Here is a 461,373-nt window from a genome sequence, read left to right on the forward strand (position 1 = left end):
CGTTCGGCTCCGAACGCGCGCTGACCGCCTTCGCGCTCGGCGCGGGCACCATCGCGGTGCTGCTGCTGTGGCGCAGGATGCCCGGCGCGCTTGGCACGATCCCGGCGCCGCTGGCCGCCGTCGCCCTGGCCACCGGCCTGTCCGTGCTGTTCTCGCTGCCCGTGGCGACCGTCGAGGTGCAGGGCCTGATCGAGGCGGTGCAGCCGCCCGGCAGCAGCGCCTTCGGTGAGCTCGCGACGCTCGGCGCGATCGGCACCGTCCTGGCGTTCGCGCTGATCGCGTCCGCGGAGAGCCTGTTCAGCGCGGCCGCCGTGGACCGCCTGCACGACGGTCCGCGGACCGACTACGACAAGGAGCTGATCGCGCAGGGCGCGGGCAACACCGTGTGCGGGCTCCTCGGTGCCCTGCCGATGACCGCGGTGATCGTACGCAGTGCCGCCAACGTGCAGGCGGGCGCCCGCACGAAGGCTTCGCGGGTGCTGCACGGTGTGTGGCTGCTGCTGTTCGCGGCCCTGCTGCCCGCCGCGCTCGGCCTCATCCCGGTCGCCGCGCTCGCGGGTGTCCTGGTGCACGCGGGCTGCAAGCTGGTGCCCGTGAAGGAGGTGGCGGGGCTGTGGCGCGAGCACCGGGGCGAGGCGGTCGTGCTCGTGGTGACGGCCGTCGCGATCGTCTCGGTGAGCATGTTCGAGGGCGTCCTCATCGGGCTCGCGCTCGCCGTCGTCAAGACGGCGTGGGAGACCTCGCACGTGCACATTGACGTCGTCGACAAGGGGGCGGGCCCCATCCGCGCCCACCTGTCGGGGAACGCCACGTTCCTGCGCCTGCCGAAGATCCTCGACGCGCTGGAGGCCCTGCCCCAGGACCGCCCGATCGAACTGGACCTCTCGGACCTGCGCCACCTCGACCACGCCTGCCGCACCTCCCTGGAGAACTGGGCGGCACGACACAGCGCGGACGGCACGGAGCCTGTGCGGGTGGCGTCAGGGGTGTGACGCCGGGGGGTGCCTGCCCGCAGAGCCCCTCCCGGACAGGCACCCCCTCCGGCTGCCACCGGCGCCCCGGCAGGCACCGCCCCCGACAGGTGCCCGTCCCCTGGCAGGCACCCCGCCCCAGGGCAGAAGCCCCGCCTCCCGGGCAGGCACCCCACCGCCGGAAAGTCAGCGCGCCTCGCCCCCTGGCAGGCACGCCCTCCGACAGGCGCCCGTCCCCCGGCAGGCACGCCGTCCTAGGACAGGAGCCCCGCCTCCCAGGCGGACACCCGACCCCCGGGAAGTCAACGTGCCCCGCCCCTGGCAGGCACGCCCTCCGACAGGCACCCGTCCCCCGGCAGGCACGCCGTCCTAGGACAGGAGCCCCGCCTCCCAGGCGGACACCCGACCCCCGGGAAGTCAACGCGCCCCGCCCCTGGCAGGCACGCCCTCCCGCAGGCGCCCGTCCCCCGGCAGGCACGCCGCCCCAGTACAGAAGTCCCGCCTCCCAGGCGGGCACCCCACCCCTCAGGAAGTGAGCGCGCCCCGCCCCGGGGCGTTCACCGCGCCCCGTACACCGGCTGCGGCGTCTCGGCCCGGGACAGCAGTTTCAGGGCCGTCTCGCCCGCCTCGGCCGCGCTCCAGCGGGCGCCCTTGTCGGCGGTCGGGCCGGGCCGCCAGCCCTCCATGACGGTGATGCGGCCCGCCTCGGCCTCGAAGACGCGACCGGTGACCCCGGCGGAGGACTCCGAGCCGAGCCAGACGACCAGCGGGGACACGTTCTCCGGGGCCATCGCGTCGAAACCGCCGTCTTCGGGGGCGGCCATCGTGCCGGCGAAGGTCTCCTCGGTCATGCGGGTCCGCGCGGCGGGCGCGATGGCGTTCACCCGCACTCCGTAGGCGGCGAGTTCGGCGGAGGCGACCAGGGTCAGGCCGAGGATCCCCGCTTTGGCGGCGCTGTAGTTGCCCTGCCCGACGCTGCCCAACAGCCCCGCTCCGGAGCTGGTGTTGACCACGCACGCGTGCGGCCCGCGACCCGCCTTGGACTCGGCACGCCAGTGCGCGGCGGCGTGCCGCAGGGGCAGGAAGTGCCCCTTCAGATGAACGCGTACGACGGCGTCCCAGGCGTCCTCGTCGAGGTTCACCAGCATCCGGTCGCGCAGGAACCCGGCGTTGTTCACGAGGGTGTCCAGCCGTCCGTACGTCTCCAGAGCCGCCTGTACGAGGGACGCGGCACCCTCGGTGGTGGCGACGTCCCCCACGTGCGCGACCGCCTCGCCGCCCGCCGCGCGGATCTCCTCGACGACCTCCTGTGCGGGACCACCGGAGGCACCCGAGCCGTCGAGGCCCACGCCCAAGTCATTGACGACGACCCGCGCGCCCTCGGCGGCGCAGGCACGCGCGTGCGCGCGCCCGAGGCCCCGGCCCGCGCCCGTGACGATCACGACGCGGCCCGCGCAGATCCCGGGACCGGCGACAGCATTCATGCGGGAACTCCTTTGTGCGGTGCGGTGGGTGGTTGGCGTGGGCGGGGCGGACGGGGCGGACGGGAGTCAGTGGTTCACGGAGGCCGCGTCGAGGAACGCGGGCCGCTCACCCCCGCCGTGCAGGTGCAGCGCCGAGCCGCTCACGTACCGCGCGGCGTCGGAGGCGAGGAACAGGCAGGCGTCCCCGACGTCGGCAGGCTCAGCGAGGCGGCCCAGCGGGACCGTGCGGCCCACCGCCGCGACGCCGTCCTCGTCGCCGTAGTGGAGGTGGGAGCTCTCGGTGCGGGTCAGACCGAGCACGACGGTGTTCACGCGCACCTGCGGCGCCCATTCGACCGCCATGGTGCGCGCCAGGTTCTCCAAGCCCGCCTTGGCCGCGCCGTAGGCACCGGAGCCGGGTGAGGGGCGGGTGCCGCTCACGCTGCCGATCATCACGATGACGCCGCCCGACTCCTGACGGCGCATCACCTCATAGGCGGCCAGGGAGGTGTAGAGCGGCGCCAGCAGGTTCAGTTGGACGATCTTCGTCTGGCGGGCGGCGGGCGTCTCGGCGAGCAGGCCGAAGGGGGTGCCGCCCGCGTTGTTCACCAGGACGTCGATCCCACCGTGGTCGGCCGCGACCGCGGCGAAGAACTCCGCGGCCGCTTCGGCGTCGCGCACGTCGAGAGGACGGAACTCGGCGGCGCTGCCCGGCACTTCGACGGGCGCGTCGGGTGGCCTGCGGGCGCAGACGACCACGCGCGCCCCGGCGGCCAGGAAGCGGCGCGCGATGCCGGCGCCGACACCGCGGGTGCCGCCGGTGACCACGACCATCTGTCCCTTGTCAGTCATGGCTGCTACCTTCCCAAGCAACTAACAAATGTTTGGTTGAGGACGCTGGTTGAAAGGTAGCGGATCCGCTGATGCCTGTCTCCACCTCGGTTCCGGACGAGGGCGTGGCCGTCGTCACCGTCGACTACGCCCCGGTGAACGCCCTGCCCGTGCGGGGTTGGTACGACCTCGCGGACGCGGTGCGCGCGGCGGGCCGCGACCCGGCCGTCCGCTGCGTGGTCCTCGCCGCGGCCGGCCGGGGGTTCAACGCGGGCGTGGACATCAAGGAGATGCAGCGCGACCCCGGTCACGAAGCCCTGATCGGCGCCAACCACGGCTGCTCCGAGGCGTTCTCGGCGGTGTATGCGTGCGAGGTCCCGGTCGTCGCGGCCGTGCAGGGCTTCTGCCTGGGCGGCGGCATCGGCCTGGCCGGCAACGCGGACGCGATCGTGGCGAGCGACGACGCGACCTTCGGCCTGCCCGAGCTGGACCGCGGCGCGCTCGGCGCGGCGACCCACCTGGCCCGCCTGGTGCCCCAGCACTTGATGCGCGCGCTGTACTACACCTCGCGCACGGCGACAGCCGCCGAGCTGCACGCGCACGGCTCGGTGTGGCGGGTGGTCCCGCGCGCGGAACTGCGCGCGGCGGCGCTGGAGTTGGCGCACGAGATAGCCCGCAAGGACGGCACGCTGCTGCGCCTGGCCAAGGCCGCGATCAACGGCATCGACCCGGTCGACGTGCACCGCAGCTACCGCTTCGAGCAGGGCTTCACCTTCGAGGCGAACCTGAGCGGCCTCGCCGCCCGCATCCGCGACGGCTTCGGGCGGACGACGCACGCACCGACGCAGGAACAGGCAGGACAGGGACAGAAGGGCCCGGCATGAGTTTCCTGAGTCAACCTCTATGCGGCCATGGGGGTGTCGGCAGCCGTGTTGATCTTTTCGTTGGCTTGGTGGGTGTCGGGGTCGTAGCAGGTCCCGTCGCGCCAGCAGGCCCAGATCACGCGGAGCCATGCCCGGGCAAGGATGCGGATGGCATGGGGGTGCCGCTTCTTGCGTGCGCGGGCATCGGTGTAGATCTTCGCGGCCCAGTCGCTGCCGTGTCTGCTGTTGTCGGCGAATGTGGTGACAGCCAGGCGTGCGCGGCGGTTGGTCGCGTAGCGGAAGGCGACCGTGCGGGACTTGCCGGAGGCTTTCGTGACGGGGACGACCCCGGTTTCGGCGATGAACTGCTCGCAGGTCTGGGAGCGTTCGAGGATCGGGCCGAGCTCGCCGATGATCTGGGCGAGGTTGACCTTACCGATCCGCGGCATGGTGGCGGACAGCGGTGCGTAGGGGTGGGCCTTGGCTGCCTCGGTGATGGCCTTGTCCAACGTGCGGATGGTGGCGCGGATGCCCTGGACGAGCTGGACCTGGACGCGGACGAGCTGTGCGACGGCGGCCGGGCTGAGCCGGGACGCCGCGGACGGTGCCGAGCGCAGGCGTTCGATGAGCACGCTGCCGGGCTTCTTGCCCGAGTAGCCGTGGCGGTTGCACCAGGCTTTCAGCCGCCCGGCGGTGAGCTTGGCGGCGGAGGCCGGGGTGGGGTAGCGCTCAAGGAAGACCAGAGCGATGTCGCTGTCGAGTTCGTAGAAGACGGACTTGCCACCGGGCCAGTGGGCGTCCAGCAGCGCGGCGAGCTGGTTGACAGCGGCGACCTTGGCCTCGATGTGGTCGGCGCGCTGTCGGGTGAGCGCTTGCAGGTCCAGGGTGGCCTGGTCGGTGGGCTCCAGACGGGGCAGGAAGTGCCCGTCGGTGCGCAGGTAGTCGGCGAGTTTCATGCTGTCGCCCGCGTCCGTCTTGGCCTTGGCGGCGCCCCAGCGCGGCCGCATCGCGTGGAAGGCGTTCGGGTGCACCGGCACCACCGGATGCCCGGCAGCCAGCAGCCGGTCGACGACCAGGCCGCGGGTGGTTTCGATGGCCACCGGAAGATCCGCCGGAGCCCCGTACGTGGCCAGGCGGGCCAGTGTCTTGGTCAAACCCTCCTCGGTATGGGCCAGTTCCCACCGGTCCACGCGGGTGCCCAGGTGGTCCATGACGGTGACGTCGTGGGTATCGGTCGCCCAGTCCCATCCGATGTACACGGAAGAAGTACTCCTGTGTCGTACGCGGAGCACCTGCTCGGTGGTGAGGACGTCTGCCGGAAGCTCATTAATCGGCCCTCGAAGGGGCGTGTCCCTGAAGCCGATCAGACGGCCTCGGCCCGGCGGGGCCGGCGGAACTCATGCTGGCCGTCAAGCGGCTCGCAGCAATGGCCGTGCACCCACCGGGACCGAGAGGTCACAACCCTATTCGTGAGGGCTGCAGAAGGGATGGTCCTCTAATGAGCGGCAACGGCAAGGTCATGACGCCCGACGCGATCGTGGGGCGCCTGGAGAGCGGCATGACGCTCGGCATCGGCGGCTGGGGCTCGCGCCGCAAGCCGATGGCCCTGGTGCGGGCGCTGCTGCGTTCGGAGGTCACGGACCTGACGGTGGTGGCGTTCGGCGGCCCGGACGTCGGACTGCTCGCCACGGCGGGCCGCATCCGCAAGCTGGTCACGGCGTTCGTGACGCTCGACTCGATCCCCCTGGAGCCGCACTTCCGCGCGGCCCGCGAGCGCGGCGCCTTCGAACTGGTGGAGCTGGACGAGGCGATGTTCATGCAGGGCCTGACGGCCGCCGCCCAGCGGCTGCCGTTCCTGCCGGTCCGCGCGGGCCTCGGCTCGGACGTGCTGCGCGTCAACCCGGCCCTGCGGACGGTGACTTCACCGTACGAGGACGGCGAAGAACTGGTGGCCGTGCCCGCCCTGCGCCTGGACGCCGCCTTCGTCCACCTGAACCGCGCGGACCACCTGGGCAACGGCCAGTATCTGGGCCCCGATCCGTACTTCGACGACCTGTTCTGCGAGGCGGCCGACACGGCGTACGTCACCTGCGAGCGCATCGTCGACACCGCGGAGCTGACGGCGCACGCGGCGCCGCAGACCCTGCTCGTCTCCCGGCACGCGGTGACGGGCGTGGCCGAGACCCCCAAGGGGGCGCACTTCACGTCGTGCGCGCCGGACTACGGCCGGGACGAGGCCTTCCAGAAGGAGTACGCGACGGCGGCGCGCACCCCGGAGACCTGGCAGGCCTTCCAGGCCCGCTTCCTCACCGGCACGACCGAGGAGGACTACCGACTCGCCGTCCAGGCCTGGCACAAGGAGCAGCGATGACGACGCCCACCACGGTCACCCGCGCCGATTACTGCGTGGTCGCCTGCGCCGAGGCCTGGCGGGGCGACGGCGAGGTCCTCGCCTCCCCCATGGGCACGGTCCCGTCGATCGCGGCGCGCCTCGCGAAGCTGACGTTCGCGCCCGACCTGCTCCTGACGGACGGCGAGGCACTGCTGATCGGGGACGTGCCGGCGGTCGGGGCGCCGTCGGTGGTCACGGAGGGCTGGCTGCCGTACCGCCGCCATCTGACGATGGTGATGGGCGGCAGGCGGCACGTGATGATGGGCGCGAGCCAGATCGACCGCTTCGGCAACCAGAACATCAGCTGTGTCGGCGACTGGCGGCGCCCGTCCCGCCAGCTCCTGGGCGCCCGCGGCGCGCCCACCAACACCCTCAACAACCCGGTCAGTTACTGGATCCCGCGGCATTCACCGCGCGTGTTCGTCGAGCGCGTCGACATGATCTGCGGCGTCGGGTACGACAGCGCGGCCGCGGCAGGCCCGTCGGCGACGCGCTTCCACGAGCTGCGCCGCGTGGTCTCGGACCTCGGGGTCTTCGACTTCGCCACGCCGGACCACGCGATGCGCCTGGTGAGCGTCCACCCCGGCGTGACGGCCGCCGAGATCCGCGAGGCCACAGGCTTCCCCCTCTCCCTGCCGGACGAGGTGCCGCCGACCCGCGAGCCGACCCACGACGAACTGCGCCTGATACGTGACGTGGTGGACCCCTCGGGCCTGCGCGAGCGCGAGGTGCGGACGCCGTGACGCCACCCGACCCGCACACGGCGACGCCGCCCGGCCCGCACACAGCTCTGACGCGCCTGGTCGGCGTGCGCCACCCCATCGTCCAGACCGGCATGGGCTGGGTGGCGGGCCCGCGCCTGGTCTCGGCGGTGGCGAACGCCGGCGCCCTCGGCATCCTGGCCTCCGCGACGATGACGCCCCACCAGCTCCGCTCGGCGGTGCGGGAGGTCAAGTCCCGTACGGACGCGCCGTTCGGCGTGAATCTGCGGGCGGACGCGGGGGACGCGCGCGAGCGGGTGCGGATCGTGATCGACGAGGGCGTCCGGGTCGCGTCCTTCGCCCTCGCCCCCTCGAAGGACCTGATGGCGGAGCTCAAGGACGCCGGTGTGCTCGTGGTCCCGTCCGTCGGGGCGCGGCGGCACGCGGAGAAGGTGGCGGCCTGGGGCGCCGACGCCGTGCTGGTGCAGGGCGGCGAGGGCGGCGGCCACACCGGCGAGGTCGCCACGACGGTGCTGCTGCCCCAGGTCGTGGACGCCGTCGACATCCCGGTGATCGCCGCGGGCGGCTTCTACGACGGCCGGGGCCTGGTCGCGGCGCTTGCCTACGGCGCGGCGGGCGTCGCCATGGGCACGCGCTTCCTCCTCACCTCGGAGTCGACGGTGCCGGACGCGGTGAAGGCCCGCTATCTGGCGGCGACCGCCAAGGACATCACGGTCACCACGCGTGTCGACGGCCTCCCCCACCGCATGCTGCGCACGGACCTGGTGACGGCGCTGGAGCGGTCGGGCCCCCTCCGGTCCCTGACCCGCGCCGTGCGCCACGCGGCCGCGTTCCGCCGCGTCTCCGGCACGAGCTGGCCGCGCCTGGTCCGCGACGGCCTGGCGATGCGCCACGGCAAGGACTTGACGTGGAGCCAGGTCCTGCTGGCGGCGAACACCCCCATGATGCTCAAGGCGTCGATGGTGGACGGCCGCACGGACGCGGGCGTGATGGCGTCGGGCCAAGTGGCGGCCCTGATCGAGGACGTGCCGTCGTGCGGGGCGCTGATCGCGCGGATCGTACGGGAGGCGGAGGAGACGCTGGCGCGCCTCAGCCCGTGCGGGGAGGGTGGTTGCAGCCCGTCCGGCGTTTGAGGACGAGGCCGTTCAGGCCGATACGGGGGTCCGGGGGCGGAGCCCCCGCGGCGGCACCCAGGACCACGTCCAGGAAACCTACAGGCCGGCCAAAGCCTGCTCGGCCCGGGCCACCAACCCATCGGCCCCGCACGCCCGCGCCAGGGCAATACCCCGCTCCAACTCGTCCACGGCGCCCGAGGCGACCCCGTACTCGACCCGCGCCACGGCGTGCTCGTACGCACAGGGCGAGGCCTCCAGATACGTCACGGCCTTGGCGTACAGGGCAACGGCACGAGGCCCCGTCTCCAGCGCCGCCGCACACCGCACCGCTTCGCCGATCGCCGTGTCCGTCCCGAACCGCTCGGCCTGCACGCGGGCGTCGGCGACGAGGTCGGCGGCCCGGCGCGGGTCCTCGTCGGCGAGCGCGCGGGCGAGGTCGTAGGCCCACGGCGCGAGCACGGTGTTGTACTGGCCGCGGGCCGTCAACGCCTTGGCGGTGGCCTCCAGTTCGTTGAGTCCCTCTTCCCGGTGGCCGAGCGCGAGCAGCAGCCTTCCTCGTACGGACATCGCGTCGGGTACGTAGATCGTGGACGCGGAGGGCGGCGCGAAGCCGTAGCGGTCGGCGACGGCCCTGGCCTGCTCGGCGTGGCCGCGGGCGAGCAGCGTGTCGATGAGCATGCTGGCCGCCTCCCAGTGCATCGGGAGCCCGCCCTGGCCCACGCGGTCGGCGAGCCGCAGGCTCTCGCGCAGCGACTTCTCGGCGTCCCTGAGCCGTCCGCGCCTGCGGTGCACATAGCCGAGGAAGGCGTGCGCGAGGGCGAGGTGACCACCGCTCCAGCCCGCCGTCTCGTACGCCCTGACGGCCTCCGTGAACAGGCTCTCCGCGCGGTCGAGCCGGTCCGCGAACGCGTACGACCCGCCGAGCATCAGGCGCAGTTCGAAGCTCCACTCGGCGTCGGTCCAGCCGAGTCCGGGCGCGAGCCGGCCGTTGACGAGGGCGCGGTCGCACAGCTCGACGACCTCTTCGGCGTTCTCCCCGCGGGTCATCGCGTCGAAGGCGCGCAGGATGAGCAGCGCGCGCTCGGCGTTGTCGCGGCCGGTCAGCGGACCGGCGAGCGCGGCGAGCCGGCGGGAGCGTCCCGGTGCGTCCTACTCGCCCGCGTGGATGCCCTCCCACATGTAGTGCACGGCCTTGAGCCGCAGCCGGGCGGGGCCGTCCGGGAGCTTGGCGGCCTCCTCGTCGATGGCGCGCAGGCCCTCGCCGAGCTGGTCGTTGTGCACCAGTGCCTGCGAGAGCCTGCACACGGCGTCGACGCGCAGCTCCTGGCTGAGGCCGGCCATGGACAGGGCCTCGCGCAGGTGCCCGATGGTGGTGACGGGCGAGGTGAGCAGCGTGGCGCAGCCGAGTTCGTAGAGCACGTGGGCGTGCACATCGGGCCGGGGCGGCTCGCGCAGGGCCCGCTCCAGACAGCGGCGGGCGGCGTCGGGAGCGCCGACCGCGAGGTGTTCGGCGGCGGCGTCGCGGAGCTGTCCGACCAGTTCCGGGTCGTCGTCCGGGTGGACCTCCAGGAGGTGCATGGAGGCCGCGGCGGCGCCGCGCCCGGAGCGGGTGACGGCCCAGGCGGCGCGGCCGTGCATCGCGGTGCGGGTGGCGTTGGGGATCGAGCGGTAGACGGCGGTGGCGATCAGCGGGTGCACGAACTCCAGGCCGTCGTCGCCGCTGGTCATGATGCGCGCGGTGTGCAGCCGCCGCGCGCAGCGCTCGGCGTCGTCGTGCGTCATCCCGGCGAGCGAGGCGGCGAGTTCGGTGGAGATCGCGGAGCCGAGGATGGCGGCGGCCCAGGCGAACCGGGTCACGTCCGTGCCGAGTTCTTCCAGGCGGGCGACGAGGCCGCGGCCGCGTGCGGAGCGGTTGAGGGCGCGCAGTTCGGCGGCGGAGCTCTCCACCGGCTCCATCTCGCTGTCCTGCACCTTGGCGAGCAGTTCCACCGACTCGTACGGATTGCCGCCGGTGACCGCCCAGACCTCGCGGCAGAACGGGGCGTCGGCGTGCTCGCCGAGGGTGGCGCGGGTCAGGCCCGCCGTGGCGTCCGGGGTGAGGGCGCGCAGGACCGTGGTGGGGCGGGCCGCCGCGCCGATCCGCATGAGGTGGCGGGCGCTGTCGCCGGTGGCCTCGCCGGAGCGGTGGGCGACCACGACGAGGACGGGCAGGTCGTCGAGGCGCTCGGCGAACGCGGCGAGCCAGCGCAGCGTCTCCTGGTCGGCCCAGTGCGCGTCGTCGACGATCAGGACCAGCGGCCAGTGCACGCGGGCGAGGCGGGAGACCACGTCGACGAGGCCGTCGCACACCGCCTGCGGCTCGGGCCGCCCGCTGCCGGGGTCGGTGATGCCGAGGGCGGGGCCCGCGATGTCGTACCAGTCGCCGAGGTATTCGCGGGACTCCTCGGGCGAGAGCGGGACGAGGAGCGGTTGCAGGAGTTGCCGCACGACGTTGAAGGGGACCGTGGCGACGGTCTCGCCGCCGCGGGCGACCAGCACCCTGGCGCGGCCCTGTGCCATGCGACGCACTTCCGCGAGCAGTGCGGTCTTGCCGATGCCGGCCTCGCCGCTGAAGACGAGCAGGCTGCCTTCGGTCGTCATGTCCGAGCACAGTGCGGACACCGCGCGCTCGGCCGCGGCCAGTTCCGCGTCGCGCTCCCACAGCGGGGCCCAGACGCCGCCTCCGGGCCGTCCCTGCGTCATCGCGCTACCTCCCGGGGTCGCTCAATCGACGTACAGAACTTGAGACTAGCCGGGTCCGGGCCGTCGCGGAGACCGGTCCGCGCAGGTACTCCCGCAAGGGATGACAGCCTGTCATATGCCATGCCGTCGTGAGGCCGTGCGTGCGGTGCGCCGGGGCGGCGCCGGGACGGGGGCGCGGGCGGCGGGTGGTGGTCAAAGGCGTTCGATCACCGTGACGTTGGCCTGGCCTCCTCCTTCGCACATCGTCTGGAGGCCGAACCGGCCGCCGGTGCGCTCCAGTTCGTGGAGCAGCGTCGTCATCAAGCGGGCGCCGGTGGCACCCAGAGGGTGGCCCAGGGCGATGGCACCGCCGTTGACGTTGACGCGCCCGGGGTCGGCGCCGGTCTCCGCGATCCAGGCCAGGACGACGGGCGCGAAGGCTTCGTTGATCTCGACGAGGTCGATGTCGTCGAGCGTCAGGCCGGTCTTCTTGAGGGCGTGGGCCGTGGCGGGGATGGGTGCGGAGAGCATCCGGATCGGGTCCTCGCCGCGCACGGACAGGTGGCGGATCCGGGCGCGGGGCGTCAACCCGTGGTGGCGGACGGCCCGTTCACCGGCCAGGAGCAGCGCGGCGGCGCCGTCGGAGACCTGGGAGGAGCAGGCCGCGGTGATGGTGCCGCCGTCCATGACGGGCTTCAGGGCGGCCATCTTCTCCGCCGTCGTGTCGCGGCGCGGCCCCTCGTCGGCTACGACGCCCGCGAGGGGCACGAGTTCGCGGTCGAAGCGGCCCTCGTCGGCTGCGCGGAGGGCCCGTTGGTGGGAGGTGAGTGCGAACTCCTCCATGTCCGTACGGGAGATGCCCCATTTCCGGGCCATCAGCTCGGCGCCGTGGAACTGGTTGACGGGCTGGTCCCCGTAGCGGGCGCGCCAGCCTTCGCTGCCCGCGAACGGCCCCTCGGTGAGGCCGAGTGGAACGGCGGCCTGCCGGGACGCGAAGGCGATGGGGATCATCGACATGTTCTGGGTGCCGCCCGCGACGACGAGGTCCTGGGTGCCGGAGAGGACGCCCTGGGCGGCGAAGTGCAGTGCCTGCTGGGAGGATCCGCACTGCCGGTCGACGGTCACGCCCGGCACTTCCTCGGGCAGTCCCGCGGCCAGCCAGCTGGTGCGCGCGATGTCCCCGGCCTGCGGTCCCACGGTGTCCAGGCAGCCGAAGACGACGTCCTCCACGGCGGCGGGGTCGATGCCGCTGCGCTCGACGAGCGCTTTCAGGACGTGCGCGCCCAGGTCGGCGGGGTGCACGGCGGCGAGGCCGCCGCCGCGCTTGCCGACGGGCGTGCGGACCGCTTCGACGATGTAGGCCTCGGCCATGGCTGCGTGCTCCTCGCGGTCTTGGCGCCGTGCGGTGACGGCGCGGGTTTACGTGCGTACGGCGATGCCGTCCAGGACCATCGACAGGTACTGGCGGGCGATCTCTTCGGGGCTGTGGCCGCCGCCGGGGCGGTACCAGGACGCGGCGACCCACACGGTGTCGCGCACGAAGCGGTAGGCGAGGCGGATGTCCAGGTCGGCGCGGAAGACGCCTTCGGTGACGCCGCGCTCCAGCGTCGTCAGCCAGGCCTTCTCGAACCGCTGCTGGGACTCGACCAGGTACTCGAACCGGGTCTGGGTGACCAGGTGCTTGGACTCCTTCTGGTAGATCGCGACGGCCGAGCGGTGCCGGTCGATCTCCCGGAAGGACTCGGTGACGAGGGCTTCCAGGGTCTCGCGCGGGCCGAGCGGCGCGGACAGCACGCTGTCGTACCCGTCCCACAGCTCCGTCAGGAACGTGCGCAGGATCTCTTCGAGCATCGACTCCTTGGAGTCGAAGTGGTAGTAGAGGCTGCCGGCGAGCATGCCCGCGGCGTCCGCGATCTTGCGGACGGTCGTGGCGTTGTACCCCTGTTCGGCGAAGACGTCCGCGGCGATCTTCAACAGTTCGTCGCGCCGCTCGGGCGAGGGGGTCACCGGAGGCTTCTTCTGCTGCTTCTGTTTCGGCACACGGTCATTCTCCGCCTAGGGGTGCCGGCTGCTCACCGAGACCGTCTCCCCCGTCATGTACGAGGAGTAGCCGCTGGCGAGGAAGACGATGACGTTGGCTATCTCCCAGGGCTCGGCGGCGCGGCCGAACGCCTCGCGCGCGGTGAGCTCGTCGAGCAGCTCGCCGGAGGTGACCTTCGCCAGGTGCGGGTGCAGGGCGAGGCTCGGCGCGACGGCGTTGACCCGGATCCCGTGGGGTGCGGCTTCGAGGGCGGCGCAGCGGGTGAGGGCCATGACACCGGCCTTCGCCGCCGCGTAGTGCGCCTGGCCGGGCTGTGCGCGCCAGCCGAGCACCGAGGCGTTGTTCACGACGACGCCGCCGCGGCCTGCGGCGCGCAGGCGGCGCAGGGCGGCCCGGGTGCAGCGGAAGGTGCCGGTCAGCGTGACGTCGATGACCTTGTCCCACTGCTCGTCGGTCATCTCCGTGAGCTCCGCGGTGCCGCCGAGGCCCGCGTTGTTCACGACGACGTCCAGGCCCCCGTGGTGCTGCTCCGCCAGGTCGAACAGGGCCTGCACCTGGGCCTCGTCCGTCACGTCGCAGGCGGCGCCGTGCACGCGCCCGGCGCCGAACTCGTCCGCCAGCCGCTCGACCGTCTCCTTCGTGCGGCGCGCGTGGGCGTCGCCTATGACGACCCGCGCGCCCTCCTCCAGGAAGCGGCGCGCGGTGGCGCCGCCGATGCCCGCTCCGGCCGCGGCCGTCACCACGGCCGTGCGGCCGTCGAGCAGGCCGTGCCCGGACACGTACGGAACCGCTCCCACATCCACCCCTGACACCCCCTCGCTCCTCGACGAATGTCTGCCCCACACGCTAATCTACCAAACACTTGTTAGGGAAGATGTCCGAGCGAGAGGTGGACCGGCGATGGACCTCGACTTCAGCGCGGAGGAAGAGGAGTTCAGACGGCAGGCGCGTGCCTGGCTCGCCGCGCACGTCCCGGCACGGCCGCTGCCCTCGCTGGAGACCGAGGAGGGCTTCGCCGCCCACCGCGCCTGGGAGGCCCAGCTGGCGGCGGACCGCTGGTCGGTGGTGTCCTGGCCCGAGGAGTACGGCGGGCGGGCCGCCGGAATCGTCAAGTGGCTGCTGTTCGAGGAGGAGTACTACGCGGCGGGCGCCCCGGGCCGGGTCTCGCAGAACGGCATCAGCCTGCTCGCACCGACGCTCTTCGACCACGGCACGCCCGAGCAGCGCGCGCGGGTGCTGCCGCCGATGGCGAGCGGCGAGGTGGTCTGGGCGCAGGCCTGGTCGGAGCCGGAGGCGGGCTCGGACCTGGCGTCGCTGAGGTCCACCGCCCGGCGGGTGCACGGCGGTTGGCTGCTGAGCGGGCAGAAGACGTGGTCGTCGCGGGCCGCGTTCGCCGACCGCGCGTTCGGCCTGTTCCGCAGCGACCCGGAGGCGGACCGCCCGCACCGGGGCCTGACGTATCTGATGTTCCCCCTCGACGCGGACGGCGTCACCGTGCGGCCCATCGGCCGCCTGGACGGCAAGCCCGCGTTCGCCGAGCTGTTCCTGGACGACGTGTTCGTGCCCGACGAGGACGTGATCGGCGAGCCCGGGCAGGGCTGGCGGATCGCGATGGCGACGACGGGCGACGAGCGGGGTCTGACGCTGCGCTCCCCCGGCCGCTTCCTCGCGACGGCCGGCCGGCTGCTGCGCGAGTGGCAGGCGCACGGCGACCCGTCGGACACGGCGCTGCGCGACCGCGTGGCCGACGCGGTGCTCGGTGCGCGCGCCTATCAGCTCTTCACCTGGGCCAACGCTTCGCGGTTCGCGGCCGGTGAGCCGATCGGCGCGGAGTCGAGCGTGAACAAGGTGTTCTGGTCGGAGTACGACATCGCGGTGCACGAGACGGCGCTGGATCTGCTGGGGACGGAGGCGGGCGACTGGACGGAGGGGTATGTGTTCGCGCTGGCCGGGCCGATCTACGCGGGCACGAACGAGATCCAGCGCGACATCATCGCCGAGCGGCTGCTCGGCCTGCCGAAGGGACGCCGGTGATGCGGTTCCTCCTGGACGACGAACAGCGGGCGTTCGCGCGGTCGTTGGACGGCATGCTGACGGCGGCGGACACACCGGCGGCCGCGCGGGCCTGGGCCGCCGGGGAGCACGCGCCCGGTCTCGCGGTGTGGCAGCGGCTCGGCGAGGCCGGGGTGTTCGCCCTCGCGGCACCCGAGGAGTACGAGGGCGTGGGGCCGCTGCCCGTCGAGACCGCCGTCGCCTTCGTGGAGGTGGGCCGGCACGCGGTGCCCGGCCCCGCCGTCGAGACGGTGGCGGCGGTGGCGCTCCTGTCGCGGCTGGCCGAGCTGGGCGTTGCGGATCCGGCCAAGCGGTTCCTTCCGGCGCTCGTCGGCGGCGGGACGAGCGCGACGCTGACGCTCACCGGCACCGGCCCGCACGCGCTGGACCCGGACGCCGCCGGGGTGCTGCTCGCCGCCGGGGACGGGGAGATGCGGCTCGCGCCCGGGCACGCGGGCGTGCGGGCCTCCCTCGACCCGGCGCGGCGGTTCGGCCGGCTCCTGCCGGACGGGGAGCCGCTGGCGTCCGGGGCACCGGCGGACGCCGCCGCCCGGTGGGCCCTCGACTGGGCGGCGCTGGCGACGGCCGCCCAGTGCCTGGGGGTGGGGTACGCGCTCCTGGACCGGACGGTGGCGTACGTGAAGGGGCGGACGCAGTTCGGCGTGCCGGTGGGCTCGTTCCAGGCCGTCAAGCACCGGCTCGCGGATGTGCTGGTGGGTCTCGAGTTCGCGCGGCCGCTGGTGTTCGGGGCGGCGGTGTCCTTGCGGGACGGGGACCGGGCGGCCGCCGGAGTGGACCTCGCCGCGGCCAAGGTGACCGCCGGGGAGGCGGCGCACCGCGCGGCGCGGGCGGCGCTCCAACTGCACGGGGCGCTGGGGTACACGGCCGAGTACGACTTGTCCCTGTGGCTGCTGAAGGCGCGGGCGCTGCGGGGCGCTTGGGGCGGGGCGGGAATGTGGCGGGAGCGGGTGGTGAGGGAGGCGGGCGGGGGGTGAGGGAGTCGGGCGAGGGGCGAGAGGGCGTCACCCTCGTACGCGTGGCGGAACAGGGACACCGACGCCCGGGAGGGTCCGCCCCAGGCGGGCGAGCGGCGACAGCGCCATCAGCACCGGCGACGCCAACATGCCGACGGCGGCCACCAGAAGCGCGATGCGCAGCCCCCACGCCTCCGCGAGCCACCCGCCGAGCAGCGAGCCCAGCGGGGTGAGCCCCATGCCGGCGAACGTGATCGTCGCGGCCGCGCGGCCCTGCATCCCGTCCGGCGTGACGGCCTGCCGGACGGCCATGACCGTGACGTTCACCAACTGGCCGAAGGCCCCGAACACGAAGTTGACCGCGAGCAGCGCCGGGACCGTCACGGCGGCGGGTCCGTGCAGCGCCGGTACGCACAGCAGCACGCCGTCGCCGAGCGCCGCGGCGCACACGAGCACCGTCCCGTACCCGAACCGCCTCGGCAGCCGGGCCGCGAGCAGCGAACCCAGCAGTGCCCCCGGCCCCGTCGCCGCGAGCGCGAGGCCGACGGCGGTGCCCGACAGATGCAGTTCCCTGGGCAGGAAGAGCAGATACACGGTCATGAGAGCCGCGAAGGAGAACTGAAAGGCGGCAGAGGCGAGGCCCACGGCGCGCAGCGAGGCATCGCGGACGACGAAGCGCAGCCCCTCACCGATCCGCCGCCAGACCCGCGGGGGGCGTGCCGCCCCTTCCGCACACGCCGCCCCTTCCGCGAACTCCGCCCCTCGCGCACGCTCCGGAAGGGATTCGGCCCGGCGGATCCGGCGGATCGACAGAAAGGACACCCCGAAGAACGCCGCTCCGGCCGCGGCCCCCGCGGGCGCCGACAGCACGGACACCAGGGCCCCGCCGAGCGCGGGACCGCCGATCTGTGCGGCGGACCGGCTGCCTTCCAACGCGCTGTTGCCGCGCACGAGTTGATCGCGCGCCACCATGCGTACGAGCGACGCCTGGTAGGCCACGTCGAAGAACACGGACAGCGCGCCGACGGTGAAGGCGGCCACGAGCAGCACCGGCAGACCGGCCGCGCCGAGCAGGGCGGCCACGGCCGTACCGCCCAGCGCCAGCGCACGCCCGGCATCCGTCAGGACCATCACCGTGCGGGTGCGCCACCGGTCCACCCACGCGCCCGCGAAGAGCGCGAACAACAGGATCGGAGCCTGCCCCACCGCGCGCAGGGCGCCGAGTTGACCGGCGTCGGCGTGCAGGGTCAGCACGGCGACGAGCGGCAGGACCACCAGGCTGGTGTGCTCGCCGAGCTGAGAAGCGGTCTGGCCGAGCCAGAGCCTGCGGAAGTCGCGATCCCGCAACAGACTCGAAGAACGCGAAGAATGCAAAGAAGCGGACGGCACAGGAACCCCTGGGGATCACCGAGGACAAAGCGGTCCCCGCCCGGCGCATCGACACGCTTCAGGCGGAGGACGGCTCGCTGTGCCGCATCAGGGGCAGCACGCGATGACGGGGCCACACACGGCCCACACGGTCAACGCGCGCTGGAACGACCGGGCATCTCCGAACTACTCATGCACCAATCTCTCCCAGAAGGCCACCATCACCGGCAACCCATTAAGCCCCTCCGGGAACCGATCAAGCCCCTCCGGGGCGAACCATTCAAACGCGCCCGGGGAACGATTCAAGCCCGTCCGGCGTTTGAGGACGAGCCCGAAGGGCGATCGACACCAGCCCCGGCCCACGGGACATTGACCCCCGTACAGATGGAACCCCGCACAGTGAGAGACGGAGACCCGCGTGCGAGCGATCGGCCTCATGTCCGGCACCTCCCACGACGCCATCGACGCCGGCGCCGTCGACCTCGTCCTCGACGGCGACAGCCTCCGCCTCACCCCTCTGGGCGTCATCAGCCGTGCGTACGACGACGACCTGCGCGCCGCCCTCACCGAGGCCCTGCCGCCGTCCCGCACCACCCTGGCGGACGTCTGCCGCCTGGACACCCGCATCGGCCAGGCCTTCGCCGCGGCCGCCACCGAGGCCGACCGGGAACTGTGCGACGGCCGCGCGGAGTTGGTCGCCTCGCACGGGCAGACCGTCTACCACTGGGTGGAGGACGGGCGGGTGCACGGCACGCTCCAGATCGGCCAGCCCGCGTGGATCGCGGAGGCCACGGGCCTGCCCGTGGTGGCCGACTTCCGGCCGCGCGACGTCGCGGCGGGCGGCCAGGGCGCGCCGCTCGTCGGCCTGGTCGACCAGATGTGGCTGCGGGGCCGCCCTGGCACCCCGGTCGCCCTGAATCTGGGCGGCATCGCCAACATCACCACCCCGGACGGCACCGCCTTCGACACCGGCCCGGCCAACGCGCTGATCGACGCGGCAGTGCGCGAACTGACGCCCCAGGGCCGCGAGCAGGGCCTGGCGTACGACAGGGACGGCGAGATCGCCGCACGCGGCACCGTGCACGGCGAGCTCCTCGCCCGCCTGCTCGCCGAGCCGTACTACGCACTGCCCGCGCCGAAGACGACGGGCAAGGAACTGTTCCACGCGGCCTATCTGCGCCGCGCCCTGCAGGGGTACGAGGAGCTCGCGCCCGAGGACGTCGTCGCGACGCTCACCGGGCTCACGGCGGTGACGGTCGCCGACGCGGTGCGTGCGGCGCGGGCGAGCGAGGTCGTCGCGTCCGGCGGCGGGACCCGCAATCCGACGCTGATGGCGCTGCTGCGGGGCGAGCTGGGGCCCGGCGTGCCGGTGCGGAGCTCGGACGAATGGGGGCTCGCTTCGGCGGCGAAGGAGGCGTACGCCTTCGCGGTCCTCGGCTTCCTGACGGTGCACGGCCTGCCCGGCACCGTCGCGGCGGGTACGGGCGCGCGGCACGCGAGCGTGCTGGGTTCGGTCACTCCGGGACGTACGGGGCTGCGCCTGCCCGGACTGACCGAAGGCGCGCGGCCGCCGCGACGGCTGATCATCGACGGACACTGAACCACGCGTTGACCGAAGGGCCGTTGGCCGGAAAGCGCCGACCCCTCTCATCCCGCTTTCACGCGGTGCTCATACGCTGACGCCCATGACGCACGCGACTCCCCCGGGCTGGTATCCCGACCCCGGGCAGATACCTGGTGCCCCGCCGTCCGAGCGCTGGTGGGACGGGACCACGTGGACGGAGCACGTCCGCGCGCCGGGCGGGTCCTCCCCCACCGCGCCCGCCTCCCCCGCCGCCTTCCCGGCGTACCCGCAGCAGCCGCCGGGGGCCTCGCGGCGGCGGATGCGTACGGCCGTCGTCGTCGGGGTCGCCGTCGCGGTGCTCGCGGGCATAGGCGGCGGCGTGTACGCGCTGACCTCGGGCGACGACGATGACGGCGACGACAGCGCCAAGTCCCCGGCCCCGTCCGCCCCTTCGGAGCCCGGCAACGGCGGTGGCGGCAGTCAGGAGCCCGACGGGCCCGGCGAGTCCCGGTCGCCCGCGCCGTCGGAGGGACCTCAGACCGAGAAGGGGTTCGCCACCGACGCCGCGAGCGGCATCAGTATTCCGGTCCCGGACGGCTGGCAGGCAACGTCGAGCGGCCGTGGCGCGAGCGTCACCACCGGCAAGTACCCGTGCCCGGGCGACAGGGCGACCATGTGTGTGCGCGGCGGCGCCTTCTCCGCCCCCGCCGTCGCCCTGAAGGTCAAGGAGACCGACCCCGAGGCGGCGGCCAAGGCGGACATCGGGAAGAACGCCGAGGAGTCGTACGGCGGCAAGATCTACGGCGGCAAGCTGGTGTCCCACAAGCAGCTCGCCTCCAAGTCGGTGACCGTCGCCGGGAAGAAGGGCTATCTGGTCCGCTGGAAGGCGGTGAACCGCAAGGGCCCGGACGGCTATGTGCAGTCGCTGGCCTTCAAGTCGCCCGCCGACGACCTGACGATGGTGATCGTCCGCTTCGGCATCGACGACCACGACGAAGCGCCGTCGGTGTCGTACATGGACAAGATCACCAAGGGCATCAAGGAGGCCCGTGGCGGGGGCGGCGGAGGCGGCGACGGCCAGCAGGTCTGACACCGGCGGATCCTGGACCGCCGACAGGTCTTACGCCGACAGGTCTTACGCCGACAGTTCTTACGCCGACAGTTCTTACGCCGGTGGTTCTTGCACCGGCGGTTCCGACCCGCACGTGGGGGTGCGGGGAGCCGGTGCCGGGCGGGCCGAGTGCGATCGGCCCGCCCGGCTCCGGGAGGTGCGCCGCCCCCGTCCCCACGGTGCGGCGCCCGGCGGGCGGCCCGGTCCGGTCATCCCGCGGACCGGGGCCCACGTTCAGGTGGCCGAGGCGTCCTGCTCGGCCGAGGCATCCGCAGCGGCCGGAGCGTCGGAGTCCGCGACCGGGACACCGGAGCCCCCGGCCGGACGGCCGGGCCCCTCCGTCAGTCCGAGGACCGGCAGCAGCACCGCCTCCACGAACCGCGTCAGATAGTCCTCGTCCGCGTTCTTGCCCTCCAGGAGCGGGCGCGCGCGCAGCACGCCGAACAACTGGACCGTGACGAACTCCGCCGCCGGGTGGCCCGCGGCGATCTCCCCGCGCGCCACCGCCCGCCGCACGAACGCGTCGATCGCCTCCACCTCGGGCTCCACGAGCGCCTCGCGCAGCGCGTGCTGCAGGTCCTCGTCCTGCAGCACGGCGTGGCTGAGCGCCTGCACGATCATGGTGTCGCGCCCGGCCCAGGTGGCCGCCGCGCGCGCCGCCGCGCGCAGGTCCCCGGCGAGCGAACCCGTGTCGATGCCCGCGAAGCGCACGCAGCGGTTGGCGCGCAGCGCGGCCGCCACGAACTGGGGCTTCGTCTTCCACTGGCGGTAGAGGGTGGACTTGCTGCACCGGGTGCGGGCGGCCACGCCCTCCATCGTCACGGCCTCATAGCCGCACTCGCGGAGCAGCTCGAGGACCGCGTCGTAGAACTCCTGCTCACGCTCGGGCGTGATCTTCGAGCGGCGCGACATCGCCTGCTCGCAGAGCTGCTGCTCACGCACCCGTTCCGGCGGCGTCATCTCTCGTCTCCTCGGTGCGGCGGTCCGGTCGGCTCAGTTCCCTCAGCTCCCGCGGACCCTATCGATACGCCAGTGTACCGGTACGCTCCCGTATCGGTACACTGGCGTATCGATGTGTGGGACAGGGACGCACACATCACCGCACCACCCAGTCGTCACGTAAAGGGGCCGGCGGATGGATTCCCGCACCGAGCCTGCGGAACAGGAGCCGGAGATAGCCTCCGGGCGGCCGGACACCCCTGTCCGGCCGCCCCTCGTACGCGAGCTGCTCCTCGTCGTCGGACTCTTCCTCGTCTACAAATTCGGCAGGCAGCTCGCCAACGGCCATACCGGCGAGGCGTTCCGCAACGCGCACCGCCTGTGGGACGCCGAGCGGTTCCTGCGGCTGCCCGGCGAGGGCTCCGTCCAGGACGCGCTGCTCAGCGGCGACACCCTCGTCCACGTCGCGAACACCTATTACGCGACCGTGCACTTCCCGGCGACGCTGGCCTTCCTGGTGTGGCTGTACGTCCGCCGGCCCCGGCACTACGTGTGGGCCCGGCGGATCCTCGCCGTGCTCACCGCCGCCGCGCTCGCGCTGCACCTCGGCTTTCCGCTCGCGCCGCCGCGTCTCCTTGACGCGGCCCACCTCGTGGACACGGCGCAGGTGTACGGGCCTTCGGTGTACGCGGCCGAGCCCGCGACCGACTCGATGGCCAACCAGTTCGCGGCGATGCCGTCGCTGCACTTCGGCTGGGCGCTGATGGTGGCAGTCGGCCTGATCGTCGCGACCAGCTCCCGCTGGCGCTGGCTCTGGCTGCTGCATCCGCTGCTCACGCTGCTGGTCATCGTCGGCACCGCCAACCACTACTGGCTCGACGCCGTCGCGGCGGCGGCGCTGCTCGGCATCGCACTGGCCGTGATCCGCCTGCCCCTCCCGGCCCGCTCGCGGATCGTGCGCCGCTGGGCCCCGGCCCCGGCCACCGCCCCGGCCACCGCGCCGGCGGCACCCGGACGCGAACCGGCCGCCCGTCCGACAGATCCGAAGGCACTGCAAAGCCTCGCGGTCCCCGAGGCCCCCGAGGCTCCCGAGCCGCAACTGGTCGTCTCCGCCGCCGGAGCACCGGCCCCCGGAGGCGACCGGTGAGCGCCACCCTGCTCGCCGTCGTGCTCTCCCTCGTCTCCGCCGCCGCGTACGCCACCGCCGCCGTCGCCCAGGAGCGCCTCGCCGCGCGCATGGCGGACAGCGGCGGGCGGGTGCTGGGGCTGCTCGGCAGTGGCGCGTGGTGGTCGTCGGTCGGGCTGAACGCGTCCGCCGCCCTGCTGCACGTCGCGGCGCTGAAGTTCGGCCCGCTCACCCTGGTGCAGCCGCTCGGCGCGCTCACGCTCGTGGCCGCCGTGCCGTTGGGCGCGCGGCTCGCCGGGCGGCGGGTCACCCGTCTCGAATGGCGCGGCACCGGGCTGACGCTGATGGGGCTCGGCGCCCTCCTGCTGACCGCTTCGGGGCCCGAGCCCGACGACACGTTGTCGCTGCCGGAGGCCGTGACGGTCGCGGGCGCGACGATGGCCGTCATCGGTCTGCTCTCCCGGCCCGGCACCCGCCCCGGCCTGCGGCACGCGACCGCGTCCGGCTTCGCGTCGGGCGTCGCCTCCGCGCTCACGCAGACCGTGACGGTCGCGGCGACCGACCGCACCGGGCCGCTGCTGAGCACGCGGGTCGTGGTCGTGGCGCTGCTCGTCGCCGCGTTCGCGGTGGGCGGGCTGCTGCTCTCCCAGACCGCCTACCGCGGCGGCCTCGGCGCGCCGCTCGCCGTCGTGACGCTCGCCAACCCCGTGGCCGCGTCGGCCATCGGCATCGCCCTGCTCGGCGAGCGGCTGCGGGGCGGCGTGGGCGGGGTGCTGCTCGCGGCGGCGGGGGCGGCGGTCGCCGCGTACGGAGTGGTGGTGCTGACGCGGTCGCCCCGGGTCGCCCTGCTCGGGGCGGAACAGGCGTCCGCGCCGGAAGCCGCCCTCGGGACCGATCCCGAAGCCGGGGCGGCAGGGCACCTGTCCTCGATTCCCGCACAAGCACAGGCACAGCCACAGGCCGAGCCGGGCGCCGCGCTCCGGGCCACGCCCCGCTAAGCGCTTCGCTGGATGTGCCACACCATGCCGTCGCGACCCCGCGGGTGCGTCGTGGCTGGTCGCGCCCGCGCGGCGGAGCCGCATATCGATACAGCCCCGCGCCCCTTCAGGGCGCGATACGGCGCGTACGAACGCGTACGCAGCCGTCAGCCGAGACCCCGGGAGTCCTGCTTCAGGGCCGTGTCGACCGTCAGGGCCGTCGCCACGACCAGGCTCAGGAGCGGGTCCGGGAGCTGGTAGTGGATCTGCAGGACGTAGTTGTCCGCGGTGGTGAACATCGTCTTGGCGAGGCCTTCCCAGGTCTTCGTGATCCGGGCGACCTCGTTGTCCGAGTGGTCGACGATGGAGAAGTTCCAGGCGCGCCAGTTCTCCGCCTTGATCGCGCCGACCTGCTGGCCGTTCACCATCATCGCGAAGTTGATCTTCCCGATGACGTTCTGCTGGACGATCTCACCGACGGGCTGGCCGTCCGGGCGCTCGACGACGACCCGCGACTTCATGAACTTCCGCGGGCGGGTCATGAGCAGCTGCGGCTGACCGTACGCGTCACGGATCTCCAGCTTGTGCGTCATGAACTGGTCGACGCTGGAGACGAAGCGCGCGACCTTCTTCAGGGTGCTCTGGCCGACCTGGACGACGGAGCCGAGCTGGTTGCCCGACTGGTCCATGACGCTGTACTCGTTCGTCAGCTCGATCAGCTTGGCCTTCTGGTTCACCACCAGGACCGGCTCGGTGAACAGGGAGCCGCCGCCCTGGGAGGCGGGGGCGACGCCCGCCTGCTGCTGCACCTGACGCTGCACCCGGGCCGGGTCGGCGGCGGCCGGGGCCGCCTGGCCGGGGACCCCGAAGGCCTGGGCGGGCGCCTGCTGCTGGACCTGGGCGGGCGCCTGGGCCTGGGCCTGCGCGTCCTGCGGAGCCGGGTTCGTGTGGTCCGTCCACTGTGAGCCGTCCCACCAGCGGAGGAGCTGGGGGGCGCCGTGCGGGTCCGGGTACCAGCCTGCAGGGGTGTTCGAATGCGTGGTCACCGGGGCACACTACCGCGCCTCCCTGTGCGCCTGACCAGCCCCTTGCCGGAGGCGAACCGCCACCCGCAGGTCACCGTCGGACTCGTGGCGGGACACGGCGGCCACCCGGCCCGCGGCCCGCACGTCCGCCTCGGCGAGGGCGAAGCGGTCGAGCGCGTCGCGACGGCCGTGGACCGCGACCTCGCCGACCTCCGCCCGCATGGACAGCTTCGCCAGCGACTTCTCCTTGCGGACGGCGGCGATGACCTCCGACGCCGTCGCGAGGACGGCGGTGTCGTCGCCGGGCGCCCGCAGCGGGTCGGCCGACGGCCACGGAGCGCGGTGCACGGACCCCTCCGCGTACCAGGACCAGATCTCCTCGGTGACGAACGGCAGGACGGGAGCGAACAGCCGGACCACCGAGTCCAGCGCGGTGAAGAGGGTCGCGCGCGCCGAGTCGCGGGCCGCCGCGTCGCCGTGGTCGCCGTACGCGCGGGCCTTGACCAGCTCCACGTAGTCGTCGCAGAAGCGCCAGAAGAACGCTTCCGCGCGTGCCAGCGCCCGCGCGTAGTCGAAGTCGTCGAAGGCGGCCGTCGCCTCCTCGACGGTGTCCGCGAGGTCGGCGAGCAGCGCCCGGTCCAGCGGCTCGGTGGCGGCGCCCGCGCCCAGGTCGCCGCCGCCGAGGCCGAGCACGAACTTCCCCACGTTCAGGAGCTTGGTGGCGAGGCGGCGGCCGATCTTCATCTGGCCGGTGTCGAAGGCCGTGTCGGTGCCGGGCCGCCCGCTCGCCGCCCAGTAGCGGACCGCGTCGGAGCCGTGCCGGCGGAGCAGGTCGGCCGGGGTGACGGCGTTGCCCTTCGACTTCGACATCTTCTTGCGGTCGGGGTCGAGGATCCACCCGGAGATCGCCGTGTGCCGCCAGGGCAGCGTGCCGTGCCCGGTGTGGGCGCGCAGGACGGTGGCGAACAGCCAGGTGCGGATGATCTCGTGGGCCTGCGGGCGCAGGTCCATCGGGAAGACCCGGTCGAACAGCTCCGGGTCGGCGAGCTGCCGCCCGGCGATCTGCGGGGTGAGCGAGGAGGTCGCCCAGGTGTCCATGACGTCCGGGTCGCCGGTGAAGCCGTGCGGCAGGTCGCGCTGTGCCGGGTCGTAGCCGGGCGGCGTCTGCGCGCTCGGGTCGACGGGCAGCGTCGCCGCGTCCGGCACGATCGGGTGGGCGTGGTCGGGCGCGCCGGTCGCGTCGAGGGGGTACCACAGCGGGATGGGGACGCCGAAGAAGCGCTGCCGGCTGATCAGCCAGTCGCCGTTGAGGCCGGCGACCCAGTTGTCGTAGCGGACCCGCATGTGCGGCGGATGCCAGGTCAACTCCTTTCCGCGCGCGAGGAGTTCGGCCCTCAGCTCCTCGTCGCGGCCGCCGTTGCGCACGTACCACTGGCGGGTGGTGACGATCTCCAGGGGCTTGTCGCCCTTCTCGAAGAACTTCACGGCGTGGGTGACGGGCCGTGGTTCGCCGTGCAGATCGCCGCGGTCCCGCAGCATGGCGACGATCCGCTCGCGCGCGGTGTGCGGGGTGGCGCCCGCGAGTCGCGCGTACGCCGCCACGGCGTCCGGCGCCTCGACGCCACTCGGCGGCTCCGCGAGGAAGCGGCCGTCCCAGCCGATCACCGGCCGCGTCTCCAGGCGCAGCTCGCGCCACCACGTGACGTCCGTGGTGTCGCCGAACGTACAGACCATCGCGATGCCCGTGCCCTTGTCGGGGGCCGCCAAGTGGTGGGCGACGACGGGGACTTCGACGCCGAACAGCGGGGTGCGGACGGTCGTGCCGACGAGGTCGCGGTAGCGCTCGTCGTCCGGGTGCGCGACCAGCGCGACGCAGGCGGGGAGCAGCTCGGGCCGGGTCGTCTCGATCAGGGCGGTGCGGCCGTCCGTGCCGTGGAAGCCGAGCCGGTGGTACGCGGCGGGCCGCTCCCGGTCCTCCAGTTCGGCCTGCGCGACCGCCGTGCGGAACGTGACGTCCCACAGTGTGGGCGCCTCCGCGAGATACGCGTCGCCCCGCGCGAGGTCGGCGAGGAAGGCGCGCTGGGAGAGCGCGCGGGCCTCGGTGCCGATGGTCTGGTACGTGCGCGACCAGTCGACGGAGAGGCCGAGCCGGCGCCACAGGTCCTCGAAGGCCTTCTCGTCCTCGGCGGTGAGGCGTTCGCACAGCTCGATGAAGTTCCGCCGGGAGACCGGCAGTTGCTGCTTGCCGGGCTTCTCGGGCGGGCTGAAGTCCGGGTCGTACGGCAGCGTGGGATCGCAGCGGACGCCGTAGTGGTGCTGGACGCGGCGCTCGGTGGGCAGGCCGTTGTCGTCCCAGCCCATGGGGTAGAAGACGTGGTCGCCGCGCATGCGCCGGTAACGGGCGACGGTGTCGGTGTGCGTGTACGAGAAGACGTGGCCGACGTGCAGCGAGCCGCTGACCGTGGGGGGCGGGGTGTCGATGGAGAAGATCTCGTCACGGGGTGCCGTCCGCGCCCTGTCCGCGGCGAAGGCGTATACGCCGTTCTCTTCCCACCGCTGAGACCATTTCGCTTCCAGCCCGTCGAGGACGGGCTTGTCGGGGGCGCCGCTGGGGCGGTGGGTGCGGGTCATGCCCACGCATGCTACGACGCCGCGGGCTGGGCGTTCACCGGATTTCTGGGGGGCCTCGCGGGGGCGCCCCAGTCCCGCCCCTTCCCGAAACTAGGGGGCTGCGCCCCCTAGCACCCCCGATCTATCGGCGCTTCGCGCCTCGCCCTCAAACGCCGGGCAGGCTGGATTTAGCCCGCCCGGCGTTTGAGGGCGAGGCGCGAAGCGCCGACAAAGGGGGAAAGGGGCGAAGCCCCATGCGACGAACCCTCAGGCGGTGGCGATGCCGGGGTCGCTCACTCCGGGGCGGCCGGTCTCCACGTGGCCTGCCAGGCGGCGCATGAACGCGGTGTCGGTGCTGGACACCACCGTCAGGTCGTACCACCGCTTGCTGCCGCGCAGATCCACCGTGTGCCGGACAGTCGCGCCGGGCTTGACCTTGAAGGTCTCCTCGCCGCCGCCATAGGCGTTGGTCACCGTCAAGTCGCAGGCGTCAGCCCCCGCGTTGGTGAAGGTCAGCTCGATGTTGCCGGTCGCCCCGTCGTGGCGGCCGGTGACCTCGGGCCCCGCCTTCTTGCCGGGGTTCTTGAACGCGCGCAGGAAGCCGTTCGGCCCGAAGACGGTCAGGTCGTGGCTGCCGCCCGAGTACGCCGAGTTCCACGAGTCGGAGAGCGTCTTGCCGGCCTCGGTGGTGTACGTCCAGGGGCCGTCGGTGCGGTTGCCGGAGCGGACGTGGAAGCACACGCCCGCCGCGTCGCCGCCCGCGAAGGTCAGCTTGAACTTGCCGTCGGCGGGCGTCGCGTGGCCGTCCACCACCGGGACGTACGGCAGCGGGCGGGCGGGCCGGGAGCCGCGCTCCTGCTGGGGCAGGGCGGGGTTCGCGGGCGGCTTCGGGAAGTAGTCGGGGTGGCGGTCGTCGTCCGGCGGCTCGTAGGCGGCGGTGTCCGGCAGGTCGGCCGGGTCGGTGTCCTTGCCGCTGAAGTCGAACGCGGCGGTCAGGTCACCGCAGACGGCGCGCCGCCACGGCGAGATGTTCGGCTCGCGCACGCCGAAGCGCTCCTCCATGAACCGGATGATCGACGTGTGGTCGAGCACCTGCGAGCACACGAACCCGCCGGTGCTCCACGGCGAGACGACGACCATCGGGACGCGCTGGCCGAGGCCGTAGTGCCCGGCCGCGTACTGGGCGTTGCCAGGGAAGTAGTCCAGCTCGGTGTCGACCGTCGACAGGCCCTGGTTCGCCGAGGAGGGGACGTACGGCGGCACGATGTGGTCGAAGTAGCCGTCGTTCTCGTCGTAGGTGACGAAGACCGCGGTCTTGCCCCACACCTCCGGGTTGGAGGTCAGCGCGTCCAGGACCTTCGCGATGTACCAGGCGCCGTAGTTCACCGGCCAGTTGGGGTGCTCGGTGAACGCCTCGGGGGCGGCGATCCAGGAGATCTGCGGCAGCTTGTCCGCCTTGACGTCGGCGGTCAGGCGGTCGAAGAGTCCGTCGCCCGCCTTCACGTCGGTGCCGGTGCGGGCCTTGTCGTAGAGCGGGTCGCCGGGCTTCGCGCCGCGGAAGGTGTTGAAGTACAGCAGGGAATTGTCGCCGTAGTTGCCGCGGTAGGCGTCCTCGATCCAGCCCCATTTGCCCGCCGCGTCCAGGCCGTCACCGATGTCCTGGTACACCTTCCAGTCCACCCCGGCCTGCTGCAGGCGCTCGGCGTACGTCGTCCAGCCGTAGCCCGCCTCCTGGTTGCCGAGGACCGGGCCGCCGCCCTTGCCGTCGTTGCCGGTGTGGCCTGTGAGCATGTAGTAGCGGTTGGGGTCGGTGGCCCCGATGAACGAACAGTGGTAGGCGTCGCAGACGGTGAAGGCGTCGGCGAGGGCGTAGTGGAAGGGGATGTCCCCGCGCGTCAGATAGGCCATGGTCCGCTCGGACTTGGCGGGGATCCACTGGTCGTACGCGCCGTTGTTGAACGCCTTGTGCCCGCCGGCCCAGTCGTGGTCGAGGCCCGCGATGAACTGCATGCCCAGGTCGTCCGCGTCCGGGTGGAACGGCAGGACCTCCTTGCCGCCGCCCGCCTGGTGCCACACCGGCTTGCCGCTGGGCAGCGTCACCGGCCGGGGGTCGCCGAAGCCGCGCACGCCCTTCATGGTGCCGAAGTAGTGGTCGAAGGAACGGTTCTCCTGCATCAGGACGACGATGTGCTCGACGTCCTCGATGGAGCCGGAGCGGCGCCGCGCGGGCAGGGTCGCGGCGCGGCTGATGCTCTCCGAGAGCACGGAGAACGCCGCGGTGCCGCCCGCCAGTTGCATGAAGCGGCGCCGGTTGAGTTCAGGCATGGGGAAATGACCTCGCGTGATGTGTGTGTGGGGGGACGTGAGCGGGTGAAGTGTGTCAAGGGGAGCGGGCACACGGAAGGTTTGTGGATGAGATGGAAGGGCCTGTGTCGGGGACGTGAAGAGGAGGACAACCTCAACGGCCGCGTTGCGGCCGCGTGAAGTCTCCCCGCGCACGGAATGCCCACCGCCCCCTCCGCCTTGAGATCGTTGAGGCACCGATCTTCAGCGTGAGGGCGAGGGACACATGGCCAAGGCGTACGTATTCACCCGGCACGGCGGCCCCGAGGTGGAGGCCCTGATCGACCGGGAGCCGCCGGAGCCCGGCCCGGGCGAGCTCCTGATCGCCGTGCGGGCGGCGGGCGTGAACCCGGTCGACTTCAAGCTGCGCGGCGGCTACCGCAGGCCGGGCCAGGCGCCCGCCGAACTGCCCGAGGTGCTCGGCAGCGAGGCCGCGGGCGTGGTGGCGCGGACCGGTCCTGACGCCCGGGGGTTCGCCGTGGGGGACGCGGTGTTCGGGTCCACGCTCACCGGCGGGTACGCCGAGTACACGCTGCTGCCCGTGGCGATCGCCGCGCACAAGCCGGACGGCCTGTCGTTCGCCGAGGCCGCGACGCTGCCGGTCGCCGCGGCCACCGCCTACGACGGGGTGCGTCAGCTCGCCCTGCCCGCCGGGGCGACGCTGCTGGTCACCGGCGCGGGCGGGGGTGTGGGCGGCAACGCGGTACGGCTCGCGCGGCACTGGGGGCTGCGCGTGATCGGTACGGCGAGCGAGGGCAAGAAGGACTTCGTCGAGTCGCTGGGCGCGCGCCATGTGGCGCCGGGGCCGGGCCTCGTGTAACGCGTCCGCGCCCTCGCCCCGGACGGCGTCGACGGCGTCTTCGACCTGGTCGGCGGGGAGCACCTGCGGACGGTCGCGGAACTGGTGGCGGACCGCACGAAGCTCATCACGGCGGGCGGCAAGCAGATCGTGGCCGAGCTCGGCGGCTCCCCCGTGGTCCGGGCCCGGGACGCGGCCACGCTGGAGGCGGTGGCCGAACTCGCCGCCGGGGACGTGCTGCGGCCGCACATCACGGCGACATACCCGCTCGACCGCGCGGGCGAGGCCCTGCACACCGTCGAGGCGGGCCACGCGCTGGGCAAGGTCGTGATCGAGGTCGGGGCATGAGGACACCGACCCGTCTCCCGCGCCCGCGAGCTCCCCGCACCCCCTCGAAAAAGAAAAAGACGCCCCTCCGGTCCGATTGATACGTTCCGGATCATGCGTGCCCTCGGTGAGAAAGAAATACGTGCGTCGTTCGTGAACTGTTCCAAGGGCGAGGCCCGGCGCCTCACCCTGCCCGCGGGCTTCGCCGGGACGTCCTGGTCCGACCTGGACTTTCTGGGCTGGCGGGATCCCAAGGCCCCGGACCGCGGCTATGTCGTGACCGAACGGGACGGCGCGCTCGTCGGCATCGCGCTGCGCGCCTCCACGGCCGCCCGCCGCTCGCTGCTGAAGTCCAGTATCTGCTCGGTCTGCGTGACCCCGCAGGCCGGTTCGGGCATCACCCTCCTGGTCGCGCCGCGCGCGGGCGAGGCAGGACGGCAGGGCAACTCGGTCGGCCTCTACATCTGCGCCGACCTCGCCTGTTCCCTCTACGTACGCGGCAAGAAGCAGTCGGCCCTGGCCCGCCGCCTCGACGAGAGCCTCACCCTGGAGGAACAGAACGACCGCACGATGCGCAACCTCAACGGCTTCCTGGACCAGGTACTCGGGCGAGCCTGACGCCGGGCGGGCGGTGCTCAGGTCAGGTCAGGTAGGCCAGGCTCGGGTGGGCCTGTGCGTAGCCGTCCATCAGGCGGCGGGCCACGGACACCGAGTCGACCAGCGGGTGCAGCGCGAACGCCTTGACCGCCGTGGCGCGTGAGCCGCTCTCCGCCGCGGCGAGCACCTCGCGCTCGACCGCCTTGACCGAGCACACCAGGCCCGTGGCGTGCCCGGGCAGCGGCTCCGCGGACACCGGGTGCGCGCCGGAGGCGTTCACCAGGCACGGCACCTCGATCACCGCGTCCGCGTCGAGCGCCGCGAGGGTGGTGCGGTTGCGGACGTTGAGGATCAGCATCGTGCGCTCGTCGCGCGCGATGCCGCGCATCAGGTCGAGCGCGACCTTCTCGTAGCCGCCGGACTCCAGGTCCTCCTCGGCGCGCTCCCCGGCTCCCGCCGCTTCCCGGTTCTCCGCCATGTACGTCGCCTCGCGCTCGGCGCGGCTGGCCTCCCAGGCCTTGAGCGCGCCGGCGTGCGGGTCGGCCATCTCCTCGTAGAAACGGGCCTGCTGGTCACGCAGGAAGGCACCGCGCGTCCGCTCGGCCCGCTGGTAGGCGGAGACCGTCTCACGGTTGAAGTAGTAGTAGTGCAGGTACTCGTTGGGGATCACCCCGAGCGACTGGATCCAGTCGGCGCCGAACAGCCTGCCCTGCTCGAAGGACTCGAGGAGTTCGCGGTCCGCGAGCAGCCGCGGCAGCAGGTCGTGGCCGTCGACGTGGAGCCCGCGCAGCCAGCCCAGGTGGTTCAGGCCGACGTAGTCGATCCACGCGCGGTCGGGTTCGGCGCCGAGCAGCCGCGCGATGCGGCGGCCGAGCCCCACCGGCGAGTCGCAGATGCCGATGACGCGGTCGCCGAGGTGCCGGGACATCGCCTCGGTGACCAGTCCCGCCGGGTTCGTGAAGTTGATGACCCAGGCGTCCGGCGCGAGCCGCGCGACACGGCGGGCGATGTCGACGGCGACGGGCACCGTCCGCAGTCCGTACGCGATGCCTCCCGCGCCGACGGTCTCCTGGCCGAGCACCCCTTCGGCGAGGGCGACCCGCTCGTCGGCGGCGCGGCCCTCCTGTCCGCCGACGCGGATCGCGGAGAACACGAAGTCGGCGCCGCGCAGCGCCTCGTCGAGGTCGGTGGTGACCCGCACCGTGGGTGCCGCGGGCACCGCGGCGGCCAGCTCGGCGAGCACCCGGGCGATCGCGCCGAGCCGGGCACCGTCCAGGTCGTGCAGGACGACCTCGGTGACGCGGCCCTCCTCCCGGTCGCCGAGCAGCGCTCCGTACACGAGCGGCACGCGGAATCCGCCGCCGCCCAGAATGACCAGCCTCACGCCTGAACCACCTTGCCCGCACTCGCAGTGAACATCGCCCGGAACACCTACCACCTCGGGCGCCGTCACGTGCGCCGAGATGCGCCCCGGGTACGGAGACTAGTTCGCCGCCCCGCTCACCGCCGCGATCGCCCGGCCCGTCCACTCCGGCGCCGGTTCCACGAACTCGGCGAAGCGCTCGCGCACCGCGTCCGGGAACGGGACCGCGCGCCCCAGCTCCTGGTCGACGTGCAGCGCGAGCAGCTCGGTCGTCGCCACGGGCCCGGCGTCCGGCGCCGGATCGGCCGCGGCGCCGTCGACGACGTACAGCTCGTGCGTGAAGTGCGCCTTCTTGCCGTGCACACCGAGCACCCGCGTGCGTACGGCGAGGTGCGCGCCCTCGGCGACGTCGCGCAGATAGCGCAGATGCGCCTCGACGGTGTAGAGGGAGCAGCCGGTGGCCTCGCGGTACGCGGCGTGCAGGCCCATGGCGTCCATCATGGCGTCCGTGGCGAAGCCGAAGGCCAGCGAGTAGTAGCCCTCGCTCATATGGCCGTTGTAGTCGATCCACTCGGGCGGGACGACCTGCCGGTACAGCGGCAGACGCCGGGCGATCTCCCTGGTCACGCGGTTCCCCTGTCGTCGGCGGCGGCCTGGCGCGGCAGCCTGCCCGTCGCGCGCAGTACGTCGATGACGCCCTGGTCGCGCTCGGCGACGAGGTCGGCGGCGGTCCGGCCGTCCGCCTCCTCCTCGCAACCGGCGACGACGGCGTCGTACAGCTTCTTGTCCAGCTCGGGTGCCTCGAGCCGCGTCCACGGCGACTTCAGGGACGGGCCGAAGTGGTCGAGCATATGGGCCATGCCGCCCTCGCCGCCCGCGAGCGCGAAGGTGAGCATGGGTCCCATGAACGCCCAGCGCAGGCCCGGCCCCTCGGTGATGGAGTCATCGATCTCCTGCACGGTCGCCTCGCCGTTGGCGACCATGTGCAGGGCCTCGCGCCACAGGGCTTCCTGGAGGCGGTTGGCGATGAAGCCGGGCACCTCGCTCTTCATCGTGATCACCGACTTGCCCGCGACCTCATAGAAGCGGGACGCCCAGGCGACGGCGTCGGCGTCGGTCCGCTCACCGCCGACGACCTCGACGAGCGGGATCAGGTACGGCGGGTTGAAGGGGTGCCCGACGACCAGGCGTCCGGGGGTCGCCGCCTCGGTCTGCATGTCGGTCATCGGATACCCGGAGGTCGAGGAGGCGATGACGACCCCGGCGGGCGCGGCGGCGTCCAGCTCCGCGAGCAGCTCACGCTTGAGCTCCAGCTTCTCGGGCGCGCTCTCCTGCACGAACTGGGCGTCGGCGACGGCTTCTTCGAGGGTGGCGGCGACGGTGAGCCGGTCCTGCGAGGCACCTTCGGCAAGCCCGAGCTTGGTGAGCGCGGGCCAGGCGGCCTCGACGAGGCGACGCAGCTTCAGCTCGGCGTCCGGGGCCGGGTCCCAGGCGGTGACGTCATAGCCACGCGCCAGAAAGTGCGCGACCCAGCCGCCACCGATAACACCGGCACCGACACAGGCGACACGGCGTACTTGTTCGGGGTTGGTCGTGGTCATGATGGGGGTTCCTCACATGCTGCGGGGGTTGGCGCCCCTTCAGGGGCGCGGGGAACTGCGCGACCAGCCACAACCGGCCCGCAGATGGATCACGACACCAAGACCTACGAACGGGGCCTGAGGCCCAGCTTCTGGCGAGCCTCGTCCGGCGTGGCAACGCGAGAGCCGAGGTTCTCGGTGATCTGCACGGCCCGCTCGACAAGTTGGGCGTTGGTGACCTTGTTCCCCTTACCGAGGTACAAATTGTCCTCAAGACCAACGCGGACCTGCCCGCCGAGCAGGATGGACTGGGCGACCCACGGCATCTGCATCCGGCCGAGCGCAAAGCTGGCCCACTGCGCGCCGGGCGGCAGCATGTTGACCATCGACTGGAGCACGCCCGGGTCGGCAGGAGCACCCCACGGAACGCCCATGCAGAGCTGGAAGACGGTCGGTTCGTCGAGCAGGCCCTCGGCGAGGAGCTGCTTGGCGAACCACAGCTGCCCGGTGTCGAAGATCTCCAACTCGGGCCGCACGCCCAGCTCCTGGATGCGCCTGGCACCCTGGCGGAGCATGTCGGGGGTGGAGACGTAGAGGTTGGAACCGTCGCCGAAGTTGAGGGAGCCGCAGTCGAGGGTGCAGATGTCGGGCAGCAGGTCCTCGACGTGCGGGAGCCGGTCGAGTCCGCTGACGAGGTCGGTGCCGGGCAGGTGGGTGAGCGGCTCGTCCGGGTCGATGACGAGGTCGCCGCCCATGCCCGCCGTCAGGTTGATGACGACGTCGGTGCCGGTCTCCTTGATGCGCTCGACGACCTCGCGGTAGAGGCGGGGGTCGCGGGACGGGTCGCCGGTCTCGGGGTCGCGGACGTGGATGTGTACGACGGCGGCCCCGGCCTCGGCGGCCTCCACGGCGTTCCTGGCTATCTGCTCGGGCGTGACGGGGACGTGCGGGCTCTTGCGGACGGTGTCGCCGGCGCCGGTGAGGGCGCAGGTGATGATGACGTTGTCGTTCACGGGCATGCCGGACTCCCTTTCGGGGTTTGGGGGTTGAGGATTGGGGTGCGCCGGGGTACGTACGGGTTCAGTGCGCGGTGAGCGCGGCGTCCACGTGGGCGAGCAGGGCGGCGTGCATGTCGTCGGGCCGGGTGCCCGGGCCGTCCGGGGCGGCGGCGAGGACCTGGGTGGCGAGGCCGTCGATCAGGGCGGTCAGGTGCAGGGCGGCGGCGTCGGGGTCGATGGGCCGGAACACACCCTGTGTGACGCCGCGCCGGACGACGTCGGCGACGGTGGCGCGCCACTGCCGGTAGTACTCGGTGTGCAGCCTGCCGACGGCGGTGGAGCGGGCCGCCTCGGCCCACAGGTCGAGCCAGACGCTCCACTGCTCGCGCTGGCGTGCGGTGCGCGGGGTCTGGAGCTCGATGAGCTGGCGCAGTTCGTCGGCCGCGTCGGCCGCTTCGGCGATGCGGGCGGCCCTGCGGGCGGTGTCCTCGTCCATGCACCAGCGCACGGCGGCCTCCAGGAGGTCGTCGCGGCCCGGGAAGTGGTAGTGGATGGCGGCCGTGCTCGTCTCGCAGGCCTTGGCGATGTCCTGGACGCGGACGGCGTGGAAGCCGTGGTCGGCGATGAGGCGGACGGTCTCACGGATGATCTGCAACGGCCGCCCCTCGGGCGGGGCGACGGTGCGGAGCCCGCGCCGGGCGGCGGGCCGCGGCGCCGCCGGGTCCGCGCCGCCGCGGGTGCCGAGCAGCCAGGCGGCGTCGACGTCCGCGGTGTCCGCGATGCGGGCCAGCTCCGCCGCGGTGAAGCGCCGGGTGCCGCCGAGGGAACGGGAGAGCTTCGACGGGTCCATGACGATCCGCCGGGCGAACTCGCGCTGAGTCACGCCCGCGGCGGCGATGACCTCCCGGACTCGGGCGGGGACCTCAGGGTCTTGCTCCATGCCCGACACCGTACCCGCGCGTTGAGATCAGCACAACGTGACAGCCGAATGTCTCTTCCGAAACCAGCTAAACCATGCACGTTGTGCTCCTGACTGGCACATCAGTCAGAACCACAATCCCGGCCCCGACCCCGGCCTCAGACCCGAACCCGCCGCACCGCCACCGGCGCCGTCACCGCCCCCAGCGCCGCCACCAGGGCGCAGACCCCCGCCCAGCCCACCGTCGCGTACGCCAGCGCGCCGAGCGACGAGCCCGTCGCGCCGCCGATGAAGGCGCACGTCATGTAGGCCGTGTTGAGGCGGCTGCGGGCCTCGCCGCTGAGGGCGAAGATCCGCACCTGGTTGGCGATCATCCCGGACTGCATGGCCACGTCCAGGAGCAGTGTCCCGAGGGCCAGGGCCGTGAGCCCGATCGCGCCGCCGACCCCGCCGAGGGCGAGGACGCCCGCGGAGGCGACGACCGCGCCCATGCAGACGGCGTTCACCACGTCCGGGCCGCGCCGGTCGATCTGGCGGCCCGCGAACGGCGTCGCCAGCATGGTGCCCGCGTTCACCAGGGCGAGGGCGCCGACGGCCGACGCGCCCAGGTCGTAGGTGTCGTCGGTCAGGAACAGGGCGACCCCGGTCCACACGGCCTGGAACCCGGCGAAGACCGCCGCCTGGTAGCAGCACGACAGGCGAAGGAGCGGCTCCGTACGGAGCAGGCGCAGCGACTCGCCGAGGAGCGCGGGGTAGCGCTGGCGCGACGTGGGGACGGTCAGGGGCAGCGTGCGCGCGAGGACCGCCGCGATCACGAGCGCCACGACCGCCGTCACCACGTACGGGGCCCGCCAGCCGAGCCATTCGCCGAGCGCCCCGCCGAACGCGCGCGACAGCAGCATGCCGCCGATGGATCCGCTCAGGAGCGTGCCGGTGACGGCGCCGCGCCGTTCCGCGGGGACGAGTCCCGCGGCCATGGGCGCGACGATCGGGGCGACGACCGTGGTGACGCCCACCAGCGCGCTCGCGCCGAGCAGCGGCGGCAGCGCGGGCGCGGCGCTCGCGGCCAGCAGCCCGGCGCCGGTGACGGCGAACAGGACGGCGATGAGCGTCCGGTGCGGGACGCGGTCGCCGAGCGGCACCAGGAAGAAGATGCCGACCGCGTAGCCGAACTGGGCCGCGGTCACCACGAGGGCCGCCGTGTCGCCGGACACGTCGAGGCCGGAGGCGACGAGCGGGCTGACCGCCTGCGGGAAGTAGATGTTGCCCACGGCGACCCCGCAGGCGACGGCGAGGAGCAGCACCATGCCGCGGCTGAGGCCGGCCTTCGGGGCGGCGGGGCCGGGGCCGGGCGGCGGTGCGGCGGGGACGGGTCGGCCCTCGGTGCCGTGTGGCGTGCGTTCGGCGCCGCGCTCCGCGCCTTCGCTGTCGCGCTCGGTGTCGGTCGTGTGTTCGGTCACGAGGGATCACCTTCGCCCGTGCGGGCGCCAGGCACAACACCATTGCGCGGCGCCCGCACCCGCGACGACCTGCGCCCCCACCTCCCGCAGCGAACCGCTCGGCGTCAACTGCCTTCCGGCACCCGCCCGTTCACGCCCGCCACGAAGTCCCCCAGGAACGGATCCGCGAGCTTGATCGTGCCGCGCTGGTGGTGCTCGGCCGGATCCACGGTCAGCTCACCGGCCCGACGCGCCAGCTCGTTCATCCGCGCACGCTCCCGTACGGCACCGGCCTCGTCGCCCTCCCGCAGGGCCGTCAGCGCCGCCGCGCCGTGCCGCAGCGCGCCGCCCCACAGCCCGGTCGCCTCCAGCCAGCGGTCCGCGTCGTGCAGGAACTGCCGGTCGGGTACGCCCTTCCGCAGGGTGCCGGCGACCGCCTCGAGGTCGCGGACGACCGGCCGCAGGGCGCGCAGCGCGGCCTCGGGGTCGGTGGCGTACGTCTTCCAGAACGCGTCGAGGCGGGCGCTCAGGACCGGCGACTGCGGCTGCCAGTTCGCCTCGTGGAACGTCGGCGCCAGGTGGTTGAGGTCGACGAACGTCTCCATGGCCCGGGCCACGCGCGGGTCGCCACCCGCGAGGTGGGCGGCGGCCTGCCGTCCGGACCGGGCGCGATCGTAGCCGCGGTCGTTCCAGGAGAAGTCGTTCATGGTGAACTGGGCGGGCTTGCTCGCGCCCTCCTGGTTCATCGGGTTGGACACGATGCCGCTCAAGTGGTCCGAGAGGCCCGGCTCGCGCTTGTCGTACGGAGCGAGCAGCAGCCGCCCCGCGCTGCGGCCGAAGTCGTTGCACGGGTAGTTGTCCCACACGAAGACCTTGCGCCCGAAGAGCTTCCCCGCCTGCTCCGCCTGGGAGTTGGTGATCTCGACGGGGACGACGTCGGTGCCGGTCCACATCACCTCGACGTGCCGGTCCAGCTCTTCGCGCAGGACCTTCTTGTACGGGGTGTCCCTGAGGTCTCCGTACTCGGTGGGCACCGTCTGGAGGGGGCGGGCGCCGTCGTGGGTGCCGATGAAGTCCTTCTGGACGCCGTTGAGGAGCCCGACCTGCGCCTTCGCGGCGGCCCGCTGCCCGGGGGCGCCGAACTCCGCCTGGTCGGCCGCGCAGTTCCATTTGGTGTAGCTGATGTCGTCCAGCGGCAGGGAGAAGGACCGTACGCCCAGGTCGTACAGGGACCGCAGCTTCGCCGTGAGCGCCTTGACGTCGCCCGCGTCGGAGTAGCAGATGGAGCCGCCCGGCGACACGGCGAAGGTGAAGCGGACGTGGTTGGCGCGGGCGCGGTCCACCAGGGTGCGCAGTTCGGCGAGCTTCGCGGCCGGGTAGGGGTCGCGCCACTTCTCGCGGTGGTACGGATCGTCCTTCGGCGCGTACACGTAGGTGTTGGCCTTGGTGTCGCCCAGGAAGTCCATCTGGTCGAGGCGTTCGGCCTCCGTCCACGGCGGGCCGTAGAAGCCCTCGATGCTGCCCCGCAGCGGCATCGACGGGTGGTCGGAGACCTCGGCGCCCGCGACCGCGCCCCGGGTGAGAAGTTGGCGGAGCGTCTGCGCGGCGTAGAACTGCCCGGCCGCGTCGGTGCCGCCGAGCGCGACGGTCCGGTGGGCGGCCCGCAGCGCGTACCCCTCGGCCCGTGCCGGTACGTCCGTGCCGCGCAGCGCCCGGGCGATGTCGGGCCGGGCGGCCGGGCCGAGGAGCACGCTGAGGCGGGCGTCGCCGGATGCCCGGGCGCGGGCGTCGATCTGCCGCACCCCGTGGGCGCGCAGCGCGTCGACTGCCTCGCGCCGGGCGGCCGCGTCGGTGTCCGCGCCGACGACGAGTTCCACGCGCGGGGTAAGCGGCAGGTCGGCGCCCACGCGGGCGATGTGCTGGGGAGTGGGCGAGACGGTGGGGAGGGGCCGGGATGCCGCGGCGGGGCGCTCGGCGGCGGCAGCGCTCTGTGCGGCCGCGGAGGGCGCGGGGGCGAGCGGGAGGGCCAGGGCTGTCAGGGCGAGGAGGGCTGCACGGGTCGGGCGGGACATTCGGCCTCCGGGAACGAGAGGGTGAACGAGCCTGACGACGTTGCCTCACCGTGAGCCGGGAGGCGGGCGGGGCGCGTGCAGGCTAGGTCGCGGGGGGTGAGGGGGCAAGGGGTGAGGGGGTCTGGCTGCGGGGCGGGGCTGCGTGCGGTGCAGAGGTCCGCCTACGGCGCGGGGCCCCCTGCGTGCAGAGGTCCGCCTACGGCGCGGGGCCCCCTGCGTGCAGAGGTCCGCCTACGGCGCAGGGGGCGCCCGGTCAGGAGCCCTGCTGCGGTGCGGGACGCCCGCCGATGCGTGCAGGACGCCCGTCAATGCGGTGCGGGACGCCCGCCGACTCGGTGCGGGACGCCCGCCGACTCGGTGCGGGACGCCCGCCGACTCGGTGCGGGACGCCCGCCGATGGCGTGTATGCGTACGCGGCTTGGCCGCCTGCCGCGCTTGCCCTTGACGCGCACGTCAAGAGTTAGCTTCACGGCGCGTTCGCAGCGCAGCGCACACCGAGCAGCGCACACCGCCCCGCACACACCAAGGAGCCGAGATGTCCTCTTCCGGGCAGGGAAAGTCCGCCACGACCACGCCCCCCGAACTCCCCCGCGACTCCCGTGAGGTCCGCCTCGCCGCCGTCCCCCAAGGGCTGCCGACGGCCGCCGACTTCGCGGTCGTCGAGACGCCCGTACCCGTCCCCGGGCCGGGCGAAGTCCTCGTACGCAACCGGTTCTTCCATGTCTTCGCGGCCTTGCGGACGCTGATGGGCGGCGGCGTCGAGGGCGCCCCGTTCCCGCCGCTCGGCGTCGGCGACCCGCTGTTCGGCGCGGCGATCGGCGAGGTGGTCGCCGCGGCCGGTGACGACGGCCCGCGCGTCGGCGAAACGGTGTCCCACTGGCTCGGCTGGCGCGAGTACGCGGCCGTTCCCGCCGCCGCCTGCCGGCCGCTCGGCGACGCGCTGCCCGACCCCGTGGCCCACCTCGCGCCCAGTTGGACGGCGTACCACGCGCTGACCCGGACCGTCGAAGTGCGCACCGGCGACACGGTGTTCGTGTCGGGCGGCGCGGGCTCCCTCGGCTCCCTGGCCGGGCAGATCGCGCGGCGGCTGGGCGCGGGGCGCGTCGTCGGCAGCACCGGCTCCGCCTGGAAGGCCGAGCGGATGACGGCCGAGCTCGGGTACGACGCGGTGGTCGTACGAGGAGCGGGGCCGCTGGCCGAACAGCTCGCGGCGGCCGCGCCCGACGGCCTCGACGTGGTCTTCGACACCGTCGGCGGCGACCAGTTGCGCGCGGCCCTCGACGCGGCTCGCAGCGGTGCGCGGTTCGCCCTGGTGGGCGCGCTGTCGGGCCAGCTCGACCCGGAAGTCGGCGGCACCACGGCGCCGGTGGAGATCGACTCGTTCGCCCTGATCCTCAAGAGGATCACGCTGCGCGGCACCAGCACGCCCGACGACCCACGCGCGCAGGCCGAGTGGGAGGAACGGCTCGGGGACTGGCTGCGCTCCGGGAAGGTCGTCTTCCCGCACGAGCGCGTGGCGGGCATGGACGCGGCCCCGCGCGCGTTGGAGGAAGTCATGCGGGGGCGGCACTTGGGGACGGTGGTCGTAGAGCTCTAGGCGCCACCGGCGCCCGGCGCGGACCGGCCCCGCGGGCGACAGCGGTGCGGCCGCGCCCGGGCGTGGCGCCGCACGGCACGGACGGCGGCGGCGCGGGCACGGCCGCCCGGAGAACCTGGAGGGATCAGGCATGCGCATCGGTGACGCGGCCGCCGCCGCGGGGACGACACCCCGCGCGCTGCGTTTCTACGAAGAGCGCGGGCTGCTGCCACCGCCGCGACGCAGCCCGACCGGGCAGCGCGAGTACGAGCAGGGTGACGTGTCGCGCGTCCGCGTCATCCGGCAACTGCTCGCGCTCGGCCTGACGGTCGAGGACATCCGCTCCTGCGCGGCGGGCCTCGACCTCCTGGACGACGACGGCCTTCCGCGGCCCGGCGACGCCATCCGCAGGAGGTGCGGGCTCGATCCCGGGATCGCCGAGCAGCGCATCGACCAGCTCGACGCGGAGATCGCCCGGCTGACCGGGCTGCGGCAGCGGCTCGCGCGCCGGGTGGCGGCGATCCGCGCGGCGGCGGCCGGGCCCGAGGACACGCGAGGCGCACGACCGGAAGGGACGCCCGAGGCGCCGACCGACATGGCGTCGCCGCGGGACACATCGGCCGACGCCCCGTCCGCCGCACCGCACCCGGCACCCTCACGACGCCGCACCCTCAACTCCCGCCCCCGCACAGGCGTTTGACTCGCAGCCCGATTTCGACCCGCCCTGTCACGCGAAGGTGTGACCGGAGGCGCCGCCCCGCATCGGGCGCCGCACCACGGGTAGTGCTCGGCTGCTCGTACGCCGTCCGCCGTACGCCGGTCCGCCCGAGGAGAGAGCCCCGTATGCCGCAGTCGTCACGTCCCTTCGAACTGCCGAGCTTCTACATGGTGCATCCGGCGCGCCTCAACCCCCATGTGGAAGGGGCGCGTTCGCACTCCCGGCGGTGGGCGCGGGACATGGGCATGCTGGAGGGCTCCGGGGTCTGGGACACGGCCGACCTGGACGCGCACGACTACGCGCTGCTGTGCGCGTACACCCACCCGGACTGCGACGGCCCGGCGCTGTCCCTGGTCACCGACTGGTACGTGTGGGTGTTCTTCTTCGACGACCACTTCCTGGAGCTGTTCAAGCGCAGCCAGGACCGGGAGGGCGGCAAGGCCTATCTCGACCGGCTGCCCGCGTTCATGCCGATGGACCTGGCGACGCCGATGCCGGAGGCCACCAACCCGGTGGAGGCGGGCCTCGCCGACCTGTGGACGCGCACGGTGCCGAGCATGTCCCTGGAGTGGCGCGCCCGCTTCGCGGAGAACACCCGCAACCTCCTCAACGAGTCGCTGTGGGAGCTGTCCAACATCAACGCGCACCGCGTCGCGAACCCCGTCGAGTACATCGAGATGCGCCGCAAGGTGGGCGGCGCCCCCTGGTCGGCGGGGCTCGTCGAGTACGCGACGGGCGCGGAGGTCCCGGCCGAGGTGGCCGCGTCCCGGCCGCTGTGCGTGCTGCGCGACACCTTCGCCGACGCCGTGCACCTGCGCAACGACCTGTTCTCCTACCAGCGGGAGGTCGAGGACGAGGGTGAGCTGAGCAACGGCGTCCTGGTCCTCGAGACCTTCCTCGGCTGCACCACCCAGGAGGCGGCCGACTCCGTGAACGACCTGCTGACGTCGCGGATGCAGCAGTTCGAGGACACGTTCTTCGGCGAACTCGCGCCGCTGTTCGCCGAGAAGGCGCTGCCGCCCGCTCAGTGCGCCGACGTCCTCGCCTACGCCAAGGGCCTTCAGGACTGGCAGTCCGGCGGCCACGAGTGGCACATGCGGTCCAGCCGGTACATGAACGAGGGCGCCACCGACCGCGTCTCGCCGCTCGCGGGCCCCACCGGCATCGGCACCTCGGCCGCGGGCGTCAAGGAACTGATCGCCGCGACCGGTGCCCGGCGCGTGCGCCGCTTCACGCACGTGCCCCACCAGCGCGTCGGCCCTTCCCGACTCCCGGACTTCCACCTGCCGTTCACCACGACGATCTCCCCGCACGTCGACCACTCGCGGCGCGAGGTCATCGACTGGGCCACCCGCATGGGCATGCTGGAGCCCCAGCCGGGCGTGCCGGCCTCGCACATCTGGGACGCCCGCAAGCTCGCCGGGTACGACTTCCCGCTGTGCGCCGCGGGCCTGCACCCGGACGCGACGCCGGAACAACTGGACATCGGCTCGTGCTGGCTGACCTGGGGGACGTACGGGGACGACTACTACCCGGTGGTGTTCGGCAGGCCCCGCGACCTGCTCGGCGCGAAGGTGTGCACCGACCGGCTGAAGCTCTTCATGCCGCTGGACTGCTCCCCCACTCCCCCGCCCGCCAACGCCATGGAGCGCGGCCTCGCCGACCTGTGGGCGCGCACGGCGGGCCCGATGGACGACGAGGGGCGCGCCTCGCTGCGCCGGGCGCTGGTGGACATGACGGACAGCTGGCTGTGGGAGCTCGCCAACCAGGCGCAGAACCGCATCCCGGAGCCCGTCGACTACATCGAGATGCGCCGCCACACCTTCGGCGCGCACTTCACGATGAGCCTCAGCCGGTTCGCGCATGGCAAGCGGGTGCCGCAGGAGATCTACGACAGCGGCCCGATGCAGAACCTGGAGAACTCCGCCGCCGACTACTCGATGCTCATGAACGACGTCTTCTCGTACCAGAAGGAGATCGAGTACGAGGGCGAGGTGCACAACGCGATCCTCGTCGTGCAGAACTTCTTCGACTGCGACTATCCGACGGCGCTCGGCATCGTCGACGACCTGATGCGGTCCCGCATGAGCCAGTTCCAGCACGTCGTCGCGCACGAACTGCCCGTCCTGTACGACGAGTTCGGCCTCGGGCAGGAGGCGCGTGACGTCCTCGACGGCTATGTGGAGGAGCTGAAGCACTGGATGGCCGGCATCTACATCTGGCACCGCGACTGCCGCCGCTACCGCCAGGAGGACCTGTCCCACGGCCCGCTGCCCGTGCCCGCCGGGCTCGGCATGGAGGTGGTGCGACCCGCGTGGCTGCGGGAGCTCGCCGCTCCGTGAGGACCCGCCGGCAGGCCCTGCGGGTAAGGTCGGCGGTCGGGCCGATCACCGGGGTCGGCCCGGGGCCGGCGCGGTCCGGCCCCGGGGACGTGGGGAGGGTGCGCGCCGTGCGGGAGCCGAACCACGTCCACCCGGCCGCTCCCGGCGCCCCCGCCCGGTGGCTCACCGTCACGCCCGAGCGGACCGTGCTCGGCGTCATCCACAACGTGACGTCGGCGACCCGGCTGCTCGACCTCCTCACCGTCTTCGAGGGCGACCGGCGGGTGCAGACCGTGTTCACCTGCACCGAATCCTCGCCGTTCGCGGACGGCATCGCGGAATTCGTCGCCGCCCGCGAATTGCCCTTCCTTTCCTGGGACGAGGCGTCGAAGCTGGAATTCGACCTGGCGGTGAGCACGAGTCGCGGCGGGGCACTGCAGAGCATTTCCGCTCCACTCATAGGGGCCCCGCACGGCGCCGGGTACAATAAGAAACTCAGCAGCCGGGAGCCGGGAGCCGGGAGCCGGGAGCCGGGAGCCGGGAGCCGGGAGCCGGGAGCCGGGAGCCGGGAGCCGGGAGCCGGGAGCCGGGAGCCGGGAGCCGGGAGCCGGGAGCCGGGAGCTTTCGGGCTGACGGCTGAATGGCTCGTGTACGACGGCGAGTTGATACCGTCCGCGGTCGTCCTGTCCCACGAGGAACAGCTCGCCCGGCTCCGTACCGGCTGCCCCGAAGCCCTGCCGGTGGCGCACGTCGTCGGTGACCCCTGCATGGACCGGCTGCGCGCGTCCCTCCCCTTCCGCGCGGAATACCGCGCCGCCCTCGGCGTACGCCCCGACCAGAAGCTGCTCCTGCTCAGCACCACCTGGGGCCGCGCGTCCCTCCTCGGCGCCGGCGGCGACCTCGTGCGCCGCGCGCTCGCCGAACTCCCCCACGACGCGTTCCGCGTCCTCGCCGCCGTGCACCCCAACGCCTGGTACGGACACGGCGGCTGGCAGCTCCGGTCCTGGCTGCGGCCCCACGTGGACGCCGGGCTGCTGCTGCCCCCGCCCGCTGGCGACACCTGGCAGGCGGCGCTGTGCGCGGCCGACGCGTTCATCGGCGACCACGGCTCGGTGTCCCTGTACGCGGCGGGGCTCGGCCTGCCCGGTCTGCTCGGCGCCCACGACGAGGAGACCGTGGTGGGCGGCTCCCCGATGGCCCGCCTCGGCGCGGCGCTGCCCCGCGTCTCGCCGTCGGTCCCCCTCTCCGTACAACTGGAGCGCGCCGAACGCCACCAGGCCGCGGACCCCCGCCTCACCGAGATCGCGGCCCAGATCACGTCCCGCCCCGGCGAGGCCCTGTCCCGCCTGCGCCGCCTCTGCTACCGCACGCTGGATCTGGCCGAGCCCGCCGCCCCGCTCGTCCCGCGCCCCGTCGACGTACCGCTGGACCTGCCGCGCCCGCGCCGCTCCCCGGTGGACGCACCGCAGTTCGTCGAGGCCGAGGCGACGGCCCCCTCCGCCCCGGCCTCCGCCCCGGCCCCCGGGCCGACCCACGTCCTGATCAGCCGCTACCCCGCCCTCCTCCAGGCCGACACCGCCCACCACCCCCACCTCGCCGACGCCCACCTCGCCGTCACCGAGGGCGAACCCGAGGCGCGCTGGGCCCGCGCGGCGGACGTGGTGACCGCCCGGCATCGGGCGACCGGCCCCGCCCGGCCCGCGTCGCTCCTCCCCGAGCTGCTGTCCCGCCACCCGGGCGCCACCCTGGCGGCGGCCCCGGAGCCGTCCGGCACCTGCCTCCTCCGCAGCCGCAACGGCACGACATACCGGGCGAGTTGGGGGTCCGGAGCCCCCTGGGCCACTCCGTCGCTCACCGCGTCGGCGGTGTACGCCTGCCTGCTCCGGCACGGCGACGGCTGGCACGGCGAGGCGGAGGTACGGCTGACGCCGGAGGGGGCGCCGGGGCGGCTGCGGGTGCGGTGCGTCGGGGCGGGCGACCGCCGCGTGGGGGAAGCCGCCGAGTAGGCCCTCGGCGCGGGCGCCCCGTCACGCTTCCCCGCCTTGGCCGCCCTCCCGGCCTTCCCCGCTCTCCCCACCCAACCGCTCCCGAGCCCCCGCCGCCGCCACGCTGCCCAGCGTCCGGTACGTCGCGAGTGCCGCCTGCCAGTCCTCCCGGGCGCGCCGCTCGTCGCCGCGGGCGGCCCAGGCGTCGCCGCGGGTGAGGCGGGCGTCGGCCTCCTCCTTGGGGGCGCCGCGGCCCTGGAAGAGGGCGATCGCCTCGTCCAGCGGTGCGACCGCTTCGTCGGCGCGGTCGGCGGCCAGCCGGGCCTGGGCGTAACGGGTCAGCGCGCGGGCCTCGTTGTAGCGGTCGGGTTCGGGCAGGGCGGCGAACCGGCGGCGGGCCCCGAGGAGGCTCGCGGCGGCTTCCTCGTGCAGGTGGGCGGCGCTCGCCGCGCGCCCCGTATGGTACTCGAGGAGCGCCCGGCCGCGCGGATGCGGGAGGTCGCCGAGCGCGCGCAGCGCCTGCCGGAAGTGGTCGAGGGCGGCCTGCGGGTGGCCCTGTTCCAGGGCGACCTGACCGAGGCCCTCGAGCGCGGAGGACTCGGTGCGGGCATGCCCGACCACGCGGGCCGCCCGCAGCGCGAGCCCGTACTGCTCGCGCGCACGCTCGACGCTCTCAGCCCCACCCTGGTCGAACAACGCGAAGGCCAACTCGTAGTGGCAGCGGGCAAGGAGGAGCCTGCCGTCGTCCGCCGAGACCGCACTGCCGGGGGCGCTGCCTGAGGCACCGAGAGCGGCGCCGTCCGCACCGCTCCCGCCGAGAGCACCTCCCGGGCCGGCCTCGCCCGGAGCACCCTCCCCACCAGCGCCACCCGAAGCAGCCCTCCCCGAGGCCCCGTCACCACCACCCCGGCCAGCCCCGTCATCCGTGCGCCCCCGCCGCACGGGGCCGTACGCCTCCCCTCCGCCGGGGGCCGCCTCGCCCCCAGCCGCCGTCTCCCCCGCCCCCGCGACGGCCGCAACCACCCGCTCCGCCGCCCGTACCGCCAGCTCGCACACCTCCACCCACAGCGTGTGGTGTTTGCGGCGGAAGAAGAAGCCGCGCAGGGCCTCGGCCAGGGTGCAGACGGTGTGGTCGTGGCCGTGGGCGAACTCGCGGGCGGTGAGGGCGGCGGCGTTCTCGCGGTCCGGTTCGAGGGCGTCCAGGGCCTCGGCCTCGTCGGCGAACACGCCCTGCAGGCAGGCGGGTTCGCGGAAGACGCGGGAGAGGCGCCAGCGGGAGGACACCAGGACCTCGGCGGCGGCCGCCCGCCGCACGTACCAGTCGGTGATACGCGCCGCCACCGCCCCGGCCTCGTCCGCGTCGGCGCGGGCCAGCGTGCCCGCGTACTCGTGGAGGAGGCCGTTCATGCGGCAGCGGCCGGGCGCGGGGCGTTCGAGGAGGTTGCCGCCGAGGAGCGTGCGCCGCACCCGAGCGCCCTGCTCGGCGCCGCCCGCGAGCTCGTCGACGAGGCCGTCGGCGAACTCGGGCGTCGGGTTCAGGCCGAGCCCCCGGAACACGGCGGCCGCGGCGGGCTCCAGCGCCGCGTAGGAGTCCTCGAAGACGGGACGGAGGGAGTACGTGTGCGGGTCGTCGGACACGGTCAGCGCCTCCTGGAAGGTGGGCAGGGCGAGGAGCCGGCGGGCGAACTCCTCGACGCCGCCCTCCAGCGGGTCGGCCGCGCGGGCCCCGGCCAGCCGCGCGGCGGCGGGCAGACCCGCGAAGGCGGGGACGACCGCCCGCAATAACTCCCGGCCCTGGTCGGTGAGTTCGGCGGACGCAGCGCCGCCCGCCGTGTGCAGGAAAAGCTCCCGGCAGGACGCGTCGTCGAGGCCCGCGAGGCGTACGTACTCAGGTTCGGAGGAGGGCAGCGCGCCGCGCAGCCCGGCGAGGAGGAGACGGCTGGTGACGACGACCATGCTCCGTGGGTGCCCCGGCAGGAGCGGGCCGACCTGAGCGGCCGTCACGACGTCGTCGAGCAGCACCAGGCAGGGTTCGTGCGCGGTGAGATGGCGGTAGTACGCGGCCAGCGCGGCCTCGTCGGCGGGCATCTCGGCGCGTGGGGTGCCGAGGGCGCCGACGAACGACTCCAGGACGGCGCGGGTGTCCGCCGGCTGCAGCGCGCCGCGCGGGCTCATGTCGGCGTACAGCACCCCGCCGGGGAAGTCCGCGCCCCGCAGCGAGGACCAGTACAGGACGGCCCCGGTCTTGCCGATGCCGGGCGGTCCCGTCACCACGACGACCTTCGCGGGCGCGCGCTCGCCGCGGGCGTCGGCGATCCGGTCGAGCGCGGCCCGCACGGGCATCCGGTCCACCAGGCGCCCGGGCGCGGCCGGAGCCATCAACGGCACCCGAGGGGCCCGCACTTCACCGCTCACGCACTGCCGCACCGTGACGTGCCGCGCCTGGACGACGTCACGGAAGCTCCCGCCCGAAATGCTGTTGTCCACCGAATCCACCCCGGCAGTCTTCCAGGCCCGCCGTCTTCAGTGGTGCCCCTCCCCGCTGTGCCCGCTGTGCACCTGCCGGTACTCCTCCGCCGTCGGCTTCGGCACCTGTGTGCCGGGGCCGTACATGGCGCGGGACAGGCGCGCCCGCAGGCGCTCGGAGCGGGGCACCTTGCGGGCCACGCCGTTCGCGTCGACCAGCGGCCCGATCTCGTGCGGCCGGGGCTGCTCGTGCGCGGTGAGGGTGTACCGCTCGGCCCGGGTGAGGGGCTCGTGCACCTCGACGAACTCGCCGTGCGGGAGGCGTTTGATGACGCCGCGCTCCCGGCCGTGCAGGACCTTCTCGCGGTCGCGGCGCTGCAGGCCCAGGCAGATCCGGCGGGTGACGACGAAGGCGAGCGGCGGGGCGACGAAGAAGGCGATGCGCACGAACCAGGTGATGGCGTTGATGGAGAGGTGGAAGTGCGTGGCCCAGATGTCGTTGCCGCCGCCGACCATCAGCACGCCGTACAGCGTCAGCCAGGCCACCCCGATGCCCGTGCGCGTGGGCGCGTTCCGCGGCCGGTCGGCGATGTGGTGCTCGCGTCTGTCCTTGGTGACCCACGCCTCGATGAAGGGATAGACCGCGATCGCCGCCATGATGAGCGGGAACAGCGCGAAGGGGATGAAGACGCCCAGCTCCAGGGTGTGGCCCCAGGCGTTGATCTCCCAGCTCGGCATCACCCGGATCAGTCCCTCGGAGAAGCCGAGATACCAGTCGGGCTGGGCGCCGGTGCCGACGAGGTCGGGCCGGTAGGGGCCGAGCGCCCACACGGGGTTGATGGTGGCGATCGCGCCCATCATCGCCAGGACGCCGAAGACCAGGAAGAAGAACCCGCCCGCCTTGGCGATGTAGATGGGCATGAACGGCGCGCCCACGACGTTCTTCTCGGTCCGCCCGGGCCCCGCGAACTGGGTGTGCTTGTGGTAGAAGACCAGGATCAGATGGGCCACGACCAGGCCCAGCATGATGCCCGGCAGCAGCAGCACGTGCACGGCGAAGAGTCTCGGGATGATGTCGTGGCCCGGGAACTCGCCGCCGAAGAGGAAGAAGGAGAGGTACGTGCCGACGACCGGGATCGACAGGATGGCGCCCTGCGCGAAGCGGATGCCGGTGCCGGACAGCAGGTCGTCGGGTAGCGAGTAGCCGGTCAGGCCGGTGATCAGGCCGAGCATCAGCAGCGTCCAGCCGAACAGCCAGTTGATCTCGCGCGGCTTGCGGAACGCGCCGGTGAAGAACACCCGCATCATGTGCACCAGCATCCCGGCGACGAAGACGAGCGCCGCCCAGTGGTGGATCTGCCGGATGAGCAGTCCGCCGCGCACCTCCATGCTGATGTCGACGGTCGACTCGTAGGCGCGCGTCATCAGCACGCCCTTGAGCGGTTCGTACGAGCCGTCGTACTCGACCTCGATGCCGCTCGGCTCGAAGAACAGGGTGAGCCAGACGCCGGTGAGGATGAGGATCAGGAAGCTGTACAGGCAGATCTCGCCGAACATGAACGACCAGTGGTCCGGGAAGACCTTGCGCATCTGGGACTTGGCGAGGGTGTGCACGCCGAGGCGGCCGTCCGCCCAGTCGGCGACGCGTTCCCCCTTGCCGGGGCCGGTGTCGCGCTTGCCGGGGCCGGTGTTGCGGGCGCGTTCGCTCATGCGGCTCCCCCCTTGGGCGGCTACCAGGGTAGGTGCGCCGCCGCCCGCCGCGTCAACAGGCTTGCGCTCAAGGTGATTTCACCGGCCAGGGGGCTTCACCATTCGGCGAACGTCCCGTCCGGCTGCCGCCACACGGGGTTGCGCCAGGCGTGCCCGCCGCGGTCGGCCTCCCGCACCGCCGCCTCGTCGACCTCGACGCCGAGTCCGGGCAGGGCGGTGCGGTGCGCGTACCCGTCGGTGAAGCGGAACGGCTCGGTGTCCACGACGTACGACAGGAGGTCGGCGCGCTTGTTGTAGTGGATGCCGCGGCTCTGCTCCTGGATCAGGAAGTTCGGTGTGGTCCAGGCGATCTGGAGGCTGGCGGCGAGCGCGATCGGGCCGAGCGGGCAGTGCGGGGCGAGCAGCGCGCCGTAGGTCTCCGCGAGGGCGGCGATGCGCTGCACCTCCGTGATGCCGCCCGCGTGCGACAGGTCGGGCTGGGCGACGGCGACGCCCGCGGTGAGGGCGGGCAGGAACTCGGCTCGGCTGTAGAGGCGTTCACCGGTGGCGATGGGGACGGGGCTCGCCGCGACCAGGGCGGGCAGCAGGTGGCCCTGGTCGGGCAGCAGCGGCTCCTCCGCGAACAGCGGGTGCAGCGGGGCGAGTTCGGCGAGGACGCGGCGGGCGCTGGCGGGGGTGAAGCGGCCGTGGAAGTCGACGGCCACGTCCCGGTCCGGGCCGAGGGCCTCGCGGGCGACGGCGACGCGGTCGACGACGGCGGCGGTCTCGGCGGGCGTGGTGACGGGCGAGGTGACCCCGGCCGCATTCATCTTCACCGCCGTGAAGCCCGCCTCGACCTGCGCGGCGATGTGCTCGGCGAGGATCGCGGGTTCGTCGCCGCCGACCCAGGCGTACACCCGCGCCCGGTCCCGCACCGGGCCGCCGAGCAGCGCGTGCACGGGCGCGCCGTAGGTCTTGCCCGCGATGTCCCACAGGGCCTGGTCGAGGCCCGCGACGGCGCTGGAGAGGACGGGGCCGCCGCGGTAGAAGCCGCCCTTGGTGAGCACCTGCCAGTGGTCCTGGATGCGCAGCGGGTCCTGCCCGATCAGGTATTCGGCGAGTACGTCGACGGCGGCGCGCACCACTTCGGCGCGGCCCTCGACGACGGGCTCGCCCCAGCCGACGACGCCTTCGTCGGTCTGCACGCGGCAGAAGAGCCAGCGCGGCGGGACGAGGAAGGTCTCCACGCGGTCGATCTTCACGGTCTGCCTCTCGTTCGGGTGCGCGCCGGTCCGGCCCGCTCAGGCCGATGCCTTGACTACGCTCCAGCCGCCGTCCACGACCAGGCTCGTCCCGGTGACGTACGACGCCTCGTCCGCGGCGAGGAACGCGATGGCCGCCGCGACCTCCTCCGGCGAGCCGAACCGCCCGGCCGCCGTCCCCTCGACGCTGCGGGCGCGGTCCTCCTCCCCGATCTCCCCCCAGGCGGGCGTCAGGATCGGCCCCGGCAGCACGGCGTTGACCCGCACCTCGGGCCCGTACTCGACGGCGAGCTGGCCGCACAGGGAGAGCAGCGCGCCCTTGCTCGCCGCGTAGGCGGGGCGGCCGGGGATGCCGGTGTGGGCGTGGACGGAGGAGGTGAGGACGACGGCGCCGCGGTGGGCGCGCAGGTCGGGCAGGACGGCCTTGAACCCGAGGAACGTGCCGGTGAGGTTCACCGCGAGCTGGTGTTCCCAGGAGGCCACGCTCGTCTCGTGGGCGGGCGCGACCTCGCACGCGTAGGCGTTGCTGGAGAGGACGCCGACGGGGCCGAAGCTGTGCGCGGCCGCCACCACCTGGCCCCAGTCGGCGGCCTCGGTGACGTCCGCGTGGACGAACACCGCGCTGCCGCCCTTGGCCCGGATCCCCTCCGCGAGCGCCTCGCCGCGCTCGCCGTCCACGTCGCCGACGACGACGGCGGCGCCCTCGGCGGCGAGCCGCACGGCGGTGGCGGCCCCGATGCCGGACGCGCCACCGGTGACGACGGCGACGCGTCCGGCGAAGCGGGCACCGGGCGCGTGAGCCGGACCGGCAGGGCTGACGGCGGCGTCGGCGGGAGCGGCGGGGCCCGCGCCGGCGGCGTCTGTGGAAGCGGCGGAGCCGGCGCCGACGGAGTCGGGCGGGCTCGTGACGGCCGCGTCGGAAGCAGCCGCGCCGTCGGAAGCGTGTGCGCTTGGGTTCACGTGCGTGGTCCCCTCGTGCGGGTGGGCGGCGCGGCCGCTCCCCGGCGGCCGCTTCTTTGCGGCGGTGCCGCGCAGACGTGCCCGCCGGGGAGCGGTGACCGCGAAAGGCCTGCGCCGCCCACTCTATGGCCGGACCCCGCCCGGCTCCATCGCCACGCTCGGCGGACGCCGCACACCGGTGGCCCCGGGCCTCGTACCGGCACTCAGCGCCGCGCCCCGCTCCGCTCCGCCCCCGGCTTCCCGTGTTCGTGCGCGGTGGACGGCGCGGCCTCGGAAGCCGCCGCGGGCGTCGCGGGCGCCGTGCCCGCCCGCGCCCCGGGCACCACCTGCCGCTCCCCCCGGCGGTCCAGGAGCCCGAGGACCGGACCGGTCATCGCCGTCGTGACGAGGGCCATGACGACCATCAGGGAGTACAGCGACTGGTCCAGGAGGCCGAGTTGCAGGCCGACGCCGAGGATCACCAGTTCCGTCAGGCCCCGCGTGTTCATCAGGGCCGCGAGCTGACCGGCGCCGTGCGGCGGAAGCCCCTGCGAGCGCGCGCCGGCGTAGGTGCCGCAGAACTTCCCGACGACGGCGACCAGGACGATCACGGTGAGTTCGAGGAGCCCGCTCACGCCCACGCCGCGCAGGTCGACCTTGAGGCCCGCCACCACGAAGTACACGGGCCGCAGCAGCGAGGTGACGTGCCCGGTCCGCTCGCACACCTCGTCGCGCAACACCCCCGCGGCGTCACGCGGCAGCACGGCGCCGAACAGGAAGGCGCCGAAGATGTAGTGCATGCCCATGGCCTCGGTGGCCGCGGCGGACAGCAGGGCGCCGACGAGCACGACGCCGAGCCGGTTCGCGCTGAGCGTCGCGACCCCGCCGGAGCCGGGGCCGAGGACGCGCCGCAGCACCGGCCGCAGGGCGACGAGCAAGGCCGCGAACGGCACGAGCAGCGTGACGCGCCAGTAGTCGTCCGCGCCGCCGACCACGGCCTGCACCCCCGGCGAGCGCCGACCAGGCGACGACGTCGACCAGCGCGGCCGTGGCGAGCGCGATGCCGCCGATCTCCGTGCGGGACAGGCCGCGGTCCGCGAGGATCCGGGCGAGCACGGGGAAGGCGGTCACCGACACAGCCAGGCCCATGAACACGATGAACGCGGTCCGCTGCGGCGTCTCGTGGTCGCGCAGCAGCCAGAGGGCGAGAGCCCCACGCCGAGCACGAACGGCACCAGGGTGGAGCCGAGGGCCGCGCCCGCGCTGACCCGGGTGCGGCCGCGCAGCACCCGGTGTTCGAGTTCGAGGCCGACGACGGGCGGCTGGCCGACCCGCGCCGCGAGGGCGCCGAGCCCGCGGGCGAGCGCCAGGATGAGGGCCACGTCCAGGAACAGCAGCTGCACTTGGTGGCTGGTCATGACCACACCGGCCCCTCGCCGCCCCCGTGAACCTCCGTGTCCCCGTGGGCCTTCATGTTCCCGTGGACCTTCGTGTTCCCGTGAACTTCCGTAGTGGCCTGCATCAAGCCGCTCCCCCTGTCGCATCCCTCTGATCCGTGCACTCTGTTCGCAGTACGCACAGATTCGGCCAGGAACGCTGACAGGCCACTGACTACCCGCCCCGACTCGCCTTACGGCCGAGGGGCGTTGGAGAGCCCTACGGACGCTGGGGCGCGGGCAGGATCTGCCGCAGCCGCGGCGAGGGGTGCCGCTCGCGCCGCCACTCGCGGGGATAGCCGACGGACACCTCGACGTGCGGGACGCCGTCGTGCCAGATGGTGCGCGGAATGTGCAGATGGCCGTAGACGACGGCGGCCGCGCGGTACCGCACGGGCCAGTCGGCGGTGGCCTCCGTGCCGCACCACAGGGCGAATTCGGGATACGTCAGGATGCGCGTGGGTTCGCGCACGACCGGCCAGTGGTTGACGAGGACCGTGGGCAGCTGGGGGTCGAGGGCGTCGAGCCTGTCCTTGGTGAAGGCCACGCGGGCGCGGCACCAGTCCTCGCGGGTCTCGTACGGCTCGGGATACAGCAGCATCTCGTCCGTGCAGACCACGCCGGTCTCGTACGCGTAGTCGAGGGCCGCCTTCTTGGAGTGCTTCCCGGGGGGCCGGAACGTGTAGTCGTACAGCAGGAACAGCGGCGCGACGACCGCGGGCCCGCCCTCGCCGTGCCACACCGGGAACGGATCTTCGGGCGTGTGCACGCCGAGGCCGCGGCACAGCTCGACGAGATGGCGGTAACGGGCCTCGCCGCGCAGCTGGTTCGGGTCGTCGCGGGGCGTCCAGAGCTCGTGGTTGCCGGGCGACCAGATCACCGTGTCGAACCGCTCGGTGAGGAGGCGCAGCGCCCACTCGATGTCGCTCATCAACTCGCCGATGTCACCGGCGACTATCAGCCAGTCGCCCTCGTGTTCCGGCCAGAGCCCGTCGACGAATTTCCGGTTCTCGTCATACGCGATGTGCAGGTCACTGATGCCGAACAGCCTCGGTGACCGTCGGGATGCGGCAGATGTCGTCACTACGCGAGGCTAACCGAAGGGCAGGGGCTCCGGCATGCGCGGCCCGGTGACCGGGACACTGTCGGGGCGCCGTCGAGGAGCGGTCGGGGCGAGTGGCCGAAGCGGGCAGGTGGCGGAAGCGGCGTACGGGCGGGTGGCCGAGGCGGGTGGCCGAGTCGGCACGGGCGGGGTGGCCGAAGCGGCGTCGGTGCGCCGTCCGCCGTCACCGTCTAAGGTGCCCCAGGGGCGGTCTCGTTCGCGGATGGGGGCTCGGGTGGACGCCGGCACGGTGGGGCTGCGGATCGCGTCGTCAGTGATGGTGCCGCTGGTGAAACGGCTGCTGCTGCCGCCCAAGAGCCTGCCGGGCGCGGAGTTCGGCGAGCGGCCGGTGCGCATCGGGCGGCTCCTGTCGTTCACCGGCGACCGGCGCACGCTCAGCGAGGCCGATCTCTACCAGCTCGCACGGGAGTTGGTGCGTCGCGCGATGCGCGCCGCGGGCCCGCACGACCCGCCCATCGCACCCGACGAGCAGAACGCCGTCGGCTACGCCCTCGGCCACACCCTGCGCGCCCTCGGCGACCTCGACATGGACGACGTGCAGGCCTTCGACCTCGGCCCGGAGAAACTCGCCGCCGCCCTGGTCCGCGCCAGCGCCCCGGAGACCCGCGCGCTGCTCAGCGACGACGCCGCCCGGCTGCACGACCGGCTGCTCGTCACCGCGTGTCTGCACCTGGTCCACCAGTTCAGCAAGCGCCCCGGCTTCGAGGCCCGCGCCCAGGTGGAGGTGCGCCGCAGCCTGAGCGAGCAGAAGGAGCAACTGCGCCTGATCCTGGAGCGGCTGCCCGCCACCCTCTCCGAGGACACCGACTTCGAGCAGAATTACGCGGACTACGTGGTCCGCGCGCACAGCACCCTCAGCATCCACGGCGTCGACCTGCACGACACGCGGAGCCAGGCCTGGCCGCTGGAGACCGCCTATCTGAGCCTGGAGGCGGCGCCCGCCCGCGACCCGGCCGAACCGGTGCCCGGCGCGGCCAACGGCGACGCCGATGCCGACGCCGACGGCCGGAGCGCCGACCCGGACCCGGAGTCCGAGCGCACGACGGGCCCGGTCGAGGCAGCGCTCGCCGCCCACGACCGCGTGCTCCTTCGCGGGGTCGCCGGCACCGGCAAGACCACGCTGGTGCAGTGGCTCGCCCTCACCACCGCCCAGCAGGATCGGGTGCCCGGCCATCTGCCGCAGCTCCTCGGCCGGGTGCCGTTCGTGCTGCCGCTGCGCGCGCTGGCTCGCGAGGACACCGAACTGCCCCTGCCGGAGGGCTTTCTGCAGTGGATCGACTGCCCGCTGTCGGGCAGCGAGCCCAAGGGGTGGGCGGTGCGGGTCCTGCAGGCCGGGCGCGGCATGCTCCTGATCGACGGCGTCGACGAGATCCCGGAGGCCGAGCGGCCGCGCGCCCGCGCCTGGCTCGGCAAGCTCCGCACCACCTTCCCCGGCAACCTGTGGCTGGTCACCACCCGGCCCTCCGCGCTGCCCCGGGACTGGCTCGGCCGCGAGGGCTTCCGCGAGTTCACGCTCACGCCGATGCGGCCGGGCGACGTACGCCGGTTCGTGCAGCGCTGGCACGAGGCGGCGGGCGCGGGCGGCGACCTCGCCCAGACCCTGCTGCGGTCGCTGCGGTCCTCGACGGAGCTGAGCCGCCTGGCGTCCAACCCGCTGCTGTGCGCGCTGATCTGCGCGCTGCACCGCGAGCGCGCGGGCTTCCTGCCGATCGGTCGGGTCTCGCTGTACGAGGCCGCGCTCTCCATGCTCCTGGAGCGCCGCGACCGCGAGCGCTACCTCTACGGCGAGGGCACCCCGAAGCTGGACCAGAAGTCGGCGACGGAGCCCCTGAAGCGGCTCGCGTACTGGCTGATCCGCAACGAACGCACCCGCCTGAAGCGGCAGGACGCCGTCGACCTGGTGGACCGGCTGCGCCCGTCCGTGCCGCAGCTCGCCGCCGTCGGCACCGCCGAGGACGTCCTGCGGCTGCTCCTGGACCGCTCCGGCCTGCTGCGCGAACCGGCCGAGGGCGCCGTGGACTTCATCCACCGCACCTTCCAGGACTTCCTGGGCGCGAAGGCGGCCCTGGAGGAGCACGACATCGGGGCCCTGGTCACGCACGCCCACCTCGACCAGTGGGAGGACGTCCTGCAGATGGCCGTGGCCCAGGCGCGGCCCGACGAGCGCGCCGAGCTCCTCACCCGGCTCACCGGCCGCGCCGACCGCGAGGAGGACGACACCGTGCGGGCCCGCCTCAGGCTGCTCGCCCTCGCCTCCCTCGACCAGGCGACACGCCTCGACCCCGAGGTTCGCCGGACCGTCGAGGAGCGCGCCGCGCAGCTCCTGCCACCGCGCAGCATGCGCGAGGCCAGGGCGCTGGCGGAGACCGGGGCGCTGCTGCTCGGCCTGCTGCCCGGGGCCGACAGCCTGGAGGGCGACGCCGAGGTGACCACGGTGCACGCGATCTGCCGCATCGGCGGGGACGCGGCGCTGGCCCGGCTGCGCGAGTTCGTGACCACGCGGCAGCCGGGGGTACGCGGCCAGCTCCTGGCCCACTGGGACCGGTTCGACACCGACGAGTACGCCGAGGAGATCATCAAGCCGCTGCTCGCGGCCGGCGCGGGCGAGGCCGTCATCGTCCGCTCGGCGGCCGAGCTGAAGGCGCTCAGCGCGATGTCCGGGTACGAACGCGTGGTGCTGCAGGGCGACTTCGCCGAGCTGGACATCGTCGGCGCGCTCGACGCGGACGGCCTGCGCGAGCTGCGGCTGCGCGGCAACATGCGGCTGACGTCGCTCGGCTTCCTGGCGGACTTCCCCGCCCTGGAGGCCCTCGCGCTGCACGGCTGCCGCGCCATCAGCGACACCGCCCCGCTGACCCGGCTGCCCCTGCTGCGCCGACTCAGCCTCGCGGACCTGCCCCAACTGGAGCCCCTGGCACGCCTTTCGGCCTGCCCGCGCCTGGACTCGCTGATCCTGGGCGCCGAGGTGCCCTGGCGCGGACTGCGCGATCTGCCGCGGCCGGGGGCGCTGCGGGTGCTGGCGCTGCCGCCGGACGCCGTCGAGCTGGCCGACATCACCGCCCTGACGGAGCTGCGCGAGCTGCGCCTGCACAACGCGAGCGACCGGCTCCGCCCGGACGACTGGGACGCGCTGCTCGCCGGGCTGCCCGCGCTGCGCAGCCTGCGCCTCTCCCACGAGCAGCTCAGCATGATGCTGTTCCCGCCGGGCGCCCGCATCCCGCAGCTCACCTGCCTGGACGTGCGCTCACGGCCCGGCGCCGCGGTGTCGCTGCGGCGGATCGCGCGCCGCCTGCCGGGCCTTGAGGAGATCCACCTCACCCTGTTCGACACCGTCGACCTGGTGCATCTGGCGGGGCTTCCCCACCTGCGCCGGGTGCGGCTCGACTATCCGGGCGAGGTGCACCACGCCGACGATCTGCCCGCGCGGGCGGAACTCACGGTGCGCCCGCGCCACTGAGCCTTGCTCGGCAGCACCCGAGGCCCCGGCCGACGCGCCACCGCGAGCCCCCGGTGCGCCGTCCCGGACCCCTGGTGCGCCGCCTCACGCCCCCGGCAGGCCCGCGCGCGGCATGGCGTGCGCGACGGCGCACGACTAGCGTCCGCCCCTCGCGTACCGGCTCCGTCGCCGCGTCCCGGCGCATACCGCGGCGGGTCACGGTTCCGCCGTAATATGCCCGATCAGCTCCCCTGAAAGCGCTGGCCAGGGGATAGTGGGAGGTGTAACTTCTTTCACCCTCAACGCAGTTGACGATGGCATGGAGAAGCAAGCGGCCAGCGAAGGACGGGAGCGGTATCCGGCGAGATGCACACATCCGAAGCCCCTCGGCTGTACGCACGCGACCCGCTCCTGCACTCCCTCGTCCCCCGCCTCACCGGCCTCGCCTACGCCGAACGCGCCCGCGTTCCCTGGGAGTACGACAAGGACCTGCCCCTGGTGCTCCTGACCGGCCGCCACGGCATGGGCCGCTCCGCCGTCCTCGACGCCCTGGAGCGGCACTACTCGGGGCGGCTGCCGCTCGCCCTCGTCGACACCGCCGCGTCCACGCTGGTCGTCGAGCTCCTGGAGGAGCTGGTGCGGTTCCTCGCGCCCGGTCTCGGCCGCCGCTTCCCGCTGCTCCTGCCGGGCCTGATCTCCGTGTTCGGCGGGCACGGCGGCACCGCGGACGAGCGGGCGCGCGCCACCGCCCGCATCGCCCGCCTCCTGATCGCCTGTCACCTGGAGTCCGGCACCGAGGCGGACGTGGCACAGCGGTGGGCGGGACGGGTACGGACACGCATCGACGGAGCGGCCGGAACGGCCGGAGCGGCCGGGCCCGCCCGGCCCGGCGAGCACGCCGTCACGTACGCCGTGCTCGCGGAGTACTTCGAGCGCTACACGCGCTCACGCAGTGCGGCCACGCTGCGCCAGTGGTACCAGGAGCGGTACGCCGAGTCCGAGGGCGGCGCGGCGGGCGCGGCGGCGGACGGGCACGACGGCCTGGCGCGCCTCGCCGACTGGTTCCACCGCGGCGGCGACTACCGGCACGCCGCCGAACAGACCCTCGTCCACGCCTTCCTGGAGGACATCGCCGCCGCCCGCAGCAAGTGGCAGCGCCTCAACCGCGACCCGCGCCCGCTGGCCCTGCTCGACAACACGCACTCCCCCGCGGGCGCGCGCCTGGTCGACCTGATCCTGGAGTACCGCGCGCGGCCCGGCGGCGCCCCGCACGATCCGCTGGTCGTGGTCGCGACCCGGCTCGGCGACGCGCCGCCCGACGCCACCGAGGCGGTGCACCGCGAACTGCCGGACCTGGTGACCTCCACGCGGTGGCGGCGCGCGGGGCACACCCCGTCGGCGGGCCTGGTCGTCGTCCCGCTCACACCGCTCAGCCGCGACGACGTCCTGCTGATGCTGGACGCCGCGTCGGCCCCGCCGCACCCGTACCTGGCCTCCGCGCTGCACTCCCTGACCGGCGGGCATCCGCTGGCGAGCAGCGTCCTGTGCGAGGCCGTCCTGGAGCACACCCGCGCCACCGCGTCCCGCGGGGCGCACCCCGGCCCGCCGGCCGGTCCGCTCGGGCCGCGCAACCTCCTGGAGCTGACCACCCCGGACGGCCGGCCGGTGACCTTGGCGATCCTGGAGCGGCTGCTGCCGTCCCCGCACCAGCGGGCGCGACTGGTGCCGCTGTCGCTGGCCCGCGACAGCACGGCCGCGCAGGAGCTCGCCACCCATCTGCGCCTGGAAGGCCCCGAGCAGCTGCCCGCGAACGCGGCCGCCGACTATCTGGAGGCCGAGCAGTGGCAGCACGACACCCCGGAGGACCGGCCGCTGGCCGCCGACCCGCTGCTCAACACGCTCCTGGTGCACGAGGCGCGCCGCACCTCGCAGGGCACCGACTCGCGCCGCGGCTGGCAGGAGATCCACGACTTCCTGCGCCGCCACCACACCACGCGCGGCGAGGACAGCGAGGCCGACGCGCTCCGGCACACGCTGGCGGCCGGTGACGCCAAGACGGTGGTGGCCGCGCTGTCCGAGGAGTTCCAGTCGGAGCAGGACCGGCAGAGCGCGCTGCGCTGGCTGAACTGTCTGCGGTACGCGGCCACGGCACCGGCCCCGCCGGCGGCGGACTGGGACGACGAGCGGGCCGCGATGGCCGCGGGCGCGTACGACGACCGTTATCACGACATAGACGAGATCGACCGCTGCATCAACCGGCTGCTGCACGGCCTGTGGTACCTGTCCGACGTGACCGCCGAGCCGGAGGCCGACCTCTGCGACGACATAGGGGCGGAGCTGGCCTTCCTCTCGCTGCGGCACCAGTCGTGGCGCGCCGTGCTGAGCCAGGCCGCCCGCACCTGGCCGGCCGCTGCCCGTGACAAGCGCCCCCTCCCGCTGCCCGAACTGTGAGGAAGCATGTTCCTGAGCCGTCGCAACGGGTTCGGCCCGCTCGACAAGGCCGTCGCCGTCCTGGTGCCGCTGGTCCTGATCGCCGTGGGCGTGGTCGTGTATCTCGCGACCCGTCCCGAGGACTGCGCGGGCGGGCTGGAGAAACATGACGGCCAGTGCGTGGGCGTCACGGACGGGGCGTTCGACGCGAACGACGACATCAAGGGGCTGATCCGGGACGTCGCGGAGGAGAACGACCGCGTCGCGAAGGCCTGGGGATCGCCGAAGAAGGGCCAGACCCCGATACCGTACGGCCGGATCGCGCTGATGATGCCGTTCACCTCGGACGAGTCCAGCGCCATGACCGCGGAGATGATCCGCCGCTCCCTGGCCGGGGCGCACGCCGCCCAGTTGCGCGCCAACAGCGGCGGCGGGCCGCACTATCAGCTCCTGATGGCACCCGACGGCAAGCACCTCGACCAGTGGCGGCCGGTGGTCGACGACCTCGAAGACCTCGTCGACGACCGGCAGTCGCCGCTCGTGGGCGTCATGGGCCTGCCGAGCAGCACGCCCGAGACCCGCGACGCCGTGCGGGCGCTGAGCCAGCGCCGGATCGCCACCGTCGGCCCGGTCATCACCTCCGCCGACATGAACGCCCCGTATTTCTTCAAGACCTCACCGAACAACGACCTGTTCGCCGACGCGCTCGGTCAGTACCTGAAGAAGAATCCGGGTGAGGGAAAGGGTTTCCTCGTCTTCGACAGCCGGCCCGACGACGTGTACTCGCGCAATCTGCACCAGCTGCTCGAGCAGAAATTCGGCAAGAAGTACGGGCTGCGCCAGCGTTCGGCGTCGTTCCTGGGGTCGACGGGTCCGGCCGCCGGTATCCCGCAGCGATTCCAGTCCGCCGCGCAGAAGATCTGCGTGACCGATTCGGACACGGTGTTCTTCGCGGGCCGGGACCAGGATCTTCCGGCACTGGTGAAACGCCTGTCCCAGGAGCCTTCCTGCGACCGCAGCAACCCCGTGCGCATCCTGAAAGTGGGCATCGGTCTCGAACCGACGCTGACCACGCCCGAACTCACGCGGATGCTGCGCGAGACGAAGACCACGGTGGTGGCCGCCGCGTCCGTGACGCCGGAATGGTGGCGTGAGAAGCCCGGGAACCCCGAGGACTCCGGGAACAAGGGCGCGCCCGCCGGGTTCAAGGACTTCCGTACCTTCTTCGAGAAGCTCGACGACCGGCACGACTTCGGCGCGAAGGCACTCGACGACGGCTACGCGATCATGTACCACGACGCGTTCACGCTCCTGGCCAACGCCTTCGACCGCTCGTACTCGGAAGCCAACGAGGGCACCGGGGAGGCCGACGGCAGCACCAGGACGCCGGACCCGGCGCGCACCCCGAACAAGGACGACGTCTACAACACGCTGATCGACGCGAGCATCGTCGACACCGGTGACGCCACCCGCTGCATCGGCTGTCTGCGGGGCGCGGCGGGGACGTACGGGTTCGAGAAGTCCGCCGACACCGAGCAGTGGCCGGTGTGCAAACCGATACCGGTCATCGAGCACCCGGCCGCCGCGAACCGCGAGCCGCAGGAGACGTACCGATCGTTCGAGAAGTCGTTCAAGCATCCGTGCCCCTGAGGCAAGCCGACTGGCACATGCCGAGAACACGTGCCCGGCACATTTGGCCGGAACACATGGCGCGATAGATGTTTACTCAACTTCCAGGTTGTCTAGACCCGTTGACACCTCAGGAAGCGCTCTCCTACTGTCGCGAACGTCGCTCGGACAGCGCAAAACGCCGCCAAAAGCGCGTGGAGGGTTCGTGAACAGCACTGAAGGTGCCCGCGATATCCATATGGCCGCGCCCCGGAACCGTGACGGTCTCCCGGACGTGAGTCTCGATCAAGCACACTCGCCGCAGAAAGTTCTGGCGCACGGTGATCTCCTGCGGCGATTCGTTGCCGGCGAGGAGATCAAACCGGTCCACATGCGGATCGGCATCATGGGCGCCTGCAATATGCGTTGCAATTTCTGCAACTTCCACTCGCCGAACGAGGAGCAGTTCTACGACCTGTTCTCGTTCAAGGACTCCCTCACCACCGACAAGGCGATCACCCTGCTCAAGGAGTTCGCCGAGAACGACGGCCGTGCCGTGACCTTCTGCGGCAGCGGTGAGTGCACCATCCACCCGGGGTACGCCGACATCTGTCACGCCGGGCACGACGACGGCCTGCGCATCGGCCTCATCACCAACGGATCCCGGCTCGGCCGCCCCAAGATCGCCGACTGTGTGACCGCGACGCACACCTGGGTGCGGGTCGGCATGAACGCGGGCACCGAGGCCACGTTCAACGACATCACGCGCGACCGTGAGCAGACGTTCTCCAAGTTCATCTCGACCATCGGCACCCTGCGCGAGAACGCCGTCGCACCGGACTTCCGCATCGGCTTCAACTACGTGATCACGATGCAGAACTACCGCGAGATCGTCGAGGCGGCCCGCATCGCCCACGAGTCCGGGGCGCACTATGTCCGCTTCGAGCCGGAGTTCTACAGCGCGATGGGGCACGAGACCATCGAGACCGTCATGGCGGAGATCTCCGCCTCGCTCGTCGAGGCCACGGCGATGTCCACGGACGACTTCGAGGTGTCGGTGCCCAAACTGGACCGCGGCCCCATGGACCAGGTGGAGGAGGTCGAGGGCGACTTCGAGCGCTGCCACTACAGCCGGTTCGTGACGGCGGTCGGCGCCGACGGGCACCTCTACCCGTGCCCGCAGGTCCACCTCAACAGCCGCTACCGCATCGGTGACGTGGTCGACCTCGGCTACCCCACGGTCCTCGAGGGCGGCCCGCGCGCCGAGTGGGAGGCCTCCAACCCGCGCCGCACCGACCTGTGCAAGTCCTGCTTCTACCGCCCCCAGAACGAGCTCCTGGAGCTCCTCCAACGTGGCCAGATCAAGCTGGACGAGGCGCTGGACGCGTACGCGGTGGAGGTTCCCAGCACCCTGCACGCCGACTTCGTCTGAGCGCCGATTTCCCACCCACCCGCCCTTACTACCCGCCGGAACAGCCCGCGCGGCGACGTTTCAGCCCGTCCGGCGTTTGAGGACGAGCCGCGAAGCGGCGACAGCGGGGGTCCAGGGGGCGGCAGCCCCCTGGTTACGGGAAGGGGCGGGCCTGGGGCGCCCCCGCGAGGGCCCACCCGCACCCACCCGCCACCCACACAGGAGCGATCGCACCCGCATGCAGACCACCCACGTGCGCCGCCTGCTCGGAGCCGAACCCACACTGCGCCTCACCCCGTCCCTCTCCGACGCCCCCGCGCACACCACCTGGTCCCGCAAGGTCCGTGCGGTGGTGGAACGCCTCGCCCGCGTGGAGCGCGCGCCACTCGCGGTCACCGCCGTCGACACCTCGGACGAGAACGGCCTGCGCCGCGAACACCTCACCCTCAACTCCCCGGTACGCGGCGCCTTCCAGGCCACCCTCCTCGCCCCGCAGGCCACCACCGCCCCGAGCCCCGCCGTCCTCGTCTTCGGCGGCAAGAACGCCCGCCTGGCCCAGCTCACCGGCGAAACCCCACCCGACTTCCCCGACCGCAACGTCGCCGAGCACCTGGCACGCGCGGGCTTCGTCACGCTGACGTTCGAGCACGGCATCGGCGGCCTGGACGAGGAGCGCCGCGCGGGCCGCGAGGAGGGCGCCCTGCTCGCGCACGCGTTCACGCTCACCGGCCGCTCCCTGCTCGGCGCCCTCGTCGGCGACACCCTGGGCGCCCTGGACGTCCTCGCCACCCACCCCCTCGTCGACCCCGCCCGCGTCGGCCTGTTCGGGCACAGCCTCGGCGCGGCCGTCGCCCTGCACACGGCGCTGCTCGCGCCGCGCCCCATGCCGGTGTGCGCGGCCAGCCACCTCGGCAGCTACCCGGCGCTGTACGAACGGCTGTTGACGGGGTACGAGGGCGCCGTCCTGCCGGGCGTCCTGGAGTACGCCGACCTCGGCGACCTGTACGCCGCGCTCGCCCCGGCCCCGCTGCACCTCCAGTACGGCACCGCCGACTCCTACCTGGAGCCGGCCGACGCCCGCGCCGCGGCCGCCACCGTCCACCGCGGCTATGCGGCCGCGGACGCCAAGGACCGGCTTGACGTGCACGAACTGCCCATGGGCCACGGCACCCACGTACGGCACACGATCGACTTCTTCACCCGCGCCCTGGCCGGTCCGGGCGCCGCCCCCGGTGACGTCCCCGCCCAGCGCGTCCACTTCGGCGTGGCCGAACGCCGCGCCGTGCTCGACCGGGTCGACGCCGCGCTCGCCTCCGGCCACCTCACCCAGGGCCCCGAACTGGCCCGCTTCGAGGAGCTTTCGCGCACCTGGACGGGGAGCGAGGGTGTGGCCGTCGCGTCCGGCGCGGCCGCCCTGGAGATCGCCCTGCGCATCGTCGGCGTGGCGGGCCGCACCGTGCTGGTGCCGGTCAACACGTTCTTCGCGACGGCGGCGGCCGCGGTGCGCGCGGGCGCGCGCGTCCGGTTCGTCGACATCGAGCTGGACGGGCTCGGCCTGGACCCCGACGCGCTGCGCGGCGCCCTGGACCGCCATCCGGACACGGCGGCCGTGCTGCCCGTGCACATCGGCGGCATCGTCCCGCCCGCGCTCGACGACGTCCTCGCGCTGTGCGAGCGGCGCGGCGTCGCGGTCGTGGAGGACGCCGCGCACGCGCTCGGCGCGACGCTCGGCGGCCGGTTCGCGGGCGCCTTCGGGCGGTTCGGCGCGTTCTCCTTCTTCCCGACGAAGGTCGCCGTGAGCGGCGAGGGCGGCCTGGTGACGTGCGCGAACGCCGAGGACGCGGAGCAGGTGCGGCGCTGGCGCGACCACGGCAAGAGCGCGCAGGGCTCCACGCTGCACGACCGGCCCGGCGGCAACTGGCGGATGAGCGAACTGCACGCCGCCGTCGGCACGGTCGACCTGGAGCGGTTCGACGACACGCTGTCCGCACGTCGTGAACTCGCCTACCACTACGACGAGTTGCTGACCGACGTCCCCGGCATGCGCGCCCACACGGTGCCCGCCGCGGCGCACAGCAACTACTACAAGTACCTCGCCTATCTGGACGCCCCGGTCGACCGCGCGCTCCTGAAGAAGCGCCTGCGCGAACGGCACGGCGTCTCGCTGGCGGGCGAGGTGTACGACCATCTGCTGTGCGACCAGCCGTACTTCACGGGCACAGGCACGGACGCGGGCACGGCCCCGGACGCGGCGGGGGCCGACGGCCCCTTCGAGCAGGCCCGTTGGTTCGCGCGGCACCACATCGCCCTGCCGCTGTATCCGACGCTCACCCGGGCCGAGCAGGTCCGGGTGGTCGAGGCGCTGCGCGGCGAGCTGTCGTGACGTCGTACGAAGAGGACCGGACGCCGGTCGTCTCCGCGTTCCGCAGGGGCGACTGGCAGCCCTCCCTCGACACGGCGCCGCTGCCCGGCGCGGCGGGCACCCGCCTCGCCCTCGTCCCGCACATCGTCGCCCACTCCGACCGCCGCTGGTGGGACTCCGTGCGCGACGACCTGCCCCCGCTCGCCGAGCGGCGCGAACTCGTCCTGGTGGCCCTGGAGTTGTTCCGGCACGGCATCGTCACCGTCGGCGGACTCGGCCCGCAGAGCGCGGACGCGTTCCGGGCCGCCCTGTGGGAGAGCGCCGGGCTGCCCGCGCCGCTCGTCGAGCGCTGGGGCGCGATGCTGTACGAGGGGGCCGCGCGCCGCGAAGTCGGCGCCCCCGACGACGCGTTGGCCCTCGTGTCGCTGCCCGGCAACACCTTCACCTGCCTGGACTCCGTCCTGGAGCAGGCCGAGCGGTCCGCGGGCGTCTGGGTGCGCCCGAGCCGCCGCGAGCCGCTGTCCGCCGCCCGCCTGGTCGCCGCGCTGCTCGCCGCGGGCTGGCCACCGACCCGCCTCGGCCTGTATCCCACCGAACAGCACGCCCTGCACGGCCTGCTGACCCTCACCGACCGGCACGTCGTGTACGGCGGCGCGGGCCTCGCCGCGTCGGTGCGGGCCTCGGCGGCCCTCACCCTGCACGGCCCCGGCCGCGGCTGCGCCCTCGTACCGCCGCCCGGCCCGGCCACCGCCCCCGCGGCTGCCACAGACGACACCGCGGCCTGGCTGCTGCCCCTGGTCGCCGCCGACTCCGGCCGGTTCTGCAGCAACGTACGCACCGTCGTCTGCGTGGACCACGACCCCGAGCCCCTGGCGAAGGCCCTCGCGGCGGCGCTCGACGCCCTGCATCCGGGCCCCGCCCCCGACCCGGCCGACCCCCGCCGGCCTCTGACCGCCTTCCGCGAGCCCGCCGAGGCCGACCGCGCCGCCGCCTCCGTACGCGACCGGCTGCGCCCCGGCGACCGCCTCCTCACCCGCGAGCCGACGGTCGTCGAAAGCGCTGCCGGAGACATCTTCGTACGCCCCCAACTTGCCCTGCTGCACGGCCACTTCACCGCCGCCGAGCCCCACCACCCGCTCATCGGCCACGAAGTCCCCTTCCCCTTCGCCGCCGTCCTCGGCGCCACCGCCGACGCCGCGCGCGCCCTCGCCGACGAAGCCCTGTTCGTGTACCGACCGCCGGCGACATCAGGAGGAGCTCCATGACCACCGCGGCCCGCGAAGAACACGCCCAGCAGGTCACCTTCGACACCCTTCACGACGTGCTGCGCGAGCGCGTCCCCGAGCTCGCCGTGGATCTGGACGTGTGGACGCGCCGCATGATGCGCTGGCACTTCGAGCCCGAGACGGGCTCACCGTTCTGGGTCGGGCGCAGGGACGGGCTCGGCTTCGATCCGCTCACGGACGTCGACGGCTTCGCGGACCTGGAGCTGTTCGGGCTCTTCGACAAGGCCGAGCTGCGCGCCGCGAGCGCCCGTGACCTGCGCCCGCGCGGCTACCGCGACCGCCCGTTCCGGGTGTTCGAGACGGGCGGCACCACCGGCGCGCCCTGCCGGATCGTGAACGTCACGCGCCTCGCGTACGACGTGGAGATCTACCGCACCGTCCTCGAGGCGCGCGGTGTCGCGGGCGGCGACGTCCTCGCGATGACGCCGAGCGGCCCGCACGCGTACGGCCACTTCGTGGAGGGTCTCGCGGACAGCTGGCGCGGCGCGGTGTTCGCCATCGACTTCGACCCGCGCTGGGTGAAGGCCTCGCTGCGCGCGGGCGGCGAGGCCGACGCATACACCTCGCACCTGGTGGAGCAGACCCTGACCCTGCTGGCCGCCGAGTGCCCGGCGCTGCTCTTCACCACCTCCCGGCTGCTTCTCGAACTCGCCATGCGGCTGCCGCGCCCGCTGCACACGTACGGCATCCGCGCGGTGTGCACCGGCGGCACCACGTGCTCCGCCGCCGAGGCGGCCTTCCTGCGCCAGGAGCACCTCGACGGGGTGCAGTGGATCGACACGTACGGCAACACGCTGGCCGGCCACGCCCTGCAGGCCGACGCGGTGCCGGGCGCGCCCGTGCCGCCCGGCGGCACCGGGCACTCGTACCACCTGCCGCCGCCCTTCGCGGTCCTCCAGGTCGTCGACGCCGACGACCCGTGGCGCGAGGTGCCCGTGGGCGAGCGCGGCCGGGTGCGGGTCACCACGCTCCTGGAGGACCTGTTCCTGCCCAACCTCCTCGAACGGGACAGCGCGATCAGGACCGGCCCGCACCCCTGGTTCCCCTGGGACGGCGTGGCGGCGGTCCGGACCTTCCACGACGGCCTGGCCGGGCCCGGGGCGGCCGTCGAAGGCGTCTACTGACCATCCGCTGACGTAAGGACGTAAGGACTCCTCGTGAAGCTCTCGTCGAACGGCGTACCCATACCCTTTTCCCCTGAGCTCTTCGGCCCGCTGCGCGCCACCGCCACGGACCCGCTGCCGGACCCGGCCGCCCTGCGGGAGCGGCTGCGCACGGACGGCTATCTGTATCTGCCGGGGTTCCTCGACCGCGAGGACGTGCTGCGGCTGCGCGGCCGCTACTTCTCGCGGCTGCCGCCCGGCTATCTCGCGCCCGGCACGAGCGCGCGCGAGGGCGTGTTCTCCGGCCGGGTGCCGGACGGGCTTCCCGAGCACGGCGTCGCCGGGCACCCCGCCCACGACTTCGTCCGCTCGGAGACCTTCGACCGGTTCCTCGACGACCCGCGGCTCCGCAAACTGGCCACCGACGTGCTCGACGGCGACGCCCGGATGCTGCCGCGCCGCATCCTGCGCCACTTCCACCGCGGCGTGCGGCGGGCCTCGCGCGCCCATGTCGACTTCGACTACATGGACGAGGGCTCGCCCGACGTCGTCACGACCTGGATACCGGTCGGCGACTGCCCGCCCCAGTCGGGCGCCCTGGTCTACCTGGAGGGCTCGCACCGGCTGCCGCCCGAGGCGTACGAGCCGCTGCGGGACACCACGGACCGCCCGGACGACCGCCGCCAGATCTGCCACGACCTGGAGCTCACCGCGCGCAGCCTGCGCCGCCGCTGGCTGTGGACCGACTTCGCGGCGGGCGACGTCATGGTCCATGTGCCGCGCATCATCCATGCCTCGCTGGACGCCACGACGGACGCCATGCGGCTGTCCATCGACACGCGCTTCATCCGTCAGTCGGACACGCCGGATCCGCGGTGGCTGCGGGCCTGGTCGGCGGACGACGGGGCCTGAGGACGTGTACGGGGCGGGGGCGCGGCGTCTGTACGGGGCGTCGTGTCTGTACGGGGCGGGGGCGCCGCGTCAGCCGGCAGCGACGGCAGCCTGACGGGAGCTCCGCCCGCCGCGTCCGAGTGTTCCGCCGCCGCAAGGACCTCGTCGACCAGGTGCGCCTGCGGCACCGGGCAGACCGGGGGTCTCCCTGTCGCGACCGCGGCGACGAAGTCGGCGATGAGCGGCTGGTGCGGGTTCGGGGCGGGCGGCAGGCTCAACTCCCGTTTCCCCGCGAGGCCTTGGCGGCGCAGCAGGCCCGAGTCCAGCGGGTCGAGCGTGAGCGTCCGCCCGCCCCCGCTCACCGCGAAGCGGTCCACGGCGGGCGCCCCGCTCCACTCCGCATGCACCCGCGCCCGGGGCCCCGAGGCCCACCGCAGCTCCACCTCGGCCAGCCGCTCGGCGCCCTCCGGGAAACGTCGGCCCAGGCGCGCCGATACCTCGTCGGGACGCCCGAACAGCAGGTGGAGCAGGTCGAGCCGGTGGCTTCCGGCATCGGCGAGCACACCGCCGCCGGACAGGGCGGGGTCCGTTCGCCACCGCATCGGATGCCCCGGCCCCGGGTCGAAGGCACACCGGAACCGCACGTCCACGCGCTCCGGCGTCCAGTCCAGGAGTTCCTCGCGCAGGCGGCGCACGGCGGGGGCGAGCCTGCGGTAGTACGCGACCCCCGCGCACGGGCCGCCGACGCCCAACTGCGCGCCTGTGCACAGCCCTCCGGCGAGCGGCTTCTCCACGAGCACGGGCAGCCCAGCGGCCAACACCTCTTTGGCCAGGGGGACATGGCGTACGACGGGTGTGGCGACGTACACCGCGTCCACGTCCCGCAGCAGCCTCTCCTCGTCGCTGCCGGCGAGCGGCACGCCGTGGCGGGCCGCGACGTCGGCGGCCCGGCGCGGGTCGCGGCCCCAGAGGCGGACCGGCTCCTCGCCCAGCGCGCGCAGCGCGGGCAGCACCCGCCGCTCCACGACGTCGCCGTACCCGGCGATCCCCCACCTCACCCGGCCCGCCCGCCGCCCACGACACGCCCGCTTTTCGCAGCGTGCCCGCAGCTCACGGCACGATCGCCACCTTCAGGGTCTCGGGCGGGGGCCCGTCGTAGGGAGCACGTTCACCGTCTGGATAGAGCGTTCTACTCGCTGACAACTGTTCCATGGCCTTGGGGAGTTCGTCGAGGGCGTACGTGTGGGTGTGCAGGTCGGGCAGGCGCAGCGTCTCGGCGCCCTGGCGCAGGAGGCGTTCGGCGACGGCGAGGGCCTCGGCGCGCGCGGTGTCGACGGGTTCGGCGGAGCTGTGCACCCGCAGTCCCTTGCGCTCCCAGGTCACGAGGTCGACGGTGACGTGCGTGTCCACGTGGTGCGTGCCGAGCATGACGACCAGGCCGTTCTGGCGGACGAGGCCGACGCAGGCGTTGAGGGTGGTGGGGGTGCCGACGGCGTCGACGGCGACGTCGTACTCCTCTCCAGTCTCAGCGAACTCCTTCCCGATCGCCGCCAGTTCGGCCGCGCCGCCGTCGGTCCTGCGGGTCGCGTCGGCGCCCGCGCGCCGGGACCGTTCGAGCCGCCAGTCGTCCAGGTCGGCGACGGTGACGTGGGCCGCGCCGCGCCGCACCGCCATGCGCAGCGCCATCTGCCCGACCGGCCCCTGCCCGACGATCACGACCCGGTCGCCGAGCCGGACGCCGCGCGTGGCGTGCACCGCGAGCGGCAGGAGCTGAAGGATGGAGCCCTGCTCGAAGGGGACGGCGTCGGGCAGCGCGCCGACGGCTATCTCCCGCGCGAGGGCGTACTCGGCGTACCCGGTCGTCAGCGGGGTGCGCACGAAGACGCGCTGCCCGGCCGCGACCCGGGTGACGCCGGGGCCGGTGGCCTCGACGACTCCGGCGATCTCATGGCCGTAACAGCCGGTCGCGCAGTGCTCCCTGAGGCCGTAGTAGTGGAAGTACGCGAGGTCGCTGCGGTTGCAGACGCTGCACGACCGCACCCGCACCAGGACCTGGCCGGGCCCCGGTTCGGGCACCGGGGCGTCGGTGACCAGCCTGATGTCGCGCCTGCCGACGAGTTCGTACCGCCGCACGGTGTACCTCCTTCGCCCGGGGCCCTGGTCGGGCCGCGCCGCTCCCCGGAATTCCATCGTGCGGCCGGGCGTCCTACAAGGTGGCCTCCAGTAGGGGGCTTGGACTGCCGTGCCCAGCACTTGGACTGCCGTACGCGCGAGGCCCGTCCGCTCCTGGGCGCGCACAGCAAGCCACTCCCGCCCCACCTGCCGCAACGCCCGCACCTCACCCCTCCCATCTGTCGGCTCACCCTCCGTTTCCTGCCGGTTCGCACGCCTTGACAGGCCCAATTGGTCTAAGCCAACATCCGATTGGCCTGTACCAAGCCGCCCGGCGTCCCGACCACCGCCGTCCGCGCGGCTCTCGTCCAGCGGCCGGAGCCGCCGTCCGGTCCCCCATCCGTCCCTCCGGAGGTCCCGGCATGGTCTTGAGCAGTCACCCGAAACTGGAGCGGCTCGCCAACTCCGTACTGCAGCCGGGATTCGTGGGCACCACCGAGGCGCCCGACTGGCTGCGGCGCAGGATCGCCGACGGGCTCGGCGCCGTGGTGCTGTTCGGCCGGAACATCGTCGACCGGGAGCAGGTCGCCGCCCTCACCGCCGCACTGCGCGCCGAGAACCCCGATCTGATCGTCGCGATCGACGAGGAGGCGGGCGACGTCACGCGCATGGAGGCGTGGACGGGCGCATCCCGCCCGGGCAACCTCGCGCTCGGCGCCGTCGACGACGTCGACCTCACCGAGAGCGTCGCCCACGACATCGGACGGGAACTGCACGCGGCGGGCGTCTCGTTGAACTACGCACCGAGCGCCGACGTGAACTCCAACCCGCTCAACCCCGTCATCGGCGTGCGCTCCTTCGGCTCCCGCTCCGACGTCGTCTCCCGCCACACCGCCGCCTGGATCCGCGGCCTCCAGTCGGCCGGCGTCGCCGCCTGCGCCAAGCACTTCCCCGGCCACGGCGACACCTCCGTGGACCCGCACTTCGGGCTGCCGATGGTCACCGGCAGCGCCGCGGAGATCGCGCGTACGGCCCTGCCGCCGTTCATCGCCGCGACGGAGGCGGGCGTCCGCGCCATCATGACGGCCCACCTGCTCGTGCCCGCGTACGACCCGGCGCTGCCCGCGACGCTCAGCCCCCGCATCCTCGACGATCTGCTCCGCGGCGAGCTCGGCTTCGAGGGCATGGTGGTCACCGACGGCATCGAGATGGGCGCGGTCACCGACCGGTACGGCATCGACGGGGCGACGGTCCGGGCCGTGGCGGGCGGGGTGGACGCGGTGTGCGTGGGCGGCGACAGCGCCGAGCAGTCCACCGTGGAACTGCTCGCCGGAGCGCTCGTCAAGGCGGTGCTCGACGGGCGGCTGCCCGAGGAGCGGCTCGCCGAGGCGAGCGGTCGGGTACGGGATTTCGCAGCGTGGTCGGGCAGCCGCTCGCGGGCGGCGGCGCGGGCCCACTCCCGCGGCGGCACGGGCGACAGGGGCGAGCGATCGGACATCGGCCTGGTGGCGGCGCGGCGCGCGGTGCGGGTGCACCGGCGCCCGGACGCGCCGGACTCACTACTCCCCCTCACCGTGGCGCCGCATGTGGTCGAGCTCTCGCCGGTGATGAACCCCGCCGTCGACGGCGGCACCCCCTGGGGCGTCGCCGACCCTCTGCGCGATCTGCGCCACGACACCACGTCCGTACGCCTCACCCAGCCCGAACTCGACGGCCACGACGGCACCGACGAGGTCCTCGACCGCACGGCCCTGGCCCCGGCGACCGGCCGCGCCCTGGTGGTCGTCGTACGCGACGCGGCCCGCCACCGCTGGATGTCCGACACCCTGACCCGCCTGCTGCGCACCCGCCCCGACGCGCTGGTCGTCGAAATGGGCGTCCCGACGGGCGCCACGCTCGGCGCCGTACACCTGATCACCCATGGCGCAACCCGGGTATCGGGCATCGCGGTCGCCGAAATGCTCACCGGAAGCATCTGAGGCACCCGGCCACCCACCACCGACTCGGCCCACGCCCCGAATACGACCACCAAACACAAACGGCGCCGACCGAATCCCGGCCAGCACCGTCCATGGGCGTACTGTCTGTGTCCGAGGGGGGACTTGAACCCCCACGCCCGATAAAGGGCACTAGCACCTCAAGCTAGCGCGTCTGCCATTCCGCCACCCGGACTAGGTGTCTGCCGCCCTGCGGGGCGTTCCCCGCGGCGACGAAGACAACAATACCAAGGTTTGGGAGTGCCTTTCACCTGCGTATCCGCGGCGTCCACCGGGCGGCCGCGCGCTGCGCGGGTTCGCGCCCGGCCGCGCCTAAGGTTTCACCATGAGTGACGGTCTGCTTACGGGTGCGCTGGGTGACGGACGGGCCCGGCGGCCCCGGATGCTGTCCCCGCTGCGCGAGCATCTGCGGGACACGATGTGGTTCGCGCCCACGGTGGGGCTCGTCGGCTCGCTGGTGCTGTGGTGGGCCGCCGCCGCGCTGGACAGAGAGCTGGTGCGGCTCCTTCAGGACGACGAGGAATACGACGCCATCAAGGACCTCAACAAGATCGCTGAGGACACAAAGGTGGTGATCAGCACCATCGGCTCGGCGATGATGACGTTCATCGGTGTCGTCTTCAGCATCTCGCTGGTGGCCGTACAGATGGCCAGCGGCCAGTTCAGCCCGCGGGTGGTCCGGCTCTACGTCCGCTCCCGGATCACGAAGATCACTCTGACGGTCTTCCTCGCCACGTTCCTGTTCTCCCTGATGACGCTGACGTCCTTCGAGAGCGAGAAGGACCCGCGCCTGGTGACGACCGTGCCGCTGGTCGAGGGCGTGCTCGCCTTCCTGATGGTGCTGCTGAGCCTGCTCCTCTTCGTGGCGTACGTGAACGGCACGCTGCGGATGATGCGCATCGGCTTCGTGATCGACCGCATCGCGCGGGAGTCGTTCCGGGTGGCCGTGAAGCACCCCATCGAGGAGGCGCCGGACGACGGCCGCCTCGGGCCCGAGACCGCGCGGATCACCCATGAGGGCCGTGCCGGAGTGCTGCGGGACGTGAACATCGCGCGGGTGGTGCGGGCCGCGCGCCGGCAGGGGGTCGTCCTGCGGCTGCTGCCGCGGATCGGGGACTTCGTGGTGCCGGGGACTCCCGTGTTCGCGGTGCACGGCGGGCCCGCGCCCGGCCGCCACGCACTGCGGTACACGGTGTCCGTCGGAGTGGAGCGCACGTTCCACCAGGACCTCGGCTTCGGGCTGCGGCAGCTGTCCGACATCGCGCTGCGGGCGCTGTCCCCGGCCGTGAACGATCCGACGACCGCTGTGCAGGCCCTGGACCGCATCGTGCAGTTCCTGGCGTCGGTCGCCCCCTATCCGCTGGGCGCGCTGCGCCATCGCGACCGGCGCGGGACGGTACGCCTCGTGCAGCCGGTGCCCGGCTGGCCGGACCTGGTCGACCTCGGCCTCACCGAGATCCGCGCCTGCGCGGCGGGCCACCCTCAGGTCACCCGGCGCATGCTCGCGGGCATCGACGACCTGCTCCTGCTCGCCCCCGAGGATCGCCGGGCACCGCTCGTCCGGCACCGGGCGCTCCTGGAGCAGGCGGTGGAGCGGACGGTGCCGGAGGTGGCGGACCGCGATTTCGCCCTGCTGCCGGACCGGCAGGGCATCGGCTGAGGAACGCCGCACACCGGGCCGACCGTGCGGTGGCGTGCCGTGCGGTGCGCGATGGGTGCAGTGGAGTGCGCGACGGGGTGCCATGGCGTATAGCGACCGGGCCCGGTAGGCCACAGCATCGGGGCGCGGTGAGGGCACGGCGGCACAGCCCGTGCCCCCACCCCCGGCCTCACGCCATCAGGTGGTAACTGGGAAAGTTCCCCGGCGCCCGCTCCCCCGCCGCGCCCTGCGTGACGGCCCGCACCAGCAGCTCCCCGCCGACGAAGGCACCCCGCCAGGACGCGCCGAACCCACCGAAGAGCTCCTCGCGGTCGCCACGTGAGCGCGGCTTGCCCCGGCCCGTCTTGAACGCACGGATCTGCGGAGCGAGGCGGTCGTACGTCGCCTGGTCGTCGGTGGACAGGGTGGCGACCAGCGCGCCGTTGGACGCGTTCATGGCGGCGAGCAGCTCCGCCTCGGTGTCGACGAGCACGATCGTGTCGACCGGCCCGAAGGGCTCCGCGTGGTGCAGCGGGGACGACGGTGGCGGCGCGAGGAGCGTGACCGGGTGGACGTACGCGGAGGTGTCCTGGCCGGGCAGGAAGCGGCCGGCGTCGGGCGCCCCGCGATACAGCGGCACGGCGCCGCGGTCGACGGCCTCCGCGACCTGGTCGGTGAGTTCCTTGGCCTTGGCCGCGTTGATCAGCGGACCGAAGTCCAGCTGCGGGAAGGGGTCTTCGGGCCCGGCGACCGCGAGCGGGTGACCGACGCGCACCGTCCGCACGGCGGGCAGATACGCGGCGAGGAACGCGTCGAACAGCTCACGCTGGACGACGAAACGCGGGTAGGCGGTGCAGCGCTGCTTGCCGTAGTCGAAGAGCTTGGGGATCACCGCGCCGAGCGCGTCCCAGTCGCTGTAGTTCCAGATGCCCCAGGTGTTGAGTCCCTCCTGTTCGAGGATGTGCCGTTTGCCGAGGTCGGCGACTGCCGTGGCGACCGCCGCCCCTGTGTCCCGGCCGCCGACGAAGGAGACGCAGCCGATCTCGGGGGCGCGCACGAGCGCTTCGGACAGCTCGCCGCCGCTGCCGCTGACGAGGGTGACGGGAATCCCCTCGCGGGCGGCGAGCGCGCAGGCCAGGGTGAGGCAGGAGACGCCGCCGTCGGTCGGGGTCTTGGCGATGACCGCGTTCCCTGCCAGTGCCTGTACCAGCATTGCGTGAACGAGCACGCTCATCGGATAGTTCCAGCTCGCGATGTTGGAGACGGGGCCGTCCAGCGGGGACCTGCCGTCGACCATCGGCTCGATGCCGTCGACGTACCAGCGCACGCCGTCGATGGCCCGGTCCACATCCGCCTGCGCGAGCCGCCAGGGCTTACCGATCTCCCACACCAGCAACAGGGCCAGGATTTCCCGGTGTTCGGTGAGGGCGTCGAGGGTCGCGGCGACACGGGCACGGCGCTCGGGCAACGGGACGTGGCGCCAGGCGCGGTGCTGGTCGAGCGAGGCGCGCACGGCCCGGCGCGCGGCGGCCGCGTCGAGCCGGGGCGGGCCCGCGATGGGGCTCGCGTCGACGGGGCTGGTGGCGGGCAGCGGGCGGCCGTCGGGGCGCCAGCCGCCGTGCCAGAGGTTCAGGACGCGGTCGTCCCGGAAAGCCTCGGGGGCCGCGGCGAGGCAGCGCTCCCAGGCGTCGGGCCAGGCCGTCTTGGCCTTGAGGACCTTGGGCTTGAGGACCTTGGGCTCGGAGGCCTCGGGGACGGGGGTGTTGTCGAGGGTGGGTGCCATTCGGTTCTCTCCGCTCACGGTGCACAGTCGGGGCGGGGTACATGGCTGTTCCTGCGCGGCGGGACGCTTGTGGTGGTGCCGCCGCGCCGTGGCAGTGACGGTAGTGGAGTGGCGATCCGTCACCTATGAGTGGGGTCACTCACCCGGCGCCGCAGCGGGGTCGTGCCTTCGTGGTCCGAGTGAAGTGACGGGCCCCACGGCCTGCGTGAAGTCACAGGCCCGCAGCCTCAGTGAAGTCACAGGCCCCGCGCCCCGCGTGAAGTGACGAGCCCCGCACTATGAGTGAAGTCACGTCACGGGCCCGCGGTCTGCGTGAGGTCACGCGTTCCGCGTCCGGACCGGACCGGGGAGCCGTTCCAGCACCAACTCGGCGGTCTCCGTCGGCGTGCCGCCGACCCGCACACCGACGGCCTCCAACGCGGCCTTCTTCGCCTGCGCGGTGCCGGACGAGCCGGAGACAATGGCGCCCGCGTGCCCCATGGTCCTGCCCTCGGGCGCGGTGAACCCGGCGATGTACGCGACGACGGGTTTGCTGACGGCCTCCTGCACGTAGGCCGCCGCGCGCTCCTCCGCGTCGCCGCCGATCTCCCCGATGAGGACGATCAGTTCGGTGTCGGGGTCCGCCTCGAAGGCGGCGAGGCAGTCGATGTGGGAGGTGCCGACGACGGGGTCGCCGCCGATGCCCACGCAGGTGGAGAAGCCGATGTCGCGCAGCTCGTACATGAGCTGGTAGGTGAGGGTCCCGGACTTGGACACCAGGCCGATGCGTCCGGGTTTGGTGATGTCGGCGGGGATGATGCCCGCGTTGGACTGGCCGGGCGTGATCAGGCCGGGGCAGTTGGGGCCGATGACGCGGGTGCCGTGCCGCTCGGCGTACGCGTGGAAGGCGACGGAGTCGTGCACGGGGATGCCTTCGGTGATGACGACGGCGAGGCCGATCCCGGCGTCGGCCGCCTCCATGACGGCGGCCTTGGTGAAGGCGGGCGGCACGAAGACGACGGTGACGTCCGCGCCGGTGGCGTCCATGCCCGCGCGCACGGAGCCGAAGACGGGTACGGCGCGGTCGTCGAAGTCGACGGTCCGGCCCGCCTTGCGGGGATTGACGCCGCCGACGACATCCGTGCCGGCCGCGAGCATGCGGCGGGTGTGTTTCATGCCCTCGGCCCCGGTCATGCCCTGGACGAGGACCTTGCTCTCCTTGGTCAGAAAGATGGCCATGGCCGGCTCCTCAGGCTGCGTGGGCGAGTTCGGCGGCGCGCCGCGCGGCGCCGTCCATGGTGGTGGCCTGTTCGACCAGGGGGTGGGCGCGCCCGTCGAGGATGGCGCGCCCCCGGTCGGCGTTGTTGCCGTCGAGGCGGACGACCAGCGGCTTGGTCAGCCGTACGGAGTCCAGGGCGCGCACGATGCCGTCGGCGACGGCGTCGCAGGCGGTGATGCCGCCGAAGACGTTCACGAAAACGGCCGTGACGGAGGGGTCGGAGAGGATGACGGACAGGCCGTCGGCCATGATCTGCGCGGACGCGCCGCCTCCGATGTCCAGGAAGTTGGCGGGCCGCGCGCCGCAGCCCGCGACGACGTCGAGGGTGGACATGACGAGGCCAGCGCCGTTGCCGATGACGCCGACCTCGCCGTCGAGCTTGACGTAGTTGAGTCCCTTGGCGGCCGCGGCCGCCTCCAGCTCGCTGCCTTCTTGGTCGTTCGTTTCGTCCTGTGCGCCCCAACGGGACTGCCGGAAACGCGCGTTGTCGTCGAGCGTGACTTTTCCGTCAAGTGCGAGGATCTCCCCCTGCGCGGTGCGCACGAGCGGGTTGACCTCGACGAGCAGCGCGTCCTCGCGGATCAGTACGTTCCACAGCGCGGTCAGCGTGTCGGCCGCGGCGTCGGGCAGGCCCGCCGCGGCGGCGATCTCGGCGGCCTTCTTCCTTGGCACGCCTTCGAAGGGGTCGATCGGCAGGCGGACCACCGCCTCGGGCCGGGCGGCGGCCACCTCTTCGATGTCCATGCCGCCCTCGGCTGAGGCGATCGCGACGAAGCGGCCCTGGGCGCGGTCCAGTACGTACGAGACGTAGAACTCGCTGTCGATCTCCACGGGTTGGGCCAGCATCACCGCGCCGACGGTGTGGCCCTTGATGTCCATGCCCAGGATCTGTCGCGCCGTAAGTTCTGCCGCGGCCGGGTCGGAGGCGAGCTTCACGCCGCCCGCCTTGCCCCGGCCTCCGGTCTTGACCTGGGCTTTCACGACGACGCGCCCGCCGAGTCGCTCGGCGCACGCGCGTGCCTCCTTGGCCGAGTCGGTGACTTCGGCGCGCGGCACCAAGATGCCGTATTCCTCGAAGAGTTCCCTTGCCTGGTGCTCGTACAGGTCCATTTCCGGCTCCTGTCTGGAAAGTGCCGCACGCCCCCTGGACACCACCCACCGGATGCGGGATAACAAGCTTCATACAGTATTCGTCGACTGTATGCAATGTACTGCGAGGGCGCCCCGAGCGCGGAACAGCGCACGCCAACTCCCCTACGAAGGGACAGGACTTCGCCATGCCCGAGGACAGCAGCGACAACAACACCCTCATCTCCGGTGGGCATCTGGTCGCCAAGGCACTCAAGGCGGAGGGTGTGGAGGTCATCTACACCCTCTGCGGCGGCCACATCATCGACATCTATGACGGCTGCGTCGACGAGGGGATCGATGTCGTCGACGTACGCCACGAGCAGGTCGCCGCCCACGCGGCCGACGGATACGCGCGGATCACCGGCAAGCCCGGCTGCGCCGTGGTGACGGCGGGCCCCGGCACCACCGACGCCGTCACCGGTGTCGCGAACGCCTTCCGCGCGGAGTCCCCGATGCTGCTGATCGGCGGCCAGGGAGCCCACACCCAGCACAAGATGGGCTCACTGCAGGACCTGCCGCACGTCGACATGATGACGCCCATCACCAAGTTCGCCGCGACCGTGCCGGACACGGCGCGCGCGGCCGACATGGTGTCCATGGCGTTTCGCGAGTGCTACCACGGCGCGCCGGGGCCCTCCTTCCTGGAGATCCCCCGCGACGTGCTCGACGCCAAGGTCCCGGCGGACAAGGCCCGTGTCCCGCGCGCGGGGCACTACCGCGCCTCGACCCGCTCGGCTGGCGACCCCGAAGCGATCGAGCGGCTCGCCGACCTCCTCGTGCACGCCGAGAAGCCCGCCATCCTGCTGGGCAGCCAGGTGTGGACGACCCGCGGCACGGCGGAGGCCATCGAGCTGGTCCGCGCCCTCAACGTGCCCGCCTACATGAACGGTGCCGGCCGCGGCACGCTCCCTCCCGGAGACCCGCACCACTTCCAGCTCTCGCGGCGCTACGCCTTCTCCAACGCCGACCTCATCGTCATCGTCGGCACGCCCTTCGACTTCCGCATGGGGTACGGAAAACGCCTCTCTCCGGAGGCGACGGTCGTCCAGATCGACCTCGACTACCGCACGGTGGGCAAGAACCGCGACATCGACCTCGGCATCGTGGGCGACGCGGGTCTTGTCCTGAAGTCGGTGACGGCGGCCGCCTCCGGCCGGGTCAACGGCGGTGCCTCCCGGCGCAAGGAGTGGCTCGAGGAGCTGCGGGCCGCCGAGCAGACGGCCATCGAGAAGCGGCTGCCGAGCCTGAAGTCCGACGCCTCCCCCATCCATCCGTACCGCCTGGTGAGCGAGATCAACGACTTCCTCACCGAAGACTCGATCTACATAGGCGACGGCGGCGACATCGTCACCTTCTCCGGGCAGGTCGTCCAGCCCAAGGCACCGGGCCACTGGATGGACCCGGGGCCGCTCGGCACGCTCGGCGTCGGCGTGCCCTTCGTGCTCGCGGCCAAGCAGGCACGGCCCGACAAGGAGGTGGTGGCCCTCTTCGGAGACGGCGCCTTCAGCCTCACCGGCTGGGACTTCGAGACGCTGGTGCGCTACAACCTGCCCTTCGTCGGCATCGTCGGCAACAACTCCTCCATGAACCAGATCCGTTACGGCCAGAAGGCCAAGTACGGCGCGGAGCGCGAGCGGGTCGGCAACACCCTCGGGGACGTCCACTACGACAAGTTCGCCCAGATGCTGGGCGGTTACGGCGAGGAGGTCCGCGACCCCGCCGACATCGGTCCGGCCCTGCGCCGCGCCCGCGAGTCCGGCAAGCCCTCGCTGATCAACGTGTGGGTCGACCCGGACGCGTACGCCCCCGGAACCATGAACCAGACCATGTACAAGTGAGGTGACACGGCCGTGACCAAGGCTCTCGAAGGCATCCGCGTCCTGGACATGACCCACGTCCAGTCCGGTCCCTCCGCCACCCAGCTCCTTGCCTGGCTCGGCGCGGACGTGGTGAAGCTGGAGGCACCGACCGGGGACATCACGCGCAAGCAGCTGCGCGACCTGCCGGACGTGGACTCGCTCTACTTCACGATGCTCAACTGCAACAAGCGGAGCATCACCCTCAACACCAAGACCGAGCGCGGCAAAGAACTCCTCACCGAGCTGATCCGCCGCTCGGACGTGATGGTCGAGAACTTCGGCCCGGGCGCCGTGGACCGCATGGGCTTCACCTGGGAACGCATCCAGGAGATCAACCCGCGCATCGTCTACGCCTCGATCAAGGGCTTCGGAGACGGGCCCTACACCAACTTCAAGGCCTACGAGGTCGTCGCCCAGGCCATGGGCGGCTCCATGTCGACCACCGGCTTCGAGGACGGCCCGCCGCTCGCCACAGGCGCGCAGATCGGCGACTCCGGGACCGGCATCCATGCCGTCGCGGGCATTCTGGCCGCCCTCTTCCAGAGGGAGAACACCGGCCGCGGACAGCGCGTGAACGTCGCCATGCAGCACGCCGTGCTCAATCTGTGCCGCGTCAAGCTGCGCGACCAGCAGCGCCTCGCGCACGGGCCGCTCGCCGAATACCCCAACGACGACTTCGGCGACGAGGTGCCCCGCTCCGGCAACGCCTCCGGCGGCGGGCAGCCCGGGTGGGCCGTCAAGTGCGCCCCGGGCGGGCCCAACGACTACGTGTACGTCATCGTGCAGCCCGTCGGCTGGAAGCCCCTCACGGAGCTCATCGGACGCCCCGAACTCGCCGACGACCCCGAGTGGGCCACCCCCGAGGCGCGGCTGCCGCAGCTCACCAAGATGTTCCAGCTCATCGAGGAGTGGTCCTCGACGCTGCCCAAGTGGGAGGTCCTGGAGCGGCTGAACGCCCACAACATCCCGTGCGGGCCGATCCTGTCCACCAAGGAGATCATCGAGGACGCCTCGCTGGTGACCAACGAGATGGTCGTCGAGGTCCCGCACCCCGAGCGCGGCTCGTTCACCACCGTGGGCTCGCCGCTCAAGCTCTCCGACTCCCCCGTGAACGTGGTCAGTTCGCCGCTGCTCGGCGAGCACAACGAAGAGGTGTTCATCGGCGAGCTCGGCCTCGGCGACGAGGAACTGCGCCTGCTCAAGTCGAACGGAGTGATCTGATTGAGTGCCCAGGACCGGCTGAGCGCGGAAGACCAGCAGAGCGCGGAGGACCGCCTCGCGCGGGTGCGGACACTGCTCGACTCGGTGCGCGCCGACGGGCGTACGTCGCTGACGGCGCCGGAGGGCAAGGTGCTCGCGGACGCGTACGGAATCGCCGTCCCCGGGGAGGAGCTGGCGCGGGACGTCGACGAGGCGGTGGCACACGCCGCGCGCTTCGGCGGGCCCGTCGTCCTGAAGATCGTCTCGCCGGACATCCTGCACAAGACCGACGCGGGCGGCGTGGTCGTGGGCGTACAGGGCTCGGCGGACGTACGGGAGGCGTTCCACCGGATCGTCGCCAACGCGCGTGCGTACGCGCCCGAGGCACGCGTCGACGGCGTGCAGGTGCAGGAGCTGCTGCCGACGGGCCCGGCCGCACAGGAGGTGATCGTCGGAGCGGTCACCGATCCCACCTTCGGGAAGATCGTCGCCTTCGGTCTCGGCGGTGTGCTCGTCGAGGTCCTCAAGGACGTCACGTTCCGCCTGGCGCCCGTCGACACCGACGAGGCCCTCTCGATGCTCGACTCGATCGGCGCGGCCGAGATCCTGCGCGGGGTGCGGGGCGCCGAAGGAGTGGACCGGTGGGCGCTGGCCGAGCAGATCCGCCGTGTGTCCCAACTGGTCACCGACTTCCCCGAGATCGCGGAGGTCGACCTCAATCCGGTCGTCGCGACCCCTCAGGGCGCGCTCGCCGCGGACATCCGCGTCATCCTCGCCACCGATCAGCCCAAGCAGCGGCGCACGTACACGCGCGACGAGATGCTGGCCTCGATGCGGCGCCTGATGGAGCCCCGCTCCGTCGCCGTCGTCGGCGCGTCCAACGAGCCGGGAAAGATCGGCAATTCGGTGATGCGCAACCTCGTCGACGGCGGCTTCTCCGGCGAGATCCACCCGGTGAATCCCCGGGCCGATGACATCTTGGGCCGCAAGGCGTACAAGAGTGTGACGGACGTCCCTGGTGAGGTGGATGTGGCGGTCTTCGCGATCCCCGCCAAGTTCGTCGCGGCAGCGCTCGAGGAGGTCGGGCGCAAGGGCATCCCGAACGCCGTCCTCATCCCCTCGGGGTTCGCCGAGACCGGTGAACAGGCCCTCCAGGACGAGATTGTGGCGATCGGCGAACGCCACGGGGTGCGGCTCCTGGGGCCGAACATCTACGGCTACTACTCGACGTGGCAGGACCTGTGCGCCACGTTCTGCACGCCCTACGACGTCAAGGGGCCGGTGGCGCTCACCTCGCAGTCCGGCGGCATCGGGATGGCCATCCTCGGCTTCGCCCGCACCACGAAGACGGGCGTCTCGGCGATCGTGGGGCTGGGCAACAAGTCGGACCTCGACGAGGACGACCTGCTCACGTGGTTCGGCGAGGACCCCCACACGCAATGCATCGCCATGCATCTGGAGGACCTCAAGGACGGCCGTGCCTTCGTGGAGGCCGCGCGCGCCACCGTGCCGAAGAAGCCCGTCGTGGTCCTCAAGGCGGGCCGCACCGCCGCGGGCGCGAAAGCCGCCGGCTCGCACACGGGCGCGCTCGCGGGCGACGACGCCGTCTACGGCGACATCCTGCGGCAGGCCGGCGTCATCCGGGCCCCGGGGCTCAACGAGATGCTGGAGTACGCGCGGGCGCTGCCGGTGCTGCCGACGCCGAAGGGCGACAACATCGTCATCATCACCGGGGCGGGCGGCTCGGGCGTGCTGCTCTCCGACGCGGTGACCGACAACGGCCTGAGGCTGATGGAGATCCCGGCCGATCTGGACGCGGCCTTCCGGAAGTTCATCCCGCCGTTCGGTGCCGCGGGCAATCCCGTCGACATCACCGGCGGGGAGCCCCCCTCGACGTACGAGGCGACGATCCGGCTCGGCCTGGAGGATCCGCGCATCCACGCGCTCGTACTGGGCTACTGGCACACCATCGTCACCCCTCCCATGGTCTTCGCAGAACTAACGGCCCGCGTGATCGCCGAGTTCCGTGAACGCGGGATCGACAAGCCCGTCGTCGCGTCGCTCGCGGGCGACGTCGAGGTGGAGGAGGCCTGCCAGTACCTCTTCGAGCGGGGCGTCGTGGCGTATCCGTACACGACGGAGAAGCCGGTCGCCGCGCTCGGCGCGAAGTACCGGTGGGCCCGGGCGGCCGGGCTGCTGGAAGGGGGCCGGGCCGTTGGGCGGCAGTCGATGAGGTGACCGGTGCGGGGGTCGGCCGGCGGTGCGCGCCGGCCGGCCCCGGGACCCGTGCGCACGCGAAAGGAAGTGGACAGGGGGCGCTGGCCAGGATCTTTTCGACGCAAGGGGTGCTCGAGCGACATGACGACAACGGACATACGCACGCCCGTCCCCTACCGGGAGGTGACGGACGCCAACGGCCGGATCTATCGGCTCGGCGAGACCGACATCGACATCATGGGCCGCAAGCGCAAATGGATGGTCATCCTGCCGTGGGTCGGCATGATGGGCATCAGCTCGGCCGAGTACGCGTTCGCCTCCGCAGAGGACACACTGCACACCGCGCATTCCTGGAGCAGTCTGCACATCTTCTGGATGCTGGGAGTCTGGGTCTTCTTCCAGGCCGCGGTGGCCTTCCCGGCGGGCAAGCTCCGGGAGAGCGGGAAACTTCCGGCGCGCTGGGCCATGCTGCTCGGCGCTCTCGGCACACTGTTGGGCTATCTGTCACTGGCGTTCGCGCCGCATGTGGTCGTCGCCTACATCGGCTTCGGCATGTTCAGCGGCATGGGCGCCGGCATGGTTTATGCCACCTGCGTGAACATGGTCGGCAAATGGTATCCGGAACGAAAGGGAGGAAAGACCGGATTCGTCAACGGCGGATTCGCCTATGGCTCGGTGCCGTTCGTGTTCATCTTCACCAGCTTCATGGATCTGTCGAACTTCCGCTGGGTGCTGGTGTCCGTCGGCCTCTTCCTGGCCGCGATGGTCGCCGTGGCCGGCTACTACTTCCAGGACCCGCCGAAGAACTGGTGGCCGGCCGATGTGGACCCGCTGCGGCCGCCGGACGACCCACGGGCCAGGCGCGCCCTGGCGATGAACCCGCCCGCCGTGCGGCAGTACACGCCGAGGGAGGCATGGCAGACCGGCCGGGTCGCGCTCATGTGGTTCTGTCTGCTCTGCACCTCGGGCGTGAACATTTTCGGCATCGCGTTCCAGGTGGACATCGGAGAGGACGCCGGATTCGCCGGCGGAATCGTCGCCACGGCCATGTCCCTGAAGGCCATCGTCAACGGCACCGGCCGCGGCGTCATCGGCTGGCTTTCGGACCGCTACGGACGCAAACGCTGCCTGATCTTCGTCTGTATCGTCCTCGGTCTCTCGCAGTACGGAATCCTTTGGTCGGCCGACATCAAGAACCTGCCGCTCTTCCTGATCTTCTCCAGCATCTCCGGCTTCGGCGGTGGCGCCATCTTCCCGATGTTCGCGGCCATGACGGCGGACTACTTCGGAGAGAACAACAACGCCTCCAACTACGGCCTGGTCTACAGCTCCAAGCTGGTCTCCGGACTTCTCGGATCCGGCATGGGTTCCGTCGTGGTGAGCCACTGGGGCCACACCGGGGCATTCACCCTCGCCGGATCCATTTCCCTGTTCGCCGGATTCATCGCGCTCTTCCTCTCCCAGCCCGGAAGGCCGAAATCCAAGGACATCAAACCCAATCCGCAACCCCTCGGTGAGGAGATGGCTTGATATGACGGCGGAGCCCATCGCCGGACAGCCGCACGAGTCGCACCAACCGCACGAGCCGCGTCAGTCGCATGAATCGCACGGGTCGCACGGGTCGCACGGGTCGCACGGGTCGCACGGGTCGCACGGGTCGCACCAAGAGATCACGGACGAACGTGGGCGTGTGTACCGCGTCGGCGAGAGCGACCGGGAGATCCTCGGCCGCCCCCGCTGGACGATGGTGGTCCTCCCCTGGGTGGCCATGATCGCCATCAGTGTCTTCGAGTACGCCTACGGGGCCGCCGAGGACACCCTGTCCGCGGCGCATCACTGGACGTCGTCGAACACCTTCTGGGTGCTGAGCGTTTGGATCTTCTTCCAGGCAGGCGTCTCCTTCCCGGCCGGGAAGCTGCGCGAGAAGGGCGTCCTGACCAGCCGCAGGGCCATGCTGGCGGGCTCCGTCCTGTCGCTGCTCGGCTTCGTCAGCCTCAGCCACGCACCCAACGTGGCGGCGGCGATGGTCGGTTTCGGCCTGCTCGGCGGGGTCGGCTCCGGGCTCATCTACTCGACGTGCGTGAACATGGTCGGCAAGTGGTATCCCGAGCGGCGCGGCGGCAAGACGGGCTTCGTCAACGGAGGGTTCGCCTACGGAGCGGTGCCCTTCATCTTCCTGTTCTCGTACGGCTTCGACACGTCCAACTACCGCACGGTGCTGGACCTGGTCGGCTTCTACGTCCTCGCCGTGACCCTCGTGGCGGGCCTGTTCTTCAAGGACCCGCCGAAGAACTGGTGGCCGGCCGACGTCGATCCGCTGCGGCCCAGCAGCGACCCGCGCACCGCGGTGGCGCTCGCCAAGAACCCGCCCGCGGTACGGCAGTTCACTCCTGGTGAGGCGTTACGCACCGGTGTTGTGCCACTGATGTGGGTGTGCATGCTGTGCTGCGCCGGAGTGTCGATCTTCGGGATCTCCTTCCAGGTGCCGTTCGCCAAGGAGATGGGCTTCGGCCCGCTGATCGCGGCGTCGTCGATGGGCGTCATGTCCGTGATCAACGGCACTGGGCGGGGCGTGGTGGGCTGGCTCTCCGACCGGCTCGGCCGACAGCGCACGCTGACGTATGTGTGTCTGACCCTGGCCGTGGCACAGTTCGGCGTCCTGTGGGCGGGCGAGATGCGCAACCAGCCGCTGTTCCTGGTCTTCGCCTTCCTGTCGGGTTTCGCCGGCGGCGCGTTCTATCCACTGTTCGCGGCACTCGTACCCGACTACTTCGGAGAGAACAACAACGCGTCCAACTACGGCATGGTCTACAGCGCGAAACTCGTGAGCGGCCTCTTCGGAGGCGGCATGGGCGCGATGGTCGTGGACTCCTGGGGTTATGTCGGCGCCTACACGATGGCCGGCGCGGTGTCGCTGCTCGCGGCAGGTCTGTCGCTGATGCTGCGGCAACCGGGTGTCCCACGCGCGCGGGCGGTCGCGGTGTAGCGCGCCGTCGCGTTTCCAGGGGAGGGGTTCCGCTCACCGGTCACGGTGGTGAGCGGAACCCCTCCCCTGTGTGCTGGGCCCCGTCGTGTGCTCAGTCCCCGCAGCGCTCCCGCAGCGAGTGCAGGTGCGCGCTGGACTTCCGGGCGAACGCGTAGGACTCCGCGGGGTTGTCGTGCTCGGTCTGCCAGTGGTGGTAGCGGCGCCCGCCGTGCGTGCGGGCGGTCACCTTCGACAGGAACCTTTTGTAGTCGATGTCGCCGTCCCCGACGTCCACCATGCGGTAGCCGTCGCGGGCGGAGTCGTCACGGATGCCGTCCTTGACGTGGAACAACGGGTAGCGGTGCGGCCGCTTGAGGACGTAGTCCAGCGGGTCGAAGGGCCGCGGTGTGCCGTCGGCCTGCTTGCCGAAGCGGAACTGGGCCGAGTACGCCCAGTAGATGTCCATCTCCAGATACACGTGGTCCGGGTCGGTCTCGGCCAGCAGCACGTCGTAGAGGCGCACGCCCGGCTTGTCGGTGGCGAAGGAGAACTCCTCGGCGTGGTTGTGCTGGTAGAACTTCATGCCCCGCGCGCGTGCCGCCTCGCCGTACGTGTTGAAGTCCTCCGCGGCCCGCTTCCACGCGTCGACGGTCGCGCCGTACCGGAAGGGACCCGACGCGGTGCCGATGTGCTTCAGGCCGAGGGCCTCGGCGTCGTCGAGGACCTTGGTGAGGTTCTGCGCGAACGTGTACGCGTTCGGGTTGCCGTCGTCGTAGTAGCCGACGTGACTGCCGATCGGGTGCAGACCGTGATCGTGGGCGAGTCGCTTGAGCTGCGCGAGGGTGATGGGGCCCGCGGAGCCCTGGGTGTACCCGGCGAACTCGACCTCGTCGTATCCGTACCTCTCCAACTCAGCGAAGACGGACGCGAATCCGGCGGTGGAGACCTTGTCGCGCAGGCTGTAGAGCTGGACGCCGAGGCGGCCCGGGGGCAGGACGGGACGGCCGCGGCCCTTGCCCGACACTTCTGCGGCAGTGGAGCCCGCGGCGGCGGATGCCGGGCCCGCGGCGGCCGCGGTGCCGACGAGGGCGGCCGCGGTGGCGCCCGCGGCGACGCCGAGCATGCCGCGCCGGCTGAGTCTGTGGGCGAGTTCGGGGTCGTCCGGGGTGTGCTTGCGGGTCATGTGGTTCTCCCTGGATATGGAGGTCGGGGTCGGATCAGGGATGGGTTCGAATCGCGGATCAGGGTGGGCTCCGGGGCGGACCCTGATGGCGTGGGCCGCGCCCTCTGGTTCAGTGGAGATCGTTCGGAACGCGGCTCGAACGTGGTGCGGGGCGCGGCAGGTGCGGCGCAGGTCCCGTCGTGGATCTCGCCGTGCGCCGCGGACCGCACCGGGTTCAGTGCAGGCCGGCGAGCCGGAGCAGGAGCGATTTGACATCGGTGGCCGCGACGCGGCCGGTTACGGCGTGGGGGGTGGAGCACAGAATGAGCGGCCCGGAATCAAGGTCCTCGCTCGCGGGAAGGCGGCCGTGGCTGCCGCGAATGGGCGAGGGGTCCAGGGGCACGACCGCCATGCGGTAGCGCATGCCGAGTTTCTTGCGGGCCAGGGCCCCCGCGGCCTTGAGCCGCACATAGGGGTCCTGGGGATCCATGAAGAGCTCGACGGGGTCATAGCCGGGTTTGCGGTGGATCTCGACGAGCTGCGCGAAGTCGGGCGCGCGGGCGTCGTCGAGCCAGTAGTAGTACGTGAACCAGGCGTCCGGCTCCGCGACGGCGACGAGCTCCCCCGAGCGGGGATGGTCCAGGTGGTGGGCCTTCTTGCCCTCGTCGTCGAGGAGTTGCTCGATGCCGGACAGGTCGGCGAGCGCCGCGCGGGTGGCCTCCATGTCCTCGGGGCGGCGCACATAGACGTGGGCGATCTGGTGGTCGGCGACGGCGAAGGCTCGGGACGCCATCGCATCGAGGTATTCCATCCCGTCCTGGGTGTGCACTTCGAGCAGTCCGGCGCGGCGCAGGGCGCGGTTGATGTCGACGGGGCGGCTCACGCGGGTGATGCCGTATTCGGACAGGGCGACGACGGTGCGGCCTTCTGTCTTCGCCTGGTCCAGGAGGGGAGCGAGCGCGGTGTCCAGGTCGGCGGCGGCCTGGTGCGAGCGCGGGTCGTCGGGGCCGAAGCGCTGCAGGTCGTAGTCGAGGTGAGGGAGGTAGCACAGGGCCAGGTCGGGCCGGCGCGTGGTGAGGATATGGCGGGTGGCGTCCACGATCCAGCGGCTGGAGACGATGTCCGCGCCCGGTCCCCAGAAGTGGAAGAGGGGGAACGTGCCGAGCTTCTCGGTGAGTTCGTCGTGCAGGGCCGGGGGCCGCGTGTAGCAGTCGGGCTCCTTGCGGCCGTCGGCGTAGTAGACGGGACGGGGGGTGACGGTGAAGTCGGTGTCGGCGCCCATGGCGTACCACCAGCAGATGTTGGCGATGGTGTAGCCGGGGTGCGCGCGGCGGGCGGCGTCCCACAGCTTGTCGCCGGCGACGAGGCCGTTGTGCTGGCGCCACAGCAGCACGTCGCCGAGTTCGCGGAAGTACCAGCCGTTGCCGACGATGCCGTGCTCGGCGGGGTGGGTGCCGGTGAGGAAGGTGGACTGGGCGGCGCAGGTGACGGCGGGCAGGACGGTGCCGAGCGGCGCCCGGGAGCCGGACCTGGCGAGGGCGGTGAGGTGCGGCATGTGGGCGAGCAGTCGAGGGGTGAGGCCGACGACGTCGAGGACGAGCAGCGGGGTCGGCCCGCCCGGGGCGGGAGGTGTCATGGCAGTTCCTTCAGGCCGAGTTCCGTCAGGAGGTCACGGGCGAGGGTGAGTTCGGCGGCGATGCCGTCGGCGAGCTGGGGGCGGGCGCGTGGGCGCAGCTCGGGCGGGAGGGCCTGCCAGGTGTAGGTCTCGACTTCGAGGTGGCGGGTGCGCGGGTGCGGTCCGCCGACGAGCCGGGTGAGGGTGTCCTTCAGGACGGGGAGCGTGGAGGTGAGCGGTGCGGCGGGCGGCGCGTGCAGGGGGACGTGGAAGTGCGCACGCCAGGGCGACGAGTCGGGCAGGACGTCGCGGGTGAGGGCTTCGCCCAGGTCGTCGGTGCCGCGCAGGGCGGTGGCGACGAGGGTCCCGCCGGCCGCGGGGGCCTCGGCTTCGCGGGGCAGGGTGCGGGTCTGGTGCAGGAAGCGGGGTTCGTCGAACGCGGCGAGCGCCGCGCGTACTTCCGGCAGATGGGGGTGTTCGGCGTGCAGGGCGGCGGAGAGCTGGGATTTGACGACGGGGATGTCGGCGGCGGCGAGGGCGTCGAGAGCGGTGCCCGGGTCCTCGAAGGAGGTGGCGAGATGACAGGTGTCGACACAGATGCCGATGCGGTCGTGGCCGACCGCGGTGAGGGGCGCGATGGCGTCGCCGGTGGTCTCCACGGTGCAGCCCGGTTCGGGTTCGAGGCCGACGCGGATGGACTTGCCGGTCAGCTCGGCGAGGGCGTCCAGGCGTTGGGCGAGCGTGACGAGGGCGGCGCGGGCCTCCTCGGCGCGGGCGGCGTCGAAGGTGGTGCGCCAGGCGAGCGGGAGGGTGGAGATGGTGCCCTCGGTGGTGTCGTCCGGCAGCAGTTGGGCGAGGACGCGGGCCAGGGCGGTGGTGTGGGCGAGGCGTTCGGGGTCGGCCCAGTCCGGCTTGTAGACGCGGTACTTGACCTCTTCGGCGCCGAAGCCCTCATAGGGGAAGCCGTTGAGCGTGACGACTTCGAGGCCCCGCCGGTCGAGTTCCGTGCGCAGTCCGCGCAGCGCTGCCGGATCGGTGACCAGGGCGTGCGCGGCGTCCTTGGCGAGCCACAGGCCGATGCCGATGCGGTCGCGGCCGAGCCGCTTGCGGACGGGCTCGCAGTGGTCGCGCAGTTGCGCGAGGACGCCGTCGAGCGTCTCGGCGGGGTGCACGTTCGTGCAGTAGGCGAGGTGGACGGTGGACCCGTCGGGGTGGCGGAAGCGCATGGGTCACGCACCGCCGCGCAGGATGGAGTTGCCCTCGTGGGTGGCGGCCGTGTCCGTGACGTCGAGGGCGAGACGGCCGCTGAGTCCGTAGAAGGCCACGGGGTTGCGCCACAGGACCCGGTCGACGTCGTCCTCCAAGAACCCGGCCTCCAGCATGGCGTCGCCGACCTTGCGGGTCTTCAGCGGGTCGCTCTTGCCCCAGTCCGCGGCCGAGTTGACGAGAACCTGGTCAGGGCCGTACTCCCGCAGGATCGCCACCATCCGGTCCTCGTCCATCTTGGTGTCGGGATAGACGGAGAAGCCGAGCCAGCAGCCGGCGTCCTTGGCCTCCTTGACGGTGGTCTCGTTGAGGTGGTCGATCAGGACCCGCTCCAGCGGCAGCTCGGACTCCCGGACGACGTCGAGGGTGCGGCGCAGGCCGGCCAGCTTGTCGCGGTGCGGGGTGTGCACGAGGGCGGGCAGCTCGTGGTCGGCGGCGAGCTGCAACTGGGCGGCGAGCGCGGTGTCCTCGGCGGGTGTCATGGAGTCGTAGCCGATCTCCCCGACGGCGACGACGTTGTCCTTGACGAGATAGCGGGGCAGCACGTCGAGGACGGGCGTGCACCGCGGGTCGTTCGCTTCCTTGGGGTTGAGCGCGATGGTGCAGTGGTGCGCGATTCCGTACTGGGCGGCGCGGAAGGGTTCCCAGCCGAGGAGCGAGTCGAAGTAGTCGACGAAGGAGGCGGGCGAGGTGCGGGGCTGGCCGAGCCAGAAGGCGGGCTCGACGACGGCGCGGACACCGGCCGCGTGCATCGCCTCGTAGTCGTCGGTGGTGCGGGAGGTCATGTGGATGTGGGGGTCGAAGATGCGCATCAGGACTCCTGCTCCTCGCCGGTGGACGTCGAAGGGGCCGCGAAGGGCGCGGGGGCCGCCGGGCCGGCCTGGCCGGTGGGTGCCGAGCCCTCGGGGGCGGCGGATGCCGGGCCGTCGGGGCCGGAGGTTGCCTGGCCGTTCGCGCCAGTTGGTGCCAGGGCCTCGCGGTCGTCGGCTGCTGCGGGGTCGGTCAGGGCCAGGACGCGGTACAGATCGCCGGGGACGGTGCGGCCGGCGGCGGTGCGTTCGTCGGCGTAGTCGCCGAGCATCCGGGCCAGTTCGGCGTCCGCCCGGGCACGGCGCGCGAGACCGGCGACGGCGTCCACGGGCACCCCGGTGAACAGGCACTTGAGGACGGCGTGGCGCCAGTCGTGCGGGGCCAGGTGCGCGGCGGCGTAGGGGCCGAGGGCAGCGGCGACGAGGCGGGTGTCGTTGGTGCGCAGGGCGTCCTCGACCAGCGGCAGCGCGTCGGGGCCCGGTACGAGATGCGGCAGGGAGTGCAGGACTGCGCGGCGTTCGGTGGCGGTGCCCTGTTCGTAGAGCCGGGTCAGGGTGTCGGTGCCGGCGCGGGCGGCGTGCAGGAGGACCAGCCGGGCGGCGTCGGCGTGGTCGGGGCCGCAGCGGCGGCCGGCTTCGGCGAAGCGCAGCTCCCAGACGGGGGTGGCGGCGGGTGCGGGGGGACGGGCGGAGCCGGGGTCGTCTCCGGCAGCGGCTCCGGTCACTCCTGCGGCCCCGGCAGTCCCGGCAGCGGCGGCAGCGGCGTACGTGGTCGCTTCGTCGGTGGCCTGGTCCAGCCAGGCGCGGGCAGCGCCGCCGAGGACGGCATCGAGGTGGGAGCGGAGGTCGGCGACGGCGGGGAGCTCGGTCACGACGTTCCTCCTTGGGCTGAGGCTCCGTGGGCCGTCGGCGGGGCGGCGGCGAGTTTGTCCGCTCGGCGCAGGAACTCGAGGGAATGGGAGGCGAGTTGGGGGCCCGCGTGGGAGTGGCGGGGCAGTTCGACGACGGTGAGGCCCTGGTAGCCGGTGGCGGCGAGGGCGCGCAGGACGGGAGGGAAGTCGATCTCGCCGTCGCCGAACGGCAGGTGTTCGTGGACGCCGCGGCGCATGTCCTCGATCTGGACGTGCCGCAGCCAGGGCGCGGCGGCGCGGACGCAGTCGGCGGGCGACTGGGGCTCCAGGCACTGGCAGTGGCCGATGTCGAGGGTGAGGCCGAGGGGTTCGGGGTCGCCGAGCAGGCGGCGGAGGTGGTGGAAGTCGGCGAGCGTGCCGAGCAGGTGGCCGGGTTCGGGCTCGATGGCGAGCGGCACACCGGCGCCGGCCGCGGCGTCGAGGACGGGCGTGAGCGCGTCGGCGAGGCGCTGCCAGGCGGTGGCCTCGGAGGTGCCGTCGGGGGTGATGCCGCTGAAGCAGTGGACGGCGTGGGCGTCCAGGTCGGCGGCGACCTGGACGGCACGGATGAGCAGGCGCACGCGGAGGGCGCGGCGCTGGGGGTCGGGATCGAGCAGGGAGGGGCCGTGTTTGCGGCGAGGATCGAGGACATAGCGGGCGCCCGTCTCGACGGTGGCGGTCAGGCCGAGCAGGTCGAGGCGCCGGGCCACACGGCGGGTGCGGGCGGCCAGGTCGGGCGCGAGGGGGTCGAGGTGCATGTGGTCGAGGGTCAGGCCGACGCCCGAATAGCCGAGGTCGGCGAGCAGTCCGAGGGCGTCGTCGAGCCGGAGGTCGGTGAGCCCGTTGGTGCCGTAGCCGAACCGGAGCCGGTTGGGTGCACCCGCCGCCACCGGCTCGCCCATGGCACCCGCCCCGCTGCCCACGGCTCCGTCGCCGCTCACGTGACGCTCACCTTGCGGGCGAAGCGGCGGGCCGCGGGGGCGAGAGCCGCAGTGAACAGGGCGCTGCCGAGGGCTCCGGCGCGGGCGGAGAGTGCGGCCTGGAGCGGGATCAGGGCGCGGATGCCGCCGCCGACGGCGCGTTGGGTCAGGGGAGGTGAGGGGTTCAGGGCCGCGTGCAGGTAGGGCCGGGCGGCCGTGGTGGCGTAGGCCGTGGCGAGGGCGACGGTGGTGCCCGGCAGGGCGGCGGTGGCTGCGGTCCGCCGGCCTGCCGGGGGTCGGGGGGCGTACGCGACTGCGTGGCCGAGGGCGAGGGTGGTGGCGAGGGCGCCCAGCGGGGCCCCGGTCGAACCGCCCTGGGTCTCGTGGCGGGACACGGTGGTCACGGCGAGGGTGTGGGCGGCGAGGGTGGCCGCCGCGGGCAGGGCGGCGCGGGTGGCTGCCCCTGCGGGCAGAACGGCGCGGGCGGCCCGAGTGGGCAGGGCGGCGCGGGCGGCTGGCCCTGCAGGAAGGACGGCGTGGGCGGCCCGTGGGGGCAGGGCGGCGTGGGCAACCGTCGCTCGGCCCGGGCGGCGGTGCCTCTTGGCCGCAGCCGGGACCGCAGCCGTGGTGGCACCTGTGGTCGCCGCCGTGGCCGCGGCGCCCAGCAGTACGTCTAGGCCTCGCGCCGCCGCCATCGCCACGGGGCCCGCGGGGGTGCGCTTGAGGCCCAGGTCGTACGCCCAGACCGTGCCCGCCAGGGCGGTGGCGGTGGCCAGGGCGGGGCGACCCGCGCGGGCGGCCAGGGCCAGGCCGCCGGCGGTGAGCGCGGCCGCGGCGGTAAGCGCGGCGGTGGGGGTGACGCGGCCCGACGGGAGAGGGCGGTGGGGACGGTCGACGGCGTCCTCGGCGCGGTCGGCCCAGTCGTTGAGGGCCATGCCGGCTTCGTACAGGCAGAGGGAGGAACCGATGGCGAGGAAGGTGCCCCGGCCGGGGCGCAGGCCCGTCGCCGCGGCGCCCGCGAGGGCGTCGCCGGGGACGGTGAACAGGGCGGGCAGACGCAGGAGTTCGACCCAGGCACGGAGGTTCATGAGGCCTCCCCGAGCAGCACCGACACCCGCCGCGTCCCCAGCGGCCTTCCGCCCAGCGCCCTCATGCCGCGTCCCGGAGGCGGGTGGCGAAGGTGAGGAGGGCCATGTGCTGGTCCGGGAGGGCGGAGGAGGCGCCGGGGTCGGGGTCCTTGAAGTAGAAGGCGAGTTCGGGGCGGGGGCCGGAGAGTCCGGCTTCGTGGGCGCGGGCGAGGAGCCGGGCCAGGTCCAGGATCAGGGGTGCGGCGAGCGCCGAGTCGCAGCCCTGCCAGGTGGTCTGGAGGGTCATGCGGGTGCCGAGGAAGCCGTCGAAGGCGATGTGGTCCCAGGCGGTCTTCCAGTCGCCGAGGGAGGGGACGTCGTCGATGTGGACCTCGCCCTCGGGGGCGCTGCCGAGGGTGTCGGCGAGGACGCGTTCCTTGCCCGCGTTCTTGGCGGCGGCCGCGGCGGGGTCGGCGAGGGCGGCGCCGTCGCCGCCGCCGAGGAGGTTGGTGCCGGACCAGGCCCGGACGGCCAGGGCGCGCTGGGCGAACATCGGGCCGAGGACGGACCGGAGCAAGGTCTGGCCGGTCTTGCCGTCCCGGCCGGCGAAGGGCAGGCGGGAGTCGGCGGCGAGGGCGGTGAGGGCCGGGTGGTGCAGGCCGGTTGAGGGGGTGAAGTTGGCGTAGGGGGCGCCGGCGCGCAAAGCGGCGGCGGCGTAGAGGGAGCTCGGGGGCAGTCGTTCGCCGTCGCCGGGGACCGGTTCGGTGGAGGCGACGTTGATGACGACCACGCGGGCGAGACGGCGGCGGTGCGCGAAGGCGCGGATCTCGGCGGCGAAGGCGGAGACGAGTTCGTCGTCGGTGCGGGAGTCGCCGGGGAGCGGGCCGCCGGTGCGGATCTCGGCGTCGGCGGCGGCCAGTTCGGCGCGCACGGCCGCGGGCAGGCCGTGCGGCAGGACGCCCCCGGCGGCGAGGTGTTCGGCGCGTTTGGGCAGCGGGCACTCCACGGTGTCGTGCCCGCCGAAGACGAGAGAGGACAACGCCGGCAGTCCGCTGCCGGAGAAGGGAGGTGTTTCGGTGACCAGGCCGGTGGGCGGGTGCAGTCCCGCCGACATCGCCGCGCAGCCGGCGACGGCTGTCGTCGCGACGGAGCCGCGCGCCCCGATCAGCCACACCCCGGTCGGGCCGGCGGCGGAAGCGGTCGGGCCCGCGGTAGCAGAAGTGGACTCGGTGGACACGGCTGCCTCCTGTCGTCACGCACGTACGGTGGTCACCCGCGCCTCGCGGCGCGGGGCCCCGCTCCGCGTCTCGCGGTGCGGGGCGGGCAAGACGGTGGGCGGAGGTCCGGCGTCCTCCGCCCACCGCCGTCTATCGGCCGCCCGCCTCCTTGCCGGCCTCGGCAGGTTCCTCGGCCGTCGCAGGTTCCTCGGCCTCGGCGGACTCCTTGGCCTCGGCGGATTCCTCGGCCGTGGCGGACCCCTTGGCCTTGGTCGCGGGCAGCTCCTTCACGCGGATGTCGCGGAAGGTGACCTGGTCGTCGGCACCGTGGTTCTGGATGCCGATGTGGCCGTCCCGCAGACTCCGCGCCGGATCGATGTTGGTGAAGTCGTTGATCTTCACGCCGTTGAGCCAGATCTGCAGGTGCTCGCCCCCGACGCGGAGTTCGTAGGTGTTCCACTCCCCCGGCGGGTTCAGGGCCCGGTCGCGGGCGGCGAGGTCCGCGGACTTGAAGCCGTAGACCGAGCCGGTGGTCCTCTCCGGGACGTCGGTGGCGTCGATCTGGATCTCGTAGCCGTTGTTGACGGCCCCCCAGGGGTCGTCGGAGGGCGGGAAGCCCAGGAAGATCCCGGAGTTGTCGTCCTTGTCGGTGCCGGTCATCTTCCAGTCGAGCTTGAGGGAGTACGAGCCGAACTGCTTCGGCGCGTACCAGAGCAGGCCCATGCCGCCGACGGAGGTGATGGTGCCGTCGTCCTTCAGCGCGAAGGAGCCGGGTCCGGCCTGCTTCCACTTGGCGAGGGAGTCCGCGGTGCCGTCGAAGAGCGGGACGTAGCCCCGCTCGGGACGGCAGTCCGCCCGGGCGGCGCCGATGGCGTAGCGGATGCCTCCCAACAGGTGCTGCCGGAACGCGGGTTCGGCGAAGGACTCCTTGGTGTGGCCGCCGCCGGTGTAGAAGGAGCGGCCGGGCGTTCCGTCGATGGACCCCTGGCACCAGGCGATGGGATGGTCCCCGCCCATCGAGCCTCCGCTGTACGAGGACTCGTCGAGCGAGGCGAGGACGCGGGCGCGCTCGCGCGGGTTGGAGCGGTAGTTGTACCACTCGTCCGTGCGCTCCCACACCGGCCCGAGGTGGGCGGTGGCGGGGTGGGCGTGGTCCTCGACGTCGACCTTGGCGCCCTGGATCGCGGGGTGCGACTGGAAGTAGGCGCCCGCGAGGCCCCCGTAGAAGGGCCAGTCGTACTCGGTGTCGGCGGCGGCGTGGATGCCGACGTAGCCGCCGCCCGCGCGGACGTAGCTCTCGAAGGCCGACTGCTGCTTGCCGTTGAGCACGTCGCCGGTCGTCGACAGCCAGACGACGGCGTCGTAGCGGGCGAGGTTCTTCACGGTGAAGGCGCCGGCGTTCTCCGTCGCGTCGACGGTGAAGCCGCCTGCGGCGCCCAGGTCCTTGATGGCGGCGATGCCGTCGGGGATGGAGTCGTGGCGGAATCCGGCGGTCTTGGAGAAGACCAGGACGCGTTCGCCCGCCTTCTTGTCCTTGCCGCCGGGGCTCTCGGCGTCCGGTTTGGACGCGGCCGGGCCCGAGACGCAGCCGATGAGCAGGGCGGCGGCCGCCGTGGCGGTGATCAGCCGTGCTGGTGCGCGCATGGGGTGCCCCCTTTCTCAGCTCGTGGTGAGGGTGAAGTCGTCGACGTCGTAGAGCGCGCCCGTGCCCGCGCCCTTGAAGACGAGGAACAGCGTCGTCGTCCCGGCGGGGGCTCCGGCGAGATTGGTGCTGACGTCGGTGTAGGTCTCCCAGGAACCGGTGGGGTCGACCTTCGCGGTGCCGAGGAGCGTTCCGTCGGCCGAGCCGCTGCGCACCTCGAGGGTGCCGCCGGAGCCGGCGGACGCGACGCGCGCGGTCAGCTTCGTGGCGTTGCTCAGGATGTACGGCTTGAAGGAGATCCAGTCGCCGTTGTGGATGTCGCCGACGGTCTTTCCGCCGTGCGCCGGCGTGTGGTTGACGATCGACACGCCCTGGGAGTCGCCGTAGTGCTCGCCCTGGCGGTGCCTGGTCTGGGTGACGTTCTGGTCGTGGGTGGTCAGGGCGGGCTGGCCGTTCGCGCCCTTGTCGGTGTATTCGGCGTCGAAGACCCCGAAGATGTTCGCGTTCGGGTCGTGCTCGCTGTCCGCGGACGTCTGCAGGGTGCCTTCGCAGCCGTTGGCGGAGGTGACGGGGTGGCCGTGGCTGTCGTGGCCGAGGATGTGGGTGACCTTGACCTTGGAGCAGTCGATGGGCCCGTCCTCCGGATCACTCACGGTCACCTTGAAGGGCACCTTGTCGCCGAAGGTGAAGAGCTGCCCGTCGCCGGGGAGTTCGAGCTTCACGGTGGGCGCCGTGTTGCCGACGGTGACGTGCGCGCTCGCGGTGCCACTGCGGCCGGAGGGGTCCTTGGCGGTGACGGTCGCGGTGTAGACGCCGTTCTTCTCGTACGTGTGCGAGGGGTTCTGCTCGGTGGAGGTGTTGCCGTCGCCGAAGTCCCAGGTGTACGTCAGCGCGTCGCCGTCGGCATCCGTCGCCTCGGCCGTGAACTGGGTCTTCAGCGGGGCCTGGCCGCTGGTCACGGACGCCTCGGCCTCGACGACCGGCGAGTGGCCGCCGGTGGCGTTCTCGATGCGGTAGAGGGCGGAGTTCTCGTCGCCGTTGAAGTAGCCGGTGCCGTAGTCGAGGACGTACAGCGCGCCGTCGGGGCCGAACTCCATGTCCATGACCTGGGTGCCCTTCCAGGGGAAGGCGTTGATGGACTTCACGGCGCCGTCCGTGCCCTGGTCGATGCGCTTGATCCAGCGGCGCCCGAACTCGCCCGCGAAGTAGTTCCCGTCGTACGCCTGGGGAAACTTGACCGGCGAGTTCAGCTTCGCGTCGTAACGGTAGACCGGGCCGCCCATCGGCGATTCCGAGCCGGTGCCGAACTCCGGGACCGATCCGCCGTCGTAGGGGATCCAGGCGGGCTGCGCCGGGGGCAGATCGGTGCGGCCGGTGTTGAGCGGCGAGGTGTTCTTCGGCGCGGCGCAGTCGAACTTGGCGCCGGAGGCGCCGGAGGCGAAGTCGTAGTCGACGTACGCGTCGTTCTTGCCGGTGCAGTACGGCCAGCCGTGGTTGCCGGGCTTGGTGACGCGGGCGAACTCGACCTGGCCCGCCGGGCCGCGCTGCGGGTTGGCCGCGCCCGCGTCCGGGCCGTAGTCGCCGACGTACACGATGCCGGTGGGCTTGTCGACGCTCATCCGGAAGGGGTTGCGGAAGCCCATCGCGTAGATCTCGGGCCGGGTCTTCTTGGTGCCCTTGGCGAAGAGGTTGTCCTTGGGTATGGAGTACGAGCCGTCCTTGCGCACCTTGATGCGCAGGATCTTGCCGCGCAGGTCGTTGGTGTTGGCGGCGGTGCGCTGGGCGTCGTAGGCCGGGTTGCGGGTGGGCCGCTCGTCGATGGGGGTGTAGCCGTCGGAGGCGAAGGGGTTGGAGTCGTCGCCCGTCGACAGGTAGAGGTTGCCGACCTTGTCGAAGTCGATGTCACCGCCGACGTGACAGCAGAGGCCGCGGTTGGCGGGGACGTCCAGGACCTTCTTCTCGCTGTTGGTGTCCAGGGTGCCGTCGGCCTTCAGGACGAAGCGGGACAGCCGGTTCACGCCGTCGAACTTCTTGAAGTCGGCCGCGGTGCCGTCGCTCGGGGCGTCGCCCGCGGGGGTGCTCAGGGGCGGCGCGTAGTAGAGGTAGACGGCCCGGTTCTTCTTGAAGCCCGGGTCGACGCCGACGCCCTGGAGGCCTTCCTCGTCGTGGCTGTAGACGGGGATCTTCCCGGCGACCTTCGTCGCACCGGCGGCGCTCGTCAGGCGGACCGTGCCGTCGCGGGAGGTGTGCAGGACCGAGCGGTCCGGGAGCACGGCGAGGGTCATGGGCTCGCCCATCTCCGGCTCGCCCTTGGCGAGCGTGACCTGCTGGAAGTCCTCGGCCTTCGGCTGCGCGGGCGGCTGCGGCTCCGGCTGGGCGCCCGCCTGAGGGGCGGCGAAGGTGAGGGTGGCGGCGGTGAGGAGGGTGCCGGTGAGCAGGGCGAGGGCTCTGCGGTTGTGTGGGCGGGGTCTGTGCACGAGGTCCTCCGGTCGGGGGCCGTTCACTGTGCGGCTGCTGGCGGGGGCGCCTTCCGCAGCTCTGGGCGCCCGGGGTGCGCCGTCACCCCGGGAGGGGGGCTATGTCCTGTACACATCAGGGACGGTAGCCACGTTTGTCCTTGGCGGAAAGCCTTTGCGCAGCACCTAAGTTGGACTTTCTCTTCGGGCTGGACAAACTTGCGTCTGTGCATGCCGCGCGTCGGCAGGGCGACTTCGGTGGGCGTGTCACGACTGGTGGCCGGCACCGGGGGGCTGTGCCCACCCGTCCCGCCCTGCGGGACGATTGCCCACAGCGGTGCCCGTCAGGAGCTACTTGTCGCCGCCGAACGCCGCGTCGAACGATGCCGTCGGGGGTTCGAAGTCGTAGGCCTTCAGGTGGCGCAGGGCTTCCGGGGCGCCCTGGAGGCGGTCCATGCCTGCGTCCTCCCATTCCACCGAGACGGGGCCCTCGTAGCCGATCGAGCGCAGCATCCGGAACACGTCCTCCCAGGGGACGTCCCCGTGGCCCGCGGAGACGAAGTCCCAGCCGCGGCGCGGGTCGCCCCACGGCAGGTGGGAGCCGAGCCGGCCGTTGCGGCCGTCGAGGCGGCGCCGGGCCTCCTTGCAGTCGACGTGGTAGATCCGGTCCCGGAAGTCGTAGAGGAAGCCGACCGGGTCGAGGTCCTGCCACACAAAATGGGAGGGGTCGAAGTTCAGGCCGAAGGCGGGCCGGTGGCCGACCGCTTCCAGGGCCTTGTGCGTCGTCCAGTAGTCGTACGCGATCTCCGAGGGGTGGACCTCGTGGGCGAAGCGGACGCCCTCCGCGTCGAAGACGTCCAGGATCGGGTTCCAGCGCGTCGCGAAGTCCTCGTAGCCGCGCTCGATCATCGACTCGGGCGCGGGCGGGAACATCGCCACCAGGTGCCAGATGGCCGACCCGGTGAAGCCGACGACCGTGTCCACGCCGAACTTCGCCGCGGCGCGCGCGGTGTCCGCCATCTCGGCCGCGGCCCGCTGCCGTACGCCCTCGGCGTCGCCGTCGCCCCAGATGCGCCCCGGCAGGATCGCTTGATGGCGCTCGTCGATGATCGCGTCGCAGACCGCCTGGCCGACCAGGTGGTTGGAGATGGCCCAGCACTTCAGGCCGTGCTTGTCGAGCAGCGCGTGCCGTCCGTCGACGTACGAGGGATCGGACAGGGCCTTGTCGACCTCGAAGTGGTCGCCCCAGCAGGCGAGTTCGAGACCGTCATAGCCGAAGTCGCGGGCCAGGGTGCAGACCTCTTCGAGGGGCAGGTCCGCCCACTGGCCGGTGAAGAGTGTGTACGAGCGGGGCATCGGCGAGCCTCCTCAGGAGATGTGGGCGCCGGTTTCGGCGTGGGCGTCGACGCGGGCGTGCGCATGGGCGGCGACGAGGGTGTACACCGCGTTCTTCGCCGCGCTCTCCTCCACGGCCGTGAGCACCCGCTGCACCGAGAGCCCGTCCGCGAAGGACGGCTCGGGCGCGGTGCCGGTGGCGATGGCGTGGAGCAGGTCGCGGGCCTGGTGCACGAAGGTGTGCTCGTAGCCGAGTCCGTGGCCGGGCGGCCACCAGGCCTCCAGGTAGGGGTGGCCGGGTTCGGTGACGAGGATGCGGCGGAAGCCGGAGGAATCGGCGGGCTCGGTGTGGTCGTGGAAGGAGAGTTCGTTGAGGCGCTCCAGGTCGAAGGCCAGCGAGCCGTCCGAACCGTTGAGTTCGAGCCGCAGCGCGTTCTTGCGGCCGGCCGCGAAGCGGGTCGCCTCGAAGGTGGCGAGCGCCCCGGACGGGAAGCGCGCGGTGAAGACGGCGGCGTCGTCGACCGTGACCCGGCCGCTTCCGGCCCGCACCCCCGCACCGCCGACGCCGACGCCGTCCGGCTGCCCGCCGTCGGCGCCACCCGAAGGCGCACCCTCGGCACCGTCCGACCGCACACCCCCGACACCGTCCGACCGCACACCCTCAGCCCCGCTGGACCGCGCACCGTCACCGCCACCCGGCTGCCCGCCGTCGGCTCCCGCCTGCCCGGCGGCGCCCGCGCCCGCCCCCGCCCCTGTTCCCGCTACCGCTCCCGCTCCCGCTCCCGCCGCCGTGATCCCAGTGGACGTGCCCTCCAGGAGCGGCCGTTCGCGTACGAATGTCTCCGTCAGGGCGGAGACGCCCGCGACGGTCTCGCCCGTGAGGTATTGCGCGAGGTCCACGATGTGCGCGCCGAGGTCGCCGAGCGCGCCCGAGCCCGCGCGGTCCTTGCGCAGCCGCCAGGTCAGCGGGAAGGCGGGGTCGACCAGCCAGTCCTGGAGGTAGGTGAGGCGGACGTGCCGCAGCGTGCCGAGCCGTCCCTCGGCGACCATCCGGCGGGCGAGGGCGAGCGCGGGCACCCGGCGGTAGTTGAAGCCGACCATCGCCACCTGGCCGCGCGCGGCGGCCCGTTCGGCGGCGGCTGCCATGGCCTCGGCCTCCTCGACGGTGTTGGCCAGAGGCTTCTCGCACAGCACGTGCTTGCCCGCGTCGAGCGCGGCGATCGCGATCTCCGCGTGGCTGTCGCCGGGCGTGCAGATGTCGACGAGATCGACGTCGTCACGGGCGATGAGGGCGCGCCAGTCGGTCTCGGTGGCGGCCCAGCCGAGCCGGTCGGCGGCGGCGCGCACGGCCGCGCCGTCACGCCCGCAGACCGCCGCGAGCCGCGCCTCGACCGGCAGGTCGAAGACGCGTCCCACGGTCCGCCAGCCCTGGGAGTGGGCGGCGCCCATGAAGGCGTACCCGACCATCCCCACGCCGAGTCGGCGCCGCCCGGCCTCGGGGCCGTCCGTCGGCCCGGCCCCGGCCCCAGCCCCGGACGCGGCCTCGTGCTCCGTCTCACTCATGCGGTAACTCCTCCTGGTCGACGCCTGCTTCGCGGGTCAGTGGGCACCTCACTTGAAGCCGGTGGACATGTACTGGTCGACGTTCTCCTTGTCGACGACGGCCGAGTAGAGCGTGAGGGAGGCCGGGATCTCGAACTCGGCCATGCCGCTGATGCCCTTGCCCTGGCCGAGCGCCCGCGCCAGGTCGATCGCGGAGGCCGCCATCGTCGGCGGGTACAGGACGGTGGCCTTCAGCACGCCCCGGTCCTGCTTGATCTCCTGGAAGGCGGAGAGCGCGCCCGCGCCGCCGACCATCAGGAAGTCGTCCCGGCCGGCCTGCTTGATGGCGCGCAGGGCTCCGACGCCCTGGTCGTCGTCGTGGTTCCACAGGGCGTCGAAGTTCTTCTGCGCCTGCAGGAGCTGCGACATCTTGGACTGCCCGGACTCGACGGTGAATTCGGCGGCCTGCCGGGCGACCTTCTCGATGTTCGAGTAGTTCTTCAGCGCGTCGTCGAAGCCCTTCGTGCGCTGCTTGGTCAGCTCCAGGTTGTCGAGCCCGGCGAGCTCGATGACCTTTGCGTTCTTCTTGCCCTTCAGCTTCTCGCCGATGTAGTGGCCCGCGTTCAGGCCCATGCCGTAGTTGTCGCCGCCGATCCAGCAGCGGTAGGCCTGCGCGGAGGCGAAGATCCGGTCGAGGTTGACGACGGGGATGCCGGCCTTCATGGCCTTGAGGCCGACCTGGGTGAGGGCCTTGCCGTCGGCGGGCAGGATGACGAGGACGTCGACCTTCTTGTTGATGAGCGTCTCGACCTGGCCGATCTGCGCGGCGGTGTCGTTGGAGCCCTCGGTCGCCTCCAGCGTGACGTCCTTGTACCTCTTCGCCCGCTCCTTGGCGTTGTCGTTGATGGCGTTCAGCCACCCGTGGTCGGCCTGCGGTCCGGCGAAGCCGATGGTGACCTGCTTGCCGGGCTTGTCGTCGGAGACGGCCTGCTTGTTGTCCTCGGACGAGTCGTCGTCCTTGGACTGGTTGCTGGTGCAGCCGGTCAGCACGGCACCCGCGGACACGGCGGCCGCCCCGAAGAGCAGACCTCTGCGGCTCGTGATCTCTGGCATGACATGAACCCCTTAGGTGGTAGCCGTACGCCGCTGGACCAGGACCGCGGCCACGATGATCGCGCCCTTGGCGATCTGCTGGACGGCGGTCTCCAGGTTGTTGAGCGCGAAGATGTTGGTGATCGTGGTGAAGATCAGGACGCCGAGCACGGAGCCGGTGATGGTGCCGCGTCCGCCGCTGAGCAGGGTGCCGCCGATGATCGCGGCGGCGATGGCGTCGAGTTCGTACAAGTTGCCGTTGGTGTTCTGGCCGGACCCGGACAGGATGATCAGCAGGAAGGCGGCGATGCCGCAGCACAGCCCCGAGAGCAGGTACAGATAGAGCCGCTGTCTGCGTACGTCGATGCCGGCCAGGCGCGCGGCCTCCGCGTTGCCGCCGACGGCGACCGAGCGGCGCCCGAAGGTGGTGCGGTTGAGCAGCAGCCAGCCGACAACCGTGACGGCGGCGAAGACCATCACCAGCGGCGGGATGCCGAGCACGTAGGAGTCGCGCTCGCCGAGCTTCAGGACGCCGTCGACGGTGACCATCTGCGTCTTGCCGTCGGTGATCTCAAGCGCCAGTCCACGCCCGGAGGCGAGCATGGCGAGCGTGGCGATGAACGGCACCATGCCGCCGTACGCGATCAGCAGCCCATTGACCAGGCCGCACCCGAGACCGACGACGACGGCCGTGAAGAGGATGCCGGCGAAGCCGTAGTCCTGGGTGGCGACCGTCGTGGCCCACACCGACGCCAGCGCCACGATCGCGCCGACCGACAGGTCGATGCCGCCGGAGATGATGACGAAGGTCATGCCGACGGTGACGACGCCGATGACGGACGCCTGGGTGAGGATCAGCTGCAGGTTGTCGGTGTCGAGGAACGCGTCGGGCTCGGTGACACCGCCGATCACGATGAGGGCGGCGAGGACGCCGAGCAGCGACAGCGTCCGCACGTCGACGCGGGCGGCGAGGGACCGCCACGGGCTCTTGTCGCCGTCCGCCGGCGGGCTCTTCTCGGTGACGGGCCGGGCGGGCGATGCGGGCTGCGTCATGACGCCGGGCTTCCTTCCGTGGTGGCGGGGCTGTGGGGGCCCTCCGTGTGGGTGGGGCCGTGCTGGCCGGAGGCCAGGACGAGGTCGAGTACGCGGTGTTCGTCGAGGTCGCCCGCGGGCGCCGTGTGCACGACGCGGCCTTCGCGCAGGACGAGGACGCGGTCGGCGAGGCCGAGCACCTCGGGCACTTCGCTGGAGACGAGGAGCACGGCGAGGCCCTCGTCGGCGAGCCGCCGGATGACGGTGTACAGCTCGGCGCGGGCGCCGACGTCGACGCCGCGGGTCGGCTCGTCGAGCAGCAGGACGCGACAGCCCCGCAGCAGCCAGCGGGCGAGGACGGCCTTCTGCTGGTTGCCGCCGGAGAGGGTGCGCACGGGTACGGAGGGGTTGTCGGGCCGCAGCGACAGCTCCCGGGTGGCCTCGCGGGCGGCCCGCAGTTCCCTGGCCCGGTCCAGCCACCCCCCGTACGAGAAGCGGGACATGGAGGACACCGACACATTGCGGGTGACGGACTCCAGCATCAGCAGGGCCTGCGCCTTGCGCTCCTCGGGCGCGAGACCGAGACCGGCGCGCACGGCCGCGCGGACGCTGCCGGGCCGCAACACCCGCCCGTCGACGCGGACTTGTCCGGCCGTCGGCTTGCGGGCGCCGAAGATGGTCTCCAGGATCTCCGACCGCCCGGAGCCGACGAGCCCGGCGAGGCCGACGATTTCACCGGGCCGCAGTTCGAGGTCGAGCGGAGCGAACTCTCCGTCCCTGGCGAGGCCTTGGACGGTGAGGACGGGCTCGGGCCGCGCAGTCGCCCCGCCCTCCGCCGACTCCGGCCGCTCCGCCCTCTCCGGAAAGACGTACTCCACGTTCCGCCCGGTCATCAGCGCGATGACCTCGCGCGTCGGGGTCTCCTTGGCGGGCAGCCCGACGGCGACGGCGCGCCCGTCCTTGAGGACGGTGACGCGGTCGCCGATGCGCCGGATCTCCTCCAGGCGGTGCGAGATGTAGACGACGGCGACGCCCTCGGCCGTCAGGTCGCCGACGATCCGGAAGAGGTTGTCGACCTCGTCCGGGTCGAGCGCGGCCGACGGCTCGTCCATGACGATCAGGCGCACCTCGTGGGAGAGCGCGCGGGCCATCGACACGATCTGCTGCTGGGCCGCGGACAGATCCCCCACGAGCCGTGCCGGATCGATCTCGCCGTGCCCAAGCCGCTTCAGCAGGGCGGCAGTTGCGTCCCGTGCGTCGCGTCCGCGCACCACGAACCCGGCGGATGTCGGCTCGTGCCCGAGGTAGACGTTCTCGGCGACGGACAGGCCCTCCACCAGGTCGAGTTCCTGGTAGATGGTGGCGATGCCGAGGCGCATGGCGGCGATCGGGGAGCGCAGCGTGACCTCGTCGCCGCGCCAGACGATCGTGCCGTCGTCGGGCTGGTGGGCGCCCGCGAGGACCTTGATGAGGGTGGACTTGCCGGCGCCGTTCTGGCCGAGCAGACAGTGCACCTCACCGGCCTGGACGTGCAGGTCGACGCCGTCGAGCGCGCGGACGCCCGGGAACGACTTGGTGATGCCGGACATGGTGAGCAGGGGTGGTTCTGGTGCCATGACGGTTCCCTCGGGGGGTGCGGCCGGTTTCAGGGCAGAGCAGGACGATCTTGTAAAGGGCATGACAATGTTGATCAAGGCGCTGCGGGACGCCGGTTGCGCGTACGGGTGTCCGGGCCGGCTAGGCCGGTGAGAACAGGTGGTCGCTGATGAGGCGGGCGCCGCCGATGACGCCGGCGGTGGGGCCCAGCTCACCGAGGACGATGGGGAGGTTGCCGGTCGCGAGGGGCAGCGACTGGCGGTAGACCTGGGTGCGGATCGCGGCGAGCAGCGTGTGGCCGAGGCCGGTGACGCCGCCGCCGATCACCACGAGGCCCGGGTTGAAGAAGCTGACGAGGCCCGCGATGACCTGGCCGGTGCGGTTGCCGCCGGCGCGGATCAGGTCGATCGCGGTGGGGTCGCCGGCGGCGGCCGCCGCGGCGACGTCGACGGCGGAGAGCCGGCCGGAGTCCTCGAAGCGCGTGCAGAGCTCCGGCGAACGCCCCTGATGGGCGGCCTCCTCGGCGTCGCGGGCGAGCGCGGCGCCGCTGAAGTAGGCCTCCAGGCAGCCCTTGTTGCCGCACGCGCACGGGCGGCCATCCGGTTCGACCTGGATGTGGCCTATGTCGCCCGCACTGCCCGTCGTACCGCGGTAGACCTCACCGGCGACCACGATGCCGCAGCCGATGCCGGTGCCGATCTTGACGCAGAGGAAGTCGCCCACGGACCGCGCGACGCCCGCGTGCTGCTCCCCCATCGCCATCAGGTTCACGTCGTTGTCCACCATGACCGGGCAGCCGAGGTCCTGGCTGAGGGCCTCCCGCACGGGGAAGCCGTCCCAGCCGGGCATGATCGGCGGCGCGACCGGGACGCCCTCGGGGAAGCGGACGGGGCCCGGTACGCCGATGCCGGCGCCGTCGAACCCCTCCGCGAGCCCCGATGCGCGCAACTTGGCCGCCATGGCGAGGACTTGCTCGAAGACGGCGACGGGGCCTTCGCGCACGTCCATGGGCTGGTTGATGTGGCCGAGCACCTCCAGCTCGGCGTTGGTGACGGCGACGTCGACCGAGGTCGCGCCGATGTCCACGCCGAGGAAGCGGAGGGCCGGGGCCAGGCGGATGTTGTGGGAGCGGCGGCCGCCGCGCGACGCGGCGAGGCCGTCGGCGACCACCAGTCCGGTTTCCAGGAGGCGGTCCACCTCCACGGCCAGCTTGGACCGGGAGAGGTCGACCTGGTCGCCCAGTTGGGCGCGGGAGTTGGGCCCTCCGTCGCGCAGCAGTCGCAAGAGGCGCGCCTGGTGCGCGTTGGCGGGTCGAGCCGTCATACGTCTCACGCGCCCCTCCCCGCCGGTTCGGCCGAATCCCGTGTGTCCTGTTGGGCTTTCGAGGGGAACGTAGCAGCGCGTGCCGGGGCTGGGAAGAAGTTGAGCGCGAATTGGCTCCGACTTTCTCCCGTCACAGGACAAAGGTGGGGGTGGCTCCGCCGGGGGTGGGTGTCCCGTGCGGGTGGGACGGTCCTCCGCCGATCGCCGCTTCGCGGCTCGTCCTCAAACGCCGGACGGGCTGAAAGGGTGGGCGGGTGGGGAGCGGGGGTCCGGGGGCGGAGCCCCCGGCAGGGTCAACCCGCCTCGCGTTCGTGGTACGTCTTGCGCGTGTGTTCCGTGTGCGCACGCATGACCTCCGTCGCGCGCGTCTCGTCGCGGGCGGCGATCGCGGCGATGAGCCGGCGGTGCTCGATCCAGGACTGGATGCCCCGCTGCCGCGCCACCGGCGTGTAGTACCAGCGGACCCGGCGGTCGACCTGCCCGGCCAGCTCGGCGAGGACGACGTTCCCGGCGAGTTCCATCACCTTGGCGTGGAACGCGGCGTTGGTGGCGACCACGAGGTCGACGTCGCCGTCCGCGACGGCCGACTCGCCCTTGGCGCACAGCTCTTCGAGGGCGGCGATCCCGGCCGACCCGGCGTTGGCGGCGGCGAGCCGTGCGGCCTCGGCCTCCAGGAGGGTGCGGACGGTGAGCAGTTGGTCCGCCTCCTCCTCCGTGGGCTCGTGCACGAACGCGCCCTGCGCGGGGCGCAGGTCCACCCAGCCCTCGGTGTTGAGCCGCTGCAGCGCCTCGCGCACGGGTTGTCTGGACACGCCCAGGTGCCCGGCGAGTTCGCTTTCGACGAGGTGCTGGCCGGGGCGCAGCGCGCGCGTGGTGATGAGTTCGAGCAGCGCCTCGTAGACCCGCTCGCGCAGCGGCCCCGGCCGCTCCAGTTTGGGCACCGTCCCCTGCGGCAGTCCTGCGGACAACATCCCGGCCCCCTCCTGGACGACGTCAAGCCAGATGAATTGGCTTTTGTCTACAGTTTACCGAGCACAAGGGCCAGTACCAGAGGGAGTTGAACGCGTCACGCCCAGGGAACGCGCCTCCCACAGGAAACGCGTCACGCTCAAGGGCAGCGCACGACCTGCCCCGCGTACGACAGGTTCCCCCCGAAGCCGAACAGCAGCACCGGGTCGCCCTTCGTCACCTCGCCCCGCTCCACCAGCTTCGACAAGGCGAGCGGCACGGACGCGGCCGACGTGTTGCCGGAGTCCACGACGTCACGGGCGACGACGGCGTTCACCGCGCCGATCCGCTCGGCCAGCGGCTCGACGATGCGCAGGTTGGCCTGATGGAGGACGACGGCGGCGAGGTCGGCGGGGGTGAGCCCGGCCCGTTCGCAGGTCGCGCGGGCCAGCGGCGGCAGCTGCGTGGTCGCCCAGCGGTAGACGCTCTGCCCCTCCTGCGCGAACCGCGGCGGCGACCCCTCGATGCGTACCGCGTGCCCCATCTCCGGCACCGAGCCCCACAGCACGGGACCGATCCCGGTCTCCTCGCCCTCCGCGCACGCCTCGACGACCGCCGCGCCCGCACCGTCGCCGACGAGCACGCAGGTGGTGCGGTCGGTCCAGTCGGTGACGTCGGACATCTTGTCGGCGCCGATGACCAGGGCCCGGCTCGCCGCCCCGGCCCGTACGGCGTGGTCGGCGGTGGCGAGCGCGTGTGTGAAGCCCGCGCAGACGACGTTGACGTCCATCGCGGCGGGCGAGCCGAGGCCGAGGCGGGCGGCGACGCGGGCGGCCATGTTCGGCGAGCGGTCTATGGCCGTGGACGTGGCGACGACGACCAGGTCGACGGAGGACGGCGCGCGGCCCGCGGAGGCGAGGGCCTTGGCGGCGGCGTGCGCGGCGAGCTCGTCGACCGGCTCGCCGGGGCCCGCGAGGTGGCGGGTGCGGATGCCGACCCGGGAGCGGATCCACTCGTCGCTGGTGTCGACCATGCCCGCCAAGTCCTCGTTGGTGAGCACCTTGGCGGGCTGGTAGTGGCCGACGGCGGCGATGCGTGTGCCGGGCATGGGCGGATCCCCTCGTGGTGCAAAAGGTGGTGCGGAAAGTGCGGGACCGTCCAGTCTGCTCAGCGACTCACGGGTAGCGGGTGAGGTAATGCGACAGGATTGGGGCGCCTGCTTTGGATGCTTCGCCACATCGTGTCACCCGGTGAAGAGCTGTTTGGCCTTGTGTACGAGCTCGTAGAGACCGTACGCCAGGGGCAGGCCCACCCAGAGCCAGGCCCCGACGATCAGTGGTCGGCGACGCGGCGGCGGGCCCGGTTCACTTGGCCGCGGGCTCGGCGTCATCGGTGCCTGCGGGGTCATCGGTGCCTGCGGGGTCATCGGTGCCTGCGGGGTCTGCGGAGTCGGCGGGGTCTGCGGAGTCGGCTGCTTCGTCATCGGAGGGCTCCTTCGGGGCGGAGACGTGGTGGCGGGCATGAACGGGACGTACCAGCTCATTGGCGACGAACCCGACGACGAGCAGGCCGATCATGATGGTCAGGGACACTCCGTAGAGCCCGGGACCGTGCTTGCCCGCCTCCTCCTGGCGGTCGGCCACCCAGTTCACGATCAGCGGCCCGAGGACCCCGGCGAGCGACCACGCGGTGAGCAGCCGGCCGTGGATCGCGCCGACCTGGTACGTACCGAAGAGGTCCTTGAGATACGCCGGGATCGTTGCGAAACCGCCGCCGTAGAAGGAGAGGATGACCAGCGCGCAGACGACGAACAGCGGCTTCGACTCGTCGCCGAAGCGGGCGATCAGCAGATACATCAGCGCGCCCGCGCCCAGGTAGAGGCGGTACACGTTCTTGCGGCCGACCAGGTCGGACGCCGACGACCAGCCGATGCGCCCGGCCATGTTCGCGGCCGAGAGCAGCGCGACGAAGCCCGCGGCGGCGGACGCCGAGACGGGTGTGGAGGTGTCCGCGAAGAAGTCGGTGATCATCGGCGCGGCCTTCTCCAGGATGCCGATGCCCGCGGTCACGTTCATGCAGAGGACCACCCACAGGCACCAGAACTGTGGCGTACGCACGGCTTGACGGGCCGAGACCTGCGGGCCGTCCAGCGGCGCCGGGGCGCCGGGGACCACCGCCCCCTCCGTCCTCGGCACCCGCACGAGCATCACGCCGAGCGCCATGAAGGCCGCGTACGAGAGTCCGTGTACGAGGAAGGCGAGCGCGATGCCGGAGGAGTCGTCGCCGAACGTCTCCAGCATCTGCGCCGACCACGGCGAGGCGATCAGCGCGCCGCCGCCGAAGCCCATGATGGCGATGCCGGTGGCCATGCCGGGGCGGTCGGGGAACCATTTGATCAGGGTCGACACCGGTGAGATGTAGCCGATGCCGAGTCCGATGCCGCCGACGAAGCCGTAGCCGAGGACGATCAGCCAGTACTGGCGGGTCGCGGCGCCAAGGGCGGCGAGCAGGAAGCCGGAGGAGAAGCAGACGAGCGCGACGGACATCGCCCAGCGCGGTCCGTTGCGCTCCACGAGCGTGCCGCCGAACGCGGCGGACAGGCCGAGCATGACGATGCCGAGCTGGAACGGCAGCGCGCTCTGCGTGCCGCTGAGGTCGAGGGCGGATTCGAGGGGCGGTTTGAAGACGCTCCAGGCGTAGGCCTGGCCGATGGAGAGGTGCACCGACAGGGCGGCGGGCGGGACGAGCCAGCGGCTCCAGCCGGGTGGCGCTACGGGGGGCCTCATGATCCCGAACGGTAGGAATCCGGAGGGCTGTTGGGAAGGGGGTGGGCAGGGATTGGTCGACGGTATGCAGTGTTCGATGGGTCAGTATGCAATGCCCGGTGAGCCGCACGGGCAAGGCTCGGTGGGCAAGGTTCGGTGAGCTGGATCGCGGCCCGCGGCGGCGGCCGCGCTACCCGCCCGCCGAGGCCCCGTCGGCCAGCGCCGCCTGCCGCAGATGTTCCGCCAGCGCCACCGCGGCCGCCGACGCGGGCCCGTCCTTGACCCCCCAGGCCAGCAGGTGGTGGCGGCGTGCCCAGGGTTCCCGCAGCGCGCACACGTCGAGCGGCCGGCCCGGGTCGACGGCGCGGCGCGGGACGACGGCGAGCCCGACACCGGCGGCGGCGAGCTCGACGAGGACGTTGAGGTCGGCCACGGTGGTGCGGTGCCGCACGACCGGCGCGTGCGGCCCGAGGTGCCGCTCGATCCAGCGGCGCAGTGACGACCCGGCGTCGAGGCCGACGAGGGGATGCTCGGCGACCTCGCTGTACGTCACGGCGGTCCGCCCGGCGAGCACCCCGTCGGCCTGGCCGATCACCACGAGGGAGTCGTCCCCGAGGGGTTCCATGACGAGACCGCAGTCGCGGGCCTCGTCGTCGACGACGACCCCCAGGTCTGCCTCGCCGTCGGCGAGCATCCGCACGGTGCGCGGGGTGCGCTTCTCCGACACGGTGACGTCGACGTCGGGGTGGGCCCGCAGGAAGGTGACGAGGGCCTGCGGCACGAGGCGGTAGCGCGCGGAGCCGCCGCACAGCAGGGTCAGCGGGGCGACCGGGGACCGCGCATAGCCGGCGACGGCGCTGTCGAGCCGCGCCGCCCGGTCGAGCACCTCGCGTGCGTGCCGGGCCAGGGTCGCCCCCGCCGGGGTGGGCCGCACTCCCCGCCGGCCGCGGATCAGCAGGGCCACACCGGCGTGGTGCTCCAGCGCGCGCACCCGGGCGCTGGCCGACGGCAGGCTCAGGTGCACGCGACGGGCGCCCGCCGTGATGGACCCCTCCGCCACGATGCCGAGAAAGAGCCGCAGATCGTCCAGGTCGTAGCGCACCCGCGCGAGCCTATGGCACAGCCTTAGGCTGGGTACGCGGATCGCGCATTGTGGGCGGGCCCGGCGCGGGCCGATGCTCGGCAGATGTCGGAGACGCTGTGGGTGCTGCTCGCCGGGATAGTCGCCGGCGGCCTGAACGCCGTGGGCGGCGGAGGCACGTTCGTGGCACTGGCCGCCCTGGTCGCGGCCGGCGTGCCCCCGGTGACGGCGAACGCCGCGACGACCATCGCCCTGGTGCCCGGCTCCGTGGTCGGCGCATGGGTCTACCGGCGCGAACTCGCCCCGGTCGGCGGGGTGTCCATGCGGGCGCTGACGGGGGTCAGTGTGGTCGGCGGCGGTCTCGGCGCCGGCCTGCTGCTGGTGCTGCCCGCGGCGTCGTTCGACGCCGCGGTGCCGTGGCTGCTCGCCTTCGCGACGGTGCTCCTCGCGGTGGGCCGCCGGGTCGCGGCGGCGGTCGGCGCCGCGCTGGACCGCCCGGTCGGCATGGGGCCCCGGGCCGTCCTCGCCGCGCAGTTCGTCCTCGCCGTGTACGGCGGATACTTCGGCGGAGCCGTAGGCATCATGATGCTGGCCCTGTGGGGCGTCGGCCTCGGGCTCGACGCCGCGGCCGGCAATCCGATGCGGATCGTCCAGGTCGGGGCGGTCTATCTCAGCGCGTCCGCGCTGTTCCTCGTCGCCTCGGACGCCCTGGACACCCCGCTGCTCCTGGGGGCGCTGCTCGTGGGTGCGGTGGCCGGGGGATTCGGCGGCGCGCGGCTCGCCCGCCGGCTCCCGTCCCGGCTGCTGCGCGGCATCGTCCTGACCACTGCCACGACCATGACCGTCCTCTATTTCGTGCGCGGCTGAGAGGTGACCGGCATGTCCGAAGACCGCAGGCGAGCCGCACCCCCGTACGACGACGGCACGGGAGCCACGCCCCCGTACACCGAAGCGGCCCGAGCCCGCCTCGCCCTGGCCTACGAGGCGTACGAACTGGCCGAGCTCGCGCGCGCCTGCGTCCCGGTCGCGGCGCACGAGCTGCGCCCCGACGGCACCGTCGCCTCCCCCGGCGCCGCGCTGGCCGACGCGGCCCAAGTCCTCGACGCCGCACAGCGGTTCTTCGAAGCGACAGTGGCGTACGAGCGCCTCGGCGGCGCGGCAGACCCGGCTCTCGTCGCCGACGTACTCAACACCCCAGCCACAGCACGGCAGTCGAGCTGGTGGCGAGCCCACCTCACCGACCATCCCCTGGAAGCCGCACTCGACCTCGACGACTGGGTCCTGCGCCACCACGACGGCGAGGCCGACCTCGGCACCGCGCCGGTCTCCGGCGGGCTCACCCCGAACAACGCCCGCTGACAGGTCTCGCACGAACCCTTGCTGGCCCAACTTCCATACTGTAGACAATATTCCATCTACCGCGTGTGGCTTCTCGGCCACTCGCGACCAGCGCAGCCTGAGAGCGCTGCCGGTCCGTCGGAACCCTCAACCGAACGGAGCGCCCCATCGTGAAAGTCGCAGTCCTGGGCGCCGGTGCCATCGGCGCCTATGTCGGAGCCGCGCTGCACCGCGCGGGCGCCGACGTCCATCTGGTCGCCCGCGGGCCGCACTTGGCGGCCATGCGGCAGCACGGCGTACGCGTCCTCAGCCCGCGCGGCGACTTCACCGCACGTGCCCACGCCACCGCCGACCCGGCCGACATCGGCCCCGTCGACTTCGTCTTCCTCGGCCTGAAGGCCACTTCGTACGCGGCGTGCGGGCCGCTGATCGAGCCGCTCCTCAAGGACGGCACAGCAGTGGTGGCCGCCCAGAACGGCATTCCCTGGTGGTACTTCCACCGGCACGGCGGCCCGCACGACGGGCACCGCCTGGAGAGCGTGGACCCCGGCGGGTCGGTCAGCGCGGTGCTCGCGCCGCACCGGGCGGTCGGCTGTGTGGTGTACGCGGCGACCGAGCTCGCCGAACCCGGCGTCGTACGCCACCTCGAAGGCACCCGCTTCTCCGTCGGCGAGCCGGACCGCACCCGTTCGGCGCGCTGTCTTGCCTTCAGCGAGGCGATGCGCGCGGGTGGCCTGAAATGCCCGGTGGAGCCGGACGTGCGCGGCGACATCTGGATCAAGCTGCTCGGCAACATCTCCTTCAACCCGATCAGCGCGCTCGTGCGCGCGACAATGCGCGAGATGTGCCTGCACGGCGGCACCCGCCGCGTCATCGAGATCATGATGGCCGAGACGCTCGCCGTCGCCGCGGCCCTCGGCTGCAAGCCGGACATCTCCATCGAGCGGCGGCTCGCGGGCGCCGAGCGCGTCGGCGACCACCGCACCTCCACGCTCCAGGACCTGGAGCGCGGCAAGCCGCTCGAACTCGACGTGCTGCTCGCCGCCGTCGTGGAACTGGCGGAGATCACCGGCGTGCCCGTGCCCACCCTGCGCACCGTGCACGCCCTCTCGGACCTGCTCGCCCACGGCATGAGGAGCGCCGTAGCGTGACCAAGCGAGACCAGAGCCGGAACACGCCAGACCAGACCCGAAGCAAGCCGGACGGCGTCCGCCGCGACCCGGCCCGCACCCGGGGCAACCGCAAGGGCGGCCCCCGCACCCCCAAGTCGTACACCCGCCTCACCCACCCCCTCGTCCGCGACAGCCGTGACGGGCCGCTGCGCGCGGCCAGTTGGGACGAGGCCCTGGCCCGCGCCGCCGACGGCTTCCGGCGCACCCGCGCCGCGCACGGCCCGGACGCCTTCGCGATGCTCTCCTGCGCCCGCGCCACCAACGAGATGAACTACGTGGCGCAGAAGTTCACGCGGGTGGTGATGGGCACCAACAACGTCGACTCCTGCAACCGCACCTGCCACGCGCCGAGCGTCGCGGGTCTCTCGGCCGCCTTCGGCTCCGGCGGCGGCACCTCCTCCTACGAGGAGGTCGAGCACACGGACCTCATCGTGATGTGGGGCTCCAACGCCCGCTTCGCGCACCCGATCTTCTTCCAGCACGTCCTGAAGGGCATCCGCAACGGCGCGCGGATGTACGCCGTCGACCCGCGCCGCACCTCGACGGCCGAGTGGGCGGAGAGCTGGCTCGGCCTGAACGTGGGCACGGACATCGCCCTCGCGCACGCCGTCGCCCGCGAGATCATCCACACGGGCCTGCACAACACGGCGTTCGTCGAACGGGCCACGTCCGGCTTCGAGGAGTACGCCGCGCTGGTCGAGCCCTGGACCCTCACCCTCGCCGAGAAGGTGACGGGCGTGCCCGCGGCCGCGATCCGCGATCTGGCGCACGCGTACGCCACCGCCGAACGCGCCCAGTTGTGCTGGACACTCGGCATCACCGAGCACCACAACGGCACCGACAACGTCCGCGCCCTCATCAACCTGGCGCTGCTGACCGGGCACGTGGGCCGCTACGGCGCCGGCGTGCAGCCGCTGCGCGGGCAGAACAACGTGCAGGGCGGCGGCGACATGGGTGCCATCCCCAACCGGCTCCCCGGCTTCCAGGACATCCTCGACGACGGCCACCGGACCAAGTTCGAGCGCGCCTGGGACACCGTCATCCCGCCGCGGTACGGCATGACGCTCACGGACATGTTCGAGGCGATGGAGAGCGGCGGGCTGCGGGCCGTGTACTGCATCGGCGAGAACCCCGCCCAGTCGGAGGCCGACAGCGAGCAGGCCGTGCGGCGCCTGGCCGCGCTCGACCACCTGGTGGTCCAGGACATCTTCCTGACGCGCACGGCCGAGCTGGCCGACGTGGTGCTGCCCGCCACGGCTGCCTGGGCGGAGACCGACGGGACCACCACCAACAGTGAGCGGCGGGTGCAGCGGGTGCGGGCGGCCCTCACGCCGCCCGGCGAGGCGCGCGAGGACATCGACATCATCTGCGAGATCGCCGCGCGGCTCGGCCACGACTGGAAGTTCGCCGACGCGGAGACCGTCTGGAACGAGCTGCGCGCCCTGTCGCCGGACCACTTCGGCATGACGTACGACCGCCTGGAGACGCACCACGGCCTCCAGTGGCCCTGCCCCGACCTGGAGCGGCTTCCCTCCAGCTTCCTGCACGGCCGCCTCTGGGAGACCGATCCGGCACTGCGCGGCCGGCGCGCCCCCTTCGGGCTCGTCAAGGACGATCCGCCGGTGGACCTCACCGACGAGTCGTTCCCGCTGCGGCTGACGACGGGGCGGCGCCTGGACTCGTACAACACCGGGGTGCAGAGCGGGAGTTTCGCCTCTCCGCTGCGGCGCGGCGAGTACGTCGAGCTGTGTCCCGAGGACGCGGAGCGGTACGGGGTCGTGGTGGGCGAGGAGGTGCGGGTGTCCTCGCGGCGCGGCGCCGTGGTCGCGCCGGTGTGGGTCGATCCCGGACTGCGGCCCGGGCTCGCCTTCATGACCATGCACTTTCCCGACGAGGTGGACACCAACCAGCTGACGATCGAGGCGAATTGCCCGATCGCCGGGACGGCCGAGTTCAAGGCGTCCGCCATCCGCATCGAGAAGCTGACTGTGGGGAGTTGACGGTACGTGGACCTGCGCTTCGGCGACAGCAAACCGACCGACGAGGAACGCGACGCCGTGGACGCGTTCCTCGGGCCGCCGGAGTCGGCGTGGGAGGGCGCCGACGACCGCTCAGACGCGGATCTTCGGTGGGCGCGGGGTGGGCGGGGTGCCCGGGAGCGGCGGGATCTGCTGCTTCCCGGGTTGCACGCGCTCAACGACCGCGTGGGGTGGATCAGCGAGGGCGGGCTCGACTATCTGTGCCGGCGGCTCACCGTGCCGCCCGCGGAGGCGTACGGGGTCGCCACGTTCTACTCCATGTTCTCGATGACGCCTCGGGCGCGGACCGTGGTACGGGTGTGTACGGATCTTGCGTGTGCGGTGCGGGGTGCTGAGGCGCCGACCGGCTCCGCCGAGGGGGTGGACGTGGAGGCCAGCCCCTGCCTGGGGCTGTGCGAGCGGGCGCCTGCGGTGTTGGTGACGCGGGCGGGTGGCCCTGGCGGGGCGCTCCCCAATCCCGCCCCTTCCCGAAACCGGGGGCTCCGCCCCCGGACCCCCGCTCCTCAAACGCCGGAAGGGCTGGATTCTTGCGGCACGTTGTCAGCCCGTCCGGCGTTTGAGGACGAGGCCGTTCAGGCCGATCGGGGGTCCAGGGGGCGGAGCCCCCTGGTTACGGGAAGGGGCGGGGTTGGGGAGATCTCCGAACCCCCGCCCGCCCGCGCCGTCCCCCAGTTCGGGGCCCCCGGCCTGATCCTGCTGCGCCGCATAGGCGTCGTGGACCCCAGCTCGCTGGACGACTACCGCGCGCACGACGGCTACGCGGCCCTCCGCCGCGCCTTCGCCCTCGGCCCCGCCGAAGTCATCCGCGAGGTCACCGACGCGGGACTGGTCGGGCGGGGCGGCGCCGCGTTCCCGACGGGACGCAAGTGGCAGGCGACGGCGTCCCAGCCGGACCACCCGCACTACCTGGTGTGCAACGCGGACGAGTCGGAGCCGGGCACGTTCAAGGACCGCGTGCTGATGGAGGGCGATCCGTACGCGCTGATCGAGTCGATGACGATCGCGGCGTACGCGGTGGGCGCCCGGCACGGCTACCTCTACCTCCGCGGCGAGTACCCGCGCGCCCTGCGCACCCTGGAGCACGCCATCGGACAGGCCCGCGCCCGCGGCCTGCTGGGCGAGAACATCCTCGGCCAGGGGTTCTCCTTCGAGATCGAGATCCGCCGCGGCGCGGGCGCCTACATCTGCGGCGAGGAGACCGCGCTGTTCAACTCGATCGAGGGCTACCGGGGCGAGCCGCGCTCCAAGCCGCCGTTCCCCGTGGAGAAGGGCCTGTTCGGCAAGCCCACGGCCGAGAACAACGTCGAGACGCTCGTGAACGTGCTGCCCATCCTCACCATGGGCGCGGCGGCGTACGCGGCGATCGGCACGCCCAAGTCCACCGGCCCCAAGCTGTTCTGCGTCTCGGGGGCCGTGGACCGGCCCGGGCTCTACGAACTGCCCTTCGGCGCCACCCTCGGCGATCTCCTCGCCCTCGCGGGCACGCCGGACAACCTGCGCGCGATTCTGCTCGGCGGCGCCGCGGGCGGCTTCGTGCGGCCGGACGAGCTGGACATCCCGCTCACGTTCGAGGGCACGCGGGAGGCGGGGACGACGCTCGGCTCGGGGGTCGTGCTCGCCGTCGACGACTCCGTGCCGCTCCCCCGGCTCCTGCTGCGCGTCGCCGAGTTCTTCCGCGACGAGTCGTGCGGCCAGTGCGTGCCCTGCCGGGTCGGCACGGTCCGGCAGGAGGAGGCCCTGCACCGCATCGCCGACCGCACGGGCGCGGCCGCCGCCGACGACATCGCGCTCCTGCGCGACATCGGGCAGGCCATGCGGGACGCCTCCATCTGCGGCCTGGGCCAGACCGCGTGGAACGCCGTGGAATCCGCCATCGACCGTCTGGGGGCGTACGAATGACCGCCATCCCGCTCCAACCGCCGTGCCGCCTCGTCGAGTTCACGCTCGACGGCGAGCCCGTGCGCGTGCCCGAGGGCGGCACCGTCCTCGACGCCTGCCGCGCCACGGGCAAGGACGTGCCGACGCTCTGCGAGGGCGACACACTGAGGCCGAAGAACGCCTGCCGGGTGTGCGTCGTCGAGGTCGAGGGCGCCCGCACCCTCGCCCCCGCCTGCTCGCGGCGCGCCGAGCCCGGCATGGCGGTGCGCACGGACACCGAGCGCACCCGGCACAGCCGCCGCCTCGTCCTCGAACTCCTCGCGTCCTCCGTCGACTTGTCGACCACACCCCGCGTCACCGAGTGGCTCAAGGAGTACGAGGCCAAGCCGGACCGCTTCGGCCCGGACGCGGCACGCCTCAACGAGGAGCCCAAGGTCGACAACGATCTGTATGTGCGCGACTACGACAAGTGCATCCTCTGCTACAAGTGCGTGGACGCCTGCGGCGAGCAGTGGCAGAACTCCTTCGCGATCTCCGTGGTGGGCCGCGGCTTCGACGCCCGGATCGCCGTCGAGCACGACGCGCCGCTGACCGACTCGGCCTGCGTGTACTGCGGCAACTGCGTGGAGGTCTGCCCGACGGGCGCCCTCAGCTTCAAGAGCGAGTTCGACATGCGCGCCGCCGGGACCTGGGACGAGGCCGCCCAGACGCGCACGACCACCGTCTGCGCGTACTGCGGAGTCGGCTGCAACCTGACCCTGCACGTGCAGGACAATGAGATCGTGAAGGTCACCTCGCCGCACGACAGCCCGGTGACCCACGGCAACCTCTGCATCAAGGGCCGCTTCGGCTACCAGCACGTACAGAACCGGGACTGATCGACATGGGACGAGTCACGGAGCGCCGCCGCGTCATCCGCATCCGCGACGGCGCGGTCAGCGAGCGGCCGGACACGCTCGTCGCCGAGGAACCCCTCGAGATACGCCTCAACGGCAAACCGCTCGCGATCACCATGCGCACCCCCGGCGACGACTTCGCGCTCGCGGCCGGGTTCCTCGTCAGCGAGGGCGTGCTGGGCGCGGCGGACGAGCTGCGGTCCATCGTGTACTGCGCGGGGGCGACGGCGGAGGGCTCGAACACGTACAACGTGGTGGACGTGTCGACCGCTCCCGGTGTCGTCGTCCCGGACATCACGCTGGAGCGCAACGTCTATACGACGTCGTCCTGCGGGCTGTGCGGCAAGGCGAGCCTCGACGCGGTCCGCACCACGGCCCGTTGGCCCATCGACGACCACGCCGACGACGCCGGCGCTCCCCCGGTCCGGCTGACGCCCGAGCTGCTCGCCCGCCTCCCCGACCGGCTGCGCGCGGCCCAGCGGGTCTTCGACCGGACCGGGGGTCTGCACGCGGCCGCGCTGTTCACCGAGGACGGCGACCTGATCGACGTGCGCGAGGACGTGGGCCGCCACAACGCCGTCGACAAGCTGGTGGGGCGGGCGCTGCAGGACGGCGGGCTGCCGCTCGCCCGCACCGTCCTGCTGGTGTCCGGGCGTGCCTCCTTCGAGCTGGCGCAGAAGGCCGTGATGGCGGGCATCCCGGTGCTCGCGGCGGTCTCCGCGCCGTCGTCGCTGGCCGTCGACCTCGCCGCCGAGACCGGCCTGACACTGGTCGGCTTCCTGCGCGGCTCCTCCATGAACGTGTACGCGGGCGAGCACCGCGTGGCCCTGCGGACCGCGGCCGCCACGGGCTGACCGGCGCTCTCCCCGCGGCACGGCGACGGGGTCCCGGCCCGGCGGGGAGCGCCCCCTGCGCCGGCCGGGCCCCTACGCCGCCCCTTCGCCTGTTTCGCCCCCGGCGCCCCGGCCGTCGACCCGCGCGACCCTCTCCAGCAAGTCGAGGAACACCTCGCGCTCGGCCGCCGAAAGCGGCGCGAGCAGCTCCGTGTTGGCGGCGCGCGCGGCCGCGGAGCAGCGGCGCAGCAGGCCCCGCCCCGCGTCGGTGAGGGTGACGGAGTTCTTGCGGCGGTCCTTGGGGTCGGGTGTGCGCTCCACGAGCCCGGCCTCCTGAAGGTCGTTCAGGACACCGACCAGGTCCTTGGGGTCGAGCTGGATGCCCCGCCCCAGGTCGGCCTGGGCCACCGGGGCGAGGTCGGCCACGGCGGCCAGGACCACGTGGTGCCACATCTTCATGCCTTCGGCGGCGAGTGCCTCGGCGACCAGACCGCGGCCGCGGGCGGCGGCCCGGCCGAGCAGCCAGCTCGGCAGCGTACGGATGGCGGAAGGGGCGAGTGGCGTCTCGGGCATGCGGTGACCCTATCCAAGAATCGTTGGACTTCCCAACGACATTGTGATTACCGTTGGGACTCCCAACGATTCCCATGAGTCCTTCCGCGGATTCACAGTCACGTCACGAGGAGGTACGGATGCGTCGCGTCCGGTACGAGCGCCAGGGCGGCCCCGAGGTCCTGTTCGTCGAGGAGGCACCGGTCCCCGAGCCCGGCCCCGGCGAGCTCCTGGTCCGGGTCGCCGCCGTCGGCGTGACGCTGCCCGTCGTACGCAAGGTGCGCGAATCGGCCGAGCCCATCGCGCTCGGCGGCGAGGTCGCCGGTGAGGTGGTGCGGACGGGTGACGGGGTGACCGGCTTCGCGCCCGGCGACCGGGTGACGGGCCTGGTCTTCGGGCACGGATACGCCGACTACGCGCTGCTGCACAGCGCGATGGCCTCGCCCGTGCCCGACGGCGCGAGCGCGGTCGACGCCGTGGCACTGGTGCGCAGCGGGCTCGTGGCGTACGGCGCACTGGAGGCCGCCCGGCCCGCGCCGGGCGCGGCCGCGCTCGTCACGGCCGCGGCGAGCGGAGTCGGCCACCTCGCCGTACAGCTCGCCGGGCTGCGGGGCGCGTCGCGGGTGGTGGGCGCCGTGTCGGACGCGGCCAAGGCGGACTTCGTGCGTGGGCTCGGCGCCACCGACGTCGTCGTCTACGACACGCCGGACTGGGGCGAGCCCGTCGACTACTGCCTGGACGCCGTGGGCGGCGAGCTGCTCGGCCCGGCCCTGGCCGCGCTCGCGCCGCACGGCCGCCTGGTGGCGTACAGCTCGGGCGGAGGCACCGTCCGGGCCTACGATCTCCTCGTCGGCGCCAAGACAGTGACGGGCTTTCAGATGAGGCTGATCGCGCAGGGCAGGCCGGATCTGTACGAGGCGTGGCGGCGCGAGCTGTGGCGGCTGTTCGCGGCGGGCGAGGTGCGGCCCGCCGTGCACGCCGAGTTCGGCCTGGAGGACGCCGCCGCGGCACACGGCGCAATCGAGTCGCGCGTCAACACGGGCAAGATCGTACTTATCGCTTAATCTGGCCACGTCCGCGCCCGGCACCCTGCCGGTATTCCGTTACGCGCACGCTTCTTGTGTTGCTCCAAGGCCCCCAAGTAGCTTCAGTGACGCGCACGTTGGACGTGGGATGTCCGAATGTCCGGTCGACATGAAGGGCCCGCACCATGCCGTCGAGACTCCGTGTACGCCTCAGACCACCCCGCCCCCGGCTCCGGCCGGGCACCGCACCCCGGCGGCGCACCGTCGCCGCCCTGACCGCCGGCGCGCTCGCCGCCCTGGCCCTGCCGCCCGCGCTGAGCGGCGGCTCGGCCGCGGCCGCGGACCGGGCGCCGCGGGCGCCGTTCGACCAGCAGATCCTCTTCAAGGCTTCCCAGGATCCGGGCTACGCGTGCTTCCGGATACCAGCGGTCGTGAAGACGGTGAAGGGAACGCTGCTCGCCTTCGCCGAGGGACGCGTCAACGACTGCAGCGACGCCGGTGACATCGATCTGGTCCTCAAGCGCAGTGAGGACGGGGGCCGGACCTGGAGCCCGATGCAGGTCATCAACGAGGGCGGCGGGGACACGCACGGCAACCCGGCGCCGGTCGTCGACCGCGAGACGGGCCGCGTCGTGCTCGCGGAGACCTACAACCCGGGCCGCACCGACGGCAAGAACTGCGAGGTGCCGTGCGACCGCACGCCCTATATGCAGTACAGCGACGACGACGGCGAGACCTGGTCGAAGCCGCGGGACCTGAGCGACGACATCCTGCCCGAGTCCTGGAACTCCTGGTACGCGACCGGGCCCGTGCACGGCATCCAGCTGACCCGCGGCCGGCACGCGGGGCGCCTGGTCTTCACGGTCAACGCCGAGTCGTGGAACGGCAGCCGGGTCACCGAGAACCACGCCGCGCTGGTCGTCAGCGACGACGGCGGCGACTCCTGGCGGATCGGGGCGACGGACTCGTACCCGATCTCCGCGAGCGACGCCACGTTCCGGCAGAAGCCCTCCGAGATGACCCTGACGGAGCGCCAGGACGGCTCGGTCTATGTGAGCGGGCGCGAGCAGGACGGCACCGACCTCGGGCACCGCGACCACGCCGTCAGCCGGGACGGCGGCGAGAGCTTCACCGGCCCGTTCACGTCGATCCCCGACCTGTACACGCCCCAGGTGCAGGGCTCCACGCTGCGGTTCGGCGACCGGCTGCTGCTGGCCTGCCCCGGGGATCCCGACCGCCGCCGGACCATGATGATCCGCTCCTCCTACGACGGCGGCCGCACCTGGGACAGCGTCGACCGGGGCACCGTCGTCACCGGCGACTGGTCGGGCTACTCCGACATGGTGGCGATCGACGCCGACCGGGTCGGCCTGATGTACGAGGGCGGCGCGGTCGACGCCCGCGACGAGGTCCGCTTCGCGCGCTTCACCGAGGACTGGCTGAAGCCGCGGCGCGGCCCGGACCCGCGGACCAACGACGGGGCGCCCGGCGCGCGGGACGCGGTGGTGCTCGGCGGCGCCCGCACCACGGACGGCGTCTTCGGCGGCCGCGCGATCGACTTCGACGGCGTGGACGACGCCGTCCGGCTGCCGCACAGCCCCCGACTGCCGCTCGGCACCAGGGACTTCACGGCCTCGCTGTGGTTCCGCTACTCGGCGACGAGCGGTGAGCAGCCGATGCTCTGGATGGGCGGCGTCGGCAACAGCCAGCCGCAGGTGTGGCTGCGCGGCGATCCCGCGAACAACCGCGTCACGGGCCTGATCACGACCCGCGAGGGCGGCGGCCCGCCGCGCTCGGTGTCGCTGAGCACCGACAGCGCCCACAACGACGGCCGGTGGCACCATGTCGCGCTGCGCCGCGGCGACGGCGAGCTCACGCTGTTCCTGGACGGCGAGCCGCTCACGCGGGACGACGTCCCGGGCAGCGTGAGCCGCAACTCGCCGTTCGGCGTGCACGTCGGCCAGCGCCTGGACAGCAGGGCCCACTTCACCGGCGCCATCGACGAAGTGGGCGTGTTCGAGGAGGCGTTGAGCGACACGGAGGTGGAGCAGCTGAGTGCGGAGCGCGCGCCGTCCGCCGCTGTGACGTGGAACACCGTCACCTGGCTGCCCATGGACCGGGTGCGCGCGGGGAACTAGCGTCCCGGGCGTGTCCGCAGCCACAGAGCCGTACGCCGCACCGTCCACCGCGGGCGGGCCCCCGGGCGGCCGGGGCGCGCGCAGGACCTGGCTGGTCCTGCTGCTCGCCCTGGCCTGCGCGGCCGTGTTCCTGACCGCCCTCCCGGACGGTGACGACGACCGGGAGGGCGGCCCCGCGTGTGCGGCGACCACCGTCGCGTCGTCGGCCGCCGAGCCGAAGCTCACCGGCGCGTTCGCCTCGTACGGCGACGACGGCGCCCGCACCGACGACTGGACGGGCGGCGACGGCACGCACTCGGTGCGGCTGCCGGACGGACGGGTCCTGTGGCTGTTCTCCGACACCGTCCTCGGCCAGGTGCACGCGCCGCCCAACCCGCAGGGCCAGCCGCACGCGTGGCGGGACACGAACGCCCCGATGGTGCGCAACTCCGGGGTGGTGATGGACCGTTCGGGAGCCCTTGAGCGTACGCTGCCCACCCCGCTGTTCGCCGATCCGGCGCCAGGGCAGTGGCGCTGGCCGGTCGCCGCGAAGGTCGAGCCGCGCTCGCCGGGCGCCGACGAGGACGTCCTGCGGGTGCTCCTGTGGACCCGCGCCACGGGCACCGGACCGTGGATCTACGGCGTGCCCGCCGCCACCGAGGTCGCCACGCTCTCCCTGCCGGACCTCCAGGTGGAGGGCATCACGCAGATCTCGGACCAGCGCGGCGTCGCCGACCCCGAGCGGCGCGTGCTGTACGGCGCGACGACCGTCGACGACGACGAGTGGACGTACGTCTTCGGCGGCAACGACGCCCAGGCCACCGCCCGCCCCTCCTCGCACGCCTACGTCGCCCGCGTCCCGCACGGCAGCCTCGGCGACCCCGGCGCCTGGCGGTACTGGGACGGCTCGGACTGGACCCGCACCAAGGCCCCGCGGCCGGTCCTCGGCAACGGCGACCACAAGGGCGTGGGCAGCGCCTTCACTGTGGTCCGACTGGATAGAACGTTCGTTCTACTCACGATGGCTGCCGGCGCCGCGGGCCTGGCGGACGTCACGTCCTACTGGTCCTGCTCCCCCACCGGCCCCTGGCACGGCCCCGCGAAGGCGTTCGCGCCGTCGCTGCCGAAGGACGCCGGGGGCGGGGGCGGCGGGGCGGACACGGCGGCCGCCGCCCCCTACAACCCGCAGGCCCATCCGGCCGTGAGCGGCGACGGGCGGCTCGTGGTGAGTTACGACGTCAACTGGCTGGACGCGACGGCGGCGAACGCGCAGGCGCAGATCAGCCGGAACGTGGAGCTGTACCGGCCGCGGTTCGTGTCGCTCCGCTTCCAGCGCGGGAGCTGACCGGCGCGACATCCGACTCCGTGGAGGGCGCCTCGGCCGCCTCCGGGTCCCGGGACCGGCGCTTGGCGATCACCGCGCAGACCATGAGCTGCATCTGGTGGAAGAGCATCAGCGGCAGCACCGCGAGCGAGGCCTGCGCGCCGAACAGGACGCTCGCCATGGGCAGTCCGGCGGCCAGCGACTTCTTCGACCCGGCGAACTGGATGGCGATCCGGTCGGCCCGCCCGAAGCCGAGCTTCTTCGCGCCGTACCAGGTCACCGAGAGCATCACGGCGAGCAGCACCGCCTCGACGCCGAGCAGCGCGCCGAGCCGGGCCGGGGTGACCTGGTGCCAGATGCCCTCCACCATGCCCTGGCTGAACGCGGTGTAGACGACGAGCAGGATCGAGCCCCGGTCGACGAAGGAGAGCACCTTCTTGTTGCGGGCGAGGAACCCCCCGATCCACCGGCGCAGGAACTGGCCCGCCAGGAACGGCACGAGCAGTTGCAGCACGATCTTCAGCAGTGAGTCCGCGGAGAACCCGCCCGCGCTGTGCCCGAGCAGCCCGGCGGCGAGCAGCGGCGTGAGCACGATGCCCGCGAGGGAGGAGAACGAGCCCGCGCAGATCGCCGCCGGGACGTTGCCGCGCGCCATGGACGTGAAGGCGATCGACGACTGGATCGTCGAGGGCACCAGGGTCAGGAACAGGAAGCCGCTGTAGAGCGCGGGCGTCAGGACGTACGGGACGAGGCCCTTGGCGGCCAGGCCGAGCAGCGGGAAGAGCGCGAACGTACAGAGCAGGACCGTGAGGTGGAGCCGCCAGTGCCGCAGCCCGTCGAGGGCCTCACGCGTGGACAGGCGCGCGCCGTACAGGAAGAACAGCAGCGCGACGGCCGTGGTCGAGGCGCCGGACGCCACGTCGGCGGCCGTGTCGCGGGCGGGCAGGAGCGCCGCGATCCCCACGGTGCCGAGGATGGCCGCGATGTACGGGTCGATCGGCATCCAGGACGGCCAGGACGGGCGTTTCACGGTGCTCCATGCGTCAGTGGTGCGGGGTGTTCGGGTTCGGGGGCGGCACGTGCCCTCTCCATGGTCCTCCTCCCGGCGGCGATCGGGAATCCCGTACACCGCTCTGACTGTCATCACGTTCCGCGATAGCCTGGGATGCGTGTACGACCCCGCTCAGCTCCGTACGTTCCTCGCGGTGGCCCAGACGTTGAGCTTCACGCAGGCCGCGCGCCGCCTCGGCCTGCGCCAGTCGACGGTGAGCCAGCACGTGCGGCGCCTGGAGGAGGCGACGGGGCGGCCGCTGTTCACGCGGGACACGCACAGCGTGGAGCTGACCGAGGCCGGTGAGGCGATGCTCGGCTTCGCCCGGCGCATCCTGGAGGTGCACGAGCAGGCGGCCGCGTTCTTCACCGGCGCGCGGCCCGGCGGGCGGCTGCGCTTCGGCGCCTCGGAGGACTTCGTCCTCACCCGTCTCACCGACATCCTGGAGTCCTTCCGGCGCGGCCACCCCGAGGTCGACCTGGAGCTGACCGTCGAGCTGTCCGGCACGCTGCACGAGCGCCTCGACGCGGGCAAGCTCGACCTGGTCCTCGCCAAGCGGCGCCCGGAGGACCCGCGCGGCGAACTGGTCTGGCACGACGACCTGGTGTGGATCGGCGCGCCCCGCCTCCGTCTGGACCCGGACCGGCCGGTGCCCCTCATCGTGTACCCGCCGCCGGGCATCACCCGCGCCCTCGCCATGGAGGCCCTGGAGCGCAGCGGCCGCCCCTGGCGCGTCGCCTGCACCAGCGGCAGCCTCAACGGCCTGGTCGCCGCCGCCCGCGCGGGCCTGGGCGTGATGGCACACTCCCGCGGCCTGATCCCCCCGGGCCTGACCCGCCTACCGGACCGGACGGGCCTCCCGGAACTGGGCGCGGTGGACTTCGTACTGCGCCACGGCGAGCGCAGCACCCGGGCGGCGAGCGCGGCGGAGGCGCTGGCAGCCGCGATCCTGGCAGGCGGGGACCGCCTGCAAAGAGGCCGAGCCTGAGCATCCGGACGGCGGTGAGAGAGCCTCCCCAGGGGCGCGGGGCTGTATCAATGGCGGCTCCGCCGCGTGGGCGCGACCAGCCCCCACGAACCCGCAGACAAAGGAACACGCAACCCAGCGGAGCGCTACCGCCCCGGCCGGTAGGACAACTGCTTCACCCGCCGCAGGAACGGCGCAGTCTCCACATGCTGAACGCCCTCCAACTGCCCGAGTTTCCCGCTGATGTAGGCGTACAACCCCGCCGTATCCCGAGCCACGACAGTGGCAACCAGATTCGAGGGCCCGGCCGTAGCGGAGGCAAAGGCGATCTCGTAGTGCGAGGCGAGCGCCTCGCCCACCTGATGCAGCGCGGCGGGCGCAGCCGTGATCCAGAGCGCGGCGGCCACGCTGTAGCCGAGCAGTTCGGGGGCGTACTCGACGTCGACGAAGAGCGCACGGGAATCCAGGAGGGCGGCAAGACGGCGCTTGACGGCGGACTCCGAGAGACCGGTGGCACGCCGGAGTTCGGGGAACGTGGCGCGACCGTCCGCTTCGAGCGCGGCCACCAGCGGCTCGTCCTCGGCGGCGATCCGGACCGGACCCGACGGCGCCGGCGGAAGCTGCGGCGTCAGCGCCGCGAGCTGCGCCTCGCTCAGCGGCGCGAACTTGCTGAGCCAGCCCCGGGGCCCGCCGAAGAAGCCGTGCAGGAGCTGGTGGGCGCGGATCTCCACGATGTGCGGGGTGCGCGGCAGCTTGCCGAGGAGCAGGTCGTCGTGGTCGCCGGGGGTGCGTGGGCGCGTCATGCACATCACCTCCGTGCCGCCGGACATCAGGGCGACCCAGGAGGTGTCGGGGCGGCGGGCCAGCGCGTTGGCGATGGTCGGCGCGGCGTCGGGCGCGCAGCGCAGGCGCAGCATCCAGTGGTCCTTGCCGAGCCGTTCGGCGTTGCGCACGCCGACGACGCGCAGGCCGCCCATGGCGGTGAGCTTCCGGTAGCGGCGCGCGACAGTCTGGTCGGAGACGCCGAGGACCGCGGCGAGCCTGCTGAAGGAGGCCCGCCCGTCGGTCTCCAGGCCCTGGAGCAGTTTCATGTCCAGCTCGTCGAACATGTCGGATTCCATCGGTGAGCACCTCCCCCGTGTCGGGTCCGTCCGGTGCGAGCCCGGCAGCCCTCATGATCGTCCGGCCCTGACGGATCGTACGCGTCGTACGGAACCGCACGGGGACGAGGAGTGGGAAACATGCGCACATGGGGGCCGCTGACCGCGGTGTGTCTGGGCACATTCATGCTGTTGCTGGACGTGACGATCGTGGTGGTGGCGCTGCCCGACATGGCGCGGGCGCTGGACGCGTCGCTGAGCGATCTGCAGTGGGTCATCGACGGCTACGCGCTCGCGCTGGCCGCGCTGCTGCTCGGCGTCGGCGCCGCGGCCGACGTGCTCGGCAGGCGCCGGATACAGATCGCGGGCACCGCGCTCTTCGCCCTCGCCTCGCTCGGCTGCGGGCTCGCGCCGAACGCGGAGCTGCTCGTGGCGGCGCGCGCGGTGCAGGGCCTCGGCGCGGCGGCGATGTTCGCGACGACACTGCCGCTGCTCGGCGCCGCCTACCAGGGCAAGCAGCGCTCGGTGGCGCTCGGGATCTGGGGCGCGGTGAGCGGCGCCGCGGCGGCCCTCGGGCCCATCGTCGGCGGGCTGCTCACCGAGGGGCCGGGCTGGCGGTGGATCTTCTTCATCAACCTGCCGGTGAGCGTGGCGGCGGTGTGGCTGACGCTGCGCGTGGTGCCGGAGGCGAAGGGGCACGCGGGCCGGCGGGTGGACTGGGCGGGTACGGCGGCGTTCGCGGTGTTCGCGGGGGCGCTGACGTACGGGGTGGTGCGGGCGTCGTCCGCCGGGTGGGCGTCGGCGTCCACCGGCGTGACCTTCGCGGTCGCCGCGCTCGCGCTGATCGCCTTCGTGGTCGTCGAACGCCGCGTGGCACACCCGCTGCTCGACCTCGCGCTGCTGCGCAAGCCCGCGTTCACGGGTGTCCTGATCGCGGGGATCGGCTACAACGCGGCGGCCTTCGCCGTGATCCCGTACTTCTCGATCTGGCTGCAGACCGTGCTCGGCATGAGCCCGATCCGCGGCAGCCTGGTGCTGCTTCCGCTCGCGGCGACGTCCTTCGTGGTGGCGGCGGTCGGCGGTCGGCTGCTGCACGGCGTCTCCGGGCGGTACGTCATCGGCGTCGGCCTGCTCCTGATCGGCGCGGGCTGCCTGGCGATGGCGGTGCTGGACGCGGGCTCGTCGTGGCAGGCGCTGGTGCCGGGCCTGACGCTGTCGGGCGCCGGGGCCGGGCTCGTCGCGCCTGCGCTCGCGGGCTCGGCGCTCGCGGCGGTGCCGCCTGCGAACGCGGGCATGGCGGGCGGCGCGGTCAACACCTTCCGGCAGCTCGGCTACGCCCTCGGCGTCGCCGTCTTCGGCACGGTCCTGACCTCCCGGATGCAGGAGTCGATCGGCAAGGACGCGGCGCACACCGCTGCGGGCGGCGGCGCGTCCGCCCTGCGGGGGACCGTCTCCGGGCACGCCGTGCGGGAGGCCTTCGCCGCCGGGCTCAACGCGGCCTCGGTGACGGCCGGCGTGGTGGGTCTGGCGGCGGGCGTCGCGGTCCTCGTCATGGTCCGGACCAAGCCCGCGCCCGTCGCAGGTCAGACGCCGTCGCGGGCCCCGGAACGCGAGCCCGAGAAGCAGCTCCAGGCGTAACTCCCGCGTACAGATTCGGTGGAGATTACGGCACCGAAACTTACTCATCCGTCAGTAATGTGTCCGACCCTTACCCTTGTGGCCGCATTTCACCCGCTGACCTGTGACGATCGTGCCCGTTCGGGCGTTTCCCACCCCCTCCCGAATGGGACGGGGGTGGGGTACCGTCACCGGCGCTGTGCGGAGCGCCACAAGGAGCACCATTGCGCGAGTTCACGAACCCTCCCATGGCGTCGGCGCCGCGGGTGGGCGGCCTTGCCGACGCCGTGTTCGACCATGCCCTTGAGGATCCGGTCCGCGTCGTCCTCGGCCGCAAGCGTGACGGCGTCTGGCAGGACGTGACGTCCGCGGAGTTCCGCGACGAGGTCCTGGCGCTCGCCAAGGGGCTGCTCGCCCAGGGGGTGCGGTTCGGCGACCGGGTCGCCATCATGTGCCGCACGCGGTACGAGTGGACGCTGTTCGACTTCGCCCTGTGGACCGTGGGCGCGCAGGTCGTCCCCGTGTATCCGACGTCGTCGGCCGAGCAGGTCTTCTGGATGCTGCACGACGCGCAGGTGTCGGCGGCGATGGTCGAGCACGAGGACCACGCGATGACGATCGGCTCGGTCGTCGACCGGCTGCCGCATCTGCGCCGGCTGTGGCAGCTCGACGGCGACGCGGTAGGTGAACTCGGCCGGGCCGGACGGGACTTGGACGACGAGGTGGTGCACCGCCACCGGCGCGCCGTGACGCCGGACTCCGTCGCCACCGTGATCTACACCTCCGGCACCACGGGCCGCCCCAAGGGCTGCGTGCTCTCCCACGCGAACTTCATGTTCGAGGTGGACACGCTCGTCGAGCGCTGGGAGCCGGTGTTCCGCTCCAAGCGCGGCGACGAGCCCTCCACCCTGCTCTTCCTGCCCCTCGCGCACGTCTTCGGGCGGATGGTGCAGATCGCCGCGGTGCGCGCCCGCGTCAAGTTCGGCCACCAGCCGAGCCTGAACGCCGCCGCGCTGATCCCCGACCTCGCCGCGTTCCGGCCGACGTTCATCCTCGCCGTGCCGTACATCTTCGAGAAGGTCTTCAACGCGGCCCGGCGCAAGGCCGAACGGGAGGGCAGGACGGGCCCGTTCGACAAGGCCGTGGAGGCGGCCGTGCGGTACGCCGACGCGATGGAGGCCAAGGCCTTCGGCACCGGCCCCGGGCCGTCCACGGCCCTGCGCATGCAGCATCAGGTCTTCGAGAAGCTCGTCTACTCCAAGGTCCGCGACGCCATGGGCGGCCGGGTGCGGCACGCGATGTCCGGCGGCTCCGGGATGGACCGCCGCCTCGGCCTGTTCTTCGCAGGCGCGGGCGTGACGATCTTCGAGGGGTACGGGCTGACGGAGTCCTCGGCCGCCGCGACCGCCAACCCGCCCGAGCGCACCCGCTACGGCACGGTCGGCCAGGCCATCCCCGGCACCACCGTGCACATCGCCGACGACGGCGAGGTGTGGCTGCGCGGCGGCCATGTCTTCCAGGGCTACCTCAACGACCCCAAGGCGACGGACGCCGCGCTGCACGACGGCTGGCTCGCCACCGGCGACCTGGGCGCGCTCGACGAGGACGGCTATCTCACCATCACCGGCCGCAAGAAGGAGATCCTGGTGACCTCCGGCGGCAAGAGCGTCTCGCCGGTGCAGCTCGAGGAGCGGGTGCGGGACCATCCGCTGGTCGCGCAGTGCATCGTCGTCGGCAACGACCGGCCCTACATCGCGGCGCTCGTCACCCTGGACGCGGAGGCCGTCGAGCACTGGCTCGCCATGCGCAACAAGCCCCCGATGGCGGCGCACGAGCTCGTGCACGACCCCGACCTCGAGACCGAGGTGCGGCGGGCCGTGGTGGCCGCCAACACGCTGGTCTCCCAGGCGGAGTCGATCCGTACGTTCCGGATACTGGCGCACCAGTTCACCGAGGAGCACGGGTTGCTCACGCCCTCGCTGAAACTCAAGCGGAAGGCCATCGAGCAGGCCTACGCCGCCGAGGTCGAAGCGCTTTACCGGGGCTGACCCGCGCCCGCGCGAGTGAATTTGACGTTGCGTCAGTTATTGACGGCTCGTCAGGTCGGACACAGAATCTGCCTCACTCGACCGGAGGGGGACGACCGTGTCGCGATCCCTGCGCAAGCTCGGCGCCGCCGCCGTGGCCGGACTGCTGCTCGCCGCCGCATCCGCCTGCAACTCCGCGTCCAACAGCGGGAGTTCGGGCGGCGGCAAGGGAGGCGACTCCGCGCGCGGCGTGACGGACGACTCCGTCAAGGTGGGCGGGATCGTCTCCATGACGACCGCCAGCGGTTACAGCAAGAAGGACACGGACCTCGGGGCCAGGGCCCGCTTCGAGAGGGCGAACGCCGAGGGCGGGGTGCACGGCCGGAAGATCGACTACCTGGGCGCGGAGGACGACGGCCAGGACCCGGCGCGCAATCTCGCCGCCGCCCGCAAACTCGTCCAGCGCGAGAAGGTGTTCGCGATCGCCCCGATGAGCTCGGTGACGTTCTCCGGCGCCGACTTCCTCCAGGAGCAGAAGGTGCCGACGTTCGGCTGGGGCACGATCCCGGCGTTCTGCGGCCCGACGTACCTGTACGGCTTCGGCGGCTGCATGGTGCCGATGCCCGGCGGCACCATCACGCAGAGCTGGCCGGAGGGCCTGAAGACGGTCATGGGCGGCGCGCGCGGCAAGTCGGTGGCGATCCTCGCGAACGACAACGAGCCGGGCACCTTCGCCATCCGCACCTACCGGCAGAGCTTCAAGGCCGCCGGTTTCGAGGTGACGTACGCGAAGTCGGTGGTGCCCGCGACCTCGGTCCCGAGCGACTGGTCGGCGTACACCAAGGACATCCTGCGCTCCGACGGCGGCAAAGCCCCCGACGCCGTCGTCTCCGTGATGCAGACCCCGTACAACATCGGCCTGTTCACCGCCGTGAAGCGCACCGGATACCGAGGCGTGCTGACCGACCCCACGGACTACGACCCGGGCCTGCTCGCCAAGAGCGCGACGCGCAAGGCGCTCGACGGGGTGCATGTGCTGCTGACGTTCCAGCCGTTCGAGCAACAGAGCGCGGACATGAAGCAGTTCAAAGCGGACATCAGGAAAACCGCGGGCAAGGACGTACCCCTCAACATGCACATGATGACGGGCTACATGTCGGCGGACCTCTTCCTCGCCGTCGCCGGGAAGGCGGGCCGGAAGCTGACGGCGGAGTCCTTCCAGCGGGCGGCCGAAGGCTTCTCCGACACGGGCACGCTCGTCGGTGACCGGGCCCTGCCCAAGGGCCGCAAGGAGGCGTTCGGCTGCGGGGCGCTGGTGCGTCTGAAGGACGGGAAGTACGAGGTGGCGTCGCCCTTCCGGTGCTACGAGCCGATCCCCTTCCGCTGAGGGCCGCCGCCGATGTCGGACCTGCTGGGTTTCGTGCTGAGCGGACTGGTCTCGGGCGCGCTGTACGCGCTGCTCGCCACGGGCCTCGTCCTGTCGTACTCCGCGTCCGGGGTGTTCAACTTCGCGCACGGCGCGACGGCCTATCTCTGCGCGCTCGCCTTCTACGAACTGCACTCCGGCTTCGGCTGGCCCGCGGTGCCGACGGCGCTGCTGCTGGTGTGCGTGCTCGCGCCCGCCCTGGGCTGGGGGCTTGACCGGCTGATGTTCCGCAAGCTGGCGCGGGTGGGCGAGACGGCGCAGATCGTGGCGACGATCGGCCTGCTCGTTGCGCTGCCCGCGCTGGGCCTGTGGGTGGTGGAACTCCTGGCGGACGCGGGCGCGCCGGTCAAGCCCGCCGAGAACCAGTTCGGCCTGCCCGGGGTGGGGCCGAGCCCGGCGAAGAGCTGGCAGCTGACGGACGGCGTCGGCGTCGACTCCGACCAGCTCATCACGTGGGTGGCGACGGCGGTCGTCGCGGCGGGGCTGTGGGTGCTGATGCGGCACACGCGCCTGGGCCTGCTGATGCGCGCGGCCGTCGACAACCGCTCCCTGGTGGAGCTGCGCGGGATCAGCGCGGACCGGCTCTCGTCGGTGGCGTGGATGCTGTCGTCGGGGCTGGCGGGCCTGGCGGGCGTGCTCGCCACGCCCTTGTTGGGCCTGTCGGCCCACGACTTCACGCTGTTCCTGTTCGTGTCGGCGACGGCGGCCGTGCTCGGCCGGTTCCTGTCCTTGCCGCTGGCGTTCGCGGGCGGCCTGGGGCTCGGGGTGCTGCAGAACCTGGTCGCGGGGTACGCCGACTTCGCCGAGTCGATCACCGGTTTCCGCACGGCGGTGCCGTTCCTGCTGCTCTTCGCGGGGCTGCTGGTGCTGACGCGGCGGCAGCGGGTCGCGGGCACGGCGGCGGTGGACGCGGCGCCCGTCGACTATCTGGCGGGGCGGTCGTGGGCGCGCAGGTGGGGCCCGTGGGCGGTGGCGGCCATGCTCCTCGCCACCGCCTTCTACACCGTCACCACCCCCTTCTGGAGCGGCCTGCTCGCCCAGGGGCTCGCCCTGTCCCTCGTCTTCGTGTCCTTCACCGTCGTCACCGGCCTGGGCGCGATGGTGTCGCTCGCGCAGGCCACGTTCGTGACGGGCGCCGCGCTCGTCGCCGGGCTGCTGCTGAGCCACGGCTGGCCGTTCTTCGCCGCGGCGCTCGTCGGCACGTGTGCCGCCGCTGTCCTGGGCGCCCTTGTCGCGCTGCCCGCGCTGCGGCTCGGCGGCCGCTCCCTCGCCCTCGCGACACTCGCCCTCGCCTTCCTCGCCGACCAGGTCCTCTTCCAGCTGGGGTGGCTGCGCAACGGCGACACCGGCTGGGAGATCCCCCGGCCGGTGTTCGGCCCCGTCGACCTCTCCGACGACCGGGCCATGGGCGTCGCCATGGTCGTCCTCGTCACCGCCGCCGTCGCCGCGCTCGGCGCGCTGCGCGGGTCCGCGTCCGGGCGGGCCATGCTCGCCGTGCGGTCGGCGCCGGCCGCCGCGATGGCCTCCGGCGTGTCCGTGGTCCGTACGAAGCTGCTCCTCTTCACGCTGTCGGCCGGGCTCGCCGGGTTCGGCGGCGTGATGTACGCGTCCTTCAACACGCGGATCACCGCGACCGACTTCACCGCGATGACCGGGCTTGTGTGGTTGGCGGTGGTGGTCGCGGCCGGTGTGCGGAGGCCGCAGTTCGCGGTGGTGGCGGGGGTCGTGTACGTCGTCGTGCCGCATCTGCTGTCCGAGTACGTCACCGAGTCCGCGCATGTGCCGGTGATGCTGTTCGGCTTGGCGGGGTTGGCGTTGGCCAACGATCCGGATGGGTATTGCGCGGCGGTGCCGGTTCGAAGGTGGCGGCGGCGGTCGGGCCCTGCGGGGCTTTCCCCAGTCCCGCCCCTTCCCGAAACTGGGGCTCCGCCCCAGACCCCGTATCGGCCTGAACGGCCTCGTCCTCAAACGCCGGACGGGCTAGAAGGGTGGGCGGGTGGGAGAAAGCCCCTCCGGCGTTTGAGGAGCGGGGGTCCGGGGGCAGAGCCCCCGGCAGGGCACCCCGCCCTCGCCCTCCACGGCATCCACGCCGCCCACGACACCACCCCCACCCTCCACGGAGTGCACCTCACCGTCCACCCAGGCGAAATCGTCGCCCTCCTCGGCCCCAACGGCGCAGGAAAGTCCACCCTGTGCCAGGTGGCGGCAGGCCAACTCGCCCCCACCCACGGCCGGGTGACGGTGGCGGGTCGGGACGTCACCCGCCAGGGGGCGACCCACCGCGCTCGCGCGGGCATCCTCCTGGCCCCGGAGACCCGCGCCGTCTTCCCCACCCTCACCATCGACGAGAACCTCACCCTGCACCTCCCGGACCGCCCGTCCCGAGAAGCCGTCTACGCCCGCTTCCCCGCCCTGGCGGCCCGCCGCACCGTCCCGGCGGCCTCGCTGTCCGGCGGTGAGCAGCAACTGCTGTCCCTCGCCCCGCTCCTCCAGCGGCCTCCGGACGTACTCGTCGCCGACGAACCGTCGCTGGGCCTCGCGCCCCGGGTCGCCGACGAGGTGTTCCGGCTGCTCGCGGAGCTGAGGGACGCGGGAACGGGGCTGCTCCTGGTGGAGGAGAAGGCGGCGGAGGTGCTGGGCCTCGCGGACACCGTGGCGTATCTGGCGCAGGGCCGCGTGGCCTGGTCGGGACCGCGTGCCGAGGTGCGGGTGGACCGACTGACGGAGGCGTACCTGGGCCTGGCGGCCGAGGAGGCCAACCACCCATGAACGCGTCCGCCATGAACCAGCCCCCCGCCGACCGGGCCCCGGCCCACCAGCCCTCCGCCCTCATCGCCTCCCACCTCACCGTCCGCTTCGGTGGCATCCGTGCCCTCGACAACGTCACCCTCGCCCTCCGCCCCGGCGAGGTGTGCGGCCTCATCGGGCCCAACGGCGCGGGCAAGACGACCCTGTTCGACGTCCTGTCGGGCATCCGCCGCCCGGACGGGGGCCGGGTGCTGCTCGGCGGCGCCGACGTCACGCGCCGCTCACCGGTGTGGCGCGCCCGGCACGGCATGCGCAGGACCTTCCAGCGGCAACAGCTCTTCGGGCAGCTCACGGTCGCCGACAATCTGCTGGTCGCGCAGGAGTGGCGCGGGGGCGGCGGCGGGTTCGCCGCCGATCTGGTGGCGGCGCCGACGCGGCGTACCCGCGAGGACGCACGGCGCGCGCGGGCCGCCGCCGTGCTGCGGGAGTGCGGCCTCGACGACCTGGCGGGCCGTTACGCCGGTGATCTGCCGGTGGGCCGGGCCCGGATGGTGGAGCTGGCGCGCGCCGTCGCGGACCCGCCCGCCGTGCTGCTCCTGGACGAGCCCGCCGCGGGGATGACGGTCACGGAGCGGCGTCAACTTGCGGCTGTCGTACGGCACTTGGCGGACGAGGAGGGCGTCGGGGTGCTGCTGGTCGAGCACAATGTGGCGTTCGTGATGGAGGTGTGCGCCCGGGTCGTCGTCCTCGACCTCGGCCGCGTGCTCGCCGAGGGCACGGCGGCCGAGGTACGCGCCGACCCGAAGGTCCGCGACGCGTACCTCGGCACCGCAGCCGGGCCGCCCCAACGACCCGGCGGTCCCACGGGACAGGGCTCATGACCGGCCGGGGTCAGCCGATGTTCACGCGGAAGATCTTGTCCGCGCCGTCCGGCTCCCCGCCGTTGGCGTCGGCGTTGGTCGTCGACAGCCACAGCGACTTCGCGCCCGGCACGGCCGTCACCGAGCGCAGCCGGCCGTACTGGCCGACGTAGAAGGCCTTGGCCGTACCGACGTTCTCGTTGTCGGCGTTGATCGGGACGCGCCACAGGCGCTCGCCCCTGAGGGCCGCCATGTAGACCGCGCCGTCGACCACGGCGATGCCGCTCGGCGATGCCTCGGCGACGCCCCAGGTCTTCTTCGGGTTGGTCATGCCGGAGACGTCGCAGGCGCCCTCGCAGGTGGGCCAGCCGTAGTTCTTGCCCGGCTTGACGAGGTTCAGCTCGTCCTTGCTGGAGTCGCCGAACTCGGCCTCCCACAGGCGGCCCTGCGGGTCGAAGGCGATGCCCTGCGGGTTGCGGTGGCCGAGGCTGTACACGTAGTTGTTGAACGGGTTGCCGGGCGCGGGCTTGCCGTCCCGGGTCAGGCGCAGGATCTTGCCGTTGAGCGAGTTCTTGTCCTGCGCGAGGGGCTTGTTCTGCGCGTCGCCGGTGGTGGCGTACAGATGGCCGTCGGGGCCGAAGGCGAGGCGGCCGCCGTTGTGGTACTTGGCCTTCTTGATCCCCTTGAGCAGCACCGTGTAGCCGCCGAGCGAGGAGCCGTCGTACGTCATGCGCGCGATGCGGTTGCCCTCGGACGAGGTGTGCATGAAGTACACGTAGTGGTTGGTGGCCCACTGCGGGTCGACGGCGACACCCATGAGACCGCCCTCGCCGCCGGTGGTCTGGGACTCGGGCACCTTGCCGACCTGCTTCTTCGTCGCGCCGTCCGCCGAGACCGACCAGACCCGGAAGTCGTCGCGCTCGGTGACAAGGGCGGACTTGCCGTCGGGCAGCCAGGAGGTGCCCCAGGGTATGGTCCAGCCGGTCGAGATCGTCTTGATGTCGGTGGGCTCCCCGGCCGGCGCGGCCGGTGCCGCGGACACCGAGGGTACGTACGCCACAAGTCCCGCCGCCAACACGGCGGTTGTGGCCAGGGCCACCTTCCGGGCCGAGCGGCCCTTGCCCCGACTCCTGCCCTGACGCTTGCTCCGGCTCTTGCTCTGGCTGTCGTGCACGTGTACCTCCATGTGGGGGGACTGCCTGGGGGGTTGCTGGTTCACACGAGCTGGTGGGCGCGCATGCCGGTCAGGAGCATGTACGTGTTCTGGAGCGAGCCGGAGGTGTCGCCGAGGGAGCGGTAGATGCCCCACTTGGGCCGCACGCGGTCGGCGAGGAAGGTGTCCACGCCGGACTTCGACTTGTCGATGACGGTCGTTCCGCCGCTCTTGAGGATCCAGCGCACGGAGCCCGACGAGCCGTTGCCGATCTTGATCTGGAAGTCGACGTCGGTCCATGTGTCGTGCAGCGGCTCCAGATCGGTGCGGCCGACGAGAATGTCCTGCTCGAAGATCTTCAGCTCGATGGTCTGCTTGCCGCTCACCCGGCGCAGCGACTGCACGACGATCGGCGCGCTGCCCGGGCCGGGCTGCTTCATCTGCATGATGTGCGTGAAGCTCGTGGTCGCCTTCAGCGAGCTCGGCAGGTACATGCGGTAGGTGACCCGCCAGGTCTGGCCCTGCTGCCACTTCAGGTACGAGTCGCCGGTGCGGCAGCCGGTGACCTCGTGCCGCTGCCGGTCGTCGCTGGTGTCGCGGTCGACCGTGTGCATGGTGAAGCGGAAGTTGTCGCCCTCGGCGGCGATGTGCGGCTTGGCCGCCGGGTGCGAGTTCGCGCGGTCGTCCTCCAGCGTCTCGAAGGCGCGCAGGCCGACGTCGCGGGCGGACGGGGACCAGCGCAGCTGCCAGTCGGCGGCGGGGGCCGCGCCGGCCGCGGGCAGCCCGGCCGCCGCGGGCAGGCCGACTGCCGTGGCGGCGGCACCTGCTCCGGCCCCAAGTGCCGCCCCCAGTACGGTCCTTCGCGAGGGAGTTCGTGGGGGAGTTCGCGAGTGGGTTCGTGAGGGAGTCATCGCTCGCTCACCTCTTCTTCCTGATTCTTCCGGAGCTGTTCGTTCATGATCAAAAACGCACCGAGGCCGTGGAAGTCGTTGGTCTGCCGGGGGCGCGCGATGTAGAAGGCGTAGTCGCCGACGTTGGTGCCGATCGAGATGTCCGTGAGGTTGGTCAGGCCGTCGGAGCCGAGCGAGATCTTCTCCAGCACGCCCTGGTAACCGCGCCGCGCGACGTCTCCGTACGACGGCGGCACATAGCCCTTCTCGGCGGCGCGCGACAGGGCGAAGGTGAACATGCTGGAGCAGGACGTCTCGGTCCAGTTGCCGCTCTCCGTCCCCTTGTTCACGACCTGGAACCAGCGGCCGGTCGCCGGGTCCTGGGCCCGCACGATGCCCGCCGCCAACTTCCGTACGTGGCCGAGCAGTTCGCCACGGCCGGGGTCGCTGCGGGGCGTGGCGTCCAGGACGTTCACGGCAGCCATGGAGTACCAGCCGATGGCCCGGCACCACTGCTCGGGGGCGCGCCCGGTGCCTTTGTCCGCCCAGACCGCGGTGCGCGACTCGTCGTACGCGTGCTGGAGCAGGCCGTTGTCCGCCTGGAGGCGGCGGGCGTACACGTTGAGCTGCTCGACGGCTTCACGGTCGGTGTACGCCTCGTCGTCGAACTCCTTGCCGTACTCGACGAGGAACGGAGTGACCATGTAGACGCCGTCGGACCAGAGCTGGTGCGCGCGGCTCGCGGTGTCGGCGTGCCAGAAGCCGCCGTCCTCGGTGCGCGGGTAGGTCTTCAGGCGCTCGCGGATCTTCCGGGCGGCGACGCGGTAGCGGTCCTCGCCGGTCTCGTGGTGCAGGATCACCAGGAGCCGCCCGGCCTGCATGCTGTCGAGGCTGTTGAACTTCTGCCCGATGTTCCCGTCGGCGTCGACGAAGCGGTCGACGTACGCCTTGATGTACGTCAAGTAGCGCTCGTCGTGGGTGCGTTGGTACGTGAGGTACTGGCCGTAGAGGTAGAGCCCGACGGGGTAGGACCAGCCGCCGATGGTGGCCGGGGTGAAGCGGGTCGTGGTCGAGTCGACCAGGGCGACGGACCAGTCGGTGGCCGGGGGCCGCGCGGTGGGCGCCGTCCGGCCCGGGTCCGGCGAGCCGTCGGCCGGTGCCGCGTCCCCGGCCGTGGCGGGCGCCGTCTGCGCGGTGAGGACGGCGGCACCGGCGAGGAGAGTGGCCAGGGTGGCGCTTCGCGCGGCTCGGGTGCTTCTTCGTATTCGTGAGGCGCGTGTACGGCGGCGGCGCGTCATGTTCCTCCCTCGCGGTAGGCGAAGCCGGGGTGGTCCGGGGCGGGCCCGCGCGCGGCGTCCACCAAGGCACGGACGAGGCCGTGGTCAGGTGAGCGGTGGCAAGCGGGGTCGGTGCGGGCGGCGTCGCCGGTCAGGGCGTGGGCCTGGCAGCGGCAGCCGCCGAAGTCGACGGCGCGCAGCTCGCAGGAGCGGCAGGGCTCCCGCATCCAGTCCTCGCCGCGGTAGCGGGTGAAGGCGGGCGACTCCCGCCAGATCCAGTCGAGCCGGTGGTCCCGCACGTTCGGGGCGTCGTCGCCGAGCAGCTCCGCCGCGGCCGGGCAGGGCAGCACCGTGCCGTCGGGCGCGACGGTCAGGGACACCGCGCCCCAGCCGCCCATGCACGGCTTCGCCGTGGCGTCGACGTAGTCGGGCGCGACCCAGACCAGCTCCATGCGCCCGGCGATCCTGGCCCGCCAGTGCGCCAGGGTCAGCCGGGCGCGGGCCACCTGGTCCGGGTCGGGGAGCAGCGCCTCGCGGTTCGCCAGCGCCCAGCCGTAGAACTGGGTGTTGGCCAGCTCGATCCGGTCGGCGCCCCAGGCCAGGCCCAGCTCCACGAGCGCGTCGAGGGCGTCGAGGTTGGCGCGGTGCAGGACGGCGTTCAGGCCGAGCGGCAGGCCGGCCTCACGGACAAGCCGGGCGGCGCGCTCCTTCGCGCCGCTCGCGCGGGCCCCGGCGATGAGGGCCGCCCGCGCGGGGTCGGCGTGCTGCACGGAGAGCTGGACGCTGCGCAGGCCCGCGTCGACCAGGGCGGCCAGGCGCGCCTCGTGCAGGCCGACGCCGCTGGTGACGAGCTGGGTGTGGATGCCCGCCTCGTCCGCGGCCGCGACGATCCGCGGCAGATCGCGGCGCAGCAGCGGCTCGCCGCCCGACAGATGCGTCTGCACGACGCCCAGGCCGGCGGCCTGCCGCAGCACGTCGCACCACTCGTCGGTGGTCAGCTCCACTGACCGACCGATCAGTTCGACCGGATTGGAGCAGTACGCGCAGCGCAGCGGGCAGCCGTGGGTGAGCTCGGCGAGCAGGGCCCAGGGCGGCTCGGGGGCCGGGGGCGCGGGCGGGACCGGGGGCGGCGCGGCGCGGGTGGCGGGGGCGCCGTGAAGGCCCGGGGCACCGTGAGCGCCGTCGGCCCGGTGGATGTCGCTCACCGCAGCCACCCCTCCGCCCGCAACTGGCCCAGGAACGCCGGGACTTCGGTGCCGACCGGTGCGTCCGGGTGGCGGCGGGCCAGCTCCGCGACGATGGCGGCCACGTCGCGCTCGCCGTCGCACAGCGCCACGATGCTCCCGGCCGCGCCGCGGAGCACCACCACGCGCTCCGGCAGGAGCAGCAGGTCGACGCCGCGCACCCGGTCGTGACGGAGCATCACCGAGCGGGCGAGCACGGGCCGCCAGTCGAGACCGACGCGGTCACCGGTGGCAGTGTCACGCATGACCGACCTCCTCCCCCGCGCCCCCGGGCGCCCCGCGCGCCGCACCCTCGACGGCATCGAGCAGCGACCACAGCACGTCGCACTTGAAGGCGAGCGCCGCCACGGCCCGCTCCTGCTGCTCGCGGGTGCGGGCCCAGGCGCGCACCAGGCCCAGCGCCTCCTGCCCGTCCCGGCCGCCCTGTCCGACCCGGCCCCGGAAGTAGGCGAGGCCTTCGGCGTCGATCCACGGGTAGTGCCGCTCGAACGCGGCGATGCGGGTGCGCATCAGGTCGGGCGCGGACAGTTCGGTGAGCGAGGCGGCGACGGCGTCGAGCGCCGGGCGCAGGCGGCAGAAGTTGACGTATCCGTCGACGGCGAGCCGCACCCCCGGCAGCACCCGGGAGGTGTCAAGCAGCTCCTCGCGCGCGATGCCCGCGGCCTCGCCGAGCCGCAGCCACCGCTCGATGCCGCCCTCGCCCGGGCGCTCCCCGTCGTGGTCCCTGATCCGCCGCGACCAACCCCGGCGCAGCGCGGGGTCGTCGAACTTGGCGAGGATCAGGGCGTCCTTGACGGGGATGTGCCGCTGGTAGTGGAAGCGGTTGGCGATCCAGCGGCGCAGCTCGGCGCGGGTCAGGGTGCCCTCGTGCATGCGTACGTTGAAGGGGTGGCGGTCGTGGTAGCGCTCGGCGGAGACGGCGCGCAGCCGCTCGGTGAGCTCGTCGGGGGTCCAGGGCGGCCCGGCGGGCCCTGCTCCGGTGCCCGCGTCGGTCTTGACGGTCGTGGTCACAGCTCGATCACCATCCGGTCCTGCGCGACTTCGAGCCCCCAGTCGGCGAGTTGCTTGTGCTGCCCGGCGTGCGGGTCGCCGAGCGGGTTGGTGTTGTTCAGGTGGGTGTACAGGCAGCGTCCGGGCAGCCGGGCGAGCCGGTGTGCGGTGCCGCCGGGCCCGGCGATCGGCAGGTGCCCCATACCGGTCGCGGACTTGGTGCTGAACCCGGCCCGCCGGGGCTCCTCGTCGTCCCAGAAGGTGCCGTCGACGAGGACGACGTCGGCCTCGCGTGCGGCCGCGTCGAAGGCGTCGGTCCAGGCGGCGAGGGCCGGGGCGTAGAGGGCGGTGCGGCCGGTGGCGGTGTCGTGCAGGCTGAGGGCGACCGACCAGGTGGCGTCGTCGGGGCCCAAGTCGGCGGCGTAGCGCGGGCGTTTGGCCGAAACCGGCACCGCGGCGACCCGGATTGCTGACCCGTCGTTCAGTTGCCTGGGCGTGCCCGTGAGCTCGCGCCAGCGCACGTCCGTGTACGGGCCGAGCACGGCGCCGAGCCCGAGGCGGTCCCGGACGGCGCCGACGACCGGTGCGGTGGCCAGGATGTCGACGCCGTCGCGGGCCTCCCGCAGCCGGGCGATGCCGAGGGTGTGGTCGAGTTCGGCGTCGGTGAGGACGACGCCGGCGAGCGGGGACAGGCGGGGGTCGGCGGCGGGCCCGGGGGCGGGCAGCAGGTCGGGGCACGCTTCGATCTGCTCGCCGATGTCGGGGGTGGCGTTGACGACGTACCAGCGGCCCGGGCCCGCGCGAAGGGCGAGCGAGGCGTGCCGGCGGCGGCGCTCCGGGTGGGCGCGTGCCCCGGCACAGCCGGGGCACGCGCAGTTCCACTGGGGGAGCCCGCCGCCCGCCGCGGTGCCGAGCACCTGCAGCAGCATCGGGCGGGTTTACCGGTCGGCGAGGCGGTAAGCCGTGACCTCGAGGGAGGTCTCGACGACCGTGTACTCGGGGGTCTGCCAGGCCGTGGTACCGGCGGACGCCGAGGTCGCCGAAGCCGCCGAAGCCGCCGAAGACAGGGCGGCGACCTCCGACGTTTCCTTCTCATGGACGTTCATGCGCGTGTTCCTATCCTTCCTGATGTGGGGGTTCAGGAGTCACCGGGACACAGGGCCACGCATGTGCGTAGGGTGTTCACATGGATGGCCTGCGTTCAGTGACGTGCAACAGAGTTGCGGCATGACGAGACGCGGTCAATGGTTCGGACCGATGAGGTCGGAGCTATATCTAGCCATTCTCAGCGGGCCGCAGCGCGGGAACGCCACGCCAGGAGCGGGAATCACCACGCGCGGGAACGCAGGAAAGCCACGCCAGGAATGCGGTACGGCCCGTGATCGTTGACCATGGACGTACCACCCGACGACGTATAAGGATCGAGAGCTCGTGAGCAAGGTCCCCCCGATCATCCTGAACAACGGCATCGAGATGCCGCAGCTCGGCTTCGGCGTCTGGCAGGTGCCGGACGACGAGGCGGAGCAGGCCGTCGCGACGGCGCTGGAGTCCGGGTACCGCAGCATCGACACGGCTGCCGTCTACGAGAACGAAGAGGGCACCGGCAAGGCCATCGCCAAGTCCGGCATCGCCCGCGAGAAGCTCTTCGTCACGACGAAGCTCTGGAACAGCGAGCAGGGGTACGACTCGACGCTGCGCGCGTTCGACGCCTCGCTGGACAAGCTGGGCCTGGACTACGTCGACCTGTACCTGATCCACTGGCCGATGCCGGCCAAGGGCGCGTACGTCGACACGTACAAGGCCTTCGAGAAGATCCTCGCCGACGGCCGCGCCAAGTCGATCGGTGTCTCCAACTTCCTTCCGGAGCACTTGGAGCGCCTCATCGACGCCACGTCGGTGATCCCTGCCGTCAACCAGATCGAGCTGCACCCGCACCTCCAGCAGCGCGCCTCCCGCGAGTATCACGCGCAGCAGGGCATCACCACGGAGGCCTGGTCGCCGCTCGGCCAGGGCAAGGGCCTCCTGGAGGTCCCGGCGATCGTCGCCATCGCCCAGAAGCACGGGCGCACGCCCGCGCAGGTCGTGCTGCGCTGGCACATCCAGCTCGGGAACGTGGTCATCCCCAAGTCGGTGACCCCCTCCCGGATCAAGGAGAACATCGACGTCTTCAGCTTCGAGCTGGACCCCGAGGACATGGCCGCGATCAGCGCGCTCAACGAGGACCGGCGCCTCGGCCCGGACCCGGCGGAGTTCGAGTTCGCGTAGGGCTCGTAGGTCTCGTAGGTCTCACCCTCTGGCCTCAACAGGTCCTGCGGAACGGCAGAGTCGGCAGGTGGGTCCGCCACTGCGCGCGGGTGAGCCCCCCGTCCGCGCGTCGGCACGCGGCGGCTGCCGCCCGCCCCGGGCCCAGGGGGAGGCCGCGGGTGGTGACCCGCGGCGTCGCCACCCGCAGGGTGTCCCCGGCGAAGCCGAGGGCGAGGACGGGGCCGTCGGTGCCGGGGTATGCGGCGCCCGTGAGGCCGGGGGTGCCGGTTTCCCAGAGGCGGACGGTGCCGTCCTCGCGACCGAGGGCGAGGTGGCGACCGTCCGGGGAGAAGGCGAGGACGGGGGCCTTGTCGTCCGCGGCGCCCGGGGAGGCCTGGGCGAGCCTGCCGAGGACGCGGGTGCCGCGCGCGTTCCACAGCGTGATCCTGCCGTCTTCGTCGGCCACGGCCAGGTAGCGGCCGTCGCGGCTGAAGGCGGCGTTCACGAGCCTGCTCTCACCCCGGAGCACGCGCCGCGAGCGGCCGGTGGAGAGGTCGATGAGCGTGCCGCTCCAGTCGAGGACGGTGCGCCCGTCCGGGGAGACGGTGCTGGACATGCCTCCGGTGGGCCGGCGCAGCGTCCGGGTGCCCCCGTGCTCGCCGACGCTCCACACGTCGAGTCGCAGGTCGTCGGCGTCCTGGGTCCCGGGCGGCGCCCCGGACGTGACGGCCCGACCGCCGTCACCGGGCAGGACGAGGCTCTCGACGGCCGACTCGACGGCCGGGCCCGACGTCTGACGGCGTTCGCGAACGCTCCACCGCCGTACGGCGGTTCGGCTCGGGGCGCCGTCCTTGTCCAGTTCCTCTGTGGTGTACGCGACGGTGGTGCCACTCGGGGAGAACGCGAAGACCGGGTCGGCGCAGCTCTCGCACACGCGGCCCGGCAGCCTGGCCGTGACCCGGCCGTCCCGGGCGTCGCGCAGCTGCGTCCCGGCCTCCGCGCCCCGGCGCCGAACGACCGCGAGGGTGCGGCCGTCCGGGCTGAACTCGGCCCGGTCGAACGGCTGTTGACGCTGCCGGGGCGCGAGGGCGTCCCGCACGTCGAGGGTACGGACCACCGCTCCGTTCGCCACGTACCGGATGGCACCGTCCGCGACATCGAGGTGAGCGGCACCGGGGACGGGCTCGTCGACGGCGTAGCGCGCGAGGGGCGCTCCCGGCGCCGACACGCGCCACAGCGCGATCTCCCGGTCGCTCGTGGTGACCGCCATGCTCCCGTCGCCGCTGAAGTACGCCTCCCCCTCGCCGACGCCCGGGACGTCGAACCGGGCGCGCTCCCGTCCGGATGCCACCTCCCGGACGTGTACGGCTCCCCCCGCGTCGAACGCGACGGCCCGGCTGTCCGGGGTGAACCGCCAGTGATCGGCACCGCAGACCTGCCGCTGTGCCGTGCGAGGCCAGGTCGCGGTCCGGCGTGGCGGCCCGGCGCCGACCGCGTGGACGCGCAGGCGCCGGGCGTCCGGCGAACAGGTGACGAAGGTCCGGCCGTCGGGGCTCAGCAGGGGCAGCCTGCCCTCGTTGGCGCCGGGCACCACGACCCGCGCGAGCCGTCGGTGGCGGCGTAGGTCCCACACCTCGACGACCGACCGGTCTCCGGCCCTGCTCCGGGTGAGGAACATCCGCCCGTCGGCGCCGAAGTCACCGTCCACGTCGTACCGGCCGCCCGGCCCGAACGGCTTTCCCACCACGCGTCCGGTCCGCAGGTCCCGCACCAGGAAGCCGTCGCCGGTGTGTTGGGCCAGGTAGCGCCCGTCGGAGCTGGCGACCGAGTAGCGGTCGGAGAGCCCTCGCTCGGTGTACGCCCCCAGGCGGCGCCCGCTGCGCGCGTCCCATCGCGTGACCCGGTCGCGGTCGGTCACCGTCAGCAGGCGGCCGTCGTCGCTCAGGTGGGTGTCCGAGTTGAGCCAGCCACCGGCGGTGACTCCCGCGACCGCGTTCAGCTCCCGCTGTGCCGAGGCTGTCCGGACGGCTTCCCGTGTCTCCGGCAGATCCGCGATCCGCCACGCCGCGACGCTCAGCCGCATCGCGGTGCGCGGGTCCGACGTGCGCAAGGTCTGGGCGACCCCCGCGATCCGCCGCGCCTGCGCCTCCGCGGCACGCCGCTCGCCCTCCCGGTTCTGCTGCCACGCGACCGCGCCCGCCACGGCGGCCAGGCACAGGAGCACGGCGAGCGCGGACAGCAGCCCTCGGGTGCGGCGCGCGGCACGGACCCGGGCCCGCACCCCGCGCTCATGGGCGGCCACGGCCGCGTCGAGGAACTCCCGTTCCAGCGCGGTGAGTCCGGCACCGTCACCGAAAGCCGCACGCGCCGCGGTGAGCCGCGTCCCCCGGTACAGCGCCCCGGCGTCCCGGTCCAGCTCCGCCCACGCGAGCGCCGCCTCCGTCAGCGCCCGGTGCGACCGGAGCCGCTCCCGGTCGGCCTCGACCCACCCCCGCAGCCGCGGCCACGCGGTGATCAGCGCCTCGTGCGCGAGGTCGACGCGCTCGCCGTCGACGGTCAACAGGCGTGCGGCGACGAGACGTTCCAGCACGGCGTCGCAGCCCGCGGGCAGCTCCGCGCGGTCGACGGTGCGCCGCGTGTCCTGTGTGCCGTCCCCGGGCGCCACCATGCGCAGCAGCACCGCGCGCGCCGCCACGGCCTCCGCCTCGCCGAAGCCCTCGAAGACGTCCTCCGCGGTGTGCGCGATGGCACCGCGGACGCCGCCGATCGCCTCGTACGCCGCGAGGGTGAGCGTCTTGCCGCTGCGCCGCCGCCAGACCTCGCGCAGCGCGTGCGCCATCAGCGGCAGCCCGCCGGGCTCGTCGCCGACGTCGGCCACGATCCGGGCGGTCAGCGCCCGCTCCACGACGAGCCGTTCGGCGGCGGCCGGGCGGACGATGGCCTCGCGCAGCCGGTGCGGCGTCATGGGGCCGACGAGGAGCGCGGCGTCGCGCAGGACGTCGGCGAGGGGGCCGTGCTCGGCGCACCGGCCGTAGAAGTCGGCCCGCACGGCGAGCACGACACGCAGTCGGCTGCCGGGGTCGCGGGCGGCGAGCAACCTGTCCAGGAACCGGGCCCGTTCGGCCGGGTCGTGGCACAGGGAGAAGACTTCCTCGAACTGGTCGACGACGAGCAGGGTGTCGCCGTCGGCGGCGTCGCTGGGTTCGAACAGGTCCCGGTGGGTGCGGGCGGGGCGCTCGCCGGGGGTGAGGATCCGAATCGCGGCGAGCCGCGCCTCCTCTGCCTTGACCCCCTGCTCCCGCAACACCGGCACCAGCCCCGCCCGCAGCAGCGACGACTTGCCACTGCCCGACGCCCCGACGACCGCGGTGACGCGGCGGCGGGCGGTGAGGGCGAGGAGTTCGGCGACCAGATCGTCACGGCCGTGGTAGCGGGAGCGGTCGTCGGGGCCGAAGCGGGCCAGGCCCGGGTACGGGGACTCGCCCCCGTCGGGGGCCGGTTCGGCGGCCGCGAGGGTCTCGTACCACCGCTGCTCCCACTCCTCGGCCTCCTCCGCGCCCCCGCCGCACGCCTCCACGTAGGCGAGCAGCACCGGCAGCGACGGCAGGCGTTCGCCCGCGGCGGCGGCCGACAGCGTGGGCGCGGAGTACGGCACGCGCTGCGCCAGCGTCCGGTACGTCGGGCCGCCCGCCTCCGTGCGGAGCTTGCGCAGCTCGTACGCGAACCGCTGCACCGGCCCCGCCGACGGTTCCAGCGGCTTCTCACGACGCCCCATCCGTCCCCCGCTCCCCCGGCTCCCCCGTCGCCGGTCCCCACCGGCTCCGCGGGCCACGCTAGCAATTGACAGGCGGCCCGCATCGGGGCTGCCCATCAATCGCGGTGCCGCTGAACTCGGGTTTTCCGCCACCCGGTTCATCTCCTGACGTTCGGAATTCCTGGAGCCCTCCATCGCCGCCGATACCTCCACGCGCCTCGTCCGCCCCCGCGTCCACCCGTCCCCGGCCTCGCCTCCGGGCCCACACCCCGTCCCACGCGCCCGGTCGTGGCCACTCGCCCTGCCCGGCGTGCTCCTGTCCCTGGCGCTGGGGCTGTGGGGCGTGCGGCGTGGCGGCACCATGTGGCGCGACGAGGCGGTGACGTACGACATGACGCACCGTGAACTCGGCGCGCTGTGGCAGACGCTGGGCACCGCCGACGCCGTCCACGGGCTCTACTACCTGGTGATGAAGGCCCTGTTCGGCCTCTGCTCGGCCCCCGTGCTGTCCCCTGTTCTGGGCGACGCCGATCCGCTGCTTGTGTTGAGGCTGCCGTCGGTCCTGGCGATGGCAGCGGCGGCGGCCGGGGTGGCCCTCCTCGGCCGCCGCCTCGCGGGGCCACGCGCGGGGCTGCTCGCCGGTGTCGTCTTCGCGCTGCTGCCGCCGGTGCAGCGCTTCGCGCAGGAGGGGCGTTCGTACGCGATGGTGTGCGCGCTGGTCGTCTGGGCGACGTACGCGATGGTGCGCGCGGCCGGTGCGCGGCGGCGCGGGCCGTGGGTCGCCTATGCGGCGCTGATGCTGACGGCGTGCCTGCTGCACGAGTTCGCGGTGCTCGCGCTGCCCGCGCACGGCCTGGCCGTGGGCCGGGTGGCCAGGCGCCCGTGGATCCTGGCCGCTGCGGCCGTGGCCGCCGGAACCGCGCCGCTGGCATTCGTGAGCCAGGGGCAGTCGGCGCAGGTGAGCTGGCTGGAGGGCTCTTCCCTCACGGCGGACAGCGCGGTCCTGATCGTGGCCGGGATCGGCTGTGCGGGGTTCCTGGCCCGCGTACGGCGGCGTGCGGGACACGGCATGGGTGCCGAGCGCGGAGGGGGTGCCGAGCGCGGCTCGGGGCCCGGCGGCCGGGCGAGACCCGGGCCCGGGCCGGGGCTCGGGCGCGGCGCGGACGTGGGCGGGCTCGCTCTGCCCGTCGGCCTGCTCGTCCTGCCCACTCTGATCCTGCTCCTCGCCTCCTTGGCCAAGCCGCTCTACGTGGACCGCTACGTGCTCTACAGCCAGGCCGGACTCGCGCTGCTCGTGGCCGCCGCCCTTGACTGGGCCGCGCGCGGCACCCGACCGCGCGCTGTCGCCGTCACCGCGACGGGAGCCGCCGTGGTGCTGGCCCTGCTGCCGTTCTCCGCCCAGTCACGGACGCCGCAGAGCCGTATCGACGACACGACGGCCGTGGCACGGGCGATACGCGCGGCCGGGGCGCCGGGCGACGGCCTGCTGTACGCCCCGCTGCGGCGCAGGGTCTGGACCCTGCCGTACGCCTCGGCCACCGCCGGGCTCAGCGACCTGGCCCTGGCCCGCACCCCTGCGGCGTCCCACACGCTGTACGGCACCGAGGTGTCCGCAGGCGTCCTGCGCGCGCGGATGCTGGCACGGGACCGCATCGTCGTGGCGAGCGACCCGGCCGAGCCGGCGCCCGGATCGGCGGACGCGGCCGGGCTCGAAGCCGTGAAGCGGGACACCCTCGACGCGTACTTCGAGGCGTGCCGCAGCTGGCACCCCCGGGGCGCCCGCGTCACCCTCTACGCCCGACCCGGACAGTGCTGACGGCCGCGGGCCCGGCCGGTGCGGCTCAGGCCTCCTTCACCGCCACGTGCACCGTGTGGGCCGTGAGCAGGAACAGGTCCGTGCGCCGGTGCAGGCTCAGCTCGTCCTGCGGGTCGAGGAGGCGGTCGAGGGCGGCGACGTCCTCAGGGTCGAGGCCGCCGTCGGTGCCTGCGGTGTCCCCGTCGGCCGCGTCCGCCGCGAGTGAGCGGTAGCGCTCGAACGTGGCGATGACGTGGGCGCGCGCCGCTTCGTCGAGCGGCGCGGGCAGGTCGAGCAGGAAGCTGCGCGTCGCCACGTGCCGCAGGCCCGCCGCCGTCAGCAGCGCGGGCCAGTCCTCGGTCGTCTCCTTCGTGCCCGGCAGCTCCGCCCGCATCCGCGCGAACCACCCCTCGTTGGCCGCGTCCATCCGGGCCTGCAGGCCGGGGCGGCCGAGGCCGCAGTCGCGCGGCAGGCTGCGCGGCGGCAGACCGCCCTCGAGGATCGCGAGCGTGCCGCCCGGCGCGAGCCGGTCCGCGAGCGCCGCGAGGGCGGCACCCTGGTCGCCCACGTGGTGCACGGAACGGGCCGCCCAGATGAGGTCGGCGGGCGGCAACTCGCCCAGGCCGTCGGGGAGTTCCGCGCGGTGCGTGCCGACGCGGTCCGCGAGCCCGAGGCGGGCCGCGCGGGCCGCCGTGTGCTCCAGGAGCGCCTCCTCGGGGTCCGCCGCGATCACCCGGGACTTCGGGAACTCCTCGGCGAACAGGCAGCTGACGACGCCGGGGCCGCTGCCCGCGTCGACGATCAGGGCCGGGTCGGCCGGATCGGCCGCGTCGGCGGGACGGCCCGCCTCACCCTCGCTGCCGCCCGCGCGCACCTCCCGCAGCCAGGCCGCCACGTCCCGGTACACGGGCGCCGTGACCTCCGCGTTCTGCTCCAGGACGGGGGCCATGACGGCCCAGTCGATCTCGGCGTGCCCATGCCCGTGCCCACCGCCGTGCCCGTGCCCCTGCCCCGCACCCGCTCCGTGTGCCACGCCCTCGCCGCCGTTCGCGTGCCCCGCCACCGTCATCGCCACCTCTCAAGACCGTACTGGCCGTCCTGTACGACTCTCCTGTCGTACGCCGCCAGCGTGCTCTCCTCCCGCGATTTCGGCCAGTCCACTTGCCGTTTCGGCAAACAGGCGGCAGCGGGCCCTCACGCCGTCGGCTTGCGGAAAGCGTGCAGTGTGAACCGCGGGTCGGGGCGCCGGACTTCCTGGTCCGGCAGTTCCGCGAGCCGCGCCGCGTACCGCCGTGCCAGCGGTCCTTCGGGCGGGATGCTGGTGAACCAGCCGCGGTGCAGGTCGTCGATGGTCGAGCGGGGGCTGCGGCCCTGGCCGTGGCCGATGAAGCGGGCCTCGCCCGCGCGGGCGAGGCCGTGCGCGGCCGCGTGCCGCGCCACATCGGCCGCGGCGTCCACGGGCCGCCGGACGGGGCGGCCCTCGAGCGCCGCGTCGATGTCGCTGCCCACGTGGTGCGAGGCGGCCTTGTCGACGGTGGTGACGAGCACCCCGCCGGGCCGCAGCACCCGCGCGCACTCCCCGACGACCGCCGCCGTCTCGTCGGGACCGGACAGGAGGTGCAGCAGCCACACCGCCGACGCGGCGTCGAACGCGGCGTCAGGGAAGGGCAGTTGCCTGCTGTCGCCGAGCACGACGGCGCCGGGGACGCGCTCGGCCGCCATCCGCGCCATGCCGTACGCCGCGTCCACCCCCGTCACCCGCAGCTCGGGCCGGGCGGCGAACCGCCGTGTGACCAGGCCCGTGCCGCAGGCGACGTCGAGCAGCGAACGGGTCCCGGCGGGCAGCAGCGAGAGCACCGCGGCGGCCGCGGCCTCGGCCCGCGGCTCCCCTCCGCGCGACGCGTCGTAGCGGACGGCTTCCTTGCCGTAGTCCAGCATCAGGCACCAGCTCCGCGGGCAGCCGTCCCGTGCCCGGCCCGTGCGGTCGCGCCCCGCATCATTGCGCCCCGTGCCCCGCGGCCAGCTCCTCGACCCTGCGGGCCAGTTCGAAGTCCCGGTCGGTGAGGGCGCCGCCCTCGCTGTGGGTGTTCACGGCGAGGGTCACCGAGTTGTAGCCGAGGGTCAGGTCCGAGTGGTGGTCGAGCTCCTCCTGCACCTGGGCGATGTGCACGACGAGGGCGGTGGCCGCGAAGTGCGAGTCGAGCCGGTAGGCGCGGGTGAGCTTCACGTCGGCGGCCGTGGCCGCGGCGTCCGTGCCGCCCGAGGTGAGCGACCAGCCGGGCAGCTCCGCGAGCCGGTCCTCGATCTCCTTCTGCGACAGCGGTGCGAGAGGCATGGCCGCTCTCCTTCCTGCGTATGTGGGGGTGTACAGCCAGCCTGCCACAGCTAATGCCGGGCGGGGACGCGCCGATGCGCCCATTCAGGTGGCCGCGCGCGCCGCGCGCCCGCGGCGGCTCGGCGGCGTACGCATGCGGCGCCTCAGCGGCGTACGCATTCGGCCGCGAGGTCGTCCGCGACCGCCGCGATCACCGCGCGGCCCTCCGTCAACCGCAGCCAGTCGTCCGGCAGTTGGTGGTCGCCGCGCCGCGCGCCGAGCAGGTTGCCGCAGACGGAGCCCGTGGAGTCGCTGTCGCCCGAGTGGTTCACGGCGAGCAGCAGGGCGTCCTCGACGCGGTGCGCGGCCAGGGCGGCGTACACGCCGATGGCCAGGGCCTCCTCGGCGATCCAGCCCGCGCCGAGGGTCTCGACGCGCTCGGCGCTCGGGTCGCCCGCCGCGGCCAGGTCGACGGCAGCGGTCAGCGCGGCGGACGTCTCCTCGTGCCCGGCGTACCGGGCGAGCAGCCGCAGGGTGCGCAGGACGGCGCCCTCCAGGGAGTCGCCCTCGACGAGGTGGGTGACGATCGCGGCGAGCGCGCCCGCCGCGTAGTAGCCGGTGGGGTGGCCGTGGGTGATCTGGGCGCAGCGCGCGGCGAGTTCGAAGGCGCGGCCGGCGGGCGCGCGCGTGAGGCCGAAGGGCGCCGACCGCATCACGGTGCCGCACCCCTTGGACTCGGGGTTGACGGGACCGTGCGGGCCAAGGTCGGCGGCGGGGTCGGGAGCGTAGCCGTGCTGCAGGCCGCTCAGGCAGGCGTTGCCCGGGGCGCGCTGGGCGTAGAGCCACGCCTGGGAGCTCAGGTCGGCGGGGTCCGCGGGCCCCGTCCCGTCGGTCCGCGGCTCGGGGCCGGGCTTCGTCTGTGTGTCCAGCCAGCGCAGGTACGCCTGCCGTACGAGTTCCGGCGCCGCGCCGCCGATGCCCTTGCGGCGTTCGCGGGCGTGCGCCGTCCGCAGTGCCTCCGCGGTGAAGAGGGTCATCTGGGTGTCGTCGCTGATCCGGCAGACGCCCTCCGCGTCGGGCAGCGGTCCCCGCACCCCGCCGGGGCCGTGCGCGGCGCGGATGCCGTCGAGCGAGGTGAACTCGACCGCGTAGCCGAGCGCGTCACCGATCGCGCCGCCGAGCAGGCAGCCGCGCACCCGGGCGCGATAGGCGACGGTGGCGTTCCAGCCTGCCGCCGCCGACGGCGGGTCCCACGGATTCGTCATGCATCACTCCTCGATTACCGTCTGGGTATGACAACTCTCGCGCCCGGCAGGAAGAACAGCAAAGGCGGCCCCCGGCACCCCGCGGATCACCGCGCCACGGGCTCCCGTCCGGCCGAGCCGGCCGAGCCGTCCGAGGTGGGCGCGCTGCTGCGGGCCTGGCGCGAGGAACGGCGCGTCAGCCAGCTCGAACTGGCGCTGCGCGCGGACTCGTCGGCGCGGCACATCAGCTTCGTGGAGACGGGCCGCGCCCGGCCCAGCGAGGAGTTCGTGCTCAAGCTCGCCGAGCACCTGGACGTGCCCGTGCGCGAGCGCAACGCGCTGCTGCTCGCGGCCGGTTACGCACCTCGCTTCCCGCAGACACCGCTCGACGACCCGTCGATGGACACGCTGCGGGCCGGCCTGGAGCAGCTGCTCCAGGGCTACGAGCCGTATCCGGCGCTGGTCGTCGACGCGACGTACCACGTGGTGGCCGCGAACCGCGGCATCGCGATGCTGCTCGACGGCCTGCCGGACGAACTCCTCGCGCCGCCCCTGAACGCGATGCGCGTCGTCCTGCACCCGGGGGGCCTCGCCCCGAAGATCCGCAATCTGCGGGAGTGGCGCGGGCATCTGCTGCACCAGATGGAGCGGCAGATCGCCCTGCACCGGTCGCCCGAGCTGCGGGCGCTGTACGAGGAGGTGGCGGCGTATCCGGTGGCGGACCCGGGCGAGGACGCGGCGGCGGACTGGCAGGTTCCGTACTTCGCGCTGCCGCTGCGGATCGAGCACGAGGGGCGGGTGCTGTCCTTCGTCTCGTCGATCTCGACGTTCAACACGCCGATGGACGTGACCGTCGCCGAGCTGGCCATCGAGACGCTGCTCCCGGCCGACCCGGCGACGGTCAAGTACCTCCAGTCGAAGGCGTAGCCGAGCGGTGGGGCGGGGTCAGGGCTTGGTGTCCTGCCCGCCCGCGCCGCCGTCCTGCTTGCCGCCGTCCGGCTTTTCCTGGTCGTCCTCCTCCACGATCTCCGCCTCCACGACGCCCTCGTCGGCGCCGCCCTGCGCCCCGGTGTCGCCCTGCGGCGGCGCGGTGTCCTGCGCCCCGCCGCCCTCCTGGCTCGCCTGCGCGGCCGCGTACATCGCCTGCCCCATCTTCTGGCTGACGGCGGCGAGCTTCTCGGCGGCGGCCCGGATGGCCTGGGTGTCGTCGCCGTCCAGCAGCGGTTTCAACTCGGCGGCCGCGGCCTCGACTTCGGCCTTCGTGTCGGTGGGCACGCGCCCTTCGTCCCCGGCGTTGTCGCGCAGGAAGCGCTCGGTCTGGTAGAGGAGCTGCTCGGCCTGGTTGCGGGTCTCGGCGGCCTCGCGGCGCTTGCGGTCCTCCTCCGCGTACTGCTCGGCCTCGCGGACCATGCGGTCGATGTCGTCCTTGGGCAGCGCGGAGCCGCCGGTGACGGTCATGCGCTGCTCGCGGCCTGTGGCCTCGTCCTTCGCGGAGACGTGCATGATGCCGTTGGCGTCGATGTCGAAGGTGACCTCGATCTTCGGTACGCCGCGGGGTGCGGGCGGCAGCCCGGTGAGGTCGAACACGCCGAGCTTCTTGTTGTACGCGGCGATCTCCCGCTCGCCCTGGAAGACCTGGATGCCGACGGAGGGCTGGTTGTCCTCGGCGGTGGAGAAGGTCTCCGAACGCCGCGTGGGGATGGTGGTGTTGCGCTCGATGAGCTTGGTCATGATGCCGCCCTTGGTCTCGATGCCGAGGGACAGCGGCGTCACGTCGAGCAGCAGCACGTCCTTCACGTCGCCGCGGATCACGCCCGCCTGCAGGGTGGCGCCGAGGGCCACCACCTCGTCGGGGTTGACGCCCTTGTGCGGGTCCTTGCCGGTGAGTTCCTTGACCAGGTCGCCGACGGCGGGCATCCGCGTCGAGCCGCCGACGAGGATGACGTGGTCGACCGCCGCGAGCTGCACGCCGGCGTCCTTGACGGCCTGGTGGAAGGGGTTCTTGCAGCGGTCGAGCAGGTCGGAGGTGAGTTCCTGGAACTGGGCCCGGGTCAGCTTCTCCGCGAGGTGCAGCGGGCCGTCGGCGGACGCGGTGATGTAGGGCAGGTTGATGTCGGTCTCGCTGGACGAGGACAGCTCGATCTTCGCCTTCTCGGCGCCTTCGCGCAGCCGCTGCAGCGCCATCTTGTCCTTGCCGAGGTCGATGCCGTGCGCGTTCTTGAACTGGCGTACGAGGTACTCGACGATCCGCTGGTCCCAGTCGTCGCCGCCGAGCTGGGTGTCGCCGTTGGTGGCCTTCACCTCGATGACGCCCTCGCCCATCTCCAGGAGCGACACGTCGAAGGTGCCGCCGCCCAGGTCGAAGACGAGGACGGTCTGGTCCTCGCCCTTGTCCAGGCCGTACGCGAGCGCGGCGGCCGTCGGCTCGTTGATGATCCGCAGGACCTTCAGGCCCGCGATCTCCCCGGCTTCCTTGGTGGCCTGGCGCTGGGTGTCGTCGAAGTACGCGGGCACGGTGATCACCGCGTCGGTGACGTCCTCGCCGAGGTAGGACTCGGCGTCCCGCTTGAGCTTCTGCAGCACGCGGGCGGACAGCTCCTGCGCGGTGTAGCGGGTGCCGTCGATGGTGGCGCCGGATCCGCTCTCCGGGAAGCGCCAGCTCCCGTCGCCCATGTGGCGTTTGACGGAGCGCGCGGTGCGCTCCACGTTCGTGACCGCCTGGCGCTTGGCGACCTCGCCGACGAGGACGTCGCCGCTCTTGGCGAAGGCGACGACCGACGGAGTGGTGCGGGCCCCCTCCGCGTTCGCGATGACGGTTGGCTCGCCGCCCTCCAGGACGGCCACCACCGAGTTCGTCGTCCCGAGATCGATCCCGACCGCACGTGCCATGTCCAACAACCCCTTCCGACGCGCCGCTACTCCACCTTCCATCACAAAACTTGAGCGGCCTGTTGTCAATGCCGCGTGCTCCGTCTGGTGCGGAGCCGGGGCGGGGCAGTGGGGTCGGACACCGGCCACACGGGCCGGACGCCGGGCCGGACATGGCGAAGCCGCCGACCGGTCGCACCGGTCGGCGGCTTCGCCGCGCTGCCGCGGGGGCGGCTCAGGCCAGCTTGGCCGTGAGCGTGATCGTCGTGCCGGTGAGCGCCTGGCTGACCGGGCAGTTCGCCTTGGCGTTCTCGGCGGCCGCGAGGAAACCGGCCTCGTCGAGCCCGGGCACCTCGCCCTCGACGGTGAGGTGGATGCCGGTGATGCCCTCACCCGGCTGGAAGGTCACGTCGGCGGACGTGACGAGCTTGGTGGGCGGGTTGCCGGCGCCGGTGAGGCCGTGGGAGAGCGCCATGGAGAAGCAGCTCGAGTGCGCGGCGGCGATGAGCTCCTCCGGGCTGGTCTTGCCGTTCGCCTGCTCGGCCCGGGAGGGCCAGGACACGGCCTGCTGCCCGATGCCCGAGGAGTCGAAGGTGACGGTGCCGGAGCCCTCGGTCAGGCTGCCTTCCCAGACCGTGTGTGCGGAGCGCGTGGTAGCCACGATGCCAAATCCCTTCGGTGAAGTTCCGTGGAGTCCATCCGATCACACTCCGGGTGAAATCGGCGCCTCGGGCGGGCGCACGGATCGTAAGAAGGATCACCCGGGCGGGTCCGCGCGGTCGCCCCACGAGCAACCCTGGGCCTCAACTCCCCGTCTATGTCACCAAGTTGAACCGGACAGGGGGAAATGTGCGCCAACACAAAAGAAGAGCCCGCACGGCCGCCGTCACCACGGCGGCGGCCGTCGCGCTGGCGGCGGGCGCGACCGGCCCGGCGTCGGCGGACCCGGGCCGCGCGGCACCGGACGGCGGGAGACCAGGAACGGCCGCCGCGCAGCCGGGGTCCGCGCAGGCGGGGTTCACGCAGGCAGGTCCCGCGCACCGGCTCACGCTGGTCACCGGCGACCGCGTCACCGTCGACGGCGAGGGCCGCGTGACCGGATTCGAACCCGCCGAGGGCCGCGAGCGCATACCCGTGCGCACCCGCACCTTCGACGGGCACACCCTGGTGCTGCCGTACGACGCGCAGCGGCTGATCGCCGAGGGCAAGGTCGACCAACGCCTCTTCGACGTAACAGAGTTGGCCCGCAAGGCGAATCGCCGGTCCCAGCAGCGAGGGCTGAAGCTGATCGTCGGCTATGCGGGGGCCGCGCGCGGGGCGAAGGCGGGGGTGCGGGCGGCCGGGGACACCGCGGTGCGCCGGAGCCTGCCGTCGCTGAACGCGGACGCGATCACCACCCCGAAGGAGGACGCCGCGGCGCTGTGGAAGGCGCTCACCGAGCGGCGCGGGGCGCGGACCGCCGCGGCCTCGGGAGTGAGCCACCTGTGGCTGGACGGCACGCGCAGGGCGAGCCTCGACAAGAGCGTCCGGCAGATCGGCGCGCCGAAGGCCTGGGAGGCCGGGTACGACGGCAAGGGCGTGAAGATCGCCGTCCTGGACTCGGGCGTCGACGCCACGCACCCCGACCTGTCGGGGCAGGTCGTCGCCCAGAAGAACTTCTCCACGTCGCCCGACGCCAAGGACCGCGTGGGCCACGGCACGCACGTCGCGTCGATCGCGGCGGGCACCGGCGCGAAGTCCGGCGGGAAGTTCAAGGGCGTGGCGCCCGGCGCCAAGATCCTCAGTGGCAAGGTGCTCGCCGACGACGGTTCCGGCGGCGACTCCGGGATCATCGCGGGCATGGAGTGGGCGGCCGCCCAGGGCGCCGACGTCGTCAACTTGAGCCTCGGCGGCGGCGACGAGCCCGGCACCGACCCGCTGGAGGCAGCGGTCGACAAGCTGTCGGCGGACAAGGGGGTCCTCTTCGCCGTGTCGGCGGGCAACAGCGGCGAGGGCGGGCCCGGCACGGTCGACTCGCCGGGCAGCGCGAAGTCCGCCCTGACGGTGGGCGCGGTCGACGACGGTGACGGCCTCGCGGACTTCTCCGGCCGGGGCCCGCGCGCGGGCGGCGGCACCATCAAGCCGGACGTGACGGCGCCGGGCGTCGGCATCACGGCGGCGGCCGCCCCCGGCAGCGCCATCGAGAAGGAGGTCGGCCAGAACCCGGAGGGCTATCTGACGATCTCGGGAACGTCGATGGCGGCCCCGCACGCGGCGGGCGCCGCCGCGCTGCTCAAGCAGCGCCACCCCGCCTGGAAGCAGGCCGAGCTGAAGGGCGCCCTGACGGCGTCCGCGAAGGGCGGCGCGTACAGCCCCTTCGAGCAGGGCTCCGGCCGGATCGCCGTCGACAGGGCCGTCGACCAGACCGTGATCGCCCGGCCGACGTCCCTCGACTTCGGCGAGCAACTGTGGGCGCACACCGACGACAAGCCGGTCACCAAGAAGGTCACGTACCGGAACCTCGGCGACCGCGACGTCACCCTCGACCTCGACGTGACCGGCCTCGACCCCAAGGGCCGCCCGGCGCCCGACGGCTTCTTCACGCTCGGCAAGAAGCAGGTCACCGTCCGGGCGGGCGGGACCGCCGCCGTCGGCCTCGTCGCGGACACCAGGCCCGGCGGCGCGGTCAACGGCACGTACGCGGCGTACGTCACGGCGAGCGGCGGCGGGCAGAGCGTGCGCACGGCGGCCGTCGTGGAGCGCGAGATCGAGGGGCACGAGGTGACCCTGAAGACCGTCGGCCGCGACGGGCGGCCCGCGCCGCACTACGAGATGCTGCTGCACGGCGTCACGGGCGGCGACAAGGGCATCAACCTGCAGCCGCACAGCCCGTCCGGCACCGTCAAGGTCCGGGTGGCCAAGGGCAGTTACCTGCTGGACACGGCGATGTACGTCGACCCCGAGAACGGCGACAAGGGCGCCGACTGGCTGGTCCGGCCGAAACTCACCGTCGACCGGAAGATGACGGTGACGCTCGACGCCCGCAAGGCGAAACCCGTCGACATCACCGTCCCGGACCGCGCCGCCAAGCTCGTGTTCATGGACACCCGCTACACCTACGCGGGCAACGAACTGGGCGCCCTCAACATCAGCTCCTTCCGGAGCCTGCGCACCGCGCACCTCGGCCCCGCCGTCCCCGACGGCCTCGGCCAGCAGTGGCTCGGCACCTGGCGCAAGGGCGCCGACACGCGCTACGACCTGCTGCTCGGCGGCAGGGTCAGCAAGCTGGCGACGGGCTACACCCGGCACCTCAAGGCGGGCGACTTCGCCACCGTGAAGGTCCGTACGGGGGCGTCGGCGCCCGGCAAGTGGGGCGAGCTCTCCGTGGCCGGATACCTCCCGGAGGCGGGCGGCATCTCGCCGATCCTGCCGCAGCAGAAGCTGCCGCGCACCACGACCGCGTACGTGTCCACGCTCGACGGAGCGAAGTGGGGCATGGACGTGGGGCAGTACGGCGACAGGGACGCGGACGGCGAGCGGGTCAATGAGGGCTACTTCGAGAACGAACCGAAGACCTACCGCGCCGGGCGGACCTACACGGAGACGTTCAACACCGGCGTCTTCGGCCCGCGTCTCGGCCCCGGCATGGGTGTCTTCCGCAAAGGCGACGAACTGCGCGGCCGCGTCCCCGTGGTGGCCGACGGCAAGGGGCACCCCGGCTGGACGCGCTACACCTCGGAGAAGTCGGTCCTGTACCGCGACGGCGTGAAGATCGCCGAGAAGAACGACGCGGTGACGGGCGCCGAGACCTTCAAGGTCCCGGCGGGCGACGCGGAGTACCGGCTGACGGCGTCCGTCACCCGTTCCCCGAGGCTGGCGTCGGTGTCCTCGCGTACCGACGCGAGCTGGACGTTCCGCTCCCGGCACGTGACCGGGGAGGACCGGCTGCCCGTGTCCACCGTCCGCTTCGGGCCGAGGCTCGGCCTGGACAGCCGGGCCCCGGCGGGCGTGCGGCAGTCCGTGCCGGTCACCGTCCAGGGTCACGCGGCGGGCGGCAACCTCAAGTCCCTGCGCGCGTACGCCAGTTACGACGACGGCCGCACCTGGAAGGAGCTGAAGGTCGAGGGCGGCCGGGCCGAGGTGAAGAACCCGGCGCGCGGCAAGGGCGTCTCCTTCCGCGCCGAGGTCACCGACAGGCAGGGGAACACGTCGACCGTGAAGATTCTGCGCGCCTACCTCGGCCGGTAGACGGGCCGAGTGGACGGAGCGGTGCACGACGCCGTGGACGGCGCGTGGACGACGGCAAGTAGACACCCTCCGTTTCCCGCCAACCGCGCGGCCCCCTCGCTGTGTTCGAGGGGGCCGCGCTGGTGCCCGGGGCCGATACGAACAGTGGGGCGACGCCGTCCCCGGCCACAGGGGCGGCTGGGGCGGCGGGGCACGCTCGTGACGCGGTTCCTATGGCCGGAATGGCAACTGTGCAAGGCCCTCCCGCGGTGACACTTTTAGGCCCCCTCGACCGCGCGGCTCTCAGCCACACGACGGGGAGATCATCCAGGGGGTAAGGCCATGCGCATGATCTACGTGGACCGCGGACCGTCTCCGGTGGAGCCGGAGAAACCCGGCGCGGCAGGTGAGCGGGACTCGACGTTCGGCTGGTGGGGAGCCTTCAGCGTAGAGAACTTCGCCGACGCGTCGGCGCTGCGCTACACGCACGAGGACGCCACCGGCTGGCTGGCGTATCCGCAGAAGTTCTACGACCGCAACTTCTGGTTCGCCGACGGCGGCGTCCAGGTGTGGGCGTACGAGGAGACGTTCGACAACTGGCAGGACCGCTACGGTATGGACGCGGTGTGCGCCGTGTACCACTCGGGCCACGGCAACATGGACGGCAACGGCGTCTTCGAGGCGCCGCTCGGCGCGGCCTGGGACGGCCGCACCCGCGCGTACTCCAACCGGATGGCACTCGGCAACGAGAAGGCGAAGTACGTCTTCTGGTCGACGTGCTTCTCGCTGCGGGTGCTCGGCGGGCACTCGCCGATCCGCACCTGGGCCGGGCCCAACGTCGGCTTCCGCATGATCTTCGGCTTCGAGACGACCAGCATCGACCACCCGGACTACGGCAGGAAGTTCTGGGACAAGTGGGTGGCCGGGCAGACGTACGCCGAGGCCTGGCTGAACGCGAGCTGGGACATCTGGAAGAACCAGGCCCCGTCCGTGTGCGCGGTCGGCGCCACCCAGGCCGAGGCCGAGAACCGCCTCAACACCGAACGGACCTTCTTCCGCGACGCCGTGCCGGACAACTGGTACGCGTGGCGCTGGTACAACGCGCGTGCGTCGCTCGCCGAGCAGCTCACCGCGTTGCCGCAGGGCACGCAGACCGTGCAGCTCGCGCCGCGCGACCCGAGCGCCGAGCTGACCCAAGCGGGGCGCATCGCGTCCTTCCCCGCCGCCGCGCTCGAAGAGGTGCAGGTCGACCACCAGGGCGTGCTCAGCGCGACCTCCGGCGACCGCGTCGCCTCCACGGGCCCGCGCGCGGTGCGCTGGGTGCGCCTCGCCGAGCCCAACCGGCGCAACACCACGGCGCTGCCCACCGACCGGGCCGTCGAGCTGGCGCGTGCCTTCGCCGAGGAGCACGCCGACGGCGCCGAGCTGGTCGTCGACGGTGTGCACGACCTGATGCAGAACTCCGGCACCAAGGACGGCTCGGAGATCGGCGCCCCCACGTCCCTCCAGACGCACGTCACGTTCCGGCAGGCCTTCGACGGCGTTCCCGTCATCACACCGGACCGCGGCGTGATCCGGGTCGCTCTCGACAACGACGGCACGGTCGTGCAGGCGCAGCTGTCCACCCGGCAGGCGACGAGCGCGCGGCGTGAGCCGAGCAGCCAGGTCGCGCCGCCGACGGCCGAGGGCGCGCGGGCGCCGCAGGCCGCGCCCAGCGACCCGGACGAGGCCCTGGCCGCCGCGCAGGAGCGCCTGCTCGCCGAGCTGGCGGTCCGCGCCGCCGGCGCGGGCGCCGACTACCCGTCGGCGGTCTCGCCGGAGCGGCAGCCCGAGGTCAGGGACGTGCCGGGCACGTTCCAGGTGGGCTACGAGGTGGAGGGCAACGAGGCCTACCCGGCCGCCCGCAAGCTCATCGAGATCGGACCCGAGGACGGCATCAGGACCCAGCGCTGGGTGACGGCTCCGCTGGCACGGTAAAGGAGGCTGCCGACACGGTAAGGGAGGCTACTGGTTGGCGGCCCGCTGCTTGCGGGCCGCCATCCACGCGTACACGAGGACGCCCGCGAAGAGGAACAGCACGCCCTGGTAGACGGCCGCGTACCCGGCCCCGGCGACCAGCCACATGGAGAAGCCGAAGGCGAGCGCGGCGAGGACGGCGTCCCGCACCAGGCGGCCGCGGTCCACGCGCTCGCGCTGCCCGGAGGCGAGGAAGTAGATCTGCGCGGCGGTCGCGAGGAGATACGGCACGGTCGCCGTGAACGTCGTGACGAGCACCAGGACTTCGAAGGCGCCCGACGGACCGGCGGTGTAGTTGTAGACGGTGAGCAGCGAGGCGAGGACGACGGTGACGAGGACGCCGACGACCGGCACGCCGCGCCGCTTCTTGGCGAAGGCGCTCGGGAACAGCCCGTCGCGCGCGGCGGCGTACGGAGTCTGGGCGCTCAGCAGCGTCCAGCCGTTGAGCGCGCCGACCATGGAGACCAGCGCGGCGAGCGCCACGGCCGTGCCGCCCCAGGAGCCGCCGAACATCGCGTTCACGGCGTCGGAGAACGGCGCGGTGGAGGCGACGAGCTTGTCGTGCGCGACGGTGCCGAAGACGGCGAGGGTGCCGAGCAGATAGACGAGGGCGGCGCCGAGCGTGCCGAGGACGGTGGCGCGTCCGACGTTGCGCCGCGGGTCGCGCACCTCGCCGGCGCTGACGGCGGCGGACTCCACGCCCAGGTACGAGAAGAGCAGGATCGCGGCGGACGCGGACACCGCGCCGACCGGACCCTCGTCGCTCGCTTGGAACGGGCCGAGGTTGGCGGTGTCGAAGAAGAACAGACCGCCGATGGCGACGAGCAGCAGCGGCAGGAACTTCAGGACGGTGGCGACGAGTTGTACGGCGCCGACATAGCGGGTTCCGGCGAAGTTGGCGAGTGCGGGCGGCAGTTGCAGGGCGAGGGCGGCGAGGCAGGCGGTCCACTTGTGGTCCGCCACCGGTATGAGGACGTCGAGGTAGCCGACGGCGGCGACGGCGAGCGCGGCGTTCGACACCCAGGTGGTGATCCAGTACGACCAGGCGGCGAGGAATCCCGCGAAGTCGCCGAAGGCCTCGCGCGCGTACACGTACGGGCCGCCGGTGCGCGGGTCGCGCCGCGCGAGCCGCCCGAAGACCAGCGCGAGCGCGATGGCGCCCGCCGTCAGGACGGCGAACGCGACCAGGCTGATGGTGCCGAACGGCGCGACGGAGGCGGGCAGCAGGAAGATGCCGCCGCCGATGATGTTGCCCATGACGAGGCAGGTGGCGACAGGGAGCCCGAAGCGGCGGGCGTGCTTGCCGTCGCCGTCCTGAAGCAACTCCTGCTCGGAGAGGCGTTCCTCCTGGTGGGGGGCCGGAGCCGGCGGGGAAACGGTTCCGGTGTCGTGCATGGGGTGGTGCGCCTCTCGTTGTGCCGTGCGGCCGGGATCGCCGGGCCGCTGCACATCGTCACCGGCCGGAAGGCGTGCTTCAAGTTGCCGGGAATGCTGCGGTCGCGGGCCCGGTCCGGGCGAAGGATCTCCTGCGTCGCAAGCGCGCGGCAGTAATCCCCTCGACGCGCAGGTGAGCCCCTCGACGCGAACCCGTAAGCCTCTCGACCCTCGGGCACCGATGAGAAAGGGCCTGACGCCGACAGCACCCAGGCAACGGTATCCGCGCGATTGCGATTCAGTAGCAACTAATTTCGTCGTTCACTGGTGCTACAACAGTTGATATCGCTAGCTTACGAGGCATGAACAACGATCAACTGCCCTCCGCACTCCCCGAGACGGCCCGCACCCGCCACCGCCGCCTGCGCGAGCAGGGAAGCCTCGACCGCGCCCGGCTCGACGCCATCCTGGAGGCGGGATTCGTCTGCCACCTCGGAGTCGTCGTCGACGGAGTCCCGATGGTCGTGCCGACCGTCTACGGCAGTGACGGCCGGCACCTCTACTTCCACGGCTCCGTCGCCAGCCGCAGCCTGGTCGCCTCGCCCGGGGCGGCGGTGTGCGTGACGGTCACGCACGTGGACGGCCTGGTCCTGGCCCGCTCGGTCTTCGAGCACGGCGTCAACTACCGCAGCGCGATGATCTACGGCGTCCCGCGCCTCGTCACCGACCCGGAGGAGAAACTGGCCGCCCTGCGCCGCCTGACCGAGCACGCGACGCCCGGACAGTGGGACTACGCGCGCCGGCCCAACCGCAAGGAACTGGCGGCGACCGCGCTGCTCGCGCTCTCCCTGGAGGAGGCGTCCGTCAAAACGGCCACCGGTGGGCCCGACGACGGAGACGGACCCGACGCCGCCCTCGGCATCTGGGCGGGCACCCTGCCGCTGACATCCACATGGGGCGAGCCCGAAGCCGACCCCCTCCTCCCCGACGGCATCGAGCCTCCCCCGCACATCACCGCCCGCGGCGGCACCCGCGCCGGCTAGCCGGGAGCGGCGGCACCCGTGGTGGTCCGGACCCGTGGTGGTCCGGACCCGTGGTGGTCCGGCCACCGCGCTCCGGCTCATGCCCTCACAGCTCGTGGGCCCCGGGAATCTCGACGTACACGTAGTCCGCCGCGTTCAGGATGGCCTCGGCGTCGTCGACGGGCGGATGGATCTTTTCCATGATCCATTTCTTGACCAGCTTCCCGTCGGCCCCGGTGGACTCGACCTGCCGGTCCCAGCCCCGGGTGAAGACCGCGCCGGCCGCGCCGAGGTCGATGTCGGTGACGTAGGGGCCGGGAGCGAAGTCGATGAGCGGCAGCCCGAGCAGATCGGCGGCGGCGTTGTGGCCCGCCGTCTTCCCCAGCGGGACCGCGTGCTGGCAGCTCTGTACGGTGAAGTGGTCGGCGTCGAAGCGCGCGGCGGCGGTGTCGCCCGCCGCGAACACGTCTCCGCAGACCCGCAGTTGAGGGTCGACCTCCAGCCGGCCCTGCCGGTCCCGGGCGCCCTCGATCTGCGCGGTGAGCGGACTGGCCTGCAGGCCCGCGGTCCAGATCACCGCGTCCGCCTCGATCCAGGTGCCGTCCGCAAGGCGCGCGCCCCCGTCCGCCACGGCGGCCACGGTGGTGCCGAGGCGCCGCTCCACGCCCAGTCGCTCCAGCGCCGCCTCGATCGCCGGGCGGGGCCCCGCACCGAGCTCCGGGCCGACAACGGTGTTCCGGTCGACCAGGATCACCCGGCCCCGCCCGGCCAGCTCGGTGGCGATCTCCAGGCCGGTGAAGCCGGCGCCGACGACCACCGCCGTGAAGCCCGTCCGGCCGCGCAGGTGGTCCTTGAGGGCGACGGCACCGTCCAAGGTGTCGATGTCGAAGACGCGCTCCGCGCCGGGTATCTCCGGGCGGATCAGCCGACTGCCCGTCGCCAGCACCAGGCGGTCGTAGCGGAGTACGTCGCCGTCGCCGGTGACCACGTGACGAGCCGCGGTGTCGATCTCCGTCACCGCGGCCCGCACGTGCTCGACTCCGACGGGCTCCAGGATCCGCTTGAGCGGCACCACCGCCCGCTCCGGCTCGGCCTCGTACAGCCGCGGCCGCAGCACCAGGTCCTCGTTGGGCGAGACGAGCGTGATCCGCAGGGCGGCGTCGCCGCGTACCCGTGCGGCCGAGGCGGCGCTCCATACGCCCGCGAAGCCACCGCCGGCGATGACGATGTGGTTCATGTATGTCTCCTTGGCTCGGTTCCCTCTGTGGGTCCGTCAGGGAGACAACGCGGGGACGTCAGTTGTGACCGGCGCGCGGAAGTTTCTCCGGATTGGCCACCCGCCAGAGCGTCGTGATCCGCCCGTCGACGATGTCGAAGCAGTCGATCCAGCGGAGCGCGCCGTCGTGGTACGTCGCCAACGCGGGCTCTCCGCCCACTTCGACCGGCTCGATCCTGACGCCGGGCAGCCGGTGTGCCAGGTGGGCTGACAGGTTGGCGATGGTGTGCGCCCCGTGCACGGGCCTGCGCGACGCGACGACCTTGCCCCCGCCGTCGGCGACGTACACGGCGTCGGGGTGCAGCAGTCGCACCAGCTCCGCGAGGTCGCCGCTCTCCGAGGCGGCGCGGAAGGCGGTGAGCACCCGCTCGCGCTCGGCCCGGGACGCCCGCGGACGCTCCCGCACCGTCGCCAGGCGCCGTCGGGCCCTCGACGCCAACTGGCGGCTGGCGGCCGGTGACCGGTCGAGGACTTCCGCGATCCGGTCGAACGGCACGTCGAAGACGTCGTGCAGCACCAACGCCACCCGTTCCGCCGGGACCAGCTCCTCCATCATGTGGAGCATGACGGTTTCGACCGACTCGTCGACCAGGACGGGCTCGGCGGCGTCAGGGCCGGTGAGCAGCGGCTCCGGCAGCCACGGGCCGACGTAGCTCTCCCGCCGCACGCGCGCCGACTTCAGCACGTTGTACGCCGTGCGCGCGGCGATCGTGACCAGCCAGGCCCGAAGGTCCCGCACCTGGGACAGGTCGGCCGCCGCGGCCCGCAGCCACACGTCCTGGGCGACGTCCTCGGCGTCGGCGACCGAGCCGAGCACCCGGTAGGCCACGCCGAACACAGCCGGTTGATGGAGCTTCCAGTCCGCCTCGGCGAGGGTGGTGCCGGTGCTGCCGCTGCTGCCGGTGCTGCCGCTGCCCAAGGTGTCTCCCGGATCAGTGAGTTGGGTCCTGTACGGCGTGGTCGGCGACCGGAAGGGCCGTCGGCGCCGGGGACGTCGGGGAATCCGCGGGTGCTGCTTCCGCCGGTGTCGCCGAGGAGCCCGCCGGGGCCGCGCGGCCGCTCTCCTCGTCCCGCCAGCGGCGCAGCACGGCGTGCACGGCCTCCGCGCCGACGAGTTCGCCGCCGTCCTCGACGGCCGGGGACAGGGCGAGCGGGGCGAGGAGGAACGGGCGGGACTGGGCGCCGCCGAGCCCGCCGTGGGAGCCGATCTGCTCCTCGAAGGCGAGGACTTCGCCCTCCTCCGGGTCGTACCAGGAGTTGACCATGATGTCGGCGGCGTGCGGGAAGGAGTCGGTGCGGCGCACGGCGTCGGCGGCACCGGGCCCGAAGTCGGCGAGCGGACCGAGGCCTTCGGGGTCGGCAGGGTCTTCGGTGCCCTCTGGGTCGTCCAGACGGATCTCGGCGCCGCGCGCGCCGAGCACGAGCGGCCCGTGCTCCTCGCTGCGGACCAGCAGGAAGCCGATGCCCGGGTGGTTGGCGAGGGTCGGCAGGAGCGCCGGGTGGCGGCGGTCGATCTCCTCGCGGGTCAGACGGTGCCCCACGTCGGGGAAGGACACGAGGCCGAGGTTGCCGGAGGCCAGGACGATCGGCTCGGCGACGCGGCGCGGCCGGTGCTCGCCCGCGCCCTCCTCGACGGGCCGGCGCAGCGCGGCGCGCACGGCCGAGCGGGCCTCGGCGCCGCTGTGGGTGCGCCGTGCCTTGCGGGGCACGGGCAGTCCGCAGCCGGCCCGGACGAGGTCGCCGAGGGTGAGGCCGTAGCGGGCGCGGAAGGTCTCGCCGGGGCTCTGGCCGTGGTCGGAGAGCAGCACGATGCGGTACGGCCGGGGCGCGTGGTCGGCGACCTGCGCGACCAGGGCGAGCGAGCGGTCCAGGCGGCGCAGGACCTTCTCGGCGTCGCCGCCGGTGGGCCCGGAGTGGTGGGCGACTTCGTCGTACGCGACGAGGTCGGCGTAGACGGCGGCGCGCCCGGCGAGCATGTCGCCGATGACGGCGGCCACGACGACATCGCGCTCGACGACGGTCGCGAAGGCCCGGATGAACGGATAGAGCCCGCCGCGGCTGACGCGCGGGCGGCGTCGGCACAGCCGGGCGCGGGTCGACTCGCCGATCTCGCGGCCGACCTCGGCGACGAAGGAGAGGGCGGTGCGGACGGCGTTGGCGGGATCGGAGAAGTACGCGAAGTAGCCCGCGCGGGAGCGGTTCTCCTTGCCGCGTCGGGCGGCCATCGACAGGACGAGGGCGAGCTGGTCCGCTCCCCCGCTGAACAGGTTGCCGCGGCTCGCGCCGTCGTCGGCGAGCAGGCCCGGGTCGCCGGTGCGGGCGACGGCGCGGCGCTGGAGTTCGACGGCGGACGCGGGCCGGTTGGACACCATGACCTCGCCGGAGTCCTTCTCGTACCAGCGGAAGGCGGGGACGTCGAAGTTGCTGCCGTGCAGGATGGCGAGCTGGCTGGCGCCGGTCTGGCTCGACCAGTCGGTGCGCCACGGGGTGAGGCGGTGCGTGGGGGGCGGGGGCGGTGTCTCCTTGCCCTCGCCCGCCGCGGCCTCGCCGAGCCAGCGGGCGACGGTCGGCATGTGTCCCTTGCTGACGGCGTCCCTCAGTACGTCGTGGCCCACGCCGTCGAGTTGGAGGAACAGGATGCCCGGCGTGCTCGGGCTGTACGCGCCGTCTGCGCGGCGGCGCCTGCGGTCGGCGAGGCGGTACAGGCGGCGGCGGTAGGCGTCGTCGTCGCGGACGGCCAGGGCGCCGCCGGTGGCGGAGGCGACGGCGGACATCACGGCGGCGACGACCACGGCGGTCTCCGCGTTGGCGTCGCCGCGGCCGTCGGGGATGAGGCGCAGGGCGAGCAGCAGCAGGGAGCCGTTGAGGAAGAAGTTGAGCAGGCCGAGGACCAGGGCCGGTACGAGGAGCAGGGCCCGCACGAGCAGCGGCCACACCAGGGCCGACAGCAGGCCGAAGGCGCCCGCGCCCAGGGCGGCGGTGATCGCGATGCGGGTGGCGCTGTCGCCGTCGTCCGACTGGAGCTTGAAGTCCGGCAGGATGCCGGCGAGGGCCAGCATCGTGAGCGTGCTCACCCCCCACACGGCGATGACGCGCCACAGTGCGCGACCCAGTCTTCGCCAACGCCCTTCGCGCACCGCGTCCGCCCACCTCACGTGCTTGTTCTCTGCCCCCAGCGTGTCACAGGCCGTGGGCCTTCAGCGGGTGACCCCGGGGCGGGGTGGGCCGTCTTGCCGGGGCGGCCTGTCCCACCGTCGCGGCTTCCCTCCGCCGCTCCGCGGCGGCTCCCCCACCCGCCCACCCGTGACTGTGGGACCCGGGGTACTCCCCCCGGGGGAGGCGGCGCTGTCGGCCCCTCAGGCCACCGCGCGGCCACTCCCCGCCGCTCCGCGGCGGTCCTCCCTCCCACCCACCCGTGACTGTGGGGCCCGGGGTGCTGCCCCGCGGGGGGGGAGGCGTGACCGTGGGGCCCAGGGGGCCTGGGGACCGGTGCTGTTGTACCCGGAGCCCCGGGGTGGGCGGCGCTGTTGGCCCCGGGGGCGGCGCGGTGCGGCGGCGGGCGAGGTGACCTCGGCAGCGGACCCGCCCAGGACGCGGGACCCGGGGCCGACGGTCAGGCATCCCCCGCGGGGCAGCACCCCGGGGCCCACGGCAACGGGTGGGCGGGCGGGAGAGCCGCCGCGGAGCGGCGGAGAGAAGCCGCACAAGGCGCCCGCGCCAGAAAGAATCAGCAGCCGTCGTAGCCAGCCGTCGGCATCGACAGCCTGCGGTGAACGTGGGCCTTCATGCGGGAGTCGTACGCGGGCTCCGCGAAGCCCGCGGTCTCGATGCGCACCCCGCGCCGCGCGCACTCGGCGGTGAACTCGTCGGCGGACCGCAGCGCCCGCTCGAGGACACGTCGGCAGGGGACCACGAAGAGGTCGACGAGGCCGGCGTCCACGTCGTTCCAGAGGACGGCGTGGTCGGCGCGCAGGCCGCGTACGACCAGCTCCCGCGTCACCACGTACCCCTGCGCGGCAGCCCATCGCGCGCACATGGCGTGCTGGCTGCGCGAGTCCACCAGGAAGGGATCGGCGTCCAGCTCCTCCAGAGGCGTCAGGCTCGCGATGGCCGCGACCCGCACCGCTCGCGCGGCCCCCCCGGCGTGTCCCATGGCGTCCCCTCACCTCGGCCGTCAGCCGTCGACACTACTCCTGGCCGTAGGCTCGGAGACAGTCACACGAAGGAGGAACGGGTGCGGGCGGACGTCACGGTCACCTGGTGGGGTCATGCCACGTGCACGGTCGAGGACTCGGGCATCCGTGTCCTGACCGACCCTCTCTTCGCGCGCCGCCTCGCGCACCTGCGCCGCCGCCGGGGCGCGCTGCCGCCCCCGCAGGCCGCGCTCGCCGACGTCGTCCTGCTGTCCCACCTGCACGCCGACCATCTGCACGTGCCGTCCCTGGCCCGCCTCGCCCCCGGCACCCGCGTCCTGGTCCCGCGCGGAGCGCCCCGCTCGGTGCCGGGCCTGCGCAGGCTCTCCCACCTGCGGTTCACGGAGGTCGCGCCGGGCGACGAGGTGCCTGTGAGCGACGACAGCGGCGGCCGCGGAGTCGTCGTACGCGTCGTATCCGCCCTGCACGACGGGCGCCGGCTGCCGCTCGGCCCGCACCGCTCCCCCGCCCTCGGCTACGTCGTCGAGGGCCGGGCCCGTACGTACTTCGCCGGGGACACCGGTCTTTTCGACGCGATGGCCGACGAAGTGGGGCCCGTCGACGTGGCACTGCTTCCCGTCGGCGGCTGGGGCCCCTACCTCGGCCACGGCCACCTCGACCCGGCCCTGGCCGCCGAGGCCCTCGCCCGGATCGCGCCGCGCAGCGCGGTGCCGGTGCACTACGGCACATACTGGCCGATCGGCATGGACGCGGTGCGGCCGCACGAATTCCACGGCCCCGGCGAGGAGTTCGTACGGCAGGCCGCCCGCCGTGCCCCGGACGTCGCCGTGCACCGGCTCGGGCACGGCGAGTCGGTGCGGCCGGAGGTCGCCCGATGATCCTCGCCGCCGCGGCGACGGTGACGCCGGAATCCACCCAGCAGGCGGTCGGCTACCCCTCCCTGTTCCTGCTCGTGGTGCTCGGCGCGCTGGTGCCGGTCGTGCCGACGGGCGCGCTGGTGAGCTCGGCCGCGGTGGTGGCCTTCCACCAGACCGACACCTCGCCCTTCGCGCTGCTCATCGTGTTCGGCGTGGCCTCGTTCGCCGCGTTCGTGGGCGACATGGGTCTCTACTGGCTGGGGCGGCGCGGGATGCGCTCCAAGAACGGCTCGCGCTGGCTGGAGGCCATCCGCGACCGCGCCCCGGAGGAGCGGCTGCGGCGGGCCCAGGACAGGCTCGACGACCACGGCGTGCTCGTCCTCGTCCTGTCCCGCCTCGTCCCCGCGGGCCGCATCCCGGTCATGCTGGCCTGCCTCCTCGCGAAGATGCCGGTACGCCGCTTCGCCCGCGGCAACCTCCCCGCCTGCCTGGCCTGGGCGGTGACGTACCAACTCATCGGCATCCTCGGCGGCTCCCTCTTCAAGGAGCCCTGGGAGGGCGTGGCACTGGCGGTCGGCCTAACGCTCGCCATCAGCGCGGCCCCGACGGTACGGAGACGCCTACGAAGAACCCATTCCAGCCCGTCCGGCACCTAAGGCTTGCGGGAGCCATTTCAACCTCGTCCGGCACCTGAAGGCCGAGGGCGAGGTATTTCAGCCCGTCCGGCGTTTGAGGACGAGCGCGCAGCGCGACAAAAACCTCAGCCCCCGAGCACCCGGGACCCACCCACAGCCAGATCCCACAGATCACCCCGGGCCAGCCCAGCCGCCGCCCAGGCATCCCGCACCCGCGTCAGCGGCTCACGCACTGGCTCCGCCGACAACAGAAACGTCCCCCAATGCATGGGGGCCATCCGCCGCGCCCCCACATCGAGCGCGGCCCGCACCGCCTCCTCCGGATCGCAGTGAACGTCCCGCAGCCACCACCGCGGCTCGTACGCCCCGATCGGCAGCAGCGCGAGGTCGATCCCGGGGTACCGCTCCCCGATCCGCGAGAACCAGTGCCCGTACCCCGTGTCCCCGGCGAAGTACACCCGCTGACCGGAGCCGTCGGTCAGCACCCACCCGCCCCACAGCGAACGGCACGTGTCCCGCAGCCCCCGCTTCGACCAGTGGTGCGCGGGCACGAAGTCGAAGCGGACGCCGCCGAGTTCGGCGCCCTCCCACCAGTCGAGTTCGACGACACGCGTGAAGCGGCGGCGCGTGAACCAGCGGCCGAGGCCCGCGGGGGCGAAGACGGGGGTGTCGCGCGGGAGTCTCCTGATGGTGGGCGCGTCCAGGTGGTCGTAGTGGTTGTGGCTGATGACCACCGCGTCGACGCGCGGCAGCGCGCTCCAGGCCACGCCGACGGGTGTGACGCGGGCGGGCGTGCCGAGGATCTTCCGGGACCAGACGGGGTCGGTGAGGACGGTGAGCCCGCCGACGCGCACGACCCAACTGGCGTGCCCCGCCCAGGTCACGGCGACCGTACGGGAGTCGACGCGCGGCAGCGGCCCCGGCTCGTACGGCAGCCGCGGGATGTCGGCGAGCCCCTCGGGCCGGGGCCGCAGCGCGCCCTCGCGGGCGAACCGGGCGAAGGCCCTCAGGCCGGGCAGCGGCGCGGTGAGCCGGTCGGTGAAGGACCTCGGCCACAGCCGGACCATGCCGAAGGTGCGGGGTGCGGGCAGGGCGGTGCCGGTCCTGACGGCGGCCCGCGTGCTCCGGACGGACGGGGCGTCCGGAGGGGGCACCGCCCCCGCGGCAACGCCCCCTCCGGACGCCTCGTCCAGGTCTTCCTGCGTCTCCTGTGTCTTCTGTGTCTGCTGTGCCTGCCCTGCCTGCTGTGCCCGCTCCGTGTCCCGTGGCTGCTGCTGTGTCTGCTGCGTCACCGAGGAGGCTCCCATCGCTGTGCTTCTGCGCGGAGATCGTCGAAGGCCGATCCGAACAAGGTCAACGCCCGTTCCACGTGCGGCAATTCCAGCGGCTCTGGGGCGGCGAGCGCGGCCAGCCGCTCCCGCGGCTCCGCGCCGAGGAACGGCCCCGTGGACAGGCGGACGCGCAGCGCGCCGATGTCGTCGCCGAAGCGGTGGCCCCCGGGGGCGGGCATGCCGAGGAGTTCCTGGAGGAAGTCCTCCAGTTCCTGCGCGTCGCCGACGCCATGCGCGCCGAGCGCGGCCCGCAGCGGGCCGAGGTCCGCGTACAGGTGCCGGCCCGCGCACGGGGGCGGCACGAAACAGCCCGCCGCGACGACCGCGTCCCGGACGGCGCCGGCCACGCGCGCGTGCAGCCGCGTCGCGGCGGTCAGGCGGGCGGTGATCTCGTCCGGTTCCCCGAGTGCGTACGCGGCCGCGGCGGCGACCGGCGCGGCGGGGGACGCGCCGAGCGCGGTGAGGACGTCCAGGACGCGGGCGCGCAGGGCCGTGCCGGGGCCGTCCGCCGGGAAGCGGGCGATGGCCGCGGGCAGGGCGGGCGGCAGGAAGGCGCCGGACAGGTCGCAGACGACGGTGACGCGTCCGGGGGCCATCTCGGCGGGGCCGACCAGGACGGTCTCGTGCGGGCGGTGCAGGGTGTCGCGCCACGTCTCGTCGCTGACGATGTGCAGGCCCTCCCCGGCGGCGGCCTCGACGGCCTCGTGCACGAGCTCCGGCGGCGGCACGGTGGCCGTCGGGTCGTCGGCGACCGACAGCACGAGCAGGCGCGGCGCGCCGCCCTCGGCGCGGACCCGCCGGACCGTTTCCAGGAGGGCGTACGGATCGGGGACGCCGCCGCATTCGGCGGGCGTCGGCACGTGGTACACCGACCGGCCGAGCAGCCGCACCTGCGGTTCCCACCAGGCGGCGCAGGGGCGGGGCAGCAGGACGTCGCCGCCGGTCGCGGCGGCGAGCGCGAGCAGCAGCGGTGCGGCGCCGGGGGCCGCGGCGACGTGGCCGCGTTCGGCGGGCAGGCCGCGCCGGGAGAAGTAGCCGCTCGCCGCGTCGAGGAGCACCGGGTCGCCGCCGGGCGGCTGCGCGTGCGAGTGGCCGGCGGCGGAGGCCAGCACGGCGGCCAGCTCAGGGAGTACCGGAAGGCCCGGCTCCGGCAGCGGCGGGCCGTACCGGACGCGGCCGCGGCCCTCGTGGTCCGTCCGCCGCATGGGTACCTCCGTGCGCTCCGGTGACCGTCTGTCTGCCGTCGGTTGTCTGCGTACCCACGGTGGCGCCGGTCCATCGTCCGGTGGCCTGCGGGTCGACCTGTCCGGCGGTCAGCGGGGGTAGGCGCGGTCGCGGCGCAGCCGGTGCACGGCGGCGCCGACGGCCCCGGCGACGAGGAGGGCGCCCGCGGCCAGGGCCGCCGGTGAGTCGCTGAAGCCGCCCTGACGGCCGGCGTGCACACCACGGGCCGCGGCGGGAGCCGTGTGGGTGGCGGCGTGCGTGGGGTGATGGGTGGGGGTGTGGGCGGTCCGGGTGACGGTGAACGTCGCCTTCCACTGGCCGTCGCCGTGGCAGGTGCCGTCGACGGCCCACTCCGAGTCGGCGCCGACGGCGTTCGGGCCGCCGCCCTCGAAGGACGCGGCGGCGGCGACGCGGGCCGTGCCGTGGTAGGTGATGCCGCCGTCGGCGGCGGCGGGGCCCGGCAGTCCGGGCGAGCCGGACGGGTCGAGCCCGTCGAGCCCTTCCGACCGGTCGAGCCCTTCCGACCCGTCGAGCCCCGCGGACGGGTCGACTCCTTCCAACGGGTCGAGCCCTTCGGACGGGCCGACGCCTTCGTCGTACTGACCGTTGTCGTACTGACCGTTCTCGTTGCTCTCGTTGTACTGGGGGTACGGGGAGTTGTCCTCGGAGTGCTGGTTCTGCGGGGCTTGCTGGTTCGGCTGGTTCGGCTGGTTCTGCTGGTTCTGCTGGTGCGGCTGGTTGTGCTGGACGCGCTGGAGCTGGACCGTGCCGTGCTCGAAGGCCTGGGAGCTCGCGTCCATGGTCTGCGGCGGGCTGCCGCCGGTGGCGGGGCAGGTGACGGAGACGGTGACCTGTTCGCCGGGGGCGGCGTGCTTGGGGGTGACGTCGGCGGTGACGTCTCGCGCGTACGCGGACGGGGCGGCGGCGAGGGTGCAGAGGGCGGCCGTGGTGAGGGTCAGGGCGAGGTGCGGGGCACAGTTGCGCATGAGGTCATTCGAGCGTGGGGACGCGTCATGCGCGCGGTGTGGCCTCCGGCCGGGTGAGCCGGTGGGGTGACGTGAGGCCCTGCCCGGCCGATGACGCGTGGTCCTGTCCGGCCGACGACGCGAGGTCCTGCTCGGCCAGCGACCTGAGCTCGCGTTCCAGACCCCTGCCCCGCTTCTCCACCAGGGCGGCTGCCACCTCGGCGAGTTTGCGGTTGGTCTGCTGGGAGATGCGGCGCAGCAGGGTGAAGGCCCGGTCGGCGTCGCAGGTGACGATGTGCATGATGATGCCGCAGGCCTGGTCGACGACGGGCCGGGTGCGCAGGGCCTCGCCCAGGTGGTCGAGTTCCGTGAGTGCCGCGCGGTAGTGCCGGTCGCGGACCAGGCCCGCCGCCGCGAGGTCGCCGAGCGCCTGCGCGGGCCCGCACCCCGCCTCGTCCAGCGTGCCGGGGCGGAAGCTGAACAGGCTCAGGGTGAGCGTGAGTCCGGAGCGCCGGAAGGGCAGCGTGACGCTCGCGCGGACGCCGGAGTCGAGGGCGAGCGCGCGGTACTCGGGCCAGCGGTCGTCGCGCAGCAGGTCCTCCGCGTCCACCGGCGCGCCCCGCGCCTGGGCCGCCGGGATCGGCCCGTCGCCGGAGCGCAACTGCACCGAGACGAGTCCCGCGAGGTCGGGATGGGTGGCGGCGGCCGCCGACTGGTCCTCGCCGCCTTCGGTGACGGTGGTGCCCGCGCCGCAGCACGCCGCGGTGCAGCGCACCGCCTGTTCGGCCAGTTCCGAGAGCCTGCGCGTCGGCTGGGCGGATTCCGGTCCGTCCGTTCCGAGCAGCATCGGCATGATGGTGTGCCTCCTCGTTCCTCGTTCTGGTCGGCTTCCCGGTGAGGCCTCCGGAAAACGGCGGCAGCGGATACGTTCGACCCATGACGGACACGGACCGGTTCGGTGAGGATCTCGCGGACTTCGTGCGCCGCGTCGCGGAGTTGAAGGCATCACGTGCCGTCCCCTCCGGTGACCTGCGCACCATGCTCGACGCGGCGCTCTTCGAACTGGACCACGTGGCGGAGCGGTTGTGGCCGGGCCTCGAGCAGCAGCTCGCCGACGGCGTCCCGGCGGCGGGCACGACGGCCGCCCGGGAGGAACAGCGACTGCTGCGCACCGTCTTCCAGCGGTTCCCGCTGCCGGTCGCGCTCGTCGACGGCGAGACGGTGGTGCGGCGCATGAACACCGCGGCGGCGGACCTCACCGGGGGGCGCGTCGGGTACGCGACGGGGCGGCCGCTCACCGGTCTGCTGGCGCCGTCGGACCGCTCCGCGTTCCGCTCGCAGGCCGCGGCGGTGGCCCGCGGGGAGGGCGACCGGAGCCTGACGGTGCGGCTGCAGCACCGGCCCCGGCTGCCGGTGCGGGCGACGCTGACCGCGCTGCGGCCGGGCAGCGAGCCCCGCACGGTGGTCCTGGTCGTGCTGCAGGCCGCGGGCGCGCCCGATCCGCTGCCGCGCGGCGCCCGGGGCCGGACGCCGGACCTCGGCGAGGCGACCCGGCACGCCGAACTCCTGGAGCTCTCGGACGCCATGACGGTCACGCTTCTCACGGCGCCGTCCGGGGATCCGGCGGCGGTCCTCGCGCGCGTGGCCGAGGTGCTGCACGGCCGGTTCGCGGACTGGGTGATCGCCGACGAGGGCGCGGCCGGGCCGCGGCGCCGGGCGGCCCTCGGTCCCGAGGGCGGACCGGTCGCGGACGTCCGCGCGCAGGACCCGGCCGACTGCCCGCTGGTCCTGGAGACGGTCCGCTGCGGGGCCCCGACGCTTCAGGTGCGGCCGGATCCCCCGGACAGCTTCGGCCGGGACGCGAGCGGCGCCCCGGTCCTGGTCCGCGCGAACGTCACGTCGCTGCTGTGCGTGCCGCTCGCGCCGCGCGCGAACGGCCCCGTCGAGGGGGTGCTCAGCCTGTTCCGGACCGGCGCGCGCCTGGCCTTCTCGATGGCGGAGGCGCGCGCCGTGGACGTGATGGCCCGGCACATCGCCCTGGCTATGCGGCGGCCCGGGTGACCCCGTCCCGCATCACCTCGTCGCGCAACCGGCCGCAGCAGCGGCTGATCAGGCGCGAGACGTGCATCTGCGAGATGCCGAGCTGCTCGGCGATCCGGCTCTGTGTCATGTCGCCGAAGAACCGCAGGTAGAGGATGGTCCGCTCGCGCTCGGGCAGCCGGGCGAGGCATGGCTTGACGGCCTCGCGGTCGACGACGACGTCGAGCGCGGGGTCGGCGTCGCCGAGGGTGTCGCGCAGCGTGTAACCGTCGTCGCTGCCCGGGAGTTCGGCGTCCAGCGACAGCGCGGTGAAGCTGTCGAGCGCCTCGAGTCCGGTCGCCGCGTCCTCCTCGCTCATCCGGGCCTTCTCGGCGATCTCGGCGACGGTGGGCGCCCGCCCGGAGATGGTCTGGGACAGGTCCTGGCGGGCGAACCGCACGCGGTTGCGCAGGTCCTGCACCCGGCGCGGCACGTGCAGGGTCCACATGTGGTCGCGGAAGTGCCGCTTGATCTCGCCGGTGACGGTCGGCACGGCATAGCTCTCGAAGGCGTTGCCGCGCTCAGGGTCGTACCGGTCGACGGCCTTGACCAGGCCGAGGGCCGCGACCTGGCGCAGGTCGTCGAGGGCTTCGCCGCGGTTGCGGAAGCGCCCCGCGAGCCGCTCGGCCATGGGCAGCCAGGCCTGCACGATCTCCTCGCGCAGGGCGTCCCGTTCGGGTCCGTGCGGCATCTCGCACAGCCGCCGGAAGGCCTCGGCGGTGTCGGGGGCGTCGTCGTGCGGGTGCCGCTTCGGGTGCGGCCGCCGCGTACGTTCTCCATCTTTTGCGTCGAAATCTTTTGCGTCGGACGGCATGACGCTGGCATCGGATCGCATGACGCGTGGCAACTCCTTGTGCCGGTGCCTGGTTGGACGGTCACCGTGGGAGTGCGCGCGTTCGTCACCTGGGCACACCCGGGGGGTGAGGCGGAGCCGCTCCCACGGACGTGCCTCCGGTCCGAAGCACTGCTCTTCCGCCTGCCCCGCGCGCCGCGCGACAAACGCCCCCGGCATGGGTCCGGCGCGGAGGGGTACTGCGGGCGGAGTGCCGCGCGGCGGGTACGGCACGGCACGCCGTCCACGTGGGAAGGGCTCAGCGCCATGGCGGATTACGTGAGGGAAGTCATGACACCGGGAGTCGTCGCGGTCCGCCCCGACGCCTCGCTGGTCGAGGCCGCGCAGCTGATGCGCGCCCAGGACATCGGTGATGTCATAGTCACGGGCGACGGTCAGGTCCTGGGCGTGCTCACCGACCGGGACATCACGCTGCGCGCCGTGGCCGACGGCGCGGATCCCCTGACCGTCAGCGCGCAGGCCGTGTGCACGCCGAACCCGGTGGTGGTCGCCCCCGACGACCCCGTGGCGGAAGCGGCGGGCCTGATGCGGGCGTACGCCGTGCACCGTCTGCCCGTCGTCGAGGACGGCAGGCCCGTCGGCATGGTGAGCCTGGGCGACCTGGCGGTCGGGCCGCCGCACGAGGACCGCCTCGACGAGGACTGACTCTCCGAACACCCGAAAGGGATTGACGTATGCGTATCGCGTTTCTGGTCGCCCCCGAGGGCGCCGAGCAGGTCGAGCTGACCGATCCCTGGCAGGCCGTGGTGGACGGGGGCGGCGAGCCCGTCCTGGTGTCCACCCGCGCGGGCTCCGTGCAGGCCTTCCACCACCTGGACAAGGCCGACACGTTCCCCGTCGACCAGGTGGTCGGCGAGGTGGCCGCGGACGAGTTCGACGGCCTGGTGCTGCCGGGCGGCGTCGCCAACCCCGACTTCTTGCGCATGGACGAGAAGGCGGTGGCGTTCGTCCGCTCGTTCTTCGAGCTCGGCCGGCCGGTCGCCGCGATCTGTCACGCCCCGTGGACGCTGATCGAGGCGGACGTGGTGCGCGACCGCACGCTGACGTCGTGGCCGAGCCTGCGCACCGACCTCCGCAACGCGGGCGGCACCTGGGTCGACGAGCAGGTGAAGGTGTGCGACGGCGGCCCGGCGACGCTGATCACCAGCCGCAGGCCGGGCGACCTCAAGGCCTTCTGCGAGGCGTTCATGACGGAGTTCGCCCGGACCGCGAACCGGTAGCCAACAGCGGACGGCCGACAGCCGGTAGCCGAACGGCCGCGCCGCCAGGGAGTGCCGCTAGGGAGTGCGGCCGAGCAGGCACAGGAGTTTGGTCTGGACGTCCGCCCCGGGCGGGGGCTGCACGGCCGGGGCGAACAGTCCGCTCTTGCTCAACTCGGCGGCGTACGGCGTCACTTCGCGCACGGCGGCGGAGACGAGGTCGTCCGGCAGCCGTTCGTCGGCGCCGATCGCCCGCGCCAGGTCCCAGCTGTGCACGACCAGGTCGGTGACCATCTGGGCGCAGTAGTCGCGCGCCGGGGTGTCGCCGTACGAGAGGTGCACCGTGCGCTCCATCGCGCCCGGCTCCTCGAACGCGGCGCGGGCGGCCTCGGCCGCCGTGTCCCAGGAGGCGACCGGGTCGGGGCCCAGCATGTCGCCGTCGAAGGTGTCGCCGACGTCCTCGATGGCGGCGCCGTCGCGCACCAGGGGCGGGACCCAGAGCTGTTCCACGGCCAGGTGGTTGACGAGGTCCCGCACCGTCCAGTCGGCGCAGGGCGTCGGCGCGTCCCACTGGTCCGCCCCTACGGTGTGCACCCGCTCGGTGAACAGGTCGAGGGCCCGGCCGTGCCGCCGCAGCAGCCGGGGTCCGTCCGTCGCGCTCATGCCGCCTCCGTCTCCCCGCCCGCGGGCGGGTCGTCGTCTCCCGCTGGTGCGCGGGCCGTCCGGCCCGCTCGCGTGCGGGCCGCCGCGTGCGCGTGGCTCGTCGCCGTGCGCGCACCTTCAAGTGTGGCCGCACGGCGCCCGGGAGGCAGCGGGAGCGGGGCCGGAAGAGGCGGGCCCGATGGCACGAGGGGTGCCGGGGGAATCACCGGGCCCGCGGTCCCGAAGCCGGCCCGGCGGGCTGCGCCGGGCCGGAAACACCGGGGATCCGTCCACGGCCGACGCCCGGGAGAAGGCTAGGGCCCCCGCGACGGCGACCGGTCCACCCGGTGCCGCCCTCACCCTAGGCGGGCGCCCGCACCGCCACGATCCGCTCGGCGCGGTGGCTGTCCGCAGAACGCACCGCGTCCGCGCGAGGCGCCCGGCGCGGCGCGCACATGCCCCACCGTCAGCCCCGCGCCGCGCCCCTCCGTCAGCCCTGCAACCCCTCCGTCAGCCCCGCAGCGTCTGCGACGGCAGCTCCCCGAAGCGCGCCCGGTACTGCTCCGCGAACCGGCCGAGGTGGGCGAAGCCCCAGCGGTGGGCGACCTCGCTCACACCGGCCTCGCCGGGACCGGCCGCGCGCAGTTCGTCCCGCACGCGCTGCAGGCGTACGTCGCGTACGTACGCCATGGGGGACATCCCCACGTACCGCCGGAAGGCCTCCTGCAGCCAGCGCACGCCGACGCGTGCCTCGGTGGCGAGCGCGGCGGTGGTGAAGGGGTGCTCGGGCCGCTGCAGCACGGCGTCCATGGCGCGCTTGACCGGCGCGGGCCGCAACTGGCGCACGGGATCCGCGAGTTGGTCGCGGTAGGGATGTCCGGCGGCGAGCAGCAGGCCGTTCAGGACCGCCTCCTGGAGGGGCGCGGCGACCAGTGATCCGCTCAGCGTTCCGGACTCGTCGAGCAGGTCCTCCACGACCGTGCGCACGAGCCGCGTCCAGCTCAGGCCGGGCCCCCGGCTGGTGTCGAAGGCCGTCTCGAAGGGCACCGGGCCGCGGGCGGGCCTGCCGAGCAGCCGCTCCAGGCTCTCCTCGAGGGCCACCCGGTCCAGCTTCACCGAGAGCACCCGGCAGTCGCCCGACCACCGGTCGACCATGGTGTCGCCGACCGGCTGGTAGACGGCGGCGCTGTCGGGCACGGTGAGCACGCACGTGTCGGAGCCCTGGCGCCAGGTCATGTGGCCGCTCAGCGGGATGTTCACGTGGTAGGCCCCGAGCTCCCCGAGGCGTACGCGCACGTCCGTGCCGCAGTTCAGCTCCCCGACGGTCAGCGCGCCGAACTGCCCGATGGTGAAGTCCGCCCGGAAGCGGTGCGGCCTGTCGAGCACGTCCAAGAAGTTGCTGTAGTACGCGGTCTCGAGCTGGTGCCGGGCCTCGTCCACATCACTGGTCCCGAAGGACGTCCTCACAGTCACGGTCTCTCCAACTGCGCAGCGTACGGCGTGGTTTCGCCACGCTACCGCCCCGCTAGCGGGCCCGCTCCACTCTTCGCTCGTCCCATACGGGTGCCGGGGTCTCGCGGACCCGGCCGTCGGCGCCGAAGACGAGATAGCGGTCGAAGGAGCGGGCGAACCAGCGGTCGTGGGTGACCGCGAGCACCGTGCCCTCGTACGCCTCCAGGCCCTCCTGCAGGGCCTCGGCCGACTCCAGGTCGAGGTTGTCGGTGGGCTCGTCGAGCAACAGGGCGGTGGCGCCCTGGAGTTCGAGGAGCAGGATCTGGAAGCGGGCCTGCTGGCCGCCGGACAGCCTCTCGAAGCGCTGCTCGGCCTGCGCGGTGAGTTCGTAGCGGCGCAGCCGGGACATCGCCGCGCCCCGGTCCTTGGCGTGCTCGCGCCACAGGATGTCGAGCAGGGTGCGGCCGAGGAGCTCCGGGTGGGCGTGGGTCTGCGCGAAGTGTCCCGGCACGACGCGGGCGCCGAGCTTCCACTCCCCCGTGTGCGCCACCGGGTTGTCGGCATCGCCCGCGAGGAGGCGCAGGAAGTGCGACTTTCCCGAGCCGTTCGAGCCGAGGACGGCGACCCGCTCGCCGTAGAAGACCTCCAGGTCGAAGGGTTTCATCAGGCCGGTCAGCTCGAGGTTCTTGCAGGTGACGGCGCGCACACCGGTGCGGCCGCCGTGCAGGCGCATCGTGATGTCCTGCTTGCGCGGCGGCTCGGGCGGCGGTCCGGCCTCCTCGAACTTGCGCAGCCGGGTCTTCGCCGCCTGATAGCGCGAGGCCATCTCGTCGCTGCGCGAGGCGTACTGCTGCATGTCCAGGACGAGCTTCTTGAGCTGCGCGTGCTTCTCGTCCCAGCGGCGGCGCAGCTCCTCGAAGCGCGCGAAGCGCTCCTGACGCGCCTCGTGGTACGTCGCGAAGCCCGCGCCGTGCACCCACACCTCCGAGCCCCCCGGGCTCGGCTCGACGCTGACGATCTTCTCGGCGGAGCGGGCGAGGAGTTCACGGTCGTGGCTGACGAACAGGACGGTCTTGCGGGTCTCCTTGAGGCGCTCCTCCAGCCAGCGCTTGCCGGGGACGTCCAGGTAGTTGTCCGGTTCGTCCAGGAGCAGCACCTCGTCGGTGCCGCGCAGCAGGGCCTCGAGGACCAGGCGCTTCTGCTCGCCGCCGGAGAGCGTGCGCACCTCGCGCCACTGGGCCTTGTCGTACGGGACGCCGAGCGCGGCCGTCGTGCACATGTCCCAGAGCGTCTCGGCCTCGTACCCCCTGGCCTCCGCCCAGTCGGACAGGGCCTGCGCGTACTGGAGCTGGGCCTTCTCGTCGTCGACGGTCATGATGGCGTGCTCGGCGCGGTCGACGGCCTCGGCCGCCTCGCGGATGCGGGGCTGGGCCACCGCGACCAGCAGGTCGCGCACGGTGGTGCCGTCCCGTACGGAACCGACGAACTGGGGCATCACGCCGAGGCCGCCGGACACCGTGACGGTGCCGCCGTGCGGTTGCAGCTCCCCCGCGATGAGCCGGAGCAGCGTCGTCTTGCCGGCGCCGTTCGCCCCCACCAGCGCCACGACCGCGCCCTCGCCGACGCGGAACGAGACATCACCGAGCAGCGCTCGCCCGTCCGGCAGGTAGTACTCGATGTGCGCGGCTTCCAGATGTCCCATGGGGGCGATTGTCCGTGGGGGCGTTCGGCGCGGGCAAACGGTTTGTCGTCGGCGTACGAGGTGCCGCCGGGGGGAGCTGAGGTGGAGCCGGGTCACCGGCCCGTTGGAGGCGGCGGCTCGGGGGTACCCGCCCCGCATGATGCCTGACGCCGCTCTTCCGCTGATGCCTGACGCCGCGCTTCCCCGGCCCCCGGCTTTCCCCCTGCCCCCGGCGCGCATCCCCAGGAACCGGCTGACCGCGCTGGACCACCGGGTCTTCGACGTGGTCGCCGCGCGCCACTGGCCCGGTGCCGACCGGCTGCTGCCCCGGCTCAGCCACGCCGCGAACCACGGGGGGCTGTGGTTCGCCACGGCGGCGGCGCTCGCCGCGACCCGCACGCCGCGGGCCAGGCGGGCCGCCGCGCGCGGCGTGGCGTCGCTGGCGGTGGCGTCCGCGACGATCAACACGCTCGGCAAGCGGTCGGTGCGGCGGACCCGTCCCGGCCTGGACGGCGTGCCGCTCGTGCGCAGGCTGAGGCGGCAGCCCGTCACCACGTCCTTCCCCTCGGGGCACTCCGCGTCCGCGGCGGCCTTCGCGGCCGGCGTGGCCCTGGAGTCGCCCCGCCTCGGCGCGGCCGTCGCCCCGCTCGCGGGTGCCGTGGCGCTGTCCCGCGTCTACACGGGAGTGCACTTCCCCAGTGACGTCCTCGCCGGTGCCGCCCTCGGTACCGGTGCCGCATTGGCCGTACGCGGCCTGGTGCCGACGCGGTCCCAGCTCCCGCCACCGGGCCGCCCGCGCGCCGAGGCCCCCGCCCTGCGCGCCGGGCGCGGCCTCGTCGTGGTCACCGACAGCGGCGCGAAGACCTCCTGCCGGGTGTCCGAACTGCTCGACGTGCTGCCGCTCGCCGAGGTGGTGACCTGCGAACCCGCCGAGCTGCCCGCCGAGTTGGAGAAGGCGGCGGCCCGCTCCCGCGCCCTCGGCGTGTGCGGCGGCGACGGCACGGTCAACGCGGCGGCGACGGCCGCCGTGCGGCACGGCCTGCCCCTCGCGGTGCTGCCCGGCGGGGCGCTCAACCACTTCGCGTACGACCTCGGGGTGGAGGAGGCCCGCGATCTGGCGCGTGCCGTGGAGACGGGCGACGCGGTCGCGGTGGACGTGGGCCGGTTCCGCTCGGCGGCCGGCGAGGGGTGCTTCCTGAACTCCTTCGGCCTCGGCGTCCACCCCGAGCTCGTGCGCGAGCGCGAGCGGTGGGCGCACCGGGTCGGCGGCTGGCCCGCGGGCGTGCTCGCCGCGGCCCATGTGCTGCGGTCCGACCGGCAGCCGCTGCACGCCGCGTTCGGGGGCACCGAGCGGGCGCTGTGGCTGCTGTTCGCCGGGAACTGCGTGTACCACCGCCTCGGCCTCGCGCCCGCCCGGCGGTTCGACCTCGCCGACGGGCTGCTCGACGTGCGCGTCGTGCACGGCGGCCGCAGGCCCGGCGCCCGGCTGCTCGCGGCCGCGCTCACCGCTCCGGTCGAGCGCTCCCCCGTACAGACCGCGGCCCGCCTGCGCCGGCTGCGCGTCGACGGGCTCGCACCCGGTACGAAGATCGCGTACGACGGTGAACTCACCGAGGTGGAGGGCGAGTTGGTGATCGACAAGCTGCCGGAGGCGTTGACGGTCTATCGGCTGTCGTCGGCGTCCTGACGCCCGCGCGGTGATCGTATAGTGAGACGCGGGTCTCGCCATGCGGGCTCGCGGGCGTACAGTGCGGCCATGTCGCAGCCGCAGCAGACCCACGCCGAGACCGCAGAGACCCCCGTCGGAGCTCACGCCGAGATCGCCGTCTACACGCACGGGCACCACGAGTCCGTGCTGCGCTCCCACAGCTGGCGCACCGCCGCCAACTCCGCCGCGTACCTCCTCGGTTCGCTGCGGCCACACTGGCGGATCCTGGACGTCGGCTGCGGTCCTGGCACCATCACCGCCGACCTGGCCGCGCTGGTCCCGGACGGGCACGTCACGGGCGTCGACCGCGCGCCCGGCATCCTGGAGCGGGCCCGCGCCACGGCGGCCGGGCGCGGCCTGGGCAACGTCACATTCGCCGTCGACGACGTGCACGCACTCGCCCACCCCGACGACTCGTTCGACGTGGTGCACGCCCACCAGGTGCTCCAGCACGTGGGCGATCCGGTGCGGGCGCTGCGGGAGATGCGCCGAGTGTGCAGGCCGGGCGGCATCGTGGCCGTGCGGGACAGCGACTACGAGGCGATGACCTGGTATCCGCGGGTGCCGGGCCTGGACGACTGGCTCGCCCTGTACCGGCGGGTGGCGCGCGCCAACGGGGGCGAGCCGGACGCCGGGCGGCACCTCAAGTCCTGGGCCCTGCGGGCGGGTTTCACGGACGTCACGTGCACCGCGGGCACCTGGTGCTACAGCACGCCCGAGGAACGGGCCTGGTGGAGCGGGCTGTGGGCGGACCGCACGGTCGCGTCGGAGTACGCGGCGCGCGCGCAGGAGGGCGGGCACGCGGACACGGAACGGCTGGACGCCGTCGCGGCGGCCTGGCGGGAGTGGGGTCGGGCGGAGGACGGCTGGTTCGCGGTGCTGCACGGGGAGGTGCTCTGCCGGGTGTGAAGGCCGGGGTGGCGGCGCCCTGCTCGCGCCGCGTGGCGCCGGGCGGTCAGTCCCTCGGGAGCAGCGGGCCCAGCGGGCCGAGGTCCAGGTTCAGGTCCTCGGGCCGCAGCCCGTAGCGCTCGCGCAGCCGCGTCATCCGGTCCTCCAGGAGCATCAGCGTCATGCCGACCCGCTCCTCCTGGTCCTCCGTCAGCTCGCCGGAGTCGAAGCGGCGGATCGCCTGCCGCTCCATGAGCTGACGGAGCAGCTCGACGACGGTCAGGACGAGGGCGACGAGGTCCCGTTCCACGGTGTCGGGTTCGAGATCCATCTCCATGACGCCTCCAGGTCACTCCGGTTCACTCCGGGTCGCTCCGGTTCACTCCGGTCGGGCAGAGCCGCGAACGGTGACGGCACCTGCGCGTTGACCGCGCTGATCAGTGCCTTCAGGTCGATGCGGACGAGGTCCACGTCCGCGATCCGCAGCGTGATGTCGCCCGCGAGGACCACGCCGCCGGCAAGGAGCCGGTCCAGCAGGTCGACGAGGGCGATCTCGCGCTGCGCGAAGGGGGTGGCCGACGCCGTCACGACCCCTCACCCGTCTCCGGCCCGTCCGTGAACGAGTACGCCGCCCACGGCCCGGTCACCTCCACGCGCAGCCCCGGACCGGTGCCCTCCGCGCGGCCGCCGACCAGTTCCAGGAACTCCTCCGACCGCGTACGCGGCACCAGATAGGCGGCGTTGAGGATGTTGCGGCCGGAGCCCGCGCCGGTGAGGGGCCCGCTCTGCACGGGGTGCAGCCGCGCGTCGGCGGCGTACCGGGCGAGGTCGCCGTGCAGCTTCCGCGTGAACACCTCGGCCCGCGCCGCGGACTCCTCGCGCGCGGCGTGCCCGGCCCGGCGGCGGCGCAGATAGTCGCGCCCCGACTCGGGGGCGCGCCGCGGCTGCGTGGCGGGCGGCTCGCCGCCGTCGTCGTCGCCGCCGAGCCACACCTTCACGCCCCACTCCACGTGGCCGTCGATGCGGTCCAGGATCCGGCGCAGCCGCGCGGACTCGTCCTCCAGCATGGCGCGTACGCCGCTGTCGTCGCGGAAGACCGTCGCGAGCCGCAGCGGCAGCGGGCAGGTCACGGTGGTCAGCGCGGCGACGACGCTCTGGTGGGCGCGGGCCGTCGCCGCCAGCCAGTCGAGGTCCTCCAGGTGCGCGCGCAGCGGTTCGTGCGCGAAGTCCCGCTCGGGGACGGGGCTGACGACGGCCACCAGGCCCTCGTGGACGAGCTGCCGCGGCGGCGCGCCCGCCACGCCGGTGAGATCGGCTTGCAGTGGCGCGGCCGGCGGGCGGCACACGGCGTACACATAGCGCAGGTCATCGCTCACGTTCGCGTTCTCCTCGGCCGGGGGTGTCGCCGCCTTCCGCGAGTTCGCGTTGTTCCAGTTGCTCGACGCGGCGGCGCAGGTCCTCGTTCTCGCGCGCGAGCGCGGTGCGGCGCGCGCCGCTGGACAGGGCCGGGTCGTCCTCCCACCAGTCGATGCCCATCTCCTTCGCGCGCTCGACGGAGGCGACCACGAGCCGCAGCTTGATCGTGAGCAGCTCGATGTCGAGCAGGTTGATCCGGATGTCCCCGGCGATCACGATGCCCTTGTCCAGGACGCGTTCGAGGATGTCGGCGAGGTTGGAGCCGCCCTGGGGGTAGGGCTCGGGCAGCCGGCTCGCGGCGGTCATCGACGGCTCCGGCCGTCACCGGCCGAGGCGTACGCGTCGGCCTCGTCGGGTCCGTCGGCCTCATCGGCGTCGTCGGCCTCATCGGCGTCGTCGGCCTCATCGGCTTCGTCGACCTCGTCTTCGTACGGCTCCTCGTCCTCGTACAGCTCCTCGTCCTCGTACGGAGCGTCTTCCTCGTACGGAGCGTCTTCCTCGTACGGAGCGACCGCCTCGCCGGTGGTGCTCTTCAGGGCGCCCTCGACCGAGTCCCTGAGGTGACCGCGGCCCTCCGCGATGGCGTTGAGCTTGACGGTGGCCTCGCCGAGCCTGCGGCCCACGCCGGCGAGCAGGCGTTCGGCCTGCGCCAGCAGATAGGCTCTCGCCTCCTCCTTGAGCCGGTCGACTGCGGGGCCGGAGCTGGGCTGAAGTCTGCGGCCCGCCACCATGGTGCCGACGGCGAAGGCGAGTTTCGCCTTCTTCGTGCGTCCGAGGACATACCCGGCGCCCACGGCGAGGCCCACTGCCATGCGATTCATGACGTTCCAGTTCCAGTTCCAGTTCCGTGGCCGAGGCGGGCGAGGAGTTCGTCCTCGCGGCGGTCGAACTCGGTCTCGTCGATCTCGCCCGCCTCCAACCGCTCGGCGAGCAGGGCGAGTTCCTTGCGGACGGCCGAGGGGTCGTAGTACTGGCGCTCCGCCTCCGCGACCACCTGCCGGAGCACCCACAGGGTGCCCCGGGCAGGGGCCAGCGGCAGGGCGAGCACTTCACCGATGAGTCCCATGCCGGGTCCTCACCGCACGCCCGCGGTGTCCTCGGCGTTCTCGGCGGGCTCCGCGGGGCCCGGGTCGACGAAGCTGTACGGGGGCAGCGGCCCGTGCACGGTCAGCTCCAGGTGGGGCTGGTTCTTGCGGAGTTCCTCGACGGCCTCGACGAAGGCCGCGGCCGCCTCGCGGCGCACCAGGAACGACACGTTGGCGAGCCAGCCCGTGCCCTCGGGTCCCATGCTCACGGCTTCCGCGCACGGTTCCAGGGCACGGCGCACCTCGACGCCGTCGCTCGCCTCGCGGGCCTTCACGGCCGCGGTGACCTGTTCGCCCAGGCGCAGCTTCTGCTCGTAACTGCCGCCGCCCGCGGCGCGGTTGGCCTCGACCATGGCGCGCAGCTCGGGGTTCTCGGCCAGCACCTGGTGCAGCACGGCCTGCTCGTCGTGGGCGGCCTTGACGTTGTACTCGGCCCTGCCCTGGAGCGCGCGCAGCCGCTCCTCGTAGTGGTCGGCGAGTTCGGCGAGCACCGCGACGACGGCCTCGTCGTCCTGCGCGAGGCTGCCGAACCGCATCGGCAGGACCGCGCCGCCCGCGCCCGCCTCGTCCAGGACGCTCTGGTGGGCGAGCAGGTCACGCCGCTTGGGCCGCAGGTCGTCGGGGCTGTCGGAGACGATCGCGGCGAGCTTGCCGTGCCGCAGCACGCGTACCTTGCGCTCGGGCTCGCCGATGCCGCCCATGCCCTCCGGCAGCGCCGGGTGCGTGGCGGCCGCGATGCCGTAGATGTAGGTGGTCATTCCTGCTCCTCCTTCCGGCTGCGGGAGGACGTGCGCCGGGCGCGCGGACGGGCCGGCTCCTCCTCGGAGCGGCCTTCGTCGCGGGCCTGCCGGAAGGCGTCGGATATGGTCTCCGCCGCGCCGGAGAGCGCGCCCTTGGACTTGCCGCGCGCGCCGGACTCGGTGAGCTCGCCGACCAGGTCGGGTACGCCCGGGGCCTTGCGCGGGCCCGCCTCCAGGTCGAGGCGGTTGCACGCCTCGGCGAACCGCAGATAGGTGTCGACGCTCGCGACGACGACCCGCACGTCGATCTTCAGGATCTCGATGCCGACGAGCGAGACGCGCACGAAGGCGTCGATCACCAGGCCGCGGTCGAGGATGAGTTCGATGACGTCGTACAGGCCGCTGGTGCCGCCTGCGCCGCCGGTCTGTTGTGCTGGGACGACGGTCATGCCGACCGGTCCTCCTTGCCTTGGATATCTGGCTTGCCTTGGATGCCCAATGTGCTTGGGTTGTCGGGTGTGTTCGCGTTGTTCGCGTTGTTCGGGTTGCGCCGGGGATCAGCCGCCCGTCCTCGGCGGGTCGGCGCGGCCGCGTTCGTAGCGGCGCACCCGTCGGTACCCGGTGAGCTCACCTCGCGGGTCCAGGGTCACGGCGTAGGTCGCGAGCAGGCTCATCGTGTCCGGCACGCGGGCCAGTTCGAGGACCTCCACCGCCACGTTCCAGCCGTCGTCGGTGCGTTCGAAGGACGACACGTTCTCGGCCGGCATACCGGTGAGTTCCGCCAGTTGCTCACGCGCCTGGCGGAGCACGGTGACGGGGCCGGGCCGGTCGTCGGATTCGGCTTGCGACCTGTTCTCCTTGCGGGGCGACTGCGTCATGGGCACCTCCTGGTCCGGGTGACCCCGCGCGCCATGGCCAAACCTGCGCGGGCCCTCTCCCCTCCGCGTCCGGCCGCGGCCCTCAACTGCCGTGCAGCGCCCGCAGTTTGCGGCGCGCCGGACCGAGGGCGCGGGGTGAGCGCAGCAGCCCGGCCCAGGGGTCGGTGCGGGCCTGCTCGACGGCGTCGGCGACGGTCCAGCGCGCGGCGTGGGTACCGGGGTCGTCGAGCTGGTCCCAGGCGATCGGCACGGCCACGGGCGCGCCGGGGCGGGCGCGCACGGAGTAGGGGGCCACGGCGGTCTGCGCGTAGGCGTTGCGCTGCACGTCGAGGTAGAGGCGGCCGCCGCGGTCCTTCTTGCGGACGGCCGTGGTCAGCTCGTCGGGGTGGGACTCGGCGAGCAGGTCGGTGACTTCCTTGGCGAAGTCGCGTACGTCGTCGACGTGGTGACGGCCGTTCAGCGGCACGATCACGTGCAGGCCGCGCGAGCCGGTGGTCATCAGGGCGGACGGCAGGCCCACCTGGTCGAGGAGTTCGCCGAGCAGCCGGGCCGCGTCGCGCACCGCGCCGAACACGTCCTGCGGGGCACCGTCCTTGGCCGGGTCGAGGTCGAACACCAGCCGGTCGGGCCGGTCGATGCGGCCGACCCGGGACAGCCACCGGTGCAGGGTCACGCAGGCCTGGTCGGCGAGGTAGAGCAGGGTGGCGCTGTTGTCGCACGCGGTGTGCGTGACGGTGCCACCTTCCTTGGGGACCTCGGCGCGGGTGATCCAGTCCGGGTAGTGGTCGGGGGTGTCCTTCTGCATGAACATCGGGCCGGGTACGCCGTCGGGGTGCCGCTCCAGCATCAGCGGGCGGCCCCGCAGATGGGGCAGCATGAAGGGGGCGACGGACCGGTAGTAGTCGACCAGGTCGCCCTTCGTGCAGCCGTGTGCCTCGCCCGCGCCGTCACCCTCCTCCGGGGGCAGCAGGACCTTGTCGGGCCGGTGCACCTCCACGGTGCGGCGGCCTGCCCGCACCTTGCGTTCCGTGGTGGTCATCGCGTCTCCTCACTCGTCGCTCGTCCCCCGTCCTGACCTGGCCCCGGGGCGCGCTCACGGCACCACGCGTTCGGCGAGGAGCCGTACCGCCGCCGCGATGGACTCCGCGTCGATGCCGGCGGCCCGGAGCTGCTCGGCGGGCGAGGCCGAGCCGGGCATGTGGGTCACGGCGAGGCGGGCCAGGCGGGGCACGGGGCTCCCGTCGGTGAACGCGTCGAGGACGGCGTCGCCGAGGCCGCCCTCCTGGCGGTGGTCCTCGACGGTGAGCAGACAGCCGGTGCTCTGGGCGGCCTCGCGCAGGGTGCCGCGGTCCACGGGTTTGACGGAGTACAGATCAATGACGCGTACGGGGATGCCGGCGCCGTCGAGGACGTCGGCGGCGGCCAGGGCCTCGTGGACGGTCACCCCGGCGGCCACGACGGTGAGCCGGTCGCCCCCGGAGGACCGCAGTACCCGGGACCCGCCCACGGGGAACTCCTCGTCGGGGCCGTACAGGACGGGCGTCGCCCCGCGCGAGGTCCGCAGATAGCGCACCCCGTCGAGGTCGGCCATGGCGGCGACCAGGTGCGCGGTCTGGTTGGCGTCGCACGGGTACAGCACCGTCGAGCCGTGCACGGCCCGGAACATGGCCAGGTCCTCCAGGCCCATCTGCGACGGCCCGTCCTGACCGATGGCGACACCGGCGTGCGAGCCGACGAGGTTGATTCCGGCCCCGTCGACGGCCCCCATCCGTACGAAGTCGTGGGCGCGGGTGAGGAACGCCGCGAACGACGAGGCGTACGGCACCCAGCCGCGCGTCGCGAGCCCGACGGCGGCGGCGACCATCTGCTGTTCGGCGATGTAGCACTCGAAGTACCGGTCGGGGTGCTCCTTGGCGAAGTACTCGGCGCGGGTGGAGTCGCCGACCTCGCCGTCCAGGGCCACCACGTCGCCACGGGCCGTGCCGAGCGCGGCGAGCGCCTGCCCGAAGGCGTCGCGGGTGGCGGTCTCGGTGCCCACCTCGTAGCGCGGCAGCTCCAGGTGCCCGCTGCGCTTCGCGTGCAACGCCCGTGCCGCCGGGGGCACTTGGACGTCGACCCGGACCTGGCGTACGCCGCCGAGCTCGCGGACCGCGGCCTCGGCGTCCTTCAGCGGCTTGCCGTGCAGGCCCTCGCGGTTCTCGGCGGCGGCGACGCCCTTGCCCTTGACGGTGCGGGCGAGGATCGCGGTGGGGCGGCCGACGGCGGAGCGGGCCTCGTGGCAGGCGCGGTCGAGCGCCTCGACGTCGTGCCCGTCGGCCTGGACGACGTGCCAGCCGAAGGCGGCCAGGCGGCGCGCGTAGGCGTCGAGGTCCCACTCGTGCCGGGTGGGGCCGCGCTGGCCGAGCCGGTTCACGTCGACGATCAGCGTGAGGTTGTCGAGTCGTTCGTACGAGGCGTGCTCGACGGCCTCCCACACGGCGCCCTCGGCCAGCTCGCTGTCGCCGCACAGCACCCACACGCGGTACGGGATCCGGTCGAGACGCTTGCCGGACAGCGCCATGCCGACGCCGACCCCGAGCCCCTGCCCGAGCGAGCCGGTGGCGACCTCGACCCACGGCAGCCGCCGCGGCGTGGGGTGCCCCTCGAGGCGGCTGCCCTGCGCGCGGAAGGTGAGCAGCTCCTCGTCGGTGAGCACGCCCGCGGCCTTGTACGCGGCGTAGAGCAGCGGCGAGGCGTGCCCCTTGGACAGCACGAACCGGTCGTTGCCGGGGTGGTCGGGCCGGGCGAAGTCGTACTGGAGGTGCCGCGCGAGCAGCACCGCCATCACATCGGCCGCCGACATCGACGAGGTCGGATGCCCGGATCCGGCGGCATCCGCGGCCCGCACGGAGTCGACACGCAACTGCTGGGCGAGCTCGTGGAGTTGGTCGCGTTTGGGGGTGGCGGGGCTCACCGGGGTCGCGGGGGTGCCTGGGGCGCTGGGGGTGCTTGGGGCGCCGGGGGTGCCTGGGGCACTGGGGGGTTCAGTGCTGGCGGGGCCGCCGGGGCTTTCGGGGCTGCCTCGGCCGCCTGGGCTTTCAGGACGGCTGAGGGTGCCGGGGCCGCCGGGGCCGTGGGGGCTGCCGGGGCGCTCGGGGTCCACCGGCCATGCTGGACCATCGGGGCCGCCGGGGCGCTCGGGACCGCTGGGGCTCTCGGGGTCTTCCGGCCATGCTGGACCGCCGTCGTAGGGGGTGCTGTCCACCATCGTCACTCCTCCGTCTGCTTGGGCTGCTCGGCCGGTTCCGGCCGCTCTGTCTGCTCGGTCGGTTCCGGCCGTTCCGCCTGCTCCGTCGTCTCCGGCCGCTCGGCATGCTTCGGCTGCTCCGTCACTTCTGGCCGCTCTGACTGCTTCGGCCGCTCTGACTGCTCCGACTGCTCCGTCGCTTCCGGCCGCTCTGTCTGCTCGGCCTGCTTCGGCTGCTCGGCCTGCTCCCGCTGTTTCGGTTGCTCCGACTGTTTCGGTTGCCCCGCTTCCTCCGCTCCCTCCGCTCCCTCCGCCTTCGGCGCCTCCTGCGCCCCCTCCGCCTCACCGGAGCCCCCGTCGGCCGTCCGCCCCGACGACCCCGCCACCCGTGCGAGCTCCGGTGACGCCGTGTCCAGCGGTACCGACCACGACCGCACGAGCCCCAACTGCACACCCTGGCGCGGCAGTACCGTGTCCAGGAGCCAGTCGGCGGCGACCCGCACGCGGTTGCCGGGCATCGCGGCCAGGTGGTAGCCGCGGGTGACGGCGCCGGCGAGCGGACCGGACAGCGGGACGCCGAGCGGGTTGGCGGCGCCGCTCGCGCCGCCGAGGTCGACGGTGAAGCCCAGGTCGTGGTGGCGGTAGGAGCGCCGCTCGCCGACGCCCAGCGAGGCGGCGACGTTGTGGCCCGCGGCCTTGCCCTGCCGCCAGGCGTGCTGGGCGGTCATCGCCGTGTACTGCCCGGGCTTGGCCAGGTCGGGGACGGCCGCCGCGTCCCCGCACGCGAACACCTCCGGATGACCGGGCACGTTCAGGAACGGGTCGACGAGCAGCCGCCCGCGCTCCAGCGGCCGCCCGATCCCGGCGACGAGCGGATCGGGCCGCACCCCCACGCACCACACCAGCGTGCGCGTGGGCACGAACTCGCCGTCGTCGAGGAGCACGCCGTCCCGGGTCGCCTCCTTCACGGACGTACCCGTACGGACGTCCACACCGCGCCGCCGCAGCACCCGGTCCGCGGTGTCGGACAGCCTGCGGTCCAGCTCGGGCAGCACGCGCGGGGCGATGTCGAGCAGCACCCAGCGCGGCTCGATCCCGGCCCGCAGGGGCTGGTGCCGCACCAGAGACCGGGTGAACAGCTCGCCGTGCGCGGCGACTTCGACGCCCGTGTAGCCGGCGCCGGCCACGACGAAGGTGCAGCGCGCCCGGCACGTCCCGGCGTCGCCGGCGCCCGCGGCGAGCTCGATCTGCCGCGTCACGTGGTCGCGCAGGTACAGCGCCTCGGGCAGCCCCCGGAAGCCGTGCGCGTGCTCGGCGACTCCGGGCACGGGAAGGAGTTTGTTGACGCTGCCGACGGCCAGCACGAGCCGGTCGTACGACAGCTCGCCGCGGTCGCCCTCGGGGCCGGTGTAGCGGACGGTGTGCCCCGCCAGGTCGACGCCGTCGGCCTCGCCGAGCACGAGGCGTACGTGGCGCAGCGCGCCCGCGAGCGACACGGTGACGCGGCGCGGTTCGAGGACGCCCGCGGCGACCTGCGGCAGCAGCGGCAGGTACAGAAAGTAGTCGGTGGGGTTGAGCAGGGTGATGTCGGCCCGGCGGCGGGTCAGCCGCGACAGCGTACGGGCGGTCTGGAACCCCGCGAAGCCGGCGCCGACGATCACGACGTGGGGGCGGCTGGCTGTTCGGCTCACGGTGTGCCTCCGGTGGGGTCCGGTACGTCCGATGTGTTCCAGCATGGACCTCCCGCGTGCCCGGGGCCGCCCGGGCGAAACGCCCGTCGTTTGCCGCCACGCCTTCGGGTTACCCGGCCCCTACGCCGTCCCGGTGGCGCCGCGGAGGCCCCACCGGGGCAGGCCCGCGCCCCGCGCCGCCCCGCGGTCCGCCCTCGCCCGCCCCAGCGAAAGGCGCGCCCCATGGCCGAGTCCGGATACGTCCGCGTGGAGCCGCCGGCCGTGTCGGCGTACACGGTTCCGGCGGACGCGCCGGAGGCCGACGGCACGTCCGCCTGGGACACCACGACGATCGTCGTCGCGGAGGTGACCGCGGGCGACGCCACCGGCACCGGCTGGACCTACGCGCCCGCGGCCACCGTCGACCTCGTCCGCGAGCAGCTCGCGCCCGTCCTGACCGGCCTCGACGCCTTCGGCATCCCCGCGGCGCACGACGCCCTCACTAAGGCCGTGCGCGACACCGGCCGCCCGGGCCTCGCGTGCCGCGCCATCTCGGCCCTGGACATCGCCCTGTGGGACCTCAAGGCCCGGCTCCTTGAAGTGCCGCTGGTACGGCTGCTCGGCGCGGCCCGCGACGACGTGCCGGTCTACGGCAGCGGCGGCTTCACCACGTACCACGACACGCATCTGGCGGCCCAGCTCAACGGCTGGGTGCACGGTCAGCGCATCCCGCGCGTCAAGATCAAGGTCGGCGAGAGCTGGGGGCGGGCCGTGGCCCGCGACGTGGCACGGGTGCGCACGGCGCGCGACGTCATCGGCCAGAAGGCCGAGCTGTACGTCGACGCGGGCGGCGCGTACACCCGCAAGCAGGCCGTGCGCGTCGGCCGGGTGCTCGCCGAGCACGGCGTGGGCTGGTTCGAGGAGCCGGTGTCGTCGGACGACCTGCGGGGCCTCGCGCTGGTGCGCGACGCGCTGGTCTGCGACGTCACGGCGGGCGCGTACGGCTGCGACCTGGCGTACTTCGCCCGGATGATCCCCGCGGTGGACTGCCTCCAGGCCGACGCCACCCGCTGCGGCGGCCTCACCGAGTGGCTGCGCGCCGCCGCCCTCGCCCAGGCGCACGGCCTGGAGATGTCGGCGCGCGGCGCCCCGCACGCGCACGCGGCGGCCGCGGCGTGCGTGCCGAATCTGCGGCACGTGGAGTGGTACCACGACCACGTCCGCATCGAGTCGATGTTCTTCGACGGCGCCCTGGACCCGACCGGCGGCACGGTCCGCCCGGACGGCGGTACGGGCCACGGCCTGCGGCTGCGCACGCCGGACGTGGAGGAATACCGGGTCGCGTGAGTCGCGCTCCATGGGCATGGAGAACACGAAGGCCATGGAGAACACCGAAGTCGTGCTCATCGGCGGGCGTTCCGGGGCCGGCAAGTCGTCGGTGGGCCTGGAGGTCGCGGCGCGGCTGCGGGGCGCGGACGTCGGTCACGCCCTGATCGAGGGCGACGTGCTGGACGCGGTCCACCCCGCCCCGCCGGGCGACCCGCACCGCTCGCTGCTGACCCGCCGCAACCTCGCCGCCCTGTGGGCGAACTACGCCGAGCTCGGCTGCCGCCGTCTGGTCTACACGAACACCGCGTGTGTCCTGCCCTCCGAGGAGTGGCTGTTCACCGAGGCGCTGGGCCGCTCCCGCCTGGTCCGCGTGCTGCTCACGGCCACCGACGCGACGGCGGAACGCCGCCTGCGGGAGCGCGAGTTGGGCTCGGAACTGGAGCAGCAGCTGCGCCGCAGCGCGTACATGGCCCGGCACCTGGACGACCACGTGCCGCCGGACGCCCACCGCGTCGCGACGGACGACCGGACGGTGGGCGAGATCGCGGCGGAGGTGATCAGGAGGGCGGGCTGGGTGCTGTGATCCACGCCCCCAGCCCAGGGATCCCCGCTCACGGATCCCGGCTCACGCGCGCGGGCGGCGGGACTCGGGGGCCGTGGGCGGCGGCGGTCCGGCGCCCGGGGTTTCCGGGGTGCCGGGGGTGCCGGGTCCCGCGGACGGCGGGACCGTGGGGAACCCGGCTGTGCCGCCGACGGGCGGGGTCTTGGGGGCCGCGGGAGTCACGGAGGGTGCCGGGGCCGAGGGGGCCTTGGAGACATCCTGATCGGCCCGCGCAGCGTTCTTCATCAGCTCGGCGGCGCCGGCGAGCAGCACGGTGACGATCAGCGCGGCCGCCCAGCCGGGCAGGCCGAGCGCGATGACCAGACCGAGGGTGAGCGCGGCCGCGGCGCCCGCGTACAGGGCGACGGCGCCGGACGAGGCGTACAGAGCGGCCTTGCGGCGCTGCTTGCGCGCCACCTGGGACAGCTCCGCGCGCAGTTCCGCGCGCAATACCTCGCGCAGTTCCGTACGCAGCGACTCCCGCACGGCCTCGCGGACGACCTGCGCCAGCGCGTCGCCGAGCGTCTTGTCCTGCAGCGGCACGTTCTTGTCCTGGACCGGCATGTTCTCGTCCTTCCTGCTCTGTCTTGTCCTGTCCGAAACGGTGGGAGCGGACGGGTACCCGCCGCTTCCGTCGCGTAACGACCGCGGGCCCGGGTACCCGGACGGTCCGCACCCGGACTCCAGTGGGAGGAAGAAGAGGATGACCGAGCGCAACGACGTCGTCGAGCTGCTGAAGGCGCAGCACGCGGCGATCCGTGAACTGCTCGACCAGGTGGCGGCCACCAAGGGCGAGGAGCGGAAGCGCTCCTTCCAGCAGCTCGTCCGGCTTCTCGCGGTGCACGAGACCGCGGAGGAGGAGGTCGTCCATCCCTTTGCCCGCAGGAACATCGACGGCGGCGAACTCCTCGTCGCCGACCGGCTCAAGGAAGAGGAAGGCGCCAAGGCGGCGCTGTCGCGGCTGGAGGACATGGACCCGGACTCCCCCGAGTTCCTGGACCAGTTCGCCGCGCTGCGCCAGGACGTGCTCGCGCACGCGGACGCCGAGGAACGGTACGAATTCGCCCACCTGCACAAGGTGTCCGACCGCAAGAAGCTGGAGAACCTCGCGGTGGCGGTACGGGCGGCGGAGGCCGTCGCGCCGACGCGGCCGCATCCCGGCACGGACACCGCGCTCAAGAATGTCGCGGTGGGTCCGGTGGCCTCGGTCGTGGACCGTACGCGGGACGCGATCCGCAAGGCCACGGGCGGCGCGTGAACGTCGCGTGAGCGGGGGTGTGAGGTCGGTCGAAACGATCTCCTGTCCCGGCGACGCCAACTAGGCTCGTCCCATGGACATCCTGGGAACCGTGCTGCGTGTCTGCGTCAGGGACTTGGAGGCGTCCGTCGCGTTCTACGAACAGCTGACGGGCAGCACAGCGATGCGCTTCGAGCGGGGCGGCGTGTCCGTCGCCTCGGTCGGGTGCTTTCTGCTCATGAGCGGGCCGGAGGCGGAGCTGGAAGTGCTGCGCAAGGTGGCCGCGACGATCGCCGTCAAGGACGTCGACGAGGCGCACGCGACGCTGACCGCGTCCGGTGCGCACATCGTCGCCGGGCCCCTGCCGACGCCCGCCGGGCGCAACCTCATCGCGATGCACCCCGACGGCGCGGTCTTCGAGTACGTCGACCGCAACGCACCGCCCACATCCTGACCCCTCGACGGCAACCGCCCCCGCCGCTCCGCGGCGGAATTCGCCCTCCCACCCACCCGTGACTGCCGTCCCCGGCCTCGGGCCGACTCTCCTGTTGTTCCCGCTGTGGGCAGTCGTGCCGCAGGGCGGCACGGGTGGGCACAGCCCACGCCGACGGCGCTCTTACGGCCGCATCCGGAAGTCGTACCTCCCCGGCAGCGGCTCCGAGCCGGAGACCCTCGCCCACAGCTCGGCCAGAGCCTCGTCCCCCTCCCGGAGGTCCGCGACCTCGAACCCCTCCTGGAACACGCCCCGCGCAGCGGCAACCTCGCCCTCCGCCAGGAGCAGCTGAGCCTCGATCAGCCGAAAGCGCCCGGACGCCCGCGTCCACGGATGCACCCGCTCCCACACCCCGCGGGCCACCCCACACCGCCCCACGGCCAGCAGCGCACCGATCGCCTCACGCCCGAGCGCCGCCGTCACCCCGCCCCACACGACCCCGTCGTCCCGCCGCTCCGCGCACAGGTCGTCGAAGGCCTCCGCGTAGCGGTCCGCGGCCCGCTCGACGTGCCCGGACTCCTGGTCGGCGACCGCCAGGCAGCGCAGCAACGGCCAGCGTGAAGGCGCGAGTTCGAGCCCCCGCTCCCAGCTCCGTACCGCCTGCGCCCGGTCCCCGGCATGCCACTGCGCCACGCCCAAGTGGTACTCGGCGAGCGGCCGCGCGGGCGCGGTCTCCAGCATGTCCCGCCAGTGCCGCGCGACCAGCGTGGGCCCGGGCGGCCCGACCCGCCGGGGCTCCGGCACGGCCCCGCTGTGCAGCAGCTCCAGCCACGGCTCCTGCTCTGCCCCGAGCCTGGACTCGTCGAACGGCGTCCCGGGCAACTTGTACTGCGCGCGCAGCACTTCAAGGGCGCCCCACCCCGACCCGACGGCCAGCACCTCCCCCGGCTCGGTGTCGGCGCACGCCCGCCACGCCTCGTACGCCGCATCCAGCGCCGAAACCGGCAGCGCCTCCGCGAGCCGCCCTTCCGCCTCGGCGCGCGCGGCCGCCCAGTCGCCGCCGTGCACCACGTCCGGCGCCGCGGCCAGCGGACCGTACGACTCCAGCCACGCGAACTCGCTCTCCGCGTCGAGCCGTACATGCTCGAGCTGCGTGCGGGCGAGCCCGGCCTGGATCTCCGTGTAGCCGCCCGTGCCGGGCTCGGTCAGCCACTCCTGCCAGCGGCGCCCGCCCGGCCCCGTCCCCCAGGTGAAGAGTTTGCGCCCGCGCAGCGGCGCCGTCGACGTCTGCACGAGGCCGTGCCCGTCCGCGTCGACCGCCGCGATCCAGCGGCGCGCCCCCTCGGGCAGGTCGTAGAAGTAGTCGGCGGCGAACTCGCCGCGCAGCGGGTACGTACGGTCGGCCCCGTCGCACTCGGGCACCGGCACCTTCCGCAGCGTACGCGCATACCCGAAGTGCCAGGCCTCGTCGGCCGGGACGAGCACCCGCCGCTCCTCCGGCACGGCGATGTTGGACCACCAGTAGACGGGCACCGGCTTCTCGTGCGGATTGCGGATGCGTACGCCGACATGCAGGAAGTCGGAGTCCTCCGGCAGCCACAGGTCGACCTGGAACGGGGTGTCGCGCAGCCGCTCCCACTCCCACAGGCGCACCATCTCGCCGCCGTCGGGCGCGGTCACGCGCGCGGCGTGCAGCGGCGCGCAGGACAGCGTCGTGTGACCGGTGGCGCCGATGTTCCACTCGACGCCGCCGGAGTACCAGGCGCCGTTGAGGGCGAAGTCGGCGGGCTGGAACACCGGGTTCCGGTAGAGCAGTTCGCGGTCGGTGGGCTTGTGGAAGAGGGAGTGGATCCGGCCGCCGAGGCCGGGCAGGACGGTGCCGCGCAGCCGCTCGTTCTCGATGACGATCGTGTCGAAGGACGTCGGGGTGCGGTCGCGGCCGTAGCCGTCGCGGATGCGTGCCGGAAGCACGGAGCGCAGCGGCTCGTACGCGAGCTGGCGAGCCATGTCGCGCGGCAGTCCCCGCAGGTCCCGGTCGTCGAGCCGGTGCGCCTCGTCGAGCGGCCGGAGCGGCGGCAGCGGGTTCTCCGGCCCCAACTCGGCCGCCGGCAGGGTCAGTACGTCGCGTCGCACGGTCGTCGCCAAGGCGTCCTCCTCGGTTCGGGTACTGCCCTCGGATGACCATGGAACACGCTCGGGGCCGACCCGGCCAGGGGCTTCGTCGGTCAGGATTGCGCACAGATCTGTGCAGGGAAGCGTCAGGATTTCGCGAAGGCCGCCACGACCACGTCGGTGAGTACGTCGCCCGCGGTGCCGTCCGGGTCGAGATCGGGGTCGTAGATCGTGACGTTGAGGCCGACACAGCGGGGCGAGCGCACCAACGGGCGCAGCAGCGCGAGGAGTTCGTCGGGGTGCAGGCCGTCGGCGTCGGGGCTGTCGACGGCCGGCATCACGGACGGGTCGAGCACGTCGGCGTCGAGGTGCACCCAGAAGCCGTCCAGGGCGGTGTTCTCCAGGCTGACCACGGCCGAGCGGGCCACGTCGGCGGCGCCCCACTGGCGCAGCTCGCCGACCGTGACCGTCGGTATCCGCAGCTCGCCCAGCTCGGCCCGGTCCTCGTCCTCGTCCCGCATCCCGAAGAGCCGTACGTCCTCGTCGCGCAGATAGGGCCGCAGGCCTTCGATGTCGGTGAGGTCGCGCTGCCCGCGGCCGGTGGCGAGCGCCATCTCCTCGCCGCCCGCGGCGCCGACGCGGTCCGAGTTGCCGGGGTGGCGGAAGTCCGCGGAGGCGTCGACGGCCGCGAGTCCGTACCGCCCGATGCGGCGCAGCGCGAGGGACGCGCCGAGCTGGATGGAGCAGTCCCCGCCGAGGACGACGGGCAGGTCACCGGCGCGCACGTGCCGCTCGATACGGTCGGCGAGCTTCGGCGTATAGGCGGCGATGGCGGCCGCGTTGAAGACGCCGTCGCCCTCCTTCCAGTCGCCGCGGTCGTAGCGCGGCGGCACCACGACGCCGCCCTCGACGGCGTTCAGGCGCCGCAGGATGCCGCGTTCGCGCAGCGCTCCGGCGAGCTTGTAGCAGCCGGGCACGGTGCCGGGGGCGGGCGGCCGCAGGCCCAGGTTGGAGGGGGCGTCGATGATCACGATGTTCCGCATGCCGCCATCCTGCGCGAGGAACGGCGGCTCCTTCAACGGTCTGAGCCTGCCTGCGTCGGCGGCCGGGGCTCGGCCCGTGTCAACGGCCTGAGCCTGCCCGCGTCCGCGCGCTGCCCCGTTCCTTCGTCATCTCGGCGGTGAGGGCCCACCGTTGGTGGTCGCGCCACGCCCCGTCGATGAACAGGAAGTCGGGTGAGAAGCCTTCGAGGCGGAAGCCCGCGCGGCGGGCGAGCGCGATGGACGCGGTGTTGCCGGGCTGGACGTTGATCTCCAGGCGGTGCAGCCGCAGCTCCCCGAACGCGTACCGCACGACGAGCGCGAGGCCTTCCGTCATGAGTCCGCGCCCGGCGGCGTGCGCGAAGGCGCCGTACCCGAGCGCCCCGCTGCGGAAGCCGCCCTCGACGATGTTGTTGATGTTGATGAAGCCCGCGAGGGCGCCGTCCGACCGTTCGTACACGAGGAATCCGGCCCTGGCCGGGTCCTCGGTCAGCGCTCGCACGTACGCCGCGTATCTCTCTTCGGTGGTGGGCGGGAACAGCCACGGGCGGTGCAGCTCGCGGCTCTCCCGCGCCCGCGCCGTGAACTCGGCGGCGTCCGCCCGGGTGTAGCGGCGTATGCCCACGCGGGTGCCGGTGGCCAGGGGGGTGTGGTGGGGGCGCAGCATCCGGTCACGTTACCCGGCGCCACCCGGCCCTCACCGGCGTCTGCTGACGAAGTACGCCCCGCACAGGGCGCCGATCAAGCCCGTGCCGAGGAGAGCCATCCACAGCGGCATGGTGACTTCCGGGATCAGCAGCCGGATCTTGGTGTTGCGGGTGTTCTCGAAGATGAAGACGAGGGTGAGGAGGGCGATCGCCGCGACGGCCACCCGGCCGGGCGTCATCAGCGCACCCACGCCACCCTTCGAGGGGCTCTTCGAGCCGCCCGTGGAGCTCTTGGGGCTCATGTGTGGACCCTTCCGTTCCGTCGGAGCGCCGACCGCCTGGCAGGCGGCTCCCCCGGGTCCAGGATGGGCAGCGGTACGGGATCCCGCGCGGTGGGTGTCGCCGGGGGCGGGGCGGGGTGGGCCATCCGGGTGAGGGGCGCGGCGAAAGAGCCCACCCGGCGTCCGAGAACGAGCCGCGGAGCGACGGAAAAGCCCGTCCGGCGTTTGAGGACGAGCCGCGGAGCGGCGAAAGGGGGAAAGGGGCGCAGCCCCATCAGTCCCGGAGGCCCAGGCGGCCTCCGCGGCCTCCGCGTCCGCCGCCCCCGGGCGTCAGCCCGGCCTCACCGCCAGCGCGGGCGTGTCGAGCCGCAACGACCCCGCGTCCGCGTCCAGCTCGCCCGGTATGCCGAACGGCACCGTCAGCGCGCCGTCGCAGTGGCCGAACCCGAACTCCTCCACGATCGGCACACCGAGGCCGCCGAGGCGGTCGAGCAGCAGCGCGCGCACCTCGTCGTAGGGATCGCACTCCTCCCAGGAGCCGAGCGCGACCCCCGCCACCCCGTCCAGCCACCGCGCGCGCAGGAGCTGCGTCAGACAGCGGTCGAGCCGGTACGTCTCCTCCCCTGTGTCCTCCAGGAACAGCAGCCCGCCCCGGGCGGACACCCGCGCGCCGGGCACTCCCACGTCCGCCGACAGCAGGGACAGACAGCCGCCGAGCGTGACGCCGCGGGCCCGGCCGCCCACGAGGGGCCGCCCGGGCGAGGCGATGACCTGCACCGCCTCCGGCTCGAAGAGCGTCAGCCGCAACTGCTCCTGGGCCCGCGCGTTCTTGAGGAAGTCGGCTCCGGCGACCATCGGCCCGTGCAGCGTCACGAGCCCCAGGCGCCGCGCGAACGCCTCGTGCAGCGTGGTGATGTCGCTGTACCCGAGGAACACCTTGGGCCCCGCGGCCCGCAGCGCGTCCCAGTCGAGCAGCTCCACCATCCGCGCGGCCCCGTACCCGCCGCGCGCGCAGAGCACCGCCGACACCGAGGGGTCGCACCAGGCCCGCTCCAGGTCCCGCGCGCGATCCGCGTCCGCCCCGGCGAGGTAGTCGAACTCCCGGTGCCGGTCCAGCACATGGGGCGCGACGACGGGGTCGAGGTCCCAGCCGCGCAGGACGTCGAGTCCCGCTTCGAGCCGGTCCTCGGGCACCGGCCCGCTGGGCGCGACGACCGCGACCCGCGCGCCGGGCACCAGCCGCGGCGGCCGGACGAGCGGCGGGACGGGGGCGGGGCGGCTCACTTGGCCAGCTCCAGCGTCGGCGTGCCGCCCGCCGGTTGCAGCCGGAACACCTGTGCGTACAGGGACAGTTCGGCCTCCAGGACCCTGATCATCGTGTCCGCGCGCCGGAACCCGTGCCCCTCGCCCTCGAAGGCGATGTACGCGTGCGGCACCCCGCGCCGCTCCATCCGCTCAAGCAGCCGCTCGCACTGCGCGGGCGGACAGATCACGTCGTCGAGGCCCTGGAGCAGCAGGAACGGCGCGGCGATCCGGTCGGCGTGCCGCGCGGGCGACCGCTCCTCGTACCGGCCGGGCACCTCGGCGTGCGGGCCCACCAGCGTCTCCAGATAGCGCGACTCGAAGTCGTGGGTCTCCCCGTCCTGCCAGGAGCCGAGGTCGAGGACGGGGTAGAGGATCGTGCCGCAGGCGTACACATCGGTCGTGGTCAGCGAGGCCGCCGCGGTCCAGCCGCCCGCGCTGCCCCCGCGGATCGCGAGCCGCGCGCGGTCGGCGGTGCCCTCGTCGGCGAGCGCGAGCGCCACGGCCGCGCAGTCCTCGACGTCGACGACGCCCCACTGCTCCCGCAGCCGGTTGCGGTAGGCCCTGCCGTACCCCGTCGAGCCGCCGTAGTTGACCTCCGCGACGCCGATGCCGCGCGAGGTGAAGTAGGCGATCGCCAGGTCGAGGACGAGGGGCGCGCGGGAGGTGGGCCCGCCGTGCGCCCACACCACGTACGGCGGGAGTTCATCGCCGGGGGCGACGTGGCCGGGGTGGTGCGGCGGATAGATGTGGGCATGGATCTCGCGTCCGGCGGGGCCCAGGAAGGTGCGGATCTGGGGTTCCGGATAGTACGTGGGGTCCACCGGGTCGTCGTGCGCGGCGCCGATGACGCGGGCCCGGCCGGTGCGGGTGTCCAGCTCCACGACCTCGTAGGCACTGCGGGGGCTGGCGGCGATGCCGGCGACGCGGGTGCCGCTGACGGCGAGGGACGCCGACCACTCCGACCAGGGGCCCGCGGCGTCGACGACCTCGCCGGTCTCCGGGTCGAGGATGCCGAGCGCGGTGGCGCCGGTGCCGTGCACGACGGCGATGAGACCGCTGTCCAGGGGCGCGAACCAGCTGAGGCCGAGCTGCCACAGCGGCCCGCCGAACTCCTCCTCGCGCGGGCAGAGCGCGACCGCCGCCCCGTCGGGCACCGCCCGGTACAGATTCCACCAGCCGGTGCGGTCGCTCACGAACAGCAGCCGTCCGTCCGGCGCCCAGTCGGCCTGGACGATCGACTCCTCGGGGCCGCCCGCGAAGACGCGGGCGCCGTCGAAGGCGCCGTCCGCGCGGACGTCGGCGACCATCAGCTCCGTGCCGTCCCACGGCATCCGCGGGTGGTCCCAGCCGAGCCAGGCGACCCGCGCGCCGTCCGGCGAGAGCCGCGGTCCGGTGACGAAGCGGTGCCGCCCGTCGGACAGCTCCCGCACGGCGGCGCGGTCCTCGGCGGCCGAGCCGTCGAGCGGCACCGCGGCCACCACGCGCCGCACGTCCGTGGGCCCCTCGCCGGTGAACTCCTCCAGGACGCACCACACTTCCCCGCGGTCCAGGTGCACCCGCGGGTCGGCCCAGCGCAGCCCGCCGCCGGCCCCGGACAGCGGTGTGAGCGGTCTGGGCTCGGCCTCGGGGACGTCCGGCTCGTACGCGTACAGCCGCTGGTCGGCGAAGTCCGCGAACACCAGGAGCGGCCCGCGCGGGTCACCGGGGCGCGCGGCCGCGGCCCAGGGCCGGCCGCCGTACTCGATGACGCGGTTGCGGACGTTCCACGGCGCGGGCAGCACCGACTCCTCGCGGCCGCTCGCGCGCCGCCGCACCAGGGCGCGCCGGCCGCCCTCGGTGGGGCGCGGCTCCGTCCACCAGGCCTCGTCCCCCACGAAGCCGACGAACGCGGGGCTGCCGTCGTGTGCCGCGGCGAGCGCCGCGTCGATCGGGGACAGCCATGAGCCGTACGGCTTGGTCTGCGCCATGTCGTTCATCTCCCCCAAAGGTCGGTCAAGCCGTGCGCAGAAAGCGGTCGAGCACCTGGGTGCCGAAGTGCAGCGCCTCGACCGGCACCCGCTCGTCCACTCCGTGGAAGAGGGCTTGGTAGTCGAAGCCCTCGGGCGTCCGCAACGGCGAGAAGCCGTAGCCGCGGATGCCGAGCCTCGAGAACTGCTTGGCGTCCGTGCCTCCCGACATGCAGTACGGAACGACGCGGCCCTCCGGCGCGAACTCCTGGACGGCCGCCCGCATCCTGGCGAACGTGGGCGTGTCCACCGGCGCCTCCAGCGCCACCTCCCGGTGGTGGAACTCCCAGTCGACGTCCGGTCCGGTGAGCCGGTCAAGGGTGGTGCGGAACTCTTCCTCGCCGCCGGGCAGATATCTGCCGTCCACATAGGCCGTGGCCTCGCCCGGGATCACGTTGACCTTGTAACCGGACTGGAGCATGGTCGGGTTGGCGCTGTTGCGGACCGTGGGCTCGACCAGGGCGGCGGTGGGGCCGAGCTTCTCCATGAAGGCGTCCACGTCGAAGCCGGGCGCGTCCAGGTCGGCCTCCAGGCCGTACAGCTCGGCCAGTTCGACGAGGGCCGCCCGCACCGTCGGGGTGAGCCGCACCGGCCAGCGGTGCCGCCCGATGCGGGTCACGGCTGCGGCGATCCTGCTGACCGCGTTGTCGCGGTTCACCTTGGAGCCGTGGCCCGCCGTGCCGCGCGCGGTGAGCTTGAGCCAGCCGGTGCCGCGCTCGCCCGCGGCGATCGGGTAGAGCTGGTTGCCCCGGCCGTCGTGGAAGGTGAACGCGCCGGATTCGCTGATGCCTTCCGTGCAGCCCTCGAACAGCGCGGCGTGCTCGTCGGCGAGGAACCCTGAGCCGTCGAGGGCGCTGGCCTCCTCGTCGGCGGTGAACGCGATCACGATGTCCCGGCGCGGCCGCACGCCCGCCCGCTGCCAGTTGCGGACGACGGCGAGGATCATCGCGTCCATGTTCTTCATGTCGATGGCGCCGCGTCCCCACACGACGCCGTCGTGGATCTCGCCGGAGAAGGGGTGCACACGCCAGTCGGCGGCCTCGGCCGGGACGACGTCCAGATGGCCGTGGACCAGCAGGCCCTCCGCGCGGGGGTCGGTGCCCTCGATGCGGGCGACGACGTTGGTGCGGCCCGGTGTGCGCTCCAGGAGGGTGGGCTCCAGGCCGGCGCCGGCGAGCTGCTCGGCGGCGTACTCGGCGGCGGGGCGCTCGCGGCAGTCGCCGTCGCCGCGGTTGGTGGTGTCGATGCGGATGAGCTCGGAGGTGAACCGGACGACCTCGTCCAGTGCTTGGGGGTCGACCTGGTCAGCCATACTGCTCCTCAACAGCGGAGGAGGCGATCGTGGTGACCGCCTTGAACGTGCGGATGCCTTCGTACATGGTGTCGCTCGTGTAGGCGACCTTCCGCTCCGCCACGCGCCGCACTCCCGGAACAACCGTCGTGGCCATCGACAGGTGTTCCGCGTCGAACTCGACCTCGACGGTGAACGGGCCGCCGGCCACCGGATCGTGCCGGACGGCGAGGGCCGCGGCCTCCTTGGCGGCGGCCTGGATGTCGGCCGCGGTGCGGGCCGGGGTGCGGCACACCGCCGCGTACCGCGACACGTGGTCCTTGACGGCCACCTTCAGCGCGCCCGGGGCATAGCCGAGGGCGTCCTCGCAGGCCAGGTCGTCGCCGGTGACGAGGACCACCGGGACGCCGAACTCCGCGACGACGTGGGAGTTCAGCAGGCCCTCGCTGGCGCGCACGCCGTTGACCCACACGCCGGTGATCTGGTTGGCCAGATAGGTGTGCGCGAGGACGCCTTCCATGCCCGCGCCCGCGTGATAGCCGACGAAGGCGATGCCGTCCACGTCACCGTGCTGGACGCCTTCGACCATGGAGAGCGATTTGTGCCTGCCCGTGAGCATCTCGGCCCGCCCGTCGAGCTGTTCGAGGAGCAGATTGCGCATCGTCCAATGCGCCTCGTTGATGAGCACCTCGTCGGCCCCGCCGTCGAAGAAGCCGAGCACGGCCGCGTTCACATCCGAGGTGAACATCGACCGGCATCGCTCCCACTGCGGCGTGCCCGGCAGCACATCGGCGGGCCAGGTCACGCCCGTGGCGCCTTCCATGTCGGCGCTGATGAGGATCTTCATGCCTCGAAACCGTACGCGTTCGCGCCGACCCCGTGCCAGGCCTGTGGATAACTCCCACTGGCCTAGACCACTAGCGTCCCTCGGGGCGCCCCACGACCAGCCAATTCGACGGCAGTTCGATGCGTGTGCCGTCCGCGGTGTACTCGGTCGTGGTCAGCGGGAGTTCGCCGCTCGCCAGGACGGTCAGGCCCGCCGAGCGGACGAATTCCGGCACGGCGGCGTCGGCCACCTCGCCCGGCGCGATGCCGTGGGCGAAGACGGGGGCCAGCTTGGGCGGGGGCCCGCCGGCGTCCTGGGCCAGGCCGCGCAGGACCTCCCCGGCCGCCTCGGCGAGCTCGACGGCGAAGGCCCGGCCGCGTTCGCCGAGCAGGACCGCGATGGAGTCGAGGAGCGGCTGCCGGTCCTCGGCCTCGCACTGGTGCAGGACGCCGCGCATGTACACGTTCACATCGCCGAGTTCCGCGTGGAGTTGCTCGGCCGCGCTCTTCTCGGCCGCGTCGAGCTGCCGGAACTCGGCCTGGCCGGCACGGTCCGCGTCCCGTGCGTGGGCGACGGCGGCGGCCGACAGGTCGACGCCGAGGACGCGCGGGAAACGGTCGGCGAGGAAACGCGTCTGCGTGCCGTTGCCGCAGCCGAGGTCCACCAGCGCCAGGCCGGGCGCGGTCAAGTGCGGCTCGAACAGGGCCAGATGGAGGCCCGCGGTGAGGGCGGGCTCGGAGTCCCAGAACACGGCGCCCGCCTCCCGGGGTGCCTCGCTCCAGAAGCCCTCCCAGGCCTCCTGGTACCGACTAGTGACGCCCATGCCCAGCTCCCCAGAGTGCGACCGGCGTCGCCGAAGCCGACGACAAGATCGGTCTACCGCTCGCGGGAGCACTCGACAAGCCACACGCGCGCACCTTCACGCCGCTTTCGATACGTGTTCCCCCGGCGTGCGCCAGGGCGGCGGCTCTGGCGGCGCAGGATGCCACCGCCCCGTACACAGTGTGCGGGGCCGGGCCGCCCCGGTGGCGCGCGTCTACCGGGGCAGGGGCAGCTCGAACCACACGGTCTTGCCCGCGCTCGTCCGGGTGGTGCCCCATTCCTTGGCGAGGCTGGTCACGATGCGCAGGCCGCGCCCGAACTCGTCGCCGGGTCCCGCGCTGAGCAGCGCCGGCAGCGTCGCGTCGTCGTCCTCGACCTCGCACAGCAGCCGCCCGGAGCGGACCAGGCGTAGCCCGATGCGGCCGCCGCGCGCGTGGCGTACGGCGTTGGTGACGAGTTCGCTGACCAGGAGCACGGCGGTGTCCGTGACGGCGTCCAGGTCCCAGTCGCGCAGCTGGGACCGGACCAGGTCGCGGGCCCTGCTGACCTCGCTGGGGTCCGTCGCGAGCCGCCAGTGGCCGACGTCCGTGGAGGCCACGCCGTTGAGCCGGGCCATCAGCAGGGCGACGTCGTCCTTGCGGCCGCCGCGGCCGGCTTCCGAGAATGTCGCGGCGAGGGCGCGGATGATCGTGTCGCAGGCGTCGTCCATGGAGGCGGCGGGGTGGGCCGCCGACTCGACGAGCGTGGCGAGGCCCGCGCCGATGTCCTCGCCGCGCACCTCGACCAGGCCGTCGGTGCACATCAGGAGGCGGTCGCCGGGTGCGACGCGCACCCGTACGGACTCGAACGGCACACCGCCGACTCCTATGGGCGCCCCGGTGGGCAGGTCGAGCAGTTCGCTGCGGCCGTCCAGGGCGCGCACCAGGACCGGCGGGATGTGGCCGGCGTTGGCCAGGTGCAGTTCACCGGCGATCGGGTCGTACACCGCGTACAGGCAGGTGGCCAGATAGTGCTCGCCGAGTCGCTGCGCGAGGTCGTCGAGGTTGCGCAGGAGCTGGGCGGGCGGCAGGTCGAGGGCGGCCATGGTCTGCACGGCCGTGCGCAACTGGCCCATCATCGCGGCCGAGTTCAGTCCGTGTCCCATGACGTCGCCGACCACCAGCGCGGTGCGGGCCCCGGGCAGCTTCACCGAGTCGAACCAGTCGCCGCCGACGCGGCCGAGCAGGGTGCCCGGCAGATAGCGGGTCGCGATGTCGCAGCCGGACATGCGGGGCTGGATGGGCGGCAGCATGCTGTCCTGGAGGGTGTCGGCGACCGACTCCTGGTACGTGTACATGCGGGCGTTGTCCAGGACGAGCCCCGCGCGGGCGGCCAGTTCGGCGCCGGTCACGCGGTCCATGTCGTTGAAGACGGGCCGCTCCCGGTGGCGCAGCAGGATCATGAAGCCGAGGACGACATTGCGTGCCTTCAGGGGCACGACCAGCATCGAGCGGTGGTTGATCAGCGGCCGGATGTCGCGCTTCTCGAACTGTGAGGCGATGGCGTTGCCCATCTCCTCGGTGATGCGCGGTACGAGGACGGGCTCGCCCGACGTCATGCACTGGAAGAACGGGGTGTGCGCGGGGAACGGCATGGACTCGCCGACGGGCACGACGTCGTCCCAGCGGCCCGGCTCATCCGTGTGCTCCACGGCGACGCGGTGCCACAGCGTGGTCTCGTCGGGCACGCCTTCGGGGAAGCCCTCGCCCGCGACGACCTGTTCGCGCAGGTAGGTGCCCGCGACGTCGGTGAAGCGCGGCACGACGGCCCTGCTGACCTCCTGGATGGTCCGGGACAGGTCGAGCGAGGAGCCGATGCGCCCGCTCACTTCGTTCAGGAACTCCAGGCGTTCGCGCACCGCCGCGTATTCGAGGTCCTCGGCGTCGTCCTCCGCTTCGAGGTCCTCGGCGTCGTCCTCCGCGGCTCCGGGCGCGGGTGTGAGTCCGGCGGCGGCCGCCGCTTCGGCGCGCTGCCTGCGGGCCCGGCGGTCGGCGCGCCGCGGCACCCCCCAGTCGGGGGTGACGGGCACGCGGTCGTGCTGGCTGAACTCCAGGACGGGATAGCCCAGTTCGAGGACCTGCGCGACGATGCGGGCGCTCTCGCCGACACTCATGCTCGGCAGGATCTCCGGGAGGCGGCCCGCGAGCTCGTCCGCCCCGGGGAAGTCCGTGTGCAGCGCGAACCCGGGCGCTATGCGCTCCACATGGTCGCTGTCCGGGTCGCCCGCGGCGGCGAGACGCGCGGCGTCGGCGGCGAGCACGAGCAGCCGTTCTGGTCCTGGGCCGACGAGCGGGTAGGCCCACCACAGGACGTCGATGCGCTCGCGCCCGCGCGTGGGGGCGGTCAGGCGGGCGCGACCCGCCGCGGGGTAGGAGATGCGGCCGTCCAGGGAGCTGCCGAGGTCGGGACCGAGCACGTCGTACTCCCCGTAGGCCTCGGCGTGCTGCGGGAGGGCTCCGGTGACGGGCAGCAGGTCGCCCGCCGGGCGGCCCACGGCTTCCTCCTTGGTGTGGCCGAACAGGCGCCGCGCGCCGGTGCTCCAGTGGGACACCAGGCCGCCGGCCTCGACGACGACCACGGCCAGGGGCACTCGGCCGGACACGCCGCCGTGCGCCGCCGGCTCGCCACCCGGGATCCCACGCTCCATGGCCTCGGCTCCTTCCCACGGCACGGCAAGATCTGCACCGCCCCCAACCACCGTACGACCGCCACGGGTTGCCGTGCGGCGCTATCCCGGAATTGGCCCGGCAGGGGGGCGCCGCCGGGGCGAATCGCGGACGCCTCGTGGCCGGGCCCGGTCTCCACGGCCGGGCGCCCGTCTCAGTCCTCGTGGCCCAGTTGCAGATCCCGCTCCGTCCGTCCGCCGCCCGCCACTTGGAGCACGGTGGCGACCGGCGGGTAGCCCGCCGCGATCACCGTGTACTCGCCGGACGACAGGTCGACGAACCGGAAGGTGCCGTCGGCGCCCGTGGTCAGGGTGTCGACGACGTTGCCCGCGGCGTCGAGCAGCGTCACGCGCGCGTCCTCCACGGGCCGTCCGCCGCCGGCGCGCACGGTGCCGCGCAGCACCGCTCCCCCGGCGAGCTCGATGTCCTGGCGGGTCTCCCGCGCGGCCTGCACGCTGACGGGCAGGGCGGCCGGGCGGAACGCGGGCGCGCTGGCGGCGAGCGTGTACTCGCCCGCCACCAGCTCCGTGATGACGTAGCCGCCCTCGCGGCCGCTGCGGGTGGAGGCGACGACTTCCCCGCGTACGTCGGTGAGGGTCACCGCGGCGTCCCGGACGGGCGCGCCGTCGGCGGTGAGCACGCTGCCGGCGAGCCGGCCCGCGCCGCCGAGGACCACGTCGAGCTCCACGGGGCGCTCGCCGACGGTGACGGTGACGGCCTGTGGCTGGTGGCCACCCGCCGCGGCGATCAGGACGAACGATCCGGCACCGGGCGTGCCGAGGGCGTACCGCCCGTCGTCGCCGCTCGCGCCGCGCCCGATCTGCTGGCCCGCGACGTCGATGAGGGTCAGGGCGGCGCGCGGCACCACGGTGCCGTCCGGGTGCTGCACGGTGCCGCAGACCGGCACTCCGGCGGCGTACGGAGTGCGCGCCCCCGGGACGGCGGCCTGCTCGGCGAGGGGGGCGTGCGGGGTCTTGGAGGACACGGCGCTGGACAAGAGGGGGGTCTCCTTGAGGAAGAAGGCGAGCAGCAGGCCGAGGACGAGCACCGGGACCAGGTAGAGGAAGATCCGCGGCATCGCGTCGGCGTACGCCTGGATGTAGCCCTCGCGCAGCGGAGCGGGCAGCGCGTGGACGAGCTGGGGAGTGATCGATTCGGCGTCCGGCAGGTCGGCGCCCGCGGGCAGGCTGTCGGCGAGCGCGTCGGTGAGGCGGTCGGCGAAGAGGGTGCCGAAGACCGCCGCGCCGACGCTGCCGCCGACTTGCCGGAAGAAATTGTTGGCGCTGGTCGCGGTGCCGAGGTCGGCGGGCGGCGCGGCGTTCTGCACGGCGAGGATCAGCACCGGCATGACCAGGCCGACGCCGGCGCCGAGGACGGCCATCCAGATGCTGTAGTGCAGCCGGGGCGTGTCCGCTTCGAGCCGGGAGAGCAGATACATGCCCACTACGGAGAGGGCGCCGCCGAGGATCGGATAGATCCGGTAGCGCCCGGTGTGGCTGATGAGTTGCCCGGCGATGATCGAGGCGCCGACGACGCCGCCCATCATCGGCAGCATCAGGAGTCCGGACTCCGTGGCGCTCGCGCCGTCGACCATCTGCAGGAAGGTCGGCAGGTAACTGGCCGCTCCGAAGAGGGCGATGCCGATGACGAGGCCTACTAGACCCGTGATGTTGAAGACCGAATCACGGAAGAGCCGCAGCGGGATGATCGGTTCTGCCGCGAACCGCTCGGCGAGGAGGAAGAGCAGGGTCGACACGACCGCTCCGGCGGCGAGCCCCAGGATGACGCGTGAGCCCCAGGCGTACTCCGTGCCGCCCCAACTGGTCAGGAGCACCAGGCAGGTGGAGGCGGCGACGAGCAGCAGCGCGCCGAGCACGTCGAGCCGGCCCCGGCTGGGCGGCTTGGGGAGCTTCAGGACGAGGGCGACGACGATCAGGGTGATCAGGCCGAACGGCACGTTGAAGTAGAAGCACCAGCGCCAGGAGACGTGGTCGGTGAAGAAGCCGCCGAGCAGCGGGCCCGCGACGGAGGCGAGGCCGAAGGAGGCGCCGATCATGCCCATGTAGCGGGCCCGTGCGCGGGGCGGCACGATGTCGGCGATGATCGCCTGGACGCCGATCATGAGGCCGCCCGCGCCGACGCCTTGGAGGGCGCGGAAGGCGATGAGCTGGTCCATGGTGCGCGACCAGCCGGCGAGCGCGGAGCCGATCACGAAGACGACGATGGCGAACTGGAAGACGCCCTTGCGCCCGAAGAGATCGCCGAGTTTGCCGTAGATGGGCAGGCCGACGGTCGCGGTCAGCAGGTACGCGGTGATCGCCCAGGACATCTTGTCCAGGCCGTGCAGCTCGCCGACGATCTTCGGCAGCGCGGTGGCCACGATCATCTGCTCGAGCGCGGCGAGAAGCAGGGCCAGCATCAGGCCGACGAAGACCATGCGGACCCGGGCGGGGCTGAGCCCGTGCGGGGGCGTCTGCGCGGCGTCCGGGGGCGGTGGCGGCTCCTGTGCGCCGCCCCCGTCGGCGGCGGCCGCGGGGGGCTGCGCCTCCGCCCGTTCGCCGTGCCCGGCGCTCATCACCAGCGTCGTCCCGCCCACCTGCTGCTCCCCTCGTCGCGCCTGCGCCGCCCATTTCTCGCATTACGCGACAACTGTGAGCAAGCGCGACGAGTCGCCCCCAGGCGTGCACCGGCGCACGTAAGCGCCGGTGGGAGCCCTACGGCGTACAACCGGGCCGTCGGCGAAAACCACTCGAAACGGTGAGCGTGACAACAGCCCTGATGGGTTACGGGAGTTGGCGGGGCAGGGGCCCCAACCGGCCGCGTGCGCCTACTTCTCGACCTCCGCGGCGAGCTTGCCGAGCACGGCGTCGTAGATCCGCGCGAGGCCCTTGGGCGCGAACGTCTTCTCGAAGAAGCCGCCGATGCCGCCCGCGCCGTTCCACACCGTGGAGACGACGACGCGCGCGGCGCCCTCGCCCGCCGGGGTCACCCGCCAGGTGGTGACCATGGACGAGTTGCGGTCCTTCTCGACGAGTTCGCCGTCGGTGGGTTCGCTCACGTCGAGCAGGCAGTCGCGGATCCGCTTGCTGGTGGCCTGCAGCTTCCAGTGGACCAGGGTGCCCTCGCCGTCGCCGCCCTCGCGCACCTCGTACTCACTGAAGTGCTCCGACAGGATCTTCGCGCGCGTGCCGCTGTAGTCGGCCAGCGCATCGAAGACGTCCTCCGGCTGCGCCGCGATGATCCGCTCCGTGGTCGCTTCGACCTGCGCCATTGCACTTCCTCCAGCAGTTGGTGTCTCAGGGGTTGGGCGGTCAGCCAACCACCCCGCGCACCGGCGCCCCAAATCGGGGCCCGGACACGTTCGCACGATCAAGGGAACATGTGTTCTATTCTGTGGCGAGTGCTGGTCACTGCTACGGAGGAGGCGCCATGCGCTGGGAGAATTTGTCCGACGGCCCGCGAAGGGGCGCCGCGGACCCCGCGCTGTTCGGCGCGGACGCGGTGACGACACGGACCTTCGACACCCCCGAGTTCCGGGGGATCACCTTCCACGAGATCCGGGCCAGGTCGATCGTGAACCGCGTGCCGGGGGCGTCGCGCATGCCCTTCGAGTGGACGGTCAACCCGTATCGCGGCTGCACGCACGCGTGCGTGTACTGCTTCGCCCGCAAGACGCACAGCTATCTGGACCTGGACACCGGCCTCGGCTTCGACAGCCAGATCGTGGTGAAGGTCAACGCGCCCGAGCTGCTGCGCCGCAAGCTCGCCTCGCCGAGCTGGCACGGCGAGCACATCGCGATGGGCACGAACGTCGATTGCTACCAGCGCGCGGAGGGCCGGTACGCGTTGATGCCGGGCATCATCGAGGCGCTGCGCGACCGGGCCAACCCGTTCTCGATCCTCACCAAGGGCACGCTGATCCTGCGCGACCTCGACCTGCTGCGACAGGCCGCCGCGGTCACGGACGTCGGCATCTCGGTGTCCGTGGGCTTCGTGGACGAGCAGCTCTGGCGCACGGTGGAGCCGGGCACGCCCGCGCCCGGGCGGCGCCTGGACGTCGTGCGCACGCTGAGCGGGCACGGCATCGGGTGCGGTGTCCTGATGGCCCCGGTGATCCCGTTCCTGGGCGACCATCCGGACCAGTTGCGCGCCACGGTGCGGGCGATCGCCGAGGCCGGGGCGACGTCGGTGACGCCGCTGGTGCTGCATCTGCGGCCGGGCGCGCGCGAGTGGTTCATGACGTGGCTCGCGCGGCACCACCCGCATCTGGTGCGGCGCTACGAACGGCTGTACGCGGACGGCGCCTACGCCCCCAAGTGGTACCAGCGCCGGATCACCCGTCATGTGCACGACCTGGCGCGGGAGTTCGGCATCGGCCCCTCGCGCGCGGGCGCCGCTCGCCGCATCCCCGAGCCCCAGGAGACGGCGCCCGCCCCGACCGCCACCCAGCTCACACTGCTGTGAGCCGGACCGGGCAACACCGCCTCGCCGGAGCCTGACCAGCTCCTGCTCCCCGGGCCCGGCCACAGCTGTGACCTGCGCTGGGCCATCGCGGGGCTCGTCATGCTCCTTTCAGGTCATTCCTTCATAGAACGCCTCCTTACGGGCGGGCTTTCCGGGACGATGCCGCGGGGGTCGTGGGCCTCGCGGCCCCGAACCCTCCGCTCTGGGAGGCTCGATGAGAGCAACCGCCGTCTCACTGTGCGGCGTCGCCGCGCTGGTGACCGGTCTCGTCGCGGCGGTGCCGTCCGCCGCGGGCGCCGACGCGCGATCCGCGCCGCGCACCGCGCACACCCCGCCCCCGCACCACCTCGCGTGGAAGAAGTGCGCCACGAAGGCCTACCCCAGGCTCCAGTGCGCGTCCCTGAAGGTCCCGCTCGACCACGACCACCCGCACGGCGCGCGGATCACGCTCGCCCTGTCGCGCATCCAGCACACCGCCAAGACGTACCAGGGCCCGCTCCTGGTGAACCCCGGCGGTCCCGGCGGCAGCGGCCTGAGCATGGCCGGGTTCGTCGCCAAGACGCTGCCGAAGAAGGTCGCCGCCGGCTACGACGTCATCGGCTTCGACCCGCGCGGCGTCGGGCGCAGCAAGCCCGCCCTGACCTGCCGCCCCGGTCACTCCAAGCCGGTGCGGCCCGCCACGGTGCCGTACACGCAGGCCCTGGAGAAGGCCAACCTCGACCGCGCGCGGGCCTTCGCGAAGGCGTGCGCCTCCAAGTACGACGTCCTGCCGTTCATCGACACGGTGAGCACGGTCAAGGACCTGGACGCGATCCGCGCGGCGCTGGGCGCCGAGAAGATCAACTACTTCGGGTACTCGTACGGCACCTATCTGGGCGCCGTGTACGCCAGGCTCTTCCCCGACCGGGTCCGCCGCATGGCCCTGGACTCCGTGGTCGACCCGCACAACGTCTGGTACGACGCCAACCTCACCCAGGACTTCACCTTCGACGCCCGTCACAAGGCCTTCCTGGCGTGGGTCGCCAAGCACCACAAGAAGTACCGGCTCGGCACGGACCCGGCGAAGGTCGAGGCCAAGTGGTACGCGATGCGCGCCGCCGTCGCCAAGAAGCCGGCCGGCAAGAAGGTCGGCGCGGCCGAGCTGGAGGACACCTTCGTGCCGGGCGCCTACTTCGACGGCTACTGGCCGTTCCTGGCCGAGGCGTTCGCGGCGTACGTGAACCGCAAGGACGCCGACCTGCTGGTCGAGGCGTACGAGGACTTCGGCGCCGTGGACGCGGCGGGCGACAACAGCTACTCGGTGTACGCCGCCGTGGGCTGCCGGGACGCGGCCTGGCCGCGGGACTGGGAGCAGTGGCGCCGCGACAACTGGCCGGTGCACGCGAAGGCGCCGTTCATGACCTGGAACAACGCCTGGTACAACGCTCCGTGCGCGTTCTGGCCGGTGCGGTCGCTGCATCCGGTCGACGTCACCAACACGTCGGTGCCGCCGGTGCTGCTCTTCCAGGCGACCGACGACGCGGCCACGCCGTACGAGGGCGCGATCACGATGCACCGCAAGCTGCGCGGTTCGAGCCTGGTGGTGGAGCAGGGCGGCGGCAACCACGGCGTCACGCTGAGCGGGAACGCCTGCCTGGACCGGCACCTGGCGGCGTACCTGACGAACGGCAAGGTGCCGCACAGCGGCGGTGAGGTCGACGCGGTGTGCAAGCGGCTGCCCGAACCGAAGCCGAAGAGCGCGGCGCGGGGCTCGGCGGAGAAGGGCCCGGCGGCGGGCGGCGCCTCCGGAACCGGCGCCTCCGGGAGCGGCGCGGAACTGCACGGGCTGCTGGGCTTCCGGGGCTGAGACCCCGGTCCCGGGCCGGACGCCGGGGGCGGACACCCGCTCCCGGCCGAACCCCGGCCTCCGTCGGGGGCGTTGTCAGACCCATGGTCCACCATGGGGACCATGAGCGAACTGACGTACATCAACGCCCCCGACGGGGTCGCCCCCGCGACGCAGTACACGCACGTCGTGACGGGCACCGGCCGCCTCGTCGCCGTCTCCGGTCAGCTCGCCCTCGACGAGCAGGGCAAGCTGGTCGGCAAGGGGGACGCCGCGGCGCAGGCCCACCAGGTCTTCGGGAATCTGCGGCGCTGTCTGGCCGCCGCGGGCGCGGGCTTCGACGACGTGATCAAGCTGACCTATTTCGTCACGGACGTTGCGCACATGCCCGCGATACGGGCCGCGCGGGACGCGCACCTGGACCCCGCCCGGCTGCCCGCGGCGTCGGCCGTGCAGGTCGTGGCCCTGATGGGGCCCGAATTCCTCATGGAGATAGAGGCGTTGGCGATGGTGCCGGACGAGCGGCCCGCGGAGGCCTAGCCCTCACCTCGACCCCCTCTACGCCTGCCCACCCGCGCCGCCGAGCAGCAACAACGCGCTCCCCCCCGCCAGTTCCTCCGCGTGCGCCGGAAGTTCCTGGCCGCGGCGCACATGGCGGCGGACGATCGTCAGCGGCATGTCGATCACCGCGAGCGTGACGCGGTCGGTGGCCGGCGCGTCCTCGGCGCCGAGCGCGGCACAGAGCGCGGCGACGGCCTCGCCCACCCGCCGGTGCCCCTCCTCGGCCCGGCGCACCCCGGGCTCGGGCCAGTCGTCGCGGGCGAAGTCGCCGGCGCCGTACAGGAGCAGAGCCGCCTCGCGCGGGTGCGCCCGGCTCCAGGCGACCACATGGACGGCCGCCGCGCGGGCGGCCGCACGCGGGTCGCCGTCACCGGACCCCAGCGCCTCGCCGGACCCCAGCGCCGCGAACCACCCCTCCTGGAAGTCCTCGACGGTCCGCAGCCACACCTCGGCGAGCAGCGCCGCACGCGCCGGGAAGCGGTGGTAGACGGAGCCGCTGGGCGCGCCGACCGCCTTGGCCACGGCCGCCATCGTGATCGCGGACGGGCCCGCGTCGGCGGCCAGCTCGACGGCTGCGTCGAGAAAGCGGGATGCGTCGTACCGGGGTGGCCTCGCCATGTATTGGAGAGTACCCTCCAATTAAATAGAGGGGGCTCTCCAAAACTGGGGATCCCCGTTCCCGGCACTCAGGACCCTGGAGCCACCATGGCCGTCCTCAACGTCCACGAACGCCTCCTGCCCGCCAAGCCGAGCGAGGTCGGCGCGCTCATCGACGCGCTCGCCTCGGCGGACGACCCGCTGTGGCCCGGCCGCGACTGGCCGCCCATGAAGCTGGACCACGGCCTCACGCCCGGCTCGCGCGGCGGCCACGGCCCGGTCCGGTACACAGTGGCGGCGTACGCGCCCCAGCAGTGGGTGCGCTTCACCTTCTCAGGCCCGCGCGGCTTCCACGGATTCCACGAGTTCACGGTCCACCCACTGAACGACGGCGACGACCGCGACGAGGACGGGAGCAGAAGCGGGAGCGGGCGCACGATCCTGCGGCACACACTGGCGATGCGCGCCCGCGGCGCGGCCCGGCTGACCTGGCCGCTGGCGTTCCGCTCGTTCCACGATGCCTGCCTGGAGGACAGCCTCGACCGCGCGGAGCGGGCCCTGACCGGCACGGTCCGCCGCCCCGCGCGCTGGAGCCCGTACGTCCGCTTCCTCCGCCGCGTCACCCCCGGTTAGAACCGGTTGCCCTCACAAAGCCGCTCCGCCGCCGGGCAGCCGGACAGGCCTCACGACCCCTGCGCCCGCACCGACACCCGCGCCAGCGCCGCCGCGGCCGCCGCCGCCAGGCGCGGATGGCCGCAGGCCGCCTTGAGTACCGGGATGGCCCGCGCGTCCCCCAGCGCCCCGAGCCCCTCCACGCACGCCAGCGCGACCTTGCCGTACGGGTCGTTGGGCGTCAGGCGGCGCTGCAGCGTGACGATCAGCGCGGGCGCGGACTCCGGGGCACGCAACTCGGTGAGCAGCCGCACCGGATGCAGGGCGTAGGCGACGCGCAGCTCGTTCGTGGCGAGCGCGGCCGCCGCGCGGGCCGTGCGCGGATCGCCGAGCCGCGCGAGGGCGTGCGCCGCGGCGGCACAGCGCGGCGGATCCCGGTGATTGAGCAGCAGCACCAGCGACTCGAAGGCCCGCCGGTCCCCGAGGACGCCGAGCTTGACCGCCGCCAACTCCCTTGCCCACAGGGGCTGTCCGGTCGCGTGCAGCGCCCCCGCCAGCTCGTCGGGATCGCCGACGGCCAGCAGTTCCTCGTACGCCTCCAGCGCTCCCGACGCGGCCGCCTCGCGTCGTAAGCGATCCGTCACCGTCCGCAACTCCGCATCCATGCGGTGAGCCTAGTCGCGACGGAGGTCACAGACACCGGGGCTGGCGCGCTCGTTACTCGCCGGTTAATCTCATGTGAGCGGGGCACACTCCCCGCAGGCAGTACCTCGACTCATGACGGCCTGGTGACGCAGCCGTCGCGAGTGTTGTCGGTTCGGTACGCACGTACCGCAGGACGGCGTGGCTCCGGGACAGGGCCCGCCGGTTCCCCTCTCGCGCAACCTCCGCACGCCGTACGCCACTTCACGCCCGCTCGCGTGGCCGCCACGCACGCATGCGTGGTCCGTGTCCGGTGCGCCCCCGCCACGCGCCGCGCGCGTGTGCCCCTCAGTCGTCACTCACTTCCTGGAGTCCACGCATGGACACTCCCTTGCACACGGTCGCCGTCGTCGGTCTGGGCACGATGGGCACCGGCATCGCCGAAGTCCTCACCCGCGCGGGCCGCGAGGTCATCGGCATCGACATCAGTGAGCAGGCCGTCGCCCGCGCCGTCACCGCCCTGGAGGCCTCCACCGCGCGTGCCGTGCGCCGCGAGCGGCTGTCCGAGAGCGAGCGCGACGCCGCTCTGGCCCGTTTCCGCACCTTCACCGACCTGCGGGCGGCGGCCGACGCCGACCTGGTGATCGAGGTCGCCCCCGAGTCGTACGAGATCAAGCAGCAGATCTTCCGTGAGCTCGACGGTGTCGTCCGCCCCGGCACGATCCTCGCCACCGGCACCAACGCACTGTCCGTGACGCGGCTGGCCGCCGAATCCGCCCACCCGGAGCGGGTGTTGGGCCTGCACTTCTTCAATCCGGCGCCCGCGATGAAGCTCGTCGAGGTCGTCTCGTCCGTGCTCACCGCGCCGGCCGCCGTGGCGAGGGTCACCGACCTGGCCTGCGCGCTCGGCAAGGAGCCCGTCGCCGTCGGCGACCGCCCCGGTTTCGTCGCCGACGGGCTGCTCTTCGGCTACCTCAACCAGGCGGCCGCGATGTACGAGGCCAAGTACGCGAGCCGGGAGGACATCGACGCCGCGATGCGGCTCGGCTGCGGACTGCCGATGGGCCCCCTCGCGCTGCTCGACCTGATCGGCGTCGACACCGCCCGCACCGTCCTCGACGCCATGTACGCCGAGTCGCAGGACCGGCTGCACGCGCCCGCCCCGATCCTCAAGCAGCTCAGCGAGGCGGGCCTGACGGGACGCAAGTCGGGCCGCGGCTTCTACACGTACGCCGCGTCCGGGAGCGACGAGGTGGTGCGGGACGCCGCGACACCGCTGGAGGGCACGCGGCAGGCGCGCGGACGTGAGGTGCGCGCCGTCGGAGTGGCCGGTTCCGGGACCATGGCGTCGGGCATCGCGGAGGTCTTCGCGAAGGCCGGGTACGACGTGGTGCTCGCCGCCCGCAGCGAGGAGAAGGCCGCGGCGGCCAAGTCCCGTATCGCCAAGTCGCTTTCGCGCTCTGTCGACAAGGGGCGGATGACGTCGGAGGCGGCGGCGAAGACCCTGGACCGGATCACGCCGAGCGGGACGTACGACTCGTTCGCCGACGTCGATCTCGCTCTGGAGGCGGTCGCCGAGGACCTGGAGATCAAGCAGCAGCTGTTCGCGACGCTCGACAAGGTCTGCAAGCCGGGCGCGGTCCTCGCCACCACCACGTCCTCCCTGCCGGTCGTCGCCTGCGCCCGCGCCACCTCCCGCCCCGGCGACGTGATCGGCCTGCACTTCTTCAACCCGGCGCCGGCCATGAAACTCGTCGAGGTCGTGCGCACCGTGCTGACCGAGGACGACGTGCACGCCACGGCCCGCGAGGTGTGCGCGTCGATCAAGAAGCACCCGGTGGACTGCGGCGACCGGGCCGGCTTCATCGTGAACGCGCTGCTCTTCCCGTACCTCAACAACGCGATCAAGATGGTCCAGGAACACTACGCGTCTCTTGACGACATTGACGCCGCGATGAAGCTGGGCGGCGGCTACCCCATGGGGCCCTTCGAGCTCCTGGACGTCGTCGGCCTGGACGTCTCGCTGGCCATCGAGAAGGTGCTGCACCGCGAATTCCGCGAGCCGGGCCTCGCCCCCGCCCCTCTCCTGGAGCACCTGGTGGCCGCGGGCTGCCTCGGCCGCAAGACGGGCCGTGGTTTCCGCGAATATGCCCGGCGCTGACCGGCGCGCGGACCCCGGAGCCAGAGCACAGGAAGCGGTGCGCGCCGAGCGCGCGGACTGGGGCGGGCTGCTCGAACCGTCGGGCAGCCCCGTCCCGCAGGCGCACTCAGCTGCGCACATGCAGTACGTTCGGGGCATGTCCAAGGCCGTCAAGTCCTCACGTACGACAGCTACGCCCGACGCTCCGGAGAGCGCCGCGGGCAGCCGCGCCGCCGCCCAACGGCTCAAGATGCGCCGCGAGCTGGCGGCCGCCGCCATGGAACTGTTCGCGTCCAAGGGGTACGAGGCCACGACGGTCGACGAGATCGCCGCCGCGGCCGGTGTGGCCCGCCGGACCTTCTTCCGCCACTTCCGCTCCAAGGAAGAGGCGATCTTCCCCGACCACGACGACACCTTGATCCGCGCGGAGGCCGTGCTCAACGCGGCGCCCGCCCACGAGCACCCGCTGGACACCGTGTGCCGCGGGATCAAGGAGGTCATGAAGATGTACGCCGCGTCGCCCGCCGTCTCCGTGGAGCGGTACCGGCTGACGCGGGAGGTGCCGACGCTGCGCGAGCGCGAGATCGCGTCCGTGGCGCGGTACGAGCGGCTGTTCACGCGCTATCTGCTCGGGCACTTCGACGAGCACGCGCACCATCACGGCAACGACGATCCGCTGCTCGCGGAGGTCGCCGCGTCCGCCGTGGTGACGGCGCACAACCACGTGCTGCGGCGGTGGCTGCGGGCCGGGGGGCAGGGGGACGTCGAGGGGCAGCTCGACCATGCCTTCGGGATCGTGCGGCGGACGTTCGGGACGGGGATTCCCGCAGGGCGGGACACGGTGCCCCCGTCGGGGGCGGCGACCGTCTCCGACGGGGGTGAGGTGCTGGTTACCGTTGCGCGCACCGACGCTCCCCTCGACGAGGTCATGCGCACCATCGAGAAGGCGCTGCGCACTCGCTCCTGATGGGGCTTCGCCCCTCTCCCCCTTTTCGGCCCTTCGGGCCTCGTCCTCAAACGCCGGACGGGCTATCCACTGCCCGTCCGGCGTTTTTTGGCGCCCCATGAGGGAACCCACCCGCACCCCTGCTGACCTGCAATGATCGATCATCGCTCAGATGAAGCCCGCTGCTGACAACTGAGAGAAATTGTTGGCACTGAGTGTCTTGCCGACTGGCACGCGGTGTCATACGTTGATGTTGTCCGGGCGGCCGGCACGCGGAGAACTTCCGTACGCCGGCTGTCCCCGTGAGCCATTGGCGAGCGCGCCCGGACGCCTGCGTCACAGGCACCTCCCGCGCCCCACCACGGCGTCGCCACAGCACCACCTCCGCCGAACCGACGGCACCACACCCTTTCCAGCACCACCCCGACGTACCCCTCAGAGCGCTACCCGCCGGTAGCGCCCTTCGCCGGAGGCATCCCATGCAGGAAATCCTGGACGCGATCCAATCGCCGGACACCTCGGCGGCCGACTTCGCCGCGCTGCCGCTGCCCGAGTCGTACCGCGCGGTGACCGTGCACAAGGACGAGACGGAGCTGTTCGCCGGTCTCGCCACGCGGGACAAGGACCCGCGCAAGTCGCTGCACCTGGACGACGTCCCGGTGCCCGAACTCGGCCCGGGCGAGGCCCTGGTGGCCGTGATGGCGTCGTCGGTGAACTACAACTCCGTGTGGACATCGATCTTCGAGCCGCTGTCGACCTTCGGCTTCCTGGAGCGGTACGGCAGGCTCAGCGAGCTGACGAAGCGTCACGACTTGCCGTACCACATCATCGGGTCCGACCTCGCGGGCGTCGTGCTGCGCACCGGCCCCGGTGTGAACGCCTGGCACCCCGGCGACGAGGTCGTCGCGCACTGCCTGTCCGTCGAGCTGGAATCCAGCGACGGCCACAACGACACCATGCTCGACCCCGAGCAGCGCATCTGGGGCTTCGAGACCAACTTCGGCGGGCTCGCGGAGATCGCGCTCGTGAAGTCCAACCAGCTCATGCCCAAGCCGGACCACCTCAGCTGGGAGGAGGCGGCGGCTCCGGGGCTGGTGAACTCCACCGCGTACCGGCAGCTCGTCTCCCGCAACGGCGCCGGCATGAAGCAGGGCGACAACGTGCTGATCTGGGGCGCGAGCGGTGGACTCGGCTCGTACGCAACGCAGTTCGCGCTCGCCGGGGGCGCCAACCCCATCTGTGTGGTGAGCAGCCCCCAGAAGGCCGAGATCTGCCGCGCCATGGGCGCCGAGGCGATCATCGACCGCAACGCCGAGGGCTACAAGTTCTGGAAGGACGAGCACACCCAGGACCCCAAGGAGTGGAAGCGCTTCGGCAAGCGCATCCGTGAGCTCACCGGCGGCGAGGACATCGACATCGTCTTCGAACACCCCGGCCGCGAGACCTTCGGCGCCTCCGTGTTCGTCACCCGCAAGGGCGGCACCATCACCACCTGCGCCTCGACCTCGGGCTACATGCACGAGTACGACAACCGCTACCTGTGGATGTCCCTGAAGCGCATCATCGGCTCGCACTTCGCCAACTACCGCGAGGCCTGGGAGGCCAACCGGCTGATCGCCAAGGGCAAGATCCACCCGACGCTCTCCAAGGTGTACTCCCTGGAGGACACCGGGCAGGCCGCCTACGACGTGCACCGCAACCTGCACCAGGGCAAGGTCGGCGTCCTCGCGCTCGCACCCGGCGAGGGACTCGGCGTGCGCGACCAGGAGACGCGGGCCCGGCACCTCGACGCCATCAACCGCTTCCGCGACATCTGAGGGGGCTGGGCCCGCACATGACTGAGCGTCAGAAGGACCGGCCGTGGCTGATGCGCACCTATGCCGGCCACTCCACGGCCGAGGCGTCGAACGAGCTGTACCGGCGCAACCTCGCCAAGGGCCAGACCGGTCTGTCGGTCGCCTTCGACCTGCCGACGCAGACCGGGTACGACCCGGACCACATCCTCGCGCGCGGGGAGGTGGGCCGGGTCGGCGTCCCGGTGTCCCATCTCGGCGACATGCGGCGGCTGTTCCAGGACATCCCCCTGGAGCAGATGAACACCTCCATGACGATCAACGCGACCGCCATGTGGCTGCTCGCGCTCTACCAGGTCGTCGCCGAGGAACAGGGTGCCGACATCGGCAAGCTCCAGGGGACGACGCAGAACGACATCGTCAAGGAGTACCTGTCGCGCGGCACCCACGTCTTCCCGCCGGGACCCAGCCTGCGCCTGACCACCGACATGATCACGTACACGGTGGCGCACATCCCGAAGTGGAACCCGATCAACATCTGCAGCTATCACCTGCAGGAGGCCGGGGCCACGCCGGTGCAGGAGATCGCGTACGCGATGAGCACGGCGATCGCGGTGCTCGACGCGGTGCGTGCCTCCGGGCAGGTGCCCGAGGAGAAGTTCGGTGACGTCGTCGCGCGGATCTCCTTCTTCGTGAACGCCGGTGTGCGGTTCATCGAGGAGATGTGCAAGATGCGGGCCTTCGGGCGCATCTGGGACCGCGTCACGCGCGAGCGATACGGCATCACGGACGCCAAGCAGCGCCGCTTCCGCTACGGCGTGCAGGTCAACTCGCTCGGCCTGACCGAGGCGCAGCCGGAGAACAACGTCCAGCGCATCGTCCTGGAGATGCTCGCCGTCACGCTGTCGAAGGACGCACGCGCGCGTGCCGTGCAGCTGCCCGCGTGGAACGAGGCGCTGGGTCTGCCGCGCCCCTGGGACCAGCAGTGGTCGCTGCGCATCCAGCAGGTCCTCGCGCACGAGAGCGACCTGCTGGAGTACGAGGACATCTTCGCGGGCTCCCATGTGATCGAGGCCAAGGTCGACGCCCTCGTCGAGGAGTCCCTGGCGGAGATGGACCGCATCGAGCAGATGGGCGGCGCGATGGCCGCCGTCGAGTCGGGCTATCTGAAGGCGCAGCTCGTGTCCTCGCACGCGGAGCGCCGGGCGCGCATCGAGGCGGGCGAGGACAAGATCATCGGTGTGAACGTCTTCGAGACGACGGAGCCGAACCCGCTCACCGCCGACCTGGACACCGCGATCATGACGGTCGACCCCGAGGTCGAGGCGCGTGTGGTGGAGGCCATCGGGGTGTGGCGCACCACCCGTCAGGAGTCCTCGGACCGGCAGGGCCTCGGCGACCCGTTCCACTTCCCGACGATCCGGCAGTCGCTCGACCGGCTGAAGGAGGTCGCGGCCGGCACCGGCAACCTGATGGAGGCCACCCTGGAGTGCGCGCGTGCCGGTGTGACGACCGGGGAGTGGGCGGGGGCGCTGCGGGAGGTCTTCGGGGAGTTCCGGGCGCCCACGGGCGTCTCCGGGGCGCCGGTGGCCGTCACGGCGGAGGCGGGCACGCCGCTCGCGCTGGTCCGCGAGAAGGTCGAGAAGACCGCCGCGGACCTCGGCAGCGGCAGGCTGCGCTTCCTCGTCGGCAAGCCGGGCCTCGACGGGCACTCCAACGGCGCCGAGCAGATCGCGGTGCGCGCGCGTGACGCCGGGTTCGAGGTCGTGTACCAGGGCATCCGGCTCACCCCCGAGCAGATCGTGGACGCGGCGCTCGCGGAGGACGTGCACGCCGTGGGCCTGTCGATCCTGTCCGGCTCGCACGCGCAGCTCGTGCCGGACGTGCTGGTGCGGCTGCGCACCGCGGGCGCGCACGACATCCCCGTGATCGCCGGCGGCATCATCCCCAGCAGCGACGCCGAGGACCTGAAGGCGGCGGGTGTGGCCGCCGTGTTCACCCCCAAGGACTTCGGCATCACGGAGATCATCGGTCGTATCGTCGACGAGATCCGGAAAGCGAACCACCTCGACCCTCTGGAGGTCCCCGCATGACCCAGACCCAGCCGCAGTCCGGCGCGGTGAACCGGCTCCGCCCGCGCCGCTCCTGCCTGGCCGTTCCCGGCTCGAACCCGCGCTTCCTGGAGAAGGCCCAGGGCCTGCCCGCCGACCAGGTGTTCCTCGACTTGGAGGACGCGTGCGCGCCGCTCGCCAAGCCCGAGGCGCGGCACACGATCGTCAAGTTCCTCAACGAGGGCGACTGGACGGGCAAGACACGGGTCGTGCGCGTCAACGACTGGACGACCGAGTGGACGTACCGCGACGTCGTGACGGTGGTCGAGGGCGCTGGCCCCAATCTTGACTGCATCATGCTGCCGAAGGTCCAGGACGCCCAGCAGGTGGTGGCCCTCGACCTGCTGCTTACGCAGATCGAGAAGACGATGGGCTTCGAGGTCGGCAGGATCGGCATCGAGGCGCAGATCGAGAACGCCAAGGGTCTGGTCAATGTTGACGAGATCGCCGCCGCCTCGTCACGTATTGAGACGATCATCTTCGGCCCGGCCGACTTCATGGCGTCGATCAACATGAAGTCGCTCGTCGTGGGCGAGCAGCCGCCCGGCTACCCGGCGGACGCGTACCACTACATCCTGATGCGCATCCTGATGGCGGCGCGCACGCACGACCTCCAGGCGATCGACGGCCCGTACCTCCAGATCAAGAACGTCGACGGCTACCGCGAGGTGGCGGGCCGCGCGGCCGCGCTCGGCTTCGACGGCAAGTGGGTGCTGCACCCGGGCCAGGTGGAGGCGGCCAACGAGGTGTTCTCGCCGTCGCAGGAGGACTACGACCACGCCGAGCTGATCCTGGACGCGTACGAGTACTACACGTCCGAGGCGGGCGGCAAGAAGGGCTCGGCGATGCTCGGCGACGAGATGATCGACGAGGCCAGCCGGAAGATGGCGCTGGTCATCTCCGGGAAGGGCCGTGCGGCCGGCATGCGGCGCACCAGCACGTTCGAGGCTCCGGAGGCGTAGGGATCATGCAATTCGGCCGCACCTATGAGGAGTTCGAAGTCGGCGCCGTGTACAAGCACTGGCCTGGCAAGACGGTCACCGAGTACGACGACCACCTCTTCTGTCTGCTCACCATGAATCATCACCCGCTGCACATGGACAGCAACTACGCGGAGCAGACGACGGACTTCGGGAAGAACGTCGTCGTCGGGAACTACATCTACTCGCTGCTGCTGGGCATGTCGGTGCCGGACGTGTCGGGCAAGGCGATCGCGAACCTGGAGGTCGAGTCGCTCAAGCACGTGGCGCCGACGTTCCACGGCGACACGATCTACGGCGAGACGACGGTCCTGGACAAGACGCCGTCGAGGTCCAAGTCGGACCGCGGGGTCGTGTACGTGGAGACCCGGGGCTACAAGCAGGACGGCACGCTGGTCTGCGTGTTCCGCCGCAAGGTGATGGTGCCCACGGAGACGTACATCAAGGAGCGCGGCGGCGAGCAGCCCGGCCGCCCGGAGCCGATCGCGCCCACGGAGAAGAAGTCCGCGCCCGCGGCGCAGGAGACGGAGAAGCAGTCATGACGCGACTCGCGCAGACCGCCGGTCTGACCGACATCCAGCGGGAAATCCTGTCCACCGTCAGGGACTTCGTCGACAAGGAGATCCTGCCGGTCGCGACCGAGCTGGAGCACCGCGACGAGTACCCGCAGCAGATCGTCGACGGCCTCAAGGAGTTGGGCCTGTTCGGCCTGATGATCCCGGAGGAGTACGGGGGTCTGGGCGAGTCGTTGCTGACGTACGCGCTGTGCGTGGAGGAGATAGCGCGCGGCTGGATGTCGGTGTCCGGCATCATCAACACCCACTTCATCGTGGCGTACATGCTCAAGCAGCACGGCACGCAGGAGCAGAAGGACCACTTCCTGCCGCGCATGGCGACGGGTGAGGTGCGGGGCGCGTTCTCGATGTCGGAGCCGGGGCTCGGCTCCGACGTGTCGGCGATCGCGTCGAAGGCGGTCAAGGACGGCGAGGAGTACGTCCTCAACGGTCAGAAGATGTGGCTGACGAACGGGGGCTCGTCAACGCTGGTGGCCGTGCTCGTCAGAAGTGACGAAGGACACCCTGAGGGCACGGCCCCGCACAAGTCGATGACGACGTTCCTCGTGGAGAAGGAGCCGGGCTTCGGCGAGGTGCGTCCGGGGCTGACCATCCCCGGGAAGATCGACAAGATGGGCTACAAGGGTGTCGACACCACCGAGTTGATCATGGATGGCCTGCGCATTCCGGCCAATCGCGTGCTCGGCGGGGCGACCGGCCGAGGGTTTTACCAAATGATGGACGGCGTCGAGGTCGGCCGCGTGAATGTGGCGGCGCGTGGTTGCGGCGTCGCGCAGCGTGCTTTTGAACTGGGCGTCTCGTATGCCCAACAGCGTCACACTTTCGGCAAGCCGATCGCCCAGCACCAGGCAATTCAGTTCAAGCTGGCGGAGATGGCTACCAAGGTCGAGGCCGCCCATGCGATGATGGTGAACGCAGCACGCAAAAAGGACTCCGGGGAGCGAAACGACCTCGAAGCAGGGATGGCGAAGTATCTGGCATCCGAATACTGCAAGGAAGTCGTAGAGGACGCGTTCAGGATTCACGGCGGGTACGGCTTCTCGAAGGAGTACGAGATCGAGCGTCTCTACCGCGAGGCGCCGATGCTGTTGATCGGTGAAGGAACCGCCGAGATCCAGAAAATGATCATTGGCCGACGACTCCTCGAAGAGTATCGATTCCAGGGCTGAATGTCCGACTTGGGGTGATTTCTTCGAGATTTACTCGAGAAGAAGATCACACCCAGTCAGCACGCAGCGGCGGCCGACTCGGCTTCCTGGCTTGCCCAGTTGTGGCTCGCAACCGATACGATCCCGGGAAAGCCGCCGTCCCCCATATGCAGTGCGGCATCATCCGCTACGAAGGTCATCCATGCCCCACAGCCAAACCTCTGCACCTCGCGTCAGCTTCCTCGGTGGACGCCTCGCGCGCGGAGCATCGCCGTGGCTCCTGCCGACCGTCGCCACCGCGGCACTCAGCCTGGCCAGGTCACGCCGCTCCAAGGGCGCGGCCGCGATTGCCGTGCCCACCACCGCGCTCGCGGCGGGCATGCTGTGGTTTTTCCGCGACCCCGAGCGCGAGATCACCCGGGGCCGGGTCATCTCGCCTGCCGACGGTGTCGTACAGAGCATCATGCCGTGGAAGGACGGGCGCACCCGCGTCGCGATCTTCATGAGCCCGCTGAACGTCCACGTCAACCGCGCGCCGCTGGCCGGCACGGTGACGTCCGTCGAGCACATCCCGGGCGGTTTCGTCCCGGCGTTCAACAAGGAGAGCGAGAACAACGAGCGCGTTGTCTGGCACTTCGACACCGAGCTCGGCGACATCGAGATGATCCAGATCGCGGGCGCCGTCGCCCGGCGCATCGTGCCGTACGTGCCTCAGGGCACCAAGGTGGAGCAGGGCGAGCGCATCGGCCTGATCCGCTTCGGCTCGCGCGTCGACATCTACCTGCCGGAGGGCGTCGAGGTGGACGTCGAGGTGGGGCAGAAGACCGTGGCTGGGGTGACCCGCATTGACCGTGACTGATCCTGAGACACCGGCGGGCTGGGTGCCCGAGGCCGTGGACAACGGGGCCTCCGCGGTGGGCGACTCCGACGAGGACATGCCGCTCTCCCTGCGCCTGTCGATAGCGGACACGCTCACGCTGGGCAACGCCACGTGCGGCTTCATGGCGGTGTACTTCACCACCACCGGCATCCTCATCCCGCACCTCACGGGTGACCAGTCGGGCATGGCCCGCAACAGCGCCGCCACGGCCGTGATCCTGATGCTGTGCGCCGCCGTCTTCGACCTCTTCGACGGGCTCGTGGCCCGCAAGCTGCGGTCGTCGCCGATGGGCGCGGAGCTGGACAACCTCTCCGACCTGATCAGCTTCGGTCTGGCCCCCGCGTACTTCGTGCTCGTGTACGGCGTGGTCGGCGAGGGCGCGCATCAGCGGGTCGCGGCGGTCGGGGCGATCGTGGTGCTCTTGGCGGTGGTGCTGCGGCTTGCGAGATTCTCGTGCGTGACCCTGCGTGACGGAGTGTTCCAGGGGATGCCGTCGCCGTTCGGCGCGCTGACCGTTGTCTCGATCGTGCTCCTGGAGCTGCCCTTCGTGGCCACGCTCCTCGCCATCATCGGCACCGCCTGGCTGATGGTGAGCCGGGTCGAGTATCCGAAGCCGCGGGGCCCGCTCGCGGTGGCCATGCTCGCCTGGATCGTCGCCGCGATGGGGCTGCTCGCCGCGTGGGCCTTCGACGCCCCCGGCGGTCAGCTGCTGCTCCAGACCGGCTGCGCGCTGCAGCTGGTGCTCGGCGCGGTGATCCCGTTGTTCGCCACGGCTCGCCGGGTGAACAACTTCCGGGACAACCGGCGCGAGGCGCGGGCCGGGCAGTTGCCGTAGCGGCGCTTGTACGTTTGCCCGAAGGGGCCTGGACCGGATCGGTCCAGGCCCCTTCTGCGTTCAGGAACCCGGCGTGTACGCCTGCGCCTCCGTGGACGCGTTCGGCTCCCGTACCACCGTCATGCCGCCCGTCGCCGACTTGTCGGGCTTCAGGATGGCGGTTTCCTTGGACGAGGGGGCCTTGGGGTTCGTGAAGTTCTGGCGGGCGCCGAAGCCGGCGTCGTACGCGTCGATGGTCAGCAGAGCCTTGTCGACGCCCTCGCGGGTGAGGTCCTTGGCGGCGCAGGCCTTCTTCAGGGCCTCGCCGAAGACCGAGGCGGCCGTCCAGCCGGCGACGACGCCGTTGTCGAGGGCGTCCTTGGGGTGGGCCTTCCGGTAGTCGGCGACCAGCTTCTTCGCGGCGGGGGTGGCGGCGCCGATGGGCAGGGTGGGCGAGGCGACGTAGTAGTTCTTCGTCAGGGCGGGGCCCGCCTGCGTGGCGAGGAGCTGCGGGGCGAACGCCGAGTTGTTGCCGATGATCGGCACATCGAGCTTCGTCGCCGCGGCGACGCCCACGAGGGAGGCGGCCTGCCGCGGGCCCGCGCTGATCACGACGGCGTCGACACCGGCCTTCTTCAGGGCGGCGGCCTGGGCCGTCATGTCGTTGTCGGTGGGCTTGATCTTCTGCTCGACGACGCTCAGACCGGACTTCTCCGCCATGTGCCGCGAGCCCTTGAGCGCGTTCTCTCCGTAGTCGCCCTCGAAGTAGACATGGCCGAGCTTGTCGCCCTTCTTCAGGCCCTTCTCCTTGATCAGGAAGTCGACGGCGTTGATGGTCTCGATGTCGTACGTGGATCCGATGACGCGTACGTAGGGGCTGCCGAGGAGGTTCGCCGACCAGGCCTGCGGCAGCACGAGGCCCTTGTCCTGGCCGTCGACGCGGTCCTTGACGGCGGCCACGAACGGGGAGCCGATGAACTGGGTGTAGCCGAGGACGTCCGGTTCCAGTTCCGTGTACGCGGCGACGGCCTTCTGCGGGTCGTAACCGTGGTCGCGGACCTGGAGTTTCAGGCGGTGGCCGCAGATGCCGCCCGCGGCGTTGAGCTGCTTGACGTAGAGCTGCTGGGCCTGGGTGACGCTCTTGCCGAGGGTGGCGTAGACGCCGGTCATGTCGGTGAGGGCGCCGAGGGTGATGGTCTTGCCGGAGATGCCCTCGCCCGTCTTCACGCCCTCCGCGTTGCCGCCTCCGTCGCCCTTGTCGTCGTCCTTGGCCTTGGAGCTGCACGCGGCGAGTGCGACCGCCGCGGCGAGCGCGGTGACGACGGCCGTGGCACGGGTCATTGGAGTCATGCTTCCTCCCCTGGGATGGACCGTGAGCGCCGGGCGGCGACGCTGATGAGGCCGCCGGGCAGGAAGAGCACCACCGCGACGACGGCGGCGCCGTACAGGTACCGGGACGCCTCCCCCGGTGCGATGCCACCGGTGCCGGGCGCGGAGACCAGGGGCAGCGCCTCGCTGTAGCGGGTGAGCAACTGGGGCAGGAGCGAGACGAGGACGGCGCCCGCGACCGCGCCCGCGACGGAGCCGAGCCCGCCGATGACGATCATGGCGAGGTACTCCAGGGACAGCGTCATGCCGAAGTAGTCGGGCACGGTGCGCTGGAAGACCAGGGCCAGCAGGACGCCCGCGAGTCCGGCGTACATCGACGACAGGACGAACACGCCGGCCCGGTAGCGGGCGACGGGCACACCGAGGACGCCTGCGGCGACGCGGTGGTCGCGGATGGCGTTCAGGGCGCGGCCCGGCCGCCCGCGCAGCACGCCGCGCGCGAAGAGCCCGCAGCCGAGGAGCAGCACGAGCCCCGCGTACCAGAGCTTCTCGGCGGAGCCGAAGGGCACGGCGGCGACCACGACTTCGCGGTCGTCGAAGGTGAACCCGAAGACGCTCAGGGGCGGCACGGCGCGGCCGTTCGAGCCGCCCGTCAGGTCGCCCGCGTTGAACAGGACGTGCTGCCCGATGAAGATCAGCGCGAGCGTGGCGATGCCGAGGTAGGCGCCGCGCAGGCGGCCCGCGATGGGGCTGAACGCGCCGCCTGCGGCGCCCGCGAGCAGTACGGCGAGGACGGCGGCGAGCGAGGTGGGCAGGCCGAGCCCGGTGAGCCCGTCGCCCTCACCGGCGAACACGCAGTAGCCGTACGCGCCCACGGCGAGGAAGAAGGCGTGCCCCATGGAGAGCTGGCCGGTGGCGCCGGTGAGGAGGTTGATGCCGATGGCGCCGATCGCGGCGGCCATGGCGAACAGGCCCGCCTGGAGCCAGAACCGGTCGAGGTAGAAGGGCAGGGCGAGCAGCAGGACGCTTCCGGCCGCCCAGGCGTGGGCGCGGGGGCGCTTGAGGAAGTTGCGCGCCGCCCGTCCCGGAGAACGCTCCAGGTGGCGCGGGCGCTTCAGGCCTGGGCGCTTCAGGCGAGGGCGCTTCGGGTGGCGGCCGCCGGAGGGGGTGCGGGCCTCGGACACGGGGACCTCAGACACGGGCGAGCTCCTTCGTGCCGAAGAGTCCGGCGGGCCGGATGAGCAGGATCGCGATCATCACGAGGTAGGGGGCGAGGTCGCCGAGGCCGCGGCCGAGGAAGGTGAGGTCGCTCTGGTAGCCGGTGGCGAGGGATTCGGTGACGCCGACGACGAGTCCGCCGACGAGGGCGCCGGTGGTGGAGTCGAGGCCGCCGAGGATCGCCGCCGGGAAGGCCTTCAGCGCGGCGAGGGAGGTGGCGCGTTCGAGGCCCGGGGTCGGGAAGACGGTGAGGAACAGCGCGGCGACGGCGGCGAGCGCGCCCGCGACGGCCCACGCGCCGAGCGAGACCCGGCCGAGGCGCACGCCCATCAGGGCGGCGGTCTCCGGGCTCTCGGCGGCGGCCCGCATGGCGACGCCCCACGAGGTGTAGCGGAACGCGGCCAGGAAGATGCCGATGAGGAGCGCGGCGGTGACGAACGCGGCGATGCGGGTGTGCGCGATCGTGACGGATCCGACGGTGAGGACGGAGTCGCCCCAGGGGTCTCCGAGCGGCAGTACGTCCGTGCCGAGGCGGCGGGTGAGTTCGGTGGTGAGCAGGATGTCGACGCCGATGGTGACGATGGCGAGGACGCTGTGGTCCTGGCCGCGGTAGCGCCGCATGACGCAGAACTCGACGGCCGCGCCGACGACGGCGGCGCCCGCGACGCCGACGGCGAGGGCGGGCCAGAAGCCGAGGTCGTCGTGGAGGGAGGCGGTGATGTAGCCGCCCGCGAGGAGCAGGGAGGCGTGGGCGAAGTTCACGACTTCGGTGGCGCGGAAGATCACGACGAAGCCGAGCGCGATGAGGGCGTAGACGGAGCCCAGGGACAGGCCGTTGAGGAGGAGTTCGGCGAAGGTGCTCATGCTCCGGCCGCCTCCTGTCCCAGGTAGGCGCGGACGACGGCGGGGTCGTTCTGTACGTCGCCGGGGGTGCCGTGCGCGATGCGGCGCCCGAAGTCGAGCACGGTCACCGTGTCGGCGAGCCGCATCACCACCCCCATGTCGTGTTCGACGAGGACGATCGAGATGCCGAGGCCCTCGCGGACGCCCGCGACGACGGCGGCGGTACGGCGGCGTTCGGCGGCGGTCATCCCGGCGACGGGCTCGTCGAGGAGGAGCAGGCGGGGCTCCATGCACAGGGCGCGGGCCAGTTCGGCGAGTTTCCGCTGCCCGTACGGCAGGGCGCCCGCGGGCAGGCCGAGCTGGTCCTCGATGCCGACGAACGCGGCGATCTCGCGGACGCGTTCGCGGTGGATCCGGTCCTCGCGGGCGGCGGACGGCAGCCGCAGGCCCGCGCCGAGGAAACCGGCGCGGGTGAGCCGGTGGCGGCCCAGGAGCAGGCTGTCGGCGACGGTGGCGCGGGGCGGCAGGGCGAGGTTCTGGAAGATGCGGGCGATGCCGAGTTCCGCGATGCGGTGCGGGCGCATGCCGGTGAGTTCGTGGGGGCCGAAGCGGACGCTGCCGGACGTGGCGCGGTAGACGCCGGACAGGACGTTGAAGCACGTGGACTTGCCCGCGCCGTTGGGCCCGATGACGGCGTGCACGGTGCCGGGTTCGACGGTGAGGGACACCGCGTCGAGGGCGGTGAGACCGGCGAAGCGGACGGTGAGGTCGCGGATGGTCAGGGGCGGTACGACGCCGTCGCCGGGCTCGGGCGGTGGTGTGCCGTCGTCCTCGTGGGGCGGGGTCATCGGTCGGCCTCCCAGCGGCGCAGGCTCGGCGGGGTGTCGAGGGCGCGGGTCGCGTCGGCGGCCGCCGTCTCGTCGACCACGCCGAGGTAGCGGCGGCGCACCTCGTCGGAGGCGGCGAGTTCGGCCGCGGGGCCCTCCAGGGCGACTTCGCCGACGTCGAGGACGTACGCGTACGAGGCCAGGCGCAGCGCGAGCGCGGCGTTCTGCTCGACGAGGAGGACCGACGTGCCCTGGGCGTTGATCTCGCGGACGGTGTCGGCGATGCGGGCGGCCATCAGCGGGGCGAGGCCCAGGGAGGGCTCGTCGAGCAGGAGCAGCCGGGGGGCGGCCATCAGGGCGCGGGCGACGGCGAGCATCTGCTGTTCGCCGCCGGAGAGCAGCCCCGCGCGCTGGCCCGCGCGGTCGGCGAGGACGGGGAACAGTTCGTGGACGCGGGCGAGGGCCGCGGCCTTGGCGGCGCGGGAGCCGGTGGAGCCGAGGGCTCCGGCGCGCAGGTTGTCGGCGACCGTCATCCTGGCGAACACCCGCCTGCCCTCGGGCACTTGGGAGATGCCCGCGGCCACGACGCGCTCGGGCCTGAGCCCGTCGACGCGGCGGCCCGCGAAGCGGATGGTGCCGGAGGTCAGGGCGCCGCCGTGGAAGGAGAGGGTGCGGGACAGGGCGCGCAGCAGCGTGGACTTGCCGGCGCCGTTGCCGCCGAGCACGGCGACGACGGCGCCGTCGGGCACGTCGAGGCTGACGTGCCGCAGGGCGCGGACGGGGCCGTAGCCGACGCAGGCGTCACGGACGGAGAGGGTGTGGTGGGCGGGGTGGACGGGGTGGACGGGGTCGGCTCGGTGGGGCTGGTCGGCCCGGTGGGGCTGGTTGGCTCGATGGGACTGGTCGGCCTGACGGATCGGGTCGGCCTGACGGATCGGGTCGGCGTGGTGACTCTGGTCGGCGCGGTGGGCACGGTCCGTCCGGCGGCTCTCGTCCGGCTCGTGGGTTTGGTCCGGCTGGCGGGTTTGGTCCGGCTCGCGGGTTTGGTCCGGCTCGCGGGTTTGGTCCGGCTCGCGGGCCCGGTCCGGCTCGCGGGCCCGGTCCGGCTCGCGGGCCCGGTCCGGCTCGCGGGCCCGGTCCGGTCGGCGGTCGGAATCGGCCATTTCGCACCCCCTTCCGCGGCGTGGCGTTCACTTCAGCACCGTGCCGGGCGGGCGTCCACGGGCGGCGGGCGAAACGCTGCCGGGGCCCAGCGGTGGCGGCCGGGCGTTGTGCACCGGCACAGCACCGCCCGCCGGGGTGCTGCCGGGGCGGGCGCCCGGTGGCATCCTCCGCATCAGGCACGCGGCTCACGACGGCGAGCGGGGGAGGCGGGGCATGGGCGGGCGCACACGACGCACCGGGCACGACTGGAAACTGCTCAAGGAGGCGTGCGTGGCGCTGCTGCCGCGGATCCCGGAGCTGGTCGACGAGCATCTGCGCCAACTCGCCGAGCACTCCCCCGCGTACGACCGGGTGCTGCCGTACGACCAGCACTGGCGGGAGGCGGAGGAAGCCATCCGGATCGGCATCGAGACGATCACGGAGCCCCGTGAGTCGCCGCGCCGCGACCTGGAGTACGCGCGGGAGGCCGGGCGGCGGCGGGCCGGGCAGGGGCTGCCGCTGGACCTGCTGGTGCACTCGTACCGGAACGCCGGTTATCTGGTGTGGGACGCGCTGCTCGAAGGGGCGTCGGGCGGGGATCCGGAGCGGCTCGCCGCGCTGCTGCGGTCGGCGACGCTGGTGTGGTCGGCGGTGGACGCGCAGGCGGTGACGGCGTCCGACGCGTACCGGGAGACGGAGCTGGAGCTGCGCCGGCGCACCGACGAGCGGGCGCAGGCGCTGCTCGACGCGCTCCTCGAGGGGCAGAGCGCGCCGGGGCTGGCGGCGCGGGCGGCGGCGGGTCTTGATCTGCCGGAGCGGGGGCCGTACGCGGTGGTGGTGCTGCGGGTGGACCGGCGCGGTGGGCGGGACGCGCCGCACCGGCGGGTGCAGGAGGCCGGGTTCCGGTTCGTGTGGCGGATGCGGACGGACTGCGAGGTGGGGGTGGTGGCGCTGGGGGCGCAGGCCGGTCTCGACGGGCTCGTGGCGCTGCTCGACCGGCTCGGGGTGGGGGCCGGTGGGATCGGTCCCGTCGTGGGCGGGCTTGCCGAGCTGGGGCAGGCGCGGCGGCTCGCGGAGCTGGCGCTGCGGACGTGTCCGGCGGACGCCGGGGGTGTCGTGCGGTTCGACCGGCGGATGCCGACGGCTCTCGTGGTGGGCCAGCCGGAGCTGGCGGGGCGCCTGGTGGCGGATGTGTTCGGGGCGTTGCTGTCCCTCGAACCCGGGGACCGGGCGGTGCTCCTTGAGACGTTGGACGCGTGGCTGGACTGTGAGGGGTCGGCGGGGCGGGCCGCGGGGCGGCTGTACTGCCACCGGAACACCGTCTTCAACCGGCTGCGGCGGTTGGAGCAGCTCACGTCGCGGTCGTTGGCGCGGCCTCGGGATCTGATCGAGATGACGTTGGCCCTCGACGCGTATCGGCTGTCGCCGGGACTGGGCGGGGTGGGGTGATCCCGGGGTCGGGGGTGCCCCTCCCTGGGCGTGGGGCGCCGCTGGACCCCGGGGCGGGGTGGGCCGGATGGCGGGTGCCCCCTGGGCGTGGGGCGCCGTTGGCCCCCTCGGCGGGTGGGCCGGATGGGCGGTCGCCACCTGGGGCGGGGCTGGGGTCGGACTTGGCGGTGCCGTCGGCCGGGGCTGTGCCCACCCGTCCCGCCCTGCGGGACGATTGCCCACAGCGGTAGCGGCACACCGCGGTGGCGGCACACGGAGGCGGCGGCACGCAGCGGTAGCGGCCCACAGCGGTAGCGGCACACGCCGGTGGCGGCCCACAGCGGTAGCGACACACAGCGGTGACGGCACACGGCGGTAGCGACACACAGCGGTAGCGGCACACGGCGGTAGCTGCCCACGCCGGTGGCGGCACGCAGCGGTAGCGGCCCACGCCGGTAGCTGCAGCGGTGGCCGTTGCCGCTTGCCCTGGGCCGCGCGGCCCGCCGCGCCCGCCCCCGCGCCCGCCCCCGAAGTCCCGGTCTCCCCAACGCTCGGGGCAATCAGTAAGGGCGGGTGGGTGGGGAAGGCCCCCGCCGCGGAGCGGTGGGGGCCCGTGCCGGTCAGGTCAGGAAGTCGTGGGCCACGGACGCGGCCAGGCGTTCCAGGAGGGGGCCCGCCTCGGCCACGCAGCGGGCGACGTCGGGCTCGATGTCGGTGAGGGCGTACGCCCGCCGGATCCCGGCGGCGCCGAGCGCGGTGGGCGGCAACGCGAGCCGCCCGCACACGGCGACGACGTCGACCCCGGCGGCCCGGGCCGCCGCGGCCACCCCGGCGGGAGCCTTCCCGTGCAGGGTCTGCTCGTCGAGCGACCCCTCCCCGGTGATGACGAGCGCCGCCCCGGCCAGCGCCGGCGCGAAGCCGAGGACGTCCAGCATGACGTCGATGCCGGGCCGGAACGACGCCCCGAGCCCGACGAGGGCCCCGTACCCGATCCCGCCCGCGGCCCCGGCGCCCGGCGCCTGCGCGTACTCCAGAGCCTGCGGCCCGACGTCCCGGGCGAGCACCCGCGCGAAGTGCGCGAGCGCGGCGTCGAGGGTTTCGACGTCCTCCGGCGAGGCGCCCTTCTGCGGCCCGTACACCGCGGGCGCCCCCTTCGGCCCGGTCAGCGGGTTGTCGACGTCGCTGGCCAGGACGATCTGGACGGCGCCGAGCCGCGGGTCGAGCCCGGACAGGTCGGCGGACGCCAGCTCCCGCAGCGGCCCGCCGCCGGGCGCGACGGGCTCCCCGTCGGCGTCCAGGAACCGCGCGCCGAGCGCGGCCAGCATGCCCGCGCCGCCATCGGTCGTCGCGCTGCCGCCCACGCCGAAGACGACGGTGTGCGCGCCCGCGTCGAGCGCGGCGCGGAGCAGCTCCCCGCTGCCGTACGTCGTCGCCGTGAGCGGCGCGAACGTGTCCGCGGGCAGCAGTTGCAGCCCCGAGGCCTCGGCCATCTCCACGACGGCGGTGCCGTCCCGCAGCGCGTACGCCGCCACGACCTCGGCGCCGAGCGGCCCGGTGACCCGCACCTCCCGGCGTTCGAAACCGGCCGCCACGGCCGCGTCGACCGTGCCGTCACCGCCGTCCGCGACGGGCAGCGCCCGCACCGGCAGGTCCGGCACCACCCGGTGCAGGCCCGCCGTCACGCGCTCGGCCACCTGCACGGCCGTGAGGGACCCCTTGAACTTGTCCGCGGCGATGAGCACATGGCCGCGGCCCGTGCCCCCGGCGCCGTGTCCCGCGCCGTCTCCCGCCGTCACTGCAGCGTCCGCCACCTTGCATTCCCCTTGCTTTCCGGGCCTTGCTCGCGTCAAGGCAGTCGCGCCGCAGCGACCATAACCGCAGGAGGGGGCCGCTGCCCATGGTCGTCGGCCCCGCCCACTGATCACCTGCCCTGATTTATATGGCTATACAGGGACAACTCGACCCGGCATGCGGCCAGAGATGATCGATCACCCCGGCCCGGCCCAAGACCCGGACCAAGACCCGGACCAGGACCGGGACCAAGACCCGGACCAGGACCCGCGCGCCGCCGCCCGGATTTCGGTAGACCGGACGTATGACCTCGACGGCACCGGACCCCCGGCCCACGGACCCCCGCCCCGCGAATCCCCGGCCCACGGACCCCCGCCTCGCGGACCGCATCCACGGCGGCTGGCTCGGCCGCATCGCCGGCAACATGCTCGGCAAGCCCGTCGAACACGGCGACTACTGGACCCGCGACCGCATCGACCGCTACCTGCGGCTCACCGACGCGCTCCCCCTCACCGACTACCTGCCCGAACCCCCCGCCGGGGACGGGGCCGGCGACTTCGAGCTGCGCCCGGAGTGGCCCTTCTGCGTGCGCGGCCGCGTCGACGGCAGCTGCCGCGACGACGACGTGGACTACGCGATCCTCGGCCTGGAGCTCCTGGAGTCGCGCGGCTTCGGCTTCAGCACCGAGCAGGTGGGCGAGCTGTGGCTGCTGCGGCTGCCCTATCTCCAGACGTTCACGGCGGAGCGCGTGGCGTACCGCAATCTCACGGCCGGGCTCAGGCCGCCGCTGACGGCGACGTACGACAATCCGTACCAGGAGTGGATCGGGGCGCTGATCCGCGCCGACATCTTCGGCTGGACCTGCCCGGGCGACCCGCGCCGCGCCGCGTCCCTCGCCCGCCGGGACGCGGCGCTCTCGCACACCGGCAACGGCGTGTACGCGGCGATGTGGGCGGCGGCGCTGATCGCGGCGGCGTTCACGGCGGGCTCGCCCCGGGACGCGCTGGAGGCCGGGCTCGAGGTGATCCCGGCGAGCTGCCGGATCGCGCGGACGGTACGCCGCGTGGCTTCGCTGTACGAGGCGTCGCTGAGCTGGGAGGAAGCCCTCGACACGGTGGCGGGCGAGACGGCCGGGCTCGGCTGGATCCACGCGGTGCCGAACGCCGCCGTCCTCACGGCCGGACTCCTGTACGGCGGCGGGGACTTCACGCACACCATCGCGCTGACAGTGCGCGGCGGCCTCGACACCGACTCCAACGGCGCGACGGCGGGGTCGGTGGCGGGCGTGCTGTGCGGGGCGGAGGCGATCCCGGCCCAGTGGCGCGAGCCTCTTCGGGACCGGGTCCGCAGCGCGGTGTTCGGCTACGACGGCGCCAGGATCAGCGAACTGGCCGAGCGGACGGCGCGATTGGCGGCAGGGTGAGGCCCGCAAACCGGGGCTCAACGGGAATCCGACGTCTCCGGGGTGGCGAAGCCGTGCCGCACACCGGCCGGTGATCGGCACAATGGGCGCATGCCCGAGTACCTGGAACTCGACCTGGCCGGCGCCGCGTTGCGCGTGGAACTCGCCGACGTCGGTGACGCGCCCCCGGGCGCGCTGCCGGGCGGCGCCCCCGACGAGGACGGCCTGCCCGCGGAGTTCGGCGTGCCGAGCCCCGTCTCCAGCGGCGGCGGCCGCGCCGCCACGCTGGCCGCCGACACGCTGCGCGCGACGCTCCGGCCGCTCGGGCCGCTGCTCGACCAGGTGCACGCCTCGGTGGCGGGCGCGGAACACCCGCCCGACGAGTTCGGCGTCGAGTTCGGCATCGAGGTGGGCAAGGACCTCAAGCTCGGCATCGTCGGGGTGAAGGGCACGGCCACCATGACGGTGTCGGCGACGTGGCGGCGTACCGAGAACACAACAGGCACAGCAGGCATGACAGACACAGCAGGCGCGGCAGACGCGGCAGGCACAACAGACGCGACAGCCTCCGCGCACGCCGGGGCCGACGGCGGAACCAGGAGCTGAGCGTGGACGGAAGCCTGCACGGGCCGGCCGGCGCGCCCCCGGTCGTCGCCGTGCTCGCGCGGGCGGGCGAGGCCCCCGCGGGCGCGGGCGCGCTGCTCTCCGCGCGCCGCGTCCTCACGTGCGCGCACGTCGTCAACGAGGCGCTCGGCCTGGCCCCGCTGAGCGAGGCGCGGCCCGTCGACGACGTCCTCCAAGTGGGCTTCGCGCGGCGGACGGTGCGGATCAAGGCGCAGATCGAGGTGTGGGTGCCGCCGCGCCGGAGCGGTGGCGCGGCGTGGCACGGCGATCTGTGCGTCCTGTCGCTCAGCGAGCCCGCGCCGCCCGGGACGGCGCCGGTCGCCTGGACGGAGATGGCGGAGGGCCAGCGGCTGCGGGCCTGGCATGGCGTCGGCGATCCGGTCACGTTCGCGGACACGCGGCTGAAGCTCCTGGACGGCCCGCTGGGCTATCTGGACGGAGAGTTGTCGGGCGCGGCGATCGGCCCCGGCTTCAGCGGCGGGCCGTTGTGGACGGAGTGCGGGACGGGCGCGGCGGGCCTGGTCGTGGGACGGCTCGGGCACCCGGCGCGTCCGGGTCACCCGGGCCACTCGGGCCACCCGGGGCAGGGCGACGCCGGGTACGCCGCGCACTCCGGCCAGACCCTGCGGCGCACCTGGGCGCTGCCGTGGCAGGCGATCCGCGAGCAGCTGCACGCCGCCGGGGCCGCCGCCGTCGTCGACGAGTGCCGCTCCGCGCGCCCGCCGCTGCCCGACGATCCGCTCGCCGTCGAACTCGTGGGCCTGCTGCGGTCGTTGCTGCCGGATCCGGCCGTGCGCGCCGACCACATGCGCAGACTGGACGCCGAGCTGGGGCGCGCCACTGCGCACGGCGCGCCCGCGCCGTCCGTCGAGGCCCTTGCCGCGGACCTGCTCGCCACCCCGAGGGCGCTGCCCACGCTGAGCGAGTCGCTGGTGGCGGTCGGGCCGTACGGAACGCGGCCCGAGCAGTTGACGCCGCTGCTCGCCGTCGGCCGGGCGGTCACGGCGGCCGGGCTGCTGTCCCACTCCGAATTCGCCTTCCTGGAGCGGGCGTTGAGCCAGGTCGTGACGGCCGACGCGACGCTGCCCGCGCGGGCGGCACGGGAGGCGCTGCGGTTCACGCCGCTGCCGCAGCCGCTGTGCACCGCCCGCCTCGGGGAGTCCGCGGTCGCGCGCGTGATCGGCCAACTGGAGGACTACCACGACCCGGTGCGGGACGCGGGTTCGCCGCCGGTGCCCTCGCTCGTGCACCTCGTCGAGTTCGTCGCGGCGGCCGCCGACCCCGCCCTGGGCGAGGCGCTGCGCGGCTGGAGCGACCGGGTGTGCGCGCGGCTCGGCGTGCACGCGGCGGCCCGCGACCAGCGCCGCGCGGACGCCGCGCGCTGGGCGGCGTCCCGGACGGCCCCCGTGGTCCGGCTCCTCGCGGAGCTCACCCGGGACGGCGCGCGGGAGCCCGGGCGCTACCGCTGCCGCGTGTGGCAGCGGCTCGCGGACGGCGGCGTACGCCGCGTGCAGACCGGTACGAACGACGAGACGCTGGCCCCCGAGCAGGTGGGCGCCCTCATCCGGGAGGCCGCCGACCTCTCCGCGCCCGCGGGCACGCCGCTCGCCGTGGACGTCGCCGTGGACCGCACGGACCTGCACCTGCCCGTCGACGAGTGGGACGCGGGCAGCCCGAACGAGTTCGTGCCGAGCCTGCCCCTCGGCGTGTGCTACCCGCTGACGCTGCGCTGCCCGGAGATGAGCCGCCGGGTGCCCGGGCGCGAGGCCGAGCACCGCCGCCGCTGGGCCGACGGACACGGCCGCCCGCTGGTCGTCGACGGCACGCACGCCGACGGCAGGAAGGTCGCCGCGCTCCTGACGACCGGTCACCACGACGCCAACCAGGTCGTCCTGCACGGCCCGCCCGCCCTGCGCGCCCAGCTCCTGGAGATCTGCCTCGCACTCGGCGTGCCGGTCGTGCTGTGGGACCGCGACGCCCGCGACCACGCCGACGCGGACCGCCTCGACCCGCTCTCCCCCACCGGGCTCATGCACCAACTCCCCGACCGCGTACGGGAGTTCCGGGGCCGGGTGCTGGCCTCGGAGCCCGCGCCGTGCCCCGGGCGCCCCGCCCTCGTGTGGGAGGACCCGGCCACGTGGGAGCCCGCGGCGTGGGAGGGTCCCCGTACCGCACTGACGGATCCGGACGTACCACCGCCGCGGCCCGTCCCCGGCCCCGCGGCACCGAGCAGCATCCCCGGCGCCCCCGGCACCCCCGTTCAAGGAGCAGGCAGCGTATGACAGAGCAGTGGGACCAGCAGCCGCGCGAGACCGGCGCCGAGCGAGCGTCCGGGGACTGGCGGCTGTTCCGCGGCGACGGCGCGACCCGCCACGTGACGTTCCCGGAGGCACCGCCGTGGCGCCGCTTCCCGCCGAAGCCGGAGCAGGGGCAGGAGCCGCAGCCGTCCCCCGACGAGACCGGGGCGGGCGCGCGGACGCACCGCCCGTACCTCATCGGCCCCGACGAGTCGGAGATCGTCAACGCCGCGCTGCTGCTGCGCCGCCCGCTGCTCGTCACCGGCCACCCCGGCACCGGCAAGTCCTCGCTCGCGCACGCGATCGCGCACGAGCTGACCCTCGGCCGCGTGCTGACCTGGCCGGTCAACAGCCGCTCCACGCTGCGCGACGCGCTGTACGGGTACGACGCGATCGGGCGGCTGCGGGAGTCCAACCTGCGCAAGGAACGGGAGTCCAGCCTGCGCAGGGAGCGGGAGTCCGATCCGCGCGGGGAACGGGAGTCCGGTCCGCGCGGGGAACGGGAGTCCGGTCCGCGCGGGGAACGGGAGTCCGGTCCGCGCGGGGAACGGGAGTCCGATCTGCGCAGGGAGCGGGAGGGAGCCACGGGTTCCCCGGACCCGCACGGCACCGACATCGGTTCGTACGTACGCCTCGGACCGCTCGGCACCGCGCTCGTCCCCGGCGAGCGCCCTCGCGTCCTGCTCGTCGACGAGCTCGACAAGGGCGACGTCGACCTGCCGAACGACCTGCTGACCGTCTTCGAGGAGGGCGAGTTCGAGATCCCGGAGCTGGCGCGGCTGCCGGAGGAGGAGTCGCGGGTCGAGGTGCTCACCGCCGACCCGCAGGTCCGGGCGCCCGTGGTGCGCGGGCGCGTCCGCTGCTCCGAGTTTCCCGTCGTCGTCATCACCAGCAACGGCGAGCGCGAGTTCCCGCCCGCGTTCCTGCGCCGTTGTGTACGCCTCGACCTCGCGGAGCCGGACGAGCAGCGGCTGCGCGACATCGTCGGGGCCCACCTCGGCGACGCGGCCCTGGACGGGGTCGACGACCTCCTGCGGACGTTCCTCGCGCGGCGCGCCCCCGGCGAGCTGGCCACGGACCAGCTCCTGAACGCGGTGTTCCTGCGCAAGGGCGGCGTGGACCTGCCGCCGGGCGCGCTCCTGGACGCCGTGCTGCACCGGCTGGGCGGGGCGGTGTAGGGGTGGAGTCAGGGCCGCCGGAGGCGGTGGAGCCATGGCCGCCGGAGGACTGGGCGGGCGGCGCGGCGGAGCCCCCGCACGCCCTCCGCGACGTCCTCTCCGCCCTCGCCGCGAGCGGTGTCGACCTCTCCCGCGAGGAGCTGGTCGACGCCCTGTGGCTGGCGGCGCGGCTGCCCGTGGACGCGTCGGCGCCGCTCGCGCGGGCGACGGGCCTGACGCCGCCGCCACCGGCGGACACCGCGGACGCGCCGGTCCCCGGGGACGCGGAACCCGCGGTGGTCCTCGACGAAGACGAAGCGGCGGACTTCGACCCCGGCTCCGACTTCGACTCCGGCTCCGACTCCGACTTCGACCTGCGGCCCGCGCAGGGCTCCCCCGCCTCCGGCACCACGTACGCCGGACCGGGGCCCGAGGCGAACGCCGTGGCGGGCCCTGCCCCGGGGTACGCGATGCCGCGCCGCCCGCACCCGGCGTCCCGCCACGACGCCGCGTCCCCCGACGCCCGCGCCCCGGCCGCCCGGACCGCGCCGCCCGCCCGCACCCCGCTCTACGGTGCCGCCGTGCCGGGTGCCGCCGCGTCGGCCGCGCGCGTCCGGCCCGTCCGCACGCCCGGCGCGAAGGCGCTGGGTGCCCGGCAGCTCCAACTGGGGCGTGCGCTGCGCCCGTTGAAGCAGAGCCGGCCCGACCGCCGCCGGTGGGAGCTGGACGAGATCGCGAGCGCCGACTCGGCCGCCGAGAGCGGGCTCGCGGACGCCGTGCTGCGGCCGGGCCGCGCGCGCTGGCTCGACCTGGCGCTGCTCGTCGACGACGGCGTGTCCATGCTGCTGTGGCAGCGGCTCGCCGCGGAGACCCGGCTGCTGCTCGAACGCAGCGGCGCCTTCCGCACCGTCCGCGTCCACGGCCTGGACACCCGCAGCGCCGCCGCGCCCCTGCTCGGCCGCGCCTACAGCCCCGGCACGGCCACGCTGCCGCCCGCCACCGTCACCGACCCCGGCGGCAACACCCTGGTCCTCGTCGTCAGCGACGGCGTCGGCGCGGCCTGGCGCGACGGCCGGATGCGCGCGCTCCTCAAGCAGTGGGCGCGGTACGGCCCGACGGCCGTGCTGCACGCGCTGCCCGAGCACCTGTGGGACGGCTCCGGCCTGCGCGCCGAACGCTGGCAGGTCACCACGCGGCGCCGCGGCGCGCCCAACCTCACCTGGGACGTGACCGATCCGGTGCTGCCGCCGGACCTCGCGGTGTTCGACGGCGTCCCGGTGCCGGTGCTCGCGCCAAAGCCGGACGCGGTCGGCGCGTGGGCGGCGCTCGTCGCGTCGCCGGGCACCAGCACGGTGCTGCCGCTCCTGGCGGCACACCGTCCGGTCGCGTCGCCCCCGTCGCGTACGGATCCGGGAGCCCTGCCGCGTACGGGACCCGGCGTGCCGCACGCCCGGCCGTCCGGCGAGGACGCCGCGAAGGCGGTGCTGCGGTTCCGCGACGCGGCGTCCCCGCAGGCGTACCGGCTCGCCGCCCAACTCGCCGCGCTCGCACCGCTGTCCGTTCCGGTGATGCGCCTGGTGCAGGGCGCGCTCGGCGCGGAGGTGACGACGGGTCATCTGGCGGAGGTGTTCCTGAGCGGCCTGATGCACCGCGCGGACGCGTCGGCCGGACTCCCGCCGCAGCACCGGGGGTTCGACTTCGGCGACGAGGCCCGCGCGCTGCTCCTGAGCGCGGCCCCGGTGCCGGAGCTGGTGCGCACCGGCCGGGCCGTGAGCCGACTCCTCGCCGAACTCGCGGGCCGGTCACCGGACTTCCCCGCCTGGATGGCGCACCCGGCGGGCACCGAGTGGGCGGGCGCGGGGGCGCGGCCGTTCGGGTGGGTGGACGAGCGGATGCTGCGGCGGCTGGGGGTGGGCGCCTCTCCGGTGCGGGCCGCGCAGGGCAGTCGGCCGCCCGCGGCGCCCGGGTCCGCTCCGGCCGCGGATGTTCGCGTCGCGGATGTTCCCGTGACGGATGTGCCCGTCGCGGACGTTCCCGAGTACGTCGACGCGCCCGGCTCGGACTGGCGGTCGCTGCTGCCCGGGAATCCGCGGTGGGCGGGGCCCTGGCGGCTGTTCGCCCGGCACGAGACGGCGCGCACGACGACCGGCCTGTTCCTCGGCCGACTCGACGGCACGGGCGAGATCGGCGACACGGGCGAGGGCGACGGCAGGGGCGAGGTCGCGGCGCTGCGGCTGACCCGGCCGGGGTCGGTCGCACGGATGTCGCTGCCCCGGCAGGCGGCGGCGCTGCGCTCCCTCAACGGCGAGCGGGCCCCGGTCCTGGTGGCGCTCGACCCGGCGGAGGAACCGGCGTGGCTCGCGACGGGGGTCACCTGGGAGGACGGCCGTCCTGCGCCCGACCTGGAGTGGCACGTGGTCACGTCGGGGCGGATCGACGACGCCGTGGAGTTCGCCCGGTTCGGGCAGCGCCTCGCGGGTGTGCTCGCCCGCGCGCACGCCGGGGGGATCGTCCACGGTGACCTGGTGGCGCGGCGGGTGCTCGTCGCGGGCGGCGACGTGTGCGTGACGGGGTGGTGCGTGGAGGAGCACCCGGACGGGACCGCGCACGACGTGAGCCAGTTGGGCCAGCTGCTGCAGTCGGTCGCGGGCCAGGGGCTGCCGCTCGCGTTCCACGACCAGCTGAAGCTGTGCGGCAGCCCGCTGCTGCACCTGCGGCCCTCGGCGGCCGAAGTCGCGGACCGTTTCGACGAGTTCATCCGGAACGGCTCGCGGAGAGCCGCGCTGGGTGCGGCCATCGGTCACACGAACTCCGGCGCCGAACTCGTCCTGGACCTGGACGGCATGGGCCCCCACGGCGGTATCCGGGGCACCGCCGACCAGCAGGCCGTGATCCTGGAGGCCCTCGTCCGCGGCCTCGGCGCGCACCACTCCCCCGCCGACGTGCAGATCGTCCTGGTCGGTGACGCCACTCGATGCGTGCACCCCCAGACGGCGAGCCTGCCCCATGTCGTCCTCGCGCCCGACGTCCAGGACGCGGTGCCGGCGCTCTTTCTGGAGCTGCGGCGCCGTCAGGCCCTGGTCGACGGGGCGCATGCCGCGGGTGCGGCGCTGCCGCCCGTGGAGCCCCGTCTGATCGCCGTGCTCGGCCGGGCGGCGGCCGAGGACACGCGGACATGGCCCGGCCAGGTGGGCGCCGAACTCGGCGTGCACATCGTGCTCATGGACCCGGACGTCATCGCGCACAGCGGGAGCACCCTCGGCTTCGTGATCGACGCCGTCGACATGGGCCGCTCGGGCGGGCGTGGAGTCCTGCGGTACGCGGGCGGGGCCGCGCACTTCACCACCCACCTGCCGGGCCCCCCGCCGCCCCCGGTCCCCGAGGCACCCCCCGTCACCGCCCCCGCCGTCGAGCCCACCCGCCAGGCCCAGCTCGTCGTGGAGCAGCGCAACGCCGTGGCCGTCGGCCGCGCCGGGCATCCCGCGCAGGCGCTCGCGGACCTGGTCCACATCGCCGAGAACCAGCGGCTGCTGCTCGGCCCCGACCACCCGGAAGCCCTCGACAGCGCCTACGAACTGGCCGCGCTGTACGCCCAGTTGTACCGGTACCACGACGCCCTCGTGCTCTCCACCGACACCGCCGCGCGGCGCGCCCGCGTCCTCGGGCCGCAGCATGCCGACACCCTCACCGCCCATCAGCAGGCCGCCTTCGTCCTCGGGAAGCTCGGCCGTCACGAGGAGTCGTACGCCGCCCACCGCCGCGTCCTGTCGTCCTGGGAAGCCACCTGCGGCCCCGCTCACCCCAGCACGCTCCTGTGCCGGCACAACCTGGCCGTCACGCTGATCCTGCTCGGCCGGTACGAGGAGGCCGCCGCCGAGGCGCGCGCCGCGCACAGCGGGCGCGCCCTCGTCCACGGCCCCGAGCACCCGGACACGCTCGCCAGCGGTCACGAACTCGCCGTCGCCCTGCGCCGGTCGGGGCGCGACGCGGAGGCGTACGCCGTGGCCGTGGACGTACACGCGGCCCGCCTGCGCCTGCTCGGCGCCGACCACCCGGACACCCGGGCCACCCTGAGCCTGCTCGCGCCCCCGGACCGCCCCAAGGGGTGATCCACCGGGCGTTACGCTTCCTGTCGTGACCACTCTCGACTACGCCACCTACATAGCGGGCCTGCCGCGCGTCCTCGCCGGAGCCGCCAGCGTCATCCGCGACCGCGCCGGGCGCGTCCTGATCGTGCAGCCCAACTACCGCGAGGGCTGGGCCCTTCCGGGCGGCACCGTCGAGTCGGACGACGGCGAGAGCCCGCGGCAGGGCGCGCGCCGCGAGACCGCCGAGGAGATCGGCCTGGACGTCGCGCCGGGCGGGCTGCTCGCCGTCGACTGGGTGCCGGGCACCGCGGCGCGGCCTCCGCTGGTGGCGTTCCTGTACGACGGCGGGGTGCTCGCCGACGAGCGGTTCGAGGAGATCCGGCTCCAGGAGGAGGAACTCCTCTCCTGGCGCCTCGCCTCCCGCGAGGAACTGCCGGTCCATCTCTCGGCGCCGCTCGCGCGCCGGGTCCTCGCCGCGCTCGACGCGCTGGACGCAGGCACGGGAGCGGTGGAGCTGGAGAACGGGCGCCGGGTCGGCTGACGACGCCGTTCGCGGCTCAGAGGCTCAGAGGCTCAGAGGCTCAGAACAGGGTGGTGCCGCTCTCCGGGGCGGCCCCGCTCTCGAAGGCGAGGAGCCGCTGCTTACGGTCGAGGCCGCCGCCGTACCCGGTCAGGCCGCCGCTCGCGCCGATGACGCGGTGGCAGGGGACGATGACGCTGATGGGGTTCTTGCCGTTGGCGAGGCCGACGGCGCGGGACGCGGCGGGGTTGCCGAGGGCCTCGGCCAGTTCGCCGTACGTACGGGTCTGCCCGTACGGGATCTCCAGGAGCTGCTGCCAGACCGAGCGCTGGAACGGGGTGCCGTCCAGGCGCAGCGGCACGTCGAACTCCTTGAGCGCGCCCGCGAAGTAGGCCTCGAGCTGGTCGATCGCCGGGCCGAAGGGGGCCGGGTCGCGGTCGCCGAAGGTCTCCTCGGCGGGGCGGTGGCGCTGCTCGGTCATATAGAGGCCGCTGAGGGTGCCGTCGGTGGCGACGAGGGTGAGCGGCCCGTAGGGGCTGTCGATGACGGTGTGCTGACGGTGCATGGTGAACGCCTTCATACGGTGAATGCCCTTATGCGGGGAGGTGGTTGATGGCGTGGTCGTCGGTGGCCCACAGGTACTGGACGGCGTACGCGCGCCAGGGGCGCCAGGCCGCGGCGCGCGCGGTGAGCGCGGCGGGGGTGTGCGGCAGGCCGAGCGCCTGGGCGGCGCGCCGGATGCCGAGGTCGGACGGCAGGAACGCGTCCGGGTCGCCGAGCGCCCGCATCGCGATGACCTCCGTCGTCCACGGCCCGAAGCCCGGCAGGGCGGTGAGCTGGGCGCGGGCCCGCTCCCAGTCGTTCTCGACGCCGAGTTGGAGGGTACCGTCGGCGAGGTGGCGTACCAGCGTCGTGAGGGTCGTGCGGCGGCTGCGGGGCAGCGCGAGGGACTCGGGGTCGAGGGCGGCGAGGGCCTCCGGTGCGGGGAAGAGGTGGGTGAGACCGCCCTCCGGGTCGTCGACGGGTTCGCCGTGCGCGGTGACGAGGCGTGCGGCGTGGGTGCGGGCGGCGGCCGTCGAGACCTGCTGGCCGAGGACGGCGCGTACGGCGAACTCGGCCTCGTCCACGGTGCGCGGCACCCGCCGCCCGGGCGCCTTCGCGACGAGCGGGGCGAGCAGCGGGTCGTCGGCGAGCTGGCCGTCGACGGCGACCGGGTCGGCGTCGAGGTCGAGGAGGCGGCGGCAGCGGCTGATGGCGAGGGTGAGGTCGCGCGGGTCGGTGAGGGTGAGGCGGCAGCCGATGTGGTCGGGGTGCGGGGTCAGCGCCACGATGCCGTGTCCATAGGGCAGGCGCAGGGTGCGGCGGTAGGCCCCGTCGCGCCACTCCTCCACGCCGGGCACGGCGGTGGCGACGAGGTGCCCGAAGAGGTTGTCGGGGTTGAGGGGGGCGCGGAAGGGGAGCCGGAGCGAGAGGGTGCCGGGGGCGCCGCCGGGGGCGAGTGGCCCTGCCGGGGCGGGCTCGGGCCGGGCGGAGTGCCTCCCGCTCCCCCGGCGTCCGGCCGCCCGCTTGGCCGCCCGCTTGGCCGCCCGCTCCCGGAGCTCCCCGGGGGCGAGTGCGAAGACCTCGCGGACCGTGTCGTTGAACGTACGGATCGAGGAGAAGCCCGCGCCGAAGGCGATCTGTGCCATGGGCAGCGCGGTCGTCTCGATGAGGAGCCGCGCGGTCTGCGCGCGCTGGGCGCGGGCGAGGGCGAGCGGGCCCGCGCCGAGTTCGGCGAGGAGCTGCCGCTCGACCTGGCGGGTGCTGTAGCCGAGGCGGGTGGCGAGGCCGGGGACGCCCTCGCGGTCCACGACGCCGTCGCCGATGAGCCGCATGGCGCGGGCGACGAGGTCGGCGCGCTGGTTCCACTCGGGCGAGCCGGGACTGCTGTCGGGGCGGCAGCGCTTGCAGGCACGGAAACCGGCCTGCTGGCAGGCGGCCGCGCTCGGGTAGAAGGTCATGTTCGCGGGCTTGGGCGGCACGACCGGGCAACTGGGACGGCAGTAGATGCGGGTCGTGAGCACGGCGGTGAAGAACCACCCGTCGAAACGGGCGTCCTTCGACTGCACGGCACGCACACAGCGCTCGAAGTCACCATGCATCCCTGCGGGCGCGGCTGCCCGACCGTCACCACGGCTCGGCTGTGCCGGGCCGGGGCCGGACGGTCCCGCGGGCCCGGCACCGTCCGGCTGCGCCTGACCGGCACTCACCGGCCCCGCCAGGCCGCTGCCCTCCGGCCCCGCCGGGCCAGTACTCGCCGGCTCCGCCCGGCCGACAACGGCCGGCCGTGCCTGGCCGGTGCTCCCCGGCTCCGCCGGGTCACTGGCCTGCGGTTCCTCCCGACCGGCGGCCCTCCGCCCCGTCTGAAAGGCGCTGTCGGGCCCCGCCCGACCAGTGCCCCGCGGCCCCGCCGGGTCAGTGCCGGCCGGTCCGGCGCTCGCGGACCTGCGAGGTGCGGACGTGGGCTCCAGGGTGCGGGGTGTGGTGTGCGGCGCGGTCTGCATGGGTCAAGGATCGGGGATCGCGGCGGCCGGGGGCTGGCGAGAATGCGACATCAACCTTGTGCGGCCAGGGCCTGCTCGAACGCCGCGTACGCCGCCTCGTCGAACAGGACGAAGCGGACCTCGGTCAGGAGGTCCGGGGCCGTCGTCGCCAAGGCCTCCCGGACCGCCCGGACGGCGATGTGGGCGGCGTCTTCGAGGGGCCACCGGTACACCCCCGTGGAGATCGCCGGGAAGGCGACCGTGCGGGCGCCGAGGTCGGCCGCGACCCGCAGCGACTCGCGGTAGCAGGAGGCGAGCAGCGCCGAGCGGTCCTCCGTCGCCGACCACACGGGCCCGACCGTGTGGATGACGTGGTCCGCGTCCAGGCGCCCGGCGGTCGTCGCCACGGCCTGGCCCGTGGGCAGGCCCTTGCCGTACCGCGAGGCCCGCAGGGCGCGGCACTCGGCGAGGATGTCGGGGCCGCCCCGCCGGTGGATGGCGCCGTCCACGCCGCCCCCGCCGAGCAGCGAGGAGTTCGCAGCGTTCACGAGGGCGTCGGCCCGCTGCCGGGTGATGTCGCCCTGGACGAGGGTGATGCGGGCGGTCATCGGATCGCCTCCTGGGTGCGTGCGGCACGGCGGAAACACGTGCTCACGGCGCCTCCCGCAGCCGCTTCCAGACCGCCTTCGCCGCGTTGTGCCCGGACATGCCGTGCACGCCGGGGCCCGGCGGTGTCGCGGAGGAGCAGAGGAAGACGGCCGGGTGCCGGGTGCGGTACGGGAACGCGGTGAGCCGGGGCCGCAGCAGCAGCTGGAGTCCGCTCGCGGCGCCGCAGGCGATGTCGCCGCCGACGTAGTTGGCGTTGCGGGCGGCGAGCTGCGGCGGCCCGGCGGTCGCGCGGGCGAGGACGCGGTCGCGGAAGCCGGGCGCGAAGCGTTCGAGCTGCCGCTCGACGGCGTCGGTGAGGTCGCCCTGCCAGCCGTTCGGCACGTGCCCGTACGTCCAGAAGACCTGCTTGCCCTCGGGCGCGCGGGTCGGGTCGACGACGCTGGGCTGCACCGAGATCAGGAACGGCGCGTCCGGCGCCCGGCCCTCGCGGGACGCGGCCCGCAGCGCGGCGCCGATCTCGCGGCTGCTGGCGCCCACCTGGACCGTCCCGGCGACGCGGGCCTGCGGCGCCGTCCACGGCACCGGGCCGTCAAGGGCGTAGTCGATCTTGAAGACGCTCGCGCCGTACCGATACCCGTCGTAGTAGCGCCCGAGTCCCGCGATGCGGGCCAGCGCGGTGGGCGAGGTGTCGAAGACGTACGCGCGCGCGGGCGGCAGGTCGTCGAGCCGCTTGACCGTGTAGTCGGTGTGGATGATGCCGCCGAGGTCCGTGAGGTACGCGGCGAGGGCGTCGGAGATCGACTGCGAGCCGCCGCGCGCCACCGGCCAGCCGCGGGCGTGCGCGGCGAGCGCGAAGACCATGCCGACGGCGCCCGTCGCGAGGCCGTTCAGCGGGGCGATGACGTGGGCGACGAGCCCGGCGAACAGCGCCCGCGCGGGCTCGTCGTCGAAGCGCCGCATCAGCCACGTCGACGGCGGCAGACCGGTGAGCCCGAAGCGGGCGAGCAGCACCGGGTCGCGCGGCAGCGCGGTCAGCGGCAGCGACATGAAGTCCCGCACCAGGGTGTCCCAGCGGGGCAGGAAGGGCTGGACGAGGCGGCGGTACGCACCGGCGTCGCGGGGTCCGAAGGAGGCTGCCGTCTCGGCGACGGAGCGGGCCAGCACGGCGGCGCGGCCGTCGAGGAGCGGGTGCGCCATGGGCAGCTCGGGCTGGAGCCACCGCAGGCCGTACCGCTCCAGGGGCATCGCGCGGAAGGCGGGCGAGTTCACACCCAGCGGGTGCGCCGCCGAGCACGGGTCGTGCCGGAAGCCGGGGAGCGTCAGCTCCTCGGTGCGCGCGCCGCCGCCGACGGTGCCCTCGGCCTCGAAGACGGCCACGGAGAAGCCGCGGCGGGCCAGCTCCACGGCGGCGGTGAGACCGTTCGGTCCCGCCCCCACGACGACGGCATCGAGCATCGACGGCACCTTCGGACTCCTTCGTCAGCCGATGGCCTGTGCCGCACAGGATATGCCGGGGCGCCGACAACACCGGGGCCCCGGCCGTCTCCGGCAGGTGCGCGGGTCAGATCGCGCCCGCGAGCGCCTCCGCGATCCGGCGGGCGGTGGCCTCGTCGCGCGCCGCGGTGAACGGCAGGGCGTTGCCCCCGGTGACGGCGAACGGCACGCCGTCGCGGGTGGCGTGCGCGCCGCCCGCCTCCTCGACCAGGAGCAGGCCCGCGGCGTGGTCCCAGGCCAGCTCCCAGCTGAACGCGACGGCGTCGAGGGCGCCCCGCGCGACGGCCAGATACTCCAGGCCCGCGGAGCCGCACGACCGGGGCGCGAAGCCTTCGGCGTACACCCCGAGCAAGGCGCGCTTCTGGTCGTCGGTCGTGAAGTCCGGGTGGGACGTGGCGACCGTCAGCGGGCGGCCGGGCTCGGGGGCGCCGGCGCGCAGCGGCGCGCCGTTCAGCGTGGCGCCCTGGCCGCGGACCGCCACGGCGAACTCGTCCAGCGCGGGCGCGTACGTCCAGGAGGCCAGGACCACGCCGTCCAGGGCGAGGGCGACGAGGGTGCAGAAGCCGGGGTCTCCGTGCACGAACTGGCGTGTCCCGTCGACGGGATCGACGATCCAGACGGGGGCGGTGCCGGATATCGCCTCGTACGTCGACGGGTCCGCGTGCACCGCTTCCTCGCCGACGACGACCGAGCCGGGGAGCAGCGCCGTGAGCTCGCGCGTGAGGAACTCCTCCGCGCGGCGATCGGCGACGGTCACCAGGTCGTGCGGGCCGCTCTTCTGGACGACGTCGCCCTCGGCGAGCTGCCGGAACCGGGGAGTGACCTCTTCCGCGGCCGCCTTGCGGATCACGCGCTCCACGTCGGCGGTCTGTCGTGCGAGAAAGTCGTCGATGCTTTCCTTGATTTCCTGTGCTTCGATCATGCCTCCATAAGAGCACGTACCACTGACATCGCGGACTCGCGGGGTGAACAACGGGTGGAATCCGGATGAAACCGGGCACCCGGCTCACCGGAAGCCCCGGGCCGCCGCCCGGCCCTCACCCCCGGGCCGCCGCCCGGCCCTCACCCCCGGGCCGCCCCCGCCCTCACCGCCCCACCGCGTACCCCTGCATCCCCCGCGGATTCGCCGCCGCCGAAAGCACCCCGGTCCGCGGATCCCGCGCCACCGCGCACAGCCGCCCCTCCGACCACGCGCCGCCCACGGTCACGTCGTGGCCGCGGCGCCGCAGCTCCGCCACGACCTCCGGGTCCGTGCGGGACTCGACGACGAGGCTGCCGGGCCGCATCCCGCGCGGGTGGAACGACTCCGGGAAGGACTCGGTGTGCCAGTTGGGGGCGTCGACGGCGCCCTGCAGGTCGAGTCCCCCGCGCACCGGCTCGCGCAGCGCCACCCCCAGGAAGAAGTGGACCTGCCACTGGTCCTGCTGGTCCCCGCCCGGGGTGCCGAAGGCCATGACCGGCACGCCGTCCTTGAGCGCGAGCGACGGCGTCAGCGTGGTGCGGGGGCGGCGGCCCGGGGTGAGCGTGTTGGGCAGCCCCTCGTCCAGCCAGGCCATCTGCAGCCGGGTGCCGAGCGGGAAGCCGAGCTCGGGCACGACGGGGTTGGACTGCAGCCAGCCGCCGGACGGCGTCGCCGCGACCATGTTGCCCCAGCGGTCGACGACGTCGAGGTGGCAGGTGTCGCCCCGGGTCGCGCCGTCCCAGGTGACCGTCGGCTCCCCGGCGCCCGCGCTCGCCCGCGGCGCGAGCCCGCCGAACCCGGGCTCTCCCGCGGCGACGGCCCGCGCGTGGGCGGACAGGCGCGGCTCGCGCCCGCCGGGGCGGCCGGGCCGCAGCTCGAACGAGGCCTTCTCGCCGATGAGTTCGCGCCGCCGGGCGTTGTAGGTGTCCGAGAGCAGTTCGGCGAGCGGCACCTCGGCGGCGTCCCCGTACCAGGCCTCCCGGTCGGCCATGGCGAGCTTGCAGCCCTCGACGAGCAGGTGCACGTACGCGGCGGAGCCGTACGCGGGCAACTCGCCGGGGAGCAGCGCCAGTTGCTGCAGGAGGGCGGGGCCCTGACTCCAGGGGCCCGCCTTGCACAGGGTCCAGCCGTTCCAGTCGTACGTGACCGGGTCCTCGTAGCCGGCGGACCAGCCCGCGAGGTCGGCGGCCGTGAGGGTGCCCGTGTGGTGCTCGCCGGTGGTGTCCATGGTGGGCCGCGCGGCCTGGCGCACCAGCGCCTCGGCGATGAAGCCGGTGCGCCACACCTCGCGCGCGGCGTCGATCTGCGCGGCGCGGTCGCCGCCGCCCGCGGCCTCGGCCTCGGCGATCAGCCGCCGCCAGGTGGCAGCCAGGCGCGGATTGCGGAACAGCTCGCCGGGCGCGGGCGGCCTGCCGCCCAGGAGGTAGACCTCCGCGGACGACGCCCATCCCGTCCCGTCCGTCTCGAAGAGTTCCCGCACCGTCTCGACGGTCTGCGTGACGCGTTCCACGGGCGGGTGCCCGTCCTCGGCGTACCCGATGGCGTACGTGAGGACCTCGGCGAGCGTCCGGGTGCCGTGGTCGCGCAACAGCAGCATCCAGGCGTCGAAGGCGCCCGGCACGGCGGCGGCGAGCGGCCCGGTGCCGGGCACCAGGCCGAGGCCGAGCGCGTCCCGGTAGTGGGCGGCGCTCGCCCCCGCGGGTGCGACGCCCTGTCCGCACAGGACGCGCACGTCGCCGCCCGCCGGCGCGAGGATGATCGGCACCTCGCCGGCGGGCCCGTTCAGATGCGGCTCGACCACGTGCAGCACGAAGCCCGCCGCGACGGCGGCGTCGTAGGCGTTCCCGCCGTCCTCGAGGACGGCCATCGCGGACTGCGAGGCGAGCCAGTGGGTGGACGACACCATGCCGAAGGTGCCCTGGAGCGTGGGGCGCGTGGTGAACATGACCGCAGGCTAGTTCGTGCTCCCGCCTCCCGGACCGCCGCCCGCGTGCGCCTCCACGGGGGCGGGGATCAGGCCGTGCGTCTGCGCCCGCAGGACGGTGGTGACGCGGTCCCGGGTGCCGAGCTTCCGGTAGATGCTCTGGATGTGCTTCTGCACGGTGTGTACCGAAATGCCGAGGCGGCGGCCGATGACCGCGGCGGTGAGCGCGTCGGCGAGCAGGGTGAGGACGGTCAGCTCCCGCGGGGTGAGGTCGCCGAAGGCCCGCGCCTCGGGGTCCGGGGCGGCGCCGGACCCCGGGGCGGCGCCGGACCCGGGAGCCGGCGCCGCCCCGCCGGTGCCGGCCCGCGGGACCGGCGGTCCCGCGGCCGCCGCGCGCCGGCGGCTGAGGAGTTCGGCCCGCTCGTCGACGCCCATGAGCAGGGGCTGGATGCGGCGCGCGTAGGCACGGTGGGCCGCGGTGAAGTCGGCGCCCGAGCGGCAGATGAGGAAGTACCGGCACGCCTCCGGGGCGTCCGACAGCGGCAGCACCAGGAGGTGGTCCGTGCCGAGGGCGTTCCGCAGCAGTTCCGCCGTCTCGCTGGCGCGCCATGCGCGGTCCCCGAGGATCTCGGCGGCGGTGCGCGGCGTGTGGTCGCCGGACGAGGCGAAGTGGTCCCCGAAGAGGTGACCGCGGCGCATGCCGTCCCGCAGGTTCTCGTTCTCGTCGAGGCGGTGGTCGGCTGCCCCGTCCGCCGTCCAGAGGCGTACAGGGCCCCCGCCGCCCGATCCCTCGTCCTGCTTCAGGAAAAGGAACTCGCCCCCGCAGGCGCTGAGCAATTCCGTCGCCACCGGCGGCCACAGGCGTCCGGGATCCGGTTCCCGGAGCGCCTCGACGGCGAGGTCGAGCATGCGCTCGTAGTGACGCACGGATAATGCAGACATCCCCAACACGGAGCCTCCCCGTTTCCCGGTTCCCCCGATTCTTGTTTTGTGGCCTCGGTGCGCTCTCCCGAATCCCCGTACGCACTTTTACCCATACCGCCGGGCGACCGGAGTGAGCGACTGTGGGACTACCCAACCGGCTCGGGGACACACCAGCCAACTACCCCTGCCCAACAGCGAGTTGCCTGCACAGAGCCGCAACACCGGGCATTCCGGGGCCGGTTGTCCCGCCGACAGGACAGGGCAACTTTTCAATTCGTCGCCGGGCCACTACCTCGCCGAGACGCACGACATCCAGACGCGGCGCACGACACATCCGTATACGGAGTACGACAGACGACGTCAATGGCAGCCATGCGGGCGCTGGCCCTCATGGCGCGTCCATCGCCCTTGAGGGAGAATTCCTTGACAACCACGCCCGACGCTCCGACGCGCAACGAACGCGGCGTCATCGCCGAGCACTACTACGCGTTGCAGAGTCTTCGCGCCATCGAGGACGCCCGTGCGGAGACGACCGTCGAACCGGTCACGCCCGAGGCGCTGCTCGTGGGCCTTTACCAGTCCGCCGAGATCGCCCTCCACAACCTCAGCGACCTGCTCAACCGCGCGAGCGGACACCTGGAGCGGATGGACGTCGACCGCTGCGTGGCGGCCCTGCACTGGGTGCGCAGCTTCCACCGCGTCCTGGTCCGGCTCAGCGTCGCCGCGCTGCGCGTCAGCGGCGGCCTGCCGGACGAGGCGCCCCGCTGGGACGTCGAGGCCACCCCGGGCTTCGCCGAGTTCTCCCCGGCGCTGCGCCGCTTCGACCGGCAGCTCACCGAGCTCGCCGAGCAGGGCAGCGTCGACGTCGACCGCGTCATCGCCGAACGCGGCCTGGAGGACTCCTGGTTCGGCATCCTGCACTGTGTGCGCGTCGCCAACCACGATGCGCGCGTGTGGAGTTCAAATCTCGCCAAGTCCGTGCACCCCGCGCCGGGCGTCGCTCCCGAGAAGCTGCTCGCGAGCGCGCGGCTGCAGCACGCCGTGCATGAGCACCACCTGGTCGGTGACACGTACTTCACCCAGTTCCGGGCCCTGCACCAGATACCGGAACTGCTCGTGCGGGAGATCAACGACCGCATCGAATCAGCCATTCTCAGCGCCCGTAAGGGCGACCTCGAGCTCGCGGTCGACGCCCTGGACGGCGCCACGGAGCTGTTCGACCCGGTCGAGGTGTGCCTGCCGCCGATCGTCGACAACCTCAGCACCCACGACTACCACCAGATCCGCGAGAACCTCGGCCTGACCAGCGGCAGCCACTCGGTCAGCATGCGCTTCCACCTCTTCACCGACCTGTACGAGCAGTTCGCCGAGGAGCTGGCGCGGCTGCGGGCCGAGGGCGGCGATGACGGCGCGGCCCATCCGCTGCTCTCCCGGCTCGAACGGCACGGTGTGGGCCTGCGCGTGTTCATCTTCGCCTGGCGCGACATGCACCTGCACCTGCCGCGCAACAACCTCGGCGGCATGGAGACCAAGTCGCTCACCGGCGCCCCGGACGCCATCCGCACCGTCCGCAAGATGCGGGACAACGCGGCCCAGTCCGACCCCATGGCGCGGCACGACGTCGCCGAGCACGTGCCGATGAGCTCGGCGGGGCCGCTGATCGACTACCTCGACGGGCCGGACTCCTCCGACGGCATGCTGCTCGCCGCGACCGGCGCGTCGACGCAGACCAACTTCCGTGACGTGCAGGAGCGGCGCGAGTTCTTCTCGCAGCCCTGCCCGTTCTCCAGGCCGCCGCGCCGCACCGTCTAGCCCCGAGCCGCACCGTCCGGCCCGCGCCGCACCGTCCGGCCCGCGCCCCGGCGTGGACGACAGCCGCCCGTGACCCCGCCACCGCGGTCACGGGCGGCGTCGCTCCGCGCCGGCGGCCTGCGCGGCCTCGCGCTCCGTCGCCGCGTCGCCGGTGGCGAGTGTGCCCTGCGCGGTCTCGAGGTGCGCCCGGACGAACCACTGGAACTGGTCCAGGTCCCGGACCTGCTCGATGAGGATGTCCTCCGTCGCCGGGTCGATCCTGCCGAGTTTGTCGATGGCGGTGCGGTACCCCTCGATCACGCCGGAGTAGACGAGGTCGAGCGCGCCCAGGTGGGAGATGGCGTCGGCGCGGCCGATGCTGTAGTCGTCCCAGGTCCGCTCGGCGACCAGGGCGCCCGGGGTGCCCTTCGGTACGCCGCCGAGGGCCGAGATGCGCTCGGCCACGTCGTCCGCCATCGCGCGGACGCGGTCGACCTGCGGGTCGAGCATCTCGTGCACGCCGATGAAGTGCGGGCCTACCACGTTCCAGTGCACGTGCTTGAGGGTGAGATGCAGATCGTTCAGCGCGTGCAGCCGAACGCGGAGCGCCTCGATCAGCTTCGCCCCGTCCTCGACGCCGATGCCGGGGACGGTGTAGCGGGGCGTGAATGTGCCGGCCATGGTGTGCTCCTCAGCTCTCTCGTGGGGGACGGTGCAACGTGTTCCCCACGCCAAAGCCGCTTAACACGCCAAAGGGCACACAACATTGCCTACGCCGCGTGCTCCCCGTACGCGCTGCTCGCGTCCTGATCCAGGCCGCCCAGGAGCTCGTCGAGATCGTCCAGGCCGACCTGTTCCTCGCCGGGCGGCACGACCGCGTGGGCGGCGGTCAGGAAGGCGGTGAGGTCGGAGGCGGCGGCGTGCAGCACGGCGTGGGTGCGGCCCGCGGGGCCCGGAGTGCCGAGGAGTTCGATGCGCACGCCGTCGCCGCGGTCCGGGTCCGCGGTCGGTGCGACGCGTACGTCGCCCTCGCCCGCCGGGCGCTCACAGCCCTCGGCGAGCAGGTCCCGGTCCAGGCGCCAGCGCGTCACCTCGTCGCCCTCGCAGTAGAACGTCATGGTGACGACGAAGGGATCATCGGGCGCGTACGCGAACTCGGCGGGCAGGGGCGCGCGGCCGCCGTCCGTCCCGTCGAGCTCACCGACCCCATCGGGCTCGCCGGTACCGCCGATTTCGATCTCCATGAACACCGTCGCTCTGACCTCGGCCTCCACGGCGCGCCTCCAGTGATTGGGGGTGTGAGCCCCGTATTCCCCGGGCGGCGCCGGAGATGCGGGGGAACTGCAGGGGGACAACAGATGGCGGGCTCCGCACCCTGTCGGATCTTTTCCTTGATCCATAGGCTTGGCCGGCCAGGCAGTCGCCCGCCGAAGGAGCCCCGTGTCCCCTGCTCAGCCGATACCGGACATTCTCTCGCCCGAGTTCGCGGCCGATCCGTACCCCGTCTACCGCGCCATGCGGGAACACACCCCACTACTGTGGCATGAACCCACCAAAAGCTACATCATCTCGCGCTACGAGGACGTCGCCCGCGTCTTCAAGGACAAGGAGTCGCAGTTCACCACCGAGAACTACGACTGGCAAGTGGAGCCCGTGCACGGCCGTACGATCCTTCAGCTCAGCGGGCGTGAGCACGCGGTGCGCCGTGCCCTGGTCGCCCCGGCCTTCCGCGGAGCCGAGTTGCAGAACACCTTCCTGCCGGTCATCCGCCGCAACTCCGCGGAACTGATCGACGCCTTCCGCGACCGGGGCTCCGCGGACCTCGTCGCCGACTACGCCACCCGCTTCCCGGTGAACGTGATCGCCGACATGCTGGGCCTGGACAAGGCCGACCACGACCGCTTCCACGGCTGGTACACGACCGTCATCGCCTTCCTCGGCAACCTCACGGGCGACCCCGAGGTGACCGCGGCGGGCGAGCGGACCCGGGTGGAGTTCGCCGAGTACATGTTCCCGGTGATCGCCCGGCGCCGGGAGCACCCGGGCGACGACCTGCTGTCGACGCTGTGCGCCGCCGAGGTCGACGGGGTGCGGATGAGCGACGAGGACATCAAGGCGTTCTGCAGCCTGCTGCTCGCGGCGGGCGGCGAGACCACCGACAAGGCGATCGCCGGCATCTTCGCGAACCTGCTCACGCACCCCGAGCAGCTCGCCGCCGTCCGCGCGGACCGCTCCCTGATCGACCGGGCCTTCGCCGAGACCCTGCGCCACACCCCGCCGGTCCACATGATCATGCGTCAGACCGCCGCCGAGGTGGAGCTCGCGGGCGGCACCCTGCCGGCCGGGGCCACCGTCACCTGCCTCATCGGCTCGGCCAACCGGGACGGCGAGCGCTACGCCGACCCCGACCGCTTCGACATCTTCCGCGACGACCTGACGACCACCACCGCGTTCTCCGCGGCGGCGGACCATCTCGCGTTCGCCCTCGGCCGGCACTTCTGCGTGGGCGCGCTCCTCGCCCGCGCCGAGGTCGAGACGGGCGTCGGCCAACTCCTGGACGCCATGCCGGACCTGCGGCTCGCCGACGGATTCGTCCCCTCCGAACAGGGCGTGTTCACCCGGGGCCCGGCGACCCTGCCCGTGGTGTTCTCGCCCGTGCCGCGCTGAGCGCCACGGGCGTGAACACCATGGGCGCCACGGACGTCACTGGCGTCACTGCGCCACGGACGTCACTGCGCCACAGGCGTGAACTGGACCGGAAGCGCCGTCAGTCCGCGCATCCAGATGGACGGCCGCCAGGTCAGCTCGGCAGGGTCGACGGAGAGCACCAGGTCCGGCAGCCGCTCCAGGAGCGTCTCGACCGCCGTGCGGGCGATCACGTCGGCGAGCAGCGGCGCCGGGTAGGGGCAGCGGTGTTCGCCGTTGCTGAAGGACAGGTGCGCCGAGTTCTCCGAGCCCACCTGCGCGCCCGGCCAGATCTGCGGGTCGGCGTTGGCCGCGGCGAGGCCGAGGACCAGGCAGTCGCCCGCCCGGATGCGGCGCCCGCCGAGCTGGGTGTCGCGCGCCGCCCAGCGCCCGATGAAATTCTGCGTGGGCGTGTCCAGCCACAGCACCTCGTTGAGGGCCTGACTGACGCTCAGCCGGCCGCCGGAGACGTTCAGGGCGAAGCGTTCGTCGGTCAGGAGCAGCCGCAGCGTGTTGCAGATCCAGTTGGCCGTGGGCTGCTGGGCGGCGGCGATCACCGAGATCAGGTCCTGGACGATCTCCTCGTCGGACAGCCCCGCCGGGTGCTCCAGCATGCGCGACGTGACATCGGCTCCCGGGTTAGACCGCCGCTCCTCGACCAGGTGGTGGACGCGCTCGCCGACGCGGACGTACGCCGCCACCGGGTCGTCGCCCTCGGCCGCGTCGAGCGACATCCGCAGGTCCTCGACGAGGGCCTCGGTGTCGGCGGCGCCGGGCGGCATGCCGACCATGTGCACGGCGGCGCGCATGGCGAGCGGATGGGTGTAGGCACTCATCAGCTCGGCGTTGCCACGTCCTGCGAAGGACGCGATGAGCTGGTCGGCGATGAACGCGCACTCGCGGCCGAGCTCGAACTGGTCGACGCCCTCCAGGGCTTCGGTGATGACGCCCGCGCGACGGCGGTGCTCGGCGCCCTCGGTGAAGAGCACGGAGGGCTGGTACCCCACGAACGGCATCAGGGGCCAGTCGGCGGGGATGGTGTCCCACTGGTTCCAGCGCCGTGAGTCGCGGGCGAACAGCTCGTCGTGCGCGGTGACGTACGAGACCTCGGAGTAGCCGAGGACGAGCCAGGCGGGCACGCCGCCGTCGAGCAGCACGGGGGCGACGGAGCCATGCTTGCCGCGCAGGTCGCGGTAGAGGTCGAACGGCGTCTGCTGGTACTCCAGGCCGCTGAGGGGCACCGCGTCGGGGTGGGCGGCGTGGGCGGGGCAGCCGGGCGGCGGGGTGCTGGGCTGCTGCCCGGCCGCGGGTCCTGTCGCTTCGGTCATGCTGTCAGTTCCCGTTCCCGTGCCAGGTGGTGGAGGTGGTCGACGAGGGTGATCAGCACGTCCTTGCCGGACGAGCGGACCCGGGCGTCGCAGTCGATGAGGGGGACGTGGTCCGGCAGCGCGAGCGCCGCGCGTATCTCCTGCAGGGAGTGGCGCGCCGTGTCGTCCTCGAAGCGGTTCACGGCGACGACGAAGGGCGTGCCATGGTGTTCGAGGCGGTCGATGGCGTACCAGGAGTCGTCCATCCTGCGGGTGTCTACGAGGACGACGGCGCCGAGCGTCCCGGAGAAGAGGCGGTCCCACAGGAACCAGAAGCGTTTCTGGCCCGGCGCGCCGAACAGGTAGAGCACCAGGCGGTCGTTGAGGCTGATGCGGCCGAAGTCGAAGGCGACGGTGGTGGTGTTCTTGCCGGTCGACTCGGGCACGCGGTCGACTCCGGCGCCCGCCTGGGTCATCACCTCCTCGGTGTTGAGCGGCCGGATCTCGCTGACCGAGCGGACGAGGGTGGTCTTGCCGACGCCGAAGCCGCCCACCACGACGATCTTCAGGCCGGTTTCGGCCGTGTCCCGCAGCGGTGTCCGGGACGACGGCAGCTCAGAGGTTGCGGAGCCCATGGAGCACCTCCGTGAGAAGAGCGGAATCGGGCAGCGCGGCGGAGGCCGCCGCGCGGGGGTGACGAGGGGTGATGCGGCCGGTCGCCTGGAGGTCCTCCAGGAGGATGCGGACGACGGTGATGGGCAGCGAGAGCTCCGCCGCGATCTCGACGACGGCCGTCGGGTGCCGGCACAGTTCGAGGATGCGCCGGTGCTCGGACTGCTGGCCGACGGACGGCTCGCACTCGGCGACGATCAGCGTCACCAGGTCGAACGAGCTGCCGTCGGCGCGGCTGCGGCCCCCGGTGACCGTGTAGAGCCGGTCGGGGTCGCCCACGTCGACGGGCCGCCGCGTCACGACGCCGAACTCCCGGGGCTTCCCGGGGCCCCGGGGCTCCCGGCACCCTCGGCCCGCGGCTCGGCCCGCAGATGCTCACCGATCTGGGAGACGAGCTGGCCCATCTGGTGGCCGACCACACCGGGGTCGGCCTCCTCGTCGGCGATGACCGCCAGGTGCGCGCCCTCGCCGGCCTCCACGACGAACAGCAGCCCGCCGTGGAACTCGGTCATCGAGTGCCGTACGCCGCCCGACCCGTCGCCGAACTCCATGGACGCCCCCTGGGCGAGCGCCTGGATGCCGGAGCAGATCGCGGAGAGCTGATCGGCCTGGTCGAGGCCGAGTCCGGGACTCCAGCAGAGTTTCAGGCCGTCCCGGGACAGCACCAGGGCGTGCCGGGTGCCGGGAGTGCCGTCGAGGAGGCTGTCCAGAAGCCAGTTCAGGCTGTTGTCGGTGGTCTGCATAGTGATTCGGGGCGATCACCGGGTGCGCGAACGCCCGTGCCTCCCTTTCGGTTGCGGGGCGGGGGTGAGGGACGTCGGGTGGACTGAGGGCGCTACGTACGAGGCGTACGAGATGCGCGCGACGTACGAGATGCGCGCGACGCATGCGGTGTACGAGACGTACGCAGCCCGGGCGGGACGGCCGCGGAACGGACGGGGAGCGTTCACTCGGCTCACTCGGCCCGCTGCGGCGGCTCGTTCTCCTCGGCGGCCCGCCGGGAGCGGTGGAAGGCCCCGAACCGGGCACCGATGTCGCGCGGCGGAGGCGGCGTCCCGCCCGTGGTCGCGCCGTCCGCGCCGGGCGCGCCGTCCGCGCCGGAGGCATCACCCGCGGCGGCCTGGCGCTGCTGGAGTTCGGCGTGCGCGGCGGCCATCGTGCGGCCCGGCCGCCGCACCGGCAGCCCGCCCAGGGTGGCGCCCTTGCCATCGGTCCCGTCGGTCCCGCCGGCCCCGCCGGCCAGGGCGGTCCCTCGGCCATCGGTGCCGTCGGCCGTGCGCTCGCGCACGGGGCTGTGCTCGGGGCTGCGCTCAGGACTGTGCTCGCCCGTGTCGGCCGCCGGGGCGCTCTCCGGCTGCGGCTGCTGGGCGATGAGCTGCGGGGGCAGCAGGACGACGACGCCGGTGCCGCCGCGCGCGGAGGGGCGGTAGCTGACGCTGATGCCGTACTTCCGCGCGAGCCCGCCGACCACGGCGAGGCCGAGCCGGGTGCCCTGGAGCAGCGCGAGGTCGGTGGTCCGCCCGGACACCGACTCCTCGGCCCGGCGCAGCGCCGCCTCGGACATCCGCAGGCCGCTGTCCTCGATGGTGATGACGACGCCGGTGCGGGACTCCTCGACGTAGACGTGGACTTCGTCGGTGGGCGGCGAGAAGTTCGCGGCGTTGTCGGCGAGTTCGGCGAGCAGGTGCATCACGCCCTCGGCCGCGAAGCCGACGACGGCCACCCGGGTCGAGCAGTGCAGCCGCACCCGCTGGTAGGCGGCGATGCGGCCGACGGCGCCGCGCAGGATGGACTCCATCACGATGGGTTTGTTCCAGGCGCGGCTGGAGCGGCCGCCCATGAGGAGCGCGAGCCGGTCGGTCATGAGGCCGAGCTGCGAGGTGCTGTGGTCGAGCCGGAGCAGGTCGCCGAAGACCTCCTCGCCGTGCCGGTCCTGCATGTCGCGCAGGTCGGCCAGCATGCTCACGGACTTGGCCTGGACGCGGCTGAGGGCCTTGGCACTCGCGGCCTGCGCGGCGGCCGCGCGCCGCTCGCTGAGGGCGAGTTCGCGCACGGCGGCCTCGGTCAGCTCGCGCAGCGCGGGGTCGTCGGGCCGGCGCATGCCCGCGAGGACCCGGTCCACGGAGGCGCCGCCGCGCAGGGTGGCGACCACGTCCGGGAGGGTCTCGGCGGCAAGGAGCCGTACGTCGCCGGAGACGCGGGCCAGGTCGTCGGCGGCGCGCCGCTCGGCCGCGGCGGCGGTGGCCGCGCGCTGCTCCGCGTCGGCCAGCGCGGTCACGCACACGCGCAGCAGCTCGCGCTGGGAGGGCAGGGCGGGCGGCCGGGTCTGCCGCAGCACGTCGTCGGGTGCGGTGCCCGCGCGGACCAGGCGCGCCACCGCGGGCAGGGTCACCTGGGCCAGGCCCATGTCCTCGGCGGTGCGGTGGTCCAACTGGCCGCGTACGTCGAGCAGTTCGCCCTCGGCGTCGGCGACCCGTGCCCGCAGTCTGCCCGCCGTCGTGAGTGCGACGCAGACCGCGACGGTCAGCAGCACCCAGCCCCCGGCCGCGGTCGCGGCCACCCAGCCGCGCGCCGCGGCGGGCGCGAGCGCGGCGACGGCGGCGCCCGCTACGGCCGCGGCGGCGAGGAGGCACACGGGCAGCGTGTAGGCCGTTCGCCGGGTGCTCGGGGTGCGGTCCGGACGGCGATCGGCGGGCTGTGTCATTCCGGTCCCTCGGGGTCGGCACGGGGGCGCGGGCCGTCCGGCCCGCCCTCAACTGGTGCCGCCGCGAGGGAAGTCCGCCCTGTGGCGCTGTCTTCCGACGGCACTTGTGGTGGTCATGCTAGCCACAAGATCGCACAGTGGAAGCGAGCATTCAGCAACGGGGGGTCACTGATCGTCCGCTCACCCGCGCGTGAACTTCTTCCAGGCCGTCGTCGCGATCTGCCCGGTGCTGCCGAGGTCGACGCCGCCGTCCGGCGTGATGATCCGGGCGGGGGCGCCCGGGGACGCGACGACCCGCAGGTGAGGGGCGTTGACGGCGGGGTTGCTCGTGTCGGTGTAGGTGTTGCGCCACACCACGGACGCCGTCGCCGACTGGCGGGGCGCGAGCGCGACGGGGTGCGGCCCGGGGTCGCGCATGCCGCTGGTGACGCGGTCCGTGCCCTTGAGGCTGCGTACGTCGAGGGGTTCATGGTCGGCGTCGAGCACCCGCAGGTCCGGGTAGCCGTCGAGACGGTAGGTGCCGGTGCCGCAGTGCGTCAGCGTCACCGTCATCGCGCGCAGCCCCATCGCCGCCTCGACGGGGCCCGGTTCGACCAGGAGCCCCTTCTCCCCCCGGCAGTCACGGGTCGCCTCGGCCGGCCGCTCCGGCACGGCCAGATCTCCGTAGTACGGCCCGTCCGAGGCATCGGGGGGCAGGGCGTCCGGGGTGACGCCGTGCGAGGGGGCCGGGCCGGTGCCGGACGGCGTCGGCCCGGAGTCGGTCGGGGGCCGTCCGTCCTGACTCGCCACGCGGGTCGCGGCCCCGCCCGCCCCGTCCCGGCCGGAGTCCGCCGACTGCCCGCAGCCGGCGGCGAGTATCGCGAGGGCAAAGAGGGCGGCGGCACGGCGGTACGAGAGGTGAGTCACGCGCGGATCATGTCACGCGGGGTCCCTGCAGCGACCGCCAAGGGGGGAGAATAAGCCCGTCCGGCGATTGAGGACGAGCCGCGAAGCGGCGATCAGGGGCCACCCCGGCCGGGACCAGGTGAGACCGCCGGCGGGAAGGTCGGCCTCGACCACCTGGGCGGCCATCGCGGCGCGACTCACGAGGAGCCCCGCGCCTGCACCAGACCCGACTCGTAGGCGAACACCACCAGTTGGGCCCGGTCGCGCGCGCCCAGCTTGGTCATGGCCCGGCTCACATGGGTCTTCGCCGTGAACGGGCTGATGACCATGTGCGCCGCGATCTCCTCGTTGGTCAGGCCACGGGCCGCGAGGGCCGTCACCTCGCGTTCGCGGGGCGTGAGGCCCTCCATGCCGGGCGGCGTCGCCCGGTCCGGGGGCCGGGCCACGAACTCGCCGATGAGGCGGCGGGTCACGGACGGCGAGAGCAGCGCGTCCCCGCGGGCGACGACCTCGATGGCCTGCAGCAGGTCCGCGGGTTCGGTGTCCTTGAGCAGGAAGCCGCTGGCCCCGGCGCGCAGCGCCTCGAAGACGTAGCTGTCCAGGCCGTAGTTGGTGAGGATGACGACGCGTACGGCCGCGAGGCACGGGTCGGCGGCGATGCGGCGCGTGGCCTCGATGCCCGACAGGACCGGCATCTGTACGTCGACGAGCGCGACGTCGGGCACGCACTCCCGGACCAGCGCCACTCCCTGTTCCCCGTCCGCGGCCTCCCCCACCACCTCGATGCCGTCCTCGGCGTCGAGGAGCGCCCGGAAACCGGCCCGCATCAGGGCCTGATCGTCGACCAGCACGACCCGGATCACCCCGGCATCTCCGACGGCTGCGCCACCGGGAGTTCCACCGGCAGTTCCACCGGCAGCTCGGCCCGCACCGAGAACCCGCCCTCGTCCCGAGCCCCCGCCCGCAGGGCGCCGCCGAGCGCCTCGACCCGCTCGCGCATCCCGGTGAGGCCGACGCCGGGCGCGACCGGCCGTCCCGGGCGCGCGGCCCCGTCGTCGTCCACCCGCACCACCACCTGCCGTTCCCCGTAGTCGAGATGGACGCCGACGGACGCCGCGCCGGCCGCGTGCCGGGCGGCGTTGGTGAGGCACTCCTGGACGATGCGGTAGACCCCGAGCTCCAGGGCCGACGGCAGCGCCCGCTCCCGTCCGGTGACTGTCAGCTCGACGGGCAGCCCGGCCGACCGGGCGCGCTCGACGAGCAGGGCGGGGCTGCCGGTGGGCGCGTCGGTGCGCAACACCTCCAGGGTGGCCCGCAGTTCGCGCATGGCTTCTCCGCTCGCCTCCTGGATGGCGAGCAGCGCGGGCGGCACGTCCTCGCCGCGCTTGCGCGCCAGGTGCACGGCGACACCGGCCTGCAGCTTGACGATGGAGATGCTGTGGGTGAGCGAGTCGTGCAGTTCGCGGGCGATCCGCAGGCGTTCCTCACCGGCCCGGCGCAGCGCCGCCTCCTCCCGGGTCCGCTCGGCTTGAAGGGCGCGCTCCTCGGTCTGGCGCAGATAGGCCTGCCAGGTCCTGCCCGCGACGCCCATCGCGGCGGCGCATACGAACCAGCCGGTGAGCAGCAGGGTCCGCTCGACGGCGCCGTCCCGGCCGGGGTCGGCGGCGAAGAACGCGCCGAGGAAGGCCAGTCCCAGGCCCGCGCCAAGGAGACGTTGCCGTCCGTGGGCGGCCACGTGCACCGCGCCGAGCACGGGGAACGCCGCCGCCGTGATCGGCTCGGTGTGCAGCACGAAGGCGGCCATGCAGCCCGTCGTGACGGCGAGGACGACACGGGGCGCGCTCTGGTACGCGGCCAGCGCGAGGGAGCCGACGGCGACCAGGGCGTAGTCGACGGCGTCCGCCCCGCCCTCGTACGCCGTCGCGACCATGACGACGACGGCGACGGCCACGGCGAGCCCGGCGACCACGAGGCGCGCCTTCGGGTCCTGCATGTGGTCGTGGTCGTGGCCGTCGAACACCGGCCGCCGTCCGGCGGCGCCGCGCTGCTTCACCTGTTCCCCCTGCATGCCCGCACCCTAAGCGCCGGTACGGGCGACGGCGTCCACCGGGCGGACCGTTCCCGGGCTACTCCCGGGGTAGTAGATCCGCGGCCGTCCGGCCCCGGCGCCGTAGCCACGACTGCCTTCGCCGGTACGACGACCGCGGGGCCCGCGCGCGGACACCATCGGCACCACGAACCACGGCGTCCCCGACGACGCCCCACCGGTGAAGGAGCCGCCATGACCACGCACGCCCGCCCCGAAGCCCGGCCCGCCGCTCACCCCAACGCCCGCCAGGAAGCCATCTGGAACGGCCCCGTCGGCCGGCACTGGGCCGCGCAGCAGGACCGCTACGACGCCATGAGCGGTGACCTCAACGACCATCTGTTCGCGGCCGCGGCGATCGCTGACGGGGACCGCGTCCTGGACATCGGCTGCGGCGCGGGCACGGTCACGCGGATCGCGGCCAGGCTCGCCGGCGGCGGCCGCGCGGTCGGCGTGGACATCTCCGCGCCGCTCCTGGACCGGGCCCGTGCCCGCACCGCCGCCGAATGCGTCGCGAACGTCTCGTACGAACTGGGCGACGCCCAGACCCACTCCTTCCCCGCGGGCGGCTACGACGTGGCGATCAGCCGGGGCGGCGTGATGTTCTTCGCCGACCACGCGGCGGCGTTCGGCAACGTGGCCCGCGCGCTGCGTCCCGGCGGGCGTCTGGTGTTCGTCAGTCCGCAGCCGGCGAGCCCCGACATCGAGGAGTCCCGCGCGCTCGGCACGCTGGCGAAGCTCCTCGGCGAGCAGGGCGCCACCGCGTCGCCCGACTCCACCGACGCCCGCGCCGCGATGGCCTCCCTCAGCGAGCCCGGCCGCATCCGCGCCGCCCTCGCCGCCTACACGGACGTGGCCGTGACGTCCCTGACCATCGAGACGTACTGGGGCAAGGACCCGGCCGACGCCGTCCGCTTCCTGCTCTCCCGCACCCCGGACGCGTCCGTGCCGCGGGTCACCCGCAAGGCCATGGAGGACGTGCTCACGCCCTACGCGGGCGGGCGCGGGGTGCGGATGAAGGCGCGGGTGTGGCTGGTGACGGCGACGCGCCCGAGCTGAGCCGCAGCCTTCGCGACCACCGCGCCCGAGCTGAGCCGAAGCTGCCTTCGCGGCCACCGCGACCGCCGCCCCGGCCCCGCAGCCGCTACTCCCTGCGCGACCACATGAGCCCCAGATACACCACGAACGCGGCCCCCAGCCCCACGGCCCATCCGTAGTCCGCGAGCGGCTCGAGGAAGGGGATCAGGCCGTCCCGGGGGAACGGCCCTTCCCCCGGGTCCGAGTGCGAGCCGCCGACGGCGAGCATGCCGCCCACGGCGAAGGCCGCCACGGCTCGCCAGTTCCAGCCGCCCGTGTACCAGTACCGCCCCTCGGGCCGGTAGAGGTCGGCCAGGTCGAGGGAGGTGCGCCGTACCACCCAGTAGTCGGCGATGAGGATCCCGGCGACGGTGCCGAGCAGCCCGCCGACCACACCGAGCCACACGAAGATGTACAGCTCGGGCGTCTCGATCAGCTTCCAGGGGAAGATGAGGACGCCCACGACGCCCGTGATCAGCGCGCCCGTACGGAAGTTGATCAGCCGTGGCGCGAGGTTCGCGAGGTCGTACGCGGGCGAGACCACGTTCGCCGCGATGTTCACGGACACCGTCGCGACGAGCACCGTCACCAGCGCGAACAGCAGCCCGAAGACGTTGTCCGCCTTGGCGGCGAGCTCCACCGGCTCCCAGATGGGCTTGCCGTACACCGCCTGCGAGCCGGAGGTGACGAGGACGGAGAGCAGCGCGAAGGCCGTCATCGTGGTCGGCAGGCCGAGGGTCTGGCCCCATACCTGGGCCCGCTGGCCCTTGCCGAAGCGGGTGAAGTCCGGAATGTTCAGGGACAGCGTGGACCAGAAGCCGATCATGCCCATGAGGGCGGGGAAGAAGACCGGCCAGAAGTCGGCGCCCCAGCCGAGCTCGGACGGCTGGTCGAGCAGCGGGCCGAGCCCGCCCGCCTTGTCGGAGATCCACACCAGCAGCACGACGGCGCCGACGAGCACGAAGGGCGCCGCCCAGTTCTCGAACCGCCGCAGCGTCTCCATGCCCCGGTGGATGATGGCGAGTTGCAGCCCCCAGAAGGCCACGAAGCACAGCCACAGCGTCCACGGGTAGCCGCCGATGTGTGAGGCGTCGGCCCAGGCGCCGCCGAAGACCTCGTTCAGCAGGACGAAGATGCCCTGCCCGCCGATCCACGTCTGGATGCCGAACCAGCCGCAGGCGACGGCGGCGCGGATCAGCGCGGGCAGGTTCGCGCCGCGCAGCCCGAAGGAGGCGCGCGCGAGCACCGGGAAGGGGATGCCGTACTTGGGGCCCGCGTGCCCGGTGAGCAGCATCGGGAGGAGCACGACCACATTGGCGAGCGCGATGGTGAAGACGGCCTGCTTCCAGTCCATGCCGAGCGCGACCAGGCCGGAGGCGAGCGTCCAGGACGGGATGTTGTGGGCCATGCCGACCCACAGGGCGGCGAAGTTGTAGGTGGTCCAGTGGCGTTCGGCGAGCGGGATCGGCTTGAGGTCGTCGTTGGCGAAGCGGCTGTCGTGGGGGTAGGCGCCGGGTATCAGCTCGACGCGGCCGTCGTCGGCCGCCCGCTGCGTGGGCGCGACGGCGGGCGGCCCGGAGGGGACGGTGTCGGTCATGGGCTGGTCAGGGTGGGGATGACCTCCGCGCCGTACGCGTCGATGACTGCCTCCCGCGCGTCGTGCATGGCGTACAGCGCGAACTGGTCCACGCCGAGCTCCTGCAGCGCCCGCAGCTTGTCGATGTGCGCGGCGGCCGGGCCGAGCAGGCAGAACCGGTCGACGATCTCGTCGGGCACGAAGGCGGTGTCGGGGTTGCCGGTGCGTCCGTGGTGGCTGTAGTCGTAGCCCTCGCGTTCCTTGATGTACGCGGTGAGCGCCTCGGGGACCATCGAGGAGTGCTCGCCGTACTTGGAGACGAGGTCGGCGACGTGGTTGCCGACCATGCCGCCGAACCACCGGCACTGCTCGCGCGCGTGGTCCAGGTCGGCGCTCACGTACGCGGGCGCGGCCACGCAGATCTTGACGTCCGCCGGATCACGTCCGGCCGCGGCGGCGGCGTCACGGACCGCCTTGACCATCCACTCCGTCAGGTACAGGTCGGCGAGCTGGAGGATGAAGCCGTCCGCCTTCTGCCCGGCGAGCGCGAGCGCCTTGGGGCCGTACGCCGCCATCCACACCGGCAATTTGCCGTCCCGCACCCACGGGATGCGCAGCCGCCGGCCCTCTATGTCGGCCTCCCGGCCCTCGGCGAGGTCGCGGATCACGTCGATCGACTCGCCGAGCCGGGCGAGGGTGTTGGGGTTGCGGCCCGCGACACGCATCGCGGAGTCGCCGCGGCCGATGCCGCACACGGTGCGGTTGCCGAACATGTCGTTGAGGGTCGCGAAGGTGGAGGCGGTGACCTCCCAGGTGCGGGTGCCCGGATTGGTCACCATCGGGCCCACGGTCAGCTGTTCGGTGTGCTCCAGGATCTGGCTGTAGATCACGAACGGCTCCTGCCACAGGACCGACGAGTCGAAGGTCCAGCCGTAGCGGAAGCCGCTTTGCTCCGCGCGTCGCATCAGGCCGACCACTTCGGACGCGGGCGGGTCGGTCTGCAGGACGAGTCCGAAATCCACGGGGAAGCCTCCTAGTTCAGGTACTGACAGGTCGCGCGGGGCGTGTAGACGCCGTGTCCGGCGTGACCGATGAACTCCCGTCCTTCGACGACCGGTTCGCCGCGGGAGAGGACGGTCTCGACGCGGCCGGTGACCTGCTTTCCTTCGTACGCCGAGTAGTCGACGTTCATGTGGTGGGTCTCGGCGGAGATGACCTGCGTCGCGGCGGGGTCGTAGACGACGACGTCCGCGTCGGCGCCGGGCGCGATGGTGCCCTTCTTCGGGTAGAGGCCGAACATGCGGGCCGGGGTGGCGCAGGCGATCTCGATCCAGCGGCGGCGGCTGATGTGTCCGTCGACGACGGCCTGGTGGAGCAGGTCCATGCGGTTCTCGACGCCGGGCAGGCCGTTGGGGATCTTCGAGAAGTCGCCGCGGCCCAGCTCCTTCTGGCCGGTGAAGCAGAACGGGCAGTGGTCCGTGGAGACCACCTGGAGGTCGTTGGTCCTGAGGCCCCGCCACAGGGCGGCCTGGTGCTCGCGGGGCCTGAGCGGTGTGGAGCAGACGTACTTGGCGCCCTCGAAGTCCGGCTCGGCGAGGTTGTCCGTGGACAGGAACAGATACTGCGGGCAGGTCTCGCCGAAGACGGGAAGGCCCTTGTCCCGCGCGGCCACCAGCTCCGCGACGGCCTCCTCCGCCGAGACGTGCACGACGTACAGCGGCGCGCCCGCGACCTGCGCGAGCCGGATCGCGCGGTGCGTGGCCTCGGCTTCGAGCAGCGCCTTCCTGACCTCGCCGTGGTAACGGGGATCGGTCTCGCCGCGCTTGAGGGCCTGCTCGACGAGGACGTCGATCGCGATGCCGTTCTCCGCGTGCATCATGATCAGGCCGCCGTTGGCCGAGGAGCGCTGCATGGCGCGCAGGATCTGCCCGTCGTCGCTGTAGAAGACGCCGGGGTAGGCCATGAAGAGCTTGAAGGAGGTGATGCCCTCCTCGACGAGCAGGTCCATCTCCTTGAGCGTGCGGTCGTTCACGTCGGAGACGATCATGTGGAAGGCGTAGTCGATCGCGCACTTCCCGTCCGCCTTCGCGTAGTAGGCGTCCAGGCCCTCACGCAGGGAGTGCCCGGCGGACTGGACGGCGAAGTCGACGATGGTGGTGGTGCCGCCCCAGGCCGCCGCCCGGGTGCCGGTCTCGAAGTCGTCGGACGAGAAGGTCCCGCCGAACGGGAACTCCATGTGCGTGTGCGCGTCGACGCCGCCCGGGACGACGTACTTGTCGCTCGCGTCGATGACGCGGTCCGCGGTCCAGGCCGCGGCGGCCTCGGTGCCGCGCGCGGCGAGCGCCGCGATCCGGCCGTCCTCGATCAGCACGTCGGCGTGCAGTTCCTCGGCGGCGGTGACGACGAGTCCGCCGCGGATCAGGGTGCGGGTACTCATGGTGATGCGCTCCCTACGTGATACGTACGTGCATACGTCGCTACGACGGCGCTTGCGGCCGTGAACTAGGCGTTCTGCAGGGCGCGTTCGAGGATCGCGGCGCCCTCCTCCGCCTCCGCGACCGTCAGCGAGAGCGGCGGCGCGATACGCAGCACGCTGGTGTCGTGCCCGCCGCCCGTGCCGACCAGGAGGCCGCCCTCGCGGGCGGCTTCGAGGACGGCGGCGGCCGCCTTCGGGTTCGCCTCGTCGGTGCCGGTCCTGACGAGTTCGATGCCGATCATCAGGCCGCGGCCGCGCACTTCGCGTACGGCGGGCAGGTGCGCGCAGATGGCCCGCAGCCGCTCGATGAGCAGCCCGCCGACGCGCCGGGCGTTGCCCTGAAGATCGTGTTCCAGGAGGTACGTGAGGTTGGCGAGCCCGGCGGCCATCGTGACCGGGGAGCCGCCGAACGTCGAAATGGAGTTGGCGTCCAGGCAGTTCATGATCTCGGCGCGGCCGACGACACCGCCGATGGACATGCCGTTGCCGATGCCCTTGGCGAAGGTGAGCAGGTCGGGCGGGCCGGAGGAGGCGTGCGCCTGCCAGCCCCAGAAGTGGTCGCCGGTGCGGCCCCAGCCGGTCTGCACCTCGTCGGCGATCCACAGGATGCCGTGTTCGGCGAGGACGTCGCGGAAGGCGGCGTACAGGCCGTCGGGCGGCGAGGTGAAGCCGCCGACGCCCTGGATCGGCTCGGCGACGAGCGCCGCGGCCCCGCGCGTCTGGCCCAGCATGTCCCGCAGGTCCGCGACGCACGCGTCGATGAACTCGGCGTCGCTCAGGGCCGCGTAGGGCCCGCGGGTGCGGACACCCCCGTGGACGTACAGCGTCTGCAACGGCGACAGGCTCGTGGGCGACCAGCTCTTGTTGCCGGTGATGCCGACGGTGCTGAAGGAGCGGCCGTGGTAGCTGTTGCGCATCGCCAGGATCTGGTTCGAGCCGCGGTGGGCGGTGGCGAGGAGCAGCGCCGCGTCGTTCGCCTCCGTGCCCGACGTCGTGAAGAACACGCGCGCGTCCGGGATGCCGGACAGCGCGGCGACGCGCTCGGCGAGGTCGACCATGGGGCGGTTCAGGTAGAGCGTCGAGCTGTGGATGATCCGGCCGGCCTGCTCCGCGACGGCCTTGGTGACGTCGGGCAGCGCGTGCGCGGTCATGGTGGTGAGGATGCCGCCGAAGAAGTCGAGATAGCGCCGGCCCGCGGCGTCCCAGACGTGGCGGCCCTCGCCGTGGGTGAGTTCGAGCGGCTCGTCGTAGTACAGCGCGAGCCAGTCCGGCAGCACGGCCCGGTGCCGGGTGTAGAGGTCCTTCACGGGTTGACCAGCCCTTCGTACGCGTCCGGGCGGCGGTCCCGGTAGAACGCCCACTGTTCGCGGACCTCGTCGATCAGGTCGAAGTCCAGGTCGCGCACGACGAGTTCCTCCGCCTTGTCGCTCGCCGTCTCGCCGACGAACTGCCCGCGCGGGTCCACGAAGTAACTCGTGCCGTAGAAGTCGTTGTCGCCGTATTCCTCCTGGCCGACGCGGTTGATCGCCGCGATGAAGTACTCGTTGGCGACGGCGGCCGCGGGCTGTTCCAGTTGCCACAGGTAGGCGGACAGGCCGCGGGAGGTGGCCGAGGGGTTGTAGACGAGCTGGGCGCCGTTGAGCCCCAACTGCCGCCAGCCCTCGGGGAAGTGGCGGTCGTAGCAGATGTAGACGCCGACGCGGCCGACGGCGGTGTCGAAGACGGGCCAGCCCGCGTTGCCCGGACGGAAGTAGAACTTCTCCCAGAATCCCTTGACTTGGGGGATGTGGTGCTTGCGATATTTGCCGAGGTAGCTGCCGTCGGCGTCGACGACGGCAGCGGTGTTGTAGTAGAAGCCGGACTGCTCGACCTCGAAGACGGGCACGACGATCACCATGCCGGTCTCGCGCGCGAGGTCCTGCATGCGGCGCACCGTCGGCCCGTCCGGGACCGGCTCCGCCCAGCGGTAGTGCTCCTTCTCCTGGACCTGGCAGAAGTAGGGGGCATTGAAGACCTCTTGGAAACCGATGACCTTGGCGCCCTGCCGGGCGGCCTCGCGGGCGTGTTCCTCATGCTTGGCGATCATGGATTCGGTGTCGCCGGTCCAGGTCGCCTGGACGAGTGCGGCGCGTACGACGTTGGCCATGAGCTGCTCCTTCGACAGGACGTCAGAGAGCCTCTACGCCCGTAGACTTCGTGCGTAGACAGACGAACGTAAGCCCCATCGACGGCCTTGCCAAGACCATCGTCGTAACGCGGCGGAGTCGATCATGTTTCGCACCCGAGCGGGTGAGAATCGGTCACGCCGGGCGCGCCCGGTTGCGCCGGGTTGCGCGGGCGGCCCGCGCGGGGCGGGCAGCAGGGCCTCAGGCGGTGAAGCCCGCGACCCGCAGGGCGTGCACAAGATCCCAGTGCCGCTCGTCCGACGCGGCCTTGGCGGCCTCCAGGAGCAGCGGGATGAGCCGGGGCGGGTCGGTGTGCGCGCAGGCCGCGACGTCCTCGGCGCTGCGCACGCGGACGTACGCGTCGAGGAGCGCCCGTGCCTCGCGGTCGCGCCCGGCGTCGGCGAGGGCGATCAGGGACTCGGCGATCTCCGGGGCGGGCCGGGCCACGCCCTGGCGCAGCAGCTTGCGGCAGTCCTCGGCGCGGCCCGCCCCGGCGAGCGCGTCGGCGACGGCGACGAGCCGGTCGGGCGGCAGCGAGGCGGCCTCCCACAGCAGGGTCGCCCAGTCCGCGGCGAGGCCCGCGTGGTGCAACTCCTCGGCGAACAGCGGCAGCCGGGCCGCGGGCCAGCCCGCCGCCTCGACGAGCACGCCGTGCGCCTCGCCGCTGCGGCCCTCGCCGCGCAGCCGGATCAGTGCCTTGACGGCGTCGGTGGTGACGCGTTCGTCGGTGAGGCGGGGGTCTGGGTCGGCGGGGGTGTGTTCGCCGGTGCCGCGCGCTTCCGCGTCTTCGCCTGCCGCCGTGTCCGCCCGCCGGACCCGCTTCGGGGCGCGTGGCGCGGCGTCCATCGCCTGGGCGTAGCGCGCGCCGCGGGGCGTTCGGCCGGCGGGCGACTCGTCCGTCGCCGGTGCGGGGAGGGGCCCGAGCACGTCCGCCTCCCCGGCCTCGATCCCGGCGAAGCGGGCGCCTCGGGGGCGGCGGCGGGGACCGGACTGGCGGGGGACGCGGGGGGTGGGCGGGTCGGCTGGAGTGGGGGTGTCGGTGGTGGGGTCGCCGGTGGGGTACGTGAAAGGGGCGTTGGCGGCGTACTCGGTGGCGTCGGCGGCGTACTCAGAGACGTCGGTGGCGTACGCGGAGGCGTATCCGTCGGCGTTGCCGGGACGTCGGTCCGCGTCGCCGGGGGCTTCCCCGGGGTCCGGGCCCGGGTCCGGACCCGGGAACACCCCGTCGTGCCCGGGCCCGCCGAAGTCCATCCACTGGGGCGCCCGCGTCCGGTCGAGCCGCTCCATGCGGGCGCGCAGCTCGCCGCAGCGCGCGACCGCGCGCTCGTGGTCGTCGCGCACCCACGCCAGGTCCAGGTGGATGCGGTCCACGTCGTCGGGCGTGGCCGCGACGGCGAGGGCCCGCGCGAGCTCCTGCTGACGCTCCAGGGCGAACCTCTGCTCCTGCAGCATCAGGTCGAGCCGGTCGCTGAGGAGTTCACGGCCTCCCGGCCGGTCGTCGTACGCGGCAACCGACGCGGCATGCAGCGCCCGCGCCCGCCCGGTCTCGGCGTGCGCGACGCCCACCCCGGAGTCGGCCGCGAGGTCGTGCAGCAGCGCCTGCACCACGTCCCACGGCGGCACCTCGGCACCCTCGAGGCAGGCCCGCATCCCGTCCGGGTCACGGGACCAGAACACTCCGCACCATCCGTCGCCCTGATCGAGGCGGGCCATGAGCTCGCTCAGGTACTTCGCGAACTCCCGGACCTGATCCGGGAGTTGTCCCACTGCCATCGTCGGGCACCGCCCCCTGGGAGACTAGAGTCTGCCGGTCCGGAAGATAACACCAGAAGCGTTACGGGACGGCTACACGCAGTTTTCCGAAGGCTTCGTTAATTACTTGGACGTGCGACGTGAAGCGTGGCTAGTCTGCGCACATGTCCAGTCCCGAGGCGAACAGAAGCTAGCCACCGGCGTTCCGGTGGCTGCTCGTCGAGTTCTTCGGTGCCCGCGTCGCCGCGACGGTGACGCGGCAGCTGTGCCATCTGCGCACGTAGCCGTGCCGTCCGTGCACGCAGCCGCGCCGTCTGTGCGCGCGGCTGTGCGCACAGCGCCCGGCACCGACGCTCCACGCCCTCGTCACCCTCTCGACCCTCTCGGCCACGGGATCGCCGCAGTGCCGTAGTCACGGACTGCTTTCTCTCTCCCTTTCCTCACCCGCGCGGCAGCCGCGCGGCCCTGCGCGGCGACCGCCGCGGGGCACATGACGCGAGCCGTCGTGCGCCCTCGGCGGCACCCGTGCCGCCGAGGGCTGCCCGCGGGTCACGTCGATCCCCTTTGTGGTTGCGGAGTATCGCTGTGCCATTTGTCTTGTATCTGCTCGGTCTCGCCGTGTTCGCCCAGGGCACGTCCGAGTTCATGCTCTCCGGCCTGATGTCGGACATCGCCGCCGACATGGCGGTGTCGGTCCCGGCCGCCGGGGCGCTGACCTCGGCGTTCGCCGTGGGAATGGTCGTCGGGGCGCCCCTGATGGCGGTGTTGAGCCTGCGCTGGTCGCGCCGCCGCGCCCTCCTCGGCTTCCTGACGACGTTCCTGCTCGTGCATGTGGTGGGCGCGCTGACCACCAGTTACGCCGTGCTGCTCGGCACCCGCGTCGTCGGCGCCCTGGCGAACGCCGGATTTCTCGCCGTGGCCCTCGCCACCGCGACGAGCCTGGTCGCGCCGGACGCCAAGGGGCGGGCCACCTCGATCCTGCTCGGCGGCACCACGCTCGCCTGCGTCGCGGGCGTGCCGGGCGGCGCGCTGCTCGGCCAACTGTGGGGCTGGCGCGCCGCGTTCTGGGCGGTGGCCCTGATCTCGGTGCCCGCCGTCGTCGCCATCGCCCGGGCCGTACCGGCGGGCCCGCCCGCCGCCACGCACACCGGGGCCCGCACGGAGCTGCGGGCGCTGCGCTCGCCCCGGCTCCTGGTGACGCTGCTGCTCGGCGCCCTCGTCAACGGCGCGACGTTCTGCGTCTTCACCTACCTCGAACCGCTCGCCACGCACGTCACCGGCATCGGTGACGCGTGGGTGCCCGCGCTCCTCGCCCTGTTCGGACTCGGCTCCTCGGTGGGCGTCGCGCTCGGCGGGCGCTTCGCCGACACCCGGCCGGTGCCGCTCCTGGCGGGCGGAACAGTGGCGCTGCTCGCGGGCTGGACGGCGTTCGCCCTGACGGCCGGGAACCCGGTGGCGACGGTCGCCTTCGCCTTCGTGATGGGGATGTTGTCGTTCGCGGTCGGCTCCACCCTGATCTCACAGGCGCTGTACGCGGCCACGGGGGCGCCGACGCTCGGCGGCGGGTTCGCCACGGCCGCCTTCAACATCGGCGCGGCGGTGGGGCCTTGGGCCGGCGGCCGGGCGATCGCGGGCGGCCTCGGCTACCGCTCACCGCTGTGGGTCAGCGCCCTGCTGGTGACGCTGGCGCTCGCGACGGCGGGGGTGGCGCTGCTCGCCGCCCGGCGCAGGGCGGCACGCCGGGAGGAACTCTCCACGACGGCGGCCTGACCGACGAGGCCCGGCCGACGGGCGGCTCCGGGCCACGTACACGGACAACGTACGCAGCCCGGAGCCGCACACAGGCAACCGGCCGTCAGACGGGAACCAGCGCGCAGCTCCGGGCGACCTCGTCCATCGACAGCTCCAGGGTCACGGCGAGGGCGGCGACCGTGAAGAACGCGGGCGTCGGCGCCCGCCCCGTCTCGATCTTGCGGAGGGTCTCCGCCGAGATCCCGGCGCTCGCGGCCACCTCCACCATGCTCCGCTCGCCGCGCGCTTCACGAAGGAGACGGCCGAGCCGCTCGCCGCGTTCGTGCTCTTCGGGGGTCAGTGGGGTGCGCACCATGCGGCCATCCTACCCCGGACACCATTTAAATACCGGTATAGTAATTGGCATGATCGAACTCAAGACAGACACATCCATCGACGCGATGCGTGAGGCGGGCCGCGTGGTCGCGCGCGCCCTGGACGCGGTGCGGCGGGCGGCGGCCGTCGGCGTCGCGCTGCGCGACCTCGACGAGGTGGCGCACCAGGTCCTGAAGGACGCGGGCGCCACCTCGCCGTTCCTGCACTACCACCCGTCGTTCGCGCCGGTCCCCTTCCCCGCCACGCTCTGCGCGTCGGTCAACGACGCGATCGTGCACGGCGTCCCGGACGGCTATCGCCTGCGCGACGGCGACCTGCTGTCCGCGGACTTCGGCGCGATCCTGGACGGCTGGGTGGGCGACTCGGCCATCAGCTTCACCGTCGGCACCCCCCGCCCCGAGGACGTCCGCCTGATCGAGACCGCCGAGCGCGCGCTGGAGGCGGGCATCGCCGCGGCCGTCGTCGGGAACCGCATCGGGGACATCGCGCACGCGATCGGCACGGTCTGCCGGGCCGCGGGATATGGCATTCCGGAGGGCTTCGGCGGACACGGCATCGGCCGCAGCATGCACGAGGACCCAGGGGTGCCGAACGAGGGCCGTCCCGGCCGCGGCATGCCGCTGCGGCACGGCATGGTGATCGCCATCGAGCCGATGGTGATCGCGGGCGGCAAGGACTTCTTCCACACCGCGCCGGACGGCTGGACGCTGCGCACGAACGACGGCAGCCGCGCGGCGCACGCGGAGCACACGGTGGCGATCACGGACGCGGGGCCGCGCATTCTGACGGCGCTGTAGGTCACGCCCTCTCGAACGCGAACGGGACCGCGCCTCCCGTAAACGCGAAGGCCCGCGCCCTCCCCCGACCGGGGAGGCGCGGACCTCAGCTCACCGGCACCGAAGCAGCACCGAAGCAGCACCGAAGCGGCACCGAAAGCGGCGCTACGACCGCGGCTTCACCACCATCGCCGACCCCCCGCCCCGCCGCTCCTTCTCCGCGGCGGCGAGCCACTGGCCGCCCGCGAGCCGCTGCACACCGGTCGCGGCCCCGATCTCCGGGTTCTGCTTGAAGGAGTGGCCGAGCGCCTCGAGATCGCGCCGCACCTCGCTGTTCCACAGCCCCGGCTCCAGCTCGGTCTGCGCGGCGTTGCGCTGGCTCGCGCGCGGCGCCGCGATGGCGTCGACGAGCGGCAGGCCCCGGTCGAGGAAGCCGGTCAGGGTCTGCAGGACGGTCGTGATGATGGTCGCGCCGCCGGGTGAGCCGAGCGCGACGACCGGCCGGTCGCGTCCGTCGAGCACGATGGTCGGCGCGAGCGACGAGCGCGGCCGCTTGCCCGGTCCCGGCAGGTTCGGGTCGTGCACGGCCGGGTTGGCCGGCGCGAAGGAGAAGTCGGTCAGCTCGTTGTTCAGCAGGAAGCCGCGCCCGGGCACGGTGATCCCGCTGCCGCCCGTCTGCTCGATGGTGAGGGTGTACGCGACGACGTTGCCCCACTTGTCGGCCACCGTCAGATGCGTGGTGTTCTCCCCTTCGTACGTCGTCGGGGCCGCCTTGTCCCCGCTGGCGCAGGGCACCGGATGCCGCGGGTCGCCGGGCGCGAGCGGGCTCTTGAGCACCGCGTCGTCCTTGATCAGGCACTCGCGGGAGTCCGCGAACTTCTGCGAGAGCAGCTGCTTCTTCGGTACGTCCTCGAAGGCGGGGTCGCCCACCCAGCGCCCCCGGTCGGCGAACGCGACGCGGCTCGCCTCGATGTAGCGGTGCAGGTAGCGCTGCTGCGAGGCCTTGGAGAGGTCGGTGCGTTCCAGGATGTTCAGGGCCTCGCCGACGGTGGTGCCGCCGGAGGACGACGGCGCCATGGAGTAGACGCCGAGCCCGCGGTAGGACGTCTTCGTCGGGGTGCGGCGCTTCACCTCGTAGTCGCGCAGGTCCTTCGTGGACAGGTCGCCGGGGCGGGCCTTGCGGCCGGAGTCGGGGTCGACAGGCGGCTGGTTAACGGTGCGGACCACGTCACGGCCGAGCTTGCCGTGGTAGAGCGCGTCGACGCCCTCGCGGCCCAACTCCTCGTAGGTCCGCGCGAGATCGGGGTTCTTGAACGTCGAGCCGACCACGGGCAGCTTGCCGCCGGGCAGGAACAGCTTGGCGGTGGCGGGGAAGTCCGCGAACCGCTTCTGGTTGGTCTCGGTCTGCGAGCGGAAGGTCCTGTCGACCGTGAAGCCGTGCCGCGCGAGCCGCTCGGCGGGCTTCAGGAGCGTGCCGAGCCGCTTGCTCCCCCACGAGTCGAGCGCCTCCTGCCAGGTCGCGGGCGTGCCGGGGGTGCCGACGCCCAGGCCGCTGGTGACGGCCTCCGCGAACGGCAGCGGCTTGCCGTTCTCCAGGAAGAGGCCGGAGTCCGCGGTGCGCGGCGCGGTCTCGCGGCCGTCGAGGGTGCGCACGGTGCGGGACTTCGCGTCGTAGTACACGAAGTAACCGCCGCCGCCGACGCCCGCCGAGTACGGCTCGGTCACGCCGAGCGCCGCCGCCGTGGCGACCGCCGCGTCCACGGCGTTGCCGCCCTTCTTCAATACCTCGATGCCGGCGGCGGACGCGTCCTGGTCGACGCTCGCCACCGCGCCGCCGTGCCCGACGGCCACCGGTGTCTTTTCCGGGGGCGTTGGGGCCGATTCCGGTCTTGCGCCGGCTTCGGCCGCTGTGGCCGATTCGGCGCTCGTGCCCGGTTGCGCCGAGGGCGAAGGCGAAGGGGGCGCGGCCGCACCGACCGTCACCAATACCCCGCCGACCGTCCATAGCGTCAGATTCCGTACGACACCGCGACGCATTCGTACCTCCAGTCAACAGCCGTCTGCGCAGCGTAACTTCGGGCCCTCCTGGCCGCCATGGGCTCTTCGAACGAGGCTCCGAACGGCCGCTAGCATGCGCCCCCATGACTGAAGACGTGCGCTATCTCGTCCTCGGCCTGATCACGGCCGTCCTGAGCGGAGTCCTGGGCTGGTTCCTCCGTACGCAGTTGTGGAAGCGCAAGCTCCGGCGCAAGCAGGCCTTCTTCGGCCTGCCCGCGAACTCGGAGTCGCTGCTCGTGGTGAACCGCGAAGGGGGCGGCCCGGAGCTGACGGTGACGCGCCCCGACGTGTTCTCGCTCCTGGAGCTGGCCGCGCCGATCAAGGACTGCGGCGCGCACTCCCAGGTCGTCGCGCACGACGCGGTGCAGCAGGGCTTCGGCGAGCGCACCGAGTTCTGCGTCGGCAACCCGGCGGTGCACCGCCGCATGGCCGCGCACATGCACTCGCTGCTGCCCGGCGTGCGCGTCAACACCGACCCGGAGCCGGGCCCGGACCGGGGCGCCTTCCAGATCGGCGCCGAGCGCTACCGGATGGAGGGCGGCCGGACGGAGTACGCCATCCTGGCCCGCCTCACCGCCGGGCAGGCACCGGAGGCGCGGCCCGTCTTCCTCTTCTGCGGGCAGCGCGCCATCACCAACCAGGCCGCGACCCGCTATCTGGCCCGCCACCACGAACGCCTCGCCCGCAAGCACGGCAACAACACCTTCGCGCTGCTCCTGAAGGTCGTGAACTCGCAGGCGTACGGGCCGGACGTGGTCGAGCTGGTCGCGGACGTGACCCGCGCCGCCCAGGAGCCGATCCCCGCCCCGGCGCCCGCGCGCAACTCCCACCGCGCCAAGTGAGCACGGCGCCCGCGCCGGGCCGGCCCGCCCCTCGCGACACGTGAGCGCTCCCCCACGGAACGTATGCCGTGAATAGCGCCTCTGTGACGTAGTCGGCGTTTTCCGGGTGACAGGCAACCCAAAGGGACCTTCCGCACTCTCTCTCCGGGCAGGCAGTGAATATCCGCACGGAGGTACGTTTCCTTGAGGTCCCGCAGGTCTCTGAGCCCGTCGAACCGCCGACGCTCCATCCGCCCCCGCCACGCCGCCGTCGCGGGCGTCGCGGCCCTCACGGCGGCCCTGTCCGCCTGCTCGGGCGGCGGCTCCGGCTCGGGCGACGACGCCAAGGCCGAGAAGCCGAAGGTCTCCGTGAACCTCACCGGCAGCCAGGCCAAGCCGGGCGTCCCGGTCACCGTGAAGCTGGCCACCAAGGACGCGAAGCTGAAGGACGTCGCGGTCGCCGACGCCGAGGGCACGAAGCTGGCGGGCAAGGTCGCCGCCGACGGCCGCAGCTGGACCTCCGCGCGCAAGGCGGCGCCCGGCACCGGCTACACCGTGCGGGCCACCACCGACCAGGGCGGCGAGGCGAAGAAGGCCTTCAAGACGGCCGAGCCCGAGCAGGTCAACAAGGTCACGATCACGCCGGGCAGCAACCTCAAGACCGTCGGCGTGGCCCAGCCCCTGTCGATCGTGTTCGACAACCCGGTCAAGAACAAGGCCGAGGTCGAGAAGCACCTCAAGGTCACCACGTCGAACGACACCACGGGATCCTGGGGCTGGATCAAGAACTACGACGGCAAGGACCGCGTCGACTGGCGCCCGAAGGACTACTGGAAGTCCGGCACCAAGGTGAAGCTCGACGCCCAGCTCAACGGCATCGACTCGGGCGCGCACGGCGGCTGGTTCGTACGCGACTACGACACCGCCGTCACCGTCGGCAAGAACCAGGTCGTCAAGGTGAACCTGGACAACAAGACGGCGACGCTGACGCGCGACGGCAAGACCGTCAAGCAGGTGCCGATGTCGGCCGGCACCCCCGGCGGCGAGAAGGCCTCCTGGGGCGGCACCTCGGTCCTGATGGCCAAGGAGGGCACGATCAACATGCGCTCCGAGACCGTCGGCCTCGGCAACAGCTACGACAAGATGGTCGACTACTCGATGCGCCTCACCTGGTCGGGCATGTACGCGCACGCGGCGCCCTGGAACGCCTCCTACTTCGGCAACACCAACCACAGCTCCGGCTGCGTCGGCATGAGCACCCCCGACGCCTCCTGGCTGTACGGCCAGGTCCAGGTCGGCGACCCGTTCGAGGTCTCGGGCTCCGGCTCCAAGGGCACGCCGGACCCGGGCAACGGGTACGGCGAGTGGAACCTGTCCTGGACGGACTGGCAGTCCAAGAGCGCGTTGCGCTGAGGCCGCGCGGCAAGCAGGCGGGAAACTCAAGCCCTCAACTATCGTTACCCGTACGTAACTTACCGACGGGTTACCGTAGGTAAGCCCACGCGGTTACCGTCGGGTCACTTTGCACTGGCACGAGTGAGGAGTGACCCGTGGGACCATCGCGCACAGGTTTGCGTACGACCGCCGTGGGCGCGGTATCGGCGACGCTCGTCGCCGGTACCGCCTTCGGCCTCGGCCCGGCCGCGCAGGCCACACCCGCCGAACGCCCCGCCGCCGAGGCGACCGCGGCCGCCGCGAGCGTGCGGTTCGTCGACATTCCCGGCGACGGCGGCACCGTCCTCAAGGCCAACGTCGTCACGCCCGCGGGCGCCTCGGCGAGCGGCACGTACCCCGTGATCGTGCTGCCCACGAGCTGGGCCATGCCGCAGATCGAATACATCGCGCAGGCCAAGAAGCTCGCCGCGGCCGGCTATGTCGTCGTCAGCTACAACTCCCGCGGCTTCTGGCAGTCCGGCGGCGAGATCGAGGTCGGCGGCCCCGAGGACATCGCCGACGCCTCCAAGGTCATCGACTGGACACTGAAGAACACGCCCGCCGACCCGGCCAAGGTCGGCATGGCGGGCGTCAGTTACGGCGCGGGCATCAGCCTCCTCGCCGCCGCGCACGACAAGCGCGTGAAGGCGGTCGGCGCGCTCAGCGGCTGGGGCGGCCTCGTCGACTCGATCTACAGCGGCCGCACCCAGCACGCCCAGGCGGGCGCCCTGCTCGGCGGCGCGGGCTACCTCACCGGCCGCCCCAGCGCCGAACTCCAGCGCATCCTCAAGGACTTCCTCGGCTCCAACCTCGACAAGGAGCACGAGATGATCGCGTGGGGCACCAAGCGCTCCCCCACGACGTATCTGGACCGGCTCAACAAGAACGGCGCCGCGATCCTGCTCGCGAACGCCTGGGGCGACACCATCTTCCCGCCCAACCAGTACGCGCGCTTCTACGAGAAGCTGACCGGCCCCAAGCGCCTGGAGTTCCGCCCCGGCGACCACGCGACCTCCGAGGCGACCGGCCTGCTCGGCCTGCCCAACGACACCTGGACGAACACCCAGCGCTGGTTCGACCACTACCTCAAGGGCGAGAAGAACGGCATCGACCAGGAACAGCCCGTCCAGCTCAAGTCCCGCTCCACCGGCGGCTACGAGGGCTACCCGGACTGGAAGTCGGTCGGCGCGACGAAGAAGAAGATCGACCTCGCGGGCTCCAGCACCATCCACACCAACGTCGACTCCGGGGCCAACGGCGGCATCGTGATGCTGTCCAACGCCCTCGACCAGTTCCTGAAGCTCCCGCCGATGGCGTCCATGCCGCTGCTGCCGCGCCGGTACGCGGCCGTCTGGCAGTCGGAACGGGCCGAGCAGGCCCAGCGGGTGCGCGGCACCGCGAAGCTGCACACCACGGTCACCAGCACCAAGGAGAGCGGAACCCTCGTCGCCTACCTCTACGACGTGGGCCCGCTCGGCCTCGGCAAGCTGGTCAGCAACGCGCCGTACACCTTCCACGGCAAAACCCCCGGCGAGCCGTTCGCCGTGGACCTGGAGCTGTTCTCCACGGCCTACGACGTCCCGGCAGGGCACCGGCTCGCCCTGGTCGTCGACACGGTCGACCCGCTCTATGTCGAGCACAACCCGTCCGGCGCGCAGCTGACCTTCTCCTCGCCCAGGACCGACCCGTCGTACGTGTCGGTGCCCCTGCGCGAGCAGTGATCTCCGGCTGCTGCCGGGCGGGCCTGGCCCTCCTGCTGCTGCTCCCGTCAGGGGCCGGGGGCCCTGGGGGGACCCCCGCCCGGCAGCAGCGTCCCTGGTTCAGCCGGGGCGACGTCCACGGCCTCTGTCTTGGGACTGCGCCGCTGTCGCTTGGACACCCAGTAGGCGAACCACGAAAGCAGCATGCACATCCCGATGTAGATCGGTGAGATCACCATGACCACGGGGATGAAAGGCAGATCGTAGTCGAGATTCGACGCGATGAGCTTCCCGGCATGGAGGAACTCCTCGTAGGTGATCAGATAGCCGAGTGAGGTGTCCTTCAGGGCCACGACCAACTGGCTGATGATGGCGGGCAACATGGCCCGCACCGCCTGCGGCACCAGGACGTACGACATGACCTGGGTCTTTCTCATGCCAAGCGCGTAGGCGGCCTCCCTCTGTCCGCGCTCCACCGAGTTGACGCCGGAGCGGAACACCTCGGCGAGCACGGAGCCGTTGTAGAGCGTGAGCCCGGCGACCAGCGCCGGCAGCGGCTGGACCTTCAGCGCCACGAAGACGAAGAAGATCATCACGAGCACGGGCATCGCGCGGAAGAACTCCACGAGGAGCGTGGCCACCCAGCGCACCACGCGGTGCTCCGAGAGCCGCCCGGTGGCGAGCAGCCCGCCGAGCGCGAGCGAGAGCACGGCGGCGATCGCGAAGGCCTTCAGCGTGTTGCCGAGCCCGCGAAGGAGCAGTTCCTGGATGCCCTTGTACTCGAACGGCGTCCACTTGGTGGCGGTGAACTGGTCGGTGTCGAACAGCAGATACAGGATCCAGCCGACGAGGGCGACGATGAGGACGGTCGAGAGGACGCCGTAGAGCCGGTGTCTGCGGCGGGTCCTGGGGCCCGGGATGTCGTAGAGGGCGGTGGCCTCGGGACCGGGGACGGGAACGGGGGCGGTGGCAGTGGCGGTGGTGGTCATCGGGCGACTCCCCAGCGCTTCTCGAGGATGTTGAAGACGGCGCTGATGGCGAGGGTGATGATCAGGTAGCCGAGGGCGATCCAGACGAAGGTCCAGATGATGCTGTAGCCCAGTTCGTTGAGGGTCTTGTACGTGCCGAGCAGCTCGGTGACGCTGAACGCGCCGGCGATGGCGGAGTTCTTGGCGAGGGCGATGAGCGTGGAGCCGACCGGTGAGATCACCGACCGGAAGGCCTGCGGAAGCACCACGGCGGACAGGGTCTGGCCGAAGGTCATGCCGAGGCTGCGGGCCGCCTCGCCCTGCCCCCTGGGCACGGTGTTGATGCCGGAGCGCAGTGCCTCGCAGACGAACGACGAGGTGTAGCAGCCGAGCGCGAGCACGGCGAACACCTCGAAGGGCAGCACGAGCCCGAACCGCGGCAGCCCGAGCAGCACGGCGAAGAACAGCAGCGTCAGCGGCGTGTTCCGCAGGACCGCCACCCACACCGCGCCGAACACCCGGAAGGACCCGACGGGCGCCACCCGGAACGCGGCCATGACGAACCCGAGCGCGAGCGCCAGGAGCGAGGCGTACACGGTGAGTTCGACGGTGCCGAGGAAGCCGTCCCCGAAGGTGGAGAAGTTGTCTGTCAGTACGTCCACGACGCCTCCTCAGCTCGCCGGGTAGCGGTCGATGGCGGGCGGCTTCGGCGCCGGGACGCCGGAGAGGCCGAGGGTGGCCTCGTACGCCTTCTTCCAGTCGCCGTTCTTCTCCCGGGCGGCGAGGGCGTCGTCGATGGCGAACCGCAGGGTGTTGTCGCCGCGCGGTACCCCGACGCCGTAGGGCTCCTCGGAGAAGGGCTTGCCGACCAGCTTGAGTTCGTCGGGCACCTTGGCCGCGTACCCGATGAGGATCGCGTCGTCGGTGGTGACCGCGTCGACCTGATAGGTCAGCAGATTGTCGACACACACGGAGTACGTGTCGTACGCGACGAGCGTCGCCTTCGGGTAGTCCTGCTGGATGCGCTGGTACGGCGTGGATCCCGCGGCGGAGCACACGCGCTTGCCGTCCAGGTCCTGCGGGCCCTTGATGCCGTCCTCGTCGTCACGCACGAGCAGGCCCTGCCCGGCCATGTAGTAGGGGCCCGCGAAGCCGACGAGCTTCTTGCGGAGGTCGTTGATGGTGTAGGTGCCGACGTAGAAGTCGATCTGCCCGTTCTGCAGCGCGGTCTCCCGGTTGGCGGAGGCGACCGTCTTGAAGGAGATCTTCCCGGGGTCCAGGCCGAGGGAGGCCGAGACCATCTTGGCGATCTCGATGTCGAAGCCGGAGTAGCGGCCGCTCGCCGGGTCCTTCTCGCCGAGGTAGGGCTGGTCCTCCTTGGCGCCGACGACGAACCGGCCGCGGCTCTTCGCCTTGCGCCACGTGCCCGACTTCGGCAGCTCGAAGCCCTGCGCCACCTGGTACTTCGGCAGTTTCCCGGCCGCCGGGCCCTTGGTCGGAGGGCTGCCCTCCCGGCCGCACGCGGCGGTGGCGAGCGCGGTGAGGACGAGTGCGGCGAACAGACGTGTCGTACGGAGCATGCTCGATCGGCCCCCCGTCAGTGCTTGAGGATCTTGGAGAGGAAGTCCTTGGCGCGCTCGCTCTCCGGGCGGGAGAAGAAGTCCTCGGGGGCCCGGTCCTCCACGATGCGGCCGTCGTCCATGAAGACCACACGGTTGGCCGCCGACCGGGCGAAGCCCATCTCGTGGGTGACGACGACCATGGTCATGCCGTCGCTGGCGAGCTGCTGCATGACCTCGAGGACCTCGTTGATCATCTCCGGGTCGAGGGCCGACGTCGGCTCGTCGAAGAGCATGACCTTGGGGTCCATGGCCAGCGCGCGGGCGATCGCGACGCGCTGCTGCTGGCCGCCGGAGAGCTGCGCCGGGTACTTGGCCGCCTGTGAGGCGAGGCCGACGCGTTCGAGCAGCTCCCGGGAGCGCTGGTCCGCCTCGTCTTTCTTGCGGCCCCTGACCTTCACCTGGCCCAGGGAGACGTTCTGCAGCACGGTCTTGTGCGCGAAGAGGTTGAACGACTGGAAGACCATGCCCACTTCGGAGCGGAGCCGCGCCAGCGCCTTGCCCTCCTCGGGCAGCGGCTGTCCGTCGAGGCGGATCAGGCCCGACTGGATGGTCTCAAGACGGTTGATCACCCGGCAGAGCGTTGATTTTCCCGACCCCGAAGGGCCGATGACCACGACCACCTCCCCCTTGCCGACGGTGAGGTCGATGTCCTGGAGGACATGCAGCTCTCCGTAGTACTTGTTCACGTCACGCAGCTCGATCAACGGATCGACGGCCATGCCCAGACCTGCCCACTCTCAGCGGTGTCGGTCAGCGCAAACTATCCACGTGAAAACGGGACTTAACGGACGACACGCACTTATGGGCATTAACCGTATTTGAGGCTACGTTGCCCGGCGGCTACGTCTCCGACGCCTCCGCGTAGACCTGAGACAACTCGGGGGTCCCCTGGACCGCCCAGTCGAGCCCCGCCGCGACCACCTGGATCTCCCGGCCGGAGGCGAGCCGCACCACCGGGGTGCCGCCGGGCAGGACGTGCCAGACCGCGCCGGGCACGGTCCGCACGATCACCGTGCCCAGATAGAGCCCGGCGTCGTTGCCGAGCCAGGGCAGCGTCTCCGCGTCGTCGCGCCAGCGCGGCGGCAGCTGGTCGAGGGCCGCCAAGGACGCCGGGGAGTCGTCGAGTTCGAGCCCCGCGGCGCCCGCCTGCGAGCGCAGCAGTTCGCACTCGGAGAGCAGCTCGGCCACCCCGTCCGGATCTTCTTCGAAGGCGGCCGCGAGCTTGCGGCCCGGCTCGCTCGGGTGCCGCTTGCGCCACTTGTCCAGGAACGGAATGTTCATGACCGGCCTCTCCGTGGGGTGCCCGGTCGGCATCCCCGGGCGGGCCGGGGCGGCCGGGCGGCGGATCCGCGTTCCGAGGAATGTATCTTGCGGCAGTTGATCACGGAATCATCCGAATCGCGCCTTGATTGTTTCTGCTGGTCAGCGGCGGGTGAAGGCCAGGATCGTGGCCAGGTTCATCGGGCGGCGAGTGGAGAGGTAGAGATAGGGGGCGCGGTGGTGCGGGCCCCGCAGCTCCACGCGCAGCGCGGTGGGGACGTAGGCGCGCAGCAGGAGCAGGGCGTACGCGTTCGCCTTGTACGTGCGCCACTCGAAGGCCTCGCCCGCGTCGAGGATCTCGGTGGTGCCGAGGTCGTCGATCGGGATGGCCCGGTCGCCCACGAGCAGGGTGCCGGGCGTCACGACGATGCGGGCCGAGCCGTAGCGGTGGACCAGCGGGCCGAACACCGCGCCCACGAGGACGACGCCGGCCGCGGCGACGAGAGGCCCGAAGGGCAGCAGCAGACCGCCGAAGAGACAGCCGGCGAGCACGACGAGGAACCACCACGCGGCCGGGACAGTCAGGCGCTCATCGTAAAGGTGCATGGAGCCATCCTGGCACTGGTGTGCGGGCGGATGCCCCGCGGAGTTCGCGTGGAACTCCTCTCAGCCGTAAGTCCCCGTCCATGCCGCGTTCATTGACGGGCATCTGACTGCTCTTTAGTTTCAGCACGTCTTAGTTTCAGCACGCACCTCTTTGGTTTCAGCGCGCACCTCTTTGGTTTCAGTGCGCACCGTCCGTAGCAACACCCGCCGTGGGAAGGGTCCGTCGTGCGAAGACGTGTCTGGGGAACCGCCGCCGTACTCGCCCTGCTCGCCGGCCTCGCGCCGGTGGCCGCCGCCGAGGCCGCGCCGGGGCCCGCCGCGCCGCTCCCCCTGGAGCGCCTGTTCGACAACCGGGCCGTCAGCGACGACGCGCGCCCCGCCGACGCGGACTTCGACGGTGCGGGCGGCTCGCTGTCCGCGCGGGATCTGGCGGCGGCGGGCTGGACGCCGGGCCGCGCCCTGGGTGTCGACGGAGCGCGTCTCACCTGGCCGGACCGGGCGGCGGGCGAGCCGGACAACGTGCGTGCGGACGGGCAGGCGGTACGGGTGCGCGGGCGCGGGGACGCACTGGCGTTCCTGGTGGCGGGCACGGGCGGGGACGCGAGCGGCACGGGAAGCGTGCGCTACCGGGACGGCTCGCGCGGCAGCTTCCGCCTGACCGCGCCGGACTGGCGCCGCGGCCCGCTCGCCACCAAGTCCGTGGCGCTGCCGCACATCAACACGCCCGGCGGCCAACTCGCCGAGAAGGCACGCCTTTACGTCGTCACGGTGCCGCTCGCGCGCGGGCGCGAGGTGGCCTCGGTGACGCTGCCCCGGGATCCGGGCGCGGGCGCCGACCTGCATGTGTTCGCCCTGTCGGTGCGGGGCGAGACCAAGGGGTGGACGGGCAGTTGGTCGGCCTCGACGGCCGGGTACACCGCGGTGGGTCCCTGGGAGGACCGGACCGTGCGGCTCGTGGTGCACACCAGCGCCGGGGGGCCGCGGGTGCGGATCCGGCTCGACAACACCTTCGCGGGCACGCCCGTCAGGATCGGCAGCGCCACGGTCGCCGTGCAGGAGGCGGGCGCGGGCGCGCGGGGCGAGCCGGTCGCGCTGCGGTTCGGCGGGGCCGCGGGGACCGAGATCCCCGCCGGGGCGCAGGCGTTCAGCGATCCCCTGCGGTTCACGGTGCCGCCGGACGCGAACCTCCTCGTCAGCTTCCATCTGCCGGGGAAGGTGGCCGCGGCGCCCGTGCACAGCCAGGCCCTGCAGACGTCGTACGTCAGCGGGCCCGGCGACCACGCGGCGGACGGCTCCGGAGCGGCGTACACCTCGAAGCTGAAGTCCTGGCCGCTGCTCACCGGCGTCGACGTCGGGGGCGGCGCCGGGTCCGTGGTGCTGCTCGGGGACTCCATCACGGACGGCGTCGGCTCCACGCCCGACGACAACCGCCGCTGGCCGGACGAGCTGGCCCGGCGGCTGCTCGCCCAGGACGACGTGCCGCGCTACGGCGTGCTGAACCAGGGCATCTCAGCGAACCGTGTCGTGGCCGACCGCTACCCCGGTGACGGGGTCTCGACGGACACCGGCGGCGTGAGCGCCCTGCACCGGCTCGACCGGGACGTCTTCGCGCAGACGTCCGCGCGGACGGTGGTCGTCTTCGAGGGGGTCAACGATGTGCGGTGGGGGGCCTCGGCGGAGCAGGTCGTCGCCGGTCTGCGGGAGGTCTCCGGGCGGGCCCGGGAGCGGGGTCTGCGGGTGGTCGCGGCGACCGTCGTGCCGTGTGAGGGGGAGGCTCGGTGCACGGGCGCGGTGGACGCGGAGCGGGTGAAGGTCAACTCCTACCTGCGGGGGAGCGGGGACTTCGACGCCGTGCTCGACTTCGACGCGGTGCTGCGGGATCCTGCGCGGCCCTCGCGGTTGCTGCCCGCGTACGACAGTGGGGATCATCTGCATCCCGGCGACGCGGGGCTCGCTGCGCTGGCTCGGTCGGTGGGGCTGGGGGAGCTGGTGCCGTAGGGGGCCCTGCGGGGCATTCCCCAGTCCCGCCCCTTCCCGTAACCAGGGGGCTGCCGCCCCCTGGACCCCCGATCGGCCTGAACGGCCTCGTCCTCAATCGCCGGACGGGCTGACAACGTGCCGCAAGAATCCAGCCCCTCCGGCGTTTGAGGAGCGGGGTCTGGGGCGGAGCCCCAGTTTCGGGAAGGGGCGGGGTTGGGGAAGTTTCAGACCTCCAGGTCCACCACGACCGGTGCGTGGTCCGAAGCGCCCTTGCCCTTGCGCTCCTCGCGGTCCACATACGCGTCGGACACCGCCTTGGCGAACCCCTCGTTGCCATAGACGAGGTCGATGCGCATGCCCTTGTTCTTGGGGAAGCCGAGCTCGCGGTAGTCCCAGTACGTGAAGGGGTGGTCGTACTTGAGGGGGCGGGGGACGACGTCCTGGAGGCCGGTCTCGCGGAGGGCGGCGAGGGCGGCGCGCTCGGCGGGGGTGACGTGCGTGGCGCCCTCGAACAGGGAGGGGTCCCAGACGTCGTCGTCCGTCGGGGCGACGTTGTAGTCACCGAGGACGGCGAAGGGCCGGGAGCCCGCCGCGTCCCCGGCGACGGCGGCCTTCAGGGCCTCGAACCAGGCGAGCTTGTAGGCGTAGTGCGCGTGGTCGACCTCGCGGCCGTTGGGCACGTACACCGACCAGACGCGGACCGGGCCGCAGGTCGCGGCGATCGCGCGGGGCTCCTGCCCGCCGTCGTAGTCCGGCCCGCCGGGCAGGCCCGGCGTCACGTCGGTGAGGCCGACGCGGGAGATCAGTGCGACGCCGTTCCACCGGCCGGTGGCGTGCGCCGCCGACTCGTACCCGAGCTCGCGGAGGGCTTCGGTGGGGAACTGCTCCGCGGTGCACTTGGTCTCCTGGACGCACAGCACATCCGTGCCGCTCTTCTCCAGCCAGGCCAGGAGCCGGGGGAGACGGGCGGTGATCGAGTTCACGTTCCAGGTCGCAATCCGCATGGGAGACAACCTACCCGCCACCACTGACAGCCCTCGATCGGTCCTGGGTCCGGCGCCCGTGCCTCAGACGTCCGCCGACTCCCCCGGCGTCAGCCGCACGTGGTCCGTCCCGCCGAGCCGGCCGATGTGCCCGTCGTAGATCGGCCGCGCCAGGTCCGTGAGGAGCGCGTCGTGGATGTCGTAGGCGCGCCGCGGCTTGACCTCGCGTACGTACTCGATGACCTCGGCGATCTTGTTCCAGGGGGCCATCACCGGGACCATCAGGGTGTCGACGGGCCGCTCGGGGACGGTGAACGCGTCGCCGGGGTGGAAGACACCGCCGTCGACCAGGTAGCCGACGTTGGTGACGCGCGGCAGGTCGGGGTGGATCACCGCGTGCAGCTCACCGTGGACCTGGACGTCGAACCCGGCGGCCGTGAACGTGTCGCCGTGGCCGACGGTGTGCACGCGGCCCGGGAAGGCCGCCGAGACCTGGTCGGCGACGGACGCGAGGGTCCAGATCTCGGCGGCCGGGTTGGCCTCGAGGGCGGCCCGCAGCCGCCCCTCGTCGAAGTGGTCGGGGTGCTCGTGCGTGACGAGGACCGCGTCCGCGCCGACGGCGGCGTCGTCCTCGCTGAAGCCGCCCGGGTCGATGACGAGGAGCCGGCCGTCCTTCTCCAGGCGCACGCACGCGTGGGACTTCTTCGTGAGCTTGATACCGGTTGTCATGGGTTCCATCCTGCTCCCCTGGCGGCCCGGCGCTACTCCTGCGGGGTCGTCTCCTCGCGGATCACCTTCTGCGCGACCCGGAACGCGCTGTTCGCCGCCGGGACGCCGCAGTACACCGCGGCCTGCAGCAGCACTTCCTTGATCTCGGCCGGGGTGAGGCCGTTGCGGAGGGCGGCGCGGGTGTGGAACGCCAGCTCCTCCAGGTGGCCGCCCGCGACGAGTGCGGTCAGGGTGACGCAGCTCCGGGTGCGGCGGTCCAGGCCCGGGCGGTTCCACACCTCGCCCCAGGCGTAGCGGGTGACCAGCTCCTGGAAGTCCGAGGAGAAGTCGTCGGCGGCGGCGAGCGCCCGGTCGACGTGCGCGTCGCCGAGGACCTCGCGGCGGACCTTCATGCCCGCCTCGTACGCGTCCGGGCGGGCGGCCGTGGCCTCCGGCTGCTCCACCGCGGCGATCTCGGCGACCGGCGCGGCCGGCGGCGGGGCGAGCACCGGCTTGACGGGCGGCGCCGTGATCGCGTGCTGGCCGGTCGCCGCGGCGTCCGGCGCGGCCTGCCAGGCGCTGGAGAAGTGCCGTACGAGCAGGTCGGTGACCGCGGCCGGCTGTTCCACGGGGGCCAGGTGCGAGGCGCCGGGCACCACGGCGAGGCGGGCGTCGGGGATGCCGGCGACGAGGGTGCGGGCCTCGCCCTGGCCCGTCACCTGGTCCTCGGAGCCGACCAGGACCAGCGTCGGCACGCCTATGCTCGCGAGTTCGGGGCGGATGTCGAAGCCGGCCAGCGCCTCGCAGGCGGCGATGTAGCAGCCCGGGTCGGTCGTCCGCACCATCTGCACGGCCCAGTCCGTGATGGCGGGCTGGGCGGCGGCGAAGCCGGGCGTGAACCAGCGCTCGGGCGAGCTGCGGGCGATGGGGTCGAGGCCGTTGCTGCGGACGATCACGCCGCGCTGGCGGAACTCGTCGGCGGTGCCGAACCGCGGCGAGGTGGCGATCAGCGCCAGCGAGGCCACGCGGTGCGGGTGCCGCAGCGCGAGCTCGGCGCCGATGGCACCGCCGAGCGCGCAGCCCGCGTACCCGAAGCGCTGCACGCCGAGCTCGTCGAGCGTGCCGAGGAGCCGGGCGGCGAGCTCGCCCACGGAGTCCACCGGATGCGCGGGCGCACCGCCGTGCCCCGGCATGTCGAAGCGGAACACCCGCCAGTGCTTGCTCAGCTCGGGCACTTGCCGGTCCCACATGTGCCAGGTGGTACCGAGGGAAGGGCCCAAGATCAGGACCGGGGCGTCTTCTGGCCCGTCAAAGCGGTATTGCAGGGTTGCAGTCGTCGTCTCGCTCACCCGTTCACGCTCGCACATCTCACAAAATCTCACCGACGGGGGTAGGCGTCTCCACCAAACCACCCCAGGTTTCCGCTGCGGGCCGGAGGTCGTCCACCCCTGGCTTCACGTACCACTTCTTCGTCGTCCCGACGTTCGTGTGGCCAGCCCACCGGGCAAGGATGTGGTCGGGCACGCCCTTGTTCGCCATGTAGGTGAGGCACGCGGCGCGAGCATCGTACAGGCGTACGCGACGTAGGCCGTTCCGGTCCATGATCACGTATGCGCGGACCCGGAGCTGCCTGACGTTCAACACGGCGCCGAGCAGGTCCACAAGAACGTAACCCGTGTATACGTACGCCTCCCCGATCGCCAACCGGTCCGCCGTCTGAATCACGCGCAGCGCCCGCAGCGCATCGGACACCATTGACGGGCGGGGAAGCATCCGCTCCCCCGCCATCGACTTCGTGTCCTTTTCGACGACCTTCGTCTGCTATGTATCGCCCAGCAGCACGTGTGCCTGGCCTTCGCTTTCCAATTCGGCGCCTGTCAGGAAGCCAGTTGGTAGGACCGCAGCGCAAGGGTCGCGCCGTCAGTGACGAGCACCAGCAGCCCGTCGTCGGTGACGGTCGAGGTTCCGGGCGACGACGCGCTCCGAGGCGCCAACGGCTTGGGCGACGTGGCGAGTCGCAGCTCCGGGGTGCGCCGCAACGTGCGCGAGGACCGCGCGGTCGCGGCGGTATCCGCGTTGTAGCAGATCCTCACCGAACAGCCCGGCTGCGCAGACGCACAAACACAGCGCCGTGGACAGGGATCCGTAGTCCTCCGTCTGTTGAGCCGTCCACGCGTTCATAGCGCCGAGTGCCAAGAGGACGGGGGCGGTGAAGCGGGCGGATCGGATAGCGGGGTTAGACAGATGGACCTCCTTGGAAACAGTGCTCGGCCGCAAGGTCGAGTTGCGCGGGTTGCGGGCGGTCTTGGCTGCCAACCGATGTGCCGGCCGCCCGAGAAGCCCTCACCCTTCGCTGACCTGGTGTTTTCCGGGACGTTGTACGTTGACATGGTCTCGGGGGAGGTTCCAGTCCCTTGGGACTCTGTCTCGTCTGCCGTGGGCGAATGTTGTCCCCTGTCATCCAATCGAGGCGTTTGACAGCGAACCTAGTGCCGTATCAGGCAACGTTTGCCTCGTTGTGACGTGACGCGCCGCTTGAGCTCTGTCCGGGGCGGCGTGCGACCGTCAAGCTGTGCGGGTGGCTGAACGAGTACGCGTCCGTGAAATCGATGACGATGAAGGCAGGCGGCTGCTGCGGACTATCCGCCGCGGCACAGGGTCGGTGGTGACCTGGCGCCGGGCCCAGATGGTGCTGCTGTCCGCGCAGGGCATGCCCGTGGTGAAGATCGCCGAGGTCACGTTCACCAGTGCGGACCGGGTCCGGGACGTAATCCACAATTTCAACACCGACGGGTTCGCATCGCTCTACCCGAAGTACAGGGGCGGTCGGCCGAAGACGTTCACGCTGCCAGAGCGCCGAGAGATCAAGAAGATCGCCAAGTCCAAGCCGGCCGAGCACAATCTGCCCTTCTCGACCTGGAGTCTGGTCAAGCTGGCCGACTTCCTGGTCGCCGAGGGGGTGGTCGACGACATCAGCCACGAGGGCCTGCGCATCCTGCTCCGCGAGGAAGGCGTCTCCTTTCAACGCGTGAAGACCTGGAAGACCTCGAAAGACCCGGACTACGCGACCAAGAAGGCCCGGGTCGAGCACCTCTACGCCATCGCCGACGGCGAGGTCACGCCCGAGGGCGGCGAGCCTGAGATCATCTTCTGCATGGACGAGTTCGGTCCGCTCAACCTCCAGCCCCATCCCGGACGCCAGTGGGCCGAACGCGGTGGCCGGCACAAGGCCCCCCATCGAGCCCCCCCCCCGGCCACGGCGGCGGGCGACCTACACCCGCCCGCATGGGATCCGGCACCTGTTCGCCGCCTACGACCTGGGCAAAGACCAGCTCTATGGTCACATCAAGAAGACCAAGAACCGCTCCAAGTTCCTGGAGTTCTGCCGCTACCTGCGCTCCTTGTACCCAGCGAAGGTGCGGATCGCTATCGTCTGCGACAACTACTCCCCGCACCTGACCACGAAACGCTGCCAGCGGGTCGCGACGTGGGCGAACGCGAACAACGTCGAGATCGCCTACACCCCGACGAACTCCTCCTGGCTGAACCGCATCGAAGCCGACCGCCCTGCGCTACTTCACCCTCGACGGCACCGACCACGCCAGCCACAAGGAGCAGGGCAGCATGATCCGCCGTTACATCATCTGGCGAAACCACCACACTCACGACCAGCAACTACGAACCGTAGTCAACAAAGCCAACATTGCCTGACGCGGCGCTAGAGCGGGATTACCCGGACTCGCACCGCGAGCTCGATACCGACCTGACGCGCGATCGTAGCCACCAACTCCTCAACCATGGGTTTGTCTGGTGCGCCGTGAACCGTGACCTGAAGGCCGGGCATTTCCCAAGCGAACTCAACCTCCATGCCCTCGACAGCGATCCGGTAGTGGCCATCGCCAGCCACCGGCACCGCCCCCCAGCCCGTTGGCTGGAGCACATCCGAGCACCTGTCCGAGCGCACCGGCCCGAGAAAATCGTCGTCATCGGTCGCAAGCAAGTACTCAAGCACACCAACAGTATGCCGACCTGACAGGGCGAACATTGCTTGATGCAGCACTAGTCGTTTGGGTCTCCTGCGAAGCGGCACCGTCGCGACCGAGGCGCCGGAACCGAGCGAGGTGTCAGTCCCACTCCCAGCGGATGCCATGGATCCCGGGGCGGATCAGGGTGTCGGCCAGATGGACGTTGTGCCAACTGGTCAGGCGCAGTTCCGTGAGGTCGTTGGCCGGTGTGGACACGTTCGGCTGCCAGTCGCGGTAGCAGCGGGTGGGCAGGGCGACCGGATCGAACTGCACCTGCAGCAGGTACTCGTGGGCGGGGAAGCGGAACCAGCGCTGGTAGAAGTGCGCCAGCGGTCCGGCTTCCTGATAGCCGAACTCGTACTCGATCACATACGTCTCGCCGTGCTGGAGAGGGCGCTCAAAGAGCAGTTCCACCGCCGTGAGACCCATGTCCGGGTCGGTCCGTACGCGGCCGGTCCGGCAGTAGACGCAGTGGTGGAGGTCCGGGAGCCGGCCCAGTTCGTTGTGGTGTACCACCACGTGCCGGTCGACGCCGTCCGCCCGCGCCCGGAACACCAGTCGGGTGTGCACGCTTTGCTCGTCGCGGTCGGGTCCGACCTGGAATCGCTCGTGACAGCCCAGCCATTCGAGCCGGCCGTCGTTAGTTTGCTCGATCTGGCCGAGCAGCCGGCCGATGCTGCCGGGCACCGGGCACAGATCGCGGTAGGACAGCGCGCCGGGGACGTGCCGGGCCCAGCGGCCGCGGGGACGGGGCGGGCCGAGCCGGGTGACCAGGGATTCCTGCGGCAGGCCCAGGATCTGTTCCAGGGCGCGGACGGCGTGCAGCGAAGGGGCGCGTTCCGGGCGGCAGCGTCCTCGCTGCCAGTTGGAGAGGCTGGCCACGCTGACCTGGATGCCGCGTTCCGCGAGGTGGGCGTGCAGTCTGTCGAGGCTGAGGCCGCGTGCCCGGATGGCCGTCCGCAGAGCCTCGTCGAAGGAGTCGGCGTACGGGAGTTCTGGCGGTCCGTGGCTGGGTGCGGTGCGCGTGCTGGTCACCATGTGCGGGGTCCTCCTGACGGCATACGTCCGCCCCCGGACGAGCACGAAGGTACCCGGGGGCGGAGACGCAGTCGAGATCGGCGGGCCAACTCGTCCGCCGCTCTGTGGCCAGAAGGTCAGGTCAGGCTCCACACGCCGTTACAGCCGCTAGCCGCTGTCGTTGACCGCTGTGTCCGCCACCGCGGCTTCCAGACGCCGTTCGCGGCCTTTGCACAGGCGTCGACGGTGTCGGTCTCATCGATGATGTGGCTGCTGTCGTCGTCGGGGTGAGGGCTGCGCGGCACGCAGGCTGTGCCGCAGGGGCCGGTGAGGCCGGTCTGCGGATCGCTGCGTCAGGTGTGGTGGGCGTCTTGGTACGCCGACAGGGGCGTGGGCGCGTTTCGGCTGATCCCACTCATGGTGAGGACTTGCCGGGGTCGTCGCCGCCCCCGTAATTGATGAGGTTGCAGCACTGGTTGCGGTAGATGCGGGTACTGCCCCGCTCGGCGTATCCCTGGTAGGCCGACGAGCCTTCGTACCAGGTCCAGCCGCCGATCTCCTTGCCCTGCACCGCCACCGGGGTGTTGCCGCCCGATCCCGACCACAGGGTCCAGTGCGTGTGGTCGCCGTTGGCCGAGCCGCCGCACGGGAGTTCCTCCGCGATCCTGCCGAGATACTCGCCGTGGGCCACCGTGCTTCCCGCGGGCTTGTCGGTGGTGTCGCGCAGGTGGTAGTAGCCGGTGGTGTAGCCGTTGTCGTGCAGCACCGTGATGTGGGGCCACCGGCCGCCGCTGGTGCAGTGCCGGTACATCGTCCCGGCCCGCGAGGCACGCACGTTGCCGTCGCCGCCGTAGAAGTCGATCGAGTTGTACGGGCGGGACGTGCCGCTGTTGCCGTGCACGCCCCAGTGGGCCCAGCCGGCGTTCTGCTGCCACGGCAGCGACAGACCGGTGGCTGCGCGCGGCTCGGGCGAGGAGGTACGGGCGAACGGGGCGCGCTCGGAGTCCTTGACCACCGCGGAGGGCGCGCGGTGCGACAGAGCGGCGAAGGCCGGGGTGCCCTGGAGGCCGACCTGCCAGGTGCTGCCCGTACGCCGGGCGACGAACAGCGAGACCACGGGGGCGGTTTCAATACCGCGGGGGATCAGGAACACCGAACTCCCGAACGTCCAGGTCCCGTCGGCGGACCGCCGCTGCGGCTCGACCAGGATCTCCAGCTTCGCCGAGGAGGACAGCCCGTAGCCGTTCCTGGCCTGGGCGCCGAGCCGGTCCTGCATGGCGCCGCTCACGACCTGCTTGAGCTCCTGCTCCGGGGGTGGGGCCGCAGCCCCGGCACTGCCTGCCGGGAGCACGGCGGCAGCGACAGCGAGCGCCGCACCGAGGGTTGTCAGGACGGTACGTATCCGTCTGTTCACGTTCGCTCCTTGCTCGGAGGTGGGGGGACGCGCCTCGCAGCACCGCAGGCGCCGCCGGGTAATGTCCGCCGGCCGGCAGGGCGGCGCAACGAGAGGAAGGAGCTGAGCGTGCAAAACCTGAATACCGCGCTCTAAACGCTGAACAGCTGACCGGCCTCGTTTCGCAGGGGCTGGCATCGTGCCTGGTGGGGGCGGGACCCAGCGTGTGCAGAGGCTCGATGCCCAGACCTGCCCGGCCGAGCGCCGCCAGCCCATTGAATCTTTAACTTCGGAGGTGGGGCGACACCTCTCCGAACAGCGGGAGTGTCCGAAGGCAACGGCTTCGGGGCCTCGGTCACGACGGTGCCGCTTCGCAGTAACTGATCGTTTCAGAATGGGTTGAGCCGTGGGTATTGCGCGTGGCGAGCTTGGTCGGCACTGTGTCCGGGTGCGTGCTGATCTTGGTTCCGACGACCTGTGGGAGCGGGTGGTTCCATTGTTGCCGCCCGCTCCCGCACGGCGCCGCCGTCACCCCGGGCGCCCGCGTGTTCCGGACCGCGCGGCCCTGGCCGGCATCATGTACGTGCTGCGGACCGGTGTCGCCTGGCGCGACGTCCCTGCCGAGAGCGTGGGCTGCTCTGGAGTCACGGCCTGGCGCCGACTGCGGGACTGGACCGAGGCAGACGTCTGGCCTCGCCTGCACGCCGCCCTGCTGAGCGAACTGCGTCGTGCGGACCTTCTGGATCTGGACGATTGCGCCGTGGACGGGTCCCATGTCCGAGCCCTCAAAGGGGGAATGCACGTCGGCCCCTCGCCTGTCGACCGCGGCCGCCCTGGTTCCAAGCATCATCTGATTGTCGACCGCCTCGGAACCCCGCTCGCCGTGACGCTCACCGGTGGGAACCGCCACGACGTCACCCCGTTGCTGCCTCTGCTGGACGCCGTCCCACCGATCCGGGGCCTGCGCGGACGGCCCCGCCTCAGGCCCCGACGCCTGTACGCCGACCGGGGCTACGACTTCGACAAGTACCGCCGCCTGCTGTGGAAGAGCGGCATCAAGCCGCTGATCGCCCGACGCGGCGTCGCACACGGTTCCGGACTGGGCAAGGTGCGCTGGGTCGTTGAGCGCGCATTCGCCTGGCTGCACCAGTTCAAGCGACTCCGTACCCGCTACGAGCGGCGCGCCGACCTCCACCAGGGCCTCCTTGAACTTGCCTGTGGCGTCATCTGCCTCCGACGGCTCCGAACAGCATCCTGAAACGCTCAGTGAGCCGGATGTCAGTGGGGCCGCATAGGGTCCGGCCCATGGCTGACACTGAACTGACGGCGCTGCTCAGCGTCCTGAACAGCAAGCGCAAGCACGTCCTGGACATCCTGGAGGGCTTGGACGAGGAGGCGCTGCGGCGCCCGGTTCTACCGTCCGGCTGGACATGCCTTGGGCTGGTGCACCATCTCGCTCTGGACGACGAGAAGTTCTGGTTCCGCGCGGTTGCTGCGGGGGAGCAAGCGGCGATCGAAGAGATCCTCGGGGCCGGGGAGAACGCGTGGCAGCCCGCCCCGGAGAAGACAGCCGAGGAGGTATTCGCTCTCTACCGGAAGGAAGTGGAGCTCGCCGACACCTTCCTGGCCGACGCCGACCTAAAGGCGGCCCCGAGCTGGTGGCCGGACTTCTTCGGCAACTGGCACCTCGACACCCTGCGCGAAGTCGTCCTGCACGTGATCACTGAGACCGCCACCCACGCCGGCCACTTGGACGTCGTGCGCGAACTCATCGACGGCAGACAGAGGTTGGTTCTCACTTGACGGGAGAGCCGCTCCGCTCCGCCGACCAAGATCACCGAGCGCAAGGTCCAGAGTTCAACTCATTCTGAAACGATCAGTAAGTTGGTGCGCGGCTGGCGTGCTCGGCCAGTGCCGAGCCGCTCCCATTCACGATCGAGCGCGCGTGGCCGCCTCCGCGGCGCCCAGGACTGCCAATGTCTACTCCTCCTGAGTACAACGGAGTTGAGACAAGACCGTGGACAGAGGAAGATCACGGTCCTTATCCAGCTCCCAGTACTTCATGACGGTGCCGGCAGCTTTGGCGAAGTCGGCCGGGAGGCCAGCGGCCACCAGGGTGTCTGCGATCTCCGCCATCTCCGGTCCCCACCGCCAAGCGCGTGCCGCCACGCTGGGCAGGTAGTCGGGGTCCGAGAGGATCTTCGCGGGCATGGCTTCGGCCTCCGATACGAGCAGCTCAGCTACGCCGTGCTCATCGGCGAGGGCGTGCGCGACGCCTGCAAGAGTCCGAGCGGCCTTCTGATAGCTGGCGAACGCCATCTTCAACGCCGATGCTGGGCCGATATCCCGGCCTGCTTCCCGGACGGACACGGTGGTTCCGTCGAACAGTTTGCTGAACAGATCAAGGGGGGTCGCGGGGCCGGACAGGTACAACCGGGCGGTGCGGTCTTCGGTTGGCGGAGGGCCGATGATCGCTCCGTCCAGGACGGCACATCCGGATGGCATGCTGGCCGCAATCCGCGCCATGCGTTGGGGACTGATGGCGTTCGCGTCGACGTAGACGCCCTGATAGTCGCAGACCGCCACTGAGGAAGAGACCTCTTCGGCAGCGTGAGGAGGGCAGATCGACAGGACGATGTCACTCTCCGCCAGGGCCTTTTGCAGGGATGCCGCCGGGACCAGTCCGGCTTGCTCGGCTCGCTTGCGGCTGGCGTTGCTGCGCTGCGCGGGTACCCACAAGACCCGGTGGCCCGCCTTGGTCGCCTGTGCGGTCAGGGCTGCACCCATGGAGCCGGGGTGCAGCAAGGTGATCGTCGTCATGCGGTTCCTTCTCGGGGCAACGCGCGCTGGCTATGCATTTGATGGGTGAGGAGAGCCTCGCGCAGCCCGATCGCGGTGGGGTTCGACGCTGCGGGGTGCAGAGCGAGGGTGTGGGTGAAGTGAGTAAGGCGCTTGCGGACGCTCTCGGTTCCCCGGCGGGCGTTGGTCTCCAGCACGGCGTGCACTTGTTGGGCTGCGCCTTCGACCTCGCCGTGTCCAAGCCGCGCGAGTGCGAGATCCATGCGGGCCAGGGATAGCTCCCCCAGGCGACGCTTCTCCGGCGGGGCGGATTCGAACATGGTGACGGCATCACTCGCGGCGGATTCCTCGTCGGCCAGGTGGTCCGAGCCAAGCCAGAGATGTGTCGTGCTGGTGTAGAAGAGTTGTTTCTCGGCGGGGAAGGCCATCATGCCGCCGGGCAGGTCGTCGCTGTCGCCAAGGCGTTCACGCAGGGCATCGGCATCCATCAGTGCGGCCACGGCCTCTGATGGCTGGTTGAGCTGGCCGTGGGCTCGGGCTTTGATACTGGCCAGGCGGATACTCGCGGTCCCCTGCTCCGGACCGAACGCGGCTCCGGACTCGGCGAGCTGGACAGCGGCAGTCGGTCGGCCGTCCCAGTACGCGACCAGGGCTTGCAGTCCTCGGACCCATGCCCGCAAGCCATTGTGGCCGGCCACCTCTGCGCACATGAAGGCGGTACGCGCCTGAGTCTCTGCTGCGTCATAGCGGCCGAGATCGAACGAGGCGTTGGCCAGAACTCCGCACAGCACGCCGGCAGCTACGTAGAGGTCGCGCGTGAGATGCGGAGGCTGCCGACCTTCCAGGAGCTCGAACGTCTTGTTGCGCAGCGCCCGTACCTCGTGGAACACGGGCTCGACGGAGCGGTTGGGGTAGTCAGTGACTATCCGGCTCATGTCGGCTTCGAGTTGCTGCATCGTGTAAGGGCCCACGTTGCTGCCTTCCGTGCGAGCGGCCCATGTCACAGCCCCTATGAGCGGGGTCCTGACTGTAGCTGTTTGACCAGGTGGAAGACCTCTCCGGCCGCCTCACGGCTTCCCACTTCCTGCCCGGTTGCGTATTCACTCCCAGCACACCGCCCCTGCAGGGCGACGACGACGGGTCTGCGGAGCAGGCGGCGTACTGGGCAGGGTCGAACTGGACACCCACGTTCCCCCCTTCCGGTCCGACGGCGCGTCGCGTTGCCGGCACCGGGCCGCGTCGGGCGGTCAGAATCGTGAGGACGCCTTAAGCGGACACGGGAGTTCTGGCGTTGCGTCCCTTCCCAGGTGGGGCTGAGATCTGGGGCGTATGCAAGAGCAAGAGTCCGGCTGCGAGCGGGGCCGTGGAATTGGTCCCTGATGCTCTGGCCGGTTTCCTCTCACCCCATCACGAAGGGTGATGGGTGTGGTGGGCCGTTTTGGGGCGGGCGATGAGGTGGAAGTGGCGGGCGACGCGCCGGTAGGGGTCGATGCGGCCGGCTTCCCACTCTGCTTCGAGCACTCTGTCGAAGTCGTTGCCGACGGGTTCGTCCTCGAGGTGTTCGGTGAATACCCGGACTCCGTACCACTGCACGAGGTCGATGTGGTCTTCGGCGAGGATCCGTAGGATCTCGGTGCGGTCCACGCCGAAGCTGATCGTGCCGATGCTGCTGTGTTCCACCGGGCTGTGCAGTGCTTTGAGCGCGCCGTCCCAGTCCCGTGCGAGTCCTCGTTGCATGGCCAGGGCATCGGCCTGATAGGCGAGGAGGGAGATGAGACCTTTAGGCCGCAGGCATTGCGTGAGCACGTGCAGCAGGGGGGCCGGGTCCTGCAGGTACATCAGGACGCCGTGGCACAGCACCGCGTCCCAGTCGGCGCCTACCAGCTGCGGGGCCTGCTCACCGGTGCCGTGGCAGAAGCTGACACTGCCCGGGGAGTTGTCGGCGTGTGGCAGCCAGGCGGTGCGGGCTTTGGCCAGCATGTTCTCGTCGGGGTCGAGAACGGTGACGTGGTGGCCACGATGGGCCAGCATCCGGGCCTGCACGCCGGTGCCGCCTCCGACATCGAGCACACGCTGCGGCGGTGCAACGGGAAGGTGTTCCATCAGCGCTCGGTCCACAAGCTGGTGGCGTACAGCGCCGCGGAGTGTGCTGCTGCGGCGGGCATACCAGTCGGCAAGCGGCTGACCGTGGTGGGTGGACGTGGTCCAGGAGTTCATCACACGCTCTTCGAGGTCAGAGACGGGAAAGGGGCGTATACAGCGGGGAAGCGTGTCGCTCTTGGAGATCCGGGCATTCGGACTCGTTCTCACCCGCCGTCGATGGCCAGTTCCGCAACTGGATGTACCTGCCTTCCCAGGAGTCGTACCGCTCGGGCAGGTCCAGCCAGGGCAAGCCGCGGTACTTCCAGAGGTTCGCTTCGGTGCACCCGCCGACGCTTACGGCACTGGCCTCCCCAGTTCGCCGTCTGGTCCGGTAACAGGGGCTCGATTCACGCCCGTTGGGGGTCACTCAGCTACGCATAAGAACAACGATCCGATGATTCGAGGGGCACGGCATAACGCCTGCAAATCATTGACTCCTTGTCTTGATCTCTCATGGGGGATGCCGATCGTGGAGTCATGTCAAGATCTGTGGATCGGGCCAGGCTGAGGCGATTTGGTGGACATCCTGATCTTGATGTCGTTCTCGCCGTGACGAGTGACCTCGTGCAGGCCCAGTCACCGGTAGAGAGCCTGGGCGCTGATTGACCGCGAGGACGTCCAAGGTGAGGTCCTGGCCATGCCGACGGGCCTGGTGCAGGAGGCTGCGGATGAGCTGGCTGCCGATACCGCGTCCCTGATGGTCGGGGTGAAGCTCGATCCGCTCCAGGTAGATCTCCGTCGGCCGGTGCTCGACGTGGAGCATGCCGACTTCCGAGCCGTCGGCGGTGATGATCTGCCATCGGTCCGGGGTGAACGCGCGGGCGTGGAAGCCGCGTTGAACGTGTTCGTCCCAGCACCAGATGGCCGTGACGTAGGCGCCCATGGCGGCTTTGTGCAGTTGGAAGCAGTGCTCGCTGTCCGAGGCAGAGGCCAGCCGCAGGCCGATGGCCGTCATGCCGCCCACTCCCGGGGCCGCTCGACGAGCTGGCCGCGTTCGAAGCGGGCTCCGGCGCGGACGAGGGCGACGAGGTGGGGTGCGTTCACGGCCCGCCACCGCTGCTGGGCGGACTCGACGAGCTCGAAGACCATGGCCAGGGCGGCGGTGCGGGAGTCGGCGCCTCGGGTGACGCGGGTCCGCAACCGGACGGTGGAGAACGTGGACTCGATGGGATTCGTGGTCCGCAGGCGGATCCAGTGCTCGGCCGGGAAGTCGTAGAACGCCAGCAGTTGCTCCTGGTCGTCGGTGATCTTTTTGACGGCCTTGGGGAACTTCGCGCCGTAGAGCTTGGCGAACGTCCTGATCGCCGCTTCGGCGTGGTCGCGGTCCTCGGTGCCTGTGATGTCCTGGATGGCCTTCTTCGCACCCGGCTGCACGGACTCCGGCATGGCGTCGAGGACATTGGCCGTTATGTGAACCCAGCACCGCTGTTCGCGGGTTTCGGGGAACTCCTCGGCCAGGGCCTCGCTTAAGCCCGCCCGCTCAAGACCGCTCGCGCCGCATTCTACGCATCGAGCGGATCCGATTTGCCGCGCCGACGGCGATCCGCCCGGTCCATCCGGTTCACGTCCAACACGTCGACACCCTGCGCCAGCAGAAAGCGCGAGAGGGACGCCCCGTAGGAGCCGGTCCCTTCCACCCCGGCCCGCCTCAGCACGCCCGACTTCCTGACCCACTTCAGCAGATCCCGGTATCCGGCTGCGGTGGCCGGGAGTTCGTCGGTGGCCAGCACTGCCCCTGTCACGGAGAGCACCTCGGTCACGTGGGCATCCCGGTGCGTGTCCACTCCCAACACCACCTCTCCCCCAGGACGGCGACGGCGGGCCTGCGGAGCGAGCGACGTGCTGGGCACGGTCGAAGTGGACATGCCCGTTTCCCTTCCGGTCCGACGATGTGTCGCGTTGCCGGTACCAGGCCGCGTCGGACGGTCAGAATCGTGAGAACGCCACACGAATCGGCAGGCCGCTATCGAGACACACCCCGCCAGCCCGGCACCGACAACGCACCATCCCCGGCCAACAGCCGACACTGCGAAATTCAGACGCTCCGGTCAGAGATGTCATGAGTCAGACCCCAGGCCCGGGACAGCGCCCACCCACCCTCCCGTCCGCCACAGCATTCCCGCCTGAAAACAGGCAGCATGCTCAGTCCCAACTCTTACAGCACCGTGATCTGACACCGGCCGATCGTTCGCGACCGATTCGCAACAGGTGACCGAGCAGCAGCGCTGCTCACGCGGGCACTCGATACGCTCGCAGACGCCGCATCCCATGACTGGCATCTGGTCAACAGGGGCCTCAGCTGTCACATCGCTGTCACCAACAACGTCGACGCACCTGGACCACCAAGACCAAACCTGCGTGAACGGCGTCGAACTGGACCACGTGGACGCCAGAAGACGATCTTGCCTACCTGTGCCAGGTGGTACCGAGCGACGGTCCGAGGATCAGAACAGGGGCGTCGTCCGGGCCGTCGAAGCGGAACTGAAGGGCAGGGGTATGCGTCTCACTCACCCGCGCAACGCTAGCCAGTCGCCGCCGCGCGCGTGGCAAGGGGGGCCGACAGAGGCCGGTCCGTGGATGCCCGGTGGGTGGGCCGGGGTGGTGCGGTGAGCGGGGTGCGGTGGCGTTGTGAAGGCGCCGTACGATCCCGGTGTTTCGGTACGGCGCCTTCGGTGAGGATCACCGGATGACGATGACTCCGCGGCCCGCGGCCCCGCAGCCCGAAGCCCCGCTCCCGCCCCTCCCCCACCTCGACGCCGCCGCCCTCGCCCGGCTCGTCCCGATGGGTGCCGCCGTCGACTCCGTCGAGGACGCGCTCGTCGGCGGCGGGCTCGACCCCGAGGCCGAACCGGCCCGGTCCGTCGTCGGCGTGACGGGCGGTCAGCTCCTGCTCATGCCCTCGTCGACCGCTGTGTACGCGGGCGTGAAGGTGGCCTCCGTGACCCCCAGCAACCCCGCCCGCGGGCTCCCCCGCATCCAGGGCCTCTACCTCCTGCTCGACGGCCTGACCCACCAGCCCCTGGCCCTGCTCGACGGCATCGCCCTCACCTCGCTGCGCACGCCCGCCGTGTCGGGTGCGGCGATCCGCCGGCTCGCGGTGCCTCAGGTGCGGCGGCTGCTCGTGTTCGGGACGGGCCCGCAGGCCTGGGGGCATGTGGAGGCGGTACGGGCGGTGCGTCCCGGCCTCGCGCACGTGGACGTCGTGGGGCGCGACCGGGGGCGGGTGGCCGCGTTCGTGGAGCGGTGCCGGGAGGCGGGGCTGGCGGCGGCGGCCGCGGCGCCGGAGGACGTCGCGCACGCCGACGTCGTGTGCTGCTGCACCACGGCGCGCGAGCCGCTGTTCGACAGCGCGCTGCTCGCCCCGCACGCGACGGTGGCCGCCGTCGGCTCCCACGAGCCCGACGCTCGGGAGGTCGACGAGCGGCTGGTCGGCCGGGCCACGGTCGTCGCCGAGTCCCGGTCCGTGGCGATGCGCGAGTGCGGCGACATCGTGCAGGCCGTGGCCGTCGCGGCGTTCGACCTCGGGCGGCTGCACACGCTGCACGAGCTGGCGCGCGGCGAGGTGCCCGTCGACGACGGCCGCCCGCGCCTGTTCAAGTCGGCGGGCATGGCCTGGGAGGACCTGGCGGTGGCGGTGGCGGCATACGAGAAGGGGCGGAAGGCCGACGGCTGACGCGCCGTCACGACGTCGCGCTGTCGGCCGCGCCCGCCTCCCCTCTCACTCCACCGTCACCGGATGCCGCACCACCGCGTCGAACAGGAACCCCTGGGTGTTGTGCGCGGTCGTGGCCGGCTGGGTGCGGCCGGACGTGTCCGTGGCCCGGGCGAGGAGCACCGCCGGGCCGGGGGTGCGCGGGCGCCAGTCGGCGGACCAGCGCACCCAGGAGCCGCGCCGGGGTACGTCGTGCAGGCGGGCGCGGTGCCAAGTGGTGCCGTGGTCGGTGCTGACGTCGACGCGGGCGACGGCGCCGCCGCCGGACCAGGCGCGGCCGGTCAGGCGGCGGTGCTCACCGGCGCGGAGGCTCGCGTTCCAGGGGAGCTCGAAGGCCGACCTGATGGTCTGGCGGGTGAGCGGGGCCGAGCCCCCCGTCGGCTGCCCCGGGCCGAACAGGCGGTAGAAGTCGGTGTTCCACGGCGAGTAGAGCGGCGCCGCCGACACCTCGATGTCGCCGACCCACTTCACCGACGCGATGCCGACCCAGGACGGCACGACGAGGCGCACGGGGTGGCCGTGGTCGGGCGGCAGCGGCTCGCCGTTCATCTCGTACGCGAGGAGCACGTCGTCCAGGGCCTTGGCGAGCGGCAGCGGGCGCCGCACCCGGCCGAAGTTCGTGCCGTCCTCCGTCACGTAGTCGCCGTCGAGGCCGCGCGGCATGACGTCGACCGCGCGGTGCGACAGGCCCGCGCGGCGCAGGACGTCGGCCAGCCGGACCCCGCGCCAGCGTGCCGTGCCGATCGCGCCGAGCGTCCACGCCGTGCCCGGCACCGGCTGTCCCTGCTGCGTCGTGAAGAAGCTCCGGCCGTTGCCCGCGCACTCCACGAACGCCGTGCGCGTCGTCGGCGGCAGCCGCCTGAGGTCGGCGAGCGTGAACTCCCGTGCGCCGCCGGTCAGTCCGTCGCCCCAGACCGTGAGCCTCCAGGCGGCGGCGTCCAGGCGCGGGGTCGCGGCGTGGTTGCGTACGAAGAAGTGGGAGGCGGGGGTGAGATGGCCGGTGTCCGCCAGCGACGCGAACTTCGTCTCGGCGTTCGTGCCGCGCACCGTGAACAGCTCGTCGGGGAGCGGTTTGACGATGCCGGGCGCCGTCGCGGCCGTCGCGCGCGGGGCGGCGAACACGGTGGGGACGGACGCCGCGAGGCCCGCGGCGGCGGCGAGCCGCAGCACGTCGCGGCGCGCGACCCCGTCGGCGCGGGCCTCTCCGGCGAGCCATTGCCTCAGGCGACGGCGGTCGTAGGCGTCTTCGGTGAGCGGTTCCATGGACGTCATGAGGGTGGCCTTCCGCGGCGGTGGTGGCGGGCGTGGCGGGCGTGACGTGCTCGTGGGTGCGCGAAGTGCCGTACGCCGTCAGGGAGTTGACGACGTACGGCAGCGGGAACGACTGAGGAACGAGGGCGCAGAGGAAACCGAGAAGATCAACAACAGCCGTGCGAGGACAGCGCGCGGGCCGGGCGGGCGCCGGTGGCGGGGCTGCTCGGGCTGAGAATCATGGCGCCATGCTACGGGCCGCGGCGGCATCCGCCGCGGCCACCGGCCCTCTTCGCGTGCGATACGGCCGCGACTTCGTACGCGACGACTACGGCGTCGTCGTCGACACGACGTACACCATCGGATGCCTGGGGTTGGAGCGGTTCACCACGATGTCCTGCGTGGGCGTCGGGTTCTTCTGCTCGTGGGTGACGCCGTACCAGGGGCCGGGGCCGGTGAACTCCCAGCCGACGACCCTCTGGTCGCGCTTGCTGATGGTGATGTCGTCGGCCTTCAGCGCGCTCACGCCCTGGCCGGTGCCGGTCTCCTTGAGGAACTTGTCCAGGCCCTTGTTGCTGGTGAGGAACTGGACGTAGAGGCGGCTGGTGCGCCAGTTGTTCGTCTCGTAGTAGGCGACCTCTTCGGAGTACGGCGGGATCGGCACGTCGTACAGGCGGCGCTGGACCTTGGAGGGCCAGCCGGCGGTGAGGCCGGTCGCGGAGTACTTCTTCTCCTTGTCGCGGCCGCTGTTGCGGCTCTGGTTCGCGGAGATCAGCAGATACACGGCGGGCACGCCGATGAGCAGCACGATGATCGTCGCGGTGAGCCAGCGGCGGCGGAGCATGTGGCGGCGGTCCTCCGGGGGGCGCCGCTCCCGGTCGCCGGGGCCTGGCCGGCCCGGCAGGTCCGGGGAAGAGGGCTGGCGGGGCACGGTCATCTACTGGGATCCCTGGGTGGTGCGGTCGTTGGAGCGGCGGGCCTGGGCGTAGCGCTCGTAGCGTTCGTAGCGCTCGACGCGGCGGCGGTTGGCGCGGCGGAAGCGGCGGGCGACCAGGCGGGCCAGGTCGGCGGCGCCCACCATGCCGGCCTCGGGGCCGAGCTGGGCGCGGGCGATGCGGGCCTCGGGGCGGTAGCCGCGCCCGGTGAGGTGGCGGCGGAAGGCGTCCCGGGCCGGGCCGATGAGCAGGTCGTCGGCCGCGCTCACGCCGCCGCCGATGACGAAGCAGGACGGGTCCAGGGCCGCCGCCAGGTTCGCGATGCCGACGCCCAGCCACTGGCCGATGTCCTGGAGCAGCTCGACGCACATCGCGTCGCCCTCGCGGGCCAGCTCGGTGATGACCGGTCCGGTGATGTCCGGAATGTTGCCCTTGACGCGCTCGATGATGCCGTACGCCACCGGGGAGTCCGCGGCCGCCAGCTCGCGGGCCTCGCGGACCAGGGCGTTGCCGGAGCTGTACTGCTCCCAGCAGCCGCGGTTGCCGCACGGGCAGCGGTGGCCGCCGGGCACGACCTGCATATGGCCGAACTCACCGGCGACGCCGAACTTGCCGCGCTTGACCTGGCCGTCCTCCAGGATCGCGCCGCCGATGCCGGTACCGAGGGTGATCATGACGAGGTGGTCCTCGCCGCGGCCCGCGCCGAAGCGCCACTCCGCCCAGGCGGCGGTGTTCGCGTCGTTGTCCACCATGACGGGCACCGCGAGGCGGCCGGAGATGCGGTCCCGGAGGGGTTCGTTGCGCCAGGACAGGTGCGGGGCGAACAGGACGCGGTTGCGGTCCGCGTCGACCCAGCCCGCGGCGCCGATGCCGACGGCGTGCACGTCGTGCCGGTCGGACAGGTCCAGGACCAGCTCGACGATGGTGTCCTCGACCACCTTGGGGCTCTTGGACTTGTCCGGCGTCTCGGTGCGCAGCGTCTCCAGGATGTTGCCGTCGGCGTCCACGACGCCCGCCATCACCTTCGTACCGCCGATGTCGATGCCGACGGTGGGGACGCGGGGCGCCGTCAGATGGGAACGGCGCTCACGCGTGCCCACGGTCCGCAGAACGGTGGCTCGGGCGGAGCCGCGGTGCGTGAGGTCGCGGTAGGTGCTCATCGCGCCGATTCTGCCTCACTCTCGCGGGGGCGCGCACAACGGGGACCGAGGGTGCCCTCGACGCTCCGGTGCGCCCCGTAGGGGCGCGGGGAACTGCGCGACCAGCCACGACCAAGCCGCAGACGCGTCTGCTCGGTACTCGGCAGATGCGTCTGCGGCTTTTCTCTGGCTGAGCGCGCCCACGCGGCGGAGCCGCAAATCGACACAGCCCCGCGCCCCTTAGGGGGCGCCTCCGTCCCCCCTGAGGTCAGGCTCTGGAGCGCGCTCCAGCTCATGGCGTAGGTCGTCCAACTCGGACCCTCCCGCCATCTGGCGGGTCAGTTCGTCGAGGGTGATCTCGTCGCGGGCGTGGCTGCCGGACATCATGCCGCGCTTGAGGAGGACGAAGCGGTTGCCGACCAGGTACGCGTGGTGCGGGTTGTGCGTGATCAAGACCACGCCGAGGCCGGCGTCACGCGCCGCGGCGACGTACTTGAGGACGACGCCGGACTGCTTCACGCCGAGCGCCGCCGTCGGCTCGTCCAGGACGAGAACCTTCGCGCCGAAGTACACGGCGCGGGCGATCGCCACGCACTGGCGCTCACCGCCGGAGAGCGTGCCGATGGGCTGGTCCACGTCGCGCAGGTCGATGCCCATGCGCAGCAGCTCGGCGTGCGTGGTCTTGCGCATGAACTCGACGTCCATCCGCTTGAACGGGCCGGTGCCCTTGGTCGGCTCGGAGCCGAGGAAGAAGTTCCGCCAGACCGGCATCAGCGGGACGACGGCCAGGTCCTGGTAGACGGTCGCGATGCCGCGGTCCAGGGCCTCGCGGGGGCTGGAGAGCGAGGCGTCCTCGCCCTCGATGCGGAAGGTGCCCGCGTCGTGCTGGTGCAGGCCCGCGATGATCTTGATGAGGGTGGACTTGCCCGCGCCGTTGTCGCCGAGCACGCAGGAGATCTCCCCGGCGTGCACCTCGAGGGAGACGCCTTCGAGGGCGCGGATGTTGCCGTAGTACTTGCTGACGGCGTCGAGCTCGACCAGCGGCGTGCCGTCCGCGGCGGCTGTCTCTTCCTTGGATACGGCCTCGGTCGTCATTTCGTCGCCTCCGCGCGCTTGCGGACCCAGGCGTTCAGCAGGGTCGCGAGGAGCAGCATCGCTCCGAGGAAGAACTTGAACCAGTCCGGGTTCCACTCGGCGTACACGATGCCCTTGCTGGTCATGCCGAAGATCAGGGCGCCGACGGCGGCGCCGACCGCCGAGCCGTAGCCGCCGGTGATCAGGCAGCCGCCGATGACGGCCGCGATGATGTAGATCAGTTCGTTGCCGACGCCCTCGCCGGACTGCACGACGTCGTAGTTGAACAGCAGGTGCTGGCCGGAGACCCAGGCGCCGAACGCGACGCCCATGTACAGGCCGATCTTGGTCCGGCCGACCGGCACGCCCACCGCGCGGGCCGCCTGCTCGCCGCCGCCGACCGCGAAGATCCAGTTGCCCGCGCGGGTGCGCAGCAGGATCCAGGTGGCGACCGCGACCATGGCGAGCCACCAGACGATGGTGATCTTGAAGTCGACGTCGCCGATGGTGATCGTCGAGGCGAAGACGTCCTTGGCGGAGGAGAAGCCCTCCATGTCGGAGATCGACTTGGTGGAGACGGTGCCGCTGATCAGCTTGGTGAAGCCCAGGTTCATGCCGGTGAGCATCAGGAACGTACCGAGCGTGATGATGAAGCTCGGCGGGTCCGTGCGGATCAGCATCACGCCGTTGAAGACGCCGATGGCGAGAGTGGCGAGGAGGGACACGCCCACGCCGACCCAGACGTTCGCGGTCATCTGGTAGCTGAACATCGACGAGATCAGCGCGGACGTCGTCACCATGACGCCCGCCGACAGGTCGAACTCGCCGCCGATCATCAGCAGCGCCACCGGCACCGCCATGATGCCGATCGTGGACGCCGCGTACAGGACGGTGGCCAGGCTCGGGGCGCGCAGGAAGCTGTCCGCGACGATCGAGAAGAACAGGAACACCGCCACGGCGCCCACGACCGAGCCCAGCTCGGGCCGGCCGAGGAACTTCTTCAGCGGCGAGGTCTTCAGGAGCCGCTCGTCGGTCACCGGCTTGCCGGGTGCGGGTGCGGTCGTACTCATCGGGTCCCCCGCTTCGCGTAATCCTCCAGCTCGGCGGCCTGATCCTTGGTGATGATCTGCGGTCCGGTGAGGACCGGCCTGCCGCCGCCGAGCACATCGGCGTTGTACTTGTACAGCCAGAGCAGGTCCACGGCCTCGTAGCCCTGGAGGTACGGCTGCTGGTCCACGGCGAAGCCGAGCGCGCCGGACTTCAGGCCCGCGGCGACCTTCTCGTTGAGGTCGAAGGTGTCGATCTCCGCGTCGCTGTCCGCGCCCTCCTTGGCCTTCACGGCGGTGTCGGCGAAGGGCGCGCCCAGCGTGAGCACGGCGTCGATGTCCTTGTCGGACTGGAGCTTGGCCTCGATGGCGGACTGCACGTCGGGCATGTTGGTGCCCGTCACGTACAGGTTCTGCATCTTGCCCTTGAAGGTGGACTTGGCGCCCTCGCAGCGCTGCTCGTGGCCCACGTTGCCCTGCTCGTGCAGGATGCACAGGGCCTTCTTCTTGCCGCGCTTGGTCAGCTCATCGCCGACGGCCTCGCCCGCGATCTTCTCGTCCTGGCCGATGTGGGTCAGGGCGCCGAAGTCCTTGGACTCCTCCGAGCCCGAGTTCACCGTGATCACCGGGATGCCGGCCTTCTTGGCGCGGGCCACGGCGGCCTTCATCGCGTCCGGCTTGGCCAGCGTGACGATGATGCCGTCGACCTTCTTGTCGATGGCCGCGTCCACGAGCTGGGCCTGCTGCTGCGCCTCGTCGTCGTGCGAGTACAGGAAGTTGATGTTGTCCTTCACCGCGGCCTGCTTGGCTCCGTTCTGGACGATGTCCCAGAACGTGTCGCCGTCGCCCGAGTGCGTGATCATCGCGAAGGTCCAGCGGGGCGTGTTCACCGCCGCCCTGCCCTCCGCCTGGGAGGCCTTGCGCGCGTCCTCGGCACGCTTGCCCCCCGTGCTGCTGCAGCCCACGAGGGACGCCCCGAGCACCGCCGCCAGCACGGCACCCACCGCACGTACTCCAGTCCCAACCCTTGCCACGTCGCCGTGCCCTTCTTGCTTTGCAGTGTTTGCAGTGCGTTTCGCAGTGCTCGCCGTCCGGCCGTGCCCTGCCGTGCTCTTCGGTGCGGCCGGGTCCGCTGCCCGGACCCGGCCGCCCAAGTATCGGTCACGCGGATCACCCGTGTGGTCATCGGGTACCGCGGGCGGTGTACTTCTCCAGCTTCGGCACATCCTTCTTGGTGACCACGGCGGGGCCGGTCAGGACCGGTTTGCCGCCGCCGAGGACGTTCGCGTTGGTCTTGTACAGCCACAGTTCGTCGATCGCGAGGTAGCCCTGGAGGTAGGGCTGCTGGTCGACGGCGAAGCCGACCTCGTCCGCCTTGAGCCGCTTGACCACCTCGGCGTTCAGGTCGAAGGTGTCGATCTCCGCCTCGCTGCCCGCGTCCTCCTTGGCCTTCACGGAGACCGCGGCGATCGGAGCGCCCAGCGTGACGACCGCGTCGATGCCCTTGGTCGCCTGGAGCTTCGCGCTGATGGACGACTGGGAGCCGGGCGCGTTGGTGCCGTCGACGTTCAGGTTGTCGACCGTGCCGCCGAAGGTCTTCTTCACGCCCGCACAGCGCTGCTCCAGCGAGACGTTGCCCTGCTCGTGGATCACACACAGGACCTTCTTCTTGCCGCGCTTCGTCAGCTCGTCACCGACCGCCTCGCCCGCCACGGACTCGTCCTGGCCGATGTGGCTCAGCGCCCCGAAGCGGGTGGAGAACTCGGCCCCCGAGTTGATGGTGACGATCGGAATGCCCGCCGCCCGCGCCTTGCCGAGCACGCTCTTCATCGCCTCCGGCTTGGCGAGCGTCACCACGATCCCGTCGACCTTCTTGTCGATCGCGGTCTGGACGAGCTCCGCCTGACCCTTGCCCTCCTTGTCGTTGGAGTACAGGAACTCGACGTTGTCCTTCTTCGCCGCCTCCTTGGCGCCGTTCTGGACGATGTCCCAGAAGGTGTCGCCCTCGCCGGAGTGCGTCACCATCGCGATCTTCAGGCGCGGGGTGTCCACGGCCTTGCCGCCGCCACCGCCGTTCCCGTCGTTCTCGTCGTCCTTGCCACCTGAGCTGCTGCAGCCTGCCGCGAGCGCGACGACCGCGATGAGGGCTGCTGCCGTGCGGGCTGTGCGCATGGTGGGTCCACCTCTTCTCCCGGCCGCCCCGTGCGGCTGGTGGGAGTTTTAGCCGTGCACCCCGGCAGCGTCAATGACTTTGTCAGAACATTCTTACGGCCGTACGAGGAGCTGGAACTCGAAGGAGTACCGCGAGGCCCGGTAGATGTGCGAGCCGAACTCGACCGCGCGGCCGGTGTCGTCGAAGGTCGTGCGCTGCATCGTGAGCAGCGGCGCGCCCTCGGACTCGGCGAGCAGCTCGGCCTCGTCGGCCCCGGCGGCACGGGCGCCGACGGACTGGCGGGCGCTGTGCAGGGTGATGCCCGCGGCGCGCATCAGGCGGTAGAGCCCGGTGGCCTCCAGGCGCTCGGTGTCCAGCGGGAGCAGCCCGGCCGGGATGTGGTTGCGCAGGTGCGCCATGGGCTCGCCGTGCGCCAGGCGCAGCCGCTCCACGCGGTGTACGTCGCTGCCCTCGGCGACCCCGAGGGCGGCGGCGGTCTCGGCGCTGGCGGGTTCGAGGACGTTGTGCAGGACCCGGGTCTCGGGGCGCTGCCCGGCCGCCTCCAGGTCGTCGTACAGGCTGCTGAGCTCCAGCGGGCGCTTGACCTGGCTGTGTACGACCTGGGTGCCGACGCCGCGGCGGCGTACGAGGAGGCCCTTGTCGACGAGTGACTGGATGGCCTGGCGGACGGTGGGCCGGGACAGGCCGAGGCGGCCGGCGAGCTCGATCTCGTTGCCGAGGAGGCTGCCGGGCGTCAGGGCGCCGCGCTCGATCGCCGCCTCCAGTTGCTGCGAGAGCTGGAAGTACAGCGGGACCGGGCTGCTGCGGTCGACGCCGAGATGCAGGGCCACGGTGGGGTCCACGGCCGGTTTGGCGGCTTTGGCTGCTGCTGGTTCGGTCACGAGGTGAGCGTAGTCCGGGGAGAAGATGACGGGAAGTTCGGAAGTTCTGTTGTCAGGACAAAGCATTGACAGGGGCGCGGGTGCCTGGCGAAGGTGGGGCCCATGCGCATCGGACTGATCGGAACGGGACGTATCGGCACCTTCCACTCGGCGGCCCTGGTCCGCCGTCCGGAGGTGGACTCACTCGTCGTCGCGGACGTGGACGCCGCGCGGGCGGCGGACCTCGCGGCCCGGGTGGGGGCACAGGCGGCGCCTTCGGTGGACGCGCTGTTCGCGGCGGCGGGCTCCCCGGGGGCGGCGGACTCCGGGGTGGACGCCCTGGTGATCACTGCGGCGACGTCGGCGCACGCCGAGCTGATCGGGAGGGCGGCGCGGGCGGGCCTGCCGGTGTTCTGCGAGAAGCCCATCGCGCTCGACCTGCCGGGCACGCTGGCCGCGCTCGCCGAGGTGGAGGCGGCGGGCACGGTGCTGCAGCTCGGCTTCCAGCGGCGCTTCGACGCCGGGTACGCGGCGGCGCGCGAGGCCGTGCGCTCCGGGCGGCTCGGGCGGCTGCACACGGTGCGGGCCATGACGTCGGACCCGGCGCCGCCGCCCGCCGCCTATCTGCCGCTCTCCGGCGGCCTCTACCGCGACTGCCTGGTGCACGACTTCGACATACTGCGCTGGGTCACCGGCCGCGAGGTCGTCGAGGTGTACGCGACGGGGTCCGACGCGGGCCCGCCGATGTTCCGCGAGGCGGGCGACGTCGACACGGCCGCCGTGCTGCTCACCCTCGACGACGGCACGCTGGCCACGGCGACGGCCACGCGCTGCAACGGCGCGGGCTACGACGTACGCATGGAGCTCGCGGGCGAGGACGACCAGGTGGCCGTCGGCGTGAACGACCGCACCCCGCTCACCTCCGCCGAGCCGGACGGCCCGCCCGCCCCCGACAAGCCGTGGCCGGGCTTCCTGGAGCGCTTCGCGCCCGCGTACGAGGCGGAGCTCGCCGCGTTCGTGGACGTCGTGCGCGGCGAGCGGGAAAACCCGTGCGACGGCCGCGAGGCGCTGCACGCGCTGCGGATCGCGGAGGCGTGCGAGCTGTCGCGGGCCGAGCGGCGGCCGGTGCGGATGGCGGAGATCGACGGGAGCTGAGCGCCCCACACGGGCGGCGGGCCGGGGGCTGAACGCCCCACAGGTGGCGGGCCGGGCGCGACGCGGCTCAGGTCGACGCGGCGCGGACCGTGCCCTGGGCCATCGCGCACAGCGACTCGACGCCGTCGTCGTCCACGGCGAACACGTCGCAGCGGACGACGGCCTGGCGGCGGGTCGCGTGCGCGACCGTCGCGCGGGCCACCAGCCTGACGCCGGTCGCGGGGCGTACGTACTGGATGGAGAAGCCGGACGTCAGGACCGCGGGGCCGAGCGCTGCGCCGGCGGCGAACGTGATGCTGTTGTCCGCCGCGTACGACAGGACGCCGCCGTGCACGAAGCCGTTCTGCTGGAGGAGTTCGCCGCGTACGGGGATCTCCAGCGTGGCCGCGCCGTCCCCGAAGGCGGTGACCTCGGCGCCCACGAGGCGGCTGAACGGCTGGGCGGCGAGGGTCTTTTGGGCCAGGGCGAGGTCGAGCGCCCCGGCGGGGCCACGGCCTTGCTCCTGGTCTTGGTCGAGTTCCGTCATAGGGCGACTTCTACCATCGGACGCCCAGATGACGCATGCCCCGCATCAGCAGTCCCGGCTTCCACTCCCCTGGTGTGCCGTCCAGGGCGAGGCTCGGGCAGCGCTCCAGGAGCGAGCGGAGGGCGACCTTCCCCTCCATGCGGGCGAGCGGGGCGCCCAGGCAGAAGTGGATGCCGTGCCCGAAGGCCACATGTCCCTGCGGGGCGCGGTGGATGTCGAAGTCGTCGGGGGCGGGGAAGCGGTCCGGGTCGCGGTCGGCCCCGGCGATGGAGACGACGACGGCCGAGCCCGCCGGGATCACCGTGCCGCCGATCTCGGTGGGCTCGGCGGTGAAGCGGTGCGTCGCGTTCTCCACCGGTCCCTCGTGGCGCAGGGTCTCCTCGACGGCCCCGTCCAGGAGGCTCATGTCGGCGCGCAGCTCGGCGAGTTGGCCGGGGTGGGTGAGCAGGGCGCGCACCGCGTTGGCGATGAGGTTGACCGTCGTCTCATGGCCCGCGATCAGCAGCAGGAAGGCCATGGCGCGCAGCTCTCGCGGCGAGAGCCGGTCGCCGTCCTCCGCCGTCGTGCGGATCAGGGCACCGAGCAGGTCGTCGCCTGCGGCGGTGGTGCGCTTGTCCTCGATCAACTCGTCCAGATAGGCGGCGATTTCCGCCAGCGCCGCGTCCCACACCTCGGTGGTGGGCGGGGCGACGACCGTGTTCGACATCCGGCGGAACGCCGCGCGGTCCATGTCGGGCACGCCGAGGAGTTCACAGATGACCGTGATGGGCAGCGGGAAGGCGAGGGCCTCGATGAGGTCGGCGCGGTCGCCCGCGGCGAGCATCTCGTCCAGGAGGCCGTCCGTGATCTCCTGGATCCGGGGGCGCAGCGCCTCGACGCGGCGGGCGGTGAACTCGCGGGCGATGAGCTTGCGCAGGCGCGTGTGCTGGGGCGGGTCCGCCATCAGCAGGTTGGTGCCGATCAGCTGCTCGTCGGGGAGCTGGACGCCCACGGTCGCGGCGGACTTGGCAAAGCGGGGGTCGGCGAGGGCCGCCCTCGCTTCTTCGTACCCCACGATCAAGTAGACGTCCTCGTGGTCCGGCGGGGGGAAGCGGACGCGGTGGACCGGGCCGAGGGCGCGGAGGTCCGCGTAGACGGCGTGGGGGTCGGTGGTGAACCGGGGGCCGTACGCCGCGAGGTCGATGCTCTCCGCCATGCCGGTCCCCTTCCGTTGCCGTATCCACTCAACGCGCGGGCGGGCGGGCCGAGTTCCCCGAACCGGAACCGGTTCACCCCTCGTTCCGCAGAGACCAGGTCACGCCTCGTGCGGCCGGTGCCCGGTCACGCCTCGTACGGCCCAGAGCCCGGTCACCTCTCGTACCGCCGGAACCGGGTCACTCCGCGTTCAGGAGGCCCGCGTCGTGGACCAGGAGGGCGATCTGGACGCGGTTGTTGAGGTCGAGCTTGGTCAGGATGCGGGAGACGTGTGCCTTGACGGTGGCCACGCTCAGGTACAGCTCGGCGGCGATGTCCGCGTTGGACGCGCCCTTGCCCACGGCCACGGCGACCTGCCGCTCCCGCTCCCCCAGCGCGTCGAGGCGGCCGAGCGCCCGCCGCTTCCGGTCGAGTTCGGGACCGCCCCCGGCCACCTGGGAGATCAACTGCTGCGTCACGGTGGGCGAGAGCACCGGCTCGCCCGCGGCCACGGCCCGCACCGCCGACACGATCTCGGCCGGCGCGGTGTCCTTGAGGACGAACCCGGCGGCCCCGGCGCGCAGCGCCCGCAGCACCTGCTCGTCGGCGTGGAAGGTGGTGAGGACGACGACCTCGGGGGCGTCGGGCCGCTTGCGCAGCTCCTCGGTGGCGGCGAGGCCGTCCATCGTCGGCATCCGGATGTCCATCAGGACGACGTCGGGCCGGACCTCGCCGACGAGCGCGGCGACCTCGCTGCCGTCCCCCGCCTCCCCCACGATCTCGATGTCGTCCGCGCCGCCGAGCATGAAGGAGAGCCCGGCGCGGACCAGCGGGTCGTCGTCGACGAGCAGCAGCCTGATCGGTTTCATGCGCCTACCGTAACGAGCCCCGGGCCCCGTACCCGCACGGCCGGGCCCGGTGCCCGAACGGCCGGGCCCGGTCACGACGGCAGCGCGAGCCGCAGCGGCCCGCACCCGATGCGCTCCGCCTCCAGGGCGACGTACCGCGGCAGCAGCCTGCGGATGTCCGCGGCCCGGCGGCCGTCGTCCGCCCGGATCAGGAAGGTGACGTCACCGGTCTGGCAGGAGGCCTGGTAAAGCCCCATGTCCTCCCGCAGGAAGCCGCGCCCGCGCACCTCGTCCTTGGTGTCCCCGACGGCCTTGACCTCCCGGCCGCCGTCGAAGGACAGGCCCTTGTAGAGCACCGCGAGCCGCGGGTCCTCGACCGTCATCAGGCGCAGCGACGGGTGGCCGAACAGGACGTCCCGGTCGCAGGTGCGCACGGGGGCGGCGTCGCCCTTGGTGACCAGCGGCCGGTCGTAGCGGCCGCCCACCCTCTTCCCCGGAAGGCCGAGGCCCTTGATGCCGCAGATGGCGTTCCGCTTCTCGTCCGTGAACCGCGCGGGCGCGGCGAGGCGGTCCGTGGGGTCACCGATGGCGCTGTCGCAGCCCTTGTCGGCCATGTAGCCGTTGACGAGCTTGACGACGGCGCGCGCGAGCCGGGCGCGCTCGTCGGTGTCGACGACGTCGTCGTACGTCGTCCAGCCCGTCTCCATCTCGACGACGAGCGGGCCGTCCCGCTCGCTGGGCCGCCCGATGCAGCCCTCCGGTATCGCGAGCCACGCGCGCGTGTCCGACGCCATGCCGAGCAGGCCGCCGCCGAGCGGCGCCATCCGCGCGGACAGGTACTCGTCGGCCCACTTGTCGCCCGCGCCGCCGAACCGGTCGTCGAGCCGGTGCAGTTGGGCCCGGACGCGGGCGCCGCGCGGCGACTTCAGTTCGCACAGGCCGGACGGGCCGTCCGAGGAGATGCGGTCGTCACTGACGCCCACTTCGGAGGACTCGATGTCCCGCTTGCCGTGGAAGAGGTCCGCGACGTCGTCCTCGCCGAGCGCGCCCCAGCACGCCCGCTCCTCGCGGAAGGGCCCCGCCCCGGTCTGCCAGGCCACGACGGTCCCACCGAGCAGCACGCCCGCGACGGCCGCGGCGACGACGGGCGTCCACCGCTTGCGGGCGAGGCGACGGAGGCGGCGCCAGTGCCACCAGGGGGGCGGCGCGGCGGCGATGGCGGCGGCGAGCACCCCGAGGGGCTTGTCCGCCCGGCCGGCACTCGCGGCGTCCTCGGGCTCCACAGGAGTCACAGTCCCCTCACCCTTGTCCTTGTCACTCATCGACGGCTCCCCTCCACCGCGGCGGCCGGCGCGACCGGTGCGCAACCCAGGCGCCGCGCCACCGCGTTGGTGAACGTGGCGAAGTAGTCGGACCTGGCGCCGGTCGCCGTACCGAGCATCAGGAAGGACGTGGGCCGTCCTGCGCATTCGGCCCGTACGTACCGGTGGTCGGAGGCGAAGGTTCCGGTGCCCCGCCAGCCCTTGCCGGGCGCCCTGGTCCCGGCGGCCCCGTCGAGGAGCGCCGCGATCCGGGGCTCGCGCACCATCACGGCGTCGAACAGCTGCTGGTCCTCGCGCTCCCCGAGCCGCACGGAGCGCGCGATCTCCGCCGAGCAGGACTGCAGGTCGTCGGTGACCGGGCCGACCTGGTACGCCAGGCGCATCGCGGTCTCCTTGTCGAGGTCGGACTCGACGTCGAGGCCGGGGATGCGGCAGACCGGTCCGCGGGAGAAGGTCTCCGCGCGCTCGGGCAGCGTCGGCACCGGCCCGCTGACGCGCAGCGGCTTCCCGCCGTCGCAACCCGCGGCCTTCATCCCCTTGTTGGCGGCGGCCACCAGGAGTTCGGCGACGGCCTGGGAGCCGCCGAGCCGCGGGACGTCGGGCAGCACGTCGTCCGAGTCCGCCGCCTCGCGCGCGTCGAGGGTGACGGCGGTCGGCCGCCCGTCGCGGCTGTCGCACCGCTTGGGCAGCACGAGCAGCCCGTGGGTGCCGTCGGCGACGCCCGGCAGCCCGTCGGGCAGGGGCATCGCGCGGCCGCCGAGATAGCCGCCGATCCAGGTGACGCGGTCGGCGGCGGGCTTGGGCGCGGGACCGTACTTCACCGTGACGGTGGTGTCCTGCCGGTCCTTGTCGCCGTCGCTGAACGTATGGCTGGAGGCGACCGAGAGACGGCACTCGCCGCGCGCCCCGCCGGACGTCGGCGGCGTCCCCGTGGACGTACGGCTGCGGCCGTCCTCGCCCTCGAAGCCCTCCTCGCCGAGGATGCCGGGCCCGCTGTCCTCTTCCCAGGCGCCCCAGCAGTAGCGGTCGCGACGGTCGAAGGGCCAGGTGTCCGTGGCCCAGGTGCCGACTCCGGCGGCGAGCAGGGCGACCACGAGGCCGACGGCGACACCGCCTCGGCGCGTCCTGACCAACTTCCGTACGCGTACCAGCCGTTGAGAACCGGAATTACCCGGTATGTCCCCCGGCGCACCGCCGGACGCCCCCTCTGGGCTCTCCCCCGTCACGATCTCCGCCTCTCTGTGTGTGGCGGCTGATCGTACAGAAGGTGTGCGGAAGCGAAGTCACCAGGCTGCCCGGGAGATCACTCCCACGGCAGCCACGCCTCGACCGTGAAGCTTCCGTCCGGCCCGCCGCCGTGGCTGAGCCGGCCGCCCGAGAGGGAGGCGCGTTCGGTGAGCCCGATGAGGCCCTGCCCCGAACCGGGCACCGTCGGTACGTCACCGGGGGGCGCCGGATTGCGGACGGACAGCGTCAGGCCCTCGCCCCGGGCGCCCGCGACGGTGACGGTGACCTCGGCGCCGGGCGCGTGCTTGCGGGCGTTGGTCAGACCCTCCTGGGCGATGCGGTACGCGGTGCGGCCGACCGCGGCGGGCACCGTCTCCGGCTCGGGCACGCGCAGGTCGAGGACCACCTTCATGCCGGCTTCGCGGGACTCGGAGACGAGGGTGTCGAGGGCCGCGAGGGTGGGCTGCGGGCGCCCCGACGCCTCCGCGTCGCCGCCCCGCAGCACCCCGATGACCTGCCGCAGGTCCTGCAGCGCCTCGTGCGAGCTCTCCCGGATGACCCCGGCCGCGCGGGCGATCTCCTCGCGGGGCGCGTCCGGCCGGAACTCGAGGGCGCCCGCGTGCACGCTGAGCAGCGTGAGCCGGTGGGCGAGCACGTCGTGCATCTCGCGGGCGATGTCCTCGCGGGCGAGCTGCTGGGCCTTCTCGGCGCGCAGCGCGGCCTCGTTCTCGGCGCGCCGGGCGCGGTCGCGCAGGGCGAGCAGGAGCTGGCGCCGGGAGCGTACGAACATGCCCCAGGCGAGTGCGGTGGCGGTGAGCAGCGCCGTCAGCACGATCGAGACCGCGAAGGGCAGGTCGGGGTCGGGGCGCCACATGTAGAAGGGGATCATCAGCGCCACGGCCACGCCGCCGAACCACGCGGAGTACTTCCAGGGGCGGTGCACCGCGAGCGTGAAGTAGGCGATGAGTGCGGCGCCGCCCGCCGTGTTCGACGCCAGGCTGACGAGGACCATCGCGGCGGCGAACCCCACCGGCCAGCGCCTGCGCACCCACACGGCGGCGCAGGCGAGCGCGCCGAGGAGGTGGTCGAGCGCGGCCCAGCCCTCGGAGACGGCGGGGTTGTGCGTCACCTCGTCGCTGATGGTCAGGCCGAGGAAGACGGCGACCAGGAAGCAGGCGAAGTCGACGAGCCAGTCACGTACGGTCCGCTTGTGCCGGCCGGTCCTGCCCGTGACCTGGTCCGGGTCCAGCTCGGCGGCGACGGCCGACGGCAGGAACCACTGCCTGCGGGTCACCGGGTCCGCCCCGGTCCCGTCCGCTGCCGCGCCCGCGGGCTCCGTACGACTCTTCACAATCGACAAATCTACGCACCCCACGACCCGCCGCCCGCTCCCCGACCGTGATCATCGACGAAAGTCGGGGCACGGCAGACTTTGGGCGATCCGGGCGCACGCCGGTCAGCGCCTTGCGGCGGACATGGCCGCGCCCCGTGGCCGATGTGCGTGGGGGGTCCACGGGGCGAGGCTCTTGTGCCATGAAACAGCTTCTCGAGGGTCTGGGTCTGGTCCTGCTGGTCCAGGGTGTGGCGGGCCTGGTGCACGAGCTCACCGGCTGGCTGCGCGGCTGGGGCGTGGTGCAGCACCTGCCGTTCGCCGACGGTTACGAGCTCTACCTGAGCATCGCGCTCATCGTGCTGGCCTTCGCCCTGTTCGCCGCGGCGGAGAGCCGCAAGCAGGGCTGAGCCCGAACCGGAACCTGAACCGGGATCAGCAGTCGTGGCGGACGGACAGGGTCAGCAGTCGTGGTCGACGAGGTCGAACGACCGGTAGTGGTCGGCCGTGTAGTAGTCCTCCTGCTGGGCCTCACCGGTGACGATGCGACGGGCACCGCGGTCCGGGGAGCCGGGCGTCTTGACGGTGTACTCGTGGTAGTAGCCGTTGCTCTGCTGCGGCAGGATGCCTTCCCGGTTCTGGAAGACGGTGCCGTCCTGCGGGTACGGGTACGGGCCGCCCTGGTCGATCAGGTCGAGCGTGTCGTGCGCCTGGGACGGCAGGTCGGAGTAACAGATGTCGCCGACGGCGGCCGCCGAGAACCCGGCCGGGACGGAGACCGAGGCCGAGTGGGGGGCGGCGACCGTCTGGGGTGCGGCGCTCGCGGTGCCGGTGACGGAGCCGCCGACGAGCAGGGCGGCGGCGAGGGCAGTGACACTGAGGATCCGTGGGGGGATTCGCATGACCCCAGGATGACGCGCGTAGAGGTTGATGTGTCAACGTCAAGTGCGCTGAATTTTCCGGAAGTTAACCGCCTCCCCGGACTCCTCACGCAACGCGCCCGCCCTTTCGCTTCACCTTCGCCCTAGTAACTCCCGTATTCCGGACGGCCCGCGCGCTCGTACGAGTTGATGGCGACGCCCTTGGACGTGGTGCGCGTGCCGGTGTGCTTGAAGGCGGTGGGCAGGCCGCCTTCCGCGAAGAGGCGCTTGCCGGTGCCGAGGGCCACGGGGAACGTCAGCAGGTGGATCTCGTCGATGAGGTCGTGCCGGAAGAGGGAGTGGGCGAGGCCCGCGCTGCCGTGGAGCTGGAGTTCGCGGCCCGGCTGTTCCTTGAGCGCGGTGACGTCCTTGACCAGGTCGTCGCGGCCGATGATCTGTGTGCCCTCCCAGTCGGCGCTGGTGAGCGTCGTGCTGGCGACGTACTTGGGCAGGGAGTTGAGGCGGGACGCGATGGGGTCGGCGGGGTCGGTCATCTTCGGCCAGTACGAGGCGAAGATGTCGTACGTCCTGCGCCCGAGCAGGAAGGCGTCGACCCGGTCGAAGACCTCGGTGACGAACCGCCCGAAGTCCTCGTCCCCATAAGGCACCGACCAGCCGCCGTGCGTGAAGCCGCCACTGGGGTCCTCCTCCGGGCCGCCGGGGGCCTGGATGACGCCGTCGAGGGTCTGGAACTGGGTGAGCGTGATCTTCATGGCGCGACCTTTCGGGGGTGGGCTCCCGCGTCGGCGCGAGCCGTTGTCTCACCTACTCAGACCCTCCCCCGGGCCGGAAATCATCGCCAGTTCCGCGTCCGTTTACCGCCAGCCGTCGGCCGCGCCCGCGGCTTTTATTGAACCCGCAAGCAGTTATGCGAGCCCTGAAGAAATACGTGAACAGATACAGATAGAGGTAGGTACGGACATGTCTTCTCTGGTCGGCAAGACGGCTCTGGTCACCGGTGGCAGCCGCGGTATCGGCGCGGCGACCGCCCTGCGGCTCGCCCAGGAGGGCGCCGATGTGGCCATCACTTACGTCCACGGCGAGGACGCCGCCCGCGAGGTCGTCGCCAAGATCGAGTCGATGGGGCGGCGTGGGTTCGCCGTCCGGGCCGACGCGGGCGACGCCGGGGACGCCGCGGGCGCCGTGGAGCGGGCCGCCGACGACCTCGGCGGCCTGGACATCCTCGTCAACAACGCCGGCGTCGGCGTGCTCGGCCCCGTCGGCGACCTGGCCCTCGCCGACATCGACCGGGTGCTCGACGTGAACGTCCGCGGGGTGTTCCTGGCCGCTCAGGCGGCGGCCGGGCGAATGGAGCGCGGCGGTCGCATCGTCTCCATCGGCTCCTGCATCGTCCAGCGGGTGCCCGGCCCCGGCGGCACCCTGTACGCCACGAGCAAGGCCGCGCTCGTCGGCCTCACCAAGGCGCTCGCCCGCGAGCTCGGTGACCGGGGCATCACCGTGAACCTCGTCCACCCCGGCCCCATCGACACCGACATGAACCCCGCCGACGGGCCCTACGCCGAGGCGCAGGCCGCCGGGACGGCGCTCGGCCGCTATGGCTCCGCCGGGGAAGTGGCTGCTGCGGTGGCGTACTTGGCCGGGGGTGAGGCGGCGTATGTGACGGGGGCGGAGGTGTCTGTGGACGGGGGGCACGCGGCGTAGGTCGGCCGCGGCTGCGAAGCCAAACGCCGGACGGGCTATCTATAGCCCGTCCGGCGTTTGAGGACGAGCCGCGAAGCGGCGATCAGCGGGAGCCCCGCAGGGCCCTAACCCCCCAGCTCCCGGTACCGCGCCGCCAGCCCCTCCGCCCCGGACGGGGTGAGCGCCCCATACAGCCGCAGCCGCGAAATCCCCCCATCGGGGAAGATGTCGACGCGCGCGTGCGTGCCGACGGCCGCCGCGTCGAGGACGAAGCGGTGGTTGGTGTCGGGCTGCAGCCGCGTACGGGGCAGGACTTCGAGCCACGCGCCGGACTCCCCGTCCCGGACGGACACGGAGGCCCACCCGGCGGAGTTCCCCTTGAGGTAGGCGGTGTCGATCTCCAGGGCGCGGATCTCGGACTGCGCGGCGAGGCGATAGCGGATCCAGTCGTGCCCCTGGTCGCGCCGCCGCCGCGTCTCCCACCCGTCGTCCATCTTCCGGGACCGCCCGGGCTGAATGGTGTTGGTGGCGGGCGAGTAGAACCGGTCGGAGGCGTCCTCGACCTGGCCGCCGTTCTCGAGGGCGACGACGTCGAAGGTGCCGAGGGCGGCGAGCCAGGCGGGATCGGCGACGACTTCGCCGTACACGCGCAGGCGGGCGATCCCGCCGTCGGGGTGCTGGTTGACCCGCAGATGGGTGAACCGCTGTCGCGCGTCCACGGCGAAGCCGTTCGCCGCGTGGCCGCCGACGGCCGTGCGCGGGACGAGAGTGGTCCACTTCACGCCGTCCGCGAGGAGCTCCTCGGGCGTCGGCGAGCCCTCGACGTTCGCGCCCTCGACGGAGACGGCCTGCGGGTAGTTGCCGCGGAAGTGCGCGGTGTCGACGACGATGCCGTGGATGACGCCGGGCGCGCCGAGCCGGACGAGCGCCCAGTCGTGGTCGTCCTCGGTGGGCCAGGGGTGCTCGGCGGAGACGCCGCGCCGCCGCCGGGTCTCCCAGCCGTCCATGATCTTGCCCTTGTGGCCGAAGTGCTCGGGGTCGAACTCGGCGTCGTCCGGCAGCAGCAGGTTCTCGCGCATCGCGAAGAACTCGTCGTTGGCGGCGACGACACCGGCCCCGAGCTGACGGTCCGCCAGGTTGGCGTACTGGGTGAAGGGGAAGTCGGCGGTGCGGTAGTCGGCGTAGGGCTCGCCGCCGCCGTAGGGGTTCGCGTCGCCGGTGAAGCGGGGTATCGGTGTCGCCGTCACTGTGATCAGTTCTTCCTTTCCAGAAGTCGGCCCGCGGGCTCGGTGAACTCGCCGTCGGACACGATGCGTTGGCCGCGCAGCCAGGTGGACTTGACGACCCCGCTGAGGGTCTTGCCCGCGTAGGCGGTGACGCGGTTGCGGTGCTGGAGCCGCGCGGGGTCCACGGTGAAGGTCTCGTCGGGCGCGAGGACCGCGAAGTCGGCGTCGCGTCCTGCCTCGATGGCGCCCTTCTGTGCCAGGCCGACCAGGTCCGCCGTGCGCGTCGACATCCAGCGCACGACGTCGTCGAGGGTGTGCCCGCGCTCCCGGGCCGCCGTCCACACGGCCGGCAGGCTGAGCTGGAGCCCGGAGATGCCGCCCCACGCGGTGGCGAAGTCGGCCGTCTTGAGGTCGGCGGTGGACGGCGAGTGGTCGGTCACGACGCAGTCGACGGTGCCGTCGGCGAGCGCCTGCCACAGCAGGTCCTGGTTGGCGGCCTCGCGGATCGGCGGGCAGCACTTGAACTCGCTGGCGCCGTCGGGGACTTCCTCGGCGGTGAGGGTGAGGTAGTGCGGGCACGTCTCGACGGTGAGGCGGACGCCCTCGCGCTTGGCGGCGGCGATCAGCGGCAGGGCGTCGGAGGACGACAGGTGCAGGATGTGGATCCGGGCGCCGAGGCGCTTCGCGACGGCGATGAGTCCCTCAATCGCGGTGTCCTCACTGACGCGGGGGCGCGAGCGCAGGAAGTCCGTGTACCGCGGGCCGCCCCTGGCGGGGGCCGCGGCCAGCTCGTGCGGGTCCTCGGCGTGCACGATGAGCAGGCCGCCGAAACCGGCGATCTCCCCCATGGACACGGCCAGTTGATCCTGCGTCAGCTCGGGGAACTCGTCCACGCCGGAGGGCGAGAGGAAGCACTTGAAGCCGAAGACGCCCGCGTCGTGCAGGGGCCGCAGGTCCTTGACGTTGCCGGGCAGCGCGCCACCCCAGAAGCCGACGTCGATGTGCGCCTTGGACGCGGCGACGTCCTTCTTCGTACGGAGGTTGGCGACCGTGGTCGTCGGCGGGAGGGAGTTGAGGGGCATGTCGACGAGCGTCGTGATGCCGCCCGCGGCCGCGGCGCGCGTGGCCGTCCAGAAGCCCTCCCACTCGGTGCGGCCCGGGTCGTTGACGTGCACGTGGGTGTCGACGAGGCCGGGCAGCAGCACGTCGTCGCCGAAGTCCTCGACGCGGGCGCGTGTCGGCACGGCGGCCTCGTACGCGCGCACCGCCACGATCGTGCCGTCCGAGACGGCGACGGACGCGGCACGCGTCCCCTCCGGGGTGATCACGCGCGTCGAGCGCAGCACCAGTTCCTCGCCGGACACCGCGGCCCCTCTCTGTTCGACTGTTCGGCTGTTCGCCTCTTTACTTCCGCCAACCTTCCGGCCAGCGGAATTCAACGTTCTGTTGAAGAGTTTTCGCCTCGGACCCGGATCCGTCAAGGGTCTATACGTTTCCACAAAGTGGAAATAGAATTCCGCCCACCAGAACGTAGCTACGTACAACGCGGACCGTCAAGGGAGTACCGGAGCCCGCGCGGAAGACCGGACAAACACCCACTGACCGGCACTGACGTGACGGCGGCACCGGGGCTGTCCGGGAAAGTGCCCGGTAGGCTGCTGACTTGCCTGCCATCCTGTAAGGCCCTGAAAGGAACGCGCCGTGCCGACGTCAAGCGCCAGCACCACCGACGCCGCGAAGTCCTCCGCGACCCCCGCGAGCGGCGGAGTCCAGTCTCTTGAGCGCGCCTTCGATCTGCTCGAGCGGATGGCGGACGCGGGCGGCGAGGTCGGCCTGAGCGAGCTGTCCGCCAGCAGCGGGCTGCCCCTGCCGACCATCCACCGGCTGATGCGCACCCTCGTCGCCTGCGGGTACGTACGCCAGCAGCCCAACCGCCGCTATGCGCTCGGCCCCCGTCTGATCCGCCTCGGCGAGTCCGCCTCGCGGCTGCTCGGCACCTGGGCGCGGCCCTATCTCGCCCGCCTCGTCGAGGAGACCGGCGAGACCGCGAACATGGCGCTGCTCGACGGCGACGAGATCGTGTACGTGGCGCAGGTGCCGTCCAAGCACTCCATGCGCATGTTCACCGAGGTGGGGCGGCGGGTCCTTCCCCACTCCACCGGCGTCGGGAAGGCGCTGCTCGCGCACACTCCGGCGGAGGAGGTGCGGGCGTTGCTCGCCCGTACCGGCATGCCTGCCGCCACGGAGAAGACCATCACCACGCCCGACGGGTTCCTCGACGCGCTCGAGGAGGTCCGGCGTGCCGGGTACGCCGTCGACGACAACGAACAGGAAATCGGCGTCCGCTGCCTTGCCGTGTCCGTGCCGGACTCGCCCACCGCGGCGGCCATCTCCATCTCCGGGCCGGCGGGGCGTGTGACGGAGTCCGCCACGGAGAAGATCGTTCCTGTGCTGCAGCAGGTGGCCTCGGAGCTGTCGGAGGCCCTGGCGACGTCGGCCCCGTCGGCGTAGGGGCGGGGGCGGATCCCTGCCGGGGGCTCCCCAAGCCCGCCCCTTCCCGAAACTGGGGCTCCGCCCCAGACCCCGCTCCTCAAACGCCGGAGGGGCTGGAACTTACCCGCACATTCTCAGCCCGTCCGGCGATTGAGGACGAGCCGCGCAGCGGCGATACGGGGGTCCAGGGGGCGGAGCCCCCTGGTTACGGGAAGGGGCGCCCGCGCGCGGAGCGCGCTAATGGACGCAGCGGGGAAAACCCCGCAGGGAACAACCACCCACCACATCCGCCACCGTCACCCTCCGCAAAGCCCTCCGCACCCCCCTCGGCACCCCCACCGCCGGCACCACAAGCACCGCCCCCACAGCATGGGCGTCGACATACCGACGAACCCGCCCCCGCCAACGCCTCCGCACCCCACCCCGCGCCCCCACCACCAACACATCCCCACCCCGAGAGGCCACCCCGCACAGCACCCGCCCCGCGGGCCCCCGCACCACCCTCCGCTCGACCTCCACCCCCACCGGCACGCCCCCGAACACCGCGTCGAACGCCGCGTCGAGCCGCCCCCACGCCTCGCGCTCCCAGTACTGGGCCCACTGAGCATCGGGCCGCCTCATGTAGAGGCCCTCGCCCTCGGGCGGCTCCCAGGCGAGGACGACGACCAGCCGCCGCCCGTCCCGCCGCGCCACCCGCGCCCCCGCCCGCAGCGCCGCAAGACTCGCCCCCGAGGCACCGACCCCACTGACCCCGACGACCACGCGCCCGTCCGTCCCCACGCCGTCCATGCCTGCCTCCCTCATCACGTCTCCACCGGCGACCACTCCTAGGCCAAAGCACCCCCAAGATCACCGGCCCTCCCGAGTCTGTACGCTGATTGGCCTGGACAGCAGGGCCAATACGCAGGAGTTGGCATGGCAGACGTACGAGTGGTCCATTCCGTGGACAGGCGCCTCGGGGGCAGTCGGCTTGCCGAGCTGGTGACCGGCGCGGCCGCCGGGGAGCGGCCGGGCTATCGGGCGCTGGCCCAGGCGATCCGCACGCTGCTGCTCGACGGCCGCGTCCCGCTGCACACCCGGCTGCCGGCCGAGCGCGAGCTGGCGTCGGCACTCGGTGTCAGCCGGGCCACGGTCACGGCGGCGTACGACCTGCTGCGCGACGGCGGCTTCGCGGCCAGCCGCCGGGGCGCGAGCACCTGGACGGAACTGCCGGAGGGGCGCCGCCCGGCGAACGTGGCGGCGTTCGCGCCGGGCATGGCGGGCGGGGCAGGCGGCGCGGGGGACGGCACGCTGGACCTCGCGATCGCCGCGCCCGCCGCACCCGCGGCCGAGCTCGGCGACGCGGTCGCGGCCGCCGCCGCGCAACTGCCCGCACACGCCGCCACGGCGGGCTACCACCCGTACGGGATCCCGGAGTTGCGGGCGGCGGTGGCGGAGCGGTTCACGCGGCGTGGGCTGCCGACGCTGCCCGACCAGATCCTGATCACGACGGGCGCGCAGCACGCGATCTCTCTCGTTCTCGGGCTGCTCGGCCGGCCCGGCGACCGCGTCCTGGTGGAGAACCCCTCGTACCCCAACGCCCTCGACGCCATCCGCCGCGCGGGCCTGCGCGCGACGCCCGTGCCGGTCACGGACGCGGGCTGGGACACCGGCCTGGTCGAGTCGACGCTGCGGCAGGCGGCGCCGCGCCTCGCCTATCTCGTACCGGACTTCCAGAACCCGACGGGCGCCCTGATGGAGCGTGAGCAGCGGGTGCGGATCCTGGAGACGGCGCGCGCCACGGGCACCTGGCTGCTGATCGACGAGACGATCGCGGACATCGCCCTCGACGTGCCGCCGCCGGCGCCGTTCGCGTCGCTCGCGGCGCACGGGGTGGCCGAACAGGTCGTCACCGTGGGCTCGTTGAGCAAGTCGCACTGGGGCGGGCTGCGGATCGGCTGGGTGCGGGCGGGGTCACGGCTGATCACGGAGCTGGCCATGGCGCGCGTTCCGTCGGACGTGGCGACGCCGGTGCTCGAGCAGCTGGTGGCGCTGCGCCTGATGGGCGGCATCGACGAGGTGCTGCGCGAGCGGCTGCCGCAGCTGCGCGCCGCCCGCGACGCGCTCGCCGCCGCCCTCACCCGTCAACTGCCCGAGTGGCGCTGGCAGTTGCCGCCGGGCGGGCTGTCCCTCTGGGTCGATCTGGGCGCGCCCATCGCCTCCTCCCTGGCGCGGGCGGCGCTCGGGCACGGCGTCCGCATCGAGGGCGGCTCCCGCTTCGGCGCGGACCCCGGCACCCACGAGCACCGGCTGCGCATCCCGTTCACGCTGGCGCCCGACCTGTACGAGGGGGCGGCCGCCCGCCTCGCCGCCGCGCTCGCCTCCGGCCTGGAACCGACGGGCGGCACCGACCCGCGCCACGGCGACTGGGTGGCCTGACTCCGCCCCGACCGCCGCCCGCGCGGTCCGCGCGGACCGCGTGCGGAAGCCCGCCGGCCCCCGCACGCACGCAGCCCCCACACGCACGGCAAGCCGCCGCACGCACGAAAGCCGCCGCATCACCCCGGATGCGGCGGCTCCCCGACCTCTCCGAACATCTCGACCGCTTCCCTGACTCCCGCGAGGGCACCGGTCAGGGCACTGACCGAGCCGATCGAGCTCGCGACGAGCAGCAGGGAGCGGCGCAGGCGGCGGGGCTCGGGCGCACCCGTCGCGGCCATCGCGTCCAGCGCCGCTAACTCGTCCTCCGCGATCGCCCGGTCGGGGAACTCTCCGGGAAACACGGCCAGTTGGCGGCGCAGCCGGGCCACGGCCGTCCGCAGCTCCGTCACCCGCGGATCCTCGAAGCTCCCCGTCACCGCTCTCTGCCCAATGCTCCGCAACACAGCTCTCCCCCTCGCACGTCGTTGTGCGCCTGTACGCGGACGGGCCCGGGCGGACCCGCCGCGGCGGCCGGACACCGAAGGGGCGCGGGCAGGGTGAGGCCACGCGGCGACGCAGGCGCCACTTTCGGCCACGCCCCCGGCCGGAACAGGGTCCCCAGATCCCATGCGGTAAGCAAGAGTCATGACCGAATCACTGCCACCTTCCGTCCCCACCGCGCCCGGCGAGGTCGTCGGACTGCTCCTGGCCGCGGGCGGCGGGCGGCGCCTCGGCGGCTGCCCGAAAGCCCTGCTCGAGCACCGCGGCGAGCTGTTCGTGGAGCGTGCGGCGCGGGCGCTGCGGGACGGCGGGTGCGACCGCGTACACGTCGTACTGGGCGCCACCGCCGATGTCGTACGGGAACAGGCGACGCTGCCCGGCTGCGCCCTCGTGGACAACCCGGACTGGCGCGAGGGCATGGGGTCCTCGCTGCGGGCGGGCCTCGCGTCGCTGCGCGGGACGGGCGCGGGCGGGGTGCTCGTGTCCCTGGTCGACCAGCCGGGCATCGGCGCGGCCGCGGTGGCGCGCGTGCTGGCCGCGTACCGCTCGCCGGCGACGCTCGCGGCGGCCACGTACGCGGGCGAGCGCGGCCACCCCGTGCTGTTCGGCTCGGACCACTGGGACGGCATCGCGGCGAGCGCGACGGGCGACCGGGGGGCGCGGGCCTACCTCAAGGAGTACGCGGCCGCCGTCACGGCCGTCGAGTGCGGTGACGTGGCCGAGCCGTACGACATCGACACGTTCTCCGACCTGGAGCGCCTCCAGTGAACCCGCCCACCGCCTCAGCAAGCCCGCCCTCCGACTCAGCGAGCCCGCCCTCCGACTTAGAGTGGCTGGAGCGAGCTGGTCCACTTGGAGTGACGGGCATGGCACTCAGCGCCATGTTCTGTCGACAAGGAGAATCTCGACATCAACAAACCATTGAACTTCCACCATGAGGAAACTAGTATCCACTGCTCAGAAGCGCCCGACCCGGTGGACGGCGCCCGCAGCCGTACCCCGGCCCCGCGGCACTGAGTGCCGCGGCGACGGGTTCGGCGGCCGCGGGGAACCGCACCGCCCGTGATGCAAGCCCGCTGAAGGAAGTGACAGCTCATGTCCGCACCAGCGCCGTCCCCGCTGGCCATCGTCGACGCCGAGCCCCTGCCCCGGCAGGAAGAGGTCCTCACCCCCGCGGCCCTCGCCTTCGTGGCCGAGCTGCACCGGCGGTTCACGCCCCGGCGTGACGAGCTCCTCACCCGCCGCGCGGAGCGCCGCGCCGAGATCGCCCGCACCTCGACCCTGGACTTCCTCCCGGAGACCGCCGCGATCCGCGCGGACGACTCCTGGAAGGTGGCCCCCGCCCCGGCCGCCCTGAACGACCGCCGGGTGGAGATCACCGGCCCCACCGACCGCAAGATGACGATCAACGCGCTCAACTCCGGCGCGAAGGTCTGGCTCGCCGACTTCGAGGACGCCTCCGCCCCCACCTGGGAGAACGTGATCCTCGGCCAGCTCAACCTCACCGACGCCTATGAGCGCCGCATCGACTTCACGGACGAGCGCACCGGCAAGTCGTACGCCTTGAAGGACGCCGCCGAACTGGCCACCGTCGTGATGCGCCCGCGCGGCTGGCACCTGAATGAGCGTCACCTGACCGACGAGGAGGGCCGCCCGGTCCCGGGCGCGCTCGTCGACTTCGGCCTGTACTTCTTCCACAACGCCCAGCGCCTGCTCGACCTGGGCAAGGGCCCGTACTTCTACCTCCCTAAGACGGAGTCGCACCTGGAGGCCCGCCTCTGGAACGACGTCTTCGTCTTCGCCCAGGACTACGCGGGCATCCCGCAGGGCACGGTCCGCGCCACGGTCCTCATCGAGACGATCACGGCGGCGTACGAGATGGAGGAGATCCTCTACGAACTCCGCGACCACGCCTCGGGGTTGAACGCGGGCCGCTGGGACTACCTCTTCTCGATCGTCAAGAACTTCCGTGACGGCGGCCAGAAGTTCGTCCTGCCGGACCGCAACGCGGTCACGATGACGGCCCCGTTCATGCGCGCGTACACCGAACTCCTCGTCCGCACCTGCCACAAGCGGGGCGCGCACGCGATCGGCGGCATGGCGGCGTTCATCCCGTCCCGCCGCGACGAGGAGGTCAACAAGGTCGCCTTCGAGAAGGTGAAGGCCGACAAGGACCGCGAGGCGGGCGACGGCTTCGACGGCTCCTGGGTCGCCCACCCCGACCTCGTGCCGATCGCCATGGAGTCCTTCGACAAGGTCCTCGGCGACAAGCCGAACCAGAAGGACCGCCTGCGCGCGGACGTGTCCGTCGCCGCCGGCGACCTGATCGCCGTCGACTCGCTCGACGCGAAGCCCACGTACGCCGGCCTCGTCAACGCCGTCCAGGTCGGCATCCGCTACATCGAGGCCTGGCTGCGCGGCCTCGGCGCCGTCGCCATCTTCAACCTCATGGAGGACGCGGCCACCGCGGAGATCTCCCGCTCGCAGATCTGGCAGTGGATCAACGCGGGGGTCGTCTTCGAGGACGGCAGGCCCGCCACGGCCGAGCTCGCCCGCGAGGTCGCCGCCGCCGAACTGGCCGCGATCCGGGCGGAGATCGGCGAAGACGCCTTTGCGGCGGGCAAGTGGCAGGAGGCTCACGATCTGTTGCTCCAGGTTTCCCTGGACGATGATTACGCGGACTTTCTTACGCTGCCCGCGTATGAGCGGCTGCGCTGAGTGCTGGGCGCTTCGCGGAAGAGTGGTGCGTGATCTGCGGGTCTGTGGGGGCTGGTCGCGCAGTTCCCCGCGCCCCTTCCGGGGCGCACCCCTGCCGCAGAAGGCCTAATTCTTACCCTCCGAGTGGCCCAGGCTTCTGTCTGGGGCCACTCGGTCTCGTACCAGGCGCTTGACCGCCGTCGGTTCCGGGAAGCCCTGGTCCTTGCGGTCCCAGATCTGTTCGCCGTCTACGCGTACGACGAAGACGCCGCCCGTGCCGGGCTTCAGTGCGAGTTCGGTCAGCTCGGCCTCGAAGGTCGTCAGGAGTTCCTGCGCGAGCCAGGACGCGCGGGGCAGCCAGCGGCACTGGGTGCAGTACTCGATCTCGACACGGTGCGTCATGGGTACCTCTTCGCGGGGCGCGGTTCGGGCTTGCCGTGCAGGTTCGGGACGCGTTTCAGCCAGGCCGGGCGGCCCGCCTCGGTGGTGCGGGCGCGCAGGGCGTCCTCGGCGGCGAGCTGGGCGCGGGACGCGAAGTCCGTGGGGAGCCAGGCGGCGGAGGCGCGGGCGCGGGCGGCGAGGTAGGTGACGTAGGCCTCGCGGAGTTCGGCGGGCGAGGTGAAGCCGGGCTCGTCGGTGAGCCAGGCGTCGGGGACCTCGGCGGCGATCTCGTGGAGGAGGTCCTCGGTCACGCAGGGCGCCAGTTCCGCGTCGGCCGCCGCGGTGTCCGGGCCGTAGCGGCCGAGCGCGTGCTGCCGGAAGTCGTACGCCTTCTCGGCGGTGGCGAGGACGGTGGCCGCGTCCCAGCGGTGGTGGAAGACAAGGGCGGCGCCGTGGTCGATGAGCCACAGCCGCGGCTCGCGGGTGCCGAAGGTCGGCCAGACCATCAGGTTCGAGCTGTGCACGGTGCGGTCGACGTTCGCGGTGAGGGCGTCGAGCCAGACCACCTTGCCCGCCTCCAGCGGGTCGACGTCCAGGTCGGACTCCGGGGTGAAGTCGCGGGCGCCGGGCAGAAAGTCCATGCCCAGGTTCAGGCCCGCGCTGGCGCGCAGCAGCCCCTGCACCTCCGCGTGCGGCTCGTGCGCGGCGACCGCCGGGTCGAAGTGCGCGAGGACCAGCTCGGGCACGCGCAGGCCGAGGCGGCGGCCCAGCTCGCCGACGATGATCTCGGCGACCAGCGCCTTGCGGCCCTGCGCGGAGCCGGTGAACTTCAGGACGTACGTCCCCAGGTCGTCGGCCTCGACGATTCCGGGCACGGAGCCGCCCGCCCGCAGGGGTTCCAGATACCGGACAGCCTTCACTTCTCGCAGCACACCAGCCACCCTAACCGCCCCCCGCAAGCCATTTTTGGAGTGTACGGACCTTGATCCATAAGATCCGGTGATGATCATCAGAAAACGGTTCGCGGCGGGGCTCTGTGCCCTGTTCGCGGCCCTGAGCATGGGGCTTTCGCCCGTGGCGGCGTACGCCGACGACGAACCGGACCGTGACGGGGAGGCCGCCCCGAAGGTCGAGCTGGTGCTCGACGTGAGCGGTTCCATGCGGGCCCGCGACATCGACGGCAAGAGCCGGATGGCCGCGGCCAAGCAGGCCTTCAACGAGGTGCTCGACGCCACCCCCGAGGACGTCGAGCTCGGCATCCGCACCCTCGGCGCCAACTATCACGGCGACGACCGCAAGACCGGCTGCAAGGACACCGAGCAGCTGTACCCGGTCGGCCCGCTGGACCGCAGGGACGCCAAGACGGCCGTCGCCACGCTCTCGCCGACCGGCTGGACCCCGATCGGCCCGGCCCTGCTGAAGGCCGCCGGCGACCTGAAGGGCGGCGAGGGCTCGCGCCGCATCGTCCTCATCAGCGACGGCGAGGACACCTGTCAGCCGCTGGACCCGTGCGAGGTGGCGCGGGACATCTCCGCCAAGGGCATCGACCTCACGATCGACACGCTCGGCCTGGTGCCGAACACCAAGATGCGCAAGCAGTTGAGCTGCATCGCTGAGGCGACCGGCGGCACCTACACGTCGATCCAGCACACCGACGAACTCTCCGACCGGGTGGGCCAGTTGGTGGACCGCGCGGCCGATCCCGTCGTCAAGCCGGTGCCCGTCGCGGGCGCCGACCGGTGCGCGGCCGCGCCGGAGCTGAAGCCCGGCCTGTACACCGACCGCGAGAAGTTCGGCGAGCACCGCTGGTACCGCGTGGACGTCGAGCCGGGGCAGGAACTGCGCGCCTCGGTGAGCGTCGGCGCCGACCGGGCCGTGAACAACGACTACGGCGTGCTGATGCGGGCCGTCACCAAGCACGGCCGGGAGATCGTGCGCGGCTCGGAGGCGGGCGACGGGCGTACGGACGCCATCTCGACGGGGCTGCGGTATCCGAAGCCGGAGCGCGACGACGAGGGGGATGAGACGGAGACCGTGTGCCTCCAGGTGTCCAACTCGTACTCCGCCACCTCCGCCACCGCCTTCGCCGACGCCAAGTCGAAGCCCGGCCTGCCCGTCGAGCTGACCGTCGACGTCGTGGACGCGCCCGACGACGCCTCCGACGTGGCGGCGTTCGGCCTGGGCCGCGGCTGGTGGCTGCTCGGCGCCCTGGTGCTCACCGGTTTCGTGGGCGGATTGCTGTGGGGCTGGCTCTCGCGCTTGCGCGTCGCCGCCGGGAGGACGAACTGATGCGTACGAAACGACTGTTGGCGGCGGCCGGGCTCCTGGGCCTCACCGCCCTGCTCACCTCCGGCACCGCGTTCGCGGCCGGTGCCGACGACCGTGAGAAGGCCGCCGACGCAGGCACGTCCTTCCGTACGGCGACGGAGATCGCGCAGGGCGACACGGCCACGGCGAGTGCCTCTACGGGTGACTACCTCTACTGGTCGTTCCCGGCGGACGCCGGTCAACGGCCCACCGTCGAGGCGACCGTGAAGCTGCCCGAGTCGGCGTCGCGGCACGCCGACACGACGTGGCGGATCGATGTGTACGACGGGCTGAGGCGCCGCCAGTCCTGCATGTACGGCATGCAGGCGCGGACGGCGGCGAAGGACGCGGCCTCCGTCGACCTCGCCTGCACGCTGCGCCCCGTCCACGCGTGGTCGGAGCCGTGGGCCAACGACCCGCTGCCCGGCACGTACTACGTCCGCCTCACCGCGACCGGCGTCGAGACCGCCGACCTGGGCCTGCCGGTCACCGCCGAGGTGAAGGCGGCGTCGAAGGACGTCGGCGGCGCGGCGGCGGTGGACGGAACGCTGGGCGCACCGCTCGTACCCGGCAAACGGGCTGAGCTGTCCACCGTCGAGCCCGAGGACGGCTGGGCCTCCGGCTGGTGGACGGACCGCTGGGTATGGACGGGCGCGGGCGGCGTCCTGGCCGCCCTGGCGGGCGTAGGCGGCTACACCCTCGCCCGGGGCAGGGCGCCTTCCGGCGCCTGAGGACCCGCCGACCATGGGGCTGCGCCCCTCTCCCCCTGGTCGGCGCTCCGCGCCTCGTCCTCAAACGCCGGACAGGCTATGTCCCCTCCCGCAGTGCCTTGGCCAAGGCGCCCTCGCCGGTCACGGTGATGCGCCCAGCCCGCACCCCGTCGGCGACGGCGAGCACACCCCGCCCGAGCTCGACAGCCGTCACCGCGTCCAGCGACATGCGGGCGTCCGGTTCGACGGGGGCGGGCCCCTCCCCGAACACGACCTCGTCGTCACCGCCCACGCGCACATGGAAGTCCCCCTCGTCCAGGCGGACTTCGACGACCCCCTGCCAGCCGAGCGACTCCAAGTGCGCGCGCAGCGGCAGCGCGAACCAGTGCGCCCGCACCGCGTCGGTGGGCCGGCGTTCGGCGAGCTCGGGGGCGCCCCAGGCGGCGAGCGCCCGCAGGACGGGGAGCAACTCACGCCCCCGGTCGGTGAGTTCGTAGACGTACGCCGACGCGGGCGGCGGCAGACGGCGGCGGGTCGCGAGACCCGACTGCTCCATGTCCTTGAGCCGCGAGGCGAGCACGTCCGTGCTGACGCCGGGCAGATCGGCGTGCAGGTCGGTGTAGCGGCGGGGCCCGGCGAGCAGTTCGCGGACGATCAGCAGGGTCCAGCGGTCGCCGACGGCGTCGAGGGCGCGGGCGGCGGCGCAGTACTGGTCGTAGCTTCGGCGCGGTCGAGGTGGCATGCGTCGCAGTCTAGACAAGATGTTGGACTTTCCAAGTGGTGGCTTGGTAAAACCAAGTAACGCACGCCACGGGAGGCACACCGCATGGAGTTCCGGCAGTCGAGCAAGCTCAGCGAGGTCTGTTACGAGATCCGCGGCCCGGTCATCGAGCACGCCAACGCCCTGGAGGAGGCGGGCCACAGCGTCCTGCGCCTCAACACCGGCAATCCCGCGCTCTTCGGCTTCGAGGCGCCCGAGGAGATCGTCCAGGACATGATCCGGATGCTGCCGGGCGCGCACGGCTACACGGACTCGCGCGGCATCCTCTCCGCCCGCCGCGCGGTGGTCCAGCGCTATCAGGCGCTCGGCCTGGACGAGGTCTCCGTAGACGACGTCTTTCTCGGCAACGGCGTGTCCGAGCTGGTCACGATGGCCGTACAGGCACTGCTCGAAGACGGCGACGAAGTGCTCATCCCCGCCCCGGACTTCCCTCTCTGGACGGCCGTGACGACCCTCTCCGGAGGCAAGGCCGTGCACTACCTGTGCGACGAGCAGGCCGACTGGTACCCGGACCTCGACGACATGGCGGCGAAGATCACCGACCGCACGAAGGCCGTCGTGATCATCAACCCGAACAACCCGACGGGCGCGGTCTACCCCCGGGAGATCATCGAGGGCATTCTCGACCTGGCCCGCCGTCACGGCCTGATGGTGTTCGCCGACGAGATCTACGACCAGATCCTGTACGACGACGCGGTGCACCACAGCGTCGCCGCGCTGGCCCCCGACCTGGTGGTCCTGACGTTCTGCGGCCTGTCGAAGACGTACCGGGTCGCGGGCTTCCGCTCCGGCTGGCTGGTGGTGACCGGGCCGAAGCAGCACGCGCGGAACTATCTGGAGGGCCTGACGATGCTGGCCTCCATGCGGCTGTGCCCCAACGCGCCCGCCCAGTACGCGATCCAGGCCGCGCTCGGCGGCCGCCAGTCCATCCACGAGCTCACCGCCCCGGGCGGCCGCCTGTACGAGCAGCGCGACCGCGCCTGGCAGAAGCTCAACGAGATCCCCGGCGTCTCCTGCGTGAAGCCGCGCGGCGCGCTGTACGCGTTCGCGCGCCTGGACCCGAAGGTGCACGCGATCCACGACGACGAGAAGTTCGTGCTGGACCTGCTGCTCCAGGAGAAGATCCAGGTCGTCCAGGGCACCGGCTTCAACTGGCCGCGCCCCGACCACTTCCGCATCCTCACCCTCCCGTACGCTGACGATCTGGACGCGGCGATCAGCCGCATCGGCCGCTTCCTGAGCGGCTATCGCCAGTAAGTGGTTGTCACCAAGGCAACAAGGAGCGTGCCGTTGACCGCCTGCACCGCCTGCCCCACGTGCGAAGTCCCCTCCCTGACCCAGTTCGCCTCGCCGGACCTCGTCGGGAAGATCGTGTACGAGGGTCACGACCGCGCCGACGACCCGGCCTGGCGGGAGTCGGGCGCGGCGACACTCGAGGACTACGCGCGCTGGTGCAGCCACCTGTGCGGGCTCGCCTGCCTGCGAATGGCGCTCGGCCCGGACGCACCCTCCCTGTTCGAGCTGCGCGACGGCGCGCTGAAATACGGGGCGTACACGGAGGACGCCGAGGGCACGATCCGCGGGCTGATCTACGCCCCGTTCGCGGAGTACGTACGTGACGTACACGGTGTGGCGGCGACCGTGCACCGGCACCTCTCCCTCGACGAGATCACCGGGCTCCTGGACGCGGGGCGGACGGTGATGACGTCCGTGCACTTCGAGATCCGCCGCCCGGAGCGGCCCGCGCCGGGCCGGGGCGGGCATCTGGTCCTGATCACGGGGCGGGCGCCGGACGGCTCCCTGCACTTCCACAACCCCTCGGGCATCGACGCGCGCACCCGCACCGCCGAGCTGTCCCCGGCGGCCTTCGAACCGTTCTTCGCGGGCCGCGGTGTGTCCATGATCACGAGGGTCGGCGTGTCGGCCACGCGCTGAATCGCGGTCATGACAGAACGTCATCTTGCCTGCCAGGATGGCGTGATGATGCATTCAGGCAGGGTCGCCGTCGTCGGCGGCAGCGTCGCGGGGTGCGCCATGGCGCTGGCGGCGCACCGTGGCGGCGCGGACGAGATCACGGTGTACGAGCGGGCCGCGGGCCGGCTCGCGGAGCGCGGGGTGGGCCTCGCGGTGCACAACTCCCGTTACGCGGAGCTGGAGTCGGCCGGGTACATGGACGCCGACATGCCGTGGGTGCAGCTCGTCAGACGCCGCTGGTATGTGCGGGACGAGCGGGCGTCGGGCCCGCTGGGCAAGGAGATCGGCGCGATGCCGTTCCCGTTCCGCACCTACAACTGGGGCCCGCTGTGGGGCGAGCTGCGGCGCCGGGTGCCCGAGTCCGTGGAGTTCCGCACCGGCACGACGGTCGAGGCGGTGCGCTCCTGCCCCTTCGGCGCGGAGGTGGGCACCGACGGCGGCACGGAGCGGTTCGACGTCGTGATCGGCGCGGACGGCTACCGCTCCGTGGTCCGCGCGGCCGCCCACCCGGGCCTGCGCGCCGAGTACGCGGGCTATCTGGCCTGGCGCGGCGCGTATCCGGAGGGCCGCCTCGCCGATCCGCACCTGTGGGCCGCGGAGGACAGCGTGTACGTCGTCTTCGACGGCGGGCACGTGATCGTCTACCGCATCCCGGACGGCGCGGGCGGCCACCGCGTCAACTGGGTCCTGTACACGGCGCCGCCCCCGGACCTGGACGCCGACCTGGGCTTCACCAGCCCCACCAGCCTGCCGCCCGGCGGCCTCACGGACGCGCTCGGCGCCCATCTCGCGTACGTCGCCGACGAGTTGCTGCCGCCGTACTGGGGCGCCCTGGTCCGCGCGACCGAGCCCGGCGAGCTGTTCCTGCAGCCCATGTACGACTTCACGGCGCCCCGCTACGCCCGGGACCGGGTGCTCCTCGCGGGCGACGCGGCGACGGTCGCGCGCCCGCACACCGGCGCGGGCGCGGTGAAGGCGCTGCAGGACGCCACGGTCCTGGAGTCCGCCATCGCCACGGCGACGACCTGGCCGGAGGCCCTGGAGTCGTACGACACCGACCGCACCGTCGCGGGCCGCACGATGGTCGACCTGGGCCGGCGGCTCGGCCGGGCCTTGGTCGAGGCGACCCCGCGCTGGCGGGACCTGGACCAGCCGGGCCTGGAGGCGTGGTGGAAGCAGGCGGACGGGACGGGGGCGTTCGGGGGGCGTGAGCTGCGGCCACGCTGAACAGGGGCCCACGTGGGCCGGAGCACCGGGGCCGGTCGGCGCTGTCCCGGTGCTCCGGCCGTCCCTCAGGCGCCGTCGCCGCGCCGGAAGTGCAGGATGCCCCACGTGATGTGCTCGTCACGACCGGCGGAGACCCAGCGGGCGAGCCCTTTCTTCATCTGGGTGAGGTAGTCGTGGCTGACCTGGCCGGCCAGCCCCTGTACCTCCTGCCGCTCGGTCTCCTCGAGCACGCGCGCGTAGTGCGTGATCAACTGCTCGCGGTGCTCCTCGAACCCACCGGGCCCGCCGCCCGCGGGCGCGAACCCGAGCCGCTCCAGCTCGCGCGTGTAGAAGCCGGGTGAGCCCATGTTGTCGAGGTGGATGCGGTCGAGGATCGGCTGCAGCACACCGGGAGGACAGTCGTCGACGGCCATCGGGTCGGTGAAGATGAGCTGCCCGCCGGGCCGCAGCACCCGGGAGACCTCCTCCAGGACGCGGGCGCGGTTGCCGCTGTGCAGGAAGGCGTCCTGCGACCACACCACGTCGACGACGTCGTCCGGGTAGGGGATGTCTTCGAAGGACCCGTCGACGACCTCGATGAGGCTGGCGAGACCGCGGGCGTGGTTGAGCTCCTTGTGGCGCCGGTTCTCCACCTCGCTGAGGTTGAGCGCGAGGACCCGGCAGCCGTACATCGACGCCAGGTAGCGCGCCGAGCCGCCGTAGCCGGAGCCCAGGTCCAGGACGACGGAGTCCCGGGTGAGGCCCAGCTTGCCGGCCATCCGCTCGACGGTGCGGCGGCTGGCGTCGGCGATGGGCTCGCCGTCGCCTTCGTAGAGGCCGATGTGGATGTCCTCGCCGCCCCACACCTTGGCGTAGAAGGTGTCGGCGTCGGAGGAGTTGTAGTAGTTGCGTGCGACGCCGACCGCGCCGGTGTAGCGCTCGTCCTCCTCGTCGTCGGTGCGGTACTCCTTCTCCGCGACGTGCACGAAGAAGTCCGGCTGCTCCCCGCGGTAGGTGTGCTGGAAGTCGCCGTACGTCTCGATGTTCTGGAACCCCACCTCCGACATGAGCCGTCGGGTGTAGTCCTTGCGCAGCGGGAACATGTTGAGGTGGTAGACGGAGTCGTCCGGGAAGCTGTACCGCATCCGGACGAGCCCCTCGTCCACGTACTCGGGCTCCACGGAGACGTCTTCGCCGCAGTAGTAGTACTTGTGCTTGCTGGTGTAGCCGTCGTCGAGGATCGCGTCGTAGTTGCGCTGGTCCAGGACGAGGATGCCGTCGTGCTTGAGCATCGCGTAGAACTCGGCGAGCGCGCGGCGGCGGTCGCGCTCCGAGAACAGATGGGTGAAGGAGTTGCCGAGGCAGACGATGGCGTCGTACTCGCCGTGTACGTCACGGTTGAGCCAGCGCCAGTCCGCCTGGACGACGCGCATGACGTGACCGTCCTTCATGCCGTTGGCGAAGGCCGCCGCGAGCATGTCCGCGCTGCCGTCCGCGCTGACGGTGTCGAACCCGGCGGCGAGCAGCCGCACCGAGTGGAACCCGGTGCCCGTCGCCACGTCCAGCACGCTCTTCACGCCCCGCTTGCGCAGCAGGTCCATGAAGAAGTCGCCTTCGCTCCGCGCCCTCCGCTCCCAATCAATCAGTGAGTCCCACTTCTCCACGAAGCTGGGTACGTATTCCTCCGTGTAGTGGCCGGTTTCTCGTACTTCGACAGGGTTGTCGCCGAACTTCTGAGCCGGATGCACGATGAATGCCCTTCGACTTCAATGGGGGATGGCCTGGGCACATCGCTATCCCAAGGTGGGTACCCCCATGCGTCCGGGCTTCGTATACATACGCGGAGCTGACATTCCGCCGACCAGAACAGGACGCTCGACACCATGGGTGATCTACTCCTCGTCCGCCATGGAGAGACCGAATGGTCCCTGTCCGGACAGCACACGAGTTGGTCGGACATCCCGCTCACCGATCACGGCCGTGACCAGGCCCGCTCCCTCGCTCCGCTCGTCGGCAAGTACCGCGTGGACGCGGCGTTCACGAGCCCGCGCGTGCGTGCGCGGGAGACCGCCGAACTCGCGGGGTTCGGGCATGCTCGGGTGGACGAGGATTTGGCCGAGTGGGACTACGGCGCTTACGAAGGCGTCACAACCGTCGAAATCCACCGAAGCCGCCCCGAGTGGTTCCTGTTCACCGACGGGGTGGCCCCTGGGCCGCCGGAGCATCCCGGCGAGAGTCCCGAGGACGTCGGGGCCCGCGCGGACCGTGTGCTCGCCAAGGTCGACGCCGCCCTCGCCGAGACGGAGGGCAGCGTCGTCCTCTTCGCCCACGGCCACTTCCTCCGCGTCCTCACGGCCCGCCGCCTTGGCCTGCCCCCGTCGGCGGGCGCCCACTTCCAACTCTCCACCGGCACAGTGAGCCGCCTGAGCTACGAACACGGCCGCCCGGTGTTGGCCACATGGAACGTCCGCCCCTGAGGGGGTGGGCCCTGCCGGGGGCTCCCCAATCCCGCCCCTTCCCGTAACCAGGGGGCTCCGCCCCCTGGACCCCCGTATCGCCGCTTCGCGGCTCGTCCTCAAACGCCGGACGGGCTGATCATGTGCGGCTGAGTTCTAGCCCCTCCGGCGTTTGAGGAGCGGGGTCTGGGGCGGAGCCCCAGTCACGGGAAGGGGCGGGACTGGGGCGCACCCGCGAGGGCACAACCCCCGCCCCGCTCCCCGCACTTGATCCCCGGTCAGGGACACTGCAACGCATGCGATACGGCGTAAACCTTCTCAACTTCGGCCCGGGGACGACCCCGGAAACCCTCACGCGGCAGGCAACCACCGCCCGCCACCTGGGCTTCACCTTCGCGATGATCTCGGACCACATCGCGGTGACCCAGGACGTGCACGAGGCCTACCCGGCCCCGTTCTACGACCAGTTCGTGCTCGCGGCGTACCTCACGGGACGTGTCCCGGGCCTGCGCCTGGGCACCACGGTCACAGTGATCCCGTACCGACACCCCCTCCAGACGGCCCGCCTCGCCGCGAACATCGACCGCATGCACAAGGACGGCTTCATCCTGGGCGCGGGCGTCGGCTGGTCGAGGCCGGAGTACGAGGCGCTGGGCATCCCGTTCGGGGAGCGCGGCGCGATCACGGACGAGTACCTGGCGGCGATACGCGCGGCGTGGACGGACGACCCGACGACGTACCACGGCCGCTACGTGGCGTACACGGACGTCCGCACGGCCCCCGCCCCGGCGACGACCCCGCACCCACCGGTGTGGGTCGGCGGCGGCTCCCCGGCGGCGGTGCGCAGGGCGGGCCGCCTGGGCGAGGGCTGGCACCCGTTCATGCCGACGCTCGCGGGCCTGCGCGAGGCGCTCCCCCGGCTCGCGGCGGCGGCGGACGCGGCGGGACGGCCGGTGCCGGAGCTGGTGCCACGGCTCCAGATCCGGCTCGCCCCGCACCCGGACACCCCCGAGCGCCCGCTCGGCCACGGCACCGCGGACCAGCTCCGCGCCGACCTGGAGGCGCTGGAGGAGCTGGGCGCCACCCACGTGCTGCTCGACACCTACCCGGGCAACCCCGCCGAGCGGGGCAGCGCCGACGCCGACCGGGCGCTGCTCGAACTGATCGCGGAGCGGGTCGTGGACCTGGCGTCGGGCACCGTGCGCTGATCCCGGGGGGCCCGTTTCCTCAGGTCGGGGGCTGTTGTCAGTGGGGCGAGGCACTATCGGAAACATGACCAAGCCGACGACTCCCGCGCAGCGGCGGATCATCGCGGCGGCGGACCCGGTCACGGGCCGCCTGACGGGGACGGAGGCGCAGCTCACCGCGCTGGTGCGGCTGCAGCTCGCGTTCCGGCACCCGCGCCCGCCGCACGCCTATTTCCTGACGCCGGCGGGCCACCGCGTCCGGGAGGAGCCGGTGGGGGCCGCGCCGGAGACGGCCCCCGTGGAGCCGGTTCCCGGCGTGTTCACGGCCCGCACGGGTACCGAGGAGACCCTGTGGGGCGAGGACGGCCCCGCGCGGGCCCGCGAGGTGCGGGACGCGTGGCTGGGCCTGGTGGAGATGCGCCGGATGACGAATGCGGACGGCGACCGGGAGAAGCCGTGCGCGTGGGAGCGGGCGCATCTCCCGCAGGCCGCCGCGATAGCCCTGGAGGCGGCGGGCCGCGCCCCGGCCCGCCCCGGCCGCGAGGGGTATCGCGTGACCGCGACGGAGCAGCCGGACGCCGTCGCGGTCCGCGAGCCCACGGCCGAGGGCGTGCGCGCCTGCGGGACGGCCCTGGAGCGGGCGGGCTGGCAGGTCAGCGAGCACGGGGAGGCCCGCACGGGAAGGCGGTACGTCTTGGCGTCACCACGACGGGCGTAGTAGTCAAAGTTGCCGAAGTTGCCGAACTGGTCGAAGTTGCCGAAAGGGAAGCCGTGTCCGAGCCGTTTGTCGTGAGTGTCACCGTCCGTGGGTACGAGACGGACTCCCAGGGCCACCTCAACCAGGCCGTGTACTTGCAGTACGCGGAGCACGCGCGCTGGTCGACCCTGCGCGCGGCGGGCATCGACCAGCGCGACCTCATCGACAAGGGCGTCGGCCCCGTCGCCCTGGAGAACACCGTGCGGTACCGCAGCGAGCTGCGCGCGGGCGACGAGGTGCGGGTGGACTGCGCGTTCGTGTGGGGCGAGGGCAAGACGTTCAAGGTCGAGCAGACCATCACCAAGGCGGACGGCACGGTGGCCGCGACGGTCTCCGGCCTCGGCGGCCTGCTCGACCTCAAGGAGCGCAGGATGGTGCCGGACCCCGGCGAGTACTTCAGAGCCCTGGCGTCGGACCCGCGCATACTCGGCCTCTGACGCTCCGGTACGCGTGACGCTCCCGTACGCGCGCGTCAGTCGCCCACCGGCGCGCCGTCGGGCGGGCCGACCTCCGCCCACACCGTCTTGCCGACGGACCTCGGCTCGACGCCCCACCGCGCGGCGAGGGCCGCCACGAGGACGAGGCCTCGGCCGGACTCCTCGTCCGCGGAGGGGAGTTCTGGTCTTTCCGGCGGGCGCCGCTCCGTACGGGTGTCGGTCACCTCGATGCGTACGCCGTCCGCGAGGAGCAGCAGGCGCAACTCGAAGTCCCGGCCCGCGACGCGGCCGTGGGTCGCCGCGTTCGCGGCCAGTTCGGCGGCCACTTGGGCCACCGCGTCGGAGAGTTCGCTGTCGTACGGGACGCCCCACCCGTCGAGGTGGTACCGCGTGAGCCTGCGGGCGAGGCGGGCCCCGCGCGGGGTGGCACTGATGCGCTGCGTGAACGTGTGTGCTGGTGTGGGGGTTTGCACCGGGAGTGGCATGGCGCCCACCGTGACCTGCGGCGGCATGCATCGGCAGGGGCCGAACTCGTACGCTCCGTAAGTGTACGGGTGCGAAGTGTGGACAGTACGGGTAACTGTCCGTGAGCATGGGCGCGTTGGCGGGGAACGGTACGCAAGCGTCTGGGGAGACCCGTGATGTCGTCAAGCACGCCTGGCACGAACGAGCCCGAACCGACCGATGGGCTCAAGGCCTTCGGTGCGGCCCTGAAAAGCTTCCGCAAGCGGGCCGGGTACACGCAAGAGTCCCTGGCTCCTGAGATCGGGTACTCGGCGCATTTCATTGCGTCCATTGAGCAGGGGAGGCGGTTTCCGCCGCCTCGGTTCGTCGACCAGTCCGAGGCGACGCTGGACGCGTTCGGGACGCTGCGGTTGGTTGTCCATCAGCTGTCGCGGCAGCGGGGGTTGGCGTCCTGGTTCAAGCGGTGGGCCCAGTTGGAGCAGGAGGCCATCACGCTCTACACGTACGAATGCCGCCTGATCCCGGGCCTGTTGCAGACCCCCGCGTACGCGGAGAGGCTGTTCGCCAACCAGTTGCCGCCCCTTGGGGACGAGCAGATCCAGGCCCAGCTCGCGGCGCGCATCGAACGCCAGAAGCTGCTCACGGAGCGGCCGAACACGGCGTACAGCTTCATCCTGGAGGAGCACTTGTTCCTGCGGGGCATGGGCGGGCCGGAGGTCACACGGGAACTCATCGATCACGTCATCGCCCTGGCCGCGCGGCGCAACATCGAGCTCCAGATCATGCCACTCGTCAGGGAGACCCACGCCGGACTTGACGGCCCCATGCAGCTCCTGGAGACCCCGGACAACAAGTGGTTCGCGTACAACGAGGGACAGGAGAGCGGCCAGGTCATCTCGGACCCGAAAGTGGTCAGCATGCTCCAGATGCGGTATGCCAGGATGCGCTCACAGGCTCTCTCGTTCGAGGAATCGGTGAGCCTGTTGGAGCGGATGCGAGGAGCATGATGGGCACCCCAGAACCGGCCTGGTTCAAGAGCAGCTACAGCGGCGGGGACGGCGACGACTGCGTCGAAGTCGCACTCTCCTGGCGCAAGTCCAGTTACAGCAGTGGCGGTTCCGGCGACTGCGTTGAAGTCGCCCCCTGCCCCACCGTCATACACGTACGCGACTCCAAGAACCCCCACGGCCCCCAACTCGCCCTGGACCCCACCGCGTGGGCCGACTTCCTCACGTACGCGCAAGGTGCACCGTAGCCTCCTTCTTCGAGGCGGCTGGTATTACTGGTGCATGCAGGAAGAGACCGCGCAGTCCGCGATCGACACGTTCATCTCCGCGTTCAACGCCTCGGACGACAGCTACGTGACTGAGCTGCTCTCCCAGGCCCTCACCCCGGACGTGGTCTTCTGGGGACCACTGGGCCGCAGCGAGGGGATCGAGGCGGTCGAGCGGTTCGTGCTCGACATCCGGCGCCACCCGGCGGGGACCGGCACGATGGTGCGCTGCTCGGCGGTGGACATGCCGGACGAGTGGGCCCGGTATCAGTGGGTGTTCACGACACCGGACGGTGGTCCCCGACTGGCGGGCACGGACGTCGTCCATCTGCGCCGGAGCCTCATCGACCAAGTCATCGTCTTCGCGGGGGAGATCGAGGCAGCAGCAGGCTACGCCGTTCCTCGTCCGTGAGGTCGCGGAAGACGCGGGAACGGGCCCGTTCCAGAAGGGGGTTCAGGTCCGTCGTGGGGTTCCAGATGCGGACCGTACGGTCACGGGACGCCGTGGCGAGGCGGGTGCCGTCCGGGGCCCAGGCCAGGGCGTTGACCTGGTCGTCGTGGACACCGATGACCGCAAGTTCGCAGCCTTCGTCCGGGTCCCACAGGCGGACCGTGCGGTCCCAGGAAGCGGTGGCGAGGCGGGTGCCGTCCGGGGACCAGCCGATGCCCTGCACCCGGTCCGTGTGGCCAGTCATCGTACGCAACTCCGTGCCGTTGAACGGGTCCCAGAGGCGGACGGTGCGGTCCCGCGAGCCCGTCGCGATGCGGCGGCCGTCGGGCGACCAGGCGATGCGCCACACGTAGTCCGTGTGTCCCTCGATGGTCGCCACGGCCGTGCCGTGCTCGGCGTCCCAGACGCAGAACGACTTGTCGGTGAGCGACGTGGCGAGGTAGCGGCTGTCGGGGGACCAGGCGGCGCCGCCGAGCCAGTACCTCCCGGTGATCAGGGTCATGAGTTCGCGGCCGTCGCGCGCGTCCCAGACGCGGCTGGTGCCGTCGCGGGACGTGGTGGCGATGCGGGTGCCGTCGGGGGACCAGGCGAGGGAGGTGACGGCCTCGCGGTGGCCGTCGAGGAAGGCGTCCGCCGTCACCTCGGGCGGATTCCAGAGGAACGCGTGGCCGGTGTGGTCGGCTACGGCGATCCGGGTGCCGTCGGGCGAGAACGCGGCGCCGCTCACTTCTTGGCCGTTGTTCGTCGTCGCCGACACGCGCCCTTCCACCATGTCCCAGATGTTGACGGTTCCGTCGATGCTGCCGGTGACGAGGTGGGTCCCCGTCCGGGACCAGTCGACGCTCACCACGGAGCCCTCGTGGCCACGCAAGGTCGCAAGCTGGCCGCCCGGCGCGTGGACGTCCCACAAGGTGAGGGTCCGGTCCCGGGACACGGAGGCGATGCGATCGCCGTGCCAGGAGACCGAGTTGACGCTGTCGGCGTGGCCGACGAGGGCCAGCTCATCCCCCGTGTGAACAGTCCACACGCGTATCGTGCGGTCGTCACCCACGGCGATGCGGTCGCCGTCCGGGGACCAGGCGACGCAGCTCACGGGTTCCAGGGTCTCGAACCTGTGGTCGGGGTCGCGCCGCTCCACCATCGACTCCCTGCGCACGTTCCAGATCCGGGCGGTGCGGTCCTCCGACACTGATGCGAGCCGGTGTCCGTCCGGCGACCACGCGAGGGCCGTGACGACGCCCTGGCCGTCGAGCACATGGTGGTTCTCGCGCCCCAGGCACACCAGGCTGACGAAGCCGCCGGGCGCCGCGACGGCGATCCAACGATCGTCCGGCGAACACGCCACACTCCGCCCCAGGCGGGAGACCCGGACAGACCTCCCGTTGTCCGTCCCAGTGCCCCAGAAGCGCACCCAGTGGTCAGTGTCCGCGCTGACCAACCCAACACCGTCCGGCGCCCAGGAGACACTCCTCACCGGCGACTCGTGCCCGACCAGCGCACCCAGCTCGGCGCGAGTGTCCACGTCCCACACCGTAATCGTCCCGCTCCGCGCCCCCACCGCGATCCGCCCACCGTCGGGCGACCACGCCAGAACCTGCATCCGGCCCCCGCCAGCCGCCTGCGCAAGAACAACCGGCTCAGCACACCCCTCCGGATCCCACACCCGCACAGTCCCGTCGTCCGAAGCCGTCGCAAGCAGCGTCCCGTCCGGCGACCACGCCACACAGTTGACATCCTGCTCGTGCCCCCGCAAGACCGCGCGCCGCCGGGCCACGTTGAGCGCCGCGTGCACCGCCTGCTGCGCCAAAGACGTCGGCGCACACTCCTCGACAGCCGCCAGCGCGGCAAGCACCGCCAACTCCGGGTCCCGCGAGGCCACTTCGATCGCCCGGCGCGCCACCGCGTCGGCCGTCCGCTCCAGGGCGGCCTTGTCGTGCCGCTCGGAAACGTCGAGGAAGTCGACGACCAGCGGCACGCCCGCGAACACGCCGGGCGCCTCGTCCACCCACTGCCGGGCAACGGCCAAGCGCTCCCCGCTCAGCAGGTACGCCTCCCGCCGCCCCGCGTTGGCCCAGTCCCGCGCCGCCCGCTCCAGCTCCGTACGCCGCCGCAGCGCCTCCGCGCCGGCTGCCACCGCCTCCCGCAGCGGCGCCCACCGCCGGAACAGCGCCTCGTGCGCCACGTCGAGCACGTCCCCGTCGCCGGTGAGCAGCCGCCCCGCGACGAACGCCTCCGCCACAGCCCGCTCGCCGGGCGCGAGGTCAGCCCGCGTCACCCGCCGCCGGGTGGGCTCCCCGTGCTCCAGGGACACGAACTTCAGCAGCGTCGGCAGCACCGGCGCCCCCGCGTCGGCCGCACACAGCTCCGCGTGGATGCGGTCGGCCTGGTCGGACAACGCCCCTGCCACGCCACCGAGTTGGCGGTAGTCGTTCTCGGTCACCGCACCGCGGTCGTGCGCCCGCAGGAACAGCGCCTGCAACGTGTACGCGAGCAGCGGCAGCGCGTCGCCGCCGCCCGTGTCGTCGACCATGCGGGCCACCAGCGCGGGCGGGAAGGCCAGCCCGGCCCGCTCCCCCGGCTTCTCGATCACGTCGAACAGCTCGGCCCGCCCAAGTGCCCCGATGAGCACGGGCTGTTGAACGAGCGCGGCATGGCCCGTCTCCAGGAACTCCGTCAGGAAGTCCGACCGCAGCGTGGCCACGACCCACAGGTGCGGGTCGGCCTCCAGCGCCTCCACCGCCTTGTCCAGGAACTGCTCGCGCTCCCCCGCCAGCGTGAGCAGCTCCTCTAGCTGGTCGACGACCAGCAGAGCCGGAGCGGTACGTCGGCCACGTACCGTATGAGCCCCACGCAGCCGCGCCACCTCCGCGAGGCCGGACGCCAGTCCCGCCACCGGGTCCGTCCCCGGCGCGAACGGCGGCACCACCACCCATCGCCCCCGCCGCCCGGCCAGCGCGGGCAGCAGCCCCGCCCGCACCAGGGACGACTTGCCGCTGCCGGACGGCCCGATGACGGCGACGCAGCGCCGTGCGGCGGTGACGGGCGCGAGGGGGTGCAGCCGGGCCACCAGCTCCGCGATCTCCCGGTCCCGGCCGAAGAACACTCCCGCGTCGTCCTCGGTGAACGCCTCAAGTCCCGGGTAGGGCGGCTGAGTTGCGTCCCACGCGGGGCGGGCGGGAGCGGGCCGGTTGAGCAGGTGCAGCCACACCTGCCCGGCCACGAGCAGCAGCACCGCGAGGCCGAGCAGCGGCAGCGACCAGTCCCGCAACATCCGCAGCACCCACGGCACATGGTCCGTCTGGCTGGTCGCGTAGTTCGCCGCGAGCCCCATGAGCGCCGCGACGAGCACGAGCAGTACGTCCACACAGAGCTTCAGCCGGCGCCGGTCCACCCGGACAGCCTAGGCAGCGCAATTCGGTGGACAAGCGGGGGCCGGGATGAAACATGATGCGTGCGTGAGCGACCACTCCCCCACCCCGCCCGACCTGCTCGCCCGCATGGAGAGCAACCTCGCCGAGCACGCCTGCCACCTGCACCGGAACCTGCCCGGCGCGACCGTCACGGAGACCGACGACCTGCTCGTCGCGGACAGCGGCATCGACGACGACACCTTCAACATCGTCGCCACGGCACGCTTCACGGCCGAGAGCGCGGACGCGCGGATCGCGGCGGTCGTCGGCGAACTCCGGGCTACGGGGCGTACGTTCTCGTGGTGGGTGGGGCCCGCGTCTGCGCCCGGCGATCTTGGGGGGCGGCTTGCTGCGGCGGGGCTTTCTGCTTCCGAGACGGAGGCCGCCATGTGGGCCGACCTCCGCGACCACGCCCCGCCTGCGCCGGGTGTCGACGGGCTGGACATCCGGCTCGTCCGCACCCGACGGGAGCTCGGCGACTACGCCGCCGTTCTTGCCGCCAACTGGGATCCGCCGGCCGCCACCGTTCGCCGCTTCTACGCGTCCGCTGCCGAGCTGGTCCTTGCTCGCGGGTGCCCCGCTCGGCTTCTCGTCGGGTACGTGGGCGGCCGTGCTGTATGCACCGCCGAGGTGTTCTTGCACGCGGGCGTCGCCGGGATCTACAACATCTCTACGCTCGTCGGCGACCGGCGCCGTGGGTACGGAGGCGCGATCACGCTGGCCGCGCTGCATGTCGCCCGCGACGTCGGGTTCCCTACCGCCGTCCTTCAGGCCTCGTCGGAGGGCGAATCGGTTTACCGGCGGCTTGGGTTCACCGAGTGCGGTGCGTTTACGGAGTACGCCGTTACTGCCACTTGAGCGATTCGGTCGGCTGCGGCGCCGCTTGGGCTGGTCGCGCAGTTCCCCGCGCCCCTAAAGGGGCGCCACCGTACCGCCCGCGTTTGAGCACCCCCGTTTTGAATCGGGCGCTTCAGAACGTGCTAGCGTCCCCGTTATGAAGCAATCGCTCCAAAACAGCGGCACCCGTATGCCGCTCGCCGTGTACGTGTTGGCGCTCGGGATCTTCACCCAAGGGACCTCCGAGTTCATGTTGTCGGGGCTGCTGCCCGGGATGGCCGGTGATCTCGGGGTGTCCATCCCCGACGCGGGGCTGCTCATCTCGGCCTTCGCGATCGGCATGGTCGTGGGTGCGCCGCTGCTCGCCGTCGCCACGCTGCGGTGGCCGCGTCGGACCGCGTTGGTCGGGCTGCAGGCGGTGTTCATCGCGGGGCACGTGGTGGGCGCGCTCGCGCCGGGGTATGCGTTGTTGTTCGTGACGCGGGTCGTCAGCGCGCTCGCGTACGCGGGGTACTGGGGCGTGGCCGTGGCCACCGCAGTGGCGCTCGTGCCCAGTGCCGCCAAGAGCAAGGCCGTCGCGCTCGTCGCGGGCGGGCTGACCATGGCCACCATCGTCGGCGTACCGGCGGGCACCGTGCTCAGCCAGTCGGCCAGTTGGCGGGCCGCGTTCTGGGCGGTGGCCGTCGCGACCGCGGTGAGCCTGGCCGCCACCGTGGTCGCCATTCCCGGCGGCCGGGGCGGCAGCGACGGCGAGGAACCGCGCTCCGTGCGCGCCGAACTGCGCGGCATGGCGCGGCCGCAGCTCTGGCTCTCGTACGCCATCACGGCCTTCGCCTTCGGCGCGGTGATCGTCACCTTCAGCTATCTCGCGCCGTTCCTGACCGACGAGAGCGGGCTCGGCGAGGGCGGGGTGCCCGCCGTGCTCGCGCTGTTCGGCGCGGGCGGGATGATCGGGCTGATGGTCGGCGGCCGCACCGCCCAGTCGCACGCCGTCGGCACGCTCGCCGTGGGGCTCGGCGCGCTCGCCGTCATCTCGGCGGTCCTCGCGCTCACCGCGCACACGACGCTCGTCGTCGTGATCGGCCTGACGTTCCTGCTCGGTCTCGCCGGGTACGTCACCAACCCGGCGCTCCAGTCCCGTGTGTTCACCCTCGCCCCGGACGCGCCCACCCTCGTCGGCGCCACCAACACCGCGGCCTTCAACGTCGGCAACACCCTGGCCCCGATGCTCGGCGGCCTCACCATCGGCGCCGGGTACGGCTACACGTCCGTCGCCTGGGTCGGCGCCGGCCTCGCCGCGGTGGGGTGCGTGGGCGCGCTGTGGGCGGCCCGGCTCGAACGCGCGGCACGGCGGGAGGTGGCCACCGCGTCGCCGCGGGCCGGTTTTGAAAAGGTATTCCAAAACAGCTAGTGTGCGTCCATGGCCAGGCCACGACAGTTCGACGAGGACCGCGTCATCACCGCGGCCATGGACACCTTCTGGCGCCACGGGTACGAGGGCACGTCCACCCGCGACCTGTGCGAAAGCACCGGCCTCGGCCCTTCGAGCCTCTACAACACCTTCGGCGGCAAGCGTGAGCTCTATCTGCGCGCCCTTGAGCGCTATTACGAGACCGTCACCGGCGAGCAGATCGAGCTGCTCCAAGGGCCCGGCTCCGCGAAGGAGCGGCTGCGCGCCATGATGCTGCACGCCGTCGACAGCGACCTCGACGAGACCGAGGGGCGGCGCGGCTGCTTCGCCATCAACGCCGCCATCGAGGTCGCCGCCCTCGACCCGGACGTCAAGCGCGCCGTGCGGCGCAATTTCGACCGGGTCGAGGACGAGCTGTGCGCGGTCGTGGGCGCGGGCCAGGACGCGGGCGAGATCACGTCCGGACGCGACGCCCGCACCCTGGCCCGCCTGGTGCAGAGCACGTACTACGGCCTGCGCGTGCTGAGCCGGGTCCAGGACGACCGGAAGGCCCTCCTGGCCACCGTGGACAACACCCTCGCGAACCTTTAGTCCGGCATCTAGTCCGGCACCTAGTCCCGCTCTAAAAAGAACGTTCTACTTTGCGTAGAGTTGTGTTCTGGGGACGACCTGTTGGGGCTGGTTCGGGCTGGACCACAGCAGCTTCATGTGCGCCTCACCGGTGTTCTCCGCGTAATCGATGCGAATGCTGTGGCGCTTTCCGGCCGTCAGCCGCAGCTGTGCCTTGTCGACCTTCGGCTCGTGCGGGTTCCACGAGTCGATGACGAGCTTGCCGTCGATCCAGACGCGGACGACGTCGTCCGAGACCGTCGTGAGCGTGTACGTCTCGCTGTGGCGCGGCTCGATGGAGCCCGACCAGCGGACGCCGAAGCGGTCGGAGGGGATCGAGGCGTGCGGTGAACCCTCGAACTTCCAGGCGTGGTTGACCGTCGGGTCGGTGCGGGTGATCTTCGGGGTGCCGGAGAGCTCGGCGTTGTCGAAGATCTCCTGCTTGAGGCCCTTGCCGGTGCCGGGGCGGGCGGCGCGGCCGGGGTCCACGGTCAGTTCGATGACGGTGGCGGTGGGGTTGGTCGCGGCGCCGGAGGGCGTCACGTCGTAGCCGTCGCCGGACTTGGTGACGGTGACCTGCTGCGAACTTCCCAGGACCCGGGCCGACTTGACGGCAAAGTCCGTGCGGGCGGTGAGGTGCAGCGGCTGCCCGGCCGCGGGCCACTGCGTGACCGCCGCGTACAGCTTGTCGCCCTTGCGGCTCACCGCACCCCACTTCGGCTCCTCGACGAGGCCGCCGTAGCGCGCGCCGTACACCGCCTCGCCCTGACCCGCCGTACGCAGCCAGGTACCCATCTCCTTGAGGCGGTCGACGGACGGCTGCGGGATGCGGCCGCGCGCGTCGGGGCCCACGTTCAGGAGGTAGTTGCCGCTGCGGGACGTGGTGGCGAGGAGGTTGCGGACCAGGGTCTGGCTCGACTTCCAGTTCTGGTCGTAGCGGGCGAAGCCCCAGTGGTCGTTGAGCGTCATGCAGGACTCCCAGAGCTGGCCGTCGACCGGCGCGTCCGGGATCTCCTGCTCGGGCGTGCCGTAGTCGCCGTCGACGACGCGGCGCTTGCCCACGCGGTTGTTGATGACCAGGTCGGGGTTCAGGCCGCGCAGGTACGACTCCAGGCGCTCGCCGTCCCTCGCGGTCCACGGGTTGTGCGGGTCCTCGGTGTCCCACTCGCCGTCGAACCACAGCAGCGCCGGGTCGTAGGTGTCGACCAGCTCCTTGAGCTGCGCGTACATGCGCTTCTCGTACTTCGGGAACGTCGCCGGGTCGGGGAAGTCCGGGTCGTGCCAGTCCCAGATCGAGTAGTAGAAGCCGAGCTTGATGCCGGCCGCGTCGGAGGCCTTCTTCAGCTCGGCGAGGATGTCGCGCTTCTTGTCGAAGGACGAGTGGTCGCGCAGGTTGTAGGAGTTCACCTTCGTCGGCCACATCGCGTAGCCCTCGTGGTGCTTGGACGTGATGACGATGTACTTCATCCCGGCGTCCTTGGCCGCCTTCACGACGGCCTTCGCGTCGAAGTCGGCCGGGTTGAAGCCCTTCGCCTGCTTCTCGTACTCGGCCGCGGGGATCTTGCACTCGCGCTTGATCCACTCGGCGTTGCGGCAGACCGTGCCGTCGGGGCGCTTGTACTCGCCCTCCAGGTTCGAGTAGGCGCCGAAGTGGATGAACATGCCGAAGCGGTCCTGGCGGAACCAGTTGGCGCGGTCGGCGGTGAAGGGGTCGTCGGTGGCGTGGTCGGTGCCGGGGCCCCCGGCCGGCCGGGGCGGGGCGGGGGTACTCTCCGCGGGCGCGGCGACCGCGAGCGGCACGGCGGTGGCCGCGAGCGCGGCACTGAGGAGCAAGGCGAGGCCGGTGACTCTTCGTCGCATGGGCGGGCTCCTGTTCGTTGACGGAACGCTCGGGAACGTAGGAGCGGATACATCGGATGTCAATGGGGGGAACGCGGGCTTCCCAGGGTTCAGTTGGGGCGTACGACGCTCGCTGATCGGATGAATTCCGGTGGCCCTTGGTGCAGTCGAACTAATCCCAGGAACATGTTTGGCGGCTCTGGATCTCGTGATCCGGCGTGTGGCAGGCTCCCTCAAGTCCCCCCACCACAACCGGAATTCAGGACATCTCTGTGCGCCGAATACCTGCCGTTGCCACCTGCGCCGTCGCCGTGCTCTCCCTCGCGCTGACCGGATGCGGAGGTGACGACAAGAACGACAAGAGCGACAAGGGCGCGTCGGGTTCCACGGGGTCCGTGGAGTCGCCCGCGAAGGACGACGACAAGAAGGCCGACGCCCAGAAGACCGCGTCGCCGACCCCGAGCCGTACGAAGAAGCCGAAGGCGACCGCCTCCCCCACCCCGGCGCGCACCAGCACCCCGACCGCCGCGGCCACCCCCACCAAGCCCCGCACCAGCGCGCCCGCCGTGCCCCCGAAGAAGACCACGCGCCCCGCCACCGGGCCGCAGTCGGTGCAGGGCACCTGGTACCACGTGCGGCGCGGCCAGGGCGGGCGGCTGATCGTCCTGACCGTCAACGGCACCTCGATCGACATGCGCTCCGGCACCAAGTCGTGCCGGGGGACCATCACTTCCGACATGGTGATCCGCGCGACCTGCATGGGCGAGTCGGCCGCCGGCAAGGCGTCGCTCAGCGGCGGCCAGCTCACGTTCGCGTGGCCCGCCGGCAGCGGCAACGACTACTTCCGGCGGACCCAGCCGCCCGCCTGAGGGACGCCGGGCGAACGCCGTCCGGCCCCCGGGTGACAAGACGGGCAACCTCCGGCCAGAGGGTTACGGAACGGGGTGGCGGCGGGCAAGAGTCACCTCGGTACACGAGTCACCGGTACTGCTCCATGAGTCCCGGTGAGTCACCGTCCATGAGTCCGGTGAGGCTCCGCTCCTCGCCGCGCCCGCCCCGACCCCCGGAGCCCCGCATGCCGCGTCCGCCCCGCCGCCGTACCGTCCTGACCGCGTTCGCCGGCACGGCCGGTGCCGCCGTGGCCTGTTCGCCCGCGTCGTCGCAGGGATCACCGGGCCCGGCGCCGGGGACGGCGGTGCGCACGCGCACCGGGGCCGGGCCCGCGGCGGCGGCCACCGCGGCCGCCCGGCGGCTGCTCCCCCGCCACTGGGAGCAGATCACGTTCAGGACCGTGGCGGGCGAGCCGGGCGCCGGGGACACCTTCCGGGTGTCCGGGAAGCGCGGTCACGTCGTCGTGTCCGGGCCCACCGCCGCCGTCCAGCTCACCGGCCTGAACCACTACCTGAAGCACACCGCCCACGCCTCGATCACCTGGGCGGGCGACCAGACCGACCTGCCGGCGACGCTGCCCGGTCCCGGCGCCCCCGTCACCAGACGGGCGAACGTCCCGCACCGCTTCGTCCTCAACGACACGAACGACGGCTACACGAACGCCTACGCCGACTGGGACTACTGGGAGCGCGAACTCGACGTACTCGCCCTGCACGGCTACAACGAAGTCCTGGTATATGCCGGGGCCGACGCCGTCTACCACCGGCTCTTCCAGGAGTTCGGGTACGGCGACGAGGAGCTGCGGGCCTGGGTGCCCGGCCCCGCGCACCAGCCGTGGTGGCTGCTGCAGAACATGTCGTCCTTCCCGCACCCGGTGTCACGGCAGTTGCTCGCGAAGCGGGCCCGCCTCGGCCGCCGCATCGCCGACCGGGCGCGCGAGCTGGGCATGACGCCGGTCCTTCCCGGCTACTTCGGCACCGTCCCGGCCGGGTTCGCGGACCGCAATCCGGGGGCGCGGACCGTGCCGCAGGGCGACTGGGTCGGGTTCGCCCGGCCGGACTGGCTGGATCCGCGCACCGACGCGTTCGCGCGGGTGGCCGCGGCCTTCTACCGGACGCAGGACGAGCTGTTCGGGCCGTCGACGCTGTACAAGATGGATCTGCTGCACGAGGGCGGCAAGCCCGGCGACGTACCGGTCGGGGACGCCGCGAAGGGCGTGGAAAGAGCCCTTCAGGCGGCCCATCCGGGCGCGGTCTGGGTGATCCTGGGCTGGCAGCACAACCCGCCGAAGGCCATCACCGACGCCGTCGACAAGTCCCGGATGCTCGTCGTCGACGGGCTCTCCGACCGCTTCCCCACCGTCACCGACCGCGAGTCCGACTGGGGCTCTACGCCGTACACCTTCGGCTCGATCTGGAACTTCGGCGGACACACCGTCCTCGGCGCGAACACCCCGGACTGGGCGGAGCTGTACGAGAAGTGGCGCACCAAGGACGGCAGCACCCTGCGCGGCATCGCGCTGATGCCGGAGGCCGCCGACAACAACCCGGCGGCCTTCGCTCTGTTCTCCGAACTGCCGTGGCGGGACGCCGAGTTGGACGGCGCACTGGATCTGAGGCAGTGGTTCGACGCGTGGGCGGTGAGCCGCTACGGAGCGGCCGACCCGCACGCCAGGGCCGCCTGGGACGTGCTGCGCCGCACCGCGTACGGCACGACCCGCGCCGACAAGTGGGCCGAGGGCGCCGACGGCCTCTTCGGGGCGCGGCCGGGGCTCGCGGTGACGTCGGCGGCGTCCTGGTCGCCGAAGGCGCTGCGGTACGAGGCGGCGGACTTCGAGCCCGCGCTCGACGAACTGCTCCTGGTGCGGCGGGAGTTGCGGAGGTCGTCCGCGTACCGCCGTGATCTGCTCGACGTGGCCCGCCAGGCCCTGTCCAACCGCAGCCGGGTGCTGCTGCCGCGCGTCAAGGAGGCGTACGAGAAGAGGGACACCGCCCGCTTCGACGCGCTCACCCGCACCTGGCTCGGCCTGCTCGACCTCCTCGACCGGCTCGTGGCCACCGACGCCCGGCAGCTGCTCGGCCGCTGGGTGGCCGACGCCCGCGACTGGGGAGCGGACGCCCGCGAACGGGACCGACTCGCCTACGACCAGCTTTCGTTGGTGACGGTATGGGGCACCCGCGCCGGGGCCGACGAGGGCTTGAAGGACTACGCGAACCGGGAGTGGGCAGGCCTGGTCGGCGGGCTCTACCGGCTGCGCTGGAAGACGTACTTCACCGAGCTGCGCGCCGCCCTCGACGAGGGCCGCGAGCCGAAGAACCTCAAGGAGACCGACTGGTTCGCCCTGGAGGACCGCTGGGCCCGCGATCCGGGCCGCCTCGCGGTCCGGCCCACCGGGGACACGTACGCGATCGCGAAGCAGGTACGCGACGAACTCGCCAAGTCCGGCTGACGCGCCGAAGTCGGGGGTGATGCCGCGCCCGCGGACGGCTCACGCACGAATGCGCCGCGGGCGCGACCCCCTCACCAGGATCGAGTCAGTGCCTCACCGAGGGTCGGTCAGCGCGGGCACTCCTTCCACTTCACGCGGTAGATGGTGCTGATGGCCCCGTCGGTGGAGTCCATCGTCATGAAGCTGGTCTTGCTGGCGTCCGAGGTGCCGAGGTCGACGCGCAGCTCGGTGTTGATGTTGAAGTTGCGCTGTTTGCCGCAGGGCGCCCAGACGAGCTGGGTGACCTCGGTCTCGTCGGTGGCCTGCCAGTTGTCGGCGAGCGGGCCCGAGAAGGCGTGCGACTTGCTCCCCGTGTCCGGGGAGCCCTGGAAGTAGTACGACGCCTTCTCGGTGCCCTTGGCGCCGCGCTGGAGCGAGGCGAAGCCGCGGTAGTCGGCGCTCGCGATCGCGTAGGTGAAGCCGTGCGGGACGTGCACGATCAGGCTGAGCTGGCAGTTCTTGCGGAACGCGGTGGGATCGGAGCTGCCGCCCGCCTGGGCGAGGTAGTCGCTGTACGTGACGGTGAACGCGGTGTTGTCCTCCGAGACGGCCACGGCCGCGGTGCCTCTGGGGCAGCCGGAGCCGTTCACGGTGGCAACTTCAATCACGATCTTGTCCGGCGGCGGATCAGTGATCCCCGACGGGTCGGCGGCGGGCAGACCCGCGCCGATCAGGGCGGCGAGGGCGCCACCGGCCAGCAGTGCAACGGACATGGTTCTCCCATTCATTGCTTCGGCCCACGGCGGCAGACGTGCGGAGCGGACCGCCGTGAGGTGGGGGTTGGAGCTGTGCTGGGAGGAACTGACTCAGCCCTCGCGCGGTGGCCGAGCGGCCTGCGCGCGATGAGCGGAGGCTGAGGGTGTTGGGATAGTACGGACCTGCGTGAGCAGCGACTAGGGCGATGTCCGGCCATGTACGGGTTCCGCCGCGCGGCCCGTGGGACCCCCGGGAAGAGGCGCCGCGCCGCACCGAGCGGCGCTTGACGGGTATACGTCACCCGCAAACTCTGGTAGGAAACCTTCCTAACAGACAGCGGAATGCTGAACTCCCCCACCCGGAGGTCCCGTTGCACACCCACCGCACCCCCCACCGTCGCACCCCGCGACGTGCTGTCATCGGCCTCATCGGCGCCGCCCTGATCGCCGGACCGCTCGCCGTCACCCAGATCGCCGGCGCCGCCCCCGCACAGAAGTCCGCCGACTCCGCCGCCGCGCGCTCCGCCGCCGCGGGTCTCGACGACCCGGCGAAGAAGGAGATCGCCATGAAGCTGGTCTCCAGCGCGGAGAACTCCTCATTGGACTGGAAGGCGCAGTACAAGTACATCGAGGACATAGGCGACGGCCGCGGCTACACCGCGGGCATCATCGGCTTCTGTTCCGGCACCGGCGACATGCTCGACCTCGTCGAGCTGTACGCGAAGCGGAAGCCCGGCAACGTACTCGAGAAGTACCTGCCCGCGCTGCGCAAGGTGGACGGCTCCGACTCGCACGAGGGCCTCGACCCGAACTACACCAAGGACTGGAGGAAGGCCGCGCAGGACCCGGCCTTCCAGCAGGCCCAGAACGACGAGCGCGATCGCGTCTACTTCAACCCCGCGGTCAAGCGGGGCAAGGCCGACGGCATCGGCACGCTCGGGCAGTTCGCCTACTACGACGCGATCGTCATGCACGGCGACGGCGGCGACAAGACGAGCTTCACCAACATCCGCAAGCGCGCCCTCAGCAAGGCCAAGCCCCCGGCGCAGGGCGGCGACGAGGTCACGTACCTGCACGCGTTCCTCGACGCGCGGGTCTGGGCGATGAAGCAGGAGGAGGCCCACGAGGACACCAGCCGCGTGGACACCGCGCAGCGCGTGTTCCTCAACAAGAAGAACCTCAACCTGAACCCGCCGCTGGACTGGAAGGTGTACGGGGAGTCGTTCCACATCGGCCGCTGACCCACTTGTTCCCGGTGCCCCCGCCGCCTACGGTCGCGACCATGCGTACCTACGTACTGGTCCACGGCAGCCACAGCGCGGGGGCCTACTGGGCGCCGGTCGCACGGGAGTTGGCCCTGCGCGGGCACCGCGTCGTCGCGGTGGACCAGCCGTGGCACGGCGCGGAGGCCCACTTGCCCGGCGCCTATCAGACCCAGGACCCGGACGCCCTCGCGATCGAGCCGTCGCCGCTCAAGAGCATCGGCCTGGACGACTTCGAGCGGCGCGTCACCGATGCGGTGCGCCGGGCGGCACGCGATGCGCACGGCGGGCGAGTGGTGCTCGTCGCACACAGCATGGGCGGCCTGTCCGTCAGCCGGGCGGCGAACGCCGTGCCCGAACTCCTGGAACACCTGGTCTACATGGCGGCTCTCTGCCTCAGCCCCGACGTGGCGAGCATCCGCGACCTCATGGCCACTCCCGAGGCCGCCGACGCGGTCGTGCCCGCCGAGCAGGTCATCGGCGACCCGAGGCAGCTCGGGGTGCTGCGGCTCAACTTCCGCAGCGGCGACGCCAAGGACCTCGCGGTGTTGAAGGAGATGTTCTGCGCGGACTACGCGGACGTCGACTTCCGGCGGGTGCTCGCGGGACTGCAGCCGGACGAGGCGGGCCGCGCGACCAGCGACTCCGCCGTCGGCGAGGTCGCGACGTGGGGCCGGATTCCGCGTACGTATCTGCGCTTCGGCAAGGACCGCCTCATCCCGCCGGCGCTCCAGGACCTCATGATCGGGCAGGCGGACGAGCGGACTCCGGACAACACCTTCCGGGTCCGGAGCTTCGCGGCGGCGCCCCACATGGGGCCGCTCGACCCCGGGCCGGTCGTGGACGCGCTGGCCGGGGTCGGTCGCTGACGGCGGTCGCGGGGCGGGCCCGAGGGCGCCGCCCCGCGACGGCTCAGTGGGCCGCGGCCTGTTTCGGTACCCGGGTCTCCGAGATCTCGCCGCCCGGTTCCATCGGTGCCGTGACCTCGTCGGCCTCGCCGCCCCTGCCGGTGTGGTTGAACAGGAGGTTCAGGACGACCGCGGCGACGCAGCCGGTGGAGATGCCGGAGTCGAGGATGATCTTCGCGGTCTCCGGGAACGCGTGGTAGAACTTCGGCGCCGAGATGGGGATCAGGCCCACCGCGAGGGAGACGGCGACGATCAGGACGTTGTTGTCCTTCTCCAGGCCCGCCTTGACGAGGGTCTGGATGCCGCTGGCGGCGACCGAGCCGAACAGGACGACGCCCGCGCCGCCGAGCACCGGCCGCGGTACGACGGCGATGAGCGACGCGGCCATCGGGCACAGGCCCATCAGGACCAGGAAGCCGCCGCCGGTGGCGACGACGTACCGGCTGCGGATCTTCGTCATCGCGACCAGGCCGATGTTCTGCGCGAACGCGCTGCACATGAAGCCGTTGAAGAGCGGGCTGACGGCGGAGCCGAGGGTGTCGGCGCGCAGGCCCGCGGCGATGGTCTTCTCGTCGGCGGGGCGGTCCACGATCTCGCCGAGGGCGAGCATGTCGGCCGTCGACTCGGTCATGGAGACGACCATGACGACACACAGGGAGACGATCGCGGCGGCGGCGAACTGCGGGGCGCCGAAGTGGAACGGCGTCGGGAAGCCGACCACGTCCGCGTCGGCGACCGGGCCGAAGTCCGTGACGTCGAAGGGGATCGCCACCAGCGTGCCGATCACCAGGCCCAGCAGCACCGCGATCTGCTTCACGAAGCCGCGCGTGAAGCGGCGGAGGAGCAGCACGATCACGAGCGTGATGCCCGCGAGCGACAGGTACTTGGTCGAGCCGTAGTCGTCGGCCGCCGGGTTCGGGCCCTGCATCCAGCCGAACGCCACCGGCATCAGGGAGATGCCGATCAGGGTGATGACCGTGCCGGTGACCACGGGCGGGAAGAAGCGGACCATCTTGGAGAAGAACGGCGCCGCTATGAAGCCGAGCAGGCCCGCGACGATCACCGCGCCGAAGATGATCGGCAGCGCGTCGTCCTTGTCCTTCGTCGAGTCGACGACGGCGAGCATGGGCGCGACACCGGCGAAGGTGACGCCGTTGACGAACGGCAGCCGTGCGCCGATCTTCCAGACGCCGAGCGTCTGGAGGAAGGTCGCGAGACCGGCCGTGAACAGGCAGGCGCCGGTGAGGAAGGTGAGCTCCTTCGCCGACAGGCCGACGGCGGCGCCGACGATGAGCGGCGGCGCGACGACGCCCGCGTACATGGCGGCGACGTGCTGGAGGCCGGTGGTGGCCATCTTCAGCGCCGGGAGCCGCTCGTCGACGGGGTGCGGTACGGCGGACGTTGCTGCGTTCTTGCGAAGGCTGGGCTTGGCGGCCACGGCGGACCCTCCGGTCGGTTACACGTCAGGGTGACGCGGGTGTCAGGGAGGTGGTGCGAGTGGAGCAGGACATGCCGTACGAAGTGTGCGTATGTGTCCGGGGAGCGCGCGGGTGCGCGCTCCCCGGCCACGTGACCGTGGACCCCGCTCGGGTCCACGGTCTCCGGCCGAGGGCCGTCCCCCTCAGCCGGACATCTGCTGCCCGCGCGGTCAGCGCCCCGCCGCGATGCGGGCGAGTCGCTGTGCCTCGTCCCGCGCGCTGCGGGCGATGGCGTCCTCGTCGACGTGGAGCAGTCGTCCGTTCTCGACGACCGGCTCACCGTTCACGAGGGAGAGCGTCACCGGCGCGGCCGCGCCGAAGACGATGGCGGTGACCGGGTCGGCGATCGAGGAGTGCCCGATGCCGTCGATCTTCCAGAGGACCAGGTCGGCGAGCTTGCCCGCCTCCAGCGAGCCGATCTGGCTCGCGCGGCCCAGGACCTGTGCTCCGCCGTACGTCCCCAGGCGCAGGGCCTGACGGGCGTTCAGGGCGGCTTCCTTGTGGGCGCCCAGGCGGTTGATGAGGAGCGCGTTGCGCAGTTCGGTGTGCAGTTCGCCGGACTCGTTGGACGCGGTGCCGTCCACGCCGAGGCCGACGGGCACGCCCGCGGCGAGCATGTCGGGTACGCGGGCGATGCCGGCGGCGAGCCGCGCGTTGGAGGAGGGGCAGTGGGCGACGCCGGTGCCGGTGCGGGCGAAGGCCTCGATGTCGGAGTCGTTCATGTGGACGCAGTGCGCCATCCACACGTCCTCACCGAGCCAGCCGGTGGACGCGAAGTAGTCGGTCGGGCCCAGGCCGAACAGCTCGTGGCAGAACTTCTCCTCCTCGACCGTCTCGCTGCCGTGCGTGTGCAGACGAACACCGAGGCGGCGCGCCAACTCGGCGCCCTGCTTCATGAGTTCGGTGGAGACGGAGAACGGCGAGCAGGGGGCGACCGCCACCTGCGTCATGGCGTCGAAGGACGCGTCGTGGTGCTTCTTGACGGTCTCCTCGGTCGCGGCGAGCGCGCCTTCCAGGGTCTCGACGGCGAAGTCCGGCGGCAGGCCGCCGTCCTTCTCGCTGCGGTCCATGGAGCCGCGCGCCAGGGTGAAGCGCACGCCCATCTCGCGGGCCGCCCCGATGATGGCGCCGGACAGGTCGCCGGAGCCCTTCGGGTAGACGTAGTGGTGGTCCATGGCGGTGGTGACGCCGCCGCGGGCCATCATGCCGAGGGAGCCCTGCGCGGCGGCGCGGACCATCGGCTCGTCGATGCGCGCCCACGTCGGGTACAGCGCCACCAGCCAGTTGAACAGGTTGTGGTCCGTGGCCAGGCCGCGGGTGATCCACTGGTAGAAGTGGTGGTGCGTGTTGACCAGGCCCGGGGTGACGAGGTGGCCGGTGCCGTCGACGCGGCGTACGACGTTGTCCAGGCCCTCGGGGGCCTTCCCGGCGCCGATCGACTCGATCTTGTTGCCCGCGACGACGACGTACCCCGATGCGTACTCGGTGTCGTCGGCGTCCACGGTCGCGATGGCGCAGTTCTCGATGACGGTGCGCTCGACGGCGCCGCCGGGGTTTGCCGATGCTGCCATGGTGCTTCCTTACGTGAGTGGCGATGTGCTGGGCACGGCATGACCCTAGGAAGATTTGAGTGCCGTAGCAGTGGAGCCACGGGTGCCGAGATGGTGGAAGAACAGGTTGAGCGAGACCGCGACGAGCGCGCCCGCGCTGATGCCGGAGCCGAGCACGGTCTGGGCCCAGGCGGGGAAGTCGGCGTAGAAGGTGGGCGCGGCGAGCGGGATGATGCCCGCTCCGAGCGACACGGCCACCAGGACGATGTTGGAGCTGTCGTCCAGGCCCGCCTCGGACAGCGTACGAATGCCGCTGACCGCGATGGAGCCGAAGAGGACGATGCCCGCACCGCCGAGCACCGGCATCGGTACGAGGCTGACGACCGCGCCGAGCACCGGGAAGGCGCCGAGCACGATGAGCGCTCCGCCCGCGACGGCGACGACATAGCGGCTGCGTACACGTGTCAGGGAGACGACGCCGACGTTCTGCGCGAAGGCGGACGTCGGGAAGCCGCCGAAGACCGGGCCCACGAGGGTGGCGATGCCGTCGGTGCGCAGGCCGCGCGTGATGGTCTTCCCGTCGGTCCTGCGCTCGCAGATCTCGCCGAGGGCGAGCATGCCGGCGCTGGACTCCGTCATCAGGACGAGCATCACGATGCACAGGGACAGGATCGCGGCGGGCTGGAACTCGGGGGCGCCGAAGGCGAACGGCGTGGGGACGGCGGCGACGGGCGCGGACTTCAGGGCGGCGAAGTCGGCCATCCCGAACGGGATCGCGGCGAGCGTCCCGATGAACAGGCCCATGAGCAGGGCGACTTGCCTGAGGAAGCCGCGGCCGAAGCGCTGGAAGAGCAGGATCACCACGAGGGTGAAGGCGGCGAGCGCGAGGAAGCGCATGTCGCCGAAGTCGGCGGCCTCCTTGTCGCCGCCCTGCGCCCAGGTGACGGGCACGGGCATCAGCGTCACGCCGATGAGGGTGATGACGACGCCGGTGACGAGCGGCGGGAAGAAGCGCAGGAGCCGGCCGAAGAAGGGTCCGACGGCGAGGCAGAAGACGCCCGCGACCATCACCGCGCCGTAGATGGCGGGGAGTTGGTGTCCCGTCGCGCTGTTCTCGGCGATGGCGAGGATCGGCGCGATGCCCGCGGAGGAGGCGGCGTTCACGAACGGCAGGCGATTGCCCACCACGCCCTTGACGCCCAGGGTCTGCAGGAGAGTGGCGAGACCGGCGATCAGCAGGCTCGCCGCGATCAGCCGGGTCTGGGCGGCGGTGTCGAGGCCGACGGCCTGGCCGATGATGAGCGGCGGGGTGACGACGCCCGCGTACATGGCGGCGATGTGCTGGAGCGCGGCGGGGACGAGCCGCGAGGGGTGGAGCTTCTCGTCCACCGGGTGACACTCGTCCACCGGGTGGCACGCGTCCACCGGGTGACAGGCGGGAGTTGACGTCCCGTCGGGTTGTGCGGGCTGTGCCATGGCTGTCGTTCCCTCCGGTGTGGCGCGCCCCGGTCGTCAGGTGCCGGGGCGCGCGTCCCGCGTCAGAGGTTGGTCATGTCGACCGGGATCCTGGCCTCGCTGCCGTCGCGCAGGATGGTGGCCTCGATGAGGCCGTAGGGACGGTCGGCGGCGTAGTAGACCGCGCCGTCCTTGGCCTCGTTGTCGAGGCCGCAGAAGGAGAGGTCCTGGCGGAAGTGGTGCTTGTTGGGCGCGGAGAAGCGGATCTCGTCGATCTCGCCGCGGTTGTTCAGGACCCGCGAGCCCATCTGGTAGAGCGTCTGCTGGAGCGACAGGGAGTACGTCTCCACGAAGGCCTGCAGGATGTGCTTCTTGGCCTGCTCGTAGGACTTCTCCCAGTTGGGCATGCGCTGCTCGTCACTGGTCCAGTTGTGCCGCCACCACGTCGACAGGGAGGTCGCCAGGATGCGGTCGTAGTCCTCCTTGAGCGTCGTGTACTTGTCCTTGATGTAGCCCCAGAACTCGGAGTTCGTGGAGTTCATCACGGTCAGGTCCTTCAGACCGCTGAGGACCTCGAACTGCTGGCCGTCGTAGGTGATCTGGGCGAGCCGCGTCTCCTGGCCCTTGCGCACGAAGGAGTGCTTGACCTCGTCGGCGCCTATGAACTGCGAGTTGGCGTCGGAGGCCTCGATGCGCTCCCAGGCGTACTCCTCGATGCGGATGCGCGCCCGGTGGATCGAGGGCTGGCTGTCGACGAAGTGCCGCGCGAGGTGGATGCCGTACTGCTCGGCGGACTCGATGCCGTATTCCTTGGCGAACGCGAAGCAGGTGTTCTTCGTGGTGTCCGTCGGCAGGCAGTTGGCGTTCGAGCCGTTGTAGTGCACGTCGTCCAGGTCGCCGGAGAGGGCGACGGAGACGTTCAGGTCCTTGATGTGGTGGGTGTCGCCGTCCCGCGTGATCTTGACGACCCGGTTCTCGGCCTTGCCGTACTGGTTCTGCCCCAGGATCACAGGGCGGGCCCGGCGGGAATCGTCGGTCATGTCTGCTAGCTCCCTCGGTAAACGGAGTAGCCGAACGGGTTGAGCAGCAGCGGCACGTGGTAGTGCTCGCCCGGTACGACGGCGAACGTGATCGCCACCTCGGGGAAGAACACACCGCTCGCGCCGCTGTCCCGATTCGCGGGGGCGTCCTGCTGCGCCTCGGCTTGCTTGTCCTGCTTGTTCAGGAAGTACGACTCGACGGCGAAGTCGAGGCGCACGTGGGTGGTGCCCACCGGCAGCGCCGGCAGGTCCTTGCAGCGGCCGTCCGCGTCGGTCACCGAGCCGCCGAGCTCGACCCAGTCCGCGCCGCCGCCGCTGCGGGCGGCGAGCGTGACGGCGACGCCCTCGGCGGGGCGGCCGACGCTGGTGTCCAGGATGTGCGTGGACACGGAGGCCGTGGTGTCGGTTCTCATGCGTTCTCTTCCTCTGCATGCGCGTTCTCGCCCTCGGCTTGCTCTGCGAGGCGGGCCAGGCGGATGCGGTTGATCTTGCCCAACTCGGAGCGGACGATCTCCCGCTCCTGTTCGGGCGAGTTGCCGATCCGTTCCTTGACCGCGTCCCGCATCTGCTCGCCGGTCCGGCCGGTGGCGCAGATCAGGAAGACGTGGCCGAACCTGTCCTGGTAGGCGAGGTTGAGTTCGAGCAGCTCGGCCTTGAGCTCCTCGGACGCCCCGGCCATGCCCGCCTGCTCGCGGGACGAGGTCGGGTCTCCCGGCTTCGGTCGCCCGATGGGCGGGTGCCCCGCCATCGCCTCGGCCAGATCGTCGGCGGTCAGCTCGGCCATGGCGGCGTCGCTGGCTGCGTAGAGGGCTTCGGCGGTGGCGAAGGGGCGCTGGGCGAGCAGTTTGCTCCCCCAGGCCGACGAGGCGCAGGCCTCGTGGAGTGCGGCGGCGGCCGCCGGCTCCGGCAAGGCGTTGAAACGGGCGAGGCCCGGTGTGGTACGGGAAGTCACGGGGTGCCTCCGTGGCCATGTGCTGGACGGGCTGCGGAACAGCTAAGACCTTCAACAACATCCCGTCAACAGTTTGTTGAAATCATTTGAACAAAGAAGCCGTCACCCCGCGACGCGGGTGACGGCTCGGCTGCGCAGCGTGATGCCGCGGGTGCCCCTCGCGGGGCCTTCCTTGTGGGCGCTACTTCTCCTTCGCGGCGTTTTCCCTGTTCAGGTAGTTGTAGACCGTGAAGCGGCTGACCCCGAGGGCGCTCGCCACGGTCTCCACGCCATGGCGCACGGAGAACGCGCCACGGGCCTCGAGTATCCGCACGACCTCCTGCTTGGCCTTGCGGTCGAGCTCCGCGAGGGGCTTGCCGCGCTTGCGCTCCAGGGCGAGCAGGATGTGATCGAGGGAGTCGGCGAGCTGCGGCAGCCGCACCGCGAGCACCTCCTCGCCCTCCCAGGACAGGACCACGTCGTCCGGGCCCGCCTGGTCCGGCGGCAGCATCTCGCCGCCCATCGCGTCCACCAGCGGCTTGACCGCGGTCGCGAAGGGATCGTCCCCGAAGGCGGTCACCGGGCGACCTCCCCGGGCGCGGTCCGCTCGCCCGGCTCCGCGATCACGTTGACCTGGAGCGAGACACGGGTGGCGCCGGCACCGAGGGACCGGCGCAGCATCGCGTCGACGGCCGTGAGGACCGCGTCGACGTCCCCCTCGGCGGTGTTGCCGAAGGGGCCGACGTCCACGGCGTCGAGCTCCGCGTCCTGGATGACGTCCCGGGCGGCCAGGGCGTGGGGCGGGGCCTCTTCGAGGTCGAAGGGCTCGGTCGTGAACTCCACTCTCAATCGCACGGCGCCAACTTAACGCGGCGCCGCGATTCCCCGGCAGCCCGTCCTGTCGGCAGCCCTCTTGATTTTCGGGCGGCACCTCTTGGTTTTCGGGCGGCACCTCTTGACAGCTTCCGCGGATCGGATGCAACCTTCCATCAAGCAGAAATGAACTTCCGCAATACGGAAGGAGCGCGGAAGCCCCATGGGATACTCCGACCAGCGCTTCAATGTGAACCTGTCGATCCTCTTCACCGAGCTCCCGCTCCTGGAGCGGCCCGCGGCCGCCGCGCAGGCCGGCTTCGGCGCGGTCGAGCTGTGGTGGCCCTGGGTCGACGCCCCCACCCCCGAGCAGTCCGAGCTCGACGCCCTCAGGAAGGCGATCCAGGACGCGGGCGTCCAGTTGGTGGGCCTGAACTTCTACGCCGGGCAGCTTCCGGGGCCCGACCGCGGGGCGCTGTCGATCCCCGGCGAGGAGAGCGCGAAGTTCCGCGCGAACATCGCGGTGGCGGCGGACTTCGCCGAGTCGCTCGGCTGCACGGCGCTGAACGCGCTGTACGGCAACCGCGTCGAGGGCGTGGACCCGGCGGTCCAGGACGAACTCGCCCTGGAGAACCTGGTGTTGGCCGCACGCGAGGCTGCTCGCGTGGGCGCGGTGCTGCTGATCGAGGCGCTCAACGCGCCCGAGTCGCCCAAGTGCCCCATCGTGAGCGCGCCCAAGGCGATCGAGATCGTGGACAAGGTGAACGCCGCGACCGGCCTCGGCAACGCCAAGTTCCTCATGGACCTGTACCACCTCTCCATGAACGGGGAGGACCTGCCCGCGGTCATCGAGCAGTACGTGGCCAAGACGGGCCACGTGCAGATCGCGGACAACCCCGGCAGGGGTGCCCCGGGCACCGGGTCGCTGCCCCTGGAGGAGTTGCTCGATCAGCTCCGGAAGGCGGGGTACGACGGCTGGGTCGGCCTGGAGTACAAGGCGGGGGACCGCCCTAGCGCCGAGTCGTTCGGCTGGCTGCCGTCTCGGGACTAGACCGCCGCTTCGCGGCGGATTTCCCCCACCCGCCCACCCGTTGCTCCCCACATCACAGCTGACGCAGAAACACGCAGTAAGAGAGGTTCCCCCATGAGCACGCTTCCCAAGGTCGCCTGGATCGGACTCGGCATCATGGGATCGCCCATGTCCGAGAACCTGATCAAGGCGGGGTACTCCGTCACCGGCTTCACCCTGGAGCAGGACAAGCTGGAGCGGCTCGCCGCGGCCGGCGGCACCGCCGCCGCGTCGATCGCCGAGGCCGTGCGGGACGCCGACGTCATCGTGACGATGGTGCCCGCCTCGCCCCAGGTCGAGGCCATCGCGTACGGCCCGGACGGCATCCTGGAGAACGCGAAGTCCGGCGCGCTGCTCGTCGACATGTCGTCGATCACCCCGCAGACCTCCGTCGACCTGGCCGAGGCCGCCAAGGACAAGGGCATCCGGGTCCTCGACGCGCCGGTCTCCGGTGGCGAGGCCGGGGCGATCGAGGCCGTTCTTTCCATCATGGTCGGCGGCGAGCAGGCCGACTTCGACGCGGCCAAGCCGCTGTTCGACGCGCTCGGCAAGACCGTCGTGCTGTGCGGCCCGCACGGCTCCGGCCAGACGGTGAAGGCCGCCAACCAGCTCATCGTCGCCGTCAACATCCAGGCGTGCGCCGAGGCCGTGGTCTTCCTGGAGAAGTCCGGCGTGGACCTGAAGGCGGCCCTGGACGTCCTCAACGGCGGACTCGCCGGGTCGACCGTCCTGACCCGCAAGAAGGACAACTTCCTGAACCGCGACTTCAAGCCGGGCTTCCGCATCGACCTGCACCACAAGGACATGGGCATCGTCACGGACGCCGCCCGCAACGTCGGCGCGGCCCTGCCCGTCGGCGCCGTGGTCGCCCAGCTCGTCGCCAGCCTGCGCACGCAGGGCGACGGCGGGCTCGACCACTCCGCGCTGCTCCGCTCCGTCGAGCGCCTCTCCGGCGCCCAGGTCTGAGCACACGCGGAATCCAAAAGCTTCCGGGCCGCGGCGGCGCTGACACCTGTCCTGTCGCGCCCAGGCGCCGCCGCGGCCCGGAACCCCACCCCTCTCACCAACTTCAACAAACTGTTGACGTAGCAGCTCAGGGGTCCTTACGCTCCCCATCACGTCAGCAGCCACAGCACGGAAGGCCGACCCCACCACCATGTCGCAGCGTGTGCTCACGACCGAGTCCGGCGCTCCTGTCGCCGACAACCAGAACTCCGCCACCGCCGGCGTCGGCGGCCCGCTGCTCCTCCAGGACCAGCACCTGTTGGAGAAGCTCGCCCGCTTCAACCGTGAGCGCATCCCGGAGCGCGTCGTGCACGCCCGCGGCTCGGGTGCCTACGGCCACTTCGAGGTGACCGACGACGTCACCGCGTACACCTCGGCCGCCTTCCTCGGCGAGGTCGGCAAGCGCACCGAGACCTTCCTGAGGTTCTCCACGGTGGCCGACAGCCTCGGCGGCGCGGACGCGGTCCGCGACCCGCGCGGCTTCGCCCTCAAGTTCTATACGGAAGAGGGCAATTACGACCTCGTCGGCAACAACACGCCGGTCTTCTTCATCAAGGACCCGCTGAAGTTCCCCGACTTCATCCACTCGCAGAAGCGCGACCCGTTCACGGGCAAGCAGGAGCCGGACAACGTCTGGGACTTCTGGGCGCACGCCCCCGAGGCCACGCACCAGGTGACCTGGCTGATGGGCGACCGCGGCATCCCCGCGTCGTACCGCCACATGAACGGCTACGGCTCGCACACCTACCAGTGGACGAACGCACGGGGCGAGGCCTTCTTCGTCAAGTACCACTTCAAGACGAACCAGGGCGTCCGCAGCCTGTCGTCCGAGCAGGCCGCCGAGCTCGCGGGCAAGGACCCGAACTCGCACCAGACCGACCTGCTCCAGGCCATCGAGCGCGGCGTGAACCCGTCCTGGACCGTGCACGTGCAGATCATGCCGGCGGCGGACGCGGCCACCTACCGCTTCAACCCGTTCGACCTCACCAAGGTGTGGCCGCACAGCGACTACCCGCTCCAGCGCGTGGGCCGCCTGGTCCTGGACCGCAACCCGGACAACGTCTTCGCCGAGGTCGAGCAGGCCGCGTTCTCCCCGAACAACTTCGTGCCCGGCATCGGCCCGTCGCCCGACAAGATGCTCCAGGGCCGCCTGTTCGCCTACGCCGACGCGCACCGCTACCGCCTGGGCGTCAACCACACCCAGCTCGCGGTGAACGCCCCCAAGGCCACTACCGCCGACAACTACGGCCGCGACGGCTTCATGGCGTCCAACGCCTACGGCCGCGACCGCAAGAACTACGAGCCGAACTCCTACGACGGCCCCGCCGAGACCGGCAAGCCGCTGTCGGCCCCGCTGGCCATCAACGGCCACACCGGCACGCACGAGGCCCCGGCCCACACCAAGGACGACGACTTCTTCCAGGCGGGCGAGCTGTACCGGCTGATGTCCGAGGAGGAGAAGTCCCGCCTGGTCGCGAACATCGCGGGCGGTCTCTCCCAGGTGTCGCGCGACGACGTCATCGAGAAGAACCTCGCCCACTTCCACGCCGCCGACGCCGACTACGGCAAGCGCGTGGAGGCGGCGGTCCGCGCCCTGCGCGAGGACTGAGGCCTCTTCGACCCACAAGCTGCGCAGGGAAGTTGACGGGAGGTCAGCCCCTTGCGCGCAACCCGCACCGCCGTACGACCCGGATGAGGGGTGGTCCGTACGGGGTGCGGGAGGACGAGGACCGCGGCGGCTCGTGCGAGCCAGTGCGGTGGTGAAGGTCTCCCGGCGCGCCCTTTCGACCTGAGGAAGGGCGACCGGGGACTGTCGCCGGCCGCCGCGGTCCCAGTCTGTTCCGTACCTCCCCATGGATTCCGTCCGGCGGCGCGTACGCATGTTCCGCCAGTCGCGCGCCGTCGGACGGCAGCAACTCCCGTACCGGCAGCTGTTCCCGATCCCCCGGGGCGCCCACGCGCCCCGGGGGTTCGTCGCGTCCTGCCACGGTGTACGTCCCTCTCCCCCGCGCGACGGAGACGGTCCGGCGTCCGAGCTGACGTTCTCCGCGCGGCCGGGCGGAAGAGTAAGTGCCATGACGAAGACCGCAGTTCAGACGACCGCAGCACAGACGACCGCAGTTCAGACGACCGCGGCTCACGAGAGCCGGATCTGTACCGCCACGGGTGAGGACACCGGCTGGGGCACGGGCCCAGGCACCGGCACCGGCACCGAGCGCCCCGTCCCCCGCTGGGCCGAGCGCGTCGCCCACGTCATCCCGCTCATCCTGCTCCCCCAGTGCCTGTGGCGGCTGCCGTTCGCGTTCGGGTTCGACATGGGGTCCGACGCCGGTTCGATCGGCAGTCTGTGGATCTCCGTCCCGTACATCTTCGGGCTGAGCCTGTTCACGGAGGCGCTGGCGCTGCTGGGCTTCGGGCTCGTGCGCGGGTGGGGCGAGGTGGTGCCGGGCTGGATTCCGCTCCTCGGCGGACGGCGCCTGCGCCCCGTCGCCGCGCTGATCCCCGCGACGCTCGGCGGCCTGGGCGCGACGGTCCTGTTCGGCCCCTTCACGCTGGGCGCCCTCGGCCTCGGCCCGTCCTTCGGCGAGTTCGACAACGGTGCCTGGGAGCTGCTGTTCCGGGCCTGCGTCCTGCCGGTCGGCCTGTGGGGCCCGCTGGTCCTCGCCCTGACCGTGCACTACTGCGTACGCCGCCGCCGGTCCTGAGCACGCGCGGCGAGCCCTTCCGTGAGGACGTCCACGGCGAACGCGAACCGCGTGCCGGCGTCGTCCGGAGCCAGCTCCGCGATCCGCGCCAGGTGCGGAAGCCCGTCGGCGTCGGACGTCCGCAGCCACGGCGGCGGGTGGGCCTCCAGGTCGGCCGCTTCCAGATGCACGGGCGGACGGTCCCGCGGCGCGTCCTCGAACTCCACGAAACCGACGACGAGGCGGATCGTCTCCATGCAGGCGCGGTAGGCGTCCTGGTCGGACAGGCCGACGGCGACGAAGAAGCCGATCAGGGCGTCCACGTTGCGGAGCATCGCCGGGTGAGTGGCCAGGGTGATGTTCTCGCTCAGGGCGAGGGTGGTCATGCCCGGGTGCCGGCGGTAGTGGGCGCGCAGGTCCGCGCAGAAGGCGCGCAGGGCGGCGCGCCAGGCGTCCGGCGCCGGGTCGAGGGCCGGGGGGCGCCAGGCCTCCTGGAAGATCTCGGCGGCGACCGTGATCAGGTCCCGCCGGTCCTCGACGTAGTTGTACAACGCCCTTGGGGAGACTCCCAGTTCGGCGGCGAGGGCACGCATCGTCAGCTCGGCGGGGCCGTGTCGGCCCAGAAACGCGAGGGCCGCCTCCCCCACGCCCTGCCGGGTCAGGGTGGCCCGCCCCTTCCGATGGGTGGGCCGTTGCCGTGTCGCGCCGCTCATGCCTCGAGGCAAACGCGCGTTGGAGTCGTCGATGTCCCGTCTCTCCGGGCTCGTCATGGACGTCGGTCCGCTGCGCGATCCCGGCCTTCGCGGGGCGCCCCAGTCCCGCCCCTTCCCGAAACCATGGGCTCCGCCCCTGGACCCCCGGGGGTGGGTGTCCCCTTCGGGTGGGACAGTCCGCCCCCGATCGGCCTGCGGCCTCGTCCTCAAACGCCGGACAGGCTGAAAGGTGCCGGTCTGTTGGCCAGCCGACGGGAAGTAGGGGCGGGTGGGTGGGAGAGAGCCCGTCGAGGGGGTCCCCCTGCTCCTTAAGAGCTTGGGGGAGATTGAGGACGAGGCGCGAAGCGCCGACCGGCGGAGGACCGTCCCACCCGCACGGGACGTCAACGCCGACCGAACTCCTACGCGGCGGTCGGCTTCCTGGCCGAACTGACGGGCCCCGCACGGGCGGTGACGACCGGGGGCCTGGTGTGCGTGGTCGCCACGCTCGCGGTGGCTGCGGCCTTCCCGTCGCTGCGGGACGCGCGGCTGACCGCCCCGGCGGACGGCGCCGCACGCGAGGAGGCCCCCGCACCGGAGTCCAACTCCGGTGCGGGGGCCTCCCCTTGAGCAATGCCTCGTACGCCGCCGCGAACTACGTACGTACCGCTACGCCTTCAGCGTGTTGATCGAGCTCGGCGCGTGCCACGGCTCCGTGGCGATCTCCTCGAACTCGGTGACATCGCTGATGTCCGCCGTGCGGCTCATGGAGATGTTGGTGATCCGCTCCAGGATCGCCTCGACGACGACCGGCACCCGGTACTCCTGCGCCAGCTTCTTGGCCTCCTCGAAGGCGGCGCCGAGCTCGTTCGGGTCCGTCACGCGGATCGCCTTGCAGCCGAGGCCCTCGGCGACCTTGACGTGGTCGACGCCGTAGACGCCGAGCTCGGGCGAGTTGAGGTTCTCGAACTCCAGGTTGACCTGGAAGTTGATGTCCAGGCCGAGCTGCGCCTGGCGGATCAGGCCCAGGTAGGAGTTGTTCACCAGGACGTGGACGTAGGGGATGCGGTGCTGGGCGCCGACGGCCAGCTCCTCGATCATGAACTGGAAGTCGTAGTCGCCGGAGAGGGCGACGACCTGGGCGTCCGGGTCGGCCGTGGCGACGCCGAGGGCGGCGGGGATCGTCCAGCCGAGCGGGCCCGCCTGGCCGCAGTTGATCCAGTGCCGCGGCTTGTAGACGTGCAGCATCTGGGCGCCGGCGATCTGGGAGAGGCCGATGGTGGTGACGTACCGCGTCTCCGGGCCGAAGGCCTTGTTCATCTCCTCGTAGACGCGCTGCGGCTTCATCGGGATGTCGTCGAAGTGGGTGCGGCGCAGCAGTGTGGACTTGTGCTCCTGGCCGCGCGCGATCCACTCGCCGCGGTCGGGCAGCTCGCCCGCGGCCTTCAGCTCCCGTGCGACCTCGACGAAGAGTTCGAGCGCCGCCTTGGCGTCGGACGCGATGCCGTAGTCCGGCGCGAAGATCTTGCCGATCTGGGTCGGCTCGATGTCGACGTGCACGAACGTGCGGCCCTCGCGGTACACGTCCAGTTTGTAGCCGGTGTGGCGGTTGGCCCAGCGGTTGCCGATGCCGAGCACGAAGTCGGACTCCAGGAACGTCGCGTTGCCGTAGCGGTGCGAGGTCTGCAGGCCGACCATGCCGGCGTTCAGCTCGTGGTCGTCCGGGATGGTGCCCCAGCCCATCAGGGTGGGGATGACCGGAGTGCCCGTCAGTTCGGCGAATTCCACGAGGAGTTCGGAGGCGTCGGCGTTGATGATGCCGCCGCCCGCGACGATCAGCGGCCGCTCGGAGTTCAGGAGCATGCCGACGGCCTTCTCGATCTGGGCGCGGCTCGCGACCGGCTTGTAGACCGGCAGTGGCTGGTACGTCTCCGGGTCGAACTCGATCTCGGTGAGCTGGACGTCGATGGGCAGGTCGACGAGGACCGGTCCCGGGCGGCCGGAGCGCATCAGGTGGAAGGCCTGCTGGAAGACGCCGGGGACCTGCGCGGCCTCCAGGACCGTGACGGCCATCTTCGTCACCGGCTTGGCGATCGAGGCGATGTCGACGGCCTGGAAGTCCTCCTTGTGGATCACGTTCGTGGGCGCCTGGCCCGTGATGCACAGGATCGGGATCGAGTCACCGATGGCGGAGTAGAGGCCGGTGATCATGTCGGTGCCCGCCGGGCCCGACGTGCCGATGCAGACACCGATGTTGCCCGGGTGGGTGCGCGTGTACCCCTCGGCCATGTGCGAGGCGCCCTCGACATGGCGGGCGAGCGTGTGATCGATGCCGCCGCCTTCCTGCAGCGCCTTGTAGAAGGGGTTGATCGCGGCCCCCGGCACGCCGAACGCGTTGGTGACGCCCTCGCGCTTGAGGATCTCGACTGCCGCGCGGGCAGCGGTCATACGAGCCATTGAGTTCTCCTGCTTCGGCTGGCGAATTCGGGCTCCCGTCGCGCCCCGCGGTGAGCTGTGAATTCCGGTCCTGCTTCCGCGCCGCGGGCCGCCCTCGCGAGTGACTTCCACATTGCGGAAATTATGTTCTGCTATATGGAAGCAATGTAGGCGGGTGAGCGAGGACCGTCAAGGGATCCGGGGGCCTGCTCCAGCTCAAAATGGCGTATCGGGATGGCTGCTTTCCGTACGACGATGAGCTCCCCGTACGACGATGGGTCCCCGTACGAAGAGGGGTCGCGTACGAAGAGGGGCCCCGCACGACCGACGGGCCCCGGCGGACATGGAGCGGACACGGAACACGGACGGGCGGCGGTGCGGAACGATGGCGACGGACGACGTCCTGGTGCGGTGCCCGGTGTGCCGTCACGAACAGGCCTACGCTCCTCCGGCGTTCCCCTGTCCCTGCGGCGCGCCCGTCGTCCCGCCGGTCACGCACGGCGCCGCCACCCCGCTCACCCACCGGACCCGGGCGGACGCCTGGGTGGCGGTGCGGTGCGCCGCCTGCGGGCGGACGGCGGACTGGCCGCGGCCGGAGCTGGGGTGCGCGTGCGGGACGGTGCTGCGGGTGCCGGTGGCGCGGGACGGTGCGGGCGGGCCGGTGGCACCCGCGTCCCGGGCCGGGTTCCGTCCCCTGCCCGTCCGTGACGCCCGCGACGCGGTGACCACGGCGGCCCTGTTCCTGCGCTGGCTCGGCTACGAAGACGTACGCGACGCGGGCCCCGACGAGGAGCGCCCGCCGTCGGGCGCCCGGCTCACGGCGCTCGGGGTGGTGGCGCAGGTCGAGCCGACCGTGCGTCCGGCCTCACTGCGGGACGTCGAGTGCGCCTGGCTGACGGCCATGACGCGCGCCGCCACGTGCGTGTGCTTCGCCCTCTGCGACTTCACACCCCCGGCCCGCACCCGCGCCGACGAACTCAACGTGGCCCTGTTCCGCATAGACCTGACGGGCACGCCGGAACCCCTGAACACCGCGGCGGACGAACTGACAGCAACAGGCGCGTAGGCAAAGGGCGGGCGGATGGGGGAAAAATCCGCCGCGCAGCGGCGGCACCGAACACGCTCACCGGGGCCCGCGGCCAAACCTCTCCCGCAGCTCCACCTTCCGCACCTTCCCCGACACCGTCATCGGAAAGCTCTCCAGGATCCGCAGCCCCGCCGGGACCTTGTAGTGGGCGAGCTGCCCCGCGCAGAAGCCCCGCAGTTCCTCCAGCGTCAGCGTGTCCCCCGCGTCCCGCAGGATGACGCAGGCCAGCGGCACCTCGCCGTAGCGCTCGTCGGGCACCCCGACGACCTGCACGTCGGCGATCTTCGGGTGCCCGTACAGAAACTCCTCGATCTCGCGCGGATAGACGTTCTCGCCACCCCGGATGATCATGTCCTTGATGCGTCCGACGATCTGGACGTACCCGTCGTCCCGCATGACCGCGAGGTCCCCCGTGTGCATCCAGCGCCCGGAGTCGATGACCTCGGCGGTCCGCTCCGGGTCGTCCCAGTAGCCGAGCATCACGCTGTAGCCGCGCGTGCACAGCTCGCCGGACTCCCCGCGCGGCAGCGTCACCCCGCTCACCGGGTCGACGACCTTGACCTCGATGTGCGGCAGGACCCGCCCCACCGTGCCGGTGCGCCGCTCCAGGTCGTCGTCCATGCGGGTCTGGAGGGACACGGGCGAGGTCTCGGTCATGCCGTAGCAGATGGAGACCTCCTCCATGTGCATCTCGGCGACGACCCGCTTCATGACCTCGACGGGGCACGGCGACCCGGCCATGATCCCGGTCCGCAGCGACGACAGGTCGTACGTGGCGAAGTCGGCGAGGTTGAGCTCTGCGATGAACATCGTGGGCACGCCGTACAAGGACGTGCAGTGCTCACGCTCCACGGCGTGCAGCGTGGCCACCGGATCGAACGACGGCGCCGGGATCACGACGCACGCGCCGTGCGAGGTGGCGCCGAGGTTCCCCATCACCATGCCGAAGCAGTGGTAGAAGGGCACGGGCAGGCACACCCGGTCCTGCTCGCCGTAGCCGACGGTGCGCCCCACCCAGTACCCGTTGTTGAGGATGTTGTGGTGGGAGAGCGTGGCGCCCTTGGGGAAGCCCGTGGTGCCCGAGGTGTACTGGATGTTGACCGGGTCGTCACAGCTCAACTCGGCCTCGCGGGCCGCGAGTTCGCCGTCTCCCACGGTCCGCGCCGCGTCGAGCAGCGCGTCCCAGGACCCGTCCCCGATGTAGTGCACGGCCCGCAGCGCCGGGCACTCGCCGCGGACCTCGTCGACCATCGCGCGGTAGTCGCTGGTCTTGTGCCGCTGGGTGGCGACGAGCAGCGAGACGCCCGACTGCTTCAGGACGTACGCCAACTCGTGGGCGCGGTAGGCCGGGTTGATATTCACCATGATGGCGCCGACGCGCGCGGTGGCGTACTGCACCAGGACCCACTCGGCACAGTTCACGGCCCAGATGCCGACCCGGTCGCCCTTGCCGACGCCGGAGCCGATCAGACCGCGCGCCAACTGCTCGACAGCAGCGCCGAATTCGGCGTATGTCCAGCGGGTGCCCGCCGCGACGTCGACGAGCGCGTCCCGGTCCGGCCAGGCGGCGACGGCCCGGTCGAGGTTCTGCCCGATGGTGTCGCCGAGCAGCGGCGTCTTGCTGGTGCCGTGCGCGTACGACAGCGCGGCGCCGCCGGGCGCGCCCTCGGAACCCGCCGGACTCACCGAACTCACCGTCGTACTCACCGGAAGTCCTCCTCGCGGTACTCGGCGCCGGACCCCTTGGCCGTCGCCTCACGCAGCTCGATGCGGCGGATCTTGCCGGACACGGTCTTGGGCAGCACACCGAACTCCAGGCGGCGCAGGCGTTTGTACGGGGCGAGCACCGCCCGCGAGTGCTCGAACAGCAACTTCGCGGTGTCGGGGCCGGGTTGGTAGCCGTCGGCGAGCACCACGTACGCCTTGGGCACGGCGAGACGCACCGGGTCCGGGGCGGGCACGACCGCCGCCTCGGCCACCGCCTCGTGCTCGAGCAGCGCGCTCTCCAGCTCGAACGGCGAGATCTTGTAGTCGGAGGCCTTGAAGACGTCGTCCGATCTGCCCACATAGGTCAGGTATCCGTCGGCGTCGCGCGCGCCGATGTCGCCGGTGCGGTAGTAGCCGTCCGCCATGGCCTCGGCGGTGCGCTCCGGGTCGCCGTGGTAGCCGGTCATCAGGCCGACGGGGGCGGCGGACAGGTCGAGCGCGATCTCGCCCTCCGCGGCGCCCGGCTCGCCCGTCACCGGGTCGAGCAGCGCGACGGCGAACCCGGGCGTCGGCCGCCCCATCGACCCGGGCTTCAGCTTCTGCCCGGGGGTGTTGGCGACCTGCACGGCCGTCTCGGTCTGCCCGAAGCCGTCCCGGATGGTCACGCCCCAGTCGCGCCGCACCTGCTCGATGACCTCGGGATTCAGCGGCTCACCGGCCGCGACGACCTCACGCGGGGGCGTGCGGAGCTGGGTGAGGTCGGCCTGGATGAGCATGCGCCACACGGTGGGCGGTGCGCAGAAGCTGGTGACGCCCGCCCGGTCCATCTCGGCCATGAGCCGCCCCGCGTCGAAGCGCGTGTAGTTGTGGATGAAGACGGTCGCCTCCGCGTTCCACGGCGCGAACAGGTTCGACCAGGCGTGCTTGGCCCAGCCCGGCGAGGAGATGTTCAGATGCACGTCGCCGGGCTTGAGCCCGATCCAGTACATCGTCGCCAAGTGGCCCACGGGGTACGACACATGGGTGTGCTCGACGAGCTTGGGCCGGGCGGTCGTGCCGGACGTGAAGTACAGCATGAGCGGGTCGTCGGCGCGGGTGACGCCGTCGGGCGTGAAGTCGTCGGGGGCGGTGTCGACGCCCTCGTACCGAATCCACTCGGCGGAGGGCGCGTCGGCGGCACCGGAGGTACCGGCGGCACCGGAGTCGGGGTCCTCGACGGCGGGGGCGCCCACGACGATGCGGGTGTAGTCCCCGGGCACGTCCGCGAACTTCGCGGTGTCCTCGGCGCGCACCACGACGTGCCGGGCCCGGCCGCGCTCGACGCGGTCGCGCAGATCGGCCGCGCCGAGCAGCGGCGTCGCCGGGATCACCACGGCGCGCAGCTTCATCGCGGCGAGCGCGACCTCCCACAACTCGGCCTGGTTGCCGAGCATCACGACGACGCGGTCCCCGGCGCCGACGCCGAGCGCGCGCAGCCAGTTGGCGGCCCGCGCGGAGCGCCGCGCGAGCCCCGCGAAGGACCGCCGGGTCTCGGTGCCGTCCTCCTCGACGATGTGCAGCGCCGTGCGGTCGTTGCCGTCGGCGATCACGTCGAACCAGTCGAGCGCCCAGTTGAAGTGCGCGGGCCGCGGCCAGGCGAAGCCCTCGTACGCGGCCGTGTAGTCCTCCCGGTGGCGCAGCAGGAAGTCCCGTGCCGCACGGAAGTCCTCCGTGCGGCGGTCCTCGGTGCGACAGTCCTCCGTACGGCGATCCTCCGCGCCGCCGCCCGTTCCGGTCGTCGTCATCTGCACCCCTCGCATTCCGCTCAACCCCGCTCGTCCGTACCATCGTGTAATTCGTGATGCAGGTCTCACTACCCCCGGACGGGGGTGGTGTCCCCCGAGGGGGCACGGGACCGGGAGCTGAAGGGGCGCGCGTGACGGCTGCGGACGGCGGTGAGGCGGCGGAGGTACGGGCCGCGCTGCTGCGGCTGCGCCGCGGCACGGGGCTGCCCGTGGCCTTCGGCGGGCTCGTGACCAGCGCGGACGGCGCCTCGCGGGTGCGCATCGCCGAGCTGAGCGGGACGGCCACGCACTCCCTGAACGGCCTCGCGATCTTCGCGGGCCACGGGCTCGGCGGCAAGGCCGTCGCCCTCGCCCGGCCCTGCGCCGTCACGGACTACAGCACGTCCCGGCAGATCAGTCACGAGTACGACGCCGCCGTCGGTCTTGAGGGCCTGCGGGCGGTGCTCGCGGTGCCGCTGGTCGTACGCCGACGGGTGCGCGGCCTGCTGTACGGCGCCCTGCGCACCGCCCTTCCGCTCGGCGACCGGACACTCGCCGCGGCCGTCGCCGCCGCCCGGGACGTGGAGCAGGCACTCGTCGTCAGGGACGAGGCGGCCGCGCTCGCGGCGGCGGCCCGGGAGACGGTCGCGGACCTGCCCGAGCGGCGGTACGGCTGCGGCTCCGGGGACGCGGCGTGGGAGCGGGTGCGGGAGGCCCACGGGGCGCTGCGCGCGCTGGCCCCGCGCATCGGGGATCCCGCGCTGCGGGAGGAACTCCTTGCGGTGAGCGACACATTGACGGCCGCGGCGCTCGCGGCGGGGTCGGCCGCGGCGAGCGCTCCGGGCGCGACCGCTCCGGGTGGCTCCGCCAGGACCGGCTCCGGCGTGCGCCTCGCCCCGCGCGAGGTGGACGTGCTCGCCTGCCTCGCCGGCGGCGCCACCAACGCGGCGGCCGCGCACCGCCTCGGCCTGCGCCCGGAGACGGTGAAGGGGTATCTGCGGTCGGCCATGCGGAAGCTCGGCGCGCACACGCGCTGGGAGGCGGTGGTGGCGGCGCGGCGGGCGGGGTTGCTGCCGTAGCGGGCCCCGGGGCCTTGGGCGTCGGCGTGACCGCCGTGCCGGTTCTGGCCGCCGTGCCGGTTCTGGCCGCTGTGCCGGTTCTGGCCGCTGTGCCGGTTCTGCTGCCGAGGCCGCGCGCGCACGGTTCAATGGCCCGCACAAGCCACACCTGAGACACGCCTGAGGGAGGGGGGACCCACATGGTGTCCACCGACAGACTGCTGGCCTTCGCGGCGATGTCGGCCCTGGTGATCGTGATCCCGGGGCCGAGCGTCCTGTTCGTGATAGGCCGCGCCCTTGCGCACGGCCGCCGCACCGCCGTGGCGACGGCCCTGGGCAACGTCGCGGGCTCGTACCTCATGATCGTGGCGGTCGCCTTCGGCCTCGGCTCGCTGGTCGAGCGCTCGGCGGCGGTGTTCCTGGCGGTGAAGCTCGCGGGCGCGGCGTACCTGGTGTTCCTGGGGGCGCAGGCGTTCCGGCACCGCAAGGAGATGAAGGCGGAGGCGATGTGCGCGGCGGGTGCGGGCACGAAGTCCGCGCGCGGCGACGCCCGCACGGTCCTGGACGGCGTCCTCGTGGGCCTCACCAACCCGAAGGGCATCGTGTTCGCGGCGGCGGTGCTGCCGCAGTTCGTCGACCACTCGGCGGGCCATGTGCCGTTCCAGATGCTGCTGCTCGGCCTCGTACCGATCAGCATCGGCCTGGTCACGGACACCCTGTGGGGCCTGACGGCGTCCGCGGCACGCACCTGGTTCGCCCGCTCGGACCGCAGGCTCGCCCTGATCGGCGGGGCGGGCGGGTGCACGATGATCGGGCTCGGGGTGACGGTGGCGGTGACGGGCCGGGCGGACTGAGGCTGTCGGTGTCCTACTGAGACTGTCGGCGTCCTACGCGGCGTCGACAACCGCCCCGAACCCGACGTCGTACGAAACCGCGTCGGCCGCGAGCAGCCGCGCCGTGCGCTCCGCCTCCGCGGCGACCGCATCGCGCCGGGCCTTCGTCAGTGTCCCGAACGGCTCCACGGTGAGCCGCGCCGCGCCGTCCTTGGACTCCTCCAGGCGCCAGACCCCGGCGAGGAAGCCGTCCACGAGGAAGACGCAGAAGGGCTGATTCGCCTTCCAGGTACGGGACTTGTACGCCTCGGGCACGACGCGGGTGCGGTCGGCATGGGACAGCAGGAGGTTGTCGTACTCGGGCAGGAACCGGGGCGGGGCCGGGGTGTCCGGGTCGGGGCGGGGGGCGTCGGGCAGGTCGAAGAGTTCGACGCCGTGCTCGTCGCGGAACGTACGCAGCCGGGGCCGCAGCCGCTCGAAGGCGGCGCGCAGCCGGGTCAGACCGGCCCAGGTCTGCATGTCCTTGACGGAGGCGGGCCCGAAGGCGGCGAGATAGCGCAGGACGGTGGCGTCGAGGGCGGCGGGGGCTTCGGCGTGGGCGGCGGGGGCGGCGGCTCCGGTGTGGGCGGTGGCTTCGGCGAGGGGGCGGCCGAGCCAGTGCTCGGCGGTGGTGAGGGCGACCTGGCCGCTCTGCCGCCACAGGCCGCGCGGCGTGACCTGGACCAGCGGGAGCCGGGCACGGGCGGCGATGCCGAGGGACTGCGGGTCGGCGCCCGGCCAGTGCCGCAGGAGTTCGGCGCGGAGCTGGGCCGGGGTGCGGGGCTCCTCCTCGACGTACGCCCTGGCCAGCGCGGCGAGCCGGTCCAGGTCCACACCGGCGAGGCCGCCCCGGAACATGCGCAGCTCGCGGTCGATGGCGGGCTGCGTCAGCGGCCGCAGCGTGAGCATGTCGTCGGCGGTGAGGGTGTGGACGGTGGACCGCATGGTGACGGCACGGACCGCCGCGCGCTCGCTCATCAGCCCCGAGAGCTCCTCCGGTGCGAAGTCGGCGAGGCGCGCGGCGAGGGCGTAGTACGGGGGTTTCACGTTCTGCGCCTGGAGCCCGACGAGGTGGGTGAGGGCGGCTTCGGCGGACATCTCCGCGCGGCGCAGGAGGAGCTGGCGGGCGAGGGTGGCGCGGTTGAGGGCGCGGGGGCTGAGCGTCGGCGGGGGCGCCGGGGTGGACGGGGACGCCGCGGTGGACGGAGTCGACGGGGTCGCCGCGGTGGGCGTCTTCGCTCTCGACGGGGTCTTCGTCATGCCCCGCACGCTAGCGCCCGTTGCGGACAGATACGGTCCGCAAAAGCCCGCACGCCGCGGTCGCGCCCGCGTAATCTGCCGCATATATCCTGCTCCGGGGCCGCACGGCGCAGGTCTGAGCGGCCCCGCAGAAGTCGACCGAACCATCACGGAAGGGCTGGCTGCCGGTGACTCCGGAGCGACGAACACACCGCCCACAGCAGACGCGCAAGCACTCCTGGCGGCGGGCGTCCTCCCAGTCCGCGTCCGCGCCGGGCGGGCAGCCGCCGGCCGACGCGTCGCGGCCCCACGCCGAGCAGTCCCCGGCCGCCGCGGCCGCCCCGAGCGTGGTCCAGGCGGCGGTGTACCGCGACGGCGTGCGCGTCTCCTCCCCCACCTCCCTCGCCGCGACCTTCCGTGAACTGCGCGCGCGGCCCGACGGCATGGCGTGGATCGGCCTGGCCCGCCCGACGGAGGCGGAACTGCTGTCCCTGGCGGCCGAGTTCGACCTGCACGAGCTGGCGGTCGAGGACGCGATGGAGGCCCACCAGCGCCCCAAGCTGGAGCGGTACGGCGAGACGCTGTTCGTCGTCCTGCGCGCGGCCCGCTACCTGGACGCCCCCGAGGAGGTCGACTTCGGCGAGCTGCACGTGTTCGTCGGCGCCGACTTCGTCATCACGGTCCGGCACGGCGCGGCCCCCGACCTGTCGGCGGTGCGCCACCGCATGGAGGAGGACCCGGAACTCCTGCGGCTCGGCCCGGAGGCGGTCCTGTACGCCATCCTGGACGCGGTCGTCGACGGCTACGTCCCCGTCGTGTCCGGCGTCCAGAACGACATCGACGAGATCGAGACCGAGGTCTTCAGCGGCGACCCCGCGGTGTCGCGCCGCATCTACGAACTCTCCCGCGAGGTCGTCGAGTTCCAGCGCGCGACCCGCCCCCTGGTGAGCATGCTGCACGGCCTGATGGCGGGCTTCGCGAAGTACGGCACGGACGAGGAACTCCAGCGCTACCTCCGCGACGTGGCCGACCACGTCACCCACACCAGCGAACGCGTGGACGGCTTCCGCCAGGCCCTCACCGACATCCTCACGGTCAACGCCACGCTGGTCACCCAGCAGCAGAACGCGGAGATGCGGGCCCTGGCGGAGGCGGGCTTCGAACAGAACGAGGAGATCAAGAAGATCTCCTCCTGGGCCGCCATCCTCTTCGCCCCCACCCTCGTCGGCACGATCTACGGCATGAACTTCGACTCCATGCCCGAGCTGAACTGGACCCTCGGCTACCCCTTCGCCATCCTCCTGATGGCCGTGGTCTGCGTGAGCCTGTACTTCATCTTCAAGCGGCGGGACTGGCTATAGGTCCTTCAGGTTGTAGAAGTGGATGGGTGTGTTCGGTGTGAAACCGATACGCGGGTATACGGGGGCCCCGGCGGCGGTCGCGTGCAGAGTGGCGCGGGTCAGCCCGGTGGCCCGGGCGCCCTCGTGCAGCGCCTTGCGCGTGACCGCCTCGCCGTAGCCCCTGCGCTGCCACTGCGGGTCGGTGGCGACGAAGGCGACGAAGAGGCGGCCCTGCGCTTCGACCGTCGCGGCGCACGCCACCGGAACGTCGCCTCGCATGCCCAGGTAGGCGTACATCTCGCTCTTCCAGCGCGCGGATCCGACCAGGCCCTCGCGGCCTTCCTCCAAGGGGAAGCCGTAGGCGCGTGATTGGAGGTCCGCGTAGGCCCGCAAGTGCTCGTCGGTGCGCACACGTACGAACGTCAGGTCGGGGTGGACCGGGTCGGGGATGGGCAGCAGGTCTCCGGCCATGCCTCTGCCGGGGAAGGCGTACTGCAGGCCGGCCCACTCGGCCGCCGGGGCCAGCCCGGTGCGAGCCTCGTCGTCGAGAAGGTCCTCGAAGAGCCACAGGAAGCCCGGGTGCTTCTTCGCACGCATGATGTCCGCTGCCTGGCTCAGACGTTGCGCGACGAGCTCGGCTCCTGCTCCCGCGTCGGTCAGGGTGATGCAGTTCCAGAACGAGAATCGGCTGTCCGCCCAGCGGACGGCGATGCCGGGGAGGTCGCGTACATCCGCGTCCGCGTCGCGGTCGAGCACCATGGCGCGCCAGGCCACGGTGAGCTGCTGTGCCGATTCGATGGATTCGGTGAGATCAGTCATCAGATGATGCCTTCGAACTGTTTGTCCTCAGTGGGAGAACTGGAGCGGGGCACGTGGTAGGAGTCGCGTCCGAAGCGCCGCCACAGGGCGGCGATGAGGAAGGCCACCACTACGGCGACGGGGGTGTAGTTGAAGGTGGTGGCGGTGATCGGGCTGCTCTGCGGCAGCAGGAACAGCACCGTGACCGCACCCGCCCACACCACCGCCACCCAGCCGATCGGCCGGCTCCAGCGGCCCAAATGCCAGGGCCCTGGGGTGAATCGGTCGCGGTGGAGCAGCCGCAGCAGCACCGGAATGGCATAGGCCGAGGTGAATCCCACGGCCGAGATGGCGGTCACCGCCGAGAACGCCGTATTGGAATACAAGGACGGCAGCGCGAGCACGAACGCCACGGCGACCGCGAGCCAGACCGCGTTGGCGGGGATGGCGGTGCGGGGGCTGACCTTCTTCCAGAGCCCCGATCCGGGCAGGGCACCGTCCCGGGCGAAGGCGTAGATCATCCGGCTGGCGCTGGCGGTCACGGTGTAGCCGCACAGGAACTGGGCCACGATGATCACAAGGAGCAGGGCCTTTGCCGCCGCCTCGCCCAGCGCGTCCAGAAGGATCTGTGCCACCGGTACGCCGGTCGGGCCGGCCAGGGTCGTGGCGTAGTCCTGGATGGCGAACAGCAGGGTGAGCAGCAGGATGCCGCCGGCGATCCAGGACACCGCCACCGAGCGGAAGATCCCGCGGGCCGCGGCGACGGAGGCATGGTTCGTCTCCTCGCTCAAGTGGGCCGAGGTGTCGTAGCCGGCCAGGGCGAAGACCGGCAGCAGCATGCCCAGCAGGATCACGTAGACCGGGACGCCCCAGCCCGTGTTGTTGGTGAACTCCGTGAAGACGAAGCCGGCCGACTGGTGGTCGGAGGGCACGAACGCCAAGGCGCCGATGATGACGACGGCGCCTGCCAGGTGCCACCACGCGCTCACGGACGTCAGGATGTTCATCAGCCGGGTGCCGAAGAGGTTCAGGACCGCGTGCAGCGCGAGGATGACCGCGTACAGGAGCAGCAGGGATTCCGGGGTCGGCGTGTAACCGAACTGCAGGTTCATCCACGCGGCGGTGAACGTCGCGATGCCGTAGTCCTGGGCGGCGATTCCGCCGAGCAGGCCCAGGAGGTTGAGCCAGCCGGTGTACCAGCTCCACCGCTCGCCTCCGAGCTGGCGGGCCATGTAGTACAGGCCGCCGCTGGTGGGGTAGCGGGAGGTGATCTCCGCCAGGGCCGCGGCCAGGCACAGCACCAGCGGCCCGACAGCGAGCCATCCCCACATGATCACCCCGGGGCCTCCCGAGTTCAGGCCGAAGCCGAACAGCAGCAGGGTCCCCGACATGATCGATATGACCGACAGGGAGGCGGAGAAATTACCGAAAGCCCCCATCCGGCGGTGCAGTTGCTGGGTGTAGCCCAGCGATTGGAGGATGCGCGCGTCCTCCCCGTCGTCGTTGACCGGGTTCGGCCGCTGGCGCCGTGCTCTTACCGAAGTCATTGGTTCTCCGCACAGGAAAGCTGAAAGTGAGGGGCGGTCATGGGTGTTTTCCCGTATGCCGCGGGTGGGATCTCAGGCAGGCGACGCGGTCCTCCTCGAATGCCTTCCGCCACTGGTCCTCCGGGTACCGGGCGTCGTACTGCCACGGGGCAGGAGTGGCGAAGTCGCCGATGGCGTCGAACACTTCAGTGGCCCATTGAGGGAAGCCACCCCTCGCCAGGGCGTATGCGAGGTAGTTCAGATCCAGCTGGGAACTGGTGGCCGGATCGCACTTCTGGAACCAGCCCTCGAATGCCTGCGTGACGGCTCGGGTGCTGTCCTCCCTGGTCCACAGCAGGCTCAGCATGACCTCGGCCCCTCTGTCCCGTCGCTCCCGGTGCTCCTGCACACGGGCGTAGAGAGGCAGCAGGAGCAGGGGCGAGTCGGGCGGCGCGAAAGAGACCGTCCAGCGGGCGAAATCCGTCGCGACCGCCTGGCGGCCCGCCGGCCCCGGGTGGGCCTGGAGCGCCTGGGACATGCGGTGCCATGCCTCGCGGTTGAACGGATCCCGTCGGTGCACCTCCCCAAGGAGGCCCCAGGGCCCGTAAGGCAGCAGATACTCATGGGGCGGCGGAGCCACGTGATGCTCCGAGTAGCGTCCTGTCGTGTCCGTTTCGGCCAGGGCCAGGCGGCAGATCCAGGGCACCGCGTCGTCGGGATTCCCCTCGCCCGCCTTGTGGCACGCGTCCCGGGCCCGGGCCACCAGTTTCTCCAGGTCCTGTGCCTTCCGGGAGTCACGCGCCCATTGCCTTCGGTGGGCCTGCAGCACCCGTTCGGTGGCGACCCTGGCGTACATCACCCGGGCAGCGAGGCTCTCCGGTTCCTCTTTCAGCCACAACTCCACGACGTTGGCCTGAGCTGCGACGATCCCCAGCACCTGGGTACGGGACGTCCACTGCGGCCAGTTGCCCGTCCGGGCCAGCACCTGCCGCATCTCCATCCAGTAACCCGCCTGAATGTCCTGCACCGCCGCATAGAGGTCCGTGTCACGGCCGGCCGGGTTCGAACTCGCCATCAGCGCCCCTCTCGGCCGGCCCGGCACAGGGCGGGTGAGCACGACACCGAACGGTGTGCACTGGCGGCCATAAGCAGAAGGACCCTCGGGGCAGTTGGGACGGGTGGCACGGTCATGCAAAGGACAGCGGTGCGGGCCGACGAGCGGGGCGGAGACGGCCGGTGGCGCATAACCCGGCCGGCGGCTTGCGCTCTTGGCCGGTAGTGAGTGCCTGACAGGTACTTAAGTGCCTGGAGAGGCGCATGACCAGAGAATCCCAAGATTGTTCGGTTGCTCAGATGCAGGTTTCGGCCATGCGGCAGGCGAGCGTCGCCATCCGTGACCGAACCCGCCTGCCGCGGCACCCAGACGGTGCGCCGCCGGGGCTCGGACGCTCGCAGCCACGTGCTCGTGGGCATGTGGAGCAGGGCCGCCACCCTGAGCGGAAGCGGGCGGGACCCTGGGTGTGCGGGCGGACCCCTGGTGTGACAGTGGACGGTTGAAACGAGCCAGATCAGCCGTACGGTCCGACGAGGGAACGCACCGGGGCCACCGCCACTCGATGGCAGGACACCGTCAACTAGCTTGTGGGACAGGCGAGTTGCATGCGGGACAGGCAAGTTGAGGCATCCTGTTGGCGCGCAGGTGCCGTGCGGGGCACTGCGTTCAGGCGTGCACGGGTGCGCCGGTGGCGGCCTTCCGGACGCGGATCATTCGGCCAGTTCGGTGCGGTCGTCACTGGCTGTGAGCAGACGATGTCATGGGCGGAAGTGCGCGCAGATCCGGGCGAAGCGGTCCCTGGTCTCTCCCGGCGCACGCACACACTCACCAAATGCAGCCGAGCGCGGCCATGAGTTCGGCTCGACTCTGAGCGCGCGTCTTACGGAATACCTCCTTCAGGTGGTCGTTGACCGTGTACGGGGAAATGCCCAGCTCGTTGGCGACCTGCCGACAGGTGCGGGCGTTTCTGAAGTGTTCGACGATGTGACGTTCACGGGGCGTGAGCCCGTACCAGGCAGTGAACGCGGACATCAAGACGTCTCCGGTGGCTGCCTGCACGACCACGGCTGTGGCACCGGTGCTCGCGTCGGTGTGTTCCGGCCGGGCGATCTGGCCGGAAGAGGGGGTCGCCCCTTCAGGGAGTGGGCCTGTGTCCGGCGGGCCGAGGGGCTGCGCGTGCAGCGCCACCCATCGCCCGGCGTGCGCGGCGGGCACGCAGACCACAGGCCGTTCGCCGGGCCGGGCGCTCACGGGCGACGATTCCTCGCCGGCCAGGGCAGCTGCCGCCCATTGGGCGGAGGAGAGCCATTCGGACGCGCCCGCCGTTCGGAGCTCCCGCAGCCAGTCCTGCGCCTGGGGGGTGATGCCGCGCACCGTGTGGTCGGCGTCCACCAGGATGACGCCGGGCTGCGGCGAGGGCGCGGGCAGCAATCCGGCTGCCTGCACGTAGGCTCGCAGACCGGCGACGAGCGCGGGCGTGAGCGCCACGGCCCGGTCCGCGTCGTCGTCCGTGAAGAGCCGTCCGCCCTTCTCGCGGAACAGGCACAACGCCCCCCAGTAGTACTGACGGTCACGCAGCAGTACGCGCAGCTCGCATCCGGCCCCGTGCTCCCGAAGAATGCCGCGGGCCCGTCCCGCCCCGGCCGTCACGTCGTAGGAACCTTGCGCGGTGTGCTCCTGGTCGGCGCGCACCATCGCGACAGGTACCCGCTGCCGCGCGAGGTCCACCGGACGCATCGGGTCGTCGCCGAAGTAACAGTTGAGCATGATCGCACGGGCCAGTTCGCGCGGATAGCGGTGCCAGAATCCGAAGGAAATGGTTCCGGTCGAGGGGTTCAGGCCCACCAGGTTCATCGCGTCATGCGGTATCCACGAGCCGACCTGGCGCGAGATGACTTCCCCCATGGCCTCACGGGACAACGGCACGCGCACGGCGACTGCAAGTCGACGCGTGATTTGGTCGAGATCCCACATCACGCCGTCAAGCGTAGGGCCACCGGCTCCAGAGTGTGCCCAGTCGCCGCCGCCTGCTGCGCCTCGACGCGGCAGCGGGCCTGCGGGGGCTCGTGGTCACGGCTGCGTACGGGGTCGACAGCAGGCTGTGTGCTCGGGCTCGGAGCACTTCACCATCCAGATCCCAGGGAGAAATCCGACCATCCGCGGGGACGACGATGGCCATAAACAGAGGAGTCAAGTACCCACCTCTGCGGGGAGGATCTACTGGTCCTACACACTTGACTCAGGAGCATCACATGACACAGCGCGCCCTCCGGAGCCGACGTGCCGCCACACTTCTCGTCGCGACCGCGACCGCGTCCCTGGCCGTCGGCCTGGTCGCGTCGCCCGCGAACGCCGCGGCTTCCTGGGAGTCGATACCGGTTCCCGAGAACTACGTGAACATGTCGCTGCTGCCTTTCGACAGCCAGAACGCGTACGCCACGACGAAGAGCACGTGCGTAGAGTGCGGCCCCGTCGCGGCGAAGCTGTGGCAGCGGTCCGGCAGCGCCTGGAAGGAACTGAAGCCGCCCACCGACGTCGCGCTGGGCACGCTGGCCGGTACCGGACCCAACGACCTGTGGGCGATCGGCCGGAAGGACATCGGCGACAGCGTCTGGCACGTGCACCGCTACGACGGCACCAAGTGGTCGTCCGACCTCACCCCCGACACCAGGCGCGTGGAGATTCTCGACGCCGAGGCAGTCGACAGAAACAGCCTCTGGGGCGCGGGCAACACGCGGAACAGCGACTTCAATCCGACCGTCACCCACTGGGACGGCCAGAAGTGGAACACCAAGACGTTCACCGACATCGACGGAAGCTTCGAGTCCGTGGACGTGCGGTCCGCGAACGACATCTGGGCCGTCGGCTATCGCTCCGTGAGCGACGAGGTGGCCGACTACCAGCCGCTGGCCATGCGTTATGACGGCACCAAGTGGAGCGAGGTGCCGCTTCCCGCAACGCCGGGCAAGATCAACATCCTGCGTGAGGTGCTCAGCAACGGCCCGAACGACGTGTGGGTCTCCTCCGACGACTACGTGTGGCACTGGGACGGCGCGACCTGGACGAGGAGGGACCTCCCCACCTCCGGCTTCGTCACGTCGTTCGCCAACCACGGCGGTCGGATCTACGCCGGCGTACAGCCCGGCAAGTACGGCGACCCGAAGCTGATGCGCTGGAGCGGCACTTCGTGGGTGGCCGACCCCTCGCTCACCAACGGCACCAGGGTCACGCAGCTGACCACGACCCCGGACGGCGCACTGTATGCCCTGTCCCAGAACGGCGGGTCCGAGAACTATCTCTCCCGCCTCGCCCCGCCGGCCGCTCGCTGACCCGTAAGGCCGCACACGCCGACGTGCGGGGGGGGCAGGCACCTCACCTCGTCCCCCGCGACGTCTCCCCCGTTTCCCTCACCCGCCGGTCGTGCCGCAGGTCGTCGAAGAGCCGGGCCGACCGCTTGGCGTCCCACTTCAGTACGTTGCCCTTGGGTGTGGGGACGCCGATGCCGGACACGGGCACGTTGATCTGCTTGCCGCGTCCGCCGGCGACGCTCTGCATGGCGCGGAACATGCTGCTGAGGTCGCGCAGGCTCATGTCCTTGTCGACGATGAGTGTGTCGAGCGCGGCCTGCATGGCGGGGCCGATCTCCAGCGGGTCGAAGAGGGTGGCGGGGCGGGCGGCCTGGTGGGCGAGGGCGGAGAGGAACTTCTGCTGGTTCCTGGAGCGGCCCAGGTCGCCCTCCTTCTCCTGGTGGCGCTGGCGTACGAAGGCGAGTGCCTGCTCGCCGTTCAGGGTCTGGCAGCCCTTGCGCAGGTCGGCGCCCGACTTCTTGTCCTTGATGTCCCGGTCCAGGCACATGCGTACGCCGCCGATGGCGTCGACGATGTTCACGAACCCGGCGAAGCCGATCTCCGCGTAGTGGTCGATGCGAAGGCCGGTGTTCTTCTCGACGGTGTGGACGAGGAGTTCGGGGCCGCCGTAGGAGAACGCGGCGTTGAGCTTGTCGCCCTCGGGGTGTTTGGTCTTGCCCGTCGTCGTGTCGAGGCGGCCGGGCACGGTGACCCAGGAGTCGCGCGGCAGGCTGACCATGCTGGTGCCGTGCGCGCCGGTGTGCAGCAGCATCATGGAGTCGGTGCGGCGCCCGCCGCCCCCGCCGGCGTGCAGGTCCTTCACGTCGTCCTCGGAGAGTCCGTCGCGGCTGTCCGAGCCCACGATGAGGTAGTTGGTGCCCTCGCCGGGCGGCGGCCGGTGCCCGTACGCGCCGAGGTCGACGTCGCGGTTGAGCCGGGTCTCGGCCCAGCCGTACATGGCGCCCGCCGCGACGACCACCACGGTCAGCAGGGCGAGCACCGCCCGCCGCAGCCGCCTGCGCTTCTTCGGCTGCCGGGCGTGGGCGCGCCGGGGCCCGTAGCGGGAGCTGGGGCGTTGGTTGAACCGCTCGACGTGCTCGCGCGCGGCGGAGCCTTCCGGGGCCGGGTCCGGGGCCTGGTCCGGCGTGGTCAGCTCCGGGTCCGGCATGGTCAGCTCCGGATCCGGCGTGGTCAGCTCCGGGTCCGTCATGGTCAACTCCCTTGCAGGCTGCGCCGCGCCTGTTCGGGCGGCGCTTGGAGCAGATACGGGTCGGCGGTTCCGGTGCGCTTCATGCTGTGCCACTTCAGGCGGCTGCCGAGGAGCGCGGTGGTCACGGAGTGAATGACCACCAGGTACATCAACTGCCGGTAGACGAACTGCTGGAGCGGCAGCGCCCACAGCACGCGCAGCCGTTCGCGGTCCAGACGCAGCGCGTACGCGGCGGTGGCCACCTGGACGGAGAGGAAGCCGAACCAGACGAGGGCGGCCTCCACCGGGTCGCGGAACAGCGCCCCGAACAGGGCGAACAGGTCCACGACCGGTGCGCACAGCGGCAGCACGATCTGGAACAGCGTGACGTAGAGCAGCACGCGCCGGCCGAAGCGTCCGGCGGGGCCGACCTCCCTCACCGCGCGTCGGTGCTTCCACATCGACTGCAGGGTGCCGTAGCACCAGCGGTAGCGCTGGCGCCACAACTGCCGCACGGTAGTGGGCACTTCGGTCCAGGCGACCGCCGACTCCTCGTAGACCACGCGCCAGCCGGCCCGCCAGAGCGCCATCGTGAGGTCGGTGTCCTCGGCCAGGGTCTCGTCACTGACGCCGCCGACGCCCATCAGCGCGTCCCTGCGGAAGGCGCCGATCGCCCCCGGCACCGTCGGCATGCACTCCAGGACCTCGAACATCCGCCGGTCGAGGTTGAAGCCGAGGACGTACTCCAGGTGCTGCCACTTGCCCATCAGGCTGCGCCGGTTGCCGACCTTGGTGTTGCCGCTGACCGCGCCGACCGCCGGGTGGGCGAGCGGCTGGATCAGGCGGGCAAGGGCCTCGGGTTCGAAGATGGTGTCCGCGTCGACCATGACGACGATGTCGTACCGGGCGTGCGCCAGGCCGGTGTTGAGGGCGCTGGGCTTGCCGCCGTTGGGCTGGCGGATCACCGTGACGCGCGGGTCGTCGATGCCCTCGGCGATGTCGGCGGTGGCGTCGCTCGAGCCGTCGTCGATCACGATGATCTGCAGGTGCGGGTGGGTGGAGGCGAGCAGCGAGTACACGGTGCCCGCGATGCCGGCCTCCTCGTTGTACGCGGGCACCAGCACCGTCACCGGCTCCCGCACCTCCCGCAGCCGTGGCGCGCCGGGCCGGTATCGGTGCAGCCTGCGCACATGCAGCCGGGCGAACACCGCGAACAGCAGCATCCGCAGGACGCCGAGCACGCCGGTGAGGGTCAGCGTCCACACCATCACGGTGAGGAAGGCGTGCCCGAGGCGCTGCGTCCAGATCAGGCCCTCGCCCTTGATCTCCTGGGTGACCGGCACCTCGTCGACGAAGGAGGGACGGCCAAGTCCGCCGCTGACGGTGGTGAACCGCTTGACGCTGCGGTCCCGCAGCAGCTCCTCGGCCTCGCGGTAGCCCAGGTCGGTCTGGCTGTGCTGCGTCACAAGACCCCGCCACGGCTTACGGGTCTTGCGGTCGGAGGCGACCACCAGGTAGCCCTGCGCCGCCGCGCGCTTGGCGGCCGGCCACTGGGCGCCGCAGAGCGTGTCCGCGGCCGTGGTGTGCGGCAGCCGCAGCAGAGTGGTGTTGATGCCGGCCGCACCCGCCAGAGCGGTCTGGGTGAGCGACAGTTCCAGACGCGCGCGCAGCGGCGAGGCGACACCGAGGTCGCCGCCGCTGTAGGTGTACGAGCCGATCTCGTGGCCCTCGTACAGGATCCGCCGCATCAGCTCCGGATGCCTGGCCGCGTCCTTGCCGTACACGAAGAAGGTCGCCCGCGCGTGGTGCCTGCGCAGCAGGTCGAGCAGGCGCGGCGTCCACTTCGGATCGGGCCCGCCGTCGAAGGTGAGCGCGACGGTCCCCGGCGCCATGCCCGCGGTGTCGACCCCCTGCGGGCCGAACCGCAGCAGCGGCTTCCCGTCGTCCGCCTCACGCGGAATCGGCCGCGTGCACGGCGGCTTGGAGCGGGCGGCATCCACCTGGTGGGTCGTCCAGCCCTCGAAGAGGAGGGCCACGACGACCACCAGGAGGACCAGCAGAAGGACGAGCCAGTGTCCGCGCGGCGGGCGGCGGACAGCGGCACGCCGCCTCACTGCTTCGGGCCTCCGGCCGGCGGGGCGGATCTGTGGGGGCCCTGCTGCGATGTGCCGGTGTCCGGGCCGGAAGGTGCAGGTCCGTTCGTACTCGTCGTGCTCGGCGGGTGCGTGCCGACGGGCTGGCGGAGCCCGCTGATCAGCATGCCGACGAACAGCAGATACCCGAGGCAGGCGCAGCCCACGGCCAGCGCCAGGCCTTGCAGCGTCCGCCTGCGCCAGCCCGACTCGTCGATGAAGACGGGAGGTTGGGGCGCGGCGGCGTCCTGGGGACGCCGCGCCGCCGGGATCACGCGAGGCACCGTGTACCGCTCCCCGCGGGCAGGGGGTACGGACGACATTCGCCCGTCGTGCGGTGTGCCGGCTATGTGGGGGATGCCCTGCACTGCTGCTCCTGATCTGCGGCCGCGCACGCGCGACTCTTTGTGTGTGGGGGACCTCCGACCCTACTCGGGCACCCGGGTGGCACGGCAACAGGATGTCCTGGTCTTCGCCATCGCGACGAGAAAAACTCCCGCCCGACGGCACCGTTCCGCCGTCAGCGCCCGCCGAAGCGCTCCCGCAGTTCCCTCTTGAGGATCTTCCCGCTGGCATTGCGCGGCAGCGCGTCCACGAACACCACGCGCTTGGGCGCCTTGAAGGAGGCGAGCTGCTCGCGTGCGTGGGCGATGAGTTCGGATTCGGTGACGTCTGCGTCTCCGTCGCGTACGACGACGGCGGTGACGGCCTCGATCCAGCGCTCGTCGGGCAGGCCGATCACCGCGGCCTCGGCGACGGCCGGGTGGGTGTAGAGCGCGTCCTCGACCTGGCGCGAGGCGACGAGCACTCCCCCGGAGTTGATGACGTCCTTCACCCGGTCGACGACGGTGAAGTAGCCCTCCGCGTCGCGCACGGCGAGGTCGCCCGAGCGGAACCAGCCGTCGCGGAACGCCTCGGCGGTCTCCTCCGGCTTGTCCCAGTAGCCCTCGCACAACTGCGGTGAGCGGTAGACCACTTCGCCCTGGGTGCCGTCCGGCACCTCCTTGCCCGCCTCGTCGACGACCCTCGCCTCGACGAACAGGACGGGCCGTCCGCAGGAGTCCATCCGGCCCTCGTGCTCCTCGGGGCCGAGCACCGTGGCGAGCGGGCCGATCTCGCTCTGGCCGAAGCAGTTGTAGAAGGCGAGGCCGGGCAGGTGTGAGCGCAGCCGCTCCAGGACGGGCACCGGCATGATCGACGCGCCGTAGTACGCCTTGCGCAGGGCGCTCAGGTCGCGGGTGGCGAACTCGGCGTGGTGCGACAGGCCGATCCACACGGTGGGCGGCGCGAACAGGCTGTCGGCGCGGCCGGCCTCCACCAGGTCGAAGATGCGTACGGCGTCCGGCGCGTCGAGGATCGTGTTCTCGGCGCCCACCGCCAGATACGGCAGCAGGAAGACGTGCATCTGGGCCGAGTGGTAGAGCGGCAGGGAGTGCAGCGGCCGGTCGGACTCCCTCAGGTCCAGGGCGTGCACGGCGCTCATGTACTCGTGGACCAGGGCCCGGTGGGTCATCATCGCACCCTTGGGCAGGGCGGTGGTGCCCGAGGTGTAGAGGAGCTGCGCGAGGTCCTCGGCGGCCGGTTCGGGGCCGTCGTACGGAGTCGCGGCAGCCAGGCGCGCGAGGAGCGAGTCGTCGGTGTCCCTGAGCGGCAGGACGGCCGCGCCTTCGGGGAGCCTGCCTGCGATGTCGGGGTCCGCGAGGACGAGGGCGCTGCCGGACTGTTCGACGATGTACGCGAGGTCGTCGCCGGTGAGGTTCTGGTTCACCGGCACGTGGACGAGGCCCGCGCGGGCGCAGGCCAGGAAGCCGATGAGGTAGGCGTCGGAGTTGTGGGCGTAGGCGCCGACGCGGTCGCCGCGGGCCAGGCCCGTCGCGCGCAGGACGCCGGCCGCGCGCGAGACGGCGTCGTCCAGTTCGGCGTACGTCCAGGCGCGGTCGCCGTAGCGCAGGGCGGTGCGGGCGGGTGTCCGGCGGGCGCTGCGCCGGAGGACGCCGTCGACCGTGCTGCCGCGTGCGCCGGGCGTCGTCGTGCTGCCGCGTGCACTGGTCGGCGTCGCGCCATCACGTGCACCGGTCGCCGTCGCGCCCTCACGTGCATCCGCCCTGTCGCGTTCACCCGTCATGGGCGTGATCCTGTGGGTGCCGACCGGCGCCGGTCAAGGGCCGTGCGTGACGTACATCGCCCCCTCCGCAGGCACCCCGGACAGATCACATACCGCTTGGTACGCTCCAACAGCCACTGCTCTCACACCAGTTGGGAGGCACGATGCGCATCCGCATCAGACCCGCCGTGGCGTTCGGCGCCGCGCTCCTCACGGCATCGGCCCTGCTGTCGCCCGTGGCGACGGCCCGGGACGACGCCCGCCCTGCGAGCGACCATCCGTCCGGCGGGGGCCTGTCCGCCACGATCCGCTACACCGAGTACGGCGTGCCGCACATCCTCGCCAAGGACTACGCGAACCTGGGCTTCGGGACCGGCTGGGCGCAGGCCGCCGACCAGGTGTGCACGCTCGCCGAGGGGTTCGTCACCGTGCGCGGCGAGCGTTCGCGCCACTTCGGGGCGCAGGGCGACCCCGGCGGCGACCTGTCGTCCGCGTCCACGAATCTCGCGAGCGACCAGTACTTCCGCGGCGTACGCGACGCGGGCACCGTGGAGAAGCTGCTGAAGCAGCCCGCGCCACGCGGCATGAGCCGCGACGTCAAGGAGCTGTCGCGCGGGTTCGCCGCGGGCTACAACGCGTGGCTGAAGAAGAACCGCGTCACCGACCCGGCGTGCGCCGGGGCCGACTGGGTGCGCCCGGTGTCCACCCTGGACCAGGCCCGCCTCGGCTATGCCGTCTCGATCCTCGGCGGCGAGGGCCGCGCCATCGACGGCATCACGGCGGCGGGGCCTCCGGGGGCGCGGGACGCGCGCCGCGCGCCGGACCCGAGCAGGACGGCGGAGGCGGCGCGCAAGCTCTTCTCTCCCGCCGCGGGCAGCGCCGACATGGGCTCCAACGCCGTCGCCTTCAGCGGGAAGACCACGGCGAACGGCCGCGGACTGCTGCTCGGCAACCCGCACTACCCCTGGCACGGCGGCCGCCGCTTCTGGCAGTCGCAGCAGACCGTCCCGGGCGAGCTGAACGTCTCGGGCGGCTCGCTCATCGGCACCCCCGTGGTCAACATCGGCTTCAACGGGCACGTGGCATGGAGCCACACGGTCGCGACTGGCGTGCCCTTCAACGTGCACGAGCTGACCCTGGACCCGTCCGACCCGACGGCCTACCTGGTGGACGGCAAGCGCGAGCGGATGAAGAAACGCACGGTGACCGTCCCCGTGCGCGACGGCGCCCCGGTGACCCGCACCCAGTGGTGGACGCGCTACGGGCCGGTCGTCACCGGCCTCGGCCGGCAACTCCCGCTGCCGTGGACCACGAAGACGGCCTACGCCCTGAACGACCCCAACGCCCGCAATCTGCGCGCCGGGGACACCAACCTCCGCTTCGGCAAGGCCCGTTCGACGTCCGGCATCCTGCGCGCCCTCCGCGACACCCAGGGCCTGCCGTGGGTCAACACGATCGCCGCCGACCGCCACGGCAACTCGCTGCTGACCCAGTCGCAGGTGCTGCCCCGCATCACCGACGACCTGGCCGGGCGCTGCTCCACCGCCCTGGGCAAGGTCACCTACCCGGCCGCGGGAGTGGCCGTCCTGGACGGCGCGCGCGGCGACTGCGCGCTCGGCTCGGACAAGGACGCGCTGCAGCCGGGCGTCTTCGGCCCGGCGCGGATGCCGACCCTCAAGAACGCCCCGTACGCGGAGAACTCCAACGACAGCGCCTGGCTGAGCAATGCCGACCGACCGCTGACGGGGTACGAGCGGATCTTCGGCACGATCGGCACGCAGCGTTCGATGCGTACGCGAGGCGCCATCGAGGACGTGTCCGCGATGGCCGCGCGCGGCGGACTGACCGTCAAGGACCTCCAGCGCCAGCAGTTCGCGAACCGCGTCCCGGCCGGTGACCTCGCGGCGGCCGACGTGGCCCGCGCGTGCGCCGCGCTGCCACCCGGCGCGGCGAAGTCGTCCGACGGCAAGGTCGTCGACGTACGCGAGGCCTGCGAGGTGATCAGGGCCTGGGACCGCACGATGAACACCGACAGCAAGGGCGCGCTGCTCTTCGACCGGTTCTGGCGCGCGCTGACCGCGAAGGTGCCGAACGCCGAGCTCTGGAAGGTCCCGTTCACCGCCTCCGACCCGGTGCGCACCCCGAACACCCTCAACACCAGCGCACCGGGCTTCGCCACAGCCCTCGCCGACGCGGTGACGGAACTGACAACGGCAGGCATCCCGCTCAGCTCCCGGCTCGGCGACCACCAGTTCCTCGTACGGAACGGAAAGCGGCTGCCGATGCACGGCGGCACGGAGTCACTCGGCGTCTGGAACAAGATCGAGCCCCAGTGGAACGCACAAGGCGGCGGCTACACGGAAATCGCCCACGGCTCCAGCCACATCCAGGCCGTCGCCTGGAACAACTCCCCCTGCCCCAAGGCCCGCACCCTCCTGACCTACTCCCAGTCCTCGAACCCGAAATCACCGCACTACAGCGACCAGACACGGCTGTACGCCGCTGAGCGCTGGGTGACGTCACGCTTCTGCGAGAAGGACATCCGCAAGGCACCCGGCCTGAAGGTGGTGAAGGTGCACCAGCACTGACACGCGCTTCCGAGGCCTTGGCGGGCCTCGCGCCCGCCCGCCACGTCCCCCACCGGCAACAAGCCGTCGCCGACCGCTACGCCGCGATGAGCCGCCGTCTCGACGACCTGGCCGAACTCCTGGAAGGAAACGATCCTGATACCCAGCGCATCCGGCACTGGCGCCACGACTGGCGCAACCTCGCCGCGCCATGCGAACGCATCCAGACCACCATCGACACCGAGATCGAGAACAGCCGCCTCCACCCGCGCCGAGCCATCGACGGCGAGCCACCGGTAGTAGCCCGAGCGCGAGACCTGCAGAACCCGGCATATCCGCTGAACGCCGAAAGTCTCGGCGTGGGCGGGGACGAAGTCCCAGCGGCAGGCCTTCACTTCATCTCCCTGGCGAAATAGGCCGCCGCCCGGCGCAGGATCTCCTGCTCGAGCTCTCACTCCTTCTCCGCCTCGCGCAGCCGACCGTTCTCCGCGCGCAACCGGACCAGCTCCTCATCCCTGCTTACCCCGGCCGGCTCGCCGCGGCCGTGATCGCGGCCCGCATGTTCTTCGGCCTGGCGCACCCAGCCCCGCAGCGTCTCGCCGGTCACCCCGACATCCGCCGCGACCGCCGCATACGTGCGTTTGTGAGAACCGGGTTCGGGAGGTCGGGACTTCGGCCGATTCCGATCGGTGAAATCAATTGTGTTCATCGTAATTTGTTGCGCATTACTGCATTCATGAGTGTCTACGACGAGATCGCCGCGATCCTCCATCCGATGCCCGAGCCGGACGACATCGACCCGGAGATCTACAACGACGTCTGCCACGACATCGACGCCGCCCGCAAGGAGACGGCCTTCAACCTCGAAGCCGCCTCCGACAGCGACCCGGAGGAGAACGAGCCGCTGCTGTCGGCCATCGGCATCGCCCGATCCCGCAAGGAGCAGGCCGAGGCCGGGATCCGCCGCCTGGTCGCGTACGGACGGGAGTTCACCCGCCCTCGCCCCTACAAGCTCGCCGACCTCGCCGCCGCCTCCGGCATGTCCGTCTCCGGGGTCCGCACCGCCTACGGGCACCAGGAGGTCGCCGACGTCGAGCAGGCCACCGGTCGCAAGCCGCGCGAGTGGCGGGCGACCTCCCCGGACGATCCGCCCGAGGACGACGCCGAGTGACCGCCCCCGCCGAGGAGGCGTTACCGCCGGCCTGCGTCTGCCCGCAGCCGTGCGGCTCATCCCCGGCCAGCGCCGGGCCTCGTGACGGTTTGTCGGTGGGCGGCGGCATCATGAAGGAGATGAGCGAGGAGATCATCGGTGACCAGGACACAGTCCGCGACGAGGACCGGGATGCCGGCGGGGATGACGACGACGCGTACGACCGGGACCAGTGACGCATGCCCAGCTACCACCGGACCAAGGGCGGCGCCGCCCAGCTCGGCGTCGCACCGGCGAGCCGGGCCCCTTCGGTACGTACGAAGAGGACCCGGCTCCCCAGGAGGCAGACCGGGGCGGGACCGTCACGGATCTGTCCTCCCGCCCCGGAGACCAGTTCGGCGGCTGACGTACGGCCGCCCCTTCGTCAGCGGTGCTGGGTGAGGAAGACGCGGGCGCGCTCGTCGAGTTCGGCAGCGCACCGCACGCCGCGCGAGCGGTACGGACGCAGGTCCCCGCGCAGCGAGCGGACCGCCTTGAAGGTCCGGGTGGACTTCACCCCGGCCATGGTGTCGATCGCCCGGTCCCAGGTCGCGCACGCCTGCTCGATGCCGCCCTGCTTGGCCTGCTGCTCAGCCTGTGCCACCAGGTCGAGGGCGATGATCCGCGCGTACGTCGCCCCGGGCCGGCTCGCGGCGGCGGTCGCGTAGCTCCGGGCGGAGTTGCCGCGGTCGCCGAGCGTCTCGAACACCTTCGCCGTACGGGAGTGGACGGTGGCCGCGGGCGGCCCCCACACCAGTGCCCAGAACGGCACCTCGTCCCCGGCCGCCGCGCCGACGGCGAGGGCTGCGTGGGCGCGGTCGACGTCGGCGAGCGCGGCCTGGCGCTGGCCGGTCTTGGCGAGTGCGTGCGCGTGCGTGACGGCGAACAGCGCCTCGACCTGTGAGTCCACCCGGCCCTTGGCCCGGTCCCACCCGGTCACGGCCAGCGCCAGGCAGTGCTCGGGCCGGTGCAGCTTCATGCCCTGCTGCGACATGGTCCGCATCACGAACCCGTCCTGACCTGGGATTCCGGACTCCCGGGCGAGCCCCAGCGACTGCATGTAGTACCGCTGCGCGAGACCCTGCTCACCGCTGTCGTACGCCTTCCAGCCGCACAAGTGAGCTGCCGCGGAGGCGACGGACAGCGCCTCGGCGCGGGCTTCCTCGCTGCTGAAGCGGGCCCGGCACAGGTCACGGACGTCGGTGATCAGGTACTGCACGAACGCGGCCCGGCCGTGCTGGCCGCCATGTTTCTCGTCCATGTCCATGAAGAGCTTCACCATGTCGCGTACGGCCGCGACGTCGGTGTGCCCGGCGCTCCCTGAGTTGCCCGGCGGTGTCGTCGGGCTGCAGTTGGCCGATACGGCCTCTCAGGCGGTGCGAGGGGGAACGCTCGGCAGGTGGTCGTCGACATTTCTGGTCATCGCCGTCAGGGCGCGGGAGACCTCGGCGCTGATGCGTTCCGCTGTCGCCCGGTCGAAGAGCTCGGTGGCGTAGATGAGGGTGCCGGTGATGCCGCCCAGGTCGGGCTGCTCCGAGAGCTGGAACAGCAAGTCGAAATCGGTATGGGGTACGGGCACCGGGCGGACCTGGGCCGCGAGTCCCGGAAAGCCGAGGGTCTCGTGACCGCGCAGCGCGGTGTACGTGACGGCGACCTGGAACAGCGGGTGCCGCGCGAGCGACCGCTCCGGGTTCACCAGCTCGACGAGCCGGTCGAAGGGGTACTCCTTGTGATCGTGCGCGGCGAGCAGGCGGTCCCGGACCTGCCCGATCAGTTCGCGGTAGGTCGGACGCCCGGAGGCATCGGCGCGCAGCACCACCGTGTGCACGGCACAGCCCACGAGGCCGTCCAACGCCTGCGTGTCACGGCCGCTGACGACGACGCCGACCGGAATGTCCTGACCCGCTCCCATGCGGGCGAGCGCGGCGACGAGTGCGGCGTGCCAGATCATGTAGCCGCTGGCGCCACAGTCGCGCGCGATCCGGTGCATCCGCTCGTGGGTCGTGGCGGTCACGGAGAACGTGACGCCGGCGGCGCGCTTGTCGGCCACCGCGGCTCGGGGGCGGTCCAGGGGCAGGGCCAACTCGTCCGGGAGTCCGCTGACGGCCGCGCGCCAGTACCCGGCCTGGGACGCGGCGAGACTGCCGGGCTCGGCTTCGTCGCCCATGCGGGTGTGGAGCCACTGGGCGTAGTCGGCGTACTGCGGGGCGGCCGCGGGCCAGGTGGGGGGCTCGTCCTGGAGCCTGCTGCCGTAGGCGGCTGCGAGATCCCGCAGGAGGGGGACCAGCGACTCGCCGTCGACGGCGATGTGATGCATGACGAGGAGCAGCACGTGCCGGTCGGCGGCGACGCGGAGGAGCCGGATCCGCAACGGCGGTCGGCTCAAGAGGTCGAAGCCGGTTCGGAGTTGCGCCTCGATCGCGGCGTCGAGTCCGTCCTCGGTCACGTTGGCCCCCATCAGGTCGAGGGGGGCGGACTCGGGCGGCAGGATCCGCTGGACGGGGCCCTGCTCGGTGTACGGGTAGACGGTCCGCAGGATCTCGTGGCGGGCGACGACGTCCTGCAGGGCGGCGCGGAGTGCGGCCGTGTCGATTTCGCCCCGCAGGTCGAGGGCCGTGGTGGTGAGGTAGTCCGGCTGATGGCCCGCCAAGTAGTGGATGGTCCACAGACGTTCCTGGGCGGGTGACAGCGGGGTCTCGCTGGGACGGGGGCTCGACGGCGACCGGGGCGGGAGTGCGGGATGTGCGGTCGGGGTCTGTGGGGTGTCGGCGAGGCGTCGGTCCAGCGCGCCCACGGTGGGCGCGTCGAAGAGGTCGCGCATCGTGACGCGTGCGTCGAGTGCGGCGCGCAGACGGCTCACCAGCCGCATGGCGGCCAGTGAGTTGCCGCCCAGCGTGAAGAAGTCGGCATCGGTGGCGACGCTGTCGACGCCGACGTCGAGGGCTTCGGCGAACAGGGCGGCGATGACCTCCTGGCGTGGCGTGCGCGGCCCGTGAGCACCGTTGGCGGCGGGCGCGGGCAGGGCGGCCGTGTCGACCTTGCCGTTGGCGGTCAGGGGAAGGGCGCCGACCGTGACGATCGACGCGGGGACGAGATAGCCGGGAAGACGGGCGGCCAGCCGCGCGCGCAGCTCCGCCGGGTCGACGGCGGTACGGGGGACGACGTACGCGGTCAGTGTCTTGCCGCTGCCCGCGGTGTGGGCGGCCACGGCCGCGGCGGCGACCTCGGGCTCGCGGCACAGCGCCGCCTCGATCTCGCCGGGGTCGACGCGGAACCCGTTCACCTTCAGCTGCCGGTCGACCCGGCCGAGGAAGTGCAGTCGGCCGCTCTCGTCCCAGCGCCCGAGGTCGCCGGTGCGGTACAGACGGGAACCGGGTGCGCCGTGCGGGTCGGCGACGAACCGTTCCGCGGTGAGGGCGGGAGCGCGGTGGTATCCGGACGTGAGTCCGGCCCCGGCGACGTATATCTCGCCGGGGACTCCGGGCGCGACGGGCCGCAGCGCCGCGTCGAGGAGCGAGACGGACGTGTTGTCGATGGGCCTGCCGATGGGCAGTGGCTGGTCGTCGAAGGGCCCCTCGGGGATCGGGTGGCCCAGGGCGAAGGTGGTCGTCTCGACAGGACCGTAGTAGTTGATGACCCGCAGGCCGGGGTTGGCCTGCCGGGCGCGGCGGACGGCGGCCGGCGAGACGACGTCGCCGCCGGTGGACACCTGGCGCAGCGCGCCGAGGATGCCGGGTGCCTGTTCGGTGATCAGGTCGAACAGGCCGGCGGTGAACCAGGCGGCCGTGACCCGGCCCTCGGTGATGACGGCGGCGTAGTCGTCGAGGCCGAGGTCACCGGCGGGCGCGAGCACCACCTGGCGGCCGGTGAGGAGGGGCATCCACAGCTCGTAGACCACTGGGTCCCAGGTGTGGGAGGAGTGGAAGAGCACCCGCTCGTGCGCGTCCCCGCGAAAGGCGCGGTCGTGTGCGCGCGCCACGATGTTGCCGTGGGTGACGGCGACGCCCTTGGACATGCCGGTCGAGCCCGAGGTGAACATCAGGCAGGCGGGTGCGTCGGGCGGAACGTGCAGACCGGGGTCGGTCGCGGGCTCGGTGGCCGCCTCGGCTTCCGCGTCCGCCAGTCCGTCCAGGAGCAGTTCCGCACCGGCGTGGTGGAGCAGTTCGCGGACGGCAGTGGGCGGCAGGTCCTGGCGCAGCGGGACGCAGACCGAGCCGAGCTTGGCGAGGGCGAGGAAGGCGACGGCGACCTCGACGGAACGCTCCAGGCGCAGGCCGACCGGCGTGCCGGGGCGCACACCGCGGCGGCGGAGGTGGTGGGCGAGCCGGTTAGCACGGGAGTTGAGCTGTCCGTAGCTGATCGGCCGGTCGGCCGTCCACAGGGCGGGGCGGCCGGGGTCGGCGTGGACGATCGCTTCGAATGTCTGCGGGAGCGAGTGGGACGGCACCGGGGTGGCCTGACCACGGCCTCGGGCAAGGAGGCGGCCGCGGCGCTCGGGGCCGAGCAGGTCGAGGTCGCGGACGCGGAGGGTGCCCTGCTCCGCCAGCGCCCGGCAGGCGTCGGCGACGAGCCGCCAGATGTCCTCGATGTCGCCGAACCGGGCAAGGCGCCCGGGTTGGAGGTAGAAGCGGAAGTCGAGCCGGCCGGCGCGCGGCAGCACCGCGACGGCGAGGGGGTAGTGGGTGGCGTCGTGGACATCGACTCCGGTGACCCGCAGGCCCCCTTCCGCCTCGCTGAAGTCCTCCGACTCCAAGGGGTAGTTCTCGAAGACGAGCAGGGTGTCGAAGAGGTCGCCGGTGCCCGCCGCCGCCTCGATGGCGGCAAGGCCGAGGTGCTCGTGGTCGAGGAGGCGTACGCGGGCCGCCTGGACGGCCGCGGCGAGGTCCTGGAGCGGAGCGGCCGCGTCGATACGGACCCGGGCGGGCACGGTGTTGATCAGCAGACCGACCATCTCCTCGGCCCCGTCCAGGCCGACGGGCCGGCCGGCGACCGTCACGCCGAAGACGACGTCGTCCCGTCCGGTGAGGTGGCCGAGCACCAGTGCCCATGCCGTCTCGACCAGGGTGTTGACGGTGAGCCCGTGGTGGGCGGCCCGGGCGGTCAGCGCGGCGGTGGTCTCCTGCGGCAGGGTGAAGGTACGCAGCGTCGACGGCTCCGGACGGGCGTGCGGCTCGGGACGGGTGTGCGCGCCCGCACCGCCCACTCGGGTCGGCTCGGCGCCGTCGAGCTCCCGACGCCAGGCCTCCTGGGCACGGTCGGCGTCCTGGGATGCCAGCCAAGCCAGGTGGCGCCGGTACACCGGCGCCGGCGGCAGCGCCGTTCCGTGGTACAGCGCGAAGAGTTCATGGAACAGGATCGGTACGGACCAGCCGTCGAGCAGTACGTGGTGATGGGTGAAGGCCAGGGACCAGCGCCGGGCACCCGTGCGGGCCAGCGTGAACCGCAGCAGCGGTGGCTGATGCAGGGGGAACGGCCACCGGTCCTCGGTCAGGTGCTCGCGGAGCCGGGCGGCGGGCACCGGCCCCGAGGCCGGGTCCAGGGTCCGCCAGGGCAGTTCGACCCGCGAGGGAATCACGCACAGCGGGTCCGTGCCCTCGTCCATGCGGAACGCGCCGCCCAGATGGGGGTGACGGCGCAGCAGGGACTCGGCGGCCGCACGGAGGCGTTCGGGGTCGACGTCGCCGTCCAGGGTGAGGACGAGTTGGACGACATAGGGGTCGTGGAGGTCCGCGGCGTCCGTCGGGGCGGTGTGGTCCACGGCGCCCGTGGGAGCGCTGTAGTCCGCGGCATCCGTGGGTGCGGTGAGCGAGTGGAACAGCAGACCTGACTGCAGCGGCGCGGTGGGAAGCAGCTCGGCCAGGGGCCCCATCTCGGCTTCGAGGTGGTCGATGTGCGCCTGGGTGACGGAGACCAACGGGAAGTCGGACGGAGTGTGTTCGCCCTCGGCGGTGTCCGCGTAGTGCTCGACGAACGTGGCGAGCACCGCCCGCCAGGCCCGCGCCAAGCCGTCGACCTCGGTCCGGTCGAGGACTCCCCCGGCCCAGGTGCAGGCGAAACTGAAGTGCGGACCGTGGTCACCGGGCTCGACGAAGGCGTCGATCTCCAGGGCGTGGGCGACGGGCAGCGCCGCGTCGGCCTCCCCGCGCAGCGAACCCGGCAGCGGCTCCCAGGCACCACCGTCGGCACCGGGGCCGTCTCCGGTGTCGAAGCGGCCCAGGTAGTTGAAGCCGATCGACGCGGCGGCGGCCAGGCGGGCGCGGACCTCGGGGTCGGGGCCGTAGCGCAGCAGGCCGTAGCCGACGCCCTTGTGCGGCACAGTGCGCAGCCGCTCCTTCACCCGCTTCGCCGCGGCATCCAGGCCCGTACCGTGTGCCGTCATGCCGTCCCAGTCGTCCACCCGGGCGTCGAGCGGCACCGGGTGGATGACGGTGAACCAGCCGACGGTGCGCGAGCTGTCGAGGTCGGCCACCTCGTCCAGGTCGAGGTCGCGGCCGTGGCCCTCGATGTCGACGAGGAAGGGCCCGTCGGCGGACTGGTCGGATCGGTGGTGCAGCGCTACGGAGAGGGCGGCGAGGAGGATCTCCGGGACGCCTGCGTGGAAGCGCTGGGGGACGGCGGTGAGCAGGGCCCGGGTGGCCTCCGGACCGAGGGAGAAGCGGAGGGTGGTGGTGTCGCCGACGGTGTCCCGGGAGGGGTCGAGGGGCCGCCGGCCGAGGAGGGTGCACGCGGTGGCTTCGGTCCACCATCGGGTCTCCGCCTCGGACGGGGTGGCCTCGGCCAGCCTCCGGGCCCAGGTGCGCAGCGGCGTCGGAACGGGTGGCAGTACGGCGGGACGCCCGGCGACGGCGGCGGCGTGGGCGGCCGCCAGATCGGGGAGCAGGATGCGCCAGGACACGGCGTCGACCGCCAGATGGTGGATCACGACCAGAAGACGGCCTCCGCTTCCGTCGTCCAGCCAGACCGCGCGCAGCAGGGCGCCCTCGCGGGCCGACAGGCGGCGCCGGGCCAGCGGCCGCTGGCGTTCCGCCTCGGCCTGTACGTCATCGGTGGGCACACGGGAGAAGCACGCCTCGGCACGGACCGCTCCGGGGGACTGGATCCGGAGGGTGGATTCGGTGTCCTGGAAGTCGGGCGCGACGAGCCGCAGGGCGTCGTGGTGGTCGAGGAGTGTCTGAAGGGCGGTGAGCAGGGTGGTCTCGGTGGCATCAGAGGGCACTCGGCAGACGACCGACTGGGCGAAGGTGTCGCCGGGTTCGCCCAGTTCGGCGAGCCGGCGCATGATGGGCGTGCGCGGGAACTCGCCGACGGCTTCCTCCGGGGTCCCGGAACGGGCGGGCAGGGACGAGGGCTCGGCGGCCCGCGCGAGCGCCGCCGGGGTCGGCTGTTCGAAGACGTCCCGGGGGCTGATCAGGACTCCGGCCGCCCTGGCACGGTTGACCAGACGAATGGCGAGGATGGAATCCCCGCCGAGCCGGAAGAAGTCGTCGTCCGGGCCGACGTGTTCGGCCCCGAGGAGCGCGCCGAAGAGGGAGACGAGCAGGTCGGTGCCCGGCGCTTCGGGAGCGCGGCCGGACCCTGCGGGCCGCGTGGCTGCGGGCGGGGCCGGTGCGAGCGTCGCCGGTGCAGGCGTCGTCGGAGGAGGAGGCGTCGCCGGGCGCAGGGCGGCGCGTTCTTCCGCGTCGAGGACGGCGACGGAGTCGAACGGCCGCTGCGGGGCGTCCAGTACGGCGTCGACGAGGCGTCTCAGAACACGCAGGAAGAGCTCGACGGTCCCCCGCTTGTACGCGTCGGCGTTGTACTCGAGTACGCCGTCGAAGCCGCCGACGGCGTTCTGTGTGAACTCGAAGAGCAGGTCGAACTTGGCCATCGACCGGCTGAGTTCGACAGGGGTGCAGCGCAGCCCGGTGAGAGCGGGCACGGCCTGTTCCCCGGAGTGGAGCATGACCATGACCTGGAACAGCGGGTGGCGCCCGAGCACACGGGGCGGGTGCACGGCGTCGACGACCCGGTCGAAGGGAACCTGGTGCGCGAAAGCGCTGAGGTCGGTCTGTCGTGCCCGGTCGACGACGTCGGCGAAGCCGGGACTGCCGGCCAGGTCGGTGCGCAGCACCACCGTTTCGGCGAAGAATCCGATGAGGTCGTCGACGCCTGCCGTGTCACGGCCCGCGGTGACGGTACCGACGGGGATGTCGGTGCCCGCGCCGAGCCTGCTCAGGAGGCAGGCGACCGCCGCGTGCAGCACCATGAACGGGGTGGCGCCGCGCGCGGCGGCCAACGCGGTGATGCGGCGCCCCAGTTCGGGTTCCCACGCGAAGGTGACGGCGTCGCCCCGGTGAGCGGGAGCGGGCGCCGGCTCATGATCCATGGGCAGACAGAGCGCGTCGGGCAGGCCGTCGAGCGTCCGCCGCCAGTGGTCCAGTTCGGTGGCGAGTCTGCTGTCCGGCTTCTCGGCGCTGCCCAGGCGCTCGCGTTCCCACAGCGCGTAGTCGGCGTACTGGACGGCGAGCGGGGGCCAGGCCGGGGCCAGGCCCTGCGTTCTGGCGCCGTAGGCGGTGGACAGGTCACGGGCCAGGGTGCGCAGCGAGTGCTCGTCGGCGACGATGTGGTGCAGGACGGTCAGCAGTGCGTGCTCGTCGGCTCCGGTGGTGAACAGGGTGGTGCGCCAAGGGAGTTCGGTGGTGAGGTCGAATCCCCGGCTCGCCTCGGCGCGCAGCTCGGCGTCGAGTGCGGAGGCCGGCACGGTGCGCACCGTGAACGGGGTCGTCGGTCGCTCCAGCACCAGCTGGGAGGGTTCTTCCCCGGTGTCGGGGAAGAGGGTGCGCAGGCTTTCGTGCCGTTCCTGGATGTCGTCGAAGGCGGCACGCAGCGCCTCCGTGTCCACCGGACCTTTCATACGGACGGCCAGCGGGACCAGGTAGGTGGTGGCCCGGCCTTCCATCCGGTGCAGGAACCACAGCCGGCGCTGGGCGTAGGACGCAGGGACGCGCGTGGGGCGGGGTACGGCTGTCAGGGGGCGGGCCGCCGCTGCGGTGCCGCTGTCGGGGTGCCTGACCAGGTCGGCGAGGCCCGTCACGGTCGGGGACGCGAACACGTCGCGTACCGAGACGGGTGTGCCCGAAGCGTCGGCGAGCCGCTGGGCGAGCCGGTTGGCCGACAGCGAGTCCCCGCCGAGAGCGAAGAAGCTGTCGTCGAGGCTCACCGTGTCGCCGCCCACGCCCAGGACGTCGGCGAACAGCCCGTGCACGAGCGCGTCGAGCTCATCGTCCGGTGCCGGGGCGGCCCGTTCCGTTCGCCCCGGTCGCAGGGCACGCAGCCGCCGCTGGTCCAGCTTCCCGTTGGGGGTGAGCGGAAGGGCGTCGACGAGGTGCACGACGGAGGGCACCATGTGGGCGGGGAGCCGGGCCGCCACGGCGTCGCGGATCACCCGCGGGTCCGGGGCCGCCGATCCGGTGGCGTCGGCCACGACGTAGCCGACGAGGCGCCGGTCGCCCGGCAGGTCCTCCGTGGCCAGGACGGCCGCGGCCTTGATGCCGGGCAGGCCGCTCAGTGCGGCTTCCACCTCTCCCGGTTCGATCCGGAAGCCGCGGATCTTCACCTGCCGGTCGGCGCGGCCCAGGTACTCCAGCCCGCCGTCCTCGCGCCGTCGGGCCAGGTCGCCGCTGCGGTACATCCTCTCCCCCGGCGCCGCGAACGGGTCGGCGACGAAACGCTGCGCGGTCAGGCCGGGGAGGCCGTGGTAGCCGCGCGCGACGCCGGCGCCCGACACGTACATCTCACCCGGCAGACCGGGCGGTACGGGCCGCAGCGCCGCGTCGAGCACATGGACGCGCAGGTCGGGCAGCGGCGTCCCGATGAGGCTCCCCGCGCCTGCCGCGGCGGCGTCGACGCCAAGAGGCCTCGCGGTCACATGGACCGTGGTCTCGGTGATCCCGTACATGTTGACCAGGCGGGGCGCGGTGTCGGCGTGCCGGGCGTACCAGTCGAGCAGCCGCCACGGTTCCAGCGCCTCGCCGCCGAAGATGACGTACCGCAGCGCGAGCCGGTCCCCCACCGCCGGGCGCCGGGCGTCGGCCTCGGCGAGCTGGGTGAACGCGGAGGGCGTCTGGTTGAGTACCGTCACCTCCTCCCGGACGAGGAGGTCGAGGAACTCGTCCGGGGAGCGGGCGGTGTCCTCACCTACGACGACGAGGCGGCCGCCGTGCAGCAGGGCGCCCCACAGCTCCCAGACGGAGAAGTCGAAGGCCGTCGAGTGGAAGAGGGTCCACACGTCGTCGGCGCCGAACCGGAATTCCTGCTCGGTCGAGGTCAGCAGCCGGGCGACGTTGGCGTGCGTGACGACGGCGCCCTTGGGCCGGCCGGTGGAACCCGAGGTGAAGATGGTGTAGGCGGGATCGTCGGGTCGGGGGCGGCGGGCCGGCTGTCGTTCGCTGTCCGGGGCGGACGGCTCGTCGAGGCGCAGCACGGGGATGTCCGGGGCCGGTGGCGCGTCGTGGCCGCGGGTGATCAGCAAGGCGGGCGCGGCATCGGTGAGGGTGGCCAGGAGCCGCTCGTCCGGGTACGAGGGGTTCAGCGGCACATAGGCGGCACCGGCTTTGAGGACGCCCAGGATCGCCACGACGAGGTCGAGCGAGCGCGGCAGCGCGATGGCCACGGACCGGCCGGGCCGCACCCCGCGCCCCGCGATCCTGCGGGCCACCTCGTTCGCCCTGTCGTCGAGCTGCCGGTAGCTCAGGGCCTCGACGTCGTGGACGACGGCCGTCGCGTCGCCCCTGGCACGGGCCTGCCGCTCGAACAGGTCGACGAGGGTCCCGGACGGTCGTGCCGCGCTTCCGGTGGGGCGGGCGGGCGCGTCGGTGAACGCGAGGCGGCCGGTCGTCAGCGCCTCGGGCGCGTCGGCGACGGCGGTCAGTGCCGTGAGGAGGCGCCTCTGGTGGGCCGTGATGTCCTGCTCGGTGTACTGGGTGGCGGAGGCGTCGATGTCGACGCGCAGCGCGGCCTCGCCGTTGTCGTACACGCCGATGGAGAGTTCGTCGCTCTGCCCGGGTGAGCCCTCGTGGACGGTCGCCCGGTGTCCGGCGAACTCCAGGTCGGCGTCCATGGACATGAGGTTGACCGTGGGACCGACGATCCGGCGTCCGTCGGCGAGCGCGCCGACATCGCGGACGATGTCCTCCAGGCGGTACCGCTGGTGCCGGAGTACGGCCGTGATCTCCGTGCTCGCGGCCCGCGCGAGGTCCGCCACCGGGCGAGCGGGGTCGACGGTGAGGCGGAGCGGCACCACGTTGGCGGCGGTACCGAGCGCGGAGCGGGCCGCCCTGCCGACCCGTCCCGGCACCGAGAGGCCGAGGACGACATCGCGTTGCCCGCTGTCGGCGTGCAGCAGCACGGCGGTGGCCACGCACACCAGGGAAGGCCATTGGACGTCCCACGCTTCGGCCTTCGCCCGCAGCCGCACCCACGGGTCCGGGTCCAGGCGGGCGGAGCGCCGGAGGTGGCCGAAGGAGCCGGGCGGCACCGGCCCCTGGGCCAAGACGGGGGCGTCGTCCAGGCCGGCGAGTTTCTCCGCCCAGAACGCGGCGTCGTCGCGAAAGCGGGCGGAGGCGCGGTAGCGGGCGTCCTCGGCGAGCAGGGTCTCCACCCGGTCGAAGACTCCGTCGTCGACGGGCTGCCCCGAGCACAACGCGCTGTAGGTGCTGGCCACGCGCCGTATGAACGTGGCGACTCCGGCGCCGTCGAACAGCAGATGGTGCAGGCGCAGGCACCACAGGTGGTCCGTCTGCGAAGCCCTGATCAGAGAGTGCTCGAACAGCGGCGCCACCGAGAGGTCGAACGGTTTCTCGTACTGTGCCTCGATGAACCGCGCGGCGGCCTCCATCGGCCGTTCGGCGCCCGATACGTCGATGCGGCGCAGTGCCCAGTCGGGCACCGCCTCGACGAACTGGCGGGCCCCGTCCGGAGTGTTGGCGAACCGCACGCGCAGGGTCTCGCTGCCGTCGACCACGACGCGCAGCGCCTGCTCGAACCTGTCCGCGTCGACGGGGCCGTGGATGTGGACGTACTGGCCGACGACGTAGCGCAGGCCTGTCGGGTCCATCTCCTGCCCGAACCACAGGCCCGCCTGGGCCGCCGACAGGTTCCGTCCCTCTTCGCTGCGCACGGCCTACTCTCCCTCCAGCAGGTCGAGTTCACCGGCGAGCACCTTGCCCACCTCGGCCAGTGAGTCGGGGTTGCCCATGTCGGCGTGGAGGAATCGACTGTCGATGACGCGGATCCGGCCGTCCTGCACGTAGGGCAGCCATGAGTCGACGGTCATCGGGACCGACGCGTCCTGGCGTCCCGCGAAGAAGAGGACATCGCCCCGGAAGACGTCCGGCCGGAAGGTCCGGCCCAGTTTCAGGTTGTTGCTGTACACGCTTCCCATGCCGATCAGATGCCGCTCGGCGACGCCGGACAGCACGCTGTCGGTGCTCTGTACGAGCTCCAGGAACCGCTCGGTGGTCAGCTCGTCGAGGCGCAGTCCGGCGGGCTGGACTCCGGCGAACGCCAGCAGCGTGGCGAACATCGCGCGTGCTCCGCCGAACGCGTCCTCCGGCGGCAGCGACGGGTGGTCGGCGATGACGTACGAGTCGAGGAGCGCGAGCAGCCCGACGCGTTCCCCCGCCGCCTGCAGCCTGGTCGCCGCGGCATGCGCCACCATCCCGCCGAACGACCAGCCCAGCAGGTGGTAGGGCCCCTTCGGCTGGATGCTCCTGATCTGCGCCACGTAGTCGTCGGCCATGTCCGCGATGTCGCCGGGCAGCGGCTCGTCCCCGCCCAGGCCGCGGGCCTGGAGCGCGTAGACCGGGTGATCCGCACCGAGTTGGCGCATCAGCACCGAGTACATCCAGCCGACTCCGCCTGCCGGGTGCACGCAGAACAGCGCGGGGCGGTCCCCGGTGCGGCGCAGCGGCAGGACGACGTCGAACGCGAAGCGTTGGTCGTCCGTTCCCAGTCGCTCGGCGAGGGCGGCCACGGTCGGCGCGACGAACAGGGTCGCGGTGTCGACGCCGGTGCCCCACGTCAGCTCGATCCGCCTGGCCAGTTGGGCGGCGAGCAGGGAGTGGCCGCCCAGGTCGAAGAAGTTGTCGTCGATGCCGACGGCCGACAGGCCGAGGGTCTCGGCGAACAGCTCGCAGAGGTGTTTCTCCTGCACTGTTCGCGGTGCCCGTCCCGCTGTCGTGCCGGGTGCCTCGGGGTCCGGCAGCGCGGCGTGGTCGATCTTCCCGCTCCGTGTGCGGGGCAGGTCGGGCAGGACGACGACGGCGGAGGGCACCTGATGGCCGGGGAGCACCTCGCGCAGTCGTCGGGGCAGCTCGGTCGGCAGCGCCGCCGCGACGCCCGCCGTGGCCGGTTCGTGCACGGTGGGGCCGTCGGGGGCCGCGGTGGGGGCGTACACGTCGCGGACCGCGGCGGCGGCCGAGGTGGGCAGCAGGACGGCGTCGAACCGGCCCGGCGCGGCGGACGGCGCGGCGAGCACGCGGTAGCCGGACCTCTCCGCCAGGTCCTCGATGTCGGCCGGGCGGACGCCCGGGTCGTCGGGCACCGTCAGGTCGAGGGCGCCGATCGTGGTCCCCGGCGCCGCGGCGTCGAGGGCGCGTGTCGCGGCGAGGTCCGCGGCAAGGCGGGCGTCGGGAATGTCGGTGACGCGCAGCGGCGTCGCGCCGCCGGCCGAGGACAGCAGGGCGGACAGCTCGGCAGGGCCGCGGACATCGGTGCCCCAGACGAGGGGCATGGCCGAAGCCGCCGAGGTGCTGGGCACCGGCGCCTTGTAGAGGACGGCGTCGTAGCGGTAGCGCGTCAGCTCGTTGTCGTGGCTGCCGGACTTCAGGCGGATGTCGGCCGCGTCGCCGAAGCCGCCGAAGAACTCCGGCGCGACCGCGAGCTCCTTGTCGAGGAGCAGCCTCCGTCCGATGGCGAGCCGGGCCTGGGCCACGGTCGTCACCGCACCGGCGGCACCGACACCGGCCGCGGTGAACAGCACGGAGCGGCTCCTGACGTCCCGGACGTCGCCGACGAAGACCGCACCGCCGGGCGCGAGGAGGCGCAGCGCACCGGTGAGCACCCGCTCCAGGTAGGCGCGCGAAGGGAAGTACTGCACCACGGAGTTGAGGATGATCGTGTCGAAGTGGCCCTCCGGCAGTCCGGAGAGGTCGTCGGCGGTCTGTTGGCTGACGGTGACCTTGCCGCTCAGTGCGGGCGCCGCCGCCACGTGCCGGCGGAGGGTGTCGACGGCGGTCGGGGAGATGTCGGTCGCGTGGTAGCTCTCGCAGTGCGGCGCGAGCGGGGCGAGGACCGCTCCGTTGCCCGCGCCGATCTCGAGGACCCGCCGGGGACCCAGCTCGCGGACGCGGTCGACCACGGCGTCCCGCCACTCCCGCATCGCCTCGCGGGGAATGGGGGAGCCGTCGTAGGAACTGTTCCAGCCGACGAAGGAGTCGCCGAAGGGGGCTTCGTCCGGGGACGGGGACTCCCGGTCGGCGCCGCCCTCTCTGTCGTAGACGCTGTCGTGCACCGCCACCCAATCGGCGAGGACTTCCTCCTCCGGCACGGCGCCCGGTGCGGCGGACAGCTCGGGCACCACGTAGGCGACCAGGCGTGAACCGTCGTCCCCGGTCGTCCAGACCCGCACCGCCGCCTGGGCCACGGCCTCGTGTGCGAGCAGTGCGGACTCCACCTCGCCGGGCTCGATCCGATAGCCGCGGATCTTGACCTGGCGGTCGGAGCGGCCGGTGAACTCCAGCTCGCCGTCGGCGTTCCAGCGGCCGAGGTCGCCCGTGCGGTACATCCGCCGGCCCGGTGCCCCGAACGGATCGGGCACGAACCGCTCGGCGGTGCGGGCGAATTGGCCGACGTATCCGCGGGCGAGGGCGGGGCCCGACAGGTACAGCTCGCCCTCGCGGCCGGGCGGTACCGGGCGCAGCGCGGCGTCCAGGACGTGGATCCGGGTGGTGGCGACGGGGCGGCCGATGGTGGTGCTCGCGCCGGTCAGCTCGTCGCTGATGGTGGCGCAGGCGGTGGACTCGGTCGGCCCGTAGCCGTTGAGCATGGGATGCCGAGCGGCCCAGCGGGCCACCAGTTCGGCAGGCAGTTCCTCACCCACGACGCGGATCAGGCAGCCGTCGGGCAGGCCCACGTCGGGATCGAGCACGGCGAGGGCGGACGGGGGAAGGGTGATGGTGGTGATCCGCTCCTCGTGGGCGAGGCGTTCGAGCCCGCGGCCGGGCAGCAGCCGCTCCGGAGAGGCGACGACCAGGGTCGATCCGCTGCACAACGTCTCGAACATCTCATAGAGCGCGGCGTCGAAGGCCAGCGAGGCGAACTGCAGCACTCGGCTGCCCGGGACGATCCGGGACTGTACGGCGGTGCTGCTCAGCATCGCCGCCACGCCGGTGTGCTGGACGAGGACGCCCTTGGGCCGCCCGGTCGAGCCCGAGGTGTGGACGATGTAGGCCGCATGTGAGGGCAGCAGGGGGCAGGTCCGCTCCGCGTCGGCCACGGGACGGCCGTCGTGTCCGGCGATGCGCTGAGCGGTGTCCGGGTCGTCGAGAACGAGGAGGTCGGCGGCTTCGCTCAGGGCCGGCCGCATGGCGAGGGCCCGATCGGTGATCACAGTGGCGGGCCGGGTGTCCCCCAGGACGAGCCGGAGCCGCTCCTCGGGATGGTCGGGGTCGATCAGCGTGACCGCGGCGCCCGCGGCGAACGCCCCGAACAGCGCCGTCACGGTCTGCACCGAGCGCGGCAGTGCGAGCGCGACCACCTGTTCCGGACCGACGCCGCGGGCGATCAGTTCCCTGGCGATGCCGTTGGCCGCGGCGGACACCTCGCGGTACGTGAGGTCCGTGCCGTCGGGTCCGGCGCTGCGGACGGCGGGCGCGTCGGGCGTCGCCGCCACCTGCTCCTCGAACAGGGCGGTGATCGTGCGGGGCGCCACGTCGGCGTCGCCGCCGCCGTACGCGGCGAGCGCCGCTCGCTCGTCGTCGTCGAGCAGGTCGAGGCGGGACAGGCGGGTATCGGGAGCGGAGGCCATCAGGTCGAGGAGGCGCAGCGTTCTGGAGAGGAAGCGCTCGGCCGTCGCCCGGTCGAGGACGTCCTCGCGGTGGAGCAGATGCAGCAGCATGCCTCCGGTCACCTTCGGCGCGGCCATCAGGGTGAGCGGATAGTGCCCTGCGGTCTCGTTGCGCGCGGCGTGGAACGACAGTTCGGGGACATCGCCCCAGGGGTCGCGGTCGACCGGGAAGTTCTCGAACACCATGCCGGTATCGAAGAGCATGTCCACGCCGACCGCGTGCTGGATCTTGGTGAGACCGAGGTGGTGGTGTGACAGCAGCCGTGTCTGCTCGCCCTGTACCCGCTGCAGCAGCTCGGCCAGCGACTCGGCCGGGGAGACGGTGACCCGCATGGGGATGGTGTTGATGAGGAAGCCGACGATCGACTCGACGCCGGCCACCTCGGGGGCGCGGCCGGATACGGCCACCCCGAACACCGCTTCGCTCCTGCCTGTCCACTGGGCCAGCAGCAGGCCCCAGCACACCTGGAACAGGGTGTTGACGGTGACACCGAGCCGGGCCGCCGACCGCGTGAGCGCATCGAGCTGTGCCACGCTCAGCTCATGCTGGAGCCGCGCCGGCCAGGCGGAACTGCGGTGCAGTCCGGCGGGGTCGATCAGGGTCGGCTGGACCGGACCCAGCGCCTCGCGCCATGCCCGTACGGATTCCTCCTGGTCCTGCTCCCCGAGCCAGGCGAGGAAGGTGCGGTGGCGCGGGGCGTCGTCGAGCGCGTCCAGGCGGTCCGGGTCGGCGTAGAGCTGGAACAGGTCACGGGCGACGATCTGCACCGACCAGCCGTCGAACAGGATGTGGTGTGCGGTCATCAGCAGCCGGAACCGTTGCTCCGCCTGCCGGATCAGGGTCAGCCGGAGCAGCGGCGGTTCGGCCGGGTCGAAGCGTGTGGTGCGGTCCGCCTCGGTGAGCCGCGCCGTCTCCTTCTGCCGCTCTTCCTCCGGCAGGTGGGTGAGGTCGATCTCGGTGAAGGCCGGTTCGGCGTCGGCGCTGACGACCTGCACGGGCCTGCCGGAGGGCAGCCGGAGGAAGGCCGCCCTGAGCCCGGCGTGCCGTCGGCACAGCAGCGCTGCGGCGCGGCGCATCGCGCCCGCGTCGAACGGGCCGGTGAAGTCCAGGGCCGACTGCAGCACGTAGACGTCCTCGTCGAGGCGGTCGTGGCTGTTGTGGAAGAGCAGTCCCTCCTGTACGGGCGTGAGCGGCAGGACGTCCTCCGCCCAGGGGCAGGTCGCCGCCAGCCAGGCGCGCTCCGCGGCGTCAAGATCGATCAGCGGCGCCTCGTGGTCCGCGGCCGGTGGCTCGGCATCGGGGGTGCTCTGCGGTACGGCCACCTCTGCCAGGAGGGCGGGGGTCTTGCGCTCGAACACATCCTCGACGGAGATGACAAGGCCGGCCTGGCGGGCACGGCGTACCAGCTTGATGGAGGAGATGCTGTCGCCGCCGACCGCGAAGAAGCTGTCGTCCGGCGCCACGTCGGGACGGCCCACGACCGTGGCGAACACCTCGCGCAGGATCTCCACCGGGCCTCTGGTGACCGGCGCGGGCGCGGGCGTCGCCTCGTCGCTCTCGGCCCGGGCGGCCAGCGCGAGCCGGTCCACCTTGGCGTTGGGGTTCCGGGGCAAGGCGTCCACCGTACGGATGGCGGCCGGCACGTACGGCTCGGGCAGCTCGGCCCGCAGCGCGTCGGCCAGCGCCTCCGGCACGCACTCGGCGCCCTGCGGCACGACGAAGGCGGTGAGCCGGCGGTCGCCCTCGCCGTCGTCGGTGGCGACGACGACGGCCTCGGCCACGCCCTGCTGCCTCAGCAGAGCAGCCTCGACTTCGCCGAGTTCCACTCTGTGGCCGCGCACCTTGACCTGGTTGTCGACACGGCTGACGAACTCCAGTTGCCCGTCCTCGGACCAGCGCGCGAGGTCACCCGTGCGGTACATCCGCCCGCCAGGACGGTCGGAGAACGGGTCCGCGAGGAACCGCTCCGCGGTCAGCGCGCTGCGGTGGGCGTACCCGCGTGCCAGGTAGTCCCCGGCGAGATAGAGCTCACCGACGTCCCCGAGCGGCACCGGGCGCAGCGCCGCGTCGAGGACGTGGCAGCGCACGTTGGTCGCGGGGCGGCCGACCGACGGGTTGCCGGCGGCCTGCGGGTCGCACTGCCAGGCGGCGGCGTAGACGGTGACCTCGGTCGGCCCGTAGAGGTTGAACACGCGGGCCTCCGGAAGGCGTTGACGCAGCTCCCTGACCAGCTCGGCGGGGAGCGGCTCGCCGGAGAAGCCGTAGTTCGCCGAGCGCTCGGCCACCCACTCCGCCTCGTGCACCCGCCGGTACAGCGAGGGCACCGCGGTGATCAGGCTCCCGGTCCAGTCGGGGTCGTCGAGCAGCGAGAGGACGTTGGGCACCAGGTCGATGCTGCCGCCGGTCATCAGGGGCACCAGGATCTCGAGGACCGACATGTCGAAGCTCAGCGAGGTGGCGCCGAGCACCCGCTCGAACGCTGAGGCGCCCAGCTCGGCCACCGACCAGGCGGCGAAGTTCACCACGTTCCGGTGTGTGATCACCACGCCCTTCGGGTTTCCGGTCGAGCCCGAGGTGTAGATGACGTAGGCGGCGTTCTCCGGTGCGGGCTTCGCCCGCGTCGGTGCGTGCCCCTCCCCCGCCGGTGCGTCGACGGGGGCGGCCGGCTCGGCGACGGTGGCGGCATCGTCCAGTACAAGCACCGGTGGCGCGTCCGCCGCGGGGAGTTGGCCCACCAGCGCGGCCGTGGTCAGCACGGCCGCGGGCCGCGCGTCGTTCAGGAGATAGCGGATCCGGCCGTCCGGGTACTTGGGGTCGATCGGCACGTAGGCCGCGCCCGACTTCAGTACGGCCAGTACGGCGACCACCATCTCGGGGGTCCGGGGCACCATGACGGCGACCAGGCGCTCCGGTCCCGCACCCCGCTCGGCAAGGAGCCGGCACACACGGTCCGCCCGCTCGTCGAGTTCGGCGTAGGTCAGCTCGCTCCCACGGTGGCGCACCGCCACCGCGCCGGGAGCACGGCGGACCTGCTCCAGGAACGCCCCGGACACGGTCCCCTCCGGAACCTGGCGCGCGGTGTCGTTGAACTCCTCGCGGTACCGCGTGAGTTCCTTCTCGTCCGCGAGGTCGAACCGGGCGACGGGCAGGTCCGGTTGGCGTGCCATCCGCTCGAGGAGAGCGACGAACCGGCGCTGGTGGTCGCCCGCCTCGTCGGCCCGTACCTCCGTCTCCCACTCGCCGTCCGCGTCGACCCGCACGTCGAGGCCGGTCGCCGGGGCCCAGACCGACACCACTGCGGCCTCGCAGGGGCCGAACGGGACGGTACGGCTGTGATCCACCAGCTCGCACGCGAGGACCTGGTCTGCGTCCGCGGGCTTCGACGACGGCCCGTCCGACGCGGTGGGCCCGCTGCTTCGCCCGGCGCGGCGCAGCTGAGCGCCCGCTGCTCCCGCCACCTCGGCGAAGGTGAGGCGCGGGTTCATCGCGAGCCGGACGGGAACGGTCGTGCCGGACCTCCGGTACCCGATCACCAGGTCGTCCGATCCGAACCTGCGGTGCGCGTAGACGGCGAGTGCCGCAAGGAGCACTGCTCCTTGACCCCCGCCGCTGCGTCGGGCGGCCCTGGCCAGGGCCGCGCCCGCCGTGATGCGGGTCCGGTCCGACGCGTCGAAGCGGGCCATGCGCACGGGCCCGACGGCCTGGGGCGCGGACTCGCCGGTGGTACCGGCCGCGCGCTGGTCTCCCGCCCGGTCGGCTGCGGTGTCCGTGCGCTCGTCGGCAGGGGCCTCGGGGGCGCCGGACGCCGTGGCGTACCGGGTGGCGACGCGGCGCAGGGTCGCGTCCATCGCCTCCTCCGCCGCCGGACCGTGGTGCACCTGGAACCAGCCGTATCGCTCCGGGCTCAGGCGGAAGAGGAGGTGAACGGAGCCCTGTACCTGGTCCGCATCGGGCATGCGGTCGAGTTCCCGCTCGACCCGAGCCGTGACGAAGGCGTCCGGATCAGCCGTGCCGGTGGCGTCGATCAGCTCGAACCCGGCGCCCGAGCCCGCCATCGCGGCGCGCAGTGCCGACTCCCGCACCGGGCCGCGCAGGCTGATGTACCGGGCGGCGTACGGTGCCGAGCCCTGGGCGCCCTCGGTGCCCTCGGCGCCGGCGTCGGACGCGCCGCGTCGGGGGTTCTCAAGGGCAGCGGCCTGACCGTCGGGCTCGACGGCCCCGTCAGGACCCGCTCCTCCCGGCTCACGGCCGTGGGTGTACGTGTTCATCGCGCCGCCTCCTCCAGCATGGCAAGGTCGTCCGACCGGTTGTCCTGGATGATGTGGTCGAGCGCCACCTCCTGCACGGACGCCTCGGGGCAGTCCGTCAGCCCGGTCAGCAGACGCGTCAGGTCGGTGGCCATGGTCAGCACGGTGCTCTCGTCGAAGAGCTCCGGTGCGTAACCGATCACGAGTGTCAGTCCCGCGTCCGACCGGGACCAGGACAGGCTGAGCTCGGCTCCGTGCCCGTCCGCCGTGGTGCTGTTCCCGGCGTACCGCACGGGGAGCGGCCCGGCCTCGGGTACGAACGGCTCCGCCGGCGTGCGGTGGAGCCGGGCCCGCAGTGCGGTGAAGCCTGGTTCGTCGGACAGGTCGGCGCGCACCGCGACCGGCCCGTGCGGGGTGTCGGCCAGGACCGCTACCTCGTCCTGGCCGGTGTACCAGCCGAGCAGGACCAGCCAGGCGGCGAGCAGGGCGCCGTCAAGCTCGCTCCGTACGTCGCCGGCCGCCGACTCCGGCTCCACAACCGCATCCGCATCCACATCCGGCCCCGGCCCCACGAGGAGACCGCCGTCGACCACCACGGTGGCTGTGGCCGACGCGTGGACCGGGCCGGAGGAGCGCGGCCGGTCGGCCGGAACCCGCATCCGCGGCAGCGGCGCGGAGTCCGCGGGCGCGGACCGTTTCGGTGGTACCGACCCGGCCTGGAGACCGGGTACGGGACGGTCGGTGTCCCTCGTTCCTGCGAGGTCGTCGAGGATGCCGAGATAGGCCGCGGTCAGCTCCGCCGCGGTCTCCTCGGTGAACAGCTCGGTGCTGAACTCCAGGCAGGCCACCATGTCCTCGTCCCCTTCACGGTCGTTGGTGAGGAGGGTCAGATCCCACTTGGCGGTACCGGCCGGCATCCCGCCGAACCTGTTGGCGACGGTGTCGCGCTGGTCGAAGAAGTCACCCACCGCGGTGCCGAGCGCCTGGATCGGCGGCAGTTCCTGATGCACGAAGGACACGTCGAACAGCGGTGCCCGGCTCAGGTCCCTCTCACCGCCGAGCGCGTTCACGACCCGGTCGAAGGGGATCTCCTGGTGCTCCAGCGCGCCGAGCACCACCGACCGGACCTGCCGCAGGAGTTCGCGCACGCTGGGTTCGCCCGACAGGTCGGCGCGCAGTGCCACCGTGCTGTTGAAGAAGCCGATGAGGCCCTCCAGTTCGGGACGGTTACGACCGGTCGTCGGAGAGCCGACCACGATGTCGCGCTGTCCGCTGTACCGGGCGAGCAGCACGTACAGAGCGGTGAGCAGGACGACGAACAGGGTCACGGACTCGCGGCGGGCCAGCTCTCTGAGCGCCCTCAGGACCGGCGCCGGGACAGTGAACGGACACAGATCGCCGACGAATCGTCTCCGTGGGGGTCGCGGGTGGTCCGTGGGCATCGTGAGCACGGGCGCGTCACGCAGCGTGCTGACCCAGTAGGCGAGTTCGTGATCGAGCGCGGAGCGTGCGAGCAGATCACGCTGCCAGCCGGCGTAGTCCCGGTAACGGATAGGAAGCGGGTCGAGTTCCGCCCGCCGCCGCTCCTGGCGCGCGGCGTAGAGAATCGGCAGCTCGCGTTGGAAGATCTTCGGCGAGTGTCCGTCATTGACCGCGTGGTGGACCGTGACCTGGAGGACGTGCTCGTCGGGGCCGAGCCGGACGACGAGCACCTGCAGCAGGGGGTCGTGCTCCAGGTCGAACCGCACTTGTGCCACCTCGCGCACCAACTCCCGCGCCGCGGCCACCGGGTCGCGCTCCGCCGCGACATCGGTGAAGCGGAAGAAGTCGCCGAGCGTCGGCCGGATCCGCAGCATCGGAGTGCCGTCCACGTCGACGAAGTTGGAGCGGAGCACCTCGTGCCGCTCCGCCAGGTCCTCCCACATGCCGCGCAGCGCGTCCACGTCGAGGGGACCGCGGATGTGGCTGACCATCGGCAGGTTGTAGAGCGTGGTGTCGGGGTCGAGCTGGTGGTGGAACCACATGCGCTCCTGGCCGAACGACAGGACCAGTTCGTCCCTGGGGGTGATGGGCGGCAGGGCCTCGGACGCCGCGTCCGCCGGTGTGATCAGCTCGGCGAGGTCGGCCACCCGGGGTCGTTCGTACACGTCGATCAGCTTGGGCCGGACGCCGTACCGGGACTGGATCCGGTCGACCAGTTGCAGCGCGATGAGGGAGTTGAGGCCGAGGTCGAAGAAGTCGTCCTCGGGGCTGATGGGCCCTTCGGCGTGCAGCAGTTCCCGCAGCGTGCTGTGCAGCCAGTCGACGCCGTCCAGCGGCTCGGTGCTCTCCTCAGGTCCCGCCGCACCGGCCGTGACAGCCGCGACGGCCGTCGGTGCGGCCGGGTGCGGGGCATCGCCGGACCGTTCCGCGCGCAGTTCCGCGGCGGCCGTGGGCACGGCGGCAGCGAGGGCCCCCGCCGACGGTACGGGAGTGGCGGGGACCGCCGGGGGCGGCGATACGGAGGCGTCAGGCACCGCTGGAGGCGGCGATACGGAGGCGCCGGGAACCACTGAGGTCGGCGGCACGAACGTGGCGCGCACCGCTGAGGACGGCGTTACGGGCGCGGGCCAGCACGGCGAACCGAGCAGGGGATGGCCGGGCAGCCGCACCCGCGCGGCGTACGCGGGCGCCGACTGCACCTGAGCCCAGTCCACGTCGATGCCGCTCTCGTACAGCAGGCGGGCCACGTCCGTGAGCCCGTGGGCAACCCGCACCCGGGCCCCCGCGTCGCCGGCGAGGCGCTCGGTGAGCAGGCTGCCGAGGACTCCTTCCGGGCTGGGTTCGAGGAAGAGGACCGGACCGTCGGCGAGGAGGGTCCGGGCCGCGCGGACCAGTCCGTCGGCGTCGATCGGCGCGGCCTGTACGGCGGCGAACTCCGCCGGGTCGCCGAGGGACGAGCGGCCGAGGACGTACCGCGCCGCGAACCGGGACGTGCCGCTGCCCAGAACGGCGTCGAACGCGATGCCGCGGAGCCGGAGCGCGTCGTACAGGGCGATCTGCGCCGCGAGGATCTCGGCCGCCCTCCCGGTCGCGGGAAGGGCGGACGGCAGTTCACCCCCGCTGATGCCCGCGGGCATCGCGTCTTGCGAGAGCAGCAGGGCCACGGCCGGAGGCTTGCGGCCGTCGCGTGCCCGGCCGTCCTCGGCCCGCAGCCAGGTCGCCTGAGCCGCGAGCTGAACGGCCAGGTCCGGGGTGCTCCGCGCCGTCACCGCGACGCGGTACGCGTGGTGTGTGCGGCCCTGGTTGAGGGTGTACGCCACGTCGTCCAGGGCGAGTTCGCTGTTCCGCAGGGCAAGCGCCAGGTCCCCGCACAGTTGGGTCAGCGCCTCGTGGGTGCGGGCCGAGACTCCGACGAGCCGCGGTTCCCCGGCAGGCGCCCGCGGTCCTGCGGGGCGGGCCGGCTCCGGCGGCTGCGCCACCACGCAGTGCGCGTTGACGCCGGCGAGGCTGAACGAACTGACTCCGGCGAGCCGGGGCTCGCTGCCCGCCGACGGCCATGGGCGCGTCTCGGTGAGCACCTCGATCCCGGCCTCAGCTAGATCGATGTCCTGTGTCGGCCGCTCGAAGTGGAGCGAGGGGTAGAGCTCGCCGTGGTGCACGCTGAGCACGGCCTTCACCAGTCCGGCGATACCGGCCGCGTGGTCGAGATGGCCGATGTTGGTCTTCACCGAGCCGATCGGAAGCGGATCCTTGCGGCCGGAGAACGCCTCGGCGATCGCCTCCAGTTCGACGGCGTCGCCGAGGCGGGTCCCCGAACCATGGGCTTCCAGGTAGCCGGCCTGCTGCGGGTCGGCGCCCGCGGCGGCCCACGCCTTGGCGATGACGCGCCGCTGTGCCGCCGCGCTCGGGGCGCTGATGGTGCTGGCGGTGGCCCCGTTGTGGAGCGTGGCACTGCCCCGGATCACGGCATGGACCGGTGCACCGTCCGACAGCGCGCGGCGGAGGGTGGTGAGCAGCAGCACGGCCCCGCCTTCACCCGAGACGGTTCCGTCGGCGTCGGCGTCGAAGGCCCGGCACCGGCCGCTCTGCGACACCAGTTCGGTGAAGCCGACCGCCTCCGCGACCGGGATTCCCTCCACCCGGAGGCTGACGCCCCCGGCGAGGGCGTACTCGGCGTCACCGGCGGCCAGTTCGCGGCAGGCGTGGTGTACGGCGATCAGGGAGCCGTTGCACCCGGTGTCGACCGCGTAGCACGGTCCCGCGAGGCCGAGGGTGTGCGCGATGCGTGCGGGAAGCCCGAACGGGGCGTTGCCCAGAGTGCCGAGCGCCCCCTGTTCGCCGATGAGGGTGTGATAGCCGGACGCCGAGGCGCTGCACACCACCGCTGTCTCGCTGCCATGGAAATCCGCCACCGAGTAACCGGCGTCCTCGATCGCCCGGTGGGCCAGGGTCAGGGCCATCCGGTGCTGGGGGTCGATCAGCGCGGCCTCACGCCGGGAGATGTGGAAGAAGGCGTGGTCGAACGTGTGGATGTCCTCGACATGCCCCATGGGTAGACGGTTCACGGCCGCGTCCAGGCCGGTCGCCTCGGCCCGCTCCGGCGGCATCGGACCGACCCGGTCCCGCCCCGCGGTGAGGCCGGAGCGGAACTCCGCCAGGCTCGACGCCCCGGGGAAGCGGAGGCCGATGCCGACGATCGCGATGTCCTCTCCGCGCCAGGCGTTCTCACCACGCCTGATGTCCGCGCCGTCCGGTCTGTCCGCGTCAGCCGGTCCCGGACGTAAGCCGGTCATGCTGGCTCCCCTCGTCACACCTCGGGTCATTTCTCGGGTCATTTCTCGGGGCGCACCTCGGGTCGTAGCCGGGGCGCGCCTCGGGTCATATCTCGAAAAGAACAGGGCCGTCGGTCCCCGTGCCAGGGCTGTCAGCCACGTCGTCGTCCGGCCGTGGGCGCCCTTGCTGCTCCGCCCTCGTTGCCCGGCCCGCTTCCAGGGCCTCGGCCTGCTCCGCCACGGTCCGCAGTTCGAACAGCTGGCCGACCCGCAGCACGCCGGGCCAGACGCCCTCCATCCGCACGTGCAGCTCCACCACCCGCCGGGAGTTGCCGCCCACCTGGAAGAACACGTCGTCGAGCCCGAAGTCGTCGTGCTGGAGCACCGCCGCCCAGATCTCGGCCAGCGACCGCTGAACCGGTGTCCACCGCTGCCGCCCTTCGGCGGCGGCACCCGCCAGGGGGTCGGTCAGCAAGGCGCGGAGCGCCGCCTCGTCCACCTTGCCGCTCGGCGCCAACGGGAACGCCCCGAGCGCGATGAGACGTTCCGGCACGGCCTGGGCGACCAGGCGCTCCGCGCAGTACGTCAGCAGCTCCCTGGTGCCGGGCAACACGGTGGCCGCCTCGGCCGGTGCCCAGAACGCGGCGAGGGTGGTCTCCCCGTGCTCGCTGGGCACGCCGAGCACCACCGCCTGGCTCACGGCGGGATGGCTCTCCAGTACGGACTCGACGGCACGGCGCTCGATGCGCGCCCCTCTGACCTTCATCTGGCCGTCGGCCCGGCCGCGGAACTCCACTTCCCCGTCACTGTTGACCAGCGCCAGGTCACCGGTGCGGTACATGCGCTCCCCCGGCTGTCCGGTGAACAGGTCGGCGACGAACCGCTCCGCGGTCTGTGCGGGGCGCGCCGCATATCCGGCGGCCACGTGTGGGCCGCCGATGTACAACTCGCCCACGCGGCCCGGCACAACAGGCATCAGGCGCTCGTCCAGCACGTACGCCGTGCAGGCACCGAAGGGTCGGCCGATCGGCACTACCGACCCGGCAGCCTCCCGAACGGGGTGCGCCAGACTGATCACGGTGGTCTCCGTGGGGCCGTACACATTCCTCAGGTCGACCCCGGGGAGCACCTCGCGGTGGCGTTCGGCCAGGGGGACCGGCAGGGCCTCGCCCCCGAGGACGACAAGGCGCAGGTGCGCGCCGAACGACGCCATCCCGGGCAGCATGAGCCGGTAGAACGACGGTGTGGCCGCCAGGTGCGTGGCCCGCCAGGTGCGGGCCAGGCGGGCCGCGGCGTCCGCGTCGGACAGCTCGTCCTCGCCGGGCAGTACGGCTGTTCCGCCAAGAGTCAGGGGCCGCAGGGTGAAGTACAGCGATCCGTCCCATGTGAGCCGCATCGCGGAGAACGCGACCAGGTGTGACTCGTCGTAGGGGTAGTCCCAGAATTCGAGCAGCGCGGCCAGGTTGTCCACCGTGATGACCACGGCCTTCGGAACGCCCGTCGATCCCGAGGTGGTGATCACATATGCCGGTGCGTTGCCCGGCACGGAGACCACGTCATCCGCAGGCGGGCCGGCCGGTCGCGGCCCACCCTGTTCCAGCAGCACCGGAGCGGCCCCACGGGCGCGGGCGCCGAGCGCCGCGACCGCGTCGGCCGAGGTCGCCGGGTCGGCGGGATCGAAGACGACGGCCCCGCAGTCGACGTCGTCGAGCAGTGCGCGCAGCAGCTCCACCGGATGCCCGGGATTCACCACGCACCAGGCCGCACCGATCCGTGCCGCCGCGACCATGCCCACCACGACTTCCACGGTCTGTCGCTGGTACAGCACGGCGGTCCGGCCCGGCCGGACGCCGGCGGCCGTCAGGCGTGCGGCGAGCGCGGCGCTTGCTTCGTCCAGCTCCCGATAGGTCAGTGCCCGCGGACCGACCACGATCGCTGTGCGGTCGGGCACCCGCGTGAAGTGCCGTACGACCGCGGACAGCGCTCTGTGCCCGGTAGGCGTCCTTGTCACCCGAGTCACCCCCTACCTCCTCGACGACAGTGCCGTGCTGTGCGCTTCGGCTCGGGTGGTCCAGCACGCCCGGGTGCCGCCGTCCTCGGCCATGGCGAGGCGGCCGGGGTCAACGGACCACGTCCCCGGCTCGTTCTTCTTGTTCTCCGAGACGGCGCAGCAGCCAGGTGCTCCATGCCGCGACGGGGCTGCTGTTCATCACCAGGCAGTGCTCGCCGGGGGCTTGGGTGGCCGCGGCGTCCGTCATGTTGATCAGGACGTCCACGGACCCGAGGTGTCCGTAGGCCGCCAGGTTGCGCCGGCAGACGGGATGTATCTCCGTGTCCAGCGCCTCCTCCCAGAAGGCGAACGCCCCGGCGGCCAGGTTCTGGGTCAGATGGGTGCCGATCCGCTCCTGGCCGAGTCCGTTGCGGGCCAGCAACTCCGCGTTGAGGGCGGCGAAGCGCTTCCGGCTCTCCACGGCGAGCCGGAACGAGTACGTCGGCTCGTCCGCGCACTCCTCGGCCCAGTCGGGCTCGGGGATGTGGCGGTAGTCGATGAAGAACAGGTCGGCGTACTTGCCGTCGCTCAGCACGGTCTGGTCGACGAGTTCATGGGTACCGGTGCCCGACGTGGTGAGGAGGACCGCGCCTGCTCCGTCGCCGAGCAGGGTCATCGGCGGACGGTACCTGTTGGGGGTCGGGGTCCGCGCCGCGGCCACGACCAGGACGTTGCGACAGCGCGGGTCCCCGCGCAGCAGGGCGGAACCGAGGGCGAAGGCAGCCGAGACCGAGACGCAGCCGAGGTCACCGACCGCGGTCGTGAACGCCCGGTGCGCGCCGAGCCGGTGCTGGAGGCGGGTCGCCTCCGAGGCCAGGAGATACTCCGGGACACGGCCCTGCACCAGCAGCAGCGCGTCGAGATCGGCGGCGTCGAGCCCCGCGCGGCTCAGCGCGATCCGGGCCGCGTGCTCCGCCATGTCCACCTCGGACGCCTCGCCGGCGTCCCGGACGGTGTCGACGCCGAGCCCCAGCGCGTGTTCACGCCGCGCCGCCGGAAGCTTGTCCAGCTCCGGCAGCGCGGTGACGGCGATCTCCCCCTCCGGGAACCAGGTGGCGACAGGGCCGATGACAATGCGCCGTTGCGTGCTCACCGTGACAGCCTCCTTGCGGACGGCCCCAGCAGCCGGCTGCCGTGGGAGGCCTCGGCGACCTCGTCCGCTCCCTCGATGGTTTGCATGACCTTGGCGTGCCTCAAGAACCGGTCGGCCCTGCTGCTCTGCGCTCAGCCTCCGCCCGTTCAACTCCTGCGCCTGCCACGGCCTTTGTACGCAGCCGACGCACCGAACGAGCACGCAGGGACCAACCCCTCGGCCAACGGCCCAGGGACGCGGAGGGCTCCGCTGATCGTCCACCTTCACGAACGTGGATCAGCCGGTCAAGACCACTAGGTGCCGGGTGCGGGCAAGTGGTTGTCCAACTTGTGGTGTCCTTCCGAGCCGTGTCCTTCCGACAGGACACGGCGGGGAGGGAGGCATCAATCCACGGAGACGTCGCCGGCGCCGTCGAGGACCTCACCAGCGCACCGGCCTTCGCCACAGCCCTCGCCGACGCGGCGACGGAACTGACAACGGCAGGCATCCCGCTCAACTCCCCACTCGGCGACCACCAGTTCGTCGTACGGAACGGAAAGCGGCTGCCGATGCACGGCGGCACGGAGTCACTCGGCGTCTGGAACAAGATCGAGCCCCAGTGGAACGCACAAGGCGGCGGCTACACGGAAATCGCCCACGGCTCCAGCCACATCCAGGCCGTCGCCTGGAACAACTCCCCCTGCCCCAAGGCCCGCACCCTCCTGACCTACTCCCAGCCCTCGAACCCGAAATCACCGCACTACAGCGACCAGACACGGCTGTACGCCGATGAGCGCTGGGTGACGTCACGCTTCTGCGAGAAGGACATCCGCAAGGCACCCGGCCTGAAGGTGGTGAAGGTGCACCAGCACTGAGGCCTAGGGGTTCGGCCCTTCGGAGTCCGCCAGTTCAGCGATCACCTCGGCGTGGCACGGTTCGGGGACGCACCAGCAGCCGAGGCGGCGGCCCCGGAGGCTCGGGAGGAGTTTCAGGAGGTCGGGGCGGGCGAGGAGGTAGGCGCGGTACTTGGCCACGACTTCTTCGCGGGTGCCGTCGGGGCCGGGGCGGAAGGGGCTGGCCAGCGGGGAGCCCTTCAGGTGCCAGCCGCCTCTGTGCATCGCCCGGCCCACGTAGACGACATCCTCGTACTCGGGGTCGTCTCGGTGGCCTTTCAGGTTGACGACCGTTGTGCGGGTCATGGCCTTGCTTCTCTCCGGGGTGCTTCTGTATGCGCTGCGCAGACCGGTCTTTATCGTGTCATTTGTCGGAGGGAATCGCCGCATGAGATGCGGGCGGCCGGGCCGATAGTGGGCGGGTGGCTCACACTGCGCGCTCCCGTCCCTCCCAGTACGGCTCCCGGAGCCGGCGCTTGTACAGCTTGCCGTTGGGGTCGCGGGGCATCGACGCGATGAAGTCCACGCTTCTGGGGCGCTTGTAGCCCGCGAGGTGGTGTTCGCAGTGGCGCAGGATGTCCGCGGCCAGCGCGTCGTCCGGGCGGTGGCCGTCGGCGGGCTCGACTACGGCCTTGACCTGCTCTCCCCAGTCGTCGTGCGGGATGCCGAAGACCGCGGCGTCGGCGACCGCGGGGTGGGTGAGCAGGGCGGACTCGATCTCGGCCGGGTAAATGTTGACGCCGCCCGAGATGATCATGTCGATCTTGCGGTCGCGCAGGAAGAGATAGCCGTCCTCGTCGAGCAGCCCCAGGTCACCGACCGTGAAGAAGTCGCCTATGCGGTTCTTCTTCGTCTTCGTCTCGTCCTTGTGGTACGAGAAGCCGCCGGTGGACATCTTCATGTAGACGGTGCCGAGTTCACCGGGCGGCAGCCGCCTGCCGTCGTCGTCGAAGACCGCCAACTCGCTGATGGGCCACGCCTTTCCGACCGTTCCCGGCTTCTTCAGCCAGTCCCGCGCGGTGGCGAAGGCACCCCCGCCCTCGCTGGCCGCGTAGTACTCCTCGACGCACTCGCCCCACCACTCGATCATCGCCCGCTTCACATGGTCGGGACAGGGCGCCGCCCCGTGGATGGCGTGCCGCATCGACGACACGTCGTACGCCGCCCGGGTCTCCTCCGGCAGCGCGAGCAGGCGGTGGAACTGGGTCGGGACCATGTGGGTGTGCGTGCACTTGTACGTGTCGATGAGGCGGAGCATCTCCTCCGGCGTCCACTTGTCCATCAGGACCAAGGGGTGGCCGATGTGCAGGGCCGCGCCCGCGAATTGGAGCACGGCCGTGTGGTACAGCGGCGAGCACACCAGATGCACGTTGTCGTCGAACGGCTTGATGCCGAAGATGCCGAGGAAGCCGCCCAGGTAGGACTCCTCGGGCGGCTTGCCGGGCAGGGGGCGGCGGATGCCCCGGGGGCGTCCGGTCGTGCCGGACGTGTAGTTCATGACCCACCCGAGGGTGCGGTCCGTCGGCACCGACTCGGGCTGCCCGTCGAGGAGTTGGGCATAGGGGACGAATCCGGGTACGTCACCGACGGCGTAGCGGTGCGTCGGCGGGACCTTCGCCTCGTCGGCCGCCGCGGTCGCCGCGTCCGCGAACCGCTCGTGCGCGACGAGCACCTTCGCACCCGAGTCCGCGACGATCCAGGCGATCTCCGGGCCCACCAGGTGGTGGTTGACCGGGACGAGATAGAACCCGGCCTGCGCGGCCGCGAGGTACGCGGTGAGGAACTCCACGCCGTTGGGCAGCACGACGGCGAACGCGTCGCCGCGCTCGAGGCCCGCGGCACGCATCCCGTGCACGAGCTGGTTGACGGCGCCGTGCAGCCGCCCCGCCGTCCACTCCTCGCCGCCGGGCGCGACGAGGACGGTGCGGCTCGGGTCGACGCCTGCCTGGGCCCAGAATCCGTTGGGCGGGGTACTCATCGGGCCTCCTCAGCCTCGTCCTGCGATGCGGTCGAGCCGGGCGACGGCGCGCTCGAAGCCGCGGGTCAGGTCGTCGAACACGGCCTGGACGGTGCGTTCGCTGGTCATCCGGCCCACGATCTGCCCGACGGGCGTACCGAGCAGCGGCTCCACCTCGTACTTCTGGATGCGCGACACGGCCTCGGCGACAAGCAGCCCCTGCAGCGGCATGGGCAGCGGTCCCGGCCCTTGCGGGTCGTCCCACGCGTCGGTCCACTCCGTACGCAGCTGGCGTGCGGGCTTGCCCGTCAGCGCGCGCGAGCGGACCGTGTCGCCAGAGCCCGCCGCGAGCAACTTCCGCGTCAGCGCCGGGGAGTGGAGGTCGGCCTCCGTCACCGTGAGCCACACCGAGCCGAGCCACACGCCCTGCGCGCCGAGGGCGAGCGCCGCCGCGACCTGCTCGCCGCTGCCGATGCCGCCGGCGGCGAGGACCGGCAACGGCGCGACGGCCTCCGTGACTTCGGGCGTGAGCACCATGGACGCGATCTCGCCGGTGTGGCCGCCCGCCTCGTAGCCCTGCGCGACGACGATGTCGATGCCGGCGTCCGCGTGCTTGCGGGCGTGCCGGGCGCTGCCCGCGAGGGCCGCGACGAGCACGCCCTGCTCGTGGGCGCGGGCGATGACGTCGGCGGGCGGTGAACCGAGCGCGTTGGCGAGCAGTTTGATGGGGTAGTCGAAGGCGACGTCGAGCTGTCCGCGAGCCACCTGCTCCATCCAGCCGGTGATGCGCCAGCCGGACGCCTCGCCGTCGGCGAGCCCAGGCACGCCGTGCTTGGCGAGGGTCTCCTCGACGAACTGCCGGTGCGCCGCGGGGATCATCGCCTCCACGTCGGCCTCGGTCAGGGTCTTGTTCCCGGGGGCCTCGACCTTCTTCGCGGGCATCACGACGTCGAGGCCGTACGGGCGGCCGTCCACGTGCTCCTGCACCCAGTCGAGGTCGCGCGCGAGGTCGTCGGGCGCGGTGTAGCGGACCGCGCCGAGCACACCGAACCCGCCCGCCCTGCTGATGGCGGCGGCCACGGCGGGGAACGGCGTGAAGCCGAAGACGGCGTGCTCGACTCCGAGTTGCTTGCTCAGCTCCGTCTGCATGGGCGCAGGATGCCGCAGCGGCGCGGACGAGGGAAGAGGATTCTGATGCAGCGTCAGATTCTTTACGTGAGCCCCGGGTCGATCGTCGGCCGTCTGACCGATCGGTCAGACAACTGACCGATCGGTTAAAGTGACCTAGCGCCGGGGAGAAGCCCCGAGGCAGAGGGGACATGGCGAGCATGGGGGACATGGCGGACGTGACGGGCAAGGAACGTACGACGTGTTGCGTGGTGGGCGGCGGACCGGCGGGCATGATGCTCGGGCTGCTGCTCGCGAGAGCCGGGGTCGAGGTCACCGTCCTGGAGAAGCACGGGGACTTCCTGCGCGACTTCCGCGGCGACACCGTGCACCCGTCCACCCTGCGGCTCCTCGACGAGCTGGGCCTGGGCGAGCGGTTCGCCCGGCTGCCCGCGCACCGGCTGACGGAGATGCGGATGCACATCGAGGGCACGACGTTCGTGGCGGCCGACCTCAGCCGCGTGCCCGGCCGCCACAAGTACATCGCGATGGTCCCGCAGTGGGACTTCCTCGACCTGCTCGCGACAGCGGCGGCCGAGGAGCCGTCGTTCACGCTGCGGATGCGGACGGCGGTGACGGGGCTGCGTACGGACGCGGCGGGCCGGGTCACCGGCGTGACGTACACGGACGAGCACGGCACGCCGGGCGAACTGGCCGCCGATCTCACCGTCGCCTGCGACGGCCGGGACTCCGTGGTCCGCGCGGCGGCCGGTCTCACCCCCAAGTCCTTCGAGGTGCCGATGGACGTCTGGCAGGTCCGGGTGCCCGCGCCGGACGACCACCGCAAGCGCGGCCGGGTGTTCCTGAGCGTCCGCGACGGCCAGGTCGCCGCCACGATGGACCGCGGCGACTACTACCAGACCTCCTACCTCATCGCGAAGGGCGCGGACGCGCGGCTGCGGGCCCACGGCATCGAGTGGTTCCGCGAGCGCCTCGGCGCACTGCTCGACTGGGACCGCGAGGCGCTGCGCACGATCGAGTCCTGGGACGACGTGAAGCTCCTCGACGTCACCATGGGCCGCCTGCCGCGCTGGTACCGCGACGGCCTGCTGTGCATCGGCGACGCCGCCCACACCATGTCGCCGGTCGGCGGCGTCGGCGTCAACCTCGCCGTGCAGGACGCCTGCGCGGCGGCCCGCCACCTCGCCGCCCCGCTGCGGCGCGGCCGCGTCGGGACGGCCGAGCTGCGGCGGGTGCAGCGGCGGCGCGAGTTCCCGGCAGCGGTGACGCAGCGGTCCCAACTGGCCGAGCACGAGGCGCTGTTGCGGCCCGCGCTGGCGGGCGAGCTGCGGCCGGGCCGGCTGCCGATGCCGTTCCGGCTGCTGCGGAAGCTGCCGGTGCTGCGGATGGTGGCGGGGTACGTGGGCGGGGTGGGGGTGCGGCCGGAGCACGCGCCGGGGTTCGCGCGACGGGCTTCCGGAGGCGTCGGTTAGGCGCGGCCCAGCCACTCCAGCGCCGCCGCCGTCATCGCCGTCACGCCGGTCGTGATGGCCGGTTCGGCGACGGGTGCGAAGCGGGGCGAGTGGTTGGAGGGGATGTCGCGGTGCACGGTGCCCGCGTCCGACGCGGCGGCGTACGTCTCGGGGTCGCAGCCCCCGAACAGCCAGTAGCAGAGCGGCGCCTTGGCCGCCGTACCGATGATCCCCACGTCCTCGCTGCCGGTGACAGGACCCGGGTCGGTCACCTTGCCGTCGCCGAGGACCGCGCCGACCGCCGCCATGGTGCGGGCCACGGCCGCCTCCTCGTTGACGAGCACGGGGAACGCGTCGAGCGTCGTGAACTCCGGCTCGCGCTCGGCGCCCGCCACCCGCGCCTCGCCGCGCACGATCCGCTCGACCGCGGCGAGCATCCTGGCCCGTACGTCGTCCTTGTACGAGCGGATGCTCAGCCGCAGCTCGGCCTCGTCCGGGATGATGTTGTCCACCGTGCCCGCCCGCAGCGAGCCGACGGTGAGCACGGCCGTCTCCCCCGCTGGGATTTCCCGCGAGACGACGGTCTGCAGCCGCATCACCGTCGCGGCGGCCATCACCACGGGATCGACGGACGTCTCCGGCCGGGAGCCGTGCGCGCCCTTGCCGTACATGACGACCTTGAGCGAGTCGGTGGCCGCGAACGCCGCTCCCGCGTGACAGGCGACCATGCCGGCGGGCATCGGTGCGACGTGCTGGCCGAGCACCACGTCGGGCGTCCCGAACCGCTCGAAGAGGCCGTCGTCCACCATGGCCCGCGCGCCCTCGCCGGTCTCCTCGGCGGGCTGGAAGGCGGCGACGATCCGCCCGCGCCAGCCGTCGCGCGCGTCCGCGAGCAGCTTCAGGGCGCCGAGGAGGCAGGTGACGTGCAGGTCGTGGCCGCAGGCGTGCATGACGCCCTCGGTGCGGGAGGCGTAGGGCAGGCCGGTGCGTTCGACGACGGGCAGCGCGTCGAAGTCGGCGCGCAGCAGCACGGTGGGGCCTTCGCCGTTGTCGAGGACGGCCACGACGCCCGTACGGCCGACGCCGGGCGTGACGTCGTACCCGTACGCCTCGGCCCGGCGGGCGATCTCCGCGGCGGTGCGGTGCTCGGCGAAGGACAGCTCCGGGTGGGCGTGCAGGTCCTGATAGAGGCCGGTGAGTTCGCCGAGGGCGGCGTCGAGCCCGGCGAGGGCGGCGGCGACCGACGGGTCTGACGGGTTGGACGAGGGCTGGGGAACGCCCATGGGAGGCTCCTTCGGCACGCGGTGCGGGTGGCACGCGGCGGCCGGGACGGCCCACTGCGTGTACCCCACAACAGCTGCCCACGCCCCCTGGGACACACACCTGTTCCCGCCCCTACCGAGTCGTCTGCTAGCAGGCGCGCAGCCACGCGTCGAGCGTGGCGAAGTCGGCGTCCGTGAGGCCCCGGCGGGGGTCGACGCGGTGCAGCAGGGCACGCCCCGGGTGGTGCGCCGCGACCCACAGCCGGTCGGCGTCGGTGATCTCGTCGTCGACCCAGGCGAAGGGCCGTCCGGCCGCCCAGTCGACGAGCGTACGGGTCTTCCAGTGCAGCCCGTCCCACGCGTCCGCCGCGGACGGACCGGGCCAGGCCACCACGGGCAGCGGCGGCAGCCCGAGCCACGGGGCGACGCAGTCGTTCGCGTCGTCGCCCCACGTCGTCGCCCACACGAGCGCGCAGGGCAGCGCGGCGAGGCGGGCTCCGTGGGCGGGGTCGATCCGAGCCAGCAGCGGATGCCCCGCGACGCCTCCCGGGACGGCGCCCACCGCCCGGTACGTCGGGTACCTGCCCCCGGGAAGCTCGCTCGCCGCCGCCCCGAACGGGATCAGCGGCCCGTCCACGTCGAGGAACAGCAGCGGACGCGGGGCCGGGTCGGAAAGGAGACGCGGGACCGGGTCAGGAATCGGACGCCCCGATCGCGTTCAGCGTGAACCGCTCCAGCTCGTCCGCCGCCGCGTCCAGGTCGTGTTCCGGGTGGGCCAGCCAGTGGCTGATGACGCCGTCGATGGCGCCGCCGATGGCGAGGGAGACGGTGACGGGGTCGAACGGGCGGAAGCGGCCCGCCTGTTGGCCCGCGGTCAGGAGGTCGGCGAGGGTCGCGAGGCGGTCTGCGGTGTCGTGGCTGCCCGGGGTCTTGAGGCGGGTGCCGCCGTGGTCGTCCAGGAGCATCTCCGTGATGACGCGGACGTGCCGGCGGTGTGCCTGCTGGTAGCCGATCATGGCGCGGACGTAGGCGATGACGGCGTCGCGCGGGTCCGACGCGGCCGCGACGCGTTCGGCGACGTACGCGGTGAACTCCCCGAGGACGTGGTCCAGGGTCGCGCGGGTGAGGTTGTCCTTGGACGAGAAGTGGTAGAGGACGGCCGCCTTGGACAGGCCGGCCTGCTCCGCGATGGCGGACAGGGACGTCGCGGGATAGCCCTTGGTGGAGATCAGCTCGATCGTGCAGTCGATGAGCTGCCGGCGGCGGGCCTGCTCGGTGAAGGTCGGGGGGCCTGATTCCTTGTCGCCGCGACCGCCGCGACCGCCGCGTCGGGAAGCCATGGTGAGCACCTCTCGTCTCCGTCACTCACGCGTGAGGCCTTCCTCGCGCACCGAACGGTGTACGACCGTACACCAGCGCGTTCCGCCCGCGTCCGGCGCTCACTGTCCCAGGACGGCCATCGCCGCGTTGTGCCCGGGGATGCCGCTGACCCCGCCGCCGCGCAGCGCGCCCGCACCGCACAGGTGGATGTTCGGGTGCCGGGTCTCCACGCCCCAACGACCCGTGCCCGCCGGGGAGTTCTCGTCCGCGTACGGGAACGACAGGTCGCCGTGGAAGATGTTGCCGGCGGGCAGGCGCAGGTCGCGCTCCAGGTCGAGCGGGGTCTTCGCCTCGATGCACGGCCGCCCGTCCGCGTCGGTGGCGAGGCAGTCGGCGATCGGTTGGGCCAGGTGCGCGTCCAGTTGGGCGAGGGCCGAGGCCAGGAGTTCGGCGCGCACCGTGTCATTGGTGGCGTCGGTGAACAGGCGGGCGGGCGTGTGCAGGCCGAAGAGGGTCAGGGTGTGGCAGCCGCGGTCGATCAGGTCCTGGCCGAGGAGGGTCGGGTCCGTCAGGGAGTGGCAGTAGATCTCGGATGGCGGGGCCGCGGGCAGCCCGCCCGCCGCCGCCTGCGTGTAGGCCCGCGCCAGCTCCTCGTACCCCTCCGCGATGTGGAAGGTCCCGGCGAAGGCTTCGTGCGGGTCGACGGCCGGGTCACGCAGGGCGGGCAGCCGCTCCAGGAGCATGTTCACCTTGAGCTGGGCCCCCTCGGCCCGGGGCGGCGGCGCGTCGCCGGTCAGGGCGGCGAGCTCCCGCGGCGAGGCGCCCACCAGGACGTGCCGGGCCGCGACCGTGCCGTCGCCGTCCTCGGTCCGGTACGTCACCTCGGCGCGCCGCCCGTCGGTCTCGACGCGGGTCACCTCGTGGCCGGTGCGCAGCTCGGCGCCGGCCGCGCGGGCGGCGTCGGTGAGGGCGCGGGTCAGGGCGCCCATGCCGCCGACGGGGACGTTCCAGTCGCCGGTGCCGCCGCCGATCACGTGGTAGAGGAAGCAGCGGTTCTGCCGCAGCGACGGGTCGTGGGCGTCGCTGAACGTGCCGATCAGCGCGTCCGTGAGGACCACGCCGCGCACCAGGTCGTCCGCGAACCGTGCCTCGACGGCCTTGCCGATGGGCTCCTCGAAGAGCGCCCGCCACGCCGTGTCGTCATCGACGCGGCGGCGCAGTTCCGCCTTGTCCGGCAGGGGTTCCGTGAGCGTCGGGAACACCCTCTTGGCCACGTGCGCCGTGAGCGCGTAGAAGTCCCGCCACGCCTCGTACTCACGGTCGTCGCCGGTGAGCCGGGCGAACGACTCCCGCGTGCGGGCCTCGCCGCCGCCCACCAGGAGCCCGACGGGCCGCCCTTCGCGGACCGTCGGGGTGTACGACGACACCGTGCGCGTACGAACCCGGAAGTCCAGGTCCAGATCCCGCACGATCTTCCGCGGCAGGAGACTCACCAGGTACGAGTACCGGGAGAGGCGGGCGTCCACACCGGGGAACGGGCGCGTCGACACGGTGGCTCCGCCGGGCTCCTTCAGCCGCTCCAGGAGCAGCACCGACTGCCCTGCCCGGGCCAGATAGGCGGCCGCCACCAGGGCGTTGTGACCGCCGCCGACTACCACGACGTCGTAGCTGGATCGCATGATCCTTGGTAGCACGGAATCGGGCGGGTGTGCGGGCGCGTACGCCGGCTTCCTGACCGCCGGACCGGCGACTCGCCGGACCTCAGCGCACCCCGGACGCCCGCCGCTGCCGCAGCGCCGCCACCCTCCGGTACAGCTCCACCGCCTCCGTGCCGCGGCCGAGCTGCTCCAGGCAGTGGGCCTCGTCGTTGCGGCTGGCGAGGGTGTCGGGGTGGTCGGGGCCGAGGACCTGTTCGCGGGCGGCGGCGACGCGGCGGTACTCCAGGAGGGCGTCGGGCCAGCGGCCGAGCCAGCCGAGGCCGACGGCGACCTCGCGGCGGCTGACCAGGGTGTCGGGGTGGTCGCCGCCCAGGACGCGTGCGCGGATCGCGCACACGTCGCGGGCCTCGGCGAGGGCCTCCTCCCAGCGGCCGAGGCGGCCCAGGTTCACGCCGAGGCCGTGGCGGGCGCGCAGGGTCTCGGGGTCGGCGGGGCCGTTGACGCGGGTGCGGTCGTCGATGAGGCCGCGGTAGAGCTCCAGGGCTTCGGCGCTGCGGCCGAGGCGGCCGAGGCTGATGCCGACCTCGTAGCGCGCGGCGAGGGTGTCGGGGTGGTCGCCGCCGAGCGCCCTGGTCCGGGCGTCGGCCACCTCGCGGTAGGTCTGCAGCGCCTCCGGCCAGCGCCCCAACTGGCCCAGCGCGTACGCGACTTCGTACCACGTGACGAGGGTGTCGGGATGCGTGGGGCCGAGGACGCGGGCCCGGGCGGCGGCGACTTCGCGGGCGAGCCGGTAGGAGTCCTCCAGGCGGCCGAGGCGGCTGAGGTTGAAGGCCAGGTTGTGGCGGCAGCGGAGGGTGTCGGGGTGGTCGGGGCCCGCGGTGCGCTCCCGGACCGCGAGCACCTGTGTGTACACCTGGTGCGCCTCGAAGTGCCGGCCGAGCTGGCCGAGGACGTACGCCATCTCCTGCCGGGCCGCGAGCGTCTCCAAGTGCTCGGCACCCAGGGTGCGTTCGCGCCCTTCGGCGACGCGGCCGTACTCGCGCAGCGCGTCCGCGGGCCGCCCGGTGCGGCTGAGCGTGAAGCCCACCTCGTACCGGCTGGCGAGGGTGTCGGGGTGGTCGGGGCCGAGCACGTGCTCGCGCTCGGCGGCGACGGCGCGGTGCACCTCTCCGGCCTCCGCCCAGCGGCCGAGACGGCCCAGGCTCAGGCCCGCGTTGTGGCGGCTGACCAGGGCGGCGACCACGGACGGCGGCGGCGTGGGCCGCTCGGGGGCGGGCGGCGGCACGACCGTGTGGCGGCCGGTGGCGCGCGGGATCCACTCGCCGGTGAGGCCCGCCGCGGCGTCCGGAGGGGTGGTGCGCAGGGCGGCGCCGGTCGCCTTGTGGCCGGTGGTCATGCCGCGTGTCCAGGATGGCAGGGCGGGCTCGCGCCGGTCGGGCGGCAGCGGCTCGCTCCGGTCGGGCGGGGCGGGCTCGGGGCGGCGCAGCGGCGACGAGACGACGGTCGGCACATAGCCGGAGGCGGCTGGCGCACTGCGGCCCGCGACGATACGGCGGCCCAACTCACGGGCGTCGCGGGGCCGTTCGTCGGGCTGCTTGGCGAGCAGGTCGAGGACGATCCGGTCGAAGTACACGGGCAGTTCGCCGCGGCGGCGGCGCGGCGGCTCGGGCGGCGTGTCGCGGTGCCCGACGAGCACCGCCCAGGCGTCCTCCAGGTCGAACGGCGGCGCCCCGGTGGCCAGTTCGTACAGCACGCACCCGAAGGAGTACAGGTCGCTGCGCTGGTCGACCTCGGCGCCGCTGATCTGCTCGGGCGACATGTAGTGCGGCGTGCCCATGGCGATGCCCGTGCCGGTGAGACGGGAGGTGAAGCCGATGTCGTGGCCGAGCCGCGCGATCCCGAAGTCGCAGATCTTCACCGTGCCGTCGATCAGCCGCATGATGTTGGCGGGCTTCAAGTCCCGGTGCACGATGCCCTGTTCATGGGTGTACGCGAGCGCGGAGGCGACCTGGTCGGCGATGTCCACGACGTCGGGGACGGGCAGCGGATGCTGTCTGTAGTCCTCCAGGAGCTGGCTGAGGTTGCGGCCCTGGAGGAGCTCCATCACCAGGAACAGCACGCCGTCGTGCTCGCCGAAGTCGTGCACGACGGTGACCCCGCGGTGCTGGAGCGCCGCCGCGACCCGCGCCTCACGCCGGAACCGCTCCCGCAGGACCCGCGTGAACGACTGGTCGTGCTGCGCCCCGAGCGGCTTGAGGCACTTGACGGCGACCTTGCGGCCGAGCGATTCGTCGTGCGCCCGCCACACTTCGCCCATGCCGCCGCGACCGATCAGGTCGAGCAGTCGATACCGGCCCTGGATCAGCCTGGTGTCCGCCATCGCGTGCCGTCGCCCCCGTCGCCTCGCTGCGCCCTCCCCGGCCCGTCCAGTATGGCGTCCCGTCTGTCGACTTTGTACGGGACTTTGCGCGGGTCGGGGCGGCTGCCGGGGCCGAGGCGGGCCATGGCGCGCAGGATGTGCTTCGGCGGGAGTTGCCAGCGGATACGGGAGGGAACACGGCGCAGCAGGGTGCCCGTGACGACCAGGCGGCGGGTGACCGTCCGGGGTGCCGGGGCGGGCCTGCCGTACAGCTCGTGGGCGTAGCGGGGCAGCGACGCGTACGCGAGGTTCGCGACGCGCCGCCACAGCAGGTCGCGTGCGGGGACCAACAGGGGCCGGGTGGGCGGGCGTTGCAGGAAGTCGTCGACGGCGCGGGCCTCGGGTCCGGCGGCGAGTTCGGGCCGTACCTTCTCGAAGTAGGCGGCGAGTTCGGCCGTGGACGCCGGTACGTCGCCGGGGTCGAGCCCCACCAGGCGGGCGCTCTCGCGGTGTTCGGCGACGTACCGGTCGGCGGCCGCGTCGCTCAGCGGGAAGCCCGAGCGGCGCACGACGTGGAGATAGGAGTCGATCTCCGCGCAGTGCACCCACAGGAGCAGCTCGGGTTCGTCGACGCCGTAGCGCTCCCCCGTGTCCGGGTCGGTGGCCGACAGCATCGTGTGGATCTTCCGGACCCGGGCGCCCGCCTTCTCCGCGGCCTCGGTGGTGCCGTACGTCGTCGTCCCCACGAAGTTGGCCGTACGCATCAGGCGGCCCCAGGCGTCCTTGCGGAAGTCCGAGTTCTGCATGACGCCCCGCACTGCCCGCGGGTGCAGCGCCTGAAAGTACAGCGCCCGCACCCCGGCGACCCACATCATGGGGTCCCCGTGCATCTGCCAGGTCACCGACGAGGGCCCGAAGAGCCCGGCGTCCGCCTCCCGCATGCCGTCACCTCCTTACCGCAGGTTACGCACACTTCCGGGGCGCGGGGAGGGCCGGAATCAGATGGGCAGGGCGTCGACGGTGGGGACGACGGTGCCGAACAGGTCGGTGATGGCGGTCAGGGCGGCGGTGTGGAGGCGGGCGGCGGGCAGGACGGTGCCGTCGGGGGTGGCGAGGGAGCGGGTGGCGGTGGCCTCGGCGACGACGGTGGGGCGGTAGCCGAGGTTGAAGGCGCCCTGGGCCGTGTAGTTGACGCACATGTGGGTCATGAACCCGGCGAGGACCAGGTCCTTGCCGCTGCCCGGGGCAGCGGCAAGGTCGGACAGGGTCCGCTCCAGCTCCGTGGCGTGGAAGGAGTTGGGGAACTGCTTGACCACGACCGCCTCGCCGTCCGCCGGTGCGACCTCGTCGCTGATGGCGCCGATGTGGGCACGGATGTCGTACGGGGTGTTCTCACCGCCGTCGTTGAGGACGTGCACGACCGGGGTGCCCGCGGCGCGGGCGCGCTCCAGGAGCCGGGCACCGGCCGCGAGCGCCTCCTCGGCGCCCTCCAGGGCCATGACGCCGGTGCGGTAGGTGTTCTGGAAGTCGATCATGATGAGGACGGAGTCGCTGAGCTGAGGCGGCCGGTTGTCCAGGCCGATGACGTCGCGCAGGGTGGTGGAGGGCTGGTCGGGGCTCATGGGGTGCCTTTCGTAAGGGAATTCAGGGGAATTCAGGGGACTGAGGCATGGCGAAGCTGTTCGCCGCGCCTGCGTGCATGCGTGCGTACGGGAAGGTCTGAGCGTGAAAAGGGTGGTCAGGCGGCCTGGGTGCGGAAGCGGCGGCGGTACGCGGCGGGTGTGGTCGCGAGCTGCCGCTTGAACGCCCGGTGCAGGGTCTCCGCGGAGCCGAGCCCGGCCGTGGCCGCGACCTGGTCGAGCGGGACGTCGGTGGTCTCAAGGAGGCGCCGGGCCACCTCGACCCGGGCGGCTTCGACGTAGGCGGCGGGACTTGCGCCGGTCTCCTGCTTGAAGACGCGGGCGAAGTGCCGCTCGCTGAGGCACATCCGGGCCGCGAGCACCTCCGCGGACAGGTCCGCGTCGAGGTGGTCGGCGATCCACAGCCGCAGCTCGTCGATGTCGCGCCGGGCGGACGCGGGCCGGCTGAGCGGCACGGAGAACTGGCTCTGTCCGCCCTGCCGTTTGAGGTACATCACCAGGTCCCGGGCCACCGCGAGCGCGACCTCCTCGCCCAGGTCCTCGGCCACCAGGGCGAGCGCGAGGTCCAGGCAGGCGCTGATCCCGGCGCCGGTCCACACGCGGCCGCGGTCGGTGCGGACGAAGATGGGGTCCGGGTCGACCGTGACCGCCGGGTGCTCGGCGGCGAGCTGGGCGGCGGTCGACCAGTGCGTGGTCGCCGTCATCCCGTCCAGGAGCCCGGCCGCCGCCAGCACGTGCGCGCCCACGCACACCGACGCCACCCGCCGGGCGTGCGGGGCGGTCCGCCGCACCCAGGCCACGATGTCGGGGTCGATGCGGGCCCGCGGGCCGTCGTCGGTCAGGTCGACCGCGCCGGGCACAAGCAGCGTGTCCACGTCCCCGCCGACCTCGTCGAAGGCCAGATCGGCGAGCAGCCGCACCCCCGCCGACGTCCGCACCTCACCGGCGGCAGGCCCCGCGAGGCGCACCTGGTACCCGGCGCGGCCCGCGGCCTGCCGGTTGGCCAGCGAGAACACCTCGGCGGGGCCGGTGACGTCGAGGAGATCGACATCGGGGAAGACCGCGATGACGACCCGGTGCGGAAGGGGCATGTCCCCATCCTCGGCGGTGCCGCGCGTGGCCGCAATGACGGCTTGCTGTCACATCCGGACACTGCGGTCAGGCGCGCCGCTGTGCCGGGCCACCAGGGTGGAGGCGGCCGGGCCGCCGGGTGGGTCACCCCAGCCGGGCTTCCCACCTGGTGTTGGGCCCGGCCGCGTCGGCCGGGAGGCGGTCCCGTGCGGCGGTGTCGCCGTACATCGTCCAGCGGGCCCAGTCGACGACGGTGTTCGGGAAGCGGTTGTCGCTCCAGAAGCTGGTGTGGCTGCCGCCGACGAAGGTGAGGAACGCCTTGGGCCAGGTCATCTCCGTGTACGCCTGCCGGGCCGAGGAGTACTGCGTGGTGGAGTCCCGGTCGCCGTGCACGAACAGGACCTTGGCGGAGACCGAGCTGGACGGGTTGCCCATGTCCACGCAGGACTGGGGGTTTGCGGAGATGATCCGGCTGTCGGGCCAGGAGGTCAGCAGACCGTGGGTGACCATACCTCCCAGGGAGTGGCCCGAGACGCCGACGCCGATGCCGGTGTTGATGTGTCCGGCCAGCGGTCCGCTCGTGTTGAGGGCGAGGGTGTTGGTGAGGATCTGCGAGACGTCCTTGGAGGTGTTGCCGTTGTTGATGTCGGTGAAGTTGTGGTTGAAGTGCGGGGCGGGGACGATGAAGCCCGCCGCGGCCAGGGCCCGGATGATGAACAGGGAGTTCTGCGGGCTGCTTCCGTAGCCGTGGGTCATGTTGTAGACGGGGAAGACCCCGGCTGCGACCGGGGCGTCCGTCACCGGACTGCCGCCGGGGGTGCCGGTGGCGGGGTAGTAGACGTAGGTGGTGCACGGGCGGCTGCCGCGGGTCCAGTTGTACCTGCGTACGCCGACCGCGAACGGCGTGGTCGGCGCCGGGTCGAGTGGCCCTGCGGCGGCCGGTGCCCGTCCTGAGCCGAGCAGGGACAGGCCCACGCCCGTCGCTCCGGCCGCGCTCATGCTGAGGAAGGTCCTTCGGTGCATGGTCATGGCTGACTCCTGGGTCGCTTGGCGAAGGAGGTTATGAGGTGGTGGAAGCGTGTTCGCCGCGTCTGGGAACGACGTCGATGACCGCCGTGACCGGCCCTGTGCCGGTCATCCCGGTGACCGTCACCTCACCCGGCTCGTCGGTCGCGCCGGGTGGCAACGGCTTCCAGCGGACGGGGACACCGGTGATCGTGTCGTTGGCGGTGGTGAGCATGCGGATGGAGGAGGGCAGCTTCGGGGCGGCGCCCACCACGGTGGCGGTGTAGACGGTGTCCTGGAGGATGTGCTTGGCGCGGCTGGCGTTGAAGACGTTGATGGACGCGTGCGGCTCCCACGTGTTCGCCGGTCCGGGCACGGCCCGGAACATCGGCTGGTAGCCGGCCGGCTCCCACACCAGCGCCCCTGAACCGCGGTTGTCGACCACGTCGTTGGCGGCCTGGAATACTCTCCGGATGGCGTCCGCCTGCCCCTGAATTGTGCGCGGGTAGGGCGAGTTGGGCAGCGGCGAGCCGTCGCCGCCCGAGGCGGGGTAGGCGGTTTCGGCGATGTCGATTTCGTAGCCTGGATAGCTGGTGGCCATGGTGTTCAGATTGAGATCCAGCGCCTCGGGCGTGCCATGCCACTCCGGGTAGTACGAGACGGCCAGCACGTCAGGGTTCTGACCCTTCGCCTTCACCCGGGTGAGGAACTGGTGCCAGAACTCCATGGTTTTGGCGAGCTTGTCCTTGTCGACGATCACGTGTATCTCGACCTTGGATGTCGGTGACGCGTCGCGGACGGCTTTGATCCCGGCCGCGGCCAGGGTGGTGAACCGGTCCCACGACTGGTCGTAGAGCTTCTGTTCCGCCGGGTCGGTCGACTTCCAGTACTTCCACAGCAGGCCACCGCCGGGCTTGGACTGGTAGACATCGGCCTGGTCGACGAAATACGGCGGACTCGTCGTGCCGATGAGGGCCGCCTCGCTGCCGTACATGAAACCGTTGATGATCTCGTTGCCGACGGCCACCTTCTCCGGCGTGGTGCCCTGCTGGATCAACCGGTCCAGATAGTCGGCGGTGAAGTCGTACACGGCCTGGGACAGGTCCGCGAACTCCAGCTCGGCCCAGGCGCGTGGCTTTGGTTGCTTGCTCGGGTCCGCCCATGAGTCCGCGTAGTGGAAGTCGATCCCCAGGCCCATGCCCCGCTGCTTGATCCACTGCGCTGAGACCAGGGAGCGCTCCGGACCCTGGCGCGGTATCGGCGTCGGTTGACCGGTGCTCTCGCTGCGCGGCTCGTTGAATATCCGCAGCCGCGTGTGCTGCATGCCACGATCCTTGGCCACGTCGAGCAGGTGTGGCCCGGCGCCGCGGTCTTCGGCCAGGGGGTCGACCCAGTACTGCTGGTCCTGGACGTCGTCCATCCAGGACAGATCGGCGCCGAGGACGAGGTCGTCGCGCAGGTAGTTGAAGACCTGGAGCTCGCTGACACCAGCCCGGGCACGGCCCGGCCCACCGGTGAACATCAGCCGGACGAAGCGCGTTCCCGGCCGGGTGAACAGGTGCACTTCCCCTCGCGACGCGGCTCGGTTGTGGGACCTGTCGGCGATGGTCTTCCACCGGCGGCCGTCGGACGAAGCCTCGACGACGTACCGGTGGGCCACGCCACGGTCCGGGAACATCACCTTGACCTTGCGCAGGTTGTCGTAGGTTCCACCGAGGTCGACGGTGAGCCGCTGCCGGGCGCCGGCACGACCGGGGTGCCAGGACGTCGTCGGGTCGCCGTCGATGGCCAGTCCGGCGTTCGACGAGCCGTCGCCGGCCGTCGCCGAGGCCCAGGGCTTGGCGGCGATATTGCTTTCGATCGGCTTGATGTCCGCGGTTCCGAAGGTCGCATGGGCCGGCGTGGGCACCATGAGTAGAGTCGCGGACACCATGGTGGCCAACGTCGTCATGCTCGCGATGACGCGGGCCGGACGCTTGCTGCCCATTCCTTCTCCTGACGATGTGACGGTGTCGTGGTCCCAAGGACGTGACCCTGCACGCTCTGCCGGTCGAAGAGACCGGCAGAGCGTGGGATGTCACCCCGACGGCGGTGGTGTGTCGGCAGAGGTCTTGACGAGTGAGAGCTGGTCGACGATGGCGCCGCCCGAACCCGACGCCCGCACGGTGACGGTGGCGGCCCCGCTGGGCAGCGCGATGCCGGTGAGCTCGCGCTTGGCCCAGCCGCTCGACGACGGGATGCCGAGGGTGCGTTGGCTGCCGTTGGCGCCGGTGATCACGACCTGACCGGCGCTGCCCCGAGCGTGCAGGGACAGGGTGTAGGTGCCTGCGGGTACCGACGCGATCCGCTGCTCGACGCCGCCGCTGTTGCTCACCTGGAGGGCGAAGCGAGATCCGTTCACACCACCGTTGACGTTGGTCACCGAACCACCGAGGTTCCGCCATCCCCGCACACTGGAGACGATGATGCGGTCGGCCTGGATGTCCGGGTTGAGGATGTAGTTGTTCGCCGGCCCGACGCGCCACTCTCCGGTCGTGACGTTGAACTGCCACTGGCTCACCGAGTGGAACTGCGGCCTCGCGCCGGCCTTGGTGATCGGCACCCACTGGTTGTATCCGATGCCGTTCCAGGCGAAGTCGGCCCAGCGGTCGCCGGCGTAGATCACCGTGTTCTGCTTGGTGCCCTTGACCGTCACGAAGAACCCGGTCTGGGTCACGTGGCTGTAGTCCATCTCGGTGCCGGCAAGGACGTACTCGCTGCTGTAGGAACCCTGGACGTTGCTGCTGGTCGACTCATTGACGTAGTTGACCGAGGTGTTCCAGCCGTGCAGGTCCGACGCCGCGTGGTAGTACTTGCCGTCGAGCTTGAACATGGCGTTGCCCTCGCGACCGGCGCCGCTGCGGATCTGCGCGCCTGGCTCGATCCGCAGCGAGTCGGACTCCCGGAACTTGGCCACGAAGCCGCGAGAGCGTCCTTCGCGGTTGGAGAAGATCAGGTAGTCCTTGCCGTCGTCGTCGGTGAAGACGGTCTGATCTCCGGTGCCGGTCGTGGGCGAGTTGGTGATCTGGGTCTGGAAGTAGCCGTAGTCGAAGGTGTCGGTGGGTGAGTCGCCCTGCAGGAGCAGGACCCCGTGCCCGCCTCCGACGTAGGCCTGGACGGCGAGTACGTATTTGCCGGTGTTCTCGTTGTACGAGACCCCGAGCCGCCCGACCCACCCTGCCTGACCGAGGGTGGCGCCGTTTTGGATCGGGGTCGACCGCGTCGCGACCCGGTTCTCGAACTTCCAGTTCACCAGGTCCTTGGACGAGTACACGGGGATCGACCTGAAGCTGACCTCGCCGTCGTACTTCCTCGTCGGATTGGCCCGGTAGGACTCGGCGCCGAGGTAGTGAACGCCGTACCAGTAGTAGGTGTCACCGAACTTGAAGACCCCGCCGCCCTGCGAATAGATGGGGTTGCCGCTGGTGTCGTTCCAGAAGGTGTTGTTCGTGATGGTCTGGAACGTGCCCTCGTCGGCAGCCTTCAGGTCGGCGGCGGCGTTCATCAGGGCCGTCTTCGCCTCGGCGACCTCCGACTTGGTGGCCGATGTGTCGTCGGCTACCGCGTCCGCGGAACGCAACGCCTTGGCGAAGGGTTTCCAGGAGCCGGCCGTGTACTTCGACGGAGCGCGGGTCTCGTACTCGGACACCAGGTACTTCAGGCCGCGATCCACCACCGGTCCGGCAGCGGCACGCTGGTCTGGGAGCTCCCTTGTCGGTGTCTCCGTCGCCGGTGTCCGCGTTGCAGGTGGCTCCGCCGCAGCGGTGCTCGCCGAGACCGGTGCCGCTAACGCCACGGACAACAATGCGGCGGCGGCCACCTTCCAGTACTTCGACATGACACGCGATCTTTGCTTCAAGATGTCACCTTCCATCGTGCTCAAAGGCGCCGGGATCCGGCGCAGTTCCGCTGAAGGGCAGTCCCACGTCGGTGCCCTTGTCGATCAGGGCACTGTTCGCCGCGAGACGGAGGTGGGGCAGCACGGGCAGGCTCCCGTCGGTCTGGCGGGGCGCGTCCCAGCCGGACGTCGACACACTCTGGAACTGGGAGTCCGACAGGGGGATGCCGAGGTTCCAGGAGTTGTACGCGGCGTTCGTGCCGTTCATGTACGACGTCGGCGTTCCGGTGTAGGCGATGTTGTTGCGCAGGTGGCCCCGGCCGACGGCGGCGCCGCTCGAGTCGACTCCCCGCATGTTGAAGTTGGGGTTGTTTCCGTAACCGGTGTTGTTGAAGAAGTCGTTGGCCACCGGGTGGTGGTTGGCGTAGAAGCCGGCGGCCTTGTTGAGGAACGCCACCGAGAGGCGGACGGTGTGCTTCGGCGCGTTGGCCTCGTAGTCGCCCCCGTAGCCGCCCGCCTTGAAGCCGGCTCCGTTGCCGGAGGGCGTCGTGGTCCCCGGCACGTACCCGTTGCGCCAGGCCCACGAGTTCTCGATGATCACGGGCGAGTAGGTGGAGATGAGGTCGAAACCGTCATCGGCGTTCCACCACGCGCGGCATCCCCGGAACACGTTCGCGGGGCGGCCGGCCGGCGTGTAATGCGAACCGAACCCGTCGGCGTTCTCGCCGGGCCCGTCATTGCTGCGCAGGTCGTAGTTGTCATGCGCGTCCGAGTTGAGAACGAGGTTGGCGCCCCCGCCGCTGATGAACAGGCCGGTGCCCATGTGATGGTGGGTGTTGATCTGTTCGAAGATGTCGTTGCTGCCGGATACCCAGATTCCCCAGGACTCGGCGTTCTGGTTGTTGTTCTGCGGTACGCCGGTGACTTCCAGTCCTTTGAGGTGGATCCAGCTGCCGGTGACGTTGAAGCCCTTGATGCGGCAGTTGTCCGTCATTCGCGAGAAGTCGAAGACCGGTTTCTCGCCCGGATGGGCCCAGTACCGGATCGGGTTGCCCGAGCTGCCGCTCTTGTTCAGCGTGATCGCGTCGACTCGGGCGGTCTGGCTGGAACAGGCGCTGTTCGCGCGGGTGTAGGCGTAGGTGCCGCCCCGGAAATAGACCGTGTCGCCCGCCTTGGCGACGGCCTGCGCACGGGCGATCGATGCCCACGGAGCGGCCTGCGTACCTGCCGCCCCGTCATTCCCGTTCGGGGCGACGTAATAGGTGTTTCCGGCCGCCGCATCGCTCGCGGACGCCGAGCCAGGGGCCATCGCGACGGACATCGCCGTGACCACCGAGAGCAGGAGGGCAGGGGTGGCGAACTTCGCGGTTCTCACAGCGTCATCTCCCGGGGTAGGTGATGTGCGGCCGAGGTGGCCGGGTCATGCCGGCAGCGAGGAAGGCCCGCCGGCCATGCGCGTGCTTCTTCAGAACTTCATGGCGCCGGCAGCCAGGTTGGCGATGAAGTGGCGCGAGCCGATCAGGAAGACCCCGATCAGCGGGATCACCGACATGAGCGCTCCGGCGATGACCATCGACTGGTCGGTGGTGTAGACGCCGTTCAGCTGCTGCACGGCCACCTGCAGCGTCACCTTGCCCGGGTCGGTCATCACGATCAGCGGCCACAGGTAGTCGTTCCAGATGTGGAAGAAGGTGAAGATCCCCAGGAACGCCAGCCCCGGGCGGAGCACCGGCAGCCCCACCGTCCACCACTGGCGGAAGAACCCGGCCCCGTCGACCCTCGACGCCTGGATCAGCTCGTCGGCGATCGCCCCCTGCGCGTACTGGCGCATCCAGAAGATCCCGAACGCGTTGGCCGCACCGGGAATGATCAGCGCCTTGAGCGAGCCGACCCAGCCGAGCCAGGCCAGGGTGACGAACTGCGGCACCAGCGCCAGCTGCATCGGGATCATGAAGGTGGCCAGCACGATCCAGAACAGCACCCTCCGCCCGGGGAAGTCGTACTTGGCGAAGGCGAAGGCGGCCAGCGAGTCGAAGAGCAGCACCAGGAACGTCACGGCTGTGGCGGCCACGACGGTGATGCCCATCGACCCCCAGAAGTCGATCCCGTCGAACACCTTGTTCATGTTCTCCCACAGGTGGGGGCCGGGGATCAGCTTGGGCGGGTAGGCGAAGATGTCCCCGGTGGTGTTCGAGGCCATCACGAACATCCAGTAGAACGGGAAGATCGTGATCAGCACGCCGAGGAGGAGCACGGCGTGGCCCACGATCGTCCGCGACCTGGCGGCCGTCTCAGCGCGCACGGGACTTCCCCTTCCGCTTACGGGTGCCGATCGCGTCCTCGTCGCGGCCGCCGATCAGCCGCCAGTTGATGACGGAGAACACCGCGATCAGGAGGAACAGCGCCCAGCCGACGGCCGCGCCGTAGCCGAACCGGTTGAAGACGAACGCCTGCTGGTACAGGTAGAGCACGATGGTGGTGGCCTCGCCGCCGGGCCCGCCGACGTTCCCGTTGTCGTCCACCGGGAACAGCACCTGCGGCTCGGTGAACAGTTGCAGCCCGCCGATGGTGGAGGTGACGGCGACGAACAGGATCACCGGACGGAGCATCGGGATGGTGATCCGGAAGAAGGTCTGACGGTTGGTGGCGCCGTCGACCTTGGCCGCCTCGAACACGTCGCTGGAGATGGCCTGCAGGCCGGCCAGGCAGATGATGGCGTTGTAGCCGACCCACCGCCAGGTGGTGATCGCCGCCACGGAGACCTTCATCGCCCACGGGTCGGACAGCCAGCCGACCTCGCCGGCGTTGATGGCCCGCAGCGCGCTGTTGAGCAGCCCGGAGCTGTCGCTGAAGACCGAGCCGAGCACCAGGGTCATCGCCACGATCGAGGTGATGTTCGGGACGAAGTAGGCCACCCGGTAGAACGCCTTGAACCGCACGGCGGTGTGCAGCGCGTAGGCGATGACCAGCGCCAGAAAAATCATCGGGACGGTGGACAGGAGCCAGATGATC

365 protein-coding genes, 1 tRNA gene and 8 pseudogenes (2 of these 374 running past the window's edge) are annotated in these 461,373 nt (G+C 72.4%); 140 read left to right on the forward strand and 234 right to left on the reverse strand.

The genetic code is table 11. From position 1 onward, the window contains the following. Positions 1-992, forward strand: the 3' portion of a protein-coding gene (locus AC0KTA_RS05450; RefSeq protein WP_481053959.1) for a SulP family inorganic anion transporter. Its footprint begins 511 nt before the window's first position; 992 of the gene's 1,503 nt are visible here — the last part of the coding sequence; the start codon falls outside the window, past its left edge; it ends in the stop codon at positions 990-992. A 536-nt stretch (positions 993-1,528) separates the two neighbouring features. On the opposite strand, the gene AC0KTA_RS05455 is transcribed toward AC0KTA_RS05450, so the two are convergent. Beyond that, positions 1,529-2,455, reverse strand: a complete 927-nt coding sequence (locus AC0KTA_RS05455) for an SDR family oxidoreductase (protein WP_481053960.1) — start codon at positions 2,453-2,455, stop codon at positions 1,529-1,531. A gap of 66 nt (positions 2,456-2,521) precedes the next feature. Beyond that, positions 2,522-3,286, reverse strand: coding sequence for an SDR family oxidoreductase (locus AC0KTA_RS05460; RefSeq protein ID WP_481053961.1), 765 nt, complete (start codon positions 3,284-3,286; stop codon positions 2,522-2,524). 71 nt (positions 3,287-3,357) lie between these two features. Here AC0KTA_RS05460 and AC0KTA_RS05465 point away from each other — a divergent pair, with 71 nt between their 5' ends. Further along, positions 3,358-4,149 carry an enoyl-CoA hydratase family protein gene (locus tag AC0KTA_RS05465; RefSeq protein WP_481053962.1) on the forward strand — a complete coding sequence of 264 codons (792 nt, stop codon included), beginning with the start codon at positions 3,358-3,360 and terminating at the stop codon, positions 4,147-4,149. Positions 4,150-4,166: 17 nt separating this feature from the next. On the opposite strand, the gene AC0KTA_RS05470 is transcribed toward AC0KTA_RS05465, so the two are convergent. Next, entirely contained in the window at positions 4,167-5,387 is a 1,221-nt protein-coding gene (locus AC0KTA_RS05470; protein WP_481051254.1) for an IS110 family RNA-guided transposase, read from the reverse strand. Positions 5,388-5,626: 239 nt separating this feature from the next. On the opposite strand from AC0KTA_RS05470, the gene AC0KTA_RS05475 reads away from it, so the two are divergent. The 3 genes from AC0KTA_RS05475 (at position 5,627) to AC0KTA_RS05485 (ending at position 8,375) form a co-directional block, all read left to right on the forward strand. Continuing rightward, positions 5,627-6,499 (forward strand): CoA transferase subunit A, encoded by an 873-nt coding sequence (locus AC0KTA_RS05475; protein ID WP_481053963.1) that lies wholly within the window; start codon positions 5,627-5,629, stop codon positions 6,497-6,499. Beyond that, positions 6,496-7,263, forward strand: a complete 768-nt coding sequence (locus AC0KTA_RS05480; RefSeq protein WP_481053964.1) for a CoA-transferase subunit beta — start codon at positions 6,496-6,498, stop codon at positions 7,261-7,263. The genes AC0KTA_RS05475 and AC0KTA_RS05480 overlap by 4 nt, the downstream gene beginning before the upstream one ends. 92 nt (positions 7,264-7,355) lie before the next feature. After that, positions 7,356-8,375: an NAD(P)H-dependent flavin oxidoreductase gene (locus AC0KTA_RS05485; protein ID WP_481056315.1), complete on the forward strand. Its 1,020-nt coding sequence runs from the start codon at positions 7,356-7,358 to the stop codon at positions 8,373-8,375. Between the two features lie 78 nt (positions 8,376-8,453). Here the strand turns inward: AC0KTA_RS05485 and AC0KTA_RS05490 are convergent. From AC0KTA_RS05490 to AC0KTA_RS05505, 4 genes and pseudogenes are all read right to left on the reverse strand, one after another. Beyond that, positions 8,454-11,099, reverse strand: a pseudogene (locus tag AC0KTA_RS05490) (ATP-binding protein). 192 nt (positions 11,100-11,291) lie between these two features. Then, the gene (locus AC0KTA_RS05495; RefSeq protein ID WP_481053965.1) at positions 11,292-12,449 is read right to left on the reverse strand and encodes an acetyl-CoA C-acetyltransferase; all 1,158 of its coding nucleotides are present in this window, start codon (positions 12,447-12,449) and stop codon (positions 11,292-11,294) included. Between the two features lie 48 nt (positions 12,450-12,497). Further along, a complete protein-coding gene (locus tag AC0KTA_RS05500; RefSeq protein ID WP_481053966.1) occupies positions 12,498-13,118 on the reverse strand; it encodes a TetR/AcrR family transcriptional regulator in 621 nt (206 codons plus the stop codon). Positions 13,119-13,133: 15 nt separating this feature from the next. Continuing rightward, positions 13,134-13,916 (reverse strand): SDR family oxidoreductase, encoded by a 783-nt coding sequence (locus AC0KTA_RS05505; RefSeq protein WP_481056316.1) that lies wholly within the window; start codon positions 13,914-13,916, stop codon positions 13,134-13,136. Positions 13,917-14,019: 103 nt separating this feature from the next. On the opposite strand from AC0KTA_RS05505, the gene AC0KTA_RS05510 reads away from it, so the two are divergent. Both AC0KTA_RS05510 and AC0KTA_RS05515 read left to right on the forward strand, forming a co-directional pair. Continuing rightward, positions 14,020-15,153: an acyl-CoA dehydrogenase family protein gene (locus tag AC0KTA_RS05510; RefSeq protein WP_481053967.1), complete on the forward strand. Its 1,134-nt coding sequence runs from the start codon at positions 14,020-14,022 to the stop codon at positions 15,151-15,153. After that, positions 15,153-16,166, forward strand: coding sequence for an acyl-CoA dehydrogenase family protein (locus tag AC0KTA_RS05515; protein WP_481053968.1), 1,014 nt, complete (start codon positions 15,153-15,155; stop codon positions 16,164-16,166). Before AC0KTA_RS05510 ends, AC0KTA_RS05515 begins: the two co-directional genes overlap by 1 nt. Before the next feature lie 27 nt (positions 16,167-16,193). Here AC0KTA_RS05515 and AC0KTA_RS05520 read toward each other — a convergent pair whose 3' ends face one another. After that, entirely contained in the window at positions 16,194-17,534 is a 1,341-nt protein-coding gene (locus AC0KTA_RS05520; protein ID WP_481053969.1) for an MFS transporter, read from the reverse strand. A 397-nt stretch (positions 17,535-17,931) separates the two neighbouring features. On the opposite strand from AC0KTA_RS05520, the gene AC0KTA_RS05525 reads away from it, so the two are divergent. Further along, entirely contained in the window at positions 17,932-19,113 is a 1,182-nt protein-coding gene (locus AC0KTA_RS05525; RefSeq protein ID WP_481053970.1) for an anhydro-N-acetylmuramic acid kinase, read from the forward strand. Between the two features lie 85 nt (positions 19,114-19,198). Then, complete coding sequence (locus AC0KTA_RS05530) at positions 19,199-20,167, forward strand: DUF2510 domain-containing protein (protein ID WP_481053971.1); 969 nt, start codon at positions 19,199-19,201, stop codon at positions 20,165-20,167. A gap of 360 nt (positions 20,168-20,527) precedes the next feature. Here the strand turns inward: AC0KTA_RS05530 and AC0KTA_RS05535 are convergent. After that, positions 20,528-21,148: pseudogene (locus AC0KTA_RS05535) on the reverse strand (TetR/AcrR family transcriptional regulator); the annotation flags it as partial. A 175-nt stretch (positions 21,149-21,323) separates the two neighbouring features. Here AC0KTA_RS05535 and AC0KTA_RS05540 point away from each other — a divergent pair. Then, a complete protein-coding gene (locus tag AC0KTA_RS05540) occupies positions 21,324-22,274 on the forward strand; it encodes a phosphatase PAP2 family protein (RefSeq protein ID WP_481053972.1) in 951 nt (316 codons plus the stop codon). Continuing rightward, on the forward strand, positions 22,271-23,251 hold the full coding sequence (locus tag AC0KTA_RS05545; RefSeq protein WP_481053973.1) for a DMT family transporter: 981 nt from the start codon (positions 22,271-22,273) through the stop codon (positions 23,249-23,251). Before AC0KTA_RS05540 ends, AC0KTA_RS05545 begins: the two co-directional genes overlap by 4 nt. A gap of 146 nt (positions 23,252-23,397) precedes the next feature. Here the strand turns inward: AC0KTA_RS05545 and AC0KTA_RS05550 are convergent, their stop codons facing one another. The 3 genes from AC0KTA_RS05550 to AC0KTA_RS05560 all read right to left on the reverse strand — a co-directional run bounded on the left by AC0KTA_RS05550 (position 23,398) and on the right by AC0KTA_RS05560 (position 29,190). Continuing rightward, positions 23,398-24,276 carry an LURP-one-related family protein gene (locus tag AC0KTA_RS05550; protein ID WP_481053974.1) on the reverse strand — a complete coding sequence of 293 codons (879 nt, stop codon included), beginning with the start codon at positions 24,274-24,276 and terminating at the stop codon, positions 23,398-23,400. Positions 24,277-24,285: 9 nt separating this feature from the next. Then, positions 24,286-26,886, reverse strand: coding sequence for a valine--tRNA ligase (gene valS / locus AC0KTA_RS05555; protein WP_481053975.1), 2,601 nt, complete (start codon positions 26,884-26,886; stop codon positions 24,286-24,288). 246 nt (positions 26,887-27,132) lie between these two features. After that, positions 27,133-29,190, reverse strand: a complete 2,058-nt coding sequence (locus AC0KTA_RS05560; protein WP_481053976.1) for a phosphocholine-specific phospholipase C — start codon at positions 29,188-29,190, stop codon at positions 27,133-27,135. Positions 29,191-29,434: 244 nt separating this feature from the next. Here AC0KTA_RS05560 and AC0KTA_RS05565 point away from each other — a divergent pair. Both AC0KTA_RS05565 and AC0KTA_RS05570 read left to right on the forward strand, forming a co-directional pair. Further along, a pseudogene (locus tag AC0KTA_RS05565) lies at positions 29,435-30,355 on the forward strand (NADP-dependent oxidoreductase). Between the two features lie 93 nt (positions 30,356-30,448). Next, the gene (locus AC0KTA_RS05570; protein ID WP_481053977.1) at positions 30,449-30,952 is read left to right on the forward strand and encodes an FBP domain-containing protein; all 504 of its coding nucleotides are present in this window, start codon (positions 30,449-30,451) and stop codon (positions 30,950-30,952) included. 22 nt (positions 30,953-30,974) lie between these two features. On the opposite strand, the gene AC0KTA_RS05575 is transcribed toward AC0KTA_RS05570, so the two are convergent. From AC0KTA_RS05575 to AC0KTA_RS05605, 7 genes are all read right to left on the reverse strand, one after another. After that, entirely contained in the window at positions 30,975-32,315 is a 1,341-nt protein-coding gene (locus tag AC0KTA_RS05575) for a 6-phospho-beta-glucosidase (protein ID WP_481053978.1), read from the reverse strand. Positions 32,316-32,414: 99 nt separating this feature from the next. After that, positions 32,415-32,921, reverse strand: a complete 507-nt coding sequence (locus AC0KTA_RS05580; protein WP_481053979.1) for a thioesterase family protein — start codon at positions 32,919-32,921, stop codon at positions 32,415-32,417. Beyond that, a complete protein-coding gene (locus AC0KTA_RS05585; RefSeq protein ID WP_481053980.1) occupies positions 32,918-33,895 on the reverse strand; it encodes a 3-hydroxyacyl-CoA dehydrogenase NAD-binding domain-containing protein in 978 nt (325 codons plus the stop codon). The genes AC0KTA_RS05580 and AC0KTA_RS05585 overlap by 4 nt, the downstream gene beginning before the upstream one ends. A gap of 104 nt (positions 33,896-33,999) precedes the next feature. Continuing rightward, positions 34,000-34,893, reverse strand: coding sequence for a beta-keto acid cleavage family enzyme (locus tag AC0KTA_RS05590; protein WP_481053981.1), 894 nt, complete (start codon positions 34,891-34,893; stop codon positions 34,000-34,002). Positions 34,894-34,954: 61 nt separating this feature from the next. Further along, positions 34,955-35,812: a TetR/AcrR family transcriptional regulator gene (locus AC0KTA_RS05595; protein ID WP_481053982.1), complete on the reverse strand. Its 858-nt coding sequence runs from the start codon at positions 35,810-35,812 to the stop codon at positions 34,955-34,957. A 137-nt stretch (positions 35,813-35,949) separates the two neighbouring features. Next, positions 35,950-37,251 (reverse strand): MFS transporter, encoded by a 1,302-nt coding sequence (locus AC0KTA_RS05600; protein ID WP_481053983.1) that lies wholly within the window; start codon positions 37,249-37,251, stop codon positions 35,950-35,952. 104 nt (positions 37,252-37,355) lie between these two features. Next, complete coding sequence (locus AC0KTA_RS05605) at positions 37,356-39,302, reverse strand: glycoside hydrolase family 84 protein (RefSeq protein WP_481053984.1); 1,947 nt, start codon at positions 39,300-39,302, stop codon at positions 37,356-37,358. Between the two features lie 535 nt (positions 39,303-39,837). Here AC0KTA_RS05605 and AC0KTA_RS05610 point away from each other — a divergent pair. From AC0KTA_RS05610 to AC0KTA_RS05625, 4 genes are all read left to right on the forward strand, one after another. Then, the gene (locus AC0KTA_RS05610; RefSeq protein WP_481053985.1) at positions 39,838-40,899 is read left to right on the forward strand and encodes an MDR family NADP-dependent oxidoreductase; all 1,062 of its coding nucleotides are present in this window, start codon (positions 39,838-39,840) and stop codon (positions 40,897-40,899) included. A gap of 130 nt (positions 40,900-41,029) precedes the next feature. Continuing rightward, a complete protein-coding gene (locus tag AC0KTA_RS05615; protein ID WP_481053986.1) occupies positions 41,030-41,578 on the forward strand; it encodes a MerR family transcriptional regulator in 549 nt (182 codons plus the stop codon). 143 nt (positions 41,579-41,721) lie between these two features. Beyond that, the gene (locus AC0KTA_RS05620) at positions 41,722-43,938 is read left to right on the forward strand and encodes a terpene synthase family protein (protein ID WP_481053987.1); all 2,217 of its coding nucleotides are present in this window, start codon (positions 41,722-41,724) and stop codon (positions 43,936-43,938) included. A gap of 107 nt (positions 43,939-44,045) precedes the next feature. After that, a complete protein-coding gene (locus tag AC0KTA_RS05625; protein ID WP_481053988.1) occupies positions 44,046-45,923 on the forward strand; it encodes a hypothetical protein in 1,878 nt (625 codons plus the stop codon). A 21-nt stretch (positions 45,924-45,944) separates the two neighbouring features. Here the strand turns inward: AC0KTA_RS05625 and AC0KTA_RS05630 are convergent, their stop codons facing one another. The 7 genes from AC0KTA_RS05630 to AC0KTA_RS05660 form a co-directional block, all read right to left on the reverse strand. Further along, positions 45,945-48,389, reverse strand: a complete 2,445-nt coding sequence (locus tag AC0KTA_RS05630; protein WP_481053989.1) for a hypothetical protein — start codon at positions 48,387-48,389, stop codon at positions 45,945-45,947. A 36-nt stretch (positions 48,390-48,425) separates the two neighbouring features. Beyond that, positions 48,426-50,078, reverse strand: a complete 1,653-nt coding sequence (gene qcrB / locus AC0KTA_RS05635) for a cytochrome bc1 complex cytochrome b subunit (protein ID WP_481053990.1) — start codon at positions 50,076-50,078, stop codon at positions 48,426-48,428. 95 nt (positions 50,079-50,173) lie between these two features. Beyond that, the gene (dgoD, locus tag AC0KTA_RS05640) at positions 50,174-51,319 is read right to left on the reverse strand and encodes a galactonate dehydratase (RefSeq protein WP_481053991.1); all 1,146 of its coding nucleotides are present in this window, start codon (positions 51,317-51,319) and stop codon (positions 50,174-50,176) included. Between the two features lie 39 nt (positions 51,320-51,358). Further along, a complete protein-coding gene (locus tag AC0KTA_RS05645) occupies positions 51,359-52,279 on the reverse strand; it encodes an SDR family NAD(P)-dependent oxidoreductase (RefSeq protein ID WP_481053992.1) in 921 nt (306 codons plus the stop codon). A gap of 203 nt (positions 52,280-52,482) precedes the next feature. Next, positions 52,483-53,253, reverse strand: coding sequence for a cation:proton antiporter (locus tag AC0KTA_RS05650; protein WP_481053993.1), 771 nt, complete (start codon positions 53,251-53,253; stop codon positions 52,483-52,485). A gap of 132 nt (positions 53,254-53,385) precedes the next feature. After that, positions 53,386-53,676 (reverse strand): hypothetical protein, encoded by a 291-nt coding sequence (locus AC0KTA_RS05655; protein WP_481053994.1) that lies wholly within the window; start codon positions 53,674-53,676, stop codon positions 53,386-53,388. A 238-nt stretch (positions 53,677-53,914) separates the two neighbouring features. Further along, positions 53,915-54,778, reverse strand: a complete 864-nt coding sequence (locus tag AC0KTA_RS05660; RefSeq protein WP_481053995.1) for a metallophosphoesterase family protein — start codon at positions 54,776-54,778, stop codon at positions 53,915-53,917. Positions 54,779-55,031: 253 nt separating this feature from the next. Between AC0KTA_RS05660 and AC0KTA_RS05665 the strand changes: the two genes are divergently transcribed. The 8 genes from AC0KTA_RS05665 (at position 55,032) to AC0KTA_RS05700 (ending at position 69,365) form a co-directional block, all read left to right on the forward strand. Continuing rightward, positions 55,032-58,274, forward strand: coding sequence for an NACHT domain-containing protein (locus AC0KTA_RS05665; protein ID WP_481053996.1), 3,243 nt, complete (start codon positions 55,032-55,034; stop codon positions 58,272-58,274). 345 nt (positions 58,275-58,619) lie between these two features. Then, positions 58,620-60,704: an ATP-binding protein gene (locus AC0KTA_RS05670; protein ID WP_481053997.1), complete on the forward strand. Its 2,085-nt coding sequence runs from the start codon at positions 58,620-58,622 to the stop codon at positions 60,702-60,704. 6 nt (positions 60,705-60,710) lie between these two features. Then, positions 60,711-62,333, forward strand: a complete 1,623-nt coding sequence (locus tag AC0KTA_RS05675; protein ID WP_481053998.1) for an ABC transporter substrate-binding protein — start codon at positions 60,711-60,713, stop codon at positions 62,331-62,333. A gap of 349 nt (positions 62,334-62,682) precedes the next feature. Continuing rightward, on the forward strand, positions 62,683-63,723 hold the full coding sequence (locus AC0KTA_RS05680; protein ID WP_481053999.1) for a radical SAM protein: 1,041 nt from the start codon (positions 62,683-62,685) through the stop codon (positions 63,721-63,723). A gap of 217 nt (positions 63,724-63,940) precedes the next feature. Next, positions 63,941-66,085, forward strand: a complete 2,145-nt coding sequence (locus AC0KTA_RS05685; protein WP_481054000.1) for a DegT/DnrJ/EryC1/StrS family aminotransferase — start codon at positions 63,941-63,943, stop codon at positions 66,083-66,085. After that, the gene (locus AC0KTA_RS05690) at positions 66,082-67,329 is read left to right on the forward strand and encodes a hypothetical protein (protein WP_481054001.1); all 1,248 of its coding nucleotides are present in this window, start codon (positions 66,082-66,084) and stop codon (positions 67,327-67,329) included. The genes AC0KTA_RS05685 and AC0KTA_RS05690 overlap by 4 nt, the downstream gene beginning before the upstream one ends. Further along, on the forward strand, positions 67,326-68,474 hold the full coding sequence (locus AC0KTA_RS05695; RefSeq protein ID WP_481054002.1) for an acyl-CoA synthetase family protein: 1,149 nt from the start codon (positions 67,326-67,328) through the stop codon (positions 68,472-68,474). The genes AC0KTA_RS05690 and AC0KTA_RS05695 overlap by 4 nt, the downstream gene beginning before the upstream one ends. 33 nt (positions 68,475-68,507) lie before the next feature. Continuing rightward, positions 68,508-69,365 (forward strand): phytanoyl-CoA dioxygenase family protein, encoded by an 858-nt coding sequence (locus tag AC0KTA_RS05700; protein ID WP_481054003.1) that lies wholly within the window; start codon positions 68,508-68,510, stop codon positions 69,363-69,365. Here the strand turns inward: AC0KTA_RS05700 and AC0KTA_RS05705 are convergent. Together AC0KTA_RS05705 and AC0KTA_RS05710 are read right to left on the reverse strand one after the other, a co-directional pair. Continuing rightward, positions 69,305-70,402: a Gfo/Idh/MocA family protein gene (locus AC0KTA_RS05705; protein ID WP_481054004.1), complete on the reverse strand. Its 1,098-nt coding sequence runs from the start codon at positions 70,400-70,402 to the stop codon at positions 69,305-69,307. The genes AC0KTA_RS05700 and AC0KTA_RS05705 overlap by 61 nt on opposite strands. Before the next feature lie 52 nt (positions 70,403-70,454). Beyond that, positions 70,455-71,477 carry a zinc-dependent alcohol dehydrogenase gene (locus tag AC0KTA_RS05710; protein WP_481054005.1) on the reverse strand — a complete coding sequence of 341 codons (1,023 nt, stop codon included), beginning with the start codon at positions 71,475-71,477 and terminating at the stop codon, positions 70,455-70,457. A gap of 401 nt (positions 71,478-71,878) precedes the next feature. Between AC0KTA_RS05710 and AC0KTA_RS05715 the strand changes: the two genes are divergently transcribed. Continuing rightward, on the forward strand, positions 71,879-73,435 hold the full coding sequence (locus AC0KTA_RS05715; RefSeq protein ID WP_481054006.1) for a glycoside hydrolase family 3 protein: 1,557 nt from the start codon (positions 71,879-71,881) through the stop codon (positions 73,433-73,435). Between the two features lie 108 nt (positions 73,436-73,543). On the opposite strand, the gene AC0KTA_RS05720 is transcribed toward AC0KTA_RS05715, so the two are convergent. Continuing rightward, positions 73,544-73,628 (reverse strand) — tRNA-Leu (locus AC0KTA_RS05720). Between the two features lie 150 nt (positions 73,629-73,778). On the opposite strand from AC0KTA_RS05720, the gene AC0KTA_RS05725 reads away from it, so the two are divergent. Further along, the gene (locus tag AC0KTA_RS05725; RefSeq protein WP_481054007.1) at positions 73,779-75,113 is read left to right on the forward strand and encodes a DUF2254 domain-containing protein; all 1,335 of its coding nucleotides are present in this window, start codon (positions 73,779-73,781) and stop codon (positions 75,111-75,113) included. Positions 75,114-75,282: 169 nt separating this feature from the next. Here AC0KTA_RS05725 and AC0KTA_RS05730 read toward each other — a convergent pair whose 3' ends face one another. From AC0KTA_RS05730 to sucC, 3 genes are all read right to left on the reverse strand, one after another. Then, positions 75,283-76,875: an aldehyde dehydrogenase family protein gene (locus AC0KTA_RS05730; RefSeq protein ID WP_481054008.1), complete on the reverse strand. Its 1,593-nt coding sequence runs from the start codon at positions 76,873-76,875 to the stop codon at positions 75,283-75,285. 318 nt (positions 76,876-77,193) lie between these two features. Then, a complete protein-coding gene (gene sucD, locus AC0KTA_RS05735; RefSeq protein WP_481054009.1) occupies positions 77,194-78,093 on the reverse strand; it encodes a succinate--CoA ligase subunit alpha in 900 nt (299 codons plus the stop codon). A 10-nt stretch (positions 78,094-78,103) separates the two neighbouring features. Continuing rightward, complete coding sequence (sucC, locus tag AC0KTA_RS05740; RefSeq protein ID WP_481054010.1) at positions 78,104-79,243, reverse strand: ADP-forming succinate--CoA ligase subunit beta; 1,140 nt, start codon at positions 79,241-79,243, stop codon at positions 78,104-78,106. A gap of 167 nt (positions 79,244-79,410) precedes the next feature. On the opposite strand from sucC, the gene AC0KTA_RS05745 reads away from it, so the two are divergent. The 5 genes from AC0KTA_RS05745 (at position 79,411) to AC0KTA_RS05765 (ending at position 87,526) form a co-directional block, all read left to right on the forward strand. Then, positions 79,411-81,102 carry a thiamine pyrophosphate-binding protein gene (locus tag AC0KTA_RS05745; RefSeq protein WP_481054011.1) on the forward strand — a complete coding sequence of 564 codons (1,692 nt, stop codon included), beginning with the start codon at positions 79,411-79,413 and terminating at the stop codon, positions 81,100-81,102. 12 nt (positions 81,103-81,114) lie between these two features. Continuing rightward, positions 81,115-82,344, forward strand: coding sequence for a formyl-CoA transferase (gene frc / locus AC0KTA_RS05750; RefSeq protein ID WP_481054012.1), 1,230 nt, complete (start codon positions 81,115-81,117; stop codon positions 82,342-82,344). Further along, positions 82,345-84,561 (forward strand): acetate--CoA ligase family protein, encoded by a 2,217-nt coding sequence (locus AC0KTA_RS05755; RefSeq protein ID WP_481054013.1) that lies wholly within the window; start codon positions 82,345-82,347, stop codon positions 84,559-84,561. A gap of 120 nt (positions 84,562-84,681) precedes the next feature. After that, positions 84,682-86,070 carry an OFA family MFS transporter gene (locus tag AC0KTA_RS05760; RefSeq protein WP_481056317.1) on the forward strand — a complete coding sequence of 463 codons (1,389 nt, stop codon included), beginning with the start codon at positions 84,682-84,684 and terminating at the stop codon, positions 86,068-86,070. A 160-nt stretch (positions 86,071-86,230) separates the two neighbouring features. Then, positions 86,231-87,526, forward strand: a complete 1,296-nt coding sequence (locus AC0KTA_RS05765; RefSeq protein WP_481054014.1) for an OFA family MFS transporter — start codon at positions 86,231-86,233, stop codon at positions 87,524-87,526. A gap of 91 nt (positions 87,527-87,617) precedes the next feature. Here the strand turns inward: AC0KTA_RS05765 and AC0KTA_RS05770 are convergent, their stop codons facing one another. The 21 genes from AC0KTA_RS05770 to AC0KTA_RS05870 form a co-directional block, all read right to left on the reverse strand. Continuing rightward, the gene (locus AC0KTA_RS05770) at positions 87,618-88,688 is read right to left on the reverse strand and encodes a sugar phosphate isomerase/epimerase family protein (RefSeq protein ID WP_481054015.1); all 1,071 of its coding nucleotides are present in this window, start codon (positions 88,686-88,688) and stop codon (positions 87,618-87,620) included. A 214-nt stretch (positions 88,689-88,902) separates the two neighbouring features. Next, the gene (locus tag AC0KTA_RS05775) at positions 88,903-90,303 is read right to left on the reverse strand and encodes an alkaline phosphatase family protein (protein WP_481054016.1); all 1,401 of its coding nucleotides are present in this window, start codon (positions 90,301-90,303) and stop codon (positions 88,903-88,905) included. Next, positions 90,300-91,508, reverse strand: coding sequence for a metabolite traffic protein EboE (eboE, locus tag AC0KTA_RS05780; RefSeq protein WP_481054017.1), 1,209 nt, complete (start codon positions 91,506-91,508; stop codon positions 90,300-90,302). Before eboE ends, AC0KTA_RS05775 begins: the two co-directional genes overlap by 4 nt. A gap of 3 nt (positions 91,509-91,511) precedes the next feature. Then, the gene (locus AC0KTA_RS05785; protein WP_481054018.1) at positions 91,512-92,360 is read right to left on the reverse strand and encodes a TatD family hydrolase; all 849 of its coding nucleotides are present in this window, start codon (positions 92,358-92,360) and stop codon (positions 91,512-91,514) included. Then, on the reverse strand, positions 92,360-93,229 hold the full coding sequence (locus AC0KTA_RS05790; RefSeq protein ID WP_481054019.1) for an EboA domain-containing protein: 870 nt from the start codon (positions 93,227-93,229) through the stop codon (positions 92,360-92,362). The genes AC0KTA_RS05785 and AC0KTA_RS05790 overlap by 1 nt, the downstream gene beginning before the upstream one ends. Beyond that, on the reverse strand, positions 93,226-94,149 hold the full coding sequence (locus AC0KTA_RS05795; RefSeq protein ID WP_481056318.1) for a sugar phosphate isomerase/epimerase family protein: 924 nt from the start codon (positions 94,147-94,149) through the stop codon (positions 93,226-93,228). The genes AC0KTA_RS05790 and AC0KTA_RS05795 overlap by 4 nt, the downstream gene beginning before the upstream one ends. A gap of 35 nt (positions 94,150-94,184) precedes the next feature. Beyond that, positions 94,185-95,255 (reverse strand): UbiA family prenyltransferase, encoded by a 1,071-nt coding sequence (locus tag AC0KTA_RS05800; RefSeq protein WP_481054020.1) that lies wholly within the window; start codon positions 95,253-95,255, stop codon positions 94,185-94,187. Positions 95,256-95,316: 61 nt separating this feature from the next. Beyond that, the gene (locus AC0KTA_RS05805) at positions 95,317-96,471 is read right to left on the reverse strand and encodes an inositol-3-phosphate synthase (protein WP_481054021.1); all 1,155 of its coding nucleotides are present in this window, start codon (positions 96,469-96,471) and stop codon (positions 95,317-95,319) included. A 130-nt stretch (positions 96,472-96,601) separates the two neighbouring features. Beyond that, a complete protein-coding gene (locus AC0KTA_RS05810; RefSeq protein ID WP_481054022.1) occupies positions 96,602-98,095 on the reverse strand; it encodes a ThuA domain-containing protein in 1,494 nt (497 codons plus the stop codon). Positions 98,096-98,110: 15 nt separating this feature from the next. Continuing rightward, complete coding sequence (locus tag AC0KTA_RS05815; RefSeq protein ID WP_481054023.1) at positions 98,111-100,570, reverse strand: PQQ-dependent sugar dehydrogenase; 2,460 nt, start codon at positions 100,568-100,570, stop codon at positions 98,111-98,113. A gap of 330 nt (positions 100,571-100,900) precedes the next feature. Further along, complete coding sequence (locus AC0KTA_RS05820) at positions 100,901-101,905, reverse strand: sugar phosphate isomerase/epimerase family protein (protein ID WP_481054024.1); 1,005 nt, start codon at positions 101,903-101,905, stop codon at positions 100,901-100,903. A gap of 12 nt (positions 101,906-101,917) precedes the next feature. Beyond that, positions 101,918-103,447 carry a Gfo/Idh/MocA family protein gene (locus AC0KTA_RS05825; RefSeq protein ID WP_481054025.1) on the reverse strand — a complete coding sequence of 510 codons (1,530 nt, stop codon included), beginning with the start codon at positions 103,445-103,447 and terminating at the stop codon, positions 101,918-101,920. A 48-nt stretch (positions 103,448-103,495) separates the two neighbouring features. Further along, complete coding sequence (locus tag AC0KTA_RS05830) at positions 103,496-104,539, reverse strand: substrate-binding domain-containing protein (RefSeq protein WP_481054026.1); 1,044 nt, start codon at positions 104,537-104,539, stop codon at positions 103,496-103,498. A 12-nt stretch (positions 104,540-104,551) separates the two neighbouring features. Beyond that, complete coding sequence (locus tag AC0KTA_RS05835) at positions 104,552-105,571, reverse strand: ABC transporter permease (RefSeq protein ID WP_481054027.1); 1,020 nt, start codon at positions 105,569-105,571, stop codon at positions 104,552-104,554. Beyond that, complete coding sequence (locus AC0KTA_RS05840) at positions 105,568-107,166, reverse strand: sugar ABC transporter ATP-binding protein (RefSeq protein WP_481054028.1); 1,599 nt, start codon at positions 107,164-107,166, stop codon at positions 105,568-105,570. The genes AC0KTA_RS05835 and AC0KTA_RS05840 overlap by 4 nt, the downstream gene beginning before the upstream one ends. Positions 107,167-107,287: 121 nt before the next feature. Beyond that, complete coding sequence (locus AC0KTA_RS05845) at positions 107,288-108,469, reverse strand: ROK family transcriptional regulator (protein ID WP_481054029.1); 1,182 nt, start codon at positions 108,467-108,469, stop codon at positions 107,288-107,290. A 293-nt stretch (positions 108,470-108,762) separates the two neighbouring features. Next, a complete protein-coding gene (locus AC0KTA_RS05850) occupies positions 108,763-109,440 on the reverse strand; it encodes a GntR family transcriptional regulator (RefSeq protein ID WP_481054030.1) in 678 nt (225 codons plus the stop codon). A 137-nt stretch (positions 109,441-109,577) separates the two neighbouring features. Continuing rightward, positions 109,578-110,525, reverse strand: a complete 948-nt coding sequence (locus tag AC0KTA_RS05855; RefSeq protein WP_481054031.1) for a beta-ketoacyl-ACP synthase III — start codon at positions 110,523-110,525, stop codon at positions 109,578-109,580. 135 nt (positions 110,526-110,660) lie between these two features. Beyond that, complete coding sequence (locus AC0KTA_RS05860; protein ID WP_481054032.1) at positions 110,661-110,807, reverse strand: MFS transporter small subunit; 147 nt, start codon at positions 110,805-110,807, stop codon at positions 110,661-110,663. Beyond that, the gene (locus tag AC0KTA_RS05865) at positions 110,782-112,203 is read right to left on the reverse strand and encodes an OFA family MFS transporter (RefSeq protein WP_481054033.1); all 1,422 of its coding nucleotides are present in this window, start codon (positions 112,201-112,203) and stop codon (positions 110,782-110,784) included. Before AC0KTA_RS05865 ends, AC0KTA_RS05860 begins: the two co-directional genes overlap by 26 nt. Positions 112,204-112,372: 169 nt before the next feature. Continuing rightward, positions 112,373-113,284 carry a LysR family transcriptional regulator gene (locus AC0KTA_RS05870; RefSeq protein WP_481054034.1) on the reverse strand — a complete coding sequence of 304 codons (912 nt, stop codon included), beginning with the start codon at positions 113,282-113,284 and terminating at the stop codon, positions 112,373-112,375. Positions 113,285-113,368: 84 nt separating this feature from the next. Here AC0KTA_RS05870 and AC0KTA_RS05875 point away from each other — a divergent pair, with 84 nt between their 5' ends. From AC0KTA_RS05875 to fdhD, 7 genes are all read left to right on the forward strand, one after another. Beyond that, positions 113,369-114,130, forward strand: a complete 762-nt coding sequence (locus tag AC0KTA_RS05875) for a TSUP family transporter (protein ID WP_481054035.1) — start codon at positions 113,369-113,371, stop codon at positions 114,128-114,130. 12 nt (positions 114,131-114,142) lie between these two features. After that, positions 114,143-114,622, forward strand: a complete 480-nt coding sequence (locus tag AC0KTA_RS05880; protein WP_481054036.1) for a hypothetical protein — start codon at positions 114,143-114,145, stop codon at positions 114,620-114,622. Between the two features lie 149 nt (positions 114,623-114,771). Next, positions 114,772-115,752: a 2-dehydropantoate 2-reductase gene (locus AC0KTA_RS05885; RefSeq protein WP_481054037.1), complete on the forward strand. Its 981-nt coding sequence runs from the start codon at positions 114,772-114,774 to the stop codon at positions 115,750-115,752. After that, complete coding sequence (locus AC0KTA_RS05890) at positions 115,749-117,773, forward strand: molybdopterin oxidoreductase family protein (RefSeq protein WP_481054038.1); 2,025 nt, start codon at positions 115,749-115,751, stop codon at positions 117,771-117,773. The genes AC0KTA_RS05885 and AC0KTA_RS05890 overlap by 4 nt, the downstream gene beginning before the upstream one ends. A gap of 6 nt (positions 117,774-117,779) precedes the next feature. Then, positions 117,780-119,711, forward strand: coding sequence for an NADH-ubiquinone oxidoreductase-F iron-sulfur binding region domain-containing protein (locus tag AC0KTA_RS05895; RefSeq protein ID WP_481054039.1), 1,932 nt, complete (start codon positions 117,780-117,782; stop codon positions 119,709-119,711). After that, complete coding sequence (locus AC0KTA_RS05900; RefSeq protein WP_481054040.1) at positions 119,708-120,568, forward strand: 2Fe-2S iron-sulfur cluster-binding protein; 861 nt, start codon at positions 119,708-119,710, stop codon at positions 120,566-120,568. The genes AC0KTA_RS05895 and AC0KTA_RS05900 overlap by 4 nt, the downstream gene beginning before the upstream one ends. Before the next feature lie 5 nt (positions 120,569-120,573). Next, positions 120,574-121,440: a formate dehydrogenase accessory sulfurtransferase FdhD gene (gene fdhD, locus AC0KTA_RS05905; protein ID WP_481054041.1), complete on the forward strand. Its 867-nt coding sequence runs from the start codon at positions 120,574-120,576 to the stop codon at positions 121,438-121,440. Between the two features lie 72 nt (positions 121,441-121,512). Here fdhD and AC0KTA_RS05910 read toward each other — a convergent pair whose 3' ends face one another. Then, the gene (locus tag AC0KTA_RS05910; RefSeq protein WP_481054042.1) at positions 121,513-121,992 is read right to left on the reverse strand and encodes a MarR family winged helix-turn-helix transcriptional regulator; all 480 of its coding nucleotides are present in this window, start codon (positions 121,990-121,992) and stop codon (positions 121,513-121,515) included. A 119-nt stretch (positions 121,993-122,111) separates the two neighbouring features. Between AC0KTA_RS05910 and AC0KTA_RS05915 the strand changes: the two genes are divergently transcribed. From AC0KTA_RS05915 to AC0KTA_RS05925, 3 genes are all read left to right on the forward strand, one after another. After that, positions 122,112-123,035, forward strand: a complete 924-nt coding sequence (locus AC0KTA_RS05915; RefSeq protein WP_481054043.1) for a quinone oxidoreductase family protein — start codon at positions 122,112-122,114, stop codon at positions 123,033-123,035. 146 nt (positions 123,036-123,181) lie between these two features. Continuing rightward, positions 123,182-125,134 (forward strand): exo-alpha-sialidase, encoded by a 1,953-nt coding sequence (locus AC0KTA_RS05920; protein ID WP_481054044.1) that lies wholly within the window; start codon positions 123,182-123,184, stop codon positions 125,132-125,134. A 10-nt stretch (positions 125,135-125,144) separates the two neighbouring features. Then, the gene (locus tag AC0KTA_RS05925; RefSeq protein WP_481054045.1) at positions 125,145-126,458 is read left to right on the forward strand and encodes a DUF4185 domain-containing protein; all 1,314 of its coding nucleotides are present in this window, start codon (positions 125,145-125,147) and stop codon (positions 126,456-126,458) included. Here AC0KTA_RS05925 and AC0KTA_RS05930 read toward each other — a convergent pair. Continuing rightward, positions 126,394-127,467: a bile acid:sodium symporter family protein gene (locus tag AC0KTA_RS05930; protein ID WP_481054046.1), complete on the reverse strand. Its 1,074-nt coding sequence runs from the start codon at positions 127,465-127,467 to the stop codon at positions 126,394-126,396. The genes AC0KTA_RS05925 and AC0KTA_RS05930 overlap by 65 nt on opposite strands. A 139-nt stretch (positions 127,468-127,606) precedes the next feature. Here AC0KTA_RS05930 and AC0KTA_RS05935 point away from each other — a divergent pair, with 139 nt between their 5' ends. Further along, positions 127,607-128,476, forward strand: coding sequence for a LysR substrate-binding domain-containing protein (locus AC0KTA_RS05935; protein ID WP_481054047.1), 870 nt, complete (start codon positions 127,607-127,609; stop codon positions 128,474-128,476). 125 nt (positions 128,477-128,601) lie between these two features. Here AC0KTA_RS05935 and AC0KTA_RS05940 read toward each other — a convergent pair whose 3' ends face one another. Then, complete coding sequence (locus tag AC0KTA_RS05940; protein WP_481054048.1) at positions 128,602-129,576, reverse strand: Lrp/AsnC family transcriptional regulator; 975 nt, start codon at positions 129,574-129,576, stop codon at positions 128,602-128,604. A gap of 120 nt (positions 129,577-129,696) precedes the next feature. Between AC0KTA_RS05940 and AC0KTA_RS05945 the strand changes: the two genes are divergently transcribed. The 5 genes from AC0KTA_RS05945 to AC0KTA_RS05965 all read left to right on the forward strand — a co-directional run bounded on the left by AC0KTA_RS05945 (position 129,697) and on the right by AC0KTA_RS05965 (position 138,254). Next, positions 129,697-131,193, forward strand: a complete 1,497-nt coding sequence (locus tag AC0KTA_RS05945) for an MFS transporter (RefSeq protein ID WP_481054049.1) — start codon at positions 129,697-129,699, stop codon at positions 131,191-131,193. A gap of 203 nt (positions 131,194-131,396) precedes the next feature. Further along, positions 131,397-133,220, forward strand: a complete 1,824-nt coding sequence (locus AC0KTA_RS05950) for an AMP-dependent synthetase/ligase (protein ID WP_481054050.1) — start codon at positions 131,397-131,399, stop codon at positions 133,218-133,220. 97 nt (positions 133,221-133,317) lie between these two features. Then, complete coding sequence (locus tag AC0KTA_RS05955) at positions 133,318-134,586, forward strand: ABC transporter substrate-binding protein (RefSeq protein WP_481054051.1); 1,269 nt, start codon at positions 133,318-133,320, stop codon at positions 134,584-134,586. A gap of 12 nt (positions 134,587-134,598) precedes the next feature. After that, a complete protein-coding gene (locus tag AC0KTA_RS05960) occupies positions 134,599-137,394 on the forward strand; it encodes an ABC transporter permease subunit (RefSeq protein ID WP_481054052.1) in 2,796 nt (931 codons plus the stop codon). Positions 137,395-137,405: 11 nt separating this feature from the next. Further along, positions 137,406-138,254: an ABC transporter ATP-binding protein gene (locus AC0KTA_RS05965; RefSeq protein ID WP_481056319.1), complete on the forward strand. Its 849-nt coding sequence runs from the start codon at positions 137,406-137,408 to the stop codon at positions 138,252-138,254. Between the two features lie 10 nt (positions 138,255-138,264). Here the strand turns inward: AC0KTA_RS05965 and AC0KTA_RS05970 are convergent, their stop codons facing one another. From AC0KTA_RS05970 to pqqA, 8 genes are all read right to left on the reverse strand, one after another. Then, entirely contained in the window at positions 138,265-139,407 is a 1,143-nt protein-coding gene (locus AC0KTA_RS05970; protein WP_481054053.1) for a PQQ-dependent sugar dehydrogenase, read from the reverse strand. A gap of 41 nt (positions 139,408-139,448) precedes the next feature. Beyond that, positions 139,449-140,297: a polysaccharide lyase family protein gene (locus tag AC0KTA_RS05975; protein WP_481054054.1), complete on the reverse strand. Its 849-nt coding sequence runs from the start codon at positions 140,295-140,297 to the stop codon at positions 139,449-139,451. Next, positions 140,294-141,574, reverse strand: a complete 1,281-nt coding sequence (locus tag AC0KTA_RS05980; protein WP_481054055.1) for a glycoside hydrolase family 88/105 protein — start codon at positions 141,572-141,574, stop codon at positions 140,294-140,296. The genes AC0KTA_RS05975 and AC0KTA_RS05980 overlap by 4 nt, the downstream gene beginning before the upstream one ends. Beyond that, the gene (gene pqqE / locus AC0KTA_RS05985) at positions 141,571-142,635 is read right to left on the reverse strand and encodes a pyrroloquinoline quinone biosynthesis protein PqqE (RefSeq protein WP_481056320.1); all 1,065 of its coding nucleotides are present in this window, start codon (positions 142,633-142,635) and stop codon (positions 141,571-141,573) included. The genes AC0KTA_RS05980 and pqqE overlap by 4 nt, the downstream gene beginning before the upstream one ends. Before the next feature lie 119 nt (positions 142,636-142,754). After that, positions 142,755-143,042, reverse strand: a complete 288-nt coding sequence (pqqD, locus tag AC0KTA_RS05990) for a pyrroloquinoline quinone biosynthesis peptide chaperone PqqD (RefSeq protein WP_481054056.1) — start codon at positions 143,040-143,042, stop codon at positions 142,755-142,757. Next, the gene (gene pqqC / locus AC0KTA_RS05995; RefSeq protein ID WP_481054057.1) at positions 143,035-143,808 is read right to left on the reverse strand and encodes a pyrroloquinoline-quinone synthase PqqC; all 774 of its coding nucleotides are present in this window, start codon (positions 143,806-143,808) and stop codon (positions 143,035-143,037) included. The genes pqqD and pqqC overlap by 8 nt, the downstream gene beginning before the upstream one ends. Continuing rightward, positions 143,805-144,716, reverse strand: a complete 912-nt coding sequence (gene pqqB, locus AC0KTA_RS06000) for a pyrroloquinoline quinone biosynthesis protein PqqB (protein WP_481054058.1) — start codon at positions 144,714-144,716, stop codon at positions 143,805-143,807. The genes pqqC and pqqB overlap by 4 nt, the downstream gene beginning before the upstream one ends. Positions 144,717-144,725: 9 nt before the next feature. Continuing rightward, entirely contained in the window at positions 144,726-144,893 is a 168-nt protein-coding gene (gene pqqA, locus AC0KTA_RS06005) for a pyrroloquinoline quinone precursor peptide PqqA (RefSeq protein WP_481054059.1), read from the reverse strand. Positions 144,894-145,260: 367 nt separating this feature from the next. Here pqqA and AC0KTA_RS06010 point away from each other — a divergent pair, with 367 nt between their 5' ends. Continuing rightward, the gene (locus AC0KTA_RS06010) at positions 145,261-146,052 is read left to right on the forward strand and encodes an aldo/keto reductase (RefSeq protein WP_481056321.1); all 792 of its coding nucleotides are present in this window, start codon (positions 145,261-145,263) and stop codon (positions 146,050-146,052) included. Between the two features lie 34 nt (positions 146,053-146,086). Here the strand turns inward: AC0KTA_RS06010 and AC0KTA_RS06015 are convergent, their stop codons facing one another. After that, positions 146,087-149,806 carry a WD40 repeat domain-containing protein gene (locus AC0KTA_RS06015; protein WP_481054060.1) on the reverse strand — a complete coding sequence of 1,240 codons (3,720 nt, stop codon included), beginning with the start codon at positions 149,804-149,806 and terminating at the stop codon, positions 146,087-146,089. 289 nt (positions 149,807-150,095) lie between these two features. Between AC0KTA_RS06015 and AC0KTA_RS06020 the strand changes: the two genes are divergently transcribed. After that, positions 150,096-151,601 (forward strand): glycosyltransferase family 39 protein, encoded by a 1,506-nt coding sequence (locus tag AC0KTA_RS06020; protein ID WP_481054061.1) that lies wholly within the window; start codon positions 150,096-150,098, stop codon positions 151,599-151,601. A gap of 25 nt (positions 151,602-151,626) precedes the next feature. On the opposite strand, the gene AC0KTA_RS06025 is transcribed toward AC0KTA_RS06020, so the two are convergent. The 4 genes from AC0KTA_RS06025 to AC0KTA_RS06040 form a co-directional block, all read right to left on the reverse strand. Continuing rightward, positions 151,627-152,649: a class I SAM-dependent methyltransferase gene (locus AC0KTA_RS06025; protein ID WP_481056322.1), complete on the reverse strand. Its 1,023-nt coding sequence runs from the start codon at positions 152,647-152,649 to the stop codon at positions 151,627-151,629. A gap of 125 nt (positions 152,650-152,774) precedes the next feature. Further along, positions 152,775-153,518: a class I SAM-dependent methyltransferase gene (locus AC0KTA_RS06030; protein WP_481054062.1), complete on the reverse strand. Its 744-nt coding sequence runs from the start codon at positions 153,516-153,518 to the stop codon at positions 152,775-152,777. Positions 153,519-153,576: 58 nt separating this feature from the next. Continuing rightward, positions 153,577-153,915: a 4a-hydroxytetrahydrobiopterin dehydratase gene (locus AC0KTA_RS06035; RefSeq protein ID WP_481054063.1), complete on the reverse strand. Its 339-nt coding sequence runs from the start codon at positions 153,913-153,915 to the stop codon at positions 153,577-153,579. A 143-nt stretch (positions 153,916-154,058) separates the two neighbouring features. Continuing rightward, complete coding sequence (locus AC0KTA_RS06040; protein WP_481054064.1) at positions 154,059-155,159, reverse strand: ADP-ribosylglycohydrolase family protein; 1,101 nt, start codon at positions 155,157-155,159, stop codon at positions 154,059-154,061. A 27-nt stretch (positions 155,160-155,186) separates the two neighbouring features. On the opposite strand from AC0KTA_RS06040, the gene AC0KTA_RS06045 reads away from it, so the two are divergent. Further along, the gene (locus AC0KTA_RS06045; RefSeq protein WP_481054065.1) at positions 155,187-156,065 is read left to right on the forward strand and encodes a helix-turn-helix domain-containing protein; all 879 of its coding nucleotides are present in this window, start codon (positions 155,187-155,189) and stop codon (positions 156,063-156,065) included. Positions 156,066-156,083: 18 nt separating this feature from the next. Here the strand turns inward: AC0KTA_RS06045 and dnaK are convergent, their stop codons facing one another. Then, positions 156,084-158,027, reverse strand: coding sequence for a molecular chaperone DnaK (gene dnaK / locus AC0KTA_RS06050; RefSeq protein ID WP_481054066.1), 1,944 nt, complete (start codon positions 158,025-158,027; stop codon positions 156,084-156,086). Positions 158,028-158,241: 214 nt separating this feature from the next. Continuing rightward, on the reverse strand, positions 158,242-158,667 hold the full coding sequence (locus AC0KTA_RS06055) for an OsmC family protein (RefSeq protein WP_481054067.1): 426 nt from the start codon (positions 158,665-158,667) through the stop codon (positions 158,242-158,244). 188 nt (positions 158,668-158,855) lie between these two features. Here AC0KTA_RS06055 and AC0KTA_RS06060 point away from each other — a divergent pair, with 188 nt between their 5' ends. Both AC0KTA_RS06060 and AC0KTA_RS06065 read left to right on the forward strand, forming a co-directional pair. After that, positions 158,856-162,233 (forward strand): S8 family peptidase, encoded by a 3,378-nt coding sequence (locus AC0KTA_RS06060; protein WP_481054068.1) that lies wholly within the window; start codon positions 158,856-158,858, stop codon positions 162,231-162,233. A 321-nt stretch (positions 162,234-162,554) separates the two neighbouring features. After that, on the forward strand, positions 162,555-164,189 hold the full coding sequence (locus AC0KTA_RS06065) for a DUF6345 domain-containing protein (protein WP_481054069.1): 1,635 nt from the start codon (positions 162,555-162,557) through the stop codon (positions 164,187-164,189). 27 nt (positions 164,190-164,216) lie between these two features. On the opposite strand, the gene AC0KTA_RS06070 is transcribed toward AC0KTA_RS06065, so the two are convergent. Further along, positions 164,217-165,623, reverse strand: coding sequence for an amino acid permease (locus AC0KTA_RS06070; protein ID WP_481054070.1), 1,407 nt, complete (start codon positions 165,621-165,623; stop codon positions 164,217-164,219). Between the two features lie 341 nt (positions 165,624-165,964). Between AC0KTA_RS06070 and AC0KTA_RS06075 the strand changes: the two genes are divergently transcribed. Continuing rightward, positions 165,965-166,645 carry a pyridoxamine 5'-phosphate oxidase family protein gene (locus AC0KTA_RS06075; RefSeq protein ID WP_481054071.1) on the forward strand — a complete coding sequence of 227 codons (681 nt, stop codon included), beginning with the start codon at positions 165,965-165,967 and terminating at the stop codon, positions 166,643-166,645. Positions 166,646-166,730: 85 nt separating this feature from the next. Here AC0KTA_RS06075 and AC0KTA_RS06080 read toward each other — a convergent pair whose 3' ends face one another. The 4 genes from AC0KTA_RS06080 to AC0KTA_RS06095 form a co-directional block, all read right to left on the reverse strand. Then, positions 166,731-167,861 (reverse strand): NAD(P)/FAD-dependent oxidoreductase, encoded by a 1,131-nt coding sequence (locus tag AC0KTA_RS06080; RefSeq protein ID WP_481054072.1) that lies wholly within the window; start codon positions 167,859-167,861, stop codon positions 166,731-166,733. A gap of 58 nt (positions 167,862-167,919) precedes the next feature. Next, positions 167,920-168,819 carry an RNA polymerase sigma factor SigJ gene (sigJ, locus tag AC0KTA_RS06085; protein ID WP_481054073.1) on the reverse strand — a complete coding sequence of 300 codons (900 nt, stop codon included), beginning with the start codon at positions 168,817-168,819 and terminating at the stop codon, positions 167,920-167,922. A gap of 13 nt (positions 168,820-168,832) precedes the next feature. After that, positions 168,833-171,037, reverse strand: coding sequence for a phage holin family protein (locus AC0KTA_RS06090; protein WP_481054074.1), 2,205 nt, complete (start codon positions 171,035-171,037; stop codon positions 168,833-168,835). Positions 171,038-171,627: 590 nt separating this feature from the next. Next, on the reverse strand, positions 171,628-172,053 hold the full coding sequence (locus tag AC0KTA_RS06095) for a hypothetical protein (RefSeq protein ID WP_481054075.1): 426 nt from the start codon (positions 172,051-172,053) through the stop codon (positions 171,628-171,630). An 81-nt stretch (positions 172,054-172,134) separates the two neighbouring features. On the opposite strand from AC0KTA_RS06095, the gene AC0KTA_RS06100 reads away from it, so the two are divergent. Beyond that, positions 172,135-172,932, forward strand: coding sequence for an MBL fold metallo-hydrolase (locus AC0KTA_RS06100; RefSeq protein ID WP_481054076.1), 798 nt, complete (start codon positions 172,135-172,137; stop codon positions 172,930-172,932). Then, positions 172,929-173,567, forward strand: coding sequence for a DedA family protein (locus tag AC0KTA_RS06105; protein ID WP_481054077.1), 639 nt, complete (start codon positions 172,929-172,931; stop codon positions 173,565-173,567). The genes AC0KTA_RS06100 and AC0KTA_RS06105 overlap by 4 nt, the downstream gene beginning before the upstream one ends. Positions 173,568-173,671: 104 nt before the next feature. On the opposite strand, the gene AC0KTA_RS06110 is transcribed toward AC0KTA_RS06105, so the two are convergent. From AC0KTA_RS06110 to AC0KTA_RS06125, 4 genes are all read right to left on the reverse strand, one after another. Further along, complete coding sequence (locus AC0KTA_RS06110) at positions 173,672-174,853, reverse strand: MBL fold metallo-hydrolase (RefSeq protein ID WP_481054078.1); 1,182 nt, start codon at positions 174,851-174,853, stop codon at positions 173,672-173,674. After that, positions 174,835-176,082 (reverse strand): aminotransferase class I/II-fold pyridoxal phosphate-dependent enzyme, encoded by a 1,248-nt coding sequence (locus AC0KTA_RS06115; protein WP_481054079.1) that lies wholly within the window; start codon positions 176,080-176,082, stop codon positions 174,835-174,837. The genes AC0KTA_RS06110 and AC0KTA_RS06115 overlap by 19 nt, the downstream gene beginning before the upstream one ends. Positions 176,083-176,190: 108 nt before the next feature. Continuing rightward, positions 176,191-177,087 (reverse strand): hypothetical protein, encoded by an 897-nt coding sequence (locus tag AC0KTA_RS06120; RefSeq protein WP_481054080.1) that lies wholly within the window; start codon positions 177,085-177,087, stop codon positions 176,191-176,193. A gap of 25 nt (positions 177,088-177,112) precedes the next feature. After that, positions 177,113-177,913, reverse strand: a complete 801-nt coding sequence (locus tag AC0KTA_RS06125; protein ID WP_481054081.1) for an ANTAR domain-containing response regulator — start codon at positions 177,911-177,913, stop codon at positions 177,113-177,115. A gap of 89 nt (positions 177,914-178,002) precedes the next feature. Between AC0KTA_RS06125 and AC0KTA_RS06130 the strand changes: the two genes are divergently transcribed. Further along, positions 178,003-179,127 (forward strand): PAS domain-containing protein, encoded by a 1,125-nt coding sequence (locus AC0KTA_RS06130; RefSeq protein WP_481054082.1) that lies wholly within the window; start codon positions 178,003-178,005, stop codon positions 179,125-179,127. Here the strand turns inward: AC0KTA_RS06130 and AC0KTA_RS06135 are convergent. Continuing rightward, positions 179,108-179,959 carry an RNA polymerase sigma factor SigF gene (locus tag AC0KTA_RS06135; protein ID WP_481056323.1) on the reverse strand — a complete coding sequence of 284 codons (852 nt, stop codon included), beginning with the start codon at positions 179,957-179,959 and terminating at the stop codon, positions 179,108-179,110. The genes AC0KTA_RS06130 and AC0KTA_RS06135 overlap by 20 nt on opposite strands. A 285-nt stretch (positions 179,960-180,244) precedes the next feature. On the opposite strand from AC0KTA_RS06135, the gene AC0KTA_RS06140 reads away from it, so the two are divergent. Both AC0KTA_RS06140 and AC0KTA_RS06145 read left to right on the forward strand, forming a co-directional pair. Beyond that, positions 180,245-180,643, forward strand: coding sequence for a CBS domain-containing protein (locus AC0KTA_RS06140; protein ID WP_481054083.1), 399 nt, complete (start codon positions 180,245-180,247; stop codon positions 180,641-180,643). A 29-nt stretch (positions 180,644-180,672) separates the two neighbouring features. After that, a complete protein-coding gene (locus AC0KTA_RS06145) occupies positions 180,673-181,218 on the forward strand; it encodes a type 1 glutamine amidotransferase domain-containing protein (RefSeq protein ID WP_481054084.1) in 546 nt (181 codons plus the stop codon). Positions 181,219-181,275: 57 nt separating this feature from the next. Here the strand turns inward: AC0KTA_RS06145 and AC0KTA_RS06150 are convergent, their stop codons facing one another. From AC0KTA_RS06150 to AC0KTA_RS06160, 3 genes are all read right to left on the reverse strand, one after another. Beyond that, on the reverse strand, positions 181,276-181,860 hold the full coding sequence (locus AC0KTA_RS06150) for a TIGR03086 family metal-binding protein (RefSeq protein ID WP_481054085.1): 585 nt from the start codon (positions 181,858-181,860) through the stop codon (positions 181,276-181,278). Between the two features lie 489 nt (positions 181,861-182,349). Further along, the gene (locus tag AC0KTA_RS06155; protein ID WP_481054086.1) at positions 182,350-183,312 is read right to left on the reverse strand and encodes an AraC family transcriptional regulator; all 963 of its coding nucleotides are present in this window, start codon (positions 183,310-183,312) and stop codon (positions 182,350-182,352) included. A gap of 52 nt (positions 183,313-183,364) precedes the next feature. After that, positions 183,365-184,993: an ABC-F family ATP-binding cassette domain-containing protein gene (locus tag AC0KTA_RS06160; protein ID WP_481054087.1), complete on the reverse strand. Its 1,629-nt coding sequence runs from the start codon at positions 184,991-184,993 to the stop codon at positions 183,365-183,367. A gap of 136 nt (positions 184,994-185,129) precedes the next feature. Between AC0KTA_RS06160 and AC0KTA_RS06165 the strand changes: the two genes are divergently transcribed. Further along, on the forward strand, positions 185,130-186,659 hold the full coding sequence (locus tag AC0KTA_RS06165; RefSeq protein WP_481054088.1) for a phosphatase PAP2 family protein: 1,530 nt from the start codon (positions 185,130-185,132) through the stop codon (positions 186,657-186,659). 69 nt (positions 186,660-186,728) lie between these two features. Then, positions 186,729-187,589, forward strand: a complete 861-nt coding sequence (locus AC0KTA_RS06170) for a methyltransferase domain-containing protein (protein WP_481054089.1) — start codon at positions 186,729-186,731, stop codon at positions 187,587-187,589. A gap of 46 nt (positions 187,590-187,635) precedes the next feature. Here the strand turns inward: AC0KTA_RS06170 and AC0KTA_RS06175 are convergent, their stop codons facing one another. The 12 genes and pseudogenes from AC0KTA_RS06175 to AC0KTA_RS06230 form a co-directional block, all read right to left on the reverse strand. After that, complete coding sequence (locus AC0KTA_RS06175; RefSeq protein WP_481054090.1) at positions 187,636-187,905, reverse strand: gas vesicle protein K; 270 nt, start codon at positions 187,903-187,905, stop codon at positions 187,636-187,638. A gap of 56 nt (positions 187,906-187,961) precedes the next feature. Next, positions 187,962-188,156 (reverse strand): annotated as a pseudogene (locus AC0KTA_RS06180) (gas vesicle protein); the annotation flags it as partial. Further along, positions 188,153-188,944, reverse strand: a complete 792-nt coding sequence (locus tag AC0KTA_RS06185; RefSeq protein ID WP_481054091.1) for a GvpL/GvpF family gas vesicle protein — start codon at positions 188,942-188,944, stop codon at positions 188,153-188,155. The pseudogene AC0KTA_RS06180 and the gene AC0KTA_RS06185, both read right to left, overlap by 4 nt. Further along, positions 188,934-189,290 carry a gas vesicle protein gene (locus tag AC0KTA_RS06190; RefSeq protein WP_481054092.1) on the reverse strand — a complete coding sequence of 119 codons (357 nt, stop codon included), beginning with the start codon at positions 189,288-189,290 and terminating at the stop codon, positions 188,934-188,936. The genes AC0KTA_RS06185 and AC0KTA_RS06190 overlap by 11 nt, the downstream gene beginning before the upstream one ends. After that, positions 189,287-189,805, reverse strand: a complete 519-nt coding sequence (locus tag AC0KTA_RS06195; protein WP_481054093.1) for a hypothetical protein — start codon at positions 189,803-189,805, stop codon at positions 189,287-189,289. The genes AC0KTA_RS06190 and AC0KTA_RS06195 overlap by 4 nt, the downstream gene beginning before the upstream one ends. Beyond that, positions 189,802-190,050, reverse strand: coding sequence for a gas vesicle protein GvpG (locus tag AC0KTA_RS06200; protein ID WP_481054094.1), 249 nt, complete (start codon positions 190,048-190,050; stop codon positions 189,802-189,804). The genes AC0KTA_RS06195 and AC0KTA_RS06200 overlap by 4 nt, the downstream gene beginning before the upstream one ends. A 9-nt stretch (positions 190,051-190,059) precedes the next feature. Beyond that, the gene (locus AC0KTA_RS06205; RefSeq protein ID WP_481054095.1) at positions 190,060-190,827 is read right to left on the reverse strand and encodes a GvpL/GvpF family gas vesicle protein; all 768 of its coding nucleotides are present in this window, start codon (positions 190,825-190,827) and stop codon (positions 190,060-190,062) included. Beyond that, entirely contained in the window at positions 190,824-191,258 is a 435-nt protein-coding gene (locus AC0KTA_RS06210) for a gas vesicle structural protein GvpA (RefSeq protein WP_481054096.1), read from the reverse strand. Before AC0KTA_RS06210 ends, AC0KTA_RS06205 begins: the two co-directional genes overlap by 4 nt. Before the next feature lie 108 nt (positions 191,259-191,366). Beyond that, positions 191,367-191,687, reverse strand: coding sequence for a gas vesicle protein GvpO (locus AC0KTA_RS06215; protein ID WP_481054097.1), 321 nt, complete (start codon positions 191,685-191,687; stop codon positions 191,367-191,369). An 82-nt stretch (positions 191,688-191,769) separates the two neighbouring features. Further along, on the reverse strand, positions 191,770-192,726 hold the full coding sequence (gene ligD / locus AC0KTA_RS06220; RefSeq protein WP_481054098.1) for a non-homologous end-joining DNA ligase: 957 nt from the start codon (positions 192,724-192,726) through the stop codon (positions 191,770-191,772). Between the two features lie 54 nt (positions 192,727-192,780). Next, positions 192,781-194,640 carry a transketolase gene (locus AC0KTA_RS06225; protein WP_481054099.1) on the reverse strand — a complete coding sequence of 620 codons (1,860 nt, stop codon included), beginning with the start codon at positions 194,638-194,640 and terminating at the stop codon, positions 192,781-192,783. Between the two features lie 296 nt (positions 194,641-194,936). Then, positions 194,937-196,574: an NAD(P)/FAD-dependent oxidoreductase gene (locus tag AC0KTA_RS06230; RefSeq protein ID WP_481056324.1), complete on the reverse strand. Its 1,638-nt coding sequence runs from the start codon at positions 196,572-196,574 to the stop codon at positions 194,937-194,939. Positions 196,575-196,826: 252 nt separating this feature from the next. Between AC0KTA_RS06230 and AC0KTA_RS06235 the strand changes: the two genes are divergently transcribed. Continuing rightward, a complete protein-coding gene (locus tag AC0KTA_RS06235) occupies positions 196,827-197,930 on the forward strand; it encodes an enolase C-terminal domain-like protein (RefSeq protein WP_481054100.1) in 1,104 nt (367 codons plus the stop codon). Positions 197,931-197,964: 34 nt separating this feature from the next. Beyond that, entirely contained in the window at positions 197,965-198,495 is a 531-nt protein-coding gene (locus AC0KTA_RS06240; RefSeq protein WP_481056325.1) for a DEAD/DEAH box helicase family protein, read from the forward strand. A 42-nt stretch (positions 198,496-198,537) separates the two neighbouring features. Here the strand turns inward: AC0KTA_RS06240 and AC0KTA_RS06245 are convergent, their stop codons facing one another. After that, on the reverse strand, positions 198,538-199,077 hold the full coding sequence (locus tag AC0KTA_RS06245) for a phage holin family protein (protein ID WP_481054101.1): 540 nt from the start codon (positions 199,075-199,077) through the stop codon (positions 198,538-198,540). Between the two features lie 139 nt (positions 199,078-199,216). Here AC0KTA_RS06245 and AC0KTA_RS06250 point away from each other — a divergent pair, with 139 nt between their 5' ends. Together AC0KTA_RS06250 and AC0KTA_RS06255 are read left to right on the forward strand one after the other, a co-directional pair. Next, positions 199,217-199,771 (forward strand): hemerythrin domain-containing protein, encoded by a 555-nt coding sequence (locus tag AC0KTA_RS06250; protein WP_481054102.1) that lies wholly within the window; start codon positions 199,217-199,219, stop codon positions 199,769-199,771. Between the two features lie 73 nt (positions 199,772-199,844). Continuing rightward, the gene (locus AC0KTA_RS06255) at positions 199,845-200,204 is read left to right on the forward strand and encodes a VOC family protein (protein WP_481054103.1); all 360 of its coding nucleotides are present in this window, start codon (positions 199,845-199,847) and stop codon (positions 200,202-200,204) included. 162 nt (positions 200,205-200,366) lie between these two features. On the opposite strand, the gene AC0KTA_RS06260 is transcribed toward AC0KTA_RS06255, so the two are convergent. The 12 genes from AC0KTA_RS06260 to AC0KTA_RS06315 all read right to left on the reverse strand — a co-directional run bounded on the left by AC0KTA_RS06260 (position 200,367) and on the right by AC0KTA_RS06315 (position 216,489). Further along, entirely contained in the window at positions 200,367-202,328 is a 1,962-nt protein-coding gene (locus tag AC0KTA_RS06260; RefSeq protein ID WP_481054104.1) for a DUF5107 domain-containing protein, read from the reverse strand. Positions 202,329-202,441: 113 nt separating this feature from the next. Continuing rightward, complete coding sequence (locus AC0KTA_RS06265) at positions 202,442-203,338, reverse strand: arginase family protein (protein WP_481054105.1); 897 nt, start codon at positions 203,336-203,338, stop codon at positions 202,442-202,444. A 79-nt stretch (positions 203,339-203,417) separates the two neighbouring features. Next, positions 203,418-204,002: a GNAT family N-acetyltransferase gene (locus tag AC0KTA_RS06270; protein WP_481054106.1), complete on the reverse strand. Its 585-nt coding sequence runs from the start codon at positions 204,000-204,002 to the stop codon at positions 203,418-203,420. Positions 204,003-204,032: 30 nt separating this feature from the next. Beyond that, positions 204,033-204,284 (reverse strand): LapA family protein, encoded by a 252-nt coding sequence (locus AC0KTA_RS06275; protein ID WP_481054107.1) that lies wholly within the window; start codon positions 204,282-204,284, stop codon positions 204,033-204,035. A gap of 309 nt (positions 204,285-204,593) precedes the next feature. Continuing rightward, positions 204,594-205,547, reverse strand: coding sequence for a S66 peptidase family protein (locus tag AC0KTA_RS06280; protein WP_481054108.1), 954 nt, complete (start codon positions 205,545-205,547; stop codon positions 204,594-204,596). After that, complete coding sequence (locus tag AC0KTA_RS06285; protein ID WP_481054109.1) at positions 205,544-207,544, reverse strand: S9 family peptidase; 2,001 nt, start codon at positions 207,542-207,544, stop codon at positions 205,544-205,546. Before AC0KTA_RS06285 ends, AC0KTA_RS06280 begins: the two co-directional genes overlap by 4 nt. A 16-nt stretch (positions 207,545-207,560) precedes the next feature. Then, a complete protein-coding gene (locus AC0KTA_RS06290; protein WP_481054110.1) occupies positions 207,561-208,886 on the reverse strand; it encodes a M20/M25/M40 family metallo-hydrolase in 1,326 nt (441 codons plus the stop codon). After that, positions 208,879-209,712, reverse strand: a complete 834-nt coding sequence (locus AC0KTA_RS06295; protein ID WP_481054111.1) for a M55 family metallopeptidase — start codon at positions 209,710-209,712, stop codon at positions 208,879-208,881. The genes AC0KTA_RS06290 and AC0KTA_RS06295 overlap by 8 nt, the downstream gene beginning before the upstream one ends. A 70-nt stretch (positions 209,713-209,782) precedes the next feature. Further along, the gene (locus tag AC0KTA_RS06300; protein WP_481054112.1) at positions 209,783-210,514 is read right to left on the reverse strand and encodes a class I SAM-dependent methyltransferase; all 732 of its coding nucleotides are present in this window, start codon (positions 210,512-210,514) and stop codon (positions 209,783-209,785) included. Positions 210,515-210,727: 213 nt separating this feature from the next. Further along, positions 210,728-213,199 carry an ATP-binding SpoIIE family protein phosphatase gene (locus tag AC0KTA_RS06305; protein WP_481054113.1) on the reverse strand — a complete coding sequence of 824 codons (2,472 nt, stop codon included), beginning with the start codon at positions 213,197-213,199 and terminating at the stop codon, positions 210,728-210,730. A gap of 173 nt (positions 213,200-213,372) precedes the next feature. Next, positions 213,373-215,814 carry an MFS transporter gene (locus tag AC0KTA_RS06310; RefSeq protein WP_481054114.1) on the reverse strand — a complete coding sequence of 814 codons (2,442 nt, stop codon included), beginning with the start codon at positions 215,812-215,814 and terminating at the stop codon, positions 213,373-213,375. A gap of 231 nt (positions 215,815-216,045) precedes the next feature. Further along, positions 216,046-216,489 (reverse strand): SRPBCC family protein, encoded by a 444-nt coding sequence (locus AC0KTA_RS06315; RefSeq protein ID WP_481054115.1) that lies wholly within the window; start codon positions 216,487-216,489, stop codon positions 216,046-216,048. Between the two features lie 158 nt (positions 216,490-216,647). Between AC0KTA_RS06315 and AC0KTA_RS06320 the strand changes: the two genes are divergently transcribed. The 3 genes from AC0KTA_RS06320 (at position 216,648) to AC0KTA_RS06330 (ending at position 220,047) form a co-directional block, all read left to right on the forward strand. After that, on the forward strand, positions 216,648-217,682 hold the full coding sequence (locus tag AC0KTA_RS06320; protein ID WP_481054116.1) for an Rv2578c family radical SAM protein: 1,035 nt from the start codon (positions 216,648-216,650) through the stop codon (positions 217,680-217,682). A 214-nt stretch (positions 217,683-217,896) separates the two neighbouring features. Beyond that, the gene (locus AC0KTA_RS06325) at positions 217,897-219,528 is read left to right on the forward strand and encodes an alpha/beta hydrolase (RefSeq protein ID WP_481054117.1); all 1,632 of its coding nucleotides are present in this window, start codon (positions 217,897-217,899) and stop codon (positions 219,526-219,528) included. 102 nt (positions 219,529-219,630) lie between these two features. Then, positions 219,631-220,047 (forward strand): RidA family protein, encoded by a 417-nt coding sequence (locus AC0KTA_RS06330; protein ID WP_481054118.1) that lies wholly within the window; start codon positions 219,631-219,633, stop codon positions 220,045-220,047. 18 nt (positions 220,048-220,065) lie between these two features. Here the strand turns inward: AC0KTA_RS06330 and AC0KTA_RS06335 are convergent, their stop codons facing one another. Further along, entirely contained in the window at positions 220,066-220,686 is a 621-nt protein-coding gene (locus AC0KTA_RS06335) for a TetR/AcrR family transcriptional regulator (protein WP_481054119.1), read from the reverse strand. An 87-nt stretch (positions 220,687-220,773) separates the two neighbouring features. Here AC0KTA_RS06335 and AC0KTA_RS06340 point away from each other — a divergent pair, with 87 nt between their 5' ends. Beyond that, the gene (locus tag AC0KTA_RS06340; protein WP_481054120.1) at positions 220,774-221,298 is read left to right on the forward strand and encodes an SRPBCC family protein; all 525 of its coding nucleotides are present in this window, start codon (positions 220,774-220,776) and stop codon (positions 221,296-221,298) included. Positions 221,299-221,348: 50 nt separating this feature from the next. On the opposite strand, the gene AC0KTA_RS06345 is transcribed toward AC0KTA_RS06340, so the two are convergent. After that, positions 221,349-221,942: a HEAT repeat domain-containing protein gene (locus tag AC0KTA_RS06345; RefSeq protein WP_481054121.1), complete on the reverse strand. Its 594-nt coding sequence runs from the start codon at positions 221,940-221,942 to the stop codon at positions 221,349-221,351. 356 nt (positions 221,943-222,298) lie between these two features. On the opposite strand from AC0KTA_RS06345, the gene AC0KTA_RS06350 reads away from it, so the two are divergent. The 9 genes from AC0KTA_RS06350 (at position 222,299) to pssA (ending at position 233,327) form a co-directional block, all read left to right on the forward strand. After that, the gene (locus tag AC0KTA_RS06350; protein WP_481054122.1) at positions 222,299-224,080 is read left to right on the forward strand and encodes a 3-hydroxyacyl-CoA dehydrogenase family protein; all 1,782 of its coding nucleotides are present in this window, start codon (positions 222,299-222,301) and stop codon (positions 224,078-224,080) included. A gap of 118 nt (positions 224,081-224,198) precedes the next feature. Continuing rightward, positions 224,199-225,026: a TetR family transcriptional regulator gene (locus AC0KTA_RS06355; RefSeq protein ID WP_481056326.1), complete on the forward strand. Its 828-nt coding sequence runs from the start codon at positions 224,199-224,201 to the stop codon at positions 225,024-225,026. Between the two features lie 458 nt (positions 225,027-225,484). Then, the gene (gene ccrA / locus AC0KTA_RS06360) at positions 225,485-226,822 is read left to right on the forward strand and encodes a crotonyl-CoA carboxylase/reductase (RefSeq protein ID WP_481054123.1); all 1,338 of its coding nucleotides are present in this window, start codon (positions 225,485-225,487) and stop codon (positions 226,820-226,822) included. A 17-nt stretch (positions 226,823-226,839) separates the two neighbouring features. Then, positions 226,840-228,891 (forward strand): protein meaA, encoded by a 2,052-nt coding sequence (locus tag AC0KTA_RS06365; protein ID WP_481054124.1) that lies wholly within the window; start codon positions 226,840-226,842, stop codon positions 228,889-228,891. Further along, positions 228,888-229,871, forward strand: coding sequence for an HpcH/HpaI aldolase/citrate lyase family protein (locus tag AC0KTA_RS06370; protein WP_481054125.1), 984 nt, complete (start codon positions 228,888-228,890; stop codon positions 229,869-229,871). The genes AC0KTA_RS06365 and AC0KTA_RS06370 overlap by 4 nt, the downstream gene beginning before the upstream one ends. Positions 229,872-229,876: 5 nt before the next feature. After that, positions 229,877-230,431 carry a MaoC family dehydratase gene (locus AC0KTA_RS06375; protein ID WP_481054126.1) on the forward strand — a complete coding sequence of 185 codons (555 nt, stop codon included), beginning with the start codon at positions 229,877-229,879 and terminating at the stop codon, positions 230,429-230,431. Then, positions 230,428-231,633: an acyl-CoA dehydrogenase family protein gene (locus AC0KTA_RS06380; protein ID WP_481054127.1), complete on the forward strand. Its 1,206-nt coding sequence runs from the start codon at positions 230,428-230,430 to the stop codon at positions 231,631-231,633. The genes AC0KTA_RS06375 and AC0KTA_RS06380 overlap by 4 nt, the downstream gene beginning before the upstream one ends. A gap of 181 nt (positions 231,634-231,814) precedes the next feature. Further along, the gene (locus tag AC0KTA_RS06385) at positions 231,815-232,471 is read left to right on the forward strand and encodes a phosphatidylserine decarboxylase (RefSeq protein ID WP_078621543.1); all 657 of its coding nucleotides are present in this window, start codon (positions 231,815-231,817) and stop codon (positions 232,469-232,471) included. After that, positions 232,458-233,327 (forward strand): CDP-diacylglycerol--serine O-phosphatidyltransferase, encoded by an 870-nt coding sequence (pssA, locus tag AC0KTA_RS06390; RefSeq protein ID WP_481054128.1) that lies wholly within the window; start codon positions 232,458-232,460, stop codon positions 233,325-233,327. Before AC0KTA_RS06385 ends, pssA begins: the two co-directional genes overlap by 14 nt. A gap of 60 nt (positions 233,328-233,387) precedes the next feature. On the opposite strand, the gene AC0KTA_RS06395 is transcribed toward pssA, so the two are convergent. From AC0KTA_RS06395 to AC0KTA_RS06415, 5 genes are all read right to left on the reverse strand, one after another. Further along, positions 233,388-234,656, reverse strand: coding sequence for an ABC transporter substrate-binding protein (locus tag AC0KTA_RS06395; protein WP_481054129.1), 1,269 nt, complete (start codon positions 234,654-234,656; stop codon positions 233,388-233,390). Next, the gene (locus AC0KTA_RS06400) at positions 234,653-235,753 is read right to left on the reverse strand and encodes a branched-chain amino acid ABC transporter permease (RefSeq protein ID WP_481056327.1); all 1,101 of its coding nucleotides are present in this window, start codon (positions 235,751-235,753) and stop codon (positions 234,653-234,655) included. The genes AC0KTA_RS06395 and AC0KTA_RS06400 overlap by 4 nt, the downstream gene beginning before the upstream one ends. Before the next feature lie 73 nt (positions 235,754-235,826). Further along, positions 235,827-236,717: a branched-chain amino acid ABC transporter permease gene (locus AC0KTA_RS06405; RefSeq protein ID WP_481054130.1), complete on the reverse strand. Its 891-nt coding sequence runs from the start codon at positions 236,715-236,717 to the stop codon at positions 235,827-235,829. Then, the gene (locus AC0KTA_RS06410; RefSeq protein ID WP_481054131.1) at positions 236,714-237,544 is read right to left on the reverse strand and encodes an ABC transporter ATP-binding protein; all 831 of its coding nucleotides are present in this window, start codon (positions 237,542-237,544) and stop codon (positions 236,714-236,716) included. Before AC0KTA_RS06410 ends, AC0KTA_RS06405 begins: the two co-directional genes overlap by 4 nt. Then, positions 237,541-238,293, reverse strand: a complete 753-nt coding sequence (locus AC0KTA_RS06415; protein ID WP_481056328.1) for an ABC transporter ATP-binding protein — start codon at positions 238,291-238,293, stop codon at positions 237,541-237,543. Before AC0KTA_RS06415 ends, AC0KTA_RS06410 begins: the two co-directional genes overlap by 4 nt. 607 nt (positions 238,294-238,900) lie before the next feature. Here AC0KTA_RS06415 and AC0KTA_RS06420 point away from each other — a divergent pair. Continuing rightward, positions 238,901-240,115, forward strand: a complete 1,215-nt coding sequence (locus tag AC0KTA_RS06420) for a PucR family transcriptional regulator (protein ID WP_481054132.1) — start codon at positions 238,901-238,903, stop codon at positions 240,113-240,115. A gap of 599 nt (positions 240,116-240,714) precedes the next feature. On the opposite strand, the gene AC0KTA_RS06425 is transcribed toward AC0KTA_RS06420, so the two are convergent. Then, entirely contained in the window at positions 240,715-241,836 is a 1,122-nt protein-coding gene (locus tag AC0KTA_RS06425; protein ID WP_481056329.1) for a glycerate kinase, read from the reverse strand. Between the two features lie 353 nt (positions 241,837-242,189). Between AC0KTA_RS06425 and AC0KTA_RS06430 the strand changes: the two genes are divergently transcribed. The 6 genes from AC0KTA_RS06430 to AC0KTA_RS06455 all read left to right on the forward strand — a co-directional run bounded on the left by AC0KTA_RS06430 (position 242,190) and on the right by AC0KTA_RS06455 (position 251,994). After that, positions 242,190-243,308 (forward strand): ADP-ribosylglycohydrolase family protein, encoded by a 1,119-nt coding sequence (locus tag AC0KTA_RS06430; RefSeq protein WP_481054133.1) that lies wholly within the window; start codon positions 242,190-242,192, stop codon positions 243,306-243,308. Between the two features lie 90 nt (positions 243,309-243,398). Further along, on the forward strand, positions 243,399-243,893 hold the full coding sequence (locus AC0KTA_RS06435; RefSeq protein ID WP_481054134.1) for a CU044_2847 family protein: 495 nt from the start codon (positions 243,399-243,401) through the stop codon (positions 243,891-243,893). Between the two features lie 2 nt (positions 243,894-243,895). Further along, positions 243,896-246,193 carry a VMAP-C domain-containing protein gene (locus tag AC0KTA_RS06440; protein ID WP_481054135.1) on the forward strand — a complete coding sequence of 766 codons (2,298 nt, stop codon included), beginning with the start codon at positions 243,896-243,898 and terminating at the stop codon, positions 246,191-246,193. Continuing rightward, on the forward strand, positions 246,190-247,386 hold the full coding sequence (locus AC0KTA_RS06445) for a MoxR family ATPase (protein ID WP_481054136.1): 1,197 nt from the start codon (positions 246,190-246,192) through the stop codon (positions 247,384-247,386). The genes AC0KTA_RS06440 and AC0KTA_RS06445 overlap by 4 nt, the downstream gene beginning before the upstream one ends. 2 nt (positions 247,387-247,388) lie before the next feature. Beyond that, complete coding sequence (locus AC0KTA_RS06450) at positions 247,389-251,474, forward strand: SAV_2336 N-terminal domain-related protein (protein ID WP_481054137.1); 4,086 nt, start codon at positions 247,389-247,391, stop codon at positions 251,472-251,474. A gap of 25 nt (positions 251,475-251,499) precedes the next feature. Continuing rightward, complete coding sequence (locus tag AC0KTA_RS06455) at positions 251,500-251,994, forward strand: NUDIX domain-containing protein (RefSeq protein ID WP_481054138.1); 495 nt, start codon at positions 251,500-251,502, stop codon at positions 251,992-251,994. 40 nt (positions 251,995-252,034) lie between these two features. On the opposite strand, the gene AC0KTA_RS06460 is transcribed toward AC0KTA_RS06455, so the two are convergent. The 7 genes from AC0KTA_RS06460 to AC0KTA_RS06490 all read right to left on the reverse strand — a co-directional run bounded on the left by AC0KTA_RS06460 (position 252,035) and on the right by AC0KTA_RS06490 (position 260,425). After that, positions 252,035-252,538 (reverse strand): methylated-DNA--[protein]-cysteine S-methyltransferase, encoded by a 504-nt coding sequence (locus AC0KTA_RS06460; RefSeq protein WP_481054139.1) that lies wholly within the window; start codon positions 252,536-252,538, stop codon positions 252,035-252,037. 28 nt (positions 252,539-252,566) lie between these two features. Then, positions 252,567-254,114: an AlkA N-terminal domain-containing protein gene (locus tag AC0KTA_RS06465; RefSeq protein ID WP_481054140.1), complete on the reverse strand. Its 1,548-nt coding sequence runs from the start codon at positions 254,112-254,114 to the stop codon at positions 252,567-252,569. Positions 254,115-254,566: 452 nt separating this feature from the next. Continuing rightward, complete coding sequence (locus AC0KTA_RS06470; protein ID WP_481054141.1) at positions 254,567-255,103, reverse strand: O-acetyl-ADP-ribose deacetylase; 537 nt, start codon at positions 255,101-255,103, stop codon at positions 254,567-254,569. A gap of 43 nt (positions 255,104-255,146) precedes the next feature. Beyond that, positions 255,147-256,559 (reverse strand): phytoene desaturase family protein, encoded by a 1,413-nt coding sequence (locus AC0KTA_RS06475; RefSeq protein WP_481054142.1) that lies wholly within the window; start codon positions 256,557-256,559, stop codon positions 255,147-255,149. 106 nt (positions 256,560-256,665) lie between these two features. Then, complete coding sequence (locus AC0KTA_RS06480) at positions 256,666-257,520, reverse strand: inositol monophosphatase family protein (protein ID WP_481054143.1); 855 nt, start codon at positions 257,518-257,520, stop codon at positions 256,666-256,668. 163 nt (positions 257,521-257,683) lie between these two features. Beyond that, the gene (locus AC0KTA_RS06485) at positions 257,684-259,504 is read right to left on the reverse strand and encodes a gamma-glutamyltransferase family protein (protein WP_481054144.1); all 1,821 of its coding nucleotides are present in this window, start codon (positions 259,502-259,504) and stop codon (positions 257,684-257,686) included. Positions 259,505-259,513: 9 nt separating this feature from the next. Beyond that, entirely contained in the window at positions 259,514-260,425 is a 912-nt protein-coding gene (locus AC0KTA_RS06490) for a helix-turn-helix transcriptional regulator (RefSeq protein ID WP_481054145.1), read from the reverse strand. Between the two features lie 405 nt (positions 260,426-260,830). Here AC0KTA_RS06490 and AC0KTA_RS06495 point away from each other — a divergent pair, with 405 nt between their 5' ends. Next, a complete protein-coding gene (locus AC0KTA_RS06495) occupies positions 260,831-262,219 on the forward strand; it encodes a hypothetical protein (RefSeq protein ID WP_481054146.1) in 1,389 nt (462 codons plus the stop codon). 87 nt (positions 262,220-262,306) lie between these two features. On the opposite strand, the gene AC0KTA_RS06500 is transcribed toward AC0KTA_RS06495, so the two are convergent. Continuing rightward, positions 262,307-262,879, reverse strand: coding sequence for a Dps family protein (locus tag AC0KTA_RS06500; RefSeq protein ID WP_481054147.1), 573 nt, complete (start codon positions 262,877-262,879; stop codon positions 262,307-262,309). A gap of 89 nt (positions 262,880-262,968) precedes the next feature. Further along, entirely contained in the window at positions 262,969-263,472 is a 504-nt protein-coding gene (locus AC0KTA_RS06505; protein ID WP_481054148.1) for an SsgA family sporulation/cell division regulator, read from the reverse strand. Between the two features lie 166 nt (positions 263,473-263,638). Here AC0KTA_RS06505 and AC0KTA_RS06510 point away from each other — a divergent pair, with 166 nt between their 5' ends. Further along, a complete protein-coding gene (locus AC0KTA_RS06510) occupies positions 263,639-264,865 on the forward strand; it encodes a cytochrome P450 (RefSeq protein ID WP_481054149.1) in 1,227 nt (408 codons plus the stop codon). A gap of 62 nt (positions 264,866-264,927) precedes the next feature. Here the strand turns inward: AC0KTA_RS06510 and AC0KTA_RS06515 are convergent, their stop codons facing one another. The 8 genes from AC0KTA_RS06515 to AC0KTA_RS06550 all read right to left on the reverse strand — a co-directional run bounded on the left by AC0KTA_RS06515 (position 264,928) and on the right by AC0KTA_RS06550 (position 272,444). Continuing rightward, entirely contained in the window at positions 264,928-266,211 is a 1,284-nt protein-coding gene (locus AC0KTA_RS06515) for a cytochrome P450 (protein WP_481054150.1), read from the reverse strand. Further along, positions 266,208-266,825, reverse strand: coding sequence for a GTP-binding protein (locus AC0KTA_RS06520; RefSeq protein ID WP_481054151.1), 618 nt, complete (start codon positions 266,823-266,825; stop codon positions 266,208-266,210). The genes AC0KTA_RS06515 and AC0KTA_RS06520 overlap by 4 nt, the downstream gene beginning before the upstream one ends. Further along, positions 266,806-267,162 (reverse strand): DUF742 domain-containing protein, encoded by a 357-nt coding sequence (locus AC0KTA_RS06525; protein WP_481054152.1) that lies wholly within the window; start codon positions 267,160-267,162, stop codon positions 266,806-266,808. The genes AC0KTA_RS06520 and AC0KTA_RS06525 overlap by 20 nt, the downstream gene beginning before the upstream one ends. Next, positions 267,159-267,605, reverse strand: coding sequence for a roadblock/LC7 domain-containing protein (locus tag AC0KTA_RS06530; protein WP_481054153.1), 447 nt, complete (start codon positions 267,603-267,605; stop codon positions 267,159-267,161). Before AC0KTA_RS06530 ends, AC0KTA_RS06525 begins: the two co-directional genes overlap by 4 nt. A gap of 212 nt (positions 267,606-267,817) precedes the next feature. Continuing rightward, the gene (locus AC0KTA_RS06535; RefSeq protein ID WP_481054154.1) at positions 267,818-269,566 is read right to left on the reverse strand and encodes a sensor histidine kinase; all 1,749 of its coding nucleotides are present in this window, start codon (positions 269,564-269,566) and stop codon (positions 267,818-267,820) included. A gap of 180 nt (positions 269,567-269,746) precedes the next feature. After that, positions 269,747-270,472: a DUF4232 domain-containing protein gene (locus AC0KTA_RS06540; RefSeq protein WP_481054155.1), complete on the reverse strand. Its 726-nt coding sequence runs from the start codon at positions 270,470-270,472 to the stop codon at positions 269,747-269,749. Positions 270,473-270,648: 176 nt separating this feature from the next. Continuing rightward, positions 270,649-271,314: a response regulator gene (locus tag AC0KTA_RS06545; RefSeq protein ID WP_481054156.1), complete on the reverse strand. Its 666-nt coding sequence runs from the start codon at positions 271,312-271,314 to the stop codon at positions 270,649-270,651. Next, positions 271,311-272,444, reverse strand: a complete 1,134-nt coding sequence (locus AC0KTA_RS06550; RefSeq protein ID WP_481056330.1) for a sensor histidine kinase — start codon at positions 272,442-272,444, stop codon at positions 271,311-271,313. Before AC0KTA_RS06550 ends, AC0KTA_RS06545 begins: the two co-directional genes overlap by 4 nt. A 288-nt stretch (positions 272,445-272,732) precedes the next feature. Between AC0KTA_RS06550 and AC0KTA_RS06555 the strand changes: the two genes are divergently transcribed. Then, entirely contained in the window at positions 272,733-273,596 is an 864-nt protein-coding gene (locus AC0KTA_RS06555) for a class I SAM-dependent methyltransferase (RefSeq protein ID WP_481054157.1), read from the forward strand. An 85-nt stretch (positions 273,597-273,681) separates the two neighbouring features. Here the strand turns inward: AC0KTA_RS06555 and AC0KTA_RS06560 are convergent, their stop codons facing one another. The 6 genes from AC0KTA_RS06560 to AC0KTA_RS06585 all read right to left on the reverse strand — a co-directional run bounded on the left by AC0KTA_RS06560 (position 273,682) and on the right by AC0KTA_RS06585 (position 281,604). Further along, complete coding sequence (locus tag AC0KTA_RS06560; RefSeq protein WP_481054158.1) at positions 273,682-275,211, reverse strand: NCS1 family nucleobase:cation symporter-1; 1,530 nt, start codon at positions 275,209-275,211, stop codon at positions 273,682-273,684. Continuing rightward, the gene (locus AC0KTA_RS06565; RefSeq protein ID WP_481054159.1) at positions 275,208-276,212 is read right to left on the reverse strand and encodes a TIGR03842 family LLM class F420-dependent oxidoreductase; all 1,005 of its coding nucleotides are present in this window, start codon (positions 276,210-276,212) and stop codon (positions 275,208-275,210) included. Before AC0KTA_RS06565 ends, AC0KTA_RS06560 begins: the two co-directional genes overlap by 4 nt. Before the next feature lie 11 nt (positions 276,213-276,223). After that, a complete protein-coding gene (hydA, locus tag AC0KTA_RS06570; protein WP_481054160.1) occupies positions 276,224-277,627 on the reverse strand; it encodes a dihydropyrimidinase in 1,404 nt (467 codons plus the stop codon). Between the two features lie 65 nt (positions 277,628-277,692). After that, positions 277,693-278,973: an aspartate aminotransferase family protein gene (locus tag AC0KTA_RS06575; protein WP_481054161.1), complete on the reverse strand. Its 1,281-nt coding sequence runs from the start codon at positions 278,971-278,973 to the stop codon at positions 277,693-277,695. Then, complete coding sequence (locus tag AC0KTA_RS06580; protein ID WP_481054162.1) at positions 278,970-279,812, reverse strand: nitrilase-related carbon-nitrogen hydrolase; 843 nt, start codon at positions 279,810-279,812, stop codon at positions 278,970-278,972. Before AC0KTA_RS06580 ends, AC0KTA_RS06575 begins: the two co-directional genes overlap by 4 nt. Before the next feature lie 220 nt (positions 279,813-280,032). Then, positions 280,033-281,604, reverse strand: coding sequence for a hypothetical protein (locus tag AC0KTA_RS06585; protein WP_481054163.1), 1,572 nt, complete (start codon positions 281,602-281,604; stop codon positions 280,033-280,035). A 564-nt stretch (positions 281,605-282,168) separates the two neighbouring features. Between AC0KTA_RS06585 and AC0KTA_RS06590 the strand changes: the two genes are divergently transcribed. Next, positions 282,169-283,353: a Cmx/CmrA family chloramphenicol efflux MFS transporter gene (locus tag AC0KTA_RS06590; protein WP_481054164.1), complete on the forward strand. Its 1,185-nt coding sequence runs from the start codon at positions 282,169-282,171 to the stop codon at positions 283,351-283,353. 85 nt (positions 283,354-283,438) lie between these two features. Here AC0KTA_RS06590 and AC0KTA_RS06595 read toward each other — a convergent pair whose 3' ends face one another. After that, positions 283,439-283,690 carry a helix-turn-helix domain-containing protein gene (locus AC0KTA_RS06595; protein WP_481054165.1) on the reverse strand — a complete coding sequence of 84 codons (252 nt, stop codon included), beginning with the start codon at positions 283,688-283,690 and terminating at the stop codon, positions 283,439-283,441. Positions 283,691-283,739: 49 nt separating this feature from the next. Between AC0KTA_RS06595 and map the strand changes: the two genes are divergently transcribed. Then, positions 283,740-284,507, forward strand: a complete 768-nt coding sequence (map, locus tag AC0KTA_RS06600) for a type I methionyl aminopeptidase (protein WP_481054166.1) — start codon at positions 283,740-283,742, stop codon at positions 284,505-284,507. A 144-nt stretch (positions 284,508-284,651) separates the two neighbouring features. On the opposite strand, the gene ggt is transcribed toward map, so the two are convergent. Continuing rightward, entirely contained in the window at positions 284,652-286,523 is a 1,872-nt protein-coding gene (gene ggt / locus AC0KTA_RS06605) for a gamma-glutamyltransferase (RefSeq protein WP_481054167.1), read from the reverse strand. A 104-nt stretch (positions 286,524-286,627) separates the two neighbouring features. Here ggt and AC0KTA_RS06610 point away from each other — a divergent pair, with 104 nt between their 5' ends. The 3 genes from AC0KTA_RS06610 (at position 286,628) to AC0KTA_RS06620 (ending at position 290,520) form a co-directional block, all read left to right on the forward strand. Next, positions 286,628-287,386, forward strand: a complete 759-nt coding sequence (locus tag AC0KTA_RS06610; protein ID WP_481054168.1) for a hypothetical protein — start codon at positions 286,628-286,630, stop codon at positions 287,384-287,386. 183 nt (positions 287,387-287,569) lie between these two features. Then, positions 287,570-288,778 (forward strand): L,D-transpeptidase, encoded by a 1,209-nt coding sequence (locus AC0KTA_RS06615; protein WP_481054169.1) that lies wholly within the window; start codon positions 287,570-287,572, stop codon positions 288,776-288,778. A gap of 137 nt (positions 288,779-288,915) precedes the next feature. After that, the gene (locus AC0KTA_RS06620; RefSeq protein ID WP_481054170.1) at positions 288,916-290,520 is read left to right on the forward strand and encodes a CocE/NonD family hydrolase; all 1,605 of its coding nucleotides are present in this window, start codon (positions 288,916-288,918) and stop codon (positions 290,518-290,520) included. 47 nt (positions 290,521-290,567) lie between these two features. On the opposite strand, the gene AC0KTA_RS06625 is transcribed toward AC0KTA_RS06620, so the two are convergent. The 6 genes from AC0KTA_RS06625 to AC0KTA_RS06650 form a co-directional block, all read right to left on the reverse strand. Then, positions 290,568-291,488, reverse strand: coding sequence for an amino acid ABC transporter permease (locus AC0KTA_RS06625; RefSeq protein WP_481054171.1), 921 nt, complete (start codon positions 291,486-291,488; stop codon positions 290,568-290,570). Then, positions 291,485-292,129 (reverse strand): amino acid ABC transporter permease, encoded by a 645-nt coding sequence (locus tag AC0KTA_RS06630; RefSeq protein WP_481054172.1) that lies wholly within the window; start codon positions 292,127-292,129, stop codon positions 291,485-291,487. Before AC0KTA_RS06630 ends, AC0KTA_RS06625 begins: the two co-directional genes overlap by 4 nt. A 9-nt stretch (positions 292,130-292,138) precedes the next feature. Next, positions 292,139-293,047: a glutamate ABC transporter substrate-binding protein gene (locus AC0KTA_RS06635; protein ID WP_481054173.1), complete on the reverse strand. Its 909-nt coding sequence runs from the start codon at positions 293,045-293,047 to the stop codon at positions 292,139-292,141. A gap of 17 nt (positions 293,048-293,064) precedes the next feature. Further along, positions 293,065-293,808: an amino acid ABC transporter ATP-binding protein gene (locus AC0KTA_RS06640; protein WP_481054174.1), complete on the reverse strand. Its 744-nt coding sequence runs from the start codon at positions 293,806-293,808 to the stop codon at positions 293,065-293,067. Between the two features lie 121 nt (positions 293,809-293,929). Continuing rightward, complete coding sequence (locus AC0KTA_RS06645) at positions 293,930-294,370, reverse strand: DUF6278 family protein (RefSeq protein ID WP_481054175.1); 441 nt, start codon at positions 294,368-294,370, stop codon at positions 293,930-293,932. Between the two features lie 141 nt (positions 294,371-294,511). Then, entirely contained in the window at positions 294,512-294,955 is a 444-nt protein-coding gene (locus tag AC0KTA_RS06650; RefSeq protein ID WP_481054176.1) for a DUF3093 domain-containing protein, read from the reverse strand. Between the two features lie 225 nt (positions 294,956-295,180). Here AC0KTA_RS06650 and AC0KTA_RS06655 point away from each other — a divergent pair, with 225 nt between their 5' ends. Next, positions 295,181-296,953, forward strand: a complete 1,773-nt coding sequence (locus AC0KTA_RS06655) for an SGNH/GDSL hydrolase family protein (RefSeq protein WP_481054177.1) — start codon at positions 295,181-295,183, stop codon at positions 296,951-296,953. A gap of 206 nt (positions 296,954-297,159) precedes the next feature. On the opposite strand, the gene AC0KTA_RS06660 is transcribed toward AC0KTA_RS06655, so the two are convergent. From AC0KTA_RS06660 to AC0KTA_RS06675, 4 genes are all read right to left on the reverse strand, one after another. Further along, positions 297,160-297,939: an exodeoxyribonuclease III gene (locus AC0KTA_RS06660; protein ID WP_481054178.1), complete on the reverse strand. Its 780-nt coding sequence runs from the start codon at positions 297,937-297,939 to the stop codon at positions 297,160-297,162. A gap of 63 nt (positions 297,940-298,002) precedes the next feature. Further along, positions 298,003-298,635, reverse strand: coding sequence for an MBL fold metallo-hydrolase (locus AC0KTA_RS06665; protein WP_481056331.1), 633 nt, complete (start codon positions 298,633-298,635; stop codon positions 298,003-298,005). A gap of 44 nt (positions 298,636-298,679) precedes the next feature. Next, complete coding sequence (pcaDC, locus tag AC0KTA_RS06670; protein WP_481054179.1) at positions 298,680-299,975, reverse strand: bifunctional 3-oxoadipate enol-lactonase/4-carboxymuconolactone decarboxylase PcaDC; 1,296 nt, start codon at positions 299,973-299,975, stop codon at positions 298,680-298,682. Between the two features lie 19 nt (positions 299,976-299,994). Next, positions 299,995-300,381, reverse strand: coding sequence for a hypothetical protein (locus tag AC0KTA_RS06675; protein WP_481054180.1), 387 nt, complete (start codon positions 300,379-300,381; stop codon positions 299,995-299,997). 168 nt (positions 300,382-300,549) lie between these two features. On the opposite strand from AC0KTA_RS06675, the gene AC0KTA_RS06680 reads away from it, so the two are divergent. Next, positions 300,550-300,708, forward strand: a complete 159-nt coding sequence (locus AC0KTA_RS06680; protein WP_481054181.1) for a hypothetical protein — start codon at positions 300,550-300,552, stop codon at positions 300,706-300,708. Between the two features lie 496 nt (positions 300,709-301,204). Then, positions 301,205-302,337 (forward strand): annotated as a pseudogene (locus AC0KTA_RS06685) (IS630 family transposase). A 7-nt stretch (positions 302,338-302,344) separates the two neighbouring features. Here the strand turns inward: AC0KTA_RS06685 and AC0KTA_RS06690 are convergent. The 3 genes from AC0KTA_RS06690 to AC0KTA_RS06700 all read right to left on the reverse strand — a co-directional run bounded on the left by AC0KTA_RS06690 (position 302,345) and on the right by AC0KTA_RS06700 (position 305,082). After that, the gene (locus tag AC0KTA_RS06690) at positions 302,345-302,638 is read right to left on the reverse strand and encodes a hypothetical protein (RefSeq protein WP_481054182.1); all 294 of its coding nucleotides are present in this window, start codon (positions 302,636-302,638) and stop codon (positions 302,345-302,347) included. Positions 302,639-302,750: 112 nt separating this feature from the next. Then, positions 302,751-303,689, reverse strand: a complete 939-nt coding sequence (locus tag AC0KTA_RS06695) for a helix-turn-helix domain-containing protein (protein WP_481054183.1) — start codon at positions 303,687-303,689, stop codon at positions 302,751-302,753. Between the two features lie 394 nt (positions 303,690-304,083). Further along, complete coding sequence (locus AC0KTA_RS06700) at positions 304,084-305,082, reverse strand: M23 family metallopeptidase (RefSeq protein ID WP_481054184.1); 999 nt, start codon at positions 305,080-305,082, stop codon at positions 304,084-304,086. Between the two features lie 427 nt (positions 305,083-305,509). On the opposite strand from AC0KTA_RS06700, the gene AC0KTA_RS06705 reads away from it, so the two are divergent. Together AC0KTA_RS06705 and AC0KTA_RS06710 are read left to right on the forward strand one after the other, a co-directional pair. After that, positions 305,510-306,319, forward strand: coding sequence for an IS5 family transposase (locus AC0KTA_RS06705; protein ID WP_481054185.1), 810 nt, complete (start codon positions 305,510-305,512; stop codon positions 306,317-306,319). 47 nt (positions 306,320-306,366) lie between these two features. Further along, on the forward strand, positions 306,367-306,864 hold the full coding sequence (locus tag AC0KTA_RS06710; protein WP_481054186.1) for a DinB family protein: 498 nt from the start codon (positions 306,367-306,369) through the stop codon (positions 306,862-306,864). A gap of 177 nt (positions 306,865-307,041) precedes the next feature. On the opposite strand, the gene AC0KTA_RS06715 is transcribed toward AC0KTA_RS06710, so the two are convergent. The 6 genes and pseudogenes from AC0KTA_RS06715 to AC0KTA_RS06740 all read right to left on the reverse strand — a co-directional run bounded on the left by AC0KTA_RS06715 (position 307,042) and on the right by AC0KTA_RS06740 (position 311,867). Next, entirely contained in the window at positions 307,042-307,881 is an 840-nt protein-coding gene (locus tag AC0KTA_RS06715; RefSeq protein WP_481054187.1) for an NAD(P)-dependent oxidoreductase, read from the reverse strand. Then, positions 307,878-308,873: an NsdA family TPR-like regulatory protein gene (locus tag AC0KTA_RS06720; protein WP_481056332.1), complete on the reverse strand. Its 996-nt coding sequence runs from the start codon at positions 308,871-308,873 to the stop codon at positions 307,878-307,880. Before AC0KTA_RS06720 ends, AC0KTA_RS06715 begins: the two co-directional genes overlap by 4 nt. A gap of 394 nt (positions 308,874-309,267) precedes the next feature. After that, complete coding sequence (locus AC0KTA_RS06725; protein ID WP_481054188.1) at positions 309,268-310,077, reverse strand: methyltransferase domain-containing protein; 810 nt, start codon at positions 310,075-310,077, stop codon at positions 309,268-309,270. 400 nt (positions 310,078-310,477) lie between these two features. Then, entirely contained in the window at positions 310,478-310,957 is a 480-nt protein-coding gene (locus tag AC0KTA_RS06730) for a GNAT family N-acetyltransferase (protein WP_481054189.1), read from the reverse strand. Beyond that, a pseudogene (locus AC0KTA_RS06735) lies at positions 310,954-311,475 on the reverse strand (transposase); the annotation flags it as partial. The pseudogene AC0KTA_RS06735 and the gene AC0KTA_RS06730, both read right to left, overlap by 4 nt. A gap of 29 nt (positions 311,476-311,504) precedes the next feature. Next, on the reverse strand, positions 311,505-311,867 hold the full coding sequence (locus tag AC0KTA_RS06740; RefSeq protein ID WP_481054190.1) for an IS110 family transposase: 363 nt from the start codon (positions 311,865-311,867) through the stop codon (positions 311,505-311,507). Positions 311,868-312,688: 821 nt separating this feature from the next. Between AC0KTA_RS06740 and AC0KTA_RS06745 the strand changes: the two genes are divergently transcribed. Next, positions 312,689-313,675, forward strand: coding sequence for an ornithine cyclodeaminase family protein (locus AC0KTA_RS06745; protein WP_481054191.1), 987 nt, complete (start codon positions 312,689-312,691; stop codon positions 313,673-313,675). Between the two features lie 45 nt (positions 313,676-313,720). Here the strand turns inward: AC0KTA_RS06745 and AC0KTA_RS06750 are convergent, their stop codons facing one another. From AC0KTA_RS06750 to AC0KTA_RS06785, 8 genes are all read right to left on the reverse strand, one after another. After that, positions 313,721-314,986, reverse strand: a complete 1,266-nt coding sequence (locus AC0KTA_RS06750) for a sulfite oxidase (protein ID WP_481054192.1) — start codon at positions 314,984-314,986, stop codon at positions 313,721-313,723. Between the two features lie 307 nt (positions 314,987-315,293). Continuing rightward, positions 315,294-315,902, reverse strand: a complete 609-nt coding sequence (locus tag AC0KTA_RS06755) for a sugar kinase (RefSeq protein WP_481054193.1) — start codon at positions 315,900-315,902, stop codon at positions 315,294-315,296. Further along, positions 315,903-317,060, reverse strand: coding sequence for an ROK family glucokinase (locus AC0KTA_RS06760; RefSeq protein ID WP_481054194.1), 1,158 nt, complete (start codon positions 317,058-317,060; stop codon positions 315,903-315,905). A 219-nt stretch (positions 317,061-317,279) separates the two neighbouring features. After that, positions 317,280-318,134, reverse strand: a complete 855-nt coding sequence (locus tag AC0KTA_RS06765) for an ATP-binding cassette domain-containing protein (protein WP_481054195.1) — start codon at positions 318,132-318,134, stop codon at positions 317,280-317,282. Next, positions 318,131-319,183 carry an ABC transporter permease gene (locus AC0KTA_RS06770; protein WP_481054196.1) on the reverse strand — a complete coding sequence of 351 codons (1,053 nt, stop codon included), beginning with the start codon at positions 319,181-319,183 and terminating at the stop codon, positions 318,131-318,133. Before AC0KTA_RS06770 ends, AC0KTA_RS06765 begins: the two co-directional genes overlap by 4 nt. Next, positions 319,180-320,193: a sugar ABC transporter substrate-binding protein gene (locus AC0KTA_RS06775; protein ID WP_481054197.1), complete on the reverse strand. Its 1,014-nt coding sequence runs from the start codon at positions 320,191-320,193 to the stop codon at positions 319,180-319,182. Before AC0KTA_RS06775 ends, AC0KTA_RS06770 begins: the two co-directional genes overlap by 4 nt. A 148-nt stretch (positions 320,194-320,341) precedes the next feature. Further along, entirely contained in the window at positions 320,342-321,331 is a 990-nt protein-coding gene (locus AC0KTA_RS06780; RefSeq protein ID WP_481054198.1) for a sugar ABC transporter substrate-binding protein, read from the reverse strand. Between the two features lie 93 nt (positions 321,332-321,424). After that, entirely contained in the window at positions 321,425-322,174 is a 750-nt protein-coding gene (locus AC0KTA_RS06785) for a GntR family transcriptional regulator (protein WP_481056333.1), read from the reverse strand. Between the two features lie 141 nt (positions 322,175-322,315). Between AC0KTA_RS06785 and AC0KTA_RS06790 the strand changes: the two genes are divergently transcribed. After that, complete coding sequence (locus AC0KTA_RS06790) at positions 322,316-323,347, forward strand: Gfo/Idh/MocA family protein (protein WP_481054199.1); 1,032 nt, start codon at positions 322,316-322,318, stop codon at positions 323,345-323,347. 67 nt (positions 323,348-323,414) lie between these two features. Here AC0KTA_RS06790 and AC0KTA_RS06795 read toward each other — a convergent pair whose 3' ends face one another. The 6 genes from AC0KTA_RS06795 to AC0KTA_RS06820 all read right to left on the reverse strand — a co-directional run bounded on the left by AC0KTA_RS06795 (position 323,415) and on the right by AC0KTA_RS06820 (position 329,794). Then, complete coding sequence (locus tag AC0KTA_RS06795; protein WP_481054200.1) at positions 323,415-323,873, reverse strand: PaaI family thioesterase; 459 nt, start codon at positions 323,871-323,873, stop codon at positions 323,415-323,417. 10 nt (positions 323,874-323,883) lie between these two features. Continuing rightward, complete coding sequence (locus AC0KTA_RS06800; RefSeq protein WP_481054201.1) at positions 323,884-325,068, reverse strand: cytochrome P450 family protein; 1,185 nt, start codon at positions 325,066-325,068, stop codon at positions 323,884-323,886. A 178-nt stretch (positions 325,069-325,246) separates the two neighbouring features. Next, the gene (locus tag AC0KTA_RS06805) at positions 325,247-325,915 is read right to left on the reverse strand and encodes a response regulator (RefSeq protein WP_481054202.1); all 669 of its coding nucleotides are present in this window, start codon (positions 325,913-325,915) and stop codon (positions 325,247-325,249) included. A gap of 71 nt (positions 325,916-325,986) precedes the next feature. Continuing rightward, the gene (locus AC0KTA_RS06810; protein WP_481054203.1) at positions 325,987-327,216 is read right to left on the reverse strand and encodes a hypothetical protein; all 1,230 of its coding nucleotides are present in this window, start codon (positions 327,214-327,216) and stop codon (positions 325,987-325,989) included. After that, positions 327,213-328,349 carry a hypothetical protein gene (locus tag AC0KTA_RS06815; protein WP_481054204.1) on the reverse strand — a complete coding sequence of 379 codons (1,137 nt, stop codon included), beginning with the start codon at positions 328,347-328,349 and terminating at the stop codon, positions 327,213-327,215. Before AC0KTA_RS06815 ends, AC0KTA_RS06810 begins: the two co-directional genes overlap by 4 nt. 170 nt (positions 328,350-328,519) lie before the next feature. Then, complete coding sequence (locus tag AC0KTA_RS06820; RefSeq protein ID WP_481054205.1) at positions 328,520-329,794, reverse strand: sensor histidine kinase; 1,275 nt, start codon at positions 329,792-329,794, stop codon at positions 328,520-328,522. Between the two features lie 182 nt (positions 329,795-329,976). Between AC0KTA_RS06820 and AC0KTA_RS06825 the strand changes: the two genes are divergently transcribed. Then, positions 329,977-330,183 carry a hypothetical protein gene (locus AC0KTA_RS06825; protein WP_481054206.1) on the forward strand — a complete coding sequence of 69 codons (207 nt, stop codon included), beginning with the start codon at positions 329,977-329,979 and terminating at the stop codon, positions 330,181-330,183. 51 nt (positions 330,184-330,234) lie between these two features. Here the strand turns inward: AC0KTA_RS06825 and AC0KTA_RS06830 are convergent, their stop codons facing one another. Both AC0KTA_RS06830 and AC0KTA_RS06835 read right to left on the reverse strand, forming a co-directional pair. Beyond that, positions 330,235-330,675: a guanyl-specific ribonuclease gene (locus tag AC0KTA_RS06830; RefSeq protein ID WP_481054207.1), complete on the reverse strand. Its 441-nt coding sequence runs from the start codon at positions 330,673-330,675 to the stop codon at positions 330,235-330,237. 122 nt (positions 330,676-330,797) lie between these two features. After that, positions 330,798-331,406 carry a dihydrofolate reductase family protein gene (locus tag AC0KTA_RS06835; protein WP_481054208.1) on the reverse strand — a complete coding sequence of 203 codons (609 nt, stop codon included), beginning with the start codon at positions 331,404-331,406 and terminating at the stop codon, positions 330,798-330,800. Positions 331,407-331,614: 208 nt separating this feature from the next. On the opposite strand from AC0KTA_RS06835, the gene AC0KTA_RS06840 reads away from it, so the two are divergent. Further along, complete coding sequence (locus AC0KTA_RS06840; protein ID WP_481054209.1) at positions 331,615-332,355, forward strand: SDR family oxidoreductase; 741 nt, start codon at positions 331,615-331,617, stop codon at positions 332,353-332,355. A 104-nt stretch (positions 332,356-332,459) separates the two neighbouring features. Here the strand turns inward: AC0KTA_RS06840 and alc are convergent, their stop codons facing one another. Both alc and allB read right to left on the reverse strand, forming a co-directional pair. After that, complete coding sequence (alc, locus tag AC0KTA_RS06845; protein WP_481054210.1) at positions 332,460-333,581, reverse strand: allantoicase; 1,122 nt, start codon at positions 333,579-333,581, stop codon at positions 332,460-332,462. A gap of 5 nt (positions 333,582-333,586) precedes the next feature. Continuing rightward, positions 333,587-334,924 (reverse strand): allantoinase AllB, encoded by a 1,338-nt coding sequence (gene allB / locus AC0KTA_RS06850; protein WP_481054211.1) that lies wholly within the window; start codon positions 334,922-334,924, stop codon positions 333,587-333,589. A 337-nt stretch (positions 334,925-335,261) separates the two neighbouring features. Here allB and AC0KTA_RS06855 point away from each other — a divergent pair, with 337 nt between their 5' ends. Next, a complete protein-coding gene (locus AC0KTA_RS06855; protein ID WP_481054212.1) occupies positions 335,262-336,071 on the forward strand; it encodes an IclR family transcriptional regulator in 810 nt (269 codons plus the stop codon). 219 nt (positions 336,072-336,290) lie between these two features. Here the strand turns inward: AC0KTA_RS06855 and AC0KTA_RS06860 are convergent, their stop codons facing one another. Beyond that, positions 336,291-336,857 carry a universal stress protein gene (locus AC0KTA_RS06860; RefSeq protein WP_481054213.1) on the reverse strand — a complete coding sequence of 189 codons (567 nt, stop codon included), beginning with the start codon at positions 336,855-336,857 and terminating at the stop codon, positions 336,291-336,293. A gap of 111 nt (positions 336,858-336,968) precedes the next feature. On the opposite strand from AC0KTA_RS06860, the gene yczR reads away from it, so the two are divergent. Then, entirely contained in the window at positions 336,969-338,471 is a 1,503-nt protein-coding gene (gene yczR / locus AC0KTA_RS06865) for a MocR-like transcription factor YczR (protein WP_481054214.1), read from the forward strand. 119 nt (positions 338,472-338,590) lie between these two features. Here yczR and AC0KTA_RS06870 read toward each other — a convergent pair whose 3' ends face one another. Continuing rightward, positions 338,591-338,863 (reverse strand): DUF5955 family protein, encoded by a 273-nt coding sequence (locus AC0KTA_RS06870; protein ID WP_481054215.1) that lies wholly within the window; start codon positions 338,861-338,863, stop codon positions 338,591-338,593. A gap of 235 nt (positions 338,864-339,098) precedes the next feature. Here AC0KTA_RS06870 and AC0KTA_RS06875 point away from each other — a divergent pair, with 235 nt between their 5' ends. Further along, positions 339,099-339,722 carry a nucleotidyltransferase family protein gene (locus tag AC0KTA_RS06875; RefSeq protein ID WP_481054216.1) on the forward strand — a complete coding sequence of 208 codons (624 nt, stop codon included), beginning with the start codon at positions 339,099-339,101 and terminating at the stop codon, positions 339,720-339,722. A gap of 327 nt (positions 339,723-340,049) precedes the next feature. Further along, positions 340,050-341,672, forward strand: a complete 1,623-nt coding sequence (gene aceB / locus AC0KTA_RS06880; RefSeq protein WP_481054217.1) for a malate synthase A — start codon at positions 340,050-340,052, stop codon at positions 341,670-341,672. Positions 341,673-341,777: 105 nt separating this feature from the next. Here the strand turns inward: aceB and AC0KTA_RS06885 are convergent, their stop codons facing one another. Both AC0KTA_RS06885 and AC0KTA_RS06890 read right to left on the reverse strand, forming a co-directional pair. Beyond that, complete coding sequence (locus AC0KTA_RS06885) at positions 341,778-342,053, reverse strand: Rdx family protein (protein ID WP_481054218.1); 276 nt, start codon at positions 342,051-342,053, stop codon at positions 341,778-341,780. Further along, complete coding sequence (locus tag AC0KTA_RS06890) at positions 342,050-342,964, reverse strand: HipA family kinase (protein WP_481054219.1); 915 nt, start codon at positions 342,962-342,964, stop codon at positions 342,050-342,052. The genes AC0KTA_RS06885 and AC0KTA_RS06890 overlap by 4 nt, the downstream gene beginning before the upstream one ends. 70 nt (positions 342,965-343,034) lie before the next feature. Between AC0KTA_RS06890 and AC0KTA_RS06895 the strand changes: the two genes are divergently transcribed. Continuing rightward, a complete protein-coding gene (locus AC0KTA_RS06895; RefSeq protein ID WP_481054220.1) occupies positions 343,035-344,321 on the forward strand; it encodes a VWA domain-containing protein in 1,287 nt (428 codons plus the stop codon). Further along, a complete protein-coding gene (locus AC0KTA_RS06900; protein ID WP_481054221.1) occupies positions 344,321-345,070 on the forward strand; it encodes a hypothetical protein in 750 nt (249 codons plus the stop codon). Before AC0KTA_RS06895 ends, AC0KTA_RS06900 begins: the two co-directional genes overlap by 1 nt. A gap of 76 nt (positions 345,071-345,146) precedes the next feature. Here the strand turns inward: AC0KTA_RS06900 and AC0KTA_RS06905 are convergent, their stop codons facing one another. Further along, positions 345,147-345,791, reverse strand: a complete 645-nt coding sequence (locus tag AC0KTA_RS06905) for a winged helix-turn-helix transcriptional regulator (protein ID WP_481054222.1) — start codon at positions 345,789-345,791, stop codon at positions 345,147-345,149. 84 nt (positions 345,792-345,875) lie between these two features. Here AC0KTA_RS06905 and AC0KTA_RS06910 point away from each other — a divergent pair, with 84 nt between their 5' ends. Genes AC0KTA_RS06910 through AC0KTA_RS06920 form a run of 3 tightly spaced genes read left to right on the forward strand, consistent with a single transcriptional unit; the run spans position 345,876 to position 349,031 of the window. Beyond that, positions 345,876-347,087 carry a pyridoxal phosphate-dependent aminotransferase gene (locus tag AC0KTA_RS06910; RefSeq protein WP_481054223.1) on the forward strand — a complete coding sequence of 404 codons (1,212 nt, stop codon included), beginning with the start codon at positions 345,876-345,878 and terminating at the stop codon, positions 347,085-347,087. A 33-nt stretch (positions 347,088-347,120) separates the two neighbouring features. Further along, entirely contained in the window at positions 347,121-347,765 is a 645-nt protein-coding gene (locus tag AC0KTA_RS06915; protein ID WP_481054224.1) for a cysteine peptidase family C39 domain-containing protein, read from the forward strand. 48 nt (positions 347,766-347,813) lie between these two features. Further along, a complete protein-coding gene (locus AC0KTA_RS06920; protein ID WP_481056334.1) occupies positions 347,814-349,031 on the forward strand; it encodes an FAD-dependent monooxygenase in 1,218 nt (405 codons plus the stop codon). 65 nt (positions 349,032-349,096) lie between these two features. Here the strand turns inward: AC0KTA_RS06920 and AC0KTA_RS06925 are convergent, their stop codons facing one another. After that, positions 349,097-350,758: a glycine/sarcosine N-methyltransferase gene (locus tag AC0KTA_RS06925; RefSeq protein WP_481054225.1), complete on the reverse strand. Its 1,662-nt coding sequence runs from the start codon at positions 350,756-350,758 to the stop codon at positions 349,097-349,099. Between the two features lie 135 nt (positions 350,759-350,893). Here AC0KTA_RS06925 and AC0KTA_RS06930 point away from each other — a divergent pair, with 135 nt between their 5' ends. The 4 genes from AC0KTA_RS06930 (at position 350,894) to AC0KTA_RS06945 (ending at position 353,847) form a co-directional block, all read left to right on the forward strand. Then, a complete protein-coding gene (locus AC0KTA_RS06930; RefSeq protein ID WP_481054226.1) occupies positions 350,894-351,487 on the forward strand; it encodes a histidine phosphatase family protein in 594 nt (197 codons plus the stop codon). 275 nt (positions 351,488-351,762) lie between these two features. Then, on the forward strand, positions 351,763-352,674 hold the full coding sequence (locus tag AC0KTA_RS06935; protein ID WP_481054227.1) for a TIGR03619 family F420-dependent LLM class oxidoreductase: 912 nt from the start codon (positions 351,763-351,765) through the stop codon (positions 352,672-352,674). 64 nt (positions 352,675-352,738) lie between these two features. After that, entirely contained in the window at positions 352,739-353,371 is a 633-nt protein-coding gene (locus AC0KTA_RS06940) for a hypothetical protein (RefSeq protein ID WP_481054228.1), read from the forward strand. A gap of 53 nt (positions 353,372-353,424) precedes the next feature. After that, positions 353,425-353,847: an acyl-CoA thioesterase gene (locus tag AC0KTA_RS06945; protein WP_481054229.1), complete on the forward strand. Its 423-nt coding sequence runs from the start codon at positions 353,425-353,427 to the stop codon at positions 353,845-353,847. A 35-nt stretch (positions 353,848-353,882) separates the two neighbouring features. On the opposite strand, the gene AC0KTA_RS06950 is transcribed toward AC0KTA_RS06945, so the two are convergent. Then, complete coding sequence (locus AC0KTA_RS06950; protein ID WP_481054230.1) at positions 353,883-354,332, reverse strand: ATP-binding protein; 450 nt, start codon at positions 354,330-354,332, stop codon at positions 353,883-353,885. A gap of 156 nt (positions 354,333-354,488) precedes the next feature. Between AC0KTA_RS06950 and AC0KTA_RS06955 the strand changes: the two genes are divergently transcribed. The 3 genes from AC0KTA_RS06955 to AC0KTA_RS06965 are packed head-to-tail and all read left to right on the forward strand — an operon-like array spanning position 354,489 to position 355,997. Further along, positions 354,489-355,319 carry a helix-turn-helix domain-containing protein gene (locus AC0KTA_RS06955; RefSeq protein WP_481054231.1) on the forward strand — a complete coding sequence of 277 codons (831 nt, stop codon included), beginning with the start codon at positions 354,489-354,491 and terminating at the stop codon, positions 355,317-355,319. After that, positions 355,319-355,567 carry a DUF397 domain-containing protein gene (locus AC0KTA_RS06960; protein ID WP_481056335.1) on the forward strand — a complete coding sequence of 83 codons (249 nt, stop codon included), beginning with the start codon at positions 355,319-355,321 and terminating at the stop codon, positions 355,565-355,567. Before AC0KTA_RS06955 ends, AC0KTA_RS06960 begins: the two co-directional genes overlap by 1 nt. Positions 355,568-355,601: 34 nt before the next feature. Next, positions 355,602-355,997, forward strand: a complete 396-nt coding sequence (locus AC0KTA_RS06965) for a nuclear transport factor 2 family protein (protein ID WP_481054232.1) — start codon at positions 355,602-355,604, stop codon at positions 355,995-355,997. On the opposite strand, the gene AC0KTA_RS06970 is transcribed toward AC0KTA_RS06965, so the two are convergent. Next, positions 355,939-359,427 (reverse strand): nSTAND1 domain-containing NTPase, encoded by a 3,489-nt coding sequence (locus AC0KTA_RS06970; RefSeq protein ID WP_481054233.1) that lies wholly within the window; start codon positions 359,425-359,427, stop codon positions 355,939-355,941. The two genes, AC0KTA_RS06965 and AC0KTA_RS06970, sit on opposite strands and share 59 nt — an antisense overlap. Positions 359,428-359,533: 106 nt before the next feature. Here AC0KTA_RS06970 and AC0KTA_RS06975 point away from each other — a divergent pair, with 106 nt between their 5' ends. The 3 genes from AC0KTA_RS06975 (at position 359,534) to AC0KTA_RS06985 (ending at position 362,285) form a co-directional block, all read left to right on the forward strand. Further along, positions 359,534-360,304 (forward strand): GNAT family N-acetyltransferase, encoded by a 771-nt coding sequence (locus AC0KTA_RS06975; protein ID WP_481056336.1) that lies wholly within the window; start codon positions 359,534-359,536, stop codon positions 360,302-360,304. A 136-nt stretch (positions 360,305-360,440) separates the two neighbouring features. After that, on the forward strand, positions 360,441-361,694 hold the full coding sequence (locus AC0KTA_RS06980; protein WP_481054234.1) for a Cmx/CmrA family chloramphenicol efflux MFS transporter: 1,254 nt from the start codon (positions 360,441-360,443) through the stop codon (positions 361,692-361,694). 9 nt (positions 361,695-361,703) lie between these two features. Continuing rightward, positions 361,704-362,285 (forward strand): TetR/AcrR family transcriptional regulator, encoded by a 582-nt coding sequence (locus tag AC0KTA_RS06985; protein WP_481054235.1) that lies wholly within the window; start codon positions 361,704-361,706, stop codon positions 362,283-362,285. Between the two features lie 45 nt (positions 362,286-362,330). Here AC0KTA_RS06985 and AC0KTA_RS06990 read toward each other — a convergent pair whose 3' ends face one another. Beyond that, on the reverse strand, positions 362,331-364,163 hold the full coding sequence (locus AC0KTA_RS06990; protein ID WP_481054236.1) for an alpha-L-fucosidase: 1,833 nt from the start codon (positions 364,161-364,163) through the stop codon (positions 362,331-362,333). Positions 364,164-364,414: 251 nt separating this feature from the next. Here AC0KTA_RS06990 and AC0KTA_RS06995 point away from each other — a divergent pair, with 251 nt between their 5' ends. Further along, entirely contained in the window at positions 364,415-365,011 is a 597-nt protein-coding gene (locus tag AC0KTA_RS06995) for a hypothetical protein (RefSeq protein WP_481054237.1), read from the forward strand. A 206-nt stretch (positions 365,012-365,217) separates the two neighbouring features. Then, entirely contained in the window at positions 365,218-367,482 is a 2,265-nt protein-coding gene (locus AC0KTA_RS07000; RefSeq protein ID WP_481054238.1) for an alpha-N-acetylglucosaminidase, read from the forward strand. A gap of 107 nt (positions 367,483-367,589) precedes the next feature. On the opposite strand, the gene AC0KTA_RS07005 is transcribed toward AC0KTA_RS07000, so the two are convergent. After that, positions 367,590-368,234 (reverse strand): DUF4360 domain-containing protein, encoded by a 645-nt coding sequence (locus AC0KTA_RS07005; RefSeq protein ID WP_481054239.1) that lies wholly within the window; start codon positions 368,232-368,234, stop codon positions 367,590-367,592. A 353-nt stretch (positions 368,235-368,587) separates the two neighbouring features. Between AC0KTA_RS07005 and AC0KTA_RS07010 the strand changes: the two genes are divergently transcribed. Beyond that, entirely contained in the window at positions 368,588-369,457 is an 870-nt protein-coding gene (locus AC0KTA_RS07010; protein ID WP_481054240.1) for a chitosanase, read from the forward strand. Between the two features lie 41 nt (positions 369,458-369,498). Continuing rightward, on the forward strand, positions 369,499-370,347 hold the full coding sequence (locus AC0KTA_RS07015; protein ID WP_481054241.1) for an alpha/beta hydrolase: 849 nt from the start codon (positions 369,499-369,501) through the stop codon (positions 370,345-370,347). Positions 370,348-370,390: 43 nt separating this feature from the next. Here AC0KTA_RS07015 and AC0KTA_RS07020 read toward each other — a convergent pair whose 3' ends face one another. From AC0KTA_RS07020 to AC0KTA_RS07055, 8 genes are all read right to left on the reverse strand, one after another. Next, complete coding sequence (locus AC0KTA_RS07020; protein ID WP_481056337.1) at positions 370,391-371,740, reverse strand: nucleobase:cation symporter-2 family protein; 1,350 nt, start codon at positions 371,738-371,740, stop codon at positions 370,391-370,393. Between the two features lie 294 nt (positions 371,741-372,034). Further along, positions 372,035-373,435: an 8-oxoguanine deaminase gene (locus AC0KTA_RS07025; protein WP_481054242.1), complete on the reverse strand. Its 1,401-nt coding sequence runs from the start codon at positions 373,433-373,435 to the stop codon at positions 372,035-372,037. Positions 373,436-373,480: 45 nt separating this feature from the next. Beyond that, positions 373,481-374,890 carry a nucleobase:cation symporter-2 family protein gene (locus AC0KTA_RS07030; RefSeq protein ID WP_481054243.1) on the reverse strand — a complete coding sequence of 470 codons (1,410 nt, stop codon included), beginning with the start codon at positions 374,888-374,890 and terminating at the stop codon, positions 373,481-373,483. Positions 374,891-374,952: 62 nt separating this feature from the next. Beyond that, the gene (gene pucL / locus AC0KTA_RS07035) at positions 374,953-375,909 is read right to left on the reverse strand and encodes a factor-independent urate hydroxylase (RefSeq protein ID WP_481054244.1); all 957 of its coding nucleotides are present in this window, start codon (positions 375,907-375,909) and stop codon (positions 374,953-374,955) included. Between the two features lie 5 nt (positions 375,910-375,914). Further along, positions 375,915-376,322: a hydroxyisourate hydrolase gene (gene uraH, locus AC0KTA_RS07040; RefSeq protein WP_481054245.1), complete on the reverse strand. Its 408-nt coding sequence runs from the start codon at positions 376,320-376,322 to the stop codon at positions 375,915-375,917. Beyond that, positions 376,319-376,861, reverse strand: coding sequence for a 2-oxo-4-hydroxy-4-carboxy-5-ureidoimidazoline decarboxylase (uraD, locus tag AC0KTA_RS07045; RefSeq protein ID WP_481054246.1), 543 nt, complete (start codon positions 376,859-376,861; stop codon positions 376,319-376,321). The genes uraH and uraD overlap by 4 nt, the downstream gene beginning before the upstream one ends. A gap of 181 nt (positions 376,862-377,042) precedes the next feature. Next, on the reverse strand, positions 377,043-377,420 hold the full coding sequence (locus AC0KTA_RS07050; RefSeq protein WP_481054247.1) for a helix-turn-helix domain-containing protein: 378 nt from the start codon (positions 377,418-377,420) through the stop codon (positions 377,043-377,045). Next, positions 377,417-377,695 carry a thiamine-binding protein gene (locus tag AC0KTA_RS07055; RefSeq protein ID WP_037657089.1) on the reverse strand — a complete coding sequence of 93 codons (279 nt, stop codon included), beginning with the start codon at positions 377,693-377,695 and terminating at the stop codon, positions 377,417-377,419. Before AC0KTA_RS07055 ends, AC0KTA_RS07050 begins: the two co-directional genes overlap by 4 nt. A gap of 181 nt (positions 377,696-377,876) precedes the next feature. On the opposite strand from AC0KTA_RS07055, the gene AC0KTA_RS07060 reads away from it, so the two are divergent. The 4 genes from AC0KTA_RS07060 to AC0KTA_RS07075 all read left to right on the forward strand — a co-directional run bounded on the left by AC0KTA_RS07060 (position 377,877) and on the right by AC0KTA_RS07075 (position 382,432). Next, positions 377,877-378,704: a TIM barrel protein gene (locus tag AC0KTA_RS07060; RefSeq protein ID WP_481054248.1), complete on the forward strand. Its 828-nt coding sequence runs from the start codon at positions 377,877-377,879 to the stop codon at positions 378,702-378,704. A gap of 93 nt (positions 378,705-378,797) precedes the next feature. Further along, on the forward strand, positions 378,798-379,688 hold the full coding sequence (locus tag AC0KTA_RS07065; RefSeq protein WP_481054249.1) for a 2-hydroxy-3-oxopropionate reductase: 891 nt from the start codon (positions 378,798-378,800) through the stop codon (positions 379,686-379,688). 190 nt (positions 379,689-379,878) lie between these two features. Continuing rightward, positions 379,879-381,336 carry a catalase gene (locus AC0KTA_RS07070; protein WP_481054250.1) on the forward strand — a complete coding sequence of 486 codons (1,458 nt, stop codon included), beginning with the start codon at positions 379,879-379,881 and terminating at the stop codon, positions 381,334-381,336. A gap of 466 nt (positions 381,337-381,802) precedes the next feature. Continuing rightward, positions 381,803-382,432: a hypothetical protein gene (locus AC0KTA_RS07075; RefSeq protein WP_481054251.1), complete on the forward strand. Its 630-nt coding sequence runs from the start codon at positions 381,803-381,805 to the stop codon at positions 382,430-382,432. Here AC0KTA_RS07075 and AC0KTA_RS07080 read toward each other — a convergent pair. Then, on the reverse strand, positions 382,405-383,124 hold the full coding sequence (locus AC0KTA_RS07080) for a TetR/AcrR family transcriptional regulator (RefSeq protein ID WP_481054252.1): 720 nt from the start codon (positions 383,122-383,124) through the stop codon (positions 382,405-382,407). The genes AC0KTA_RS07075 and AC0KTA_RS07080 overlap by 28 nt on opposite strands. 450 nt (positions 383,125-383,574) lie before the next feature. Between AC0KTA_RS07080 and AC0KTA_RS07085 the strand changes: the two genes are divergently transcribed. Next, the gene (locus AC0KTA_RS07085) at positions 383,575-383,733 is read left to right on the forward strand and encodes a hypothetical protein (RefSeq protein WP_481054253.1); all 159 of its coding nucleotides are present in this window, start codon (positions 383,575-383,577) and stop codon (positions 383,731-383,733) included. A 39-nt stretch (positions 383,734-383,772) separates the two neighbouring features. On the opposite strand, the gene gcl is transcribed toward AC0KTA_RS07085, so the two are convergent. Further along, entirely contained in the window at positions 383,773-385,551 is a 1,779-nt protein-coding gene (gene gcl, locus AC0KTA_RS07090) for a glyoxylate carboligase (protein ID WP_481056338.1), read from the reverse strand. Positions 385,552-385,924: 373 nt separating this feature from the next. Between gcl and AC0KTA_RS07095 the strand changes: the two genes are divergently transcribed. Further along, positions 385,925-386,605, forward strand: a complete 681-nt coding sequence (locus tag AC0KTA_RS07095; RefSeq protein ID WP_481054254.1) for a hypothetical protein — start codon at positions 385,925-385,927, stop codon at positions 386,603-386,605. A gap of 57 nt (positions 386,606-386,662) precedes the next feature. Here the strand turns inward: AC0KTA_RS07095 and AC0KTA_RS07100 are convergent, their stop codons facing one another. Continuing rightward, the gene (locus tag AC0KTA_RS07100; RefSeq protein ID WP_481056339.1) at positions 386,663-388,312 is read right to left on the reverse strand and encodes an AMP-binding protein; all 1,650 of its coding nucleotides are present in this window, start codon (positions 388,310-388,312) and stop codon (positions 386,663-386,665) included. Positions 388,313-388,329: 17 nt separating this feature from the next. Continuing rightward, positions 388,330-390,117: an AMP-binding protein gene (locus tag AC0KTA_RS07105; RefSeq protein WP_481054255.1), complete on the reverse strand. Its 1,788-nt coding sequence runs from the start codon at positions 390,115-390,117 to the stop codon at positions 388,330-388,332. Positions 390,118-390,248: 131 nt separating this feature from the next. Here AC0KTA_RS07105 and AC0KTA_RS07110 point away from each other — a divergent pair, with 131 nt between their 5' ends. Next, positions 390,249-391,175: a helix-turn-helix transcriptional regulator gene (locus tag AC0KTA_RS07110; protein WP_481054256.1), complete on the forward strand. Its 927-nt coding sequence runs from the start codon at positions 390,249-390,251 to the stop codon at positions 391,173-391,175. 179 nt (positions 391,176-391,354) lie between these two features. Next, complete coding sequence (locus tag AC0KTA_RS07115; RefSeq protein WP_481054257.1) at positions 391,355-392,008, forward strand: LysE family translocator; 654 nt, start codon at positions 391,355-391,357, stop codon at positions 392,006-392,008. Positions 392,009-392,041: 33 nt separating this feature from the next. On the opposite strand, the gene AC0KTA_RS07120 is transcribed toward AC0KTA_RS07115, so the two are convergent. Further along, positions 392,042-393,286: a winged helix DNA-binding domain-containing protein gene (locus tag AC0KTA_RS07120; RefSeq protein WP_481054258.1), complete on the reverse strand. Its 1,245-nt coding sequence runs from the start codon at positions 393,284-393,286 to the stop codon at positions 392,042-392,044. Between the two features lie 167 nt (positions 393,287-393,453). Here AC0KTA_RS07120 and AC0KTA_RS07125 point away from each other — a divergent pair, with 167 nt between their 5' ends. Continuing rightward, the gene (locus AC0KTA_RS07125; protein WP_481054259.1) at positions 393,454-394,626 is read left to right on the forward strand and encodes a magnesium and cobalt transport protein CorA; all 1,173 of its coding nucleotides are present in this window, start codon (positions 393,454-393,456) and stop codon (positions 394,624-394,626) included. On the opposite strand, the gene AC0KTA_RS07130 is transcribed toward AC0KTA_RS07125, so the two are convergent. From AC0KTA_RS07130 to AC0KTA_RS07145, 4 genes are all read right to left on the reverse strand, one after another. After that, positions 394,621-395,424, reverse strand: coding sequence for a GNAT family N-acetyltransferase (locus AC0KTA_RS07130; RefSeq protein ID WP_481054260.1), 804 nt, complete (start codon positions 395,422-395,424; stop codon positions 394,621-394,623). The genes AC0KTA_RS07125 and AC0KTA_RS07130 overlap by 6 nt on opposite strands. Beyond that, positions 395,424-396,950: an amino acid permease gene (locus AC0KTA_RS07135; protein WP_481054261.1), complete on the reverse strand. Its 1,527-nt coding sequence runs from the start codon at positions 396,948-396,950 to the stop codon at positions 395,424-395,426. Before AC0KTA_RS07135 ends, AC0KTA_RS07130 begins: the two co-directional genes overlap by 1 nt. A gap of 37 nt (positions 396,951-396,987) precedes the next feature. Next, entirely contained in the window at positions 396,988-398,004 is a 1,017-nt protein-coding gene (locus AC0KTA_RS07140) for a hypothetical protein (RefSeq protein WP_481054262.1), read from the reverse strand. An 804-nt stretch (positions 398,005-398,808) separates the two neighbouring features. Next, positions 398,809-399,957, reverse strand: a complete 1,149-nt coding sequence (locus AC0KTA_RS07145) for a helix-turn-helix transcriptional regulator (RefSeq protein WP_481056340.1) — start codon at positions 399,955-399,957, stop codon at positions 398,809-398,811. A gap of 278 nt (positions 399,958-400,235) precedes the next feature. On the opposite strand from AC0KTA_RS07145, the gene AC0KTA_RS07150 reads away from it, so the two are divergent. After that, entirely contained in the window at positions 400,236-401,312 is a 1,077-nt protein-coding gene (locus AC0KTA_RS07150; protein WP_481054263.1) for a hypothetical protein, read from the forward strand. A 43-nt stretch (positions 401,313-401,355) separates the two neighbouring features. Here the strand turns inward: AC0KTA_RS07150 and AC0KTA_RS07155 are convergent, their stop codons facing one another. From AC0KTA_RS07155 to AC0KTA_RS07170, 4 genes are all read right to left on the reverse strand, one after another. After that, positions 401,356-402,540, reverse strand: coding sequence for an LCP family protein (locus AC0KTA_RS07155; protein ID WP_481054264.1), 1,185 nt, complete (start codon positions 402,538-402,540; stop codon positions 401,356-401,358). Between the two features lie 2 nt (positions 402,541-402,542). After that, positions 402,543-404,633: a bifunctional polysaccharide deacetylase/glycosyltransferase family 2 protein gene (locus AC0KTA_RS07160; RefSeq protein WP_481054265.1), complete on the reverse strand. Its 2,091-nt coding sequence runs from the start codon at positions 404,631-404,633 to the stop codon at positions 402,543-402,545. Continuing rightward, entirely contained in the window at positions 404,630-404,974 is a 345-nt protein-coding gene (locus AC0KTA_RS07165) for a hypothetical protein (protein WP_481054266.1), read from the reverse strand. The genes AC0KTA_RS07160 and AC0KTA_RS07165 overlap by 4 nt, the downstream gene beginning before the upstream one ends. A 197-nt stretch (positions 404,975-405,171) precedes the next feature. Further along, positions 405,172-406,776: an acyl-CoA synthetase gene (locus AC0KTA_RS07170; protein WP_481054267.1), complete on the reverse strand. Its 1,605-nt coding sequence runs from the start codon at positions 406,774-406,776 to the stop codon at positions 405,172-405,174. Between the two features lie 143 nt (positions 406,777-406,919). Here AC0KTA_RS07170 and AC0KTA_RS07175 point away from each other — a divergent pair, with 143 nt between their 5' ends. Further along, on the forward strand, positions 406,920-409,343 hold the full coding sequence (locus AC0KTA_RS07175; RefSeq protein WP_481054268.1) for a penicillin acylase family protein: 2,424 nt from the start codon (positions 406,920-406,922) through the stop codon (positions 409,341-409,343). A 17-nt stretch (positions 409,344-409,360) separates the two neighbouring features. Further along, complete coding sequence (locus AC0KTA_RS07180; protein ID WP_481054269.1) at positions 409,361-409,738, forward strand: hypothetical protein; 378 nt, start codon at positions 409,361-409,363, stop codon at positions 409,736-409,738. A 35-nt stretch (positions 409,739-409,773) separates the two neighbouring features. On the opposite strand, the gene AC0KTA_RS07185 is transcribed toward AC0KTA_RS07180, so the two are convergent. Further along, positions 409,774-410,031: a transposase gene (locus AC0KTA_RS07185; RefSeq protein WP_481054270.1), complete on the reverse strand. Its 258-nt coding sequence runs from the start codon at positions 410,029-410,031 to the stop codon at positions 409,774-409,776. A 27-nt stretch (positions 410,032-410,058) separates the two neighbouring features. Between AC0KTA_RS07185 and AC0KTA_RS07190 the strand changes: the two genes are divergently transcribed. Beyond that, complete coding sequence (locus AC0KTA_RS07190; RefSeq protein ID WP_481054271.1) at positions 410,059-410,493, forward strand: hypothetical protein; 435 nt, start codon at positions 410,059-410,061, stop codon at positions 410,491-410,493. A 403-nt stretch (positions 410,494-410,896) separates the two neighbouring features. Here AC0KTA_RS07190 and AC0KTA_RS07195 read toward each other — a convergent pair. The 6 genes and pseudogenes from AC0KTA_RS07195 to AC0KTA_RS07220 form a co-directional block, all read right to left on the reverse strand. After that, positions 410,897-411,841, reverse strand: a pseudogene (locus AC0KTA_RS07195) (NsdA family TPR-like regulatory protein); the annotation flags it as partial. A 39-nt stretch (positions 411,842-411,880) separates the two neighbouring features. Then, positions 411,881-422,668: an amino acid adenylation domain-containing protein gene (locus AC0KTA_RS07200; protein ID WP_481054272.1), complete on the reverse strand. Its 10,788-nt coding sequence runs from the start codon at positions 422,666-422,668 to the stop codon at positions 411,881-411,883. Positions 422,669-422,671: 3 nt separating this feature from the next. Next, positions 422,672-430,885, reverse strand: a complete 8,214-nt coding sequence (locus AC0KTA_RS07205) for an amino acid adenylation domain-containing protein (protein WP_481054273.1) — start codon at positions 430,883-430,885, stop codon at positions 422,672-422,674. Beyond that, complete coding sequence (locus tag AC0KTA_RS07210) at positions 430,882-435,639, reverse strand: condensation domain-containing protein (protein WP_481054274.1); 4,758 nt, start codon at positions 435,637-435,639, stop codon at positions 430,882-430,884. Before AC0KTA_RS07210 ends, AC0KTA_RS07205 begins: the two co-directional genes overlap by 4 nt. A gap of 85 nt (positions 435,640-435,724) precedes the next feature. After that, positions 435,725-437,629: a non-ribosomal peptide synthetase gene (locus tag AC0KTA_RS07215; RefSeq protein WP_481054275.1), complete on the reverse strand. Its 1,905-nt coding sequence runs from the start codon at positions 437,627-437,629 to the stop codon at positions 435,725-435,727. A gap of 109 nt (positions 437,630-437,738) precedes the next feature. Further along, a complete protein-coding gene (locus AC0KTA_RS07220; RefSeq protein WP_481054276.1) occupies positions 437,739-438,761 on the reverse strand; it encodes a 3-oxoacyl-ACP synthase in 1,023 nt (340 codons plus the stop codon). Positions 438,762-439,183: 422 nt separating this feature from the next. Here AC0KTA_RS07220 and AC0KTA_RS07225 point away from each other — a divergent pair. Next, positions 439,184-439,615, forward strand: a pseudogene (locus tag AC0KTA_RS07225) (penicillin acylase family protein); the annotation flags it as partial. 3 nt (positions 439,616-439,618) lie between these two features. Here AC0KTA_RS07225 and AC0KTA_RS07230 read toward each other — a convergent pair. The 3 genes from AC0KTA_RS07230 to AC0KTA_RS07240 all read right to left on the reverse strand — a co-directional run bounded on the left by AC0KTA_RS07230 (position 439,619) and on the right by AC0KTA_RS07240 (position 442,739). Then, positions 439,619-439,939, reverse strand: a complete 321-nt coding sequence (locus tag AC0KTA_RS07230; protein ID WP_481054277.1) for a DUF4326 domain-containing protein — start codon at positions 439,937-439,939, stop codon at positions 439,619-439,621. Between the two features lie 121 nt (positions 439,940-440,060). Next, a complete protein-coding gene (locus tag AC0KTA_RS07235) occupies positions 440,061-441,611 on the reverse strand; it encodes an acyl-CoA synthetase (RefSeq protein WP_481054278.1) in 1,551 nt (516 codons plus the stop codon). A 9-nt stretch (positions 441,612-441,620) separates the two neighbouring features. Then, the gene (locus AC0KTA_RS07240; protein ID WP_481054279.1) at positions 441,621-442,739 is read right to left on the reverse strand and encodes an NAD(P)H-dependent flavin oxidoreductase; all 1,119 of its coding nucleotides are present in this window, start codon (positions 442,737-442,739) and stop codon (positions 441,621-441,623) included. A gap of 188 nt (positions 442,740-442,927) precedes the next feature. On the opposite strand from AC0KTA_RS07240, the gene AC0KTA_RS07245 reads away from it, so the two are divergent. Beyond that, positions 442,928-444,190 (forward strand): FAD-dependent oxidoreductase, encoded by a 1,263-nt coding sequence (locus AC0KTA_RS07245; RefSeq protein WP_481054280.1) that lies wholly within the window; start codon positions 442,928-442,930, stop codon positions 444,188-444,190. Here the strand turns inward: AC0KTA_RS07245 and AC0KTA_RS07250 are convergent. The 14 genes from AC0KTA_RS07250 to AC0KTA_RS07315 form a co-directional block, all read right to left on the reverse strand. Continuing rightward, on the reverse strand, positions 444,187-445,452 hold the full coding sequence (locus tag AC0KTA_RS07250; RefSeq protein ID WP_481054281.1) for an amidohydrolase: 1,266 nt from the start codon (positions 445,450-445,452) through the stop codon (positions 444,187-444,189). The genes AC0KTA_RS07245 and AC0KTA_RS07250 overlap by 4 nt on opposite strands. Positions 445,453-445,579: 127 nt before the next feature. Continuing rightward, positions 445,580-446,131, reverse strand: coding sequence for an HAD domain-containing protein (locus AC0KTA_RS07255; protein ID WP_481056341.1), 552 nt, complete (start codon positions 446,129-446,131; stop codon positions 445,580-445,582). Beyond that, positions 446,124-446,771 carry a TetR/AcrR family transcriptional regulator gene (locus AC0KTA_RS07260; protein WP_481054282.1) on the reverse strand — a complete coding sequence of 216 codons (648 nt, stop codon included), beginning with the start codon at positions 446,769-446,771 and terminating at the stop codon, positions 446,124-446,126. Before AC0KTA_RS07260 ends, AC0KTA_RS07255 begins: the two co-directional genes overlap by 8 nt. Before the next feature lie 99 nt (positions 446,772-446,870). After that, on the reverse strand, positions 446,871-448,430 hold the full coding sequence (locus tag AC0KTA_RS07265) for a phytoene desaturase family protein (RefSeq protein ID WP_481054283.1): 1,560 nt from the start codon (positions 448,428-448,430) through the stop codon (positions 446,871-446,873). 82 nt (positions 448,431-448,512) lie between these two features. Further along, positions 448,513-450,789: a serine/threonine-protein kinase gene (locus AC0KTA_RS07270; RefSeq protein ID WP_481054284.1), complete on the reverse strand. Its 2,277-nt coding sequence runs from the start codon at positions 450,787-450,789 to the stop codon at positions 448,513-448,515. Continuing rightward, positions 450,771-451,709 carry an oxygenase MpaB family protein gene (locus AC0KTA_RS07275; protein WP_481054285.1) on the reverse strand — a complete coding sequence of 313 codons (939 nt, stop codon included), beginning with the start codon at positions 451,707-451,709 and terminating at the stop codon, positions 450,771-450,773. The genes AC0KTA_RS07270 and AC0KTA_RS07275 overlap by 19 nt, the downstream gene beginning before the upstream one ends. Positions 451,710-451,766: 57 nt before the next feature. Continuing rightward, complete coding sequence (locus tag AC0KTA_RS07280; protein ID WP_481054286.1) at positions 451,767-452,390, reverse strand: isochorismatase family protein; 624 nt, start codon at positions 452,388-452,390, stop codon at positions 451,767-451,769. 116 nt (positions 452,391-452,506) lie between these two features. Further along, positions 452,507-453,499, reverse strand: coding sequence for a GlxA family transcriptional regulator (locus AC0KTA_RS07285; protein ID WP_481054287.1), 993 nt, complete (start codon positions 453,497-453,499; stop codon positions 452,507-452,509). Positions 453,500-453,623: 124 nt separating this feature from the next. Further along, positions 453,624-454,508 (reverse strand): alpha/beta hydrolase family protein, encoded by an 885-nt coding sequence (locus AC0KTA_RS07290; protein WP_481054288.1) that lies wholly within the window; start codon positions 454,506-454,508, stop codon positions 453,624-453,626. A gap of 31 nt (positions 454,509-454,539) precedes the next feature. Next, a complete protein-coding gene (locus AC0KTA_RS07295) occupies positions 454,540-456,471 on the reverse strand; it encodes a glycosyl hydrolase 53 family protein (protein ID WP_481054289.1) in 1,932 nt (643 codons plus the stop codon). Between the two features lie 90 nt (positions 456,472-456,561). Continuing rightward, positions 456,562-458,196, reverse strand: coding sequence for a family 43 glycosylhydrolase (locus AC0KTA_RS07300; RefSeq protein WP_481054290.1), 1,635 nt, complete (start codon positions 458,194-458,196; stop codon positions 456,562-456,564). 190 nt (positions 458,197-458,386) lie between these two features. Then, positions 458,387-459,736 carry a right-handed parallel beta-helix repeat-containing protein gene (locus tag AC0KTA_RS07305; protein WP_481054291.1) on the reverse strand — a complete coding sequence of 450 codons (1,350 nt, stop codon included), beginning with the start codon at positions 459,734-459,736 and terminating at the stop codon, positions 458,387-458,389. Between the two features lie 90 nt (positions 459,737-459,826). After that, a complete protein-coding gene (locus AC0KTA_RS07310) occupies positions 459,827-460,663 on the reverse strand; it encodes a carbohydrate ABC transporter permease (protein WP_481054292.1) in 837 nt (278 codons plus the stop codon). Continuing rightward, positions 460,653-461,373 carry the 3' portion of a carbohydrate ABC transporter permease gene (locus tag AC0KTA_RS07315; protein ID WP_481054293.1) on the reverse strand. 296 nt of this gene lie beyond the right edge of the window, so 721 of the gene's 1,017 nt are visible here — the last part of the coding sequence; the start codon falls outside the window, past its right edge; it ends in the stop codon at positions 460,653-460,655. Before AC0KTA_RS07315 ends, AC0KTA_RS07310 begins: the two co-directional genes overlap by 11 nt.

It is taken from the genome of Streptomyces sp. Y309 (assembly GCF_056712025.1).

What these genes read in the sequence shown, in the direction of transcription:
- AC0KTA_RS05455 (WP_481053960.1), bottom strand. Translation starts at nt 2,455, where the DNA reads ATGAATGCTGTCGCCGGTCCCGGGATCTGCGCGGGCCGCGTCGTGATC.
- AC0KTA_RS05460 (WP_481053961.1), bottom strand. Translation starts at nt 3,286, where the DNA reads ATGACTGACAAGGGACAGATGGTCGTGGTCACCGGCGGCACCCGCGGT.
- AC0KTA_RS05465 (WP_481053962.1), top strand. Translation starts at nt 3,358, where the DNA reads ATGCCTGTCTCCACCTCGGTTCCGGACGAGGGCGTGGCCGTCGTCACC.
- AC0KTA_RS05475 (WP_481053963.1), top strand. Translation starts at nt 5,627, where the DNA reads ATGAGCGGCAACGGCAAGGTCATGACGCCCGACGCGATCGTGGGGCGC.
- AC0KTA_RS05480 (WP_481053964.1), top strand. Translation starts at nt 6,496, where the DNA reads ATGACGACGCCCACCACGGTCACCCGCGCCGATTACTGCGTGGTCGCC.
- AC0KTA_RS05485 (WP_481056315.1), top strand. Translation starts at nt 7,356, where the DNA reads ATGGGCTGGGTGGCGGGCCCGCGCCTGGTCTCGGCGGTGGCGAACGCC.
- AC0KTA_RS05495 (WP_481053965.1), bottom strand. Translation starts at nt 12,449, where the DNA reads ATGGCCGAGGCCTACATCGTCGAAGCGGTCCGCACGCCCGTCGGCAAG.
- AC0KTA_RS05510 (WP_481053967.1), top strand. Translation starts at nt 14,020, where the DNA reads ATGGACCTCGACTTCAGCGCGGAGGAAGAGGAGTTCAGACGGCAGGCG.
- AC0KTA_RS05515 (WP_481053968.1), top strand. Translation starts at nt 15,153, where the DNA reads ATGCGGTTCCTCCTGGACGACGAACAGCGGGCGTTCGCGCGGTCGTTG.
- AC0KTA_RS05530 (WP_481053971.1), top strand. Translation starts at nt 19,199, where the DNA reads ATGACGCACGCGACTCCCCCGGGCTGGTATCCCGACCCCGGGCAGATA.
- AC0KTA_RS05540 (WP_481053972.1), top strand. Translation starts at nt 21,324, where the DNA reads ATGGATTCCCGCACCGAGCCTGCGGAACAGGAGCCGGAGATAGCCTCC.
- valS (WP_481053975.1), bottom strand. Translation starts at nt 26,886, where the DNA reads ATGACCCGCACCCACCGCCCCAGCGGCGCCCCCGACAAGCCCGTCCTC.
- AC0KTA_RS05560 (WP_481053976.1), bottom strand. Translation starts at nt 29,190, where the DNA reads ATGCCTGAACTCAACCGGCGCCGCTTCATGCAACTGGCGGGCGGCACC.
- AC0KTA_RS05570 (WP_481053977.1), top strand. Translation starts at nt 30,449, where the DNA reads ATGCGTGCCCTCGGTGAGAAAGAAATACGTGCGTCGTTCGTGAACTGT.
- AC0KTA_RS05585 (WP_481053980.1), bottom strand. Translation starts at nt 33,895, where the DNA reads ATGACCACGACCAACCCCGAACAAGTACGCCGTGTCGCCTGTGTCGGT.
- AC0KTA_RS05590 (WP_481053981.1), bottom strand. Translation starts at nt 34,893, where the DNA reads ATGCCCGTGAACGACAACGTCATCATCACCTGCGCCCTCACCGGCGCC.
- AC0KTA_RS05595 (WP_481053982.1), bottom strand. Translation starts at nt 35,812, where the DNA reads ATGGAGCAAGACCCTGAGGTCCCCGCCCGAGTCCGGGAGGTCATCGCC.
- AC0KTA_RS05605 (WP_481053984.1), bottom strand. Translation starts at nt 39,302, where the DNA reads ATGTCCCGCCCGACCCGTGCAGCCCTCCTCGCCCTGACAGCCCTGGCC.
- AC0KTA_RS05610 (WP_481053985.1), top strand. Translation starts at nt 39,838, where the DNA reads ATGTCCTCTTCCGGGCAGGGAAAGTCCGCCACGACCACGCCCCCCGAA.
- AC0KTA_RS05615 (WP_481053986.1), top strand. Translation starts at nt 41,030, where the DNA reads ATGCGCATCGGTGACGCGGCCGCCGCCGCGGGGACGACACCCCGCGCG.
- AC0KTA_RS05620 (WP_481053987.1), top strand. Translation starts at nt 41,722, where the DNA reads ATGCCGCAGTCGTCACGTCCCTTCGAACTGCCGAGCTTCTACATGGTG.
- qcrB (WP_481053990.1), bottom strand. Translation starts at nt 50,078, where the DNA reads ATGAGCGAACGCGCCCGCAACACCGGCCCCGGCAAGCGCGACACCGGC.
- AC0KTA_RS05655 (WP_481053994.1), bottom strand. Translation starts at nt 53,676, where the DNA reads ATGACCAGCCACCAAGTGCAGCTGCTGTTCCTGGACGTGGCCCTCATC.
- AC0KTA_RS05670 (WP_481053997.1), top strand. Translation starts at nt 58,620, where the DNA reads ATGCACACATCCGAAGCCCCTCGGCTGTACGCACGCGACCCGCTCCTG.
- AC0KTA_RS05675 (WP_481053998.1), top strand. Translation starts at nt 60,711, where the DNA reads ATGTTCCTGAGCCGTCGCAACGGGTTCGGCCCGCTCGACAAGGCCGTC.
- AC0KTA_RS05680 (WP_481053999.1), top strand. Translation starts at nt 62,683, where the DNA reads ATGCGGATCGGCATCATGGGCGCCTGCAATATGCGTTGCAATTTCTGC.
- AC0KTA_RS05685 (WP_481054000.1), top strand. Translation starts at nt 63,941, where the DNA reads ATGCAGACCACCCACGTGCGCCGCCTGCTCGGAGCCGAACCCACACTG.
- AC0KTA_RS05695 (WP_481054002.1), top strand. Translation starts at nt 67,326, where the DNA reads ATGACCACCGCGGCCCGCGAAGAACACGCCCAGCAGGTCACCTTCGAC.
- AC0KTA_RS05715 (WP_481054006.1), top strand. Translation starts at nt 71,879, where the DNA reads ATGGTCTTGAGCAGTCACCCGAAACTGGAGCGGCTCGCCAACTCCGTA.
- AC0KTA_RS05725 (WP_481054007.1), top strand. Translation starts at nt 73,779, where the DNA reads ATGAGTGACGGTCTGCTTACGGGTGCGCTGGGTGACGGACGGGCCCGG.
- AC0KTA_RS05730 (WP_481054008.1), bottom strand. Translation starts at nt 76,875, where the DNA reads ATGGCACCCACCCTCGACAACACCCCCGTCCCCGAGGCCTCCGAGCCC.
- sucD (WP_481054009.1), bottom strand. Translation starts at nt 78,093, where the DNA reads ATGGCCATCTTTCTGACCAAGGAGAGCAAGGTCCTCGTCCAGGGCATG.
- sucC (WP_481054010.1), bottom strand. Translation starts at nt 79,243, where the DNA reads ATGGACCTGTACGAGCACCAGGCAAGGGAACTCTTCGAGGAATACGGC.
- AC0KTA_RS05745 (WP_481054011.1), top strand. Translation starts at nt 79,411, where the DNA reads ATGCCCGAGGACAGCAGCGACAACAACACCCTCATCTCCGGTGGGCAT.
- AC0KTA_RS05760 (WP_481056317.1), top strand. Translation starts at nt 84,682, where the DNA reads ATGACGACAACGGACATACGCACGCCCGTCCCCTACCGGGAGGTGACG.
- AC0KTA_RS05770 (WP_481054015.1), bottom strand. Translation starts at nt 88,688, where the DNA reads ATGACCCGCAAGCACACCCCGGACGACCCCGAACTCGCCCACAGACTC.
- AC0KTA_RS05775 (WP_481054016.1), bottom strand. Translation starts at nt 90,303, where the DNA reads ATGACACCTCCCGCCCCGGGCGGGCCGACCCCGCTGCTCGTCCTCGAC.
- eboE (WP_481054017.1), bottom strand. Translation starts at nt 91,508, where the DNA reads ATGCGCTTCCGCCACCCCGACGGGTCCACCGTCCACCTCGCCTACTGC.
- AC0KTA_RS05785 (WP_481054018.1), bottom strand. Translation starts at nt 92,360, where the DNA reads ATGCGCATCTTCGACCCCCACATCCACATGACCTCCCGCACCACCGAC.
- AC0KTA_RS05795 (WP_481056318.1), bottom strand. Translation starts at nt 94,149, where the DNA reads ATGGGCGAGCCGGTGGCGGCGGGTGCACCCAACCGGCTCCGGTTCGGC.
- AC0KTA_RS05800 (WP_481054020.1), bottom strand. Translation starts at nt 95,255, where the DNA reads ATGAACCTCCGTGCCTGGGTCGAACTCCTGCGTCTGCCCGCCCTGTTC.
- AC0KTA_RS05810 (WP_481054022.1), bottom strand. Translation starts at nt 98,095, where the DNA reads ATGCGCGCACCAGCACGGCTGATCACCGCCACGGCGGCCGCCGCCCTG.
- AC0KTA_RS05820 (WP_481054024.1), bottom strand. Translation starts at nt 101,905, where the DNA reads ATGCCCCGCTCGTACACACTCTTCACCGGCCAGTGGGCGGACCTGCCC.
- AC0KTA_RS05825 (WP_481054025.1), bottom strand. Translation starts at nt 103,447, where the DNA reads ATGAGTGAGACGGAGCACGAGGCCGCGTCCGGGGCTGGGGCCGGGGCC.
- AC0KTA_RS05830 (WP_481054026.1), bottom strand. Translation starts at nt 104,539, where the DNA reads ATGCCAGAGATCACGAGCCGCAGAGGTCTGCTCTTCGGGGCGGCCGCC.
- AC0KTA_RS05835 (WP_481054027.1), bottom strand. Translation starts at nt 105,571, where the DNA reads ATGACGCAGCCCGCATCGCCCGCCCGGCCCGTCACCGAGAAGAGCCCG.
- AC0KTA_RS05840 (WP_481054028.1), bottom strand. Translation starts at nt 107,166, where the DNA reads ATGGCACCAGAACCACCCCTGCTCACCATGTCCGGCATCACCAAGTCG.
- AC0KTA_RS05845 (WP_481054029.1), bottom strand. Translation starts at nt 108,469, where the DNA reads ATGACGGCTCGACCCGCCAACGCGCACCAGGCGCGCCTCTTGCGACTG.
- AC0KTA_RS05850 (WP_481054030.1), bottom strand. Translation starts at nt 109,440, where the DNA reads ATGTTGTCCGCAGGACTGCCGCAGGGGACGGTGCCCAAACTGGAGCGG.
- AC0KTA_RS05855 (WP_481054031.1), bottom strand. Translation starts at nt 110,525, where the DNA reads ATGCCCGGCACACGCATCGCCGCCGTCGGCCACTACCAGCCCGCCAAG.
- AC0KTA_RS05860 (WP_481054032.1), bottom strand. Translation starts at nt 110,807, where the DNA reads ATGACGCCGAGCCCGCGGCCAAGTGAACCGGGCCCGCCGCCGCGTCGC.
- AC0KTA_RS05865 (WP_481054033.1), bottom strand. Translation starts at nt 112,203, where the DNA reads ATGAGGCCCCCCGTAGCGCCACCCGGCTGGAGCCGCTGGCTCGTCCCG.
- AC0KTA_RS05875 (WP_481054035.1), top strand. Translation starts at nt 113,369, where the DNA reads ATGTCGGAGACGCTGTGGGTGCTGCTCGCCGGGATAGTCGCCGGCGGC.
- AC0KTA_RS05880 (WP_481054036.1), top strand. Translation starts at nt 114,143, where the DNA reads ATGTCCGAAGACCGCAGGCGAGCCGCACCCCCGTACGACGACGGCACG.
- AC0KTA_RS05900 (WP_481054040.1), top strand. Translation starts at nt 119,708, where the DNA reads ATGACCGCCATCCCGCTCCAACCGCCGTGCCGCCTCGTCGAGTTCACG.
- fdhD (WP_481054041.1), top strand. Translation starts at nt 120,574, where the DNA reads ATGGGACGAGTCACGGAGCGCCGCCGCGTCATCCGCATCCGCGACGGC.
- AC0KTA_RS05910 (WP_481054042.1), bottom strand. Translation starts at nt 121,992, where the DNA reads ATGCCCGAGACGCCACTCGCCCCTTCCGCCATCCGTACGCTGCCGAGC.
- AC0KTA_RS05915 (WP_481054043.1), top strand. Translation starts at nt 122,112, where the DNA reads ATGCGTCGCGTCCGGTACGAGCGCCAGGGCGGCCCCGAGGTCCTGTTC.
- AC0KTA_RS05920 (WP_481054044.1), top strand. Translation starts at nt 123,182, where the DNA reads ATGCCGTCGAGACTCCGTGTACGCCTCAGACCACCCCGCCCCCGGCTC.
- AC0KTA_RS05940 (WP_481054048.1), bottom strand. Translation starts at nt 129,576, where the DNA reads ATGGAATCCGACATGTTCGACGAGCTGGACATGAAACTGCTCCAGGGC.
- AC0KTA_RS05945 (WP_481054049.1), top strand. Translation starts at nt 129,697, where the DNA reads ATGCGCACATGGGGGCCGCTGACCGCGGTGTGTCTGGGCACATTCATG.
- AC0KTA_RS05960 (WP_481054052.1), top strand. Translation starts at nt 134,599, where the DNA reads ATGTCGGACCTGCTGGGTTTCGTGCTGAGCGGACTGGTCTCGGGCGCG.
- AC0KTA_RS05965 (WP_481056319.1), top strand. Translation starts at nt 137,406, where the DNA reads ATGAACCAGCCCCCCGCCGACCGGGCCCCGGCCCACCAGCCCTCCGCC.
- AC0KTA_RS05975 (WP_481054054.1), bottom strand. Translation starts at nt 140,297, where the DNA reads ATGACTCCCTCACGAACCCACTCGCGAACTCCCCCACGAACTCCCTCG.
- AC0KTA_RS05980 (WP_481054055.1), bottom strand. Translation starts at nt 141,574, where the DNA reads ATGACGCGCCGCCGCCGTACACGCGCCTCACGAATACGAAGAAGCACC.
- pqqD (WP_481054056.1), bottom strand. Translation starts at nt 143,042, where the DNA reads ATGCGTGACACTGCCACCGGTGACCGCGTCGGTCTCGACTGGCGGCCC.
- pqqB (WP_481054058.1), bottom strand. Translation starts at nt 144,716, where the DNA reads ATGCTGCTGCAGGTGCTCGGCACCGCGGCGGGCGGCGGGCTCCCCCAG.
- pqqA (WP_481054059.1), bottom strand. Translation starts at nt 144,893, where the DNA reads ATGAACGTCCATGAGAAGGAAACGTCGGAGGTCGCCGCCCTGTCTTCG.
- AC0KTA_RS06010 (WP_481056321.1), top strand. Translation starts at nt 145,261, where the DNA reads ATGCCGCAGCTCGGCTTCGGCGTCTGGCAGGTGCCGGACGACGAGGCG.
- AC0KTA_RS06015 (WP_481054060.1), bottom strand. Translation starts at nt 149,806, where the DNA reads ATGGGGCGTCGTGAGAAGCCGCTGGAACCGTCGGCGGGGCCGGTGCAG.
- AC0KTA_RS06025 (WP_481056322.1), bottom strand. Translation starts at nt 152,649, where the DNA reads ATGACGGTGGCGGGGCACGCGAACGGCGGCGAGGGCGTGGCACACGGA.
- AC0KTA_RS06030 (WP_481054062.1), bottom strand. Translation starts at nt 153,518, where the DNA reads ATGCTGGACTACGGCAAGGAAGCCGTCCGCTACGACGCGTCGCGCGGA.
- AC0KTA_RS06035 (WP_481054063.1), bottom strand. Translation starts at nt 153,915, where the DNA reads ATGCCTCTCGCACCGCTGTCGCAGAAGGAGATCGAGGACCGGCTCGCG.
- AC0KTA_RS06040 (WP_481054064.1), bottom strand. Translation starts at nt 155,159, where the DNA reads ATGACGAATCCGTGGGACCCGCCGTCGGCGGCGGCAGGCTGGAACGCC.
- AC0KTA_RS06045 (WP_481054065.1), top strand. Translation starts at nt 155,187, where the DNA reads ATGACAACTCTCGCGCCCGGCAGGAAGAACAGCAAAGGCGGCCCCCGG.
- dnaK (WP_481054066.1), bottom strand. Translation starts at nt 158,027, where the DNA reads ATGGCACGTGCGGTCGGGATCGATCTCGGGACGACGAACTCGGTGGTG.
- AC0KTA_RS06065 (WP_481054069.1), top strand. Translation starts at nt 162,555, where the DNA reads ATGCGCATGATCTACGTGGACCGCGGACCGTCTCCGGTGGAGCCGGAG.
- AC0KTA_RS06070 (WP_481054070.1), bottom strand. Translation starts at nt 165,623, where the DNA reads ATGCACGACACCGGAACCGTTTCCCCGCCGGCTCCGGCCCCCCACCAG.
- AC0KTA_RS06075 (WP_481054071.1), top strand. Translation starts at nt 165,965, where the DNA reads ATGAACAACGATCAACTGCCCTCCGCACTCCCCGAGACGGCCCGCACC.
- AC0KTA_RS06080 (WP_481054072.1), bottom strand. Translation starts at nt 167,861, where the DNA reads ATGAACCACATCGTCATCGCCGGCGGTGGCTTCGCGGGCGTATGGAGC.
- AC0KTA_RS06095 (WP_481054075.1), bottom strand. Translation starts at nt 172,053, where the DNA reads ATGGGACACGCCGGGGGGGCCGCGCGAGCGGTGCGGGTCGCGGCCATC.
- AC0KTA_RS06105 (WP_481054077.1), top strand. Translation starts at nt 172,929, where the DNA reads ATGATCCTCGCCGCCGCGGCGACGGTGACGCCGGAATCCACCCAGCAG.
- AC0KTA_RS06110 (WP_481054078.1), bottom strand. Translation starts at nt 174,853, where the DNA reads ATGGGAGCCTCCTCGGTGACGCAGCAGACACAGCAGCAGCCACGGGAC.
- AC0KTA_RS06115 (WP_481054079.1), bottom strand. Translation starts at nt 176,082, where the DNA reads ATGCGGCGGACGGACCACGAGGGCCGCGGCCGCGTCCGGTACGGCCCG.
- AC0KTA_RS06120 (WP_481054080.1), bottom strand. Translation starts at nt 177,087, where the DNA reads ATGCGCAACTGTGCCCCGCACCTCGCCCTGACCCTCACCACGGCCGCC.
- AC0KTA_RS06125 (WP_481054081.1), bottom strand. Translation starts at nt 177,913, where the DNA reads ATGCTGCTCGGAACGGACGGACCGGAATCCGCCCAGCCGACGCGCAGG.
- AC0KTA_RS06130 (WP_481054082.1), top strand. Translation starts at nt 178,003, where the DNA reads ATGACGGACACGGACCGGTTCGGTGAGGATCTCGCGGACTTCGTGCGC.
- AC0KTA_RS06135 (WP_481056323.1), bottom strand. Translation starts at nt 179,959, where the DNA reads ATGCCGTCCGACGCAAAAGATTTCGACGCAAAAGATGGAGAACGTACG.
- AC0KTA_RS06140 (WP_481054083.1), top strand. Translation starts at nt 180,245, where the DNA reads ATGGCGGATTACGTGAGGGAAGTCATGACACCGGGAGTCGTCGCGGTC.
- AC0KTA_RS06145 (WP_481054084.1), top strand. Translation starts at nt 180,673, where the DNA reads ATGCGTATCGCGTTTCTGGTCGCCCCCGAGGGCGCCGAGCAGGTCGAG.
- AC0KTA_RS06150 (WP_481054085.1), bottom strand. Translation starts at nt 181,860, where the DNA reads ATGAGCGCGACGGACGGACCCCGGCTGCTGCGGCGGCACGGCCGGGCC.
- AC0KTA_RS06160 (WP_481054087.1), bottom strand. Translation starts at nt 184,993, where the DNA reads ATGGGACATCTGGAAGCCGCGCACATCGAGTACTACCTGCCGGACGGG.
- AC0KTA_RS06165 (WP_481054088.1), top strand. Translation starts at nt 185,130, where the DNA reads ATGATGCCTGACGCCGCTCTTCCGCTGATGCCTGACGCCGCGCTTCCC.
- AC0KTA_RS06170 (WP_481054089.1), top strand. Translation starts at nt 186,729, where the DNA reads ATGTCGCAGCCGCAGCAGACCCACGCCGAGACCGCAGAGACCCCCGTC.
- AC0KTA_RS06175 (WP_481054090.1), bottom strand. Translation starts at nt 187,905, where the DNA reads ATGGAGATGGATCTCGAACCCGACACCGTGGAACGGGACCTCGTCGCC.
- AC0KTA_RS06190 (WP_481054092.1), bottom strand. Translation starts at nt 189,290, where the DNA reads ATGACCGCCGCGAGCCGGCTGCCCGAGCCCTACCCCCAGGGCGGCTCC.
- AC0KTA_RS06195 (WP_481054093.1), bottom strand. Translation starts at nt 189,805, where the DNA reads ATGAATCGCATGGCAGTGGGCCTCGCCGTGGGCGCCGGGTATGTCCTC.
- AC0KTA_RS06200 (WP_481054094.1), bottom strand. Translation starts at nt 190,050, where the DNA reads ATGGGACTCATCGGTGAAGTGCTCGCCCTGCCGCTGGCCCCTGCCCGG.
- AC0KTA_RS06205 (WP_481054095.1), bottom strand. Translation starts at nt 190,827, where the DNA reads ATGACCACCTACATCTACGGCATCGCGGCCGCCACGCACCCGGCGCTG.
- AC0KTA_RS06210 (WP_481054096.1), bottom strand. Translation starts at nt 191,258, where the DNA reads ATGACCGTCGTCCCAGCACAACAGACCGGCGGCGCAGGCGGCACCAGC.
- AC0KTA_RS06215 (WP_481054097.1), bottom strand. Translation starts at nt 191,687, where the DNA reads ATGACGCAGTCGCCCCGCAAGGAGAACAGGTCGCAAGCCGAATCCGAC.
- ligD (WP_481054098.1), bottom strand. Translation starts at nt 192,726, where the DNA reads ATGACCACCACGGAACGCAAGGTGCGGGCAGGCCGCCGCACCGTGGAG.
- AC0KTA_RS06235 (WP_481054100.1), top strand. Translation starts at nt 196,827, where the DNA reads ATGGCCGAGTCCGGATACGTCCGCGTGGAGCCGCCGGCCGTGTCGGCG.
- AC0KTA_RS06240 (WP_481056325.1), top strand. Translation starts at nt 197,965, where the DNA reads ATGGAGAACACCGAAGTCGTGCTCATCGGCGGGCGTTCCGGGGCCGGC.
- AC0KTA_RS06245 (WP_481054101.1), bottom strand. Translation starts at nt 199,077, where the DNA reads ATGCCGGTCCAGGACAAGAACGTGCCGCTGCAGGACAAGACGCTCGGC.
- AC0KTA_RS06250 (WP_481054102.1), top strand. Translation starts at nt 199,217, where the DNA reads ATGACCGAGCGCAACGACGTCGTCGAGCTGCTGAAGGCGCAGCACGCG.
- AC0KTA_RS06255 (WP_481054103.1), top strand. Translation starts at nt 199,845, where the DNA reads ATGGACATCCTGGGAACCGTGCTGCGTGTCTGCGTCAGGGACTTGGAG.
- AC0KTA_RS06265 (WP_481054105.1), bottom strand. Translation starts at nt 203,338, where the DNA reads ATGCGGAACATCGTGATCATCGACGCCCCCTCCAACCTGGGCCTGCGG.
- AC0KTA_RS06270 (WP_481054106.1), bottom strand. Translation starts at nt 204,002, where the DNA reads ATGCTGCGCCCCCACCACACCCCCCTGGCCACCGGCACCCGCGTGGGC.
- AC0KTA_RS06275 (WP_481054107.1), bottom strand. Translation starts at nt 204,284, where the DNA reads ATGAGCCCCAAGAGCTCCACGGGCGGCTCGAAGAGCCCCTCGAAGGGT.
- AC0KTA_RS06285 (WP_481054109.1), bottom strand. Translation starts at nt 207,544, where the DNA reads ATGAACGACATGGCGCAGACCAAGCCGTACGGCTCATGGCTGTCCCCG.
- AC0KTA_RS06290 (WP_481054110.1), bottom strand. Translation starts at nt 208,886, where the DNA reads ATGGCTGACCAGGTCGACCCCCAAGCACTGGACGAGGTCGTCCGGTTC.
- AC0KTA_RS06295 (WP_481054111.1), bottom strand. Translation starts at nt 209,712, where the DNA reads ATGAAGATCCTCATCAGCGCCGACATGGAAGGCGCCACGGGCGTGACC.
- AC0KTA_RS06300 (WP_481054112.1), bottom strand. Translation starts at nt 210,514, where the DNA reads ATGGGCGTCACTAGTCGGTACCAGGAGGCCTGGGAGGGCTTCTGGAGC.
- AC0KTA_RS06305 (WP_481054113.1), bottom strand. Translation starts at nt 213,199, where the DNA reads ATGGAGCGTGGGATCCCGGGTGGCGAGCCGGCGGCGCACGGCGGCGTG.
- AC0KTA_RS06315 (WP_481054115.1), bottom strand. Translation starts at nt 216,489, where the DNA reads ATGGCGCAGGTCGAAGCGACCACGGAGCGGATCATCGCGGCGCAGCCG.
- AC0KTA_RS06320 (WP_481054116.1), top strand. Translation starts at nt 216,648, where the DNA reads ATGCGCTGGGAGAATTTGTCCGACGGCCCGCGAAGGGGCGCCGCGGAC.
- AC0KTA_RS06325 (WP_481054117.1), top strand. Translation starts at nt 217,897, where the DNA reads ATGAGAGCAACCGCCGTCTCACTGTGCGGCGTCGCCGCGCTGGTGACC.
- AC0KTA_RS06330 (WP_481054118.1), top strand. Translation starts at nt 219,631, where the DNA reads ATGAGCGAACTGACGTACATCAACGCCCCCGACGGGGTCGCCCCCGCG.
- AC0KTA_RS06335 (WP_481054119.1), bottom strand. Translation starts at nt 220,686, where the DNA reads ATGGCGAGGCCACCCCGGTACGACGCATCCCGCTTTCTCGACGCAGCC.
- AC0KTA_RS06340 (WP_481054120.1), top strand. Translation starts at nt 220,774, where the DNA reads ATGGCCGTCCTCAACGTCCACGAACGCCTCCTGCCCGCCAAGCCGAGC.
- AC0KTA_RS06345 (WP_481054121.1), bottom strand. Translation starts at nt 221,942, where the DNA reads ATGGATGCGGAGTTGCGGACGGTGACGGATCGCTTACGACGCGAGGCG.
- AC0KTA_RS06350 (WP_481054122.1), top strand. Translation starts at nt 222,299, where the DNA reads ATGGACACTCCCTTGCACACGGTCGCCGTCGTCGGTCTGGGCACGATG.
- AC0KTA_RS06355 (WP_481056326.1), top strand. Translation starts at nt 224,199, where the DNA reads ATGCAGTACGTTCGGGGCATGTCCAAGGCCGTCAAGTCCTCACGTACG.
- ccrA (WP_481054123.1), top strand. Translation starts at nt 225,485, where the DNA reads ATGCAGGAAATCCTGGACGCGATCCAATCGCCGGACACCTCGGCGGCC.
- AC0KTA_RS06365 (WP_481054124.1), top strand. Translation starts at nt 226,840, where the DNA reads ATGACTGAGCGTCAGAAGGACCGGCCGTGGCTGATGCGCACCTATGCC.
- AC0KTA_RS06370 (WP_481054125.1), top strand. Translation starts at nt 228,888, where the DNA reads ATGACCCAGACCCAGCCGCAGTCCGGCGCGGTGAACCGGCTCCGCCCG.
- AC0KTA_RS06375 (WP_481054126.1), top strand. Translation starts at nt 229,877, where the DNA reads ATGCAATTCGGCCGCACCTATGAGGAGTTCGAAGTCGGCGCCGTGTAC.
- AC0KTA_RS06380 (WP_481054127.1), top strand. Translation starts at nt 230,428, where the DNA reads ATGACGCGACTCGCGCAGACCGCCGGTCTGACCGACATCCAGCGGGAA.
- AC0KTA_RS06385 (WP_078621543.1), top strand. Translation starts at nt 231,815, where the DNA reads ATGCCCCACAGCCAAACCTCTGCACCTCGCGTCAGCTTCCTCGGTGGA.
- AC0KTA_RS06395 (WP_481054129.1), bottom strand. Translation starts at nt 234,656, where the DNA reads ATGACTCCAATGACCCGTGCCACGGCCGTCGTCACCGCGCTCGCCGCG.
- AC0KTA_RS06405 (WP_481054130.1), bottom strand. Translation starts at nt 236,717, where the DNA reads ATGAGCACCTTCGCCGAACTCCTCCTCAACGGCCTGTCCCTGGGCTCC.
- AC0KTA_RS06410 (WP_481054131.1), bottom strand. Translation starts at nt 237,544, where the DNA reads ATGACCCCGCCCCACGAGGACGACGGCACACCACCGCCCGAGCCCGGC.
- AC0KTA_RS06420 (WP_481054132.1), top strand. Translation starts at nt 238,901, where the DNA reads ATGGGCGGGCGCACACGACGCACCGGGCACGACTGGAAACTGCTCAAG.
- AC0KTA_RS06430 (WP_481054133.1), top strand. Translation starts at nt 242,190, where the DNA reads ATGACCTCGACGGCACCGGACCCCCGGCCCACGGACCCCCGCCCCGCG.
- AC0KTA_RS06435 (WP_481054134.1), top strand. Translation starts at nt 243,399, where the DNA reads ATGCCCGAGTACCTGGAACTCGACCTGGCCGGCGCCGCGTTGCGCGTG.
- AC0KTA_RS06445 (WP_481054136.1), top strand. Translation starts at nt 246,190, where the DNA reads ATGACAGAGCAGTGGGACCAGCAGCCGCGCGAGACCGGCGCCGAGCGA.
- AC0KTA_RS06460 (WP_481054139.1), bottom strand. Translation starts at nt 252,538, where the DNA reads ATGCACCGTCAGCACACCGTCATCGACAGCCCCTACGGGCCGCTCACC.
- AC0KTA_RS06465 (WP_481054140.1), bottom strand. Translation starts at nt 254,114, where the DNA reads ATGCATGGTGACTTCGAGCGCTGTGTGCGTGCCGTGCAGTCGAAGGAC.
- AC0KTA_RS06470 (WP_481054141.1), bottom strand. Translation starts at nt 255,103, where the DNA reads ATGACCGCCCGCATCACCCTCGTCCAGGGCGACATCACCCGGCAGCGG.
- AC0KTA_RS06475 (WP_481054142.1), bottom strand. Translation starts at nt 256,559, where the DNA reads ATGCTCGATGCCGTCGTCGTGGGGGCGGGACCGAACGGTCTCACCGCC.
- AC0KTA_RS06480 (WP_481054143.1), bottom strand. Translation starts at nt 257,520, where the DNA reads ATGATCGAAGCACAGGAAATCAAGGAAAGCATCGACGACTTTCTCGCA.
- AC0KTA_RS06485 (WP_481054144.1), bottom strand. Translation starts at nt 259,504, where the DNA reads ATGTTCACCACGCGCCCCACGCTCCAGGGCACCTTCGGCATGGTGTCG.
- AC0KTA_RS06490 (WP_481054145.1), bottom strand. Translation starts at nt 260,425, where the DNA reads ATGTCTGCATTATCCGTGCGTCACTACGAGCGCATGCTCGACCTCGCC.
- AC0KTA_RS06500 (WP_481054147.1), bottom strand. Translation starts at nt 262,879, where the DNA reads ATGGCCGGCACATTCACGCCCCGCTACACCGTCCCCGGCATCGGCGTC.
- AC0KTA_RS06515 (WP_481054150.1), bottom strand. Translation starts at nt 266,211, where the DNA reads ATGACCGAAGCGACAGGACCCGCGGCCGGGCAGCAGCCCAGCACCCCG.
- AC0KTA_RS06520 (WP_481054151.1), bottom strand. Translation starts at nt 266,825, where the DNA reads ATGGGCTCCGCAACCTCTGAGCTGCCGTCGTCCCGGACACCGCTGCGG.
- AC0KTA_RS06530 (WP_481054153.1), bottom strand. Translation starts at nt 267,605, where the DNA reads ATGCAGACCACCGACAACAGCCTGAACTGGCTTCTGGACAGCCTCCTC.
- AC0KTA_RS06535 (WP_481054154.1), bottom strand. Translation starts at nt 269,566, where the DNA reads ATGACACAGCCCGCCGATCGCCGTCCGGACCGCACCCCGAGCACCCGG.
- AC0KTA_RS06550 (WP_481056330.1), bottom strand. Translation starts at nt 272,444, where the DNA reads ATGCAGGACCCGAAGGCGCGCCTCGTGGTCGCCGGGCTCGCCGTGGCC.
- AC0KTA_RS06555 (WP_481054157.1), top strand. Translation starts at nt 272,733, where the DNA reads ATGACCACGCACGCCCGCCCCGAAGCCCGGCCCGCCGCTCACCCCAAC.
- AC0KTA_RS06560 (WP_481054158.1), bottom strand. Translation starts at nt 275,211, where the DNA reads ATGACCGACACCGTCCCCTCCGGGCCGCCCGCCGTCGCGCCCACGCAG.
- hydA (WP_481054160.1), bottom strand. Translation starts at nt 277,627, where the DNA reads ATGAGTACCCGCACCCTGATCCGCGGCGGACTCGTCGTCACCGCCGCC.
- AC0KTA_RS06580 (WP_481054162.1), bottom strand. Translation starts at nt 279,812, where the DNA reads ATGGCCAACGTCGTACGCGCCGCACTCGTCCAGGCGACCTGGACCGGC.
- AC0KTA_RS06585 (WP_481054163.1), bottom strand. Translation starts at nt 281,604, where the DNA reads ATGGCAGTGGGACAACTCCCGGATCAGGTCCGGGAGTTCGCGAAGTAC.
- AC0KTA_RS06595 (WP_481054165.1), bottom strand. Translation starts at nt 283,690, where the DNA reads ATGGTGCGCACCCCACTGACCCCCGAAGAGCACGAACGCGGCGAGCGG.
- map (WP_481054166.1), top strand. Translation starts at nt 283,740, where the DNA reads ATGATCGAACTCAAGACAGACACATCCATCGACGCGATGCGTGAGGCG.
- ggt (WP_481054167.1), bottom strand. Translation starts at nt 286,523, where the DNA reads ATGCGTCGCGGTGTCGTACGGAATCTGACGCTATGGACGGTCGGCGGG.
- AC0KTA_RS06610 (WP_481054168.1), top strand. Translation starts at nt 286,628, where the DNA reads ATGACTGAAGACGTGCGCTATCTCGTCCTCGGCCTGATCACGGCCGTC.
- AC0KTA_RS06625 (WP_481054171.1), bottom strand. Translation starts at nt 291,488, where the DNA reads ATGACCACCACCGCCACTGCCACCGCCCCCGTTCCCGTCCCCGGTCCC.
- AC0KTA_RS06635 (WP_481054173.1), bottom strand. Translation starts at nt 293,047, where the DNA reads ATGCTCCGTACGACACGTCTGTTCGCCGCACTCGTCCTCACCGCGCTC.
- AC0KTA_RS06640 (WP_481054174.1), bottom strand. Translation starts at nt 293,808, where the DNA reads ATGGCCGTCGATCCGTTGATCGAGCTGCGTGACGTGAACAAGTACTAC.
- AC0KTA_RS06645 (WP_481054175.1), bottom strand. Translation starts at nt 294,370, where the DNA reads ATGAACATTCCGTTCCTGGACAAGTGGCGCAAGCGGCACCCGAGCGAG.
- AC0KTA_RS06650 (WP_481054176.1), bottom strand. Translation starts at nt 294,955, where the DNA reads ATGCACCTTTACGATGAGCGCCTGACTGTCCCGGCCGCGTGGTGGTTC.
- AC0KTA_RS06660 (WP_481054178.1), bottom strand. Translation starts at nt 297,939, where the DNA reads ATGCGGATTGCGACCTGGAACGTGAACTCGATCACCGCCCGTCTCCCC.
- AC0KTA_RS06675 (WP_481054180.1), bottom strand. Translation starts at nt 300,381, where the DNA reads ATGGTGTCCGATGCGCTGCGGGCGCTGCGCGTGATTCAGACGGCGGAC.
- AC0KTA_RS06695 (WP_481054183.1), bottom strand. Translation starts at nt 303,689, where the DNA reads ATGGTGACCAGCACGCGCACCGCACCCAGCCACGGACCGCCAGAACTC.
- AC0KTA_RS06710 (WP_481054186.1), top strand. Translation starts at nt 306,367, where the DNA reads ATGGCTGACACTGAACTGACGGCGCTGCTCAGCGTCCTGAACAGCAAG.
- AC0KTA_RS06715 (WP_481054187.1), bottom strand. Translation starts at nt 307,881, where the DNA reads ATGACGACGATCACCTTGCTGCACCCCGGCTCCATGGGTGCAGCCCTG.
- AC0KTA_RS06725 (WP_481054188.1), bottom strand. Translation starts at nt 310,077, where the DNA reads ATGAACTCCTGGACCACGTCCACCCACCACGGTCAGCCGCTTGCCGAC.
- AC0KTA_RS06730 (WP_481054189.1), bottom strand. Translation starts at nt 310,957, where the DNA reads ATGACGGCCATCGGCCTGCGGCTGGCCTCTGCCTCGGACAGCGAGCAC.
- AC0KTA_RS06740 (WP_481054190.1), bottom strand. Translation starts at nt 311,867, where the DNA reads ATGTCCACTTCGACCGTGCCCAGCACGTCGCTCGCTCCGCAGGCCCGC.
- AC0KTA_RS06745 (WP_481054191.1), top strand. Translation starts at nt 312,689, where the DNA reads ATGACGATGACTCCGCGGCCCGCGGCCCCGCAGCCCGAAGCCCCGCTC.
- AC0KTA_RS06750 (WP_481054192.1), bottom strand. Translation starts at nt 314,986, where the DNA reads ATGACGTCCATGGAACCGCTCACCGAAGACGCCTACGACCGCCGTCGC.
- AC0KTA_RS06755 (WP_481054193.1), bottom strand. Translation starts at nt 315,902, where the DNA reads ATGACCGTGCCCCGCCAGCCCTCTTCCCCGGACCTGCCGGGCCGGCCA.
- AC0KTA_RS06760 (WP_481054194.1), bottom strand. Translation starts at nt 317,060, where the DNA reads ATGAGCACCTACCGCGACCTCACGCACCGCGGCTCCGCCCGAGCCACC.
- AC0KTA_RS06765 (WP_481054195.1), bottom strand. Translation starts at nt 318,134, where the DNA reads ATGACGACCGAGGCCGTATCCAAGGAAGAGACAGCCGCCGCGGACGGC.
- AC0KTA_RS06770 (WP_481054196.1), bottom strand. Translation starts at nt 319,183, where the DNA reads ATGAGTACGACCGCACCCGCACCCGGCAAGCCGGTGACCGACGAGCGG.
- AC0KTA_RS06780 (WP_481054198.1), bottom strand. Translation starts at nt 321,331, where the DNA reads ATGCGCACAGCCCGCACGGCAGCAGCCCTCATCGCGGTCGTCGCGCTC.
- AC0KTA_RS06790 (WP_481054199.1), top strand. Translation starts at nt 322,316, where the DNA reads ATGCGCATCGGACTGATCGGAACGGGACGTATCGGCACCTTCCACTCG.
- AC0KTA_RS06795 (WP_481054200.1), bottom strand. Translation starts at nt 323,873, where the DNA reads ATGACGGAACTCGACCAAGACCAGGAGCAAGGCCGTGGCCCCGCCGGG.
- AC0KTA_RS06800 (WP_481054201.1), bottom strand. Translation starts at nt 325,068, where the DNA reads ATGGCGGAGAGCATCGACCTCGCGGCGTACGGCCCCCGGTTCACCACC.
- AC0KTA_RS06805 (WP_481054202.1), bottom strand. Translation starts at nt 325,915, where the DNA reads ATGAAACCGATCAGGCTGCTGCTCGTCGACGACGACCCGCTGGTCCGC.
- AC0KTA_RS06810 (WP_481054203.1), bottom strand. Translation starts at nt 327,216, where the DNA reads ATGAGTGACAAGGACAAGGGTGAGGGGACTGTGACTCCTGTGGAGCCC.
- AC0KTA_RS06825 (WP_481054206.1), top strand. Translation starts at nt 329,977, where the DNA reads ATGAAACAGCTTCTCGAGGGTCTGGGTCTGGTCCTGCTGGTCCAGGGT.
- AC0KTA_RS06830 (WP_481054207.1), bottom strand. Translation starts at nt 330,675, where the DNA reads ATGCGAATCCCCCCACGGATCCTCAGTGTCACTGCCCTCGCCGCCGCC.
- AC0KTA_RS06835 (WP_481054208.1), bottom strand. Translation starts at nt 331,406, where the DNA reads ATGAAGATCACGCTCACCCAGTTCCAGACCCTCGACGGCGTCATCCAG.
- AC0KTA_RS06840 (WP_481054209.1), top strand. Translation starts at nt 331,615, where the DNA reads ATGTCTTCTCTGGTCGGCAAGACGGCTCTGGTCACCGGTGGCAGCCGC.
- AC0KTA_RS06860 (WP_481054213.1), bottom strand. Translation starts at nt 336,857, where the DNA reads ATGAGGGAGGCAGGCATGGACGGCGTGGGGACGGACGGGCGCGTGGTC.
- yczR (WP_481054214.1), top strand. Translation starts at nt 336,969, where the DNA reads ATGGCAGACGTACGAGTGGTCCATTCCGTGGACAGGCGCCTCGGGGGC.
- AC0KTA_RS06875 (WP_481054216.1), top strand. Translation starts at nt 339,099, where the DNA reads ATGACCGAATCACTGCCACCTTCCGTCCCCACCGCGCCCGGCGAGGTC.
- aceB (WP_481054217.1), top strand. Translation starts at nt 340,050, where the DNA reads ATGTCCGCACCAGCGCCGTCCCCGCTGGCCATCGTCGACGCCGAGCCC.
- AC0KTA_RS06885 (WP_481054218.1), bottom strand. Translation starts at nt 342,053, where the DNA reads ATGACGCACCGTGTCGAGATCGAGTACTGCACCCAGTGCCGCTGGCTG.
- AC0KTA_RS06895 (WP_481054220.1), top strand. Translation starts at nt 343,035, where the DNA reads ATGATCATCAGAAAACGGTTCGCGGCGGGGCTCTGTGCCCTGTTCGCG.
- AC0KTA_RS06900 (WP_481054221.1), top strand. Translation starts at nt 344,321, where the DNA reads ATGCGTACGAAACGACTGTTGGCGGCGGCCGGGCTCCTGGGCCTCACC.
- AC0KTA_RS06905 (WP_481054222.1), bottom strand. Translation starts at nt 345,791, where the DNA reads ATGCCACCTCGACCGCGCCGAAGCTACGACCAGTACTGCGCCGCCGCC.
- AC0KTA_RS06910 (WP_481054223.1), top strand. Translation starts at nt 345,876, where the DNA reads ATGGAGTTCCGGCAGTCGAGCAAGCTCAGCGAGGTCTGTTACGAGATC.
- AC0KTA_RS06920 (WP_481056334.1), top strand. Translation starts at nt 347,814, where the DNA reads ATGCATTCAGGCAGGGTCGCCGTCGTCGGCGGCAGCGTCGCGGGGTGC.
- AC0KTA_RS06930 (WP_481054226.1), top strand. Translation starts at nt 350,894, where the DNA reads ATGGGTGATCTACTCCTCGTCCGCCATGGAGAGACCGAATGGTCCCTG.
- AC0KTA_RS06935 (WP_481054227.1), top strand. Translation starts at nt 351,763, where the DNA reads ATGCGATACGGCGTAAACCTTCTCAACTTCGGCCCGGGGACGACCCCG.
- AC0KTA_RS06940 (WP_481054228.1), top strand. Translation starts at nt 352,739, where the DNA reads ATGACCAAGCCGACGACTCCCGCGCAGCGGCGGATCATCGCGGCGGCG.
- AC0KTA_RS06950 (WP_481054230.1), bottom strand. Translation starts at nt 354,332, where the DNA reads ATGCCACTCCCGGTGCAAACCCCCACACCAGCACACACGTTCACGCAG.
- AC0KTA_RS06955 (WP_481054231.1), top strand. Translation starts at nt 354,489, where the DNA reads ATGTCGTCAAGCACGCCTGGCACGAACGAGCCCGAACCGACCGATGGG.
- AC0KTA_RS06960 (WP_481056335.1), top strand. Translation starts at nt 355,319, where the DNA reads ATGGGCACCCCAGAACCGGCCTGGTTCAAGAGCAGCTACAGCGGCGGG.
- AC0KTA_RS06965 (WP_481054232.1), top strand. Translation starts at nt 355,602, where the DNA reads ATGCAGGAAGAGACCGCGCAGTCCGCGATCGACACGTTCATCTCCGCG.
- AC0KTA_RS06975 (WP_481056336.1), top strand. Translation starts at nt 359,534, where the DNA reads ATGGAGAGCAACCTCGCCGAGCACGCCTGCCACCTGCACCGGAACCTG.
- AC0KTA_RS06980 (WP_481054234.1), top strand. Translation starts at nt 360,441, where the DNA reads ATGAAGCAATCGCTCCAAAACAGCGGCACCCGTATGCCGCTCGCCGTG.
- AC0KTA_RS06985 (WP_481054235.1), top strand. Translation starts at nt 361,704, where the DNA reads ATGGCCAGGCCACGACAGTTCGACGAGGACCGCGTCATCACCGCGGCC.
- AC0KTA_RS06990 (WP_481054236.1), bottom strand. Translation starts at nt 364,163, where the DNA reads ATGCGACGAAGAGTCACCGGCCTCGCCTTGCTCCTCAGTGCCGCGCTC.
- AC0KTA_RS07000 (WP_481054238.1), top strand. Translation starts at nt 365,218, where the DNA reads ATGCCGCGTCCGCCCCGCCGCCGTACCGTCCTGACCGCGTTCGCCGGC.
- AC0KTA_RS07005 (WP_481054239.1), bottom strand. Translation starts at nt 368,234, where the DNA reads ATGTCCGTTGCACTGCTGGCCGGTGGCGCCCTCGCCGCCCTGATCGGC.
- AC0KTA_RS07015 (WP_481054241.1), top strand. Translation starts at nt 369,499, where the DNA reads ATGCGTACCTACGTACTGGTCCACGGCAGCCACAGCGCGGGGGCCTAC.
- AC0KTA_RS07020 (WP_481056337.1), bottom strand. Translation starts at nt 371,740, where the DNA reads ATGGCCACCACCGGCCTCCAGCACGTCGCCGCCATGTACGCGGGCGTC.
- AC0KTA_RS07025 (WP_481054242.1), bottom strand. Translation starts at nt 373,435, where the DNA reads ATGGCAGCATCGGCAAACCCCGGCGGCGCCGTCGAGCGCACCGTCATC.
- AC0KTA_RS07030 (WP_481054243.1), bottom strand. Translation starts at nt 374,890, where the DNA reads ATGGCACAGCCCGCACAACCCGACGGGACGTCAACTCCCGCCTGTCAC.
- pucL (WP_481054244.1), bottom strand. Translation starts at nt 375,909, where the DNA reads ATGACCGACGATTCCCGCCGGGCCCGCCCTGTGATCCTGGGGCAGAAC.
- uraH (WP_481054245.1), bottom strand. Translation starts at nt 376,322, where the DNA reads ATGAGAACCGACACCACGGCCTCCGTGTCCACGCACATCCTGGACACC.
- AC0KTA_RS07060 (WP_481054248.1), top strand. Translation starts at nt 377,877, where the DNA reads ATGGGATACTCCGACCAGCGCTTCAATGTGAACCTGTCGATCCTCTTC.
- AC0KTA_RS07065 (WP_481054249.1), top strand. Translation starts at nt 378,798, where the DNA reads ATGAGCACGCTTCCCAAGGTCGCCTGGATCGGACTCGGCATCATGGGA.
- AC0KTA_RS07070 (WP_481054250.1), top strand. Translation starts at nt 379,879, where the DNA reads ATGTCGCAGCGTGTGCTCACGACCGAGTCCGGCGCTCCTGTCGCCGAC.
- AC0KTA_RS07075 (WP_481054251.1), top strand. Translation starts at nt 381,803, where the DNA reads ATGACGAAGACCGCAGTTCAGACGACCGCAGCACAGACGACCGCAGTT.
- AC0KTA_RS07080 (WP_481054252.1), bottom strand. Translation starts at nt 383,124, where the DNA reads ATGAGCGGCGCGACACGGCAACGGCCCACCCATCGGAAGGGGCGGGCC.
- gcl (WP_481056338.1), bottom strand. Translation starts at nt 385,551, where the DNA reads ATGACCGCTGCCCGCGCGGCAGTCGAGATCCTCAAGCGCGAGGGCGTC.
- AC0KTA_RS07095 (WP_481054254.1), top strand. Translation starts at nt 385,925, where the DNA reads ATGGCGACGGACGACGTCCTGGTGCGGTGCCCGGTGTGCCGTCACGAA.
- AC0KTA_RS07105 (WP_481054255.1), bottom strand. Translation starts at nt 390,117, where the DNA reads ATGACGACGACCGGAACGGGCGGCGGCGCGGAGGATCGCCGTACGGAG.
- AC0KTA_RS07115 (WP_481054257.1), top strand. Translation starts at nt 391,355, where the DNA reads ATGGTGTCCACCGACAGACTGCTGGCCTTCGCGGCGATGTCGGCCCTG.
- AC0KTA_RS07120 (WP_481054258.1), bottom strand. Translation starts at nt 393,286, where the DNA reads ATGACGAAGACCCCGTCGAGAGCGAAGACGCCCACCGCGGCGACCCCG.
- AC0KTA_RS07130 (WP_481054260.1), bottom strand. Translation starts at nt 395,424, where the DNA reads ATGACTGATCTCACCGAATCCATCGAATCGGCACAGCAGCTCACCGTG.
- AC0KTA_RS07135 (WP_481054261.1), bottom strand. Translation starts at nt 396,950, where the DNA reads ATGACTTCGGTAAGAGCACGGCGCCAGCGGCCGAACCCGGTCAACGAC.
- AC0KTA_RS07140 (WP_481054262.1), bottom strand. Translation starts at nt 398,004, where the DNA reads ATGGCGAGTTCGAACCCGGCCGGCCGTGACACGGACCTCTATGCGGCG.
- AC0KTA_RS07145 (WP_481056340.1), bottom strand. Translation starts at nt 399,957, where the DNA reads ATGTGGGATCTCGACCAAATCACGCGTCGACTTGCAGTCGCCGTGCGC.
- AC0KTA_RS07150 (WP_481054263.1), top strand. Translation starts at nt 400,236, where the DNA reads ATGACACAGCGCGCCCTCCGGAGCCGACGTGCCGCCACACTTCTCGTC.
- AC0KTA_RS07155 (WP_481054264.1), bottom strand. Translation starts at nt 402,540, where the DNA reads ATGACGGACCCGGAGCTGACCACGCCGGATCCGGAGCTGACCATGCCG.
- AC0KTA_RS07165 (WP_481054266.1), bottom strand. Translation starts at nt 404,974, where the DNA reads ATGTCGTCCGTACCCCCTGCCCGCGGGGAGCGGTACACGGTGCCTCGC.
- AC0KTA_RS07170 (WP_481054267.1), bottom strand. Translation starts at nt 406,776, where the DNA reads ATGACGGGTGAACGCGACAGGGCGGATGCACGTGAGGGCGCGACGGCG.
- AC0KTA_RS07175 (WP_481054268.1), top strand. Translation starts at nt 406,920, where the DNA reads ATGCGCATCCGCATCAGACCCGCCGTGGCGTTCGGCGCCGCGCTCCTC.
- AC0KTA_RS07185 (WP_481054270.1), bottom strand. Translation starts at nt 410,031, where the DNA reads ATGAACACAATTGATTTCACCGATCGGAATCGGCCGAAGTCCCGACCT.
- AC0KTA_RS07190 (WP_481054271.1), top strand. Translation starts at nt 410,059, where the DNA reads ATGAGTGTCTACGACGAGATCGCCGCGATCCTCCATCCGATGCCCGAG.
- AC0KTA_RS07205 (WP_481054273.1), bottom strand. Translation starts at nt 430,885, where the DNA reads ATGAACACGTACACCCACGGCCGTGAGCCGGGAGGAGCGGGTCCTGAC.
- AC0KTA_RS07210 (WP_481054274.1), bottom strand. Translation starts at nt 435,639, where the DNA reads ATGACCGGCTTACGTCCGGGACCGGCTGACGCGGACAGACCGGACGGC.
- AC0KTA_RS07230 (WP_481054277.1), bottom strand. Translation starts at nt 439,939, where the DNA reads ATGACCCGCACAACGGTCGTCAACCTGAAAGGCCACCGAGACGACCCC.
- AC0KTA_RS07235 (WP_481054278.1), bottom strand. Translation starts at nt 441,611, where the DNA reads ATGAGTACCCCGCCCAACGGATTCTGGGCCCAGGCAGGCGTCGACCCG.
- AC0KTA_RS07240 (WP_481054279.1), bottom strand. Translation starts at nt 442,739, where the DNA reads ATGCAGACGGAGCTGAGCAAGCAACTCGGAGTCGAGCACGCCGTCTTC.
- AC0KTA_RS07245 (WP_481054280.1), top strand. Translation starts at nt 442,928, where the DNA reads ATGGCGGACGTGACGGGCAAGGAACGTACGACGTGTTGCGTGGTGGGC.
- AC0KTA_RS07250 (WP_481054281.1), bottom strand. Translation starts at nt 445,452, where the DNA reads ATGGGCGTTCCCCAGCCCTCGTCCAACCCGTCAGACCCGTCGGTCGCC.
- AC0KTA_RS07260 (WP_481054282.1), bottom strand. Translation starts at nt 446,771, where the DNA reads ATGGCTTCCCGACGCGGCGGTCGCGGCGGTCGCGGCGACAAGGAATCA.
- AC0KTA_RS07265 (WP_481054283.1), bottom strand. Translation starts at nt 448,430, where the DNA reads ATGCGATCCAGCTACGACGTCGTGGTAGTCGGCGGCGGTCACAACGCC.
- AC0KTA_RS07270 (WP_481054284.1), bottom strand. Translation starts at nt 450,789, where the DNA reads ATGGCGGACACCAGGCTGATCCAGGGCCGGTATCGACTGCTCGACCTG.
- AC0KTA_RS07275 (WP_481054285.1), bottom strand. Translation starts at nt 451,709, where the DNA reads ATGCGGGAGGCGGACGCCGGGCTCTTCGGGCCCTCGTCGGTGACCTGG.
- AC0KTA_RS07280 (WP_481054286.1), bottom strand. Translation starts at nt 452,390, where the DNA reads ATGAGCCCCGACCAGCCCTCCACCACCCTGCGCGACGTCATCGGCCTG.
- AC0KTA_RS07285 (WP_481054287.1), bottom strand. Translation starts at nt 453,499, where the DNA reads ATGCCCCTTCCGCACCGGGTCGTCATCGCGGTCTTCCCCGATGTCGAT.
- AC0KTA_RS07290 (WP_481054288.1), bottom strand. Translation starts at nt 454,508, where the DNA reads ATGACCATGCACCGAAGGACCTTCCTCAGCATGAGCGCGGCCGGAGCG.
- AC0KTA_RS07295 (WP_481054289.1), bottom strand. Translation starts at nt 456,471, where the DNA reads ATGGGCAGCAAGCGTCCGGCCCGCGTCATCGCGAGCATGACGACGTTG.